Below are 459,242 nucleotides of genomic sequence, written 5' to 3' on the forward strand. Positions count from 1 at the left end.
GCCGACCTGCTCGTGGTAGCCGGCGTCGCCGACGTGCTTGTCCTTGTCGAACTCGGGGGAGTTCTTGATCTGTTCCTTGGTGAGGGCGACGTGGATCCTGTGCTCGTCCAGGTCGACCGACTGCACGGTCCCGGCGGGCAGGAGGACGTGCTTGCCGAAGATCCATACGCCGGTGTCGACGACGAGGTAGGAGGAGTCGACGTCGTCCGAGTGCTTGTCGACCTTGCCGATGCTGCCGTCGGTGGCCTCGACCTTGAATCCGGTCAGGTCGGTGCCCGCGGTGTAGCCGGTGGTCGGCTGGTAGCCCCAGATGTTGTCACTCATAAAGTACGGCTCCCTCATCGAATTGCGTTGCCGTCCACGGTCGTGCTGTGGAGGCTTTTCAGGTGTCATCGAATTCGGTGACGTTCCTTCAGGAATTCGGGTTCCCAGGGTTCTTGGGCTCACACATCCGCGCCGTGCGGATGGCCGGAGACGCCGTGCTGGAGGGCCATGGTTCCTGGCGTCACGCCGCCTCCGGCCACGTCTTCCGGCTACCCCGAAACGGGAAGGTCACCCCTTTCGTCCCGTGCTCACCAGGACGTGACATGGGTGGGGCCCGACGCCGTGGCGTCGGGCCCCACCCATGAATGCGTGCTGTTCAGAACGTCTACCAGCGGTACCAGCGGCCACGCTTGCCGCCGCTTGCCGCCGGACGGATCACGAAGCCCAGGACCCACACGATCAGGACGATCACGGCGATCCACCAGAGCGCCTTCAGTGCGAAACCGGCACCGAAGAGGATCAGGGCGAGCAGAAGAACAAGAAGAACGGGAACCATAGTTATCAACCTCCGGACCCTCGTGTGCCCGGCGGATCGATCTCTACTCATGCCGACCTTCATTTCGTCTTTCCGGGCAGACGGATAGCGTGGAAGCCACAAGGGAAACGGGAAGGCGGAAGAGGAGAGTGGACACCGTGAGCACATCCGAGCCGGTCGGACCCGCAGCGTCCGCGGAGAGCCTGCTGCGCGCGGCTCCGCCGCACGAGCTGGTCGCCACCGCCGGGCGCCTCCTCGCCGAACGTGTCGGGGCCGAGGACGTGACCGTGCTGCTCGCCGACTACGGACTGAGCGTTCTCCAGAAGGTCACCCACCTGCCGCACACCGACGACCCGGTGCCCGCGCACAAGGGGCCGGCAGGGCGGGCCTTCATCAGCCAGACCCCGGTCGTGGAGATCACGAGCGCCTCCAGCCCCACCCAGACCGTTCACCTGCCCATCAGCGTCCGCGGCGACCGGCACGGTGTGCTCTCCGTCCGTCTCCCCAGCGGCGCGACCGACACCACCACCGTGCTCCAACTCGCCGACTTCGCCACCGCTCTGGCCCACGAGGTGATCACCGCGGGCCGCGACACCGACCTGTATCTGCAGGCCCGCCGCACCCGGCGCCTCACCCTCGCCGCCGAGATGCAGTGGCAGCTCCTGCCCGGCCGTGGATGCGCCCGCCAGGAGTACGTCATCGGAGCCCATCTGGAGCCCGCCTACACCATCGGCGGCGACAACTTCGACTGGTCGACCGACGCGGACCACCTCACCCTCACCGTCACCGACGGGATGGGCCAGGGCATCGACGCCTCCCTGCTCACCAGCCTCGCCGTCGGTGCCCTGCGCAACGCGCGCCGCGCCGGGATCGGCCTCGCCGACCAGGCGTGCCTGGCCGACCAGGCCCTCTTCGCCCAGTACGGAGGCAAGAAGTACGCGTCGACCCTGCTGCTGAAATTCGACCTGGACTCGGGCACCGTACGAGCCGTCGACGCGGGGTCGCCGCAGCTCTACCGCCAGCGCGACGACACGGTCGAGCAGGTCGAACTCGAAGCGCAGCTGCCCCTCGGCATGTTCGAGGAGACCGCCTACGAGGAGCAGGTGTTCCAGGTCGAACCGGGTGACCGGCTGGTCGTTCTCAGCAACGGCGTGCACGGCGCACTCGCCGGTGACGGCGGAACCTTCGCGGAACGAGCCCTGCGGCAGACCCTCGGCGCCACCCGGGAAGAGCCCCCGCACGAGGCCGCGCGGGCCATCGTCAACGGTCTGTTCGAGCACTTCGGCAGCAAAGAACTCGCGGCCGACGCCTCGGTCGTCTGCCTCGACTGGAACGGTCGCGCCGACGCCCGGTCGGGCTACTGACCGGACAGGGCGACGGCCCCGGTCGACGGCCACCCCAGCCACCAGATGAACAGACCGCTCAGCAGGACGAGCAGGAAGATCGCCGCGTTGGTGCGGCGGTAGGCGACGAGGAGGGCCACGAACTCACGGATCATGGCGCTCGGCCAGAAGTACGACGCGGTGGGGGCGCCCACCACGTGGCCCCGGACCCCGGTGCGGCGGGCGGTCACCGCGGCGCGGAAGACGTGGTAGTTGTTCGTGACGATCACACACCGGTAGTCCGGATTCGTCTTCTCCATCAGGGCTTTGCTGAACGTCAGGTTCTCGTCCGTGGTCGTCGAGCGGTCCTCGCGCTCGATCAGCTCGGCCGGGAAGCCCTGGGAGATCAGGTAGTCGGCCATCGCGTGCGACTCCGGAAGCTTCTCGTCGGGACCCTGTCCGCCGGAGGTGAGGAGGACGGGCCGCCGCCCCTTCCGGGAGAGCCTCGCGTGTTCCTTGCGGGCGCGGTCGAGTCGCCCGGCCAGCAGCGGAGGCACGGTGGTGCCGCCGATCAGGCCCGAGCCGAGGACCACCACGTAGTCCGCCCGCCGCCGGATGCGCAGGCGGCCGTACAGCGCGCCGTAGAGGAGGAAACAGAGGAACAGGAAGGCGACGTATCCGGAGAGCGCGACAGCCGTCGCCGCCACCACCAGGAGGGTGTGCGTGTGCAGCACCAGTGCCGCGATCAGCAGGGCGAGCAGGGCGACCAGCGCGACGCCCGCTCCCAGCGACAGCAGGTTCGCCGGGCTTCTGCCCTCCTTGCGGACCATGGTGATCCCGTTGGCGATGAGGAACCAGGCCAGCGTGATGACACCCAGCGTCGCCACGGTCAGCAGCGCGACCCCCAGGTCGTGGCCCAGTTGGGCCTTCTCGGAGGCCAGGTGCAGAAAGAGCGCGACCGCGCCGAAGACCAGCGCGAGCCCCAGCAGGACCGCGTTGCCGATCCTGCGGCGGTCCCGCGCGACACCTATGAGGAACAGCGACAAGCACACGACCGACGGTACAAAGGCCACCATGCGGCCATGCTACTGACGCGGAGCGAGGCGTCGGCGACGGCCCTCGCCCGCCGGAGGGACCCCGGCCCACCAGCCACCCGCGGACCGTCGAAGCCGTGGAGGCACCCTCTCGGAGCACTCCGACGACACCTCTCGGAGCACCTCCTGGGACACCTCTCAGAACACCCGGATCGGGATCTGCGCCGGGTCGCTCAGCAGGTCCCGGATCTCGTCGTCCAGGCGGACCATGGTGATCGAGGCGCCGGCCATGTCGAGGGACGTGCAGTACTCGCCCACGTAGCTCCGCCATACGCCGATTCCGCGGTCGGCGAGTTGCTTGTGGGCCAGACCGTAGACCAGGTACAGCTCGCCGATGGGGGTGCCGCCGAGGCCGTTGGCCATCAGGGCCACCGAGTCGCCCGAGGCGAAGGGCAGGTCCTCCACGACCGCGTCGACCAGCTCCCGCACCATCGCGTTCGCCGGCTGCAGCTTCTCCCGCTCGCGGCCCGGCTCGCCATGGATGCCCACGCCCATCTCGACGGCGTCGTCGGGGAGTTCGAACAGGGGTGAGCCCTTCGCCGGAGGGGTGCACGCGGTCAGGGCCATACCCATCGTGCGGGTGAGGGCGTTGACCTTCTCGCCGATCCGGTAGATCTCGTCGAGGTCCGCGCCCCGCTCGGCGGCCGCGCCGACCGCCTTCATCACGAAGAAGTTGCCGGCCACTCCGCGACGGCCGACGGTGTACGTCGAGTCCTGCACGGCCACGTCGTCGTCGATGAACAGGGTCCGGACGGTCACGCCGTCGGCCTGCGACAGCTCCTCGGCCATCTCGAAGGCCATCCGGTCCCCGGTGTAGTTGTTGACCAGCAGCAGGACGCCCTTGGGGGAGGCGACCCGCTTGACCGTCTCGTAGACGAAGTCGGCGGGCGGCGCCGCGAACACGTCGCCCGGACAGGCCGCGTCGAGCATGCCCCTGCCGACCGTCATCACGTGCGCCGGCTCGTGACCGGAACCCGAGCCCTGCACGATGGAGACCTTGTTCTCCTGCGGGGCGTCGGCGCGCATGATCAGGTTGTACTCGGGGACGTACCGGAGGGTGTCGGGGTTGGCCAGCGCCAGTCCCTCCAGCATCTCCGCGACGTAGTCCTTCGGGTCGTTGACGAACTTCTTCATGCCGTGCTCCTCGTGATCTCGTCGCCCGGGGTGTCGGGGGCGGTTCGGGCGACGGTGCCGCCCACGGTCAGTCGCGTGCCTCCCACTCGGCCGCGACGCGTTCCGCCATCACCGCGACGGCCACCGCGCCGGGGTCCGGTGAGCCGATGCTGCGCTCGCCGGTGTAGCTCTGCCGGCCGCGTCGTGCCTGCATGGGGGTGGTCGCGTCGGCCGCGGTGCGGGCCGTCGTGGCGGCCAGCGCGGCGAGTTCCGCCGCCGTGGCGGGCGGTTCGCCTCCGGACGTCCGCCGCTCCAGTGCGTCGGTCATCGGGATGAGCGCGTCCAGCAGGGTCTTGTCCCCGAGGTCGGACCTGCCGCGTGCCTTGATCCCCTCGGCGGCGGCCCGGAGCATGGCGACCGCGTCCGCCGCGTCCAGCTCGTCGCGGTCCTTCACGGCCATGGCGGCCCGCAGGAAGGCGGTGCCCCACAGTGGTCCCGACGTGCCGCCGACCCGTTTGGAGATCACCATGGCGACCTTCTTCAGGAACTCGGGCGGCGTCTCCGGGCCGAGGGTGTCCCAGTCGGCGAGCACGATCTCGAAGCCGCGGGCGAGCGAGAAGCCGAAGTCCCCGTCTCCCGCGACGGCGTCGAGGTCACCGAAGGCCTTCTCGTTGTCGACCGCGGTCCGGGCGATGGTCCGGACGACGAACGCGAGGTCACCGGCGGATGTCGTTGGCGTTGTCATGGCTCTCCTGACTGGCTCTCCCGACGGGCGCGTGATGTCGGTTCCGACCGGCGGACGGGGGAGGGGCCTGCCCCCGCTCGGGCACCCGGACCACCGGCCCCGCCCGGGTGCTCCGGTCAACTCGGGGCGGGCGGCGCCGAACCAGGGGGATCGGTCAGCGGCGCGCCGGTATGTCCCGCGACCGCGGCGTCCCCTGCCGTGAGCAGCACCGCGAGGTCCGCGAGCTCCACCCACGGGCCCGGGTGCACCCCGAGAGGGTCGTTCAGCACCCGGGTCACGGTCTCCCGCGGCGGCGGGTCGCCGAGCGAGGTGACCACCAGGGAGGCGCCCGCGAAGTCCTCCTCGCCGGTGTACGCGCTGGTCGTGACGGCGCAGGCGAGCCCCGCGCCGAGCGCGGCGAGCATGCCGTTGCGGCTGTCCTCGATCGCGACGACGTCCGCCGGGTCGAGACCCAGCCGGCGCACGGCGAACGCGTAGATGTCCGGGGCCGGCTTCTTGCGCTGGACCACGTCACCGGCGAACACACTGAAGCGTGACGCCAGTTCGGTGCCCATGGCGAGTTCCAGGACGCTGCGGACGGACGCCTCGGCGGAGGTGGAGGCGACCGCGAGGGTCCAGCCCGCCGCGTGTGCCGCCTCGGCGATCCGCCGCACCCCGGGGCGGGGCGGAATGGCGCCGCTGCGGATGATCCCGGTGTAGATCTCGGTCTTGCGGCGGTGCCAGCGGGCGACTTCCGCGTCCAGCGCCTCCTTGTCCGTGGGCAGACCCGTCGACGCGACGAATTCGGGGGTCAGCAGCGTCTTCATCCGCTCCTTGCCCCCGCCGACCTTCACCTTCTCCGCGTAGTCCGTGTCGCTCCACCGCACCGGCAGACCGAACTCCTCGAACGTGGCGTTGAACGCGGGCAGATGTCCGTAGCGTTCGGTGTCGGCGAGGACGCCGTCGCAGTCGTAGACCAGCGCGGACACGGTGTCATCCCGCCCGGCCGGCGCTGCCGAACAGGGTCATCAGCGAGCCGGTCATGTCGATGACGTCCTGACGGACGGACCTGAAGAGCGAGGGCGGGTCCCACTTCTGCCGCTCGGCCGCCGTTTCCAGGAAGGCCAGGCTCGACTTCATGAACTTCTCCTTGAGGGCGGTGGAGATGTTGACCTTCGCGCAGCCCCGGGAGATCAGGTCGTGGAACTGCTCGTCGGACAGCCCGCTCCCGCCGTGCAGCGCGATCGGCACCGGGTGCGCCGCGACGATGTCGGAGACCCGCTGGGCGTCGAGCACCGGAGCCTGCTTGTACGACCCGTGGGCGTTCCCGATCGCCGGTGCGAAGACGTCGACCCCGGTGGTCCGCAGGAACTCCAGGGCGACCTCCAGCGTCTGCTGCTCCGCGGCGGTGTCGCTGCCGACGCCGTCCTCCACGCCGGTGATCGACTCGATCTCACCCTCGACGGCCGCCCCGTACGAACGGGCCTCCGCGACCACCTCGACGGTCTGCCGCATGTTCTCCTCGACGGGCAGCTTCGAGGCGTCGAAGAGCACCGAGTTCCAGCCCCGCCGCAGACACTCCGTGATCACCTCCCGCTCCGGACAGTGATCGAGGTGCAGGGCGACCGGCACCTCGATCCCGGCGGTCATGGCGGTCCACATCGCATACAGAACATCGCTGCCGATCGACTTCACCGTCTTGACGGAGGTCTGCACGATCAGGGGCGAGCGCTGCTCCACCGCCGCGGCCAGCACGGCTTCCATCGTCAGGTCGTTGAAGACGTTGATGGCCGGCACGGCGTAGCGCTCGGCGAACGGCCCGGAGAGGATCTCGGTCAGCGGTGCAACACCCACGACGCCTCCACGTTTGCGGCCCCACCCCTTCCATTCCACGCCCGCCGACGGTGCCCCGCCACTTTTGTCCGCGAAGCTCCGGGGAAGGGCGGTAAGGGCTGGGGGTTCCGTCACCTTCCGTCAGTTTTCCGACGCGTTTCGTTTCCGGTCAGTTTTTCGATCGTTCGCCATCGTCCGTCGACTGCTGTGATGATGTGGATCAGGGGAGCGGCCGGGGAGGCCGTGCGTGATGAGGTCCGGGGGGATCCATGAGCAGTACGACGAGTGCGACGAGTACGACGACGTCCGCGCTGATACGGCTGAAGTCCGCGCAGAAGAGCGCCAAGGGCGTATCGCTGTATTCGCGGTTCGTGAACCGGCCGGTGGGGCGGTATCTCGCCGCAGGCGCCTACCGGGTGGGGCTGACGCCCAACCACGTCACGCTGATCAGCGCGGCGTTCAGTTTCGCCGCGGTCGCGACGGCCGCGCTCGCCGCGCCCACCTGGGCCGCGGGACTACTGGTGTGGCTCGGGCTGGCCGTCGGCTTCGCCTTCGACTCGGCCGACGGGCAGCTCGCCCGGCTGCGCGGCGGCGGCAGCGCGGCCGGTGAATGGCTCGACCACGTGGTCGACTGCGCCAAGATCACCGCACTGCACACCGCCGTGCTGATCGCCTTCTACCGGAACCCCGGTCACTTCGGGACCGGGGCCGACGCCTGGCTGCTGGTGCCGCTCGCCTTCCAGCTCGCCGCCGTCGTCACGTTCTTCGGCGGGCTGCTCACCGAGAAGCTCAAGCCCAAGGCCGCCCCGGGCGACCGGGCCGAGCCCTCCACGGTGCGTGCGGTGGCCCTGCTCCCGGTCGACCACGGGGTCTTCTGCCTGGTGTTCCTGCTGCTCGGCGGCGGCAGCGCCTTCCGGTGGGCCTACACCCTCCTCGGTGTCGCCGCCGTGCTCTTCCTGGCCGCCTTCCTCACCAAGTGGTTCCGGGAGCTGTCCGCAGTTCGTCGTTGAACCGCGTCCCGTCCAGGGCGTCGATGGCGCGCCGCAGCTGGGTGCTCGACGTGTGCACGGTGTACGGGAAGTAGACGACGTCCACCCCCACGGTGGCGAAGTCCTTCTCCAGGCGCTCGCCCTTCGGGGTGTCCCGCCAGTCGTCGCCCTTGAAGAGGACGTCGAAGCGGACCTGCTTCCACGTCTCCAGCTTGTCCGGCACGGTCTCCACGAACGCCGCGTCGACGTGCTTGATGCTCCGGACGATCTCCAGCCGCTCCACCAGCGGGATCATCGGAAGCCTGCCCTTGGCGTGCTCGGCCATCTCGTCCGAGACGACGCCGGCCACCAGGTAGTCGCACTGGGCACGTGCGTGACGCAGGATGTTCAAGTGTCCTATGTGGAAGAGATCGTAGGCGCCCGGTGCGTAGCCCACGCGGTACGGCTTGCTCGATGGCACAAGTGCCCCCCTTGTTCGTTTTTGGCCCCCAGTGCGCACCCCTTTCCGGGGGATGCGCGGACTTTGACGATAGCGTTCATGCATGGTGCAGGGAGGGTGAACAATTAGGGTGCGTCCTGGGTCACTTACGACCGGTGCGGGGACCGGGGGGTCCCGTGGGGCGCAGACACACAGGGGAGGCCGCAGTGGCGGCCGGGGGGAAGGTTCCGTCGCGTGACACATACCCACGACGAGCGTCGTGACCGGAGCGGTGCGGGGGTCGCCGGTCCGGCGAGGTCCGTTCCGGTGCAGCGCACCAACGAGCCGGACATCGGCGCACACGCCGACAAGGAGGGCGAAGTCGGGTCTTCCGGGCGCCGGTTGCTCCTCGTGTCCACCAACTACGCGCCCGAGCACACCGGTATCGGGCCGTACGCCACCGGCATCGCCGAGCACTGGGCGAGCCGCGGCCACGAGACCCATGTCCTCGCCGGACTGCCGCACTACCCCGCCTGGCGCCTCGACCCCGCCTACCGCACGGTGTGGCGGGCCACGGAGCAGCGGGCCGGTGTCACCGTGCACCGCAGGCGGCACAGCGTCCCGCCGCGCCAGAGCGCCCTGCGCAGGGCGCTGTTCGAGAGCTCGATACTCGCCCACGGCATGGTCGCGCCGCCCCGCACCGGCCGTCTCGACGCCGTGCTCGCCCAACTGCCCAGCCTCGCCGGAGGCGTGCTCGGCGCCCGGGTCGCCGCCCGGCAGCGGGCACCGTTCGTCCCGGTCGTGCAGGACCTCATGGGCGCCGCCGCCGCCCAGTCCGGCATCCAGGGCGGTGGCCGCGCCGCCGAGCTGGCCGAGCGCGCGGAGTCCTGGGTGCTGCGGCGTGCCACCCTGGTCGGCGTCATCCACGAGACGTTCGTCGAGCGGGTGCGCGCCATGGGCGTGGATCCGGGCCGCATACGCCTGGTGCCCAACTGGTCGCACATACAGGCCCCTTCGGCGCCGCGTGACCGTACCCGCGAACGACTCGGCTGGCGGCCGGAGCAGACCGTGGTCCTGCACTCCGGGAACATGGGGCTCAAGCAGGGGCTCGAGGTGCTGGTGGACGCCGCCCGACGCGACCCGGAGACCCGGATCGTCCTGATGGGCGACGGCAACCAGCGCGAGCACCTCGCCGCACTGGCCGAGGGACTGCCCAACCTGGAGTTCCTGCCCTCGGTGGACGACGCCGACTTCCCCGACGTGCTGGCCGCCGCCGACGTCCTCGCCGTCACCCAGCGGGCCTCCGTCCTCGACATGAGCGTCCCGTCCAAGCTCACCTCCTACTTCGCGGCCGGCCGGCCGGTGGTCGCCTCGGTCGCCGCCGAGGGCGGCACGGCCCGCGAAGTGCTGCGATCCGGTGCCGGAATGCTTGTGGAACCGGAGAATCCTGATCAGTTCTTGTCAGCGGTGCGTAGACTCGCCGAAGATCCGAAGATGGCGGACGAGTTGGGCGCGGCGGGTCCGCGCCACGTAGCGGCCCATCTGTCACGGGAGGCGGGTCTCGCGCGCATCGACGCGCTGATCGACGAGGCAATGGGGGGACTTGGAAGGTGAACGAGACACACGTTCCCGTCCGGGGAGAGGATGAGCCGGAGCAGTTGCGCGAGCAGTTCCGCCAACTGCTGCGGTACCGGTGGCTGATAGGCGGCGGTGTCGGCATCGGACTGCTGTCCGGAGCCTGGCTCGGCGTCACCGGCGCCGACAGCTACGCCGCCACCACCGACATCGTGCTCCGCGCCCCCACCAGCGACCCCTTCGCGCCCACGCTCTCCAGCGACAAGGCGCTGAACATGGGGTCCGAGCGGCAGACGGCCCTCAGCCGCTCCGTCGCGCAGGGCGCCGCGAAGCAGCTCAAGATGAGCGCGGGCGAGGTGGACCAGCTCCAGCACGGGCTCCAGGTCACCAACCCGCCGCAGACCCTCGTGCTGCACTTCACGTACAACGCGTCCGACCCGAAGGAGGCGGCGCGCCGCGCCAACGCCCTCACCGCGTCGTACATCGACATGCGCAAGGACCAGTGGGAGTCCGTCCGCGACTCGATGCTCAAGAGTCTGCAGGACCAGCTCAATCCGGTCGCCAAGCAGAACGACGAGCTCTCCCGGCAGATCAAGCAGCTCCCCGACGGATCCGCCGCGGACTCCGCCTACGCCGTGCAGGCCAACCTGCTCAACCGCATCACCGACCTGCGCTCCAAGATCACCAGCCTGAAGGCGCTCGACATGACGCCCGGCAACGTGATCCGCAACGCCACGGTCCCCTCCTCGTCCGACGGTCCCGGTCTGCCGCTGTCGCTCGGTCTCGGCGGCCTCGTCGGCGTCGGCCTCGGCCTGCTCGGCGCGTGGGTGCGGCTGGTCTTCGACCCGGCGCCCCGTTCGGCGGGTGACGTCGCCCGCGCCGTCCGCGGTCCCGTCCTCGGCGCGCTGCCCCGTGGTTCGGCGGGCACCCTGGTGGTCGGCCACACCGACTCCCGGGCGGCCGAGGAGTACCGCTCGATCGCCTTCCGCCTCGCCTACGACGAGCGGTTCGCCGACCGGCGACGGCTGCTCGTCGTCGCCCCGCGCGGCTCCATGGAGTCGAGCGTCGCCGTCGCGGTCAACCTCGCCGCCTCGTTCGCCGAGACCGGCAAGAACGTCCTGCTGGTCGAGGCCGACCTGCGCACCCCGTCGCTCTCCGAGCGGCTCGACGTGACCGCCGCCTCCCGGCCCCGCTGGAGCCGGAGCGGTGAGCAGGCCGAGGGCGAGTGGCCGAGTCGTGGCCAACTCCTCGTCGACGCGGGCGAGTCGGGCGCTTTCGGGCTCGTTCCCGGTGAACGCGTGCGCAACGTGCCGCGCGCGCTGACCTCCGCCCGGACCACCCGGCTGATCGCCGAGGCCGACGACCCCGACGCCACCGTGGTGGTCGTGGCCCCGCCCGTCCTCGCGTACGCCGACGCCCTCGCGCTCGTCGACCGTGTGGACGGCGTGCTCATCGTCTGCGACCCGCGGACCGTGCACCGCGCCGACCTGATGCGCATCCGCGAGCTGATCGTCGGAGCGGGCGGCACCGTCCTCGGCGCGGTGACGCACACCGACTCCAAGCGGGTCCGGACGCCCGTCGCGCGCCGCGGCAGCGGACGCCGGGCGCCCAAGAGCCAGCCGGCCAGGACGCCCGAGCCCACCAACACCCCCGAACCCGAGCGGCACTTCGACGGCGACGGCAGCGAGACCATCGCGCTGCGCACCGTCCGCTCGGGGGACCGGTGACCGCCCCGGAGGAACAGCGGCCGTCCGAGAAGCCGTCCGGCCCGCCGCGTACCCCGCGGCGGTCGGCGGCCGCCCTCGCCTCGGTGCTCGACCAGGCGGCGTCCAGTCTCACCAACATCGCCGTGCTGGTGATCGCCGCCCGCGTCTCCACCGCGCACGGCTTCGCCACCTTCTCGATGGTGTACCTCACCTTCACGGTGCTGCTCGGCCTCAACATGGCGTACGTCGGGCAGGCCGTCGTCCTCACCCGGGGCGACACCGCCGACACCGGTGCCGCGTGCCGGTCCGCGATCGCGTTCACCGCCCTCGCCTCCACCGTCGTCGGTGTCCTGCTCGCCGCCGTCGGCGCGGTCACCGCCGCGGTCACCGGCGGCTGGGCCGGTCCTGGCGGAGCCTTCGTCGCCCTCGGGCTCGTCCTGCCGCTGGTCCTGGTGCAGGACGGACTGCGGTACGCGTTCTCCACCCTGCGGCGCCCCGCCCTGGCCCTGGCCGCCGACACGCTGCGTCTGGTGTGCGTGGTCCCCGCGCTGCTGCTCCAGCCCCGGCACGCCGCGCCCGGCCTTCTCGTGGCGGTGTGGGGTGTCTCGGCCGTGCCGGCGCTGCTGCTCGGCCTGCGCCTGCTGTGGCCCCATGTCCGCGGCGCGCGCGCCGACCTGCGGCCCTATGTGCGCCGGGGCCACCTCGGACAGCGCTTCGTCGTGGAGTTCGCCGTGGGCAACGCCTCCAGCCAGCTCGCCGTGCTGGGTCTCGGCCTGTTCGCCGCCCCGCTCGCGGTCGGCGCCCTGCGCGGTGCCACCACGCTCTTCGGGCCGCTCAACGTCCTGTTCAACTCGGTCAACGCCTTCGGACCGCCGCTGCTGAACCGGCTGGGCGGCCGTCGGGCCACCACCCGCGCCGCCGCGCTCCTCGGTCTCGTCCTCAGTGTCGTCGGCCTCGCGTGGGGGCTCGTCCTGTACGCCCTTCCCGACCACGTGGGACGCCAACTGCTCGGCGCCACCTGGCAGTCGGCCGCCGCGCTGCTGCCCGCCTCGGGCGCCCAGTACGCGGTGATGGGCCTCGGCACCTGTGCCCTGGTGACGCTGCGCGTGCTCAGCCCGCGCGCCACCCTGTCGGTCCAGGTGGTGTTCTCGCTGCTCTCGGTCGTCTTCATGCTCGCCGGATACCTGCTGACCGGCTCGGCGCTCGGAGCGGCCTGGGGCCTGGCCGCGGGCTCCGCGCTCAAGGCCGTCGCCGCCTGGACGCGGGTCGCGCGCCTGCGGGTGGAGGAGACCGCCCCGGCTACCGCGGTACCGGCCGTTCCGGCGAGCTGAGAGCCGAGCCACGACCCTGGGGAGGGCCGCCGGGGGTTCCGGCCGCCCTCGACCGAGGGTCGCTGGGGTCCGTCACCGCTCCTGCGCGGCGATGACCTTCCGCGTGCCACCTGCCCCTACGCGCCGAGCCGGAGTCGTCCGTACGACATGAGGCGGCCCGGCCAGCGCCGGGCGGGAACTCCCGGCAGGGCGCGAGCCCGGCAAGGACGCGGCCCGGACACCGGGGTCAGCGCAGCCCCGTCGCCCGGTCCTGGCGGAACGTGCTGATCAGGATGATGCAGAACGCGGCGATGGCCACCCGGCCCGACGCCTGGAGCAGTGGGCCCCGCAGCAGGATGAAGGAGTAGCCGGCGACCAGCGGGACGGCCAGGGCGATCAGGCTGCCCGGCCGGGCACTGCGCACCGCGCGGCGGGCGTAGCGCCGGTCGACCCGTGCCGCCGCGTACCCCATCGCCACGAACCCCGCGACCATCCCGACCGGGCCGAAGTCGATCCACAGCTCGGCCCACACCGGCGACGAGAGGTTCGTGTTGGTCGCGCCCATCCACTGGCCGACCATGACACCGGTGTCCATCGGCTTGTCGGGCCATATCGAGCGGGGGACCGCGAACAGCACCGAGCCGGCCATCTGCCGGCCGAAGGTGTGGCCGCTGCCCGACCGGACGTAGGTGATGGTGTTGGCGAACATGCCGACCTGGTCGTAGTCCTTGAGGGCCAGTGGCTCCAGGGGCGACGTGGTCTGCACCGGGCGGTAGTTGGCGTCGTCGTAGCGGAAGCGGTCCGCGAACGGGAAGACGACCAGCGCCACGATGACACCCAGGCTGAGCGCGATCCGGTAGAAGGCCGCGCTCACCGGGAAGACCGTGAACAGCAGCGAGAAGAGAACGGTGAGGAACCAGAAACGCGGATTCGAGATCGGGTTGTTGACCACGGCGTTCAGGGCGGCCAGCGCCCCCCACACCGCGATGATCACCACGGAGCGGCGGGCCCGCCGCGAGGTCACCAGCCAGCGCGTGTAGGCCAGCCAGGCGATGAGGGCGGGCACGGTCCCGAAGCCCCGCACGATGGCCTGCCCGGCCTGTGAGTCCGCCTGGGAGAGCCCGGCCTCCTGGACGCTGCTGATGATCTCCTGGCGGCTGGTGAAGAACACCGCGGGACCGCCCAGTTTGACGACGAGCAGCGCCGAGCCGAAGAAGGCGATCACGGTCAGCAGGTACAGCCGGCGCCGGTGGACGAGCGCGGGCCGCAGCTTGTCCTCTCGCTTGCGCTCGGGCCGCTGGCGTGCCAGCACGGTGCCGATGTCGAAGGCGACACAGCCGATCAGGACGAGCGCGACCGCCTCCGTCAGATCGGTGCGCGCACCCACGACCGGGGTCGGCGTGCGGCCGAGCACCGCCTGCGCGAGGGGTGCGACGCCCATCGCCATGTAGACGAACAGCCAGAACGAACCGGCCAGCAGTTTGCGCCGGTTGGAGAGGATCATCGTCGACAGCCGGATGCCGGCGTACATGGTGAGCGCCAGCTGGAGCCACAGCGCCGAGTCGTGCAGACCGGTGCCGGGCTGGACCAGGACGAGCAGCGGCAGGAACACCGAGAAACCGAGGACGAGGGGGACCGACAGCGCCCGGGAGAGGAGCGTGCGCGGCCGGAAGGGCGGCACCGCCACCTGCCAGCCCCGCTCCGGTGACCCGGGCGTGCTGGTCCTGCCCCGGTCCATCTGCTGCGTCATGGCGCCCCCGCCCCGAAAGAGATCCCCGGCGCAGTCTAACGAGCCCTGGCCTGCGGTGAACGGTCAGCTACTAGAGTGTGGCGAAGTCGCGTCCGGGGGGACGCCGTTGGGGGGATGTTCGATGCGTGATCTCCCGGCCTTCACACTGGCCGGCTACGACAAGGGACGCGGGAAAGTCGTCCAGGCGCTCTGGTTCGCGGTGATGAACACGGTCTTCATGGCGTGGTTCACCCCGGCGCGGGTCAGGACGGCCCTGCTGCGGGCCTTCGGCGCCGAGATCGGCACCGGGGTGCTCATCCGGCACCGGGTGCGCGTGCTGTGGCCGTGGAAGCTGACGGTCGGCGACCACACCTGGATCGGTGAGGGGGCCTGGATCCTCAACCTGGAGCCGGTGACCCTCGGCGCCCATGTGTGCGTGTCGCAGGAGGCCCTGCTGTGCACCGGCAGCCACGACCACCGCGCCGCCGACTTCCGGTACCGCAACGCGCCGGTCACCGTCGACGACGGCGCCTGGATCGCCGCCCGCGCCACCGTCCTCGCCGGGGTCAAGGTCGGCCGCTGCGCCGTCGTCGGAGCCGGCGCGGTCCTCCACACGGATCTGCCGGAACTGACCCTGCACACCGCCGACAACCGGCGCCGACCCGTCGAGGAGCCGGCGTGAGAGTGCTGCACGCGGTCACCCTGCACAGCCCCACCCACGCCTTCGGCGGCCCGGTCCGGGTCGCACTCAACCTCTGCAAGGGACTGCGGGAACGCGGGCACGACGCCCGGCTGACCGCCCTCGCCGACGGCTTCGAACGGCCCCTGCCCGAGGAGGTGGAGGGCGTGCCCGCCCGCCTCCACCAGGCGCGCAGGATCCTGCCGCTCGGGTTCAGCGGTCTGACCTCGCCGTCCCTCCTGGCCGGGGCCCACCGACTCGTACGGCAGGCCGATGTCGTCCATGTGCATCTGGCGCGCGACCTGGTGACCCTGCCGGTGGCGCTCGCCGCGCTGCGCGCGGGCAAGCCGCTGGTCCTCCAGACGCACGGCATGGTCGACCCGAGCGAGCGGCGCTCGGCCCGCGTCCTCGACGCGGTCGCGGTGCGGCGGGTGCTGCGCGGTGCCACCGCCGTCCTGCACCTCACCACGCGTGAACTGCGCGATCTGGATGCCGTGGTGGGCGGGACGGGTCTCGCCCACGCCGTCCGCCTGGTGAACGGGGTGCCCGCGCAGCCCGAGGCCCCGGCACCCCAAGGACCGCCGCGCATCCTGTACGCGGCCCGCCTCCAGGCCCGCAAGCGCCCCGTCGACCTGGTGGAGGCGGCGCCCGCGATCCTGGCCCGGCACCCCGAGGCGACCTTCGTCGTGGCGGGGCCCGACGAAGGTGAACTCGCCTCCGTGCGACGGCGGATCGACGAGCTCGGACTCGCGGCGCGGGTGAGCTGCCCCGGACCGCTGGACGGGGCCCGGATGACCGAGGAGCTGCGCAGGGCGCACGTGTACGTCCTGCCGTCGGTGGACGAGCCGTTCCCGATGTCGGTCCTGGAGTCGATGGCCGTGGGCACGCCGGTCGTGGTGACCGACTCCAACGGCCTGGCCCGCGACGTGGACCGGGCCGGAGCCGGCCGCGTGGTGACGGGACCCGACGGCATCGCCCCGGCGGTGCTCGGCCTGCTGGACCCGGACGCGCGGCGCACCGCGTCGGCGGCGGCCCGCAAGCTCACCGCCGAGACGTTCGCCATGGACGCGGTCCTCGGCACCCTCTTCGACGTGTACGAGCGGGCCTAGGGGACGGCGTCGCCCCTCGTTCGGACCGGTGCGCGGGCGCGCCGGTCCGAACGGCGTCCCGCGCTACGCGGGGAGCCAGGCGTAGCAGCCCGAGGAGACGAACGTGACGGTCCCGGCCGGGATCTTCGCGGTGATCTTCTTCGGGGCGTCCGGTCCCGGGCCCGAGGCCAGTACCTTGTCGCCCGCGCCCAGGGCCTTCCAGGTGCAGCCCTTGGCGCTGGTCAGCGCGCGGTAGGTGCCCGGCGCCGGCTTCTTGCGGGTGCCGTCGGCGAAGCCGGTCGCGGCCTGGTCCAGCAGCGGCTTCTGCTTCGGGCACAGCTGGCCGATCGCGTCGTCGGCGGACGGCAGGTCGCCGGCGATGAGCGCGCCGATGGCCGCGTCCTTGTCGTGGGCGGCGGTGCGCTCGATGCGCTGGCAGGTCTCCTGGCCCACCTGGAGCACGGCGGCCGGGTCCATGTTCTTCGGCACACGGCCGTGCAGGTACTTCTTCTCCTTGGCGGTGAAGGAACCGGTCACCGGGGTGAGTTTCGCGTCCGGCAGGACCGGCCCCTTGGAGGGGCTCGACGACTCCTGGGGAGCCGGGCTCGCCTGGTCGTCCGGGACGCCGGCCGCCTGGTCGTCGGAGATGCTCCGCGTCGGGTTCGCCGCCGCGTCGGAACCGCCGTCCGAGCTGCAGCCGGAGAGCGCGAGGAGCGCGACGAGGGCTCCTGCGGCGGCACCGCGCCGGAGGGACCGGAGAGTACGAGTGTGCATGGTGGCTCCTGCGGCCCGAGCGGGCCGGGTATGAAGGCGGGCCCGCACACGGAGGTGCGGGCCCAGGTGGGGTGGGCGGGGTGCCGGGCACGCGGCCCGGCACCCCGCCCACGGGGACGCCGTGAGGGTTACGGCGCCCCGAAGGTCAGCACCAGCTGCGGGGTGTTCTCCGCGGCCGACGCCTCACTGGACCACACCCACAGCGCGTCCGTCCCGGTGCTCGTGAGCGCCAGGCCGTAGCTGCCCCCCAGAGCGGGGGAGAGCGCCGAGGTGTCGAGCGTCGCCGAGTAGACCGTCGACAGGTCGGTGGCCCCACTGAGGGTGCCGACCGAGGTCGAGGACAGAGCGGGCTTGGAGGCGAAGGTGGTTCCCGCCTCCGTCCAGCTTCCGGTCACCGGACGTACGGCGAAGTCGTCCGGGCTGCCCGCGGTGGACAGCGTGGTCGTCTTCACCGCGAGACGCGCGCTCTTGAGCACGGTCCCGGCCGGCGCCGCCGGCAGGTCGAAGCGCAGGTACGTCTCGTACGCCGCGCTGCCGCGCACCGCCAGCGAGGTGGAGGTGCCGTAGTTGGTGCTCGCGGCACCGGCGTTGACGTACGTGTCGTCCGCGGCGCGGACGGTCTGCACGCTGTCGGCCGGGGCCGTGGCCAGGGTGTAGTGGCTCTGCACCTGGGCCGCACTCAGCACCGACGGGTAGATCGCGGTCTCGTCGATCTGTCCGGCGAAGTAGTTGCTGGAAGGCTGGTTCGGCCACCCGTTGAGGTTGTCGCCGCCGACGTGCCAGTAGCCGCTGTACGCCTGGCTGTTGGACTCGGCGAGCGTGCCGACCTGGCTGCCGTCCACGTACAGCGCCATCCCGGAGGAACCCTGGGTGGCGACGACGTGGTGCCAGGAGCCGTCGTTGTAGCCGTTGGACGAGGTGATGGTGCGGGCCGAGCCCGTCCACACTCCGTAGACCAGCCGGCCGTCGTTGCGCATGTAGACGTGCTTGTCGTAATTACCGCTGGCCCGTGTGGTGTTGTCGCCGAACCCGACGAGCTTGCCGCCACTGGTCGTGGTCGTCTTGAACCAGGTCTCGATCGAGTACTGACTCGGCACCGTGGTGCGCTTGTCGCTGTAGACGATCTGGTCCGTGCCGTCGAACCCGATGGCGGTGGACGGACCGGTCACGGCGGCCGGAGTCTGGCGCAGCGAGGGCCCGTTGACGTGGATGCCGCTCTGGTCGCCCGGCGAACTGTCGCCGACGAACGGAGTGGCGGACTCGTCATAGCGCCAGTACAGGTTCGCGCCGTCGTCGAGCACCTTCGCCGGGTACTTCTGGGCGGAGGTGGGCACCGTCACCGAGGCCGTGGCGGACAGCGCGGAGGCGTTGCCCGCTCCGTCGGTCGCGGTCACCCGGTAGCTGTAGGTGGAGCCGGCCGTGACGTTGGTGTCGGTGAACGACAGCTGCGGGCGCGACCACTCCACGGAGTCGCCGTCGACCGTGTACACCGGCGTGGAACCGCCGTTGCGGTAGACCTTGTACGTCAGCTTGGTGTCGTCCGTGTCGAGGCTGGCACGCCAGCGGACGCGCGCCTCGGTCGGCTTGACCGACTCCGCGCCGATCGACGGCACCGTCGGCGCGCCGACGTCCGGGGTCGCCGCGAAGCGCGTCAGGCCCTGGGCCGCCGAGCCGTTGACGGTGGTGAACTCGCCGCCGACCCACATGTACTTGTTGTCGGAGGTCTCGGATATCGCCATGGCGCGCGGGCCGATGCCCTCGCCGAGACCGTCGTTGGTGTCCGGGAACCAGCCCAGCTTGTTGGTGCCGGAGGTCGGCTCCGCGAGCAGGTGGTGACGGCGCCCGTCGGGGTACTCCCCGACGCTGGAGCAGTCGTGCGCGTGCGAGGCGCTGTACACGACGGCCTGGTACGACTTGACGGCCTGGGTGGCGCCCAGGCAGGTGTCGCGCCAGCGCTGGTTCAGGGTGGACAGGTCCAGCGCGATACGGCCGTCGAAGACGCCGCCGCCGGTGCCCTCGTTGCCGGTGTAGAAGCCGGTGGCGTCCGTGTCGAGCGCCTTGACCACCGAGTTGTTCTCGATGAACCCCGGGTACGTGCGGACGTTGGCGCCCGTGCCGGAGTCGACGACCGCCAGGGCGTGCGAGTTCGCGCCGTTGACGGTGAAGAAGTCACCGCCGAGGATCACGTTGCTGCCGTCCGGGGTGACAGCGACGGCCCGGCCGGGCTCGTCGACGTCGGCCTGGAAGGGCTTGACGGCGCCGCTGGTGGCGTCGACCGCCGCGTAGCGCGCGTGCGCGCTGCCGCCGACCGAGGTGAAGTCGCCGCCCAGGTACACGGTGTCGTTCGTGACCGCGAGCGTCCGCACGGTCGCGGAGACGCTCGGGTGGAAGTTCGCCTTGGGCGTGCAGGTGGCGATGTCGATCGCGGCGAGGCTGCTGACCGGCGTGCCGTTGACCGCCCCGAAGTAACCGCCCGCGTACAGCGTCTTCTTGTCCGGTGAGACGGCGAGCGCACGGACCGTCGCGCTGCCGCTTCCGATCGTGAAGGACAGGTTGCAGGACGTCGGGTTGCCGGTCGCCGCGTTCAGCGCGACGAAGTTCACCGCGTTCTGCGCCGTGCCGCTGCCCCCCTCGGGCGGACGCACCTGCGAGAACGTGCCGCCGGCGAACACGGTGCCGCCCGCTTCCGCCAGTGCCCACACGATGCCGTTGGTCTGCCAGGTCGGCAGGTCGTCGGCGGTGAAGGCGACCGGCGCGGTGAGCGCTACGGCCGGTTGCGGCATGGCCACCAGGCCCAGGCCTGCCGCTGTGGAAAGGACAAGGGCGGCGCTGAGCCCTCTGGATCTGTGCATGAACCCCCCGGCTTCCGGGCCCGCTTGCGGACCCATTGCCTCGGCGTACCCGGCGGCGTTTCCCCTGCTCCGCGCGGGCCGCGTGAACTGTTTGCTCGCGAACCATACGAGTACATGACACGTCATGGAACGCACTTGACTCATCTGGTAGGAAATTTCAAGGTGTTCACGGCGTTACCGTGACTCCCCGCATGCCCACCGGACACGCGCGGCCGCCCTGTCGCAGGTGGCCGGCTTCCTTCGCGGGTGGCCCGCCTCAGCGGTCGATGCGCACGACGGCGCCCGCGAGCTCCTTCTCCACCTGCTGCACATCGGCGTCGACCATGATCCGCGCCAGCTCCTCGACCAGGACCGTGGGCTTCCAGCCCAGCATTTCCTGGGCCTTGGACGCGTCACCGATCAGCGCGTCGACCTCGCTGGGACGCTCGTACTTGGGGTCGTAGCGCACGTGCTCGTTCCAGTCGAGCCCGGCGTGGCCGAACGCCGTCTCCACGAACTGCCGCACCGTGGCCGGGACTCCGGTGGCGACCACGTAGTCCGTCGCCTCGTCGTGCTGGAGCATCCGCCACATCGCCTCGACGTACTCGGGCGCGTACCCCCAGTCGCGCACCGCGTCGAGGTTGCCGAGGTAGAGGCGGTCCTGGAGACCGGCCTTGATGCGGGCGACGGCACGGGTGATCTTCCGGGTCACGAAGGTCTCGCCGCGGCGCGGGGACTCGTGGTTGAACAGGATGCCGTTGACCGCGAACATCCCGTAGGCCTCACGGTAGTTGACCGTGGTCCAGTACCCGAAGACCTTCGCGGCACCGTACGGGCTGCGCGGATGGAAGGGGGTGTCCTCGTTCTGCGGGGGCGGCGTCGAGCCGAACATCTCCGAGGACGAGGCCTGGTAGATGCGGGTCTCGACCCCGCTCGCCCGGATGGCCTCCAGCAGTCGCAGCGCGCCCAGACCGGTCACGTCACCGGTGTAGAGCGGCGCGTCGAACGAGACCCGCACATGCGACTGCGCGCCCAGGTTGTACACCTCGTCCGGCTGTATCTCGCGCAGCAGGTTCACCAGCGCCACCCCGTCGGACAAGTCGGCGTGGTGCAGCACGAAGTGCCGCTCGGCCTCCTGGGGGCCCTGGTAGATGTGGTCGATCCGCTCGGTGTTGAAGCTGGACGACCGCCGCACCAGGCCGTGCACCCGGTATCCCTTCGCCAGCAGAAGCTCCGCCAGGTACGAGCCGTCCTGCCCGGTGACGCCGGTGATCAGCGCGGTCTTGGTCATGCGGTGTTCCCCTCCCTGCCGGACAGGCACAGAAGGCCGGTCCGGTCCGTGCGCCCGCGGTGCGCGGGTCGCATGTCATGAACTACAGGAAATTTCGGCAGAGTTGCCGGTACGGGCGATCCGGCCCCGCGGCGCCTGGCATGATCCGGCATATGACCGCATCGCTCCTGCCCGAACGCGCCCGTGTCTTCGTCGCCGGCCACCGTGGCCTGGTGGGTTCCGCCGTGGCCCGCCGGCTCGCCGCCGACGGGCACGAGGTGCTCACCCGTACCCGCGCCGAACTGGACCTGCGCGACGCCGCGCGCACCGCGGCCGAACTGGCCGACCTGCGCCCCGACGCCGTGGTGCTCGCCGCCGCGAAGGTCGGCGGGATCATGGCCAACAGCACCCAGCCGGTGCAGTTCCTGGAGGAGAACCTCCAGATCCAGCTCAGCGTGATAGCCGGCTCCCACGCCGCCGGTGTGGGCCGCCTGCTCTTCCTGGGGTCCTCGTGCATCTACCCCAAGCACGCCCCCCAGCCGATCAGCGAGGACGCCCTGCTGACCGGGCCGCTGGAACCCACCAACGAGGCCTACGCCCTCGCGAAGATCGCGGGCATCGTCCAGGTGCAGTCCTACCGGCGTCAGTACGGCGCGTCCTACATCAGCGCCATGCCGACCAATCTCTACGGACCCGGCGACAACTTCGACCTGGAGACCTCGCACGTCCTGCCCGCCCTGATCCGCCGCTTCCACGAGGCCGCGGCCCAGGGGCGTGACGAGGTCACCCTGTGGGGCAGCGGCACTCCGCGCCGGGAGTTCCTGCACGTCGACGACCTCGCCGCCGCCTGCGCCCTGCTGCTGCGCTCCTACGACGGCGACGAGCCCGTGAACGTCGGCTGCGGCAACGACCTCACGATCCGCGAACTGGCCGCGACGGTCGCCGAGGTCACCGGCTTCACCGGCAGGATCGGCTGGGACACCACCCGCCCCGACGGCACCCCGCGCAAGCTGCTCGACATCTCCCGGCTCTCGGACCTCGGCTGGAAGCCGGCGATCCCGCTGCGCGACGGCATCGCCGCCACCTACGCCCACTGGCGCGGCGGCCTCGACGGCTGACGGGCCCGACCGGCCGACGGACCCCGGCGCGCGTCGCGCGCCGGGGAACTGTGCTCTCACGGGCGGCCCTCTCAGTACGCCCCGCGGCCGTCGACGACGGCGCGGAACGTGCGGGCCATGACGTCGACATCGCTGGTGAAGGACCAGTTGTCGACATAGCTGAGATCCAGCTGAACCGTTTCGTCCCAGGACAGGTCCGAGCGTCCGCTGATCTGCCACAGGCCGGTCATCCCCGGTCGGACGCTCAGCCGCCGCCACTCGACGGGCGTGTAGTGAGCCACCTCGTCCGCGAGCGGAGGACGTGGACCCACCAGGGACATGTCACCCTTGAGGACGTTGACGAGCTGGGGCAGTTCGTCCAGCGAGGTGCGCCGCAGCCAGTGGCCGACCCGGGTCACCCGCGGGTCCCGGCGCATCTTGAACATCAGCCCGTCGTTGTCGTTCTCCTCGGCCAGTTCGGCCTTCAGCCGGTCGGAGCCGACCCGCATGCTGCGGAACTTCCACATCACGAAGGGGCGGCCGGACCGGCCGATGCGCTCGTGGAGGTAGAGGACCGGCCCCCGCGAGGACAGCTTCACCGCGACCGCGACCAGCAGCAGCACCGGCGCGAGCGCGAGCAGTCCCGCCAGAGCGGTGCTGCGGTCCAGGACCTCCTTGAGCAGCGGCTGCATGCCCTCCCGCACGGGCGGGGCGACGCGCAGCAGCGACATGCCGCCGGCCGATCCGGTCTCCAGGCGCTTGACGGAGACCTCCACCAGACCGGGCGCGACGAACAGTTCGATGCCTGCGTCGTGCAGCCCCCAGGACAGCCGCCGCAGCCGCTCCCCGGAGGTCGCGGCGCCGGGCACGACCAGCACCAGGTCGGCGCCGAGCCGGTGCACCGCGCTGATCACGAGGTTGGCGTCCTCCGCCGGTGCCTCCGGTGCGGTGGCGGCGAGGCGCTCCCCGGTCCTGACGCCCGAGGCGAACGGGCCCGAACCCACCGGGACGGCGCCCACGGCCACGTACGGATGGTCCGTGCGCGAGGCGAGATGGGCGGTGACGTCGTCCGCCGCGGCCGCCTCGCCCACCACCAGCACCTTGATCACCGCTTGGGCACTGCGGCGCACCGCGGCGAGATGACGGTGAACCGCCTTGCGGCACACCAGAGTCAGCAGCAGGGCCGGCAGCAACGCCAGCAGGCACAGTGGTGCCCGCAGCCGGATCCCCGCCGAGGCGTGCACCACCGCGAGCACACCCAGCAGGATGAACCAGTCGTGCAGTACGGGCAGGGTGCCCCGGCTCTCGCCGATGGTCCGGGCCGCGTACCGCGAACGGAACAACTGGACGCCTGCCCAGGCCAGTCCGGCGACGATGCCGCTCGGCACGGGCCATGGCTGGCGCGCGGTGGAGAACATGATCGTGACCGGTACTCCCGCGCCGACGAGATCGGTGATCAGCGACGCGGGAAGATACCAACGGGACTTGCGTCCCATCCAAAGTGAAGAGCGCGCCCTTGAGCGCGCTTTGCGTGATCTCTCGGTTTCAGTTGCCTGAACATCCCACATGTACCCCCCCAGGCACATTCAGCTGCACGAGTCGCCGGATGTCGCGAACACCTATTCGTCGAACATGCGGCACGATGGTGAACAGTACGGCAAACTTGTGTACGCATGTGAGCGTTTACGTGAACGTCACCGAGAAGTGCCGAGCTGTACGAAATCGCGCCCCGAGTCCGGTTGTTGATCTTGCGCGACGCCGGACTTCCGGAAACCCGTACGATCGTCGAAAGTGCTGGCTACAGTGTGCGCCCGGTGCGGATGGGGCCGTACCGGGGTGAGGTGGGGGGTACGTGGTGGGGGACAGGAACACGGCCGAGGCCGATGTGACGGGCCGGGACGCGGGGGCGGACCGGGAAGACGAGTTGGGCAGAACGGGCTCGGATGTATCCGACCCGGTGAACGAGGACGGTCGCGCGGACGACGCTCCGGCGAAGGGGGCCGACGCCCCTCCGGCGCGTCCACGGCGACGCAGGAGCCGCACGCGACGGGTGCTCCTCGGGGCGCTCGTGCTGTTCGCGGTGGCCCTGTTGCTGATGGGCGGAGTCGCCTGGTGGGCCGTCGACCACTACACCGGAAAGGTCGACCGCATCTCCGGGGTCTTCCCGAAGGTGCCCGCGGCGGCCCAGCCGGCCGCGTCCGACGGCGGCCAGACCTTCCTGCTCGTCGGTGTCGACAGCCGTTCGGACCTGCCGACCACCGGCAGCGACGCCAAGGCCCCCGAGTGGAAGTACGGAGCCCAGCGCAGCGACACGATGATGCTGGTCCACCTCCCGGCCGACCACTCCGGCGCGTACGTCGTCTCGCTGCCCCGTGACGCGTGGGTGGACATCCCCGGCCACGGCAAGGCGAAGCTCAACGCCTCGTTCTCGTGGGGCGGACCGCCGCTCCTCATCGACACCGTCCAGCGGCTCACCAAGGTGCGGGTCGACCATCTCGCGGTCATCGACTGGGACGGATTCAAGAAGCTCACCGACTCCGTGGGCGGTGTGAACCTCGTCGTGGACGGCGCGAGCCGCCACATGAACGGCACGCAGGCCCTGACCTATGTGCGCGAGCGGCACCATCTCGCCCGCGGCGACTTCGACCGGACGCACCGTCAGCAGTACTTCCTGCGCACGCTGTTGTCGAAGGTCATGCAGCCGTCCACCTTCAAGAACCCGGTCAAGGCCGGCGAGGTGCTGGACGACCTCACCGCCGCGGTGAGCGTCGACGACCGGCTCGGCGACGGCGATCTGCGCGACCTGCTCTGGGACAACAAGAAGGTCCGTCCCGGGAACATGGTCTTCATGAACGCCCCCGCCAAGGGGACCGACACCATCTCCGGCCAGTCGGTGGTCCTGCTCGACCAGACCAACGGCTCCGACCTGTGGCGGGCGATGCGCGAGGACGCCCTCGACGTCTACCTCCAGTCCCACGACGTCGACCGGCTCGGCGCCACGACGTCCTGACCGCGCGGCGATGATCACGCACGGTTGCCTCTTGGGTGACGTTCTGTCACCCAACAGGCCTCCCGTGCAGTAGAGTTCGCCCCCGGTGGCCCATCGGCGTCCGCGGAGGACACCCATGACGGATCAGCCCGCACGTCCAACGCGCCAGCACCGGAGGCCGCCTGGCAGGCGGCGGCGCACCGCGCTCGGCGCCCTGTTCGGCCTGCTCCTCATCGGAGTCGTCGCCGGTACGGGACTGGCCCTCGACCGGCAGGACAGGACGTCCTCCGGCGAGCGGGCGAACGCCACGGCGCTGCCCTTCGACCCGCCCTCCGCCGACGTGCTCCGGGCAAGTCCCCACCTGGTCTTCGCGCACTACTTCACGCCGTACCCGCTCTCCCTCGACAACCAGCCCGCGTCCCGGGACTACTACACCCGCAACTACCTGACGCCCCAGGGCGAACAGGGCAAGCACGCGGCCTACGGCGGACTACTGCGCGACCGGCCCGAACCCGTGACCCCGTCCACCGGGAACTGGCAACTCGCCAACCTGGAACGGGAGGTGAGGACCGCCCGGGACGCCGGGATCGACGGCTTCACCGTCGACCTCCTCTCGCTGACCGGTCCCAACCGCGACCGCGTCGACCTGCTGCTGCGCGCCGCGCACCGCGTCGACCCCGGCTTCCGGATCGTGCTGATGCCGGACATGACGTCGCTGCACACCGATCCGCGCACGCTCGCCGACCAGTTGGCCGAGCTGGCCGCGGCGCCCGCCGCGTACCGGCTGGCCGACGGACGTCTCGTGGTCTCCCCGTTCAAGGCCGAGGCCCAGGACCCGGCCTGGTGGAACCAGGTCACCGCGCGGCTGCGCCAGCACGGCGTCGGCACCGCGCTCGTCCCGGTCTTCCTGAACTTCCGCGCCAACGCCGAGCGCTTCGCGCCCATCAGCCACGCCTTCTCGTCCTGGGGCAACCGCAGTTACGCCCGCCAGGACAACGTCCCCGGCGACATCCGGCTCGCCCACTCGCTCGGCAAGAAGTGGATGCAGGCCGTGTCCGTACAGGACGCCCGGCCCAACCAGGGCGTCTACGACGAGGCGGGCAACACCGCCACCCTGCGTTCCACCTGGAACCACGCGATCTCCGACGGCGCCGACTGGGTGCAGCTCACCACCTGGAACGACTACTCCGAGGGCAGCCAGTTCGCGCCCTCCCTGCACAACGGCCACACGTACCTGGACATCTCCTCGTACTACCTCACGCGCTTCAAGACCGGGGCCTGGCCGCGGATCGTGCGGGACACCGTGTACGTCACCTCCCGCGTCCAGTTCACCGGCGGTGGGGGCGTCCAGCAGGCCCGGCTGATGCGGCCCCGCGCGGGCACGGCCGCCCCGCGCGACCAGGTGGAGCTGCTCACCTTCCTGACCGCGCCCGCCTCCGTGACCGCGCGCGTGGGCTCCGCGCCGCACGCCTACCGGGCTCCCGTGGGCGTCAACGCGCATGCCCTGCCGCTGAGCCCGGGCATCACCCAGGTCGTCGCCCGCCGCGCGGGCGACACCGCGGCGGCCGTCACGACCCGCTACCCGGCCCGGCGCACGGCGACCGTGCAGGACCTGCAGTACTACGGGGTGTCGAGCGGGCGCTGACCCGTCCCGCCCAACCTCAGCGCCGACTCCTGTGGTTCGACGCCGGCCGCACGGCGCCCCTCGGCGAGCGACGGCACGCGTGTGCTCGCGGCCACGCCGCAGACGGCGGCCGGTGTACCCGCTCCGCGTGTCCTTCCGCCCGGCGGGCAGCCGCCGTCCTCGGGCGCGTGCCTCGCGGCGATCTCGCTGACGCCGCCACCGCCACCGCCACCGCCACCGCCGACGCCGACGCCGACGAGCGCGTGTTCAGCCATGGGCGCGACGCCACCGCCGGCCCGAACAGCCGCCACTCCTGCACCAGGCCAGCTCTTGCTGTTAGCGTGCAACTGCACATCGATTGCAATTATGGCGGAGGATGTTGGACATGGCGGTGTACTCGCTCCCGGAGCTTCCCTACGACTACGCGGCGCTCGAACCGGTGATCAACCCCCAGATCGTCGAGCTGCACCACGACAAGCACCACGCGGCATACGTCAAGGGCGCGAACGACACGCTGGAGCAGCTCGCGGAGGCCCGTGACAAGGAGGCGTGGGGGTCCATCAACGGCCTGGAGAAGAGCCTGGCCTTCCATCTCTCCGGGCACATCCTGCACAGCATCTACTGGCACAACATGACGGGCGACGGCGGCGGCGAGCCCCTGGCCGCGGACGGCGTCGGTGACCTCGCGGACGCGATCACCGAGTCCTTCGGCTCCTTCGCCGGCTTCAAGGCGCAGCTCACCAAGGCCGCCGCGACGACGCAGGGTTCCGGCTGGGGCGTCCTCGCCCACGAGCCGCTGAGCGGCCGCCTGATCGTCGAGCAGGTCTACGACCACCAGGGCAACATCGGGCAGGGCTCGACCCCGATCCTGGTCTTCGACGCCTGGGAGCACGCCTTCTACCTCCAGTACAAGAACCAGAAGGTCGACTTCATCGACGCCATGTGGGCCGTCGTCAACTGGCAGGACGTGGCCCGGCGTTACGCGGCGGCCAAGGAGCGCGGCGACAGTCTGCTGCTCACGCCCTGACGGCACCGGCGAACCGGCCGTCCCGCACGTGATCGTCTTCTCACCGTTCGCGCCGGGGGTGTCGTGCCGAGGGGGGCTCCCCGGGTCCGTACCCGGGGAGCCCCCCTCGGCCGTTCGTGCTTCGGCGCCGTTGTCAGTGGTGACCTCTAGTTTGGAGTCACTGGAAGACGGCCCGTGTGGGCCGACCGGGCCTTTGGGGAGGGGTGTGCTGTGTCCGCTGCGCAGACGCGACAGACGGGGAACACGACGTATCTGGAGCTGTCCCAGGACGGCGGCGGCGCCCACAAGTTCTACGAGGTGACGGTCGAGCAGACCACCGTCTCCGTGCGGTACGGGCGGATCGGTGTGGACGGCCAGCGCCAGACCTCCAGTTTCCCCACCGTCGACAAGGCCAGGGCCGCGGCGGCGAAGAAGATAGCCGAGAAGGTCCGCAAGGGGTACGCGCCCGCGGTCCAGGGACAGCGCGCGGCACGTTCGGTGACGCGCCGGCAGGTGACGTCGGCGCCCTCCACGGCCCGTGCCACCGCACCGGTGCTGTGGCGGTTCCGCACGGGGGCCTCGGCGTTCGGCATCCATGTCGACGAGGACCGCTGCTGGGTCGGCAACCAGCACGGCGACGTGTACAACCTGAGCCACGACGGCGAGGTGCTCGCGCACTACTCCCTGCCCGACGGCGTCAAGTGCCTGGTGGCGGACGACTTCTGGATCTACGCGGGCTGCGACGACGGCCGGGTGTACGACCTCTCCTCGAAGATGCCGTTCGCGGCCTACGAGATAGCGGCCGAGGTCGACATCTTCTGGCTGGACATCCACGCGGGCGTGCTCAGCGTGTCCGACCGCAGGGGCGGGCTGACGGTCATCGACCACGAGGACGAGCTCCAGTGGTCGCGCAACTCCGGTGGGGACCACGCCTGGATGGTGCGCGCCGACGACCACGCCGTCTACCACGGGCACAGCCGCGGGGTGACGGCGTACGCCGCGGACGGCGCGGGCCTGCTCTGGCACACCGACACCGGCGGCAACGTGCTGTTCGGCTGGCAGGAGGAGAACGCGGTCTACGCGGGGACCGGACGGCGGCAGGTCCAGCGGCTCGCCAAGTCCACCGGCCGGGTGGAGGCCACGTATCTCTGTGACGCTCCCGTCTACTCGTGCGCGACGTCCCCCGGCGGCCGGTACGTGTTCGCGGGCGACTCGGCCTCCTCCGTCTACTGCTTCACGGCCGACGGCACCCGGCTGTGGAAGCTCGGCACCGGCGGCGGCTCCGCGCTGTCCATGCAGTACCGCGACGAGCGGCTGTACATCGTCTCCACGGACGGTTCGCTCGCCTGCGTCGACGCGACGGAGAGCGCCATCCGGGCCGCCGAGTCCGGCACCGTCCCGGTCGCCGCGGACGTCAAGCTGGCGGCGGCCCTGCCGACCTACGCACCGCTGACGACCGTCGCGTCCGTCGCCACGGTCAGCACCCTCCCCGCGCCGGGCGACGGCGTGGTCGTCGAATGCGTCCAGGAGGGCGGACGCGTGCGCGTCCACGTGGTCTCCGAGGGGTACGAGACCGGCTGGAAGGTCCAGTTCCCGCGGGCGATACGCGAGCCCGGCGCCCGCTATGTGGTGGACGCGCTGCACTCCTCCGTGGGCGGCTTCTACCGGGTGCGCGGAGAGATCAGACGCCTCGTGTGACGAGGGAAGGCGGATCCGGTCCTCGCGTGCGTCACCCCGTGCGAGCTGCTGGGTCCTTTTCCTGGACCCTCGTATGCTGGAGGCGTGAGGCGGACTTCTTTTGCGAACTGGCCGTGTTCCATCGCGCGCACGATGGACCTCCTCGGCGACTGGTGGACCCCGCTGGTGCTGCGGGAGGCCTTCTACGGCATCAAGCGGTTCGACGCGTTCCAGCAGGAGCTGGGCATCGCGCGCAACACGCTGACCGACCGGCTCCGCCGGCTCGTCGACGAGGGGCTCATGGAGAAGCGGGCCTATCAGACGGATCCGGTGCGCTACGACTACGTGCTCACCGAGATGGGCCGAGACTTCTTCGGCGTGCTGGCCGCCATGAACAGTTGGGGCAACCGCTGGCTCAGCGGTGAGCAGGGCCCGCCCGTCGTCTTCCACCACGACCGCTGCGGGCACGAGAGCGAGGCCGCGGTCGTGTGCGCCGACTGCGGGGAGCCGATGACGGCCGAGGACACCCGGCCGCGCCTCGGCCCCGGCTACCCGCCGCATCTGGCCGAACGGCCCGACATCCGGGGCCGCTTCGCCGGCTGAGAGTCCGCTCCACCGGCCGCGAGCCCGGTCCGCTTCGCCGCCCGACGCGGCTACCCATCGCCGCCCGGCGTGTCTCCCCCTCACCGCCCCGGCCCGCGCGCCGGAGGCGGATTTCCTTGACAGGTCAGTTCATCTACGCAACTCTCAAGCTCAGAGCCCTTTTGGGGCAGGTTTCCTGAACGCTGAGAGGAAGGCCGGGCGACTCATGGAGTGGACGGGCGCGCGTTACGCGGACCAGCCGACGGTGGAGGTGCGGACACGGATCGACGCCCCGCCGCCGCGGGTGTGGGAGCTGGTCTCCGACATCGGGCTCATGCCGGAACTGAGCGCGGAGCTCCAGTCGGTGCGGTGGCTCGACGACGCGACGGCCCCCTCGGTCGGTGCCCGGTTCGTGGGCCGCAGCCGGCACGAGTCGCTGGGGGAGTGGGAGACCACCTCGTACGTCGTGCTGTGCGATCCGTACCGCACGTTCGCCTGGGCGGTGGAGGACCCCGAACACCCCAGCTCCCTCTGGCGGTTCAGCCTGGAGGAGAAGGACGGCGGCACCGAGCTGACCCAGTGGATGCGGATGGGACCTGGCCGGTCGGGCCTCTGCCACGCGATCGACCGGATGCCGGACAAGGAGCAGAAGATCGTGTTCGTCCGGCTGCGGGAGTTCGAGCGGAGCATGACGGACACCGTCGAGGCGATCAGGGAACGCGCGGAGGACGCGCGAGGGGAGGGCGCGTGATGCGTACCTCCACGACGATCGAGGCGTCCGGCGGCGACTGGCGGGAGACCGTCGACTTCGTGGTCGAGGCGGAGAAGCTCGGGATGGACATCTGCTGGGTCGCGGAAGCCTGGGGCTCCGAAGCGCCGTCCCCCATCGGCTACTTGGCGGCACGGACCGAGCGGATACTGCTCGGCTCCGGCATCATCCAGCTCGGCACCCGCACCCCGTCCGCCATCGCCCGCGCCGCGATCACCCTCTCCAACATCTCCGGCGGACGATTCCTCCTCGGGCTCGGACCGTCCGGGCCCCAGGTGATCGAGGGCCTGCACGGCGTGCCGTTCGCCCGCCCGCTGACCCGGATGCGGGAGACCGTGGAGATCGTCCGGCAGGCCGTCGCGGGGGACAGGATCGACCACCAGGGACGGGAGTTCACCATCCCGCTGCCGGGAGGCGAGGCGCGCCCCATGCGGCTGTCGATGCGCGCCGAACACGACCTGCCCGTCTACCTCGCCACCCTCTCGCCCAAGATGCTGCGGCTGACGGGTGAGATCGCCGACGGCTGGCTCGGCACCTCCTTCGTGCCCGAGGGCGCCAAGGAGGCGTACTTCGACCACCTGGACGCCGGTCTCGCGGCGGCGGGCCGGGCCCGCGCCGACCTCGACATCTGCCAGGGCGCCGAGGTGGCGTTCGCCGAGGACGAGGACGCGCTGCGCACCATGGTGGCGGGACGGAAGAAGGAACTCGCCTTCAGTCTGGGCGGGATGGGCTCCGCCACCACCAACTTCTACAACGCCGCGTACAGCAGGCAGGGCTGGGCGGACGTCGCCGCCGAGGTCCACGAGCGCTGGCAGGCCGGCGACCGGGACGGCGCCGCGGGACTCGTGACCGACGAGATGGTGCTCGGCACGACCCTGATCGGCACCGAGGACATGGTCCGCGAGCGGCTCCGTGTGTGGCGTGCCGCGGGCGTCGACACCGTCCGTCTCTACCCCGCGGGCGAGACCCTCGACTCCCGGCTGGCCACGCTGGGGCGGGCACTGGACCTCGTCTCCCGGCAGAACGCGGAGGCGGACGCCACCTGAGGCGAGGGGCGACGGGCGAGGCTTGGGAGGCGCGGGGTGCGGGTCTGTCGTGGGCGGCGGGCCCGCCGTCGTACCGTCACCCGATCGGCGGCAGCCCTCTGGCGGGGCGGGTGACGGCGGCGGAGGCTCGAATTCCCCGATGCCTCCCGCACCGGGGACGGCCAGCGGCCGACAGCGCATCGAGGTGGTCGAGCATGAGCCAGGACGCTTCGCAGCCCCCGACCCCGCCGCCCGGTGGCGGCACGGGATCGCAGCCGAGCGGCGGCGACATGCCGCTGTGGGGAGACCAGTGGTCCGGAGCCGCGCCCGCCGGCGGAGGTCTCGGGCCACCGCCCTCGGGTGACGGCGCGTGGGTGGCCGGCGGCGTCACCTTCGCGGGTGTGCTCCTGCTGGTGAACGGCGTCCTCAACATCCTCCAGGGCATCTCCGCGATCGCCAAGGACGATGTGTACACACGCGTCGACGACTACGTGTACCGCATCAACCTCACCGGCTGGGGCTGGATCCTGCTGATCGTCGGCGTGATCGCCGCCGTCGTCGGTGCGGGCATCCTGAAGGGCGTCGCGTGGGCCCGCGTCGTCGGTATCGCGTTGGCGGCGGTGAGCATGCTCTTCCACTTCATGTTCCTGCCGTACGCGCCGATCTGGTCCGTCATCATGATCGCGATCGACGTCTTCGTGATCTGGGCGCTCGCCGCCTACCGGCCCCACGGGCACTCGTCACCGTCCCGGCCGCAGTCACCGTCGCAGTCCCCGCGGCAGCCGCAGCCGCGCTGAACCGTCCCGCTCCGGCCGTCCCGACACGACGGCAGCGGTGTGACACCCCCGCACCCACGAGGCCCTTCCGCCCGGTGGCCGGTCCGGCGCCGCCGGGGGAGGGGCCCGCGTACCCGTCGTACACACCACGCAGCGGACCGAGCGGACCGAGTGGAACGAGAGCGCCATGGATGACCTGATGGACCGGACACGCGCCGGTCGACGGTCCGCGCGACGGCAGCCGTCTTGGCCGGCCGGCCCCGCGGAGGCGACGTGAACGGCGACGACGCCCGGGAGATCGCCGAGCTGCGGGCCCGGGTCGCGGATCTGGAGCAGCGGCGCCCGAAGGGCCAACGGCACTGGGTGCGGCCGTTCTTCGCGGTCCTGCTGATCCTCGTCGCGGCCGTGCTCACCCCGCTCAGCGCCGTGGCGGCCTGGTCGAGCGACCTGATCGGTGACACCGACCGCTACGTCTCCACCATGAAGCCGCTCGCCTCCGACCCCGACGTCCAGGACGCCGTCGCCGACCGGGTGACGAAGGCCGTCATGCAGCACGTCGACATCGAGTCGCTGCTCACCTCCGTCGCCCCGGCCGACCGGCCCCGCCTGACCAAGGCCCTCGGCCCGCTGAGCGGTCCGATCACCAGTGGCCTCACCGACTTCGTGCACAGCACGGCGGACAGGTTCGTCACCAGCGACGCGTTCGCCACCCTGTGGACCGAGCTCAACAGGACGGCACACGCCTCCGTCGACAAGGCGCTCACCGGAAAAGGCGGCGGAGCCGTCAAACTCACCAACGACGCCGTCGTCATCGACCTCGCCCCCGTCATCGACCGCGTCAAGCAGGCCCTCGTCGACAGGGGACTCGGCATCGCCGCGAAGATCCCCGAGGTGCACACCGATTTCACGGTCATGACCTCCGACTCCATCGGCAAGGCCAAGAAGCTCTACCGGCTCCTGCAGATCGTCGGGTTCTGGCTGCCGGTGCTGACCCTGGTCCTCGCGGCCGGCGGCGTGCTCCTCGCCATCCGCAGGCGCCGCGCCCTCGTCACGGCGGCACTCGCCGTGGCCGCGGGAGCGGCCGTCCTCGGCATCGCGCTCTGGATCTTCCGGGGGATCTATCTCGACGGCCTGCCCTCGGGCGTCTCCCAGCCCGCCGCGGGCTCGATCTTCGACACCCTCGTGCGCTATCTGCGGACGACGGTACGCATGGTGATCACCCTCGGCATCGTCGTCGCCCTCGCCGCCTGGCTGACCGGCAGCGGCCGGGCCGCCACGCGGGTCCTCGCCGCCTGGCGGGGCGGCATCGGCGCCGTGCGCACCGCGTCGGGCTTCGACCTGGGACCGGTCGGCGCCTGGGTGCACCGGGCCAAGACGTGGCTCAACTGGACCGTCGTCGCGGTCGCCGCCGTCACCCTGCTCATCTGGAACTACCCCACGGCCGCCGTCACCGTCTGGATCGCCGTGGTGGCCCTGCTGGTGCTCGCCGTGGTCGAGTTCCTCGACGACGACGGGGCCCCGCACCTGACCGGCGGCACCGACATCACCGGTCCCACGGGCGGACCCGCGGCCGGTACGGGCCCGGTCGAAATCACCTGACAGCCCTCCGAGCAGCGGGCTATGCTCCCGCCGATGACAACTCACTCTGTAACCAGATTGGGGGCCCCGTCCGCGCAAGGTGAGTGCTGATGCTCACTCGGACCGCGTACGAGGACTCTCTCCTCGCTTCCTTCTGGCCGCGCGTGCGGGACTTCGCCGTGCCGCCCTCCATGATCGAGACCGCGACCGCCCGCCGCCGTGCCGGGGACTGGGCGGGGGCCTGCGCCGCGGCGGGCGTCGACACCGACCTCGACCTCCGCTCCCTGGCCCGGACCCACGGCCGTGACCTCGCATCCCGAGTCCGCTCGGATCTACGCCACTTGGCGCCGGACCTGCTGCGCTGGCACATGCCCCGGATCGGCCCCGACGGCCTGCTGCGCCCCGGCATCACCATGACGCTGGCACGCTACGACCGGGCCGGGCCCGGGATCGGCACGCCCGCACGTTCCGGCCGGGCCGCGCCCGACCCCGTCGATCCGCTGCACCTCGTGGTCCGCACGCCACCCGCCTGGGCCGACGGTGGCCAGCGTATGAGCCTCGCGCTGTGGGAGGCGCCGAACGGCGGTTCCCACGGCGCCTCCTTCGACGACGGAGCACGCCGGCATCCACACGCCCGGCCGGCCCGGCGCTACCGTCTCGACCTGCACCGCCACCTCTGGGACGCCCGCAGGACGCACGAGTTGCGGGTCCGCTCCGGCGCCGACGGGCTGCGGACCGGGGCCGCTGCCGACGGGCCGGGCGTCGGATCCGATACCGACGACGCGCGATTCCGGCCCTGGTCACGGTCCCGGTCCCAGTCCCCGTCAGGTGTCGACGTCGACGGGCCCTGGTCGCCGTTCCCCTCCGCCGACGAACCCCGGTCCCCGGCGGGTCCCGACGGAGCGTGGGTCCCCACCGGGGCCGAAGGCCCGTGCTTCCGGGCCGGTGACGACGTCCCACCTGACCTTCCCCGGCCGACGGACGTCGATCCGCTCGGGCTCGTACCCGCCGAGCTCGGCTGTGCCGTGGACCGGTGGGCGGCCGAGGCGGCGATCCTGCTCCGGGCCGAGGGCCGGACGGCCGGACCGGTCGCCGTACGGCTCGGATCCCGGCACCGGCTACTCCTGGAAGTGCACTTGGGCCCGGACCAGGACACGGGCCCGGGCGTGGAAAGGGACGTGCCCCCGGCGTCGGACGGGCCGGGGCCGCCCGGCCTGCGGATCGGACCGGCGCCGAAAGGCGGCGGCGGCTCGCCGCTGCCGGTCCTGCCCGACGCGGCGACCTGGGTGCTGCCCGACCTGCACCTGCTCCGCACCGGCGCGATCGATGCCGAGCGACTGCATCCGCTCGTCGCGGCGGCCCTCGTACCCGGGTACACCCCTGTCGCCGTCCCCCGGGCACCCGACCCGGCGGGCCGACCCACGATGGTGGAGTGCCGGGGTGACCGGCACCGGATCGGCCTGGTCGACGGCGTCCTGCGACCGCTGGACCACGACCCGGCCGAGATCCGGCGCGAGGAACTGCTGGTCGCGCTGACCGGCACCCCCCTGCCCTGCCTCCAGGTCATCGACGAGGCGCACCGGCGCCCGCACTGTCTGTCCGGCGTCCGTGAACGCCTCCACCACGGCGACACCGCCGGCGCGCTGGCCGTCGTCGAGGGACTGCTCGGCCCCGACGCGGTGCTGCGGGGCGGAGCGCTGCGGGACGAGCTGTGGGCGGCCGCCGAGCGCCGGATCACCTACGGACTGTTCAGGGCGGGCCTGACCGGTCCCGCGCCGGGCCGCATCCACCCCGGGGTCGCACGGCCCCGGGACCATCGGTCCCATCCACGCGACACGACGGTCCGCTAGCCAGGCCCTGTACGTCGCAGGTCGCGCCCGGATGACGCGACAGGCCACTGGTCAGGGCCGTCAATGGCCCCTCCACGCGAGAAGAAGCGACGTGAACCAAGGCCGGTTCAGCACCAATCCCACCCGCGAGTGACACAACAGGACCTCGGCTGAGCCGGTTCGCCGGCCACCACTCGGCCGTATGACGCCCCCGTCCCGGGCCCTCGCCCAACTCGCACGCGAGCAGGGCCCGAAGACCTCGCACCTTCCGCCGCACAGCGGTCCGCCGTGCCCCTCGGCCCGGTCCACCGTCGTGCGATCCGCCACGAACCCCAAGGTGATCAGACTTGCCCACACACACGCCCTTCCTGGAAGCCGACCTCCTCTCCGACCCGGCCGAACCGACAGGCCCCACCCAACTCGACGTGGCGGAGGCGCTGTTGACCCTCCTGCGTGACACCGCGACCGAACCGCGCCCCGACACCCAGCTGGAGGCCCTGACCCTCTGCGTCGCCGCCGACCTGCCCGTCCTGCTGTGGGGCGAGCCGGGGATCGGCAAGACCGCGGCGCTGACCCAGCTCGCCGAGACCCTGGATCTGCCGCTGACCACGGTGATCGCCAGCGTCCACGAACCGTCCGACTTCTCCGGGCTGCCCGTCCTCGGCGACGACCCCGCCGAACAGGGCGTCCCGATGGCCCCGCCGGACTGGGCGGTCCGTCTCGTACGGGCGGGCCGGGGGCTGCTCTTCCTCGACGAACTGTCCACCGCGCCCCCCGCCGTGCAGGCCGCCCTGCTCCGGCTGGTCCTGGAACGGCGGATCGGCGCGCTCCAACTGCCGCCCGGCGTACGGATCGTGGCCGCCGCCAACCCGCGCTCCTCCGCGGCCGACGGCTGGGAGCTGAGCCCGCCGCTGGCCAACCGGTTCGTCCACCTCCAGTGGACCCACGACCACGAGGTCGTCGTCCGCGGCCTCGGCGGCACCTGGCCCCGGGCGACCCTGCCACGCCTGGACCCGCGGAGACTACGTGAGGCCGTGGACTTCGCCCGCCGCGCGGTGTGCGCCCTGCTCGCCGCCCGACCCGGGCTCGTCCACCGGCTGCCCAGCGGCGAGACCCGGCGCGGCGGTGCCTGGCCCTCGCCGCGGAGCTGGGAGACGACCCTGCGCCTGATCGCCTTCGCGACCGCCGCCGGCTCCTCCCGCGAGGTGCTGTCCCTGCTCGTCCGGGGCGCCGTGGGCGACGGCCCAGGACTGGAACTCCTCGCGAGCCTGGACCGGCTGGACCTGCCGGACCCGGAGACCCTGCTCGCCGACCCGGAGAGCGCCGAACTGCCCGAGCGGGGTGATCTGCGCCAGGCCGTTCTCGACGGGGTGGTCGCCGCGGTCCGCGCACGTCCGGACAAGGCCCGCTGGGACGCCGCCTGGGCCCTGCTCGTCCGGGCGCTCGACACCGGCGCGCCGGACCTCGTCGTCGTCCCCGCGACCACGCTCGCGACGCTGCGCGAACAGGACTGGGACGTGCCCGCCGCCATCGAGCGGCTCGCCGGAGCCGTGACGCTGTCCCGGCGCGCCGACGAAGCGGCGGCCCGCGCCGCGTCCGGCGTCGGGGCGGTGCGCCGATGACGGCGTCCGGCACCGAGGAAGGAGCCCTCGACCTCGACAAGCTCTTCGCCGCCCGCCTGCACGCCGCGCGGGCCCGCCCCTACCTCGCGACGGCCCTGTTCGCCCTGCACACCGTCGCCTCGCGGCGGGTCCCCACGATGGCCGTCGACCGGTACTGGCGCTGTTACGTCTCGCCGGGCTTCGTGGACCGTACGCCCGTCGAGGAGCTGGCCGGCGTCTGGGTGCACGAGGTGTCCCATCTGCTGCGCGACCACCACGGCCGCAGTGAGCGCGTGGCCCGTGAACGCGGCCTGACCGGCCCGGCGGAGCGGCTGCGGATGAACATCGCCGCGGACTGCGAGATCAACGACGACGCGTTCGGCGAGGGACTGGTCCGGCCGGAGGGGGCCGTCACACCGCAGTTCCTGCTCCTGACGCCGGGCGAGCTGATGGAGGAGTACCTGACACGATTCCGGCTCGGGCCGCGCACCCAGAGCCTGGCCTGGCTGGACTGCGGCAGCGGCGCCGACGGGGGCGATCGGGACTGGGACCTGGGGCCGGACGGGGCACACGGGCTCAGCGCGCAGGAACGCGACGCCGTCCGCTTCCGGGTCGCACAGGGCATCAACGCCCGCCCCGGCCGCGCTCCCCGGGGCTGGAAGCGGTGGGCGGAGGAGGCCTTCCACCCGCCCCAGCCCTGGCGGGAGCTGCTGGGCGCGGCGGTCCGGTCCGCCGCCTCCGGGCCCGGTGCGGGCGAGGACTACACGTACGGCCGCCCGTCGCGGCGCGCGGCCTGTCTGCCCGGCGTCGTGCTGCCGAGCCTGCGCCGCAGACCGCCGCGGGTCTTCGTGGTCATCGACACCTCCGGCTCGGTCAGCGACGCGGAACTGGGCAGCGCGCTCCTGGAGGTGTCCGCCATCTCCCGTGCCGTGGGCGGCCGTCGCGACCTCGTGACCGTGGCGGCCTGCGACGCGGCGGCCCGGGTGGCGCACCCTCTGTGCCGTGCCGAGGGGATCTCGCTGATGGGCGGCGGGGGCACGGACCTGCGCTCCGGGTTCGCCGCCGCGCTCCGGGCCCGGCCCCGCCCCGACGTCGTCGTCGTCCTGACCGACGGACAGACCCCGTGGCCGGACGCGCGTCCCCCGTGCCGCACGGTCGTGGGCCTCTTCCCCCGGCACGGGGGCGACGGCTCCTGGGACGAGGACGATCCCGACTACGCCCCGGACGCGCCGCCCGCCTGGGCCCGCGTGGTCGAGATCGGCACGACGACGGGGGCGGGAAGGTGAGGACCGGGAACAGGGTGGCGACCCGACGCGTGAGGCCGATCGGGGCACTCGTCGGTGACCCTGCCCGCCCGACACGGTCGACGCCCCCATTTCCCGGGGGTCTTGCCCGGCGTCCTCGTCCGACGCCCCCGCTTCCTCCGGGCCTTGTCCGCGCCGGCGGTCGACGCCCTTGCCCGGCGCGGGCTGCGTCCGTCGCGCGCGACAGATGTCAGTCCCTCCCGGGCCGGTCTCCGCGGCCCGCCTCTACACGCTGTACCCCCCGTCCACCCCCAACGCCTGGCCGGTGATGAAGCCCGCGCGGTCCGAGGCCAGGAAGGCGACCGCTTCGGCTATGTCGGCGGCGGTGCCGAAGCGGCGCAGGGGGATGTTGCGGCGGGTGATCTCCAGCGCGGCGTCGTCGAGTTCACCGGAACTGATCAGGCGGGCGGCGATGCCGTCGGTCAGCATGCCGGGGGCCACGCAGTTGACGCGGACGCCGTAGCGGCCCTCCTCGGCGGCGAGCGCGCGGGCGACCGCCTCGACGGCGCCCTTGGTGCCCGAGGAGAGTCCGTCGCGGACGGGAAACCGGCGCGTGGCCACGGTGGTGACCGCGACGACACTGCCCCGGCTCTCCCGCAACAGGGGCAGCGCGGGATGTACGAGGTTGAAGAACGCCCCCGCCTCGGCGTCCAGTTGGGCGCGGTACTCGCTCGGTGCGACCCGGCTCAGATGCACCATGGGAACGTGCGGTCCCGCCGCGTGGACGAGGGTGTGCAGACCACCGAGCGTGACGGCGGTCTCGGACACGGCGGCGGCCACCGCCCGTTCCTCGGTCAGATCGAGCCGCAGGGAACGGACCCGGCGCCCGAGTCCGGCGACCTCCGCGGTGAGTGCGTCCGCCGCCGCCCGGCTGGAGCGGTACGTGAACACCACGTCGCTGCCCCGCTCGGCGAGCGTCCGCACGATCGCCGAACCGATGCCCCCGGTGCCGCCCGCGACGAACGCGACACCCTTGCGCTGCGAGAAATCCGACGTCCCAGCCATCACGGTCCCCAGGGGTTCGGCGATGTTGACCTTCACGAACTCGCTGCTCCCGGCGCGGTGCCGGACGCCGTCCGTCCGTGAACGGCCCTACGGCGACGGGGTATTGCAGCACGGAGCGCCTTCGACGAACAGAGATACGGCACCGTGGGAACGGGGCGGGGCACGGGCGAACCGGGTCGCGGACCGTGTCGCTGTTGGGCCGAACGGGTGACCATGCGTAAGAATTGCCCGGTGCAGACTACGAGTGCGAGCCAGGACGGGGTGGATCGATGAACAGCCACGACGTCACCGATGAACAGTGGAGAGGGCTCGCCCAGGTCGTTCCGTTGCGTGGCCGGGACGCCTGGCCCTCCTCGGTCGGCCACCGGTCGATCCCCGAGGCCCCGACGGAGGCGCGGCGCCGCTTCGTGGTCCTGCGGGTCAACGTCTTCGCGGACGCCCGCGACGTGGCCGAGACCCTCATGGCCGGCATCCCGGTCCTCCTCGACCTGACCGGCGCGGAGAGCGAAGTCGCCAAGCGGGTCCTCGACTTCAGTACGGGCGTGGTGTTCGGCCTCGCGAGCGGTATGCACCGCGTCGACCGGAACGTGTTCCTGCTGACCCCGCCGGGAACCGAGGTACGCGGACTCATGGAGGAAGCGAGCGCCCCCGGGATCTGACGCCGCGCCGCCGGTCCGTGCGACGGCCCCGACTCGATCCCCGCCGGCGACCGGCACCGTGACCGGGCGCCGCACCCTGCCTCCGCGGGGTTCACCCCGCCGCCGTGGTGAACTCGCCCCGGCCAGGCGAACAGGGTCGGCGATCCGGTGAACCCGCCCCGCGAAACGGTGGATTCGTCCCCCGATCGTAGGAAGGTTCACCAAGTGGAACGGTTCGTCCGCCGACGGAGGCATACCGTCCGCATATGACCCTGTCCACACCGGAAGCGCCCACGGCGGCGCAGGCGCGCCCCGACCGACCCGGCGTCACCGAGCTGCGCCTCGCCGCCTTCGCCACCCACCGCCGCGTCCGGTTCCCCCTCGGACCGCTCACCCTCGTCACCGGCCCGAGCGGCAGCGGCAAGACGGCCGCCCTGCGGGCCTACGAGGCGCTGGCCCGGCTCGGCGGCGGCGCCGAACTCCGGGAGGTGTTCCCGGACCCGGTCGCCTGCGTGCCCGAGCGGGCCAGGCCCGACGCGCAGCAGCGCCGCGGCTTCCGCATCGGCTGCACGGTGGACGGCCCCGAAGGCCCGGTCCGCCTCGACGTCGCCGTACAGGCCGAGCCCGAACTGCGCATCGTGGGCGAGCGGTTGTCGGCGGGCGGACAGACCCTGCTGGAGACGGCGCTGCGGGACCCCGGCCGGCCGTCCGTGCAGGCGGCCTGGCACACCGGCGGATCGTCCGCCGTGACCCGCGGACCGCTCCCCGACGACCGGCTCGGCACCGCCCTGCTGCCGCTGCGCGTCGCGGGCCGCACCCCCGGTGAGTGCCAGGTCCTCGCCGCGGCCGAGCAGATGGTGCTCGCGCTGCGCTCCGTCTACGCCTGCGACCCGAGCCCGCACGCCATGCGTGTCCCCGCCCCGCCGGGCACGGGACGCCTCCTGCGGAACTGCGGCAACCTCGCCGAAGTGCTGTGGCGTACAAGGTCGGAGTGCGGACACCGGTACGCGCACCTGGTCGCCGCCGTCCGTGCCGGCTGCGCCGGGACCGTCACCGACGTCCTCGCCGAGGTGGCCGGCGACGGCCGGGTCCAGGGACTCCTCGACCGCGGCGACGGCGCCCGTACGCCACTGGGGCTGCTCGGTGACGGCGAGTTGCGGTATCTCGCGCTGGCCCTCGTCCTGCTCACCGGGCCGGGGGTCCTGGAGGTCGACCCGGCGGGCGAGGTGCCGGCCGCGTTCCAGTCGTTGACCGTGCTCGCCGACGGCCTCGACCGCGGGCTGGACGCACGGCAGACCGGTGAACTGGTGCGGCTGGCGCAGCGGATGTGCGAGCGGGGCCACATCCGGCTGGTGGCGGCGCTGAGCGACGGGGACCCGGCGTTCGGGGCGGCCGGTGCGACGGTGGTAGACCTGACGCCGTGAGTGAACTGGACGTAGCGACACTGCAGCGCAGGCTGGCCGACTTCGCGGCCGCCCGGAACTGGCAGCCCTACCACACCCCGAAGAACCTCGTCGCGGCCCTCAGCGTGGAAGCCTCCGAACTCGTCGAGATCTTCCAGTGGTTGACCCCGGAGGAGTCGGCCCGCGTCATGGACGACGCGGAGCGCGCGCACCGCGTCCGTGACGAGGTGGCCGACGTCCTCGCCTACCTGCTGCAGTTCTGCGAGGTGCTGGGCGTCGACCCGCTCGCCGCGCTCGACGCGAAGATCGACCGCAACGAACTCAGGTTCCCCGCGCCCGGCGGCTCCTGACGGGAGCGGAGGACGTCCGCGGGATCACCCAACAGCGAGGTGTCACTCTCCGGAGTCGTACAGCCGTCAACTCTCCACCGTGTGTCCACAGATTTCGGGCTTCCTCTGGCTTTTCGTCTCAAGGGACTTCACTCTGGGTAGTGAACCAGTGAGTTCGGGCGGACGCGTGTGAACGCGTCGCGACAGACGGGGGCAGCGCATGGAAGCGGTGCGGCTCATCGTGACGAGCAGACGTGCCCTGGCGGAGAGCGGGGACACTCCGGAGGTGATGGCCGAGGCATGGCAGGCGCATTCCCTGGCACAGGCGATCGGCAGCCGGTTCGCGGTGTCCGGTCCGCCGGAACTCCGGGGTGAGGCCCTGGGGTTGACGGAGCTGGCGGGCCGTGGCTGCGGGGTCCTGGGCGCTCCCGCGCTCGGTCTCGATGCCTTACGTGCCGCCCAGCTCACCGAGCTGGGCGATCCGCGCGACGCGCTCCTCTGCCTGGGCCGCCTCCTGGGCGAGGTCGGTATGGCCCTGGTCGGCGTCGCCTGCGCGGCGCACGACGAGGGGACGTACTGGCAGTGCATGGAGGCCATCGACGCGGCGGACGAGTCCCGGGACCGCGTCCTGGAGATGCTCAGGCGCCTCGCGGTCCGGGACGAGAAACGCGTGGTGGAACGGGGTTCGGCCACCGGGTAGCCGTGCGGCCCGCCCCGGACCCGTACGGCCCGCCCCGGGGCGGAAGGACGCGAGCGGTCCGGCCGGGGCGGGGCGTGTGCCGCTCGACGGCCGGCCCGTACGGCGCGACATCCGGAGTCAGTCGAGCCCCGGCATCACCTCGGCCGCGATCAACTCCAGCTGGTCCAGGTCGTCGAGGTCGAGGATCTGGAGATACATCCGCTGCGAACCCACCGCCTGGTATTCGGCGATCCGCTCGACCACCTCGGCGGGAGAACCCGCGAGACCGTTCGCCTTCAGCTCCTCGACGTCACGGCCGATGGCGTCCGCGCGCCGCTTCACCTCGCGGTCGGTGCGGCCGACACAGGCCACCAGGGCGTTGGAGTAGACGAGTTCGTCGGCCTTGCGCCCGGCCTGTTGCACCGCCGCGCGCACCCGGCCGAACTGCTGCTCCGAGTCCGCCACGGAGGCGAAGGGGATGTTGAACTCGTCGGCGTAGCGCGCCGCCAGAGCCGGCGTGCGCTTCGCTCCGTGGCCGCCGATCAGTACGGGCACCTTCGACTGCGCGGGCTTGGGCAGCGCGGGCGAGTCCTTCAACTGGTAGTACGTGCCGTCGAAGTCGAACCGCTCGCCGACGGGCGTGCCCCACAGCCCGGTGACGACGGCGAGTTGCTCCTCCAGCCGGCCGAACTTCTCCTTCGGGAAGGGGATTCCGTAGGCCGCGTGCTCGGCCTCGTACCAGCCGGCCCCCAGCCCGAGTTCCACGCGGCCGCCCGACATCTGGTCGACCTGCGCGACCTGGATGGCGAGGACGCCGGGAAGACGGAAGGTGCCCGCGGTCATCAGCGTGCCGAGACGGATGCTGCTCGTCTCGCGGGCGATGCCGGCCAGGGTGATCCAGGCGTCCGTGGGGCCGGGGAGGCCGTCGGCGGAGCCCATGCTCAGGTAGTGGTCGGAGCGGAAGAAGGCGCCGTAGTGAAGGTCTTCGGCGGCCTTGGCCACGCGAAGCAGCGTGTCGTAGGTCGCGCCCTGCTGCGGTTCTGTGAAGACTCGAAGATCCATGTATCCATCATGCACCGGTCACATCAGGCGTCCCGTGCCGAACCGCTGTCCCCTCCGCCCCGATCGTCCCGGCCCACCGACCCCCCGGCCCCGCCCACCCCGACCTCCCGGCCCATAGGCCCGCGGGCACCGTGGCCCGCACGCATCACCGTGATCGCCGTGTTCGCCGTGTCCGTCGTGTTTGCCGAAGCGGCAACATCGCTCGCGACGGCGGGGGCGTTCGACCAGGATCGGAAGCGATCTTGGTGCAGCGCCCGGTGCCCGGTTCGTGGCACCCGGCGCCCGCACGAGCAGGACCGAGGCCCGTGGAGGACCCATGCCGCAGCAGATGCCGGACGTCACGCACCGGGTGGTTCCCGGACCCGCGGGCCGGATCCATCTCGTCGAGCGGGGCGAGGGGCCGCTGGTCCTTCTCGTGCACGGCTTTCCGGAGTTCTGGTACTCGTGGCGCCATCAACTGCCGGCCCTTGCCGCGGCCGGGTACCGGGCGGTCGCCGTCGACGTGCGCGGGCACGGCCGCTCGTCCCGGCCCGAGGCGGTCGAGGCGTACCGGCTGCCCGACCTGGTCGAGGACAACGTGGCCGTCGTGCGGGCGCTGGGCGAACAGCACGCGGTGATCGTCGGGCACGACGTGGGGGCGAACATCGCGGCCGGCTCCGCGCTGCTGCGCCCCGACGTGTTCCGGGCCGTGGGGCTGCTCAGCGTCCCCTACGCGCCGCGGGGCGGCCCGCGGCCCTCCGAGATCTTCGCGGCCATGGGAGGAGAGGAGGAGTTCTACGTCTCCCGCTTCCAGCGTCCGGGCCGTGCGGAGGCGGAGATCGAGCCGGACGTACGCGGCTGGCTCGCGGGCTTCTACGCCGCCATGTCCGGCGACACGATGCCCCCGCCCGGCGCGCCCGACCCGCACTTCGCCGCACCCGGCGGCACGGTCCGTGACCGCTTCCCCGCCGATGTCCGCCCCGGCTGGCTCGGTGCGGAGGAACTCGACGTCTACGCGGCCGAGTTCGAGCGCACCGGCCTGACCGGGGCGCTCAACCGCTACCGCAACATGGACCGGGACTGGGAGGACCTCGCCGACCACGACGGTGCCCCGATCACCCAGCCCTCGCTGTTCATCGGCGGTGCCCTGGACGCCTCCACCACGTGGATGGCCGGCGCCATCGAGGCCTTCCCCGTCACGCTGCCGGGCCTGGTCTCCTCGCACGTCCTCGACGGCTGCGGCCACTGGGTCCAGCAGGAGCGCCCCGGGGAGACGAGCCGGCTGCTGACCGAGTGGCTCGGCGTGATCGGCCGCGCCACCCCGTAGCGACCCGGGCCCCACGGCGGCTACCGCTGTTCGGCGAGCTGCGGGTACAGGGCGCTGAGGTCGCCCGAGAGGCCCGCCTTGACCTGGCGGGTCACCGCGTCGGCGAGGACCTCGTGGGCGTCCGCCTCGATGCCGTCGAGAGCCTCCGCCGCGACGCTGTGCGCGGAGACCTTGGGCACGTCGAGGCCCGCGGTCAGGTCGGTGTCGACGTAGCCGACGTGCAGACCGGTGACCTTGATGCCGCGCGGCCGGAGTTCCAGACGCAGCGCGTTGCTCTGCGACCACAGCGCGGCCTTGGAGGCGCTGTATCCGTCCGTACCGGGGACCGTCATCCACGACAGCACCGAGTGGACGGTCAGGATGTGTCCGCCGCCGTTGCGCTCCAGGACCGGGACGAACGCCCGGGTGGCGAGCAGGGGGCCGTAGAAGTTGATGTCGAACTCGCGCCGCACGTCCTCGACGGGGGAGTCGAGGAAGGACGTCCGTCCCGATCCGCCCGCGTTGTTGATCAGGATCGTGACGTCCTGGGCCCGCTCGGCGGCGGCCGCGACCGACGCGGGGTCGGTGGCCTCCAGCGCCAGCGGCACCGCGTCGGGGTGGGTGACCGACTTCGGGTCGCGGGCGGTCGCGTACACCTTGGCGGCGCCCCGCTCGTAGAGGGACTCCACGAGTGCCTTGCCGATGCCGCGGCTGCCGCCGGTCACCAGTGCCACGGAACCTTCGATGCTGGTCATGAGCTTTCCCCTTTCGGAAACCGATCGGTTTCCTTCGTCTCCGGGAACTGTAAACCGATCGGTTTCCGAATGGCAACAGGAGAACGTAGGCTGTCCCCATGACACAGGCGACACCGACCGTGACCGGGGCCTCCTCGACCGCTGCCTCCACGACCCGGGACCGACTGCTCGACGCCGCGGCCGGGCTCTTCTACCGCGAGGGGGTCGGCATCGGCGTCGAGGCGCTGTGCCGCGAGGCCGGGGTCTCCAAGCGCTCGATGTACCAGCTGTTCGGCAGCAAGGACGAGGTGCTGGCGGCGAGCCTGGAACGCAGCGCGCCCGCCCACCAGGCGTTCCTGGTGCCCGGTGCCGACGACCGCTCGCCGCGGGCACGCATCCTGCACGTCTTCGAGCGCCTGGAGGAGCTGGCCGACGGCCCGGACTTCCTCGGCTGCCCCTTCGTGTCCGTCACCGCCGAACTGAAGGCGCCGGACCACCCCGCGAGCCTGGTCGCCCGCCGGTGCAAGGACACCCTGACCGCGTTCTTCGAGGAGGAGGCGGAGCGCGGCGGTGCCGACGACCCCGCGCTGCTCGCCCGCCAGCTGACCGTCACCTTCGACGGATCGGGCGTCCGTGCCGTCATGCAGGGCCGCGGACTCGACGGCCTCGCGGTCACGATGGCCGGCACCCTCCTCGACACCGCGGGCGTCGGTGACGCGAAAGAGACCGTCCCGCGGCCGTCCGGCACCTCCGGCTGACCTCCCTCGGTCACCTCCGCCGGCACGAAAAAACCCGAGCCCACCTGCGGCGTCGGCGGTACGTTGTGGGGGCGCGCCGAGACCAGGCGTCGCCCCCGCGGCCGATCGCGGCGCGGCGTGGCCACGGGCCGCCGGGCCGCGGGAGAGCCCGCGATGGCGGCCCCGAGGCGCGCTCGCCCATCGCTGCGGCCGGGCGGCGCCGGAGAGGTGTGCACCCGTGTGCGCCGAACCGTCGATCCGCAGGAGTTCTCGCAGCTCAGAAGACGTTTCGAGGCAGACGACAGTGTTCCTGACGATCAGTACCACCGGTACCCCAGAGCGCCCAGCGACCGATCTCGGCTTTCTGCTGCACAAGCATCCCGACAAGGCGCAGACGTTCTCGACGTCCTACGGCACGGCCCACGTCCTCTACCCCGAGGCGACCGCCGAGCGGTGCACCGCCGCCCTGCTCCTGGAGGTCGACGCGGTGGCCCTGGTCCGGCGCGGCAAGGGCAAGGGGCGCGGCGGCGCCCCCGACGCCGCGCTCGCGCAGTACGTCAACGACCGCCCGTACGCCGCCTCCTCGCTGCTCGCCGTCGCGCTGAGCGCCGTCTTCTCCAGCGCGATGAAGGGCCAGTGCGCCGCCCGGCCCGAACTGCCCGCCGAGACCCGGCCGCTGCGCGTCGAGGTGCCCGCACTGCCCGCGCGCGGCGGCGCCGACCTCGTCCGCGCCCTCTTCGAACCGCTCGGCTGGACCGTGTCGGCCGAGGCCGTTCCGCTGGACCCGCAGTTCCCGGAGTGGGGCGACTCCCGCTATGTGCGACTGGAGTTGGAGGCACGCGGCCTGACGGTCGCCGAGGCGCTGCGCCACCTCTACGTCCTGCTTCCGGTCCTCGACGACGCCAAGCACTACTGGGTGGCGTCCGACGAGGTCGACAAGCTGCTGCGCGCGGGCGAGGGCTGGCTGCCCGACCACCCGGAGCAGAAGCTGATCACCAGCCGCTACCTGTCCCGGCGTTGGTCACTGACCCGGGAGGCCATGGAGCGGCTCGAACTCGTCCGCCTCGCCGAGACCGACGACACCGACGTCGCGGAGATCGACAACGCGGTCGACGAGGAGACCGACACCGAGGAGAAGCCGGTGCCGCTCGCCGTGCTGCGCCGGGACGCGATCCTCGCCGCGCTGCACACGTCCGGCGCGAGCCGGGTCCTCGACCTCGGCTGCGGGCAGGGCCAGTTGGTGCAGGCGCTCCTCAAGGACACCCGGTTCACCGAGATCGTCGGCGTCGACGTGTCGGTGCGCGCGCTCACCATCGCCGCGCGCCGGCTCAAGCTGGACCGCATGGGCGAGCGGCAGGCCGCACGCGTCCAGCTCGTCCAGGGCTCGCTCGCCTACACCGACCGCCGGCTCAAGGGGTACGACGCCGCCGTGCTCAGCGAGGTCATCGAGCACCTCGACCTGCCCCGGCTGCCCGCCCTGGAGTACGCGGTGTTCGGTTCAGCACGCCCCCGGACCGTCCTGGTGACCACCCCGAACGTCGAGTACAACGTCCGCTGGGAGACCCTCCCGGCCGGACACAGCCGGCACGGCGACCACCGCTTCGAATGGACCCGCGAGGAGTTCCGCGGCTGGTCCCGCACGGTAGCCGAACGGCACGGCTACGCCGTGGAGTTCACCCCCGTCGGTCTCGACGACCCCGAGGTCGGACCGCCGACCCAGATGGCCGTCTTCACCCTGGCCACAGCCACCCCGACCGCGAACAAGGAGGAGAAGGCGGCATGAGCGACGAGACCTACCAGGGGCGCGTCCTGCCCGTGACCGACCTCTCCCTCGTGGTGCTGGTCGGCGCCTCGGGATCCGGCAAGTCCACCTTCGCCCGGCGCCACTTCAAGCCGACGGAGGTCATCTCCAGCGACTTCTGCCGCGGCCTGGTCGCCGACGACGAGAACGACCAGAGCGCCAGCGGCGACGCCTTCGACGTCCTGCACTACATCGCGGGCAAGCGGCTCGCGGCCGGCCGCCGGACCGTCGTCGACGCGACCAGCGTCCAGCAGGACAGCCGTCGGCAGCTGATCGAACTCGCCCGCGAGCACGACGTGCTGCCCATCGCGATCGTCCTCGACGTACCCGAGGAGGTGTGCGCCGAACGGAACGCCGCACGCACCGACCGCGCCGAGATGCCACGTCGCGTCATCCAGCGCCACATCCGTGAACTGCGGCGTTCCCTGCGGCAGTTGGAGCGTGAGGGCTTCCGCAAGGTGCACGTCCTGCGCGGCGTCGCCGACGTGGAGAACGCCTCGGTCGTGACCGAGAGGCGGTTCAACGACCTGACCCACCTCACCGGCCCCTTCGACATCGTCGGCGACATCCACGGCTGCGCCTCCGAGCTGGAGACCCTGCTCGGCAAGCTCGGCTACGTCGACGGTGCGCACCCCGAGGGCCGTACCGCCGTCTTCGTCGGCGACCTCGTCGACCGCGGACCCGACACCCCCGGCGTGCTGCGCCGTGTGATGTCCATGGTCGGCTCGGGCGACGCCCTGTGCGTCCCCGGCAACCACGAGAACAAGTTCGGCCGCTACCTCAAGGGCCGCAAGGTCCAGCACACGCACGGACTCGCCGAGACCATCGAGCAGATGGACGCGCAGAGCGACGAGTTCCGCGCCTCCGTACGGGAGTTCGTCGACGGCCTCGTCAGCCACTACGTCCTCGACGGCGGCCGGCTCGTGGTCTGCCACGCCGGTCTGCCCGAGAAGTACCACGGCCGTACCTCGGGCCGGGTGCGCTCGCACGCGCTGTACGGCGACACCACCGGGGAGACCGACGAGTTCGGCCTGCCGGTGCGCTACCCGTGGGCCGAGGACTACCGGGGGCGTGCCGCCGTCGTCTACGGCCACACCCCCGTTCCCACGGCGACCTGGCTCAACAACACCATCTGCCTGGACACCGGTGCCGTGTTCGGCGGCAAGCTGACCGCGCTGCGCTGGCCGGAGCGTGAACTCGTCGACGTACCGGCCGAGCAGGTCTGGTACGAACCGGCCAAGCCGCTCGCCACCGAGGCGCCGGGCGGTCACGAGGGCCGGCCGCTGGACCTCGCGGACGTGTACGGCCGCCGGGTCGTCGAGACCCGGCACGCCGGCCGGGTGGCCGTCCGTGAGGAGAACGCGGCCGCGGCCCTGGAGGTCATGAGCCGCTTCGCCGTGGACCCGCGGCTGCTCCCGTACCTGCCGCCGACCATGGCCCCGACCGCGACCTCGCACGTCGAGGGCTACCTGGAGCACCCCGCCGAGGCCTTCGCCCAGTACAAGGAGGACGGGGTCGACCGGGTCGTGTGCGAGGAGAAGCACATGGGGTCGCGGGCGGTTGCCCTGGTCTGCCGGGACGTGGACGCGGCGCGTGAGCGGTTCGGCGTGGAGGGTCCCAGCGGGGCCCTGTACACCCGTACCGGACGGCCCTTCTTCGACGACGCCGCCGTCACCGAGGAGATCCTCGGCCGGGTGCGCGCCGCCGCGACCGAGGCCGGACTCTGGGAAGAGCTCGACACCGACTGGGTGCTGCTCGACGCCGAGTTGATGCCGTGGTCGCTGAAGGCGTCCGGGCTGCTGCGCAACCAGTACGCGGCCGTCGGCGCCGCGTCCGGGGCCGTGTTCCCGGGTGCGTTGTCCGCGCTCGAAGGGGCCGCCGCCCGGGGGATCGATGTCGCGGACCTGCTGACGCGTCAGCGTGAACGGGCCGTGGACGCGGACGCGTTCACGGAGGCGTACCGGCGTTACTGCTGGACCACGGACGGCCTCGACGGCGTCCGCCTCGCGCCGTTCCAGATCCTGGCCGTGCGGGGGCGGAGCCTCGCCGCCCTGCCGCACGACGGGCAACTGGCCCTGATCGACCGGCTCGTGGAGCACGACGGCAGTGGACTGCTGCAGACCACCCGGCGGCTCTTCGTCGACACCGGTGACCCGGAGTCGGTGCGGGCCGGTGTCGACTGGTGGCTGGAGATGACGGGCCGTGGCGGCGAGGGCATGGTCGTGAAGCCGGCCGGCGCGCTGGTGCGGAGCGAGAAGGGGCGCCTGGTGCAGCCCGGCATCAAGTGCCGGGGCCGCGAGTACCTGCGGATCATCTACGGCCCGGAGTACACCCGCCCGGAGAACCTGGCCCGCCTGCGGGGCCGTTTCCTGAACCACAAGCGGTCGCTGGCCCTCCGTGAGTACGCCCTCGGCCTGGAGGCCCTGGACCGGCTGGCGGAGGGAGAACCCCTCTGGCGCGTCCACGAGGCGGTCTTCGCCACCCTGGCCCTGGAATCAGAACCGGTGGACCCCCGCCTGTAGCGGGTACCGCTCTCCTCGCCCACCCCCCACCGGGCCGGTGACCCGGCTGCCGGCCGGTGGGGGGTGCCCGCGCAGTTCCCCGCGCCCCTGGGGCCGCCGACGGCGGCGCCAGGGGCGGCCGTAGGCCGCCTGGGGGCGCGGGGAACGGCGCGAGCAACCCCCACGGGCGGTCAGTCGACGGTCGACCCGGCCGCTGGCTTGGACAGGGCCTGCACATGGCATCCGGGGGAGGAGGCCAAGGGGCGCGGGGAACTGCGCGATCAGCCCCCACCGGCGGTCGGCCGATCATCGACCGGGTCGCGGGCAGGAGGGGCCCGCACGTGGCATCCAGGGGAGGCAGGTCAAGGGGCCCGGGGAACCGGGCTCGGCCCCGACCGGGCCGCGGCCCCGATCACCCCACCAGCCGCAGCCGAACCCCCGCCACCCCCACCCGAACGGTCTGACCCCACGTCAGTTCCACCGCGTCCCCCTCCATCCCGTCCCCGAACACGATGAGCCGGTCCGACTCGACGGTGAGACACAGCCGCCCCTCGGCGGTCAGCTCACCGGCCACCAGCGACGTACCGGTGGCCGGCGACGGCCACGCCTCGCGGACGAACCACAGCAGCCGCCGGTCCGTCCGGCCGGGCAACGCGGGCCCCCCGCCGCGCTCCTGCCACACCGACCGCAGCCACCCGCTCGCACCGGTCCCGGTCCCCACCAGAACCCCGCTGGAGGCCTGGGGCTCGACGGCACCCCCGTACTCGTCGAGCCCCAGCCGATAGCGGACCGTCTGATGGCCCGCGGCTCCGAGGTAGATCTCGTTGAGGGCGACCAGCCGCTGCGTGTCGTCGGCGACCGCCTCGACCATGGTCAGTTCGTCGGCCGCGCCCGTGAACGCGGAGCCGAGCAGCGCCTTCGCGTCCCCCGGCCGATGCCGCACCAGCACGCCCGGATTGCGCCCCGGATCGGCGTCGATCCCCACGACGGGCTGGCCCGCCAGGTACTTGGCCACGTTCGCGACCAGCCCGTCCTGCCCGACGACGACCACGACGTCCTCGGGCGCGAACAGGAACCGGTCCAGATCGGCTCGCTCCACCCGCGCCTGACGCCAGGTCAGCGGCACGGCGGCGACCACCTCGGCGAGCGCCGCACGGGCCCGCCGGTGCCGTTCGGCGACCTCCGTGATGTCCCGGCCGCGCGAGGACAGGAAGAACGCGGCCTGCCCGTGCGTACCGTGCCGGGCCACCAACTCCTCGTACTCGCTGGTGCGATGGACGAGGACGACCCGGGGCGCGAGGCTCACGCCTGCTCTCCGCCGGCTCCGTTGCCCAGCTTGGCGAGCAGCCCGGTCAGCACGTCGGGCGACACCGTGACGCTCTCGATCCGCGGCAGGTTCTCCGCGAGCCGGGTGCCGGTGAGGGCGTGCAGCGTGGCGACGTCCACATCGCCGTGCACCCGCAGCCAGGCCGCCTGCGCCTCGGCCCGGGCCGCGCCGACCTCGCGCTCCGCCTGCGCCTCGGCCCCCGCCATCCGCACCTTGCGGCTCGCCTCGGCCTCGGCGAGCCGCAGCGACCGGGTGGCCTCCGCCTCGGCCAGCCGGACCGTGCGGGCGGCCTCCGCCCCGGCGCGCACGGCGTCCGCCGCCGCGTGCTCCTCGGCCTCGCGGCGCGCGTTCGTACCGCGCTGGTCGACCAACTGCTCCTCGCGACGGGCGAGTTCGATCTGGCTGGCGAGTTCGTTCTCGGCGATGGCGCGCTCCCGCTCGACGGCGACCGCCCGGCGTTCGTACGTCGCCTTGTCCGCGTCCTGCTGGATCTGCTCGCGGGCCGGGGTGCGCAGCGCGCGTTCCACCTCGGGCTCCGGGCGCAGCGCGACGACGCGCGCGGCGACCACCTCGATGCCGGTCGCGGGCAGCCGGGGTTCGGCGGCGAGGCCTCCGGCGATCCGCTCCCGGACCGCCGCGACCCCGTCGACCAGGGCGGAGGCCAGCGACGTACGGGCGAGGACGTCGAGAGCGTGCTGCTGGGCCGTCTCGGTCAGCAGCGAGCCCAGCTGTTCGAGCGGGGTGCCGCGCCAGGCGCCCGTGTCGGGGTCGATGGAGAAGTCGAGGCGGGCGGCGGCGAGGGAGGGGTCGCTGATCCGGTACGTGACGGTGGCCTGTACGGCGACGTCCTGGAAGTCGGAGGTCCGGGCGTGGAAGGTCATCGCCAGCTCGCGGTCGTCCACCGGGATCTCGGACAGGGCGGCGGTCAGCGAGCGGTACCAGAAGCTGAGGCCCGGGCCGTCGTGCACCAGCTGCCCCGAGCGGTGGTGCCGGACGTGGGCGGTGGGCCCCCCGCGCAGATGGCGCCAGCCAAGACGGCGGGTGATGTCGGCCATGAGTACCCCCTCGGCGCCGGACGTTCCCGGCGACCTGTCGTTCCCTGTTGTCGTCACCGAGACGATAAGCGCGGGTCACCTTTATCGTCAAGGGGACGAAATGAATGCGACGCGGCTCACGGCGATCCGCGGGTGAACGCGCGTCCGGATGGTCAGGATGGAGGCATGGGATTCCATGTCGACTCCGAGGCCGGGCGGCTGCGCCGCGTCATCCTGCACAGACCCGACCTCGAGCTCAAAAGGCTCACCCCCAGCAACAAGGACGCCCTCCTCTTCGACGACGTCCTGTGGGTGCGCCGGGCGCGCGCCGAGCACGACGGGTTCGCCGACGTGCTGCGTGACCGCGGTGTCGCCGTCCACCTCTTCGGGGACCTGCTGGCCGAGACCCTCGCGATCCCGGCGGCCCGGTCGCTCGTGCTGGACCGGGTCTTCGACGAGAAGGAGTACGGCCCGCTCGCCACCGACCACCTCCGGGCGGCCTTCGAGACCCTGCCCGCGCCGGAGCTGGCCTCGGTCCTCGTCGGAGGCATGACCAAGCGGGAGTTCCTGGACGCGCACCCGGAGCCCACCTCCGTGCGCTTCCACGTCATGGATCTCGACGACTTCCTGCTCGGCCCGCTGCCCAACCACCTCTTCACCCGGGACACCTCCGCCTGGATATACGACGGGGTCTCCATCAACGCGATGCGCTGGCCGGCCCGGCAGCGCGAGACCGTGCACTTCGAGGCGATCTACCGGCACCACCCGCTCTTCCGCGACGAGGGCTTCAACCTCTGGTCGGAGGGGCAGGCCGACTACCCGTCCACGATCGAGGGCGGCGACGTCCTCGTCATCGGCAACGGCGCGGTGCTGATCGGCATGAGCGAGCGGACGACACCCCAGGCCGTCGAGATGCTCGCGCACAAGCTGTTCGCGGCGGGCTCGGCGACCACGATCGTGGCGCTCGACATGCCGAAGCGGCGCGCGTTCATGCACCTCGACACCGTGATGACGATGGTCGGCGGCGACACCTTCACCCAGTACGCGGGCCTCGGCATGCTCCGCTCGTACACCATCGAGCCCGGCGCGGGGGAGAAGGAGCTGAAGGTCACCGACCACCCCCCGGAGCACATGCACCGCGCCATCGCCGCGGCGCTCGGCCTCGACGCGATCCGGGTCCTGACCGCCACCCAGGACGTGCACGCGGCCGAGCGGGAGCAGTGGGACGACGGGTGCAACGTCCTCGCCGTCGAGCCGGGTGTCGTGATCGCCTACGAACGCAACGCCACGACCAACACGCATCTGCGCAAGCAGGGCATCGAGGTCATCGAGATCCCCGGCAGCGAGCTGGGACGGGGCAGGGGCGGCCCGCGCTGCATGAGCTGCCCCGTCGAACGCGACCCCGTCTAGGCAGGCAGGCAGGCAGGCAGGCGGGCAGGCCGGCCGGTCCCGTCCTGGCGGGCGAGGGGGCGGTGAGCGGGCGGCGACGTGTGGTGGAGGTCGGTGAGGGGCGTCGGGGGGCGTTCCTCAGGCCGGCTCGGGCCGGTTGTGGGGGCCCGGGCGGGGGTCTCCGGGTGAAGTCGAACACGAGGCCGTATATAAATGCCGAGCGTCGTATAGAATTCCAAACGTCCCGCCCTCGTCCCCCGTATCCCTGGAGCGCCCCCATGGCGACAGTCCCGACCGCCCTCGCCGGCCGCCACTTCCTCAAGGAGCTGGACTTCACCGACGAGGAGTTCCTCGGTCTGGTCGAGCTGGCCGCCGGGCTCAAGGCCGCCAAGAAGGCCGGGACGGAGACCCGGCACCTGGCCGGCAGGAACATCGCGCTGATCTTCGAGAAGACCTCCACCCGTACGCGCTGCGCCTTCGAGGTCGCCGCCGCGGACCAGGGTGCCTCGACGACGTATCTGGACCCCTCCGGATCGCAGATGGGCCACAAGGAGTCCGTGAAGGACACGGCGCGGGTGCTGGGCCGCATGTTCGACGCCATCGAGTACCGCGGCGACAGCCAGGCCTCCGTCGAGGAGCTGGCCGCCTACGCGGGCGTGCCCGTCTACAACGGCCTCACCGACGACTGGCACCCCACCCAGATGCTGGCCGACGTCCTCACCATGAGCGAGCACTGTTCCAAGCCGCTCGGCGAGACCGTTTTCGCCTACCTCGGCGACGCCCGCTTCAACATGGGCAACTCCTACCTCGTCACCGGCGCGCTGCTCGGCATGGACGTCCGCATCGTCGCCCCGCGCGCCTACTGGCCCGCCGACGAGATCGTCGCGCAGGCCCGCGAGCTGGCCCAGAAGAGCGGCGCCCGCATCACCCTCACCGAGCACATCGCCGACGGTGTCCGCGGCGCGGACTTCGTCGTCACCGACGTGTGGGTCTCCATGGGCGAGCCCAAGGAGGTGTGGGCGGAGCGCATCGGCGCCCTCTCCCCGTACGCCGTGACCATGGACGTGCTGCGCCTGACCGGCAACCCCGACGTCAGGTTCCTGCACTGCCTCCCGGCCTACCACGACCTCGGCACCGAGATCGGCCGCGAGATCCACGCGGCCCACGGCCTCGATTCGCTGGAGGTCACCGACGAGGTCTTCGAGTCCGCGCACTCCGTCGTCTTCGACCAGGCGGAGAACCGGCTGCATACGATCAAGGCGGTCCTGGTCGCCACTCTGGCCTGAAATCCTTCGTACGATGTCCGTCGGGCCTTGGAATCATCCCTTCCGAGGCCTGTCGCGCGACACACCCCGTCGCACCGCACCACCAGAAACGAGCACCACCCCGCATGCCCGCTCCCCGTATCAAGTCCCCCGCTCACCTGATAGCCGAGTCCGGCGCCGACCTCGAAGGCAACGGACTCAAGCGCACGATGGGGCTCTTCCAGCTCATCTGCTTCGGTGTCGGCGCCATCGTCGGCACCGGCATCTTCGTCGGACTCTCCGACTCGGTCGCCCAGGCCGGACCCGCCGTGGTCGTCTCCTTCCTCCTCGCCGCGATCACCTGCGTCTTCACCGCGTTCGCCTTCGCGGAGCTGGGCGGCGCCATCCCGGTCTCCGGATCGTCGTACTCCTTCGCCTACGCCGGACTCGGTGAGAGCACGGCCTTCCTGGTCGGCTGGTGCCTGCTCCTGGAGTACGGCGTCTCCGTGTCGGCCGTCGCGGTCGGCTGGAGCCAGTACGTCAACGAGCTGCTCGTCAGCGTCACCGGCCTGCACCTGCCCGACATGCTCTCCGCCGGCCCGTCCGACGGCGGGATCATCAACCTCCCGGCCGTCGTCGTGATCGCGCTCGCCTCGGTCCTGCTGGTGCGCGGTGTCCGCGAGAGCGCCCGCGCGACGGCCGCGATGGCCGTGCTGAAGCTCGTCGTGCTCGTGCTGTTCTGCGCGATCGGGTTCAGCGCCTTCAAGGACGGCAACCTCACACCGTTCTCGCCCGCCGGACTCGGCGGCATCGGCGCCGGCACCACGGCCGCGTTCTTCTCGTACATCGGCTTCGACGCCATCACCACCGCCGGCGAGGAGGCCAAGAACCCCCGCCGGAACATCCCCATCGCCATCCTGGTCTGCATCGGCGTGGTCACCGTGCTGTACTGCGCCGTGGCCCTCGCCGCGATCGGCGCCATCGGCGGGGACAAGGTCGGCAGCAGGCCCGCCGCACTGTCCTACGTCGTCAACGAGGTGACCGGCTCCACCATCGGCGGCGGGGTCATCGCCTTCGGCGCGGTCGTCGCCATCGCCTCCGTGGTGCTCGCCGTGATGTACGGCCAGACCCGGATCCTGATGTCGATGTCCCGCGACGGCCTGGTCCCGCGCGTCTTCGAGAAGGTCTCCCCGAAGACGTCGACGCCGGTCGCCGGCACGCTGATCGTCGCGCTCGTCTTCGCGCTCCCCGCGGCCTTCGCGTCGCTGGACTCCGTGGTCAACCTGTGCACCATCGGCACACTCGCCGTGATGGTGGCCGTGAACATCGCGGTGATCGCGCTGCGCCGCCGCGAGCCGGACCTCGCGCGCACCTTCCGGGTGCCGCTCTACCCCGTGGTGCCGGTGCTCGGCGTGGGCTTCTGCCTCTACCTGATGTACGAGACCGGCTGGACGACCTGGATCCAGTTCGCCGGGTTCCTGGCGGCCGGATTCCTGGTGTACGTCGTCTACGGGCGCCGCAACTCCCGGCTGGCCCGTGCCGGGGCCGACGCGGCCGTCAGCGCACCGGACGCCGCTGAGCGGGAACCACAGGCAGTCTGAACCAGACCGCCTTGCCGGAGTCGGTGGGGCGGTGCCCGCAGGACGAGCTGAGGGTGCGGATCAGCAGCAGGCCGCGCCCGTGCTCCTGCCAGGGATCGGGCTCGGCCGGGTGCGGGACCGTGAGGTCGCCCGGCGGCGCCGGGTCGGGGTCGTGCACCTCGACCTGGCAGCCGGTCGGCAGCAGCTCCACGACCAGCTCTATCGGCCCGTCGCCCGCGGTGTGCTCGACGGCGTTCGCGACCAGCTCCGCGGTGAGCAGCTCCGCGGTGTCACTGTCGGCCGCGTGCTCCAGCTCGGCGAGTGCGGTACGGACCAGCGCACGGGCGACGGGCACGGCCGCGACGGAGTGCGGCAGCGCGATGCGCCAGGAGGCGGGGGCGGGGGTGTCGTGCAAGGCGGGTCCGTTCATGGAGCAGGCTGTCCTGCTTTCAACCTTAGGAATGGTACGGCTCTGTCGGGCAAACGTGCTCGGCGGGCTTTCTCCGGACATCTGCCACTGTGTCCCCGGGCCGTCCGGGGCTCCTTTCGGGACGTTCGGTCCGATACGGGGCTCTGTACCCAGGGGAACGGTCCCCCTCCCGTGTCTGCTCCCGCCGTTACACGGCTATCGAAGATCCGTGACCCGGTGACGGACGCGGCGACCGTTCTCCCGTCCCTCCAGGACCCTCGGGCCCCGGCTCCCCCTCGTGGCGCGGGCCACGCGGCGCGGGTCCGGACCCGATACGCCCCGACCGGCCTATCGCGCACTCGTGACGACAGTCACGGATAGGTGATAACTTCGGAGGGCAGTCGCAGCGTCGCCCCCGCCCGAGGAGGCCGCACCTCATGAGTCCCTTCACCGGCTCCGCCGCCCGCACCCCCGAGTGGGAGCACCTGGGCTACGAGCTCACCGACGGCGTCGCCACGGTCACCCTGGCCCGCCCCGAGAAGCTCAACGCCCTCACCTTCGGCGCCTACGCCGACCTGCGGGACCTGCTCGCCGAGCTGTCCCGCGAACGGTCCGTCCGCGCCCTGGTGCTGGCCGGCGAGGGGCGCGGATTCTGCTCCGGCGGCGACGTCGACGAGATCATCGGCGCGACCCTCGCCATGGACACCGCCCAGCTCCTCGACTTCAACCGGATGACCGGCCAGGTGGTCCGCGCCGTCCGGGAGTGCCCGTTCCCGGTGATCGCCGCGGTGCACGGCGTCGCCGCGGGCGCCGGAGCCGTACTCGCGCTCGCCGCCGACTTCCGGGTCGCCGACCCGAGCGCCCGGTTCGCCTTCCTCTTCACCCGCGTCGGCCTGTCCGGCGGCGACATGGGCGCCGCCTATCTGCTGCCCCGCGTGGTCGGGCTCGGCCACGCGACACGGCTGCTGATGCTCGGCGAGCCCGTGCGCGCGCCGGAGGCCGAACGCATCGGCCTGATCAGCGAACTCACCGACGAGGGGCACGCCGACGAGGCCGCGCAGGCCCTGGCCCGCCGGCTCGCCGAGGGCCCAGCCCTCGCCCACGCCCAGACCAAGGCACTGCTCACCGCCGAACTGGACATGCCGCTCGCCGCCGCCGTCGAAATGGACGCGGCGACCCAGGCCCTCCTCATGCACGGCGAGGACTACGCCGAGTTCCACGCCGCGTTCACCGAGAAGCGGGCACCGAAGTGGCGGGGGAGGTGACCGGCGGATGCGCGCGGACGACGGACACGGGAACCGGACCGCCGACACGGGCGCCGGGCGTCACCCAGGAGCCGGAAGGGGCGCGCTGCGCGTCGCGGTGATCGGCGGCGGACCCGGCGGGCTCTACGCCGCGGCCCTCCTCAAGCGCCTCGACCCGGCCCGCGAGATCACCGTCTGGGAGCGCAACGCCCCCGAGGACACCTTCGGCTTCGGTGTCGTCCTGTCCGACGAGACCCTCGGCGGCATCGAACACGCCGACCCGGTCGTCTACGCGGCGCTCCGCGAGGAGTTCGTCCGCTGGGACGACATCGACGTCGTGCACCGCGGTGTCCGGCACACCTCCGGCGGCCACGGCTTCGCCGCCCTCGGCCGCCGCCGGCTCCTCGCGATCCTGCACGAACGCTGCCGCTCCCTCGGCGTCGACCTCCGCTTCCGTACCGAGGCCCCGCCCGTGGCCGACCTGATGACCGCCTACGACCTCGTGGTCGCCGCCGACGGCGTGGGCAGCCTCACCCGCGCGGCGTACGCGGACGTGTTCCGCCCGTCCGTCGAGGAGCACCGCTGCCGCTACATCTGGCTGGCCGCGGACTTCGCCCTCGACGCCTTCCGCTTCGAGATCGCCGAGACCGAACACGGCGTGATGCAACTGCACGGCTACCCGTTCGCGGCCGACGCCTCCACCGTCATCGTCGAGATGCGCGAAGAGGTCTGGCGGGCGGCGGGGTTCGCGGACCTCGACGAGAGCGGGTCCGTCGAGCGGTGCGGCAAGATCTTCGCGGACGTGCTCGGCGGACGCCCGCTCACCTCCAACAAGTCGGCGTGGACGCGCTTCCGCACGGTCGTCAACTCCCGCTGGTCGCACGGCAATCTGGTACTGCTCGGCGATGCCGCGCACACCGCGCACTTCTCCATCGGCTCCGGCACCAAGCTCGCCGTCGAGGACGCGCTCGCGCTGGCCGCCTGCCTGGAGGAGCAGCCCTCGCTCGACCGGGCGCTGGCCGCCTACGAGGAGGAGCGGCGCCCCGTCGTCGCCTCCACCCAGCGGGCCGCCCGCGCCAGCCTGGAGTGGTTCGAGGACATCGACCGCCATCTCGGCCAGCCCTCACGGCAGTTCGCGTTCAACCTGCTCACCCGCAGCCGCCGTGTCACGCACGACAACCTGCGGCTGCGCGACCCGCACTTCGTGGCCGCGGTCGAGCGGGAGTTCCACTGCCCGCCCGGAACGCCTCCGATGTTCACCCCGTTCCGGCTGCGCGGCCTGACCCTGCGCAACCGGGTCGTCGTCTCGCCGATGGACATGTACTCCGCCGAGGACGGCGTGCCCGGCGACTTCCATCTCGTCCACCTGGGAGCACGCGCCCTCGGCGGCGCCGGACTGGTGATGACCGAGATGGTGTGCGTCAGCGCCGAGGGCCGCATCACGCCCGGCTGTGCCACGCTCCAGACGCCCCGGCAGGCCGACGCCTGGCGGCGGATCGTCGACTTCACGCACCGGCAGGCGCCCGGTACCGCCATCGGTCTCCAGCTCGGCCACGCGGGCCGCAAGGGCTCGACCCGGCTGATGTGGGAGGGCATCGACGAGCCCCTGCCGGACGGCAACTGGCCGCTCGTGGCCGCCTCCGCACTCCCGTACCGGCGGGACAGCCAGACCCCCCGCGAACTGACCCGTGCCCAACTCACCGACCTGCGGCAGCAGTTCACCGAGGCCGCCTGCCGCGCCGCCCGCTGCGGCTTCGACCTCCTCGAACTGCACTGCGCCCACGGCTATCTGCTCTCCGGCTTCCTCTCCCCGCTGACCAACCGGCGTACCGACGCCTACGGCGGTTCGCTGGAGAAGCGGCTCCGCTTCCCGCTCGAAGTCTTCGACGCGGTACGGGCCGTGTGGCCGGAGGAGCGGCCGATGACCGTGCGCATCTCGGCCACCGACTGGGCCGAGGGCGGCACCACCGGTGACGACGCGGTCGCCGTCGCACGGGCCTTCGCCGCGCACGGCGCCGACGCGATCGACGTGTCGACCGGCCAGGTGGTCGCGGACGAACGCCCCGACTACGGCCGCTCGTACCAGACTCCGTACGCCGACCGGATCCGTCACGAGACCGGCGTCCCGGTGATCGCCGTCGGCGCGATCTCCTCCTGGGACGACGTCAACTCCCTGATCCTCGCGGGCCGGACGGATCTGTGCGCGCTCGCCAGGCCGCACCTGTACGACCCGAACTGGACGCTCCACGCGGCGGCCGAACAGGGCTACGAGGGACCGGGCGTCAGCTGGCCGGAGCCCTACCGTGCGGGCAGCAGACGTCCGCAGACCGGCCGGACGGACGCGCCCCGACCCCGTCTCACACTGGGGTCGTGAGCCGGGGAGCGGGGGAGGGGGCGGCGGAGGCCGGTTTCCGGGTCACTCCGCCGCGGGGTGCTCCGACCGCGGGGACACCCCGGCGAACTCGCCGCCCGCGTCCCGCAGTCGCTCGTGCAGGGCGCCGAAGACCTGGGCCGAGCGGGAGCCCGGCCAGTCCTCGGGCAGGAGGCCGGCGGGCAGTCCCGGGTCGGTGTAGGGAAGATGGCGCCAGGAGTCCAGGGCGAGCAGATAGTCCCGGTAGGCGTCCTCGTGCACCATGTCCGCGCGTGCCTCCCAGGCCCGCAGGACGGGCTCGTGCCGGTCGAGGAACGCCTCGTGCTCCTTGGCGATCGCGGCCAGGTCCCACCAGCGGGCGACCGCGTCGGCCGTCGCGGCGAACCCGAGGTGGTCACCGCGGAACAGCTCGACGTACGGGTCGAGGCGCAACCGCTCCAGGGTGTGCCGGGTCTCCTCGTACAGCCGGGCGGGGGCGAGCCACACGCCGGGCGCGGCCGTGCCGAAGCCGAGGCCGGCGAGCCGTGAGCGCAGGACGTGCCTCTTCTGCCGCTCCGACTCGGGCACGGAGAAGACGGCGAGCACCCAGCCGTCGTCCGCCGGCGCCGCGGACGCGTACACCCGGCGGTCGCCGTCGTCGAGCAGCTGCCGTGCGTCCGGCGACAGCGCGTACCCCGCCGCGCCCCCTGTCGTGCGCGCCGGTTCGAGGAGCCCGCGACGCTTCAGCCGGGACACCGACGAACGGACGGAGGGCGCGTCCACGCCGACCGCCGCGAGCAGCCGGATCAACTCGGCCACGGGCACCGGACCGGGCATGAAGCGGCCGTACGCGCCGTAGAACGTGACGATGAGGGAGCGGGGAGCGTGCAGGTCTGACACGTCGATCACTCTAGTGCTCGAAGATCACTTGGGACCGCCGTGGGGGGACATATCACCCTCCGGTGCGGCTGGTGACGGTGCGTCAGCGACCGTTTCCGCGCGCAGCAGGAACCGCTGGAGCTTTCCCGTTGCGGTACGCGGCAGCGCGTCCAGGAAGACGATCGCGCGGGGGCACTTGTACGGCGCCAGCTCGGCCTTCAGGAAGACGCGCAGCTCCTCGGCGTCCTGGCGGGCACCCTCCTTCAGCACCACATGGGCCACCACGATCTGACCGCGCTCCTCGTCGGCCCGTCCGACGACCGCCGCCTCGACCACGTCGGGGTGCCGCAGCAGTGCGTCCTCGACCTCGGGGCCCGCGATGTTGTACCCGGCCGAGATGATCATGTCGTCGGCGCGGGCCACGTAGCGGAAGTAGCCGTCGGGGTCGCGCACGTAGGTGTCGCCGGTGATGTTCCAGCCGCCGCGCACGTACTCCCGCTGCCGGGGGTCCGCGAGGTAGCGGCAGCCGACCGGGCCGCGCACCGCGAGCAGTCCCGGCTCGCCGTCCGGCAGCGCGGTCCCGTCGGCGTCGACGACGCGCGCGTGCCAGCCGGGCACCGGCAGGCCGGTCGTTCCGGGGCGGATGTCCCCGTCGGCGGCGGAGATGAAGATGTGCAGCAGCTCGGTCGCGCCGATCCCGTTGATGATGCGCAGCCCGGTGCGCTCGTGCCAGTCCCGCCAGGTGGCCGCCGGGAGGTTCTCGCCCGCGGACACGCAGCGTCGCAGCGAGCCGGTGTCGTGGCCGTCCAGCTCCGTGAGCATCGCCCGGTAGGCGGTCGGTGCCGTGAACAGGACGGAGACCCGGTGCTCGGCGATCGCGGGCAACAGCTGGCGGGGGCCCGCCTGTTCGAGCAGCAGGGAGCTGGCTCCGGCGCGCAGGGGGAAGACGACGAGCCCGCCGAGTCCGAAGGTGAAGCCCAGCGGCGGGCTGCCCGCGAAGACGTCGTCCTCACGCGGGCGCAGCACATGCTCGGAGAAGGTGTCCGCCGTCGCCAGCAGGTCGCGGTGGAAGTGCATGCAGCCCTTGGGCCGGCCGGTGGTGCCGGAGGTGAAGGCGATCAGCGCCACGTCGTCGGCGGCCGTGTCCGCCGGTTCGAAGGGCTCGTCGGGCGCGCCGGTGATGCGCAGCAGCAGGTCGTCCGCCGCGTCACCGCCGTACGGCGTGATCCGCAGGCCGGGGACGCCCGCCCGCGCCAGGTCGTCGACCGAGCGGAGGTCGCACAGGGCGTGGGTCACCCGGGCGATCCCGCAGATGGTCCGCAGCTCGTGCGGCCGCTGCTGGGCGAGCACGGTGACCGCGACGGCGCCCGCCTTCAGCACCGCAAGCCAGCACGCGGCCAGCCACGGGGTGGTGGGGCCGCGCAGCAGCACCCGGTTGCCGGGGACGACGCCCAGCTGGCCGGTGAGGACGTGGGCGATGCGGTCGACGCGGTCGCGCAGGTGCCCGTACGTCCAGGGCGGACCGGACGGGGTGTGGAAGGCGGGGCGTCCGGGATCGGTGCCGGCGAGGAGTTCGGCGGCGCAGTTCAGCCGGTCGGGGTAGCGCAGCGCGGGCAGGTCGAAGAGGAGCTCGGGCCACTGCTCGGGGGGCGGGAGATGGTCGCGCGCGAAGGTGTCGACGTGCGCCGAGTGTGCGGGTGCCAAGGTGTCCGCGGGGTCCACGGGATGCATGGCGGTTCGCCCCCTTGCCTTTGTGGGCTGCCTTCGTGGGCGTCGTGGTGGGCTCGCACAAGGAGCGTATCGTGTTGGTGACGACAGTCAACGGTTCGCGATAACGTGGGACGGAGTCCGACGGGGAGAGGGACCGGCAATGACCGCATTCTCACTTGAACCAGGACAGACCGCCTGGTGTGCCGAGCTGCGCACGCTGGCCGCCGACCACCTGCGTCCGCTGGCCGACAAGGGCGAGCCGGGCCACGTCAACCGCCCGCTGGTCGCCGAACTCGGCCGACTCGGCCTGCTCGGCCGCCTGTTCACCTCCGGCGCCCTCGACCTCTGCCTGATGCGTGAGTCCCTCGCCCAGGTCTGCACCGAGGCCGAGACCGCGCTCGCCCTTCAGGGGCTGGGCGCCCATCCGGTCCACGCCCACGGCACCGCCGCCCAGCGCGAGCGCTGGCTGCCGCGCGTGGCGGACGGCGACGCGGTGGCCGCCTTCGCGCTGAGCGAGCCCGGCGCCGGCTCCGACGCGGCCGCGCTGGCGCTCCGCGCGGACGAGGACGGCTCTGGAGGCTGGCGGCTCACCGGCGAGAAGTGCTGGATCTCCAACGCCCCCGAGGCGGACCTCTACACCGTCTTCGCGCGGACCGGGCCGGCCGCCGGCGCCCGCGGCGTCACCGCGTTCCTCGTCCCGGCCGACCGCCCCGGTCTCACCGGCACCCCGCTCGACCTGCTCTCCCCGCACCCCATCGGCGCCCTCGCCTTCGACGCCGTCCCCGTCACCACGGACGATCTCCTCGGCGAGCCCGGCCACGGCTTCCGGGTCGCCATGGGCACCCTCAACCTCTTCCGGCCCAGCGTGGGCGCCTTCGCCGTCGGCATGGCCCAGGCCGCGCTGGACGCCACCCTCGTCCACACCGCGCGACGCGACGCGTTCGGCGGCCCGCTCAAGGACCTCCAGACCGTGTCCCACCAGGTGGCCGAGATGGCGCTGCGCACGGAGGCGGCCCGCCTGATGGTGTACGCGGCGGCCGCGGCCCACGACGCCGGGGCCGCGGATGTCCCCCGCCGCGCGGCCATGGCCAAGCTGCTCGCCACCGAGACCGCCCAGTACGTCGTCGACGCCGCCGTCCAACTGCACGGAGCACGCGCCCTGCAACACGGCCACCTCCTCGAACACCTCTACCGCGAGGTGCGCGCGCCGCGTATCTACGAAGGAGCGAGCGAGGTCCAACGGGCCGTCATCGCGAAGGAGTTGTACCGGCAGGACGCACAGGTCCAGCCGACCGGAACGGAGACCGCATGACCGCCGACCGAGTCAACCCGCCCGAGCTGTCCCCGCCGGCCGGCTTCTCCCACGCCGTCGTCGCCACCGGCTCCCGCGTCGTCTTTTTGGCCGGGCAGACCGCGCTCGACGGCGACGGGAAGGTGGTGGGGGAGACCCTGCCCCTCCAGTTCGAACGGGCGCTGACGAACCTGCTGACCGCGCTGCGCGCGGCGGGCGGCGCCCCCGCCGACCTGGCCCGGGTCACCGTCTACGCCACGGACGTCGCCGACTACCGGCTCGACGCGCCCGAACTCGGCCGCATCTGGCACCGGTTGGCGGGCCGCGACTACCCCGCGATGGCCGTCATCGGCGTCACGCGGCTCTGGGACGAACGGGCGATGGTCGAACTCGACGGCTTCGCCGTGCTCCCGTAGGACGAGAACGGATCAGGCGGCGACGGTCAGCTGTCCGGCGAGCACCCGGTGCGGAGCGACCACGCTGCCGTCGGGAAGCAGTTCACCGCTGTCGTCGAAGACGATCGCGCCGTTGCACAGGAGATTCCAGCCCTGCTCGGGGTGGGCCGAGACGATGTGCGGGGCGACGGAGTCCACGGACGGGCACGAAGACCGGTGGGAACACATGGTGCACCTCCACGTCGGATGCGAAGAGTGTCGGCGGCGTTGTCGTCGCCCTCGCATGTACAGACCATGCGCGCCGCGCGAACTCACCGGAACAGCGGGCGGTGAAGCGTGACAACACGGGGACAACTCTCGAACGCGGCCGGGACGGACGTGTCCAACTCGCCACCAATGGGGTGATGATCACCGGCCCCGGGGCGTCGGACCGGTACCTGTTGAGCGCTCGCTCCCGGGCCCTCAGCGGGCCCCGTTCCAGGAGGTACCCCATGTTCGTCCGCCAGACCGTCGGTACGGCCGCCGCCGCGGCGCTGTTGCTGCTGCTCGCCCCGTCCGCCGTCGCCCGGTCCGCCGCCTTCGACGAGGTGACCGTCGACCCCACCGCCACGGTCGCCGCCGACGGCACCATCACCCTCTCCGGCACCTACCGCTGCGCCGGTGCCGCCGGACCCGTGTTCGTGTCCTCGTCGGTGTCCCAGAGCGATCCCCGCGTCCACCAGGGCATCGGCGGCTCCTCGGCGCTCTGCGACGGCGCCGAGCACCGCTGGACCAACTCCGAGAAGCGCGCCCAGGGCACGCTGGTCCCGGGACCGGCCCACGTCGAGGCCACCCTGACAGAACTGGCCGGCACCGGCCTCCCCCTCCCCACGTTCCACGCGAGCCGGGAGCAGGACGTGACGGTCGTGCGGGGCTGAGCCCGGCCAGAGCGCACCGTGTCCGACGGGACACGCGAGTGCCGCCGTACCCGGCCCCGTCCTGCGTGTTCAGCAGGCCGGGGCCGGTCACGACGGCACCTGTGTGAGCCGTGCTCAGATGTCCCGGAAGATCTCGATCTGCGCGCCGATCGAGTTCAGGCGCTCCGCGAGGTCCTCGTAGCCGCGGTTGATGACGTAGACGTTGCGCAGCACCGAGGTGCCGTCGGCGGCCATCATCGCGAGCAGGACGACCACGGCGGGGCGCAGCGCGGGCGGGCACATCATCTCGGCGGCGCGCCAGCGCGTCGGGCCCTCGACCAGGACGCGGTGCGGGTCGAGGAGCTGGAGCCGGCCGCCGAGGCGGTTGAGGTCCGTCAGGTAGATCGCCCGGTTGTCGTAGACCCAGTCGTGGATCAGCGTCTTGCCCTGCGCGGAGGCCGCGATGGCCGCGAAGAACGGGACGTTGTCGATGTTCAGACCGGGGAACGGCATCGGGTGGATCTTGTCGATGGGCGCCTCCAGCTTGGAGGGCCGCACGGTCAGGTCCACCAGCCGGGTACGTCCGTTGTCCGCGTAGTACTCGGGCGTGCGGTCGTGGTCGAGACCCATCTCCTCCAGGACCGCGAGCTCGATCTCCAGGAACTCGATCGGGACCCGGCGCACCGTCAGCTCCGACTCGGTGACCACGGCGGCGGCGAGCAGGCTCATCGCCTCGACCGGGTCCTCGGAGGGCGAGTAGTCGACGTCGACGTCGATGTTCGGCACGCCGTGCACGGTGAGCGTCGTGGTGCCGATGCCCTCCACCCGTACGCCCAGGGCCTCCAGGAAGAAGCACAGGTCCTGGACCATGTAGTTGGACGAGGCGTTGCGGATGACGGTCACGCCGTCGTGGCGGGCGGCGGCGAGCAGCGCGTTCTCGGTGACGGTGTCTCCGCGCTCGGTCAGCACGATCGGCCGCCCGGGAGTGACGGACCGGTCGACCTGCGCGTGGTAGAGCCCCTCGGTCGCCGCGATGTCGAGCCCGAACCGGCGCAGCGCGATCATGTGCGGCTCGATGGTCCGGGTGCCGAGGTCGCAACCGCCCGCGTACGGCAGCTTGAAGGCGTCCAGGCGGTGCAGCAGCGGACCCAGGAACATGATGATGGAGCGCGTGCGGCGCGCGGCCGCCGCGTCGATCGCCTCCATGTCCAGCTCGCTCGGCGGCACGATCTCCAGGTCGACGCCCCCGTTGATCCAGCGGGTGCGGACACCGATCGAGCCGAGCACCTCCAGCAGGCGGTACACCTCTTCGATGCGGGCGACCCGGCGCAGCACCGTGCGCCCCTTGTTCAGCAGCGTCGCGCACAGCAGCGCGACACACGCGTTCTTGCTGGTCTTGACGTCGATCGAGCCGGACAGGCGACGTCCGCCGACGACGCGCAGATGCATCGGACCCGCGTAGCCGAGCGAGACGATCTCGCTGTCCAGCGCTTCACCGATACGGGCGATCATCTCAAGGCTGATGTTCTGGTTGCCGCGCTCGATGCGATTGACGGCGCTCTGACTGGTGCCGAGCGCCTCGGCAAGCTGCGCCTGTGTCCAGCCCCGGTGTTGCCGGGCGTCACGGATGAGCTTGCCGATACGTACGAGGTAGTCGTCTGCCATGGCGCGACCGTATATCGGATGTGAGATAAAAAGAAATGGAGCGCCGCCTTCCGGGTGACGGGCTCCATCGACTGGTGGGGGTAGGCGAGTTCGGGTATGCGGGCCCGGCGCGCGACAGCACGGCGGCGACCGCCGAGGGGCTCCCGAAGGTGCCGCCCGTCGACGTCGCCGCCGGTGAGTGCCGTGAAGAAGAGCGTCTGTGACGGTTCGTCGAGACTGGCGCCCTATGTCGCGCTTGCGTCACTTCGCCTTGCGGGTCTTGCGCCAGCCGAACGGACCCGGCAGGTCCATCGACGTCGTCCGGCGCCCGGTGGTGCTGTGCGTGTACCTCGGGCCGTGGTCGCCGCCCGTGGTGATGGACATCGACTTGCGGTTGATGTTCAGTCGCACGCCGGGAAAGATCTTGAAGCTCTTGCGGAATGTGAGCGGCATGACGGCCCCTTCGCCTCGGTTGCGCCGGGCGATCCCGGCAGAACACCTGGTACCCCGAAAGTGCTCCGATGTGCCTGCCTCTATGGAGTGGAGGCCGTCAACTTCCCCGTGTGGCCGACCCGCTGGGTCCCGCGCGGCCGAAGTCGAGGTCATCGGGGGTCTGGTCGACGGCGCGGTCGGCGCGCGTGAGTGCGGGGGAGGGGGCCCCTTCTTCGCCGTTCCCCTCCGTTTCCTCGCCGCCCCCCTCTGTCGTCGCGGAGCGGCGTCCACGGGCAGCACCCGGGCCGGCGCCCACGGGCGGGGTCCGGGCGGGCGTCCACGGGCGGGGTCCGGACGGGCGCCCACAGCAGGGGTGGCGGCGATCTCCGCGGGTCCGCGGGGGCCGGGGCGGCCGGGGCCGTCATGGCGGCGGAGAGGGGGTCCCGGGCGGAAGGGGGCGGGCGAGTTCCGCGTGGACATGGGGGCGCCCGGACATGACCTGCCAGCGCCCATGTACTAGAGTTATCTCGACATCGAGATATCTGCCGAGGCGTACCGCGGCCGCACTGCGTCGTCCATCCCTTGGTAAGGGCTACCTAACTTAGCCTTACCTTAGCGGATTGGCCAGGACGCCGTGACGGCAGGATGCGGTGGGAACGCGCACATTAATGAAGGAGACTGTCGTGTCGGCGAACAGCTTCGACGCCCGCAGCACGCTGCAGGTGGGCGACGAGTCGTACGAGATCTTCCGGCTGGACAAGGTGGAAGGCTCGGCTCGCCTTCCGTACAGCCTGAAGGTGCTGCTGGAGAACCTGCTCCGTACCGAGGACGGCGCGAACATCACCGCCGACCACATCCGGGCCCTCGGCGGCTGGGACTCGCAGGCGCAGCCCAGCCAGGAGATCCAGTTCACGCCGGCCCGCGTGATCATGCAGGACTTCACCGGCGTGCCCTGCGTCGTCGACCTCGCCACCATGCGTGAGGCCGTCAAGGAGCTCGGCGGCGACCCGGCCAAGGTCAACCCGCTCTCCCCGGCCGAGCTGGTCATCGACCACTCCGTCATCGCGGACAAGTTCGGCACGAAGGAAGCCTTCGGCCAGAACGTCGAGCTGGAGTACGGCCGCAACAAGGAGCGCTACCAGTTCCTGCGCTGGGGCCAGACCGCCTTCGACGACTTCAAGGTCGTCCCCCCGGGCACCGGCATCGTCCACCAGGTCAACATCGAGCACTTGGCCCGCACCGTCATGGTCCGTAACGGCCAGGCGTACCCCGACACGCTGGTCGGCACCGACTCGCACACCACGATGGTCAACGGCCTGGGCGTCCTCGGCTGGGGCGTCGGCGGCATCGAGGCCGAGGCCGCGATGCTCGGCCAGCCGGTCTCCATGCTCATCCCGCGCGTCGTCGGCTTCAAGCTCACCGGTGAGCTGACCCCCGGCACCACCGCCACCGACCTGGTCCTCACGATCACCGAGATGCTGCGCAAGCACGGCGTCGTCGGCAAGTTCGTCGAGTTCTACGGTGAGGGCGTCGCCGCCACCTCGCTGGCCAACCGCGCCACCATCGGCAACATGTCGCCGGAGTTCGGCTCCACCGCCGCGATCTTCCCGATCGACGGCGAGACCATCAAGTACCTCAAGCTCACCGGCCGCTCCGAGCAGCAGCTCGCGCTCGTCGAGGCGTACGCCAAGGAGCAGGGCCTCTGGCTCGACCCGGCCGCCGAGCCCGACTTCTCCGAGAAGCTGGAGCTCGACCTCTCCACGGTCGTCCCCTCCATCGCCGGCCCGAAGCGCCCGCAGGACCGCATCGTCCTCGCGAACGCCTCCGAGCAGTTCAAGAGCGACGTGCGCAACTACGTCGCCGACGACGACGAGGCGGGCAAGGAGTCCTTCCCGGCCTCCGACTCCCCGGCCGCCACGAACGGCGTGCCCTCCAACCCGGTCACGGTCACGGCCCCCGACGGCTCGACCTACGAGATCGACCACGGTGCGGTGACGGTCGCGGCCATCACCTCCTGCACCAACACCTCGAACCCGTACGTCATGGTCGCCGCCGCGCTCGTCGCGAAGAAGGCCGTCGAGAAGGGCCTGACCCGCAAGCCGTGGGTCAAGACCACCCTCGCCCCGGGCTCCAAGGTCGTCACCGACTACTTCGACAAGGCGGGGCTCACCCCCTACCTCGACAAGGTCGGCTTCAACCTCGTCGGCTACGGCTGCACCACCTGCATCGGCAACTCCGGCCCGCTGCCGGACGAGGTCTCCAAGGCCGTCAACGACCACGACCTCGCCGTCACCTCGGTCCTCTCCGGCAACCGGAACTTCGAGGGCCGCATCAACCCCGACGTCAAGATGAACTACCTGGCCTCCCCGCCGCTGGTCGTCGCGTACGCCCTCGCGGGGTCCATGAAGGTGGACGTCACCAAGGACGCGCTGGGCACCGACCAGGACGGCAAGCCGGTCTACCTGGCGGACATCTGGCCCTCCGAGGCCGAGGTCAACGACGTCGTGGCGAACGCCATCGGCGAGGACATGTTCAACAAGTCCTACCAGGACGTCTTCGCGGGCGACGCCCAGTGGCAGGCGCTGCCGATCCCCGAGGGCAACACCTTCGAGTGGGACCCGCAGTCGACCTACGTGCGCAAGCCCCCTTACTTCGAGGGCATGACGATGGAGACCACCCTGGTCTCCGACATCGCCGGCGCGCGCGTCCTCGCCAAGCTCGGCGACTCGGTCACCACCGACCACATCTCCCCGGCCGGTGCGATCAAGGCCGACACCCCGGGAGGCAAGTACCTCACGGAGCACGGTGTCGAGCGTCGTGACTTCAACAGCTACGGCTCGCGCCGCGGCAACCACGAGGTCATGATCCGCGGCACGTTCGCCAACATCCGCCTGCGCAACCAGATCGCGCCGGGCACCGAGGGCGGCTACACCCGCGACTTCACCCAGGCCGACGCGCCCGTCTCCTTCATCTACGACGCCTCGCGCAACTACATCGACCAGGGCATCCCGCTGGTCATCCTGGCGGGCAAGGAGTACGGCTCCGGCTCGTCCCGCGACTGGGCCGCCAAGGGCACCGCGCTCCTCGGCGTCAAGGCCGTCATCGCCGAGTCGTACGAGCGCATCCACCGCTCGAACCTCATCGGCATGGGCGTCCTGCCGCTCCAGTTCCCGGAGGGCGCCACGGCCGAGTCCCTGGGCCTCACCGGCGAGGAGACCTTCTCCTTCACCGGTGTCGAGGAGCTCAACAACGGCACCACCCCGCGCACGGTGAAGGTCACCACCGACACCGGCGTCGAGTTCGACGCGGTCGTGCGCATCGACACCCCCGGCGAGGCGGACTACTACCGCAACGGCGGCATCATGCAGTACGTGCTGCGCAACCTGATCCGCAAGTAAGCGGTCCGGCAAGCGAGTCGAGGGCCGCATCCCCGTTCGGCGGGGGTGCGGCCCTTCGCGTTGCCCAGGCCCGAGGCGGGCGGCCGGCGGCGGGCCGGCGACAGCCGCGCCCTGCCGGGCCGGTGGGTGCGGGGAGGCTCGGGGCGGACCGGGCGGGTGGGTTCGGGCCCGCCCGGTCCGCGAGCCCGGACGGGTCGGGGGAGGCCCTGCCCGGGATGGTGCGGCTTGTGACGACCATGGTGTGCGACAACGTTGTCTGCATGGTCTGGGCATGACTCTATCGCCTCAACGGACAACGATGTCAAGGCAGTTGACGGACATCCCGGCGGCGCCGTCCGCCACACCGGCCCCCGCGGGCCGAATCGCCGGAGCGGGTGGCGGGCGCGTCCCCGGGGACGCAGGCGGTCTTCCGTGGTACCGGTGGCGCACGTTACTGTCCCAGCGGCTTGTGCGACCCGTGGTGCGCGACCCGTCCGAAGGAGGAGGGGCCGCGTCATGCGTTTCCGTCCGTCAACCGTCCTGCTCGCCGTCGCCCTGACGGTCGCCGGCGCCACTCCGGCGCTCGCCGCACCCCCGTCCGGTCCACCGGAACTCGTCCAGGACCCCACCGTCCACGTCGACCCGCTCATCGGCACCAAGAACGGCGGCAACGTCTTTCCCGGCGCCGTCACGCCCTTCGGCATGCTCTCCTGGAGCCCCGAGAACACCCGCGGGGACGCCACCCGCACGGCCGCGCCGGGCGGCTACCAGTACGACGCCACCCGTATGCGGGGCTTCAGCCTGACCCACATGTCCGGCACGGGCTGCGCGGGCGGCAGCGGCGACATCCCGTTCTTCCCGTACGCCGGTGAGGTCACCTCCTCCCCGGCGAGCGACACCAAGGACGCCGTCTACGCGGCCGACTTCACGCACGTGGACGAACAGGCCGAGCCCGGCCACTACGAGGTCGGCCTCGCCTCCGGGGTGACCGCCGACCTCACCGCCACCGCGCGCACCGGCTCCGGCCGCTTCACCTTCCCCGAGGACAAGCCCGCCTCGATGCTGATCCGCACCGCCAACTCCGAGGTCGGCTCGGCGGACTCGACGGTGCGGATCGACCCGAAGGCCCGCACCGTCTCCGGCTCGGTCACCTCCGGCAACTTCTGCGGCTACCTCGACCCCGAGGGCCAACGCTCCTACTACACCCTGTACTTCACCGCCCGCTTCGACCGCGCCTTCACGTCGACCGGCACCTGGCAGGACGACCGCCTCAGCCCCGGGTCCACCGAGGCGAGCGGCGGCACCGGCGGCTTCGCCCAGGGCGGCCGTCCCGTCGCGGGCAAGGGCGCCGGCGGCTATGTGCAGTTCGAGCCCGGCGCCGGCCCGGTGAACGTCAAGGTCGGCATCTCGTACGTCAGCCAGGCCGGCGCCACGGCCAACCTCGCGGCCGAGAACCCGCCGAACCGCTCCTTCGCCTCCGTCCGGAGCGCCGCCCACCGCGCCTGGCGGGACCGGCTCGGCGCGATCGGCGTCGGCGGCGGCACCGACAGCGACCGCACCACCTTCTACACCGCGCTCTACCACTCCCTCCTGCACCCGAACGTCATCAGCGACGCCGACCGCAGATACCGGGGCGCCGACGACAAGGTGCACACCGTGGGCCGGGGTCACGCCGCGCAGTACGGCACCTTCTCCGGCTGGGACGTCTACCGCTCCCAGGTCCAGCTGCTGACCCTGCTCGACCCGGACACGGGCTCCGACATCGCGCAGTCCCTGCTCGAACTCGCCCGTCAGAACGACGGGGTCTGGGACCGCTGGCTGCACGGCGCGAGCGGCACGCACGTCATGAACGGCGACCCGTCACCGGCCGCCCTCGCCGGCATCCGCGCCTTCGGCGGCACCGGCTTCGACCTGCGCGGAGCGCTCGATTCCCTGGTGAAGGCGGCCACCGTGCCCACCGAGGGCGACCTGTCCTCGGCGGGCAAGCCCGTCCTCTCGGCGGGCCAGCGGCCCTCCCTCGACAAGTACCTCGACCACCACTACATGCCGTCCGTGACCAACGCCTGGGGCGGCGCGGCCGAGACCCTGGAGATGTCCGGCGCCGACTTCGCCATCTCGCAACTCGCCACCGCCGCGGGTGAGAAGAGGACCGCAGCGGAGTTCGCCGGCCGCTCCCAGTGGTGGCAGAACAACTTCAACATCGCGGCCGACCCCGGCGGCGGCTACGTCGCCAACCGCAAGGCCGACGGCAGCTGGGTCACCGGCTTCACCCCGGCGACCGGCAACGGCTTCGTGGAGGGCACGGCGGCCCAGTACACCTGGATGGTGCAGCACGACCCCGCGGGCCTCTTCGCGGCGATGGGCGGCCGTGACAAGGCCCTCGCACGCCTCGACACCTTCTTCCACGACGCCGACGGCGGCTGGGCGTTCACCGGCAGCGGCGGCGACAAGTCCGAGCTGGACAACGAACCGTCGATCAACGTCCCCTACCTGTACGACTACGCGGGCGCCCCGTACAAGGCGCAGGAGACCGTCCGCGCCGCGATGACACGACTCTGGTCGACGAAGCCCGAGGGCATCCCCGGCAACGACGACCTCGGCGAGATGTCGTCCTGGTACGTCTTCTCCGCGCTCGGCATGTACCCCCAGGTCCCCTCCCGCGCCGAACTCACCCTGGCCTCACCACTGTTCTCGAGGATCGAGATCGACCGTCCCGGCCGCGGCGACATCGAGATCCGGGCCCGGGGCGCGGCCGCGGACGCCCCCTACGTCCGTTCGCTGCGCGTCGACGGCCGCACCAGCGACCGGCCCTGGCTCCCCGCCTCCTTCGTCCGCGAGGGCGGCACGCTGGACTACACGCTGTCCGGCACGGCCGACACGGCCTGGGGCAGCGCCGAGAAGGCGGCGCCGCCCTCCTTCCGCACCGGTGAGCAGCCGTACCAGATCGGGGTCGGCCCGACGGCGGCCACGCTCGCGCCCGGCGGCAGCACCGCGCTCGACATCCGCGCCCTCGCACTGAGCGGCGGCACCGGACCCGACGTGCGCTTCCACGTGGTCACCCCCGACGGCGTGACCGCGACACCCGCCGAGGGCACGGTCACCGACGGCGCCCAGCGGATCACCCTCACCGCCGCCGACAACGCCGAGCAGGGGTTCTACGACGTCAAGGTCACGGTGACCTCCGCCGACACCTCGTACACGCAGCCCGTGGCCCTCACCGTCGCGGCGCCGGGCTCCCTGCTCGCGGCGTACGACAACACCGGGGTCTCCGACGACGCCGGTGACCACGACGAGGCCGACTTCGACGGCGGCGGCTGGAGCTACTCCCGGCAGGCCCTCACGGACGCGGGACTGACCCCGGGCCGGCAGGGCACGGTGGACGGCCTCGCCTTCACCTGGCCCGACTCTCCCGCCGGCCGCCCGGACAACGCCTCGGCGACCGGCCAGACCATCGAACTGGCCGACCCGGTCAGCCGGTTGTCCTTCGTCGGGAGCGCCGTCAACGGCAACCAGGAGAGCCACGCGACCGTCACCTACACCGACGGCGGTACCGAATCCGTCGAACTGGCCTTCACCGACTGGACCGTCGGCGGCGGGGGCGGCACCGTCCAGTACGGCAACGCCACCGTGGCCAAGGCCGCGTACCGCAACGTCGCCGGCGCGGACAAGGACCCGGTGGCCACGTACGTCTTCGCCACCAAGCCCTTCGAGGCCCCGGCCGGCCGCACCGTCAAGAGCGTCAAGCTCCCGGACAACGCGGACCTGCACGTCTTCACCCTCGCGGTGAACAAGTGAGCGCGTAGTCGGCCGAGTTGATCCGCCGGAACGCGGGGCGGGCCCGGAGTCTCCTCCGGGCCCGCCCCTTTCTGCCGTGCCGCGCGCGTCAGGCGAGCAGTTCCACCTCCGCGAGGGTCGCCGCGTCGTCGAGGACGAGACGGTAGTGGGCGTACGAGCCCGGATGCGCCACCGTGAACGCCCGGGTCTGCTTGTCCCAGGGGAAGGACTCGCCGGACCGCTTGTCGAGGTCCTTCCACGTCGTGCCGTCCGAGGAGCCCTGGAGCGTCCAGCCGGCCGGTGCCTTGGTGTGGTCCGAGGAGGTCAGCGTGTACTGCACCCCCTTGGTGGCGTCGCCGGCCGGCAGGTCCACCGAGGTGACGGAGGCGTCGGTCGCCGAGGTGTTGTCGAAGAGCGCGCCGTCACCCTTGAGCGTGTCCGAGCGCGGCGACGGCGCCTTGTCGTCCTGGGTGATCGAGGCCGGGGCCGCGTTCTTTCCGGTGCCCCACGAGGACGGCTTCGCGCCCATGTCGAAGTCCAGCACGCCGCCCTTCGAGATCAGCGAGTGGGGGAGCGACGTCGAGTTCCAGCGCTTGCCATCGACCCGGACACCCTGCACGTAGATGTTCTTCGCGCTGTTGCGCGGGGCCTTGATCACCAGGTCCCGTCCGTTCTCCAGGTGGACGGTCGCCTTCGTGAACAGCGGGGAACCGATGGCGTACTCGCCGCTGCCCATCACGAGCGGGTAGAAGCCGAGCGAGGAGAACAGGTACCAGGCCGACTGCTCGCCGTTGTCCTCGTCGCCGTGGTATCCCTGGCCGATCTCGCTGCCGGCGTAGAGCCGGGAGAGGACCTCGCGGACGTTCTTCTGCGTCTTCCAGGGCTGCCCGGCCGCGTCGTACATGTAGTTGACGTGGTGGGCGACCTGGTTGGAGTGCCCGTACATGCCCATCCGGACGTCCCGGGCCTCGGTCATCTCGTGGATGACACCGCCGTAGGAGCCGACGACGTCCGGCGAGGCCGTCTCGGGAGTCGCGAAGTACGTGTCGAGCTTGTCCGCGAGCGCGGAGCGGCCGCCGTACAGGTTGGCCAGCCCGCGGGAGTCCTGCGGCGCGGTGAAGGCGTAGCCCCAGCCGTTGGTCTCCGTGTAGTCGTAGCCCCACACACGCGGGTCGTACTTCGCCGAGTCGACCCGCCAGTCGCCCTTCGCGTCACGGCCCTGGAAGAAGCCGGCCTTGGAGTCGAAGAGGTTCACGTAGTCCTGGGCGCGGTTGAGGAAGTAGTCCGACTCCTCCTTGTAGCGCTTCTCACCGGTCTTCTTGTAGAGCGCCCGGCCCATCTCGGCGATGCCGTAGTCGTTGTTGTAGCCCTCCATGGCCCACGACAGGCCCTCGCCCGTGTCGGTGCTCGTGTAGCCGAGGAAGGGGGAGGTGGTCATGCCCTTGCGGCCGACACCGGAGGTCGGCGGGACGACCGTCGCGTTCTTCAGGGCCGCCTCGTACGCCGCCTTGGCGTCGAACTTGACCCCCTTGACGTACGCGTCCGCGAACGCCACGTCCGAGGAGGTGCCCGTCATCAGGTCCGCGTACCCGGGGGAGGACCAGCGCGAGGTCCAGCCGCCGTCCTTGTACTGCTGCACGAACCCGTCGACCATCTCGCCCGCCTGACCTGGCGTCAGGAAGGAGTAGGCCGGCCAGGTCGTCCGGTAGGTGTCCCAGAAGCCGTTGTTGACGTACACCTTGCCGTCGACGATCTTCGCGCCGGTGTGGGTGGGGGTGTCCGGGCTGGGCATGGGGGCGAACGGCGAGGCGTACTGGTACGTCGAACCGACCTTCTCGAAGCCGGAGTTGGGGTACAGGTACAGCCGGTACATGCTGGAGTACAGCGTCGTCAGCTGGTCCGGGGTCGCGCCCTGGACCTCGACCTTGCCGAGCAGCCGGTCCCACTGCTTCTGCGCCCCGGCCTTCACGGCAGCGAACGAGGTGCCGTCCGGGATCTCCTGGCGCAGGTTGTCCTTGGCCTGGTCCACGCTGATCAGCGAGGTCGCCAGGCGCAGCGTGACGGAGTGGTCGGCGCCGGGCTTGAGCTTCATGTAGCCCTTGACGCCCTTCGAGGTGCCCTCGATGACGGGGGCGTCGAAGGACCCGTAGACGAACAGCCGGGTGGCGCCGGTCGACAGGCCGGACTTCACGTCGGAGTAGCCCGTGACCACGCCCGCGTCGCTGTCGAGCGTCAGCCCGGCCTGCTCGGTGACGTTGTCGAACACCACGTTCGCGTCGTCGCCGGGGTAGGTGAAGCGCAGCGCCGCCGCGTGGTCCGTCGGCGCCATCTCCGCCTTGAGGCCGTTCTCGAAGGTCACGCCGTAGTAGTACGGCCGGGCGGTCTCGTTCTCGTGCCGGAAGGCCAGCTCGCGGGCGTCCCGGGCGGTGTCGGGGGTACCGGCCGCGATGGACGGCATCACCTGGAAGGTCTGCCGGTCGCCCATCCACGGGCTCGGCTCGTGGCTCGCGCTGAACGCCTCTATGGTCGGCAGGTTGTCCGCGTTGTTCGCACGTGCGTAGTCGTACAGCCAGCTGAGCGAACCCGCGTTGGTCACCGGCGTCCAGAAGTTGAAGCCGTGCGGGACGGCCGTCGCCGGGAAGTTGTTGCCGCGCGAGAAGCCGCCGCTGGAGTTGGTGCCGCGGGTGGTGAGCGCGTAGTCGGACAGATGCGCCTTGGGCTTCTCGGGGGCGGCCGTCCTCAGCGAGACGTCGTCCAGCCAGCCGCGGAACTTCGCGGGGCCCTTCGGCGAGTCGTACGCGAGCAGGATCCGGTCGACGGTCTTCCCGGCCGCGACGGAACCGATCCGCGAGGTCACGTTGTTCCACTGGTTGACGTACAGCACCTTGGACGCGCCCTGGCCCTGCGGGGTGAGCGCGAACCCGTGCTGGTCCACGGCGCTCAGCCCGCTCAGCGACGTGCCGTCGGTGAAGACCAGGTCCACGGACACGTTGGTCGCGTCGTAGTCCCGGTCGCCGTCCGCCATCGCGGGGAAGATCCGGTACCCCAGCTCGGTGTCCCGGCCCACGCGCACGTTCACGTCGAAGACCTTGTTGTACGAGTACGCCCGTCCGTCGCCCTTGTGGGTGCCGGCGTAGCGCAGGGCCCGCTTGCCCGTGAAGCCCGCGCCCGCCTTCGCTGTGGGCGAGCCGCTCGGTCCGCGGTCCACCAGCGAGAGCATGTCCTTGGGCGTCGGGTCGTCGCTCTGCCCGGTCGAGAACTGGACGTCGGCGAGCTGGAGTATGTCGCCGCCGTTGTTCTTCGTGACGTCGAGCCGGAAGTGCTGGTACTCGGCCGGGTCCGCGATGTCGTACGACTTCGTCTGGAACCGTTCGCCGAAGGACTCCCCGGAGCGGGTGTCGAGCGTCTTCCAGTCCTTGCCGTCGGTGGAGCCCTGGAAGGTCCAGTCCTTCGGGTCGCGCTCGTCGTGGTCGTTGGCGGAGGTGAGCGCGTACGTGACGACCTTGACCGGCGCGTCCAGGTCGAACTCCGCCCAGCCGGTGGTCTCGAAGGTCAGCCACTTGCTGCTGGGCTCGCCGTCGACGAGGTTCTCCTTGACCTCCCCGCCGCCGGTGTTCTCGTCGCTGGCACGCACGTCGGTGACGTGATCGGTCACGTTTCCGGGGATGCCGGTGCTGTAGCCGCCGTCGACACCGGAGGACCTTTTCGTCCCGTCCGGAGCCGTATCCACCGTGTTGATCCAGTCCGGTGCCGGATCACCCGATTCGAACGACGAGCTGAAGTCCCGGTCGGGTGCCGCCGCTTGGGCCGGCAGGGCGACCGCCACGCCCTGCGAGGCGGCCACCAGCGAAAGTGCCGCCACCCCCAGTGCCACCGGGGAAAGCCGTCCGACGCGACCCGTGGAACTCCGTCTGTACCGAGCTCTCTGCTGCATGCCCGAGCCCTCCCAAGACATCGACAACGTTGTCAATTTCAGTACGCAAGGACCATTGGTGCGTCAAGTTGTCTGTGCTGTCAAGGGTGTTGGATGTGGCATCCGGGGTGAATGCGTGCGACGAACCAGGCATTGGTTCCATTGCGGGAGGTTGGCCCCCAGGGGGCCTTCGTCGGGGTGATCCGTGGCTGCCCCATATTTCCGGGAGGTCTCAACTCGGAAAAGACCGACGGGCAAACCTGCATTCGATCTTGCTCCGCTGGCGGGAAGTGGACTATACCTGTCGCGTCCGGCCAGTCGATCGACTGGCGCTGGACAGGCAGGACCCAGGGGGGAAATTCGAGGGCCGGCGGACCGTGGTCGTTACACCTACCGCCGATTCGTCCCAGTGAATCCCCCATGCACGACCCCAGCTTGACCTAACCGCGGTGCCGGGGAGGATCCGGTTCACCGCCTGAGTCCTGGAGAAGGCGAGGACTTGAGCATGGGATCCACTTCCGCCGAGAACAGCAGCCCCGAGGGTGTCGGCCGCCGTGACCTCATCAAGAGGTCGGCCGCACTTGGTCTGATCTCCGTTCCGACGATGAGCTTCCTGTCCGCGTGTGCGAGCGGCGGGGACGACGACGACAACTCCGGAGACAAGGGCACCGGCAAGACCAGCAAGGACAACCCCTTCGGCGTGAAGAAGGGCGGCGGCAAGCTCGACGTCGTCGTCTTCAAGGGCGGCTACGGCGACGACTACGCCAAGGCGTGGGAAGCGGCCTTCGACAAGAAGTGGGGCACCAAGAGCGCCCACACCGGCACCCAGGAGATCACCGGCAAGCTCCAGCCGCGCTTCAACGGCGGCAACCCGCCGGACATCATCGACGACTCGGGCGCCCAGCAGATCAAGCTGGACGTGCTCTACAAGAGCGGTCAGCTCCTCGACCTGGCGGCGGTCCTGGACGCTCCGTCCATCGACGACCCGAGCAAGAAGGTCCGCGACACCCTGATTCCGGGCACGCTGGACCCGGGCCTGCAGGGCGGCAAGGTCGTCTCCCTGAACTACATCTACACGGTGTGGGGCCTCTGGTACTCCGGCAAGCTCTTCAAGGAGAAGGGCTGGGACGTCCCCAAGACCTGGGACGACTTCCTCGCCATCTGCAAGGACGCCAAGTCGCAGGGCATCGGCGGACTCGCCCACCAGGGCAAGTACCCGTACTACATCAACGTCGCCATCATGGACCTGATCGCCAAGAAGGGCGGTCTGGACGCCATGAAGGCGATCGACAACCTGGACCCCAAGGCGTTCGTCGGCAGCGACGCGGCCCTGGCAGCCGTCGAGGCGATCTACGAGATCGTCGAAAAGGGCTACCTGATGCCGGGTACCAACGGCCTCACCCACACCGAGTCGCAGACCCGGTGGAACCAGTACAAGGCCGCGTTCATCACCTGTGGTTCCTGGCTGGAGAACGAGCAGCTCAAGCAGACCCCGGACGACTTCGACATGAAGTTCATGCCGATGCCCAACCTGCCGGGCAGCGCGCTGCCGTTCGAGGCGATCCGGGCCGGCTCCGGCGAGCCGTTCATCATCCCGGCGAAGGCCGCGAACCTGCCCGAGGCCAAGGAGTTCATGCGCTCCATGCTCTCCAAGGAGTGGTCGACGCTCTTCGCGCAGAAGGCCAACTCGCTCACCATCCTCAAGGACGCCGTCTCCGACGGCGTGCAGCTGCGTCCCGGTACGCAGTCCACGGTCGAGGCCTCCAAGGCGGCCGGCGACAACACGTTCAACTACCTGTACCCCAACTGGTACAGCGAGATGGGCACCTCCATCGAGAACGCGTCCAACGAGCTGATGTCGAAGCGCATTCAGCCGAAGGAATGGCTGAAGCGGGCCCAGGCGGCGGTCGACAAGGCGGCCAAGGACCCGGACTCCAAGAAGAACCACCGCGACTGATCACGTAAACCCGGCACACCAGGGGCAGGATGCCATGCGAAAAGGGCAGTACCGGTTCGTCGCGGGGTTTCTCCTCGCACCTTTGGCGCTGTATCTGATCTTCGTGATCTGGCCTTACATACAGACCATCGGCTACTCCTTCACCGACTGGAGGGGCCAGTCGCAGACGTTCAGTTTCGTCGGCCTGGACAATTACAAGGCGCTGTTCCAGGACGACGTATTCCTCGGAGCGATCTGGCACAACATCCTGTTCCTGGTGTTCATCCCGGTGATCACCATCCTGCTCGCCCTCTTCTTCGCCTTCATGGTGAACGCGGGCGGGCGGGGCGGTGCCGGCGGCGTGCAGGGCGTCGCGGGCTCGCGCTTCTACAAGATCGTGTACTTCTTCCCGCAGGTGCTGTCGCTCGCGATCGTGGCGGTGCTCTTCGGAGCCCTCTACCGCAGTGACGGCGGCGGCCTGCTCAACGGCGTGCTGATCAAGCTCGGCCTGGTCGACGCCAACAACCCCATCGAGTGGATGAACGAGCCCAACCTGGTGCTCTGGTGCCTGATGGCGGTCGTCGTCTGGCACGGCGTCGGCTTCTACCTGGTGCTGTTCTCCGCCGCGATGCAGTCCATCCCGAAGGACATCTACGAGGCCGCGCTGCTGGACGGCGCGAGCCGCACCCACACGTTCTTCCGGGTCACCCTGCCCCTGCTGTGGGACACGGTGCAGACCGCCTGGGTCTATCTCGGCATCATCGCGATGGACATGTTCGTGCTCGTCTCGACCACGACTCAGGGCACCGGCTACGGCGGCGGGCCCGACCACCACAGCGAGGTCATGGCGAACGTCATGATGCGCAACTTCCTCTACTACGGGAAGAGCGGCTACGCCTGCGCCATGGGCGTCGTCATGCTTTTTCTCACCCTGATCCTGTCCGTGGTCACGCTGCGCGCCACCCGCCGCGAGCGCATCGAGTTCTGAGCGGGAGACACGACTATGAGCGCACCCATCACGGAGCCGACGAAGGTCGACGGCGCCGGAGTACCCCCGCAACGAACCGTGAAGAAGGCCCCGCCCCGGCCGGGCGACAAGCGCACCGAGGGAATGGCCCTCAACGTCTTCTCGCACGGCTTCCTGGCCCTCTGGGCCGTCCTGATCATCCTGCCGCTGCTCTGGCTCATCCTGAGCTCCTTCAAGACCGATGCGCAGATCGGCGGTTCGGCCCTCGGCTGGCCCTCCAACTGGCAGCTGGACGTCTTCAGCAGGGCCTGGAACAAGGGCATCGGCGACTACTTCGCCAACACCCTGATCGTGCTGGTCTTCTCGGTCCCGCTGACCATGCTCCTCGGGGCGATGGCGGCGTACGTCCTGGCCCGCTACGAGTTCCCGGGCAACCGGATCATCTACTTCTTCTTCGTCGGCGGGGCCATGTTCCCCGTCTTCCTCGCCCTGGTCCCGCTGTTCTTCATGGTCAAACGCCTCGACATGCTGAACACGTACCAAGGTTTGGTCCTGGTGTACGTGGCCTACTCGCTGCCGTTCACCGTGTTCTTCATGCACGCGTTCTTCCGGACTCTGCCCGGGGCGGTCTTCGAGGCGGCGGTCCTCGACGGGGCCTCGCACACCCGGGCGTTCTTCCAGGTCATGCTCCCGATGGCCAAGCCCGGACTGCTCAGCGTCGGCATCTTCAACGTGCTGGGCCAGTGGAACCAGTACATCCTGCCCTCGGTGCTGATGCAGCCACAGAGCAGTTCGGATCCGGAACGCTACGTCCTCACCCAGGGACTCATCCAGCTCCAGCAGCAGCAGGGGTACGCCACCGACCTTCCCGTCCTCTTCGCGGGCGTGACGATCGCGATGATCCCGATGCTGATCGTGTACCTGTCCTTCCAGCGCCAGGTACAGGCCGGCCTCACCTCGGCGACGCTCAAGTAGCCCGCCGGCCCCTTCCGCGCCAACGCCACCCCCGTCCGCGGGGGTGGCGTCCGCGTGTCCGGACGGTGACGGAAATCGAACAAGACTGGACGGACCCGATTTTCGTCAAGGACTTGACTGCGGTAACCCGTTCAGCGGAGCTTGGAGTTCACAACTTGTAAGTGACCGGCGTCCCGTTGCTGTGACCCGGATCACACGGGCGGCATCGGGGCCGCCCGGCTGAGGGCAGGAGTGGATGAGTCGATGGAGACTCCGGGGTCGCAGTCGTCGCTGCACCGAGCCAATCTGGAGCGCGTCGTGCGAGCGGTGCGCCTCGCCGGATCGCTCACGCAGGCGGAGATCGCGAGGACGACGGGCCTGTCGGCCGCGACCGTTTCCAATATCGTCCGTGAACTCAAGGACGGGGGAACGGTCGAGGTCACTCCCACTTCGGCCGGCGGGCGCAGGGCCCGCAGCGTGTCCCTGAGCGGGGACGCCGGCATCGTCATCGGGGTCGACTTCGGTCACACCCATTTGCGCGTCGCGGTCGGGAATCTGGCCCATCAGGTGCTCGCGGAGGAGTCCGAGCCGCTGGACGTGGACGCCTCGGCCGCACAGGGCTTCGACCGGGCCGAGGAGCTGGTCAGCCGTCTGATCGCGGCGACCGGCGTCGACCGCTCCAAGATCGCGGGTGTGGGGCTCGGCGTGCCGGGTCCGATCGACGTGGAGTCGGGGACCCTCGGGTCCACCTCGATCCTGCCGGGCTGGACCGGCGCCAGGCCCGCCGAGGAGCTGCGGGGGCGGCTCGGCGTGCCGGTGCACGTGGACAACGACGCCAATCTGGGCGCGCTCGGCGAGATGGTCTGGGGGAGCGGGCGCGGGGTCAGGGACCTCGCGTACATCAAGGTCGCGAGCGGGGTCGGCGCGGGCCTGGTGATCGACGGGAAGATCTATCGCGGCCCAGGTGGCACAGCGGGAGAAATCGGGCATATTACTCTTGATGAATCCGGCCCCGTGTGCCGTTGCGGCAACCGCGGCTGCCTGGAGACCTTTGCGGCGGCGCGCTATGTGCTGCCGCTCCTCCAGTCCAGTCACGGGACGGACCTGACCATGGAAGGGGTGGTCAGGCTGGCGCGGGACGGTGACCCGGGCTGCCGTCGGGTGATCGCCGACGTAGGCCGACATATCGGGAGTGGAGTCGCGAATCTCTGCAATTTGCTGAACCCGAGCCGAGTGGTCCTCGGCGGCGATCTCGCCGAGGCCGGGGAGCTCGTTCTCGGGCCCATCAGGGAGTCCGTCGGCCGGTATGCGATCCCCAGCGCCGCACGTCAACTCTCGGTGTTGCCAGGGGCACTTGGAGGCCGTGCGGAGGTGCTCGGAGCGCTCGCTCTCGCGCTCAGCGAGATGGGCGATTCGACCCTTTTGGACGGATCTCTGAATGCTGTCACGCCTGCCTTCACTTAGAGAACGCATGGCACCGTTGCCATCTCGTTAAGTATTTACTTCTTGACGTCGCACGTGTGGCCGAGTTGACTTCCAGCCACCTCGGCCGCAACGACGCGGCCTCGTCAGGGAGGTTTCAAAGTGAACACGCAGATGCGTCGTGCCGCCGTTGCTGTTGCCGCTGGTGCAATGGCTGTCTCGCTGGCCGCTTGTGGCAGCGCCAAGGACTCCGGCGGCGGGAGCGACAGCTCCAGCTCCGCCAAGAAGGGCGACGCGATCAAGGTCGGTCTGCTCCTTCCGGAGAACCAGACGGCCCGCTACGAGAAGTTCGACAAGCCGCTGATCGAGAAGAAGGTCTCGGAGCTCACGAACGGCAAGGGCAAGATCGTCTACGCCAACGCCAAGCAGGACGCGAGCACCCAGAACCAGCAGGTCGACACCATGATCACCAACAAGGTGGACGTGCTGATCGTTGACGCTGTGGACTCCGCCGCCATCAAGAGCTCGGTCCAGAAGGCCAAGGACGCCGGCATCCCGGTCGTGGCCTACGACCGCCTCGCGCAGGGTCCGATCGACGCCTACACCTCGTTCGACAACAAGACTGTCGGCAAGACGCAGGGTGAGGCGCTTCTCAAGGCGCTCGGCTCCAAGGCCAAGTCCGGCAAGATCGTCATGATGAACGGTTCGGTCACCGACCCGAACGCCGCCCTGTTCAAGGCCGGTGCCCACGAGGTGCTGGACGGCAAGGTGAACATCGGCAAGGAGTACGACACCAAGGAGTGGAAGCCGGAGAACGCCAACTCCAACATGGAGGGCGCCATCTCGGCTCTCGGCAAGAAGAACATCATCGGCGTCTACTCCGCCAATGACGGCATGGCCGGCGGTATCATCACCGCTCTGAAGGCCGCCGGCATCTCCGTCCCGGTCACCGGCCAGGACGCCGAGCTCGCCGGTGTCCAGCGCATCGTCGCCGGCACCCAGTTCATGAGCGTCTACAAGCCGTACGCCCCGGAGGCCGACGCCGCCGCGGAGATGGCTGTCGCGCTCGCCCAGGGCAAGTCGCTCGACTCCATCGCCAAGGACAAGGTCGACAGCCCGACCACCAAGCAGGTCGCGTCCGTCCTGGTCCCGGTCACCTCGCTGACCAAGGACAACATCAAGGACACCGTCGTCAAGGACGGCGTCTACACGGTGAACGACATCTGCACCACGGCCTACGCCGCGGCCTGCAAGAAGATCGGTCTCCAGTAGAAGCAACCGCAAGTCACGAACCGCGTACGGGAATTCGGACCTGAATTCCCGTACGTGACTTGCTGAACAAAGCCCCTCCGGCGCCCCGCATCCAACAGCCCCGCAAGCTAAGCGGGGCGCCGGAGAGAACACCCCTCCACAAACTTCTGCACAACCTCCCGCCGGGTCAGGCGGCGAAGGAGATGGTTAACGTGTCCGCTACGCCTGTTCTGGCGTTGCGCGGGGTCTCCAAGCGATTCGGTGCCGTCCAGGCGCTCACCGATGTAGAGCTTGAAGTCCACGCCGGTGAAGTGGTCGCCCTGGTGGGCGACAACGGTGCCGGAAAGTCCACGCTGGTGAAGACGATCGCCGGCGTGCACCCCATCGATGAGGGCTCGATCGAGTGGGACGGCAAGGCCGTCCAGATCAACCGCCCGCACGACGCCCAGCACCTGGGCATCGCGACGGTCTACCAGGACCTCGCGCTCTGCGACAACATCGATGTCGTCGGCAACCTCTACCTGGGACGCGAGGTGAAGAAGCGCGGCATCCTGGACGAGGTCGAGATGGAACGCCGGTCCCGCGAGCTGCTGGACACGCTCTCGATCCGCATCCCCAGCGTCCGCATCCCGATCGCCTCGCTCTCCGGCGGTCAGCGCCAGACCGTGGCGATCGCCCGTTCGATGCTCGGTGAGCCCAAGCTCGTCATCCTCGACGAGCCCACCGCCGCGCTCGGCGTCGAGCAGACCGCCCAGGTTCTCGACCTGGTCGAGCGTCTGCGCGAGCGGGGTCACGCGGTCATCCTCATCAGCCACAACATGGCTGACGTGAAGGCCGTGGCCGACAAGGTCGCCGTCCTGCGCCTCGGGCGCAACAACGGCGTCTTCGAGGTCAAGTCGACCTCCCAGGAAGAGATCATTTCCGCCATCACGGGCGCCACGGAGAACGCCGTGACCCGTCGTGCGGCGCGCAGCAGCAATGGGGAGGCTCAGAAGTGAGCATCGACAAGACCTCCGAGTCCCCTGGGGACCACGCCGTTCCGAACCCGGAGGCGGCCGCCGCGGCGGTCCCCGTCGTCGACCCGCGACTGCTCGTCCGCGAGCAGGGCGTCAAGGGCTACGTCACCGAGTTCAAGCGGAAGGTGAAGTCCGGCGACCTGGGGTCCATCCCCGTCGTCATCGGCCTGATCATCATCTGGGCGATCTTCGCGAGCCTGAACTCGAACTTCCTCACCGCCGGCAACCTCTCCGACATCTCCGTCGCCATGGTCGGCACGGGCATGATCGCGGTCGGCATCGTCTTCGTGCTGCTGCTCGGTGAGATCGACCTGTCGGTCGGTTCGCTCTCCGGCGTGGCCGGGGCGACGTTCGCGGTACTCAGCGTCACGCACGGCATGAACGAGTGGCTCGCCCTCGTGCTGGCCGTCCTCACCGGCACGGTCGCCGGTGCCATCCAGGGCTTCTTCTTCGCGCGCATCGGTGTGCCGGCCTTCGCCGTCACGCTGGCGGGTCTGCTGTTCTGGAACGGCCTCATGCTCCAGATCCTGGGCAGCAACGGCACCATCAACCTGGACAGCAACGGCATCGTCGCCAAGCTGACCAGCTACTACTTCTCCGATGTGGCCGCCGCCTACGCGCTCGCGATCGTCGTGACCGCCGGGTACTTCGTCACCTCGCTGCTCGGCAACCGTCGCCGCGAGGCGGCCGGCGTGCCGTCCCAGCCGCTGGGCGAGATCATCGTGCGCACCGCCCTCCTGGCGGTCCTCACGCTGGCCGTCGGCGCCGTGTACAACCAGTACAAGGGCCTGCCGCTCGCCGTGGTGATCTTCGTCGCGGTCCTGCTGCTCACGGACTTCGTGCTGCGCCGTACCGCGTACGGCCGGAAGATCTTCGCGCTCGGTGGCAGCGTCGAGGCCTCCCGGCGTGCGGGCATCAACGTCGAGATGGTCCGGATCTCGGTCTTCGCGATCTCCGGCACCTTCGCCGCCATCGGCGGTCTGTTCATCGCCTCGAAGATCGCCTCCGCCAACCAGGGCGCCGGTGCCGGTGACCTGCTGATGAACGCCATCGCGGCGGCCGTCATCGGTGGCACCAGCCTCTTCGGTGGCCGTGGCCGCACCTGGAACGCCCTGCTCGGTGTTCTGGTGATCGTCTCGATCCAGTACGGCCTGGCTCTGCAGGGCATCGCCTCGCCGGTCCAGTACATGATCACCGGTGGTGTGCTTCTCGCCACGGTCGTCATCGACGCCGTCACCCGCAAGACCCAGAAGTCGGCGGGTCGCGCGTAGGGTCCCGACCCACTCAGTCCTGTGCCCGGCGCCAATGGCGGTGCCGGGCACAGTCACGTCCGGACCCGACGCCGTCAGGTTCGGACACGAACGTGCGTTCTCGCCCGGTACCGCCGATCGTGTGACGTAGTTCGACGGGCCCGGCCCGCGCCCGAAAAGGCGGAACATTAGACTCGACAAAGCCCGGCAACAGCTCTACTGCAAGGAGGCACGGGTGCCGCTGCTGACCCGCATCACGGGACCGCGCGATCTGGACCGGCTCAGCCTGGAGCAGCTGGACCAGCTGGCCGGCGAGATCAGGACCTTCCTCGTGGACGCGGTCTCCAAGACCGGCGGCCACCTCGGCCCCAACCTCGGTGTCGTGGAGCTGACCCTCGCCCTGCACCGCGTCTTCGAGTCGCCCAAGGACAGGGTGCTCTGGGACACCGGCCACCAGTCCTACGTGCACAAGCTGCTCACGGGCCGCCAGGACTTCTCCCGGCTGAAGATGAAGGGCGGCCTGTCCGGCTACCCCTCGCAGGCCGAGTCCGAGCACGACGTCATCGAGAACTCGCACGCCTCCACGGTCCTCGGCTGGGCCGACGGTCTCGCGAAGGCGAACGAGGTCCTCGGCCGGGACGACCACGTGGTCGCCGTCATCGGTGACGGCGCCCTCACCGGCGGCATGGCCTGGGAGGCGCTGAACAACATCGCCGACGCCAAGGACCGCCCGCTGATCATCGTCGTCAACGACAACGAGCGGTCGTACGCACCGACCATCGGCGGCCTCGCGAACCATCTGGCGACCCTGAGGACCACCGACGGCTACGAGCGCTTCCTGGCCCGCGGCAAGGACCTCCTGGGGCGTACTCCGGTCGTCGGCAAGCCCCTCTACGAGACGCTGCACGGCGCGAAGAAGGGTCTGAAGGACTTCATCGCCCCCCAGGGCATGTTCGAGGACCTCGGCCTGAAGTACGTCGGCCCGATCGACGGCCACGACATCGAGGCCCTGGAGTCCGCCCTCGCCCGCGCCAAGCGGTTCGGCGGCCCGGTCATCGTGCACTGCCTCACCGAGAAGGGCCGCGGCTACCAGCCCGCCCTCCAGGACGAGGCGGACCGTTTCCACGGCATCGGCCCCATCCACCCCGACACCGGCCTGCCCATCAAGGCCTCCGGTGCCGACTGGACCTCCGTCTTCGGCGACGAGATGGTCGCGCTCGGCAAGGAGCGCGAGGACATCGTCGCGATCACCGCCGCGATGCTCCAGCCCGTCGGCCTGAAGAAGTTCGCCGACGCCTTCCCGAACCGCATCTACGACGTCGGCATCGCCGAGCAGCACGGCGCCGTCTCCGCGGCGGGCCTCGCCACCGGCGGGCTCCACCCGGTCTTCGCCGTCTACGCGACGTTCCTCAACCGGGCCTTCGACCAGGTCCTGATGGACGTGGCCCTGCACAAGTGCGGTGTCACCTTCGTGCTGGACCGCGCGGGTGTCACCGGCACCGACGGCGCCTCGCACAACGGCATGTGGGACATGTCGATCCTCCAGGTCGTCCCCACCCTCAGGCTCGCCGCGCCGCGTGACGCCGACCAGGTCCGCGCCCAGCTGCGCGAGGCCGTCGAGGTGACGGACGCGCCCACCGTGGTCCGCTTCTCCAAGGGCGCGGTCGGCCCGGCCGTCCCCGCCGTGGGCCGGATCGGCGGCATGGACGTCCTGCGGGCGCCCGGCACCGACGTACCGGACGTGCTCCTGGTCTCCATCGGCGCGCTCGCCCCGATGTGCCTGGAGATCGCCACGCTCCTCGACCAGCAGGGCATCTCCACCACCGTCGTCGACCCGCGCTGGGTCAAGCCGGTCGACGAGGCCATGGCCCCGCTCGCCGAGCAGCACCGTGTCGTCGTCACCGTCGAGGACAACTCGCGCGTCGGTGGCGTCGGTTCGACGATCGCCCAGGCGCTGCGCGACGCGGGCGTCGACGTACCGCTGCGCGACTTCGGGATCCCGCCGCGCTTCCTCGACCACGCCTCGCGCGCCGAGGTCATGGCGGAGATCGGGCTGACCGCGCCGGACATCGCCCGGCAGGTCACCGGCCTGGTCGCCAAGCTCGACGGGCGCTACGAGCGGAACACCCCGCAGGCCGTGGACGTCGCGGAGCCCGCGCGCGACTGACGCGCGGGCAGCAGGGCCGAAGGGCCGGTTTCAGCACCCTGGACGGGTGGTGAAACCGGCCGTTCGCGTTAACGGGGCCCGCGTCGGGGCATACGTGTCACCCGCCCTCTCGATGATGTCGAGGACGACAAGCGTGGGAGGTACGCCCGTGAGGAACACCCTCTTCAGGACGAAGAAGATCGAACAGTCGATCGCCGACACTGAGGAGCCGGAGCACGCACTCAAGAAGTCGCTGTCCGCTCTGGATCTCACCGTGTTCGGTGTCGGCGTCATCATCGGCACCGGCATCTTCGTCCTCACCGGCAAGGTCGCCAAGGAGAACGCCGGTCCCGGGGTCTCACTGGCCTTCGTCGTCGCGGGCGTCGCCTGCGGCCTGGCGGCCCTCTGCTACGCGGAGTTCGCGTCCACGGTCCCGGTCGCGGGATCCGCGTACACCTTCTCCTACGCCTCCCTCGGCGAGCTGCCCGCCTGGATCATCGGCTGGGACCTGGTCCTGGAGTTCGCGCTCGGTACGGCGGTGGTCGCGGTCGGCTGGTCGGGCTACGTCCGCTCGCTGATGGACAACGCGGGCTGGCATCTGCCCGAGTCGCTCAGCGGGCGCGAGGGTGCCACCGGGTTCGGGTTCGACATCCTCGCCGCGGGCCTGGTGCTCGTCCTGACCGCCATCCTCGTCATCGGCGTGAAGCTCTCCGCCCGGATCACCACGCTGGTCGTGGCCATCAAGGTCACCGTCGTCATGATCGTGATCATCGCGGGCGCCTTCTTCATCAACGGCGACAACTACAAGCCGTTCATTCCCAAGGCGCAGAACGTGGAGGCGGGCAGCGGCATCAAATCCCCGCTCATCCAGCTCATGTTCGGCTGGGCCCCCACCAACTTCGGTGTGCTCGGCATCTTCACCGCCGCCTCCGTGGTGTTCTTCGCCTTCATCGGCTTCGACGTGGTCGCGACGGCCGCCGAGGAGACGAAGAATCCGCAGCGGGACATGCCGCGCGGCATCCTCGGCTCGCTCTTCATCTGCACCGCGCTCTACGTCCTGGTGTCGATCGTGGTCACGGGCATGCAGAAGTACACCGAGCTGTCCGTCGACGCCCCGCTCGCCGACGCGTTCAAGGCCACCGGACATCCCTGGTACGCGGGCGTCATCAGCTTCGGCGCCGCCGTCGGCCTCACCACGGTCTGCATGATCCTGCTGCTCGGCCAGACCCGCGTCTTCTTCGCGATGAGCCGTGACGGACTGCTGCCGCGGTTCTTCTCCCGCGTCCACCCGCGGTTCCGCACCCCGCACCGGCCGACCATCCTGCTCGGTGTGATCATCGCGATCCTCGCGGGCTTCACGAGCCTCAGCGAGCTGGCCGAGCTGGTCAACATCGGCACGCTCTTCGCCTTCGTCGTGGTCGCCATCGGCGTCGTCATCCTGCGCCGCACCCGCCCCGACCTGCACCGCGCCTTCCGCACCCCGCTGGTTCCGTGGGTGCCGATCCTTTCCGTGCTCGCGTCCCTGTGGCTGATGCTGAACCTGCCCGCGGAGACCTGGCTGCGGTTCGCGATCTGGATGGTGATCGGCTGCGTCGTGTACTTCCTGTACGGCCGCTCGCACAGCCGCCTGGCCGGCCCCCAGGAACCGGCCCCGAGCACCGGCGGAACCCCGCCGACGGGCCCCGCGGCCTAGCGGTCCCGCCGCCCGGCCTCTCACGCCGCGCTCCCGCCCGAGAGCCCTCCGGCCCCGTACGTCCCCCGCCTCGGCGCGGACGTGCGGAGCCGGAGGCGTGTCCACGCCGGGGACGCCGGGACGCCGGGGGGCCTGGTGGTCGGGCGCGGGGCCGGGGGCTCGCCCGCGCCGCGAGGGGAAGCGCGGCGGCGGCTTGCGGCTCCGAAGCGCGAAGGGGCGGTGTCAGGAACCGGGGCGCACGGTCCGCGGGCCGGTGACCTCGGCGCCCAGTTCGGTCACCCGTCGCCGCAGTTCGCGGTCGGCCGTGACGACCAGGCGGGGACGGTCGGGCGCCCCGGCCACGAGCTCCACGATCCGGTCGTCACCGCTGCCCGGGGCCTCGTCCACCCGGACTCCGGGGACGGAGCCGACTCCCCGGGCGGCGCCCTCCACCACGAGGACGATCTCCAGCGGACCGGGACGACCGGGCACCCCCGCCTCCGCGAGGCCGGCCAGCCCGTCCCGGAGCCGCCCGGCCGCTCCACGCCGGTCGCGCCACCATCCGTCGGGCACGGATCCGACCACGTTGGCGCCGTCCACGATGAGCAGAGTCGTCATGCCCTCACCCTGCCAGAGCACTCCGGGCCCAGCCCCGCGTCACGACGGACAGGGCCTCGGCGGCCCGGGCGGCCTGACGAGTGTTCGTCCGCGGTCCGGGGGCGAACTCCACATGCAGGAACGGCACCCCGGCGTCGGCGGCCGCACGGCCCTGCACGTTGTCCCGCCCGGCGAGCGGGCAGGAGCGGGCCCAGGCCCGGCACACGGCGAAGTCCCGGTCGCCCAGCGCGTCGGTGAGCCGGCGGCCGGCGGTGAGACCGTCCTCGCCCGCACCCGTCGAGGCGATGACGTCGTACCGCGGGGCCGACTTCTCGGCGAACCCGTGCAGCTGGACGCCCGGCACCTGCCGGCGGACGAGTTCGGCGCAGATCGTGTGGAAGACCGTGTCCCGCCGGTGGGCGACGTCCGACGCATTCCCCTCTCCGGATTTGCGATGTGCGCCAGCAATCACAAGCAGACCTCCCGGAGCACCCCTCAGGACCCGTACGCCGAGCAGCTCCGTATCCTGGTCGGCGACCGGGTGGGGCACCTGTACCGACCATCGGACCGGGTGCTCCAGGTCGACGAGGACGCGGCCCCAGCCGCGCGGCGCGGGCCCCTGGTCGACGCGGTCGTACACCTCTGCGAATCGTCGGCCGGTCGAGCTGTCGGCGATGGTGCGCACCGCGAAGTCCACCTCGGCGAGACGCTGTTCGGCCTGTTCACGGTGGCCGTCGAGGAGAAGGCCGACACCTTCCGCGACGGTCTCCCGCTCGGTTCGGGACGGCGGCCGGAAGGCCCCGTCCGGCGCGAACCGGGAGGTGTAGGCGGCGACGGAGCGCGCCAGGTCGACGGACGGAGGGCCGTCGCCGTGCTGGTCGGCCGAGGGGTTCTCCCCCTTGCTGTGGCTCCCGCGCACGACAACTGTCCCCAAACCGGCCAGAGCGGTGAGGACCAGGAGAAGTGTTGCGATCGTTATCGTTCTGGAGCGGTTTGCCCTCATGGTTGTATCAAGATATCTCGGTGACCAGACGTCGTAGCCGCCGCACCCTGCCCGCTCTCCTGACCCCGCTATCACTCGTCGCCGCACTGGCGGGGTGCGGGCTCGTCGGAGGCGGCGAGGACTCCGACTCCTCGTCGAAGGGGGGCGGCCGGTCCTTCACCGTGGCCGCGGCCGGAGACATCCTGATCCATCCTCAGCTGATCGACCAGGCCAGTGCCGACGCCAAGAAGACCGGCAAGGGGACGAACGGCCTGGACTTCGGCCCGCTGATGGCCGGGATCAAGCCCGTGATCAGCAAGGCGGACCTGGGCATCTGCCACATGGAGCCGGTGATCGGCAAGCCGAAGGGCCCCTTCGAGAGCTACCCCAACTTCCTCATCCCGCCGCAGATCGCCGGGACCATCAAGGACGTCGGCTACGACACCTGTTCCACCGCCTCCAACCACTCGATCGACCACGGGTACGAGGGGGTGAAGCGCACCCTGGACACCCTGGACGCGGCCGGACTGAAGCACACGGGCTCCTTCCGGACCGAGAAGGACGCCCTCACCCCGCTGGTCATGGACGTCAAGGGCGTGAAGGTCGCGCAGATCTCCTTCGCCTTCGGCTTCAACGCCCACGAGCTGCCGAAGGACAAGCCGTGGCTGGTCAACCAGAACGACCTGAGCCGGATCAAGAAGGCCGAGAAGCAGGCCCGCGCGGCCGGCGCCGAGGTCGTGATCCTCTCGATCCACTGGGGCCGTGAGCATCACCCCAACCCCTCGACCCCGCAGCTCGAGTTCACCCGGCAGCTCGCGCGCGAGACCACCGTCGACCTCGTCATCGGCCACCACGCGCACGTCGTGCAGCCGATGGAGAAGGTCGACGGCACATGGATCGCGTACGGCCTCGGCAACCAGGTCGCGCGTCACGACGTGCCCACGGGGCTGACGGAGGAGGGCGTGATCGGCTGGTTCACCTTCACGCAGCGCGGCGGCAAGTGGGACGTCGAGGCCCGCTACGAGCCGACCCTCGTGGAGATCCCGCCGGACCCGGAGGTCACCACGGACGGCACCCCGGCCGAGCCCGCCAAGGGCGAGGTCGAGAACTACCGGCTGGTGGACGTGGCGGCCGAGCTCAAGCGGGACGACCTCAGCGACCAGGAACGTTCGCGCCTCCGGCTGGCCTTCGAGCGGACGGAGGGCACCATGCTGAACCGCGGAGCGGCGAAGGACGGTCTGAAGCCCCTCACGGAACTGCCCGGCTGAGAACACCCGGCGTCAGGACGCGCCCGGCCCCTCGACGGGCCGGGCGCGAAACGCGTCCCGGACCGGGCCGTTCTGGGCGGGGTCCGAGTCATAGGGGTCCGAGTCATAGGGGCCGGACGTGTCCAGAACGCGACATCCGGCTGAACTTCACCTGAACCGGAATTGATCAGTCCTGCCCAAAGATGCCCAACTAAAACGTGATGTTGCCTGGATCACTTCTAATCCGTGCAACTTTCCGACACCTCCGCTGGTCTGACACGCGCGGAGACTCAGTTTTCCCAGCTGTGTCCCCGTGTCACACCCGCACCCGCACCCGCACGCGGGCCGTCTCCGTGCCCGCACGCCCGTACAACCGCTTGAGAGGATCCGTCCGTTGGCGCCATCGCCCCCGGCGCGGCAGCACCGTGCTCGCCGCAGAGCTGACATGTCGCTGCTTGGCGGCATACGACCGCCCATTGCGGTGCTGTCGGCGCTCCTCCTCTCCCTGGCGGCCGTCACCGCACTCGTCCTCGGTCCGGCCGGGAACACCACGGTGCCCAAGGCCGTGCAGACGTCGCAGCAGCACTTCGCGGAGGACGGCGCGATCGCCATGCGCGCCTCCATCGACGAGTCGGTGACCGACCTCGACCGCTCCGCCGCGCTGTTCAGCGCGGGCGCCCCGGTCTCCGCGGACACCGTCCTCGACAAACTGGGCAACACGTACCAGAAGTGGATGGGCACGGCGGTCGTCGAGATCCGGTCCGGCAAGCTCGTCGCGACCCGCGGCGAGACCGTGCCGCTGACCTCCCTCGACCGGTCCACGCTCGGCGACGAGGGCGGGCTCGCGCCGCGCATGGTGCGCCTGGAGAACGGCGAGGTCCGGCTGCTGTCGTTCGCGCTGCTCTCCTGGCCGGGGAAGCCGCAGCTGCTGCTCGTCGCCTCCAACAGCCTCAAGTTCCCCGGCATCAGCCTCGGCCAGTTCCGTTCCATCGCGGTCGTGGACCGCTCCGGCACGATCCTCAGCAGCGACGGCATCCCCGAGCCCGAGCAGGTCCTCACCGACCTCCAGCGCGAGGAGGTCGCCGCCTCCAACAAGCAGCTCAAGGCCTTCGCGAAGAAGGCGGCCGGCCGCGCCGCCCAGCACCCGCTGAGCAGCAAGGAGCCCGGCTCCGGCGGCTACCTGGGCGTCAGCGGCAGCCTGCTGGGCGGCAGCTTCCTCAGCGACCGGTCCGTCGGCGGCTACGCCGCCCTCTCCTCGCCCGAACCCGGCGAGACCACCACCGCGACCGCCCTCGGTCTCACCGTGGTCGCCATGGTGAAGGTCGCCGAGGACCCCACCCGTTCCACCTCACCCGTCTTCGGGCTGATCGCGGCCGGTGCGCTCCTCATCGTCGGCGGGATCGCCGTGGCCGTACTGCTGGGCACGGTGCAGCGACCGCTCATCCGGCTCTTCCTGGAGTCGCGCCGCCTCACCCGCGGCGACCTGGCCCGCCCGGTGAGCGTCCCGGGCTACGGCGAGGCCCGCCGGATCGGCCTCGCCCTCGAAAGGCTGCGCGGACAACTGCTCGGCGGACCCGCGGAGGGGGACGACTCCGCGCCGCACCCGCGCGGCCTGCGCCGTGTCGGCACCCGCGCCCTCCTCGCCGTCTGCGCGGTCCTCCTGCTCGCCTGGTCCGCCCCGCTGCTGCTCATCCTGAACCGCGCCGACGGCACCGTCGTCGTCCCGCAGCAGCTCGTCAACGACCAGCGGGAGCGGACCGACACCCTCACCGACCGGGTGCGCCGCGCGCTCAACGAGGGCGAGGCCGACCTCCAGTCCGTCGCCACGCTGATCGGCGACCGCACCACCCCCGCGGACATGACCAAGGTCCTCGACCGCACCCTCAACCAGCACCTTCGCTACCAGGCGCTCTACGTCGTCGACGCCTCCGGCGACGTGGTCGCCGGGGTCGGCGACGAGCCCCGCGAGGCCCGGCCCAAGCCCGCCACCGCGGACCCGCTGCGGCTGCTCGGCCAGGGCGGCAAGAAGCCGCTCGTCGTCGGCACCGCGGAGATCCCCGGCCGTGACGGCTCGGCACTCGTCGGCGAGTTCCGTATCGACTTCCTCAACTCCGTGCTCAAGCGGCCCGGCCTCGGTGTCGTCCGCCTCGTCGACGACAAGGGAGAGGTCATCGCCGGCAACACCGGCTACCTCGCCTTCCAGTCGCTGCCCGACGATCGCCTCAAGGACCTGGTCTCCGCATCCGGCCAGCGGGTCGGCAAGTCCGCGCACGCCGCCGGTGTCCTCTACCGCGAGAACGGCGTACAGATCGCGGCGGCGGCCCCCTTCGTGGGCGGCGGCGCGGCCAAGCAGCTCGGCTGGACCGTCGTCAGCTGGCAGCCCGCCGACCGGCTCGCGATCCCCGAGTACGACGTCCAGCACCGCACGGTGCTCGCCGGACTGCTCGGCGCCGCGGCGGCCGCCGCCTGCCTCGGGTGGATGCACATCGTGGTCGCCCGCCCGCTGCGTGCCCTGGCCGGACAGGCCGAGGCGCTGGCCGACGGCGACCGCAAGACCGTCCTGTTCCCGCGCAACCACGACGAGGTCGGCGCGGTCACCCGCTCCCTCGAACTCGTCCGCCAGCAGCTCCAGGAACAGCGCAGACAGCAGCCAACGCCACGCCGGAGCGCACCCGGCACGGCCCAGCAGCAGCAGGTTAGGAACTGATCGGCCGTGCTCTTCCTCTACACCGTCCTGATGGTGTGCTGCGCGATCCTGCTCGTGGCGGGCATCGTCGAACAGCGGCGCCACTTCACCAACCTGGACAACATCCCCACCCGGGTGCTGGTCAACGGCATCCGCGGGAAGTCGTCCATCACCCGGCTCTGCGCGGGCGCGCTGCGCGGCGGAGGCCTCGCCACCGTCGCCAAGACCACCGGCACGGCCGCCCGCTTCATCCACCCCGACGCCACCGAGGAGCCGGTCTACCGCAAGTTCGGCATCGCCAACGTGGTCGAGCAGATCGGCATCGTCCGGCGCGCCGCCGCGTACAACCCGGACGCGCTCGTCATCGAGTGCATGGCGGTGATGCCGGCGCTCCAGGAGATCAACCAGTCCAAGCTGATCCGCTCCACGATCGGCGTGCTGTGCAACGTCCGTGAGGACCACCTCGCGGAGATGGGCCCCACCCTCGACGACGTGGCCCGCTCGCTCTCCCGGTCCATGCCGGAGGGCGGCATCTGTGTCACCGCCGAACAGGAGCGCTTCGCGATCCTCCAGGAGGAGGCCGACTCCCGCGACTGCAAGCTGATCTACGCCGACCCGGAGACGGTCTCGGACGAGGAACTGCGCGGCTTCAGCTGGTTCACCTTCAAGGAGAACGTGGCGATCGCGCTCACCGTCGCCGAACTGCTCGGCGTGGAGCGGGAGACGGCCCTCCAGGGCATGTACGACGCGCCGCCGGACCCCGGTGTCCTCTCGGTCGAGCGGTATGTCACCGAGGACGGCAAGAAGGTCCGCTTCGCCAACGTCTTCGCCGCCAACGACCCCGAGTCGACGCTGATGAACATCAACCAGCTGCTCGACCTCGGAGCCATCCACCGTCCGCTCAACGTGGTCATCAACTGCCGCCCCGACCGCGTCGAGCGGAACGGGCAGATGGGCGAGATCATTCCGGAGCTGGACCCCGACAAGGTCTTCGTCATCGGTCACCCGGCGAAGAGCGCCATCGACGCCATGCCCGCCGAGTACCGCTCCCGCGCGGTCGACCTCGGCGGCGACCGCCGGGACCCGGAGGAGTTCATGCGACGCCTCCTCGCCGAACTCGGGCCGGACAGCTCGCTGGTGGCCATCGGCAACATCCACGGCCAGGGCGAGCACCTGCTGGAGCACCTCGCCGAACTCCCCGCCCACGAGAGCGCGGACGACAGCGCCGAGAGTGTCGCCGACGGCCGTGCCGACGGAAGGGGGAAGGGCCCCGCGGTCTCCGCCGCGCCGCGCACCACGGTGGCGGTACGCGAGCACGTCGAGACCGTGCAGCTCTACGCGCCGAGGATCGACCCGTACCAGGGGTACTCGGAGGCGTACGAGACGCGGTACACACCGCAGACCAACCCGCCCCAGGTCCCCGTGCAGCGCTCCGCGGACAACCCGTATCAGCAGCAGGAGCAGCCGCAGCAGGGCCACCGCCAGGACGCCCGTCCGCAGGCCGGGCACCCGCAGCGGAGCCACCCGCAGTCGGCACAGCCCCGGGCGGCGCTCTCGCCGGAGGGCCACCGGCAGACCCGCCGCCGGCCGACGCTTCCGGACTTCCCGCAGCAGGCGCAGGAGTCGCACCACCCGCACCAGCCGCAGTATCCGCACCGGACCGGGGGGACGGCCCACGAGAGCCGTCGGCCCGAGCAGGCGCCCGCCGCCTGGCCGGACGTGTCGCAGGGACCCGGCGCCGCGCGGCCCCAGCCGCCCGAGCACGGTGAACAGCCCCCGTCCCGTGGCCTGTTCGAACCCCGCGTACCTCCCACCCACCCCACCGACGACCAGCAGTGGCACAGCCCAGGAGAGCCCCGTTGATCCCCTCCGTCCTCACCCCCGAGATCGCCGCGATCGGCATCGGCCTGGGCCTGATGTTCTCGCTGATCTGCTACCTCACGACCAACCTCTCGCCCGGCGGCATGATCACACCGGGCTGGCTGGCGCTCACCCTCATCGAGGACCTCCAGCGCGCCGCACTCGTGGTGGGCGTCACCGTCCTGACGTACGTCACCACGCTGCTCCTCCAGCGCTTCGTGATCCTCTACGGCAAGCGTCTGTTCGCGGCCGTCGTGCTGTCCGGCGTGCTGATCCAGGCGACCGTGATCATCGTGCTCCAGATGGAGTTCCCGCTGCTCTACGCCAACCAGACGCTGGGCTTCATCGTCCCCGGTCTCGTCGGCTACCAGCTGGTGCGCCAGCCCAAGGGGGCCACGCTGCTGTCGACCGGCACGGTCACGCTCGCCACCTACGTCGTGCTGACCGCCGGGATCCTCCTCGGCGCCATGCCGACCGCCTGACCCGCCTTCTCTTCGGAACCTCTGGAGCCGTCACCATGCCGAAGCGCAAAGGCCGTCCCGTTCTTCACGCGGCCACCGTCCTCGTGCTGCTCACCGGCAGCGCCTTCCTCACCTTCGAACTCCGCAAGGACGAGGAGGCGAAGGTCCCGGCCGTGCAGGCCGTCACGGACCGGCCCGACCTGGAGAACTCGGGCAAGGCCACCGGCAAGCAGACCTGGGAGCGCCTGAACAACCCCACGCGGTCCGTCCTGCGCGGGGAGAACGGCGACATCCTCGCCACCTTCACGGACGGAGCCCGCACCGCGACCCTGCGCGGCCCCTCCCGCACCTTCACCGAGCCGGCCAACACCCAGTCCCGCGTGGTCACCCAGGACTGGGTGCGCCTGATGCCGGAGGCCTGGCGCAAGGGCGCCGAGAAGGAGAAGTGGTTCAAGGACTGGTTCAAGGAGTTCTACGGCAGCGAGGCCGACGACATCTTCGCGATCGCCTTCCAGTACGTCGACGGCGCGCCGGTGAAGAAGGACGACGAGGGCGTTCCGTACGCGGGTGACGCGGTCTTCGGCCCGTTCAAGGACGACGGCGTCGACCGCCTCGAACAGAACGACTTCTACGACTACCTCGGCATCAACTACTCGTTCCGCGACGGCTCCACCATGCAGGCCCGCAAGGAGCGTTACCGGGCCCTGGACTGTTCCGGCTTCATGCGCATGATCTGGGGCTACCGGGCCCGCTACCCCCTGATGGCCACGAACACGTCGGGCGACGGACTGGCGCGCAGCGCCGACGGCATGGCCCGCTCCAAGGTCGGCGTCGACATCCTGAAGCTGTCCGGTCCCGCCCCCTGGTACACCCGCCCCAAGAACATCGACGTCGTCCAGCCCGGTGACCTCCTCTTCTTCAAGATGGACCACCGCACCGGCAACCACCTCGACCACGTGGCCCTGTACCTGGGCGTCGACACGGACGGTCACCGCGTCTTCATCTCCAGTCGCAAGGAGGTCAACGGGCCGACCATGGGCGACAAGGGCGGCGCGTCCCGGATCGACGGCAACGGCTTCTACGCCGGTCTCCTGCGCAGCGCCAAGCGGTTGTGAGCGGGCGGGGGCGGGCCTCGGTGTGCGGCGCGGCCCCGATTAAGGTGAAGCGGTGAACGTCGACTGGCTCATACGCGGCCGCGACGGCAGGCTCAGTGTGTACCTGCTGTCGGAGGCCGCCGTCCGCTGCCGGGCGGAGCGCGGACCCGGTGGCCCCTGGGACCCGCCGCGCACCGTGGGCGGCGGGCAACGCCTGCACCCCGTACTGGCCCTGGGCCAGGGCCCCGACCGCTACGCCCACCTCGTCTCCTGGCGCCCGACGGTCCGTGACGAGTCGGGTCTCGTCCACTCGACCCACTACCGGCCGGACCTCGCCGCGCTCGACTGGCACCCGATCGGGCATCCCAACCGGACCGGGGGCCGGACGGGCACCCCGGCCGTCGCCGTCGACGCGGAGGGGCGTGCCCACGTCTTCGTCCGCAACAAGGGCGGCGGGGTGAGCATGATCGCCCAGAAACTCAAGGGCGGCTGGGGGCCCTGGCGCGACCTCAAGGGGAGCGACGTCCAAGGGGACTTGGCGGCTGTCACGGGGACGTCGGGCCTGGTCGAGCTGTACGCGGCCGTCCCGGGCGGTGTCCTGCACTGGCGGCAGCAGGAGGCGGGTGCCGAGCCGGCCCTGGAGGAGGCGCTGGAGGCACCGGTCCGCGCGGACACCCTGCGCGCGCTCGCGACCTCCTTCGACTCCACCACGCTCTTCTTCACCGACGAGTCGGGCGACGTGTGCGCGTGGCGTCCCGGCACCAAGCCCGCGCCCGTCCTCGCCTCCGCCGGGCCGGGGCCCGTCTGCGCCATCCGCTGTGAACTCGACGGGCACGACTGCACGTTGCTCGCGCAGCGGTCCGCGAGCGGGCGGGTGGCGTTCGCCGCGTATCCCACCGAGGACGAGGCGGCGGGGGCGTGGTGGACGGAGTCGGGTCCCGAACTCCCCGCCGACGCCCTGGTGTCGCTGACGGAGGACGAGCACGGGCGCGTCGTCGCGGCGAGCCTCTCCCCGGGGACCGGGGAACTCCTCCTCACCCGCCGCAAGCCCGAACCGGGCCTCGCCCTGGAGCCCTGGCAACAGGTGTGACCCGGAGGCCCCTTCAGCCCCCTCAGCCGCTATCCGCCGAGAAGAAGCCCCTCCGGGTACGACGGTGCCCCGCACGCCGATCGGCGTGCGGGGCACCAGGTCGTTCAGCGGAGTGCTACGCGGGGACCGAGGCGAGGCCCTGGGCCAGGAAACGCTTGCCGGTGGCCCGCTCGGAGACACCCTCGCGGTCCAGGTACGGCGTGATCCCACCGAGGTGGAACGGCCAGCCGGCACCGGTGATCAGGCAGAGGTCGATGTCCTGCGCCTCGGCGACGACACCCTCGTCGAGCATGAGCCCGATCTCCTGGGCGACGGCGTCCAGGACGCGGTCACGGACCTGCTCCTCGGTCAGGACGACATCGCCCTGCTGGAGGAGCGCGGCGACCTCGGGGTCCAGCTCCGGCTTGAAGCCGTTCTCGGCGGAGTAGACGTAGAAGCCGCGCTTGCCGGCCTTGACGACCGCCGCGAGGTTCGGGGAGACCGTGAAGCGGTCCGGGAAGGCCCGGTTGAGGGTCTCCGAGACGTGCAGACCGATCGCGGGACCGACCAGTTCGAGGAGGACGAGAGGAGACATCGGCAGGCCCAGGGGCTCCACCGCCTTCTCCGCGACCTCGACCGGCGTGCCCTCGTCGATGACGTTCTGGATCTCGCCCATGAAGCGGGTCAGGATGCGGTTCACGACGAACGCCGGGGCGTCCTTCACCAGGACCGCGGTCTTCTTCAGCTTCTTGGCCACGGCGAACGCCGTGGCGAGCGAGGCGTCGTCCGTCTGCTCGCCGCGCACGATCTCCAGGAGCGGGAGGATCGCGACCGGGTTGAAGAAGTGGAAGCCGACGACCCGCTCGGGGTTCTTCAGCTTCGACGCCATCTCGCTGACCGACAGCGAGGAGGTGTTGGTGGCGAGGATCGCGTGCGCCGGGGCGACCGCCTCGACCTCCGCGAACACCTGCTGCTTGACGCCGATCTCCTCGAACACGGCCTCGATGATGAAGTCCGCGTCGGAGAAGCCCTCGGCCTTGTCGAGCACACCGGAGACCAGGGCCTTCAGGCGGTTGGCCTTGTCCTGGTTGACGCGGCCCTTGAGCAGCAGCTTGTCGATCTCGGCGTGGACGTAGCCCACACCCTTGTCGACGCGCTCCTGGTCGATGTCCGTGAGGACGACCGGGACCTCCAGGCGGCGGAGGAAGAGGAGGGCGAGCTGGCTGGCCATCAGGCCCGCGCCCACGACGCCCACCTTGGTGACCGGGCGGGCCAGGGACTTGTCCGGCGCGCCCGCCGGGCGCTTGCCGCGCTTCTGGACCAGGTTGAAGGCGTAGATGCCCGCACGCAGTTCGCCGCCCATGATCAGGTCGGCGAGCGCGGTGTCCTCGGCGTCGAAGCCCTTCTGCAGGTCCCCGTCCTTGGCCGCGGCGATGATGTCGAGCGCGCGGTAGGCGGCCGGAGCGGCCCCGTGCACCTTGCTGTCGGCGATGGACCGGCCGCGCGCGACGGCCTGGTCCCAGGCCTCACCGCGGTCGATCGCCGGGCGCTCGATGGCGATGTCGCCCTTGAGGACGGCGGCCGTCCACAGCAGCGACTGCTCCAGGAAGTCCGCGCCCTCGAACAGCGCGTCGGCGATGCCGAGGTCGTAGACCTGGCCGCCCTTGAGCTGCTTGTTCTGGTTGAGCGAGTTCTCGATGATCACCGAGACGGCCTTGTCGGCGCCGATCAGGTTCGGCAGGATCGCGCAGCCGCCCCAGCCGGGAACGAGACCGAGGAAGACCTCGGGCAGCGAGAACGCCGGCAGGGCCGCGGAGACGGTCCGGTAGGTGCAGTGCAGGCCGACCTCGACGCCACCGCCCATCGCCGCGCCGTTGTAGTAGGCGAAGGTCGGGACCGCGAGGCCCGACAGACGCTTGAAGACCTCGTGGCCGCCCTTGCCGATGGCGAGCGCGTCCTCGTGCCGCTTGAGCAGCTCGACACCCTTGAGGTCGGCGCCGACCGCGAAGATGAACGGCTTGCCGGTGACGCCGACACCGACGATCTCGCCGGCCGCGGCCTCCTTCTCGACCTGGTCGACGGCGGCGTCGAGGTTCGCCAGCGACGCCGGGCCGAAGGTGGTCGGCTTGGTGTGGTCGAAGCCGTTGTCGAGGGTGATGAGCGCGAAGCGCCCGGCACCGAACGGCAGGTCGAGGTGGCGTACGTGCGCGGACGTCACGACCTCGTCGGGGAACAGCTCGGCCGCGCCCTTGAGGAGTTCGGTGGTGCTCACTTGTCGCCTCCGGCGTCCTTGTGGTGCGGGTTCTCCCAGATGACCGTGGCGCCCATGCCGAAGCCGACGCACATGGTCGTGAGGCCGTAGCGGACCTCCGGCTGCTCCTCGAACTGGCGGGCCAGCTGCGTCATCAGACGGACGCCGGAGGAGGCGAGCGGGTGGCCGTAGGCGATGGCGCCGCCGTACTGGTTGACGCGCGTGTCGTCGTCGGCGATGCCGTAGTGCTCCAGGAACGCGAGCACCTGGACGGCGAAGGCCTCGTTGATCTCGAAGAGGTTGATGTCCTCGATCGACAGACCGGCCTTGGCGAGGGCCTTCTCGGTGGCCGGGATCGGGCCGTAACCCATGACCTCCGGCTCGACGCCCGCGAAGGCGTACGAGACGAGGCGCATCCGCACGGGGAGGTCGTGCTCGCGGGCGAAGTCCTCGGAGGCGATGATCGAGGCGGTGGCTCCGTCGTTCAGACCGGCCGCGTTGCCCGCGGTGACCCGGCCGTGCACGCGGAACGGGGTCTTCAGACCGGAGAGGTTCTCCAGCGTGGTGCCCGGGCGCATCGGCTCGTCGGCGGTGACCAGGCCCCAGCCCGTCTCACCGACCTCCGCGTTGGTGTTGCGCACCGACACCGGCACCAGGTCCTGCTGGATCTTGCCGTTGGCGTACGCCTTGGCGGCCTTCTCCTGCGAGCGCACGGCGTACTCGTCGGCGCGCCGCTTGGTGATCGAGGGGTAGCGGTCGTGCAGGTTCTCGGCGGTCATGCCCATGAACAGGGCGGACTCGTCGACCAGCTTCTCGCTGACGAACCGCGGGTTCGGGTCCACGCCCTCGCCCATGGGGTGACGGCCCATGTGCTCGACACCGCCGGCGATGACGGCGTCGTACGCGCCGAAGGCGATGGAGCCCGCGGTGGCGGTGACGGCGGTCAGCGCGCCCGCGCACATGCGGTCGATGGAGTAGCCGGGGACCGACTGGGGCAGTCCGGCGAGGATGCCCGCCGTGCGCCCCAGGGTCAGACCCTGGTCACCGATCTGCGTGGTCGCGGCGATGGCGACCTCGTCGATCTTCTGGGGGTCGAGCCCGGGGTTGCGGCGCAGCAGCTCCCGGATGGCCTTCACGACGAGGTCGTCGGCGCGGGTCTCGTGGTAGATGCCCTTCGGGCCCGCCTTGCCGAACGGGGTGCGGACGCCGTCGACGAAGACGACGTCCCTGACGGTACGAGGCACGATGGCTCTCCTCCAGATGCGGGATGGCACTGCTGCGCGGGCACACGCCTGAGCGCGCGCTCAGCACCCATGCTACTTACGAGTAACCATCGTGCCCAGTCCCGCGGCCGGGAGCGGCGAAGGTCACATCCGTAAGGCGCACGAAGGGATCTCCGGTCGGATCCGCGGGCACCCCGGCCCGGCCCGCGGATCTTGGCGTGATCTCGACGCTCCGGACCGGCCTCCGGAGCCCGTCCGGCGCGGTCCCGGCCGTCACAGGCGTCGCCGCGCGCCCCTTCAGGGGGTGTCCAGGGGGTCCTGGACCCCCTTCAGGGACAGCGCGGTCACCAGGACGGGCGTGACCAGCTCGACCTGCCAGCGCCGCGCCCCGTACCCGGCGAGGGCCGCGCCCACGGATTCGGCGTCCGGGGTCGCGGGCGGCTCCCAGCACACGCGGCGCACGGTGTCCGGGGTGATCAGGTTCTCCTGCGGCATGTTCAGCTGCTCGGCCAGCGCCGACACGGCGGTCCGCGCGGCGGAGAGCCGGGCGGCGGCGGCCGGGTCCTTGTCGGCCCACGCGCGCGGCGGCGGCGGACCGGTCACCGGCTGCCCGGGCTGCGGCAGCTCGGCGTCCGGCAGCTCCCTGGCGTGGTCGACGGCGGCTTGCCACTGGTCCAGCTGGCGCCGTCCCATGCGGTGTCCGAAGCCGTTCAGCGCGGCCAGGGCGTGCACGTTGGCCGGCAGACCCAGCGCGGCCTCGACGATGGCGGCGTCCCCGAGCACCTTGCCCGGCGAGATGTCCCGGCGCTGCGCCACCCGGTCCCGGGTCTCCCACAGCTCCCGCACGACGGCCATCTGCCGGCGGCGGCGGACCTTGTGCATCCCCGAGGTGCGGCGCCAGGGGTCCTTGCGGGGCGGGGCGGGCTCGGCGGCGGCGATGGCGTCGAACTCCTGGCGGGCCCAGTCCAGCTTGCCCTGCCGGTCGAGCTCCTTCTCCAGCGCGTCGCGCAGGTCGACGAGGAGCTCCACGTCGAGCGCGGCGTAGCGCAGCCAGGGCTCGGGCAGCGGGCGGGTGGACCAGTCGACGGCGGAGTGCCCCTTCTCCAGGACGAAGCCGAGGACGCTCTCGACCATGGCGCCCAGGCCCACACGGGGGAACCCGGCCAGGCGGCCGGCCAGCTCGGTGTCGAAGAGGCTGGTGGGGATCATGCCTATCTCGCGGAGACAGGGCAGGTCCTGGGTGGCGGCGTGCAGCACCCACTCGGCGTCGGCGATCGCCTCGCCGAGACCCGACAGGTCGGGACAGGCGACGGGGTCGATCAGCGCGCTGCCCGCGCCCTCGCGGCGCAGCTGCACGAGATAGGCGCGCTGGCCGTATCGGTACCCGGACGCGCGTTCGGCGTCGACGGCCACCGGGCCGGTGCCCGCGGCGAAGGCTGCGATCACTTCGGCGAGGGCGGCGTCGTCGGCGATCACGGGGGGAATGCCCTCGCGGGGCTCGAGCAAGGGGATCGGCGCCGATTCGACGTCGTCCGGAGGGCCGCCTCCGGTGGTTCGCAGTGAGCTGTCTGCTGCGGTCTCTTGGGCGTCGGTCACCTGTCAAGGGTATCCGTGTATGGACAACGCCCGTCGACGGAACGTTCCGTCGACGGGCGTCTGAGGGTCGTAAACCAGTCAGCTCGGTGAAAGATCCGGTTCACGCACGGGGTGAGGAGGCCGGGTGGGGGAGTGGGGAGCGGTGCGGGGAGGGGTCAGTGGATGATGCCGGTCCGCAGCGCGACCGCGACCATCCCGGCGCGGTCACCCGTGCCGAGCTTGCGGGCGATACGGGCGAGGTGGCTCTTGACGGTCAGTGCGGACAGACCCATGGAGACGCCGATGGCCTTGTTCGACTGGCCCTCCGCGACCAGGCGCAGGACCTCGACCTCTCGGCCGGACAGTTCGCGGTAGCCGCCCGGGTGGCTCGGGGCACCCGGGGGGCGGCGGTGCATACGGGCGGCGGCCGAGCCGATGGGCGCGGCGCCGGGCCGGGTGGGGAGCCCGACGTTCGTACGGGTGCCGGTGACGACGTAGCCCTTGACGCCGCCCGCGAGGGCGTTGCGTACGGCACCGATGTCGTCGGCGGCGGAGAGGGCGAGGCCGTTGGGCCAGCCCGCGGCTCGGGTTTCGGACAGAAGGGTGAGGCCGGAACCATCCGGCAGGTGGACATCGGCGACGCAGATGTCGCGCGGGTTGCCGATGCGGGGACGTGCCTCCGCGACGGACGACGCCTCGATGACGTCGCGCACTCCGAGCGCCCACAGATGGCGGGTGACGGTGGAGCGGACCCGGGGGTCGGCCACGACCACCATGGCGGTCGGCTTGTTCGGGCGGTAGGCGACCAGGCTTGCGGGCTGCTCGAGGAGAACGGACACCAGGCCTCCTGGGGTGCGGGGACGGGGACCGGCTCTGGGGGGCGAGCCAGGACGAACCGTGCTTTCAAGGTCACAGACGTCTTCGGCATCAAACCCGTGGACCTTTAGAGAATGATCACGATGTGGTGAGTAACAATCCGTGCAATTCGGACACGCGATCGATCATCCGAAGATCGAACCGAGTCGCTCCACGTCGATACGCGGCCGAAAGTGGTCGTATCGACAAAGAAACCGGCAAGAGGGTGAAGGCCGGAGGTCAAACCGGTCAGGACATGGGAAAGGCGCGCGTCGCGGCGCGCGCCTTTGTCAGGAGAGTCGGGATACTCGGGGAACGGGATCAGCGGGACTGCGGTCCCCGGCGCTGCGGCAGGGTGACCACCGAGGCGTCGCCCGGGGGCACCGGCGGCAGTCCGGCGATCTGGCACAGCAGGTCGCACCAGGCCACGAGGTGCCCGGCGGTGTCCGGAACCCCGCCGAGGCCCTCGCGCGGCGTCCAGGACGCCCGGATCTCGATCTGTGAGGCGGCAGGGCGTTCCGAGAGCCCGCCGAAGTAGTGGGAACTCGCGCGCGTCACGGTGCCGCTCGGTTCGCCGTACGACAGTCCGCGGGCCTGGAGCGCGCCCGTCAGCCACGACCAGCAGACCTCGGGGAGGAGCGGGTCCGCGGCCATCTCGGGTTCCAGCTCCGCGCGGACCAGGGTCACCAGCCGGAAGGAGCCCTGCCAGGCGTCGTGCCCGGCCGGATCGTGCAGCAGGACGAGCCGGCCGTCGGCCAGATCCTCGTCGTCGGCGACGACCGCGGCCTCCAGCGCGTAGGCGTGAGGAGCCAGGCGCTGTGGTGGTCGCGTCGGGTCGATCTCGATGTCCGGCCGCAGTCGCGCGGCCCTCAGTGCGTCGACGGCAGCCCGGAAGGGCAACGGGGCCGTCTCGACCGCATTCCTGTCCTCCTCCTTCGCGTCGTCCATTCCGCCAGCGCCGTCCGACAGTCGTCCCTGAGCCGCAGCCATGCGGGGAAGATTAAGGGGAACGGAGCCCGCGTGCAGGGAGAGACACCCGTGCGTGGGACCCCTGTCCGGATCGCGCCGCGCGAACACCGCTTTCCGGGCGCCCCCCGCGAGGGGCCGCGACGGTCACCGGGGCCGCCCGGAGCCCGGGACGGGGCGGTCCGCGAGCCGTGGGAGACTTTCCGTCGTGAGCGCCAACCACAGCCCCGCCGGGCAGCAGCCGACAGCCACGTACGAGTCCGCCTTCCTCAAGGCGTGCAGGCGCGAGCCCGTGCCGCACACGCCCGTGTGGTTCATGCGGCAGGCCGGACGCTCACTGCCCGAGTACCTCAAGGTGCGCGAGGGCATCCCCATGCTGGAGTCGTGCATGCGGCCGGAGCTGGTCGCCGAGATCACGCTCCAGCCGGTCCGCCGGCACGGAGTGGACGCCGCGATCTACTTCAGCGACATCGTCGTCCCGCTGAAGGCCATCGGTGTCGACCTGGACATCAAGCCGGGCGTCGGCCCCGTCGTGCAGAACCCGATCCGCACCCGCGCCGACCTCGCCCAGCTCCGCGACCTGACCCCCGAGGACGTCTGGTACGTCACGGAGGCGATCCAGCTCCTGACCGCCGAGCTCGGCGAGACCCCGCTCATCGGCTTCGCGGGCGCGCCCTTCACCCTCGCGAGCTACCTCGTCGAGGGCGGACCGTCGAAGAACCACGAGCACACCAAGGCGCTCATGTACGGCGACCCGCAGCTGTGGGCCGACCTGCTCGACCGTCTCGCCGAGATCACCTCCGCCTTCCTGAAGGTGCAGATCGAGGCGGGCGCGAGCGCCGTCCAGCTGTTCGACTCCTGGGTCGGTGCCCTGGCCCCCGCGGACTACCGCCGCTCGATTCTTCCCGCGTCCGCGAAGGTCTTCGACGCCGTCGCCGGGTACGGCGTGCCGCGTATCCACTTCGGCGTCGGCACCGGCGAGCTGCTCGGCCTCATGGGCGAGGCCGGCGCGGACGTGGTGGGCGTCGACTGGCGTGTCCCTCTGGACGAGGCCGCCCGCCGTGTCGGCCCCGGCAAGGCGCTCCAGGGAAACCTCGACCCGGCCGTGCTGTTCGCGCCGACCGCGGCCGTGGAGGCCAAGACCCGCGAGGTGCTGGACGCGGCCGCCGGTCTGGAGGGCCACATCTTCAACCTCGGCCACGGCGTCCTGCCCTCGATGGACCCGGACTCCCTGACCCGCCTCGTGGAGTACGTCCACATCCGGACGGCGCGCTAGTCCGGCGGTCCGTACACCCGGCGGCCGCGCCGGCCCCGTCCGCTCACCAGCCGTGCCGCGCCTGTCTGCCGAAGAGCAGGCGGCGCGGTTCGGGCGGCGGTGGCGTGCCGGGGCGCAGCGGCCAGGCCAGCAGCATGCCGGCGAGGAAGCCCACCACGTGCGCCGCGTAGGCGACGGTGCCCGCGTCCGGCACGGCCGCGCCCGACGAGTACGCGGCCTGGAGAACGAACCAGAAGCCCAGCACGAGCCAGGCGGGCAGCCGTAGCGGCAGAAACACCAGGAACGGGACCAGCACCCAGACCCTGGCCCTCGGATACAGCACCAGATAGGCGCCGAGGACCCCCGCGATCGCTCCCGAGGCACCGATCAGCGGGTCGCCCGAGTCCGCGTTGACCAGAGCGAAGCCGTAGGCCGCCGCGAAGCCGCACGCCGCGTAGAACAGCGTGAAGCGGACGTGCCCGAGGCGGTCCTCGATGTTGTTGCCGAAGATCAGCAGGAAGAGCATGTTGCCCAGCAGGTGCAGCCAGCTCCCGTGCAGGAACATCGCCGTGAGCACCGACAGCGGGGGCGACTTGTCGTAGTCCGGCGGCCCCAGCACACAGCCCGCGCCGTGCGGCCCGGCACCCACCTCCCCGGTCGGCACCAGGCGCGCCATCCGATGGTGGATCAGTTCCTGCGGCACGGCCGCGTACTGCTCCGTGAACGCGTGCAGGTGGCACAGCTGCGACAGGGCGCTGTCACCCGCCGCGGATCCGGCCAGACCGGGTGTGTAGAGGAACACGATGACATTGGCGGCGATCAGCGCGTACGTCACATAGGGCGTGCGCCGCGCCGGGTTCACGTCATGGACGGGAATGACCACAAGGAAGTACTGCCCGCGATGTACGGGGTGAATCCGCGTGGCCCGGTGCCCCAGGACCCGTGCGCCCGGCCGGAGTTCACCGGGCCGTCCCACTGAACACAGCCGCCCCGCCGGCCGTATGTTTCCTCAACCGCCCCCGCCGTGACGGACGACTTGGCGTGGGTTCGACGCGACGACGTGATGACGTGAGGACACAGGCGATGAACGACCGAACAACTCCTCCGATGCAGGCCCTGCCCGACGGCGAGGCGGAGATCGCCCTGGTGGTGCACCTCCCCTGGGAGGACGTCGCCGCGCTCGGCCAGGAGGCCGGACGGCTCGCGGCCCGGATGCAGCGCCCGGTGACCCTGGACGAGGCCGTCAGCCACCGCCTGCGGTCCACCCGGTCGGCGGCGCACGCCAAGCCCGCCCAGGCGCCGCCGGCGGTCACGGCACCCGCCTCCGTCTCGTCGCTGCCGGCCCGGCCGCCGGGGGAGCAGGCCCGCCAGGCGATAGACCGCATCAACGGATCCGCGGGCCACGAGTCCGCCTAGCAACCCCGGGGCGACAACGGCCGTCATCCGGTGGGCGGTTGGCGTGGGGGAGCGGTGCGCGCCGCTACGAGGCGCCGTCCCGCACCTTCGCCATCGCCTTGCGGGCCGCCACCAGGACGGGGTCCCAGACGGGCGAGAACGGCGGCGCGTAGCCGAGGTCGAGGGACGTCATCCGTTCCACCGTCATGCCCGCGGTCAGCGCCACCGCCGCGACGTCCACGCGCTTCGCCGCGCCCTCCCGGCCGACGATCTGCACGCCGAGCAGCCGTCCGGTGCGCCGCTCCGCGAGCATCTTCACCGTCATGACCTCGGCGCCCGGGTAGTAACCCGCACGGCTCGTCGACTCGACGGTGACCGCCTCGAACCGCAGGCCCGCCCGGTGCGCGTCCTTCTCGCGCAGACCGGTGCGGGCGATCTCCAGGTCGCACACCTTGCTCACCGCCGTGCCGACGACCCCGGGGAACGTGGCGTACCCGCCGCCCACGTTGGTGCCGATCACCTGGCCGTGCTTGTTCGCGTGCGTGCCCAGCGCGATGTGCCGCTCACTTCCGGAGACGAGGTCGAGCACCTCGACGCAGTCGCCGCCGGCCCAGATGTTCTCGTGCCCGCGCACCCGCATCGCCAGGTCGGTGAGCAGGCCGCCGTGATCGCCCACGGGCAGCCCCGCCGCCCGGGCCAGCGCCGTCTCGGGGCGTACGCCGATGCCGAGCACCACCACGTCCGCCGGGTACTCGGCGTCCTCCGTGACGACCGCGCGGACCCCGCCGTCGTCACCCGTGAGCACCTTGGTGACCTCGGCGTCGTCGACCATCGTGATGCCGAGGCCCTCCATGGCCGTGTGCACCAGGCGGCCCATGTCCGGGTCGAGCGTGGACATCGGCTCCTTGCCGCGGTTGACGACCGTCACCTCGTACCCGCGGTTGATGAGCGCCTCGGCCATCTCGACGCCGATGTAACCCGCGCCGACGACCACGGCACGGCGGCCCTCCGTCCTCTCCAGGGTGTCGAGCAGGGCCTGCCCGTCGTCCAGCGTCTGCACGCCGTGCACCCCCGGCGCGTCGATGCCCGGCAGGTCGGGGCGCACGGGCCGCGCGCCGGTCGCGATCACGAGCTTGTCGTACGACGTCCACGCCTCGGTCCCGGTGTCCAGCTCGCGGGACCGCACCCGGGCGCCCGCGACGTCGATCTCCGTGACCTCCGTGCGCATCCGCAGATCGATGTCGCGCTCCCGGTGTTCCTCCGGGGTCCGCGCCACCAGCCGGTCGCGGTCCGGGACGTCGCCGCCCACCCAGTACGGGATGCCGCACGCCGAGTACGACGAGAAGTGGCCCCGCTCGAAGGCGACGATCTCCAGCTCGTCCGGCCCGCGCAGCCGGCGCGCCTGTGACGCGGCGGACATGCCCGCCGCGTCACCGCCGATGACGACCAGTCGTTCCCGGGCCCCACCACTACCGTTCGTTCGGCTCATGCTCATACGAACACGCTACGGGGGCCCGGCATTTCAGTCCTGCTCACCGCCGTCCTCGGCCCTGCCGCCGGCCGGCGGAGCCGCCTTCGGAGCCACGGCCCCCGAAGCGGCCCCCGAGGACGGGCGCGACGCCGGGACGGCGGCCGGGCCGGACGCGGTGGCCGCCCCCGGGGCCATGGCCGCCCTGGGCCGGCGGCGCAGCCGGGGCCGCACCACGAACAGCCACACCAGGGCGATCAGCGCGACGCCCGCCGCCAACGGGAGCACCGCCCCGATCGCGAGAGCCAGCCAGCGGACCACGGTGACCAGCACGTTCCAGCCGCCCGAGAGCGCGTCCAGGAAGCCCGGGTCGTCGTCCTTCTTCTCGGCGTGCTTCACCGCCGTCTGGGACAGCGACAGCGTGATCGTGGCCAGACTCGTGCGGTCCTTCAGCGATGCCTGCCGGGCCAGCAGCGCCTCCAGGTCGGACTCGCGGCTGCTCAACTCCCCTTCCAGGGCCACCACATCGCTCAGCTTGGTCGCCTTGTCCATCAGCTCGCGGACCCGGGCCACGCTCGCGCGCTGCGAGGCGACGCGGCTCTGCACGTCCACGACCTGGTCGGTGACGTCCTGCGCCTTGGCCGTGCGGTCGACGACCTTTCCGGTGCCCTCCAGGTCGGCGAGCACCTGGTCGTACTGCTCGGTGGGCACGCGCAGGACGACGCGGGTGCGTTCGTGGCCCGCACCGTCACGCGTCGTCGTCTCGTTGCCCACGTAGCCGCCGGCGCTCTCGACGGCGGTCCTGGCGTCGTCCAGGGCCGTGGGCACGTCCTTGACCCGCACGGTCAGGGAGGCGGTGCGGATGATGCTGTTCGCGGACAGCTTCGGCGGGGCGGTGTCCTTGCGGCCGGTCGTGCTGTCGCTGCCCGCGGCGCCCGAGTCGGCCTTCTGCGCGTCGGCGTTCGCGCCCCCGCCCTCCGCCACCGCCGCCTTGTTGTCGCCGCCGCTGTCGGACGAGTTGTCGGAGGCACCGCATCCCGTCAGCGCGAGCGCGGTGACGAGGAGCACCCCGGCCAGGACACGGAACGGCCCGGACGGGCGCGCCGGGCGCGAAGGATGGGGGGACGGTTCCGCTGACGCGGGTCGTGCCGGACGTACTGACGTATGTGTGCGCATGGCCTACCCCCGGGGTGGTGACTGACTGACGCTTCTTCGACGCCCGGCCGGCCCGGGACGTTGGCCGGATCCGGTCCCGATGCGGTCACGGTCCGGACTCGCGCCGGACACCGGGCTCCCCGGCGGAGGTGCCGACGGGGTCTGAGAAGGTGGAGACATGCGCGAAGAGGACGTTCGTACGGGTTCGGGACACGTCGTGGTCGTCGGCGGCGGCATCGCCGGGCTGGCCGCCGCCCACCGCCTGCTGGGGCGCGGGTTGCGTGTCACCGTGCTGGAGGCGTCGGACCGACTCGGCGGCAAACTGCTGACCGGCGAGATCGCGGGCGCGCGCGTGGACCTCGGCGCCGAGTCGATGCTGGCGCGCCGCCCCGAGGCCGTGGCCCTCGCCCGTGAGACCGGCCTCGGCGACCTCCTCCAGCCGCCCGCCACCGCCTCGGCCTCGCTGTGGAACCGGGGTGTGCTGCGCCCGATGCCCAAGGGCCACGTCATGGGCGTCCCCGGCAGCGCGTCCGCCCTCGTGGGTGTCCTCTCCGAGGAGGGCCTGCGCCGCGTCGAGCGGGACGCCGACCTGCCCCGCACCGAGGTCGGCGACGACATCGCGGTGGGCGAGTACGTGGCGGCCCGCATGGGCCGCGAGGTCGTCGACCGCCTCGTCGAGCCCCTCCTCGGCGGGGTGTACGCGGGCGACGCCTACCGCATCTCCCTGCGCCTCGCCGTCCCCCAGCTGTACGCCGCCGCCCGCACCCACACCTCCCTGACGGAGGCGGTCCGCGAGATCCAGGCCAGGGCCGCCGCCGCTCAGCAGACCGGCCCGGTGTTCATGGGCATCGATGGAGGGGTGGGCCGACTGCCCCTTGCCGTGGCCGAGTCGGTGACCGCACACGGCGGCGAGATCCTCACCGGGACGCCGGTCACCGAACTGCGCAGGACGAGCCCGGCCGCCCCCGCGTCCGGTGAGCGGCCCGGCTCCGCCTGGCGGATCGTCGCCGGCGGCCGGGTCCTGCACGCCGACGCGGTCGTGCTCGCCGTTCCCGCGCCGGCCGCCGCCGCGCTGCTGCGCGCCGAGGCACCCGCCGCCGCGACCGAGCTGGCGGCCGTCGAGTACGCGTCGATGGCCCTCGTGACCCTTGCCTACCGCAGCGCCGACGCCACCCTCCCGGAGGGCAGCGGATTCCTGGTGCCGCCGGTCGACGGGCACACCATCAAGGCCTCGACGTTCGCCTCCCGCAAGTGGGGCTGGATCGGCGAGGGGAATCCGGACCTGACGGTGCTGCGCACGTCGGTGGGGCGGTACGGCGAGACGGAGGTGCTCGGCCGGTCCGACGCCGACCTCGTCCGGGTGTCCCGGCACGACCTGCGGGAGGCGACCGGCCTCGACGCCGAGCCGGTGGAGACCCGGGTGACGCGCTGGGACGACGGACTGCCCCAGTACCCGGTGGGCCACCACGCGCGCGTGGCCCGCGTCCGCGAGCACGTCGGCAAGCTCCCGGGCCTCGCGGTCTGCGGCGCGGCCTACGACGGGGTCGGCATCCCCGCGTGCATCGCCTCCGCGCACGCCGCCGTGGACGCGCTCGGCGGCGACTCCGGCGGCCTGGACGCGCTGCGGGCCGACCCGGTGCAGAGCCTGCACGGCGGAGCGGGAGAATAGCCCCATGAGTGACGACGCCCCCACCACCGAGTCCGGCAGGGTCCCGAACAAGGGCAAGCTGGCCAAGGACCTGAACGAGGCCATCCGCTACACCCTGTGGTCCGTCTTCCGGCTGAAGGACGTGCTGCCGGAGGACCGCGCCGGTTACGCCGACGAGGTCCAGGAGCTGTTCGACCAGCTCGCCGCGAAGGACGTCACCGTCCGCGGCACCTACGACGTGTCGGGGCTGCGGGCCGACGCCGACCTCATGATCTGGTGGCACGCCGAGACCAGCGACCAGCTCCAGGAGGCGTACAACCTCTTCCGGCGCACCCGCCTCGGCCGCGCCCTGGAACCGGTCTGGTCGAACATGGCGCTGCACCGGCCCGCCGAGTTCAACCGCGCGCACATCCCGGCGTTCCTCGCCGACGAGACGCCCCGTGACTATGTGAGCGTCTACCCCTTCGTGCGCTCCTACGACTGGTACCTGCTGGCCGACGAGGACCGCCGCCGGATGCTCGCCGACCACGGCAAGATGGCCCGCGGCTACCCGGACGTGCGCGCCAACACGGTCGCCTCGTTCTCCCTCGGCGACTACGAGTGGATCCTCGCGTTCGAGGCCGACGAGCTGTACCGCATCGTCGACCTGATGCGTCATCTGCGCGCCTCCGAGGCCCGGATGCACGTGCGCGAGGAGGTCCCGTTCTACACGGGCCGCCGCAAGCACATCACCGAACTGGTGGCCGGTCTCGCCTGACCGGCACGACACGACGGCGGGCGCACCCTTCGAAGGGGGCGCCCGCCGTCGTCATGTCACGAGGAGGCGGCCGTCAGGGCGCCTGCCCGGCGCTCTTCGCGACCGGCTCGGCCTGTTCCGGGTGCTTCCGTGCCGCCGCCGGATCCTTCGTGCCCGCGGCGTCGCGCCGACGGTCGGGCGCCTGAGCCGTGGGCTCCTTGTGCGGTGCGCATCCGGCGTCCCGTTCGGGGAGCCGCCCCTCCAGCAGGTAGGCGTTCAGATAGCCGTTGACGCACTGGTTGGGGCCGCCGCCGATCCCGTGCGTCCCGGCGCCGTTCTCCGTCACCAGCACGGAACCCCACAGCCTCCTGTGCAACTCCTCGGCCCCGTCGTACGGCGTCGCCGCGTCCCGCTCGGCCGCCAGGATCAGCGTCGGCGGCAGCTGCCCGGGCAGCGTCCGCACGTCGAGCGGCTTCTGCCGCGGCACCGGCCAGTACGCGCACGGCAGGTTCATCCACGCGTTGTCCCAGGTCTCGAACGGCGCCACCCGCGCGAGCCGCGTGTTGTCGCGGTCCCAGGTGCGCCAGTCGGTCGGCCAGGACGCGTCGTTGCACTCCACGGCCGTGTAGACCGCGCTGCCGTTCTCCTGCTCGGCCGCCGCCTCCGGGTGCGGCCCGGCGATCTGCACCAGCGGCTTCGGATCACCCTTGAGGTAGGCGGACAGCGCCAGGGCGCGCTGGGGCCAGTAGTCGTCGTAGTACCCGGCCTGGAGGAACGCGCCCTGCAGCTGGGCCGGTCCCACCTTGCCGTCCGCGGGCTTCGCGGCGAGCAGGGCCCGCGCCTTCTCGTAGGAGCGCAGCACCTCCTCGGGGGTGCCGCCGAGCCCGTACACGTCGTCGTGGCGCGCGATCCAGCCGCGGAAGTCGGTCCAGCGGCCCTCGAACGCGGCCGACTGGTCGAGGTTGTTGCGGTACCAGATCTTGCCGGGGTCCGGGTTCACCGCCGAGTCGAAGACCATCCGGCGCACGTGCGAGGGGAACAGCGTCACGTACAGGGCACCGAAGTACGTCCCGTACGACGCGCCCATGAACGTCAGCTTCCGCTCGCCGAGCCCGGCGCGCAGCACGTCCAGGTCACGGGCGTTGTTCAGCGATGTGTAGTGGCGCAGCGCCGCTCCCGAACGCTGGGCGCAGCCGCGGGCGTACGCCTTCGCCTCCGCGATCCGTTCCTTCTTGTACGCCTCGGACGGGAACGTCGGGGACTGCGAGGGGGCCTTCTGGAACCTCTTCGGGTCCTTGCAGGACAGCGGCGCGGAACGGTCGACGCCGCGCGGCGCGTAGCCCACGAGGTCGTAGGCGGCGCCGATCGGCTTCCACTCGGGGAGGAAGCCGATCAGCGGGAAGTACATGCCGGAGGCGCCGGGCCCGCCGGGGTTGTAGACGAGGGCGCCCTGGCGGGGCACCTTGCGCTTCGGGTTCCGCACGTCCTTGCCGGTGGCCTTCACACGGCTGACGGTCAGTCTGATCCGCTTGCCGTCCGGGTGCGCGTAGTCGAGGGGCACGGTCACCGTGCCGCACTGGAGGTTGCCCGGCAGCCCCTCCACCTTGGGGCACACGCCGAAGCGGATGCCGGCGGCCGCCGCGCGCTGTGCCGCGACGACGGCGCCGCGCGCCTCGGCGGAGGCGGAACCGGTCCCGTCCGGCCAGGCGGTGGTGCCGCCGGCCGGGGCGGCGACGAGGGCCGTCATGAGCAGGGACCCCACGGTTCCGTGGAGGACGGCAGCTCTCATCGCGAATCCCTTCGGCGCACGGCAGCGACAGAAGGATGCTTCGTTCGGCCGCGGGCGATGTAAAGCACCGGCCGCCGGTGTCGGCGTCAATGACCCCGATGCGCCCCCCCGGGGCGCCCCTCAGCCCCCGCGCGAGCCCCCGCCGTCAGGCGCCGTGCCCGGCGCCGCGGTCCCGGTGGGCCAGCGCCGCGCGCACGTCCGGCTCGCCGATCGCCCGGACCCCGCGGACGGCGACGGAGGTGAGATACGTACGGTCGTCGCCGGACGCGTCGGAGTGCCGGGCGAGGGTGCCGAGCAGCCGCTGCCCGGCGGGAGAGGCCCAGCGCGTGTACGGGTGCACCTCGATGCGGGCGATCGCGAGACAGCTGAGGGTCAGCACGAGCGGGAGGGCGAACCAGGCGGCCACCGGGCCCCCGCTCCCGCTGCTCCCGGCCGGCAGCAGCAGGGCCGCGACGGCCAGCGCGAGGACCGCCGCCGAGGCGGCCTGGACCTGGCGGACGGCGCCCGCCACCGTGGTGCGGGCCCCGTCGGGGACGGCGAGCCCCGCCGCGACCAGACGGTCCGCGAGCCGGCGCACCGAGTCGGCGGCGGCCGTGGCCGCCCGTACCGGAGCTATCCGGGACTGGCCCTGCGGACCGATCGCCCCGAGCACCGACCGCTCCATGTCGTCCCGCCCGCGCGGGTCCACCACCGTCGCCCAGCCGGTGTGCGCGAGCAGCAGCCGTCGCTGGCGGGCCATCGACACCAGGGTCAGATCGGCCACCCGCGCCGGGCCGCCCGAGAGGAACGCCGCCTCGTACAGCGTGAGGTCGTGCCCGTGCACCTCGCGGGTGTCGACGGTGGCGGCGCGCACGGCGGCCAGGCACAGCCGCGTGCACGATATGCCGGCCGCGGCCCAGGCCGGCAGTAGGAGAAGGACCCAGAACATGGCGTGTTTCTATGCGAAGTGCGGGGCGGACGCCATGCCTTATTCACCATGTGGACGGAGCGTTGCGGGTCTGTGACGTTCCGCTCGGCCCGTGCCGTGCGGACGGGTGCCGTCAGGGACTCGACGTCGGCCGGGCGCGCGTGGCCGGGGGCGGGAGCGGATATCCCGAGGACGGTGTCACCGGGACAGGTGACTGCGGGGCCTCGGTCGGGCCGGGCGGCGCGGGGGAACTGGTGAGCGGCGGCGGGCTCGCGGTCGCGGCGTCGTCGGCCAGCGCGTCGAAGTCGACGTAACCGGTCGCCTCCAGCACCTTGATGTGGTCGAGCACGGTGGTGTTCGCGTCGTCGGCGAGATCGCGGACCAGGGAGTTGCGGGTGTTCGCGCGGACCTGGGCGACGACGGCGAAGACCTTGCCGTGCGCCTTGCGCAGGATGTTCGCGAAGTCCCGGTCGTACTCCGTGCCGTGGGCCGCGCTCAGGGTGGCCAGCCAGCCGCGTTGCTGCGGGTTCGGCTGGTTGGGCAGCTCCAGGCCAAGGCGGGCGGCGACGTTGCGGACGCGCGCGTCGAGGAACGTGTGCCCCTCGATGAGGTGCTCGCCGGCCGTCCGTACGGCCTGGGTGGTGCCGCGTTCCTGGGCCTGCTGACCCGCGGGCAGCTCCCAGAGCCCGGCCAGCCGGACCTTGGTGACGAACTCCCGGTCCAGGGCCGACAGCGGTCCGTAGCGCGTCGGCACGGCCTGCGCGTTCAGGGTGTCGAGGCCGGTGCCGGAGCGGTCCGCGTACGACCAGATCGGAAAGGCCAGGGCGGCGAGGGTCGCCAGGAGGGCGGTGATGATGAGCCCTGTTCCACTGACCAATCCGGTGCGGTTGATGGATCGCATGGTGCCTCCTGTTGCGGCACCGCACGCTAATGCGCTTCGCGTGCGGGTTGGCATGCTACTGCGGGGGCTACGCCAACTGCCGTACAGGAAAATGAGCTTGTGCGGAGGGTGGAAGGCGCTGGTTGCGGTGGTTCGTGCCTACGTCAGACCGCATGGAACCCACCGGAAACGGACGCGCACACCACCTTCACAGACAGCGGTGTTAGTCCGGGCACACTCCGCGGACGCCTCGTGTCGCCCGCGCGTGGCCGAAGCGGGGCGTCGCGGCCGGGAAGGGCCCGGAGTCCCGGCCCTAGCGGGGCGCGTGCGCGCCCCGCTACGGGTCCGTTCAGCGGCCGAGCAGCACCCTGCGGGTGGCGCGGGCCAGCCGGGCCCCCGGGCGCCGGGACAGCGGTGCCGGCCCCGAACGCTCCAGCCACCACTCGCGCAACGCCCGCGTCTCCGTGCTCTCCGGGAGCCCCGCGAGCAGCAGATGCTCGGCGAAGTCCAGGGCGTCGCGCCGGTACCCGCCGGTCATCGGATGCCCCTGCGCGTACGCCAGGAAGGCCGGGCGGTACACCTCCGCGAGGATCTCCGGCAGTTCGGGGGCGACCTTGGCGACCACGTCCGCCCGCTTGGCGGCGAGGGCGCGCGCCTGTACCCCGAGGCGTACCCGGTCGAATCCCTCGGGTGCGGGCGTCCCCGCGACCAGCGCCGACAGCAGGGCGGCCTGCGCGAGCGCCAGCCGCTGCCGGGCGGCGTCCTCGGCCCCGGACGCCGGCTCCGCCCGGAGCGTGGCACCGGGTTCCGGGCGTCCGGCGGCCGGCTCCACGCCGGAACCGGTGATCGCCTTCGGCGCGGTGGGCGCGTACGTCACGCCTCCGCGCGTGCCCGCGCCGATCGTGGCGCGGGCCCGCGCCCTGGTCACCGTGTGCCGGATCGCCGTCAGTTCCCGCTCCAGTTCGGCGGGCTCGGGGAAGTTCTCGTCCCGTTCGAGGAGGACCCCGGGCGGGGCGACCCGGGACGCGAGGTCGGCGAGGATGCCGAGGACGGGCTCGGGGACGGGGTGGGCGTGGCTGTCGTGCCAGACGCCGTCGCGTTCGAAGCCCCCGGCGACATGGACGTAGGCGATCGCCTCGACGGGGAGTTCGTCGAGTGCCTTGGAGGGGTCCTCGCCGCGGTTGACGTGGTTGGTGTGCAGGTTGGCCACGTCGATGAGCAGCCGGACCCCGGTGCGGTCGGCCAGGTCGTAGAGGAACTGCCCTTCGGTCATCTCCTCGCCGGGCCAGGAGATCAGCGCGGCGATGTTCTCCACGGCGAGCGGCACGGGCAGTGCGGCCTGAGCGGCACGGACGTTCGCGCACAGGACGTCCAGCGCGTCCCGGGTCCGCGGGACCGGCAGCAGGTGTCCGGCCTCCAGGAGGGGCGAGGCGGTGAGCGGTCCGCCCGCCCGGACGAACGCGATGTGCTCCGTGACGAGCGGCGATCCCAGTGCCTCGGCGCGCTCGGCGAGCGCGGTGAGCCGGGACGCGTCGGGGCGGTCGGCGCCGCCGAGGCCCAGCGAGACGCCGTGCGGCACCACCGTGACACCCCGCGCCCGCAGCCGCAGCAGCGACTCGGGAACGTGGCCCGGGCACACGTTCTCCGCCACGGCCTCGACCCAGTCGATGCCGGGCATGCGCTCCACGGCCTCGGCGATCTCCGGCCGCCATCCGATTCCCGTCCCCAGCGGCCTCAGCTGCTGCATGTCCCCTCCTCCGTCGCGGTGCACGTCCGGTCTGCCTGTGTGTCGTCTCCTCACGACGGCCCGTCCCCCGGTGTGTCGGTGTCATGGCCCAGGCGGCGGGCGCCGAACCCACCGGAGCGGACCTTCAGAGCAACATTTGAGGTTCGGGGTCCGCGGGCGGAGCGGACGGGCCCGCCCGCGGAGCACGTCGCCGGGGTCGGGGCCCGGGCCGGGGTCGGGGGCGGCCTTGCCGTTCAGATGCCTCCGCGGCGGAATGTCGCCGGTCTCGGGGCGGTCGGGCGGGACGTGCGCGATGCTGGAGGGCGCGGCCGGGAACCGGTCCTCCACCTCATCCTTCGTCCGGGGACTGGTAACGCCAACTTCCGTTTATCTACTATGTATTGACCGTCGGGCCAGACCCTGGCGCGGCACTGATCTGGGGGAATGATGCAGCCTGACCAGCAGTTGTCCACGGCGATCGATGCCACCGTGCCCACGGCCGCGCGCATGTACGACCACTATCTCGGCGGCAAGGACAACTACGCCGCGGACCGGGCGGCGTGCGAGGAACTGGACAAGGTCGTACCGAGCACGCGCGCGCTGGCGCTGAACAACCGGCGCTTCCTCCAGCGGGTGGTGAAGACCCTCGCCGGCGGGTACGGGATCCGGCAGTTCCTGGACCACGGCTCCGGCCTGCCCACGCAGAACAACGTGCACCAGGTCGCCCAGCAGATCGACGAGACGTCCCGGGTGGTGTACGTCGACAGCGACCCGATGGTCCTCGTGCACGGCCGGGCCCTGCTGGACCAGAACGACCGCACGGCCGTGATCCACGCCGACCTGCGCGAGACCGAGCAGATCTTCTCGCACCCCGACACCCAGCGGCTGATCGACCTCTCGCAGCCGGTCGCCGTGCTGTTCAACTCGGTGTTCCACTGCATTCCGGACAGCGACACGGACGGGCCCCTCGACGTGATCGCCCGCGTCTCCGAGCGGCTCGCCCCCGGGAGCTTCCTGGTGATGTGCCAGCTGGTCAGCGAGGACCCCGAGGTCCGCACGTTCGTCACCGACTTCATGAACACCGCGACGCAAGGCCACTGGGGCCGGGTGCGCCAGGAGAAGGACGTCGCGGCGTACTTCGACGGCATGGAGATCCTGGAACCCGGGCTTGTCGAGGTGTCCACCTGGCGTCCCGACACCGACGTGGTGGCACGTCAACTCACACAGGAGTGGATCGAGTTCGGCGGGGTCGGCCGCATCGGGTGACCCGGAGGAGCGGCGGTCGCGTCAGTCCGGCACGCTGTAGCGCCGCTCCATGGTGTCGCGCAGCAGCGCCAGGGACTCGCGCGGGTTGAGGGCCTCGTCGGCGAGCCGGTCGAGCACCACGCGGTACTCCTCCGTCTCGTCGCGGTCCTCCAGGAAGTTGGCGCTCTTGATGTGCTCCAGGTAGACCACGTCGGGCAGTTCGACACCGCCGAAGCGCAGATAGGTGACCGGGATGGCCGGTGCCGACGCGTTCGTCACGTCCAACGGCACCACCTGCACGATCACATGGGGGCGCTCTGCCATCTCGATGAGGTGCTCCAGCTGCCGCCGCATCACCGCGGGGCTGCCGAGGACCCGCAGCAGCACGGACTCGTCGACGACCGCCCACAGATGAGGCGCGTCCACCCGGTCCAGGAGCTCCCGCCGGCGCATGCGCAGTTCCACCCGGCGCTCGACCTCGCCGGCCGTCGCCGTCGGCAGACCGCGCTGCACGACCGCCCGTGTGTAGTCGGCGGTCTGCAACAGCCCCGGCACGTACTGGATCTCGAAGGTACGGATGGTGGTGGCCGCCTCCTGGAGCCCGACCAGCCGGTCGAACCACTCGGGCATCAGCCGCTTGTCGTAGCGCTGCCACCATCCCGGCTCACCGGCGCGCAGGAGGAGCCGGAGCAGGACGGACACCTCGTAGTCGTCGGTCCCGTACAGGTCGAGGAGGGCCCGGACATCGGCCTCCGTCGGGGGCTTGCGGCCCTTGCCCGCCTCTATGCGTGACAGCTTCGCCGGGCTGAACCCCAGGGCCCGCGCGGCCTGTTCCTGCGAGAGACCGGCGTCGTCGCGGGCACCCGCCAGCTGGACGCCGACCAGCATCTTCAGCAGAGTGGGCGCGGGCTCCTGCCGACTCAGATACGGTTCGAGACGGGAGGCGCGGGGTGACTCGACAGACATCCTGGCTCCCAGTCGACCGGCAGAAGACAGCTCAAATTATCGCACCGAGTCGGTCTCCGCCGCATGCGTCGACAGAAGTGGAAAATCACTCCTCCGCTTCGCCGGGACCGGGATCCGGGCTCCGTGACGCGGGAGACCGTTCACAGGAGGTGGTCGAACTCGCCACCCTTCGCACCGGCCAGAAAAGCGGCCACTTCCGCCGGGGTGTAGACGAGGGCCGGACCCTCGGGGTCACGGGAGTTGCGCACCGCGATCCCCTCTTCGCCCAGGCTGGCCACCTCGACGCAGTTCCCCTCGGCGTTGCTGTGGCTGCTCTTGATCCAGTGAGCCGCCAGCGAACTCGCCCGCACTCCGTTCGGCACCGATCGCACCACGCACTCTCCTTGCTGACGTTCCATCACGTGGATTCCGACCACCCCGTCCCGGAATCGGACGGACTCCACGTGGCTTGATCTTCTCCCTCCACCTTCGTGCAATTTCTCGTGCAATTGCACGAAGGTGGTGTCAGGTGGATACTAGCGGCGGCGCCAACGCCGTTGCCAGCGGCAGGTACTGACGTTGTTTCAGGAAGCGCCCTCGGGGGCGGGACCGGGGCCGGGACGTCGACCGGCTCGCACCACCTGACACTGTCCGACGCCTTCGGAGGGAGCGGAAATGGCAACACCACTCGAGAACCTGGAACACGTGTCGTGGGAGGAGATCAAGGACTCCAGCGGCTCCGCTCAGGCCATCCCGTTCCTGCTGAACGCCGTCGCCTGGGGTGACGAACCGACGGCCCGGTCGGCACTTCACGACCTGCGGGAACGAATCTGCCAGTACGGATTCGTGGTCGAACAGGCCACCGCCGCGACGGTCCCCTTCCTGTGGGAACTCGCCGAACTCCCGCAGGTCACCTGCCGCGTGCAGATCGTCCAGCTGCTCAAGGACATCGCCGACGCCCGCCAGTGGGAGCGCACCGCCCGCGCCTACCCCAAACTGCTCAACCGCCGTGAGAACTACGTGGGTTGGGAGCGCGAGGCCCGCCAGGCCGTCCGCGCCCGCCGTGGCGCCCTCCAGCACCTGCTCGACGAGCCGGACACCGAACTCGTCCGGGTCACCGCCGAACTCGCCTCCGCGCTGGCCGACTGACCGAGCCGCAATTCCGCCCGACCCGGTCGGCCGTCGTGCCCGGGCGCGTCCCGGCCCGCGTACCGCGATCGCGGAGCGGACCGGCGCCGTCGGAACGCGTCAGAGGGCCGGGCTCCGTGACCCCAGGGTCCGGCGGACCGCTTCGCGCAGCCAGTGATGGCCGCCGTCCGCGGCGTGACGCGGATGCCACGCCATGCCGATGGCCAGCGGCGGCAGGGGCAGCGGGATCTCCAGAAGGTGAAGGCCGAGCGCGGTGGCCGCGTCCGTGAGCGGGGACGCCGCGCCGCCGGGCGGCGCGGCGGGGATCAGACACACGAGGTCGCTGCCGGCGGCGAGTGTCATCGCGGCCAGGTGCCCGGGCAGGACGACAGCGACCCTCCGGCGGAGGTTCCGCTCGGCCAGCGCGCTGTCCAGCGGGCCGGTGAACCGGCCCCGGCGGCTCACCACCACATGCTCGGCCGCGGCGAAGCGTTCCGGCGTCAGGGGTCCTTCGGTGAGCGGGTGCCGCTGCCGTACGGCGGCCGTCATCCGCAGGGTGACCAGTTCCTCGACCCGGGTCTCGGGGTCGACGTGGTCGATGGAACCGACCTCCAGGTCGATCCGGCCGTCCCGGAGCGCCGGACCGGCCTCCAGCTCCTCGGCCCGGAACCGCAGCGACACCCCGGGTGCCTCGTGACGGGCCAGCCGCAGCAGGCCGGGAGCGAGAGCGGCGCCGACCAGGTCGGCCGCCTGAAGGGTGAACGTGCCGCGCAGGGCGGCCGGATCCACGCGCGTGCCCGGGGAGAGCAGCGCCCCGACCCCGCGCACCACCGCGGCGGCCTCCTCCCGCAGGTCCTGGGCGCGGGGGGTCGGCACCATGCCCTGCCCGGCCCGGACCAGCAGCGGGTCCTGGAGGACACGGCGGAGGCGGGCGAGCGTCCGGCTCATGGCCGCGGGAGACGTGTGCAGGCGGGCGGCGGCGCGGGTGACGCTCTGCTCGGCCAGCAGGGCGTCCAGCGCGACCGCGAGATTCGCGTCGATGACGGGCTCAGGCGTGCTGCTCATGTGGGTTATTCCGTTCCAGGCAATGATCCCTTGCTGAAGTTCCCATTGTGGCAACGCGGAGCGGCTCCGCAGGATGTGGGACGTACCGATCCGGCACGACCCACGAGGTTTTCATGATCGTCATCACTGCCCCCACCGGGAACATCGGCCGCCACCTGCTGCCCCTGCTCCTCGAGTCCGCCCCCGGCCGCGGCGAGGAACTGCGCGTGATCGTGCGCGACCCCGCCCGGCTTCCCGACGCGGTGCGCGAGCGCGTCGAGGTGGTCACCGGCTCGCACGGCGACGCCGACGTCGTCGACCGCGCCTTCGAGGGTGCCGACGCCGTGTTCTGGCTCGCTCCGCCGGACGCCTCCCGGACCCCCGAGGACGCCTACAGCGGCTTCAGCCGCCCCGCGGCCGAGGCCCTCGCGGCCCACGGCGTCCCTCACGTAGTCGGCGTCTCCGCACTCGGCCGCGGCACGGCGGTCGCCGGACGCGCGGGGCTGGTCACGGCCTCCCTCGCCCTGGACGACCTCATCACCGGCACCGGCGTGGCCTACCGGGCGCTGGCCAACCCGTCCTTCTTCGAGAACCTGCTGGAGGAGGCCGGCTCCCTCCGCGACAAGGGCGTCTTCACCGACACCGTGGCCGCCGACCGCAGGGCCCCGCTCGTCGCCGTCGCCGACATCGCGGCCGTCGCCGCCGGCCTGCTGCTGGACCGCTCGTGGACCGGCAGCGACAGCGTTCCGGTTCTCGGTCCCGAGGACCTGTCGCCCGACGACCTGGCCCGCATCATGACCGAGCAGCTCGGCCGCCCCGTCCGCTACGAACGGCAGCCCCTCGACGAGCTGTACACCACCCTCGTCGGCTACGGACTCGACGAGGCGTTCGTCCAGGGCATCGCCGACATGAAGCGGGCCAAGGACGAGGGCCTCGACGCCGGAGTCGTCCGCACTCCGCAGACCGCGACCCCCACCACCTTCGAGCAGTGGTGCGCCCGGACCCTCAAGCCGGCGGTGCTCGCCCCGTGACGCACCACCGCGCCACGGACCGCGCGAGGTCCGACACACCGCAGCAGCACGTCACTTCGGAGGCGCCCCTCATGCCCACCCCCGCGGCCGCACCGCCGGTCACCGCGTTCATGCTCATCAAGACCAGGCCCGAATGGCTCGCCATGACCCCGCAGGAACGCATGAAGGCGTTCACCGGCCAGGTCGTCCCCGCCATCGAGGCCAGGACGAGCGGAGTCCGGTCACGCTTCTACGACACGGAGTTCTACTCCACCCGCGTCACCGACGTGTGGGTCTGGGAGGCCGACGACCACGACGCCTACCAGCGACTCGTCGACGCGCTGCGCGAAACCCCGTTCTGGGACCACTACTTCGAGATCGTCGACCTCCTGGTGGGCACCGAGAACGGCTACGCCCGCACCTACGGCTTCGATCCCGTCGCCACCGTCGCCACCTGACCCGCCGTCAGATCGCGCCGACGTCCCTCCGGTTCCCCCGAACCCGAGGCCGTCGGCGCCGGGCGCACCCGCCGGCCCCGACGGGTCCGCCGTCAGTGCTTGAGCGACCCGACGCGGTGTACGCCCTCGACGGCGACGGTCTCCCCGGGCGCGATCTCCGTGAAGCCCGCGTCACGCACCAACGGCCCGTCCGAGCGCATGAGTTCCTCCCAGTGAGCCCGCTCGGCGGTGCGCACGGTCAGCGGGAAGCCCGCGTCCCGCCAGGCCGCCTTCTCCGCGTCCGACAGCTCCCACCAGGTCAGTTGGGCACCGTGGCCCGTCTGCGCCATCGTCTTCCCGGCCGACATGTCGAGCCCCGGATTGAGCCACAGCACGGGCGCGTCACGATCGGCCTCTCCCGGCGGCTCCGGATCGTCGAGGTCCGTCCCGGAGACCTGGAGGCGGGCCAGGTCCTTGGGCCAGCCGTCCAACGGCACCGGCGGGAAGACCCGCACCTCGGCGGACCCGCCGGTCACCGTGATGCCGGGCAGCGCCTCGGCCCGCCGCCACTCGGCACCGCGCGCCCGGCGGACGACCTTGCGGATCCGGGCGTCCTGCCAGTCCCGCATCGCCTGCGCCCACTCCCCGTCGCCGAGCGACCGCTCGTCGCTCAGGATCGTCAGGACCGCCCGGGCCGACGTCTCCAGCGCGTCGGTGCGCGCGGGCGGAGCCGCCTTCTCGATGTGCACGACGAGCGGCAGCACGAACTGCGGTGCCTCGTCGCGCGCGGTGGGCTCGGAACGGAAGGGGCTGTCGTCGGCGGGGGTCGGCTCGCTGCTCACGTGCCCCAGTCTGCCAGGCGCAAGATCGGTCCCGGGCGGACGGTTCGCCCGGGGAGCGACCTCGTCCGGCCGCTGCCTCGCCGACCGCCGTTCCCCGCGGAAGAGGCCCCTCCCGAGGGCGGCCTCGTCCGTGCCCCTCAGCCCGAGCAGGCGCTGCGCTGGGCTTCCTGCCACTCGCAGACGGGGCACAGCGTGACGCCCCTGTGCGACTCCGGGTACTCGGTGGGCTTACGGCACAGCACGCACTCCGCGTACGGCGGACCCTGGTCGCCCGCCGCCACGAGGTCGCGGGACTCCCCGCCCGTCCCGTCCGCGCCGGTGGCGCAGTAGTCGTCGCTCATGTCACCAGCGTACGGACGCGAGGCAAGCGGACGGGAGGCGCGAGGAACGGGAGGCCGGGACGGTCAGTGCCGTCCGGCGGAGGCGCCGATCAGCTGCGACACCTTCACGAACCGGAAGCCCTTCTTGCGCAGCTCGGGCACGATCGTGTGCAGCGCGCGCTCGGTGACCGGGGCCGCGCTCCGTGTGCAGTGCATGACGACCACGGAGCCGGGTCGCACACCGTCGAGCACCTGCCGGGCCACGGCGTCCGCGTCCGTCGCGAACGCGTCACCGCTCACCACGTCCCACTGCACGGCGGTGACGCCGACCGAGCTGAGCGTCCGCAGCGACCGCTGGTCGTAGCACCCGCCGGGGAAGCGGAAGTAGGGCATCGCGTCCCGGACGCCCGCCCGTTCGAAGGCGGCGTACGCCCGCTCCACATCGGCCCGCATCCTGTCCTCGGACACGGTCGGCAGCCCGTAGCAGTCGTCCGTGAAGGCGTAGTGGCTGTACGAGTGGTTGGCGATCTCGAACTGCGGGTCCTGCCCGATGTCCCGGGCCTCCCTCGGGTACTCGTCGGCCCAGCGGCCCGTCATGAACACGGTGGCCGGGACCTTGAACGCCCGCAGGGTCGCGATCAGCTCCGGGTTGTCGAAATGCTCCCCGGCCGCGGCCCGGGGCCCCTGATCGGCGGTCATGTCGGCGTCGAAGGTCAGCGCGACGGTCTTGTCCGGTGTACGCGGCCCGTTCTTGAAGACGGGGGTCAGACCGGCCGGTCCCGGCGCGAGCGTGGGCGGCCGAGAGGGCGCGGCGCTGGTGGCGGGGGCGTGGTGCCCCTGGCGCGCGACGGGCGGGGCGGCCGGGCCGCCGCACCCGGTGAGTGCGGCGCCGAGGGCTCCGAGGGCACAGGTCAGGGCGAGACTCCGTACGGAAAGGATCACCGCATGAAGATATGAAACGAAATGTGACTAATGGTCCGTTGTGGGGGTGTGGCGCCCGCATACGGGCGCCACGTCACCCGGCTGGGGCCGTGCCCGGGCCGGTGTCGCCGGTGAGCAGCTGCCTTCGGCACTCCTCCACGTCGAAGTCCGCCTTCGGATACTGCGGGTCGAGGGCCTCCAGGTGTTCCTGCAGGAGCCGGCCGATGGCCCAGTTGCGGTACCACTTGCGGTCGGCGGGGACGAGGAACCAGGGCGCGCCCGGGGTGGAGCAGCGGTCGAGGGCGATCTCGTAGGCCTTCTGGTACGCGGGCCACGCGGCGCGCTCGGTGATGTCGGCCGGGTTGAACTTCCAGTACTTCTCGGGGTTGTCGAGGCGGGCGAGGAGGCGGCGCCGCTGCTGCTCGTAGGAGACGTGCAGGAAGCACTTCACGACGGTGATCCCCTCGTCGGCGAGGGACTCCTCGAAGCGGTTGATCTCGCCGTAGCGGCGGGCGATCTCCTTGCGCGGCGCGAGTTCCCGCACGCGGCCGATCAGCACGTCCTCGTAGTGCGAGCGGTCGAAGATGCCGATCTCGCCCGGCTCGGGCAGGGCCCGCCTGATCCGCCAGAGGAAGGAGTGCTTGCGCTCCTCCGGTGTGGGGGCCTTGAACGCCCGGATGCGGCAGCCCGAGGGGTTCAGCTGACCGATCACGTGCTTGACGACGCCGCCCTTGCCGCTGGTGTCCATGCCCTGGAGGATCAGCAGGATCCGCCGCTGGTCGCCGGCCGTGCTCGCCGCGTAGAGGCGTTCCTGGAGGTCGGCGAGGTGTTCGCCCATCCGGGCGGTGGCGGCCAGGCCGGAGGCCTTGTCGTGCGGTCCGCCGAGGGTGGCCTCGGCGTCGTACGCGGAGAGGTCCACGCCGTTGCCGCCGGGCACGCGCAGCAGCTCCCGCAGCCGCGCGGGGGGCCTGACGTCGTCCTGGTCGCCGCCCTTCCCGTGGTGCTTGCCGCTGTGCTTCTTGTCGTGCTTGTCGTGCTTCCCGCTGTGCTTCTTGCCCACCGCGCGCCCCTTCCGGCCGTGTTCCTCGATGGTGCGCCGGGTCTCCGGGGTCCGCTACCCGTTCCGTGTGGGCGGGGCGGCCCGGTCACCGCGTGCCCGCAGCGGGTGCCCCGAGCCGGAGGGGGTCAGTCCAGCGGCTTCTCACCGAGTTCCTCCGGAGACTCCGGCTCCCGGGATTCCGGAAGCCTTCCGGGCGCTTCCAGGTCCCCGAAGGCACCCGGGATGCCGAGCCCGTCCGTGTCGCCGAAGCCGTCCGGGATGCCGAGGCCCTCCGGCGGCCGGGCGGACCCGTTCGCCAGGGCGGGCGGCTCGGTGTCCTCGGTGACCTGCTGCGCGTCCATCGCGGGTGTTGTCTCCGGCGGCCGCTGCGCCTGCGGCTGCGGAGCGGCGGGGGCCTGCCCGGACTGGGCGCGTTCCAAGAAGCGGAGGAGTTCGACGGGGAAGGGCAGGACGAGGGTGGAGTTCTTCTCCGCTGCGACGGCCACCACGGTCTGGAGCAGCCTCAGTTGGAGGGCGGCGGGCTGTTCCGACATCACCTCGGCGGCCTGCGCGAGCTTCTTCGATGCCTGCAACTCGGCGTCGGCGTTGATGATCCGGGCCCGCCGTTCACGGTCGGCCTCGGCCTGCCGGGCCATCGACCGTTTCATCGTCTCGGGCAGCGACACGTCCTTGATCTCGACGCGGTCGATCTGCACGCCCCAGCCGATCGCCGGGCTGTCGATCATCAACTCCAGCCCCTGGTTGAGCTTTTCGCGGTTGGACAGCAGGTCGTCCAGGTCGCTCTTGCCGATGATCGAGCGCAGCGAGGTCTGCGCCATCTGCGAGACCGCGAACCGGTAGTCCTCGACCTGGATGATCGCGTCGGCGGCGTTCACCACCTTGAAGTAGACGACCGCGTCGACGCGGACCGTGACGTTGTCGCGGGTGATGCCCTCCTGGGCCGGGATGGGCAGGGTCACGATCTGGATGTTGACCTTGCGGAGCCGGTCCACGAACGGAACGATCATGGTGAAGCCGGGTGAACGGACCTCGCCCGCGAGCCGGCCGAGACGCAGGATGACTCCGCGTTCGTACTGTTTGACGACCCGGGCGCCGGCCGCGACGTAGACCACTCCGGCAGAGCCTGCTACCGCGATCGCCGCGATGATTGCCTCGACCATGACGACCCCCTTCCGAGTCGTCCGATATGCCTGACACGTCCAGGTTACGTCGCCTCGGTGGTGTCCCAGCGGGCCGCTCGGCGCGCCCCTCGCGGGCCGGGCGCCGGTATCGGCCGGGCCCGCCGCGTGGCGGGCCCGGCCGGAGGGTCAGATGTCCGGAGTGACCCTCACCGGCTCCGTCCCGGCGGCGCTGTGCCGCGTCGACCAGGTCTCCAGCGCGGACCGGCACGCGTGGTCCAGGTGGTGCAGACCGGAGAGGTTCAGCTCGACGGGACGGTCCTGCGGCAGTGCCTCCAGGCTGTCGAGGATCTTGGGCAACCGCAGGAAGGTGGCGTTGCCCGAGAGGTACACCTGGACGGGACCGGCACCCTTGTCTATGACGTCGAGCCGCACGTGCGAGGCCTCCCACGCCGTCTTCGCCACCGCCAGCGCGAGCCCGATCAGCACACCCTCGAACATGCTGACGGCGACGATCGACACGGCGGTGACGACGAGGATCAGCGCCTCACCCCGGTGCTCGCGCCACAGCGACGCGATCTCACGCAGCGGGATCAGCTTCCAGCCCGCGTGCACCAGGACGCCGGCGAGGGCGGGCAGCGGGATGACGCCGAGCGCGGCCGGCAGCAGCGCCGCGAACAGCAGGAGCCAGACGCCGTGCAGCACCCGGGACGCTTTCGTGCGGGCGCCCGCACGGACGTTCGCCGCGCTGCGGACGATCACGGCGGTCATCGGGAGTGCCCCGAGGAGACCGCAGACCGTGTTGCCCGCGCCCTGCGCCATCAGTTCCTTGTCGTACGCGGTCCGCGGGCCGTCGTGCATCCGGTCCACGGCCGCCGCGCTGAAGAGCGACTCGGCCGAGGCGATCAGGGTGAACGCGAGGATCGTGCCGAGCAGCCCGGCGGTCGCCAGTCCGCCGAAGGCGTCGAGGGGCGGCGGCTGGACGGAGCCCAGCAGCCCCCGGACCTCGACGGTGGCGACGGGCAGGCCGAGGAGCGGCACGATCGCGGTGGCGAGGAGGGCGGCTCCGAGCGCCGCCGGAACCGCGCGCAACCGCCGCGGCAGCCGCGGCCACAGGACGAGGACGGCGACGGTGCCGACGCCGAGGCCGAGCGAGGCCCGCGCGTACGGGTCCCCGATGGCGTCGGCGAGGGCCCGTGGCAGCCCGGCGATCTTGTCGACGCCGGACACCGGCGCTTTCAGCCCCGCCATCGCGTAGAGCTGGCCCGCGATGAGGACGAGCCCGATGCCGGCCAGCATCCCCTCGACGACCGAGAGCGAGATCGCCCGGAACCAGCGCCCCAGTTTCAGTGCGCCCATGAGGAGTTGGAGCAGCCCGGTCGCGAGCACGATCACGCCGAGGGCCGCGAGGCCGTACTCCCGCACGGCCTCGAAGACCAGCACGGTCAGTCCCGCGGCGGGGCCCGACACCTGGAGGCTGCTGCCGCGCATCAGGCCGGTGACGACACCGCCCACGATGCCGGTGACCAGGCCGAGTTCGGCCGGTACACCGGAGGCGACCGCGACCCCGACGCACAGCGGGAGCGCGACCAGGAACACGACGACGGAGGCGGCGAGATCCTGCCGCAGATGGGGGAACCTCGCCGGGAGATTCCTGAGGCGGGACCCGCGGGCGGGGCCTTCGGCGCTGTGCGGGGCGGTCATCGCGTGCCTCGCGGCGCTTCGAAGGTGTCGCTGTCCGGGCGGTGTTCGGGCACCGCGCCGGTGCGGGGGCCGCGGGGCGGGACGACGGCGCCCGCGCTGCGCGGTGCGAAGGGCGCGCCCGGGCGGGCGCCGGTGCCCAGCACGGGGGCGACCCGTGATGCGGAGCAGGTGACGAACGCCACTCGGGGGGAACGGCGTTGGGCGGGCGAGGCGAGGTCCTCGGGTCGCCCGCCGAAGGAGCGGGCATGGTCGATGAGCGGCTGCATGTCGGATCCTCCTGGCGCGCCGTCAGGGCGCGTCGGCTTGCGGAGCGGAGTGTGGGGGGAGGTGCCCCGCTCAGCAGCGGAAGATCTGAAGTCCCGCGGGGGAGTGCGCGGTCGAGGCTCTGGACGTGCCCGGGTGCGCGGCACGGAGCGGTGCCGGCCGGCAGTCGGCGGCGGGGTCGCACGCCTGCGGAGCGAGGGCCGGCGGTCCGGGGTCGGGGTCCTCGTCGTGGACGCGCCGCCGGGTTCCCTGGGCCGGTGCCACCTTGTGGGGGTGTTCCGCCTCGGCGCAGGCGACGACCTCGCCCCGGTGCGCGGACGCGAACGACTCGGCGGGGGCGAGGGGTTGGAGGCTCAGCAGGACGGCGGCGAGCACCAGGAACAGGGTCCGGGCCGTCGTACCTCGGAACATGCGCCCCCTCCCGGCTGCTCACCCACGGCAACGGTCAGCTTCGTTCCGTAGCGTAACCGCCGGCGTTGTTTGCGGGGTCAACTGCGCGTTTCGCCCGCGAAGAGCGCCCGAAAGGGGGCGGCGGTTGGCGCGAACCCGCTCTGCGCCGGACGACGCTCAGTCCTTCGGCTTGTCCACGAGGCCCTTCGCGTCGCGGGCCAGCGCCGTGAGCCGGGAGATCGCGCGGAAGTACTTCTTGCGGTAGCCGCCGTTCAGCATCTCCTCGCTGAACAACTGGTCGAAGGGTTCTCCGGAGGCGAGGACGGGTACCTCCCGGTCGTACAGCCGGTCCGCGAGCACGACGAGCCGCAGCGCCGTCGACTGGTCGGGAACGGGCTGGACGTCGGTGAGGCAGACCGCCCCGATGCCGTCGGTCAGGGCGCCGTACCGGCTGGGGTGCACGCGTGCGAGATGTTCCAGCAGGTGCGGGAAGTCGTCCAGGGAAGCGCCCTCGGTGGCGTACGCGGCCTTGGTGACCTGCTCCTCGGAGAACGGCGACGGCGCCTCGGGCAGCCCGCGGTGCCGGTAGTCCTCGCCGTCGATGCGCAGCGGCCTGAAGTGCGCGGACAGGCCCTGGATCTCCCGCAGGAAGTCGGCCGAGGCGAAGCGGCCCTCGCCGAGCTTGCCCGGAAGGGTGTTCGACGTGGCGGCGAGCGCGACGCCCGCGTCGACCAGCTTGCCGAGCAGGGTCGAGACGAGGACGGTGTCGCCCGGGTCGTCGAGCTCGAACTCGTCGATGCACAGGAGGCGGTGCCCGGAGAGGGTCTGGACGGTCTTCTGGAAGCCGAGCGCGCCCACCAGGTTCGTCAGCTCCACGAAGGTGCCGAACGCCTTGAGCGCGGGCTCCGCCGGGGTCGCGTGCCACACGGAGGCGAGCAGATGGGTCTTGCCGACGCCGTACCCGCCGTCGAGGTAGACGCCCCGCGGACCGGCCGGGGTCTTCGGGGCCCTGCCGAACCCGAAGAGCTTCCGCCGGGGCGCACCCACGGCGTGCGCCCCGCCGAGCCCGGCGGCGAAGGCTTCGAGGACGCCCACCGCCTCGGTCTGGCTGGGCTGGTTCGGGTCGGGGATGTACGTGGCGAAGCGGACCGAGTCGAAGCGGGGCGGCGGCACCATCTCGGCGACGAGCCGGTCGGCGGGAACGCGCGGCTCGCGGGCGCACAGGGACAGGGGGGCCGCTTCGGCTATCGGGTCGATCCCGGAGGCGGTGGTGGAGGACGACACGGTCACCCACTCTATGCGCCGTGCCACACTGCACGTCATGCGACGCCTGTTCCCTGTGACGTACGAAACAGCAGCCCAGGCCTCCTCCGGGGCTCCCGCGACGGATGCGACGGAGCGCGAGTGGGAGCTGGCGGAACTGGCCGAGGCCTACGCCTACCCCGAGACCGGCGGACCCTGGCTGCGGGCCAACATGGTGTCCACGCTGGACGGCGCCGCCCAGCACGACGGGCGCTCGCAGCCCATCTCCAGCCCCACCGACATGCGGGTCTTCGGCGTCCTCAGGGGGCTCGCGGACGTCGTCCTCGCCGGTGCGGAAACGGTACGCCAGGAGGGTTACCGGCCGGCCCGCGCGCGGGAGGCCTTCGCCGCTCCGCGGGAGGCCGCGGGGCAGGCCCCCGCCCCCGCCATCGCGGTGGTCACCGCGGGTCTCGACCTGGACTTCTCGCTGCCGCTGTTCACCTCGCCCCTGGTGCCCACGCTGATCCTCACCGGTGCGGCGGCCCCCGCTGACCGGATCGCGGCGGCCGAGCGGGCGGGTGCCCGTGTGGTGATCGCCGGGGACGGGGCGGGGGTCGACCCGGCCCGTGCCGTACGGGCTCTCGGCGACCTCGGCCACACCCGGCTGCTGACGGAGGGCGGACCGCGTCTGCTGGGCCAGCTGGTGGCGGCCGACGTGCTCGACGAGATGTGTCTGACGCTGTCCCCGATGCTCGCCGCCGGAGGCTCCCAGCGCATCGCGGGAGGAGTCCCGGTGCCGCTGCCGCGCCGGTTCGAACTGGTGTCGCTGCTGGAAGAGGCCGGGTTTCTGTACAGCCGATACCGTCGGTCCTGACATGTGATCGGAATGCCACGTTCCGTTTGTTGTGCGCCGGGCACACTAAATCGCGCAAGCCCCGTGCGGTATCGGGGCAGGATGGTTTTTGCAGGGGGCCGGGACGGCCCATGGACGAGAAGGGCGCCTGTCGTGTTCACAAGCGTATTGATGATCGAGAAGGCCCTGACGTCCGCCGACGTGGAGTTCGTCACCACCTTGCACGGTGACGAGACGGTCACCTTCCACGTGCTCCTCCAGCCCCGGGGCGATCAGGCGGACCGGCTGCTGCGAGCCATCGACGACGTCGCGCTGGGCGAGATCGACGAAGCGGCGCGCGAGGGCGAGACTCCCGAGGGCGACGCCGCCGCGAGCCAGGGCGAGCGGGCGCTGGAGGTGTCGCTGATCGCCCTGCGGGCGTCCGGCAGCGAGGCCGAGGGACGGCTCATCGAGGATCACCCGCTCGACGTGCTGAAGGGCCTCGTCGACGAGGTCAAGGCGGACGAGGTCATCGTCCTGACCGACCCGCACTACGTGGAGGAGTTCTTCCACCGCGACTGGGCCTCCAAGGCCCGCCACAAGGTGGGCGTACCGGTGCTGAAGCTGTTCTCGCACAGCAAGGCGTGAGGTGCGCGCACCGAACTGAACAGCGGGGGTGCGGCTCCGGTGTCCCTTGTGGGGCGGCGCCGGCCGCACCCCATAGGCTGGGGGCGCGTTCTCCGCGGAGGGCGCGCCCACCTTCGTACCGGATCTTGGGGAGAAACACGCATGGCACCCGGCCTTCCTACCGCGATGGACCGACCGCACTTCATCGGCATCGGCGGCGCCGGGATGTCGGGTATCGCGAAGATCCTCGCGCAGCGCGGGGCCCAGGTGGCGGGCAGTGACGCGAAGGACTCCGCCACCGCGGAGGCGCTGCGCGCGCTCGGCGTCACGGTCCACATCGGGCACGCGGCCGACCACCTCGCCCCCGACGCCAGCTGTGTCGTGGTCTCCTCCGCGATCCGCGCGGACAACCCGGAGCTGGCCCGCGCCGCCGGGCTGGGCATCCCGGTGGTCCACCGTTCGGACGCCCTCGCCCGCCTGATGGACGGCCTGCGGCCGATCGCCGTCGCCGGCACCCACGGCAAGACGACCACCACGTCGATGCTCGCCGTCTCGCTCTCCTCCCTCGGCCTCTCCCCGTCGTACGCCATCGGCGGCGACCTCGACGCCCCCGGCTCCAACGCCCGGCACGGCGACGGCGAGATCTTCGTCGCCGAGGCCGACGAGTCCGACCGCAGCTTCCACAAGTACGCCCCCGAGGTCGCGATCGTCCTCAACGTCGAGCTCGACCACCACGCCAACTACGCCTCCATGGACGAGATCTACGAGTCCTTCGAGACCTTCGTGGACCGCGTCACCGAGGGCGGCACGCTGGTGATCTCCGCGGACCACGAGGGCGCCCGCGAGCTGACCCGCCGTGTGTCGGCGGGCGACGTGAACGTGGTGACGTACGGCGACGCCGCCGACGCCGACGTCCGGGTCCTCTCCGTCGTGCCGAGCGGCCTCACCAGCCAGGTGACCGTCCTGCTGGACGGCGCCGAGCTGACCTTCGCGGTCTCCGTCCCCGGTCGGCACTACGCGCACAACGCCGTGGCGGCGCTGGCGGCCGGTGTCGCCCTCGGCATCCCGGCGACCGAGCTGGCCCCCGCGCTCGCCTCCTACACCGGGGTGAAGCGCCGCCTCCAGCTCAAGGGCGAGGCGGCCGGAGTCCAGGTCGTCGACTCCTACGCGCACCACCCGACCGAGATGACGGCCGACCTGGAGGCCATGCGCGCCGGCACCTCGGGCCGCATCCTCGTCGTCTTCCAGCCGCACCTCTTCTCCCGCACCCAGGAGCTGGGCAAGGAGATGGGCGAGTCCCTGGCGCTGGCGGACGCCTCGGTGGTCCTCGACATCTACCCGGCCCGCGAGGACCCGATCCCGGGTGTCACCAGCGAGCTGATCCTCCAGGCCGCGCGCGCCGCGGGCGCGGACGTGACGCCGGTCCACGACAAGGCGGACGTGCCGTCCGTCGTCGCGGGAATGGCGAAGGCCGGTGATCTCGTTCTCACCATGGGCGCGGGTGACGTGACGGATCTCGGACCGGAGATCCTCGCCCGTCTGTCCGAGTAACAGTGGGCTCTTAGCGAGCCTCCCGGAATGTGAGGGGTTGAGCTTCATGTCGTACGACATCGAAAAGCCGGACGAAGAGTGGCGCGCGGAGCTGACCCCGGCGGAATACGCGGTGCTGCGCCAGGCCGGCACGGAGCCCGCGTTCAAGGGTGAGTACACCGACACCAAGACGAAGGGTGTCTACTCCTGTCGCGCGTGCAGCGCGGAGCTGTTCACCTCGACGGAGAAGTTCGAGTCGCACTGCGGCTGGCCGTCCTTCTACGACCCGAAGGACACCGACGCCGTCGAGCTGATCCAGGACCGCTCCCACGGCATGGTGCGCACCGAGGTCCGCTGCGCCCGCTGCGGATCGCACCTCGGTCACGTCTTCGAGGGCGAGGGTTACGCGACCCCGACCGACCAGCGGTACTGCATCAACAGCATCTCGTTGCGGCTGGCGTCCGAAGAGGGCTGAGTCCCACCCCCGGGGCGGCGCCGCCGCCCCGGGGAGCGGGTCACATCGCTGTCACCTGTGGCCGATCGGAACCGGGGACGGCTGGACCGGGTGCGCCGAGGCCTGGAGCGTGGTGACGCGCTGGATCACCTGGATGACGAGGATTCCGGCGGCGAACAGGAGGACCTCTCCCAGCACGAGGAGGGGCAGCGACGTGGGGGCCGTCATCTGGCCGACCGCGCCCAGCAGCGCGTGGGCGACCCACACCCCCCACCAGACGTTCACCAGGATCTCGTCGCGCCCCGCCTTCCCGGCCGCGCTCGCCCGCAGGACGTCGAGCACGAACCGGCGCGGCAGCACCAGGTTGACGAACGGCACGAACCAGGCGACGACGGGCCAGGCGCCGGACGCGAGGGTGGCGTCGCCGCTGATGACCTGCGCGTTGCGCCGGCTGCGGGTGAACCACACCAGGAAGAGGACCACCGTCACCGTCGTCAGGCAGACGAACACCATCGACGTGGTCCCCGACGTGTGCCGCGCCGCGGTGGTGGGGTGCACGGTCCGGGCTCTGAGCGCCGTCGCCCGGAACACGTCCGCCACGGCGGCGACGGCTATCGCTCCCTGGGTGCAACGGGCGAGGATCCAGGGTGCTCTGACGGTGGGACCGGTCACGTGGCCGACCTGCTTCTCTTGGGCGGCGCGCGCCGCGACGGGCGCCGCGGGAGAGCGGCGGATCGGATCATATGGCCGGGCGGCGCCGTCACAGAACCTTGCGGTGGACCAGGGCGGACAGTACGAGGGTGCCGGGGAGCAGCGGCACCCAGACCGTCAGGACGCGGTAGCCGATCACGGTGGCCGTCGACAGGCTCATCGGGGCGCCCAGAGCGACCATGGTGAACACCAGGGCCGCGTCCATGGGGCCGATACCGCCGGGCGCCGGTACGGCGCCCGCGGCGGTACTGGCGACCAGGAGCGCGAACATCACCTGCGCCCACGACAGCGGCAGTCCGAGGGAGAACCCGACCGACGCGACGACGCTGCCCTGGAGCAGCACGGCGGCGGCGGACCCGCCCCAGAGGGCGAGGACCCGGCTCGGCCGGGTGTGCAGGATCCGTATGTCGGTCAGAGCGGTGCCCAGGAAGTCGAGGACCGGGCGCCGCAGCGGGCGCACGATCGCGGGCAGGGCGAGCGCGACGGCGAGCACGAGTGCCACGCCGCCCACGGCCGGCAGCAGCGTCCAGCGGTCCGGGGCGAGCCGGCCGAGCCGGAGGGTGTCCTCGGAGGTCACCAGGAAGACGATCAGGACCGGCATCTTGGCCAGTGGCTTGACCAGCGAGTAGAGGGCGACCGAGGCGGTGGCGCGGGGCAGCGGGATGCCCTGTCGCCGCAGGAAGCGCAAGGTGACGGCATGGGCGCCGAGGCCGGCCGGCAGGACGTGGTTGGCGGCGCCCGCGGCGAACTGCGACGCCAGCAGCAGCCCGGGCGGCAGCCGCTCGGGAAGGGCGCCCTGCCGTACGCACGCGGCGGCCACCCAGCCGAGGGCGGTGAAGAGGACGCCGGCCAGCAGCCACCAGGGATCGGCGGCACTCAGCCGGACGGCTCCGTCCAGCAGGGCGTGCCGGTCCAGTACGGCCCACGCCCCGATCAGCAGGAGCGGCAACAGGACCATCGTGAGACGGGTGAGGCGTCCCAGCGGGGTGAGGCGGTCGGCGGTGGGGGCGCCGACCGGCGTGGGGACTTCGGCGGGCACGGCGGCCGGAGTGGTGACGGGAGCTGCGGGGGCCGCGGGGAGGCTTTCGAGCGGAAGCAGGGACACGGCGCACGTCGTCCTTCCGCGTCACGCCCGCATGCGGACGGACGGATCCAAGGCGATGCAACGGGGACAGGAGAAACGTTCCCGTGTGGGGTGGCGTCCATGTGTCCGGTAGAGGAAGGGGGGCGAGCTTGTGGGCGACACGGGAGGGGGTTTCGGCGGTTGCCCGGTGGGCGCGACGGGGACGGCGTCGTGTTGAGGACGCGTTCCTACGCGGACGCGGAGGACGGGGACTCCTCCGTCGGGGTGGCGTGCAGGCCGTGGAGAACCTGCGACTCGCTTGGTGTCAGCGGCGGTTCGGTCAGTCGGGGCAGCCGGGGCCCGGTGAGCGTGGCCAGCACCGTGCCGGGGCGCAGCAGGCGGGTGGGGCCCGCCTTGAGGCCGGTCACGTCCCACAGCGCGGTGGCGGCGGTCAGTGAGCCGGTCGCGGCGCGGGTCAGGCGGCGCGTGTACTGGGCGGCGACGCGGTCGGCCGCCGTCCGCTGTCCGCCCCGTACGTCGGGATAGAGGACGTCCTGGCCGACGGCGATGTTCCACGCCGTCTCCACGTGCCGGGCGACGGAGCGCTGGGCCCGACGGGCGAGACCGGTGGCCGCCAGGTCGGTGTTCTCCAGCCGGTGTCGCAGTTCCAGGGCACCGAGCGCGGCGACCGACATGCCCTGGCCGTAGGCGGGGTTGAAGGTGGCGAGCGCGTCGCCGAGGACGACGAGTCCGTCCGGCCAGTCGCGGATCTTCTCCAGGTAGCGGCGGGAGTTGCTGGTGCTGCGGCTGAGGAAGACCTCGGTGAGAGGCTCGGCTCCGGAGATGAGCTGCCCGACGATGGGGTGGGGGAGGCCGAGCGTGTACGCGAGGAAGCCGTCCGGATCGGCGGGCGGTTCACCGCCTCTGGAGCCGGCGAGGCTGACCATCCAGCGGTCGCCCTCGATGGGGACGATCACCGCGCTGCGGCCCGGCCGGGACACGTACGGGTCGGCCTGCACCATGGTCAGGGGGAAGTCCTCGGCGCCGGGCGGGGTGCGGTAGATGCGGGTGGCGTTGACGAGACCGGAGTCGACGTTCTTCTCCTCGACGCCGGTGATGCCCAGCTCCGTGAGCCAGTTGACGACGCGTGAGCCCCTGCCCGTGGCCTCGACGACGATGTCCGCGTGGAGGTCCGTGGCCCCCTCGCCGGAGGCGACGCGGACACCCCGCACGCGCCGGGCGCCGCCGACGAGCCCGGCGACCTGCGCCTTGCGGATCTCGACGTTGCCGCAGCCTTCGACGACGGCGGTGCGGACGGTCCAGTCGAGCAGGGCCCGCGTGCACGTGATCATGGTGTGGTGGGTTCGCTGCCACCGGCGCAGCCAGCCCTCCGAACTCAGGACCACCATGCCGGAGCTGAGCGATATCTCGCGGGCGCCCGAGGCCAGGAGCCGCTTCTTGACGTCGGCCGAGGGGACCAGGTCTTCCATGGCCTCCAGCCCGCCCGCCATGAGGAGGTGGGCGTGGCGTCCCTGCGGGAGTCCCCTGCGGTGATCCGGCCCCTCGGTGGGCAGGTCGTCACGGTCGAGCACGACGACCTCGTCGACGTACGGAGACATCGCCGCCGCGGCCAGTACACCGCCCAGTCCCGCGCCGATGATGACAGCTCTACTCATGATGCTCCTTGGTATTCACTCACGGGATGCCGCCACCGAACCCTGCCGGGCCGCGGCGACGACGGGGGACTGCCCGAGTTCCTGGGCGAGTTCGACGAGCCCTCGGGTGCCGAGACCGTCGAGGGTGCGCAGGCGGCAGTCGCGGGAGGCTCCGAGCGGTGCGCCGTCGGGGGAGTCCACGTGGCGTGCGGCGTCGGCGAGCATGGCGGCCTCCGCTATCACCCGTGCCTCACGGGGCGTCTTGCCCTCGTGGAGCGCGGTCGCCAGGGAGATCCGGCGAACGTGGTCGTCGAAGTGGGGGGTCAGGGCGAGGAGCGCGTCATGGATGGACACCTCCAGCCGCTGGAGCCGCGCATGGGGCAGTTCCCACCAGGAGGGTTCGAGCTTCGGCGTGGTCGCGGCCCACCGTACTTCGAGCCACAGCGGGGTCAGCCTGCGGTAGTCGTCGAGGCTGCGCCAGTGGGTGATCGCCGGAGGGAGGAGCCGGGGGAGCATGAACCCCGCGGAGCAGAACAGCGCGCCGACGGACACGACGGGTGGGGCGAGCGTGGTGGAGAGGAAGTCGAGGTCGTGCCCCAGCCAGCGCGCGACGACAGCGGTGATCTTCGCGAGTTCGAAGCCCACGAGGTCGAAGACCAGGCCGACGACGATGAGCCGCAGTCCTGTCCGCAGGGGGCCCGTCACCTCGCGCATCCACCGGAGGCAGACCACGCCCATGACCAGGGTGCAGGCGCCGTGGCCGACCAGGTAGAGCACGATCATCTCGCGCATGCAGGGCGTGTTCGCGTAGTAGGTGTCGAGGTCCCGCAGCCGCTCCGTGTCGGCGTCCGCCAGCGTGAACAGCACGATGATCGCCACGATCAGCAGGCCGTAGACGACGGTGCCGGCCAGGGTCATCCGCCGGAGCCTGGAGGGTGGGCCACCCCTCCACTGGACGAGCAGGACGACCCAGCTGCAGCTGTACGCGGAGATCATGCTGTAGGTGAGCGGGGCACCGAAGTTGGGGATTCCGGTCAGTCGGTTCACCGTCGCCAGGGTGATCGGGGCGGAGCAGGTGAAGCACGCCGCGCCGATCGCGACGACGGCGCAGGTGGAGGCCGTCAGCGGGTTGCGGAGTGCCGAGCGCGGTCGGCGGAACAGCAGGACGCAGGTGAGAGCGAGAAGGGCCGCCGCGAGGTACACGACCAGGCTCATGCGTGAGGACTCCGTTCAGCGTCCCGGGTGCTGGAGGGCGCCGTCGGCGCGGGTGACGTGGCGGTCGTGCGCCGCCCCGTGCGGGCGCTCCGCCGCGGACGGGTGGCCGCGGCGGAGCCCGCCGGTACCAGGGCCTCGGCGATGCGGACGAGTGCGGCGGCGTCGGGTGCCTCGGCCACCGGACTGCCGCTGGGGGGAGCGACGGGTGGCCGGCCGTCGCGTACGTCCCGCATGACCGCGGTGACCGCCGCCGCCCACCCGGCCGCCTGTGCCCGCTCCCGGTCGCCGGTGGCCTCCATCGTCCGGTCGTGGGCCTGCTCGAACACGTCACGGTCGAACAGCGCGTCGAGGTAGCTCAGCGCGTTGTGGATGCTGGTCTGACGCCAGATCAGCAACGCCGCCGGAGAGGACGGCCAGGGCCGTGGCAGGCGCAGACTCCGTCCGGCCAGGACCGCTTCCAGCTCGCGCTCCAACGGCGCGAGGCGCCGGTGGGTCCGCCACGGAAGCAGCCATGTCATCAGGTTGGGACCGGCCCACGGAACCAGAATGCCGGCGACTGTCAGGAGGGCGCCGAGGCCCGCGAACCCGGGGGCGAACTCCGTCCCGAGCGACGTCCAGTCGGCCCCGCACCACCGCGCGACGACGGCCGTCAGTTTGCACACGCTGTAGCCCGCCCCGACCACGGTGCCCGTTCCCAGGGTGAGGAGTCCGGCCCGGAGCCAGCCGCGCACCTCCCGGGCCCAGCGCAGTGACCACGCCGCCGTCGTCACCACGGCGGCAAGGTGGGCCACGAGGTACAGCACGATCGCCTCGGCGACGAACGGTGTCGTCGCGTAGTACGTGTCGAAGTCGGTGCGGCGCTCCGACGGTGTGTCTCCGAGGGCGAACAGCACCGCGACGCCGACGAGCACGGTGCCGTAGCCGGCCATCAGGTACCGGGCGATCCGCCGGACACCGGGTCCGCCCTTCCAGTAGACGATCAGGATCAGCGAGGTCGCGCTGTAGGCGGTGATGGCGGCGTAGGTCAGGGGAGCCGCGAGGTTGGGAACGCCGGTGACGCGGTTGACGGCGCCGACGGTCGGGGGTGAGCCGAGGACGAAGCAGAGGCCGGCCAGCGCCATGACCGCACAGATCACGCGCAGGATGGGATCGCCCCAGTGGCGTACGAGATCGCGGGCCTTGATCGTCAGACCGAGCCAGAGCACCCCACCGCTCGCGTAGTTGATCAGGCCGTTCATCGCCGGGTCCCGCGGTAGTTGAGGGCTGCCCCGATCCTGCCGGCGAGGTCGTCCGAGCCCTCCGGACCGGCGCCGAGGACCGAGTTCTCCGTCGCCTCCAGAAGCGCTCTGAGACGACGGCCGACCAACATGCCGAACTGATCGGCCTCTTGCTCGGCCGCCAGAACGAAGTCGGTCCGGGCGGCGGCCGGTTGGCCCTTGTCACCGGTGCCCGGCCGCTGTGGAGGTGCAGCGTCCCCCTGCTTCATGTGCCACACCTCGTGGGCGAGGATCACGATCTGGTGCCAGCCGATGGCCCGCTCTTCGATGATGACGTCGTCGTAGGCGTCCCGTTCGAGCCAGAGACCGGTCGCGGTATGCGGAGGGAAGGGTGCGCGGTGGACGAGGACCGGCCGGCCGCGCCACTGGTTGACCGACGCGACCAGAGCGCCGAACACGTCCTCGGGGTCCGCGGGAAGCTTCACCCGGATCGGATCGATGAGCGTGTCGGCGAACTTACGCATCTCCCTGCTCTTGCGCACCATTCTCCCCGTGGTCGCTTCAGATTCCGGGCTGCGTCAGGTGCCGGCCCCAGCAGCCACGGACGGTGCCGATGTGGTTGTGCTCGCAATCATCCAAGCCGACCGCGGTCCCGGTCAGCCGCATCCCCCTGATCCGGCAGATCCTGCGGGAGGTGCGAACACGGCATGCCGGACAGAAGCCCGATTCCGAAGTCGGCTGCCGCACCCGCGCCCCGCGCCCCGGTCGTCCCTCCGCGGACCGCCGTGCCGTCCGACGCGGGCCGTGTCCGAGTGCCCGTCAGATTATCGCGGCCGTCCACCGGTCGGTCGGCGCGTCGGCGTCCGCGACGTCCGTGAACCCCTGATCCTGGCCTGACCTGCGGCCCCGGAACCCCGGCCGGGCCGCGAGCCCCCGACGGTCCCGCGCCGCCCGGAACCTATGGAGAAGCATGGACGCCGACAGCAAGCACCCGAAGGACGACGGCAACGCTGACCCCGGGCCGGGTGGGTCCGGGGGCGGGGCCCGGGCCGGCGCGTTGCTGCGGCGGCCGAAGCTGTGGATCTTCCCCACCGTGCTGACGGCCCTGCTCGCCCTGCTGCTGTCGCTGCTCTACATGGGCGGCATCGTCGACCCGGAGCGGAACCTGCACGACCTGCCGATCGGGCTCGTCAACGCGGACCTGGGCAAACCCCTCCCCGGGCAGCGCCAGAACGTCGGCACCCAGGTCACCACCGCCATCGTCTCCGACGGCACGTCCGACACGGTCGAGTGGCGCCGGCTGACCCCCGCCGAGGCGCAGGACGAACTCGCCTCCGGCAAGATCTACGGGGCCCTGGAGGTCCCCACGAACTTCACCGACTCCCTCGCGGCCCTCACGACGGCGAACGCCACGGCACGGCCCACCCTGACGGTGCTCACCAACCCCGGTACGGGCAGCCTCGGTTCCTCCCTGGCCAGCCGTATCACCACGGCCGCCGCACAGCAGGCCTCGGCCACCATCGGCAAACAACTGACGGCGTCGCCCGCGACCGCGAAGGCCGACCCCACCACCCGCCTGCTCCTCGCCCGACCCGTCCAGGTCGTCACCCAGGTCGGACACCCCATCGGCCGGCACAGCGGTCTCGGACTGAGCGCCTTCTACTACACGCTGCTCCTGGTGCTCGCCGGGTTCCTCGGCGCCAACCTCATCAGCACCGGTGTCGACACGGCCCTCGGCTACGCCGACAGTGAGATCGGCCCCTGGCACACCCGCCGGCCCACCGTGCCGGTCGACCGCACCCAGACGCTGCTCCTGAAGATGGGCATGACCGCCGGGATCACCCTGCTGACGGTCTCCCTGGTCATGCTGGCCACCGTCGGGATCCTCGGCATGGACGCCACCCATCTGCCGCTGCTCTGGATCTACTCGTACTGCGCGAGCCTCGCCGTCGGTCTGGGCGTGCAGGCCATCAACGCGGCCTTCGGCGGGATCGGGCAGCTCGTGTCCATGTTCGTGTTCATCGTGCTGGGCCTGCCGTCCTCCGGAGCCACCGTGCCGCTCCAGGCCGTTCCCGGCTTCTACCGCTTCCTCTCGATCTTCGAGCCCATGCGTCAGCTCAGCGACGGGGTGCGGGCCATCCTCTTCTTCGACGCGCGAGCCGACGCGGGCCTGGACCGCGCCTGGCTGATGATCGGCGTCGGCGCAGCGATCGGCCTCCTCTTCGGCTTCGCGATGACCCGCTACTACGACCGCAAGGGGCTGCACCGGATGACCCCGCAGCCCGTCCCGCCCGTCCAGCCGGCCGAGTCCGCCTGAACGGCCCTTCGGTACGGGCGGGCTGACGCGTCCTCAGGTCATGTGCCGCAGCAGTGCGGCGACCACCGGCGGGGTCTCGCCGCGGGGGCGTACCACCATGATCTTCCAGTGCGGCGCGTGCCGGTCGAAGCCGTGGGTGCGGAGGTCGGGGAACCGTGCGGCGATGGAGGCGGGCATCACACAGACGCCGAGGTCGTTGCGGACGAGTTCGGCCGCGGCGACGATGTCGTTGACCTCGAAGGTCGTCTCCCGTTCCACCGCGGCCGCGCGGAACGCCCGGTCCACCGAGAGGCGGATCGCCCAGCCGGGCACGAAGTCCACGAGCGGCAGCCGGGCCGTCTCGGCGAGCGTGACCGTGCCGTCGGGGCCGGACCCGGGGAGCGCCCGGCGTGGGGCGGACACGAGCACCATCTCCTCGTGGGACAGCAGCCGCGTCACCAGACCGCGCTGCTGCTGCCGGTCGAGCGCGACCACCGCCAGGTCGACGGTGCCGTCCCGCAGCGCCTGCCGGAGGTCGGTCACCGCCGCCTGCCGCAGCCGCACCACGACACCCGGATGCTCGGCGCGCAGCGCGGCCAGCGGCTTGTGGAGGTCGGCCCAGACGCCCTGCATCGTGCCGACGGTGAGCGTCCCGCGCAGCCGGCCCCGCGCCAGGTCGACGGCCGCCCGGGCCTGCTCGGCCGCCCGCAGCGCCAGGCGTGCCGCGGGGACGAACGCCTCACCTGCCGGGGTCAGCGACACCCGGTGGGTGGTGCGGTCGAACAGCGGTGTCCCCAGCTCCCGTTCCAGCGCGCGGACCGTGCTCGACACGGCGGACTGCACGACGTGCAACCGCTGGGCGGCCGCGGTGAAACCGCCCTCCTCGGCCACCGCGACGACGACCTCCATCTGCCGCAGATCCATCTCCACTCCCGAACCGGCCCGTCACCGGACCCTCGCCGGCCCATCTCCGACGGAGATGACGTTCCGCGTCGATTGTCGCAGGTGGTGATCGTCCGTGGTGGTGTCGACGGGCGTACGGGATCAGCGGCGGCGGCGCAGGGTGACGGCGACTCCGGCGGTGAGCAGCAGTGCCGCCGCCCCTCCGGCGGCAAGGGGGAGCGTGGCGCTGCCGCCGCCGGACGTGCTGTCGGCGGCGGGCGTCAGGTGATCGGTGCCCGCCGACTCGGTGGGTGACGAGGTCACCAGGGAGGGCGAGTCGGACGGCTCGGGCCTCGACGTCCGGCTGGGCGTCGACGACGGGGACGACGCGTGGGTGTGCGTGCTCCCGCTGCCGGCCGGCGCTCCGGTCTTCCGCGCGGCCGCCGCCCTCCGGGTCGGCGTCGACGCCGCGGGCGCTCCGGAGAGCACCACGTCCGAGCAGGAGTAGTACGTGTCCGTCGTGCTGGTGTTCTGCCAGATGGTGAACAGCATCTGACGGCCGGTGCGGTCGGACGGCAGCTTCGCCCTGATGCGGTAGGCACCGTCGACGAGCGCCGGGTCGGTGGCCGTCGCGAACGGCTGCGTCGGCAGGTCCGACCACCGAAGGGGGCGCGTCGGGTCGTAACCCGGCTTCGTCAGGAAGAGCTTGAACGATCCCGTGTGCGGGATCGTCGAGCTGTAGGCGAGCGTGAAGGACGCGCCGGGTGTCAGGCGCGTGGACGGGAAGTCGGCGCGCGCCAGATCGAGCCCCTTGTAGGCGGGCAGGCCACCGCTGCACAGCTTGCCGTCCGGGATCACCGAGCGGTCCCGGCCGTTCACCCCGGCCACCCGCAGGTTGTCCCACGCGGTGAACGGCGCGCCGTTCGCGGCGATCGCGGCCCGGCAGGCGTTCGTACGGTTCAGGCCGCCGCCCTCGGGCGAGCACGCGAACACCCTGCTGACCGGTGACGTCGGGGCGCCGTGCGCCGACGCGGGTCCCGCGGCCCACGTCGTGAGGAGCAGCGGGGCCGCCAGGGCGACAGCGGCCGCGGTGGCGGTGCGGTAGGCGGTCATCCGGAGGTCTCCTCGGTGCGTCGGCGAAGCGGCGTGCCACGGAGGGGGACCGGACGGTCCCCCGCGCGGGGCACCGTGAAGTACGGGGCCACCGTGCCGTGTGTTCAGGCCGGGGCCGGTCGCCTGCGGGCCGGGGCCGGGCTCTGCGGGGGAGCGGCGTCCGGCGCGCGCCCGCGTCGGCGGACACCTCCCGCCCGGCCGGTACGGTGACGGCATGCCCGATCCCGACGCCACCGCCCCGTCCGCCACCGCCCCCGTCGACGCTCCGGTGGTCGTCTCCTCGGTACGCGGTTCGTTCCCCTGGAGCGTGCTCGCCGAACGGCATCCGGCACTCCTGCGGAAGGTGGAGGACGCCTTTCCGTACGGACCCGGTCAGCGCCGGGCACTCGCCGCCCTGCTCACGAACAGCTCCGAGGGCATGATCGAACCGCTCCCCGAATCCGCGGCGGACCGTGCGCGGTGGGACGCCTGGGGCGGCCGGGCGTACTACGGCCGGTCCTGGTTCGACGTCCCCTTCCTCTGGTCCGAGAGCTACTTCTACCGCCGACTCCTCGAAGCGGTCGACTACTTCACGCCCGGCCCGTGGCAGGGCATCGACCCCTTCCGGACCTTCAAGCTCGCCGAGCTGGAGAGCGCGGAGGCGGACGGGGAGCTCGCCGCACTGGACGACCTCGCGCTCCGCCCGGTCGAGGAGCAGGAGGAGGCCCTCCTGCACGGTTCGCTGTGGGGCAACCGGGCCGACCTCGGATTCCGGCTGCAGGCCGCCGGGGGCGAGTCCACGGCGGACTCCCAACTCGTCGCGAACGACGGGGAGACGCTGCGCTCCCTGTTCGCCGGAGGCACCCTCTGCCTGGTCGCGGACAACGCCGGCCGGGAACTCCTGCCCGACCTGCTCCTCATCGACCACCTGCTCCGCCACGGCAGGGCCCGCCGGGCCGTCCTGCACCTGAAGCCGTACCCGTACTACGTCTCCGACGCCACCACCGCCGACGCCCTCGACGCCCTGCGCCGGCTCGTCTCGTCCGACGGAGCGGCCGGTGACGCCGGGCAGCGCCTCTGGGCGGCCCTCACCGACGGCCGGCTCGCGCTGCGGGCGCACTCCTTCGCCTGCGCCCCGCTCCCGTACGCCGACCTGCCCGAGGACCTCCGCCAGGAGTTCGCCGCGGCCGATGTCACCGTGCTGAAGGGCGACCTCAACTACCGTCGCCTCATCGGCGACCGCCTCCACCGGGCGACCACCCCGTTCGCCGAGGTGACCGCGTACTTCCCGGGACCGGTGGCGGCGCTGCGCACCCTCAAGTCCGACGTCGTCGTCGGCCTCACCCCCGCCACCGAGGCCGCCCTGGACGCGGCCGAGGACGGCCGCTGGCGCACCGGAGGCACCCACGCGCTGATCCAGGCGCGACGCTAGGAGGGGGGCCGGCCCCCGGTTCCCGCCGGGACCCGAAACAGCGCCGCCGTGCGTGGTTTTCGCACCGATTCACGCGATGGTGTGATCATGTCCGGGCCTCCGGATGCCCGCACGGGGCCATGGGTAGGGCCCGGCCATGACGCAGCCGTTCGAACTCCCGCACTTCTACATGCCGTACACCGCCCGGCTGAACCCGCACCTGGACGAGGCGCGGGCTCACACCGTCGACTGGGCCCGCGGAATGGGCATGCTGGAAGGCTCGGGCATCTGGGAGCTGTCCGACCTCGACGCCCACGACTACGGCCTGTTGTGCGCGTACACCCACCCCGACTGCGACGGACCGGCCCTCTCCCTCATCACCGACTGGTACGTGTGGGTGTTCTTCTTCGACGACCACTTCCTGGAGACCTTCAAGCGCACGCAGGACCGCGAGGGCGGCAGGGCCTACCTGGACCGGCTGCCGCTGTTCATGCCGCTCGACCTGTCGACTCCCGTGCCGGAGCCGGAGAATCCCGTCGAGGCGGGCCTCGCCGACCTGTGGGCGCGCACCGTGCCCGCGATGACGCAGGACTGGCGCCGGCGGTTCGCCGTCTCCACCGAACACCTGCTGAACGAGTCGATGTGGGAGCTGTCCAACATCAACGAAGGGCGGGTCTCCAACCCCGTCGAGTACATCGAGATGCGCCGCAAGGTCGGCGGTGCGCCCTGGTCCGCCGGTCTCGTCGAGTACGCCACCGCCGAAGTCCCCGCGTCCGTCGCCGAGTCCAGGCCGCTGCGCGTCCTGATGGAGACGTTCTCGGACGGCGTCCATCTGCGCAACGACCTCTTCTCCTACCAGCGGGAGGTGGAGGACGAGGGTGAACTGAGCAACGGAGTCCTGGTCCTCGAGACGTTCTTCGGCTGCACGACCCAGGAGGCCGCCGAGACCGTCAACGACATCCTCACCTCACGGCTGCACCAGTTCGAACACACCGCCCTCACCGAAGTGCCCGCACTCGTCCTGGAGAAAGGGCTCACCCCGCCGGAGGTCGGCGCGGTCGCCGCGTACACGCAGGGCCTCGTGGACTGGCAGTCCGGCGGCCACGAATGGCACATGCGCTCCAGCCGCTACATGAACCAGGGCGCCACGGACGAGCCGCGACCCTTCGCCGTCGGCGGCTTCGGCACGTCCGCCGCGGACATCGGCGGCCTGCTCTCCGCGGCCGGCGCCGAGCGCATGCGCGCGTACACCCACGTCCCGTTCCAGAAGGTCGGTCCCTCTCGGCTCCCCGACTTCCACATGCCGTTCGAGGTCACCCTCAGTCCGCACCTGGCCGGGGCCCGCGAGCGGCTCACCGGCTGGATGTACGGCAGGGGCATGCTCCAGGAGGGCGTCTGGGACGAGGACAAACTCATCGCCTACGACCTGCCGCTCTGCGCGGCCGGCATCCATCCCGACGCCACCCCCGAGGCGCTCGACCTCAGTTCGCAGTGGCTGGCCTGGGGCACGTACGGCGACGACTACTACCCGCTGCTGTTCGGCAACCGCCGCGACCTGGCCGCCGCCAGGCTGACCACCGCACGTCTGTCGGCCTGCATGCCCGTCGACGGCGAGGAGACCCCCGAACCGGTCAACGCGATGGAACGCGGACTGATCGACCTGTGGCGGCGCACCACGGCCGAGATGGCTCCCGAGGCGCGCCGGACGGTGCGCGCGTCGGTGGACGTGATGACCGAGAGCTGGCTGTGGGAGCTGTCCAACCAGATCCAGAACCGCATCCCGGACCCGATCGACTATCTGGAGATGCGCCGGGCCACCTTCGGCTCCGAACTGACCATGGGCCTGTGCCGTCTGGGCCACGGGCCCGCGGTCCCGCCGGAGGTGTACCGCAGCGGGCCCGTCCGCTCGCTGGAGAACGCGGCCATGGACTACGCCATGCTCCTGAACGACGTGTTCTCGTACCAGAAGGAGATCGAGTACGAGGGAGAGGTCCACAACGGCATCCTCGTCGTGCAGAACTTCTTCGGCTGCGACTACCCGGCCGCGCTCGGCGTCATCCACGACCTGATGACCCAGCGGATGGAGCAGTTCCAGCACGTCGCCGCCCATGAACTGCCCATCCTGTTCGAGGACTTCAAGCTCTCGGACGAGGTGCGCGAGATCATGCGGGGCTACGTGGGCGAGCTGCGGAACTGGCTGGCCGGCATCCTGAAGTGGCACCAGGACTGCCACCGTTACGGCGCCGCGGACCTGGCCCGGCGCGCCCACGGGTTCGTGCCCGACCGGACGCCGGACCGGACGCCCGGGCTGCCGTTCGCCTGGCGGGCGGAACCCGCCGCCCTCTGAACGGCCCGCGGGCCGCGGTGGGCCCGCGGTGATCGAACGCGTCCGGCGGTGCCGGTGGTCCGGTTCCAACGGACCACCCGCGCCGCACTCGGCCGTGCCGCCGCACCGGTCCGTCGTGCCACCCGTGCGGAGGGGGACTTCTCGAACGGGCGCGGCAGTCTCACTCGTTAGGGAATCATCGTGCGCCGGGGCGTGGGGTAGGGCAGAAGCCGCAGGCGATCCGCAGAGCATCCGCCGGAGGCGACCCATGGAACAGACCGCGTTGCGTCCCAAGCCGATGCCCGGGCAGGAACCGGGCACCGGGGAGCGTCACCCCGGCGGGGCCCGGCGACCGCACGCGGCGAAGCGGCGCGGCAGGCGGCTGGTCACGCTGCTGTTCAGCCTCTTCGTCGGGGTGGTGCTGGTGCTGTCCGGGGTGGGGCTCGGCACCGTGGGAGCGACCGTGATCGGCATGAGCAGGCTGGCCGCCCTGCAGAAGCAGGCCGGCGCGGCCGGACAGGCACGAGGGCCGTCCGGCGCGCCGGACGCCTCGGCGGCGCCGCGGCCGAACGGAACCACGACGGCGTCCGGCAGCGGCACCCCGATCGCGCCGGGGAAGGCCACCGACCCGTCGGGGCGGGCGGCGCTCGGGGTCGAGGCCGTCGACGCGCCCGGAGGCGGCGCCCTGCTCATCGGCGTGCACACCCCCGGTCCCGGCTACACCGCCGGTCTGGTCCGCGGCGACGTCCTGCTCGCCGTCGGCGGGACCGGGATCAGGTCGGCGGCCGACCTCGCCCACGCGGTCGCCGCCGCCGAGCCCGGGCACGGCCTCACCCTCGACGTCCGGCACGCGAACGGCACCCGCGGACGTCTGTCGGCCGTCCCGGGTGTCGCGACCTGAGGACGGCTGCCGCCCGCCCGCACCGCCCCGCCCGCGGACACGCGTCGCGGCGACGTGGAGTGGAGACGGCCGGGCAGCGGGGTGCGGGTCCGCGGTGCTCAGGAGCGGCGCGGACCGTCGTCCGAGCTTTCTGGGCTTGCCCACTTCCGGGCCCTCGTCGTGGGGAGCGCGGGCGCGCCGGAGGGACCGGCTCGCGCGCGTTCCGGCGGAGGGGGAGGATGCTGCCCGTAGCCCTCCGGGGGAACTCCGCACACACGGAGGCAAGGATGACCGCCGCCACACCCGCGCCCTTCACCGCCGCCGACTACGAGGCCCGTATGCGCCGCGCCGCCGAGGCCGCCGCCGGCGCCGGTCTGGACGGCGTCCTGGTGGCGCCGGGACCCGACATGGTGTGGCTGACCGGATACCGCCCGGTCGAGACGGAGCGGCTCACCCTCCTGGTGCTCAGGGCCGGACAGGACCCGGCGCTCGTCGTGCCCACCCTGGAGGCACCCGACGCGGCCAAGTCGACCGGCGCGCCCGCGCTGACGCTCCACGACTGGACCGACGGCACGAACCCCTACGAAGCCGCGGCGCCCCTCCTCGACCCCGCCGGCCGCTTCGGCGTCAGCGACAACGGCTGGGCCCTGCACCTGCTCGGCCTGCAGAAACGGCTCCCCGACACCCGGTACACCGCCCTGACCGAGGCCCTGCCGATGCTCCGCGCCGTCAAGGACGCGGCGGAACTGGAGCGGCTCGCGGCGGCCGGAGCCGCGGCCGACGCGGCGTTCGAGGAGATCCGGAAGGTCCCCTTCGCCGGCCGCAGGGAGTCGGAGGTCTCCGCCGACCTCGCCGGCCTGCTGCGCCGCTTCGGCCACTCACAGGTCGACTTCACCATCGTCGCCTCGGGACCGAACGGCGCCGACCCGCACCACGAGGCCGACGAGCGCGTCATCCAGCACGGCGACATGGTCGTCCTGGACTTCGGCGGCCTCAAGGACGGCTACGGCTCCGACACCTCCCGCACGGTCCACGTCGGGGAACCGGACGACGAGGAGCGCGCGGTGCACGACATCGTGCGCGCGGCCCAGGAGGCCGGCTTCCGCGCCGTACGCCCGGGAGCCACCTGCCAGGACATCGACCGGGCGGCCCGTGCCGTCATCGACGACGCCGGGTACGGCAGGTACTTCATCCACCGCACCGGACACGGCATCGGCGTCACCACCCACGAACCGCCCTACATGGTCGAGGGCGAGGAACAGCCGCTGGTCCCCGGAATGTGCTTCTCCGTCGAACCCGGCATCTACCTGCCGGGCCGTTTCGGGGTCCGGATCGAGGACATCGTCACGGTGACGGAGGACGGCGGACGCCGGCTCAACGACACCTCGCGCGAGATGGTCGTCGTCGACTGACGTGGACGCACCGACCGCACGGCGAACACCTCGCCCCCGCCCCCGGACGACAAGGGCGCGAACATGAGCCAACCGCCACCGAACCCCACCGCGGACACCGTCAACCGACTGGTCCGTTCCCTGCTCGCCGACGACGCCGCCGCGGGCCCGGGACCGGACGTGCGGCCGGTCGCCGAGGAGGGCGAACACCTCACCTGGTGGGTGGGCCCACGCCATGTGCTGCGGCTCGCCCGGGACCGCGACGCCTCCGTGCGGCAACGCCGGGAGCTGCGGCTGCGTGACCTGGTCCGCCCGCACATCGGGGTGCCGGTCCCGGTGAGTGTCGCGCGGGGCGAATGGGCGACCGGGCTGGCCTACACCCTCGACACCCGGCTGCCCGGCGCCTCCGGCGAGGAACAGGCGGTCTCGGCCGTCGGGGAGGCCGACCTGGCGGACCTGCTGACCGGGCTGCGCGAGGTGCCCGTACGCCAGGCGGCGACGCTCGGTGTGCCACAGGCCCGGCCGCGGTCGCTGGAGACCCTGCGGGCCGCCGCGGTCCGCGCGGCCCGCAGACTGCCCGCCGAGGAGTTCGACCCGGCCGGGCTCGACCAGCTCGCCGAGCCCGCCGCCGTCCAGCTCGCAGCGCAGCCGGGCGCCGCGTTCCTCGTCCACCACGACCTCGGGGGCGAACACCTCGTGACCGGTGCCGGCGGACGGGTGCGGGGCGTCCTCGGCTGGAGCGGCGCGGTCGTCGGCGACCCGGCCGAGGACATCGCCGGACTCGCCGTCGCCGTCGGCGCCCCCGCCGCCGTCCGGGCCGCCACGCTCGCCGGCTACGGCGCCCGCCCCTGCCTGCGCGGTCTGTGGCTGGCCCGCTGCGACACCGTCGTCCGCCTCGCCGACCGTCTCCGCGGCCGGGGAGGCACCCCCGTCCCGCTCCTGGAGGCCCAGCTGCGGCGCGCCTGGGAGGCCATCCTGCTGGAGCGGGTGACGGACCTGCGGGACGGGCCGGACGAGGCGCCCTAGCGGGCGCCGGCCGAATCGGCGCCCCCACGGCGGGCCTTCCGGACCCCGGGCCTCACGCCTGGGTGAGCACCACGCACGACTCGCCCGGCACATTCAGCACGCCGTCGGTGAGCGGCCCCGCGACCGGGTCCCAGGACGCCAGCACACGTCCCTTGCGGACCCCGAGCGGAATCACCGCGGGGTCCTTGGACAGGTTCACGGCCACCCGGACGTCACCGCGCCGCACGGCCAGCCAGCGGGCCTGCGGATCGTGGGCCACCCGGACCGCCGCGAGGTCGGGGTCCGCGAGGTCCGCCTGACGGTGACGCAGGGCGATCAGCTCGCGGTACCAGGCCAGCAGGCGCGCGTGGGCCGGCGCCTCCGGTTCCGACCAGTCCAGACAGGAGCGGTCCCGGGTCGCCGGGTCCTGCGGATCCGGCACGTCCTCCTCCGCCCAGCCGTGCGCCGCGAACTCCCGCCGCCTGCCCCGCCGTACGGCCTCCGCCAGCTCGGGATCGGTGTGGTCGGTGAAGAACTGCCAGGGCGTGCCCGCGCCCCACTCCTCGCCCATGAACAGCATCGGCGTGAACGGCGCCGTGAGCGTCAGCGCCGCCGCGCAGGCCAGCAGCCCGGGGGAGAGGGAGGCGGACAGCCGGTCGCCCTGGGCGCGATTGCCGATCTGGTCGTGCGTCTGCGCGTACCCGAGGAGGCGCTGCGCCGAGATCCGCGTCCGGTCGATCGGCCTGCCGTGATGCCGGCCGCGGAAGCTGGAGTAGCTGCCGTTGTGGAAGAAGCCCGACGTCAGCGTCTTGCTCAGGGCCGCGAGCGGGGCCCGCGCGAAGTCGGCGTAGTAGCCCTGCCCCTCGCCGGTCAGCGTGGTGTGCAGCGCGTGGTGGAAGTCGTCGTTCCACTGGGCGTCGAGACCGAGACCGCCGTCCTCGCGGGAGGTGATGAGCCGCGGGTCGTTCAGGTCCGACTCGCCGATCAGGAACAGCGGCCGGCCCAGCTCACCGGCGACCGCGTCCACCGCCGTCGACAGCTCCTCCAGGAAGTGCAGCGCGCGGGTGTCCTTCAGCGCGTGCACCGCGTCCAGGCGCAGCCCGTCGAGCCGGTAGTCGCGCAGCCACGCGAGCGAGCTGCCCACGAGGTAGTCGCGCACCTCGTCCGAGCCCGGCGCGTCGAGGTTCACCGCCGAACCCCACGGCGTCTGATGCGTGTCCGTGAAGTAGGGCCCGAACGCGGGCAGGTAGTTGCCGGACGGTCCGAGGTGGTTGTGCACCACGTCCAGGACGACACCCAGGCCGAGTTCGTGCGCCCGGTCCACGAACCGCTTCAGGGCCTCGGGGCCGCCGTACGGTTCGTGCACCGCCCACAGGGAGACACCCTCGTACCCCCAGCCGTGCCGTCCGGGGAACGGGCAGAGTGGCATCAACTCCACGTGTGTGATGCCCAGTTCGACCAAATGTCCGAGCCGCTCGGCCGCCGCGTCCAGCGTTCCCCCGGGCGTGTACGTCCCCACGTGCAGCTCGTACAGGACCGCGCCCGGCAGCGCGCGCCCGGCCCACTCGGCGCGCCACGCGTACCGCGCCTGGTCGACCACCGCGCTCAGCCCGTCGGGACCGTCGGGCTGCCGTCGCGAGCGCGGATCGGGCAGCGCGGGACCGTCGTCGACCGCGAAGCCGTACCGCGTCCCGTCCCGTGCGTCCGCTTCGGCACTCCACCATCCCGGACGGTCCGGATCGCGCTCCATCGCGCTCGTGACGTCGTCGCAGTGGAGCGTCAACCGGTCGGCGTGCGGTGCCCAGACCTCGAATCGCACAGAGTTCCCCCTTGTCGGCTCAGCGTGACCCAGCCCGTCCATGGTGCTCCACACGAGATCAATTCGCTTTCCGATCCGCCCTTTTGCCGCGTGTCCGTCGCCCATTGGGCGCGCGAGGCACCCCTGTCGGCTTCCCCCGCCCTTCACGGGTTTTCTGGACACGCCGTCGTCGCTGACCGACAATCACGAATGTGACGTCGTCCTTCGAGTTCCACACGTACCCCGCGCGGCTGTCCGACGCGGAGCGCGACCGGGCGCTCAAGTCGCTCCGTGACGGCGTCGCCCTCGGCCGTCTCTCGCACGACACGTTCATCCGCCGCATGGAGCTGGCCCTGGCCGCCCGCCGGTCCGAGGAACTCGTCGTGCTCACCGCCGACCTGCCTACCGAGAACCGCTGGTCGAAGGTGGTCTTCGGGACTGTGGAGGCCGTCTCCGGCTTCACCGTCCGGCTGCGCAGGGCCTGGCAGGCCGAGCGGCTCCCCAAGCTCCAGCTGCCCCGTCCCGGCAGCCCGTACCCGCTGCGGATAGGCCGGGACCCGGCCAGCGGGCTGCGGCTCAACCACGAGACGGTCTCCCGCGTCCACGCCGAACTGAGCACCCAGGGCGGCGTGTGGGTGCTGCGCGACCTCGGCTCGACCAACGGCACGACCGTCAACGGCCGCCGCGTCATCGGAGTCTCCGTCGTCCGCGACGGCGACCAGATCGGCTTCGGCCGCATGCTGTTCCGCCTGACCTCGGACTGACCGGGCGCGATCCGCCGCCGCGGCCCGGTTCCGGCCGCCGGCCCGTCGGCTCGGGGCGGCCGTTCGGGCAGCGGTGTCCTCAACATCCGCCGCGTGCGGAGGTGTTGACGTGGACCATGGCCCGTGACTGACTGTAGGGACACCGTGTACACCAGGTGAGCCGACGGCACCGCGCGAGGGGAGGTGTGTCCTGCCGCCTCTGCGCCGCTACCCGACCGTGCACGAACTCGGCGTCCGAGCCGCCGCGCTGGCCGCCCACCGTCCCGAGGACGTCCGGCTGCGCCGCGTGGGCACCTCCCGGGCCGGCGCGCCGCTGTGGCTCCTGTCCGTCGGGCACGGCAGCCGGCAGGCCCTCGTCGTCGCCGGACCGCACGCCAACGAACCCGTGGGCGGCGCCACCGCCCTGCGACTCGCCGAGCGGGCCCTCGCCGACCCGCGGCTCACCGAGGGCGCCGACGCCACCTGGAACCTGCTCCTGTGCCTCGACCCCGACGGCTCCCGTCGCAACGAGACCTGGCTGTCCGGCCCGTACACCCTCGGCCACTACTTCCGGCACTTCTTCCGGCCCGGCTTCCTGGAGCAGCCCGAATGGCTGCCCGAGGGCGAGGACGGCCCCGTCCTGCCGGAGACCCGCACCCTGCTCGACCTCCAGGACGAACTGCGGCCCTTCCTCCAGTGCTCGCTGCACGGCGTCGACGTAGGCGGCGCCTTCGTCGAGCTGACCCGCGACCTGCCCGGACTCGCCCAGCGCGTCGCGCACAGCGCCGCCCGCCTCGGCATCCCGCGCGAACTCGGCCCGTACGACACCCTGTACTGGCCGATGCTCGGGCCCGCCGTCTACCGCGTCCCGCCGCCGCGCACCGGCGACCTCGCCGCCGCCATCACGGAGGCCGCCGTCGAGTCCACCTGGTTCCACCCGCAGCCGTACGGCACGGTGACCGCGATCGTCGAGGCGCCGATGTGGGGTGTGGACGCCGTCGAGGATCCCACCCGGCCCGCAGACCCCGACGCCGTCCTGCGTTCGGTGAGCCACACTCTGCGCCGCGACACGCAACACCTGGAGGGCCTCCTCGCGCGCGTGCGGCCCGGCCTCGGCACCTCCCCCGCGGTCGACCGCCTCCTCGCCCCGGTCGACGACTATTTACTGGTCGGACCCGGCATCGCCGACTCGTGGGATCCCGACGTGCGGGACTCCGTGACGCGCGCCCTGCCGCCCCTCGACACCGCCCGTCTGACGGCCCTGCGGCTCGCCGGACGCCGGGTCGCCCTGCGCACGGCCGGACTGCTGCACCAGCTCGTGACCGTCACCGGCCGTGACCCGGGGGGTGCCCTGCCCGAGCTCGACCGGCTCATCGACCTGTGGTGCGCCGACTACCGCGACGGCTGCGGCGCGTACTGGATACCGGTCGCCCGCCAGGTCGAGTACCAGGCACGTGTGGTGCTCGCCGTGTTCGACCTGGCGGGACGGCACCCGCGCGGTCGCTCTGCCTCGCGCGACTCCGGGTGGGGCGCGGTGCCGCGACCCACCGCACCCGTGCGCCGCGACTGACCCGGGCGCGGGCGTGGGCGTGGGCGTGGGGCGACCGGTCTCGGAGGGTCAGGCCACGTCGTCGCGCGCGTGCCGGGCCGCCGCGACGACCGTACGGGCCTGGTGCTCGACCTGGTTCTCCAACGGCACCCAGCGCGCCCGGAACCGCTCGGCGAAGGCGTCGCTCCAGGAGGCGACCAGGTCCGCCAGCAGGGGCACCTCGGCGTCGTCGGTCTCCTGGAGGACGCGCAGCAGCATCGACGCGGCCCGCAGCGGAAGGCGCCGGCCGAACGCGTCGACGCTGCCCACGTACGCCATCGTCGTGTCCGGCGGGGGAGCCTGCGACCAGTCCCCGGCCAGGCCGGGCACCAGCTCCAGGGCCCACTTCGCGGCCCGCAGCAGCGCGCCGTCGGGGCCGGGCAGCCGGGGTGCGGCCCGCTCGAGCACCGCCTCCACCCGCACCGCGTCCGTCAGCAGCCGACGGGCCAGCCGGCGCAGTGCCGCGGCGGGATCGGGGTGCGGCGCCGGATCGTCCACCAGGTCGCTCGCCCACATCGGCACCTCCACCACCGCGGTCAGACCGCCGTAGCGGTGGGCGTGGTACCAGGTGCTGTGCCGCGCGTCGTCCGGCATGCTCGGATACGCGGTGTCCGAGCCGGGCGCCGGCATCACGTGCACCCCGGGCCCGGAGGCGGGCCAGCCCGCCGCGTCCGACGCCGCCGTCTCGACGGGGATGTGCAGCTCCGCGGCCGACTTGGCGAACGGCTCGGCGAGTCCCGGGATGTCCTTGGTCAACTGCACCCAGCTGCCGCCCAGATCTGTCCCGTGCAGGGTCACCTGGAGGTAGGGCCGCAGTTCGTCGATGACCCGGGTGAGCGCACGGGTCTCCGGCGGCAGCCGGTCGGGCGGCAGGACGGAGGGCGACCATTCCGGCTGCTCGGGACCCGCCGGACGGAAGAAGCCCAGGTGGTACTCGAGCAGCGTGCGCGGCGCGGGCGTCACATGCAGGCTCGCCCCGTCCGGGTCCGCGCAGAGCAGGAAATGCCACGAGGTGTCCCTGCGCAACTCCCTCTGGAGCAGCGTGCGTTCGGCCAGGTGCAGCAGCGTCGATCCACCGGTCGGTTCGTTCGCGTGGGCGCCCGCGACGACCAGGACCGCGCGCCGCGCGTGGCCGACCGACAGCAGGTGGAGAGGTCTTCCCCCGCGGGAGACGCCCACCTGCCTGAGGACGCACAGGTCCGGTCGGTGGGCCGCCAACGCCCGTGCGGACGTGACGATTTCGGTCACACTGGGGTAGCGCAACTCCGGCAGGTGACTCACCCCCGACTTGTCCGCCCTGCGTCGCTTTTGGCAGTACTCCACGCTCTTGGAGAACTGTCAAGGATTTGACGGGGCGGCGCCAGAGGGCCCCCGCCGGCACTTCGTCCCGCGGCGGCCCCCGCCGGCCGCGCGGACCGGCCCGTCCCGCACGCGCGCGCCGTCCCGAACCGGCGCGGAACGGCCCACCGGCCTGCGGAGAACGGGGTGACGGCCCGCGGCGAAGGGCGGAGGAGCCGCGCACGCGGCCGGTCCCGCGACGCCTCCTCCCGCGGAACCGGCGAGACGATTCACCCGTACGGGCGTACGTGGACTGCGGTCCACGGCACGCGGTGGTCACCTGGGAGCAGCCCGCGCGCGGGTCCGGCGCGCAGACCCGAGATGGAGGCCCGCGGTGCTCTGTCCACACGGCCTTCCCGGCGAAGGCGCCCCGGCCGCGCCGCGAGCCGCCCCGCTCCTGCCGACGGGCCCGCCGCCGGCCCGCCCCCTTCCGCCGCGCGGGGGCCCCTACGTACCCCCGCCGATGCCGGGCGTGTCCTGGACCGGCGGGCCGAGCCTGCTCGACCCCGGCACCGAGTGCGACCCGTACCCGCTCTACCGCACCCTGCGGGGCCGCTACCCGCTGGTGTACGACGAGCCGTTCGGCGCCTGGCTGATCAGCCGGTACGCCGATGTGCGCGCCGCCCTCGCCGACCCCCGGCTCGCCGCTCCGGGACCGGGACCGGCCCTGGCCCACCTGGACTCCGGCGCGCGTGACGCCCACCGGGCCCTCGTGTCCCCGGCGTTCCAGGAGGGCGCGCCCGCCGTCCTGGCCGCCGGTGTCGAACGCACCGCGTACGTCCTGGCCCGTCGCCTGGCGTCCCGTCAGGAAGCCGATCTCGTGGCCGAGTTCTGCCAGTGGCTGCCCACCGCGGCGGTCGTCTCCGCCCTCGGGCTGCCGTACGAGGCCACCGCACGCGTGCACGCCCTGTGCCGGGCGGGCCTCGACCACCTCGGGGGACACCACCCCGCGCCGGCGGCCCTGCTGGGCCCGCACATCGCCCGCCGTCGCGCCCGGCCAGGCGACGACCTGCTGTCCCTGCTGTGCACGGCCCGGATGGACGGGCGGCCGCTCAGCGACGAGGCCGTGACGGGCGTGGCCGGGATCCTGCTGGGCGCGGGCGGCGGCACCACGGCACGGGCCCTCGCCACGTTCCTCGCCGACCTCCTCGACCACCCGCGCCAGTTGGACGCGATCCGGGAACGCCCCGAGCTGACGGACCGCGCCTGGGCCGAGTCCCTGCGCCGCGATCCGCCGCTGCAGGTGGTGCCGCGCCGCGCCCTGGAGGCGATCGGCCCGATTCCCGCGGGCGCCACCGTGGCCTGTCTGCTCGGCGCCGCGGGGCGCGACCCGGAACGGTTCGCGGACCCCGACCGCTACGACGTCTTCCGCGCCGACCCGGGCGCGCTCGCGTACGGCTCGGGACGGCACTTCTGCCCGGGCACCTCCCTCGCCCGGCTGACCGCGGTGCACGGACTGCGGGCCCTGCTCGACGTCCTGCCGCACCTCCGCCGGGTGCCGGGGGACAGGCCCCCGGCGGAGGGGCTGGTCAGCCGCTCGCCCCGGACCCTGCCGGTCCGGCTGGGCCCACCCGCTCCAGCAGCACCGCAGGCGACTGCCCGAAGAGATCCGCCACGCGTGCGTGCCCGGTGAACACCCGCTCCGGAACTGCGGGGGAGAGCACGTCGGCCCACCGCCCCTCCGGGAGCGCGAGCCGGGTCTCGCCCCAGCCGCCCGCCTCCGCGAGCCGCAGCGACAGCCGCGTGACGGCCGTGATCACCTCTCCGGACCGCACGAACGCCAGACAGTGCCCGGCAGCTGGACCCTCGGCGGACAGCGGCGCGTACGTCGCCACGTCACCGAAGACGTCGGGGCGCCGCGCCCGCAGCCGCAGCGCGGCCACCGTGAGCGTCACCTTCTCCGCGGAGGTGTCCCGGGGCGCGAACGCCCCGCGGTTGTCCGGGTCGACCAGCGCCCGGTACTCGCCCTCCGTGCCCTGGTACACGTCCGGCACTCCGGGCATCGTCAGGTGGACCAGGGCGGCCCCGAGGACGTTCGCCCGGACATGCGGTGCCAGCGAGGCGCGGAAGGCGGCCACGCGCCGCGCGGGAGGCCCGCACGGCCCCTCCGCCACGAATGCGGCCACCGCGTCCTCGTAGGCGGGGTCCCGCTCCGTCCAGGCGGTGTGCGTGCCGGCCTCCCGGATGTGCTTCATCAGCGCGTCCTGGACCCGCGCCTCGTAGGCCGCGGCGGAGCCGGCCGCGTCGCCGGTGACCGCCTCCTGCGCGGGACCGAGGCCGAACACCGTCTGCCACGCGGCCCACGCCACCTGCGGGTCCGGCATCCCGGCACCCTCGCGGGACACCTCCTCCAGGACGTCGGCCCAGCTGTCCGGGCACTGCGAGAGGACCGAGACGGCGGCGCGCACGTCGGCGCTGCGCTTGGTGTCGTGGGTCGACAGGACGGTCCCGCACACCGGCCAGTCGCGCTGGAGACGCGCGCAATAGGCGTGGAAGTCCTCCGGGGACACCGAGGGCCTGCCCGGATCACCGCCCACCTCGTTCGCGGACAGCAGGGGCACATAGCGGTAGAACGCCGTGTCCTCCACGGACTTGGCCCGCAGAGCCGACGACGTCTGCGCGAACCGGGCCCGGAACTCGGCCTGCTCCGGCCCGTCCCCGCCCCGGCCGAGCACCAGATCCCGTACGACGTCCACGGCGTGTGCCTCCTCCGGCACCGTGAACGCGGCCCTGGCCTCGTCGGCGGCCTGCTCGGTCACCACCAGGGAGGCGTCGGTGGACGGGTAGGGCCGGTACACCTCCAGACGGACCAGGAGTTCGCGCAGCGCGGCGCCGAGCGCCCAGGGGGCATGGTCGCGCAGGGCGGGGTCGGGTGAGGCGGCGCACAGCCGGCTCACCACGCGGGTGAGGCGGTCGACCTCCGTGGCCAGTTCGTGCGTGACCACCTTGTACGCGGCCCTCCGCACCGTCGACTCCCAGTGGCCGCCCCGGTCGGCCTGCGGTGCCGCGAACCGCCGGTACCGGCCGAGCAGCCGGCTCGCGCCCGCCGGATCGGCGAAGAGGCCGTCGACCTGGTGCAGCGCGTCGTACCCGGTGGTGCCCGCCACGGGCCACGCGGCCGGCAGCGGCTCGCCGTCCGCGAGGATCTTCTCCACCACCGTCCACCGCCCGCCGGTCGCCTCGTGCAGCCGGCGCAGATACGCGTCCGGGTCCGCGAGACCGTCCGGGTGGTCGATGCGCAGCCCCTCGACCACTCCCGCGTCGAGCAGTTCCAGGATCTTCCCGTGCGTCGCCGTGAACACCTCGGGGTCCTCGACCCGCACCCCGATCAGCTCCGAGATGCTGAAGAAGCGGCGGTAGTTCAGCTCGGTGCGGGCCAGCCGCCACCACGCCGGGCGGTACCACTGGGCGTCCAGGAGCTGCGGCATCGGCAGCTTCTCGGTGCCCGCGCGCAGCGGGAACACGTGGTCGTAGTAGCGCAGTATGTCGCCGTCGACCTTCAGGTGGCCGATCTCGGCGCCGAGCCGGTCCCCGAGCACCGGCAGCAGGATCCGGCCGCCCTGGGCCTCCCAGTCGATGTCGAACCACCGCGCGTACGGCGACTCGGGGCCCTCGCGCAGCACCTCCCACAGGGCACGGTTGTGGCGCGGGGCCATCGCCATGTGGTTCGGCACGATGTCGACGACGAGGCCGAGGCCGTGCTCCCGGGCGGTGCGGGCCAGCGAGCGCAGCCTCTGCTCACCGCCGAGTTCGGCCCGCACGCGCGCGTGGTCGACCACGTCGTAGCCGTGTGTCGAGCCCGGCACCGCCTCCAGGACGGGCGACAGGTGCAGGTGCGAGACGCCGAGCGAGGCCAGGTAGGGCACGGCCGCCTCCGCCCTCGCGAAGGGGAACTCCGGCTGGAGCTGGAGCCGGTACGTGGAGGTGGGTACGACGGGGGGCACCGGGCCGGGGACCACCGAGTCCGCCAACGCCGGTTCGGGACGCTCAGGTGTCATGGGGACTTACGTACCCGCCCCGCCGCCTTTCGTGTCACCCGGGGCGGGCATATGGCACGCACGGCGTCCGCGGGGGCACGGACGGGCCACGCCTCCGTGCCGTCGACGCGCGCACGGACGCGTGCGCCTCCGGGAAGGAGGCGCACGCGTCGGGTGCCGGTGGCCCGGCTGTCCTCAGGCGGGCCGCTGAAGCACCGTCATGCTCCGGTCGACGAGGGTCAGCCGGTCCCCAGCGTCCACCTTCGCGCCCGCGCCCGAGGCGATGCCCCCGGGGAGGGAGGTGTCGACGACGACCTGCCACTGGCGGCCGTGGTCGACCGGCACGACGAAGTCCAGGGACTTCGGTGAGGCGTTGAACAGCAGCAGGAAGGAGTCGTCGGCGATGCGTTCCCCGCGCGGGCCGGGCTCGGAGATCGCGTTGCCGTTCAGGAAGACCGACAGCGCACGGGCCGTCGCGGAACCCCAGTCGTGCTCGGTCATCTCCTGGCCCTCGGGCGTGAACCACGCGATGTCGGACAGCTCGTCGTGGGTTCCCTGGACGGGCCGTCCGTGGAAGAAGCGCCGCCGCCGGAAGACGGGGTGGTCGCGGCGCAGCCACACCATCGCGCGCGTGAAGTCGAGGAGTTCGCAGTCCTCCTCGGGCCACGGCACCCAGGCCAGCTCGCTGTCCTGGCAGTACGCGTTGTTGTTGCCGCCCTGGGAGCGGGCGAACTCGTCCCCGTGGCTGAGCATCGGCACGCCCTGGGAGAGCATCAGGGTGGCGATGAAGTTGCGCCGCTGCCGGCCGCGCAGCGCCAGGACGCCCTCGTCGTCCGTCTCGCCCTCGGCGCCGCAGTTCCACGAACGGTTGTGGCTCTCGCCGTCGCGGTTCTCCTCCCCGTTGGCGTCGTTGTGCTTGTCGTTGTAGGAGACGAGGTCGTTCAGGGTGAAGCCGTCGTGGCAGGTGACGAAGTTGATGGAGGCGAGGGGCCGCCGCCCGTCGTCCTGGTAGAGGTCGGAGGAGCCGGTCAGCCGCCCGGCGAACTCGGCGAGCGTGCGCGGCTCACCGCGCCACATGTCCCGTACGGTGTCGCGGTACTTGCCGTTCCACTCGGTCCACAGCGGCGGGAAGTTGCCCACCTGGTAGCCGCCCTCGCCGACGTCCCAGGGTTCGGCGATCAGCTTCACCTGGGAGACCACCGGGTCCTGCTGGACGAGGTCGAAGAACGACGACAGCCGGTCCACCTCGTGGAATTGGCGGGCCAGGGTGGCCGCCAGGTCGAAGCGGAAGCCGTCCACGTGCATCTCGGTGACCCAGTACCGCAGCGAGTCCATGATGAGCTGGAGCACGTGCGGGGAGCGCATGAGCAGCGAGTTGCCGGTGCCCGTGGTGTCCATGTAGTAGCGGGGGTCGTCCGCCAGCCGGTAGTACGAGGCGTTGTCCAGGCCCCGGAAGGACAGCGTGGGGCCCAGGTGGTTGCCCTCGGCCGTGTGGTTGTAGACCACGTCGAGGATGACCTCGATGTTCGCCTCGTGCAGGGCCCGGACGGCCGACTTGAACTCCAGGACCTGCTGGCCGCGGTCGCCCCAGGACGCGTACGCGTTGTGCGGGGCGAAGAAGCCGATGGTGTTGTAGCCCCAGTAGTTGTTGAGGCCCATGTCGACCAGACGGTGGTCGTTCACGAACTGGTGTACGGGCATCAGCTCCAGTGCCGTGACGCCCAGTTCCGTCAGGTGTTCGATGATCGCCGGGTGGGCGAGGGCCGCGTACGTGCCGCGCAGTTCGTCGGGAAGCGCCGGATGACGCATCGTGAGGCCCTTGACGTGGGCCTCGTAGAGCACGGTGTGGTGGTACTCCGTCCGGGGGCGCCGGTCGTCGCCCCAGTCGAAGTACGGATTCACCACGACGGACGACATCATGTGGGGGGCGGAGTCCAGGTCGTTGCGCTTGTCGGGCGACCCGAACGGATAGCTGTACACCTCCTCGCCCCACTTGATGGCGCCGGAGATCGCCTTCGCGTACGGATCGAGCAGCAGCTTCGCGGAATTGGCGCGCTGGCCGCTCTCGGGCGCGTACCGCCCGTGCACCCGGAAGCCGTACCGCTGCCCGGGCATGACGCCGGGCAGATACGCGTGCCGGACGAACGCGTCCGTCTCCCGCAGCTCCACGGCCGTCTCCGAGCCGTCGTCGTCCAGAAGACACAGCTCAATACGGTCGGCGGCCTCCGAGAAGACCGCGAAATTGGTACCGGCACCGTCGTACGTGGCACCGAGTGGATATGCCTCACCAGGCCAGACCTGCATGGATATGACTCTTCCAGTAGTGCCGTGCCCCTGGGGGCGAGTGCGAGTCGAGTCTCCCCGAAAGTGATGGAACCTCCAATGACTTACATCCCTCTTACCCCGCGACCAGGCATACCTCGTATGCCGAACCAGTGGGGCTTCGAACGACTCCTGGAAACACAGGGGGAGTAGGGGGAAATGTGCGCAGGACAGTGCACCGCCATCTGGGCAAGGTGGTGGCGGGCGCGGCCATCGCGGTGGCCGGTACGGCCGTGATGATCGGGATCACCCTTCCGGGCTCGGCGGGGGCCGACGACACCGGTGGGGGCAAGGGAGGCGGGGGAACCGCCGAGCAGGCCGCGGAGCAGGGACAGGCACCGGACGGCGCGGTACTGCCCGGTGTCGTCGAGCAGGCGCCGGCCCAGGGGGAGAAGGGCACCGGACGTGACCCGCTGACCGACGACGAGATGAAGCGTGTCGAGCGCATCGCGGTGAGCCGGCAGCTCTTCGACTCCAGCGAGAACGTCGAGGGGGCGCGCGGACCGCAGCGCCTCGGTATCGACCTCACCGAACCGGAGACGTCCGAACTGGACGACCCGAACGCGCCGCGGCGCGCCGACGTCTCCTTCTACGACTACAAGGACGACACGCTCGTCACCCGGACGGTCAACCTCGACACCGGGAAGGTCGAGCACACGGGCGTCCAGCACGACGTGCAGCCGCCGATCAGCCGCGCCGAGATGACCGAGGCCGCCGACCTGCTGATCGCCGATCCGCTCGCCGCGGGCCTGAAGGCCGACTACAAGGACGCGACCGGCAAGGACCTGACCTCGTCCGGCCAGCTCATCCTGAACAGCATGGTCTACCGCGCCACGCCCGGCGCGCAGCCCGCGGTCCTGGACGCCTGCGGCGTGCACCGGTGCGTGCGGCTCTTCCCGAAGGTCAAGAACGGGCCCTGGATCGACAGCCGTGACCTGGTGATCGACCTGAGCGCCCGCAAGGTCGGCAAGCTCGGCTGACCGCCGGCTGCCCACCCCTTCTTCCTTCCCACCTTCACCGCTTTCCGCAAGGAGTCACTTCCTCATGCGCGTCAACAGAAACAGCCGTGCCCGCAGCCGGGCGGCGGCGGGCCTCTCGGTGCTCGCCCTGGCCGCCGGCGCCGCGACGGCGGCGGGACCGGCCGTCGCCCAGCCCAAGGCAGCCCCGGCACCGGCCCCCGACTGCAGCGCCGCCTACCGGATCGAGCAGAAGCTCGCCACCGGCACCACCTGGCGGATGTGCTGGCACTACGAGAGCGAGGCCGGGCTCGTCCTGGAGGACATCTCCTACCAGCCTCCCGGCGAAGCGGCACCGATCAAGGTCCTCAGCACCGCCAAGCTCGCCCAGATCGACGTCCCCTACGACGACGGCTCGGTCGAGTACAGCGACCTGACGGGCGCCGGCTTCGGCCAGGGCCTGATGGGCATGGCCCCCACCGAGTGCCCGGGCGGCACCATCAAGACGGTCAAGGTCCCCGAGGCCTGGGACCCGCAGCACGCGAACGTCAAGGGGCTGTGCACCACGACCCGTTCACGCGGCCACGCCTACCGGATGCAGGCCGACACCGGGAACAAGGTCTTCCAGAAGCAGGGCAAGGACCTGCTCGTCTACACCGTCAACAAGGTCGGCTGGTACGAGTACATCACCGAGTGGCGCTTCCAGGACGACGGCACCGTCAACATGAACGTCGGCGCCACCGGCAGTCTCTCGCCCGGTGACTACGACGCGGGCGACGGCCGCGGCTGGCCGCTCGGCAAGGGCGCCAAGGACTACGCCACGAGCCACAGCCACAACGTCTTCTGGCGGCTCAACTTCGGCCTCGACGGCTCCTCCAAGGCCAAGGTCGAGCAGTACGACTCCACGGTCAGTCCGCCCGCGCGCGGAGGCGAGGCGCCCAGCAAGAAGACCACCCTCACGAAGGTCACCAAGGAACTCGCGGGCGACGCCAAGAACTCGCGCTGGTGGCGTGTCGTCAGCAACTCCGGCAAGAACAAGGACAACCACGCCCGCTCCTACGAGCTGATCCCGGGCGCGACGACCAAGTACCTCGGCCGCACCTTCACCCAGCACGACGTCTACTTCACCGAGTACAACAAGTGCGAGCAGTTCGCCAGCGACAACCTGCGCAACTGCGGTGCCGGGCACGGCAAGTCCGTCGACAAGTGGGTCGGCGGGCAGACCCTCACCCACCCCGTGGTCTGGGTCAACGTGGGCTTCCACCACATCGCCCGCGACGAGGACCAGCAGCCCATGCCGGTCCACTGGCAGGGCTTCTCCATCGCCCCGCGGGACGTCACCGCTATGAATCCGCTCACTCCGCCGGAGCTGGCGAACCAGAACGGGCAAGTGGAACCGCGGTAGTTGGGAAACAGCCTGTCCATCGGGCTGCACCGCCGACCGCTCCCGGAGTACCCTTCCTTGATCGTTGATTGGGGCCTGGCCCCTGGGGATTGCTCGGGGGAGCGGAAGGCGGTGCGCGGGTGGGCTCGGGAGGGCTGGAGCTGCCTCCTGGTGACGAGGGTCACGAGGGGAACTCCACAGATGTCCCACCCGGCGCGGTGTCACTGGCACGGCCGATGGAGATGGGATCCATTGGACCGGAACTGGACTGGGGCGCCGACGCCTGGCGCGAGGTGCGCACCCGCGCGCAGCGGGCCGGCCGCGCCTACATCTGGCTGAACCTCGTCGAACAGCGGCTGCGCGCGGTCGTGGCCGCTGTCCTGCGCCCCATCTACGAACCCGTCCACGGCGACGACTGGGTGGTCGCCGCCGCGGGACCCGCCGGACAGGAGTGGGTGCAGCGCGCGGTCGCCGTTCGCGAAGTCAGCCGCCGCAAGGGGTACTTGCTCGACCCGGCCGACGACAACGTGCTGAGCTTCCTCACCCTGCCGCAGCTGCGCGAGCTGATGGTGCAGCACTGGCCCTGCTTCGAGCCGTACTTCGACGAGCGCCGCGACGTCGAACTCGCCCTGGACGAACTGGAAGTGACCCGGAACGTCGTCTCGCGCAACCGCGCCCTGTCCGAGGCGGTCCTCGGCCAGGCGGAGCGGGCCGCCGGGAAGCTCCTGGAGATCCTCGGCGCCGGCAGCGACGTGCCGTCCGCGCGCCGGCTGCCCGTCGACGCCGTCGAGGAACTCGTCGGCGACCGGTACGCGGACGTCGTCGGTGTCCACTCCGACCGCGTACGGCTGCTGCGGCAGTTCCCCGCCGAGGACCTCTTCGGGGGCGCCCGCCGGCTCGACGCGATCGGCATCGGGCTGAACCTGCTGGTGCAGAACTTCTCCGGACGCAGGCTCGTCCGCCTCGCCGAGTCCGGCTGCCGGGTCCGTCTGCTGTTCCTGAACCCCGCCTCCAGCGCTGTGAAGCGGCGGGAGCGTGAACTCGGTATCAAGCGCGGCGAGTTGAGCCGCGCCGTCGAGATGAACATCCTGCACATGCGGCGGGTGCGGTCCAAGCTGCGTGACCCGGACGCCTTCGAGATCCAGGTCTTCGACGAGACCCCCCGCTTCACCGCCTACCTCGTGGACGGGGACGGCTCGGACGGCATCGCGGTCGTGCAGTCGTACCTGCGCCGTACGCGCGGCATGGAGGCGCCGGTGCTCGTACTCCGGGGCGGCAGCCGCACGGTCAAACCGGACGACAAGGACGAAGAGGGTCTCTTCCCGACGTATCGCGAGGAGTTCGAGACGGCTTGGGCGGATTCGCGGCCCGTGTCCTGAAAGGGCCCACCTGGCGCACCCGCCCCGCCCGCACCCGTCCGGCGCCGAGCGGAACGCGGTCCCCGGATTGTCAGTGGCCCGTGCGATTGTGGAGACCACTGGGGGAAAGCACCACGAAGAAGGGGGGCCACCCATGAGCTGGCACCGGGAGCTGCTGATCGGCTTCGACCTGGAGACGACCGGGACCGATCCGCGCGAGGCGCGCATCGTCACGGCTGCCGTGATCGAGGTCAGGGACGGCGAGCCGAGAGGGCGCCGCGAGTGGCTGGCCGATCCGGGCGTGGAGATCCCGGCCGACGCGGTGGCCGTGCACGGGATCACGAACGAGCGGGCGGCCGCGGAGGGCCGGCCCGCCGACGAGGTCGCCGAAGCGCTCGCCGACGTCCTCACCGGCTACTGGAAGACGGGCGTCCCCGTCGTCGCGTACAACGCCGCCTTCGACCTCACGCTGCTCTCCGCCGAACTGCGGCGCCACGGACTGCCGTCGCTGCGCGACCGGCTCGGCGGCAGCGACCCGGCGCCGGTCATCGACCCGTACACGATCGACCGCTCCGTCGACCGGTACCGCCGGGGCAAGCGCAACCTCGAAGCCGTCTGCACCGAGTACGGCGTGGCCCTGGACACCGCGCACGACGCCTCGGCCGACGCGCTCGCCGCCGCCCGGCTCGCCGGCGCGATAGCCGGCCGCCACCCCAAGGTGGCGTCCCTCGGCCCCGCCGAACTGCACCGCAGCCAGATCGAGTGGTACGCGGCGTGGGCCGCCGACTTCCAGAGCTTCCTGCGCCGCAAGGGCGAGGCCGACGCCGTGGTGGACGGGACCTGGCCGCTGCGCGACCTGGCCGACGAACACGTCTGAGCCGGACCGCCCGCCCGTCCTGCCCCGCGCCACCCGTCAAGGGCTCCGGCGTGCGGGTCAGAAGGGGTACCAGCGGACGGTTTCGTCGCCGTCCCGCAGTGAAGCGACCCGGCGTTCGAACTCGGCCCGTGCCCTGGGGTTGGCCGGCGCGTGCTGGGCGACCCAGGCGCAACTGGCGGTCTCCCGGGCGCCCCGCAGCACCGAGCAGCCCTCCCACGCCCGGACGTCCCAGCCGTAGGTCTCGGTGAACGCGTCGTACGCCTCGGCCGCGAGTCCGTAGCGGTCGCGGGAGAGCGCCATGACCACCAGGTCGTGCTCGCGCAGATCGGCGGAGAAGGTCTCCAGGTCGACCAGCACCGGACCGTTCGGGCCGGCATGGACGTTGCGCGGCAGCGCGTCGCCGTGGATCGGGCCCGGCGGCAGCTGCGGGGTGAGCGCCGCGGCGGCCGAGGCGAAACCGTCCCGCCGCTCCCGCAGGTACGCGGCGTCCGCGGGGTCGATCGCGTCGCCCGCCAGCCGCAGCCACCGCTCCACACCGCCGAGGAGTTCCCGGGGCGGCAGGGCGAAGCCGGGGGCGGGCAGCGCGTGCACGATCCGCAGCAGTTCGGCCAGATCACGGGGCTCGGCGGGGCGTACGGCATCGGGCAGCCGGTGCCACACCGTCACCGGGTGCCCGTCGACCAGCAGCGGCGCGGGCTCGGCGGCCCGCACCGCGGGAACGTCCGACGCGGCCAGCCAGCCGGCGATGTCCAGTTCCCGCCGTGCGCGGTCGAGGAGTTCCGCGTCCCGGCCCACCTTCACGACCAGGTCGCCGGCGGCGAACACCGCGTTCTCGCCGAGGGCGAGGAGCGTCGCGTCCCGCGCCGGCCCCGGCAGTACGTCCGCCGCGGCCAGTACGTCCCGCGCCCGTGCCTCGTCCATCGCTCGCCTCCGTGTCCTCGCGCGCGGCCCGCGCGCTCCCGCTCGTCACGGCGTCGGGTTCACGCCATCCGTCCGCCAGTGTCGCATTGCCACAGGTCGGACCAGGTGCACGGTGTCTTGACGACCCACAGCGCCTTCACGACCATGACGGGGGCCGCCGGGACGGCCGGACCCCAAGAGCCGCCCGAAGGAGCTGAGTCACTTGACCTTGACGGCCAGGGCGGAGCGCTCGGCGCGGGGAGCGCCGCGCGCCCCGGGCCGGGACGGCGGGCGCGCCGATCACAGCGCCTGGTTCCTGGTGCTGCCCGCGCTGATCCCCATCCTGGTGCTCAGCGTCGGACCGCTGCTGTACGGGATCGGGCTGGCGTTCACCGACTCCCAGTCCGGACGGACGGCTCCCACGCGCTGGGTGGGCGGGCTGAACTTCCAGGACCTGTGGCACGACACCCTGTTCTGGGAGTCGTTCCGGATCGGGCTCGTGTGGGCGGTCGGAGTGACCGTCCCGCAGTTCCTCCTCGCGCTCGGACTGGCCCTGCTGCTCAGCCAGGACCTGAGACTGCGCCGGCTGGCCCGCGCCCTCGCGATCATCCCCTGGGCCATGCCCGAGGTCGTCGTCGGCATCATGTGGCGGCTCGTCTACAACCCGGACGCGGGCATCCTCAACGAGACCCTGCGCGACCTCGGTCTCGGTGACGGCCGGGACTGGCTGAGCGGACTCGGTACGGCGCTGCCCGCGGTCGTCGTCGTCGGTGTCTGGGCGGGCATGCCGCAGACGACGGTCGCCCTGCTCGCCGGACTGCAGAACACCCCGCGTGAACTGCACGAGGCGGCCGCGATGGACGGCGCGGGCGCCTGGCGCCGCTTCCTGACGGTCACCTGGCCCGCGCTGCGACCGGTCGCCCTCGCGATCACCGCGCTCAACTTCATCTGGAACTTCAACTCGTTCGCGCTGGTCTACGTGCTGACCAACGGCGGTCCGGGCGGCCGGACGCGGCTGCCGATGCTCTTCGCCTACGAAGAGGCCTTCCGCTACGGGCAGTTCGGGTACGCGGCGGCGATGGGCTGCGTGATGGTCGCGGTGATCTCGGTGATCCTCGCCGTGCGGCTCGTGGCTACGCTCAGGGGAGGCGACGACCGATGAGGACCCGCGCAGGAGCCCGGGCAGGGCAGTACGCGGCACTGCTCTGCTATCTCGTCTTTCTCGCCTTTCCCTTCCTCTGGCTGATCTCCACCGCCTTCAAACCGGCCCGGGAGCTGGCGAGTCTGCACCCCACATGGATCCCCCGCGACCCGACGCTCGCCAACTTCCGGCAGGCCTTCGACGAGCAGCCGCTGCTGCGCGCGGCGGCCAACTCCCTCACCGCGGCCCTCGGCGCGTCCCTGATCGCCGTGGTGATCGCGACGCCGATGGCCTACGTCATCGCCCGGCACCGCACCCCGCTCGCGAAGGCGGCCACCGGGTGGGTCGTGGTCAGCCAGGCCTTCCCCTTCGTCCTGGTGATCATCCCGCTGTTCCTCGTGCTCAAGAACCTGCGGCTGATCGACTCGATGACCGGGCTGGTCATGGTGTACGTGGTGTGGGCGCTGCCGTTCGCGCTGTGGATGCTCGTCGGGTACGTACGGGCGGTACCCGCCGAGCTGGAGGAGGCGGCCGCGGTCGACGGGGCTGGCACAGTGCGCACGCTGGTGTCCGTCACCGCCCCGCTGCTGGCGCCGGGCATCGTGGCGACCGCGCTGTTCGCGTTCATCAGCGCCTGGAACGAGTTCTTCTTCGCGCTGGTCCTTCTCAAGACCCCGGAGAAGCAGACCCTCCCGGTCGTCCTCACGCACTTCATCGGCGCGGAGGGTGTCGCGGACCTCGGACCGCTGGCCGCGGCGGCGTTCCTCGCGACACTGCCGTCCCTGGTGGTGTTCGCGCTCATCCAGAAGCGGATCACGGGCGGCATGCTCGCCGGGGCGGTGAAGAGCTGATGCGGACACGGTTTCTGACGGTCCTCGCCGTCCTCGGCCTGCTCCTCACCGCCTGCACGGACGGCGGCGGCGAGGCGCACGGCGTGATCATCCTGCGCTTCCAGTCCCTCGCCTGGCAGCAGGACTCCGTCACCGCCAACAAGGAGCTGGTGAAGGAGTGGAACGCGAGCCACCCCGGTATCAAGGTCGAGTACGTGCAGGGCAGTTGGGACAGCATCCACGACCAGCTGCTGACCTCCTTCGAGGGCGGCGAGGCCCCGGACATCATCCACGACGCCTCGGACGATCTCGCGGACTTCGCGTACGGCGGCTACCTCGCCGACCTGCGCGAACTGCTGCCGTCCCGGCTGAAGTCGGACATCCCGCGGCGGAGTTGGGAGGCCGCGACTTTCGGTGACGGGGTCTACGGCGTGCCCTTCCTCCAGGAGCCGCGTGTCCTCGTCGCCAACTCCCGCCTGCTGAAGGCGTCCGGCGTGCGTGTTCCCACCCCGGACCGGCCCTGGAGCTGGGGCGAGTTCCGCTCGGTGGGGAGGAAGCTCAGCGCGAAGGGTACGTACGGCGTCGCGTGGCCGCTGAAGGAACCGGTCTCGGCGACGCTCAACCTCTCCCTGTCGGCGGGCGGCAGGCTGTTCCACCGGGGAGCGGACGGCAAGGTGACCGTGCGCTTCGGGGACGCCGACGCCGTGGTGCCGCGGACCGTGCGCGACACGGTGGCGACGGACCACAGCGCGTCGGGCGCCACGCTCGGCATGGGCGGGTCCGACACGCTGCCCGGCTTCTTCGGCGGCAAGTACGCGATGGTCCCCCTCGGCTTCTCCTACCGCCAGCAGATCGCGCAGCAGGCCCCGAAGGGCTTCGACTGGCAGGTGCTGCCCGCGCCGGCCGGAGCGGACGGGCTCACCCAGGGTGTCAGCCCGCAGACCCTCTCGATCGCCGAGGACAGTCCGCACAAGAAGGAGGCCGCGGCGTTCCTCGACTTCCTGCTGCGGCCGAAGAACATGGTGCGGCTCGCCCTCGGCGACTGGATGCTGCCCACCGGGACACAGGCGCTGCGCGATCCGGCCCTGCACACCGCCAAGAACGACTGGGCCACCGGCACCGCGCTCGCGGACCGGCTGCGCCCCGCGCCCGCCCAGTCCGTGCGCGGCTATCCGGAGTGGAAGGACAAGGTGGCGACCCCCGCGTTCCAGGAGTACTACAGCGGCGCGATCGGCCTGCGTGAGCTGCGCGAGCGTCTGGAGAGGGACGGGAACCTGGTGCTGGCCCGCTACCAGCGCTGAGGCCGGCCGGCGTTAATGAGTGGACGAGACGTATCGTCTCGCTTATGGTCGACGCATGACCAGTCGACCTGCCCATATCGCCATGTTCTCCATCGCCGCGCACGGCCATGTGAACCCGAGCATCGAGGTGATCAGGGAACTCGTCGCCCGCGGCCACCGGGTCACGTACGCGATCCCGCCCGCCTTCGCCGGCAAGGTGGCCGAGACCGGCGCCGAACCGAAGCTCTGGGACTCGACCCTGCCCACCGACGACGACCCGGACGCGTGGGGGACCGAACTGATCGACAACATCGAGCCGTTCCTCGCCGACGCCCTCCAGGCCGAACCGCAGCTCGCCGCGGCGTACGCGGGCGACGAGCCGGACCTCGTGCTGTACGACATCACCGCCTACCCGGCCCGCGTGCTCGCCCACCGCTGGGGTGTCCCCCTCGTGCAGCTCTCGCCGAGCATGGTGGCCTGGGAGGGCTACGACGAGGAGGTCGGCAAGCCCCTGTTCGAGCCGCTCAAGCAGACCCCGCGCGGCAAGGCCTTCTACGAGACCTTCGCCGGCTGGATCGCGGGGAACGGCATGGACCTGAGCGTCGAGGACTTCATGGGCCGCCCCGACCGCTGCCTCGTGCTCATCCCGCGGGCCCTGCAGCCCAACGCCGACCGGGTCGACGAGGAGCGCTACACCTTCGTCGGCGCCTGCCAGGGCGACCGCGCCGCGCAGGGCGAGTGGCGGCGGCCCGCCGGTGCCGGGCGGGTGCTGCTCGTGTCCCTGGGGTCCAGCTTCACCAAGCAGCCCGCGTTCTACCGCGCGTGCGTGGAGGCGTTCGCCGACCTGCCGGACTGGCATGTCGTCCTGCAGATCGGCAAGTTCGTCGATCCCGCGGAGCTGGGCGAGCTGCCCGGCAATGTGGAGGTGCACTCCTGGGTGCCGCAGCTGTCCGTCCTGCGGCAGGCCGACGCGTTCATCACCCACGCGGGCGCCGGCGGCAGCCAGGAGGGCCTCGCCACCGCCACGCCGATGGTCGCCGTACCGCAGGCGGCCGACCAGTTCGGCAACGCCGACATGCTCCAGGCGCTCGGCGTCGCCCGCCACCTGTCGACGGCCGAGGCGTCGGCCGCGGCGCTGCGGGAAGCGGTCCTCGCGGTCGCCGACGACCCCGAGGTGGCGCGGCGGCTCGAGGAGATCCAGGAGCGGATGGCGAAGGAAGGCGGCACCCGCGGGGCGGCGGATCTCATCGAGGCGCGACTGCGCGGCTGAGCCGGCGGGAGGGCAAGGCGCCGCGGCCGTACGGAAAGACCGCCGGAATGTCACCGTCCAGGGGTCTTTCGGTGCCGCCGCGTCATGGTTGCGCGCGAACGGTGAAGTCCTGGCGCGCATCGGATAACGGCCGGGCATTTGTGTAACGCTCAGGTAACGCGGCGCTCACCGAGCCTATCCATCGACCCGGTAATCAAAGAGACCGTTACCCCTTCCAAAAGGTTGCACGGAGCGGATCTTGCGACTTTGGTAAGGGGATTCCTAGCGTGAGGTTAATTCCAGTCGAACACCAGGAAGTTGACCCATGCGATCCACACGCCGAGACATACCGGACCTCGCCGAGGTACGCCGCATCACGGAGAAGAAGCGCGACGCCTGGTGGACGGTGCTGCTCGTCGATCCGGTCGCCACGCCTCTGGTGCGGCAGCTCGCGCTGCGGACGAGGGTCACGCCGAACCAGATCACCTGGGGCGCCTTCCTCCTCGGGCTGGCCTCGGCGGCCTGCTTCGCGCTCGGTGACTGGCGCTGGCTCGTCGCGGGCGCGGTCATCTACCACGTGAGCTTCATCTTCGACTGCATGGACGGCAAGCTCGCCCGGCTGACCGGTCAGAGCTCGGTGTTCGGCGCCTGGCTGGACTTCGTCTTCGACCGTATCCGGGTGGCCGTGTGCGCGATCGCGCTGATGGGCGGCCAGTACGAGCGCACGGGGGAGACGCTGTACATCTGGCTGGCGCTCGCCGTCGTCGGCCTCGACACCCTGCGCTACATCAACTCCCTGGAGATCTTCAAGATCCGCCACTCGATGCGGAAGCAGATCAAGTCGAGGATGCGGGAGGCGCGCCGCGCGGAGAACCAGGCCGAACTGAGCTTCATGGAGGACCTGCTGCGCGACAACCCCGAGGCCGACATCGAGCAGGACATGACGAGGGCCGAGGAAGCCGCCGCGACGCGCAACGCGGTGGAGAACGCGGCGGAGATCGAGGCGGAGGCGCCGGTGGGCGTGATGCCCGTCGCCCCGGCCCGTGTCATCGACCTCCAGCAGGAGTTCCGCCGGCGGTTCCCGGCATATCTGCGACTGCGGTCGTACCTGCTGCGGCATCGGATTCGCGCCCACCTGGTGAGCGGTATCGAATTCCAGATGGGCGTCTTCATGATCGGCCCGCTGATCGACTCCGTCATGGGGGCGACGATCGTCTCCGGAGTGCTGCTTCTCGTCTTCGAACTCGCCATCATCTACAAACTGCTGCTGTCCACCCGGGACTTCACGCGCACGATCGACTCCTTCGAGCGCGACTCGGTGGCCAAGGCCGCCTGAGCCCTCCTCGCCCTCGCGGCGGGACGGCGAGGTGGCCGGGGCGGACACGCGCCCCGGCCACCCGATCCGACCGGCCCCCGGCGGCATCGCCGACGGGGGCCGACTCTTTGTCAGGCTCCCACCCGCTCGCCCTCCACGGCCGCCGGCGGGGTCGGTGCGACCGCCTCGGCCGCCTCGTCGTGGGTCAGGTCGGGCATCCGGTTCAGCCACTTCGGCAGGTACCAGTTGTGCTCGCCGAGCAGCGCCATCACCGCGGGGAGCAGGACACCCCGAATGATCGTCGCGTCGATGAGCACGGCGGCCGCCAGGCCCACGCCCATCTGCTTCATGGACTGCATGGACAGGGTCCCGAAGATCGCGAAGACGGCGACCATGATGACGGCGGCGCTGGTGACCACGCCCGCCGTGGTGACCACCCCGTGCCGGATCGCGTCCTTGGTGTCACGGCCCCGTAGCCGCGCCTCACGGATCCGGGAGACCACGAACACGTGGTAGTCCATCGAGAGCCCGAAGAGGATCACGAAGAGGAACAGCGGCAGCCAGGCCACGATGGCGCCGACCCCCTCCGCGCCCACCAGGGAGGCGCCCCAGCCGTGCTGGAAGACGGCGACCAGGATTCCGTACGCGGCGGCCACCGACAGCAGGTTGAGCACGATCGAGGTGATCGCGATGGTCAGCGAACGGAAGGAGACGAGCATCAGCAGGAAGGCGAAGACGACCACGAAGGCGAAGACCGGGGTCACCGAGCCGATCAGCTGGTCGTTGAAGTCGTGCGATCCCGCGACCTGTCCGGTGATCGGCGCCTGGACGCCCTCGACCTTGCCGAGCGTCTCGGGACGTACCGTGTCCCGCAGCAGCTGAAGGCTCTTCGCCGCCTTGTCCTGGTCGGAGCCGCCGACCAGCGGTACGTAGACGAAGGCCACGTTGTGGTCTGCGTGCACCTTGATGTCGACCGGTCCGCGTGAGGCGCCCGAACTGACCGCCCGCTCGCGGAAGTCGGCGAGCGCCGCCTTCACGTCGCCCGCGTTGATGTTCCGCGCCTTGACGACCACCTCGGCGGGCTCGGAGCCGCCGGGGAAGGCGTCGTTCACGCGGTTGTAGGTGCCCACGATCGGCAGCGAGTCACCGAACTCCTGGTCCAGGGTGAGCTGCTGGGTCTTCATGCCGAGGGCCGGAGCCGCGATGGCGAGCAGGGCGCCCGTCGCGACCATGAGGGATATCGCGGGCCTGGCGAGCACGACCCGCAGGACCGCGCCCCAGAACCGGCTGCCCTCCGCGGCCGGACGCCGGTTCGTCCGGCCTCCGTTCGCGTCGCGTCGCTTGGCCCGGTGCAGGAACGGCACGCGGCCCTTCTCGACGCGCTCGCCGAGGAGGGAGAGCAGCGCGGGCAGCACGGTGACCGAGCCGACCATGGCGACCGCGACGACCATCAGCGAGGCCAGGCCCATCGCCTCGAACTCCGCGAGGCCGGTGAAGAGCATGCCCGCCATCGCCACGCACACCGTGACACCCGAGACGATGATGGCGCGGCCACTGGTCGCGGCGGCGATCCGCAGGGCGGTCGCGGCGTCCCGGCCGGCCTCGCGCTCCTCGCGCTCGCGCCGCAGGTAGAACAGGCAGTAGTCGACGCCGACGGCCAGACCCACCAGCAGCATCACGGAGTTGGCCGTGTCGCTCATCGGCATCAGATGGCTGACGACGCCCATGAGGCCCATCGTCGCGATGATGGCGGTGACCGCGAGCGCGACCGGGAGCAGCGCCGCCACCAGTGCGCCGAACGCGATGAGCAGGATGCCCAGCGCCACCGGTACGGCGGACAGCTCGGCCTTCTGGAAGTCGTCGCCGAACGCGTCGTCGTACTGCTTCATCATGCTCGCGCCGCCGATCTCCTCGATCCGCAGCCCCGCGTGGTCCTTCCGGACGCCCTCGACGGCGTTCAGCACGGGTTCGACGCGCTCTCCCGCCGTGTCGGAGTCGCCGCGCATGTCGAACTGCACGAGCGCGCTGCGGCCGTCCTTCGAGACCGTCCCCGTGTCGTACGGCGAGGTCACGTCGGTGACCTTTCCGGTGGCGTCAACGGCCTTGACGACAGCGGCGACCGCGCTCCTGAAGTCGGAGTCCGTGGCCCTGCCGGCCGCGTCCTTCGCCTGCACCAGCACCGACTCGCTGGCCGGCTCCTCGATGCCGGCATCCTCGATGATCTTGGCCGCGGTGTGCGTCTCGCCCTTGAGCTGGTCGCTCTCGTTGACGTCGACACGGCCCGCCGCCGAGCCGAGGCCCATCGCCAGGACGACGAACAGCACCCAGATCCCGACGGCCGCCCATCGGTGCCGGGCGCTCCAGCCGCCTGCCCGGGCGGCGATGCCCCGCACCCGTGTGTGTCCGTTTCCCATGACGGGCCAGCCCCCTTGTGCACGGTGACAGCCCCTGCCGTCACCTTCCACCACGACGGTATGGGCCGCGGCGGGGCGTCTCGTCGTGCTGCCCGGTGAGGCGCGGACCCGTCGTCTCCTCCCCGCGGACCCCGGCACCCTCCGCACTGCGGAGGAGCAAGCCCCTTACACGTAAAGGCAGTTCTAGGGGACGCGGGTCAGGGTCGGGACGGCCGTGTCCGATGTGTCGAAGCGGGACCCTTTTGTCATTTCGAAACCTTGTTGATTAAGTCACAGCTGCATGAAGGTGTTGATCTGTGCGGGCCGATCGGCCAGGGTTTCGTGCCAACCGCCGGGTAACTTCCGTTTCCCGGCGGGGCGTAGCGGTGCTGCCGCATGCGGCGACACCGCCACGAACCCCCCACACATCCCCCCACGAACACCACGAGGAGACCCCTCTTCATGGCAACTCACCAGCGTGCCCGCAGGACGAGGCTGACCGCGGCCATAGCCACCGCGGCCACCGTCGCCGGCGTGACCGTGATGGCCTCCACGGCCGGCGCCGCCACCCCGGCCGAGGGCAAGGTGTACGGACTCGACGCCAAGGGCGCCGTCTCCGGCAGCTACATCGTTCTGCTCGACGACAAGACCAGCAGGGACGCCGAGCAGGACCTCGCGAAGGAGTACGGAGGCGCCCTCGGACGCGCCTACGCCTCGGCCGTCAACGGCTTCTCCGCGTCCGGCCTTTCGGAGACCGAGGCCAAGCGGCTGGCCGCCGACCCGTCCGTCGCGAAGGTCGTGCAGAACAAGAAGTTCCACATCGACGCCACCCAGGACGACCCGCCGTCCTGGGGCCTGGACCGCATCGACCAGAGCGCCACCGCCGGCGACGCCAAGTACACCTACCCCGACGCGGCGGGCGAGGGCGTCACCGCGTACGTCATCGACACCGGCGTCCGTGTCGGCCACCAGGACTTCGGCGGCCGCGCCTCCTCCGGCTTCGACGCGATCGACAACGACGACGACGCGAACGACGGCAACGGCCACGGCACGCACGTCGCGGGCACCATCGCCGGCACCGAGCACGGCGTCGCCAAGAAGGCGAAGATCGTCGCGGTCCGCGTCCTCGACGACTCCGGCTCCGGCACCACCGAGCAGGTCGTCGCCGGAATCGACTGGGTCACCCGGCACCACTCCGGTCCCTCGGTCGCCAACATGTCGCTCGGAGGCGGCGTGGACGAGGCCCTCGACGCGGCCGTGACCAAGGCCGTCGCTTCCGGCGTCACCTTCGCCGTCGCCGCCGGCAACGAATCCGCCGACGCGAGCACCAGCTCCCCGGCCCGCGTCCCCGAGGCCATCACGGTCGCCTCCTCCACCAAGGACGACCGGCAGTCGGACTTCTCCAACTTCGGCAAGGGCGTGGACATCTACGCGCCCGGTTCGGCCATCACCTCCGACTGGAACACCTCCGACTCGGCCACCAACACCATCTCCGGCACCTCGATGGCCACGCCGCACGTCACCGGCGCCGCCGCCGTCTACCTCGCCGGTCACCCGGACGCCACACCCGCCCAGGTCTCCGCCGCGCTCACCGGCGGCGCCACCGCCGACAAGATCTCCAACCCGAGTTCAGGTACGCCCAACAAAGTCCTGAAGGTCGTCGAGTAGCCCCATGGACCGCGGCCGTCGTGCCCACCCCCACGGGGCACGACGGCCGCTTTATGGTGTGCGGATGACGACGACGTACGCGGCGCTGTTGCGCGGCATCAATGTGGGCGGCGCGAAGAAGGTGCCGATGGCCGAGCTGCGCACCCTGCTGGAAGGTCTCGGCCACGGCGACGTCCGTACGTATCTGCAGAGCGGGAACGCCGCGTTCAGCAGCGCGCACGGTGACGAGGAGAGCCTCGCCGCCGAACTGTCCACGGCCATCGAGGAGCGGTTCGGGTTCGGCGTCGGCGTCCTCGTCCGCGACCACCGCTATCTGAAGGCCGTACGGGAGGCGTGCCCGTTCCCGGCCGCCGAGCTGGAGGCCAAGCAGGTGCACGTCACCTACTTCTCGGACCCCGTCGACGCCGAATGCTTCGCCTCCGTCGAGCCCGCGGCCTTCCTCCCCGAGGAGTTCCGCCTCGGCGACCGCGCCCTGTACCTGTACGCGCCCGACGGCCTCGGCCGTTCCCGGCTCGCGGACGCGCTGGCCAGACCCCGGCTGCTCAAGGGTGTGCTCGCCACCACCCGGAACTGGAACACCGTCGTCAAACTGGAGGAGCTGACCGGTGTCTGAGCGCAACCCCGCCGTCGAGGCCGCCGTCGAGGGCGAACTGCGCCTGCTCGACCCCGAGGTCCGCCGCTCCGCCGACCTCGTCGGCACGCTGCTGCATCCCGACTTCTACGAGTTCGGCTCGTCCGGCCACATCTGGGACCGCGCCTCGATCATCGCGGCGCTGGGCGCCGAGACGGAGACCGGCGGCCACAGCACCACCTCGCGCATGAAGGGCGTCCAGCTCGCCGCGGACCTCGTGCACCTGACGTTCGACACCGACAACAACGGCCGCCGCGCGCACCGTAGTTCGCTGTGGCGGCGGTCCGGCGACGGCTGGCTGCTCTACTTCCACCAGGGCACCCCCTTCGGCGCCACCGAGGCCTGACCGGTCGCGGCATTCCGGGTGGCCGCTACACCCTTCTGTGCGAGGCTCGTCGTATGCGCTACATCATCATCGGGGCGGGAGCGGTCGGCGGGGCCATCGGCGGACGGCTGGCCGAGGCCGGGCACGAGGTCGTTCTCGTCGCACGGGGAGCCCACCTCACGGCGCTGCGCGCCGACGGCCTGCGGCTCGTGACACCCGAGGGCCCACGCGTCCACCGGCTCCGCGCCGTGGAGGGACCGGCCGAACTCGGCGAACTGCGCCCCGACGACGTGCTCGTGCTCACCGTCAAGACCCAGGACGGCGAGGCCGCGCTCAGGGACTGGGGGGCCGCCCCCGTGCGGGGCGGCGGCTCGGCCGCGGAACGGCTCCCGGTCGTGTGCGCGCAGAACGGCGTGGAGAGCGGGCGTCTCGCGCTGCGCCGCTTCCACCGGGTGTACGGCGTCTGCGTCTGGCTGCCCGCCACCTTCGTCGAACCGGGCACCGTCGCGGCCGCCGGCACCCCGCTCACCGGCATCCTGCACCTCGGCCGGTATCCGGACGGCACCGACGACACGCTGCGCCGGATCGCCGCCGACCTGGAGACGGCGCACTTCGAGGCGCCGGTCGTGCCCGACGTGGCGCGCTGGCAGTACGCCAAGCTCCTCGGCAACCTCGCCAACGCGATCGAGGCGGTCAGTGGCGTCCTCGGCGGCGAGGAGGGGCTGGAGCTGTTCACCCGGGTACGGGCGGAGGGCGCCGCGGTCCTGGACGCCGCCGGGATCGCGTACGCGGGTGACGAGGAGCAGAGCCGGGCCCGCGCCGACAAGATCACCTTCAAGCCCTTCGACGGCTCCCCGCGCCGTGGCGGTTCCTCCTGGCAGTCCCTCGACCGCGGCACCGGCACCATCGAGGCCGACTACCTCAACGGTGAGATCGCCCTGCTGGGCCGGCTGCACGGCGTACCGACCCCGCTCAACGACCTGCTCCAGAGGCTGGCGAACACCTTCGCCCGTGAACGTCGGCCCGCGGGGTCGATGCCGGTGACGGAACTGGTCCGCCTCGCCGACGAGGCTGTCGCGTTTGTTCAAGAGGACCCGCCGCCGCGTCCCTAGCGTGGTAGCCATGAACGACACGAAGACGAACGACGCGTACAGGAACGTGCACCCGCACATGGTCGAATGCGCCGCCGAGGCCGCCCGCCTGGCCCGCGGCGTCACCGCGGCGCAGCTGTCGGAGCCCTCGCACTGCGCGGACTGGGACGTGCGCACCCTGGTCGACCACTGGGTCCTCTACACGGCGCACGGCCTGGAACACCGGGCCCTGCGCACACCGCTCCCCGACGAACTGACCGCGCGCGACTTCACCGCCGACCCCGGCTGGGCCGAGGCCTACGCCGAGCAGCTCGACCGCGCGGTCGCCGCCTGGGACGATCCCGTCGTGTGGGAGGGCGAGATCGGCCTCGGCACGGCGAGCCTGCCCGCCGTGGACATCGCCTCGATGATCGTCAAGGAGATGGCCGTGCACGGCTGGGACGTGGCCGCCGCCACCGGACAGCCGTTCCGCATCTCGGACGAGGCCGCCCGCTTCGTTCTCGACGTGGTCGACACCCACGCCGAGATCTACCGCCGCTACGACGGCTTCGCCGACCCCGTGGACGTGCCCGACGACGCGCCCGTCTTCGACCGGGCCCTCGCCCACAGCGGCCGAGACCCGCGCCTCTCGGCGGTGTGAACCGGAGCCTGTCGCCGCGGGCGTCGGGATAGCCCGTCCGGTGCCTCGCGGTGCCGCGGACGAAGCACCGACGACGCGACGGGACGCCGGATCAGGCGCCGAGCGCCGCCAGGGCGGGCATCCGGGCCTCGTCGTAGCGGTCCAGCAGGACCCGGGCCACCTCCGGCGCGGGACCGAGGACGTCGGCGAGGACATCCGCCCCCTCCGCGCCCCGCGCGATGCGGTCCGGGAGGAAACCGGGGGCCAGTACGTACGGGGCGACGGCCACGCGTTCGCAGCCCAGCGCCCGCAGTTTGCGCACCGCGTCCTCGGTGCGCGGCAGAGATGCGGAGGCGAACGCGGGCCGCACGGCGCACCAACCGGTGTGCCGCCACTCCCGCGCGATTGCTGCGATCACCGCGATCGCCTCCGGGTCGGTGGACCCCGCCGAGGCCAGTACGACCCCGGTCGAGGACTTGTCGGCGGGCGTCAGCCCGGCCTCGTACAGCCGGCGTTCGAGCGCCGCCGTCAGCAGCGGCGACGGGCCGAGCACCTCGGCCTGGCGCACCCGCATCCTGGACGGCGCCTCGCGCAGCACCGCGGGGATGTCGGACTTGGCGTGGAAGGCGCGCGTCAGCAGCAGCGGCAGCGCCACCACGTCCCGCACCCCCTCCGCGTCCAGGGACGCCAACACCCCTTGCACCGAAGGGACGTTGAAGTCGAGGAAGCCGGTCTCCACGCGCAGGCCCGGGCGCGCCGCGCGCACCCGCCGCACCAGGGCGTGCACCGTCGCGGCATGCCGCGGATCGCGGCTGCCGTGGGCGATGACGACGAGGACGGGACGCTCGGGCCTGCTCATGACGGTGTCAGCCCTTCACCAGGAGTCCGCGGTTGCGCAGCACCCACCGCTCCACCGGACTGAAGATCAGCAGGTCGATGGCGATGCCCACGAACAGGATGAGGAAGATGGCGAGGAAGACCATCGACATGGAACTGGCGTTGCGGCCGTTCTCCAGCAACTGGCCGAGGCCCACGCCGAGGTCGGGGGAGGAGGCGATGATCTCCGCGGCCATCAGCGAACGCCAGGAGAAGGCCCAGCCCTGCTTCAGACCGGCGAGATAGCCCGGCAGCGCGGCCGGCATCACGACGTGCCAGGTGCCGCGCAGGCCCGTAGCACCCATCGTGCGGCCCGCCCGCAGGAACAGCGGCGGCACCTGGTCCACGCCCGACACCAGACCGTTGGCGATCGACGGGACCGCGCCGAGCAGGATCACCGCGTACATCATCGAGTTGTTCAGGCCCAGCCAGATGACGGCCGGCGGCACCCAGGCCACCGACGGGAGCGACTGGAGGCCGGACAGGATCGGGCCGATCGCGGCGCGCACGAACTTCACCCGGGCCACCACCAGGCCCAGCGGGGTCCCGATCACCAGGGCGAACAGGAAGCCGAGCAGACCGCGCGAGACGCTGGTCCAGATGTAGTCGAGCAGTGTGCCCTTGAGCCAGGCGTCCTGCACCTCGCCCCACACGTCGGACGGCGAGGGCAGCTTGGTCGGGTCGTCGACGATCTTGAAGGTGATCAGGGCCTGCCAGGCCACCAGCACCACCGCGGCGGCGACGAGCGGCGGCAGCACCTTCTGACGGAACGTCGTACCGAAGGACCTCCGGCGGGTGACGGAGGACTCCAGCGCGTCGAGTCCCGCCTCCAGACCGCCCAGCCCGTCGTTCTCCTTCTCCTCGACGGCGGCGTCGGCCTTGGTCTCAGTGCTGGCCATGGCGGCGGATCTCCCCACGCAGTTCTTCGGTGATCTCGATGGACAGTTCCGCCACGGGGGCGTCCTCGATGCGGCGCGGCTGCGGGATGTCGACCGTCCACTCGCGGGCCACGCGCCCGGGGCGGGAGGACAGCAGCACGACGCGCTGCGCGAGCCGCACCGCCTCGCGCACGTTGTGCGTGACGAACAGGACGGACACGCCCGTCTCGCGCCAGATCCGGGTCAGCTCGTCGTGCAGCACGTCCCGGGTGATGGCGTCCAGCGCCGCGAACGGCTCGTCCATCAGCAGGATCTGGCTGTCCTGCGCGAGCGCCCGCGCCAGCGCCACACGCTGGCGCATACCGCCGGACAGCTCGTGCACCCGCTTGCCGTACGCGCCCTGCAGCCGGACGAGTCCGAGCAGTTCCTCGGCCCTGTCGCGCCGCTCGGCCTTCGGAACTCCCCGCAGACGCAGGGCGAGTTCGATGTTCTTGCCCGCGGTGAGCCACGGGAACAGGGCGTGCTCCTGGAACATCAGAGCCGGTCGCCCATGGGTCGTGATGTCGCCGGCGGAGGGCTTGTCGAGCCCCGCCACCAGGTTCAGCAGGGTGGACTTACCGCACCCCGAGGCCCCCAGGAGGGTGACGAACTCGCCCGGAGCGACATCGAGGGTGATGTCGTCCAGGACGAGCTGGGGCCCCGCAGGTCCGGCGAAGGACTTCGAGACGTGCTCGATGCGGGCGGCGTACTCCGTCGTGCCGACGCCGTCCGCGGCCTTGGCGAGGGTCGTGGCCATGATCGTCACCTCCTGGGAACTCTTCGGGATCCGGGCTTACTTGACGCCGAGACCGGCGTCCGCGACCGGGCTCTCGCCCGCGTCCTTGAGGACCTTGTTCAGGAGCGTGAGGTCGTAGATGCCCTGCAGGTCGGGCTTCTCCAGGAGACCGGCCTTCACCGCGTGGTCCGCCTCGGTGGTCAGGGTGGAGGCCAGCGGGTCGTTGGTGATCTGGATGGACTTCCAGGCCGGGTCGAGGACGTCGGCCGGCAGGGCCTTGCCCGAGTCCGTCTCCAACTGCTTGTTCGCCGACGCCTTGGCCTCGTCCGGGTTGGCGGTGATCCACTTGTTGGTCTCGACCGAGCCCTTGAGGACCGCCTCGACGACCTTCGGGTGCTCCTTGAGGAACTTCTGCGACACGATGATGTTCGTGATCACGAACTTCTTGTCGGGCCACAGGTCCGACTCGTCGAGCAGCACCTTGCCACCCTCGGCGACCAGCTTGGACGCGGTCGGCTCCGGCACCCAGGCGCCGTCGATGGAACCGGACTTGTAGGCGTCCGGGGTGATCTTGTTGTCGGTGCGGACGACCGAGACGTCACCCTTGCCGCTCTGCGCGTCGACCTTCCAGCCCTGCTCCGCCGCCCAGTTGAGGAACGCGACGTCCTGGGTGTTGCCGAGCTGCGGCGTCGCGATCTTCTTGCCCTTGACGTCCTTCAGGGACGTGATCTTCTTGGGGTTGACGACGAGCTTGACGCCGCCCGAAGCCGAACCGCCGATGATGCGCAGGCTCTTGCCCTGGGACTTGGTGAAGCCGTTGATCGACGGTGAGGGGCCGATCCAGCCGATGTCGATGGAACCCGAGTTGAGGGCCTCGATCTCGGAGGGGCCGGCGTTGAAGATCTGGTACTTCGCCGAGGTGGCGCCGAGCTCCTTCTGGAAGAAGCCCTTCTGGTTGCCCACCAGCGCGGTGGCGTGCGTCAGGTTGCCGAAGTAGCCGATCTTCACGGAGTCGAGTCCGTCGATCTTCTTCGAACCGGCGGCGACCTTCGCCTTGGTGTCGTCCTTGGCCTCGGAGCCGTAGCTGCACGCCGCGAGGGCGAGCAGGGGGAGCGCGGTGGCGACGGCGAGGCCGCGGCGCAGCAGGGCGGAGCGGTGGGAGCGGATGGCAGGCACGGGAGGCGTTCCTCTCGTTGGCCCGGCGGTCACGCCCTTCTCAGGTCGTGGCCGGGAGGTCGGCAGGTCTTCGTCTTCGCAGGCTGTGGGGGGACGGGGCGCGCAGGCGGTGCGCGTACGTCATCACGCACATCGCGCGACTCCGCCCTGCCCGCTGCCGAGGGCGCCGCTGCCGACGCGGCCGCCCTCCTTCGCGAACGTGGACCAGTAGTCGATGGGGTTCATGTCAGAAGTCCCAACCGGCGTCTTCGGCGTCGGCGGCATCCTCGCTGACCGGCTGCGGCGCGGCGAACGACTCGCCGACCATGCCCGCGGTCAGTGTCGTCCCGTCGGCCGGGTCGATCAGGATGAACGCGCCGGTGCGCCGGGAGTCGGCGTACGCGTCGAGCGGGAGCGGTTCGGCGGTGCGGATCTTGACGCGGCCGATGTCGTTGGCGACCAGCCGGCCCGGGTGGGGGTGCAGCGAGAGGTCGTCCAGGGTCAGCCGGGACGGGATGTCCTTGACGATCGCCTTGACCGTGCGGGTGCCGTGCTTGAGCAGGACCCGGTGGCCGACGGTGAGCGGCGCGTCCGCCACGTGGCAGACCGTCGCCTCGACGTCCTGCGTGGTCGGCGGCGCGTCCTTGCTCGGCACGAGCAGGTCACCGCGGGAGATGTCGATGTCGTCCTCCAGCAGGAGGGTCACCGACTGCGGGGTCCAGGCGACGTCGACCGGGGTGCCCAGCAGGTCGATGCCGGCCACCTTCGAGGTGCGGCCGGACGGCAGCACGGTGACGCTTTCGCCGACGCGGAACGTACCGGCGGCGATCTGGCCCGCGTACCCCCGGTAGTCGGGGTGCTCGGCGGTCTGCGGGCGGATCACGTACTGCACGGGCAGCCGCGCGTGGCAGTGCGCCAGGTCGTGGCTGACCGGCACGGTCTCCAGGTGCTCCAGCACCGTCGGACCGCCGTACCAGTCCATGTTCGCGGAGGGTTCCACGACGTTGTCGCCGGCCAGTGCCGAGATGGGGATCGCGGTGATCTCGGGGACGCCCAGCTCGGAGGCGTACGCCGTGAACTCCTCGGCGATCGCCGCGAACACGGTCTCCTCGTACGCGACCAGGTCCATCTTGTTCACCGCGAGGACCACGTGCGGAACGCGGAGCAGGGCGGCGACGGCGGCGTGCCGGCGGGTCTGCTCGATGACGCCGTTGCGGGCGTCGACGAGGACGACGGCCAGGTCCGCGGTGGAGGCGCCGGTGACCATGTTCCGGGTGTACTGCACGTGCCCGGGGGTGTCGGCGAGGATGAACCGGCGCCGCGCGGTCGCGAAGTAGCGGTACGCGACGTCGATGGTGATGCCCTGTTCGCGCTCGGCGCGCAGGCCGTCGGTGAGCAGGGCGAGGTCCGGGGTGTCCTGGCCGCGGCCGGCCGAGACGCGCTCCACGGCCTCCAGCTGGTCCGTGAGGATCGACTTGGAGTCGTGCAGCAGCCGCCCGACGAGGGTGGACTTGCCGTCGTCGACGGAACCGGCGGTCGCGAAGCGCAGCAGCGTGGTCGCCGACAACTGCTCGACCGACAGGGGTTCGGTGGGTTCGGTGGTGCTGGTCATGTCTAGAAGTACCCCTCGCGCTTGCGGTCTTCCATCGCGGCCTCGGACACCTTGTCGTCGGCGCGGGTGGCGCCGCGCTCGGTGAGGCGGGAGGCGGCGATCTCGGCGATGACGGCGTCCAGCGTGGTCGCCTCGGAGTCGACGGCGCCGGTACAGGACATGTCGCCGACGGTGCGGTAGCGGACGAGCCGCTTCTCCACCGTCTCGCCGTCCTTCGGACCGCCCCACTCGCCGGCGGTCAGCCACATGTTGGCCCGCTGGAAGACGTCCCGCTCGTGCGCGAAGTAGATCTCGGGCAGTTCGATGCCCTCGCGGGCGATGTACTGCCAGACGTCCAGCTCCGTCCAGTTGGACAGCGGGAAGACGCGGACGTGCTCGCCGGGCGCGTGCCGCCCGTTGTACAGCTGCCACAGCTCGGGGCGCTGGCGGCGGGGGTCCCACTGGGAGAACTCGTCGCGCAGCGAGAACACCCGCTCCTTGGCCCGGGCCTTCTCCTCGTCGCGGCGTCCGCCGCCGAAGACGGCGTCGAAGCGCTCGGCCTGGATCCTCTCGGTGAGGGGGAGGGTCTGCAGCGGGTTGCGGATGCCGTCGGGCCGCTCGCGCAGCACACCGCGGTCGATGTAGTCCTGCACGGAGGCGACGTGCAGCCGCAGCCCGTGCTCCTGCACCGCGCGGTCGCGGTAGGCGAGGACCTCGGGGAAGTTGTGCCCGGTGTCCACGTGCAGCAGCGTGAAGGGGATCGCGGCGGGCGCGAACGCCTTCAGCGCGAGGTGCAGCATGACGATGGAGTCCTTGCCGCCGGAGAAGAGGATCACCGGCCGCTCGAACTCGCCCGCGACCTCGCGGAAGATGTGTACGGCCTCGGACTCCAGGGCGTCCAGGTGCGACAGCGCGTACGGGCTGCTGTCCGTGTCCCCGGTGACACTGGCGACGGTCGTCATGCGAGACCCCTCTCGGTGAGCAGCGCGTGCAGCGCGGCCGCGGACTCCTGCACGGTCTGGGTGTGCGACGCGATGCGCAGATCGGGCGACTCGGGCTCCTCGTAGGGATCGTCGACGCCGGTCAGGCCCGAGATCTCGCCCGCGGCCTGCTTGGCGTACAGCCCCTTCACGTCGCGCACCGAGCAGACCTCGACCGGCGTCGCCACGTGCACCTCCAGGTAGGCGGTGCCCCCGGCCCGATGGCGGCCCCGGACCGCCTCACGGCTGTCCGCGTACGGCGCGATCACCGGCACGAGCGCCTTGACGCCGTTGCGTGCCAGCAGTTCGGCGAGGTAGCCGATCCGCCGTACGTTCGTGTCGCGGTCCGCGCGGGAGAAGCCGAGACCGGCGGAGAGGAACTCGCGGACCTCGTCGCCGTCGAGCACCTCGACGCGGTGGCCCTCCTCGCGCAGCCGGCCGGCCAGCTCGTAGGCGATGGTGGTCTTGCCGGCACTCGGCAGACCCGTGAGCCAGACGGTGGCTCCGGTCGTCACTTGCTGCTCCTGGGAGATCGTGGGGTCCGCGGCCGTCGCGGCCGTCGTCGTCGGCGTCATCCGTGCAGCCCGCACTCGGTCTTCGAGCGGCCGGACCAGCGGCCGGCGCGCGCGTCCTCGCCCGCCAGCACCCGGCGGGTGCAGGGCGCGCAGCCGACGGAGGCGTAACCGTCCGTCAGCAGGGGGTTGGTGAGGACGCCGTGTTCGGCGACGTACGCGTCGACGTCGTCCTGCGTCCAGCGGGCGATGGGCGAGATCTTGACCTTGCGGCGCTTCTCGTCCCAGCCGACGACCGGGGTGTTCGCCCGGGTCGGGGACTCGTCGCGGCGCAGGCCGGTCGCCCAGGCGTCGTAGGCGGTCAGGCCCTCTTCGAGGGGCTGGACCTTGCGCATCGCGCAGCACTGGTCGGGGTCGCGGTCATGCAGCCGCGGCCCGAACTCGGCGTCCTGCTCGGCGACCGTGCGGCGCGGGGTGAGCGTGATGACGTTGACGTCCATCACGGCCTCGACCGCGTCGCGGGTGCCGATGGTCTCGGGGAAGTGGTACCCGGTGTCGAGGAACACCACGTCGACGCGGTGGTCGCCGGTGAACACGCGGGAGGCCAGATGGGCGACGACCGCGTCCTCCATCGAGGAGGTGACGCAGAACTTCCCGCCGAAGGTCTCCGCGGCCCAGCGGAGGATCTCCAGGGCCGAGGCGTCCTCCAGATCGCGCCCCGCCCGCTCGGCGAGGTCCTTCAAGTCCTCGTCCGTGCGCTCTTGCTGAAGTGCCGTCATATCTCCGCCCCTCCACGGTCGTCCTGCCGAAGGCCCCGGGACAGCAGCCCGAGGAACTTCAGCTGGAAGGCCCGGTTGCACGCCGCGCATTCCCACGCGCCGTGGCCTTCTTCGCTGGGTCGCAGGTCCTCGTCCCCGCAGTAGGGGCAGTAGAACGGCGCTGCTCGCTCGCTCATGACAGCGCCTCCTCGGAGGCGCGCGAGGCCCAGACGGCGAAGCGCTCGCCGTCCTCGCGCTCCGCCTGGAAGCGCTTGAGGACCCGCTCGATGTAGTCCGGCAGCTCGTCCGAGGTGACCTTCAGGCCGCGGACCTTGCGGCCGAACCCGGCCTCCAGGCCGAGCGCGCCGCCCAGGTGCACCTGGAAGCCCTCGACCTGCTCGCCCTGTTCGTCGAGGACCAGCTGGCCCTTGAGACCGATGTCCGCGACCTGGATGCGGGCGCAGGCGTTCGGGCAGCCGTTGATGTTGATGGTGATGGGCTCTTCGAACTCGGGGATGCGGCGCTCGAGTTCGTCGATCAGGGAAGCTCCGCGCGCCTTGGTCTCGACGATCGCGAGCTTGCAGTACTCGATGCCGGTGCAGGCCATCGTGCCGCGCCGGAAGGTGGAGGGACGGGCCGTCAGGTCGAGCGCCTCCAGGCCCTCGACGAGCGAGTCGATCCGCGTCTCGTCCACGTCGAGCACGATCATCTTCTGCTCGACCGTGGTGCGCAGCCGGCCCGAGCCGTGCGCCTCGGCCAGTTCGGCGATCTTCGTCAGGGTCGCGCCGTCCACGCGGCCGACGCGCGGCGCGAATCCGACGTAGTAGAGGCCGTCGTTCTGACGGTGCACGCCGACGTGGTCCCGCCAGCGGGCGACGGGCTGGGCGGGGGCGGGCCCGTCGACCAGCTTCCGCTCCAGGTAGTCGTCCTCCAGGATCTGGCGGAACTTCTCCACACCCCAGTCGGCGACCAGGAACTTCAGGCGGGCGCGGGTGCGCAGCCGCCGGTAGCCGTAGTCACGGAAGATCGACAGGACGCCGATGTGGACGTCCGCGACCTCGTCGAGCGGGATCCACGCGCCGAGACGCTGGCCGATCTTCGGGTTGGTGGACAGGCCGCCGCCGACCCAGAGGTCGAAACCGGGGCCGTGGTCCGGGTGGTTCACGCCGACGAAGGCGACGTCGTTGATCTCGTGTGCCACGTCGAGCAGCGGCGAGCCCGAGATCGCGGTCTTGAACTTGCGGGGCAGGTTCGAGAAGTCCGGGTTGCCGACGACCCGGCGGTGGATCTCCTCGATCGCCGGGGTGCCGTCGATGATCTCGTCCTCGGCGATGCCGGCGACGGGCGAACCGAGGATGACGCGGGGCGTGTCACCGCAGGCCTCGGTCGTGGACAGGCCCACGGCCTCCAGCCGGTCCCAGATCTCCGGGACGTCCTCGATGCGGATCCAGTGGTACTGCACGTTCTGCCGGTCGGTGAGGTCGGCGGTGCCGCGCGCGAACTCCTGCGAGATCTCGCCGATGACGCGCAGCTGCTGGGTGGTCAGCCGCCCGCCGTCGATACGGACGCGCAGCATGAAGTACTTGTCGTCCAGCTCCTCCGGCTCCAGGATCGCGGTCTTGCCGCCGTCGATCCCGGGCTTGCGCTGGGTGTAGAGACCCCACCAGCGCATCCGGCCGCGCAGGTCGTTGGGGTCGATCGAGTCGAAGCCCCGCTTGGAGTAGATCGTCTCAATGCGTGTCCGCACGTTGAGACCGTCGTCGTCCTTCTTGAACTGCTCGTTGCCGTTGAGGGGGGTGTGATGACCCACGGCCCACTGACCCTCGCCGCGGTGACGGCTCACCTTGCGGCGGGGCGCGGCGTCGGGATTCTGCGGGGTGGCGGCCATGGCTGTTACGTCCTTCGAGACTGCGGGACAGGTCTGACTGCGGCTCTGACCTGCGCGCACGGGCGCATACGGAGGTATGGGCGCGAGGCTGCGCGGGGAGTGCAGAAAGGGAGGGAAGTCGGCGTTGCTGTGCTGATCAGCTCGCCGGACAGATGGCGCTGGACATGCGGCCGAGGTCGACGTGCCGCCGACTCACCAAGGCAATCCCAGTTCCAGACATGACGGAAGCGTGTCACGCGGATCTCGGGCCAGTCCACCATCATCCAGAATGTGGACACCCTTGTCCCGCATGACGAGACAAGGGTGTCGCCGGTCACAGCACCGGGTTCGCGCGCGTGCGCGGGGAGGTGAGGGAAGGGCGCGGGTCAGGCGGTGTGGGCTCCGGGCCACGGGCCCGGGGTGGCCACCTCGCGCTCCTCCTCGACCTTGGTGTCGAAGAGCTTGAAGCCGCGCCGCAGGTAGTTGTCCATCGCGTGCTCGCCGTCCTTGCTGCAGGTGTGCAGCCAGACGCGCTTCGTCTCGGGCAGTCCGGGCCGGCGCTCGGCCAGGTCCCAGGCGCGCGCCGTCCCGTAGGACAGCAGGTGCCCGCCGATGCGGCGGCCGCGGAACGCGGGGATGAGCCCGAAGTAGGTGATCTCGACGACCCCGTCGTCCTGAGCGCCCAGCTCGACGTAGCCCGCCGGAGTCCCCCGGTCGTAGGCGACCCAGGTCTCGGCGCCCGGCTTGTCGAGGGCCTCCTGCCACTGCGCGTACGTCCAGGACAGCCGGTCGGTCCAGCGGATGTCGCCGCCCACGGAGGCGTACAGGAAGCGGCTGAACTCGGGGGAGGGGACCTCGGCGCGGACGATGCGGACGTCGCCGTCGGGGGCGATCGCGGGGAGCAGGTCGGTCGGTGCCGTCTGCTCCAGGGACCAGGTGGTCACGCTGACGTTGCTCATGCCGGTCAGGGAACCACGAGCGCGGGCGCCCCTCCAAAAGTGTCCCGAGGGGGCGAGGGCCGCCCGCTACTCCACCGACTTGTCGACCGACGACAGCGGTACCGCGTACAGCACCCGCTGCGCCACTGTGTCCGTGAGGGTCCACAGTTCGCCTGTCTGCGGCCAGTAGGAGAAGGCCCCGGGGCCGAGACCCCAGCAGGCGTGCGACTGGTCCGCGGTACAGGTGGCGGCCTGGGCCCCGTCTCCGTCCTGCCGCCACAGCGAACCGCGCAGGCTGCCGCTGTCGGACGGCCGGCCCACGTACCACCGGGCCTCGCTCGCGCCGGCGGAGCGGTGCGAGAGGACGCCGGTCACGCCGGCGCCCTTGGTCGAGTAGGCCTCGACCGCGTCCACGTGTCCCTGGGCGTCGGCGAGCAGCCCCGTGCGGTAGGCGGCGGTGCTGAACGGATAGCGCCAGACGCGGGTCCGCTCCGCGCGGCCGGAGGCGGCCTCCGTGGCCACCAGGCTGGCCGGTGCGGTCGTACGGTCCAGGGACAGCGAGCCGAAACAGGGGACCGCCCGGTCGCGGCCCCGCGTACAGGAGCCGCCCTCCGGGTCGTACGAGCCGATGGCGGGCATCACGTACCGGTAGCCGGCGGCCGAGTAGCCGGAGCCGGTCCGGCCCACGGCGGTGCTGTCCACACCGGTGCGCAGCACCCGGTGGAGGTCGAAGACGAGCAGGCCCGCGCCGTGCGCCGCGGTGACGATCAGCTTGTCCTGGTACCAGACCATGCCGCCGAGGCCCGAGCGGACCGCGGTGAAGTCCTTGCCGCCGGAACGGGGGGCGACGAGCAGCACCCACCGGTACCGGAGCGCCTCCGGGTCGGTGGCGTCGACGAAGGCGACCTTGGCGAAGCCCTCGCTCCGGGCCGTCGGTGCCGTTGCTCCGCCGCGGTGGGTCCAGCCCGCCAGGATCACCCGGCGGGTGCCCCACTGTCCGGTGACGTCGGCGTCCCCGGAGGTGGTCACGGAGCGCGGCTGCCACTGCCCGGTCCGCGCGTCCGCGCGGTCCCAGCAGTACGCGCGCGTGGCCGTCGGTTCGACGGGCAGCGCCGACCGTTCGCGCGTGGAGCAGTCGGCGGTGTTGCGCAGGGCATGGTCGGTGTCGTCCAGGACGCCCTCGACGCCGACGTTGCCGCCCATGTTCCCGCTGAGCGTGTCGAGCGACTCCCGGGAGGTGAGGTTCTCGTGCAGGCCCAGCTGCTGGGAGGCCGAGCCGGTGCGGAGTGCGGTGAGGCCGCCCGGGCTGTTGCCGCCGGTGGCCTGGGAGGTGCTGATCAGGGTGGCCGCCGCGGTGAGCGCGAGCGCGGTTCCGGCAAGGGTGGCGCGCAGCGCCTGACCCCTTCTGCGACGACGATGCCTGCCGCGCTGCTTCATGCGTCCTCCCGACTAGGCCAACTGCCTCCCCCGCCGAGGGCGTTGACGGAGAGACGCGTGGGGTGGCCTGTGAAGGGGATGCTACGACAGAGACCCCCGGGCCAGGACAAAGTCCACGGAAGACGCTCACTAAATACGCTCAGGTCATACCCTTCGTCCGTACCGCGGGGGGACGGACGGCCGCCCGCCCCCGCCGTCCGTCCGCCGCACCGCGCTCTCAGGACCGTCCCGGTTCGGCCGCCGACCGGGCTCCGAGCACCGCCGGCGCCGTCGAGTGCGGCAGCAGGTCCAGCGGGTCCTCGGGCAGCAGGACCGCCACCTCCACCTCCTCGCGGAAGCGGTAGGGCCGGTGGTCGAGGAGCCCCGTGAGCCGGCGCCGTACGCGGGACAGCTCGGCGCGGACGGTGACCGTGCGGGTCGGGTCGCCGAACAGGTCGACCGCGAGCTGCGCCGCGCTGCGTCCCTGCCGGTGCACGGCGAGGACGTACAGCAGCTCCGCGTGGCGCGGGCTCAGGTCCTGGGCCCAACTGCCCGCCGTGCCCGAGACGGTGACGCAGGGCCGCCGCGGGTCGGCGAGGTCGAGGAGGATCCGGGCGGCGCCATGGTGGTCCTCGGTCCCGGTGACCCGCAGCAGCCAGCCGCCCGGCATCGGCTCGGCGACGCACGTCCCGAGCGTGGGCAGCCACGTCCGGCCCGCGCCGAAGTCGTCCGGCAGCGGGACCCGGTCGACGGGCGGCATCCCGGTGACGGCGGCGAGCCAGCCGTGGGTGTCCACCACCATCGCCCGGCCGGACAGGCGCGACAGCAGGGGGGCGGCGACCGCGCGCAACCGTTCGATGGCCGTCAGGTGCCGGGTGCGCAGTTCACTTTCGGCCAGCCGCGACACCGTGTCGACCAGAGCGAGCGTGGCCGGGTGGAAGGTGGTGTCCGGGCCGCTCACGTCGACGACCCCGAGCAGCCGCCCGTCGCGCGGGTCGTGGACGGGAGCCGCCGCGCACGTCCACTCGTGCAGGGCGCGGACGAAGTGCTCGGCCGCGTGCACCTGCACCGGGGCGTCCACCGACAGGGCGGTGCCGATGGCGTTGGTGCCGGTGGTGTCCTCGCTCCAGTCGGCCCCTTCGGCCAGGCAGACGGAGTCGGCGCGGCGCAGCACGCCCGCGTTGCCCTCCCGCCACAGCACCCGGCCCTCCGGGTCCGCGACCACCATGATCTGCAGCGAGGCGTCGGCGACCGCTCCGAGCCCGGCGCTGAGGGTCGGCAGCACATCCGCGAGGACGGTGGACGTCCGCCGGTGTTCGAGTTCGTCCGACTGCAATCGCTCGCTGTCCGTTCCCTGTTCGGGATCGATGCCCAGACGTCTCATCCGCTGCCACGACTGGCCGATCACCGGTCGTGGAGCGATCAGAGGGCGTCCGCCCTTGACCGGCGCCGCCCAGCCTCCACGGAGAGGGGCGGACGTTTCGGACGCGTCGAGCGGTGCGAACGGGGTGGGACGGATCGATGTGGTCTTCACAGGGCACTCCCGGAACGAGGACCGCGGACGGGCCACGACGCCGCCGTCCTCCCACATCGTGCCTGCTCTCGGCCCGGCCCGCGCGGACTTCGCACAAGGTGCACAAAGGAATGCAACGGTCTGCAACTCTCGCCAACGGTCACAAGGTTCCCTGAAACTGACAGCGACGCCGCCTGAGCGGTGTCCGAGCTCCTGAACGGGGCCAAGGCGGGGGTGGTGCCGTGTCGGCGCAGCACCACCCCCGCGCCGGGAGCCCGTCAGGCCACCGGCCGGGCCCGCTCCACCACCGTGGCCAGATCCAGACTGTGCGGCAGCGTGCCGAACGCGGAACCCCAGTCCCCGCCCAGCCGTGACGCGCAGAACGCGTCCGCGACCTCCGGCGGCGCGTACCGGACGAGCAGCGAACCCTGCAGCACCGTCGCGATCCGCTCGACCAGCCGACGGGCCCGGCCCTCGATACCGTCCAGGTCGGCGAGTTCGGCCAGCAGGTTCTTGATGGCCCCGTCCAGCCGGTGGTCCGCCCCGCGCGCCTGTCCCACCTCCCGCAGATAGGCGTCCAGCGCCCCCGGCTCGCGCTGCAGCGCGCGCAGCACGTCCAGCGCCTGCACGTTGCCCGCGCCCTCCCAGACGGAGTTGAGGGGGGACTCGCGCAACAGCCTCGGCATGCCCGACTCCTCGACGTAGCCGTTGCCCCCCAGACACTCCAGCGCCTCCGCCGCGACCGGCGTACACCGCTTGGTCACCCAGTACTTGGCGGCCGGCACCGCGAGCCGCAGGAAGGCCCGCTCCTGCTCGCTGTCGTCGTCGTACGCCGCGGCCAGCCGCATCGCCAGCGTGGTGGCCGCCTCCGACTCCAGCGCCAGGTCCGCGAGGACGTTGCGCATCAGCGGCTTGTCGACGAGCCGTCCGCCGAACGCCTCGCGGTACGTGCAGTGGTGGACCGCCTGCGCGACGGCCTGCCGCATCAGCGCGGCCGAACCGAGCACGCAGTCGAGCCGGGTCGCCGCGACCATCTCGATGATGGTCCGCACCCCGCGTCCCTCGTCGCCCACCCGGCGGGCCCAGGTCCCGTCGAACTCGACCTCGCTCGACGCGTTGGAACGGTTGCCGAGCTTGTCCTTGAGACGCTGGATACGGAAGACGTTGCGGGTGTCGTCCTCCAGGACGCGCGGCACCAGGAAGCACGTCAGCCCGCCCGGCGCCTGCGCCAGCACGAGGAAGCCGTCCGACATCGGCGCCGAACAGAACCACTTGTGCCCGGTCAGGCCGTACGTCCCCTCCTCGGCGAGCGGACGCGCCTCGGTCGTGTTGGCCCGTACGTCGCTGCCCCCCTGCTTCTCCGTCATGCCCATACCGAAGATCACGCCGGACTTGCGGGAGGCGGGCCGCAGCTCCTGGTCGTAGATCGTGGACGTCAGCCGCGGCTCCCACTCGGCGGCGAGCGCCGGGTCGGTGCGCAGCGCGGGAACGGCCGCGTGGGTCATCGACAGCGGACAGCCGTTGCCCGCCTCGGCCTGCGCCCAGACGACGAAGCCCGCCGCCCGCCGCAGGTGCCCCCCGGGCCGGTTCCAGGCGGAGGTGAGACCCGCCGACACGCCCTTGCCGAGGAGCCGGTGCCAGGCCGGGTGGAAGTCGACCTGGTCGATCCGGTTGCCGTAGCGGTCGTGGGTGCGCAGCTTGGGCGGGTTCTCGTTGGCCAGCGCACCCCACTCCTGCACCTGGGCGGAACCGGAGGACCGGCCGAGCGCGGACAGTTCGTCACGGGCCTCGTCGAGAAGCCCTGGATCGAGATGCCGGTCGACCGCCTCGGTGAGGGCCCGGTCGGCGGCGAATACGTCATATCCGACCAGGGGCGGAGCCTGGTTGGTCACGGTGTGGGTGCTGGCTGCCATACGGATACGGTAAGGACGTGCACCAGGCAAAAGAAACACCTGAACGGCCCCGCCCGGGCCGCTTCCACCGCGCACGCGCGCTGTACCGGAACGTTTCGAAGCGCAGGACCGCCTGGCTGCTGCTCAAGGACACCGTCAACTCGTGCATGGAGTACCGGATCCTGGGACTGGCGGCCGAGGCCGCCTTCTTCACGCTCCTCTCCGTGCCGCCGCTGCTGCTCAGCATGATCGGGCTGCTCGGTTACGTGGACGCCTGGACGGGCGCCGACACCATCGCCAGCCTGGAGTCCAACCTGCTGGAGGCGTCCCGCACGGTCCTCACCGAAAAGGGCGTGCACCAGATCGCCGAGCCGATCCTGCACGACGTGATGAAGGGCGGCCGGCCCGACATCATCTCGCTCGGCTTCCTGTTCGCCCTGTGGTCGGGCTCGCGCGCGGTGAACGTCTTCATCGACACCATCACCGTGATGTACGGCCTCGACGGCACCCGCGGGATCGTGAAGACCCGGGTCATGTCCTTCCTGCTGTTCATCGTGGCGCTGCTGATCGGTTCGGTCGCGCTGCCGCTGATGGTGGCGGGACCGGACGCCGTGGTGAACTTCGTGCCGTGGTCGACCACCGTCGTGCAGGTCCTGTACTGGCCTGTCGTCATCGTGCTGTCGGTCGTCTTCCTGACCACGCTCTACCACGTGTCCGTGCCCGTCCGTTCACCGTGGGTGGAGGACGTGCCGGGCGCCCTGGTCGCCCTCGCCATGTGGGTGCTCGGCAGCTTCCTGCTCCGCATCTACCTCACCAACACCGTCGAGGGTCCCACCATCTACGGCTCCCTCGCCGCGCCGGTCGCCGTCCTGCTGTGGATCGGTGTGTCCGCGTTCGCCGTCCTCGTCGGCGCGGCCGTGAACGCCGCGATCGACCGGGTCTGGCCGGCCGCCGCCACCGCCGCGGCCCGCGCCGCCAACGAGCGGATGCGCGAGGCCCAGGCCGCCCAGTACGTGGCCCGCGTCGCCGCGACCCGCTCGTACGACTCCGATCCGGACGACCCCGACATGCCCTCCGAGTTCCCGGAACGCTGGTCGCGCTTCCTGCCCCCGGAGGACGTGACGTCCCGCCTGCGCACCCACGTCAAGAACACCCACCACCACGGCCACCGCCCGGAGAAGGACGGCGAGGAGCGCCCCCCGCACGACACCCCCTGACCGCCGCGTCCGTCAGGTCTTCCACGCCCCGTCCGCGGCGGCTTCCCGCGCGAACTCCGTGAAGTCCCGCGGCGCCCGCCCGAGGATCTCCCGGACCCCGTCGGACAGGTGGGAGTTCCGGCCGTCGAGCAGGCTCCCGAACAGGCCGACGAGGAACGCGACCTCCTCGGCCGGCACCCCGAACCCCGCGAGGACCTCGCCGTACTCCCGTGCCGACACCGGCGTGTACGCCATCGCCCCGCCCGTCGCCGCGGAGATCTCCGCGACCGCCTCCCGGAACGTCAGCAGCCGGGGCCCCGTCACCTCCACCTCCCGGCCGGTGAACCGCCCGCCCCCGGTCAGCACGGCCACCACGACGTCCGCGATGTCCCGGACGTCCACGAACGGCTCCCGCACCTCACCGGCCGGGAAGACCAGCTCCCCGTGGCGCAGCCCCTCCACCAGCGGACCCTCGCTGAAGTTCTGCGCGAACCACGACGCCCGTACGACCGTCCAGTCCGCCCCGGACGACCTGAGCGCCTCCTCCGTCGGCGCGGCCTGCTCCTCGCCCCGCGACGACAGCAGCACGAGGCGCCGCACCCCGAGCCGCACCGCCTCCCGGGCCAGCGCGCCGACCGCCTCCGCGGCGGCCGGCGAGCCCACGTCGACGGGATGCGCCAGGTACGCCGCGTCGGCGCCCGCGAGCGCCCGGCCCCACGTCGACGGCTCGTCCCAGTCGAAGCCCGTCGCGCGCGACCCGGGCCGCACCGTCAGCCCGGCCGCCCGCGCGGACGCCGCGACCCGGCTCCCGGTCCGCCCCGTCGCCCCCGTCACCAACACCGTGATGTTCCGCGTGTTCTCCGTCATGCCTCCGAGTCAACTGCCGCGCCGGGCACGGAACCATCGTCGAGCGGCTCGTTCCCATAAGCGGACGTCCACGGCTCGCCCGGTCCGTCTACGCTGGCGCCATGGACGCTCGCCCGGGCTCGCACCCGCTGACGCGGGGGGACCCCCTCGCCGGCCTGCTGGAGGGTCCCCGCGCGCGGGGCGCCTTCATGATCCGCGCGTGCTTCGACCCGCCCTGGTCGCTGCGCGTCGAGGACCGCGCCCCGCTGACGATCATGCTCGTGGTGCGCGGCGACGCCTGGGTCGTACCGGACCGCGGCGAGCGGGTCCGGCTGCGGGCCGGTGACCTCGCCATCGCCCGCGGGCCCGACCCGTACGTCTGCGCCGACGACCCCGACACCCCCACACAAGCCGTGATCCTGCCGGGCGGCGAGTGCTCCTACCCCGACGGGCGCTCGCTCAGCGGCCACTGGGACCTCGGGGTGCGCACCTGGGGCGACCGGCTCGACGGCTCCACGGTGCTGCTCATCGGCACGTACCTCATGCGCGGCGAGGTCGACGGCCGGCTGCTGGACGCCCTGCCGCCGCTGCTGTCGCTCACCTCCGACGTGTGGGAGTGCCCGCTCACCTCGATCCTCGCGGACGAGATGGTGCGCGACGAACCCGGGCAGGAGGTCGTCCTCGACCGGCTGCTCGACCTCCTGATGATCGCCGCTCTGCGGGCCTGGTTCTCCCGCCCGGAGGCCGCCACGCCCGCCTGGTACCGGGCCCTCGCCGATCCTGTCGTGGGCCGCGTCCTGCGGCTCGTGCGGGACGATCCGGCACATTCCTGGACGGTCGCGACGCTCGCCGCCAAGGCCGGTGTCTCCCGCGCCGCCCTGGCCAGGCGCTTCAGCGAACTCGTCGGGGAGCCCCCGATGACCTACCTGACCGGCCGACGGCTCGCGCTGGCCGCCGACCGGCTCCGCGAGAGCGACGACACCCTGGAGACCATCGCCCGCCACGTCGGCTACGGCAGCGCCTTCGCCCTCTCCAGCGCCTTCAAGCGGGTGTACGGCGTCAGCCCGCAGGAACACCGGACGGGCGCGGCGTAGCCTGGCAGCCATGTACGCGGAACGGGCCTCCCGGCTGCCGGGCGCGATCGTGTGGAGCCGCGTCCCGGGCCCTCCGGCTCCCGCTCCCGGCCCGGAGACCGGGCGCGAGGAATCGGGCACCGACGCCTGGGGTGCCGGACCCGGCGAAGCGTTCGCGGCCCCGTTCGCGCCCGTTCTGCCCGACGGCTGCATGGACCTGCTGTGGACCGAGGGCCGCCTGCTGGTTGCCGGCCCCGACACCGGCCCCTACGTTCCGGACGAGGTGCCGTCCGCCGGCTGGGCGGGCGTCCGCTTCTTCCCGGGCACGGCCCCCACCTACCTGGGTGTCCCGGCGGACGAACTCCGTGACCGCCGCGTCGAGTTGACCGATCTGTGGCCCGCCTCGGAAGTGCGCCGCCTCACCGCGCGGATCGACACGGCCGCCGACCCCGTGACCGCGCTCGAAGAGGTCGCCCTGCGCCGGGCCGCCGACAGTGAGCAGCCCGATCCGGTGCTCCTGGAGGTCGTGGCCGCCCTCGACGAAGGCCGTCCTGTCGCCCGGACCGCGGACGAACTGGGTCTGGGCGCACGTCAGTTGCACCGGCGCTCTCTCACGGCCTTCGGCTACGGACCCAAGACCCTGGCCCGCGTGCTGCGGCTGCAGCGCGCACTCGTACTGGCCCGGGACGGTGTGCCCTTCGCGGAGACGGCGCTCCGCGCCGGATTCGCGGACCAGGCCCATCTGGCCCGCGACGTAAGGGAGTTGGCGGGCTCGACGCTGGGTGAACTGGTCGGCCTCCGGTAGCCGCCCGGACTACTGCGCGGGTGCCTCGCCGCCGGGCAGTGGTGCGAACAGGTCCACGCCGTTGCCGTCCGGGTCGTGCACGACGGCGTACCGCATGCCCCAGAAGGCGTCCCAGGGCTTCAGCTCGCCGTGGTGGCCGGCGTCGACCAGTTCGGCGTACACCGAGTCGACCTCGGCCGGGTCGTCGCAGCGGAAGGCGAGCGACATCCGGCCGCCGCCGGACGGGGGCCGCCAGCCCGGGTGGAAGGACCGGACGGTCTCCTCCGTGTCCAGCGCGAGACGCAGTCCGCCGGGCAGCCCGGCCTCGACGTGCGGCTCGGCCTCGGCACCCGCGGGGAAGTCGAGCCCCAGCCGGCGGTAGAAGGCGAGAGAGGCGGCCATGTCGGAGACGACGAGGCCGATCACATCGAATCGAGGAGTCATGCGCCCACGCTAGGTGGAACGGGGACCCCGGGTCTTGAAGGAAACGGACACGGCGGGCGGGGGCGGCTCACGCCGGGCCGCCGGTGGGCGGCACCGGCAGGGCGCGGGTGGTCCGAGTTCGTCAGGGGACGGTCCGTCCGTCGGGGGATGGTGGTCGGGAGGCGAGAACCGCGCTCGTGTGGGCCGCGCCCGTGACTCGGCGGTGGGTGGCAGGCGGCGGGCGGCGGGCGGCAGGCGGCGGGGCGCGGGGCCCGCGCAGCCGGCGCCCGTGACGGCAGCACCCCGCCCCGGCCGGCGCCCATGGCGGGGTGCTGCCGGTCCGCGTGCCTTCCCGCTGTGCCGGCGACAGGCGACCCGCACAGCGGGGCGTCCGGGGTATGGGGCGGGATGCTGCCGCCAGGGCTCCGACACCGACGGCGACATCGACATCGACAGCGACGGCGGAAGCGCCGACGCGACGGAGACACCACGGGGCCCAGTGGGACGTAGCCGGCCGCCACCCGGCCCCCGGTCCGACGGCCCGGCGCCCCGGCCGGGGCCGCCACTAGGCTCCGGCCATGACATTCCGCGTCCTCGTGTACACCCGTACGGCCGACTACCGGCACGACTCCATCCCGGCCGGGATCGCCGCCGTGCGGGCTCTCGGGGAGGCGCACGGGTTCGCCGTCGACGCCACCGAGGACCCGGCCGCCTTCGAGGCTCCCCTCGACGCGTACGCGGCGGTCGTCTTCCTGTCGACCAGCGGCGACGTGCTGACGCCGCCCGGGCGCGACCGGCTCGCGGCCTACGTCGACGGGGGCGGCGGGTTCGCCGGGGTGCACGCGGCCGCCTGCACCGAGTACGACTGGCCGTACTACGGAGAACTGCTCGGCGCCCGCTTCGACCGGCACCCGGACCTCCAGTCGGGCCGCGCCGTCGTCGAGGACCACGGACATCCGGCGACCCGACACCTGTCTCCCGTCTGGGAGTTCACGGACGAGTGGTACGACTTCCGGGCCACGCCCCGCGGTTCGGTACGCGTCCTGGTCTCGGCCGACGAAACCTCCTACGAGGGCGGGGGGATGGGCGACGACCACCCCCTGGCGTGGTGCCGGACCCAGGGTGCGGGGCGCGTCTTCTACACCGCCCTCGGACACACCGCGGAGGCCTACGACGACGAGGACTTCCGTCGGCATCTCCTCGGCGGCATCGCCTGGGCCGCGGCGGGAACCGTGACCGACCCGGTGCCGGCCCGCTGACCAGGGCCGCACCGCGATATCGGCCGAATGGGGACGTCCGCAGGAATACCGGGACGTGATGTGATGCTCTGATCCTTACGACGCGCGACGACGAGGAGCTGGTCCCGGATGGCGGTGGACGCGGTGGAATCGGCGGAGACGAAGGACCCGGTGGTCGCCACTCCGCACGGAAGGGTACGCGGCCGGTACGAGGACGGGATCGCGGTCTTCCGGGGCATCCCCTACGCGGCTCCGCCCTTCGGCCCCCGCCGCTTCCTTCCGCCCGTGCCGCCCGAGCCGTGGGACGGCGTGCGGGACGCGGGTGCGTTCGGTCCCACGCCGCCGAAACCGCCGTACTCCGAGGCGTTCGGACGGCTGCTGTCCGACCCCGACGTGCCCGGCGACGACTGTCTCAACCTGAACGTGTGGACTCCGGCCCCGGATCCCGCCGCCCGGCTGCCCGTCATGGTGTGGATCCACGGCGGCGCCCTCACCCGCGGCTCCTCGGCCGTACCGGTCTACGACGGGCGCGCGTTCGCCCGTGACGGCGTCGTCTTCGTGTCCATCAACTACCGCCTGGGCGTGGAGGGTTACGGCCTCTTCCCGGACGCCCCCGCCAACGCCGGGCTGCGTGACCAACTGGCCGCGCTGGAGTGGGTGCGGGACTCCGTCACCGCGTTCGGCGGCGACCCCGGCCGGGTGACCGTCTTCGGTGAGTCCGCGGGCGCCATCAGCATCGGCGCGCTGCTCGCGAGCCCGCGCGCCCAGGGACTCTTCCACCGGGCCGTCCTGCAGAGCGGCCCGCCCGAGGCGAGCGATCGCGACAAGGTGCGCCGGATGGTCCGCAGGATGGCCGCCCGGCTGAAGATCCCGGCGACGGCCGAGGCGTTCGCCGCCGTCGACCGCGACCTTCTCCTGCGCACCCAGGCCGAGGTGGGCCGGCTCAGCAGCCCCGTCCTCGGAGGTCCCGCCTTCGGCATCGTCGTCGACGGCGACCTCGTCCCCCGCGACCCGCTGGAGGCCCTCGTCGAGGGCGTCGCGGCGGATGTCGGACTCCTCCTCGGGTGGACCCGGGACGAGTACCGGCTGTGGCTCGTGCCGGGCGGCCTCCTGGAACGCGTGGACCGACTCGGCCCGGTCGCCCTGGCCGGCGCCATGGCCCGCTGCCACTGCGGCCACGAGGTCCCCCGCGGCTACCGTGCCCTCCACCCGGACGCGGGCACCGCCGACCTCGTCGGCCAGATGGTCACCGACCACATCCTGCGGGTCCCGCTGCACCGCCTCGCCGACGCCCGCGACGGCCGCCCCACCGCGGCCCTCGACGCGGACGCCCGGGGCGGCCCGCGGGCTCCGGCGTACGTCTACGAGTTCGCCTGGCCGTCCAACGTGCCGGACCTCGGCGCCTGCCACGCCCTGGAACTGGGCTTCGTCTTCGACACCCCCGATGTGCCCGAGTCGGAGAAGCTCGCGGGCGAGGGAGCCCCGCAGGAGCTGGCGGACGCCATGCACGGCGCGTGGGTGCGGTTCGCGGTCGACGGCGATCCGGGGTGGGACGCGTGGGACGGCTCGCACCCGGTCCGGGTGTTCGGCGTCGGCGACCCGCACACCGTGCACGGCCCGCGCGACCGCGAACTCGCCCTGTGGGACGAGGAGGCGGCCCGTCCCACCGAGTCCACGGCCGAGCCGGCGGACGGACCTCTCGAACCCGGAGCCCCGGTACGCCGGACCTTCGGCACGACGACACGCATAGGGGCACCTCTGTCCGCCGTCCGCCGCTTCCGCAGGTCGGGCGCGCGGGGCGGCCCGGAGGGCGGCAGCGGCACCGGGCGGCCGTGACCGGACGGCCGCCGCGGGCCGCGCCGGTGTTCCGGCGTACGGTCGAGGTGACCAGTGGGCCGCAGCGGGGCGCGGGGCCGGCCCCCGGCGGCGTCGCCCGCTGCCGCTCGGCGCAGGCCGGTCGGGGGAGCACCCGGCGGGTGGTCCGGAGCGGGCGACGTGAGCCGCCCAGTACCGAGCGGGGTCGAGTGATCTCTTGGGGTACCGGCCTCACGCGAGCTGCGCGAGCAGGGCCGGGCGTCCGGCGCCGGTCCGACTCCGGGGCGTCCGGCATCCGGCGCCCACCGGGGCGGGCGGCCCGCGCCGGGTTCATCGGCAGGCCCGCGCTGGGCGGGTTCGGGGCAGGGCCGGGCGTCCGGCAACCGGCGTGCATCAGGCATCCGGCGTACCACCGAGGCAGGGCGGTTCCGCGCGGGCTCCCGGCGCGGGCCCGCACCGGGCGGGTTCGGGGCAGGGCCGGGTGTCCGGTGCCGGTGTGCACCCGGCATCCGGCGCACACCGAGGCCAGGCGGTTCCGCGCCGACTCCAGGCGCAGGCCCGTGCCGGGCCAGGACCGGGCTGTCTCGCGCCGGGTCCATCCGCAGGCCCGCGCCGGGCCGGTGCGGGGCAGGGCCGGGCGTCCGACGCCGGTCCGGCTCCGGGGCGTCCGGTGTGCAGATACCTGCCTCGTCATGAGGGTCGTCCGGACGGGGTGAGCGACCCCGTGCCGGGCGGTCTCAAACGCCCCGTACGGCTGTCGCGATGCCCGTGATCGCCTCCGGGCCCACCCGGCAGCAACCGCCGACGAGCCGCGCCCCTGCCCGTTCCCACCCGGCGACCTGCCCGGCCGTGAACGACGAACTGCCGGTCCAGGTACGGGCCTCGGCGTCCCAGGCCTCGCCGCTGTTCGGATAGACCACGACGGGCTTCCCGGTCACACGGGCCGCGACCTCGATCGCCGCGTCGACATCCCCGGGCGCGCAGCAGTTGATGCCGACGGCCACGATCTCGTCGGCTTCGGCGGCCGGTGCGAAGGCTTCCTCCAGCGGCTGGCCGGCCCGCGTCCGGTCACCGGCGACGCTGTACGACAGCCACGCCGGGACACCGAGCCCACGTACCGCCCTCAGCAGGGCCTGCGCCTCGTCGGCGTCCGGGACCGTCTCCAGGGCCAGCACGTCGGGACCGGCCGCGGCCAGCACTTCGAGGCGCGGGCGGTGGAACCGCTCCAGCTCGTCGACGCTCAGCCCGTACCGCCCCCGGTACTCCGAACCGTCGGCGAGCATCGCCCCGTACGGACCGACCGACGCCGCCACCCACAGCGGTCGCGCGACACCCTTGGCGTGCGCGTGCCGGGCGGCCTCGCGCGCCGACTCGACGCTCAGACCGAGGAGTTCGGCCGCCCGCTCGTGCGGGATGCCGCGCCGCGCGAAGCCCTCGAAGGTCGCCTGGTAGCTGGCGGTGATCGCCACGTCCGCGCCCGCCTCGTAGTAGGCGAGATGTGCTTCGACGACCGCCTCGGGCCGCTCCGCGAGCAGCCGTGCCGACCACAGCGCGTCACTCAGGTCGTGCCCGGCGGACTCCAGCTGGTTGGACATGCCGCCGTCGAGCACGACCGTGCCGCGGGAGAGCGCTTCGGCGAAGGTGCGGGGGGTGTCGCCGGCCGCGCGGCCGGCCGTGTCGCTGGTCATGCCACGACGCTAGTCGATCCGGACGGCATCCTGCCGGGAGGGCCGGACGGCACCCTGCCCGGGAGCGGGCGGGCGGTGGCAGGATCAGCCGGCATGGAATTCTCCGAGGTGGTCCGTCGCCGCCGCATGATCCGGCACTACTCCGACAAGCCCCTGACCCCGGAGGCCGTGGAACGCGTCCTCGCCTCCGCGCTGCGCGCGCCCTCCGCCGGCTTCTCGCAGGGCTGGGCGTTCCTGGCCCTGACCGAACCGGCCGACCGCGCCCGGTTCTGGCCCTTCGTCCCCACCCGGGTGGAGAAGACGCCGACGATGCAGGACGCCCCGCTGGTCGTCGTACCGCTCGCCCACAAGGCCGCCTACCTGGAGCGCTACGCCGAGCCCGACAAGGGCTGGGAGGACCGGGCGGAGGCCCGCTGGCCCGCCCCGTACTGGTTCATCGACACCGGGATGGCGTCACTGATGATGCTGCTCACCGCCGTCGACGAGGGGCTGGACGCCTGCTTCTTCGGGATCATGCCGGAACAAATTCCCTCCTTCCGCGCCGAGTTCGGCATCCCCGAGGAGTACGCGCCGATCGGCGGCATCACCGTCGGCCATCGGTCGGACGACGTTCCCCCGCAGAGCCCTCTCGTCGGGGAACGCCGACGCGGCACGGCCGAGGTCGTCCACCGGGGGCACTGGGGGCTTCACTCCTGACAGGGCGACGGCGGCCGCCCCGCGGATGCACGCCCTAGCCTGGACGCATGCTGCGAGACGTGTTCGACGAGGACGCCGAGCTCTACGACCGCGCCCGTCCCGCCTACCCGTCCGTCCTGGTCGACGCCCTGATCGGCGAGGCGGCCCCGACCCCGGACACGCGTGTCCTGGAGGTGGGCCCGGGAACGGGACAACTGACCGTACCCCTGGCCCGGGCGGGCTGCCGGATCACCGCGGTCGAACTGGGGCCGTCCCTCGCGGCGGTGGCCCGGCGCAACCTGCGGCCGTTCCCGGAGGCCCGCGTCGAGGTCGCCGCGTTCGAGGAGTGGACCCCGCCGGGCCCGGTCTTCGGACTGGCGGTCTGCGCCACCGCCTTCCACTGGATCGACCCGGCCGTGCGCGTGCTCAGGATGACCGCCGCCCTCGCGCCGGGCGGCACCCTCGCCCTGATCACCACCCACCATGTGGCGGGCGGCTCCGAGGAGTTCTTCGCCCGGGCCCAGGGATGCTACGAACGCTGGGACCCCGCCACCCCGCCCGGCCTGCGCGCGTCGGACGAGAGCGACGTCGCCTCCGACACCGGCGAACTCGACGCCTGCGACCGGCTCGGGCCGGTCAGGATCCGGCGCTTCTCCCGCGAGATCACCTACACGACCGGGGCCTACCTCGACGTCCTGCGCACCTACTCGGGCCACCGTGCGCTGCCGGCACCCGCCCGCGAGGGCCTGCTCGCCTGTCTCGCCGGCCTGATCGACAACGAGTACGGCGGCAGCGTCACCAAGCGCTACCTGCACGAGCTGATCACGGCTCGCCGGGTGGAGCGGCCGGCTCCGTAGCCGCCGTGGTCCCGGCGGCGGGCCTGAGCGGGGCGGCGACCCGGGCACGCCACCCAGGGGGTCTAGAAAGCGCTTGCTCGAAGGGGGTAGCGTCCTGCCGCCGACCGTTTCGTCACGCCGTACCGCCACGCCCGCCCGGACGCCCCCTGAGACAGGAACCCATCTGATGCCCGCCGAGCCCGCCGAGGACCGCACCCTGAGCCCGTACACCGGTCGTACGCGCGCCCACTGGGAGGCGACCGCCGACTCCCTGCTCGCCGCCGTGGCGCCGTACGCGACCGACGGGGGCGCCCTCTACCACCTCCCCGGAAACCGCGCGAGCGCCTCCGGAAGGCTCTCCGACGGGCTGGAGGGCTACGCCCGGACGCTGCTCCTGGCGGGCTTCCGCCGGGACGAGAAGGTCCTGGAGCGGTACGCGGACGGGCTCGCCGCCGGAACGGCGGGAGTCTGGCCCCGTGTCGAACACCGCAGTCAGCCGCTCGTGGAGGCCGCGTCCATCGCGCTCGCGCTCCGGCTGACCCGCTCCCAGCTGTGGGACCGGCTGGACGACGGCGTGCGTCAGCGGGCCGCCGCCTGGCTCGGCGACGCGCTGAAGGCCGAACCCTGGCCCAACAACTGGGAGTTGTTCCCGGTGACGGTCGGCGGCTTCCTCCAGGACGTCGGCTACGAGCCCGACCTCTCCCGCGCGGTGATCGACCGCGGCCTGGAGCGCATCGAGCAGTGGTACCTCGGCGACGGCTGGTACACCGACGGCCACGGCCGCAAGTTCGACTACTACAACGGCTGGGCGATGCACCTCTACCCGGTGCTGCACGCCTGGCTCGCCGACGACCCCCGCCTCCTCGACCTGTACGCCGGCCGTCTGGAGGCCCATCTCGGCGACCACTCCCGCCTGTTCGGCGGCGACGGGGCGCCGATGCTCCAGGGCCGCTCCCTGACCTACCGCTTCGCGGCCACCGCCCCGCTGTGGCTCGGCGCGCTCACCGGCCGCACCCCGCTGTCACCGGGCGCGACCCGGCGCATCGCCTCAGGCGCCCTGCGCTACTTCCTCGACCGGGGCGCGGTCGACGGCGACGGTCTGCTCACCCGCGGCTGGCGCGGCCCCGACGAGGCGTTCCTGCAGGACTACTCCGGCCCCGCCTCCCCGTACTGGGCGAGCAAGGCGTTCGTCTGCCTGCTGCTGCCCCCCGACCACGAGGTGTGGACGGCGCGCGAGGAGCCGGGCCCGGCGGAACGCGCCGACGCCCTCACCTCGGTGCGTCCGGCCAACTGGCTTATCCAGTCGACGCGTTCGGACGGCCTGGTCCGCCTGCACAACCACGGCAGCGAGGACGTCCGCTACGACCCGTACTACACGCGGCTCGCCTACTCGACCGTCACGGAGCCCACGCCCTCGCCCTCGTACGACAACAGCGTGATCGTCGGCGGCGACGCGAGCCGTACGGGGATCGAGCCGCTCGGCGTCGGCGAGGGCTGGGCGGCGTCCCGGCACACCGTCGCGGAGGGCGTCGCCGTGGCGGGCCTCGTCGTCGCACGGGGCGCCGTGGAGGTGCGGGCCCACCTGGTCGCGGGCGCGGCCCCAGGGACATCGGTCCAGGTCACGGGCTGGGCGGCGCGAGACGGTGCCCGCTCCGAACTCCGCTCGGAGCACGGCCTGTCGGGGGCGGGCGCGGCCGTGGACGGTCTGCCGGAGGCGGCGGCCGGGACCATCGGAACCGACGCCTCCCTCTTCGTCGCCGTCGTCCGCCTCACCGCGGAGCCTGACCCGCGCCCGCTCACGGACCTGGTGTCGGTCCGGGTGGCGCCGGCCACGGACGCGGGATCCGGCGCGTACGACCTCACGGTGACCTGGGCACCGGGCGACGAGGCGGCCTTCCGGTTCACCGCCTCCGCCGGTGGTGAACCGGCGTCCTCCGACGGGCCGGAGGGGCCGGGGACGCGGGAGCCGTCCCGTGGCCCCTGCCCGAGCGTGTTCGTCCGAACTCCCTAGAGTGGAGACGGCAGTGCCGACGCGGACGGGGTTCCGCCGGGGGAGGGGAGCGGGCCATGGGTGGAGCGGACGGAGCCACGAAGGCGGGCAGGGGAGCGGTCGACCCCGAGCGGATGATCGCCGAGGCGCGGAAGGCGTTCTTCGTGATGTTCGCGTTCCTCGCGATCGTGTGGCTGGTGCAACTGGCCAACTCCGCCGACCACTACGCCCTCTCCCGTGACCACGGAGTCGTCCCCGGAGACCTGGGCGCCCTGCCCGACATCCTCAGCGCACCATTCCTGCACTGGAGTTGGGCTCACATCGAGAGCAACTCCGGCCCCCTGTTCGTCTTCGGCTTCCTCGCCGCCTACCGCGGAGTGGCCCGCTTCCTCGGGCTGAGCCTCCTCGTCGCCGTGACGAGCGGCCTCACGGTGTGGCTCTTCGAGAGCGGCGGCGTGGACACGGTGGGCGCGAGCGGCCTGATCTTCGGGTACTTCGGCTACGTCGTGGTCCGCGGCCTCTTCGACCGCCACCTGATCGACACCCTGATCGGCGTCGTGATGGCCGCGTCCTTCGCCTACATGCTCACCGTCACCGTCCCGGGAACCCCGGGCGTGAGCTGGCTCGGGCACCTCGGAGGCCTCGCCGGCGGCCTCCTCGGCGCCTGGCTCTTCCGCGACCGCCGCCCCCGGCGGACCACGACTCCCGCGCCGCCCGCCACGCCGGCCACGCCGGCCCGCCGCATCGCCCAGCCGCCCACCACGGACAACCCCCGTGCGGACCTGCACAAGGAACTGGGGGATCTCGGGCTGCTCTAGGACCGGCGCGAGCACCCGACAGGCCGGCGGGGACGGTTCGGCGGGCGCCGAACCCTCCCGCCGCTATCGTCCCCGTATGACCGCTGCCCCGAGTGAGGACCCGGTCGGCGCCGCCGCCAGGTTCGCCGCGCTGCACCACGCCGACGCCCCCCTTCTGCTGCCGAACGCCTGGGACCACGCCTCCGCCCTCGCGCTGGCCGGTCAGGGGTTCACTGCCGTGGGGACCACGAGCCTCGGTGTCGCCGCTGCCGCCGGGCTGCCCGACGGAGCGGCGGCCACCCGTGACCTCACGGTCCGGCTCGCCCGGCAAATCGGCGGGGAGCGGCTCCTGTTGTCGGTGGACGCGGAGGACGGGTTCGGCCGGGACCCGGACGAGGTGGCCGGGCTGGCGCGTGAACTGGCCGACGCCGGAGCGGTCGGCGTCAACATCGAGGACGGCCTCGGATCCGCCACGCTGCACGCGGCGAAGATCGCGGCGGTCAAGGCCGCGGTGCCCCACCTGTTCGTGAACGCCCGGACGGACACGTACTGGCTCGGCGACGGAGACCACGCCGAGACGTGCCGCCGCCTCGACGCCTATCTCCAGGCGGGCGCCGACGGCGTGTTCGTGCCCGGACTCGGCGACCCGGACCGCATCGCCGACCTGGTGAAGACGTTCGACGCGCCGCTCAACATCCTGTACTCACCGCTCGGCCCGGCCGTCGCCCGGCTCGGCGACCTCGGCGTCCGCCGGGTGAGCCTCGGCTCCTTGCTGTACCGCCGGTCCCTCGGCGCCGCTCTCGACACGGCCCTGGACATCCGGGCCGGCCGAACTCCGCAGGGCAGCACCCCGTCCTACGCGGAGGTGCAGGCCCTCGGCACGCGGCGACTCGATCCCTGACCCCGAAGACGCCCCGCCCGAGGGGCGGTTCAGGCGCTGCTCGGTCACCGGCGCTGGCGCCTCAGCGTGTCGCCCGGCCCACCAGCGCCTCCGTGAGGAGGTCCGCGAACTCCACCGGGTGTTCCAGGCAGCCGAGATGTCCGCCGGGGAAGTCGAGCAGCGCGGCCCCCGTGGCGTCGGCGAGCGACACCGCGGTACGACGCGGGAGTTGGCCCTCGGAGGTGCGGCCCGCGCCGAGGACGAACCGGTCGGACAGCCCCTTGAGCACGTCCACGTCCGGGCTGCGCGTGGCGAACGGGCGCAGTACGTGGGCCAGGAAGACAGCCATCGGGGTGTCCGCGGGGATCTCCGCGGGTCCGGCGGTCCGCGAGCCGGGTGTGGGTGCGTCACGCGTCTCCGCGGGCTCCGCGCCCGCGTCCCTCCGACCGCTCGCCTCGCCGTCCCAGGTCCGGTTCTCCAGGCCCGCGGCGAGGCGGGCCATCGCCACCGCGGGGCCCTCCGTACGGCAGAGCCGGTCCACTTCCTCGACCATCGCGCGCTGGGCCTCCGCGTCCGGGAGCACCGTGACGCTCGGGGGTTCGTGGGCCACCACCCGGCGCAGCCGCTCCGGGTGCCGGGCCAGCAGGTCGAGGGCGACGATGCCGCCCGAACTGGTACCGAAGACGTACGCCGGCTCTCCGTCCGGGAGGACGGAGCCGAGGAGCCGGTGGGCGTTGTCGCTCCAGTCCTCGACGCGCTGGTCGCCGACCGGGCCGTCCAGGGGCGCGCGCGACAGGCCGAGCGGGTCGTACGTCACCACGGTGAACCGCTCGGAGAGCCGGTCCGTGAGGCCCCCCAGGCCCATGGGGTGCCCGGCCCCGCCCGGTACGACCAGCAGGACGGGGCCGCTGCCGCGCACCTCGTGGTGGTACGCGCGCGGTCCGTTCCCGGGCTCGGTCATCGTTCTCGTCCTCCGTCGTCCGTGAACCGGTCGCCGTCTCCCGGTCCGGCAGGCCGGTGTTCCCCCGGCCGGTCCAACGGCAGATCGTAGGCGCGTCGGAGCGCCGGCTCCACGGAATTGTGGCCGGGGCGGGCGCCGCCGGCCGGGCGGGGGAGCACCCGACCGGCCGGCCGAGCCGGTCCGGCCGGTCTAGCGGATGTCCGAGAAGGTGAACGAGAACTCCGCCGGCCCGGCCTCCAGTCGGTACGGCGGAAGCACGCCGGGACCGCAGGACTGGGAGCCGATGCCCTGCTGGCCGTGGTCGAGGCTGACCCAGAGGGTGTCGCCGGCCCTGAGGTCCGACAGGTGGTCGGCCGCGTCCAGTTGCTCGCTCGTCCAGCGGCGCGCGGTGAACCAGAACCGCGGATCGCCCTCGACGCGCAGGCCGCCGACCTCCGCCCAGCGGACGTCGGGCCGGGCGCCGTTCTCCTGCGGGCGCACGTACGGCGTCTGCATCGCGTCCACCGTCGACTCCCAACGGCCGCTCATCGAAGCCGACTTGGTGTCGGGGTAGCCCTCGCCCGGGCCGCCCCCGAACCAGGTCACGCGATCCGCCGGGCCGGTGAGCCCGAGCCGGACACCGAGCCGGGGCAGCGGCAGCTTCCAGTCGCCCTCCGGTGCCACGGACACGGTCAGTCGCAGCCGGGTGCCGTCGGACGTCCACCGGTACACCGTGCGCAGGCCGATCGCGCGGGCGGCGGGCGCCACCCTGGTCCGTACGGTCAACGCGTCGTCGCCCGGTTCAACCGCGTCCGGGCGGTGCCGCATGCGGTGCAGGCCCAGCCTGCGCCAGAGCGGACCGAAGCGGGCGTCGGGCTGCCAGTGCGCGCCGTTGTCGTTGTCGGTCGGGGCGCGCCACACGTCCAGCCGCAGCCCGGTGACCTCGACGCCGCCGATCGTGAGCGGCTCTCCGGTGCGGGGGTCGAAGGTGCCCGGTCCCAGGGTGATCACTCCCTCGCGGGCCACCGGGGCGACGAGCCGCGCGAGACGTATCGGCGCGGGTGCGGCGGAGGGAAGCTGGGTCCAGGCGACCTCGTGGCCGCGGGGCGCCCACGCCGTGTCCTCGGCGAGGACCGCCCGGACCGTCCAGTGCGCCTCGGCGTCCCCGGGGTCCACGGGCGGCGCGGGCAGCTTCACGTCCGCCGACTCACCGGGAGTCAGCCCGGGCACCTGGAGGGGGCCCGTCCCGACGGTCTCGCCGTCCACCTGGTACGACCACGTGAACGCGAGTGCGGAGAGGTCGGCGAAGTCGTACCCGTTGGTGACGCGCACGATGCCGTCGGCAGGTCCGGCTTCCGGGCCCCGGTCCAGCACCCCTGCCCGGTGCGGGAGTCGTTGCGGCCCGGGGAGGCCGGGGGCTCCACCGGTGTCGATGCGGACGGGTTCGATCACCTTCTTGTACTCGACGAGCCCCGGGGACGGTGTCCGGTCCGGGAAGAGCAGCCCGTCGCAGACGAAGTTCCCGTCGTGCAACTCCTCGCCGAAGTCGCCGCCGTACGCGAACCCGTGGCGCTCGTCCTTGATGCCGTGGTCGATCCACTCCCAGACGAACCCGCCCTGGACGCGGTCGTACGCGGTGAACAGGCGCTGGTAGTCGGCGAGCCCGCCGGGACCGTTGCCCATGGCGTGGCCGTACTCGCAGAGGATGAAGGGGAGCCGGCGCCGCTTCGCGTCGCCCTCGTCCTCGTGCCGGCCGATGCGCTCGACCTCGGCGTGGTCGGCGTACATGCGCGAATAGACGTCCGTGTCACGGCAGGTGGCGTCCCCCTCGTAGTGGATGAGGCGAGAGCCGTCGCGGCCCCGGATCCACTGCGCCATCGCCGTCAGTCCGCGTCCGGTGCCCGCCTCGTTGCCGAGCGACCACATGACGACGGAAGGGTGGTTCTTGTCGCGCTCGACCATCCGGGCCGCCCGGTCGAGGAGCGCGGGCGTCCAGCGGTCGTCGTCGACGGGGTTGCCGCGCCAGCCCTCCTCGGTGAAACCGTGCGTCTCCAGGTCGCACTCGTCGACGACCCACAGGCCGTACTCGTCGCACAGGTCGAGGAAGGCGGGGTGCGGTGGATAGTGCGAGGTGCGGACGGCGTTGATGTTGTGCCGCTTCATCAGCAGCACGTCCGCGAGCATCGTCTCCGCGTCGAGCGCGCGGCCCTTCTCCGGGTGCCACTCGTGCCGGTTGACGCCCTTGAACAGCACCGCACGGCCGTTGACCTTGATCTGCCCGTCCTCGAGCACGACGGTGCGGAAGCCGATCCTCAGGGGGACGCGCTCGCCCTCCGTGACCAGTTCGCCGTCGTACAGCCGGGGCGTCTCGGCGGTCCACGGCGCCACCGGCACCGTGGCCTCCGCGCCGGTCGCGATGTCGACGTCCAGGGCGGGCACGAGAACCCGCCCGTCGACGTCGGAGTCGACGCGCAGGGTTCCGAGGCCCTCGCGATGGTCGAATGCGGCGTGCACGAAGAAGTCGAGCACGCCGCCCGCGGGGCGGTGCAGCAGGGTGACGTCACGGAAGATGCCGGGCAGCCACCACTGGTCCTGGTCCTCCAGGTACGAACCCGCCGACCACTGGTGCACCCGGACGGCGAGCGCGTTGCGCCCCGGCCCCAGCAGATGGCCGACGGCGAACTCGTGCGGCAGCCGGGAGCCCTTGAACTCGCCGAGGTCGGTGCCGTTCAGCCAGACCCGGGCGCAGGACTCGACTCCGTCGAAGCGCAGCACCGTACCGCCGTCCGCGGGCCAGTCGGCCGGCAGGTCGAAGAAGCGCAGGTGGTCGCCGGTCGGGTTCTCGGTCGGCACGTGCGGCGGGTCGACCGGGAACGGATAGAGGTGGTTGGTGTAGACGGGCGCGCCGTGCCCCTGCAGCACCCAGTGCCCCGGGACCTGGACCTCGGCCCAGCCGCCGGCGTCGTGCCCCTCGTGCGGCGCGTACCCCTCGGCGGCGAAGGAGTCGTCGCGCGCGTCGGCGGTGGGGGAGAGCCGGAAGTGCCAACGCCCGTTCAGGGACAGGGAGATGGCGTCCGAGGTCGCGTACCGTGCGCGCGGCGGCAGGGCGCCGTGGCCGGGGGACACGTCCTCGACGTAGTCGATGGCGGACGGTTCGGCGGTCGGGTGCGAGGGCGAGGTGCGGAAGGACATACGTCTCCTTGGTCAGCCCGTGAGCCGTGATTCCGGTCGGTGCGGTTCTCCCGGGACCTCTGCCCGGTCCTTCAGGAGCGGGGAGGGAGGAGGTCCTCCACGAAGGCGTTGGTGAAGGTGCCGGCCGGGTCGAGGCCGTCGACAAGGGCCCGGAAGTCGGGCAGCCTGGCATAGCGTTCACGCAACGTCGTCGGCGGTACGGCGAAGACCTTGCCCCAGTGCGGGCGCGGTGCGAACGGCTCCAGCGCCCGCTCGACGCCGCGCACCACCGGCAGCACGGCCTCCGTGTCGTCGACCCAGGTGAAGTGCAGCGCCACGGTGTCCCGTCCGTACGCCGGGCTCAGCCACTGGCGGTCGGCGGCGACGGTCCGCACCTCGCAGATCTGCAGCAGCGGCGCGATCGTCCCGCGGATCGCGTCCAGGGCGTGCAGGGCGGCCAGGGCGTCGGTGCGGGCCAGCAGATACTCGGACTGCAGCTCGGAGCCGCTGCTGGGGGTGAACTCCGCCCGGAAGTGCGGCAGTCGTTCGTGCCAGGGGCCGGGCACGCCGAACTGCTCGGTGCAGTTGCGGGCCGGCATCCCCGGCACCGGATGCATGGCCTCGGCCGCGGGCTCCGCCCAGGGGAAGTCCGCCAGGGGCCGGTCGGTGCGCCGCTTGAGCCACACCTGGCGGAAACCGGGGCGCCCCCAGTCCGTGAACAGACTCACGCTGTACGCGGAGGCCGCGACCGTCTCGAAGTCCAGCCCCTCCAGCGGGAGTTCGGTGAAGACGTGCTGGCTCACCTCGAAGTCCGGCTCCACGTCGAGCGTGAGGGCGGTGACCACACCGAGGGCGCCCAGAGCCGTCACCGCGCCGTCGAAGCGGTCGTCGCCGCGGCCGATCGTCAGCGTCGAGCCGTCCGCGGTGACCAGCTCGACCTCACGGACCGCCGAGGCCAGCGACCCGTTCGCGATCCCGGAGCCGTGGGTGCCGGTGGCGACCGAGCCGGCCACCGAGATGTGCGGCAGGGAGGCCATGTTGTGCAGCGCGAACCCCTTCGCGTGCACCGCGCGGGCGAGTTCGGCGTAACGCACACCGCCCGACACCCGCACCGTACGGTCCGCCGTGTCGACGTCGATCTCGGGCGCCAGCGCGGTCAGCGACAGCAGGACGCCGCCGGGGCCCGGCTCGGCGATCCGGTTGAACGAGTGGCCGCTGCCCAGCACCCGCACCCGGGAGCTCCGCGCGACCAGCGCGCGCAGCGCGTCGAGCGAGGCCGGCCGGTGCAGTTCCTCGGCCGTGTACGTGATGTTGCCGGCCCAGTTGGTCAGCGTCCCAGTCATCCTGCCGTTCCTCCCCGGACGTCCGCCGCCGTGCGATGACCCCGGCGAACGTACCGCGCCGGTCCGCCCAGGTGGCAGACCTCTCCGTTGACCCTCTCACGTGCCGCGATCTACCGTAGAGAGCGGTTGCTGTCGCTGTCACGGGGGCCGTCGGCACTCACCGGCGATCACGCGGTCGCGTCGAGGTCCCGCACCGTCGCCGGACGCCGTCGGGCGTCTCCCGAACCGGAAGGCCCCGCTGTGCCGAAGCGTCCCGTGGCGATGTTCGCCATGACGGCCGAGAACGTGCCGCGCGTCTTCCCGGCGGACGCGCTCAGCCGGCTGCGTGAGCTGGTGGACATCGATCCCACCGTGGTGGCACGGGACTTCACCGATCCTGACGTGCGCGAGCGTCTCGCCGTCACCGAGATCCTGATCACCGGCTGGGGGTGTCCGGTCATCGACGCCGGTGCCCTGGAGGCGGCGCCGGAACTGCGGGCCGTGCTGCACGCCGCCGGGTCCGTGAAGGGGTTCACCACCCAGGCGGTGTGGGACCGGGGGATCGCCGTGTCCTCGGCCGCCGCCGCGAACGCGCTGCCCGTCGCCGAGTACACGCTCGCCATGATCCTGCTGGCGGGCAAGAACGTCTTCGCGTACCGCGACCGCCTCCGCGACGAACGGGCCTTCCCCTACGGCGAGATCCTGCCCGGCGTCGGCAACTTCGGCCGCCGCGTCGGCGTCGTCGGCGCCTCCCGCATCGGCAGACGCCTCATCGAACTGCTCCGGCCCTTCGACCTGCGGGTGAGCCTCGCCGACCCCTACGTCGACGAAGCCGGGGCCTCGGCCCTCGGGGTCCCGCTGCTGCCGCTCGACGCCCTGCTGGCCGGCAGTGACATCGTCACCGTGCACGCTCCGCAGACCCCCGAGACCCGGCACCTCGTCGGCCGCCGCGAACTCGCCCTGATGCCCGCCGGAGCGGTCCTCGTGAACACCGCGCGCGGTTCCCTCGTCGACCACGACGCCCTCGTCGCGGAACTGCGGTCCGGCCGGATCAGCGCCGTCCTCGACGTCACGGACCCGGAGCCGCTCCCGGCGGACTCCCCGCTCCTCGGCCTCCCGAACGCCTTCGTCACCCCCCATCTGGCGGGCTCCCAGGGCAACGAGGTCGCCCGTCTCGGCGCGACCGTCCTCGGCGAACTGGAACGGCTGCTGGCGGGGCGGGAGCTGGAGTTCCGGGTGGACGAGTCGGAGCTGGAGCGGACGGCCTGACGGGCGGACCGCAGGAGCGGCGCGACGGCGCGACGGCTCGGGGAAGCCGCCGGTGCCGAGGGCGGGCAGCACCGGCTCGGCGGCGGCGGGCGGTTACCCGGCCGGCCGGCTGAGGAAGGCGCCGATTGTCCCGGTGAACCGCTCCGCGTCGTCGAGCCACGGAAAGTGCCCGGCGCCGGGCTGGACGACGAGCTCGGCACGCGGGAACACGGCGGCGAGGTCGGCGACCGCGGGAGGCGGCGAGTTCAGGTCGACCTCTCCGGCGAGCACGAGCACCGGACACGTCAGGCGGGCGAGCGCTGCCCGGGTGACGTCCGGGGTGAACGCGCCGTCGCCGTAGCGGCCCGCGGCCTCCCGGTTCCTGTGCGCGTCCTCCGCGGCCCGGTGCTCCCGGGCGGCCTCGTCCCAACGGCCGTACCAGAAGGGGGCGACGGCCACAAAGGCGTCGGCGTCGCCGTCTCCGGAGACGATCCGCTCCAGCGCGGCGAACGCCTCCAGGAACCACGGCTCCGCGGCCCGCAGCCGCGCCGTCTGCCGCCGGACGTCGGCGGTGATCTCGACGCCGACCGCGTACGGACTCGGCGTGATCAGCGCGAGCCGCTCGATCCGGTCCGGGTGGCGCTCCGCGTACAGCATCGCCAGGTTCGTCCCCGCGGAGTGCGCGAGGAGGTCCAGCCGGTCCAGACCGAGATGCTCGCGCAGGGCCTCCACGTCATCGACCAGCCGGTCGCAGCGGTACGTGCCGGGGTCCTCGGGGACCGCCGATCCACCGGTGCCGCGCGGGTCCGCCATGACCAGCCGCCGGTGCGCCGACAGCCCGCCCAGATCCCCGAGGTAGGCGCAGTCCTGCATCGGCCCGCCCGGGAGACACACCACGGGCGGGCCCTCCCCGAAGAGCTCGAAGGCCAGCTCGGTCCCGTCGTACGCGGCGAAGGTGGGCATGGCCGCGACTCTCGCAGCGAGGGGCGGCCGGGGCAAACGACTTCCGCGGCGCCCCGTGCGTCGGTCCACCGCTCCTCCGATGCGGATTTCGTCGCTCTGCCCGTACCCAGGTGCTGATTCGGTCGATCCATGGCCGAAAAGCGATCGATATCGTTATTCTGTCGCTCATGACCTACGGACCGCTTCCCGACACCGACCTCACCCGGCACCGCCGGCTGCGCGAGCAGGGCAGCCTCGACCGCGCCGACCTCGACGCCGTCCTCGACGCGGGGTTCGTCTGCCACCTCGGAGTGATCCTCGACGGGCGCCCGGTGGTGGTACCGACCGTGTACGGGCGGGGCGAGCGCGACCTGTACGTCCACGGCTCCGTGGCGAGCCGGAGCATCGAGGGCGATGCGCCCGTCTGCGTCACCGTGACGCACGTCGACGGGCTCGTCCTGGCGCGGTCCGTGTTCGAGCACGGCGTGAACTACCGCAGCGCGATGATCCACGGCGTCCCGCGGAAGGTCACCGACCCCGACGAGAAGACCGAGGCCCTGCGCCTCCTCACGGAGCACGCCACCCCCGGACAGTGGGACTACGCGCGCCGCCCCAGCCGCAAGGAGCTGGCCGCGACCACCGTGCTCGCCCTGTCCCTCGAAGTGGCCTCCGTCAAGATCCGCACCGGTGCCCCGGACGACGGGGACGGACCGGACGCGGCCCTCGGCCTGTGGGCCGGCACGCTCCCGCTGACGGCCACCTGGGGCACGCCCGTCCCCGACCCGCTGCTGCCGGCCGGACAGCCCGCTCCGGACCACATCGCGCGCCGCGAGGGGACCCGGCACGGCTGACGCCGGCCCGGGGGCATACCGTGAGGAGTCGAACACGACAGACGAAGCAGGTCGGGAGCGAGGAGATCGGGATGGGCAGCCGCACCGCGCTGGTCGAGGATCTGATGGAGCGGTTCCCGCACGTGCCGCGGGAGGCCGTCTTCAAGGAGGACCTGCTCCGCGGGGGTGTGGCCTTCGACGCCTCCGCTCTCAGCGACAACGAGAAGGGCGACGTCAAGCCGAAGTCGTACTTCATCTTCTCCTTCGACCACGGCACGCTGCCCGAGCTGGGTGAGGCCGCGCTCCGGCGCCCGCCCGAGGAGATCATCCTCACCGGCGGCCCGTACGACCTGCGGCGCACCGTCGTCTCCGTGCGCGTCAACCCGTCCTCGCCCTACCGGGTCGCCGCCGACGCCGAGGGCGTCCTCGGGCTCTACCTCGACGGGAAGCGGATCTCCGACGTCGGCGTGCCGCCGATGCCCGAGTACTACCGGCACAAGCTCTCCAACGGGAAGTCCGTGATGGAGGTGGCGCCGACGATCCAGTGGGGCTACCTGATCTACCTCACGGTGTTCCGGGTCTGCCAGTACTTCGGCGCCAAGGAGGAGTGCCAGTACTGCGACATCAACCACAACTGGCGCCAGCACAAGGCGGCCGGCCGGCCGTACACCGGGGTCAAGGACGTCGAGGAGGTCCTCGAAGCCCTGGAGATCATCGACCGGTACGACACCGCCAAGGCGTCCACGGCCTACACCCTCACCGGCGGCGCGATCACCAAGACCGTCTCCGGCCGCGACGAGGCCGACTTCTACGGCCACTACGCCAAGGCCATCGAGGAGCGGTTCCCCGGACGCTGGATCGGCAAGGTGGTGGCCCAGGCGCTGCCCCGCGACGACGTGCAGCGCTTCAAGGACTACGGCGTGCAGATCTACCACCCCAACTACGAGGTGTGGGACGAGTACCTGTTCAAGATGTACTGCCCCGGCAAGGAGCGCTACGTCGGCCGGGACGAGTGGCACAAGCGCATCCTCGACTCCGCCGAGATCTTCGGCGCGCGCAACGTGATCCCCAACTTCGTCGCGGGCGTGGAGATGGCCGAGCCGTTCGGCTTCACCAGCGTCGACGAGGCCATCGCGTCGACGACCGAGGGGCTGCGCTTCTTCATGTCCCACGGCATCACGCCCCGCTTCACCACCTGGTGCCCGGAGCCGACGACCCCGCTCGGCAAGGCCAACCCGCAGGGCGCGCCGCTGGAGTACCACATCCGTCTGCTGGAGGCCTACCGCGCCACCATGGAGGACTTCGGTCTCAAGTCGCCTCCCGGCTACGGACAGCCGGGTCCGGGACGCGCGGTCTTCTCCGTCAGCTCCTTCATGGACAGCCTGCCCGCCGAGGAACCGGCCGCCCAGGTCTGACCCACCGCCGAGACCCGCCGCCGCGCCGTGCCGCCGGGCGCGGCGCGTCCGGCGCCCGTGCCGCGACGAACACCCCGCACCTCCCGTACATCCCGCGTGGCCCGGACGTCATCCGTACGTCCGGGCCCCGTGCGTTTCGCGGTGCTGTGGGGAGACCGGCATCACCGACGCGTGACCGCCCCGTCGCGCGATGTGAGGGAACCGCTTGTCAGTTGTGTCGGAACCGTGAAAGGCTCGGGCCCGTTGTCGGGACGGTATCCAACTCCCCGCTTCCGTAAGCCGAGTTGGGCGTTACCTGACGTTGCACATGGACGCAGTGGATGCAGGAGCCCCCCATGCCCGACCTGCCGACCCCTCAGGACGCCGCCGAGGCCGCGTTGTTCTCGGAGTGCTGGGACGCGGTGCTTTCGTACGCCGACCTGTGCACGTCCGGCTCGGCCGCCGCGACCCAACTCGCCACCGAGGCCTTCACGCACGGCGTCCACGAGGCCCGCGCGGCCGAGGCCCGCGCGAGGAACACCGGCCGCAGGACACCGGGGCTGCCCCGGATACCCCTGCTGCTCAACTCCGTGCGCACCACCGCCGCGGCCTGGGAGGCGCACGGCCAGGGACACCGCCTGGACCCGGACCTCAGACTGTGGCTCAACTCCGAGAAGGCCGACCGCTTCACCGGGCCCCCGCTGCACCGCCCGATCGCCCTGCGCGGTCTCAGGGACCTCCAGGCAGCCGACGCCGCGCTGCTGTGGCTGGTCGAGGTCGAGGCCCTCCCGCTGCCCGCCGTGGCCCGGCGGCTCGGCCTGGACCCGGTGGCCGCCGCCGAGGAACTCGGCGAGGTGCGCGCCCTGTTCAGGGCCCGCTGTCACCGCAGCCACCTCGACACCCCGATGGACGCCGCCTGCCGCACCTACGCCCGGCTCCTCGACGCGGTCACCCGCTCGCCGGGAGCCGACACGCCCGAGGACCTGTCCCGGCACCTCGCCCACTGCGCCGAGTGCGCGGAGGCGGCCGCCTGCCTGCGCCTGCACGGCGGCGGACTGCCCGTCGCGCTCGCGGGCGGCGTGATCGGCTGGGGCGGTCTCGCCTATCTCGAACGCCGCCGCCGCGCCGCCGAAGCGGGACTCGGGGGCGGACGCTCGCAGGCCGCCGTGGACACCGGCATCGCCGAGAACCGGGAGCCGGCACCCCGGATCGGCCGCACCGGAGTGCTCGTGGCCGCCCTCATCGTCTCCGGGCTCGCGCTCACCGTCTCCCTGATGCCCTTCGGCCCCGACGGCGACGCCGCCATCGCGCCGCGCGGCGACGCGGCCGTCGCCGACCGGCCGGTGGCCGCCCCGGCCGCCTCGTCGTCCCCGCCGGCCACCACCCGCGCCGACGGCACGCTCGTCTCGCCCGAGCCGGAGCCGACGCGGACGACCGCCGACGCGCGGCCCGACCCCGAACCCCAGGGCCCCACCTCGGCGCCGGCCCGCGTCGTCGACCGCACCCCGGAGCCGACGAGGGACTCCCCTCGCTGCGCGGCGACCTACACCCTCGACAACGAGTGGCCGGACGGCTTCCAGGCGACCGTCTCCGTCACGACCACCGAGCCCCTCGACACCTGGCGGCTCGGTTGGACCTTCGACGACGGCCAGCGGGTCACCCAGATGTGGGACGGCACCGCCGACCAGCGGGGCTCACGGGTGACCGCCACCGCCGCCGACTACAACAGGAAGGTCGCCGCGGGCGGTTCCGTCACCGTGGGCTTCCTCGGTTCCTGGCAGCACACGAACACGGCACCCGGCACCATCACCCTCAACGGGGCGTCCTGCGCGATGGCGCACTGAATCCACTCGCGGGGCCGTTCCCCGGGGACCGGTGAATTGGCCCGAACCCGTCGCGGAGAGACCGGAAATCGCACAACCCCCGGAGCCGTTTCGGGAGTCTCATCGTTCGGACAAGCGGAGTTTCCCGATTCGTCGATCCGGCGTCCGTCGCGGGGCTGTTCCCGCGATGGTGGTTGCCTTGGCGTGCTCGCGGGATCTTCTTCGGGAAGTTCCACCACGGGGAGCGGGGGACGTGTTCATGGTGTGCGGTGCGGCTGAACGGAAATGGCGGCGGCTTTCGGTGAATCGGGCGCCGGCGCCGGCAGTTCGGTAGGTCCGGAGCGCGCCGACCGAGAGCGGGCCCCAGTTGCGTTTCACCTGGCCGGGCAGGCCGCTGCCTCCAACACCCCGGCCCACGGCGTGCGTTCGACGGCTCCGGCCGGACCGGCCCCGCCGGCCCCGTCCCCTCCGGTGCCGGCCCCCCTTCCTTTCGACTCGCAGACTCGTGCGGCCTGGTGCCGTGCGACCGGAGACGGGAAAAAGACTTGGCAGACGAGAAAGTCCTCGAAGCGCAGAAATGGGTGAACTCCACCTACGGCGCGGTGGCCGGATATGTTCCGTGTCCGGAAGACGGCCGCACCGGCTGGGGCACCATGAACTCCCTGATCATGGGTCTTCAGCACGAACTCGGCATCAGTCCGGTGGTCGCCAGTTTCGGCCCCGGAACGATGTCCAAAATGCAGGCACTCGGCGATATCGGATTCGGCTGGGACGCGAACCGCAACATCGTCGCCATCCTCGAACACGGCCTCTTCTGCAAGGGCTACTGGGCGGTCGAGCCGGACAGCTACGGCTGGTTCACCGGCGTCACCCGCGAAGCGGTGAAGAGCCTGCGGTCCAACATGGGCATCCCCGAGGGCGACGGCGTCATCAACGCCAAGATCGCCAAGTGCATCCTCAACATGGACGCCTATGTCGTCGTCGCCGGCGGTACCGACAAGATCCGCGGCATCCAGCGATGGCTCAACGGCGGCTACTGGCAGCGGGATGCGTACAGCGTCGGCCCCTGCGACGGGATCTACTCCCGCGACGTGCAGAAGGCCCTCATGATCGCCCTCCAGTACGAACTCGGACTCAGCCCCACCGGCAACTTCGGCCCGGGCACCCAGGCGGGCCTGAAGTCGCACACGCTCGCCGAGGGCAACTCCGGCATCTTCGTCCAGCTCTTCACGGCCGCCTGCGTCTTCAACGAGCCGGTCATCATGCACGGTCAGGACGACCAGGAGGTCCGCACCACCTTCAAGGACACCTTCGACTCCAAGACCAAGGAGTTCGTCCAGATCTTCCAGAAGTTCTCGCAGCTCCCCGAGACCGGCCTCGGCGACTACCAGACCTGGTCCCAGCTCCTCGTCTCCATGGGCGACCCGGACCGCGAGGCCCACGGCTGCGACACCCGTTACGAGATAACCGCCTCCCGCGCCAGATGGCTCTACGACAACGGCTTCCGCATCGTCGGCCGCTATCTGTACGACCCGCCCGGCTCCACCCTCGACAAGGAGATCAAGCCCGGCGAACTCGCGACCATCTTCGACGCGGGCCTACGCGTCTTCCCCATCTACCAGGACAACGCACGCCAGTTGTCGGACTTCACCTACACGGCCGGCTACCAGCACGCCCTCAACGCCCACGCCCTGGCCACCGGCTACGGCTTCAACCGCGGCACCACCATCTACTTCGCCTGCGACTACGACGCCACCCAGGAGGCGATCGACGGCTATCCGCAGGGCATCGTCAGCTACTTCAACGGCGTGGTGGCGGGCCTGGCCGGCCAGGGCAAGAAGTACCTGCACGGCGTCTACGGCTCCCGCAACGTCTGTACCAACGTCACCGAGAAGACCCTCGCCCGGTACTCCTTCGTCTCCGGCATGTCCTACGGCTTCTCCGGAAACCTCGGGTTCCCCCTGCCGGACAACTGGTCCATGAACCAGATCAAGGAGTTCAAGGTCACCAACGGGTCCGACAGCTTCGACCTGGACCGCGACGTCTGGCGCGCCGGCAGCGACCCCGGCACCAACTCCGTGAACAGCACGGCGGGTCCGGCGGACGGCTTCATCGCCTACGTCGAGAAGCTCTACGGCATGGCCGTCGCGTACGGCAACGGCAAGAACCCCAGCCAGCTCGTCATGGAGTACATCCGCCACGAGAAGTACGCGGGCATGGCCTGGTGGTGGCTCGCCGGCAGCTTCGACTCCGGGTTCGTCGACTACTGCAACACCCGGGGCATGTCGGTGATGGACAGCTTCAAGGACCCCATCTCCGGCTACGATCTCGACGCCACGCACCTCATGGCCACCGCCAACGGCTTCCTCGTCAACTCCGACCCCGGCGACAAGAAGTCCGCGACCGGCGGCGACATCGCCGGCTGGGGCGGCGACATCATGACCTTCTACGCCGACTGGCGGAACTCCGAGGAGCAGTACGCCTCGGGACACGCCTTCTGCGACGCCAAGCTCGCCAAGCCGGCCGTCGTCTCCAGCTTCGGCTTCACCGACATGGTCGAGGACGCCGACGGATATCTGCTGGCCAAGGCCGTCGCGGGCGGCCAGAACGTCGTCGACTGGGTCAAGGCCCAGTACAACGGAGGCGGCGGCCTGCGCCGGTTCCGCAACAACTACGACACCCGCTGGCAGAACGGCGGGAACTGCTACCAGTCCTGCTGGAACATCCTCACGGCCGCCGACGACGTCACCGTCGACCTCGCGCGGAAGAAGCTCATCATGGCCTCCGGTGCCATGCTGCCGTCCGTGATGATCAATCTTCCCGGCGGCGGCGACAAGCTCGACGCGTTCGTCCTCGGCTTCAGCGACCGCATGCTCGGCCTCGTCGGCCTGGAGAACACCCTGGCCGCCACCTACCGGAGCAATCTGCAGAAGTACCTCAAGGCCGCCGGGCAGCGAGCCGCCGCACGAGCCGGCCACTGAACCATGGACGTCGTCGCGAACTTCCTCCTCCTCGCCGTTCCCGTCCTGATCGTGCTGGGACTGTGGAGCCGGCCCCTCCTGACAGGCCGGTGGAAGACGCCCGGATGGTTCCTCGTGACGGCCGGGCTCTGTCTCGTCGCCATGCTCGTCACCTGGATCGTCGGGGCTCTCGCCGGTACCTCGATGGACGCCGAGGAGGCCTGCCGGGCGGCCGGCGCCACCTACGACCCGTCCTACCGCTCCGTCCACTGGCAGGAACCCTCGCGATGGTTCCCCCTGCACAACAAGTGCAACGCCGGCCACGACCTGGTCCCGGTATGGGTCAACCCGGCCCTGGTGGTCCTGCCCCTGCTGGCCGCCGCCTTCCTGGGCCTGGCCGTACGGCTGGCCGTCGTCAACCAACGCACCGAGAAGGGCACAGCGTGAACGAGCTGACCAGGCGCCACTTCGTGGGCGCCGCCGCCGGGTTCGCCGGAGCCGCCGCGATCGGGTCACTGGGGGCCGCTCCCGCCTCCGCCGCCCCGCGCCGGACGGACTGGACCGGGAGCCGCTCCGCCAACGGCTGGGAGATCCTGGCCGAGGCGAGGAGCTTCCGCATCGAAGGCAGCGACCAGTCCGTCCACCTCGCCGGAGGGACGGCCGCGACCCTGCTGCTGCACGTCGCGCGCCGCTTCCACTACGAGATCGACCAGCTCCGCGACGGCGACGTCCGGGGCCACCGCACCTCGCGTCATGTCCAGGACCCCCACGAGTCCAACTACCTGTCCGGCACAGCCCTGGAGATCAGACCCCAGGCCTATCCCCTTGGCGCCCAGGACGGGTTCTATCCGCGGGAACTGGTCGTCATCCGCGACATCCTCGCCGAACTGGACGGGGCCGTGACCTGGGGCGGCGACTTCGCCACGCCCAAGGAGTCCCACTTCGAGGTCGCGCACCAGCCCGGTCATCCCAAGGTGAAGGGGGTGGCCCGGAAGATCGACGGCTGGAACTCCGGCCCCGGCAACGAAGGCGCCGGCGCCACCGACGCCTTCGACCCCGCCCGCCGCAGACGCGCCACGTCCTTCGCCCACCGCACCGCCCCCTAGAACCCGCGCCGCGACCCGGACCGTCCGCCCGCGTGGGGTCTTTGAGGCCTCACGCCGACGGACGGTTCGGTCCGTCGGCGGCCCGGTACGCACTCCGTGACGCTCCGCCTTGTGTACGCGGCCCAAAGGTTGGAAAATCAGCCGGCGGAACCCAGGAAGACCTCGCGTCACACGCGGAGTTGGGGTTCGCGTGCGTGACGGATGCGGGGAATCCGGGTGCGCGGTTGTGCGGTCGATGGTGTTCGGGGGAGGACTTCATGAAGCTGCGGCAGATTCTTGCGCGCCTGGAGGAGATCGGGGAGTGGTCGCTCACCGCGGAGGAGTGGGGCGCCGTGGGCGAGGTGCTGGAGAGGCTCGAACCCGTGCTCTCCGAGGGGGACGACGCCGAGATCCTTCAGGTCCTGGCCCTCCTCGAACCGCTGGATCGCGAAGGGGCGCGCCGTGCACAGGCCCGGTTGGGCGCGGAGGGCACACCCATTCCGGCGCACCAGCGAGAGCGGCGGAACCACCTGATCGCACGGCTCACCGCCGACCTGCGCAGTCCGCAGGAGCGCTCCAAGGAGGGCCGGAACGCCCAAGAGGAGACGGCCTGACCGGCCGTGGCCGAACCACTCGTCTGCGGTCGGACGAGCAGGGACGTCGTCCACCGAAGAAGCCTCGGCGCTCCTCGACAGCCCCATCGGGATTCCGGAAGCAGGTCGCACAGCATGAGCGGCATCACCAAGCCGGCCTTACTCGTCATGGCGTTCGCGCCGGTCGATTCCGAAATCGACAGCCACTCGCGCCAATACCTCGAATGTACGTGGCGAGCGTGCCGTGCACTGGGCATGCTCGAGCCGGTTGCCGGGACCTCCGTGCCCGCGGACCGTATCGACTTCGGCGAGGTACCCCGGGCCGCCGCCGGATTCACCTTGTTGGCGGCCGCGCAGCGGACGGGTGACGACTCCGTCTGTTCCGCCTTCGCCTTCGTCGACCACGACGTCGTCGGTGTCGTCGCCCTGCTGGCGCCCAACGACCCGGCCGGAGACCTCACCCAGTGGGCCGGCCTCGACGCCGAGTGGAGCGCAGCGGTGGCCGCGGCGGGACCGCCGCCCCAACCCTGGGGACTGCTGGGTGAGTTCCGGGTGTTCGAGGCTCTCCACGGCCGGGGGACAGCACGGCGGGACCGCGCGATGTGCGATCTCGTCCGGCGGCACGCGCCCCGGACCGGGAGCGAACCCTGGTGGGCCGGCTTCGACCGCACCGAGCAGGGTTTCGCCGTGTGGCGATCGTCTGAGACCGGCGAACTCGACGGGGTCACCGACCTCTACGTTCTGGCACCGGTCCGGCACGAGGCCGCCCTCGACGAGTGGGCCTGGGCCACCGACGGCCGACACGGGCTGAGGCCGCTCGCACGCTACTTGGTCCAGCTCGCGAAGATCCGCTACCAGGGTCGGCTGTACGCCTCTTCGGAGTCCTCGCGCCCGCAGATGTCGGAGAGCGACGAACGGACGACAGCGCTCCTGCGGGAACTGGACTCCGCCGAACGACGCGCCGTGCCGCTGGAGCGTGTGCTGAAGACCTCGCGCCTGCTGGACAAGACGCAGTTCGGTCCCCAGGGACTGCTGTGGACCATCACTCGCCAGCGACAGTTGGGCCGCAGTCTCGCCACCGCCGTCGCCAACATGCGTTTGCACGCTCCCGAAATGCGCAGGCACGGCGAGGGAGTCTCCTGGACCGTGACGGACCTCGCCGACGCCGAATGGCTCATCAAGCAGGTGGACGAGGACCGGCTGCATCTGGAAGCCGCGCGCGAACGGGCGGACAGCGTGCGCGCCGCGGTCTCCGTACTCGTCGAGCGGGAACTGGCCGGCCACCGCAACTGGCTGACGCTCGTTCAGACCTCCATCCTGGGGTCGATCCTCACCGCGCTGACAGCGGTGCAGACCATGAACTACAAGGTGCCGATACGCAAGGCCCTCGAGTCCCCGGTCATCGTCGTCGTGGCAGCCCTTGCCCTCGCCCTGCCTCTGGCCACGCTGCGTTGGGCGGGCGTCGCGCCGACGACCTCGCGATACAGATGGCTCGACTCGGGTGTCGCCGGGCTGTTCGGCGCCGCCCTGGGCTGGCTGGCCGTCACGTGGTGGGCGCTGGGCAGGGGAGGAGCGCTGCCCACCGTGCCGTGGACACTCTCGGGCGCCCTGGTGGCCGGTCTGATCGCATCCGTGGGGACGCACCTCCTGACCCGGCCGCGCTAGTTCACCCCCCTTCCTCCTTTCCTCCTTCCGCTTCCTCCTTCCGCTCCGGGCGCGGCCTCGGGCCCTTCGGCTCCGGATCCGTGAGTCCGTCAGAATCAATGAGGAGTTCTCCGCATGCGTCAGGACGACGGACGGCACCCGCAGGACCCCGGCTCCGCGATCAGGGCCTTCGTCGAGGCACTGGACGTGGAGGATCTGATCATGAGGTTCGACGTCGATTTCGATGCCCCGATGCGCCAGGCGGACGCCATCGGCATGTTGCGGATGGCGCGAGCGCACACCAAGGAGCCGCACGCCGGTGTCCGAGGCATCGCCCGGAGAGTCGGCGCCCACTGGTGCGAGATCGTCCAGGCGGACGTCGACTACGAGTTGCTCTCGGCGCTGCGGCTGATCGAGGCGTCACGGCCGGACGCCGAGCGGCTGTCGTCGTTGCTGTCCGACGGCACCGTCGACCCCGACGACCCCTTCCCCGCCTATGCCCTCGCCCGTTGGTACGACGGAGCGGGCAGGATCCGTTACCGCCTGGGGAGTTACACCGCCGCCCGGCGTCTCTTCGGGACCGCGGTGCAGGCCGCCGAGTCGTCCGGGCTGTGGTGGGCGCTGCCCGACCTGCTCAGCAACTACACCCGCGCCGAGTTCGAGGAACGCGGGCAAGCGGCGCGGGAGAGGGAAGCGGGCAGGACCGCGGGGAGCCACCTCGACGCGCTGATCGCTCCCATGCGGCACAGGCACGACCAGCTCGTCGAGCAGGCGAACGAGCACGGTGTCGACACCGACGCCGTTCCGGACCAGCAAACGCCCCTGCGTGAGCGGGAGTTCCTGCGCGGCTACTCCAACGCCCTCCACAACCTCGCCACCGCTCTGCGCCAGGCCGGGGACAGAGAGCAGTCGCTGCGCGTCACCGCGCGGTCCAAAGCCATATCCGAGGGGCTGAACGACACCTACCGCACGGCGCAGTCGCTCCTGAACCAGGCCTTCTGCGGCGACAGCCCCGAGAGGAGCTTCGCGACCCTGCGCGATCTCGGTCACGGCCGGGCGGAGTACGCGGGGCCGGGATGGGAGCGCGGACGACGGATCGCCCGTCAGAACCTCGCCCGGCTCGCCGGCGGCCCCGACGGTCTGGCCGACCTGGGGCACCTCCTGGACGAGCTGGAGGACGACGCCGCCGGTACGGGTCGACGAGCCGGGCTGGACGTCGACTTCTACGCCTACACCGTGCGCTACTACCGGGAGACGGCCGCCGCCCTTCCCGCTGCCGAACGTCCGCGGGACGTCCTGGACCGCCGGCTGAAGATGGCGGAGTCGGTGCGCGAGGCGATCGCCCTCCCCGTGTACAAGCGCGCCTACGCCAACCACGTACGACCCGCGTATCTACGGGCCATCGGCGCGCAGATGACACGGGGCGGCCGCCGGCAGGAGGACCTGGAGAAGATCGTGTCCCTGGTGGAGGAGTCCTCGGGCCGGGAACTGCTGGACCTGCTCGCATCGTCACGCCCACCCGTCCTCGGCCGTCCCGCGCATCCGCTGCCCGCCGTCCCGGAGGGGCCCCGGGGCGATGAGAGCCCTGCGGACGATCGCCGCACGCCCCTGCGCGAACAGTCGTCCGTCGAGGCGACGGAGATGAGGGAGTGGAGGGAACTGCTCATCGAGCGGGAGCAGCAGTACGAGGACCACTTCCTCCAGCACCCGCTGACATCGGCGACCCACGACGACGACATCGCCCATCAGCTGGTCCAGTACACCCTCAACCACGAGGGCTCATGTGTCGTGCGGTACTTCCGCTTCGGTACGTCGGACGCCGCCCTGGAAGGCGAGGAGACGACCGAACCCGACTCTCTCGGCATCGTGGTCTGCCGGGACGGAGTGCTCACGCTGCTGCCCTCCGTTCCGTACGCGGACGTGGCCGACCTCGCGCGCACGGTCTTCGAGGACCTCGCCGATCCGGCGTTCCCGGTACCGAGGGAGGAGACCTGCCGGCGCATCTGGAACCTGCTCGTCGGGCCGGTGTGGGAGAGCGCCGGCAAGGGAGGGCCGCCGAGCCATCTCACCCTGATCCCGACCGACGACATCTTCGCGATCCCGCTCCACGTCGCCACCGCGCCGGGGGACGACCGGCCGCTCGCCGCCCGGGTTCCGCTGTCCCACTCGGTGAGCGTGGCCGCCTTCGTCACGCGTGGCCGCCATCTGCTCAAGAAGCAGCTCATGGAGCACGACGACGACCTCGCCGCCCTGCTGTCCACCGACGCGCGGGCGACGGGCGACGAGATCGTCGACGTCGGCTGGAACGCACCGCACGTCCATGTGGCCGGTCACGTCCCCGACGCCCTGGTGGGCAAGGTCGGGGGCGCCTTCACCGCCGACTGGGACGGACTCGAGCAACTGGTCGCGGTCAAACCGGAGTTCTTCGTGTACGCCGGGCACGGTGTGTACGTGGACGAACCCGAGGTCTCCGGCCCGCTGATCCACCTGGGAGAGACGGACATGCTGTCGCAGTTCGACCTCGCGTTGCGCGTCAGTCTGCCGAGGAACAAGCTCACCGTGCTCGGCGCCTGCCTGGCCGGGCAGGGTATGCGGTCCGACGGCGGTGACGTCCTCGGGTTCATGCGGTCCCTGATCATCAGCGGTGCCGGCGCCATCGGCGTGCCGCTGTGGTCCGTACGCAACTCGGCGATGGTGGCGACGGTGAGTACCTTGCTTCGCGAGAGCAGAGCAGCCCTCGGGCCCTCGTCCAACGGCGTCTTCGACGTCGTGCAGACCCTGCACGACCACTACAGGGAGAGTATCGAGACGTACACGTCGGTGGAGGCCCGGGTCGATCGGCTCCCCATCGCCCTGTACCTATGATCCGGTCGCGTTCGTCTCCGTCCCGGCGGCGCCACCGACACCGCGCGCAGATTGAGGAGAGCCATGAGCTCACACGACCGAGCCGCCGGCAGGCAGGCCGCACTCACCGACTACGAGGCGCTGCGTGAGCACCGCCCGGAGCTCTTCGTGAACCCCTCCGGCGCGGCTTTCGAGATCCTCCTCGACCGCGCCGACCAGGACCGGGCGGCAGACGCCATGTCGCGCGTGGCCGTCGCGGCCGGGCTGTCCGAGAGCGTCGGACACATCGGCGTCGTCTACCGCGACGCCTATTTCTGTCTGGTACGTGACGCCGTGCGGTTCGCGAACGGCCGACTGGGAACGTACATCCGTATCGTGCCCGCGTCGGCGTCGGGAGGAGCCGCGGTCCTTCCCGTGCTCGCCGACGGACGTGTCGTCCTGTTGCGTCACTTCCGCCATGCCGACCGCGACTGGCACTGGGAGATCCCCCGTGGCTTCGGTGACCCGGGGGAGGACGGCGCGGGTACGGCCGCCCGGGAGCTGCAGGAGGAACTGGGCGTCCACGTCCGGGACTTCACCTATCTGGGCCCCCTCTCTCCCGACACCGGCATGCGCGCGGGCGTGGACCATCTGTACCTCGCGCACATCGGGACCGCCGAGTTGGCGGACGAGCCCACCCAGGACGCCAGGGCGGAGGGGATCCACGCATACCGCGCCGTGTCGCCGGAGGAGTTCCGGACGATGGTCGCGGACCGGCGGATCTCCGACGCCTACACCCTGTCCGCATACGCGCTGGCCATGGCCCAGGGCGTGCTGAAAGCCGACATGGGCTGACGGACCCGACAGGGCGCGGATCTCTGTCCTTAATTCGATGGCGCCGTAGCCGAGCGGTCTTTAGAGTGGAGGAGTTGGAGCGACCACGGTGTTCGTTGTCGCAGGTGACGTGGAATGTGCACGGGGAGGTGTGACCGATGGCTGTCATTGAGATGGGCGCTGCCCGCATCCAGAAGTTCATCAAGTCCATCTCCGTGGCCACCGGCTGACCTTCCTCTTCCTTCGCGCCGTAGTGCGCGTCGCCGGGGCCGCCCTTGTGAAGGGTCTCCCTTGACTTCCAGCTCCGCCCTCCCGACCTCGTTCGCGTCCCTGGACCTCTCCCCGCTCGTGTCCTACGGCTGGGACGACGCCTGGGCCGACGAGTTCGCTCCCTACCTCTCCGAAGGTCTCGTCGCCGGGCGCGTGATCCGCGTCGACCGCGGTCAGTGCGACGTGGCCACCGCCGACGGGGTCATCCGCGCGGACACCGCGTTCGTGACACCGCACGACCCGATGCGGGTCGTGTGCACCGGCGACTGGGTCGCCGTCGAACCCTCCGGTCACCCCCGCTACGTACGGGCGTATCTGCCGCGCCGTACCGCCTTCGTACGCTCCACCTCCTCCAAGCGGTCCGAGGGGCAGATCCTCGCCGCCAACGTCGACCACGCGGTCGTCGCCGTGTCCCTCGCCGTCGAACTCGACCTCGGCAGGGTCGAACGCTTCCTGGCCCTGGCCTGGGAGTCCGGAGCGCAGCCCGTGGTCGTCCTCACCAAGGCCGACCTGGTGCCCGATCCGGTGACGCTCGGCCACCTCGTCCAGGACGTGGAGAACTCGGCACCGGGCGTGCCCGTGCTCAGCGCCAGCGCCGCGAACGGCGAGGGGCTCGACGTCCTCGAAGCCGTCCTCGCCGGAGGGACCGCGGTCCTGCTCGGCCAGTCCGGCGCCGGCAAGTCCACCCTCGCCAACGCCCTGCTGGGCGCGGACGTGATGGAGGTCCAGGCCACCCGCGACATGGACGGCAAGGGCCGGCACACGACCACGACCCGCAACCTCCTCGTCCTGCCGGGCGGCGGTGTCCTCATCGACACCCCGGGACTGCGCGGAGTCGGCCTCTGGGACGCCGAGACCGGCGTCGGTCAGGTGTTCGCCGAGATCGAGGAGTTCGCCGCCGACTGCCGGTTCCAGGACTGCGCGCACGTCGCCGAACCCGGCTGCGCGGTGCTGGAGGCCGTCGACTCCGGTGCGCTGCAGGAACGGCGTCTCGACAGCTACCGCAAGCTGATCCGGGAGAACCAGCGGATCGTCGCCAAGACGGACGCCCGGTTGCGCGCCGAGATCCGCCGGGACTGGAAGCGCAAGGGGGCCGACGGTCGCGCGGCGATGGAGGCCAAGCGGGGCCGCTGGTAGCCACACCCCGCGGAGAGCCGGCGGTACCGGCTCTCCGCGCCGTTCACCGGTCCGGCCGGGGCAGGGCGACGGTCCGTCCGTCGCCCCACCCCGGCCTGCCGTGGCCGCCGGGGCGTCGCTCCCGGCGCCTCCGTCCGGTCCGCAGCGTGGTGTCCGATTCCCGCCAGCCGCGCGGTCCGTTCCGGGCCACACTGGAAGGGTGATCGACGAGGACACCAGGTACGAGGCCGTACGCAGCCGGGACGCCCGCTTCGACGGGGAGTTCTTCTTCGCCGTGCGGACGACCGGGATCTACTGCCGGCCCAGCTGCCCCGCGGTGACGCCGAAGCGGCAGAACGTCTGCTTCTACGCGACGGCCGCAGCCGCACAGGGCTCCGGCTTCCGGGCCTGCCGCCGATGCCGCCCGGACGCCGTGCCTGGTTCCGCGGCATGGAACGTACGGGCCGACGTCGTCGGCCGCGCCATGCGTCTGATCGGCGACGGCGTGGTGGACCGCGAGGGTGTCGGCGGGCTCGCCGACCGTCTCGGCTACAGCGCCCGTCAGGTGCAGCGCCAGCTCACCGCCGAGGTCGGCGCGGGCCCCGTCGCCCTCGCCCGCGCCCAGCGGGCGCACACCGCGCGCATCCTCCTGCAGACCACCGGCCTCCCCATCACGCAGATCGCCTTCGCGGCCGGTTTCGCCAGCGTGCGCCAGTTCAACGACACGATCCGCGCTGTCTACGCGTCGACGCCGAGCGAACTGCGGGCCGCCGCACCCCGCACCGGCCCTGCCGCCCGTCGCGCGGCCACGCCCGCCGCCGGTGTCCCCCTCCGGCTCGCCTACCGCGGCCCCTACCAGGCAACCGCCGTCTTCGACCTGCTGACCGCCGAGGCCGTGCCGGGCGTCGAGTCCGTGAGCGGCCCCCGAGGCCGCCGCACCTACCGGCGGACCCTCCGACTTCCGTACGGAACGGGAATCGTCGCCGTCGACGAGCGGCCCCGCGGAGGAAGGAGCCGCGAGGCGTCGGCCGAGTCGAGCGGCGCCGTTAAGGGCGGGACCGGCGCGGGTGGGGTCTGGTCCGACGGCCGCCCCGGTGGCTGGCTGGACGCCCGGCTGCATCTCACGGATCTCCGCGACCTCACCACCGCGGTCGGGCGGCTGCGCCGGCTGTTCGACCTCGACGCCGATCCGTACGCCGTCGACGAGAGGCTGGGGGCCGACGCCCGGCTGGGCCCGCTCGTCGCGGCGCGGCCGGGCCTGCGCTCGCCGGGCAGCGCCGATCCGGACGAGCTGGCGGTGCGCGCCCTGGTGGGGAAGGAGCAGGCCGAGCGCCTCGTGCTGCGTTACGGGAAGGCTCTGGACGCCCCGTGCGGCACGCTCACGCACCTCTTCCCGGAGGCGGCCGTGCTCGCGGAGGCGGAGCCGGACGGCCCCCTCGGCGCACTGACCGCCGCGCTCGCCGACGGGGCCCTGCGCCTGGACCCCGGAGCCGACCGCGACGCGGCACAGGAGTTCCTGCTCACCCTGCCCGGCATGGACAGCGCCACCGTCACCGCCATCCGCACCCGCGCCCTCGGCGACCCGGACACGGCGCCCCCCGGCGCCGGCCTCCCGGACAGCTGGCGGCCGTGGCGCTCGTACGCGGTCCAACACCTGTGTGTGGCAGGACAGTTGTAGGCCGCCGACCGCGCTGAAGGCCGGGCGCCCAACGGGTCACGGGCCGCGCATCGACGCCGGAGGGTTGTCCGCCGGCCGCACGACGGTCCGGACCACCCGGGTCCCTCGACCCCTCGGCGCGCATGCGGGGGAACGCTCGGCGGCAGGGGAGTGGCGCGGGTCATCGAGGCCTCGCGCCAAGGGCGTTCGGGGTCGCGGCGACCGACGTCAGTCGCTCGGCGCGGCCAGTTCGCGGGGTTCGACGCGGGTTTCCGTCGCCGTGTCGCCCTCGCGGGTGACGACGTAGGCGGCCTTGCCGGGGATCTCCGTGACGGCCTCGACGAGACGGGTCCCGCGGTAGACCAGTCCCACGCCGTCGTCGGTGCAGTGGGTCTCGGGGAGAGTGCCGTCGGCCACCAGCCGGTGGACGAGGGGGCGGCGGCCCGGGTCGCTGTCGTAGTGGACGCCGTTGCCGAACGGCAGGTAGCCCAGTCCGTCGGTGAGCGCCCGGAGTTCGGGGCCGAAGGAGTCCGTGGTCCCGCCCTGGAACCAGCAGAGCGAGCCGGCGCTCACCCCGCTGAGCACGACCCCCGCCTCCCAGGCCCGGCGGAACACCGCGTCGAGTCCGTGGACCCGCCACACGGCGAGCAGGTTCGCCGCCGAACCGCCCATCACCCACACGACGTCCTGTTCGAGCACGGCGCTCTCAACGTCGTCGATGTTCGGCATCGGGAACAGGTGCAGCGGCGTGAGGTCGAAGTCCGCCACGCGGGCCGCCTCGCTCATCCGGGACGTGAAGTGTTCGGCGTCGCCGATCGCCGTCCCGACGTACATGACGCGGGGGCGGCGGCCCTCGACCCGGGCCAGTTCCACGGCGTGGTGGACGAGCGGGCCGAACAACACCCGGGTGCGGTCGCCGACGCGGTGACCACCCGAGGTGGCCAGGATCGTGGGTTCCGTGGCGGTCATGGCTCGGGACCCTACCAAGGTCCACGGGCCTCGCGATCTTGGGCCGATGTGTCTCCAGATGGCCCCTCATCAACGGGTTCGGCCCGCTTGGCCGTTCAGTCCTCCAGGCCCCAACTGTGGATCCGGCGCGGGTGGATCCGGATCAGCTCCTCGCTGAAGTGCGGGCCCAAGTCGTGCTTTCCGGTGAGGAGTTCGGCCTCGCCGCGGATGTCGAGGCCTCGTACCTTCCACGGGCTCACGCTGACGATGTCGTCGACGACCAGCGCGACCTTCGGATTCTTCTGCAGATTGCGCCACTTCTTGGTCGTTCCCATGGCGTACCCGCCGATCAGGATCGTCCCGTCGTCCTGCGGGAAGAAGCCGACGGGGTTGGCCTGGGGCTGCCCGAGCGGGTCCACGGTGGCCAGTCGGCCCAGCCGTTGCGACCTGAGGTACGCGCGCTCCGCCTCGCTGAATTCGGTCATGACAGCAGCCAAACACGCGCCGCCCCGCGACGCATCGGGTTCCGGACCACGTCCGTCGCAGGACGCGGATCCGGAGCGCCGGCGGTGGCCGCCGTCGGTCGGGGGGTGATGCCGCTGCCCGGCCTCGCCCGGACGGCGCGGCGCGTCGTGCCGCCGCCATTGGTGTGACGGTGCGTTGCGCGGGTCCGTGGTCAGGGAAGCCATGGCCCCATGACCCGCGCGATCATGCTCAGGCGCCTTCTCGTCACCCTGGTGACCACCCTGGTTCTCACCCCGCCGAGCGTGATCGCCGAGGCGGAGTCCGGCCCCGGTCCGGTCGCCGCGCCGCGGGCGGAGAACCGCGGTGGTTCCCGGGACACCTGGACCGGCACCTGGGAGGGCGCCCCCTCCGGCACGGCGCCCGCGCTGCCCGGCGCCTCCATCCGCAACGTCGTCCACACCAGCGTCGGCGGCCGGGCCGCCCGCGTCCGTCTCTCCAACCGGCTCGGCACCGCACCACTCCAACTCGGCTCCGTCACCCTGGCGTTGCAGGTTCCGGGCGCACCGGCCGGCCCGGGCGCCGTGGCCGGCACCCTGCGCACGGTCACGTTCGGCGGCGCCCGTTCGCTCTCCGTCCCCGTGGGCCGGGACGTGGTCAGCGACCCCGTCGCCCTGACGGTGCCCGCCGACGCCAACCTGCTCGTGTCGGTGCACACCCCGGCCGGCTCGGGCCCGGCGACGTTCCACCGCTCCGCGCTCCAGGCCAACTTCGTCGCGCCCGGCGGCGACCGCACCGCCGACGTGAGCGGCGCCGCGTACACGAGGACGGTCGGCAACTGGTACTACGTGACCGGCGTCGACGTGCTCGGCGCCTCGACCGCGGGCAGTGTGGTCGCGCTCGGCGACTCCATCACCGACGGGACGGGCTCCTCGTTCAGCGCCGACCACCGCTGGCCGGACCGGCTCGCCGACCGGCTGCGGGACCTCCCCGCGGACCGGCGGCCCGGCGTCCTCAACGCGGGGATCTCCGGCAACCGCGTCCTGCGTGAAGGACGCGGCCCGAGCGCGCTGACCCGTCTCGACACCGACGTCTTCTCCCGCTCGGGCGTCCGCACGATGATCGTGCTGGAGGGCATCAACGACATCAAGGGCAGTCCCGAGGTGACGGACCCCCTCGACCTGGAGAACGCCTACCGGCTTCTCGTGCGCCGCGCCCACGCCCGCGGCATCCGCGTCATCGGCGGCACGATCACCCCGTACGGCGGTCACAGCGCGTACACCCCGGCGCGTGAGGCGGTGCGGCTCGCGGTCAACGACGCCATCCGCGGCCGGCGGATCTTCGACGCCGTCGCCGACTTCGACGCGACGGTCCGCGACCCGGCCCACCCGAACCGCATCCTCCCCGGCTACGACCCGGGCGATCATCTGCACTTCAACGACACCGGCATGCGCGCGCTCGCCGACACGATCGACCTGACCGCCCTCGTCCCGACCAGGGCGGCGCGCTTCCCGTAGGGCCCGGGGACCCGTGAGGCGTCCCCGTCAGCCCCAGATCGCGGCCCCCAGCCAGGCCCCCAGGATCAGCAGGCAGGCGAAGAACTCCGTCAGGACACTCCAGCCGCCCGACCGCATCGCGGTCCGCACCGACGTCCACGCCTCGCCCCGGCCGCCGAGGCGCAGCCGCTCACACAGGTAGATCCCGCCGACGAAACCGGGGATCGCGCCCACCACCGGGAGCAGGACGAAACCCAGGAGGGACCCGGCCCCGGCGTACACCGCCATCCGGGTGGTGGCGCCGCTCTCCCGCAGCCGGCGTGGGGGAAGAACGAACCGGATGGCCTGTGCGAGCAGCAGGACCGCCGTCGCGCCGACGAGGACCGCCCAGGACAGGGCCCGGGGATCGCTCAGCGCCCACCACAGAACCGCGGCCCAGACGAGCCACGACCCCGGCAGACCGGGCACCAGTACTCCGGACAGGCCGAGCAGAATCACCACGCCGACCAGCAGGAGTTCCCACACTCCCATCTGCCCAGCCTGCCCGAGCGGGCGCGGAACCGCAGGTCAGTCCCGCGCCACCCAGCCCCGTTCGTAGGCGTGCCAGCCCAGCTGGAGCCGGGTCGCGACGCCCGTCAGCTCCATCAGCCGCTTCACACGGCGCTGTACCGTCCGCAGCCCCAGATCGAGCTGTTTGGCCACGCTCGCGTCGGTCAGCCCCGCAAGGAGCAGGGAGAGGATTTCCAGATCGGCGCCGTCCGGGCCGTCCGGCTCCTGCTCCAGCACACCCCGGCTGCCCAGCCGCAGCGGCAGCGCGTCCCGCCACACCGACTGGAACAGCCCCGACAGCAGCTCCAGGAGCCCGCTCGCGTGCACCACCAGCGCCGCCGGCTCCGCGGTGTGCGAGGTCAGCGGCACCATCGCCAGCGCCCGGTCGGCGATCACCAGCTTGGTCGGCACCTGGTCCACGACCCGCACCTGCTCCTCGCGGCCCAGCGCCGCGGACAGCTCCGTGATGCCGGTCGGCAGGTCGAGGACGGACCGCTCGACGACGACGCGGTAGCGCACACCGCGGCCGGCGGCCTGCTCCTCCGCGTCGTTGTCCGTTCCCGACACCACCAGCGGCTTCCCGGTGACCAGCGCGCACACCTCCTCGGCCGCGCCGAGCTGGAGCTGGAGGAACCGCTGGGCGACCGCCGCCGCGCCGATCACCACCTCCACGAGGTCGTGCACGGCCGGCTCTGCGGCGGAGGCCCGGTACTCCTCGGCCAGCAGCGCCGCCGCCAGCTCCGCCTTCTCCAGTTCGTGGCGCTGCTGGGTGAGCAGCGCGCCGAGGGCGACGCCCGGCGGCGCGGCGACCCAGCGCCCGGGCCGAGCGGAGGACTGCGCGGCCAGACCGTGCCGCTCCAGGATGCGCAGCGCGCGCTCCGTGTCGTACTCGCCGAGCGTGAGCCGGCGCGCGAGATCGGGTACGTCGGCGGCACCCACGGACACCAGTGCCCGGTACGCCGACTCGTGGGTCTCGTCCAGACCTATCGCTCCGAGCATGCGGCGATGTCCCTCCCCAGAATGCGTTCCGGCCGGTCGGCGGCACCGTGGCGGGAAACGGCCACGGCGCAAACCCGCCTCGGCACATCATCGCCGCACCCCCCGCCCCTCTGACAAGCTCACGCCACCGCAGCACCAACCACCGCCCGTAATGCCCTGCTTGGGTCCGGCCTGCGCGAACACGGGCCGCACCGGCGCGTGGACCGCGCCGGGCCCGGAGCGGGCGACCGGGCGGACGACCTTGGGGAGTGGGACTTTTGGGGAGAGGGATATCGCGTACGGCCATGGGGGCGGCGACCGCCGCCGTCCTCGCCGTCACGACAGTCGTACCCACGGCGGCCGCGGAGCAGCCGCGGCCACTGACCGGCACCGGGGCCGCCGCCTCGGGCTCCGTCGTCACCCTCGTCACCGGTGACCGCGTCCTGGTGACGAAGGACGGGGCGAACGTCCTGCCCGCCGCCGACGGCACCACCCCCTTCGTCCAGACCCGGCAGTCCGGCAAGGACGTCTACGTCTATCCCGCGGGCGCCGTCGCCGCGATAGCCGCCGGCCGCATCGACGAGGAACTCTTCAACGTCACCGGCCTGGTGCGACAGGGCTACGACGACGCGCACACCTCGACGGTCCCGGTCATCGCCACGTACGACACCTCGGTCGCCCGGAGCCTGCCGGTCACCCCGCGCGGCGCGCGGCGCGGCCAGGTCCTCGACCCGATCGACGGCGTCGCGCTCGCGGCCGACAAGAAGAAGGCCGCCGAGTTCTGGGCGGACATCACGAACTCCCGCAGCCGCGCGGCCGGTTCACTGAAGAAGCTGTGGCTCGACGCGAAGGTGCGGGCCACCCTCGACCGTTCGACCAAGCAGGTGCACGCCCCCGAGGCGTGGGCCGCCGGGTACGACGGCAAGGGCACCAAGGTCGCCGTCCTCGACACCGGTGTCGACGCCGACCACCCCGACCTCAAGGGCCGGATCACCGCGTCCGAGAACTTCACCGACTCCCCGGACACGAGCGACCACCAGGGGCACGGCACCCACACCACCTCCACCGTCGGCGGCACGGGCGCGGCGAGCGACGGCAGGCAGAAGGGCGTCGCCCCCGCGGCCGACCTCCTGAACGGCAAGGTCCTCAACGACTACGGCTCCGGTGAGACGTCCTGGATCATCGCCGGCATGCAGTGGGCGGTCGACCAGGGCGCCGACGTGGTCTCGATGAGCCTCGGCAACCCCGCGCGCACCGACTGCACCGACCCCATGAGCGCGGCGGCCGAGGAACTCGCCCGGTCGAGCAAGAAGACCCTCTTCGTGATCGCCGCGGGCAACACCGGGCCGAGCCCGAACTCCGTCTCCTCGCCCGGCTGCGCGCCCAGCGTCCTCACCGTCGGCGCCGTCGACCGCGACGACTCCACGGCGTCCTTCTCCAGCCGCGGCCCGGCCTTCGGCTCGCACACGCTGAAGCCGGAGATCACCGCGCCGGGCGTGGACATCTCGGCCGCCAACGCGGGCGGACGCGGCGTCTACGCCTACCAGTCCATGAGCGGTACGTCGATGGCGACCCCGCACGTCGCGGGCGCCGCCGCGATCGTCAGGCAACGCCATCCCGACTGGACCGCCCAGCAGATCAAGGCCGCCCTCGTCTCCGCCGCCGACGCGGACATCCCCGGCGACGTACGGGAGACCGGCGGCGGCCGCCTCGACGTGAAGGCCGCCGTCGACGAGACCGTGCTCGGCACGCCCGCGCTGCAGGGCGGATCCTTCAACTGGCCGCAGGACAGGAGCGACCGCACGACCGTCGACGTGCCGTACACCAACACCGGTACGAAGACGGTGCGGTTGAAGCTCGCCCTCGCCGGAGTCACCGGCAACGACGGCTCCGCCGTGCGCACCCCGGTCGCCCGGCTCGGGGCAGGCTCCGTCACCGTCGCCCCGGGCGCGACCGCCACGGTCCCGCTCACCCTCGACCCGGACGCCACGCTGACCCGCGCCCAGTACGGCGACGTCACCGGCCGCGTCCTCGCCACCGCCGACGACGTGGCGGTCTCCACCCCCTTCTCCCTGTACGTCCAGCCGGAGACGGTCACCCTGCGCGTCAAGCTCGTCGACCGGCTCGGCCGTCCCGCCGGCTCCGCCTCGTCCGTCGACCTCATCGGCACGGACGACGCGAGCGGCGAACGCCGCTTCAACGAGGGCGCGACCGACCAGACCTACGAGATACGCCCCGGCAGCTACTTCCTCTCCAGCTTCGTCGCCACTCCCGATACGGAGGGCACCCTCGTCGACTCCCTGACGTACCTGGCCCGTCCGCAGCTGGAGATCCGCAAGGACACCACCGTCGTGCTCGACGCCCGCACGGCCCACCGGCTGAGCGTGCGGACCGACCAGCCGTCCGAACTGCGCGGTGCCACCCTCGGGTTCGCCCGCTCCTGGGACGAAACCTGGCTGCACGCCGGAACCGCCGCCGGAGGCCGCTCCGTTCGCGGCTACTACGCCTCGGTCGACGGCCGGGCGAGCCACGGCACCTTCGAGTTCGACAGCTTCTGGCGGGCCGCGGCCCCACAGACCTCCGAACTCGCCGTCGTCGGAGGCCCGGTGCTGCACCCGGTGACCGGCTCGACCTCCTCCGCCAACCTGGACGGCACCGGACGCGCCCGGCTCGTCGACGCCAAGTCGGGCACGGCGGACGAACTCGCCGGCGCCCGGGGGAAGATCGCGCTCGTCAAGCTGCCGGACAACGGCAGCGCGAGCACCGTCGCCACGGCAGCGAAGGCCGCGGGCGCGCTCGCCGTCCTCGCCTACCGCGAGGCACCCGGTCGCTGGTACCCGTCGACCGGCTTCACCGGCGGCCCGCTCCCGGTCCTCGGCATCCCGGCCGACGAGGCACGCGCCCTGCTCGCCTCCCCCGACGTGACGCTGCGCTGGAAGGCGACCGCCAAGAGCCCCTACGTCTACAACCTGGCCTTCCCGGAGACCGGACAGCTCCAGCACGCCGTCAGCTACCGGGTCCGCGACCGTGACCTGGCCGCCGACCACGCCACCTACCGCGCGATGGGCACCGCCACCGACTACGTCGACCTGCCCTCCTTCAGCCGCCCGAGCGGACTCACCGGCTCCTTCGCCGAACTCGAGACCGTTCCCGCACCCTTCGAACGCACCGAGTACTCCTCCGCGGGCACCACCGGCTGGGGGCACCAGGTGTCCAGCAGCTTCCCCTTCGGCGAGTTCATGATCGACCCGGTGCGCACCTACTCCACGGGGGAGCGGCGCAGCGAGGAGTGGTACGGCGGGGTCCTCTCCCCGGTGGCCCCTCTCGACGCCTCCGGTGAGCAGGCGCTCGCCGCGGAGCGCCAGGGCAACCTGATCGGCGCGGCCCCCGGTTTCTGGGGTGACGCCCAACACCTGGGAGTCCAGGGAAGTTTCGGGGACATCGGCTCCATGGAACTGCGGCGCGACGGTGTGTCGCTGGGCGAGTCCTCCGTCCCGTACGGAGTGTTCGAGGTCCCCGCCGAGGACGCCTCGTACGACCTCACCCTCGTCACCGTGAAGATCGGGTCCCGCGTCTGGAACCGGTCGACGCAGACAGTGACGACCTGGTCCTTCCGCTCGCACCTCGAAGAGGACGTCTTCTCGCAGGGCATCCCGCTGCTCTTCCCGTGCTACACCCTGCCCGAGGACGGCCTCAAGTCCCTTGCGGCGAAGGACGGTCAGCGGATCACCCTGTCGGCCACCGGTCACGCCGGCTACCGGCCCGGGGAACTCACCTCGGCGAAGCTGTCGTACTCCTACGACGACGGGAAGACCTGGACGTCCGCCGCGACCGCCCGGCACGACGGCCGGTGGACGGCGACCGTCGATCACAGCGGAGCCCAAGGAAAGCAGGTCACACTCAAGGCCGAACTGACCGACGCGGCAGGCAACTCGGTCAGCCAGACCGTGAACCGGGCCTACGACGTGCGCTGAGTCCCGGGCACCAGGACGCCGCCGGGCGGTTCTCCCGTGGGGGGTGGGACCGCCCGGCGGTCATGTGTGCGGCCGTTCTGTGCCGTATTTCTGTTCGACGACTGCCTCGACACGCCGTTCGACGGCCAGCACCTTGGCCGGTTTTTCCGGATGCCCCGTTTTCAACAGGCCACCGCGGTGGACAATTAGGGGCATGAGCCAGCAGGGGGAGAAGCCCACCGGTCACGAGGACGCATGGTGGGGGGAGTTGTACGACGACTCCACCGAGGACACGGGGCCGGCACCGGCGGCCGACTCCCTGGACGACCGGTTCGCGTCGGCGGCCGGGACACTGGGCGACGGCGCCGGAACCGGCCAGCAGCCCGCGCCCGACGGGGAGTTCGGGCCGGAGCGGGGTCTCGTCCCGGGACCGGCATCCCGAACGGGGGCGGAGCCGAGGCCCGTACCCGCGCCGGAGAGCGCCCCGGGCCCCGGACCGGTGCCGGGGTCCGGTGCCGCGCCCGGACCCGGGTCTGAGTGGGGACCCGCGCCGGGTCGCGGCAGCGGGACCGCGCGGCCCCCCGGCGCCTTCGACGACGAGGCTCGCGCGCCGTACCCCGAGCAGCGGGACTCCGGTGCGCCGGACGTCTTCCGCCCGGAGACGGGGGACCGGCCGGACCGGCCGGCCGGCGTACCCGGGCAGGCTCCCTCCGGCTGGGACCGACCGTCCTCCTCTTCCTCGGCCTTCGATGACCGGGCTCCCGCGCCGTACCCGGGTCGACGGGACTCCGGTGCGCCGGACGTGTCCCGCCCGGAGACGGGGGACGGGCCGCCCGCCGTACCGAGGCAGACCCCCGCTGCCTGGGACCGGGCGTCCGCTCCCCGGGCGGATCGGGACAGTGCCCCGGCGCCCGGGGCCTGGACCGGCGCGACCCCCCGCGGTCAGGCGGCGTCGTCCCGCCCCGGCCGATGGGAGCGCGGCCCGGGGACGGGGCAGGATCGCGACGAGGCCGCGTATCCGGACAGGGACCCGAATCCCGACGAGGACCGGCCCACCCGGGCCGGACTCGGGCACCGGCCCAGCTCCTGGGACGCCCCGCCCGCCGATCCGGCGGCCCCCGTCCCGTTCCCGCCCGGCCCGACCCCACCGGGGTTCACCCCCCAGACCCCCGCCCCGGACGTGAACGCCGAGGAGCCCGCAGGGCGGGTGCCCGGGGCGAGGATTCCGGCTGACGCGCCCCCGCCACCGGCGGACGCGCCGCCCAGGCCCCTGTCCGCACCCCCGAAGCCCGCGTCCGCGCCCGGCGCCGCGAACGTCGCGGAGCCAGGGGGTCCGACGGTCGGTCCGGACTTCGCCGGGCCCGCCCCCGTGGGCCCAGCGGGTCAGGCACCCGCGGGTCCGCCACGGACCGGCCCGGCGACCGCCGGCGAGACGCCCGCCGGTCCCGCACCGGCCGGCCCGGCGCCCGCCAGGTCCGCACCCACGGCTCCGCCTCCTGCCGGTCCGGCACCGGTCGGGCCCGGCCCCGCCGGCTCCGCACCCACGGGCCCACCCCCTGCCGGTCCCGCACCGGCAGGTCCCGTACCGCACGGCCCGGGTCCCGCCGGGCCTCCCGCTGCTCCCCCCTCTGCCGGTTTCGGTCCCGCCGGTCCCGCACCGGTCGGCCCGGCGCCTGCCGGTCCGGCGCCCGCCAGCCCCGCACCCACGGGCCCACTCCCCGCCGGTCCCGCCCCAGCGGGACCACCCCCCGCCGGTCCCGCCCCGGTCGGCCGGGGTCCCGCCGAGGGCCCCGGCCGCCCCGTGCCCTCCGGGCCGAACCCCGTCGGCGCCGCTCCCGCAGGGCCGGCGGAGGGCGGTCACGTGGCCGCCGCCCCTACCGGGCTCCCGAGTACCACCGGCGGTTTCCGGACGCCGCGCGTCGCGGTCGAGCCCGAGGACGCCCGGCCCGCCGCGTCCGGGGAATCCGCGCTCTCCGTGCCCCGGCAGCCGACCGCCGTCGGCCACGTCGGATCCGGTCCGCCCACCTACGACGCCGAACCGACCGCGCTCCCGCCCACCGACCCGGACGAACTCGACGACCTGGTCGCCGACACCGTGCTCGACGGCGCCCGCTACGGGACGAGCACCCTGCGGGCGGCCTCGGTGCGCGGGGACTCCGCCCGGTACCGGGGCGAGCCGCGCCGGGACGCGCTGCTCACCGCCCGGTTCGGGTCGGGCGAGCAGGCCCTCGTGCTGGTGGCGATGGCGACCGGCGCCCGGGCCACCCCGGGAGCGCACCGGGCCGCGGCGGAGGCGTGCCGGTGGATCGCGCGCGCCGTCGGACGCAGCCACGCGCGGTTGTCCGACGACATCCGCGCCGCGCGCCGCGGCGACCTGAAATCGGGCCTGCACCGCCTCACCGACCGCAGTCTCGGCAAGCTGCGGGCGAGCGCGGCGGAGCAGGGCGTCGAACCGGAGGAGTACACGGCCGGCCTGCGCTGTCTGCTGCTGCCCGCCGACCCCGAGTGCCGTACCCGGGTGTTCTTCGGCGTCGGTGCCGGCGGTCTGTTCCGGCTGCGGGACGGCGAGTGGCAGGACATCGAGCCACGGGTAGCCGAGGCCACCGGGGACGCCGTGGTCGGCTTCGGCTCGCCGCCGCACGAGACCCCGGGGGGCGACCGGCTCACCATGGACCTGGGGATCACGACACCCCCGAGCCCCTACGAGCCCGCGCCCCGCCCGCCGCGCCCCCCGTTCCGGTTCCGGGCCTCGATCGCCCGCCCGGGTGACACGCTCCTGCTCTGCACGGGAGGCATGGCGGAGCCGCTGCGCGGCGAACCGGAGCTGGCCGAGTACCTCACGACACGGTGGTCGCAGGGGGAGCCGCCCGGCCTCGCGGCGTTCCTCGCGGACAGCCAGGTACGGGTCAAGGGGTACGCGGACGACAGGACGGCCGCCGCCGTTTGGGAGGCGTAACCGCGCACGGTGTGAATTCATGGAGCCAGGGGACGGACGACGGGACGGGGGACCCGGACAGCCCGAGGGCTTCGAGGATCACGAAGAGGTGCGTGCAGCATGGCCAAGCAGAACGTCGCCGAGCAGTTCGTCGACATCCTCGTCCGTGCGGGCGTCAAGCGGCTGTACGGGGTCGTTGGCGACAGCCTCAACCCCGTCGTGGACGCGATCCGGCGCAACGCCGCCATCGACTGGATCCACGTCCGGCACGAGGAGACGGCCGCGTTCGCCGCGGGCGCCGAGGCGCAGATCACCGGCAAGCTCGCGGCCTGCGCCGGCTCCTGCGGCCCGGGCAACCTCCACCTGATCAACGGCCTCTACGACGCGCACCGCTCAATGGCTCCCGTGCTGGCCCTCGCCTCGCAGATCCCCTCCAGCGAGATCGGCCTCGGATACTTCCAGGAGACCCACCCCGACCAGCTGTTCCGCGAGTGCAGCCACTACAGCGAGCTGATCTCCAGCCCGAAGCAGATGCCGCGGCTGCTCCAGACCGCCATCCAGCACGCGGTCGGCCAGTCCGGGGTCAGTGTCGTCTCGCTGCCCGGAGACATCGCCGCCGAGCCCGCGCCCGACAAGACCATCGAGACCGCTCTGGTCACCTCCCGGCCCAGTGTCCGGCCGGGTGACACCGAGATCGAGGAACTCGTCGCGATGATCGACGAGGCCCAGAAGATCACGCTCTTCTGCGGCAGCGGCACGGCGGGCGCCCACGCCGAGGTCATGGAGTTCGCCGAGAAGATCAAGTCGCCGGTCGGGCACGCCCTGCGGGGCAAGGAGTGGATCCAGTACGACAACCCCTTCGACGTCGGCATGAGCGGGCTCCTCGGCTACGGCGCCGCCTACGAGGCGACCCACGAGTGCGACCTGCTGATCCTGCTGGGCACCGACTTCCCGTACAACGCGTTCCTCCCCGACGACGTCAAGATCGTCCAGGTCGACGTCCGGCCCGAGCGCCTCGGGCGGCGCTCCAAGCTGGACCTCGCGGTGTGGGGGGACGTGAAGGAGACCCTGCGCTGTCTGACCCCGCGGGTGCGGCCCAAGGGCAACCGGCGCTTCCTCGACAAGATGCTGAAGAAGCATGCGGACGCACTCGAAGGCGTCGTCAAGGCCTACACGCGCAAGGTCGACAAGCACGTCCCGATCCACCCCGAGTTCGTCGCCTCCGTGCTCGACGAACTCGCGGACGAAGACGCGGTGTTCACGGTGGACACCGGCATGTGCAACGTCTGGGCGGCCCGCTACATCTCGCCCAACGGCAGCCGACGCGTGATCGGTTCGTTCTCGCACGGCTCGATGGCGAACGCGCTGCCCATGGCGATCGGCGCCCAGTTCACCGACCGGAACCGGCAGGTCGTGTCGATGTCCGGCGACGGCGGGTTCTCCATGCTGATGGGCGACTTCCTCACCCTCGTGCAGTACGACCTGCCCGTGAAGGTGGTCCTCTTCAACAACTCCGCGCTCGGAATGGTGGAGTTGGAGATGCTCGTCGCCGGTCTGCCCTCGTACGGCACCACCAACAAGAACCCGGACTTCGCGGCCGTGGCGCAGGCGTGCGGGGCGTACGGCGTCCGCGTGGAGAAGCCCAAGCAGCTCGCCGGCGCCCTGAAGGACGCCTTCGCCCACAAGGGCCCCGCCCTCGTCGACATCGTCACCGACCCGAACGCCCTGTCCATCCCGCCGAAGATCAGCGCGGACATGGTGACGGGCTTCGCGCTCTCGGCGTCGAAGATCGTGCTGGACGGCGGTGTCGGGCGCATGCTCCAGATGGCCCGGTCCAACCTGCGCAACGTGCCCCGGCCGTAGGCCGCGGGTTCTTCCGCGGGGGTCCGGTCAGGGGCCGGGCGCACGGGGCATGCGGACCCCGTCGAAGGCCGGACAGCGGACATGGATGCTCCAATTCCTGTTTGTGTACGGCGAGTTCGGCAGACACATGTAGGCGGATCGGCTGACCGCGCACGGTCGGGACGTCTCCCGGACGCGCGGTCCCGGAGCCGTCCCGGACGCACGGGCCGCCGCCCCTCCCTGCCGCGGACGTACCCCCGCACCCTCCCTCGCGGGGATCCGGCCGCCGGAGCGTGCGAGGCCCTCTGCGGGGGACGACCGGAGCGTCGTACGGCGGTGCCTCGCTCCGGAGACCGGGACCGCCCTCGGCGGGACCGGAGCCGGCCGCGACCCGCCACCGCTCCGGCCGTCGTCTCCTCAGGTGTCCGGCCCCCGGCGGGGACCCCTCCGTCGACCAGGAGTTTCCCCCGGCCGTGCCGGACGCGCGGCGTCCACGAGCGGTCCGTAACTCCCGGGCCGCGTACGCCGGATCGTCCCGAACATGCCACAGGTCCACGCCGGTGGCACCTGATGCGTTCACCGTGCGGAGCGCGGTGACGGGCGAGGCGCCGGATCCCGGCCCGCCCCGGCGGACACGGGTCCCGCGTCCGGAGAGGATCCCCAGCGTCCGGTCGGTTCCGTCGCGCCGATCAGTGCCCGGTGCAGGCGTCCCGCGACCACGGCCGTGGACCCCGCGAGCGGCGATTCGACATGACTGTCACGTTCCCGTTGGGGCATGGATCCCGTGAACGTGTTCGAGCAGGGGGGATCCGACATCGGCACGCAGGCGGGGGTCATGAAGAGGCAGGCAAGCGGAGGCGCTCCGACGGCCAGGGGGACCTCCTCCACCGATCCGGTGGACGACATGTCCGACGGGGCGACGGAACAGCCGGACACCACCCAGCTGCGGCGCCGGCTCGTCAAGGCGGACCTGCGGGCGGTGCCCGAGGTACGCAGGGCGCTGCGCGAGTTGTTACGGCACTGGGGGGTGCCCGGCCGGTCCGACATAGCCGAGCTGCTGACCAGCGAGCTGGTCACCAACGCACTGGTCCACACCGATCACGACGCCGTCCTGACGGCGACCGTCGGAGCGCGCCGACTGCGCGTGGAGGTGCGGGACTTCGTGGGACGCAGGCCCCGGCTGCGGGTGCCCGAAGCCGGCGACGGCACCCACGGCAGAGGTCTGGTCCTCGTGCAGTCGCTGGCGGACGCGTGGGGCGTACGGGCGCACGGCGTGGGCAAAGCGGTGTGGTTCGAACTGGACGGCGGCACGGTGTAGAACACCGTGCCGCCGTCGTCATGCGTGTCCGGGTCCGGCCGGGGCCGGATCACCCGGGCTGTCGCCCGGGCAGGGAACCGGGCCTCAGCCGAACTGCTGCTCCAGGTCCTTGAGCTTGCGCTCCAGGGAGTCGAGCCGCGGAAGGGCCATCGTGTCGTCCTCCGTGGTGAGGTCGACGGTGATCGGCTCGGTGTTCTTGCGGACCGGGGTGAGCGAGGGCCGTGAGCGCACGGGCAGCTGCTCCGCGGTGGATATGGCAGGCTCCGCGGAGCCCGGGGCGGGTGCCCGCTCCACGGTCGCCGTCTCCAGCTCCCGGCCGCCACCGCGCCCGGCGAAGCCGCGGTGACCACGGCTCAGGGCCTTGAGGTGGGCCCGCTCGACCCGCTCCTCGTTACGGCGGCGCAGTCGGTTCTGCTCCTTCTGGCGCCGGTCCTCGCGCACCTCGTCCACGGCCTCGTCCAGGGTGCGGACGTTCTCCAGGAGCATCAGCGACCACGCGCTGTACGTCTCACGGGGCGCCCGCAGCCAGCGGACGATGCGGATCTGCGGCAGCGGACGCGGCACCAGTCCCTGCTCGCGCAGCGCGGCACGACGGGTCTGCTTCAGCGCACGGTCGAAGAGCACCGCGGCCGACAGGGACATGCCCGCGAAGAACTGCGGGGCGCCGGCGTGGGCCATGCCCCGGGGTGCGTGGACCCAGTTGAACCAGGCCGCGGCACCCGCGAACGTCCACACGAGTATGCGGGAACCGAGAGCCGCGTCACCGTGGCTGGCCTCGCGCACGGCGAGGACGGAGCAGAACATGGCCGCGCCGTCCAGGCCGAACGGGACGAGGTACTCCCAGCCGTCGGAGAGTCCCAGGTTCTGCTGGCCGAAGCCGACCAGGCCATGGAAGGAGAGTGCCGCCGCGACCGCGGCACAGCAGAACAACAGCACATAGGAGGCCGAGCCGTAGAAGGCTTCCTTACGCCTGCGGCGCTCCTCGCTGCGTTCCCAGGAGTCGTCGCCGCTCGTGTCCCCGGACCGCTTGCCGCGCGCGAGCACCGCCACCGCCGCCAGCAGGCCCAGGAGCAGAACGGCGCCTGGAAGCAGCCAGTTCAGCGATATGTCGGTCAGTCTCATCTGGGGTCCCTTGCATTGGGATAGGGCGTAACGCCCGCCATAGTGGCCCAATCACGTCGGCCCTCAGGGGGTTTCGGGGCAAGAGGCCGCCAAGGGAGTGCAAGGGGATGCGCAGGGCGACGTTCTGCTCGAACTGCCGCACGAGGGACGGGAGTTGAGTGCGAATAAGATTACCCGTACGGATGGTTCGACGGAAAGTTCCTGCGACAAGTGAGGAACTTGTGAAGCAACTGTGATCCGGGAACGTCTCCGAGGCACCCTCGGGTGATGTTGATCTTAGGGTACGCGCGGGCCCGCGCCCGACCGGGGGCGCTTCAACCGGCGTCGACAGCCGTCAACTTGCGGACGCGGTCCGCGTCGCAGGTGCGCGGGCAGGTCGCACAGGTGTCCGCGGGGTCCAGTGTGTAGAAGAGGCAGCAGCTCGCCCGGTCCCGGGTGGGCAGCGACTCGCCGGCGGGGCCGGTCAGTTCACGGAACGCCGCGGAGCCGACGTAGGGCCGGGTGGCGCCGGGCAGCAGCAGTTCGAGTTCGCGCCTGGCGCGCGCCTCCTCGCCGAACAGGGGTGCGAGATACCAGAGGCCTTCGACGATCTCGTCGGTCGCCATGCCCCACAGGGCCCGGCCGCGCCGCCGCATGCGCGGCCCGAAGCCGCCGAGGACCGGATCCAGGTGCTCGGCCACGGCGGCCCGCACCTCGGCGCGCAGCGCCTCCTCGTCCGGCACGACCCGCGCACCGGGAAGCCCGGCGGCCGGGTCGTCCGGCAGGCAGGCGAACGTGGTGACGCGGACGGCGAACCGGCCGAGCTCGCGGTGGTATGTGACGTGCTCCACAGGCATGCGGGGCACCCGGCGCCGCAGGAACCACGGCACGGTGATCAGGAGGCAGGCCGGCCAGGCGTACCGGTGCAGTCCGAAGCTCGCCACGACATCGGGCCGTGCCGGCTGCGCGTGGTCCCGGATCACCTGCGCCTCGTCCCACGCGAGGAACGCGTCGAGTTCGGGCCCGCCTCGCGCCAGACCGGCGGCGTGGGCCCACCCCGTACCGCGGGGCGCCGCTTCTCCGTTGGTCAGCTCGGTGACGCTCAGGCCGGGCATCGCCTCGGTCATCCGCGCGTACGCGTCCGCGACGGGTGACACGGCGGCGAGCGTGTCGGGGCCGGTCGCGGCGGTCGCGACGGCCTGGGCGGGCAGAGCGGGAGCGGACATGCGGAACCATCGCTTCACGATCGTTTGCAGGTAAGCCTTACCTTACCCTCCGTTTCGAATGTTTGAACTGAGGCGATGTGCGCCTATCGTGCTTGACGCACAGGTGACAATCGCCGCAATGACCCCAAGCAGCACCGAGCCGGAGGAGGACCCGTGGAGCAGGCCGGTCCGCGCAGCGCGCACGGCTCCGAGGGAGCGGGGGTCCCGGAGACCCGGGCGGCCGCCTTCCGGGTTCCGGCGCAGCCGCTGCCCGGGGAACGCAGCCGTCCCAGGGTCGTCCCGCCGGGCGCTGCCGGAGACGGAGCCGACACCGGACCGGACGGCGCCGAGGCGTCTGCCCGCGGAGAGCACACCCACGGCGAGGCGCCGGTCCCGCGCCCGCGCGGTGCCGGCTCGCCTTCCGTCGTCCCCGCGCAGGGCACGCGTCCCGGAACGCGGGACAAGGGCACCCGGTCGCCGGATCCGGCGGAGCACCGCTCCGCCGGGCAGCGGGACGCCCTCCGCCCCGGCGCACCGGCCGACGACCCGACGGCCGGAGCGCGTGCCCGGCCCGTCGTGCAGCGGGCCTCCGTGCGCGGGCAGATCCTCGATGCGCTGCGCACCGCGCTCGTCGCGGGTGAACTCGCCCCCGGCGAGGTGTACTCGGCGCCCGCGCTCGGCGATCGCTTCGGAGTGTCCGCCACGCCGGTGCGCGAAGCCATGCAGCAGCTCGCCCTCGAAGGCGCCGTCGAGGTCGTCCCGAACCGGGGCTTCCGTGTCATCGAGCGCGGTACCCGCGAACTGGCCGAACTCGCCGAGATCCGCGGGCTGATCGAGGTTCCCGTGATGCTCCGGCTCGCCCGCACCGTGCCCGCCGCGCGCTGGGCCGAACTGCGCCCGCTCGCCGAGGCAACCGTGCGCGCCGCCTCCTCCGGCTGCCGCGCCACCTACGCCGAGACCGACCGCACCTTCCACCGCGCGGTCCTCGCCCTCGCGGGCAACGCCCAGTTGGTGCGCATCGCCGACGACCTGCACCGCCGCGCGCAGTGGCCCCTCGTCGGCGGTCCCGTCTCCCGGGGCCGCGCCGACCTGGTGGCGGACGCCGCCGAACACACCGCGCTCCTCGACGCGTTGATCGCCGGGGACCTCGCGGTCGTCCAGGCCCTGGTGCGGGAGCACTTCACCGGCGCGTCCTGAACCGGCCCTGGCGCGACCGTGCCGCGTCCGGCGGTGGGCCCGCGCCGCATCCGGCGGTACGTAACCGTCCGGATCCCTTCCGTCACGGAGCCGTACGGTCCGCGCAACACTCTCCGCCGCCGGGAACCCGCACCGCCCGCGTCCGCGTGCCCCGGTGCACAGGTCCCGGGCGAGGGCCCGACCGCAACCGGGGGAGAGAGCCATGCCAGACCCGTCCTGGGCGGCGCAGCAGCAGGCACAGCAGGCCGCTCGGCAGGCCCAGCAGATCCACCAGAACCATGTCCGCATCCACCACCACGCGCACGACATGGCCCGCGTCCACGGGGGTTCGCCCCGCACGCACCGCCCGACGGCCCACACCGGCGCCGGCCGGGGCGGCGGTCTCGGCGGCTTCCTGACGCTTCTCGTCGTGGTGGCCGTCGTCGTCTGCCTGGTCCGCGACCCCGGACTCCGTCACGACGCCACGACGTTCGCACGCGACCTGCTGGCACGGATCCAGAGCAGCTGACGGCCGTTCCGCGTTCCCCCCCCGCCATCGCGAAAGCGGCCGTCGGCAGGATGATCGCGAGCAGGCTGTCGTACAGGTCCAGCTCGGCGGTCGTCAGGTACAGCGGGACCACGACGGCCTGCGTGGGTCGGTCGCCGCACGCTCGACCCGCACCGGCCGGACAAGGCGCTCTTCCCGGTGAGCGGGGCGCGCCCAGGAGAACGCGAAGCGGGACCTTGTCGCGGCGGGCGGGACCACGGCCACGGCGGCTCGGCCGCGTCACCGGACCACCCGCCCGCGGGGAGGCCGTTCACCCTTCGCGGGGCCACGGCGATCCGAACCGCCCGGGCCCGCCGTGGGCGCACATGTCGCGGGTGCGCCCACGGATCCGGTCAGGCCGTCGCAGCGGGGGGCGCCAACTGGGCCGCCAGCCAGATGGGTACGCCCCCCAGCAGCCGGAACAGCCGGCCCGCCTCCGCACGGAGCCGGGAGGCCTCCGGCTCCGACTCGGCGTCCGCGAGCGACGCCAGCGCCGGGGCCGTACCGACGAGATAGCCCAACTCCTCGCGGATGCGCAGGGACTCGGCGAAGCCGTGCCGGGCCTCCGCCAACTCCCCCTCCCGCAGGGCGAGTCCGGCGAGGTGCCGCCAGGTGAAGGACATCAGCAGCGGATCGTCCTGGGAGGTCGCGCCCGCATGCGCCCGCCGGTACGCCGCCCGGGCCGCCTGCGGTGCCCGGGCCAGGTTCTCGGCGAGCAGCCCGCGCCGGAAGTCCAGCAGCGCGCGCCCGGGAGCGCCCGGCGCGATCAGGGCGGCCGCCCGGCCGAGTGCGGCACGTGCCTCGTCGGCCCGGTCGCGCACGCTCAGCAGGGTGGAGGCGTAGGCGAGTTGGCCGCGTTCGCAGGCCGCCGCACCGCGCTCGTCGTCGCTCTGCGCGAGGGCCTCGGCGGTGCGCAGCGCGTCCTCCGCCTCGGCCCAGCCCTGCTCGGTGTAGAGACAGCGCTCGACGAGCAGCGAAGCCCTCTGGAGGGATGCCTCCGCCGTGTGCGGCTGGAGCAGCGCCGCCGCGTCGGCCCAGCAGGCGCGCGAGCGCAGCCGCCATACCGCGGTCTGGAGTGGATCGTCCCCTGCAGTCGTTCCGGAACCAGACATGGCGGTATGCGCCACGTTGCCCTCCCCGAGCACACCATTGAGCTGTTGAGTGGTGGCATCTCAGCACGGATCACCGGGCCCGGCCAAGAGGGTGGGTGAAGGATTTCACAAAGTGGCGGGGCGGGACCGGCCTTCCGGGACCCCGCCGTGCGTCAGCTCATCCGCAGGGCCAGGAAGAAGTCCAACTTGTCCTCCAGGCGCGACAGGTCACGACTCGTCAACTGCTCGATGCGGCCGACGCGGTAGCGCAGCGTGTTGACATGCAGGTGCAGACGGGCCGCGCAGCGCGTCCAGGAGCCGTCGCAGTCGAGGAACGCCTCCAGGGTGGGGATCAGTTCGGCGCGGTGCCGGCTGTCGTAGTCGCGCAGCGGGTCGAGGAGCCGGGCGGTGAAGGCGCGGCGGACGTCGTCCGGCACGAAGGGGAGCAGCAGGACGTGCGAGGCCAGCTCCTGGTGCCCGGCCGCGCAGACCCGCCCGGGGCGGGCCGCGGCGACCCGGCGGGCGTGCCGCGCCTCCTCCAGGGCGCCGCGCAGCCCCTCCGCCGAGTGCACGGCGGCGCTCACCCCGAGCGTGAGGCGCCCGTCGTCGTTCAGCCCGGCCGACAGCGGGGCCCTGACGGCCTCCAGGAGGCGGTCGGCGTGCAGACCCGTGCCCGAGCCGTCGTCGTCGGCCGAGACCGCCGGAAGGGGGACCAGCGCGATGGCCTCGTCACCCGTGTGGGCGACAGCTATCCGGTCGGAATGTTCGGGCCCCGGGGACAGCGGGTCCACGAGGATCTCCTCCAGCAGCGTCTGGGCCACCGGACCGCCCTCGATGTCGCCGCCCTCCCACTCCACCCGCGCCACCACGACCTGCCAGTGCGGGGCCGCGCCGAGGCCCGGCAGCAGCACCGGCGCCGCGACCCGCAGCCGTGCCGCGATCTCGGCGGGCGCGGCGCCCGTCTGGACCAGCTCCAGGACCTCCTGCGCGAGCCGCCGCCGCACAGTGCGCGCCGCGTCCCGCCGGTCCCGCTCCACGGCGATGAGCTGGGTGACGCCCTGGAGCAGGTCGAGCCGCTCCTCGGGCCAGTCCCCGGCGTCCGCCTCGACGGCGAGCAGCCAGTCGGAGAGCACGGTCTCGCGCACGTCCCGCGAGGCGGTCGCGGCGCGCGCCGCCGAGCGGATCGGGAAGAGCGAGTACGTCGCCTGGCCGACCGTGACCCGGTGCGGCCCCCGGCGCCCCGTACGGGCCGCCGCGAGGTGCTCGGCGGCGAGCCTGGCGCAGACATCCGCGGGCAGCTCGCCGCCCGCGGCCTTCGAGCCCGCGACCGTCCGTCCGGCGGGGGACAGGACCCAGGCGCGCAGGTCGAGGTCGGTGCCGAGCAGGTCGAGGACCACGTCCGGGCCCCCGCCGGCGGGGCCCGACGTCATCATCCGGCGGTGCCGGTCGACCACGGCGGCCAGGTCACCCGCGCGCTCGCCGGAGACCTGGCGCACGACGTGCTCGGTGATGGTCGCGAAGGCCACCGACTCGTTCACGGCGAACAGCGGCAGGCGGTGCCGGGCGCAGGCGAGGACCAGGTCGTCGGGGATGTCGCCCAGCTCCGCCTCACCCGCGGCGAGGCCCGCGACCCCGGTGCCCGCGAGGATGCGGACGAAGGGCTCGGAGTCGCTCGCGTCGTGCCGCCAGGCGAGGCCGGTGAGGACCAGCTCGCCGCCCGAGAGGTACCGGCTCGGGTCCTTGAGGTCCGTGGTCATCACACCGCGGACGGTGCGGTCGAGCTCGTCCTCGCCGCCGAGCAGCCGCAGGCCCAGCGCGTCGGTGTCCAGCAGTGCGCGCAGCCGCATTCTCGTCGCCGCCGTTCTTTGTCTCGAAATCTACGATGAAGCGTCGGTGAGGTTCCCGCGAGCGGGTCCCCGGGCCGCGCGGAGCCGGTCCGCGGGTGCCGGGCGTCAGCGAGCCGGTCCCCGGGTCATGGCCTGGGCTTCCGCGAGCCGCGCTCCCTGTTTCCAGGGGGCTGTGCTCACTGTTTCCAGAGGGAACCGAGGAGGTAACTGAAGGCCTCCGTTCATACGAATCTACAAGATGCGCGCGTTGGCCAGCCAACTCCTTCATGGTTTCGGTGACTGACCCCCGTATGGGACAGCGCTGTGTACTGGCCTCACTCCGCGTTAACACCTCATGAACGAGCCGGGCCGCCCGCACACGATCTGGCTTGATCAGAACGACCGACGACACGAATGAAGAGAGCCACTCATGGACTTCCTTCGCCCCGCCAGCTGGGAGGAGGCGCTCGCCGCCAAGGCTGAGCACCCCACGGCTGTGCCGATTGCGGGTGGCACCGATGTGATGGTCGAGATCAACTTCGACCACCGCAGGCCCGAGTACCTGCTGGACCTCAACCGCATCGGCGAGCTGAGCGAATGGGAGGTCGGCGAGGAGAGCGTGCGTCTGGGCGCCTCCGTTCCGTACACCCACATCATGGAGAACCTGCGCGGCGAGCTGCCGGGGCTGGCCCTCGCCTCCCACACGGTGGCCTCCCCGCAGATCCGCAACCGCGGCGGAGTCGGTGGCAACCTCGGCACCGCCTCCCCGGCCGGCGACGCCCACCCCGCCCTCCTCGCGGCCGGCGCCGAGGTCGAGGCCGCATCCGTCCGCGGAACGCGCCTGATCCCGATCGACGCGTTCTACACCGGCGTGAAGCGCAACGCGCTCGAGCCCGACGAGCTGATCAGGGCCGTGCACGTCAAGAAGGCGGACGGCCCGCAGCAGTACTCGAAGGTCGGCACCCGCAACGCCATGGTGATCGCCGTGTGCGCCTTCGGCCTGGCCCTGCACCCCGACACCCGGACGGTCCGCACCGGCATCGGCTCGGCCGCGCCGACCCCGGTCCGCGCCAAGGCCGCCGAGGAGTTCCTGAACGCCGCGCTCGACGAGGGCGGCTTCTGGGACAACGGAAAGATCATCACCCCGTCGGTCGCCAAGCAGTTCGCGGACCTGTGCTCCGCCGCCTGCAACCCGATCGACGACGTCCGCGGCACCGCGAGCTACCGCCGCCACGCGGTGGGCATCATGGCCCGCCGCACGCTGAGCTGGACCTGGGAGTCGTACCGCGGCGGCGCCGCCCGCACGGAGGGAGTCGCGTAATGCGCGTCAATTTCACGGTCAACGGCCGTCGGCAGGAAGCCGACGACGTCTGGGAGGGCGAGAGCCTCCTGTACGTCCTGCGCGAGCGCATGGGTCTGCCCGGTTCCAAGAACGCCTGCGAGCAGGGCGAGTGCGGATCCTGCACCGTCCGGCTGGACGGCGTGCCCGTCTGTTCGTGTCTGGTCGCCGCGGGACAGGTCGAGGGCCGCGAGGTCGTCACCGTCGAGGGGCTCGCCGACTTCGCCAAGCAGCGCGCGGAGCACGGCGGTTGCGCCACCGGCGCCTGCGGCGCCGAGAAGGGCGGAAAGCACGAGGGCACTTCACTCGACGCCGCCAAGGGATGGGCCGCCAAGGGCCACGACTCGCAGGCCGGCGAGGGCACCGAACTCTCCCCGGTCCAGCAGGCGTTCATCGACGCCGGCGCCGTCCAGTGCGGCTTCTGCACCCCGGGCCTGCTGGTCGCGGCCGACGAGATGCTGGAGCGCACGCCGAACCCGAGCGACGCGGACATCCGCGAGGCGCTCTCCGGCAACCTGTGCCGCTGCACCGGCTACGAGAAGATCATGGACGCGGTCCGCCTCGCGGCCGCCCGCCAGACCGAGGAGGTCTGACCATGGGAACGACCGGTACACCCACCGACATCACCCAGGGCTCCAAGACCAAGGGCGGCATCGGAGAGTCCACGCTCCGCCCGGACGGCATCCTCAAGGTCACCGGAGAGTTCGCGTACTCCTCCGACATGTGGCACGAGGACATGCTGTGGGGGCAGATCCTGCGCTCCACCGTCGCGCACGCCGAGATCGTCTCGATCGACACCTCCGAAGCCCTCGCCCAGGCCGGCGTCTACGCCGTCCTGACCTACGACGACCTGCCCACCGCGGTGAAGACCTACGGCCTGGAGATCCAGGACACGCCGGTCCTCGCGCACGGCAAGGTGCGCCACCACGGCGAGCCCGTCGCGATCGTCGCCGCCGACCACCCCGAGACCGCCCGCCGCGCCGCCGCCAAGATCAAGGTGGAGTACCGCGAACTGCCCGTCATCACCGACGAGGCGTCCGCGACCGCGCCCGACGCGATCCTCATCCACGAGGGCCGCGACGACCACCACATCGGCCACGTCCCGCACCCCAACATCGTCCACCGGCAGCCGATCGTCCGAGGGAACGTCGAAGAGGCCGCCGCGCGGGCCGACTTCGTCGTCAAGGGCGAGTACACCTTCGGCATGCAGGACCAGGCCTTCCTCGGCCCCGAGTCCGGGCTCGCCGTACCCGGCGAGGACGGCGGCGTCGACCTCTACGTCGCCACCCAGTGGCTGCACTCGGACCTCAAGCAGATCGCGCCCGTCCTCGGCCTGCCCGAGGACAAGGTCCGCATGACGCTCTCCGGCGTCGGCGGCGCCTTCGGCGGGCGCGAGGACCTGTCGATGCAGATCCACGCGTGCCTGCTGGCCCTGCGCACCGGCAAGCCCGTCAAGATCGTCTACAACCGCTTCGAGTCCTTCTTCGGACACGTCCACCGCCACCCCGCGAAGCTCTACTACGAGCACGGGGCGACCAAGGACGGCAAGCTCACCCACATGCGGGCCCGGATCGTCCTCGACGGCGGCGCCTACGCGTCGGCCTCCCCGGCGGTCGTCGGCAACGCCTCCTCGCTCAGCGTCGGCCCGTACGTCGTCGAGGACGTCGACATCGAGGCGATCGCGCTCTACACCAACAACCCGCCCTGCGGCGCGATGCGCGGCTTCGGCGCGGTCCAGGCGTGCTTCGCCTACGAGGCCCAGATGGACCGGCTCGCCGACAAGGTGGGCATGGACCGGGTCGCGTTCCGCCAGCTCAACGCCATGGAGCAGGGCACGCTCCTGCCGACCGGACAGCCCGTGGACTCACCGGCCCCGGTCGCCGAACTCCTGCGCCGCATCAAGGCGATGCCGCTGCCGCCCGAGCAGCAGTGGCTCGCCGCCGGCGAGGAGGCCGACGTACGGCAGCTGCCCGGCGGCCTGTCCAACACCACGCACGGAGAAGGTGTCGTCCGCGGCATCGGCTACGCCGTCGGCATCAAGAACGTCGGCTTCTCCGAGGGCTTCGACGACTACTCCACCGCCAGGGTCCGCATGGAGGTCGTCGGCGGCGAGCCGGTGGCCACCGTGCACACCGCGATGGCGGAGGTCGGCCAGGGCGGCGTCACCGTCCACGCGCAGATCGCCCGCACCGAGCTGGGTGTCACCCAGGTGACCATCCATCCCGCCGACACCCAGGTGGGCAGCGCCGGTTCGACGTCCGCGTCCCGTCAGACGTACGTCACCGGCGGCGCCGTCAAGAACTCCTGCGAGCTGGTCCGCGAGAAGGTCCTGGAGCTCGGCCGCCGCAAGTTCGGCACGTACCACCCGGCGTGGGCCACCGCCGAACTCCTGCTGGAGGGCGGCAAGGTCGTCACCGACGGCGGTGAGGTCCTCGCCGACCTCGCCGACGTGCTGGAGGGCGAGGCGGTGGAGATCGAGGCCGAGTGGCGGCACCGCCCCACCGAGGCCTTCGACCTGCGCACCGGCCAGGGCAACGGACACGTCCAGTACTCCTTCGCCGCGCACCGCGCCGTCGTGGAGGTGGACACCGAACTCGGCCTGGTCAAGGTCATCGAACTGGCCTGCGCCCAGGACGTCGGCAAGGCGCTCAACCCGCTGTCCGTCATCGGCCAGATCCAGGGTGGCACCACCCAGGGCCTGGGCGTGGCGGTCATGGAGGAGATCATCGTCGACCCGAAGACCGCGAAGGTGCGCAACCCCTCCTTCACGGACTACCTGATCCCCACCATCCTCGACACGCCGACCATCCCCGTCGACGTGCTCGAACTCGCCGACGACCACGCCCCGTACGGGCTCCGTGGCATCGGCGAGGCCCCGACCCTGTCGTCCACGCCGGCCGTCCTCGCGGCGATCCGGAACGCGACGGGTCTGGAGCTCAACCGGACGCCGGTCCGTCCCGAACACCTCACGGGCACCGCGTAGCACCGGACACGACTCTCCGGGCGGCGCCGGGAACGTCACACTTCGCCGCGCCGCCCGGAGTACCCGGGACCGCACCGCTCGCGGTACCAGGGACCCAGCAGAGAGCAGCACACGCACACGCGTACCGCACAGAGTCCTTCTCGTTCGTCTCGGGCCGTCCCCCGGGTCGTGCGGCCGAAGCACCATCCCAAAACCCGCAACCGCGATCGCGGTGCAGCAGCCGTCAGGGTGGCTGTGGCGGGTGCCCCTTTGAACCTTGGGAGCAGGCCCACATGACCCAGCAGTCACTGGAGCCGAAGACCGCCGCGACGGACGCGGGCGCGGGTACCCGCGTCCCGGCCGGACGGTCTTGGCTCGACCGGTACTTCCACATATCCCAGCGGGGAAGCTCGATCGCGCGCGAGGTGCGCGGCGGCGTCACCACCTTCATGGCGATGGCGTACATCCTGCTGCTCAACCCCCTCATCCTGTCCGGCAAGGACGTGGCGGGGGATGTGCTCGGCCAGAAGGCCCTGATCACCGCGACCGCGTTCGCGGCGGCCTTCACCACGCTTCTCATGGGATTCGTCGGCAAGGTGCCGCTCGCCCTCGCCGCCGGCCTCTCCGTGTCCGGCGTGCTCTCCTCGCAGGTGGCGCCGCAGATGACCTGGCCGCAGGCCATGGGCATGTGCGTGATGTACGGCGCGGTCATCATGCTGCTCGTCGTCACCGGCCTGCGCGAGATGATCATGAACGCGATCCCACTGGCGCTCAAGCACGCCATCACCATGGGCATCGGTCTCTTCATCGCCCTCATCGGCCTCGTGAAGGCCGGCTTCGTCCACCAGGGCAAGGCGACCCCGGTCACCCTCGGCGCCACCGGTGAACTCGCCGGCTGGCCGGTCCTGCTCTTCGCCGCCACCCTGCTGCTGATCTTCATGCTCCAGGCGCGCGGCGTCCCCGGCGCGATCCTCATCGGGATCATCTCCGGAACCGTCGTGTCGGTCGTCCTCAACGCCGCCGGGGTCATCGACCCCAAGCAGTGGGCCAGCGGGGCACCCGAGCTGCACGGCAGCGCGGTGTCCATGCCGGACTTCTCGCTCTTCGGCCACGTGGAGTTCGGCGGATGGGGCGGGGTCGGCGCGATGACGGTCGGCATGATCGTCTTCACGCTCGTGCTCGCCGGGTTCTTCGACGCGATGGCCACCATCATCGGCGTCGGCACCGAGGCCAACCTGGCCGACGCCCAGGGCCGGATGCCGGGCCTGTCGAAGGCGCTGTTCATCGACGGCGCCGGCGGCGCGGTCGGCGGTGTGGCCGGAGCCTCCGGCCAGACGGTCTTCGTCGAGTCCGCGACCGGCGTCGGCGAGGGGGCCCGCACCGGCCTCTCCTCCGTCGTCACCGGCCTGTTCTTCGCGGCCTGCCTCTTCTTCACCCCGCTCACGTCGATCGTGCCCGGCGAGGTCGCCGCCGCGGCACTCGTGGTCATCGGGGCGATGATGATGATGAACGCCCGTCACGTGGACTGGGCCGACCGGGCCACCGCGATCCCCGTCTTCCTGACCGTGGTGATCATGCCCTTCACCTACTCGATCACCGCGGGCGTGGCGGCCGGTGTGATCAGTTACGTCGCCATCAAGATCGCCCAGGGCAAGGCACGGGAGATCGGGGCCTTCATGTGGGGCCTCACGGTGATCTTCTTCGTCTACTTCGCGCTCAACCCGATCGAGAGCTGGATGGGCGTCCACTGACGCTCCGGCTCGCTCCACGCAACCGCTGTTAAGGAGACCGAGATGCTGGACATCGCCGAAGAGCTGCACCGGTGGGTCGAGCAGGGCCGTGACTTCGCCGTCGCCACCGTGGTGGCGGTCGGGGGCAGCGCGCCCCGCCTGCCGGGGGCCGCACTGGCGGTCGACGCCGACGGCACGGCGATCGGCTCGGTCTCGGGCGGTTGCGTGGAGGGAGCGGTCTACGAGCTGTGCCGGCAGGCCCTGGAGGACGGCGACACCGTCCTCGAACGCTTCGGCTACAGCGACGACGACGCCTTCGCGGTCGGACTGACCTGCGGGGGTGTCATCGACATCCTCGTCACCCCGGTCCGAGCGCGGGACACCGCACGCCGGGCGGTGCTCGCGACGGCGCTGGCCGCCGTCGCCGACGGGCAGGCGACCGCCGTCGCGCGGATCGTGAGCGGACCCGCCGAACTGGTCGGCCGCGCCCTCCTCGTACGCTCCGACGGTTCGTACGAGGGCGGCTTCGGCGCCCACCCGGAACTCGACCGCACGGTGGTCGGCGAGACCGTGGCCCAGCTGGACGCGGGCCGCACCGGCACCCTGGAGATCGGAGAGCAGGGCTCTCGTTGCGGAGCACCGCTCACCGTCCTCGTGGAGTCCTCCGTCCCGCCGCCACGCATGATCGTCTTCGGCGCCATCGACTTCGCCTCGGCACTGGTCCGCATGGGCAAGTTCCTCGGCTACCGGGTCACCGTGTGCGACGCCCGCCCGGTGTTCGCGACCCGGACCCGCTTCCCCGACGCGGACGAGATCGTCGTGGACTGGCCGCACCGCTACCTGGAGAGCACGGACGTCGACGCGCGGACCGTCCTGTGCGTCCTCACCCACGACGCCAAGTTCGACGTCCCGCTGCTCCGGCTCGCCCTGCGGCTCCCGGTGGCGTACGTCGGCGCCATGGGCTCCCGGCGCACCCACCTCGACCGCAACAAGCGACTGCGCGAGGTCGGCGTGACCGAGCTGGAACTGGCCCGCCTCAGGTCGCCCATCGGCCTGGACCTCGGAGCGCGCACCCCCGAGGAGACGGCGCTGTCCATCGCCTCGGAGATCGTGGCCAACCGGCGCGGCGGTAACGGCAGTTCACTGACCGGCGCCCACACGCCGATCCACCACGACCCGAACTCGGTCCCGGCCCGCCGCATCGGCTCGGTGGCCTGAGCGGCGACCCGCGCGAGGCCCGTCACGGACCGTGGCGGGCTTTCCCGTCTCCTCGTCCCGCACGCCGACGCCTCCTCGGCCCGCACGCCGACGTCTCCTCGGCCCACGTGCCGACGCGGCCCGCGTCCGGCCCTGATCGGTCCCCGCGCCGACGCCCCCCATGGGCCGCCGATCCCCTCGTGTTCCGCCGATTCCGACGCGCGTATTGACGTAGGCATGCCGCTCGGCGAGTCTCCTGTGGGAGCGCTCCCGCACGTCCCTCGTGACCGTTGTGACCCAGGAGTGAACCGGATGAAACGACGTACCCCCACATGGCTCGCGGCCCTGTCCCTGAGCCTGGCCGCCCTGTTCGCCGTACCCCCGGCACACGCCGCGGAGGCCTCGGACGCGGCGGGGCGCGGGCCCGCGCTGTACGTTCCGGACGCCAACCCGGCCGCGTACCGACAGGCCCTCGACCTCGCCCGGGCCGGCCGGCTCCGCGACGCGGCGGGCATCCTGACCATGGTGAACACGCCGCAGGCCGTGTGGTTCGGTGACCAGACGCCGGCCGAGGTGGAGCGGCAGGTCCGGGAGGTGGTGCGGGACGCGGGCCGCGACGACGCGACCGCGGTGCTCGCGCTGTACGACATCCCCGGCCGCGACTGCTCCAACTACTCGGCGGGCGGGGCCGCGAACACCGCCGAGTACGAGGAGTGGATCGACGCCGTGGCGCGGGGGATCGGCCACGGCGACACGATCGTCACCCTCGAACCCGACGCCCTCGCCCTGCTGCCGTCCGACTGCGGCCAGGACGACGCCGAGGGCACGAAGACCGCGGCCCGCTACACCGAGGTCAACTACGCGGTCGACGCGCTGGAGCCGCTGTCGGGGACAAGGGTCTATCTCGACACCGGGCACCCCGGCTGGCACACGGTCGACTCCATCGTGCCGCGCCTGATCAAGGGCGGGGTGGCCCGGGCCTCCGGCTTCTACACCAACGCGTCGAACTACAACACCGACGACACCAACTCCTGGTACGGCAAGCTGATCTCGTCCTGCCTCGCGTACGCGGCCGGCGGGGGAGACGTCGCGGCGTGCCCGAGCCAGGGCTGGCCGCGGGCCGACGCGCAGGCGTGGCTCGACACGCACGTGCACACGCCCGCCTCGCGGATGAAGCACTTCGTCACCGACTCCAGCCGCAACGGCCGGGGCCCGTGGACCCCGCCCGCGGGCAAGTACGCCGACGCGCAGGACTGGTGCAACCCGCCGGACCGTGGTCTCGGCGCGCGCCCGACGCTGCGCACGGGGGACCCGTTGCAGGACGCCCGCCTGTGGATCAAGACGCCCGGCGAGTCGGACGGCCTCTGCCTCCGCGGAACGGCGGGCCCGCAGGACCCCGAGCGGGGCACGGTCGACCCGGACGCGGGTGACTGGTTCCCGCAACAGGCCCTGGAACTGGCGCGGTTGGCCAACCCGCCGCTGCTGCCGACGAGTTGACGCTCACTGGACTCGGCGTCCCGCCGCTCCCGGGCGGTGGGGTGTCGCTGTCGGCGAGGCGGCGCCGTTCCCCGGCCCTTGGACGGCGCCGCCCGCTGACCGGCTGTGGTCCGGGACCTGCCGCCCGGGTCACGGCCGGGCAGGCGCGCTGGCAGGAAGCTGATGGGAAGGAGGGGAGAGGGAAGGGAAGCTGACGGCAGGGGGACTTCGCGGAACTCCCGCGCCGATGAGGGGCGTTGTCACTCCTGGCGCAGCAGCGCGTCCGCCGCCCGCCCGAACATCCACCGCGCCGACCGTTCCAGCGGCCCGTCGGCGAGGCCGGGCAGCCCCCGTACGGTGATGTCCTCACGCCAGATCACCCGAGAGCCCCCGTCGTCCGCCGGGTGGACCTCGATCTCGGCCCACCCGGTGACGAACCTGCCCCGCTTCTCCAGCCGGCACCGCCCGGGCCCCCCGTCGCGCGGTGGCTCCCAGGCAGTGACCTCCATCGGGTCGTCGAACGCGAGGGGCCCGATCCCCGACCGCGCCACGAACACCGTGCCCTGCCCCGTCGGCGGAGGGGTGCGCACGGTCACCCGGGTCAGCGGGACGACGTCCGCGTGCCGGGGCCAGTCGGTCAGGCGGCGCCAGCTCCCGGCGACGGAGTGCCGGGACGCGCGTTCCAGGACGAAGAGGGCCACGGGACGAGCCTAAGCGTGTTCCCCGGAGGAACCGCGACCCGGCCGAGGAACTGGTCCCCGGGTCGTGCTCGCGCTTGCGTTCGTGGTCGCGGTCATGGGTGGGGCTTGGGCGGGGCCTGCGCCCCTGCGCGGGAGGCCGGCGCGGTGGTCCGGGGCGGGCGCCGGGTCAGGGCCGGTACACGGTGCCCGGCTCGGCCTTCCCCGGCGCCAGCAGCTGGGGCACGGTGACGAACACGTACCCGCGTTCCTTCAGCGCGTCGATGATCCCCGGCACCGCCGGCACCGTGCCCGGGTAGAGGTCGTGCAGCAGGATGATCCCGTCCCGGGACGACTGCTCCAGGACGCGTTTCTCTATCAGCGCGGAGTCGTCGGTCCGGTAGTCCTTGGCCGTCACGCTCCACAGGACCTCCGCGAGCCCCTCCTCCCGAGCGATCCTGTGCACGGTGTCGTCCGTCCGGCCCTGCGGCGGACGCATCAGCGTCGGCCTGCGTCCGATGAGCCGCTCTATGGCGTCGTCCGGGCGGCGCAGCTCCTCCCGTATCTCCTTCGGGGATATCCGGGTGAGGATCTTGTGGTCCCAGGTGTGGCTGGCCACCTCGTGGCCCTCGGCGGCCATCCTCCGGACCAGGTCCGGGTACTTCTCGATGTGCCGCTTGCCCAGCAGGAAGAACGTGGCCGGGACCTTCTTCTCCTTGAGGATGTCGAGCAGCCGGGCCGAGTGCTCGCTCGGGCCCGCGTCGAAGGTCAGCGCGATGCACTTGGCCTTCCGGCAGTCGACGGTCCCGAAACCCGTCCGCAGCGCGGCGTTCTTCGCGTCGGCCCGTGCGGTGCTCGGCGCGGTGGTGTGCAGCGTCGTGCATCCCGTGAGCGGGAGGGCCAGAGCGACGGCGGCGGAGATCGTGGCCGCGGCACGGAACCCGGGCAGGGGTCTTTTCATCTTCCAGGGCAGAGAAGGCATGGGCGCACTATACATACCGTGTATACACGGTATGTATAGTGCTTCGTGCTGGGCCGACGCCCTGGTAGGAGGCCTGTGGAGGGTCGGTCAGGCGCCCGCTCTTCGGCGAGGGCTCAGCCCGCCAGGGGAAGCCGCCGTCCGCTGGACCCGGTGTTCCGCGTCCACCGCGAACACCTCGCAGCCCGGACGGGCCGCCGCCCACGCGACGCCCTCCCGGCCCAGGGCGAAGGCCGCCGCAATCGCGTCCGCCTCGGTCCGCGAGGGCGCCGCCACCGTGACGCTGAGCAGCCCGGTGGCCGGACGGCCGGTGCGGCCGTCGAGGATGTGGTCGCCCCGCTCGTAGCGCGCGGACGTGGCCACGGCGCCGTCGGTGATCTCCACCACCGCGCACAGCCGGTCCCGTACACCGCAGACGGCGCGGTCCCGGCCCGGCCCGACGCGCCCGACGCGGTGCCGGCTCCGCGGACGGAGGATCCGGAGCGGCTCCCGCTGTCCTGAGGTGTCCTGAGGTCTTGAGGTCTTGAGAGCGATCGGGGTGACGGCCTCAGGTCGCTGAACGCGCCCCGGACGCGTGCCGGTCAGACGAGCTTGCGCAGGGTGTCCGGCCCCGGCGGTCTGTGCCCCGGGCGCCGCACGCCGGCCGTGCGGCCCACGAGCACCGCCAGCGACAGGAGCCGCCGCCAGTCGAGGGCGGGCGGGGCCGTCGGGACACCGGGGCGCTTCTTCGGGACACGCACCCGCAGCGCACCCGGCGCGACCCGGCAGTGCACCGGCGTCGGCAGGACCATGGCCTCGCCGTCGATACCGACCTCCAGTTCGGGGGTGTCCGCGCCGACGACCACCTCGCGGGCCGTGAGGACCGAGAGGCCGCCCGGGTCCGGGGCGAGCAGCAGCGCGGCTGCCTCCACCGCACTGTCGATCTTGACTCCGAGGATGCCGAGCAGCCCGGAGTCGAGCCGCTCGCGGCGGCCCAGACCGGCGGACTCGTTGGTGCGGTAGGGGTTGTTGCTCACCAGCAGCGCCTGGGGTGCGTCGAGGGTCGCTCCCGCGGCCTCGGCGGTCAGCTGCGGCCCGCGCTGGCGGGTGAGCAGATCGGGGAGGAGCTGCAGCGAGGTGCCGATCTTGTCGTCGCGGTAGGCGGGATCCTGGACGACGGCCGCGTAGGCGCCGAACGACGCGTTGTTGACAAAGGGGTGGCCGCCGGCGAAGCCGAGGTCGACGCGCAGTTCCACACCGTTCGGCAGGGCGTCGAGACAGGTGGACGGATCGTCGCGGTCGAGACCCAGGTCCATCGCGAAGTGGTTGCGGGTGCCCGCCGAGATGACCAGGAACGGCAGCCCGTGTTCGGCGGCGACGGCCGCGACGAGCGCCTGCGTCCCGTCGCCGCCCGCGACGCCGAGCAGATCCGCCCCGTCCGCGACCGCCTGCCGGGCCAGCTCCGTCACGTCCTGGTGGTTCTCCGGGTCGAGCAGCACGACCCGCGCGCCGAGCCGCTCGGCCTTCTCCACGAGGCCGAACTGCTCCACCTTGCCGCCGCCGGAGCGCGGATTCATCAGGACGAACGGCCGCCGCGGCGGCGGGGTGCGGTGCTCCTTCATCGGCCGTACCCGGCCGCGGGCGCTCCGCAGCGCGTACCGGCCGCACCACACCGCGAGGACCCACAGCACGGGCGACAGCAGCAGCGTCCACAGCAAGGTGACCGCGAGGACCACGATGACGCCGAGGGGTACGGCGATCGCCAGCAGTCCGGCGATCCAGCGCGCGGGGCCCCGGCGGGTGAGCGTCCACCACAGCGCCGCCGCCGCGACGGCCATGCCGACGATGGACGCGATCACGAGCAGGACGCCGCGGACGCCGCCGTCGATGAGCGGTACGGCCACCGCGAGTGCCGCCGCGACGAGCGACGCCCTCGCCGCCCACCGCTCACGGGCCGGCGGTCTCGTGTCCGTCATCGTTCCTCCACCGCTCGGTCCCTCGCGCACTGGACTCACCGTACGAGAGGAACCGCGCCGCCGGTCACGCGGACCCGGTGGGCCGGGCTCGGCCGGGTCGGGGGACCCGTGCTCAGGGCGGGCCCTGTCCGGCTGCGCGCACCTTGGGCGCGTGGCCCCCTCAGGGAGCGGCGACAGCGCCGTCCGCGCGCTTCGCGGAGGGGCCGGGACGGGTGCGTGCGTCGGGGGGAATCAGTTCGCCGTGTCCCGCGCCGCAGACGACCGCCGCGCGGACCTGCTCACCGCAGCCGTCGTGCACGACCTCCAGGGGCGGGCCCTCGCGGTCCGCCGTGTAGCGATCGCCCCACTGCTTCAGGGCGATCATGGCGGGCCACAGCTCCCAGCCCTTGCGGGTGAGCCGGTACTCGTACCGGGTACGGCTGCCCGGTTCGCTGTACGGGACGGTGTCCAGGATCCCGGCCGCGACCAGCTTCCTCAGCCGGTCGGCGAGCACGCTCTCGGACAGGCCGACATGCCGCCGGAAGTCGTCGAACCGCCGCACGCCGTTCATGGAGTCCCGCAGGACCAGCATCGACCACTTCTCGCCGATCAGGTCGAGCGTGCGCTGGACCGTGCAGTTGTCGGTGCTGGTGTCGAGCCACGTCATGAGGCCCATCGTAGGCTGGCTGTGTCATTGACAGCCAGGTCCCGTACTGGCTAACTTCGAAAAAAGAAGACAGATCGACGAGTGGAACGGGGAGCGTCATGGGCAGGTCACGCACATACGACTGGGAGGATCCGGCCGTCTCCGCGTCCGCCGTCGGGCACTACAGCGGTCTCGACTTCCTCCGCGAGGTGCAGGCCGGACGCCTCCCCGCGCCACCGATCACGGCGACCCTCGGCATGACCCTCGACGAGGTCGAGCACGGCCGCGCGGTCTTCTCCCTGATCCCGGGGGAGGAGCACTACAACCCCATCGGAAGCGTCCACGGAGGCGTCTACGCCACCCTGCTCGACTCCGCCGCGGGGTGCGCCGTGCAGTCCGTGCTGCCCCCGGCCATGGGCTACACCTCGCTGGACCTGAACGTGAAGTTCCTGCGGCCGGTCACCGTGGACACCGGCCGGATCCGCGCGGTCGGCACCGTCTTCAACAGCGGCCGCCGCACGGCCCTCGCCCAGGCGGAACTCCTCGACGAGGCCGACCGGCTGCTCGCCCACACCACCAGCAGCTGCCTGCTGTTCCCCGTCCCCGTCTGAGCAACCCCGGGAACCGGCGCCCCTACAGGGGTGTGTGACCCTCCAGGTACCGCCGTACGGTCTCGGGCAGCCCGGTGCCGATGGCCTCCGCGAACGGGGTCCAGCGGAGCTGCTCCGCGCTGAGCCGCGCCTCCGCCGAGGGGGTGTCGCTCAACAGCCTGCACACCACGGTCGACGGGCCGGCCACCGGCCCCTCCACCGCCGCGCCGTCCGCCTCCAGCAGCGAGGAACCGTCCACGAGGTAGCCGGTGAGTTCGTAGACCACGCGAGCCGCCGTGGCCTGCGGACGCTCGGCCAGTTCCGGCGGTCCCGACGGCAGCCCCCAGCCGTCCGGCGCGTCGACGAGCAGCAGCAGGCCGTCGTCCACGACGACCGCCTCCACCGTGTCCCGGGCGGTCTGCTCCAGTGTCATGGCCCAACCGATCCTTCCCTCGCCGCGCGACCGCCGGGCCGGTCCCGTCAGGGTGCTCCGTTCCTACCCGCCGGGGAGCCGTTCACGCGGTGCGCTCCACGCCGGTCCCGGCCGTGGACCCCGGCCTGGCAGCCCCGCCGGGCTGCCAGGCCGCAACGGGACTAACGTGGCGCCGTATGAGGATGAAGCTCCCTTTGGACGCCGTGCCGCGCCTCACCGGCGCGGTGGTCCTCGGTGCCGCCGTCGGGGTGGGCGTGGGACTGGCGACCGACGTTCTGCTGGGTCTGCTGGCCGGGATCGCCACCACCGAACTGTTCTTCGTGCTGGCGGGCTGGATCGTCATGTGGCCCATGGACGCCGCCCAGGTGCGCCGCAACGCGCGCCGCGAGGACTTCAAGCCCCTGACCGACGAGCTGGTGGTGGTCGCGGTCGCGCTGTGCGGACTCTTCGCGATCGTGCTGCTGCTCGTGCGCGGCGGCAAGGCGGACGACGGCCACGCCGCGGCCGTCACGGCCCTGTGCGGTGTCTTCCTCGCCTGGTCCGCACTCCACCTGATGTACGCCACCCGCTACGCCTACGTGTACTACGAGCACGACGGCGGCATCGACTTCAACTCGAAAGACCAGCCGTCGTACCGCGACTTCTTCTATTTCAGCTACAACCTCGGAATGACGTATCAGGTCTCCGACACCGACGTCTCCAGTTCCGAGATCCGCTCGATCGTGCTCAGGCACTCCCTTCTCTCCTACGTTTTCGGCACCAGCATCCTCGCCACGGCCATCAACGTCGTCGTCGGAATCGTCAGCGGCTGACGCGCCGGGCACCGGAATGCAGGTGCTGACGTGTCCACGGCATTGAGCGGTCCGGATCTCGTGCGGATTCCTCCGGCACGCAGCAGGATGGAGGGAAGAACCGACCGTCCCGCACGCGAGGGACACTCCCGCGTCTCACGAGGAGGCCGACTCTTGGCTGAGCGACAGGCCGTCATCTCCCGACCGGCCAGAGCCACCGTCTTCCTCGTGCTCACCGTCACGCCGGGCCACGAGGACACGGTCCGCGACCTCCTGGAGGACGTGTCGGGCCTGCGCCGCTCCGTCGGATTCCGCGCGCCCGGCGACCGGCTCGCCTGCATCGTCGGCATCGGCTCCGACGTCTGGGACCGGCTCTTCGACGGCCCCCGCCCGCAGGAACTGCACCCCTTCACCGAGCTGAACGGCAAACGCCACCGGGCCCCGTCCACCCCCGGCGACCTCCTCTTCCACCTCCGGGCCGACCGGATGGACCTGTGCTTCGAACTGGCCCGGCTCATCATGGAACGCCTCGACGGCGCGGTCGCGACCGTCGACGAGGTCCACGGGTTCAAGTACTTCGACGAGCGCGACCTGCTCGGATTCGTCGACGGCAGCGAGAACCCCGAGGGACGGCTCGCCGCCGACTCCGTGTTCGTCGGCGACGAGGACCCGGACTTCGAGGACGGCAGCTACGTCATCATCCAGAAGTACCTGCACGACATGGCCGCCTGGAACGCCCTGCCCGACACCGAGCAGGAGAAGGTCATCGGCCGTACCAAGGCGGCCAACGTCGAACTCCCCGACGACGTCAAACCCGCGGACTCCCACGTCGCGCTCAACACCGTCACCGACGACGACGGCGACGAACGCAAGATCGTGCGGGAGAACATGCCGTTCGGCACGCTCGGCGAAGGCGAGTTCGGCACCTTCTTCATCGGCTACGCGCGCACCCCCGACGTGACCGAGCAGATGCTGCGGAACATGTTCCTCGGCGACGGCCCGGCCCCGCACGACCGCATCCTCGACTTCTCCACCGCGATCACCGGCTGCCTCTTCCACGTCCCGACCGTCGACTTCCTCGACGACCTGCCCGCCGCTCCCGGCGCGGAGGAGACGAACGTCCCCGCGGCCCCCGGCGAGGAGCCGGCGGCGGCCCCGCCCGCCCCTCCCGCGGAGCGGCCCACGGCGAACGGCTCGCTGGGAATCGGCAGCCTCAAAGGAGTCCGGACATGACCACGTTCGACGGCACCGGCAATCTGCACCGCGAACTCGCCCCCATCACGCCCGCCGCCTGGGCCGAGATCGAGGACGAGGCGCGCCGCACCTTCCGGCGCAACCTCGCCGGACGGCGCGTCGTGGATGTCACCGGCCCCGATGGCCCGGAACTCGCGGCCGTGGGCACCGGCCACCTCTCCGGCATCGACGGCCCCTCACCCGGGGTCACCGCGCGGCTGCGCCGGGTCCAGCCCCTCGTCGAGCTGACCGTGCCGTTCCGGGTGGGCCGCGACGCGGTCGACGACGTCGACCGGGGGGCCAAGGACTCCGACTGGCAGCCGGTCAAGGACGCCGCCCGCACCATGGCGTTCGCCGAGGACCAGACCGTCTTCAACGGCTACGCCGCCGCGAGCGTCGACGGGCTGCGCGCCCGCACCTCCAACCCGGTGCTCCGCCTGCCCGCCGAGCCCCGCGACTTCCCCGACGCCGTCAGCCACGCCCTGAGCACCCTGCGGCTGGCCGGCGTCCAGGGCCCGTACACGCTGCTGCTCGGCGCCGAGGCGTACACGGCGGTCAGTGAGACCTCCGACCACGGTTACCCCATCGCCGCCCACCTCGGCCGGATGCTGGACGGCCGCCTCGTCTGGGCGCCCGCCGTCGAAGGGGCCTTCCTGCTCACCACCCGGGGCGGCGACTACGAATTGCGGCTCGGCGAGGACCTCGCCATCGGCTACACCTCGCACGACGCCGACGGCATCGACCTGTACTTCCGCCAGACCCTGACGTTCCTCGTCTACACGGACGAGGCCGTGGTCGCGCTCGACCCGTGGACCGACGCGGGCACCGGACAGGGCTGAGGGCCGACAGGGACGGAAAAACGCCGACAGACGCGGGCCCCGCCGACCGGCGTCCGCTTTCCGCGTGTACGGCCCTGTCCCGCCGGCCTTCCCGACTCGCTTTTAATCGGGCCGAGTTCATCTCGTGCCGGTGAACCGCCGCGGCCGACGGGCCCGGCCCGGGCGATGTCCCCTCCGGTTGCGGAGCAATAGGCCCCGCGAAATGGTGGAGAGTACTCATCGCCGCTCCGGGAGCTGCTCATGTCGATGTCGACGTACGGTTTCGGCTCGTCCGATCCTTTCGGCGAATTGCTGAACCGCTTTTTCGGTATGTCACCCGCGTCGTCGCCACCTGCGGTACAGCGTGTGCCGATCGGACGGCTGCTGACCGAGTCCTCTCAGGAACTGCTCAATCTGGCCGCGCGCCGGGCCATGGAAGACGGCACCTCCGACCTCGACACGGAACATCTCCTCTGGGCCGCCACGAAGGTGGAACCCGCCCGCTCGCTGCTGGCCCAGGCCGGAGTCGACCCCGACGCCCTCGCGGCGCAGCTGGCCGAGGTGCTGCCCCGGGAGACCAGCGAGCCGTCGTCGGAGCCGGGTCTCACCCCGGCGGCCAAGCGCACCCTCGCCACCGCCTACGCCCGCTCGCAGGCGGCGGGGGTCTCCTACATCGGCCCCGAGCACATCCTGGGCGCCCTGCTCGGCGACGCGGACAGCGGCGCCGCCCAGCTCCTGCGCGCCGACGGACAGGACGCGCAGAAACTGGCGGGCCTCACGGAACGCGCCGCCCGCCAGGAGAACCGCTCGTACGCCGAGCCCGAGCAGCCCGCGACGACCCTGGACGAGTTCGGGCGCGACCTGACCGAAGAGGCCAGGGCCGGAAAGCTCGACCCGGTGGTCGGACGGGCCGAGGAGATCGAGCAGACCATCGAGATCCTCTCCCGCCGCTCCAAGAACAACCCCGTCCTCATCGGTGAGCCCGGTGTCGGCAAGACCGCCATCGTCGAGGGACTCGCCCAGCGCGTCGTCTCCGGCGACGTCCCCGACACCCTGAAGGGCAAGCGCGTCGTCTCGCTCGACCTGTCCGCCATGGTGGCGGGCGCCCAGTACCGCGGGCAGTTCGAGGAACGCCTGAAGAAGGTCATCGAGGACGTCCAGGACTCGGACGGACAGGTCATCCTCTTCATCGACGAACTCCACACCGTGGTCGGCGCCGGCGCCTCGGGCGAGAGCTCGATGGACGCGGGCAACATGCTCAAGCCCGCCCTCGCGCGCGGCGAACTGCACGTCGTGGGCGCCACGACCATCGACGAGTACCGCAAGTACGTCGAGAAGGACGCCGCGCTCGAACGCCGCTTCCAGCCGGTCCTGGTCCCGGAGCCGACGGTCGAGGAGACCGTGCAGATCCTGGAGGGCCTGCGCGACGCCTACGAGGCGCACCACCAGGTCCGTTTCGCCGACGGCGCCCTCGCCGCGGCGGCCGAGCTGTCCGACCGCTACATCAGCGACCGCTTCCTGCCCGACAAGGCGATCGACGTGATGGACCAGGCGGGCGCGCGGGTACGGCTGCGCAGCGCGAGCCGGTCGACCGAGGTCGCCGAACGCGAGGACCGCGTCGCCAAACTCCGCCGCGAACGCGACCAGTCCGTCGCCGCCGAGGACTTCGAGCGCGCGGGACAGCTGAAGCAGCGGATCGCCGAGGCCGAGGGCGAACTCGCCGGCATCGAGGAGCGCCGGGCCGGCGTGGTGTCCGTCACCGCACGCGACATCGCCGACATCGTCTCCCGGCGCACCGGCATCCCGGTCTCCCAGCTCACCGCCAGCGAGAAGGAGAAGCTCCTCAAGCTGGAGGAGGAGATGCACTCCCGCATCGTCGGCCAGGACGAGGCGGTCACCGCCGTGTCGCAGGCGGTTCGCCGCAACCGGGCCGGCATGGGCGACCCCAACCGCCCCGTCGGCTCCTTCCTCTTCCTCGGCCCGACCGGCGTCGGCAAGACGGAACTGGCCAAGACCCTCGCGGAACTGCTCTTCGGCGACGAGAACCGCATGACCCGCTTCGACATGAGCGAGTTCCAGGAGAAGCACACGGTGGCCCGCCTGGTCGGCGCGCCTCCCGGATACGTGGGCTACGACGAGGCCGGCCAGCTCACCGAGAAGGTCCGCCGGCAGCCGTACAGCGTGGTGCTCTTCGACGAGGTGGAGAAGGCACACCCCGACATCTTCAACACGCTGCTCCAGATCCTCGACGACGGACGGCTCACGGACGGCCAGGGCCGCACCGTCGACTTCCGGCACTGCGTCGTGATCATGACGTCCAACATCGGCGCGCACCTCATCCTCGACCACAAGGGGGACGTGTCCGAGCTGAAGGACGTGCTGATGGACGAGTTGCGGACCCGGTTCCTGCCGGAGTTCCTCAACCGCATCGACGACATCATCATCTTCCACGGGCTCAGTGAGAACGACCTCGGCGAGATCGTCGACCACCTGCTCGGCCAGAGCGAACGCCGGGTGCACGCGCAGGGCCTGAAGCTGGAGGTGACGGACGCGGCCAAGAAGCTGCTCGTCGCCCACGGCCACCAGCCCGAGTTCGGCGCACGCCCGTTGCGGCGGACCATCCAGACAGAACTCGACAACCGCATCGCGGAGCTGCTGCTCAGTGGCGAGGCCGAACGCGGCGACACGATCGTCGCCGACGTCCGGGACGACACGGTCCACTGCACCGTGCGCAAGGGCGACGGCCCGGCGGAGGAGGACCGGGGGAGCGGCGGGGCCGCGGACGAGCGGGAGGGCGCGACGAACGACGGGACGGAGGACTCCTGACACCGAAAGGCGTGCCCCGGCGGGCTGACGTCCGTCCCGGGCAGTCCATTTGAGGAGGCTGCGCATGACGCACCACAAGTCCAACCGAGCTGTCGAAGGCGATCCGGAGCACGGCCACAGCAGGGGCATGCCCCGGCGGGTCGACGAGGACGAGCTCCAGGCGCGTACGGAACGCGACCGGCGCGAGGCCGGTCTGCCGGGCGGGCCCACGGAGGACCCGGAGGCCGAGTACCGGCAGGAGCGCGAGGAGATCGACCGCGAGGTCGGTACCGGTGAGATGCCCTCCGGCAGGGCCACCCGGCGGGAGCGGGATCCCTTCCCGCCGTCGCACTACGAGCGCTGAACGAACGACGACGGCCGGCCGGGGGACCACGTGAGCGTGGTCCCCCGGCCGGCCGCCCCGTTGTTCCGGCTCGGTGGCCGCGCTGTCCGGCCGTTCCGTCGGGTGTGCCGTACCGCGGTCAGCCGTCGCTGCCGGGCCCGGGCCCGTCGCCGAGCGAGACGACCTCCGCGCTGTCCTCGCCGTCGGGGGCGTCGAAGGTCACGGTGTCCCCGGGGCGGCGGCCGAGCAGTGCGCGGCCGAGGGGGCTGTCGGCGGTGACCAGCGTCCGGTCCTGTGCCACGGCGGTCTCGCCGATCTGCACGGTCTCCTCGCCGCCGTCGCCGAACCGGACGGTGACCGTGCTGCCGACACCGACCAGACCGGTGGGGGGAGGCCCCGCCACGTCCGCCTGACGCAGCCGCGTCGTGATGTCCCGGATGCGGTCGTCCAGCCGCCGCTGGTCGTCGGCGCGCTGCAACTCGTCCGCCTCGTCGGCCCGGTCGCCCACCTCGGCGTCGGAACCCCGCAGGGTCGCGGCCACGGTGTCGCGCTCGGTGTGGAGATCGGCGAGTTCCTGTTCGAGGGCCTGCCGGGCGGTCTCGCTGATCGGCGCTGGTTCGCTGGACATGCCTGCTCCTCGGGATAGGGAACCGTCGGGCACGTTCACGTGCGGAGAGTCGCAAACACATCGATCGTAGGTCGAATCGCGACGATATGTGATGTATGGAATCGTGGAACGCGCTGTTCCCCGGCCATCAGGACACCTCGCGGTGTCCCGCGAGTGAGGGAGGTTCGGTATGTCGTCGAAGCGACGCCGCAAGAAGAAGAGCAGACGCAAGCACGCGGCCAACCACGGGAAACGACCCCAGTCCTAGGCGCGGTGAGACTCTTGAACGCATCCCGGAACGGCCACGACGGTGTGGAGCCCAACGTGGGGCCCACCCCACGGGGTGAACCGGAGTTCCGTCCGTACCATCACCCGGCGGCCGGCTGGGGTGCGGCCAAGAGCGTCACCCGCGTTCTGGTGGACGAGAAGGCCCTCGTGGACGGTCCCCGCGCGATCATGCGCATGAACCACGAGAGAACGGGCTTCGACTGTCCGGGATGCGCCTGGCCCGACGACACCAAGGGCCTGCACCTGGACATCTGCGAGAACGGCATCAAGCACGTCACGTGGGAGATGACCGGCAAGCGCGTGGGCGCCGAGTTCTTCGCCGCGCACTCGGTGAGCGAACTCTTCGAGTGGAGCGACTTCGACCTGGAGGACCAGGGCCGGCTCACCGGGCCGATGGTCTACGACCCCGAGTCGGACCACTACGTCCCGATCAGCTGGCGCGACGCCTTCGAACTGGTCGGCCGGACCCTGCGGGAGCTGGACGACCCGAACCAGGCCTCCTTCTACACCTCGGGCCGCCTCGGCAACGAGGCCACGTTCCTCTACCAGTTGATGGCCCGGGAGCTGGGCACGAACAACCTGCCCGACTGCTCGAACATGTGCCACGAGGCGAGCGGCCGTGCCCTCACGGCGTCCCTCGGCACCGGCAAGGGCACCGCGGACCTCAAGGACTGGGAGACCACCGACGCCCTGTTCATCATGGGTGTCAACGCCGCCTCGAACGCGCCCAGGATGCTCACCGCCCTCGCCGAGGCCTACGACCGCGGCGCCCAGATCGTGCACATCAACCCGCTCGTCGAGGCCGCGGCGACCCGCACCATCGTTCCGCACGACTTCACGGACATGGCCCTCTTCAAGTCGACGCGGACCAGCACCCTGAACCTCCAGGTCCGCATCGGCGGTGACATGGCGCTCCTGCGCGGCATGTCCAAGGCGATCCTGGAGCAGGCCAAGACCGACCGGAAGGCTCTGGACCAGGAGTTCATCGACCGGCACACGGCCTACTTCGACGACTACCGCGCGGTGTGCGAGGCCACGTCCTGGGACGAGATCGAGCGCCAGTCCGGGATCGACCGCGACGGCATCCTCGCCGCCGCGAAGGTGTACCGCGAGGCGGACCGCAGCATCATGAGCTGGTGCCTCGGCGTCAGCCAGCACGAACACGGCGTCGACACCGTACGGGAGATCGTCAACCTCCTTCTGCTGCGCGGCAATCTGGGCCGCGAGGGCGCCGGCCCGTCACCGGTGCGCGGCCACAGCAACGTCCAGGGCAACCGGACGTGCGGCATCGACCACCGGCCCGGTGCGGAGTTCCTGGACCGGCTCGGCGAGGTCTGCGGGATCGACCCGCCGCGTGAGCACGGCATGGACACCGTCGCGACGATCCAGGCCATGCGGCGCGGGGACGTGAAGGTGTTCGTCGGCATGGGCGGCAACTTCGCCCTCGCCGCGCCGGACACCCCGTACACCTACGCGGCGCTGCGCAACTGCGACCTGACGGTCCAGGTGAGCACCAAGCTCAACCGCAGCCACCTCGTGCACGGCCGGCGGGCGCTCATCCTGCCGTGTCTCGGCCGGACCGAGAAGGACCACCAGCGCGGCGGCATCCAGAGCACCTCCGTCGAGGACTCGATGAGCATGGTCCACCTGTCCATCGGCATGAAGCGGCCCGCCTCGAAGCACCTGCTGTCGGAGCCCGCCATCATCGCCGGCATGGCCCGCGCCGCCCTCCCGGACAGCGCCACTCCCTGGGAGTGGTACATCGAGGACTACGACCGCATCCGCGACACGATGGCGCAGACCCTCGACGGTTTCGAGGACTGCAACCGCCGCGTCCGCCTGCCGCTCGGCTTCCGCATCAAACAGCCCGCCCGCGAACTGGTCTTCCTCACCCCGAGCGGTCAGGCCGAGTTCTCCACCGCGCCACTGCCCGACGTGGTCCCCGCGCCCGGCACGCTCGCGCTCGGCACGATGCGCTCCCACGACCAGTGGAACACGACGATCTACTCGGACAACGACCGCTACCGGGGCGTCAAGAACCTGCGCACGCTCGTCTTCATGAACGAGGACGACATGCGCGAACGCGGCATCTCCGAGTTCGACCCGGTCGACATCGTCGCCACCGCCAAGGACGGCACCCACCGGCGCCTCGACGGCTACCTGGCCATCCCCTACGACATCCCCCGCGGCTGCGCGGCCGGCTACATGCCGGAGATGAACGTCCTCTGCGCGATCGGCGACTACAGCCTCCAGAGCGACCAGCCCCTGATGAAACACGTCAAGGTGACGATCGAGGCGCACGCCTGACCGCAGGCGTACGGGGCCGGCGGTGTGGAACCGCCGGCCCCTGCCTTCCCCCGTGGTCCTGCCCCCCCCGTTCCCCCGATCCCCCGTTCGCGTGGGGCAGTTCGGCCGGTGGGGCGTCCGGTCAGCGCACCCGGATGAAGAGCACGTCGTAATTGCTGTTCGTGCTGCGGCTCTTGACGTAGACGCCGTCGCTGCCGCCGTTGGGATTGCCGGTGTTGCCCTCGACGGCGGTGAAGCTGGAGCCGGACACCGTCCGCACGATGCCTATGTGCTCGTGGCCGCCGGTGAAGTCGTTGCCGCCGTTCCAGTCGTAGGCCACGATGTCGCCCGGCTGCGGGCTGGACGTCACCGACAGGTGGTAGTTGCCTGCCCGCGCCTGCTTGACCCAGCCGGACACGTACGTGTTGCGGTAGGTCGTCGCTCCCGTCTGCTTGCCGACCCAGCTCACGAACGTGGCGCACCAGGCGTAGTCGTCGGTGGACAGCGACAGGCCCACGGCCGACCCGTAGCTGTTCGCCCGGGCGCTGCCTTCGACCGTGCCCTCCTCGGCCGCGGCCACGCTGAGGATCTTGCTGTAGCCGCCGCCGGGCGGGGGCGACGACGGCGGGGTGACCGCGCCGTACAGGGCCGCCTTGGTGTTCGAGCCCACGTGACCGTCGACCGACAGGCCCTTCTCGGCCTGGAAGTCCCGCACGGCGCTGTCGGTCAGCGATCCGAAGTCGCCGTCGACGGCGAGGTCGGCACCGTGGTGGTTGAGCAGACTCTGCAACTCGGTGACGCAGCCGCTCTTCTGGCCCTTCACGATCTCGCTCGGGCACGAACCGGAGTTCAGATTGACCGGCGCCGGCGCTCCGTTGCCGCCACCACCGCCGATGTTCGAGTACAGGGCGGCCTTGGTGTTCGCGCCCACCTCACCGTCGGCCGACAGACCGCTCGCGGACTGGAAGGACTTCACGGCCGCCAGCGTCAGCGGTCCGAACCCGCCGTCCACGTCCAGGTGTTGGCCCTTGCCGTTCAGCAGGGCCTGGAGCGTCGACACACAACCGCCGCTCTGCCCCTCCACGATGTTCGCCGGGCAGGACGCCGACCTCAGGTCCAGGCCCGTCGACGGCGACTCGTCGGTGTCGTACAGCTCCCGCTTGGTGTTCGTGCCGACCTGGCCGTCGACCGACAGACCGTGGGCGGACTGGAAGCTGCGGACCGCGGTCTCTGTCCCCGCCCCGAAGTCCCCGTCCACCTCGACCGAGTAGCCGTGGTGCCGGAGCAGCCGCTGCAGTTCGCTGACGCATCCGCCCTTGTTGCCCTTGACGACGTTCGCCGGGCACGAGGAGGACATGAGGTTGACCGGCGCCGGTGCCGACCCCCCGGTCGCGTACAACTTGCTCTTCGTCTGGGGGCCCACCCGCCCGTCCACGGCGATCGCCGTGGCGGCCTGGTACTCACGCACCGCGTAGTAGGTGTTCGCCCCGAACTCACCGTCCACCTGCAGACCGGCACCGTGCGCGTTGAGCAGCGTCTGCAGCTCCGTGACACAGCCGCTCGTCTGTCCCTGCACGATGTCGGTGGGGCAGGACGACGAGGTCAGCTTGATCGCCGCCGGTGCGGCCACCGCGGGACCGGCACCGAACAGGACGCCGGCCGAGAGCATCGCCGCGGTGGCGGCGAAGGTCCCGGTCCGGACCCGCCACCCCGGGCCGCCGCGGACGGGACCCCGCCGGCGGAGGCTCTCGCTGTCGGCGGGAGCGTGGATCGCAAGTCTTCCCATGCTGTGGGACATCTCCTTCGATGATGGGTGGGCCTGCTTCAGCGAGCCCTTTGCGGCCTCGCCGCGACGTTCACGGGGCCTGCGCCCGACCGCCGTACCGCGGCCCGCCTTCCCGGAGAGGGAAAGCGGGCCGCGGGGTGGGTTCACCTGGCGGCCGGACCGTTCAGCACGGGTAGAGGGACGCGAAGTCGTTGGCGAACCGCTTGAACGCGGCCTTGGTGTCCGCGCCGGGGTCGCCGTCGATGGCGTCGTTGTAGTTCCAGCCGAACTTGAGCATGCGCTGGAGCGCCTTGATGGTGTTCGGGCCGGGGTCGCCGTCGATGCTGTCGGTGTAGCTCCAGTACGCCCGGAGGTGGCGCTGCATCGCCTTCCAGCTGTTGGTGCCCAGCTGACCGTCGATGCTGCCCGTGTAGCTCGCCGGAGCGTCGCGCATGAAGCACTGGACGTACTTGGCCTGCGTGGTGCTCAGACCCAGGTTGTTCGTCGCGAGAACGGAGACGGACTGGGTCCGCGGGGCCTGTGCGGGCGCGGCGAATCCGGGTCCGGCGGTCGCGAGGCCGCCGGCGGCGAGTCCGATCACTGCGGCGGTGCCCACCAGGGTCCTGGCCAAGACTTTCGATCGCATACGTCGTTTCCCTCTCGGGTCGTCGGGCGCACCTTCCACGGCTGTGGTGCAGGTGGCGAGACGAGAGTGCGACGTGGGGGGCGAGGGGCACCAGCGTCGCGCCGCAAGTGAGGTCCCGACGGGACGTCCCGCATGCTGACCTGCGGGGAAGTCGTCCCGGGAGACCGCACGGTGGGACGGTGGTGGCGGCGGTGGCGCGACAACACTTGGGTGCAGCAACCACGTTGCCGTGCGGCCGGGTGTCCGCTGATGCACAATGCGACGGCACAGGGGGCACTGACCATGGCCACTGATCATGAACGCCTGGTGGGGGAACATGTCGCGTTGGAAAGCGCTGCCTGCGGAACTCGACCCGCGCGTCCGGCAGTTACTGGTGCGCTTACGCCGGCTGAAGGATCACAACGGTCTCACCATGCGGCAGTTGGCGGCCCGGACGGGGTACAGCGCGAAGTCGTGGGAGCGGTATCTGAGCGGCCGGTCGGTGCCGCCGCCCGACGCGGTGGAGGCCCTGGCCCGGATCTGCGGTGACGACCCCGTCCGGCTGCTCGCGCTGCACGAAGTCGCCGTCGAGGCGTGGCGGGACAAGTCGGCGGGCGCGCCGGAACAGGGCGCGCCGGAACAGGGCGTGACGGACCCGAGCACGCGGGAACAGGCCGTGGCGGAACCGGTGGAGATGGAGCCTGCCCCGTCGGACGCGGCCGAACCGGTCCCGGCGGGCCCGCCGGCGGTCGCGCCGGACGCGGAGCCGGAGCCGGTGATGATGGCGACGCACGCCGCCGAGGGACCCCGAATATCCCGACGGGCGCTGAGCGTCGCCCTCGTCTCGGGCTGCGTGGCCCTGGTGCTCGCCGCGTCGGCGGCGGTGTTCGTGGCCGTACGGTTCGCGGGCGACGAGAAGGGCGGCGCACCGGCGCCCGCCGGGCATGCCGCGTCCACCGCCGCGGGGTCACCCGCCGCCACGAAGGCCGCGTACCGCTGTCATCTGGAGCGGATCGGCGGACACTGGTACGCGGGCAACAGCCGGGCCACCAACGCCACGGTGGCGTACGGGGACTCCGGACCGCAGGTGGCCGAGGTGCAGTGCCTGCTCCGCAGGGCGGGGATCTCCCCGGGCGGCATCGACGGGATGTTCGGCCCGCTCACGATGGGCGCGGTCGAACGCTTCCAGAGGCAGGCACACCTCGACGTGGACGGCATCGCCGGGCCGCACACCTGGAAGGCCCTCCGGGGATGACCCCGACGCCCGAACACGCCCGACTCGCGGCCGAATTGAGGGCGTTGCGGGAACGCACCGGCCTGAGCCTGTCCGGCCTCGCGGCGAAGACCGCGTACAGCAGGTCGTCCTGGGAGCGCTACCTCAACGGCAGGACACTGCCGCCGCGGCAGGCGGTCCGGGAACTGTGCCGGCTGGCCGGTGAACCGGAGGGGCGGGCGGTCGCGCTCTGGGAGATCACCGAGTCCGGATGGAGCGGCCGGGCCAAGGAGGCACCGCGGGCGGCGGCACCACAACCGGAGGCGCCACCGAAGCCGGGGACGGCAGCACGGCCGGAGGCGGCACCGGAGCCGGAGACCGCGACGCGGCCGATAGCCGAGCCGCCGAGGGCGGAGTCCGCTGACGTGGCGTCGTCGGCAGACCGGTTCTCCACGCGGCGGACGCCCTCGCCGTCCCGCCGTCGGACGGTGACCCTGATGGCCGTCCTGGCGACGGTGTGCGCCCTGGCCGTCGGAGGAGTGACGGTGGCGCTCCTCGTGCTGACCCGCGACCACGGCGATGCGCGGCGCTCCGCCCCGCCGCCCTCGTCGGCGGCCTCGTCCTCGACGCACCCGAACTGCCGCGGAGCCGCCTGCGAGGGCCAGAGCCCCATGGTCACGAAGTGCGGCGCGCAGCCCGAGACGCTGGTCCGGCGTCGCATGTCCACCGGCGCCTGGATGGAGGTGCGGTACAACCGTTGGTGCGGGGCGAGCTGGGCGCGGACCTGGGGTGCCCGCGTCGGCGACCGGATCGAGATGAGCGCGGACGGCGCGGGAAGCCCGGTCCGCCGTGCCAAGATCAAGGACGACGTCGACACCGATTCCTTCGTCTACACGCCGATGACGGCGACGCTCCCCGGCGCGGTCGTCAGGGCCTGCTTCCTGCCGGCGGCGAGCGACACGAAGGAATGCTTCGACAGCCGGGTGACGCGGTGATGCGGTGATGCGGTGACGCGGTGACGCGGTGTGTGGCGCGGGCCGGGGTGCCGCGGGACGACCTCGCCCCGCCCAGGAACCGGTGCGGACCAGGGCCGATAGACTCCCTGTCATGGTTCGAGCGTCCCGTGGTGCGGCGATCCCCGGGATGCGGCGGAGCGAGGCGGGCACCGTCGTGCGGCGGGCCGAGCCGCTCCCGGAGCCGACAGGGGCAGGTGTCATCCAGGCGGGATTCCGGATCGTTCCGGCCCCGACGGAGTGGTCTCCGCACGCGCATCCCCTGCACGAACTCGTCTGGGTGCGCGGGGGAACGCTGACGTCCCGGGTGGGGGACCGCCTCTTCACCGTGGTCGAGGGGCACGGGCTGTGGATGCCCGCCGGAGAGGTCCACGCGGGTCGGGCGACGGAGGGCGCGGAGTTCTTCGACGCCTTCTTCGCCCCAGACCGCACGCCGTTCGCCTTCACGGAACCCATGGCGATCGCGATGACGCCGTTGTTGGAATCGCTGCTGACCCATCTGTCGTCCGCGCACCTCGACGCGGGGGCCAGGGCGCGGGCCGAGTCGGTCGTCTTCGATGTGATCCAGCCCTCGGAGCGTCAGTTCGCGTTGCAGGTGCCCGGCGATCCGCGGATCGACGCCATCGCCGAAGCCCTGCTGGACGATCCCTCCGACTGCCGCTCGCTGGAGGAGTGGGCACGTCGGCTCGGGACCAGCGACCGCACCATCACACGCGCCTTCCGCCAGACGACGGGTCTCTCCTTCGCGCAATGGCGCCAGTTGCTGCGGGTGCACCGGGCGCTGATGCTCCTCGCCGACGGCTTCGACGTGACGACGGTTTCCGAGGTGCTCGGCTACGCGCAGCCCAGTTCCTTCATCGTCGCCTTCCGGCGGGTCATGGGAACCACGCCGGGTGCGTTCTTCGGCGCGGCGGCTGCCGGCTCGTCAGGGGATGTCCGGAATTCCGTATCGAGTGGCCAGAACTCCTGATTGTCGACGCGGCGAGCGGAATATAGCCTTCACCGAGTTAGGTAACCCTTAGTTGTTGCTCGCCGTGCACGGTGCTGTCCGTGCGTGGGTGAGTGCGCGGTCCGGCCGGTCGAACCGGACGGAGGTTGCCGCAGTCCTCGCCCCTCCGAACGTCCGGACATGTTCATGTTCACCAGCCCCTTCCGGTCCGCAGGAAACACCGTGGCCGCCTCTGTCGCCCCTGCCGCCGCGGTCCCGGTGGCCGCGCTCATCGGGCACGACCTGGTACTCCGCTACAGCGGCAGGCCCGTCGTCCACGGCGTCTCGGTCGCCCTGGAACCCGGCCGTGCGACCGCCCTGGTGGGGCCGAACGGCAGCGGAAAGTCCACGCTGCTGCGCGCGCTCTCCCGACTGCACCGGGTGGACGGCGGGCGGGTGACGCTCGGCGCCCCCGACGGAGAGCCCGAACGGGACGCGGCCCTGCTCAGCTCGCGTCGGTTCGCACGCGAGGTCACCCTGTTCTCCCAGTCGAGGCCCGCTCCGCAAGGACTGACGGTCGCGGAGGTCGTCGCGTTCGGCCGCCATCCGTACCGGCGTGGCTTCGCCGGTCCGACCGCCGGGGACCGGACCGCCGTCGACCACGCCATGGGGGTCACCGGAGTACGTGACATGGCCGGGCGCCAGGTCGGAGAACTCTCCGGCGGGGAGATGCAGCGTGTCTGGCTCGCGGCCTGTCTGGCCCAGGACACCGGCGTCGTGCTGCTGGACGAGCCGACCAATCACCTCGACCTGCGCTACCAGTTCGAGACGCTCGACCTGGTACGGGACCTCGTCGAGGAACACGGCATCGCGGTCGGGATCGTGCTGCACGACCTCGACCAGGCGTCCCGTGTCGCGGACACGCTCGTCCTCATGCGTTCCGGCCGGGTGTACGCGGCCGGAGCGCCGGCCGATGTCCTCACCGCGGAGAACATCGGCGAGGTCTACGACATCCGTGTCGAGGTGGCCGTCGATCCTCGAACGGGGCGGCTCCGCATCGATCCCCTCGGACGTCATCTCTCCTGAACGCGGCGGCGCGTCACCCGGAGTGCGGCGTCTGCCGCTCCGTCGGTGACGGGCTGCCCGAAAACGCCCACGCATCGTCTCGTGCGGCCCCCACATCACTGGGGCCCCACATCACCCGTGAAAGAGGAACCCTCATGAACCGTGCCCGTCTCCTGGCGGTGTCGGCCTCGGCCGGGCTCGTTCTGCTCGCCGCAACGGCCTGCGGAACGACCGACGTCGACAAGGCAACGGCCGGCGGCAGCGCCGGCGCGTCCCCCGCGTCGAAGGACTGCGCCCGGGACACCGCGACCCCCTCGACGAAGCCCGTCTCGTTCACGGACGGCGTCGGCCGGCAGGTGAAGCTCGACAAGCCCGCCGAGCGGATCGCGGTCCTCGAATGGCAGCAGGTCGAGGACGCGCTGACGCTGTGCGTCACCCCCACCGCCGTCTCCGACGCCAAGGGGTACCGCACCTGGACCAGCGCGGAGAAGCTGCCCAGTGGCGTGACGGACATCGGTACCCGCGAGGAGCCCGACCTCGACACCCTCTACGCGGCCAAGCCCGATCTCATCGTCGTGGAGGCCTTCGACGCCAAGGACGAGATGATCAAGAAGCTGGAGAAGAGAGGCGTCCCCGTGATGGCCACGCGCGGGGCCGACCCGAAGGACCCGATCGGGAACATGCGCAAGGTGTTCAGCATGATCGGCGAGGCGACGGGACGCACGGAACGGGCCGACCAGGTGCTCAAGGAGTTCGACCAGCACCTCGCGACGGCCAAGCAGCAGGTCACCGACGCCGACCTGCCGACGAAGGACTTCCTGTTCTTCGACGGCTGGCTCGAGGGGGGCAACCTGACCGTCCGTCCGTACGCGGACGGCGCCCTGTTCACCGAGATAGGCAAGGAACTCGGCATGACCCCGGCGTGGACCAACGACGTCAACAAGAAGCACGGTGACGGGGGAGTGGACGCCGCCTACGGCCTCGCCCAGACCGACGTCGAGGGACTCACCGCGGTGGGCGACGCCAACCTCTTCTACGCGAACGACGACGGCGCCGGCGGCTACGTCGCGGCGCTGGCCAAGAACCCGATCTGGAAGAAGCTCCCGGCCGTGAAGGAAGGCCGCGCCCACGCCTTCCCGGCGCGGGTCTGGGGCGCCGGTGGTCCGCGCTCTTGCGCGCAGGCGATCGACGCGTACGTCGACGTACTCGACAAGAAGTGAGCGCCGTACACACAGCGGCACCTGAAGCGGGGCCGCTGCCGGGCGCCGGACGCGGCAGCGGTCCCGCCGGGGCGGCCGTCCTGGCGCTCCTCCTCGTCGCGACCGTCCTCGTCGGCCTGTGGCACCTGACGCAGGGGACGTCGGGCGTCGGCTTCGGCGACCTGGTGCGCCATCTCGCCGGGGAGCACGAGAACACCGGCGGGGCGCCCGTCGGCGAGATCCTCACCGGCTCGCGCCTGCCGCGCCTGTTCGCGGGTGTCGCGGTGGGCTTCGCCCTCGGCTGCGCCGGCACGCTGCTCCAGTCCGTCACCCACAACTCGCTCGCCTCGCCGGACACCCTCGCGGTCACGTCCGGGGCCTACTTCACCCTCACGATCGTCGCCGCCTTCGGCCTCACCGTCCCGCTGTGGGCGTCGGGAGCCGTCGCCTTCGCGGGCGGCCTCGTCGCGGCGGCACTCGTACTGCTCCTCGCGGGCCGTGCCGCGGGCACCGCGGGAACCCGCCTCATCCTCGCCGGATCGGCGACGGGGATGGCCCTGGACGCGGCGACCGGGATGCTCCTCATCCTGTTCGACCAGAACACGACCGGTCTCTTCGCCTGGGGCAGCGGCTCGCTGGCACAGCTGAACATCGACGCGTCGGTACGTGCCGCCCCGCTCGTCGTCGTGATGCTGTGCGTCGCCCTGGCACTCTCCCGGCGCCTCGACGTGATGAACCTCGGCGACGATGCCGCGTCCACCCTCGGCGTGCCGATCCGCACCACCCGCGTGACCGCCGTGCTCTGCGCGGTCCTGCTGACCAGCACGGCGGTGACCCTCGCCGGCCCGATCGGCTTCGTCGGTCTCGGGGCGCCCGTCATGGCCCGCCTGATCGCGGGACGGGTCCGCGCGCTGCGCCGGCACCTGTTCCTGATCCCCGCCGCCGGGCTGCTCGGCGCGCTGCTCGTGCTGCTCGCGGACGCCTCCCTGCGCGCGGTGCAGGGGGCGGACGGGGCCGCCTCCATCCCCACCGGCGTGCCGACCGCGCTGCTCGGCTCCGTCGTGATCGTGGTCCTCGCGCTGCGGCTGCGTGACACGGGCGGGGTCCGGCAACCACCGCGCGCGCGGGTCGCCGCCCGCTCACGCCGCGCCTTCCTCCTCGTCACGTCCGGCGCGGTGGCGCTCCTGCTCGGAGCGGCTCTCATGGCGGTCCTGGCGGGAAGCCTCTGGCTGCGGACCGGGGACATCGTGCTGTGGCTCCAGGGCGCCGCCCCGGACCTGATAGGCCAGGCGCTCGACGACCGGGTCCCGCGTGTGACCGCCGCGATCCTCGCCGGCGCGGCGCTCGGACTGGCCGGATGCGTCGTACAGAGCTCGGTGCGCAACCCGCTCGCGGAGCCCGGGGTGCTCGGCATCACGGCGGGCGCCGGCCTCGGCGCGGCGAGCGTCGCCACCTCGGGCCTGCCCGGTGGCCGGCCGGTACTCATCGCGGTGGCGGTCACGGCGGCGCTGGCCACGTTCGCGGTGATCGCCCTGCTGTCCTGGCGCGGCGGCTTCCTGCCCGACCGGTTCGTCCTGATCGGCATCGGCATGGGGTACGGCCTCAGCGCCGTCACCACCTTCCTCCTGCTGCGCGCCGATCCGTACAACACGCCCCGCATCTTCACCTGGCTCTCCGGCACGACCTACGGCCGCACGTTCCCGGACGTCGTCCCGGTCGCGGTGGCCCTCGCTCTCGCCCTTCCCGTACTGCTGTCCCTGCGCGGCCGGCTCGACCTGCTCGCCGTCGACGAGGACACCCCGCGCATCGTCGGGGTCAGGGTGGAACGCACCCGGTTCACCGCCCTGGCGATCGCCGCGGTGCTCGCGGCGCTCAGCGTGATCGCCGTCGGCGTCGTCGGCTTCGTGGGGCTCGTCGCCCCGCACCTCGCCCGTTCCCTGGTGGGTGCCCGGCACGGCCGCGCGATCCCGGTCGCGATGCTGCTCGGCGGAGTGCTGGTGTGCGTGGCGGACGCCCTCGGCCGCACGGTCGTCGCCCCCGCCCAGGTGCCGGCGGGCCTCATGATCGCGCTGGTCGGCGCACCGTACTTCGTGTGGATGCTCCGGAAGTCCCGCGCCTGACACGGGAAGGGACGGGGCCCGCGCCCACAGGCCAGGGCTCCGGCGCTCCTCCTTTCCCCTCACCTTCGCCGCTTCCCCCTTTCCCCTTCTGCCTTTCCCCCGTCCCCTCCGCCCCGCCAGGAGCACCGGAATGCCGTCCCGTCAGGAAACGCACGCACGGCTCGCCGAGTCCGTGCGGCCCGCGACGAGCATCGTCGTCCCCTACGAGCCCGACGCCCCGCCGGCTCGACTGGCACGGCTCGTCGGCGACGAGGTGGCGGAGCGCTGGCGAGCGGTCGACCGCTCAGCCCACGCCCCTCACCTCGTGGCCGTTCCCGAAGCCGACGGCGAGGGCTGGGCCGCCGCGGCGCTCGTGACGGCACGTCCGGACACCGCCTACCTGAAGATCGTCGACGCCGTCGGCGACGTGCGGGCAGCCGCAGGAGCCGTCGTCGCCCACGCGGGCCGCCGAGAACTCACCCAGGTCAAGTGGGAAGGGTGGACGGCGCGTCCCGAGGACGCCGAGGCCGCCGGCTTCGCCGCCCTGAGTCCTCCGCTCACCCCGTCGCAGCACTCGGCCGGACCGGCTTCCGGCTACGTCCGCTGGCTGCGCGACGGCACGACGACCGCACCGCCGTACTACGGGCAGACGACGCACTTCACCTGCGGTGCCGTCACCGCTCTGGTCGCGCAGGCGCACGCCGGGGCGCTGGCGTTCGAGGCACTCGACCGGCAGGCGGAGCTGACGCTGTGGCGCGACGCCACCAACTTCCTCGCGTGCGAGCCCGTCGGACTGGGCGTCGCCGTGCGCCGGGCCTGGCCCTCGTCCCCGGTCACGGTCCACCTGGACACGGACCGGCCGGTGTTGCTCGACCACTACCCGGAGAACGACCGGGAGTGGCGGGCCCTGCTCCAGCGCGCCTCCCGGACCGACGCGGAACGCACCGGTGTCCCCATAGACCCGGGCCGCCTCTCCCTGACCGCGATCCGCGACGCGATCGGCCGACGCGAGCACGTACTGCTCCTGCTCTCCCTCGCCGGGATGCAGGGATTCGACGTGCCGCACTGGGTGCTCTGCCACGGCGTCGTCCCCGGCGCCGTCGTGATCGACGATCCCTGGGCCAACGCGACGACGGGGGACACCTGGGTGGACGCCCACCTCCTGCCGGTCCCCGACACGTCGCTCGACACGATGTCGGCCATCGCGCCGGAGGGCTTCCGCGGCGCGGTGGCCATCGGCACCCCGCGCGGGCCGGACGAAGCGCCGTCCTCGTGAACCACCAACCTGACGCATTGTGCGGCCACTTCGAGAAGGAAGCGACAGCGATGGAGATCCGACCCACCACCGATGAGGACCTGGACGTCTTCGTCGACACGGTCCACACGGCATTCGGGCACTTTCCCGAAACCCCGATCGCGGGTGGCGGACGCTGGTGGTCGGCACTCGAAATGGACCGCGGACTGCTCGCCCTGTCCGCGGACGGCCGGCCCGTGGGCACCGCGGCCGCCTACTCCTTCGAACTCACCCTGCCCGGCCGGACCCTCGCCCCGGTCGCCGGAGTGAGCGCGGTCGGCGTCCTGCCCTCGCACCGCCGGCGCGGAGTGCTCACCGGGATGATGCGGCGGCAGCTCTCCGAGGTGCGCGCCCGGGGCGAGTTCCTCTCGGTGCTGCTCGCCTCCGAGGCTCCGATCTACGGCAGGTTCGGTTATGGACCGGCGACCTTCACCACCCGGCTGACGGTGCCGCGCCACCGAGCCGCCCTCGCGGTTCCCCGGGCCCGTACGACAGGGGGCGCACCCGCGACCGGCGCGGACGGCGGAACGGTCGAGGTGCTGCGGCGTGCCGAGTGCGGCGAGATCCTCGAAGAGGTCTACGACCGGTACCGCCGCGCCCAGCCCGGCGCACTGTCCCGGCCGCACCGCTGGTGGGCCCTGGGAGCGGGGCAGTCGCCGGTCTCGTCGGCACCGCGCTACGTCGCCGTGCACCGGGACGCCGACGGCACGGCGGACGGATACGCCAGCTACTCGATCGGCGAGCCCGGCACCTTGACGGTCGACGAGACCATCGCCACGGATGACGCGGTCTTCCTGGCCCTGGCCCGGTTCGTCCTCGGCCACGACCTGGTCTCACAGGTCGTGTTCCGGCATGTCCCGCCCGAGCACCCGCTGCGCTGGCAACTCGCGGACGTCCGCGCCGCCGAGGCCGGCGAACACGCCGACTGGCTGTGGGTACGCCTCCTCGACGTCCCGCGCGCGCTGACCTCACGCGGCTGGTCCACGGACGGTGAGCTCGTCCTCGACGTGGACGACCCGTTCCTCGGCGAGCACGGCCGCCACCTGCTGACCGTCCGCGACGGCGCAGCCGACTGCGTCCCCACGGACCGGCAGCCCGACCTGTCGCTGGACGTGCGCGACCTCGGCTCGCTGTACCTGGGAGGCATCGCCCCCAGTACGCTCGTACGCGCGGGACACATCCGGGCCGGCCGTCCCGGCGCCGCCGCCCTCGCGGACGCGCTCTTCCGCACGGAACGCGCCCCGCACTGCCTGCACTGGTTCTGAATCCACGAAGGGAACCGGACGCTCGTGCACGTACTGATCCTGGGCGGAACCACCGAGGCCCGCCGGCTCGCCGGACTCCTGGCGACCGACGCGGCCGACAGCCCGCCCGGGCCGCGGGTCACGAACTCCCTGGCCGGCCGGGTGGCCGCGCCCCGGCTGCCGCCCGGCGCGGTGCGCGTGGGCGGCTTCGGCGGGGCCGAGGGGCTGACGGCGTGGCTGCGCGAGCACGCGGTGGACGCGCTCGTCGACGCCACCCATCCCTTCGCCGGAACGATCAGCTTCAACGCGGCGAAGGCCGCCACCGATGCCCGTGTTCCCCTGCTGGCCCTGCGGCGCCCGGGCTGGACCGCGGTCGAGGGAGACGCCTGGCACGAGGCCGGCTCTCTGGAGGAAGCGGCGGAACTACTGCCCACGCTCGGCCGGCGGATGTTCCTGACCACCGGGCGCATGGGGCTGGCGGCGTTCGCGGCCCTGGACGACCTGTGGTTCCTCGTACGGTCCGTGGAGGCGCCCGCCTCTCCGCACCCGTCCCGCATGGAAGTGCTGCTCGACCGCGGGCCCTTCACGCTCGACGGGGAGCGCGAGCTGCTGCGCCGCCACCGGATCGACGCCGTCGTGACCAAGGACAGCGGGGGAGCGGCCACCGCGCCGAAACTGACCGCCGCCCGCGAAGCCGGGCTGCCCGTGGTCGTGGTGCGCAGGCCGCCGGTACCCGATGGCGTGCGGGTCGTGTCGGGGCCGGAACAGGCGCTCCGATGGCTCACGGACGAGTGCGGCCCGCGCACTCTCCGGGAGACCGACTGAACGCCTCCCGTGCCGGGCGCTGTCGTACGCGCTCACCTCGGCCTCGGCGATGACCGGACCCTCCGGACCGTCGTCAGCGACGGGTCGCCGGGCCGGGTCCGAGGCCGTACGGCCCGCCGCTCACTCCTCCTCGCTCGCGATCGCGTTGAGCGCGGCGGCGGCGATGGCACTGCCGCCGCGACGGCCGCGTACGACCAGGTGCTCCAGGCCGGACGGATGCGCGGCCAGGGCGTCCTTCGACTCGGCCGCACCGACGAAGCCGACCGGGACGCCGATGACGGCGGCCGGACGGGGCGCGCCCTCCTCGATCATCTCCAGAAGCCGGAAGAGCGCGGTGGGGGCGTTGCCGATGGCGACCACGGCACCCTCCATGCGGTCGCGCCACAGTTCCATGGCGGCGGCACTGCGGGTCGTGCCCAACCGTGCGGCGAGGGCCGGGACGGACGGGTCGGAGAGTGTGCAGAGCACCTCGTTGGCAGCGGGCAGCCGCTTGCGGGTCACGCCGCTGGCCACCATGGAGACATCGCACAGGATGGGCGCGCCGGCGCGCAGCGCCTCGCGGGCCCGTGCCACCACGCCGGGCGTATGACCCAGGTCCTCGACGAGGTCGACCATCCCGCAGGCGTGGATCATCCGGACCGCGACCTGGCTGACGTCGGCGGGCAGGGCCGAGAGGTCCGCCTCCGCGCGGATGGTGGCAAAGGACTGGCGGTAGATGGCCGCGCCGTCCTTCTCGTAGTCGAACACTGTGCTCTCACTCATCCGTTGACGTTCTTGGTACGTGCCGCCGCCACGCCGGCGGCGAGCTCCCAGGGCCTGCTCAGAGCCAGTCACGCCGCTTGAAGATGACGTACAGGCTGGTGCACACCACCGCCATCAGGAAGATGGCGAAGGGGTATCCGAACGTCCAGCCCAGCTCCGGCATGTGCGTGAAGTTCATGCCGTAGATCGTCCCGACCAACGTGGGCGCGAACAGGATGGCCGCCCAGGACGAGATCTTCTTGATCTCCTCGTTCTGCTCGAAGCCCGCCTCCGCCAACGCCCGCATCTCCGCGTTCTGTTCCTGGGTGACCAGCGTCGCGTTGACCGTCAGGATGTCCGTGAGGGCCTGCCGGAAGCCGTCGACGCGTTCGCTGGTGTGCGTGACGTGGTCGGCGACGTCACGGAGGTAGCGCTGGAGTTCGTCGTCCGTGCCGTACTTGGCGAAGCCGGCCATCAGACCGTGCAGCATGCCGACGAGCGGACGGGTCGCACGCTGGAACTCGACCATCTCGCGGGAGAGTTCGTAGATGCGGCGGGACACCGCGGGGTCTCCGCGGAACACCTCGGTCTCGATCTCGTCGATGTCGTTCTGGACTCCGGCGACGACCGGCACATAGCCGTCGACGACCGAGTCGAGGATCGCGTAGAGCACGGCCTCCGGTCCGAGGCGCAGCAGTTCGGGGCTGTCCTCCATACGGCGGCGCACCGCGGAGAGGTCCGGCGCCGCGCCGTGCCGGACGGTGATCACGAAGTCCGGCCCCACGAACACGTGCAGCTCGCCGAAGTCGACCTCCTCGACCGCGTCGAGATAGCGGGCGGCACTCAGGACGACGAAGAGCGTCTCGCCGTAGCGCTCCAGCTTCGGCCGCTGGTGCGCCTCCATCGCGTCCTCGACCGCCAGCGGATGCAGGTCGAACTCCGCAGCCAGCGAGAGGAGTTCGGCCTCGGTCGGACGAGCCAGGCCGATCCACGCCATGCCGTCGGGCTGCTCCCGCAGCTCACGGAAGGTGTCGGCGAGGGACTCCGGCGTCGAGACCCGTACGCCGTCGCGGTACAGCGCGGCCTGTACGACGCTGGCGACCTCGGAGGACTCGGGCGCGGACTGCCCGGCGTCCGGTGCCGCAGGCCGCGTGGGCGCCGGGGAAGGTGCGGCGAGGGCACGGCGCCAGACGGACTTCCGCGTCTCCTTCGCGCCCTTGGGGCCACCCGGCGTCCTCGGCTCCCCGGCGTTCCCCGCCGGGTCGCCCGGGTCCTTCCGGTCGCGCTGGTGGCGCGCGTTCTTCGAGGCTGAGCGGGCGCGTCGCTCCGACATCGCGGCTGCCTCCAGGATCGACCGTACGTCTGTGTGATCACTGAGCAGGATATACGGGGCAAACGGCCTGGGAGTATCCGGCGGTGGCGAGATCGCGGCAGAGTTGAGGACAGAAGGTGTCCGCGAGCGGGACTACCGTGCGGAGTATGACGAAGACGACCGCGACGGCCCCCCTGCTCGGCGCCCGCGCCCTCAACCGGGCGACCCTCGACCGTCAGCTCCTGCTGCGCCGTTCCCCGCTGTCCGCGACCGCCGCCGTCGGACACCTCCTCGGCCTCCAGGCGCAGAACGTGAAGCCGCCGTACTACGCGCTCGCCGCCCGGCTGGACGGGTTCGGGCCCGAGGAGCTGTCGGGAGCGATGGAGGCGCGCGACGTCGTCCGGATCGTCACCATGCGCTCCACCATCCACACGCACACCGCCGAGGACGCCCTCACGCTGCGCCCCCTGGTGCAGGCGGCCCGCGACCGGGAGCTGGGCGGGTTCCGCAAGGGGCTCACCGGGGTCGACCTGGACCGGCTCGCCGCGATCAGCCGTGAACTGGTGGAGGCCGGGCCGCGCACGATGAAGGAGCTGCGCGAGGTCCTGCTCGCCGAGTGGCCGGACGCCGACCCGTTCGCCCTCTCCGTCGCCGCCCGCTGCACCCTGCCGCTCGTGCAGGTCACCCCGCGTGGCCTGTGGGGGCGCAGCGGCCAGGTCGCCCTCACCACCGCCGAGCACTGGCTGGGCCGTCCCGCCGAACCGGCCCCGGCGCCCGACGCGACCGTCCTGCGCTACCTCGCCGCCTTCGGGCCCGCCTCGGTCAAGGACATGCAGACGTGGGCCGGTCTGACCCGGCTCCGTGAGGCCTTCGAGAGGCTCCGCCCCGAGCTGCTGGTCTTCCGTGACGAGAACGGCGTGGAACTCTTCGACCTTCCCGACGCCTCCCGCCCGGACGACGACGTCCCCGCCCCGCCGCGCTTCCTGCCCGAGTTCGACAACCTGCTGCTCTCCCACGCCGATCGCTCCCGTGTCGTGCCCGCCGACCTCAAGGGGCGCACCTGGCGGGGCAACCAGGCGTACTGCACCCTGCTCGTCGACGGATTCCTCGCCGGTCTGTGGCGGCTCGAGGAGAGCGCCCTCGTCGTCGAACCCTTCGGCAGGCTGACCAAGGACCAGCGGGCGGAGGTCGTCGCGGAGGGGGAGCGGACGCTCGCGGTGATGCACCCGGGGGAGGGGCACGACGTGCGGTTCGGGACGGTCGCCCGGTCCTGACCGGCGCGCCGCACCGCACTGCGACGGACGTGAGGGGCCGGCGGACAGGGGGCGCTGCGGGGAAGCTGTCCGCCGGCACGATCGGGGTGGCCGGGAGGTGGATGGGGAGCGTTGCGGGCCGCTCGTGGAGGCCCGCAACGCCCCCCTGCTGCTACCTGAGGGGTGCTCAGGAAGTTTTCGGTGACTACGAGTTGACTTGCGCCGTCAACAGGCTGGAGAACGTCGTCAGACGGGTGTAGACACCCGGGTAGCCGGCCTCCGCGCAGCCCTCGCCCCAGGAGGTGATGCCGGCCAGCACACCGCCGATGAGCAGCGGGCCGCCGCTGTCGCCCTGGCAGGTGTCGACGCCTCCCGAGCTGTATCCGGCGCACACCATGTCGGAGGCCACGTAGTCGGAGCCGTAGGAGCCGGCGCAGCTGGAGCTGGAGACGATCGGCACGGTCGCGGTGCGCAGCTGGTTGGAGGAGCCGCCGTTCTCCGAGGTGGTGCCCCAGCCGACGATGCGGGCCGAGGTACCGGTCGCGTACACGCCCGTGTCCGAGGAGGAGACGTACGGGGCCGTGGCGTACGACATCGACGTCGACAGGGTCAGGACGGCCACGTCGTCGCCGTTGGTCGCGTCGGTGTAGTCGGGGTTGATCCAGATCTTGCTGACCTTGCTGACGGTGCCGTCCGTGCCGTTGAGATACGTTCTCCCGCCCACGACGCGGACGCCGGCGGTGGACTCGCCGACCATGCAGTGCGCGGCGGTCACCACCTTGTTGGCGGCGACCAGGGTGCCGCCGCAGAACTGGTTCTGCGAGGCGTCGGTGATCTGCATCATGAACGGATAGGCCGTCGTGGTGGTGGTCGTACCGCCCACGATGGGCTGGGGTTCGGCCACGGCGGAGGGGGCGCCGAGCAGCACGGTCGCGGCGGCGGCAGCGGTCGCCACGCAGACGGCGGCGGTCTTCTTGGCACGGTCGAGCCCGGACATGGGTCTCCTTGGAAGTTGCCGGTGGGGGGACGCGCGGGTGTGGGGGGTGAGTCACGGCGCCCATGGCGGGGACGCCGTGTGCCCGAGCGAGCGGCACGGCCACACGCTAGGGCGTTCGGTCACTCTTCCCCAAGGAGGGAACCCCCTAGTGGGGTCGGCGGAGGGAAAACCCTTGGCCGGACCGGGCGGGGTTTGACACGCCCGTGGCCCCGTCGCTCCCGGCCCCGACCGCCCCTGGGGCAGCGGCCGGTTCACCCGAAGGGCGCATTCGGGGCCCCGGTGTCACGTAGGAAGGCGGACCGGAAATCCGCTCAGTCGGCCCTGCGTTCCGCCGCCAACCGGACGATGTCGACCCGCGACCGTATCCCCAGCTTCCGGTAGACCCGGGTCAGCGTGGCCTCCACGGTCTTCACGCTGATGAACAGGCGCGCCGCGATCTCACGGTTGGTGGCACCCTCCATGACGAGGGCGGCGACCTGCCGTTCCGTCGTGGCGAGGGTGTCGAGGGCGGCCGGGGCGAGCGACGGCGCGGCCGTGTGGTGCGCGGCGGCCGTCTCCACCTGCCGGAGCCAGGGCAGCGCCCGGCACCGGCGGAACAGGCGGGCCGCCTCGTCGTACGAGGTGGGCCCCGGCGCCGCGGTCCCCCCTGCCCGGGCGGAGCCCAGCGGGTGGGGGAGGGCGCGCAGCCCGGCCAGGGCGTACGCGGCACGCGCCTCCTCCAGGCCGTGGCCGAGCTTGGCGAGGCGGTCCTGCGCGGAGGCCAACTGGCGTTCTGCCGAGCCCTGTTCACCGCGCGCGGCGCGGACCAGGGCCTCCGCGCGGTCGAGTACGGCGAGCACGCTCTCGCGTTCCAGCCGCAGAGCGCGCTGCCGGGTCACGTCGATGACGTCCTGCGCCTCCGTGACCTCGCCGATCCGGACCAGGGCCTCGGCGAGGTCCCCGTGCCAGCGTCCGCGCGCGGGGTCGACGACGCCGAGTCCCTCCTCCAACTCCCGTACCCGGCGCAGCGACCGGACGCACGCGGGAGCGTCCCCCGCGACCAGCTGGGCGTGCCCCAGGGCGCCGAGGGCGCGGGAGAGATAGACCAGGTCGCCGTCCTCCTCGGCCCGGTCCACGGCCTCCCGGGCGAGCGCGAGGGCCCGGTCGACGTCGCCGCCCGCGGCCTCCGCGAGCGAGGTGAGCATCGCGGTCGCCGCCTCGCCGATGCCCGTGTCGCGGGCCAGCCTGAGGCTCTCCCGGGACAGGTCCAGGGCGCGGCCGCAGTGCCCGGAGCGCAGTTCCGTCTCGGCGAGCCCGCGCAGGAAGTGCAGTTCGCTCTCGACCATGCCGCGCCGCTGCGCCTCGCGGAGCAGTGCGGTGACGGTCGTACGGGCCTCGGCGAGCCGGTCTCCCATGACCAGCCAGCGGAAGCGGGCGGCACCGGCGCCGTTGTGGTCGCACGCCACCCGGGGGTCCTGCGGTTCACGCATCGCCCGCTGGATGGTCGAGGGCGCTTCCGGGTGCCCCATCAGGGTCTCCATCTGCGCCTGGAAGCCGAGCGCGAGGAGTTCGGTGCGCCGGTCCCCGGCGCGGGCCGCGAGCCGTGCCGCGTGGGCGGCCTCCTCGCGGGCCGTGGCCATCTCGCCGTCCATGAGCAGGGCGCGCCAGGCGAGTTGGTAGCGGACGAGGGCGACGAGGCCGGGGTCGTCACCGGCGTCCGCGAGGGCCTGCGGGAAGACGGCGTCGATCTCGGCCATGGCCTGTCCGGCGGAGTCCACGACGACCATCCAGGCCCGCACCCGGTCGGCGGGGGCGGTGGCGCGCGCCAGCACCTGCCGTGCGATGTCCCGTGCGAGGTCCGTCTCGCCGGCCGTCAGCGCGTCCTCGGCCGCCTGCAGCCGTCGTTCGTCCGGGCCCGGCCGGGCCCCGGCGGGAGTGTGCCGGGCGGCGAGCAGTCCGAGCCCGACCGCGACCGAGGGCGCGCCGCGGTCCCGGGCGGCCGTCGCCGCCTCACCGAGCCGGGCGGCGACGGCGGGGTCGGTACCGGTGGTGGACAGGGCGAGGTGGCGGGCCCGTTCGATGGGGTCGGAGGCGGCACCGGACAGGGCGGCGTGGGCCGCGCGCCGCTCCTGGGCGCCCGCCTCCGCGTAGAGCGCGGCCGAGACGAGGGGGTGCGCGAAGCGGATACCGGGTGACTCGCGTTCGGTGGCGAGCAGCCCGAGTTCGGCGGCAGACGCCGTTTCCGCCTCGGCGTTCAGCCGGCCCGCCGCGTGCAGCAGGGCCAGGGTCGGGCGGGCTCCGGCGCTCGCGACGAGGAGGGTGCGGCGGGCCTCGGGGGAGAGCATCTCCAGGCGGCTGAGGACGAGCGCGCGCAGGGACGTCGGCACCGGGAGCGGCTCGCCGGGACTCGGCGGCGTGGGGGACTCGGCGAGGGCGCGGCCGAGTTCGAGCGCGAAGAGCGGGTTGCCGCCACTGGTGCGGTGGATGTCGCGCACCGTGGAGCGGGACAGTCCCGTGTAGCCGCGCCGGCCGAGGAGCTCGGTCACGTGGGTCCGGGACAAGGGGGCGACCCGGACGGCCAGGGTGTCCGGCGGGGACGCGCGTAGATAGCCGTCGTGCTCCTGGGCCTGCGGTTCGGTGTCCGTGCGGACGGCGCAGAGCATACGGACGGGCATGCCGCCGAGCCGGCGGGCGGCGAAGCCGAGCAGTTCGGCGCTGGCCGGGTCGAGCCACTGGAGGTCGTCGGCGACGATCAGCACCGGACCGCGCGCGGCGAGGGCGCGGAACGCGGAGAGGACGGCGAGGCGCAGCGCGAGCCCGTCGCGCTGGAGGGTGGACTCGCCGCGGCCGGTGAGGGCCGACTCCAGCGCGGTGCGCTGCGGCGGGGGCAGCCGGTCGGCGATCTCGTCGACGACCAGACCGAGGAGATCGGCCAGCGCGAGGAAGGGGAGATGGGATTCGGACTCGGTGGACGAGCAGCGCAACACGGTCCGGGCCGATTCGGCGCATTCTGCGGCCAGCGCCCGCAGGACGGTCGATTTTCCTATTCCCGCGGGGCCGTGCACGAGCACACTGCCTCCGCCGGAGAGCTGCTCGCGGGCGCCCGTGAAGAGTTCCTCCCGGCCGATGACCAGGTCGGGGCGCGGTCTCGCAGGTTCCTGGAAGTCCCCTCGCACGGTCACCGCTCCCCTCACGTGTCGTGTCCGGGCCAATGTTAGGCAATGTCTCTTTGAATTTCGGACAGTCGGGGTGGTGAGGGAAATAACAGCGGCTCCGCATAGCTCATTTCAGAGCACGGCGGATTGAATGGCGGGCCCCAAGAAGGCGGTTCCGTCCTACCGGTGAGCGTCACCGTCCCGCGGAACGAAGGGTCCCGCAACGGCGGGACGCGCGCCACCGTCACGGAAGCGCGTTCCTGTCACGGCAGCAGCCCGGCCCGGCGCGCGGCGACGACCGCCTCCAGGCGGGTGTGGGCGCCGAGCTTGCGCATCGCCGAGCGCAGATAGCCCTTCACCGTCTCCGGGCGCACGCCCAGCCGGGCGGCCGCGATCGCGTTCGTCGCGCCCGCCGCCACGCACGCGAGGACGTCCAGCTCGCGGGGCGCGAGACCCGCGTCGCGCGAGGCCGCCTCCTCGGCCGGTGCCGCCGCGTCCGCCAACCGGCCGCACACGGAGAGCAGTTCGGCCCGCAGCAGCGGGTCGGCGATCCGCGGGGCCAGCGCCCGCAGCTCCCCGTGTACCTCCCGCACCTCCTCCCACGCCGCGCCGCCCGGCCCGCGGGTCCCGTCCGTGGCCGGCCCGGGCGCGCGCAGTACCCCGAGCAGGGAGCGCGCCTCGTCCCGGACGACCAGCGCCTGCTCCACGTCCCGGGCCGCCGCGACGGCCGCCCCGAGCGTGCGGTCGCCCAGGGGCTGCGGCGAGCGCAGGGCCCCGTACAGCACACCGCGCACCCGTCGTCGTACGACCACCGGAACCGCGAGGACGGAACAGAGGCCCTCCGTCGCCACCGCCAGGTCGTACTCGTGGCTGATCTGCCGGGACGCCGAGTAGTCGGTCACCGCGCAGGGCCGGGCGAGCGCCACCGCCTTGCCGCCCAGACCGTTGCCCGAGGACACCCCGAGGGCGCTCAGCGCCGCCGTCGACGTGCCGCTCAGTTCGCTGATGCGTATCAGCCGGCCGCCCGGGTCGACCAGGCCGCCGAAGGCGACGGGCAGCCCTGTCGCGCGGCGCAGCCGCACCAGCGCGCCCCGCACCTCCACCACCTCGGCTGTGTCTGCTGCCACCTGCTCGCCCCTTCGTCGCGGCGCACCCCCGTTCGGGGGTGGTGAGACCTGCATCACGGAATACACGATGGTAGGCGGCGGTCCGGCAACGAGGAGGAAACATGACGGCGACCACGGGTGCGACGGAGGAGTTCCGCGCCGCGCGGGACTTCCTGCTGAAGCACCGCGCGGACTACACGACGGCCTACGAGGGCTTCCGCTGGCCCCGCCCGGAACGGTTCAACTGGGCCCTCGACTGGTTCGACGTCATCGCGCGGGACAACGACCGCACCGCCCTGCACATCGTCGAGGAGGACGGCGACCGCGTCCAGGTCTCCTTCGCCGAGATGGCCGAGCGCTCCGACCGGGTCGCCAACTGGCTGCGCGAGCGGGGCGTGCGGGCCGAGGACCGCATCCTCGTCATGCTCGGCAACCAGGTCGAGCTGTGGGAGACCGCCCTCGCCGCGATGAAGCTGCGGGCCGTCGTCATCCCCGCCACCCCGCTCCTCGGCCCCGCCGACCTGCTCGACCGGGTCGAGCGCGGCCGCGTGCGGCACGTGATCGTACGGACCGAGGACGCCGCGAAGTTCGACGCCGTGCCCGGCCGCTACACCCGTGTCACCGTCGGCGGCGCGCGCCCGGGCTGGGAGTCGTACGAGGACGCGGCCGCCGCCGACGCGGCCTTCGAGCCCGACGGGCCCACCCACGCGGACGACCCGCTGATGCTCTACTTCACCTCGGGCACCACCGCCCGGCCCAAGCTGGTGGAGCACACGCACGTCTCGTACCCGATCGGCCACCTGTCCACCATGTACTGGATCGGCCTCCGGCCCGGCGACGTGCACCTGAACATCTCCTCGCCCGGCTGGGCCAAGCACGCCTGGTCGAACCTCTTCGCTCCGTGGAACGCGGAGGCGACCGTGTTCCTGCACAACTACACGCGCTTCGACGCGGGCCGCCTGATGGCGGAGATGGACCGTGCCGGCGTCACCACCTTCTGCGCCCCGCCCACCGTGTGGCGGATGCTCATCCAGGCCGACCTGACCCAGTTGCGCACCCCGCCGCGCGAGGCCGTCGCCGCCGGTGAGCCGCTGAACCCCGAGGTCATCGAGCAGGTCCGGCGCTCCTGGGACGTCACGATCCGGGACGGCTTCGGCCAGACGGAGACCGCCGTCCAGGTGTCGAACAGCCCCGGCCAGCGACTCAAGACCGGCTCCATGGGCCGGCCGAGCCCCGGCTTCCGCGTCGAACTCCTCGACCCGGTGTCCGGCGCGCCCGGCGCCGTCGAGGGAGAGATCTCCCTCGACCTGTCCGAGCACCCGGTGGGCGTGATGACCGGCTACCACGGCGAGGCGGACCGAACGGCCGAGTCGATGGCGGGCGGCTACTACCGCACCGGCGACATCGGCTCCCGCGACGCCGACGGCTACATCACCTACGTCGGCCGCGCCGACGACGTGTTCAAGGCCTCCGACTACAAGATCTCGCCGTTCGAGCTGGAGAGCGCGCTCCTGGAGCACGAGGCGGTCGCCGAGGCAGCCGTGGTCCCGGCCCCCGACGCGCTGCGCCTCGCCGTCCCGAAGGCGTACGTCGTCCTCGCCGCCGGGTACGAGCCGGGGCCCGACACCGCCAAGGTGCTCTTCGAGCACGCCCGTTCGGTGCTCGCGCCCTACAAGCGGATCCGCCGCCTGGAGTTCGGCGAGCTGCCCAAGACCGTCTCCGGCAAGATCCGCCGGATCGAGCTGCGCGAGGCCACGGCCGCCGGTTCGGACGCCGAGTACCGCGAGGAGGACTTCCGGTGAGCGAACTGTCGTACACACACGGGACGAGCGGCACGCCGCTGCTCGGCGACACGATCGGTGCCAACCTCCACCGCGCGGTGGCGGCCTGGCCGGACCGTGAGGCGCTCGTCGACGTGCCGTCCGGACGCCGCTGGACCTACGCGCGGTTCGGCGCCGCTGTCGACGAGCTGGCGTACGCGCTGCTCGCCTCCGGCGTCGCCAAGGGCGACCGGGTGGGCATCTGGGCCGTCAACTGCCCCGAGTGGGTGCTCGTCCAGTACGCCACCGCCCGCATCGGCGCAGTCATGGTGAACATCAACCCGGCGTACCGCACCCACGAGGTCGAGTACGTCCTCCGGCAGGCCGGGATCTCGCTGCTGTTCGCCTCCCTCAGCCACAAGGGCAGCGACTACCGGGCGATGGTCGAGGAAGTGCGGCGCAGGTGTCCGCAGTTGCGGGAGACCGTCTACATCGGCGACCCGGGATGGGACGCCCTGCTCGGACGCGGAACACCTGACCGGGCGGAGGAACTGCGCATCCGAGCCGCCGAGTTGTCCTGCGACGACCCCATCAACATCCAGTACACCTCGGGCACCACGGGCTTCCCGAAGGGAGCCACGCTCTCCCACCACAACATCCTCAACAACGGCTATTTCGTCGGGGAGTTGATCGCGTATTCGGAGCAGGACCGGATCTGTGTCCCGGTGCCGTTCTACCACTGCTTGGATACGTGACCACCTATGCAATCGAGCGCAGAGGCCGCATACTGGCCAGTGTGAGTGATGGGGAAGAGCTGCAACCTGAGCAACTGATGGACATCTACACCCGTAAGTCCGTCAAGATCGCGGGACGGCGGGGAGACCTGTCTCCGTCCATGCAGGAGGGACGGGGACGACAGTGGGGGGAGTGGAACGACCTTCAGGTCCGCAAGACCTGGAGCGACAAGCTCAGCGCGTCGAAGGACATCAAGCGCCCCGACTACGACCGGGCGCTTTTGGCGTTGGCAGCAGGAGAGATCAAAACCCTGTGGTGCTACAAGCTGGACCGCTTCAGCCGTAAAGGCGCACTTGCCGTGCTCTCCGTTCTGGAGGGTCTGAACGGCGGCCGAATCATCTTCGGAGAGGACGGGTTGGATACCTCCGACCCCAATCACCGTCGCATGATCATGTGGAAAGCGGAGGACGCACGCGAGGAATCCGAAAGGATCTCGCAGCGCGTCACAGACACGAAGACGGCGCAACGGGATAACGGGGAATGGGTTTCCGGCCGCGTCCCGTACGGGCTCATTGCCGACGAACACAGAAAGCTCGTGGAGGACCGGAGGCCCGCCCGCGTCGACCACCCGCGCAAGGGCAGTAAAGCGACCGTCGCGAAACGCATCTTCCGCGAGGCGGGCGAGGGGCGAACCCTCCGCGAGATCGCTGACGGATTGGACAAGGACGGCATTCCCGCGCCCATGGGCGGACAGTGGAGCCACAACTCCATCCACAGGATGGTTCAGAACCCGGCGTACAGCGGTTGGCAGGTTGTGAAGCTGGGGAATGGCCCTGGGACGATCTACACGGACGCCAAAGGTAAGCGGGTACGCGTTGGCGCGCCGCTTATCAGTGACGCCAAGCGAACTCAGGCTTCACGAATGCTGAGCGGGCACGCGACGCCTAATCCGACGGTCACAGGGTCCGCCCGTGGAAAGACAATCCACCTTCTGACGGACCTCACGAGGTGCTACTCCTGCCGTCGCGCTGCGCCCGTCATGAGCCGCTCACACTCGTGCATGTCGACGCAGGGCGGAGCCCCGTGCGCGGCGCCGGCGTCGGTCTACCGTCCTCCGCTGGAGGAGTTCGTCTCGTGGGCATGGCTGGAGCGTCTGACGAACGCTGACGAGGAGGACCCGCTCCTCATCATCGTTGCGCAGCGATGGGGGGCACTGACGCAGCCCGAGGAGACCGCGGAGATAGAGGCGGCGCGCGCCCAACTGAAGTCCGCTGAGGCGACGATGGAGCGGCTTCTCCGGGACCGTCGGGCGGGGCTCTACGAGGGTCCCGCGGCTCGGTTCTTCGAGCCGGCGTGGGAGGACGTCAACCGGGACATGTCGGAGGCACGCGACGCCCTCAAGAGCGTCGGTGGGGCGTCCGTTGATATCGGGTTCCTCATGGAGCCCGAGCAAGCGCGGGAGGCGTGGGACGCCGCAGATCTGCCCATGAAGCGCGAACTCCTCCGCCTGGCCATCGATCAGATTCTGATCAAAAAGGTGTCCACGACGTCCGGTCGCGCTCGCTTCAACGGGCTGGAACGCGTCGAGATCCGGTGGGCGACGATCTCCGAGGAGTGAGTAGGTAACGGATGGGTAACGGTATGCGGGGCGTCGCTACCCCCGTTCGGGGGTGCCCAGGACCAAACTGAGCACGTCGGCCTACGTGGGCTAGCGTCCTCGTCGTCCACAGGTGCCTGTGGATAACTCCAAGGAGTGACGGACTAGCCGTCGATAGCTACGCCGGGTAGTCGTGAGGCCAAAGATGGGCACCAAAACGTCAAACTAGCCCCTGTTTTTCCCTCTCTATAGATCGCGTTAGAGAGAGAAGGAAAACAGGGGTTAGTTTGGCGTTCTGGTTCGCAGTCTGTTCAGGGGAGGACGCGTTCAAGATCACTCCCGCGTCACACTTCCCCCATAACCATAGTAGGAGGGGAAGACGAAGCGACGCCGGCGAATGGCGCGGCTCCTCGCTCCCCTCCCCGACGGCCGACGTCGCTCCTGTGCTCCCCGCACTCTCCTCCGGGTTGAAGCACGGTTGAGCGACGTCGGCTGTCCCATGACTACCTCCGCAGTGTCTTAGGGCGCGGAGGACGAGCAACAACCACATAAGCGGACGCGGCTGATCCCCGCGTCAAGAGAAGCCCCGGCGTCCCTAAGCGTCGGGGCTTCTCGACGTTCTCTTAGGGGCTCAACGTGAGTAACAATCGCGTCTGCTCGTTCGAAGGGTGCGGGGGACGAGTTAGGTCCCGCGGCCTTTGCGGGACCCACTATGAGCAGTCCCGCAAGGGGCTTACGCTTACTCCAGTGCGTTGGCGCTGGGGCGCAAAGTCTGATGTCGCATGTTCCTTTGAAGGGTGCGGGAAGCCCGTTCAGTCGAGTGGGCTGTGCGCCGGGCATTACACGCAGCGTCAGAAGGGTAAGCCACTCGCGTCGCTTCGAGTAAGGCGTACTCCCGGAGGGGAGTGTGCTGCCGACGGCTGCGGTAAGCCGTGCACTTCGTTGGGATTCTGTGCCGGGCACTACCATCAGCAGCGGGCGGGACGCGCTCTGACACCATTGCGCACGCTGCGTACGGCTGCGGCCCGGGACGCTGAGGGGCGCAAGCAGTGCCGGACGTGCGATCAGTGGCTCCGCGAGGACGCTTACTATCGGTACGCGGCTGCTACCGACGGTCTGAATTCGATCTGTATCCGCTGCGTGCGCAGTGACTATCTACGCCGGCAGTACGGCATCACGGTTGAGCAGTACGACGACATGCTCGATGCACAGCACGGTGTATGCGCCGTGTGCGGTGCTGCTGACCCGGCAGGTAAGGAACTTGCGGTAGACCACGACCACGCATGCTGTCCCGAGCCCGCGAAGTCCTGCGGTAAGTGCGTACGCGGACTCCTGTGCTGGCCCTGCAACGTGGGCATCGGTCATCTCCGTGACGACCCGAAGATCTTGACGGCCGCCGCAGCGTATCTAGTTGCGTGAGTCGTTTGACGTATGTTTCCGCTCGACGTCCAGGGGACGGACGAGGGGGAGGTGAGCGTGTGCCCGAGTCTGGCCAAAGGGTGACACTGACAAGACGCGGTCCCGCCGTCAGACAGGCAACGGGTTACGCGCCGCGGGTTCGAATCCCGTCACGCTCACGGCTGTACCGGACGGACGCTTCGTCAGCGACCCTAGTCCCGGTACAGAGGGCACGGCGGGGTGACACCCTCCGCACGCGCGGTGCCCAAAACGACGAGCCGGAGCCGTGCGCAGGCGTACGCGGTAGTTCAGTCAGGCAGAACAGCGCTCCACACCCGTGCGGTCCCTGGAGCGTATGGTCGCGGGTTCAAATCCCGTCCGCGCCGGCTCGTCGCACACCTTTCGTAGCTCAGTGGTAGAGCGGCGCGTTGTGGTCGCGCTGACTCCGGTTCGACTCCGGGCGAAGGGACGAGACGCACCTAACGGCCATCCTGGAGGCACGGTGCGTTCCGCTGGAGCTAGGACGGGGTCACGCCCGTTCCGACGATGCGACGGCGTTGACGTCAAGCACCGCGGGACCTCTCGCGGAGAGCCTCTGACGTTCTGAGAGCCCCGGAACGATCCCTGTAGTCCCTTGGGACCGATCACATCGCCGGGGAGGGATTCGTCAGGGGGAACACTGGACTCCTGACTGACCGTGGGTTGGCGGGGACGCCACGGCACGCCGCACTAGCCCAATTTGGCAGAGGCGCCTGATTCAGGATCAGGAGGTTGGGGGTTCGAGTCCCTCGTGCGGTACGCAACCCACCTTGCCCCTTGTGGGCAAGGTCTTTCCTCGTTAGTGCAACGGGAGCACGCCGGGCCCTGGACTCGGAAGTCGGGGTTCGAATCCTTGACGAGGAGCACAACCCTGGAGCGCTCGGGACGCAAGCGTGCCTGTAAAGCCTGCGCTGGAGACGGCTTGCGTGGTTCGATTCCACGGCCAGGGACGAGGCGTCTTCGACGTCTAGGGGCGCGTGAGTCGGTGGGCTCAGGTCGCGGCTCCGGTTCGATTCCGGGTGCGCCTCGCATGCCTCCGTAGCTCAGTTGGCCAGAGCGCTGCTCTCGTAAAGCAGAGGTCGCGCGTTCGACTCGCGCCGGGGGCTCTTCGAGAACTCCTCCGCGGAGGACGAGCACTGCGCTAGCGTCGTTCCTGACGCCGTTGGTGTCGGACTCCCATCCGGAGTAGTGCCCTCCCTGTGCCGAACACGGGGGAGGGCACACCGCAGCCCCCTGACTCTTGTCAGCGGGGCTGTTGGCGTTTACGGGACGTAGCCAAGTCCGGCCTACGGCGCTTGCTTTGGGAGCAAGAGATCGAAGGTTCGAATCCTTCCGTCCCGACCACACCCATCCATCCTGGCGGAGGACGCCATGCCTGTTGAGGTTCCTAGCGCGTCCGACGTCGACGCCATAGCCACGCGCACTGAGGCCCTGGAGAGCGCCGTCGACGCCCTGTCGAAGCGTCCCACGCCCTCTGTGGCGGCGTACATCGTCCGCCCGGAGGATTACGGCGCGCAGCCCGGCAAGGACGCCACAAAGGCTTTCCAGGCCCTCATGGAGGACGTGGACAAGCGACTGACGGCAGACGCCGGCGGAAGCGTTCCGGTGGCCACGGTGACAGTGCTCCTGACGGGCGTCTACAGCGTCTCGGACAGCATCATGCGGCCCAAGAGCGGCCGTGCGCAGGGACTCACGTTCCGGGGCCAGGGCAAGCGGACGTCAGAGATCGTCATGACTGGCACGGCGCCGCTCCTCGTCAACACTGACCGTTGGATGGGCGTCCGCTTCTACGACGTCTCGTTCCGCTCGACGAACGCAGGCGCCTCGTTCCTCCTCAGCTCCAGCACCGGAGCGTGCCAGGACTGGAACTTCACGAACTGCGAGTGGCGCGGCTCCTGGAAGTACGGTGTCGGACTCGACGGCCCCACGGCGAGCAACTGCAACAGTGAGTTCGTCTTCGACAGGTGCACGGTCACTGGCTCGTACGACGTCGCATGGTTCTGGTCGGGGATGACGCCGGCCAACGTGCAGCAGGATCAGTTCCTCAACTACAGCTTTCGTGACTGCAAGATGGAGCCTGCATACGGTGACGTCCTCCGCTTCGACAAGGGCGGATCGATCAACGTTTCCGGCGGCTCATGGATCTTCACCGGGAAGCGGCCCAACGGCTCGCCCTCCCGGTTCGTCTACTTCCCCGCAGGCAGTCACTTCGACTCCGTCCAGAACCTCACCGTGACGGGCGTGCGCTTCGAGCCGCGGGACGAGGCGAACATGGTCATCGACTCCGCATGGAAGGGCATGATTCAGTTCGTCGGCTGCATGGACGACGCATGGGCGTTCAAGGCGTACTCAGCCGGCGACGCCTACGCCCCGCACCGCTACACGAACCCTTCCGGAGTGCGCTATCAGGGCTGCACCCTGACGGGACGCCACGCGTACGTACAGAGCGACGCTCCGTCGCGTCAGAGCATCGTCTACGACCAGTGTGCACGCACGGTGGCGACGAGGCGGACGAAGGCGGCGTTCCTGACGGTCACCGGCACGAAGGCGAGCGCTGTGAAGGTTGTCCACCGTGACGACCGGGACGGCATCGTCTAGCCCACACACAAGCCCCGCCGCGGAGGAGCGTTCCCGCGAGCGGGGCTGACTACGTTCCGGGGACGTTCGGCACGGCGCGGAAGGTGCACGTCCAGTAGCGCTGTGCGTAGCCCATCTGGAGCCGCGTTCCCTCGGTCTGTTGCTCCAGCTTCCAGCCGGCGGCTTCGACGCGGGAGATACCGAACGCAAGGCCCCCGTCCTGACGGCCCGGAATGGCGTGGATGGTGGCGACGTAGACCGTGTCGCCCCGCTTGTACGCCTTCGATGCCGCCCTGTCGACGGTGCGTCCCCCGAATATCCCCATGCCCAGAGCTTAGCCCCGCAGATGACGCCAGGGAGGCGCGATGTTCGGATGGGACTTCTACCGGTACTCCGCGTACGACGGCTTCCGTTGGGGTGTTGGCCCCGTCGGTGACGGCACATGGCGTCATGCGCGTGGCGTGGCCGTAATCCTGGCCGGCCATGGCTTCGCCCTCTTCCGCTGGACGCGGGAGGAGCGACGGTGGCTGAGGGACGTGCCTGCGTAGTGGCGTGGGAAGGCAGCACGCGAAGGCAGCGTCTCCCGAAGGACTGGCCCCGCATACGGCGCCGCATCATCCGGCGTGACAAGGGCGTCTGTACGTGGCGCTACAGCGACGACAGACAGTGCGATCTACCAGGCACAGACGTGGACCACATCGAGCCCGGAGACGACCACAGGGACGAGAACCTACGGCTCCTGTGCACGTGGCACCACGCACGCAAGAGCAGCAGTGAAGGTGGTACAGCAGCCGCCCTTACACGCGTGCGTACACACAGGCCCAAGCCCACACACCCTGCACTGGAGGACTGATGGAGCCACGCACAGAGGCACCCACGCAGGACAGCACCACGTGTAGGTGGGCGTGGTACGCAGGGCGTAGATGGGTGGACAACGGCAGCACACACCCACGTGACACGGATGGTGACGAGGCATGAGCGGTGCCCACGTGGTGCTGGAGGAGGCAGACGACACAGGCGCAGACGGCGTGATCGTCACGCGCGTGAGCGTCAATGGCGTCGACGTCGGAAAGATGGCGAAGCCTCCGAAGATCAACGTCGGTCATGATCGCGAATGTACGACGATCACGCTGACGCTCGTACCCAGCGTGCTGACGATCAAGGGTGAGCTGAGCGACGGTGATCGTCGCGAGCCTCGCGCCGGCTTCGCAGCCAAGATCGACTAGCCACGCCCCCAGGGGGGTGATCCCCTCCGGGGTGATCTCCTGACCGAAGAGGTGCTGGTCCTCTCTGTCTGTACGGGTCTGGGGGATGCCGTCATGGCGTCCGCAGGAGCCCGCAGGAGCCCGCAGGAGCCCGCTGGAGCGGCGAACGCTGGCCGGCTGGAGTGAATTCGACCCCCATCCGGGAGGCGGGCGTACAGGGCCTCGGTCGCAAGGGGATTGGAATCACCCCAGGTCACAGGCTTGAAAGTGTGACCGGCCGCATCTAGAATGGACCCATGATGAAGACGTGCGAGCACTGCACAGGGCCGATGCCGATCATGGCTCGTGCTCACGCAAAGTCGTGCTCGCCCCGGTGCCGCAAGGCACTGTCGCGTGCGAAGGCGCGCAACCCGCTCCCCGACGAGCTGACGACCCGCGCCAGGTGGATTCGTCGCTCCGCGAAGAAAGTCCCGTTGACCGTCGCCGGCATGGCGGCCTCCTCGACGGACCCGCGGACGTGGAGCACACACGCTGACGCCGTCTCCTCGACGGCTGGCGTCGGTCTGGGCTTCGTTCTCTCCGAGGACGACGACATTGTCTGTCTCGACCTGGACCACTGTCTCAACCCGCTCACTGGGCAACTCGCCCCGTGGGCCGCAGCTATCGTCCGCGACGCGGGGACCACCTACGTAGAGGTCTCCCCGTCCGGCGACGGCTTGCACATCTGGGGCCGTGCCGACGTCCGTCATGGACGGAAGCTCAGGCGTCCTGACGGTACGGCCGTGGAGATCTACGGAACCGGCCGCTACATCGCAATGACGGGGCGCCGACATGGCTCTTCCCCGTCCATCCTCGCGGACCTCTCCGCGGTGGTTTCCAAGCTGACGGCGTAGCTCCCGACATGGGCGGCTCCGGCCGTCCGACCCGGGAGGTACCCCGTGTGCTCACACCCCGACCACGAGGTCGTGACGCTCCCTGACGGCCAGGTCGACGAAACGCATGTCTTCACCGACGAGGACTGGCAGCACGTCCGGATGCTCCGCGCTGTGGACCGCACGATATGGGCTATGACGGTTGCTCGGCACGCCCACAGCTTTCCGCTGACGCTGGACGTGACCTGATGGCTGGCCGCGGACCCGCCCCCAAAGACCCCTCGAAGCGGCGCCGGCGTAACGCGGGCGAGCCGGAGACGGTGATCACGCCTGACGACGAGCTTCGCGGCCCCGAACTCCCCGCGGGAGTACTCGGGTCGGAGGACGGCGTCGACGTCGAGTGGCACGCCATGACGAAGCTGTGGTGGGACGCATGGCGCTCCAGCGCGCAGGCTCAGACCTTCGTCGACACGGACTGGCTCTTCCTGATCGACACCGCGCTCATGCATCACACGATGTGGGCGAAGGGCCGATGGGAGTTCGCATCCGAAGTACGCCTCAGAGCAGCCAAATTCGGCGCCACGCCGGAGGACAGGGCCCGCCTGAAGCTGAAGGTCGACGACCCCGCCACGCGCCCGCAGGCGCCCGTACAGAGCCCCGGCAACGTCTCTGACATCAACAGCCGCAGGGCTCGACTCACAGGTTAGGAGACCGGATGCCGCGCGCTCTTGTGCGCGCTCCCGGTCACGACCGCTCCCGCTCTCTCGGGTGGATGGCGGTCGCATGGATGGAGTACTTCGTCGTGCACGGCCCTGGCGACGTCCAGGGCATGCCGGTGAAGCACGGTGACGAGTACACAGGCTTCGTCGTCGACTGCTACGCGCTCGACGTCGACGGCCGGCGCCTCTACGACTCCGGATTCTTCTCCCGCCCGAAGGGCTGCGACAAGTCCGGACTAGGCGCGCGACTCGGTCTCTTCGAAGGTCTCGGCCCATGCCGTTTCGACGGTTGGGCCGAAGGCGGGGAGGTCTACCGCGACCCGTGGGGCCTGGGCTTCGAGTACGTCTACGAGGCCGGCGAGCCCATGGGCCGTCCCGTTTCCGTGCCGTACATCCGGATCATGGCCACTGAAGAGGGCCAGACCGGAAACGTCTACGACACCATCTATTACAACCTGACCGATGATGACGCGCTCCTCAGCCACGTACCGGGCATCGACCCGGGACTGACAAAAATCAACCTCCCTGACGGCGGAGAGATCACGCCGTCAACTGCCTCGTCCTCCTCGAAGGACGGCGGTAAGGAAACGTGGGTCTGCTTCGACGAAACCCACCTCTACAACACGCCTGAACTGCGGCGCATGTACGCCACGGTGACGCGTAATCTCCGCAAGCGTAAGCGGCTCGCGGAGCCCTGGTTCCTCGAAACCACGACGATGTTCGCCCCGGGGCAAGACTCCGTGGCGGAACGCACCTACGAGGAAGCGGAGTCCATCCGCGAGGGTCGTAAGAAGCGCGGTCGCGCGCGACTGATGTACGACCACCGGTACGGCGAATGCGCAGACCTCAAGAACGAGGCCGCGCTCCGTGCAGCCATCATCGACGCCTATGGCGACGCCATGGAGTGGATGGATCTTGACTCCCTCGTCGACGACTTCTACGACACCCGCAACGACTCCGCGGACGGCAAGCGGTACTTCCTGAACTCCCGCACCGTCGCCTCTGACGCGTGGATGGACCCCGACGCATGGGGCCTGTGCCGGCGCGCAGAGGAGCTAGCGGAGGGCGACCTCGTCACGCTGGGCTTCGACGGTTCCATCCGGGACGACGCCACGGCGCTTACTGCGTGCCGCGTGTCCGACGGACATCTCCAGCTCCTCGGAGTGTGGGAGAAGCCCGAAGGCCCCGAAGGCGAAGACTGGCAAGTCGACCGCGTGGCCGTGGACGCAGCCGTCGCGCGTGCCTTCGACCGATACGACGTCTGCGGCTTCTACTGCGACCCGCCGCACTGGCAGGACTACGTGGACGCCTGGACTGCGGCGCATGGTGAGGGCCTTCAGGTCCGTGCCACGCAGGCGCGCCCCATGGAGTGGTGGACCAACCGTCCCTCCCACATGGAGACCGCGCTCGACCGCTTCCACGAGGCCGTAGAGGACAAGGGGCTCTCGCACGCGTCGACGAACGACGTCGACGAGGCATCCCGCCCCGCTTTCGTTCTCGGAGCCTCCCTGACGCGCCACGTCGTGAACGCGTTCCGGAAGCCAATGGGCCGAAACCACATGGGCATTGCTAAGCAGCATCCCAAGTCGCCAAAGAAGATCGACGCCGCCATGAGCGCCGTACTCGCCTACGAGTGCCGCGCGGACGCCGTCGCCGCAGGAATCACGAAGCGCAAAAAGCGCTCCAACCGACTCGTAGCCTTCTAGGGAGGTCCGTAAGTGCCTATCGATGCTTCGAAGGTGGAGTCTCCCGGGTGGTGGCTTCAACGGCTCGGTAAGAAGCTGCTCGACGAGGTGGACGACGCCGTTGACGCTGACGGTGAGACGGAGCCAGGACTCGAAACCCTCCGCCGCTTCGCTGAGAACAAGGCGCCGCTACCGAAGGTGCCCGGTGTCGACCCCCGCGAGGCTCGCGATTGGATGCGGGACGCTCGAACCAACTGGACGAGCCTCGTCATCGACTCCCCAGTCGAGCGCATGCACGTCGACGGCTTCCGCTTCGGCACACCGGACTCGAACGCGAAGGACGCCACCAAGGGTGACAGCGACGCTAACCGGGTCTGGCAGGAGAACGCGCTCGACGCTGACGCCGACCTGATCCACTATGGCGCCCTCTCGCAGCGTCGCTCCTTCGCGCTCGTCGAGCGAGGGGACGACGGTCGGCCCGTCATCACGCACGAGACTCCCCGTCAGGTGGCCGTCGAGCACGAGCAGGGCAACCGCCGGCGGCTCGCCGCAGGGCTGAAACTGTGGCGCGACGACTGGACCGGAGACACCCGAGCGACGCTGTGGACGCCGGAGAAGATCTACGACTTCGTCACGAAGACACAGCGCCCGCAGTTCTCCGGCTCCGCCGCGAGCCTTCGGAGCTGGGACGCCTTCACACTGCCCAACACGGCGGACGGAGAGCGCGCGAACGACCTGGACATGGTCCCGCTCGTCCCCTTCATCAACCGTCGCAACCGGCGGATCAGTGGCTTCGCGGAGCACGAAGACGTGCTCACGATTCAGAACCGGATCAACCTCTCCCTGATCAACCTGATTGCGGCGATGAAGTACGGCGCCTTCAGGCAGCGCTACGCCTCCGGCCTGGAGGTCGACGAGGACCCGATCACCGGCCAGAAGCTCCAGCCGTACAAGCTGGACATCAAGAGCTTGTGGACGAGCGGCGACCCTGAGACGAAGTTCGGCGAATTCGCCGCGACGGACCTGAAGCCGTACGTCTCCGCGGTTCAGGCGGCCGTGCAGGATCTCGCAGCCATCAGCCGCACGCCCCCGCACTACCTCATTGGCGCGGTGGTCAACGTCAGCGGCGACGCTCTGAAGGCCGCGGAAACCGGCCTGATCAGCAAGGTTCGCGACAGGCAACGCACCTTCGGTGAGTCGTGGGAACAGACCATGCGACTCGCGTTCCGCGTCCTGGGCGACGAGGCGAAGGCGACGGCGTTCCACGCTGAAACCATCTGGCGTGACCCCGAGTCGCGCAGTGTCTCCGAGCTTGCCGACGCAGCCGTAAAGAAGGAAGCCGCCGGAGTCCCGTGGCGTCAGCGCATGGAAGACATGGGCTACACGCCGACGCAGATTGCGCGCATGGAGGTCGACAGAGCCGAAGACGCGATCAACGCGCAGGCGGTTGCCGACGCTACGGCGCCCAAGGTGACGAACCTTGACGACGCCCGCGCTAAGCGTGATCAGCGCCCGGTGATCGGACGGGGTGACAGTGACCCTGTCGCGGCTTGACCGTCAGTACGGTTCCGCGGTCCGTAGCGTCTGGGGAAGTGTCCTCGGGCGCACGGGCTCGGCATTCACCGGGCTCGGGTCCTGGCGTGACGCGGACGTGAAGAGCTTCCAGCGACGCACACTCCCGATGATTCTCGCCGGCGAGCGCCAGATAGCGAAGCTCACCTCGTCCTACCTTCAGCAGCTCTACAAGGAAGTGGACGCGAGCGCCGGGCGCGTAGCGCTCGACCTGGACGCCGTGACGGGCACTGCGCTCCGCGGCGTCGACCCGGTGGAGGTCTACGAGCGGCCGTTCAAGACGGTATGGACGGCGCTCGGCAACGGCGATCCCCTTGACGTCGCCGTTGACCAGGGCTCGCACCGGCTAGAGACGATCCTTAAGACGGACCTCCAGCTAGCCCGGACGCACACCGTGCGCGACGTGAGCGACGACCTGCCCAAGTTCGAGTACACCGTTCGCGAGCTTCAGGGCGAATACGACTGCGCACTCTGCATGATCGCGGCCACTCAGCGCTACCACAAGAAAGATCTAGCCCCGATCCATCCCGGATGTGACTGCCTCGTGAAGACGGTCACCGCGGACTACGACCCGGGCCAGGTCATCGACGAGGCGCGACTAGAGCAGATCCACGACGCGGTAGAGGCGGCCATCGGCACCTTCGACCGCGGAGGCCGCGCCGTCGATTACCGAAAGATCATCGTCGCCAACGACCACGGCGAGATAGGGCCCGTTCTGGGCTACCGGGGCCAACGCTTCACCGGCCCTGACGACATCAACCTCCCGACCTGACGCCCGACATGGGCGGACGACTCCCGACAGGGGAACCAAACATGCCTCGTCGCACTCTCGCGCGCCGTAACGCCCTCCTGACGCTCGCCCACGAGCCCTGGACCCTCTTCGAGGACGACCCCAACGCAGGTGGCGGGGGCGGAGGTGGTGGCGCTCCGAAGCTGAACGAACACGGCTTCCCGGACAACACTCCGACGGCAGAGATGACGCCGGAACATCAGGTGGCCTACTGGCGCCATCACGCCCGCAAGCACGAGGCGCGCGCCAACGCTGTCCCCGACGCCGCGGAGCTGGAGCGCCTGCGCAAGGCGGACGAGGCCCTGAAGGCGCGAGAGGCCGCGGACCTCACTGAGACACAGCGACTCCAGAAGGAGCGCGACGACGCTGCGGCACTCGCCGCGACCAACGCGGCTGCGGCTGCGACGGCTACCGCGGAGCTTCTGAAGCTCCAGGTGATCGGTGAAAAGCAGCTCACCCCCGCGCATGCGGCGTTCCTCACCGGTACCACCCGGGAGGAGCTGGAAGCCAGCGCTGACGCACTGAAGGCGCTCTCAGCTCCGGCCGGCACGCCCCCTCCGCGCTCCGGAGGCAACCGCGGGAGCGACGTCAACGGCGGGGCGAAGACCGTCACCGCCGGCGCGGACCTGTACCGCGAGCGCCACGGCAAGAACTAACCATCCCCTCTCGGAGGACACATGAACCTCGGTCTCATCACTGAGAGCTTCTCGCAGGACAAGCGGGACTGGCTCTTCAGCGACCACGGCACTGACATCGCGCTGAGCGCGACGCTGGACGTCTCCAAGTTCACGGCCGGCACCCACTACCCGGACGGCTACATCAAGAGCGGCATCCCGCTCGGCAAGATCACCACGGGCGGCAAGTACGGCCCGTACGACGACGCAGCTTCCGACGGTCGTCAGACCTGCGTCGGCTTCCTGTTCACGAGCGTGGAGGTCGTCACGCGACGGGGCGCAACGCTCCCGTCCGCGGTCGCTTCGATGCTCGTCCACTGCGCGGTGAAGGAAGCCAAGCTCCCCGTTGCCGTCGACGCCGCGGGCAAGGTCGATCTTGCCTCCCGCGTCATCTTCGTCTGAGAGGTAACCACCAACTATGCAGCTCATTGACGAGTTCGCGACTCCCGCGGAACTCACCGGCTACGCGCGTGCGGCTCTAGCGGACCGCCCGGAGAACGCGGAGACGCTCGACCGCTGGCTCCCCAACCGGACCATCAACGACCTGAGCTACCGCTTCACCCGGGGCGGAGGCGGCCTCACTGAGGCGGCCGTGTTCCGTGGCTACGACGCGTCGTCTGACGTCGGTACGCGGCCAGGTGGCGCGCGTGTGAGCGGCGAACTGCCGCCCATCTCGCGGAAGATCCCTGTCGGCGAGTACGAGCGCATCCGGCGCCGGAACGTGGACACCCAGAATGCGGAAATCCGCGACGCCATGCTCGACGATGGTGTGCGTCTCGCCCGCCAGATCGAAGCCCGTCTCGAACTCGCGCGCGGTGAGGCCCTCTTCACCGGTGGCGTCAGCCTGAACGAGAACAACGTCCAGGCGAGCGTGGACTTCGGTCGCAACGCCGCGCACAACGTGACGGCGTCGACCCCGTGGAGCACCTTCGCCACGGCCGACGCGTACGGCGACCTGTCGAACTGGCTCGACGTCTACAACACGACGAACGGCCGGCTCCCGGCGTACACGCTGATGTCCCGCACGGCCTACAACTGGCTCCGCCGGAACGTCGGTCTGACGAAGCTCGCCAACACGCAGAACCCGCCCACCGTCCTGACGCGCGACGCGCTGAACACGGTCCTCGGGGACTACGACATCCCGCCCGTCATCATCTACGACGCGCAGGTCTCCGTGAACGGCGTCGCAACGCGAGTCACGCCCGTGGACAAGATCCTGTTCCTTCCGGAGGTCGGTGACGCCGTCGGTCAGACCCTCTGGGGTGTGCCCGTGGAGGCGGACGACCCGCGCTACGGTCTGGCGGGCTCGGAGGCCGGCATCGCCGTTGGCTCCTACAAGAGCGAGGACCCACAGACCGTGTGGACCCGCGCAACGGCCATCGCGCTCCCCGTCGTCGCTGCGCCTGACCTCACCTTCCAGGCCGACGTACTCTGATCCGAAACGCGAGGCACTAACGCATGGCAACCCTGGCAACGAACGTCCACGTGACGGACGCCGAGGGCACCGCCCACGTGTTCGGCCCTGCGGACGAGGTCCCGGAATGGGCGCAGTCGCTCATCACGAACCCGAAGGCATGGGCGGAGGCTCCGACGAGTCGCGCTAGTCGTTTGACGGAAGTTCCGACGGCGAAGGCACCCGTGAAGCGCACCGCCCGGCGGAAGGCGGTCGCCGGTGATGCTGTTCAGTCCGGTTGAACTCCGGACACTCCTGCGGAGTCCACTCACCGACGCACAGTGCGATCTCGCGCATGACCTCACCGTAGACGCGTTCTACGGTGAGGTCGGGGACCGGCTGACGGACCCTCCGCAGCGTGGAGTGAAGAGCGTCGCAATCATGGTCGCTGCCCGCGTCCTGACGAACCCGGGCGGGCTCCGTTCCGAGCAAGCCGGCGGCATGCTCCAGTCGTATTCCGACTCGGAGACAGGCGTCGTGCTCTCGGATGACGAGCGCAAGCGGCTCCGTCGCGCCGTGGGCATGGCCTCCGGAGCGTCCTCACTGAGCATCGCTCCGGAGGACTACACCCCGGACACCACCATGTGGCAGGCGACATGAGCCTCATCACTCAGCTCATGTCGGAGACGCTCATCATCGAGCGCCCCGGTGCCCCAGTCCGTGACTCCACGGGCTCAGAGACGACGGGCCCACCGACTCAGATCACCGTCGAGTTCTGCACGATCATGAGCCCGTACGGCGTGACGGTCGGAAGCTCGACGGAGACGCACGACGCATCGACGACCGTCGAGACACGGCGCGTCTTCGCTGCCCCGCTCGGAACAGACGTCCGCTCGTCCGACCGCATTCTCCGCGGCGACGAGGTGTGGCAAGTCGTCGGGAAGCCGTTGATCTTCCCCTATACCTCCCTCGCGCGAGTGGAGGCACCCGTAGAGGAGGTCACCGGCTGATGGCATACCGCTCGAAGTACACCGGTCGGTACTCCGGTATCGGCTCGATGCTCTCGCGGCCGTGGTTGCAGCGCGCATGCCGCAATGCTGCCGTGGAGATGAAGGCAATCGCGGAGGCAGGCTCACCCGTCGGTGACCCCAAGAGCGACCCGCACCCGGGGCGCTATAAGGCATCGTTCGACGTCGTCCCCGTCTTCAAGAACGTGCCCTTCCGCGGGAAACCACGGCTCCGTGCCAGCGCCCGACTCGTGAACACCTCTCCGGAGGCGAGCATCGTCGAGCACGGAAACGGACGGACGCCGCGATACGCAGTGCTCTCGAAGGCCATCGACACGATGAAGGGTACGCACCGTGCCTGACATCGAAGCCGTACTGGCCCCGTGGGCGGAGGCCACCTTCGACGTCTTCGCCGGCGCGGAGACGCCCGCGGACCTGGAGACGCGCCTCCCCGTCATCCGTGTCGAGCGGGGCGGGGGAGTGGACGACCGCTTCGCAACGCATCCGCGCGTCTACGTCGACGTGTTCGCCGCTACGGCGGACGAGGCGCGGACGCTCGCGGCCTCCGTCCGGGACGCGCTCCTGTTCCTCCGCGGACCTGTCAACGGCGCCGTCATCCGCGACGTCCGATGCGACTCCGGCCCCTCACGGCAACCGTGGGCGAACGAGCGCGTTCACAGGCGCGGAGCCACGTACACCGTGAGCCTTCGGCCCGCGTAACCACCTGATCCTTCAGACCCGACGTCACAGACGCGCGGGTCTCTCGCATGCCCTGGAGGGCACATGGCGGACACCCGCGATGCCGATCTCACTTTCGGCGCAACTGACTACCTGATGTACCTGGCTCCGCTGGACACTGCGGCGCCTTCAACCCCCTTCGCTGACCCCGCGACTGCGTGGCACTGCCTCGGATGGGTCACGACCGACGGCGGGCTCTTCAAGATCGACGAAGAGTCGAAGGACATCGACGCGGCCGGCTCCCTGGAGCCCATCCGGACCCTGATGACCAAGTCGACGAAGAGCCTTCAGGTCACCTTCCTGGAGGGTCTGAACCCCCTCGTCAGGTCGCTCTACGACAACGTCCCCGTTGCCTCCCTGGAGCCGACGACCGGCGTCGCTTCGTACGACCTCCCCGACAAGCCCAACGACCTTCGGTACGCCTTCGTCGCGGACACGATGGACGGTGACAAGCGCATGCGTTTCTACATGCCAAACGGCAAGGTCGTGGAGCGCGGGGACGAGCAGCCGCAGACGTCGGATGTCATGTCCGTCCCGATGACCTTCAAGTTCTACAAGGGCAGCACCGGTGCGGCCGTGAAGCGCTACATCGACTACGGCGACGTGGACGTCAGCTCGTTCTTCCCGACCGGCTGACGTACGCAAGCCACTCACGAACCAGCGGGGCCCGTATCTGCGCGGGTCCGGGTCCCGCTAGCTCCACAACGACCCGCGCACATCCCCAGAACCACAAGCTGAAAGGCAGACCCGCGCATGTCTGAAACCACCACCACCCCCGCTGAGGCGCAGGAGAACGAGGCCACGGAGGCGTACTCGACGGCCGAACTCCTCGGTACCTCCCTTCGCGTGAAGAACGTGTCCGAGTGGCGCCCGTCGTACATGCGAGCCCTGCGTCAGAGCGACTTCGACACGTGGGCCGGCGGCGTCCTGCACGAGGACGACGTCGCGACCTTCGTCGACCTGGACGCGACGTTCGCGGAGATCGGTCAGTTCGTGTCCGACGCCGCAGAGGCCGCCGGAGAACCGGTGGGAAAGTCTCCCGCACGTGCGCGATCCTCGCGGAGCACGCGGAAGCGCTAGAAGCTGATATCCCGCGGTACTACCCGGGCGCGCGAGTGCTCGACGTGTACCGCGGGACGCTCTCACTGCGGACCCTCCGCATCTGGATTGCAAACCTCCCTCCGGAGAGCGCGACGAGGACAGCGATGCGGAACGCCATACCGGACGACGAAATGCAGCGCGCGACTAGCGAGGGACGGCCAGACCGGGCGCCCTGGAGCGGACCGGAAACGCTGCTTGCGCAGGTAAAGGACGAGATTCGGATACTGCGCTACACGCTGCTTTCGGTGAACGGCACACAGCCTCCCGAATTCACACCCACGCCACGCCCCGGGATTCCCCCGAAGTCCGCGCAGAAGCGAGGGCTGACAGACGAGCAGCGCCGCGCGCTTGACCCGCGGCTGAGAAATCAGACGCAGGAGGCGTGATGGCTGGCGATCTTGACATTGTCGGTGGGGCAGCGGTCGACGTTGTCCCCATCGTCCCCAATTTCCACACGAAGCTGAAGGCCCTCGTTCTCCCCATCGCTGACAAGGTCGGCGAAGAGGCGGGAAAGAAGATGGGGGAGGCGATATCGAAGAACATCGTCATCTCCATCCCGCAGGCCATCAACCAGGGCGGTAAGGCCGGCGTCACGGCCGCACGGCGCCAGGGCGACAACGCCGGCGGAGCCTTCGCTAACTCCATCCGGCGCAAGCTCGAAGCCGCCTTCAAGGCCATGCCGAAGCTCGACGTCAAGTTGAGCGACACGGGCGTCGACGCCGAACTAGCTCGCATCCGGGCGAAGCTCGAACAGCTCTCCAACAAGCGCGTTGGCGTGGACATCGACGTCGCGACGGCTGAGGCGGAGATTACCCGCCTGGAGGCGCAGCTCCGCGAACTGGGGGCGCAGCACCCGAACGTGGCCGTCCGCGCCGACACGGCGACGGCCCGTGCGGCACTTGCACAGATCCGCGCGGAGATTGCCTCCATCGGTGGGCGGAAGACAATCGCCCTGGAGGTGGACGGCTCCTTCGGCGCGAAGCTCCGTGCCGTCGTGGCGGAGGCGCAGGCATCTCTCCCAGACATCAACGTCGACGCAGACACAACGCCGGCGCGTGCTGAAGTCCAGGCACTTCGCGAGCGACTCGCGGCGCTGTCTGACGTCCGCGTGGGAATCGACATCGACGCCGCTACGGCGCTCGCCGAAGTCGAAGCCATCCAAACGCGGCTGGAAGTCCTGTCGATTCAGCACCACGACATCGACGTCCGCGTCGACGCCGCGCGAGCGGCTGCGGAGCTTGCAGCACTGCGGGCCGAAGCGGACAGCATCAAGGTATTCCGGATCAAGGCTCTGGCCGACACCTCCGGAGCCTCGTCCGCGCTCATGGGGCTCGGTATCCAGATGGCTGCTCTCGTGGCTATCCCTCTGGGGCCCGTCCTGGCCGCGGGACTTGGAGCCGTCGTATCCGCAGCAACAGCCGCAGGAGCCGGCGTAGGTGTCGTGGCACTGGCCGCGATTCCCGCTATCAAGGGCGTCACGGAAGCCATCACAGCGAAGTCCGCCGCGGAGAAGGAAGCGGCCTCCGCGACGAGCAATGCCGCAGCCGCCAACGTGAAAGCCTCGCAACAGGCTCTCCAGATGGCCGGCGCACAGCAAGCTCTCACCTCCGCGCACCGCAACGCCGCACGCGCTATCGCGCAGGCCAACCGGCAGATATCTGACGCGGAACGCTCCGTCGCACAGGCGACTCAGCGTGCCGCAGACCAGCGACGCGAGTCAGCTGAATCCGTCGCTCGCGCGGAGCGGTCCCTCGCAGACGCTCAGCGCTCGGCACGGGAGGCTGAGCAGAACCTCACGCAGGCGCGCAAGGACGCCGCACAGCAACTTGCCGACCTAAACGACCAGCTTGAACAGGGTCAACTAAACCAGCGCGACGCCACACTTCGCGTGAAGGAGGCGGCGCAGGATCTCGCCTCCGTCCAGGCTCAGTACGACGTCGGCGCCGCAACTGACCTCCAGCTAGAGCGCGCTCAGCTTGCCTATGACCAATCGGTCGAAGCGGCCAAGCAGCAAAAGAAGGACAACGACGAGCTAGTCAAGTCCGCGGCGGAGGCAAAGAAGGCCGGAGTCAACGGCAACGCGGAGGTTAAGCGCGCCGCGGAGCAGCTCGCCGACGCTCAGCGCAACGTCCTCGACCAGACGAAGGCCGTGGCCGACGCTCAGCGGGAAGCCGCTCGCGCGCAGGTCGACGCCGCACAGGCCGTCGTTGACGCGCAGCGTGGTCTCTCCGACGCCGTGGCTTCGTCCGCAGACGCTCAGGTTCAGGCCGCGGAGTCTGTGGCCTCCGCTGAACGAGGCGTAGCGTCGGCTCGCCTGTCGGGCATCGACACCACGGTCAAGGCCGTGACGAAGGCGGACGAGTACCGCAAGGCACTCGCGAAGCTTACGCCGGAACAGCGCAGCCTCTATGACTCCATCGCCGGCCCGAAGGGGCTGACGTCGGCGTTCAAGGCGTGGAGCAAGGAACTTCAGCCGGACGTCCTCCCGCTCTTCACGCGCGGGGTGAACAGTGCGAAGAACTCGCTCCCGGGTCTGGCGCCACTCGTCAAGACCTCCGCGGACGCCATCGGACAACTGATGGACCGCGCGGGTGCGCAGCTCAAAACGCCGTTCTGGAAGGACTTCAAAAAGGACATCACGGAGAGTGCGGAGCCGGCAATCGTCGGGCTCGGCGTCTCCTTCGGGAACGTCTTCAAGGGCATCGCGGGAATCATCGACGCTTTCCTTCCGCACATGGACGGCATCGCAGCGACGATGGAGCGCATCACCGGGCGCTTTGCCGACTGGGGGAAGAACCTGAAGGGCTCCCCGGAGTTCGAGCACTTCCTCCAGTACGTCAAGGACACCTCACCGGGCCTCGCGGAATTCCTCGGGGACCTGATGAAGGCGGCGCTCGACGTAGCGCAGGCCATCGCGCCACTGAGTAGCCTGATGTTCGACGTCTTCGGCCCCGTCCTAGACGGCCTGTCGTGGCTTTCCGAGCATGCCCCCGGAGTTATCCAGATCCTTTGGGGACTCTACGCGGTAAACAAAGCAATCCGAATTGGGATGGCTGCGTTCGCGATAGCCATGCATCTCTACGAGATTGCCATCGCGGGCGCGACACTCGTGACGTCCGGTTGGGCTGTGGCACTTCAGGCGACGGGAATTGTCCCGCTGATCGAAGCAATCGTTCTCGGGGTTGCTTTGCTTGTCGTCGGCGTCATCTACGCCTACAAGCACTTCACATGGTTCCGCGTTGCCGTGGACGCAGCTTGGACCGGAATTAAATTCGCCACGCTGCTTCTCTGGGAACAAGTCCTAAAGCCCACGTTCGACGCGATCGTCATTGCCGTAAAGGGAATTGGCGCCGTATCGATCTGGCTGTGGAAGAACGCCATAAAGCCAGCCTGGGACGGGATTTCCCTCGTCCTCCGCATCGTCGCGGCCATCATCCTGACGGCAGTGATCGCGCCCCTGATCATTGGGTTTAACCTGATGGGCAAGTGGGTCACCTGGCTTTGGAAGGACATTTTCAAACCAGCCTTCGAAGACATAGGCGCTATCTCCGTATGGCTCTGGAAGAACGCGCTACAGCCGGCGTTCCAAGGGATCTGGGACCTCCTGAAGTGGCTCGGAGACAAAATTGCGTGGCTCTACACGCACATAGCGAAGCCGTACTTCCAGGGAATCGGAACGGTCGCTACCTGGCTTTGGAAGAACGGGCTGAAGCCTGTGTTCTCCGCTATCTGGGATCTCCTGAAGTGGCTCGGAGGTAAGTTCGAATGGCTGTACATCAAGGGCGTAAAGCCTCAGATTGAAGCCATCGCGATTGTCGGAAATTGGCTGTACGAGAAGGCCCTGAAGCCCGCGTTCAATAAGATCAAGGACGCTGTAGCCCTCGTGGGTCTCGCTTTCGAATTGGCCCGGAAGGCCATCGGAAAGCAGTGGAGCCAGGTCTCCGACATCGCCAAAAAGCCCGTGAACTTCATAATCGAGTGGGTTTACGAAAAGGGAATTAAGGCTGTCTGGGATAAGGTCGCTAGCTACGTCGGACTAGGGCCGCTACCGAAGGGCCCTAAACTCCTGGAGGCAGGCGGAACGGTTGGCGAAGGATGGGGCGTAGCCCGTCCGATGAAGACCAACCGCCCGACGGCAATCGTGGGCGAAGGTGACCCGCGGTATCCCGAATACGTCATTCCGACCGACCCGAAGTACCGGGATCGCGCGCTTGCACTGCACCGTGACGCGGGGAGTCAGCTCCTCGAATCCGGCGGCGTTCTCGGCGGAGCGTGGGACTGGACGAAGGACAAGGTCAGCGATGTCGTAGGTACCGGCATCGACTGGGCGAAGACAGGGGCGAACCTCCTGACGAACCCGGGCGACGTGTGGTCGAAGCTCATGCGGCCCATCCTCGGCAAGGTCAAGGACGGAATAGGTCCGCGCGGCGCTTACGGCAAGGCACTCGCGAAGTACCCGACGAAGATGGTCGGGGGCTTGAAGGACAAGATCGTCAACGCCGCTACGTCGATGCTGTTCGCCGGCGAAGGCACAGGCGGACAGTGGATCAAGCCCGTCAACGTCCCGTTCGGAACCCGCTTCGGCGTCTCCGGCCCCATGTGGTCCTCCGGGCATCACACCGGACTCGACTTCCCCGCAGCCACGGGGACGAGGGTCAACGCGGTCGACGACGGACGAGTCACCGGCGCCACAAGCGGCGGACCGTACGGCAACCACGTGACGGTCAGCCACGGTGGAGGTCTGTCCTCCCTGTACGCGCACATGTCCCGCATCCTGACGTCCGTCGGCCAGGTCGTGAAGCAGGGACAGCAGATCGGCAAGGTAGGCGCGACGGGCAACGTCACTGGCCCACACCTCCACCTGGAGGCACGGAACGGTGGACGAACCGTCGACCCAATGAAGTACCTGACGGGTGGCGGGGGCTTCGCAGCGAACGCCGTAGGCGCCGCACAGAGCTACGCGAAGAGCATCCTCTCCAACTACGGGTGGGGACAGGGTCAGTTCGGACCGCTGAAGAACCTCTGGAACGGCGAAAGTGGTTGGCGCTGGAATGCGGACAACCCGACATCGGACGCCTACGGCATCCCACAGGCCCTCCCGGGCTCGAAGATGGCCTCCGCCGGCTCCGACTGGCGGACGAACTACAAGACGCAGATCCGTTGGGGCATGGACTACATCAAGCACCGCCCCGACTACGGCAACCCTGCGGCTGCGTATTCGAAGTGGCTCTCTCGCTCGCCTCATTGGTACGACGAAGGCGGCTACCTCCCCGAGGGCCTCTCCCTCGTCGCCAACGGCACCGGCTCCCCTGAGCCTGTTTTCACAGGCACTCAGTGGGACGACATCCGCGCCGCAAAGGGCGGAGGCGGCTCGCCGACGGTCCACGCCGACGTGCGGGTCTACGTCGGAGACCGAGAGATCACGGACATCGTCCGCGTGGAGGTCGACGCACGTGAGGCGGCCACGGCCGCAGACATCAACACTGGAAGGTGGGTCTGACATGCCCGACGAGCCCGAAGAGCCCACTGGCGACGGTGAGGTCATCGAGCCGGCAACGCCCTACACGCCAGAGGTACTGGAGCCCGAAGAGCAGCCGACGCCGTCCGTCCCATTCCCGACGGACGGCGGGTCGATCTTCGACGGACCTCAGTACCCGGCGCCGGGGGAGGTCACTGAGTAGTGGCCATCACCGGCAACCTACTGTCGGCCAACGCGGAGAGCATCGAGACAGATGCCTCCGCGTGGTCGGCCCTGGTCAACGCATCGGGGCTTGCGCAGGGGACCGGCGGGACGAGCGGCTCAAAGAACCTGCTCTTCAAGAGCACGGTAGCGGGAGACACACAGATCGGGCTAACCACCCGCGTCAACGTGGTGCCAGGTACGGAGTACTGGTCATGCGCGAGCATCTTTCCGCCGGCTGTAGGCGCACAATCCCGCATTGAGGTCCGTTGGTACACGCTGGGCGGCTCCCTGATTAGCACGTCTCAGGGGCCACTCATCACCGCCCCTTCCGGGACGTGGCATCAAGTCGCCGTTGTCGGCACCGCGCCGTCGACGGCCGTGACTGCGAACGTCGTGATCCGCACGACGGGAACGGCGAGTAACCAGAACTGGTTTACGGACCGGATCTTCCTGGGACCGACGACGCAGTCAGTCGGCAACCTCCTCCCCTTCAACACGGAGACGATGGAGGTCGACACCTCCGGATGGTTCGCAGCGACGAACTGTTCCCTTGCCGTCTCGTCCGCAGCGTTCACGTGGTACCAATCGCTCCTCGTCACGGCCACGGCCGCGGGCGACGTCATGGCGCGCACTGCGCTATCGCAGGCTCCGACGGTCACGCCGGGAGTGGAGTACGCCGCATATGCGTACGTCACTCCGAGCGTGGGTGGCCTGACCCTCAAAGCACAGATCTACTGGCGTGACGCCGGCGGGACGGAGATCAGCACCTCTTCCGCCACCTGGACGCCCGCAGCCGGACAGTGGACGCGAGTTGTCGTCGTCGGCACGGCTCCGGCCGGCGCATCCGTCGCACGCATCGCAATCTCTCCGACGGCTACGGCCGCAGGACAGGCGTGGGTGGTGGACCGCGCGGTCATGGCGCCGACAAGCGCACTGATGATCTCGGGCAACCTCCTGCCGTACAACGTCAGTGACGTCGAAGTCGACACCACTGGTTGGACGGTGACCTCCGCAGCGACGAAGACGCAGACGACGGAGCAAGTCCTCGGGGGCGCCTACTCGATGAAGGTTGTCGCCACTGGCGGAGACTTCACCGTAGCGACGGCTGTCCCCGTAGACGCGACGGGCGGACTGGGATATCAGTACACCGCGTGCGTGCTGAAACCCACGAGTCGCAACTTCCTCACGCGCATGGAGTGGCTGAACTCCGCGGGCGACGTCATCCGGACCCGACTCACGTCGTGGGCTGGAGCCGCCGGAGGATGGATTGCGTGTACGACGTCGGACCTGGCGCCGGACGCAGCCGTGTCCGCCCGCCTCTCCGTCACCGTTCCTGACGCACTCGCCGGCGAGGCGTACTACTTCGACCGCGCGGAGTGGAAGTTGGGCGGGCTCACCGCTCGCGCAGTACCCGCGGGAGGAGGAGGCGCAGCTATCACGCTGCGTGGCCTGACGACGAGCGGGCCAACGTGGAAGTGGTCACTGACCCGCTCCATCTCCGGTCAGGCTCCGCAGCCCGTACGTGGCTACTCCGGTGACCTGACGTCGCAGACGATCTCTGGTGACATCGCCGTAGTCACCGACTACGAGGCGCCGCTAGGCGTCCCCGTGCAGTGGCGCGTATCGATCCAAAATCCATCGGGTGTCGGACTCCTCACCTACACATCCGACGTGCTCACGCTCGACGCAGAGACCACGGACGTGTGGCTTAAGGACCCGGGCAACCCCTCGAAGTCCCTGCGCGCCACGGTCGCAACGCCCATGCCGACCTGGACCCGCCCCGCTCGTCAGGGCGTGAGCCAGGTTCATGGGCGTGTGCTCCCCGTTGTCATCAACGACGTCCGGGGAGGACTCACCGGGACTCTGAACCTCGTCACGCAGACCGACGACGAGGTAGCGGCCCTGTGGTGGGTGCTCGAATCCGGCGCACCCCTTCTCCTCCAGTGGCCTCCCGGATGGGGCCAGCGGGACATGTACGTCTCCGTTGGCGACGTCTCGGAGGCGCCTGTCGTCGAGTACGCAGCCTTCCGCGATCAGGTGTGGGCGCTCCCACTCACCGAGGTTGACCGTCCCATCGGGGGCGTCACCGGAAGCGCTGACCGGACCTGGCAGACCGTCAAGGACGCCGGCTCCTCGTGGTCCGAAGTGCTCGCGAACGCGACAACATGGCTCGACGTCTACACCGGCTGACAGGAGGCCGACGATTTACCCAATCTCCGCCGGCTTCCGCGCGGCCCTGGCTACCTCACACACGATGGTGGCCAGGGTCGACGCCTTCTACTCCGGCACGCTCAGACTGGCAAACCTCCCGGTCACTGACGGCGCCGTCACGGTGGACCGGGGGAGCAAGACACGACGCTCCCTCTCCCTGACGATTGCCGACCCGAAGTACCTCCCATGGAACGCGCTCGACCCGCTAGCGGTTTACGGGCAGCAGCTAGTCGTCTCCCGCGGCATCCGGTTTTCCAACGGCGCCGTGGAGTCGGTCCCGCTCGGGACGTTCCGCATCAACGAACCGACCGGCGACGTTCACGCGGGCCCCATCACCCTGACGGGGACGTCGATGGAATCGGCTCTGATCGACGACAAGTTTCAGGGGCCGACGTCAACGCGCGGCTATGGCGGTTGCATTGAGGCAATCACGTTCCTCATTCGGCAAACGCTCCCCGACTCGGTAATCGTCAACCTCACGGCTGACGAACGCAACCCACTGTGCGCGGTTGCCGTTTGGGACGGAGGCGCGGACCGTTGGGACGCCGTTACGCAGATCGCAACATCAATGCAAGCGGAGATCTACGTCGACGCTCAAAACCGATTCGTCATTACCGATCTGCCTGACGTCGTAAACGGCTCCGTTGCGTGGGACATCGCGGAGGGAGAGGGAGGAACGCTCATCTCCTCCGCCCGAACGATGTCACGAACGGCCGTTTACAACGCCGTTGTGGCGTCCGGGGAAAACACCGCACTGGGCAATATCCCCGTGAGCGCCGTTGCCGTGGACGACGACCCTTCAAGCCCCACGCTATTCGGTGGCCCATTCGGCAAGGTGACTAAGTCGATCTCCTCGTCACTGTGGACGACTACGGGCGCATGTCAGGCGGCTGCGAATTACGCGCTGTACGACGCCGTGGCCCCGAATATCCAAGCCTCCATTGCCTCGCTCCCGAACCCCGCACTCGAAGGGAATGACATCGTGCGCGTCACCCACGTCGGACGCAAGCAGCGCTTTCTAGTGCAAGCAGTCTCGGTCCCCCTGATCGCAGAAGGCTCCTTCTCCATCAGCCTGCGGGGCGGGAAGGACGAGACCCCATGAGGCTGACGAAAGCCCTGGCAGACGCCGTGCAGATGGCCGCTCAGCGGGCCGTGGAACAGCGCGCCTCAGCGTGGTTCCTGGCCTCCGTGACGGCTGTCAACTCCGGCGGGACGGTCGACATTTCGACGGCTCGCGGTCCCGTCCTGGCGGTCCGCCGGCTCAAGAGCTATTCCGCCCCAGCGGTGGGCGACGTCATCAAAGTCTCACGTAACGCGGACGGCAATTGGGTTGTTGACGGCGCGCTTGCGTAGCAATTCAATTCCCCGACGTAGGAGGAGGCGCTAATGCCGAAGAATGACAGCTATTCCCAGGGCGTGCAGACGCCCGTACTGGGCGACTCTCCGGACATCGAAGTTGCACTGTCAACGCTCGCAGCGGGCATCGTTCCGAAGACCATCATGCGTTTCGCGGACGCCAACGCACGTGCCGCAGCGTTGACCGGGACAACGAAGCCTGTTCCCGGAATGGTCACGTACCTAATCGCGGAAGACCGCTACGACGGTCGAATGGGCGACGGAACATGGCAGGCGTTGACGCCGGGCAACTGGCAACCGATCACGACCAACACGGGCGTTGCGGCGCAGTCGGGCTCTCCCGGATATCGCGTCATCAACGGAATCGTTCATCTCCGCGGGAGATTCCGGAGGACGAACAACGGTCAGTTCGCAACGGGAACTGACTGGAGCATCGCAACGCTTCCATCCGCGATCCGCCCGGAAACGGATCAGTACTGGGTGACGCCCGTCGAGATCGGCGCCGGCATCTACTACGGCCGGACACAGCTCAACTACGACACTGGCCTGATCATCGTGCAAACGCCGCCCGGTGCCACGTCGACGAGCAACGGGTTGCACTGGACCGGAATCGACGGCCTGAGCTACAGCCTCTGACGCACACCGCAAGACATTCACGCCTCGCAGCAGCGGGGCGCTTTTTCATGCCCTGGAGGGGATCACCTATGGGTGAGATTTGGATCAAGGAAGCGGAGCGACTGGGGGACGGCTCGGTTGGCGGCGCGATGGATTCGCCGTCTGCCCCGGGTCGCGTCGTCTGGCACACCACAGAGAGCGGCCACGGGGACGCCAACTTCAAGAACGTCGGTGACTACCTGCGCACCGTCGCCTCCGAGCCGCACATCCTCTACGACCCGACGACTGACCGGCTCGGGCAGTACGGCCCGCTGAACCAGTCCGCACGGGCGCTGAAGAACGACGGGATCACGAGGACCAACCGGACGGGCAAGGTCTGCATACAGATCGAAGTCCTGGCGAAGGCATCGAACCCCTTTACGGGCTATTGGAAGCCGGGCCCCAACTTCAAGGCCCTCATGCGCGCAATCCGCTCGTGGGGCGTCCCGGACACCTTCCCCATGGGTACGCCGGCCGCGACGTCGTCCACGACGAAGCGCAACAGGACCACGTGGGCGACGAAGGGTGGCCACTACGGGCACTGCAACGTCCCCGGGAACGACCACTGGGACCCAGGCGCGATCTCGACGGCCGCGCTCTTCAAGGCGGCTCCTGTTACTCCGGCGGGTGGCGGCTCGACGTCCACCCCCTCCGCGTCGACGTACACCGTCAAGGCGGGCGACACGCTCTCCAGCATCGGGACGAAGACCGGCGTGAAGTGGGAGACGCTCGCGTCTCTCAACAGCCTCAAGAGCCCGTACACGATCAAGGTCGGCCAGGTCCTCAAGCTGAAGGCTTCGACGACCACGAAGCCGGCGACGAAGCCATCCGTCTCCGTCGCGCACCTGAACGCCGCGCGAGCGAAGGACATTCCAGCGGCCACCGGTCACACGACCTACGCCGCGGAGGTCAAGGTCGTCGAAGCTGCGCTGAAGGCGGAGGGCCACCTCGACGCGAAGTACGCGAGCGACGGCTCCTGGGGGACGACGACTGACGCCGCTTACGAGGCGTTCCGCCGGGCCCACGGCTACAAGGGCGACGAGGCGAAGGGCGCCGTCGGCCTGGAGTCCCTGAAGATCCTCGCCTCCCGCCACGCCTTTACGGCGAAGGCGTGACGCCGGAAGTCCTAGTTGCTCTGATCACGGCCGCAGGAGCGATCCTCGCGGCCGTGGTCATGGCCATTCCCGCTCTTCGTGCGCTTCAGCGGCACACGGCGGGGGCCGTGGAGGAGCAAGGGACAGCAACCCGGGAACACCTGGAGGCTCTCGGAGCCCTCCTGAACACGCGCATCAACGACGTCCGCGAAGACATCGACGTCGTCCGCGAAGACGTCGCTCGCGTACGTGAGTGGCAGGCCGGCCACGACGCGGAGCACCTTCTCATTGGCCGTCAGAGCCCACGAGGTGACACACCATGACCATGCCCGCGGGCATCGCAACCGTGACCGTGACGGGTCAGTACGTCCGTCCTGACGGCACACCCCTTAAGGGGAAGATCACTTTCAGCACCCCGGCGCTCCTGACGCTGGCCGGCGCTGACACGGTGGCCACTGGCTCCGTAACCCTGACGCTCGACACGTTGGGCATGTTCACGGTCGTGCTCGTCGCGACCGACAACCCGTCGATGCAGCCGACGGGTTGGGTCTACACGGTCACTGAGAAGTTCGACGAGTTCCCGGGCCGAACCTACGCCCTCGATCTCCCCTCGTCCGTCTCCGTCGTCCAGATTGCCGACGTCTCACCGGCGAACCCCGGACAGTTGAACTACATCCCCGTCGCAGGCCCCGCGGGAGCGGCTGGAGCTGCGGGAGCCGACGGTAAGTCCATCCTGAGCGGCCACGGCGCACCGTCGAACGGCACCGGCAACAACGGCGACTTCTGGCTCGACCTGGACGCCGTGGCCCTCTACGGACCGCGGAACAACGGCACATGGCCCGGCACTGGCGTCTCCCTGGGCGCTGGTGGCCTCTCGACCACGGTCAACGATCTGGGGACGAGGACGACGGCCCTGGAGACGTGGAAGACGGCGACAGACACGAAAGTCACGGCGAACGAGGCGGCCGTCACGGCATTCAAGCGGCGCGCCATACGCCGTGGCGGCATCGCGGACCCTGCGCTTGCCGACGCCCTGTACTCCGGCTCGGCTCCAACGATCACGACGGCGCAGTCCACGACGTCGAGCATCTCCAGCGCCGTCAAGTACACGCCCCCGCTGGTCACGCTGGCCGGCAGTGACGTCCGCGGCGACTTCCTGTTCGTGGGCGCGACGGACTTCCAGATCGGAGGGTCGGCGCCTGACACAAGCTACGCCCTCCCGACGTCGAAATATCCGCACACCTACGCGAGCGGCCAGAGCGCATGGTCCTTCGAGTTCGTGACGGACGCGGACGCCTTCGAGCTGCGCTTCAAGTACATCGGGACGTCCTCCATGTACAAGCTCACCATCGACGGCAAGGCACTCACCGCCACGCCTGTGAGCGTGGGCGGGACGACGATCGGCTCCGGCCACATGCTGAAGGTGGCGTTCGGGTCGGCGGCCCTGCGCCGTGTGAGGGTCGACCTCTTCACGGTTCCGTTCGGCGGGATCTACATCGGCCCAACCTTCCAGCTCTGGCGCCCTGTGTCGACGCGTGGACGTTTCATGGTCCTCGGGGACAGCATCACGGACGGAAGCGGCCAGAACGCCGGCCAGGGCATCGGAACGTGGCTCTACTCCGCTGCGCGGATGATGGGCATCACGGACGTGTGGGATCAGGCGCGCGGAGGGACGGGCTACATCACCCCCGGCGCCTACGCGATCTTCGGTGACCGACTCGCGGCGGACGTGACGGCCTACTCGCCCGACGTGCTGATCATCAAGGGCGGGTACAACGACAACGGCGGGAACCAGTCGAGCATTTCGACGGCTGCGGCAAGCCTTTACGCCGCAGCGAAGACGGCGCTCCCGAACACGCAGATCATCGTTGCGGGACCGCACGCTCCCACGGCTTCGCCGGCGACGTCGATCACGAACACGGACAACACGCTCCAGGCGGCTGCGACGGCCGCGGGTCTGCCGTACATCTCCCTCGTCACGGGCAACACCTACAACGGGACGGGGACGGTCGTCAGCACTCAGTCCCCCTACATCACGGCCGCCAACGTGGCGACGGCGATTGGCGTCGACGGCATCCACCCGACGGACGCGGGGCACGCGATCCTCGCGCGGTGGATGGTGCGGGCACTGGCCCCGGTTCTGCCTCTCTGAAGTTCTCGACGTCTCCGCGTCACATCGTGGCCGGATTCCCCCATTACCCCTCTGACACCAGATGGAGGAGGGGCTATGGGGAACATCGGCATCATCGGGCGGGCTCAGCACGGCAAGGACACGGCGGGGAAGTTCTTCGTCGACGGCCACGGCTACCGGCGCGTGGCACTCGCCGACCCGCTGAAGGAGGCGGCGCTCGCGCTGGACTCGCTGATCCCAGTACATGACGGCCAGTACTGGCGGTTGGCAAGCCTCGTCAGAAGTCTCGGCTGGGAGCGCATCAAGGACATGTACCCGGAGGTTCGCCGCACCCTCCAGCACCTCGGAGCCGCCATGCGCGCCGTCGACTCCGAGATCTGGCTCCGTGCCGCCCTGGCGAAGACGCAGGAGGCGAACGACGCTGGCGTCCCCGTCGTCATCACCGACGTCAGGTACCGCAACGAAGCGGAGAGCCTGAAGCGCGCCGGCTTCCACCTGATCCACATCCACCGTCCTGGAGTCCCGAAGCTCGACCACGAGTCGGAGGGGGCGTTGGGGTGGGCGGACGCGCACTTCACCGTGGTCAACAACGGCGACATCCCGCAACTGCACGGGCGGCTCGAAAGCATCTGGGGCGAGATCTACGCCCTGGAGTCCGCCCGCCACCTGGCCCGTATCTAACGAAAGGCACTCATGTTCCGCAAGCTCACAGGATTCATCAACCATGCCGTCCTCCGCGCGTACGTCGCGCTCCAGGTCTTCGCGACGACAGAGCCCGTCCGGTTTCGTGCCTACCTGACGTCGCTCATCATCGCCGGAGGCGTCCTCGTGCCGGCCCTGGCGAACGAACAGCTTGCGCAGGCGCTCGCGGGTGTCGGCGCCGTCGCGCTCCCCGCAGCCATGGCGGAGTACACCCGGTCGAAGGTGACGCCCGCCTAGCAGTGCCGCAGCCCCCTGTGTCTTCGGATGCAGGGGGCTTTTGGCGTAGGAGGAGACATGGATCTGAGTGACAGCAAGGTCAGACGGCGCGTCAACAAGCGCTTCCGGGAGAAGCGCATTCCGGCGAAGGCATGCGGGAAGTGCTTCGTCGTGAAGGGGCATGCGGCGTTCAGCGTGGCCAGGCGTGAGAACGATGGACGGGCGTCTGTCTGCGCTGCGTGCAACCGTGCTGGAGTAACCATATGGAACGCCGCGAACCCCAGCCGCAGGGCCGCCAATCGGCGTCAGTGGCGCGCGGCAAACCGGGATCGGAAGGCCGAGACGGACCGCCAATGGCGGATAGCCAACCCCGATAAGGTCCGTGCTTACAGTCAGGCCACGGAGGCGCGTAACGCCCTCGTCCCCACCGAGCCCTTCACCGCCAGCGACCTCCGTCATGATTGGGAGGAGCATGACCTCTACGCCTGTGTCTACTGCGGTGGCTCCCTACCCGACGGCTACGACGTAGAACACTTCTACCCGAAGTTCCCTGACGACGAGGAGACAACGCCCGCTGGCCCGCACGCCCTCTGGAACCTCGTCCCCTCCTGCGCCCCCTGCAACCGCGGAGTAAACGGAAAGCACAGCCGCGAGCCCTGGCAGTTCCTCCGCGACTCCCTCGCGGAACAGGGCGTAGACCTGGACGCGTGCTTCGCCACCCTCGACGCGATCGCGGCTCGACGTCGTCGCAAACCATGATCGTGTCACGCCTTACAGTTACTAGTGGGGAGGGGTGTATGCGGGCGACCCTACTGAAGCCGCGCCACAGCGGAGCCCCTCCCCTCCTACGTCCTGACGTCAGCCTCACTCCCGATCCCTGTGACGAAATCTTTACCACTGGTCTAGACCGAAGCCCCGTCTTCCCACCTGGGAGGACGGGGCTTTTTGCGTTTCCATGAAGCGTGAAACGACTATCGGATCTGACCATCCGAGTTGTGCCGGACGACATAGCTCATATACTCCGCCCATGCCGACCTCACCCGGCCCTCTACTACAGGCGCTCGACGTCCTGTGGATTCGACTACGCGAGGGCGTCCCAGATCTACCACCCATGCGGCCGGCGGTGTCCCCAACACCGCTACGTCAGGACCATGGCTCCCACAGATGGGTGCGAGAGGACGACGGGGCTGTCACGGGCCTAGTCGTCAGCGCCGCACTCCTGCAAGAGGGACCGGAAACCGTCGTCGAGTTCGTACTCCACGAGGCCGCGCACATTCTCAACTGGACGCGCAACGTCAGCGACACCACCATGCGCGGCGTGTACCACAACGGGAGCTTCCTATCAGCCGCGGAGGAGGTGGGCCTCCATTGGCCTGACGGTGCAGCACGGATCAAGGGACGTGGCTACTCAGAGCCAGTGATGAGCGACGCCGCGAGGGAACGATACGCGTCCGACGTCGCGTCGCTGACCGAAGCCATCCCCCAGGTACTCCCACACCTCGTCGTCCCCGTCGTGACGACAGGGGGGAGGCCAGGACGGCTAACCCTCCAATGCCAGTGCGACCCGCCGCGCAAGGTGCGCGTAGGAAAGACCGTCGCGGCTCTCGGGCCTATCACCTGCGGAATCTGTAAGGCGGAGTTCACAGAGGAATGATCAGCGGAGCTACCGTGGGGTAAGGTCTAGCAATAGTCAGTGCCTCACGGTACTCTCAGCCCGTCAGCCATGTGTCTTCGAGAGGTCATGATGAGCCCTAAGGATGTCGCCCGCAGGGATGCGCACGACGTGGCGCCCGTCACCGACGGATTGCCAGCCCTCCAGCTCGAAGACATTCAGGACGAGACAACAGAGCAACTCATTGCGCGCGGTGCCGCCTACGTACGTGAGTACGCGCAGATCGAACACCGTCCCACGATCCTCGCAATGAACATCGCCATGGTGCTACTCGCCATTCGCCGCAACCATGGTGACTGGCTTGGACGCTCGTACGACTACAGGCAAGTGGCGGGGGAGGTCTACCGTCAAGCCAACGTGCGTGACGGTGACCAGCTAGTACGCCTCAAGACGGCTGTCCGATACCACGTCGGGAACCTGCTCAGACGGCAACTGACTCCCCGTGAGCTGAAGAGCCTTGAACTGCTCGACTCCTCACCCATTGAGCGGCAGCAGGACCGACGCGCGGTGGACGCCGTCATCCTCAATGCCACGCGCATTGCCACGTCCGCTACAGCCTCCACGCCAAAGCCAGCGACCACCGGGACGGCCCTGAAGGACGAGGTCGTTCCCGAGCAGGGCGGAGGAGCCGGCTCGGGAGTCAAAGCCACGGCCGATCACCTTCGTTTGGCTGAGGTGGCCACCAACATCCTCGCTCAGATGAGCGTTGGCGTCATCGATGACCACATGACCGCCGGACAGCGCGCCAAACTGGACGAGTACCTGACGTCGCTCCAGAAGACCATCACCTCACTGCGCCGGCACACTAAAACCCCCAGGTCAAAGGGCTGATCGACGTCCGACGTCGATCGCGTCCTCGTCCTCCAAGGTAGCCAGAACGTCAAACTAGCCCCTGTTTTTCACTCTCTATAGATCGCGTTAGAGAGAGAAGGAAAACAGGGGCTAGTTTGACGTTCTGGTGCACAGTTTGGCCCACGGGGCGGACGACGAGGAACTTCGAAATCCCGCGTCACATCGCGTCCTGATTCCCCCATAACCCATGTGTCAGCAGAGTGCGACGACACAGGAGGCCGCATGGCCGGAGTCAGTACGATCAAGCGCGGAGACTCGCGTTTCTACATCGACCCGAACGACGGTGACATCAAGGTCCCGGGCGTGACGTCTGTCGGCAGCATGCTCCCGAAGGACTTCCTGACGTTCTGGGCAGCGAAGGAGGCCGCGGAGGCGGCTGTCTCCAACTGGGACATCGTCTCCCAGCTCATCGAGCGCGACCCGAAGGGCGCCGTCGACTACCTCAAGAACGCGCACCGGCGGAAGTCGAAGGCCGCGAGCGATCTCGGTACGGCCGCTCACGACTACTTCGAGCGGCTCGCCCGCGGGGAGACGGTCCACGACCGGCACGTCCACATGGACGTCAAGCCTCACGTCCGGTGGTTCCGCGAGTTCCTCGACGAGGTGCAGCCGGAGTTCCTCTACCTCGAAGAGACGGTCTGGAGCGACACCCACAAGTACGCCGGCTCGTTCGACGCCATCGCGAAGGTGGACGGTGAAGTCGTGATTCTCGACTGGAAGACCTCGAAGTCGATCTACGACTCCGTGGCGCTCCAGCTCTCCGCCTACCGCTACGCGGACCGCATCATCCTGGCGGAGTCCGGCGAGAGCGTACCCGTCCCTGAGATCGTCGGAGGCGGCGCTCTCCACGTCCGTCCGGAGGGTTGGGCCCTCCATCCCGTCCAGTGCGACGAGGAGGTCTTCGCGACGTTCCAGCACCTCCGCGGTGTTTTCGACTGGGAGAAGGGCGGAAAGAAGGGCGTCATCGGCAAGCCGATTGCGTCGGGCGGGGAGTTCGTCACCGGCACGCAGAGGCGGGCGGCATGACGGGGCGCTATGCATCGACGGCCCTAGCCCTAAAGGGGACGTTCGAGGAGGCCCGTAAGCCGCTCCTCGAACTGCGCGGGGACCTCATATCGGCATACCAGGTAATCGACCTGACGCGCCGGCTGGAGGACGCATCGTTTGCGGCTCTGTATGCCGAGAACGCCCGCGGGGGTGAGGCACGTCAGGTCGTGGCGGAAGTTGCTAAGGCGCTGTCCGTCGACAGTGACGAGGGTCCGGGACATCGCTGGGATGTCGTCAACATGCGACGCACCGTCGACCGCGCACAGGCTCTTGCCGACGACCGGGACCGCTGGCAGCAGGAGGCGGAGAACCAGGCCAAGGAAACGGAGCTGTGGCGGACGCTCTCCCAGCGCCAGGACAACACGGCGCCCCTTCGTATCGAGCTAGCCGCCATGGAGCGCGAGCGCGACCACTGGCGTAGCCGGTACGAAGGCGCGCAGGCCAACGCGGAGTATGTGCGCCACGAGTACACAGCGCCGGACGAGGTCGAGCAGATGAAGGCCGCCATCGTCCGACAGGCTCAGGAGATCTCGCTACTGAGAGGGGAGGCGCCATGAGCAAGTACGGCGAAGGCGTCGACGAGCCTTACGCACACACCGGGCTCGTGAGCCTCACCGTCCGGGACTACGACGGGCGCGCCGTTACCAGCATCGCTCCCGACGAGGCCCGGCTCCTCGGGCTGCGACTGATCAAGATGGCCGACGAAGCGGAGGCGCAGGAATGGTGAAGCAGCAGCCGAGCAGCAGCGCAGTAGTCATCGGGTGTGTGGTGGGTCTGGCCGCCCTCCCTGCGGAGGCATGGCTCCTCATGCTCGTCATCGGAGCCGTGCACAGCGTGGCTCTCGTCGTGCCGGCCGTCGGGTTCGGCACCGCGATTCTGTTCGTGATCGGCATCAACATGCTGACGGCCTACTCGCGGAAGCTCTTCCGCCGCAACTAGCGCAAGGCACACACGCGGGGCGTCCACACCGGGCGCCCCGCTTTGCATGCATGCCCAAAGGGGAGAGGGAATGGCCGACTACGACATGAACGTCTACTACAACCCGGAGAAGCACGGGCTGAAGGTGCTGGGGGAGATCGACACCGCAGACTCCTATGAGTTCTGCATGCTCGTGGTGTGGGAGCGCGAGGAGGACGGCGCACTGTTCTGGGACACCGACTCTGGCTGTTCTTGCCCGTCACCCTTCGAAGACGCGGACTCTGTCGCGCAGCTCACTCGCATCGACGACGCGTCGGAGTTCGCGAGCGAGGCGCGGAAGTGGCTGCGTGAGTCGTCCTACTCCGGCGTGATGGCAGACGACCGTGACGCTCTTGAGCGACTGATCCGCAAGGTGCAGCGCAAGGCGCGGAAGGTGGCAGCAGCATGAAGGTTCTCCGCTACTGGCCGGTGGCCCTTTTCATCCTGGCCGCCGTACTCCTCGTCGCCGCTTGCGACGACCCGAACGCCCCTGCGTCGCCCTCGTCCGTGGAGATCGAGCACCACTACCACCACTACCCGTCGCACCCGAAGACCGTGAAGCCCCGCGCGAAGGTCAAGGCGCCGGCGTACCGCGCTCCTTCGAGAGTAGGGAGACGGCGCTAGTGGCGACGGAAGAGGACATGCGTAGTCCCAACTGGTGCCACCGGCACGGCTGCATGCGTGGCCAGTGCCCCGAGCCGGACTAGCGCCAACCACACACGCACCACCTCAGCCCCCGGTTGCTTCGGCGCCGGGGGCTTTCGGCGTGTAACCACCCGAGAGGAGTGTTCAGTGAGCATCACAAGCGACGACGTTATACGGACCCTTCGTGAGGTTGTCGACGAGCAGCCTGACCACGTCTACCAGCGACCGGCGGACATGGACGGAAGCGAGCCATGCCTGTACGTGCACACCGACGAAACGGGAGCGCAGGTTCCCGGGTGCGTGGTGGGCCATGTCGTCAGTCGACTCGGAGTCAGCCTGAGCAACGTGGCAGACCACGAAGGAACCAACGCCAGTGGTCTTTTGGAGGTGCTGCGCATCTCCGTTGGCGACGACACCGCGGAGTTCCTGGACACCGTCCAGGGTCATCAGGATCTCGGCTTTTCGTGGCGCGAAGCACTCATGAGGGCCGACGAGGAGAAGGCGGGGACAGAGCTGTGATAAACGGCGGACGCACCATTCACACGGCCGACGGATCGTCGGTCACCATCACGCCCCGCGGCATCGAGTACGACCTCCACGTCCGTGACGCAGCCGGCCGGACCATGGCCACTGTCGCCATGAACGCTGACGACCTGGAGGCGCTGCGCCTGGACATGGCGGATGCGGCATGAGCGCCCAATTCGTCGACAGGGACGGCGACACCTGGACGCGCGACCCGGAGTCGGGCGAATACTTCAACCGCCACGTACATAGCGGGCGCACCCTCAGCGAGCTGCGCACGGAGTGGGGCCCGCTGTCGGTCCGCGAGGGGGATTCCGGCCGGCTCATTCCCGAGGAGGAGCACCGGACGACGAGCATGATCCGTCGCATCATCCGCGAAGAGCTGGACCGACGCTTTGGCCCGGTGACGTCATGAGCGAGCGTGGGGACGAGCTTCGCAACGACGAGATCAGCGTCATGAAGGACATGCTGGACGAGTTCGCGGACAAGCTCCGCCACTACCCCGACGCCGAACTCCACTGGGACGCGGCCGACTTGGCAGCGTTCGAGCGGCTGTCGGTGCGGAACATGGCGGAGGCTCGGGCCGCGGGGTTCTGGTGGGCCCGATGACAGCGCGAGACACCCTCGTCACGACCCTGGAGAGCCTCTTCGCGCGCACCCGCAACGGGCGCATGGACGCGCACCGCGCGGAGGCGGAACGGCTCGTCGACGAGGCACTGAGGGAGCAAGCCGGCGCACTGTCTGAGGGCTTGCTCCACGTCGCGGACTCCGGCCTGTGCTGCGTGAGCCAGGTCGACGGCATGTGGGAAGCCGCGGAGCGTTTGGGCGACGACTTCGACGCTCTGATCCGGGCCTCCGTCGAGCGCGCGGAAGAGAAGCGTAAGGCACGCCTGTACCCGTATGACCTGGAGGTCAACGTATGAGCATGGCCGCACTCGTCGGGCTCGGAGCGCCCGAACTCCCCACCGGCTACTTCTACCGCGTGAAGGAGGACCGTTACGCGGGGGTCGAAGTGGAGGTGCGCGAGCAGAGGAATTGGGGCTCACGTCTCGTAGCCGGCGTGTGGGTCGACCCGACGGAGTTCGACGACATGGCGCCCGCGGTTGTCGACGCCTGTCACCGAGTCTGCGACGCCGCAGCGCAGACCATCGAGACCCGGGCGAAGTACGTCTCCCTGCGCGCGTTCCTGGGGGACCACGATCCGAAGGGCGGAAAGTGACGCTCTACCGAATCGCAGATCTCTACTCCTGCGCAGGCGGCGCCGGTTGGGGATACGCGCGGACCGGACGCCTGAAGCCCACCGGCTACGACATCGTGGACCGTCCGCGCTACCCGCTCGACTTCGTCCAGGCGGACGCCGTGGAGACACTGAAGCGGATCATCGCCGGCGACATTGTCGTCGACGCCATTCACGCGTCACCCCCGTGTCAGAAGCGGTGCTCCCTCACGCGCGGCACGAACGCGCACCTTGCCGACCGGTACAGCGACTTCTACCCGGAGACCCGCGAACTCATGGAGGCAACCGGCCTCCCGGGAGTCATCGAGAACCCGTCCGCTCGACCTGACGTCGTGCTGTGTGGCGAGATGTTCGGGCTAGGGGTAATCCGTCACCGGAACTTCGAACTCGTCAACTGGACGACGGACTTCAACTACAAGCGCGACCACAAAAAACACCGTGGACGAGTCCGCGGCTACCGGCACGGCGAGTGGTTCGACGGCCCGTACGTCGCTGCCTACGGCAACGGTGGCGGTAAGGCGTCCGTCCAGGAGATGCAGGACGCCATGGGCATTCACTGGACCGATGTGCGTGAGGAGCTTACGGAAGCCATTCCGCCGGCCTTCACGCACTGGATAGGTGGGCGGCTCGTCGAGCACTTGGACGCAACGACTCTGGAGGTAGCGGCATGACAGACACACCCAAGGATGCCCGCGGCGTAGACATCCACGTCGGAGCCACCTGCGTCTACGGCGCCGGAGTTGGCCGCTCCATCGCCCTCGTGGAGGCCGTGGTCGACGGGTTCACTGACGCCGGCCGCGTATGGCTGAAGGTCGTTCGTCGCTCGTACGGCGCCACGACGTGGGGAAAGCCCCGGGATCGCGTCCACGTCGGTCCGGACCGGCTTGTCATCGTCGAAAGGCTGCCTGACTGCGATCTCCCGACGGACCTGGAGAAGGCAGAGGAGAGCCGACAGGATCGCATCCGGTCGTACCGCGAGGGCATTGCCAGCCTGGAGGCAGGCGGGGAGGTCCCCAGCTACATGGGGTCGCGTGACGAGGCGTTGGCGTACTACCGCGAGTGGCTCGCAGAGCTGGAGAGCCGGTGAGCTACACACTCGCCGACGCGATCCGTGCGGAGTTTGAGCGCACCCACCCGCGGGGGAAGAACACGCTCCTGTGTGACGGCCGTTGCCGGCGTCGCAAGGACCGGAACGACTTCCGCGAGACCCCGTGGCACGGTCGTGCAGCGCAGTGCAAGAGCTGCGAAGGCACGCGCTACACGGACGAGCTGAACATCCGTGACCGGTGGCTCCTGGAGCAAGAGCGGGAGCGGACGCGGATGCATCGGCGCCACATCGCATACCTGCGCATGCGCCGGATCTTCGACCACGTCCCCGCGTCGGCCGACGCACTTCGCGAGATCGAAGAGCCCTACATGCGTGCCGTCCAGCGCGCTAGCGAGAGGTGGAAGCGAGCACTCGCCTTCGCCCTGACGACCTACGAGGAGAGTCAGTGAACAAGTTCCTTGCCGGAGCCGTCCACGCCCTGTGGGCGGCTCAGTACGACCGCGAGCCGGACATGGGCGTCGTTCAGTCGTACCACACGTACGTGGCCCTGATGTGCCCGCACACCGTGGCGCCCATGGTCCCCGAGACCCTCCGCGGGCCGAAGTGGGGGAAGCGATGATCCCGTACCCCGGAGACTTCGCTCTGACGAAGATCCACGGCGTCACGGGTGCCTTCGTCAACGCCGGCCAACACCTCGTGGGCGACGGCTCACCCGTGCAACATGCCTTCGTCTACGTCGGCAACGGGGAGATCGTCCAGGCCATGCCCGGCGGGGCGGAACTGATCCCGCTGGAGGAGGCGAACGCCCCCTACATCTGGTCGACGGGACGTATCCCGCTGACGGCCGCGGAGCGCGTGCGCATCGTCGGCGCCGCGCGTGGCCTCGTCGGGACGCCGTACTCGTTCCTGGACTACGGCTCCATCGCGCTCGCGCACTTCCGCATCCGGCCAGCGTGGGTGCGGGACTACGTCGCGGATAGCGGCCACCTGATTTGCAGTCAGTTGGTCGACGAGGCGTACCTCCGCGCAGGCGTTCACCTTTTCGACGACGGCCGGCTCCCGGGCGACGTGACGCCGGGGGATCTGTGGTGGCTCCTCCAGGCGGATCGGCGTGTGACGTCGACGGATCGGGAGCTGTGGGGGTTGGCGCATGGGTGAGCTACCAAGGGGGATCCGCGAGTGGCCCTGTGTGCAGTGCTGGTCAGAACTTCGGTGGACCACTCGGGGAGGCAACAGACGTCGAATCTGTGCCGAGTGCGCCCCATCAGAGCGGTGGAGAGCCCTCGTCCGTCGGTACGGGGTCGACAAGGCGATGCACGACGCCATGTACTTCGACCAGGACGGCGCTTGTGCAGTCGGTCCATGCACCCGTGAAGCGAGAGTAGTGGACCACTGTCACAACACGGGCAGAGTCCGCGGTCTCTTGTGCCAAGGGTGCAACGTGGCAATTGGGTTCGTGGAGTCCGAAGCGTGGATCACGGCCGTCGGCGCATACGTGGAGGCAGCATGACCACGGCACGCCGATACCGGCTCGCATGGCTCTCCGCCCGTCGACGTGCCGCGGACGAGGCTAACTTCGGCCTTGAGGCCCTGGACCGGGAGCGGGAGAAGTACGCCGTCCTGCGCCGCGCGTACCTGCGCTCTGGCGAAGGAATCGCTGACCTCATGGCGGCGCTCGTCGAGCAAGGGAAGGAGTTGGAGGAGGTCCGTCAAACGACTGACGCTCCTCCGCGGCTGGAGTGCGTCGGCACGGAGGAGGACGGCGGCACCATGTGGCAACTCGTCGGGTCGGGCATCAAGATCCGCTGAAAGTCGCGCGTCACATCGGGTCCCGATTCCCCCATAACTCATGTGTAAGGCCGAGAGGCCGCACACGACACGCACACTCACCTCACGAGAGGCACTCACGTATGGCTAACAACCTCCGCAGCATCTGGGACGCCGACCCCGACGCCGCTCCTAAGGAGCGATCCTCCTTCTCTGACGACATTGTCGGCCGATTCCGTTCCGGTCGTCAGGTCAACGGCATCCCGGAGGCACTGAGCAACTGGCGCGTGACCACCGGGGACCCGGAGGTCGCGGCCGGCATCGTGGAGCTTCTGGGCGGCGTCTCCGAGGAGTGGGAGACGGACAAGGAAGACAACCTCCAGGTCCTCACCGACGCGCCGACTGTCCGCATCGTCATCGAGCCGGACACGCTCGATGCGAGCTTCAAGCAGTTCGTTCCGGGCGTCGGCATGACGCACCACTGCGACGGGTTCGCGTTCCTCTCCCCGGAGGAGGACAAGGGCAAGGCGTGCAAGTGCCCGACCCTGATCGCGGAGCGGAAGAACGAGGCGAGCAAGGGCCGTGGTCCGAAGCCGTCCGTCGACGTCACGTTCCGGCTGACGGACGCGTACGACCTCGGCAAGTTCCGCTTCAACTCCGGCAGTTGGAAGCTCGTCGAAGTCCTCGGTCCGCTCTTCGCGGAGCTGGACAAGTACGGGGATCAGCAGGTGGAAGCGACACTCACCATCGAGAACGTGACCTACACCCCGCAGAAGGGCCCGCGCGCCGGCCAGGAAGTCAGCTACAACAAGCCGGTCATCAAGATCTTGCGCGCCTACGAGGCCGCGGGTACCGCGGACCTGGCGAAGGCCGCCTGACCAACCGCAGCACATCGCCCGCTCCTCCCGAATTGCGCTCGGGAGGGGCGGGCGTTCGCACGATTCTACGCACAGAGGGGGTTGAGTGGGAGGCGTGAGTTTCGCTTCCGTCGATGGGTTTCCCGGGTACGTAGTCAGCAGCGATGGTGACGTGTACGGGCCACGGAAGCGGCTGCGTAGTCACCCAAAGCGTGGGGGGTATCTCCACGTTGGCCTATACCGGGACGGGGAGCGGAGATCCCGAAGCGTTCACTCGTTGATCGCCGAAGCCTTTCACGGCCCGCGACCGTCCGACGAGTACGACGCCGACCATGTGAGCCGGGTGCGGACTGACAACTGTGCGAGCAACCTTCGGTGGCTTCCGGCGTCAGAGAACAGGCGGTTTGGCGGTGGCGGTAAGGGAGAGGCCAACGCGAATTCTCGCCTGATGGTGTCGGACGTCCGAGAGATCCGCAGGCGCCGTGCGCTGGGGGAGCAGTGCACGGCCTTGGGCGCTGAATTTGGGGTCACGAAGACGATGGTTTCGTTCATCGCCCGTGGCAAGAGCTGGTCACACATATGAGGAGAGAGCCATGAGTAAGGGTCGCTTGTGCGATTACACCGGAGCCGAGATCCGTCCCGGGGTTCTCGTCTCGTACGCGTCGCGACAGGGCAACGTCGTCCGCTTGTCGGAAGGCGTCGTGCAGTCGTTGGAGAGCAACAAGGCTGCGGGGCTCATCGTCCCGAAGGTCAAGGTCAAGCCCACCGGGCGTGACTCCGGGTTCATCGCCCGCAAGACACTGGCGGTTCAGACCGTCGCCGCGGACCGCATGGTCGTCATCGGGGACACGGAGGAGAGCAAGTGAGCGAGACATTCGAGGTAGGTCAGCAGGTCCGCATCGGTGATCACGCGGACGGCGAGATCACCTACGGCCCCTTCCCCAGTACTCACGGGACGTTCACGGGCTACGTGGTCCGTACCGACGCCGGCGAGCGGTTGCAGCGGGGGAATGACCTCGTCGCGATCCCCGAGCCTCCGAAGTTCAGCGTCGGGGACAGGGTGACGTCGACCATCGGCTCTAACCCCGAGGGCTTGCTCGTCGCTGGCCCCTTCGTGTCGACGTTCAGTGGCGGCAACTTCTGGGTGGTGGAGCGGGACGGCAAGCACACGGCGCCTCCCGAGGAGGGGCTGACGAAGGTCGTCAAGCCTGAGCCGATCAAGGCGGGTGACAAGGTCCGCGTCACGGACGACGACGGGGGCGGGCGGAACCGCTTCAACGGCCGTGAGGGCGTCGTCATCAGCGTCGCCGCACACTCGTCGCTCCCGTACCTCGTCAAGTTCGGTGACGGAGAGGGCTACCACGGCGACGTCAACGGTACGTGGCACTGCGGGGGCGTCGAGCGCATCGAGCCGGCCGACACCTTCAAGCACGCGGGCATCACGTACGACCTCACCGCGAAGTACACGGACCGGGACGGCGACGTCTGGACGCTCGCGCGCTTCGGCGACAAGGTCGTCACCGGCGCCACGCACGGTGAGACCCCGGACGCGGACAGTACGTCGCTGGAGTTCATTGTCGGGCGCTGGGGTCCCCTCACCCGCGTCTGACCAACCCCGCCCCACGGCCCCCGGGCATCGATGATCCGGGGGCCTTTGCGTGCAACACTCACGGAGGAGAGAGCATGGAAGCGACGTTCAAGGCCGGCGACAAGGTCAAGCACTTGGAGCGCGGGGAAGTCGAGATCACCTACGGCCCCTACACGAACTCGTGGGGCGCTGAGCGGTACCTCGTACGGCTCGCGAACGGGCGCGAGACGGCGACTGACCCCGGCACGCTGGCCGTCATCCCCGAGACCCCGAAGTTCGCCGTCGGTGACAAGGTGGAACACCGGACCTTCGGCGCCGGAGAGGTCGCCTTCGGGCCCTTCGACCACCACAGCGGGGCTGACACCTACCTCATGCGCGACGCGGAGGGGAAGCACTCGCTCTCCTTCGCGGAGGCGCTCACGAAGGTGGAGCCCGCGCCCCTGAAGGTCGGTGACCGAGTCCGTGTCGTGGAGGACGACGAATACGCCCGGACTGGTGAGTTCGTCGGCAAGGTCGGCACTCTGAAGACCGAATACGACCCGAACAACCGACTCCGTTACCTCGTCGAATTCGGCGACGGCTCCGGCAGGCACGGCGACGCAGACAACGGTACCTGGAAGGTCGCTTCCGTCGAGCGCGCGGACGAGAACACCTACACCCACAACGGCGTGACGTACGACCTGTCGGCGAAGTACACGGACCGGGACAACGACGTGTGGACTTTCGTCCGCTTCGGAGACAAGGTTCGCGCGGGTCTCGGGTTCACCCCCACATCCGCCTACTCCGGTGACTCCCTCGAACTGGTCGTGAATGAGTACGGCCCCCTGCGCAAGGTCTGATCCTCAGCCCCCGGTGACTTCGGTCCCGGGGGCTTTCGGCGTAGGGAGACCCTTCGAGCTTGGGAGAGAGCATGGCGAAGTTGGTAGCGCCGGAGACAGTGAACATCGAGCTGACGTCTGGCGAGCTGGAGATCATCCGGACCGGGCTACGGCACACGGTTGTATACGGCACCGTGGAGGAGGAGGACCGGGCGAAGTACCTGCTCGCGGACCTGGCGCAGTGAGCGCACTCCACGTCATCGACGACGCCAACGCCCCCGCACTCGGGGACATCCGCGACGCCGGCCCCGACGACCTGATCTACATCCGTCCCGCAGCAACGTCCCGGCGCGACTTCCCGAAGTACTGGGAAGCCGCGGGGGTCGCGCTGAGTCGGGGCGCGCAAGTGGTTGTGCTGAGACGAGAGGAGAAGTAGTGGCCACGCGCAGCTTCACCCGCGAGCAACTCGAAGAGATGGGCGTCCCGCATGAGTGGGACGCGGAGCCGGGCAAGGAAGCGGAGATCCTCCGCGATCAGCAGACCGACACCCGACGGTGGGTGTCCTGGCACGAGTGCCTCTTCCGCGCACCGGATGACGGCAAGGTCTACGCCGTCGACTATCAGCGGGGCCTCACGGAGTCGCAGGACGACACGGATCTCTGGGACGACGAGGACACCGTCAAGGCCGTCGAGATGGAGTCGTTCGAGATGACCGTCACGGAGTGGCGGGAGGCCGCCTGATGGGCGTCTTCGACGGCGACGTCTATCGCATTCGATCCCGCATGAAGCACAACATCGGTGGCCACACCGTCGAGACTCACGCCACCCGTTACGCGGACACGGAGCGCGAAGCGCGGGACGTAGTCGACGACTGGCGGGACTACGGCGTCGACGCCATACAGGTCGACCACCTGATGTTTGCGCACTCCGGGCGGGACCCGGGCCTGTCGTTCGGGGACTACCACGGAGACGGAGAGGAGGACGAGTGACCCGCGAGCCCAACACGGTCATCGTTCGCGCCGTGCCCGACCCGATCCCCGTCGAATTCCCCCTCTCGCGGTGCGCGTATGCCTCGTGGCCGTGGCTGACGGAAGAGTTCATGAAGGAGCTGGAGGACGGATGAGCTACATCAACGTTCGTGAGCTGACCATCCCGGAAGGCGAAGACGTCGTGAGTGTGCGGCTCGATGCCGACGCCGACCACTCTTGGACCGACGGCGAGGAGCTGGGCGCCGCATCCGAGATCATCGCGCTTGTCCGGGAGCTGGACAACGGCGAAGCCCTCGTTATCACTCGCGACATCTTCTAAGGAGAGCACGTGTTCCGAGTAGTGCAGACCGTAGAAGCCTTCCGCTACCCCGTCGGCAAGATCTGGGGACCGTACGACGAAAAGGCGGACGCGGACGAGCGGGTCTCCACCCTCCGCAGCTTCCGCGGTGACGGCGTCATAGAGGAGGGTGAGTTCGGCGCCCCGTGCGGCATCCTCGTCAGTGCCGGCGGAGGCGGTGGGGGAGTTCTGGCGCTCGCGTGACGGTCGTGAACGTCCGGTGACGTCGGAGAACATCTCGCGAGCAGCCGTAACTCGCACATTCTTTCGGAGTTGGTCCTCTTACTAGACCGTGCGAGCGGGTATGACGTGCGCACGTGTACAGAGAGGCGACGGCATGGGCGCGAACGAAAACCCCGCAGATCGTCAGCGGAGCGAAGTGAGCCGGGAGAACAGGCTCGTCTACAAGGGGGAGACCTGGCAGGTTCAGGCTCCCCCGACGGTCGTTGACTCTGACGGTGGCTGGGAACTTGTCGAAGTGTGGGTGACGAAGGAGGAGAGGACGTCTGGCTAACCCATCGAAGGCAAAAGGCACAGCGTGGGAGACGCTGTGGACCAACTACATACGCGAGCAGCACAACCCGGCGGCCCATCGGAACGTTCAGATGGGCCGTCTCGACATTGGTGATGTGTCGGGCTACTACCTCCACGCCGCGGAGCTGAAGGCGGAGAAGACGATCACGCTCTCCGACTACATCGCGCAGGCCAACCGCGAGGCTGTCAACGCCGGCCAACCCTTCGGCTGCGCGGTCGTGAAGCGGCGCATGAAGGGCGTTGCAGACGGCTACGTCGTCCGCGACGTGCGCACTGACGCGCGGCTCATGAACCGGTTGCGGGACATGGAGGAGGCGTTGAAAGACGCCGACTTCGACAGGTGGTTCGACATCGACGAAGAGCACCGGGAGGCAGCGTGAAGCGTAAGGCATACATCCCCTTCTCCGGGACGATCACCATCTACCAGGACGACGACGAGTACGAGGGCGGGAAGATCTCCGCGTCCGACGCTCGTGGGTGGATCTGGCATGCGCTCTCCCGTGGGGACAAGCACGCGGGCAACTTCGACGCGTCTGGCGGACCGGACGGAGAGGTCACGTACGAGGACTACAGCGAAGAGGAGTAGTCCGTAAGTCGTTTCACGCACACAGGGGGCGTCCTTCCGGGGGCGCCCCTTTTCGCATGACAACTGGAGAGGGGAGAACCTTGCGACTGTCCGAGATCCTGGGGCGGCTGAGCGGCGTAGAGGAGGACCACGACGGACATCTAGCGCTCTGCCCCGCGCACTCAGACCGGAATCACCCGTCGCTGAAGCTCACGCTGAAGGAGGGCGGGAAGCTCCTGCTCGTCTGCCGTACGGGCTGCGACAAGGGTGACGTTCTGGAGGCCATGCGCATGCGGGAGGCCGACCTCTTTGACGTCGTCAACGACATGGGCGCGCACACCATCTCAGCGAAGGTCCCGGAGTCCGTGGGCGTCGCGGAGATTGCTGGCCTGCGGATGTTCGTCGACGAGTGCGCCGACGCGCTGACGTCCATCGAGTACGACTCGGAGGAGTCGCAGGCGGCACGGGCCTACATCGCGGACCGGTTCGGACTGAGTCCCGAGCAGTGCGCGGACCTTGACGTCGGCTACTGTGCTCCTGGCCCCCGCGCTCAGCCGTGGCTAACGCGTGGCTTCACTCGCTACCCGCGCGTGACGGTCCCGCTCGCGGGGTTCGACGGAGTGATCCGTGGCCTCCAGGGTCGTGACCTCTCCAAGAAATGCCCCGCCCGGTGGGTGTCTCTCGCCAACCTGGAAGGACGGACGTGGGCGAAGTACGGCGTCCTGAGCGCCGGCACCGGCTATGACACCATCCTCGTCACGGAGGGCCCCGGGGACGGACTGACTTCCGTTGGGGTCGGGTACGACGCGCTCATCATCCGCGGTGCCGGACTGGCACGGAACGCCGTCCTCGTCGCGGAACTCGTGACGCACCTCCGCGGCCGTGACGTCATTCTCGCCTTCGACCCCGACGACGCTGGAGCGCGCGGTATCGGCGCACTGGCGACGGCCCTTGCGGAGGACGGCAACGCCCCGCGTCAGCTCCCCTTCCCGAACGCTGAGGAGGATCTGACGGACTGGAGGGAGCGCACGCCCGCGACCTTCGCCGCGGAACTGCACCGTGCGGTACGTGCCGCATCGGTAGTCGAGCTGGAGGACGACGCGACGCCTGCGTCCGCTCCCACTGTCCAGTCCGACACGACAGAGTCCGGTACGGACACCGCACTCCAGACCATGAGCCAGAGCGCGCGTGAGTCGTTTGACGCTACTGACGTCGGTCTGGCCGTGCGCCTGCGCGACTACATGCGACGCACGGGCGGGGGAGTGCGCTACGCCAGGGGGTTGGGCTACCTCGTATGGGACGGATCGATATGGGTCCAGAACACGGACGCCGTTCGGGAGGCTCTCCATCAGATGGGAGCCGAACTGATCGCGACGGGGACGGACTTCGAACGGAAGCTAGCCCTGAAGGCACTCACCAACCGGCACATCGACGGCATCCTTAAGGAGCTGCCGTCCGTCCCGGGCGTGCCTGCGTCGGCCGACTCCTTCGACGCCCGTCCGGAACTCCTCTCCGTGGCGAATGGGACGGTCAACCTGCGGACGGGAGCGATCCACGCCCACTCGCCGGCGGACCTGATCACGAAGCGGCTCGACGTCGCGTACAACCCCGCAGCACAGGCGCCACGGTGGGAGCAGTTCCTCGCCGAGGTGTTCCCGAAGCATCCGGAACTACCGGCGTACATGCGGCGGCTCGTCGGCTACGGGATCACGGGATCGACGAGTGAGCAGTGCTTCGCATTCCTCCACGGACAAGGGGCCAACGGGAAGTCTGCGTTCCTGGACGCACTGCTCTACGTCTTCCGCGGCGTCACGAAGAGCACGGAATTCAGCACCTTCGAGCAGCGGGTCAACGTCGGTCAGGCGAGCCCCGAACTCGCATCGCTCCGTGGCGCACGGCTTGTCACGGCGAGCGAGACGGAGAAGTACTCCCGGCTCGCGGAGGCACTGGTCAAGCAGCTCACGGGAGGTGACCCGGTGACGTGTCGATTCCTGAATCAGAACCCGTTCACCTACGTCCCGAACTTCCTGCTCATCGTCGCCGGCAACTACAAGCCCGCGATCCTGAGCCAGGATCTCGGGGTCTGGAGGCGCGTCAAACTCGTCCCGTTCGAAGCGACGTTCCGTGGCGCGAAGGCTGACCGGTCTCTCCCCGCAAAGCTGCGGGAGGAGGCGGAGGGCATCCTCGCGTGGGCCGTGCGCGGCGCTCAGGAGTGGTACGCGACGGGGCTGGAGGAGCCATCGTCCGTTGCCTCCGCCACGCAGGACTACCGGGAGAGCGAAGACCGGTTGGCGGAGTTCATTGCGGCTCGCCTCGTCCAGGAACCCGGCGCCCGTGTCGCTCCCATGGCCGTCCGTCGCGCCTACGCGGAGTGGGCGGAAGACGCGGGTCTCTCGCGGAAGGAAATCCTGTCCGGTTGGGCGCTTGGAGTCGAGCTGGAGAGCCGCGACTTCGTCAAGGACAAGCGCGGGAAGAGGTGGGGCTTCAACGGCATCCGCCTTATGTCGGACGCGGAGACGCAAGCCGCGCGAGCAGACGCGGAGGTCACAACGACGGACGACCCGGGTGACGCGGGCTCGACGGACATCTTCGGACAAGCGAAGGAGAGCGCAGCATGAGTGACACACAGGTCGTTTACGTCGTGACATCGGGCGAGTACAGCGACTTCACCCTTCGGGGCATCTTCCTCGACGAGGTGCGCGCGAACCAGTACGCCGACGAAATCCGCCGAACGTCCGATGACGTCGAAGTGGAGAAGTGCCCCGCGCACGGACCTGAGTTCGTCGCGGGCCGTGACATGTCGCTGTGGACTCAGATCGACGCAGCCACGGGCGATGTCATGCGGGAGTGGGGGTCGGAGAGATCCCGCAGTGCAAACCAGTGGGACGGCCAGTGCTCGACGTACGTCTACTCGTCGAGTCTTGCAGCGGGGCGGGTCCTGCATGTCACCGTGCACACAACGGCCGACATCAAGCAGGCGGAGCGCGCGCGTAAGTCTCATGCGGAACACGTCGCAAAGAAGCGCGCGGAGGTGATGGGGCTGTGAAGTACTTCCCGTACACCATCGCGGGCACGGAGACCATGACCCGCGTTCCGGAGACGCGTGCGGATCTCGACGAGTTCCGTCGGTGGGTCGAGCGCAAGGCCGTGGCCGGCGAGATGATCGGCGCGGACACGGAGACGACCGGGCTCGACACCTTCTCCCCGACGTACCGCCTGCGCACTGCGCAGTTCGGGGACAAGCGGGACGCGTGGGTCGTCCAGACCGAAGTGTCGGACCGCAACGCGGACACTGCCCGCTGGGCTATGGAGTCCCTGCCTCGTCTCGTCTTCCATAACGCCACCTTCGACATGTTGGTCTTGGACCGACACCTCGGGGTCCCGCTGGCGACGCTGGCCCCCAAGGTGACGGACTCAAAGATTATCGCGCACCTGTTCGATTCGCGACCCAAACACGAAGGTGGATGGGGACTCCGGCTCAAAGAACTCTGTGCGCGGGACGTCGACCCTGCGGCGCCGGACACGCAGGAAGACCTCACGGCCGTCTTCCGCTCCATCGGGGAGACGAAGGCCACCGGGTGGGCGAAGATCGACATCAACCACCCGACCTACCTCCAGTACGCCGGCTTGGACGCGATTCTCGTCTCCCGGTGGCTTCCCGTCGGGGAGGAGCGACTCCGCAAGGTCGGGGTCCGTCAGGCACTCGTGGACTTCGAGCACAAGGTCATGTACGTCTGCGCGCTCATGGAGCGCCGCGGGATGCTCGTCGACCAGGACTACGTCCGTCCGCTCGTCGAGCGGCTGGAGGAGGAGGCAGCACTCCACGCGGGGCGCGCGTCGAAGTACGGCGTGACGTCGGTGAACGCTCCGAAGCAAGTCTCATCTGCTCTCGTGGGCATGGGGGAGACGCTAACGGAGACCACTGACAGTGGGGCCCTGAAGGTCGACAAGGAAGTCTTGCAAGTCCTTGCCGACGTCGACCGCGACTGGGTCCGCATCGGAGCCCGGACGCCCAACCCCCTGGCGGACGCGGTTCTCCGCAGTAAGCGCGCGGGGAAGTGGTCGAAGAGCTACGGCGTCGCCATGCGCGACGGCATCGACGACGCCGGCCGTATCCACCCGAAGATCAACAGTCTTCAGGCACGCACGGCGCGCATGTCCATCTCGGGTCCTCCGCTCCAGCAACTCCCGTCGGGGGACTGGACGATCCGCCGGGCCCTGATCGCGGACGAGGGACACCGCATCTTCTCCGTCGACTACAGCGCCGTGGAGATGCGCGTTCTCGCGGCTCTGGCGGATGAGAAGACCATGAAGCGGGCCATCGCGGAGGGCCGTGACCTCCACGACTTCACCGCGGAACTCATCTGGGGTCCGAACTTCACGAAGGCGCACCGCAAGATGGGCAAGGGCGTGGGCTTCGGCAAGGTCTACGGAGGCGGAGCAACCACCCTGAGCCGCCAGACCGGAGCGCCCATCGACGAAGTCCGTTCGGCCGTCGCGGCGTACGACCGCGTGTACCCAGGGATCAAGCGGTTCTCGAACAAGGTCCAGCGGGAAGCGCGGGGCAGCGGATACGTGGTCATCACGCCCACGGGCCGACGTCTCCCGCTCGACCGTGACCGTGTTTACGCGGCCACGAACTATGCCGTCCAGTCGACGGCGCGTGACGTGCTGTGTCAGGCACTTCTCACCATGCATGACCGGGGCCTGACGGAGTACCTCCTCCTTCCGATCCACGACGAGGCTCTCGGCTCCGCGCCGGCGGACATCGTCGACGATGTGGCGCGGGAGGTCGGCGCGGCTATGGCGATGGACTTCTTCGGAGTCCCGCTCGACACCGACCCGGACGTCGGTGGGAGGTCGTGGGGGTCGCTCTACATGAAGACTCCTGACGGGAAGTACGACGCCGCTCTCCGCGCTCGCGAGGATGAGTGGTACGCGTCCGTGGGGCTCGCGGCGTGAGGCCCGCGCGTCTTGCTGCGCCAACTGCGGGACGCGCGGCGGCACCTGCCCGAGGGGTGGCGGAAATCCATCCCTCGGGGACCCGCTCCGTTGCCCGTCCCATGCACACCACACCTTGCCTGCGGCCCCCGGAGCCCCCGCTCTACCCGTCGCGACGTGACGCACTGCGACGGTGGGAGGAACAGGAGTTGTGGACTTGCACCTACTGTGACAGCGCGTTCGGCGAAAAGGTTGTACTGGAGATGGACCACGTACGTCCGCTTGCGAAGGGTGGCCTTCACGAGTGGGCGAACCTCGTCCCCGCATGCAGTCTCTGCAATCGGTCCAAAGGTGACCAGGACGTGTGCAGTTGGCTTGCACAAACCGCAGGCCAGGGGTCTACAGCGTGAGCGGATTCGACTACACAGCGGCACTTGCGACGCTATGGGCGAGATCCACACGGCGCACACATGTCACAGATTCGTAACGGGTCTTTGTTGACCATTAAGTTGTGCCGTCCGACATAACCGCAGGTGAGATTGGGCGGACGACATAAGTACTACCGGGTAGCCGCCAAGCTGTCGCACGGTAACAACCGGTCAAAAGGCTACAGACCAGTACAGACGCCGGACTTTGTTCGGCCACATGGCAATTGCCCGTGGAGGTTTGGTGACCTACAGTCCTGATCACGTCGCAGACGGACAACGAATGATCGAGCTTCTGGACACGCTCCAACGTGATCTAGACGAGGTCCGACAGTTCGTGACCGCCTACGGCGATGCAGTAACCATGCCGGGGCGACGTCCCGACGTGGATGCGGACGGTACAGGCCGGCAGGCGACGCACGGACCATCCCGCCCGACCGAAGCAACGGCGCTCGACGAACGCCGTGCAGCTCTTCATGAAGAACTGAAGATCGGCGCCCGGCTCCTGCCCTACGCAATAGCGACAGTCCGTGGCGTCTCCGCATCCATGGACCGGATGCTCTCCCTGTGGGAAGGGGAGTATCCGGACCAAAGCTCCCCAGGGGGGGACTAGTTGATCATTTTGACGGGGCCGCAGAGCACTGACGACGAGCGGGGCTTCCTTGAAGAGATGGCTGCGTTCTTCGACGCGAAGCTCACGTGCGGATGCAGTGTCGAGTGGGCTGCGGTAACCGATCTGTACTGCCTGCCTGGTTGGGAGGGGTGTTCCACGGCCGTCGCTGACGTCAGCATCGCGGAAGCCTTCGGGCTGCTCATCCGGTACATCGTGCTCTGAGACGCGCTAAACGACTCACGCACTAGGCGCCCCCGTTCCTGCGCGGGACGGGGGCTTTCGTTTACCTAAATCACTGTGTGACCCAGGTCACAAAAGTACCGCGTCACATCACCCTCGAATTCCCCCATTACCTAAGCGTCAGACACTCACGGAGGAGCCCGCATGAACCGCATCGAAGTCACGGACGAGCAGATCCACGCAGCGCAGGCCGGGGACAGCGACGCCATGTGGGCCATCGTCCAGCGCGTAGACCCGATGCTGAAGAGCATCATCCGCAGCACCATCCCCGCCGCGAGCACGGAGGACGCGGAGGACTACTTGCAGGAAGCGCGTGCGGTTCTGATCCAGCACGTCCGTGACTACGACTCCTCCTCGTCCGCCGCGCAGCTCACTTCCTACGTCTACCGCGCCGTACGCCGTGCGGTGATGGAGGCGGACATCATGACGAAGTCGCCTCTGACCCTGGACCCGACGGCCGCGATCCGTGTGCGCCGCGCGCTGTGGGAGTGCGGGGGCGACATGGAGAAGGCGTGGGCAACCTTCCGTGACGCTGCCTCCCCGACGAAGCGCATGACGCGTGAACTGTTCATCGCGATGGTAGAGGCGCTCGCGGGCACGGAGAGCCTGGACGCCCCCGCTAACACCGGATCTGGGCAGGAGACACACGAAACACTCACACTTGCCGACGTCATCGCCGACAAGGACGCCACCGTGACGGACCCGCTGGAGCGTCGGGACCTGGCCCGGTGGCTCATGACGCAGATCCCGCAGCGTCAGTCCCTCGCACTCCGCGCGTTCTTCGGCGTCGGTATGGAGCGTCGCCCCGACCAGGACGTCTGTGCCGACCTTGAAGTCAACGGAGCGGCTCTCCGCCGGCTCCGCTCCCGGGGTACGTCCTCCGCCCGCTACGTGGCCGAAGCTCACGACCTCGCAGCGTGAATCACTCACTCGCAAAGGACTCCAGACCATGAACCGACTTCCCTCCCTCGACGACTACGACGTCCAGGGCGTCCGCCCCGACGAAGCCGCTCTCTGGGGCGACGACATCAGATACGCGGTGGAGGCCCTGAATGACTCACCGCTCCCCGAAGGTTTCTCGATCGACTTCGCCTGACCGACACGCGTTAAACGACTCACGCTTCTAAAAGACACGAGGAGAGCACATGTACGCGGCTGAGACGCTGAGCGAGGACGAGGACAACGGCACGATGCCGGACAACGTGGCGAGCCTGAGTGAGGCCGTCGTGGGTCACCGCATCGTCAGCGTGGAGACGGGCGGCACTGGCCGTTGGGGCAATGACCGAACCGTGATCACGCTGGACAACGGCAAGCGTGTGGTCCTGGAGGGTACGGACGACTGCTGTGCGTACACGGAGCTGACGAGCTTCCTCCTGCACGCGGACAAGGTCGACCACATCATCACGGGCGTCGGGACGACGAACGGCTTCAACACCTGGCACATCTTCGCCGACATGGGCGACGTGCTTGAACTGTCCGTCGGCTGGAGTTCCGGAAATCCGTTCTACTACGGCTACGGCTTCAAGATAAGCGTCTCCGACCTGTCCGACTGACCGACGACGCAAGCCACTCACGCACAGACACGAGGAGAGAACATGACCATCGAACTGAGCTGCATGCACGACGCAGACGACCGCGTCTCCGTCTACCGGGACTCTGACGGGGAGATCGCGTTCCGCACCCCCGGCGCATCCGTCTACACCACCGATGAGGACGCCCGCGCGTTCGGCCGCAAGATCCTGGCACTCGTCGACGGGGACGAGCCGGCCCCCGTGGCGGAGGTCATTCGCGTCGGGGACCGTGTGGAGATCCTGCCGTCCCGGCAGAACACGACCACTGCGGGCCGTGTGGGCGTCGTGACCAGCATCGACGTGTACGACGACCAGCTTCCCTACCGCATCGCCACCGAGGACCCCGACCCGCAGTTCGTCGCGTGGGCTTCGCAGGTTCGCAAGATCGGTGCTCCGCCCGCGTCCAGCGACGCCCGAGACGACACGTTCTCGCGAGCGAAGCTGTGGCTCGTCGACACGGAGCACACGGCCGCAGACATCATCCGACTCGCGGAGTTCCTGGCCGGCCCCGCGTAACCCCGCAACGTTCTACGGATCGCACGACACTCGCAGAGGAGAGAACATGACCGCGTACATCGCCCGTTGCCGGGACCGCTCGTCTGACTACATCGTCGCCACGAAGCGCGGGGCGGACGTCGAGCTGGAGATGCACGTCTTTGGTGACTACCAGGGTGAGGTGTTCGCCAATCCCGCGGACGCCCGCACCTTCGCCCGCGGCATCCTGGCCCTGGCGGACGAGATCGACGGGGGAGAGGTGAAGGAGGCGCCGGCCGTCGACGCCCCCACTCGCAGCTACCGCGCGAAGTACGTCGTTGAGGCGTGCGAACTCCTGGAGAACCTGGCCCCCGACGCCGATGCGATCACTCGTCTCGCGGAGTTCCTGGCCGCCGGCAAGTAGACACGCTAGTCGTTTGACGCTCCCCCCTCCAGAGGTGTTGTGCCGGACGCCATAACTGTGCGATAGTCGAGGAACGCAAGCGACACACGCAGCGGGGCGCCTCACACGGGGCGCCCCAGGGGAGGGGACGAGATGTTCGAGTTCGGCGACGTCATCCGGATCGTCAACAACTACGGTCAGGCAGGTACGGCGACGGTGATCCATCAGGACGGCGACACGCTGACGGTCGACTACCTGAACTGCATGCACACCTTCGACGTCTCCCGGGTCATCGGCTAGTGCCGGCACTTCGTGTCAACGAGGCGAAAGTGTTCGCCACCCGCGCTGGCGCCTCATGGTGGGCCCTGTACCGCCAGCGCGGGACTGAAAGTCGGTTCACCCCCGTGATTGTGAGCATCGCCGGAGACCTTGTCGACGTGGCGTGTGAATCGCCAGAGGACGCGGAGTGGCTTCGGTCGCACATGGTTGCGGTCGGGGTACCAGCCACCGCACTGAAGCTCGTCAACTAGCAGTCCGCCCCGCAGAGGCATCGCCCGATCACCCGGCACCCCCAGTGCCGGCGGGCGCGCGGTTCGAATCCGCGGCGGGGCACTCGAAGACCCGAAGGAGAAGGCATGTTCCAAGAGATCAAGGCTCGTCGCGCTGCTCGCCGGCTCGTCGAAGCGTTCCCGGAGGTCACGGAGGAACGGGCTCGTGAACGAGCCCGGAGGATGCTTCGTGAGTACCCGTCGCTGACGGCCGCGCACGTTGCTGACTACCTCGTCTACGGGGAGCACACGGCGCAGACATACGAGCGGCTTGCCGCGATTGGGAGGGCGTGGGCATGAGCAACTCCCGTGACGACGCCGTCAAGGCCGCGTTCGACCGTTTCCACACCACGTCGACGACCAACCGCAAGAGCGCCGTCTCCCAGCTCCACACCGACATGAAGCGCGCGGGTGGCCCCGTGCCGGCCCGGGACGAGGAGAAGTCATGATCTACAAACTCATGGACGGCCGACGCATCCGCGTCGTCCCGCTCCGCGGGGAGAACGAGGGGACCTTCGAGTTCGAGACGTACCACGTGACGCCCGCGCCCGAAGCGCAGCGCGTGACGGACAGCGTCGAGTACCTGAGCGGGGACGACGCGGAGAGTCGCATCTCCGCACTGCGCATCGGCAACGCGATCCGCTTCGGCGCCGTCTACGGAGGAGGCCCCCAACTCGCCCACACCGGACGCCCGTCCCGCGCTCCCTCCCGCATCGCCGGAGCCCTGGCCGTCGTCGCCACGGTAGGCGCTCTGTCCGTCGTCACGTCCCCCGACGCCGCGACCCCGACGCACCTCTCCGACGTCACCACGGCGCCCGTGCTCACGCCCTCCCCGACGCACATGACGCCGTACCGTCCGACGCCCCGCCCGTCGACGCACACGACGCGTGAGGGGGTGCGTGCGACACTCACGGCCATCCCCTCCACGTCGCTCGCCACGCCGTCGACGAGGCCGACGAAGCGCCACCCGATCGCGAAGGCCCCGGCGGACATCAGGATCACGTACTACCGGAACTGCACCACAAACCCTCAGCCGTGCATCGACGCCGGAGCGCTGACGTTCTACGCAGGCCGCATCCTCGCGGGGCACAACTACATGGGGTATCAGTGGCTCTCGCGCGTGCCCGTGGGGAGGACGGTCCGCGTCATCTCCGGCCCCATGGCGGGGACCTACCGGGTCTACGGACACCTCGTCATCCCGCGTCAGGGCGGCGCGATTCCCGCCTTCGCCGGCTCGCCTGCGCTCGTCCTCCAGGCGTGCGAGGGGAGCGGGACGGGGTTCTCGTTGCTGCATCGAATCTAGGAGGCTCCATGCCCATGCTGGGTTCGAACTGCCCCGACGGTCCCGGAGGACGTGACTGCCACTGCTGCGGACAACCGCCGGGACGGGCTCGACGGGCGGCGCGACGATCCGCCCGTCGGAAGGAGCGGCACTCGTGGCGGCGGGAGGTGCGTCAAACGACTGACGTTTCTCGCCGCGAACCGTTGTGCCGGACGCCATAACTGTGCGATAGTTCTACCAACGCGAGGCACACACGAGGGAGACGGACATGAATACCTGCACCGCCACTCACCGCAAGATCGTCCGCTCCTGGGGCACCGCCACTGAGTACGGTCACAAGGCGTGCGGTGCGCCGGCGACGAAGGTCCGTCAGGTCAAGCAGGCACACGGCGACTACACGTGGCCGGTGCACTTCTGCGACGAGCACGCCCGCCCGACGGACGAGGACATCGTCACGGAGGAGCTGGCCCCCGTCGAGCACCGCGAGACCACGGTCCGCGTCGCCAGTGTCACGCGCGTCATTCGCACGGAGGTTGGCGGCAAGATCCGCACCGTCAAGCAGCTCGAAACGGCGCACACAAAGGCCGTGCGCACGTTCATCGACGCAGCTCGTCAAGCCGAGTTGGACGAGCGATACGCCGACATGGTGACTGCCGCGCAGGCGCCACAAGAGGACGCGGAAGGGTGGCCCGGTTCCGGGGAGCGTCGACGTCGACGTGCCCTTGCCGACGCTGACGCATGGCGCGCAAAGTATGGGAAGGTTAAGTCCGTCAAGGTCATCGCAAGCGCGTGGGACGCGGCAGTCAAGCCGCTTACGGCGCTGCGCACGACGGACCCCACGACGTACCTCACCGAGGTTGCGCCGGGCCACTACGCCACGGCGGAGGCCGCGGAGGGGCTCTTCGACCTCCCGGAGGCCCCGGAGCCGGAGCCGAGCCCGATTGTCCGTCTCGACGGTGAGTCGTTCCTCGACGCTCTTCTGAAGAACGTCGCCGCGTAACCCCCCTGGAGCCCCCGTCAATTGCGCTGACGGGGGCTCCGCCGCACGAACCATTCACACACCCCCGCACACGAACCGAGGAGCCATGAGAGCCGCCAACCTGCGTGACCCGCTTCTGATTCAGGCCGTCATTGCCGGATCTCTGTCGTTCGCCCACATCCACGACATTGCCGAAGCGGCCGGCCAGGGCGGATGGAAGGCGTGGGCGTACCCGGTGAGCGTCGACCTCTTGCTGATCATGGCCTGGAAGCAGGTGCGGGAAGCGGACGAGGGTTCGAAGCGCTCCGCAAAGGTGTGGTTCTGGCTGTCGCTCGCGGCGTCCATGAGCGCGAATGTGGCCACGGCCGGCGTTCTGGACCTGGCGCACCCGCCCGTGTCGATGCGCGTGCTCGTCGCCGTGTGGCCCGTGCTCGCGTTCTTCGGTGGATCGCTCCTCGTCCACTCCCGCAAGACACCCACGGAGACGCCACAGGAGCCCGCGGAGGAGCCGGCGAAGGAAGAGACCCCGGCACCGCCGGTAGCCCCCAGGAAGCCCCAACTAGCGACGTACGCGGAGGCTGCGGCTGTCGCCGGTGTCGACCCCGTGACGATCCGCGGCGCAGCGAACGGCCCCCGTGCCCGGCTCGCGAAGTTTCAGACCACCGAAGGACCCCGCGTCGACCTGGACGAGGTCCGTAAGGTCTACAGCCTGCGCCCCGTGGGCGCGTGAGGAGCGACGATGCAGAACATCACGGTCCCCGGAAACAGAGACTCTGACACGACGGTGAGCGCGACGGACGGGGAAGTGCAGATCTTCTCCGACGATGGCGACTACGCCCCTCCCACTACGGCGTTCCATACCCCCGCGCAGGCGCGCGAACTCGCCGACGCTCTCCTCCGCGCGGCTGACGATGCGGAAGGACTGGGTACACCTTGCCTCGTCCTGCGCCCCGTTCCGGCGGACAAGATCCACGCCCGTGCCCGGGAAAGAATGCGGACGCACGTGTTCGTGAAGGTGTGCGCCACCGACCGGAACCCCGACGACAAGGGTTACCGGCTTGTCGGTTACTACCTCTTCGCAACTCGCGAGGCATGGTACGGAGCGTCGGACGAAGAGCGAGAGCGGGCGGTAAACGTGGCCGTAAAAGTTGTCGCGACGGAAGGTGGGGTACGTCCGTCGGACGATGGGGCGGTGAAACGATGACCGACGAACCGAGCGGCCACACGATTGTGACAGCCGACGAACTGAGGGAGGGTGATGTCCTGTTCGCCGACCGTGCCGTCACCGTTGCCAACGTGGTGAGTCTGCTCAACCGCGCGGTCCTGGTCACGTGGCGCCACGGAACCGACACGTGGGACAACGTGTACGGAGCAAAGCGGAGCATTCAGCTTGCGAGCCGCGGGCCCAAACCTGAGTAGGAACACGAGAGCCCCCGTCACACCACGTGGCGGGGGCTTTTCGCGTTCTACGTCAGGCGACGTCGCCGGACTTCAGGGCGTCGACGAACACGCCCCACGTGGTGTCAGCGAAGACGACCGCCGGGCCGGCGGGAACCTTCGAGTCACGGACGGGCATGGCAGAGGTCATGGCGTTGTGCGCCACCTCCACGCAGTTGTTGTCTCCGCCACTGTACGAGGACTTCGTCCAGTGGAACCCGGTGGACGTCGAGTCAGTGATCATGGTCATTGGATGCTGTCCTTCAGTCGTGCGATGAGGTCGGCCGATTTGTCGAACGGGAGCGCTGCGGCCCTCAGCCGCTCGAACGCACCCCCGTACCGACGAACTTCCGCAGTGTCCTCGACGTATAGCGCGCTCGTCAGGCTCTCCACGAGGACGACGTCAAGATCAGCCGTCTCGGGGAACCCCAGCACTGCAAACGCACCGCTCATCCCGACGTGCGGAGGAGCGTCGAGCGGTAGAACCTGTATCGACACGTGCGGAAGTCTCTGTCTGTCGAGCAGCGATTGCAGTTGCTCGCGCATCATCTCGGGGTTGGTCGTCACCCGGGGGTGGAGAGCCGCTTCGTGGATGACGGCCCACAACTCCAGGGGCTCGCGGCGGGACAAGACGGACTGACGAGCCTGCCGGACGGCGACGAGGGCGTCAGCGTCTTCCGGCTGAGAGTCCATCCTGATGGCATCAATCGTGGCGCGGGCGTACGAGGCCGTCTGAAGGAGTCCAGGGATGAGCGTCGTCTCGTAGGTGCGCATGGATTTGGCGCCGTCTTCGAGACTGATCAAGTCTGCGTACGCGGGGGAGATGATGTCCCGGTAGGTCTGCCACCACCCGCGCTGACGACCGTGCCGGGCGATGCTGTGGAGGACTTCCCGCTTCGCCACGTCGAGCACCCCAACGGTGTCCATCAGCGCGTCAAGGTCGGCCGGCTTGACTCCGAGAATGCCCTTCTCGATTCGGCTGACCTTCGACGGCGTCCAGGAGAGACGGGCGGCGGCCTCTTCAATCTTCAGCTTGGACTCTTCCCGAGCGCGGCGAAGCTCTCCGCCTAGCTGACGTGTCCGTACCGTCGGCTCACCCATGGCCCACCCCCTCATGCCGAATCATCGCGCCCTACTTGTCTCCAGGACCACACCTTTCCATAGGTGACCGTTCCGCGCGCTGATCAGAATGCAATTTTGCAGACTTGAGCTTTCAGCTTGCATTAACGGCCCGTCAGTCGCCACACTAGAAGTGCCATTCCGGGCACGGTGAGTGATCACATGCACGGAAGACACCGGGGCGCGCTGCGTCCAAATCCGGCATGGAACTCCGACGGGGAGGCACAACCGTGGCAGCACTGGAAACGTTCCATCGGCCGATCAGGCCCGACGACGTCAACAACTACGAACCGCCGGTGCCCACTCCCGGTTGCGATATCTGCGGCGCCTGTGCGCGCCAGATGCGGGAGGCGAAGGACCCAGACAGTCCGGCGTACGACCTGTCGCACGCCACTGACCTTGCGGTGGAAATCCGGCGTCACCCGCACGACTGGAAGAAAGGGAAGCTCCGATGACGCTCCCTGGACTCGTCGTCGACGAGGCACCCACCCGCCTGGAGTTGGGACCAAGCGCGCTCCAAGAATGGTTCGAGTGCGCTAAGTGCACGGAGTCCATATACCCGCAGCGCGACGGCAACCGCGAAGGCTGGGCGACGGAGCACGCGCGTCAGAACCCCGGACACACCCGATTCCGCACCGTCCGTCAGCAGGAATACCGCGTAGTCCCCAACACCCCCTGAGCCCGCATGCCGGCCCGTGACGCCGGTGTGCGGTGGGCGCCGCGGGAGTGGTTCGGGTTGAGGTCGTTGAGGTCGGCATCTCCCCACACTCCCGTTGGCGTCCGAAGGGCTCCGTCCCTGGGTTACCTCACCTGGGGACGGAGTCCGCACCTCTCGACGGCGGTCCTTCTTTCCCGCCCGTGAGAGGCGTCCGTCCAGGTGTCCGCCAACTCCCCGTGAGAGGGCCTGGACGGACATGCGCTTCCCTCCCTCCGCTGCTCATCACAAAGCCCGGAGGGAGGGGCGCCGCTCCGACGGCGAAGCCTCCTAGGAGGTGTCAGGAGCGGCACGGAGCCCCGCTTGCCAACGGTCCCCACCGTTCTCGGCAAGCGGGGCTCTCTCGTTTTCGCTGATGGGGTAGACGGTGCACGGGTGTCTCGTTACTCTTCGGCATGGTGATGGGGAACCTGGCCGCCACCTCGCACGGCGCGTGCATGGTCATCCCGGCCCCGTCGTTCGACCCGGCGGCGACTCTGGAGGCCGTACAGACGGAGCGGTGCACCTCGCTCTACGGCGTCCCCACCATGTTCATCGCGGAGCTGAACCTCCCCGGCTTCGCCACGTACGACCTGTCCACCCTGCGTACCGGGATCATGGCGGGCTCTCCGTGCCCGGTCGAGGTGATGAAGCGGGTGGTCGCCGAGATGCACATGGCGGAGGTGTCCATCTGCTACGGCATGACCGAGACCTCGCCGGTCTCCCTGCAGACGCGCCGGGACGACGACCTGGAGCACCGCACGGGCACCGTCGGCCGGGTCCTGCCGCACCTCGAGGTCAAGGTCGTCGACCCGGTGGACGGCGTGACCGTGCCGCGCGGCAGCGCCGGAGAGCTGTGCACCCGCGGCTACAGCGTCATGCTCGGCTACTGGGAGGAGCCCGAGCGGACCGCCGAGGCCGTCGACAGCGGGCGCTGGATGCACACCGGGGATCTCGCGACGATGCGCGACGACGGCTACGTCGAGATCGTCGGCCGCATCAAGGACATGATCATCCGCGGCGGCGAGAACATCTACCCGCGCGAGATCGAGGAGTTCCTGTACGCCCACCCGAAGATCGCCGACGTCCAGGTGGTCGGCGTCCCGCACGAGCGCTACGGCGAGGAGGTGCTCGCCTGCGTCATCCCGCGCGACCCGGCGGACCCGCTCACGCTGGAGGAACTGCGGTCCTTCTGCGAGGGCAGGCTCGCGCACTACAAGATCCCCAGCCGGCTGCGGGTCCTGGAGTCGTTCCCGATGACGGTGTCCGGCAAGGTGCGGAAGATCGAACTGCGCGAGACGTACGCCGAGTAGGAGGCCGGGTGCCGGTGCCGGTGCCGGTGCCGGTGTCGGTGTCGGTGTCGGTGTCGGTGTCGGGCCTGCCGGTGCCCGGGCCCCGCGCAGCGTCCGCCGGTGGTCAGCCCGCGACGGCGATCAGGTCGTCGGCCGGGCTGTTCACCGGCTGCGGGGTGCCCGTGAGGTCCAGGACGAACAGCGGTACGCCGAGGGCGTCGGCCCGTGCCAGGGCGTCCTCGGCGTAACCCGCGAGGGAGAAGTACACGCAGGCCGCCGACTCCGTCATCGCCGTCAGCCACAGGCACTCCACGTCCCGCAGCGAGGCGGGGCGCACGGTGGGGTCGACCTGCGCCAGGATGCCGCGCGCGGCGAGCCCGATCCCCGAGGGTGGCCGCTGGTCTGCGCGGCGGACGTCGGGATAGCCCAGCCAGCGCAGATACAGCGCGGCGGCGGTGACCGCGTCCCGGGCGGTCCGGATGGTCACCGGCCGGAACGGGGCCCGCCCTCCGGCACCGGCGTCCCGCGTTCCGACGGCCGCGGCGGCGCGGTCCCGGTCCTCGTCCGGACCGGCACCCACCGACGTGCCGGTGCCGCTGCCGTCGTCCCGGCCGGTGTCCGCCGCCGGGACGGCCGCGTCGGCGAGGGTCCCGGCCTCGTCGCCGGTTCCCCCATCCCCCTGTTGTGCCGCTGCCGCTGCCGCTGCCGCTGCCGCTGCCGCGTGGGCGGACGGAAGGCCCTCGGCCCTCGTGGGGTGACCCGGGCCCGGGGGCCGACGGCTGTCGCCCTCGACCGGCGGGCCGCCCTCGAGGCCGTGCTCCGTGCGTGCTTCCGGGCCGCCGTCGGCGCGCCGGTCGCGCCCCGCGCGGCCCGTGCCCCGATCGGGAGGCGGTGCCCCGGCCGCCCGGACGGGGATCCGCAGCATCGTCCCGCAGTCGCAGCCCAGTTCCGGGTGCGGCCACTGCGTCTCGCGGGCGCAGGCCCCGCAGCGCACGGTGGCCCACTCGTCGTCCCACGCCCGCACGGTCACGACGGTCGGTTCCACAAGTGCGTCGAGTGAGGGCGCGACGGGCACCCCGCACACACAGGGATAGGACTGCGCCGCGTAGACGTGCTCGCGGCGGCAGGCCGGACACCGCACCGGCACGCTCTCGGCCATGGCCCACTCCAGGACGTCACGTCGGGTCAGCGTGCCCATCGTCCTCCAGCCGGGCGGCCTTCGGCAGCGAAACGGCCCGACGCCCCGCGAAGGGGCCGGCCGGACGCCCCACCCTTGACGCTCTCTCCTCCTCCGCCTACATTGCTTCCAGATAGTAGAAGTTAGTTTCCGCAATACGGAATCTAAAGCTCTCCGCGGGGCGCGACGGGGGCGGGAGAATCCGACATCCGAAGCAGGAGAACTCCATGGCTCGTATGACCGCTGCCCGCGCGGCAGTCGAGATCCTCAAGCGCGAGGGCGTCAGCAACGCGTTCGGCGTCCCGGGTGCGGCGATCAACCCCTTCTACGCGGCGCTCAAGGCGTCCGGCGGCATCAGTCACACCCTCGCCCGGCACGTCGAGGGCGCCTCCCACATGGCCGAGGGCTACACCCGTACGCACCCCGGGAACATCGGTGTCTGTATCGGGACCTCGGGCCCGGCGGGCACCGACATGATCACCGGCCTGTACTCCGCGACCGGTGACTCGATCCCGATCCTGTGCATCACCGGCCAGGCGCCGACCGCGGTGATCCACAAGGAGGACTTCCAGGCCGTCGACATCGCGTCGATCGCCAAGCCCGTCACGAAGATGGCCGTCACGGTGCTGGAGGCCGCGCAGGTTCCCGGCGTCTTCCAGCAGGCGTTCCACCTCATGCGCTCCGGGCGTCCCGGGCCGGTCCTCATCGACCTGCCCATCGACGTCCAGCTCACCGAGATCGAGTTCGACCCCGACACCTACGAGCCGCTCCAGGCCTACAAGCCGGCCGCGACCCGCGCCCAGATCGAGAAGGCGATCGGGCTGCTGAACGCCTCCGAGCGTCCCCTGATCGTGGCCGGCGGCGGTGTCATCAACGCCGACGCCACCGAACTCCTCGTCGAGTTCGCCGAGTTGACGGGCACTCCGGTCGTCCCGACGCTCATGGGCTGGGGCATCCTGCCCGACGACCACGAGCTGAACGCCGGCATGGTGGGACTGCAGACCTCGCACCGCTACGGCAACGCGACGTTCCTGGAGTCCGACTTCGTCCTCGGGATCGGCAACCGCTGGGCCAACCGCCACACCGGCAAACTGGACGTCTACACCGCCGGCCGCACCTTCGTGCACGTCGACATCGAGCCCACCCAGATCGGCAAGATCTTCGCCCCGGAATTCGGCATCGCCTCCGACGCGAAGGCCGCCCTGGAGCTCTTCGTCGAGGTGGCACGGGAGTTGAAGACGGCCGGCAGGCTGCCCGACCGCTCCGCCTGGGCCGCCTCCGCTCAGGAGAAGCGGGCCACGCTCCAGCGCCGTACGCACTTCGACGACATCCCGATCAAGCCGCAGCGCGTCTACGAGGAGATGAACAAGGCCTTCGGACCGGAGACCCGGTACGTCTCCACCATCGGCCTCTCGCAAATCGCCGGCGCCCAGATGCTGCACGTCTACCGGCCGCGCCACTGGATCAACTGCGGCCAGGCGGGCCCGCTCGGCTGGACGATCCCGGCCGCTCTCGGTGTCGCCAAGGCCGACCCGGACGCGCAGGTCGTCGCCCTCTCCGGCGACTACGACTTCCAGTTCATGATCGAGGAACTGGCCGTCGGCGCCCAGCACCGGATCCCCTACGTCCACGTCCTCGTGAACAACGCCTACCTGGGCCTGATCCGGCAGGCGCAGATCGGCCTGGACATCAACTTCCAGGTCAACCTGGAGTTTGAGAACATCAACTCCCCCGAGCTGGGCGTCTACGGCGTCGACCACGTCAAGGTCGTCGAGGGTCTCGGCTGCAAGGCGATCAGGGTCACCGACCCGAGCGAGCTGGGCGCGGCCTTCGAGCAGGCCAAGAAGCTCGCCGCCGAGTTCCAGGTCCCCGTCGTCGTCGAGGCGATCCTGGAGCGCGTCACCAACATCGCCATGAGCAAGACCAACGACATCAGCGCCGTCGTGGAGTTCGAGGAGGTCGCGACCGAGCCGGGTCACACCCCCACCTCGATCCGGACCCTCAAGGTCTGACGCGTCACCCACGCGAACAGCACCCACGCGATCAAAGGGGCGGCCCGTCCGGGGAGGACGGGCCGCCCCCGCGCGTTGTTCCCAGGAGCGGACCGTTCCGGCATGCTCGGCCCATGCGGATGACCGTCCCCACCCCCCTCGGCGACATCGCCGTACGCTGCCTCGCGGAGCCCGTCGGCCCGACCCGGCCCGGGCCGGTCCCCGGCCGGTCCGAGGCGCCCGCACTGCTCCTGCTGCACGCCAACCCCGGCGACGGGCGGGACTTCGACGCCGTGCTGCCCGCCCTCGCCGACCGGCACCGCACCTATGTCGTCGACTGGCCCGGCTACGGCGGCTCGACCGCGCGCGACCCCGAACGGGTCACTCCCGAGGGGCTGGTGGCCGTCGCGGAACGGGTGCTCGACGTACTGGCCGAGCGGCACGGAGTGCGCCGGATCGCCGTCCTCGGCAACAGCGTCGGCGGCTACGTCGCCTGCCGTCTCGCCCAGCGGCCGCACCCCGCGGCGGTCACCGCGCTCGTCCTGGTGGACCCCGCCGGATTCACCCGGCACACCGCGCTCACCCGCTGGTTCTGCCGCGAGGTGATGGGCCGCCCCGTACGCGCCCGCCGGCTGGTCGTCCCGCTGGCCCGCGCCTACCTCGGCCGCCTCGGCACGCCCAGCGCGCGGGAGACGTACGCCCGCACCCGCCAACTCCCTTACGAGGAGCGGAGACTGGCCGTGCACTGCGCCATCTGGCGCGGCCTCGCAGACCCGGACTTCAGGCCGGCCGACCCGGCCGGCCTGGACCTGCCGATCCTGCTGCTGTGGGGGAGCCGCGACCCGGTCGTGCCCGCGTTCCTCGACGGCCGCCGTGCCCGAAGCGCGCTCCCCGCACGGGCGTCGAGCGTGCTGCTGCCGACCGGCCACGAACCGTACAACGAACGCCCGGGGCTCTTCCTGCGGCACGTCCTGCCGTTCCTGGACGATCCGGGAGCCGTCGTCCCGAGCCGCGTCAGAAGTCCCAGCCGTCCTCGCGGCAGGTGAGGCCGCGGCAGGGCAGGGCACGCGACAGCGCGACGGTCGAGGCCCAGGGCCCCGCCGCCGCGCTGTCGTTCATGGTGCTTCCCCCGTACCCCCGTGCGGGACCCGCCGCCCCCGTGCCGGCGGGCCCCGTGTGCCGAGAATGTGCCTCATCCGGCGGGAGTTGAAGCCCCCGGGGCGGTGTTCAGAGCTTGATTTGAGGGTTCCGTAGGCCCGGTACGCCCGCTGGTGTACGTCCGGGGTCCGTTTGCCGCCCGTTTCGACGCCCGGGTGTTTCCGGTCCCGCCCGGCCGGGGCGCCGGGCGCCCCGGCGAGCATCGGGACTCACCGGCCGGGGACACCGTCCTCCGGGTACTCGGAGAGTCCGGGCCAGTCGTCGGGACCGCCGCCCAGCCACTGGATGATGTCGCTCTTCTCGACCTCGATCGCGTCCAGGTCGACGTCCGCCTGGCGCAGGATCTCGACCACGTCGTCCAGGTGGTACGCGATGCCGAGCAACCGGTCGCCCGCGGTGACCCGCCGCGATCCGTCCAGGCCGGGCGGGTGCACCACGGTCCGGGGAAATTCCATGCCGTCAGCCTCCATGCTCCCAGGCTGCTGCGCGCGGCCGCATTCCGCACCCGGAGGTCCCCGGCGCGGACCGGGTCCGTCGGGGCTCGACGCGGACGGCCGGGCGCCGGGTACGGGACCGTCCGTACCCGGCGCCCGGCCGGTGAGCTGTGGGGTTGTTGCCGTCCGACGGCGCGAGGCTGGGCGCGACAGGACATTCGCGCCGCCGGACGGAGTAGCGGGGCCCGTACGGGCCGGTGGGACGGGTGTGGCGGGGACCGCGGCGGATGCGACGGAACCGTGACGCCTCTTCCCTCAGGTCGAGAAGGGGGTCGCGGGACCTTCACCACCGCACTGGCTCGTATGCCGCCGCGGTCCTCACCTCGCCCGCGGACGGTCCTGCGGCCACCCCTCATCCGGGCCGCATGTTTTCCGCGGGCTACGCGCACCGCCCTGACCTCCCGTCAGAGGCGGTACGCGAGCTTCGGTATCAGTCCTCGCGCAGGGCGCGGACCGCTTCCTCCACGCGCTTGCCGTACTCCGGATCGGCGGCGTGGAAGTGGGCGAGGTTCTTCTCGATGACGTCGTCCAGGGAGACCTGGGCGAGGCCGCCGGCGATGTTCGCCACCAGCCGGGAGCGCTCGTCGGCCGACATCAGCCGGTAGAGCTCGCCCGCCTGGAAGAAGTGGTCGTCCTTGGTGTGCAGCGGGGCCTCGTGGGTTCCCGTGTGACCGTGCACGGCGAGCGGCGCGGCCAGCGGGCGGCCGGTCTCGACGGGGCCGTCGTAGGAGTTGGGCTCGTAGTTCTTCGCGGCGCGGCCCTGGGCGTTGGACGCCATGAGACCGTCACGGCCGTAGTTGTGCGCGGTCGTGGCCTTCGGCGCGTTCACGGCGAGCAGCGTGTGGTTGACGCCCAGGCGGTAGCGGTGCGCGTCCGCGTAGGCGAACAGCCGGCCCTGGAGCATCTTGTCGGGGGAGGGGCCGATGCCCGGAACGAAGTTGTTCGGGGAGAAGGCGGCCTGCTCGACCTCGGCGAAGACGTTGTCGGGGTTGCGGTCCAGGACCAGCCGGCCCACGCGCTGGAGCGGGTAGTCCTTGTGCGGCCACACCTTGGTGAGGTCGAACGGGTTGAAGCGGTAGTCCTGCGCCTCGGCGGCCGGCATGAGCTGCACGTGCAGCGTCCAGGACGGGTTCACACCGCGCTCGATGGCCTGGAGCAGGTCCGTCTGGTGGGAGTTCGGGTCCTTGCCCGCGAGCTCCTGGCCCTGCTCGCTGGAGAGGCTGCGGACACCCTGGTTCGTCTTGAAGTGGTACTTGACGAAGAAGGCCTCGCCCTCGGCGTTCGTCCACTGGTAGGTGTGCGAGCCGTAGCCGTTCATGTGGCGGTACGAGGCCGGGATGCCGCGGTCGCCCATCAGCCACGTCACCTGGTGCGTGGCCTCGGGGGCGTGCGCCCAGAAGTCCCAGACGTTGTCCGGCTCCTGCTTGCCGGTGAACGGGTCGCGCTTCTGGGAGTGGATGAAGTCGGGGAACTTGATGGGGTCCTTGATGAAGAAGACCGGGGTGTTGTTGCCGACGAGGTCGTAGTTGCCCTCCTCGGTGTAGAACTTCAGCGCGAAGCCGCGGGGGTCGCGGACCGCGTCGGCGCCGCCCAGGTTGTCGGCGACGGTCGAGAAGCGGAGGAAGACCTCGGTGCGCTTGCCCACCGTGTCCAGGAAGTCGGCGTGCGTGAAGCCGGTGACGTCGTCGGTGACCTCGAAGTAGCCGTAGGCGCCGGAGCCGCGGGCGTGCACCACACGCTCCGGGATGCGCTCGCGGTTGAAGCGGGCGAGCTTCTCCAGGAGGTGCTGGTCCTGGAGGAGGAGCGGGCCACCGACGCCGGCGGTGGCGGAGTTCTGGTTGTCGGCGACTGGGGCGCCGGACTCGGTCGTGAGCACGCGCTTCGACATCGTGGACCTTCCGTACGGGTGGGCAGCGGGGTCAGCGGAAACCTTCTTCCGCTATGTGGACCACATCCGCTTCGTGGAGCCTAGGTTCGGGGCGAACGAGACGTCAACAGTTTGTTGAAGAGGATCCGGGCCGCGGTGGCGCCTGGGCGCGACAGGACATGTGTCAGCGCCACCGCGGCCCGGAGGTTCGAGGAGCCCGGGCGGAACCGGGCCGGCTGTTCGCCTGGTTCAGATCTGCGCGCCGGACAGGCGCTCGACGGCGCGCAGCAGCGCGGAGTGGTCCAGGCCGCCGTCGCCCTGCGCGCGCAGGCTGGCGACGAGCTGCGCGACCACGGCGCCGACGGGCAGCGCGGCGCCGACGTTGCGGGCGGCGTCCGTGACGATGCCCATGTCCTTGTGGTGCAGGTCGATCCGGAAGCCCGGCTTGAAGTCGCGCTTCAGGAAGTTGTCCTTCTTGCGCGCCAGCACGGTGGAGCCCGCGAGCCCGCCGCCGAGGACGTCGAGCGCGGCCTTCAGGTCGACGCCGGACTTCTCCAGGAAGACCACGGCCTCGGCGCACGCCTGGATGTTCACGGCGACGATCAGCTGGTTCGCGGCCTTCACGGTCTGGCCCGAGCCGTGCGGACCGCACAGCACGATGGTCTTGCCGAGCGCCTCGAAGATCGGCTCCGCCGTGTCGAAGTCGCCCTGTTCGCCGCCGACCATGATGGACAGGACGGCCTCGATCGCGCCGGCCTCACCGCCGGACACCGGAGCGTCCAGGACGCGGATGCCCTTGTCCTCGGCCGCCTTCGCGAGGTCCACCGAGGTCTGCGGGGTGATCGAGGACATGTCGATCAGCAGCGCGCCGGACCGCGCGTTCTCCAGGATGCCGTCGGGGCCGTACGCGATGGCCTCGACCTGCGGGGAGGCGGGCACCATCGTGATCACGACGTCGGCGTCCCGGACGGCCTCGGCGATCGATCCCGCGGCACTGCCGCCCGCGGCGGACAGGCGCTCCAGCTTGTCCTTCTCCAGCGTGAAGCCGGTGACGTCGTACCCGGCCTTGATCAGGTTCTCCGCCATGGGCGAGCCCATGATGCCGAGACCGATCCACGCGACCTTGGGCAGATTCGTGTTGCTCATGAGGGTGCCTCTCTGGAATCTCTGCTACGTCTTCGGGGTGCCGCTCAGCGGGCGGCTCGGGCGGCGGCGGGCAGCCAGTCGAAGGCCTCCGCGCTCGGCCGGTCGCCCGGCTTGTACTCCAGGCCGACGAAGCCCTCGTAGCCGGCCTTGGCCAGCTGGTCGAGGAGCTCCTCCAGCGGGAGCGTGCCGGTGCCCGGGGCGCCGCGGCCGGGGTTGTCGGCGATCTGCACGTGACCGGTCCGGTCGGCGTACGCGGCGATCACCTGCTGGAGGTCCTCGCCGTTCATGGACAGGTGGTAGAGGTCCATGAGGAACCGGGCGTTGCCGAGGCCGGTCGCCTCGTTGACCCGGTCGACGACGGCGATGCCGGCCGGGGCGCTCACCAGCGGGTAGCGCGGCGACTCCGGCCGGTTGAGCGTCTCGATCAGGAGGACGGCGCCGATCCGGTCCGCGGCGCGTGCCGCGAGGACCAGGTTCTCCAGCGCGAGCGCGTCCTGCTCGGCCGGGTCCACGCCCTCGACACGGTTGCCGTACAGCGCGTTGAGCGCCGTGCAGCCGAGCGAGCGGGCGAAGTCGGCGGCCACGTCGATGTTGGCGCGGAAGCGCTCCGACTCCTCGCCGGGGAGCGACAGGGCACCCCGGTCCGGGCCGGGCAGCTGCCCGGCGTAGAAGTTCAGCCCCGTGAGCCGGACGCCCGCGTCCTCGATCGCATTTTTGAGGGCGTCGAGCTCGGACTGCTCGGGGGTGGGGGAGTCGACCCAGGGCCACCACAGCTCGACCGCCGTGAAGCCCGCCGCGGCGGCGGCCGCGGGGCGCTCCAGGAGCGGGAGTTCCGTGAAGAGGATCGACAGGTTGACGTTGAAGCGCTGGTCTGCGAATCCCATGGGGGTCGGCGCTCCCTTCCGTACTGGTGGCCGTGCTGTCGGCCGGGCCGGCTGTTTCGCAGCGACTCCGCATTCGCTGATTCCGTATTGCGGAAGTTCGTTTCTGCTTAATGGAAGATTGCCGCCGTGTGTCGGAGCTTGTCAAGGGGGTGCCGCCGGAAAGCCGCCGCCGTTCGGAGGGGACTGCCGGGACGCAGGCGCCGCGCAGTAGGTTGAGCCCGTGCGATTGAGAGTGGAGTTCACGACCGAGCCCTTCGATCTCGACGAGGCCCCCCGGCACGCGCTGGTCGCCCGCGAGGTCATCGAGGCGGCCGACCTGGAGGCCGTTGACGTCGGCCCGTTCGGCAACACCGCGGAAGGCGGCGCGGACTCCGTGCTGACCGCGGTCGACGCGCTGCTGCGCAGAACCCTGGAGGCGGGCGCCACCCGGGTCTCCCTCCAGGTCAACGTCGTAGGTGCCGTCGAGGAGGGCGATAAGTGACCGGTATCGGGGACGACCCCTTCGTCACGGCGGTCAAGCCGCTGGTCGACGCGATGGGGGGCGAGATGCTGCCGCCCGAGCAGGCCGGCGCCGACGACGTCGTGCTGTCCTGGGAGGGTGCCGACGTCGTCGCCGTACGCCTGCCCCAGCTCGCGGACTCGCTCGACCACATCCTCGCGGCCCTGGAGCGCAAGCAGGGCAAGCCGCTCGCGGACCTCGACCGCAGGGCCAAGCAGGAGGTCGTCCGCATCCTGGAGGCGCGCGGCGCCTTCTCCGTGCGGCACGGAGTGGAGACCGTGGCCGGTGCGCTCGGCGTCAGCCGCTTCACCGTCTACAACTACCTGAACCGCGAGAAGGGCGCCTGACCAGCGACAATGCCCTCAATGGCGGCGGACTTCGGACCGCTGTCGGTCCCCGCCGCCCGGAACGTCCGGGCGGCGGTTTTTGTTACCCGAAGTTTTCAACAAAGTGTTGACGTGGTGTTTCCGAGAGCGTTAGCTATCCGCAGCCCGTCCAGCACAAGGCCACGGAGGCTTCCCGTGACGTCGAGTACGACACCTGGCGGCCTCGCCCGGTTCAACGCACTGGCGGAGCACGCGGCCCTCGCCGCGCTCCACGAGGCATGCGCCTCCCGGGCGTGGGGAGAGCGGCTCGTCGCCGCCCGCCCGTACGCCACCGCCGACGACCTGTACACCGCGAGCGACGCCGCCACGGCCGAGCTGACCGACGCGGACCTGGCCGAGGCGATGGCCGGGCACCCGCCCATCGGGCGGCCCAAGCCCGGCGACCCCACCTCCTCCCGGGAGCAGCGCGGCATGGCCGGCGCCTCCGAGGAACTCAAGGAGGAGATGCTCGGACTGAACCTGGCCTACCAGGAGAAGTTCGGCCACGTCTTCCTCATCTGCGCCACCGGCAGGACCGGCGAGCAGATGCGCGACGCGGTCAAGGAGCGGATCGGGAACTCCTCCGAGCAGGAGCGCGGACTCGTCCGCATCGAACTGGGGAAGATCAACCGCATCCGGCTCGGCAATCTCGTACAGGAAGAAGAGGCATGAGCACCGACACCACCGCCTCCGTGTCCACCCACATCCTGGACACCAGCGTCGGCCGCCCCGCCGAGGGCGTCGCCGTCCAGCTCGCCGCCCGCTCCGGGCGCGAGGCCGACTGGCAGGCGCTCGGCGGTTCCGCGACCGACGCGGACGGCCGGTGCAAGGACCTTCCGGCCCTGCCGGAGGGCACGACCCACGTACGGCTCGACTTCGCGGTCGAGGCGTACTTCGAGTCGGATTCAGCGACACAGCAAGCCGATGCGCAGCAGGACGCCCCCGCGAATCGGGACAGCGAGACGTTCTTCCCCGAGGTGGCCATCACCTTCGCCGTCAGGCCGGGCGAGCACTACCACGTACCGCTGCTGCTCAACCCGTTCGGCTACTCCGTTTACCGAGGGAGCTAGCAGACATGCCCACGATTCTGGGACAGAACCAGTACGGCAAGGCCGAGAACCGCGTCGTCAAGATCACCCGAGACGGCGACACGCACCACATCAAGGACCTGAACGTGTCCGTCGCGCTGAGCGGCGACATGTCGGAGGTCCACCTCTCGGGCTCCAACGCGAACGTCCTGCCGACGGACACCACCAAGAACACGGTGTACGCCTTCGCCAAGGAGTACGGCATCGAGTCCGCCGAGCAGTTCGGCATCCACCTCGCCCGGCACTTCGTCACGAGCCAGGAGCCGATCAAGCAGGCGCGCATCCGCATCGAGGAGTACTCCTGGGAGCGGATCGCGACCTCGGACGCCAACTCCCGCTTCATCGGCGCCGACGAGGTCAAGCACTCCTTCGTCCGCCAGGGCCAGGAGACCCGGGTCACCCAGATCACCTTCGACGGTGAGAAGTGGGAGATCATCTCGGGCCTGAAGGACCTCGTCGTGATGAACTCGACCAACTCCGAGTTCTGGGGCTACGTCAAGGACAAGTACACGACGCTCCAGGAGGCCTACGACCGCATCCTGGCCACCCAGGTCTCCAGTCGCTGGCGCTTCAACTGGACCGGCGACGACCAGAAGATGCCCAACTGGGAGAAGTCCTACGACCAGGTCAGGAAGCACATGCTCCAGGCCTTCGCGGAGACCTACTCGCTCTCGCTCCAGCAGACCCTGTACCAGATGGGCTCGCGGATCATCAACAACCGCAGCGAGATCGACGAGGTCCGCTTCTCCCTGCCGAACAAGCACCACTTCCTGGTGGACCTGAAGCCGTTCGGCCTCGAGAACGACAACGAGGTCTACTACGCGGCCGACCGTCCGTACGGGCTGATCGAGGCCACCATCCTGCGCGACGGCTGCGAGCCGCACATCCCGGTGGACCTCACCAACCTGTAGTACTGCACGGGCGGTCCGCACGGACCGCCCCCCGCGGTACTTCCGCTACAGCCCAGCCCCGACGCGTGCGCCGGCGTCAAGTCCCAGGGGAGAGCGGGGGCATCTGCGCAACAACAGCACCACGGACCCGGTCGTCACCCCGCTCGGCCCCCGGGTCCGTCCGCCAATGGGAAGAACGAGGAACCGTCGTGGCAGTCCAGCGCATCGTCATCGAGAACTGCGCCATCGCGACCGTGGACGCGGGTGACACCGAGTACGCCTCGGGTCACATCGTCGTCGCCGACAACAGGATCGAGTCGGTGGGCGCCGGAAAGGCCCCCGAGAACCTGGAGAACGTGGTCCGCCGCATCGACGGCACCGGGCACCTGGCCACCCCCGGCCTGGTCAACACCCACCACCACTTCTACCAGTGGATCACCCGCGGCCTCGCCACGGACCACAACCTCTTCAACTGGCTCGTCGCGCTGTACCCGACCTGGGCGCGCATCGACGAGCAGATGGCCTACTCGGCCGCCCAGGGCTCCCTCGCCATGATGGCCCGCGGCGGGGTCACCACGGCCATGGACCACCACTACGTCTTCCCGAAGGGCTCCGGCGACCTGTCCGGCGCCATCATCCGGGCCGCCCGTGAGACCGGCGTCCGCTTCACCCTCGCCCGCGGCTCGATGGACCGCAGCGAGAAGGACGGCGGCCTGCCGCCGGACTTCGCCGTCGAGACCCTCGACGGGGCGCTCGCCGCCACCGAGGCGACCGTCGACGAGCACCACGACGCCTCCTTCGACGCCATGACCCAGGTCGCGGTCGCGCCCTGCTCCCCCTTCTCCGTCTCCACCGAACTCATGAAGCAGGGCGCCGAGCTGGCCCGCCGCAAGGGCGTACGGCTCCACACGCACGGCTCGGAGACCGTCGAGGAGGAGCAGTTCTGCAAGGAACTGTTCGGGATGGGCCCGACCGACTACTTCGAGTCCACCGGCTGGCTCGGCGAGGACGTGTGGATGGCGCACTGCGTCCACATGAACGACTCCGACATCGCCGCCTTCGCCCGTACGAAGACGGGCGTCGCCCACTGCCCGTCCTCCAACGCCCGGCTCGCCGCCGGTATCGCGCGCGTCCCCGACATGCTCGCGGCCGGCGTCCCGGTCGGCCTCGGCGTCGACGGCACCGCGTCGAACGAGTCCGGCGAACTCCACACCGAGCTGCGCAACGCGCTCCTCATCAACCGTCTCGGCGCCCACCGCGAAGCCGCCCTGAACGCCCGCCAGGCGCTGCGCCTCGGTACCTTCGGCGGCGCCCAGGTCCTCGGGCGCGCGAGCCAGATCGGCTCGCTGGAGGCGGGCAAGCTCGCCGACCTCGTGCTGTGGAACCTGGACACCCTGGCGCACGCGTCGATCGCCGACCCGGTGACGGCGCTCGTCTTCGGCGCCGCGGCGCCGGTCTCCCTCTCGCTCGTCAACGGAAAGCCGGTCGTCGAGGACAGCCGGCTCCTCAACGTCGACGAGGACGCCATCGCCCGCTCCACGCGGGCCGAGGCGCAGCGCCTCGCGCGGATCGCCGCGCAGGCCTGACAACCGAAATCTCCGGCTGAGGGGGACGGCCCTCGGCCGGTAGCCGTGGACCCGAGCGGGGTCCACGGCGGCCGTATCCGGGGCGTGCATGGACGTGCGCGCCCCGGAACGGTCTCCGCCGCGTGGACACCGCGTCCTCGCGACGGTCATCGTCCCGGTCCCGCACGACCGCGCATCACCTCCCTGACACCCACGTCGACGGCGACGTGTACCCGACCGGAGGAGCCGCCGTGGCCGCCCAGCCCGAGCCCAGCACCGATGCACGACCAACTGGAGCAACTGGAGCAACTGGCCAGTCGAAGCACCCGGTTGACGAGAAACTGCCCGCCCTGAAGATGGCGACGAGCGGCCTGCAGCACGTCGCCGCCATGTACGCCGGAGTCGTCGCGCCGCCCTTGATCGTGGGCGCCGCCATCGGTCTCTCCGCCACCGAACTCACCTTCCTCACCGGCGCCTGCCTGTTCACCGCGGGCCTCGCCACCTTCCTCCAGACGCTCGGCTTCTGGAAGATCGGAGCCCGGCTGCCGTTCGTCAACGGCGTCACGTTCGCCGGTGTCGCCCCGATGACCGCGGTCGTCGCCGCCGCCAAGGACAAGAGCGACGCCCTGCCGATCATCTACGGCGCGGTCATCGTCGCCGGTGTGCTCGGTTTCCTCGCGGCGCCCTTCTTCAGCAAGGCCGTCCGCTTCTTCCCGCCCGTCGTCACCGGCAGCGTCATCACGCTCATCGGCGTCTCCCTGCTGCCGGTCGCCTTCGGCTGGGCGCAGGGCCCGGACCCCTCGGCGCACGACTACGGTTCGCAGACCTACCTCGGCCTCGCGGGGGTGACCCTCGTCATCGTCCTGCTGCTGCGCCGCTTCACCCGGGGATTCGTCAAACAGATCGCGGTCCTGCTCGGCCTGGTCGTCGGCACGCTCGTCGCGATCCCGTTCGGTGTCACGGACTTCGGCCCGGTGGCGGACGCGGACGTCGTCGGCTTCCCGACGCCGTTCCACTTCGGCGCCCCGCAGTTCCACCTCGCCGCGATCCTGTCGCTGTGCGTGGTGATGGTCGTCTCGATGACCGAGTCGACCGCGGACATGCTGGCGCTCGGCGAGATAGTCGAGCGGCCCGCCGACGAGAAGACCATCGCGGCGGGTCTGCGCGCCGACACCCTCGGCTCCGCGCTGAGCCCGTTCTTCAACGGGTTCATGTGCAGCGCCTTCGCGCAGAACATCGGCCTGGTGGCGATGACCCGGATCCGCAGCAGGTACGTCGTCGCCACCGGAGGCGGCTTCCTGGTGCTCATGGGGCTCTGTCCGATGGCGGCGTCCCTGATCGCCGTGGTGCCGCGCCCGGTGCTCGGCGGCGCGGGGGTCGTCCTCTTCGGCTCGGTGGCGGCCAGCGGCATCCAGACCCTGGTCAGGGCCGGCCTGGAGAGGGACAACAACGTGCTGATCGTGGCCGTCTCCCTCGCCGTCGGCATCATCCCGATCACCGCGCCCGGCTTCTACCACGCGTTCCCGGAGACCGCGCGGATCGTCCTCGACTCCGGCATCTCGACGGGCTGCGTCGCGGCCGTGGTCCTCAACCTCGTCTTCAACCATCTCGGCAGGGGCCGCGAGGAGGCCGGCGAGGTCACCCATCCCATGGAGGCGGGCGAGGACCTCAAGGCGGTACCGGCCCACTGAGTGAAGGATGGCGGCACCGGCACACGGAGGGCGCGGCACGCAAACGTGCCGCGCCCTCCGCCGTTGCCTTGCCGGATCAGCCGATGTGGTAGCTGTCGCCGTAGACCTTCCAGTCCAGCGGCGTGTTCAGGCTCAGGTTCCGGTTGCGTACGAAGACACGCTGCTCGGTGTCGACCCGGCTGGTGTCGGAGTGCGCCTCCTCCTGCTTCATGGCCCACACCCGCGCGTCGAGGAACGCGTTCAGGTACGTCACCTCGTCGCCGCCCTGGGCCGGGGTCTTGGCCTTCGCCAGGGCGCGCTTGCGGATGCTGCTGAAGCTGGTGCTGTCGCCGCCGTCGCCGTGCATGACGATGGCGTCGTAGTACGTGAACTGGCCGAGCACGCCGATGCCGTCGACCTTGCCCTGCTTCACGGCGGGGTTGAAGTAGACGCGGTCGCGCTCGTCGTTCTGGGCCTGCTGGAACGCGGTGTCCTGGGCGGCCTTGCGCCAGTCGGCGGGGAAGCCGGGGTCCAGTCCGTCGTGGGAGTCGCTGCCGTCGACGTCACGCAGCGCGGGCAGGTACTTGGCCAGTACGTTGCCGGGCTTGCGCTGGGTGTACAGCTCGACGAGGTCGAGCATGTCGTGGGTGCCGGAGCAGAACCCGATGATCCCGGCGGTGTAGCCGCGGCCGTCGCCGATGTCCTCGATGTACTTGTACTGCGCCTTCCAGTCCAGCGAGGAGTTCTCCGCGCTGGAGACCAGCTTCATGGCGATCTCCTTCTTCGCCGGGTCGTCCAGTCCGACGGGCGCGGCGGTCGCGCTCTGCGTGGTGAGGAGGGGGACTGCCACGAGCGACGCGCCGAGCAGGCCGAGCAGGGCGCGACGCGACGTGCCTATGTGGGGGGTGTTCACGGTGCCTCCGGTAGGGGAGTGATGGTGCCGCGTATTGTTAGGAAGGTTTCCTACCAGAGATTCGAAGGGGCGTACACCCGTTCGGCGAGGGCTAGTTGAACGCCTCGTGCACCGCACGCGTCCCGGATTCCGCTTCCGCGCCGGGAGTTGAGCTGTTCCGGCCGGGGCGCAGCAGCACGGCGGCCGAGGTCAGCGCGGTGGCCGCGACCACCGCGGCGACCGTGAAGGCCAGCCGGTACCCGTCCGCCGTGGCCGCCACGAGTTGCTCGCCCGCGCCGGTCAGTTTCTCGGTACGGCTCGCCGCCAGCGTCGTCAGGACGGCCAGCCCGAGCGAACCGCCCACCACTTGGGTGGTGTTGAAGAGGCCCGACGCCAGCCCCGCGTCCTCCGGGCGGGCGCCCGACATCGCGAGCCCCGTCACCGCGGGCATCGCGGCCGCGAACCCCGCGGAGAGCAGGAGGAGGGCGGGCAGTACGTCGACGGCGTAGGACCCGTCGACCGGCGCCCGGCCGAGCAGGGCGAGACCCGCGGTGATCAGGGTGAGCCCGGCGAGCAGGACCCGGTACGGGCCGAAGCGGGCGACCGTGCGCGCCGACAGGGTCAGCATCAGCACGCCGATGGCGACGGGCGCCGGAAGGAACGCCGTTCCGGTCAGCAACTCGCTGTAGCCGAGCACCCGTTGGAGATACAGCGCGCCGATGTACTGGAAGCCGTACATCCCGGCGATCATCAGGATCTGCACCCCGTTGGCGCTCGTCAGGGTCCGGGAGCGGAACAGCCGCAGGCGCAGCAGCGGCCGGGCGGCCCGGGCCTGGCGGACGGTGAATCCGGCGAAGAGGGCCAGCGCGAGGGCGCCCAGGCCGAGCGTGCCGCCGAGGTTCCGGTCGCCGGCGCCCAGGATCGTGTACACCGTCAGCATCAGCGCGCCCGTGACGAGGGCCGCGCCGGGATGGTCGGCGCCGTGGCCGTCGCCGTCGCCGTTGCCCGGTCGGTACTGTCGTTCCGGTCGGTCCGGTGCGAGGATCCGCAGCGCGGCGACCCAGGCCAGCACGCCGATCGGCAGGTTGATCAGGAAGATCGAGTGCCAGCCGAGGGCCTGCGTCAACGCGCCGCCGAGAAACGTTCCGAGCGCTCCGCCCGCCGCGCCGACCGCGCTGAACACCGCGATGGCGCGCCCCTGTTCACGGGCGCCGGGGAAGAGCGACACGAGCATGCCGAGGACGACCGCCGAGGTCATCGCCCCGCCGACCCCCTGCACCGCGCGGGCGGCGATCAGCAGGGCGGGGCCGGTCGCGACCCCGCACAGGACGGACGCCGCGGTGAACACGGCGAGCCCGGCGGTGAACATCCGCCTGCGGCCCACCAGGTCGCCGAGCCGGCCGGCGAGCAGCAGCAGCCCGCCGAACGGGATCAGGTAGGCGTTCACGACCCAGGCCAGTCCGGCGGCGGAGAAACCCAGGTCCTCCTGGATCGCGGGCATGGCGACGGTGATGATGTTCCCGTCCAGGACGGTCATCAGCGTTCCCGCGCAGAGCACCACGAGCGAGGCCCGGCGCGAGTACGTTCGTGGTGTCGGGGGGCTCGTGGGCCCGGTCCGGGACGGCATGACGACCTCCGTGTTCTCCACGGACGGTGACCGGTCCGTGGACGCTCTCCCTTGGTGCACGACTTGTAACGGGGTACATCGTGAGTGACCATGGGGAGTGGCATAAGGAGGCACCTGGATGTCACAGGGGAACACCGGTGTTACGTCGCAGGCAGTGCTCGCGCAGGCGTGTCCGGTCCGCGAGGTTCTTGACAGGGTCGCCGGGAAATGGAGCGTGCTGATCATCGTGGCCGCGGCGCACGGGCCGATCCGCTTCACCGAGCTGGAACGCAGCATCGAGGGGATCAGCCGGCGCATGCTGACCCTCACGCTGCGGCACCTGGAGCGCGACGGACTCGTCACGCGCACCGTGTACCCGACGGTGCCACCGAAGGTCGAGTACGAACTCACCCCGGTGGCACGTGAGTTGCACGCGACGCTGCTCTCCCTGACCGACTGGGCCGAGCGGCACCGCGTCACCATCGCCGAGTCGCGCGCGGCCTACGACGCCGAGCACCGGCCGGAGCCGGCGGACGCGTAGGGCCCGCCGGTCCCGACCGGGGCCTTCGGGCCGGGCCTACAGGCCGAGCGGGCCCGGGTCGGTGGCGAGCGCCTTGAAGGCGTCGCGCGGGCCGGAGACCAGCCGGCGCTCCGTGAGGTCCATCAGGCCGCCGACGGCCGTGATCTCCGCCGCGACCGTGCCGTCCGTCCTGCGGATGGTCTGCTCGATGCGGAAGCTCTTGCTCTCACCCCACAGGAAGACGCACGTCACCTCGACCTCGTCGCCGGCCCGCAGTTCGCGCCGGTAGCGGATGGTCGTCTCCAGGGTGACCGGGCCGACCCCTTCGGCCGCCAGGGCCGCCTGGCTGATGCCGGCCGCGTGGAGCACCGACCAGCGGGCGTGCTCGGCGTACTGGAGGTACACGGCCTGGTTGAGGTGACCCTGCGCATCGGTCTCGTACCCGCGCACGGTCACGGGCACGGAAAACGGTTCTGCCACGACGTTCCCTTCGATGACGGCGATGCCGATGACGGCGACGACGGCGACGACGGCGGTGCGACGGCCCTGCCGGTGCCGCGAGCCTCGCACGGCGGAGCCGGGCCGCCGCTCCGGAAGCCGCCAACTCCCTTGTACCTCAGATCCGTCCACGCGCGTGTCACGGGCCCGGGGCTGACGCGTCAGGCCCTGCGGGGCGAGGCCAGGATGTACCGGGCGCCGGTGCGCGGCTCGGTGTGCTCCCCCGTCTGCCAGCCCGCCCCCTCCAGGGTGGCCTCACAGGCGCGCAGCGCCGCGGGGTCGGGTTCGTGAACGGCGACCGCCTCCGGCTGGGGGGTCGCCCGGACCCGGTATCCGCCGCCCTCCGCCGCGGCCGGTCGGTGGCCCGCCGCCTCCAGGGCGAGCGCGGCGGCCTGCACGAGATGCGAACGCTCCCAGGAGCACGGACGGTCGGTGGCGCCGTCCGTGCTGGTCATGCGGCGCAGTTCCAGCAGGCCCTGCCAGGCGCTGTGCACCTCCCGCAGCCGGGTCGGGCCCGCTTCGGGCCCCTGTTCACCGCCGATCCGCGCGGAGAAGACCCCGGAGGCCGCCCCGGCGGGCGGCTCCGCGGCTCCCACCGGAGCGGAAGGTGCTGAAGCCGAGGCGGAGGACGTGGGAACGGAGTCCTGCGGAGCGTCGCGCACCCGGTGCCCGGCCGGCGTGAGGAAGTGGTCGCGCGGGGGACGCGGATGGCGGAACGCGAGCCCCCGCTTCACCAGCGCGGCGAGCTGCGTCTCGGTTCCCCGCAGCCGTCCGGTCACGGGATCGGCGGCCTCGATCAGGCGCCGCTGCGCGGCGGTCGGCGGTCGTGTCACGGCGCGCTCCCTCCACCCGGTGGTGCCACGGCGGTCCGCCTCCGCCGCAGGTCACTGCTGCTCGGGCAGCTCCCCGGCGGGGGTGAGCGGACCATGGGAACAGTACGCGTCGGGTCTGACATTCCACCCGGCCACCACATGCCGCCGGTGCTCGGTGCTCAGCCGGCTCATCGTCCCGGTGCCGAGCTGGAACAGCGCGCCGCACTGGGCGGTCAGGCCGAGACGCCGCGCGGTCAGCACCCGCAGGAAATGGCCGTGCGAGACGACGACCACGCTGCCCTCGGACTCGGCGAGCGCCGCGTCGATCCTGGCCAGCATCCGTTCGGCGCGCGCCCCGACGTCCTCCGGGCTCTCCCCGGGATGCTCCGCGGGTCCGGCCGTGACGCCGTCGGTGAACAGGAACCAGTCGGGCCGCTCGCGGTGGATCTCGACGGTCGTGATGCCCTCGTACCCGCCGTAGTCCCACTCGGAGAGGTCGGCGTCCACGCGGGCACCGCCGACGCCGGCCAGCTGGGCCGTCTCCCGGGCCCGCCGCATCGGGCTGACGAACGCCGCCGCGATGTGGTGCCGGGCGATCAGCGGGGCGAGCCGCCGCGCCTGCTCCCGGCCGTTGTCGGTCAGCGGGACATCGGTCGACCCCGTGTGCCGTCCGGACATCGACCACTCGGTCTCACCGTGCCGTACGAGGAGCAGGTCACCCATCGCCGCACCCTTTCCGTCCCTGCGTCAGATGCTGTCCCCCGTACGGTGTCACCGACCGGGCGGGAACGCAGCACCGGCTCCTCCGGTCGGCCCTACCGGGACCACCGGGCCGGCTCTACTGCCGGTACCCGCCGAGGAACCGTCCGATCCTGCTGATCGCCGCGTCCAGGTCGTCGGCGTGCGGGAGGGTGAGGATGCGGAAGTGGTCCGGGCGCGGCCAGTTGAAGCCGGTGCCCTGGACGACCTGGATCTTCTCGCGCAGCAGCAGGTCGAGGACGAACTTCTCGTCGTCGTGGATCGGGTGCACCGCCGGGTCGATGCGCGGGAACGCGTACAGGGCGCCCTTGGGCTTGACGCACGAGACGCCCGGGATCTCGTTGAGCTTCTCCCACGCGCGGTCGCGCTGCTCGCGCAGCCGTCCGCCGGGCCCGGTCAGTTCGTGGATCGACTGCGGGCCGCCGAGCGCGGCCTGGATGGCGTACTGCGCCGGAGCGTTGGCGCACAGCCGCATGGAGGCCAGCATCGTCAGCCCCTCCAGATAGCTCCGGGCATGCTGCTTGGGGCCGGTGACGACCAGCCAGCCGGACCGGAAACCGGCGACGCGGTAGGTCTTCGACAGACCGCAGAAGGTGAGGACGACCAGGTCGGGGGCGAGGGCCGCGGCGGAGTGGTGTACCTCGTCGTCGTACAGGATCTGGTCGTAGATCTCGTCCGCGAACACCATCAGGCCGTGCCGCCTGGCGAGGTCGAGGATGCCCTCGACGATCTCCTTCGGATAGACGGCGCCCGTCGGGTTGTTGGGGTTGATGATGACGACCGCGCGGGTCCGGTCGGTGATCTTCGACGCCATGTCGTCCAGGTCCGGGTACCAGTCGGCCTGTTCGTCGCAGAGGTAGTGCACCGCCTTGCCGCCGGCGAGGGTGGTGACGGCCGTCCACAGGGGGAAGTCCGGTGCGGGGATGAGGACTTCGTCGCCGTCCTCGACGAGGGCCTGGACGGCCATGGAGACCAGCTCGGACACGCCGTTGCCGAGGAAGACGTCGTCCACGTCGACGGTGAGACCCCGGTCCTGGTAGCGCTGCGCGACCGCGCGGCGGGCGGACAGGACACCGCGGGAGTCGGTGTAGCCGTGCGCTCGGGGCAGCATCCGGATCATGTCCTGGAGGATCTCCTCCGGTGCCTCGAAACCGAAGAGTGCCGGGTTGCCGGTGTTGAGGCGCAGCACGCTGTGGCCCGCCGCCTCCAGTGCGTCGGCCTGCTCGATCACCGGGCCGCGGATCTCGTAACAGACCTCGCTGAGCTTGCTCGACTGCCGGAACTCCATGCGCTGCGCCCTCCGGTTGTGGTGTTGCTTGGTTTTACCAAGTAGGAGCTTGGAAAGTCCAACAAGATAGCTAGACTGCGTCGCATGTCACCGCGCCGAAGCTACGACCAGTACTGTTCCGCCGCCCGTGCCCTCGACGCCGTCGGGGACCGGTGGACCCTCCTGATCGTCCGCGAACTGCTCGGCGGCCCGCGCCGCTACACCGACCTGCACGCCGATCTGCCCGGCGTCAGCACCGACGTGCTCGCCTCCCGGCTGAAGGAGATGGAACGCGACGGCCTGACCACCCGCCGCCGCCTGCCGCCGCCCGGCGCCGCCTACGTCTACGAACTGACGGGACGCGGCGCGGAGTTGCTGCCGGTCCTCCAGGCCCTCGGGGAGTGGGGCGCGCCCGCGCTCGACGAGCGACGGCCCACCGACGCCGTACGGGCGCACTGGTTCGCGCTGCCGCTGCTGCGAGGGCTGCGGGCGCTGGGAGTGGGGCAGGGGCTGCTCGAAGTCCGCCTGGACGAGGGGCGGTTCCACGTGCGGCTCGGTGACGGGGACGCGCCGCCCTACGCCGACGGCGAGGCACCCGGGGAGCCGGACGCCCGGCTGACGCTGGACACGCGGACGTGCGAGGCGGTGAGCCGCGGCGAGGCCACGCTGGCCGATCTGCTGCGGGAGGGCCGGGCAGAGGTGACGGGCGACGGACCCCTGGCCAAGGAACTGCGCGAGGCGTGAGGCGTCCCGTGTCCCGGAAGTGATGCCGTGAGCCGGAAGCGAGAGGCCCGCGCAGCTCTCTGGCGGAGAGCGGCGCGGGCCCCGGTCGACGGCCTGCGGATCAGGCGCCCGGAGGAATCCGGGACGGGCGTCCCCTGCCGCGCGTCAGCGAGTGGCCCCAGATGCCCGCGAGGGCCGCGAGGACACCGCCGATGCCGGTCCACACCCAGCGGTCGGACCACCAGCCGGAGGTGTCGGGCCGCAGCGAGGACAGCGTCGCCGTCTTGGAGTCGGCACCCTCCTCGGCGCCGTCGTCGGACTTCTCCGAGGTCACGGCGATGCCCGGAACCAACGGCCTTGCGAGCGAGCCGTCGACCGCCGCGGAACCGCCGATGTCCTTGGAGTCCACGCGGAGTTCCGCGCTCGTCGGCAGACCCAGGTCGGCCCCGCCGAGACCGGTGGCGGTGAGCCGGACGTAATAGGTGCCCGGCAGCGGGTCGTTGGCCCAGGTCTCCGCCCAGGCGCGCACGGTGCGCAGAGTGCAGGACAGCTCCACGGAGGAGGCGTCCGGCCCCGCCGTGCGGGTCTGCGCCCCGTACTGGCAGGCCTGTCGGCGCCGCAGACCGTCGTACACGTCGATCTGCCAGGTCTCGGAGGCGCCGCGCTTGGACGCCTCGGGCAGCTTCACCGTCGCCTTCACGGTGGGCCGCTGCCCGGCGTCCGCGGGGAACTGCCAGTACAGGTAGTCACCCGCGGAGGCGCCGGCCGTGGCCTGCCGGCCCTGCTCGACCTCGGTCGCCGTACGGAACGACGTCCCGGCCTCGGTGGGCGCGGAGTCGTCGCCCGAGGGGCTCGCGGACGGCGAGGAGTCGGCGAACGCCGGGGAGGCGGCCACGCCGAGCAGCGCGGGTGCCGCCACGACCCCCGCGAGGAGGGCGGCGGTGCTCAGTACACGTCGGATACACATCAGTTGGTCCTCCAGACCGAGAACCGCCAACGGGAGATCCAGCCCCACAGCAGACCGGCGAGGAAGCCGGCCAGCACCAGGGCGCCGAGCAGCCACCAGCCGCGGCCGAGGCCGAAGGAGGCCACGTCGCTCGCCTGGTCCGGGCCGTCGACGACGTCGACGGTGAGTTCCAGGGGCAGCCCGGGCGTGGTCTTCACGCCGGACGCGGCCGAGAAGGAGTTGGACACCTGCAGGCACACGACCTCGGCGGGCGCGTTCTCGTCGTCGCTCTCCGCCTTCGGGTAGCGCAGGCCGGTCGAGACGACGTCCGTGCGGCCGTTCCCGGCGGACTCGCCGCGCACGATCTCCCGGCCGTGCACGGTGACGGCCCGCAGCAGTACCCCGTAGTCGGGGTTGACCCGACGGTCGGCCGCGATGCTCACCGAGGCGCGGAGCTCCTTGCCGGGCGCGACCTCAACGCGGTACCAGCGGTGCTGGGCGAACTCCTCGCGGTCGGTGTAGATGCCCGACTTGACGGCGGGCGCCGCGGTGCACGAGTCGGCACCCTTCAGGGCCACCGGCTTCACCACGGGATCGGCGGCGCGGTCCACCAACTGGTTGACGCGGTCGCTGAGCTGCTCCTTGTGCTCCACCGAGGTGTACGTGCCCCCGGTCGCCTCGGCGATGCAGCTCAGCTGCCTGCTCACCTTGAGGTTGGGGACCAGGCCCAGGGTGTCGATCGTCAGGTCGATGCCCTTGGCCGCGATCTCGCGGGCCACCTGACACGGGTCGAGGGGCTGGCAGGTGTCCTCGCCGTCGCTGATCAGCACGATCCGCCGGGTGCCCTCACCGCCCTGAAGGTCGTCGGCCGCCTTCAGGAGGGCGGGGCCTATCGGGGTCCAGCCGGTCGGGTTGAGGGTCGCGACGGCGGTCTTGGCCTCGGTGCGGTCCAGTGTCCCCACCGGGTACAGCTGGGCCGTGTCCTTGCAGCCCGTCTTGCGGTCGTCCCCGGGGTAGTTGGCCCCGAGCGTGCGGATGCCGAGCTGCACCTCCTCCGGCGTCGCGTCGAGCACCTCGTTGAACGCCTGCTTCGCCGCGGACATCCGCGACTCGCCGTCGATGTCCCGGGCGCGCATCGAGCCGCTGACGTCCAGCAGCAGCTCGACCTTGGGCGCGGCCGCCGTGGTTTCGTCGGCGACAGCTCCGGTCGGGAACGCGATCCCCGCGGTCAGGGCGGCGAGCAGGGCGCAGACGCCCGCCGCCAGCCGTTGTCTTGTGATCATCGGCGGATCCTATTGATCAAAGGTGCCGCGCTTCAAAACGAGAGGGGCCGCGTCTCACCACGGGTGGGGTCCTCCGAGCGGCTGCGGCAGCAATGTCCACTGGTCACCAGGGGTGTTGGGGGAGAGACGCATCAAGGTGAGGGCCTTGGTGGGAAGTGGCTCACTCAGGAGCGCGGACAGGTCCGCCGTGCGCGGAAGGCCGGGCGCGACCGTCTCCAGCGCTTCGCGGAGCGCGGCCGCCGAGCCCGCCGTCGCGCCGAGCGCGCCGCCCACGAGCGAGCCGAAGAGCTTGCGGCGCAGCGCGGTCTCGTCGTCGGTGACGATGCGGCCGGACAGACCGCGGGCGGAGACGCCGTGGCGGGCCAGCCGGGCCGGGCTGACCCGGATGTCGGCCAGGTCGCGGTAGACGAGCCGCACCGGGGCGCCCGCGCCGTCCAGTACCACCAGCAGGTTCTGGCCGTGCGCCTCCAGTGCCACGCCCAGCTCCAGCAGCCGCAGCCCCACTTCGAGGACGAGCCGGGTGAACTCGGCCAGCCACGCGGCCTTTTCGGGCAGCCGGGTCAACGGCAGAGCGGCCACCGGGACGCAGCTCTCGCCCTCGCCGGCGTACTCGTCGGGGGACTCCCGCACGACCGCGGCGAGGTCGGCGACACCCGCGGAGGCCGCACCGAGCGTGCGGGTGATGTGCAGCGGCGCGTCCAGCCGGGCCGTGAGGACCTCCATGAACGCCGAGACCGCCTCCGCCGTCCGGACCGAGTACACCGAGATGTCCCGCACCGACGAGGTCAGCCGGGAGCTCAACGCCGTCTTCACATGCGGCCCGTCGGGCACGGCGAGGGTGCGCAGCGACATCAACGGGCGGGCGGGGAAGCCCTCCTGGACCTCCGTGTCGAGCACGTGCGCGGCCTGCCAGGGATGCACGGGGATCAGCACCCGCTCCCCGTCCCGCAGCCACTTCGGCCACTCGCCCGTCACGAGAGCGTCGTCCGCAGCCACCAGACCGAGCCGCACCGACGGCCGGTGCTCCGGTCCGTAGGCGAACTGCTCGGCCACCGAGAACCCCGGCCGGGAGCGGCAGTTGGGATGGTACGGATGACCGTCCACGATCCGCTGCTCCCACTCCCAGCTCGCCGCGGACACCCCGGGGAGCCCGGTCACCCGGTCGGCCCGCGACAGCGCCAAGGAGGCGACGCTGTTGCCGAGTTCGGCCGAGAAGGCCGCTCCGTGCGGGACACCGAGGGCGTCCACGAGCCGCTCCGGTCGCTCGTACGGCTTCCCGTCGAGCCGCACTTCGCCGACGTACCCGTCGGTCGCGTACGGGTCGGGGCGCGGTCCGTGCAGCCGGCGGCCGTCCCGCAGCCGCACCGTCAGGCCCTCACCGGCACGGTCACCGGTGCCGCCGGACCGGCCGGCGATCCACGGGAGCGGCTCGTACGCCAGCGCGCGCCACAGCCGGGTCAGCACGGCCGCCCGGGCGCCGGGCAGCGCGGCCGCGTACGGCACCGACAGTTCGGGGCGCACACCGCTCAGTTCCTCGGCGAACGCGGCCTCGGTGTCGGGCGTGGAGGGACGGGGCACGGGCGGGCTCCTTGGGTACGGGACGGCGTCGCGGTCGTCCGCCGGGGCAGACATACTGATCACCAGTGCACCGTATGGATCGAACGGACCGGATGGATCGCGTGGACTTCAAGCCGACCGTGTTCCCCCCGCTCACCAGGGGCGACACGGACGAGGCCGCCGACGCGTACGCCGCCGCGCCGTTGCTCAATTGTCTCCTTCGCGAAGTCGCGGATCCCACACCGGAACCGGGCGTCCACCGCCTGCCCGCCGACGGCACCCTGCTGCGGGTACGGGGCACCCGGCGCCCCGTCGAACCCGAGGTGTACGCCGACGGGGACTGGCGCCCGCTCGGCCACGCGGAGCTGGTCCGGCTCACGGCCGACGCACTGTTCCGGGCCACCGGCGTCGCCAACTCCGAGCTGCCCGCCGAGATGACCGGCAGCCGGGACGTCGTCGCCGCGCTGCTGCGCGCCCGCGCGCGGACGACACCGCCCGAGGACCCGTACCGCCGCTCCGAGCAGTCCCTGGTCCTCGGCCACCCGCACCACCCGGCGCCCAAGGTCCGCGGCGGCGGGCCGGTCGCCGACTGGCTGCCGTACGCCCCCGAGGCGTACGCCGCCTTCCCCCTGGACCTCCTCGCGGTGCGCGAGGACGCCGTCGTCGAGGACGGCGACACGACCGCCCTGGACGCCTTCGGCGATGCCCCGCCCGGCTACCGGCTGCTGCCCGCCCACCCTTGGCAGCTCGCCCTCACCGAATCCTCCCCGCAGATCCGCGAGGCATTCGCCGACGGCCGGCTGCTGCGGCTGGGACGCACCGCCCGCTCCCTGTGGCCGACCGCCGCCATCCGCACGCTCTACGCGCCCGAGGACGACGTGTTCGTCAAGTTCAGCCTCGACGTGCGGATCACCAATGACATCCGCCGGCTGTGGCGCCACGACCTGGTCGAACTGCGCGCCACGGACGCGGCGACCGCCGCCGCCTTCGCCGCCGGGCAGGGGCCGGCCGCCTGGCTGAGCGACCGCGGCTACCGCACCGCCGGCTTCGCCTTCGAGGAACTCGCCGTCCTGGTCCGCGACGGACTGGCCGGCCACCTCGTCCCCGGCGCCACCCCCCTGCTCGCCGCCGCCCTGGTGGAGGGCTTCGACGGCAACCCGCTCGACCGGTTCACCGACCCCGCGGAGTGGTGGGCCGCGTACCTCCGTCAGGTGGTGCCCCCCGTCCTGGAGGCGTTCGCCCGGCACGGCGTCGTCGTCGAAGCGCACCTGCAGAACACGGTCGTGGCCGTCGACGCGGCGGGACGGCCCGTCCAGGCCCTGTTCCGGGACGCGGAAGGCGTGAAACTGCTGCCCGGCGTGACCCGCGAGGCGGGCTGGGAACGGCTCGTGTACTGCCTGGTCGTCAACAATGTCGCCGAGCTGGCCGCGCTGCTCGCCGAGCGGTTCCCCGGCGTGGACCCCTGGCCCGCCGTACGGGCGGAACTCCTGCGCCACGACTCGGACGGGGATCTCCCCGAGATCGCCGCCCTGCTCAACTCGCCCACCCTGCCCGGCAAGACCAACCTGCTGCTCCGCTGGACGGGCGCGGACGGCGCGGACGCCCGCTATGTGCCGCTGCCGAACCCGCTGGCCGCCCTGTGACGCCGGTCCGCGAGGTAAAGCTTTTCCGCTGAACGGGCAACGGGATTCCCTTCAGCCGCAGGTGAGCGCGTCGGCCGAAGTGGCGTGTGGACGCGACGTCTTGACCACCCGGTTGGTCCAGACCAATCATGGGGCCGCTCGCAGTCCGCCCCGGCGCGCAGGGCGGTTCCCCGCACCTCCACCCCCCATTGCCGGGAGTCTCCGTGAGACCAGCCGTCACCACCCGCCCCCTCGCCGCGCTGACAGCGCTGCTCGCCGGGGCCGGCGCCCTGCTCGCCACCGCCGCACCGGCCCACGCCGACGCCGCCCCTCTGCCGGCCCACGTGGTCGCGCCGTACTTCGAGACCTATCAGCCGGACGACCCCTCCGACCTGGCCGCGGCGTCCGGCAACCGCTACCTGACCCTGGCGTTCCTGCAGACCGAGAAGAAGGGTTCCTGCACCCCTTACTGGGACGGCGACACCTCCCTGCCGGTCGGCCAGGCGGCGTTCGGCAGCGACATCACCGACCTGCAGGCCCGCGGCGGCAACGCCATCCCGTCCTTCGGCGGCTACGCCGCGGACAACGGCGGCACCGAACTCGCCGACAGCTGCACCGACGTGGACGCGATCGCGGCGGCGTTCGAGAAGGTCATCAGCACCTACAACGTGCCGCGCATCGACCTGGACGTCGAGGACAACTCCCTCACGAACACGGCCGGCATCGACCGCCGCAACCAGGCGATCAAGAAGGTGCAGGACTGGGCCGCCGCCAACGGACGGGCCGTCCAGTTCTCGTACACCCTCCCGACCACCACCAGTGGCCTGGCCGCCAGCGGTCTGAAGGTGCTGAAGAGCGCGAAGACCGCGGGCGCCCGCATCGACGTCGTCAACCTCATGACGTTCGACTACTACGACAATGCCACGCACCACATGGCGGACGACACGAAGACCGCGACGGCCGGGCTGGCGAGCCAACTCGCGACCCTGCATCCGGAACTGACGCCCGCACAGATCTGGGCCTCGATCGGCGTCATCGAGATGCCGGGCATCGACGACTTCGGCGCGGCGGAGACGTTCACCACCGCCGACGCGGCGGCGGTCGACTCCTGGGCGAAGACGCAGGGGATCAACACCCTCTCGTTCTGGGCCCTTCAGCGGGACAACGGCGGCTGCCCCGGCACCGGCGGCAGCGACACGTGCTCCGGCATCGCGCAGGACACCTGGGCCTTCAGCCACGCCTTCGCCGACTTCAACGGGCCCGGCACGCCGGTCTCCGACGACTTCGGGGTGGCCGTCGCCCCCGGCGCGGCCTCGGTCGCTCCCGGCGGCAGCACCTCGGCCACCGTCTCCACCTCGGTGGTCTCCGGCTCGGCTCAGCAGGTGGCCCTGAAGGTGACGGGTGCCCCCACGGGAGTGACCGCCACGCTCAGCCCGGCCTCGGTCACGACCGGGGCGACCTCCCGGCTCTCGGTGACCACCACGTCGGCCACGGCACCGGGGACCTACCCCCTGACGATCAGCGGTACGGCGGGCTCCACCTCGCACACGGCGACGCTCACCCTGACCGTCACCGGCGCGGGCGGCGGTGACGGCGGCGCCGTCGTCAACGGCGGTCTGGAGACCGGCTCGCTCGCCCCGTGGACCTGTGCCGCGGGCAGCGGGATCACCGGCACGACGGCGCACACCGGCACCCACGCCCTGGAGTCCGTGCCCACCTCCTCGGCGACCGGCCAGTGCGGACAGACGCTGACGCTGCTGCCGAAGACGAAGTACACCCTCAGCGGATGGGTGCAGGGCTCCTACGCCTACCTTGGCGTGAGCGGAGGCGCGACGGCCAGCGGCTGGGCCTCGTCCGGTACCTGGACGAAGGTCTCGGTGCCGTTCACGACGGGCACCTCCGGAACCGTGACCGTGTACCTGCACGGCTGGTACGGCCAGGGCGCGGTCCACGGCGACGACCTCACCGTGAGCTGATCCCCTGAGGGGACGCTGGGCGCGGGGTGCGGGCGGTTGCGCACCCCGCCGACGGGGACGGCCCGGTTCCGAGGGCCGCCCCCGCTCCGCCCCGCCCCGCTAGGCGCGGCACGCGGCCGGCGGGCGAAGGGCCCGGCTGTTTTACAGTGGCCAGTGTGCTGCGCGACGTGACTGCTGTTCGATACGTGACCCCGCTGACGGCGGGCGGCTCCGTGCCCGGAGTCGTCGAGGCCGACGACCTGGGGACCTATGTCGTGAAGTTCACCGGCGCCGCCCAGGGCCGCAAGGCGCTGGTCGCCGAGATCGTCGTCGGAGAACTGGCGCGCGCCCTCGGGCTGCGCTTCCCCGAGCTGGTCCTCGTCGACTTCGACCCGGCGGTCGGCGGCCACGAACCCCACCAGGAGGTCCAGGACCTGCTGCGGGCCAGCGCCGGGCTCAACCTCGGCATGGACTATCTGCCGGGCGCGCGGGACTTCACCCCCGAGGTCGCGCGGGCGTTCCCGGTCGACCCGCTGGAGGCGGGCAGGGTGGTCTGGCTGGACGCCCTCACCGTCAACGTGGACCGCACCGTGCACAGCTCGAACCTGATGGTGTGGCCCACCCTCGGCGTCGCGCCGCCCCGGCTGTGGCTGATCGACCACGGCGCGGCCCTCGTCTTCCACCACCGCTGGGACGCCTCCGCGCCGGACAAGGCCTACGACTTCAGGAGCCACGCGCTCGGCGGCTACGGCCCGGACACCCGCGCCGCCGACGCCGAACTCGCGCCGAAGGTCACCGCGGAACTGCTGCGCGCGGTGCTGGCGCAGGTGCCCGACGCCTGGCTCACGGACGAGCCGGGCTTCGCGAGCCCCGACGCCCTGCGCGAGGCGTACGTCGGCTATCTCCTCGCGCGCGCGAGGGCGTCCGCCGCGTGGCTCCCCACGGACTTCCCGAGCCGTGAACAGCTCGCCGCCGAGGACGCCGACCGCGCGGAGCGGACCCAGCAGGGCCGCCCGGACTGGCTCAAACGCGTCCCTGACCTGCATGGCAAACCCGCGGCGGAACAGGATTGGTCGGTACACCTCGGATGACGGATCGGACGGCGGACCGGATGACGGACACCCAGCGCGTGCAGATCGAGTACTGCACGCAGTGCCGCTGGCTTCCCCGCGCGGCGTGGCTGGCCCAGGAGCTGCTCACCACCTTCGAGACGGAGCTGGACGAGCTGTCCCTGAAGCCGGGCACCGGCGGCGTCTTCGTCGTCCGGGTCAACGACGAGGTGGTGTGGGACCGCCGCGAGCAGGGCTTCCCCGAACCCACGGCGGTCAAGCGCCTGGTACGCGACCGAGTGGCCCCGGAGAGATCCCTGGGCCACTCGGACCGTACGGCGCCGTGAGCGGACTCAGCCGGCCAGCTGCTCGTAGGCGGGCAGCGTGAGGAAGTCCGCGTAGTCCTCGTCCAGCGCGACCTTCAGGAGCAGGTCGTGCGCCTGCTGCCAGGAGCCGGCCGCGAAGGCCTCCTCGCCGATCTCGGCGCGGATGTCCGCGAGCTCCTGCGCGGCGATCTCGCGGGCCAGCTCCGCAGTGGCCGCCACGGTCCGCCCGTCGTGCTCGAAGACGACACCGGCGTTGATCCACTGCCAGATCTGCGAGCGCGAGATCTCGGCGGTGGCGGCGTCCTCCATGAGGTTGAAGATCGCGACCGCGCCGAGCCCGCGCAGCCAGGCCTCGATGTAACGGATGCCGACCTGGACGGCGTTGACGAGGCCGTCGTACGTCGGGCTGGCGTCGAGCGAGTCGACCGCGATCAGGTCGCCGGCGGCCACCGACACGTCCTCGCGCAGCCGCTCCTTCTGGTTCGGCCGGTCGCCGAGCACCGCGTCGAAGGAGGCCATCGCGATCGGGACGAGGTCGGGGTGGGCCACCCACGAGCCGTCGAAACCGTCGCCGGCCTCACGGTCCTTGTCGGCCTTGACCTTCTCGAAGGCGACCTTGTTGACCTCCTCGTCCCGGCGCGAGGGGATGAACGCGGCCATGCCGCCGATCGCGTGAGCGCCGCGCCGGTGGCAGGTGCGGACGAGGAGTTCGGTGTACGCGCGCATGAACGGCGCGGTCATCGTGACCGCGTTGCGGTCCGGCAGGACGAACTTGGCGCCGCCGTCGCGGAAGTTCTTGACGATGGAGAACAGGTAGTCCCAGCGGCCGGCGTTCAACCCGGCCGCGTGGTCCCGGAGTTCGTAGAGGATCTCGTCCATCTCGTAGGCGGCCGTGATCGTCTCGATCAGGACGGTGGCGCGGACCGTTCCCTGCGGGACGCCGACGTAGTCCTGCGCGAAGACGAACACGTCGTTCCACAGGCGGGCTTCGAGGTGCGACTCCGTCTTCGGCAGGTAGAAGTACGGGCCCTTGCCGAGGTCGATGAGCCGCTGCGCGTTGTGGAAGAAGTACAGGCCGAAGTCGACCAGCGCGCCGGGCACGGGGGTGCCGTCGGCGGCGACGAGGTGACGCTCGTTCAGATGCCAGCCGCGCGGACGCATGACGACCGTCGCGAGCTCCTCGTCCGCCTTGAGGGCGTACGACTTGCCCGACCTCGGGTCGGTGAAGTCGATGTTCCGGGTGTACGCGTCGATCAGGTTGACCTGACCGAGAATCACGTTCTCCCAGGTGGGAGCCGAGGCGTCCTCGAAGTCCGCGAGCCACACGCGGGCACCGGAGTTGAGGGCGTTGACGGTCATCTTGCGGTCGGTGGGGCCGGTGATCTCGACGCGGCGGTCGTTCAGCGCGGCCGGAGCGGGGGCGACCTTCCAGGAGTCGTCCGCGCGGATGGCGGCGGTCTCCGGGAGGAAGTCGAGGGTGGAGGTGCGGGCGATCTCGGCGCGGCGCTCGGCACGGCGGGCGAGGAGCTCGTCACGCCGGGGCGTGAACAGCCGGTGCAGCTCGGCCACGAAGGCGAGGGCCGCGTCGGTGAGGACCTCTTCCTGCCGGGGCAGGGGCTCGGCGTCGACGATGGCCAGCGGGGACGGCGCTGGTGCGGACATGAGCTGTCACTTCCTTCAGCGAACTACGTGCGGGCTGCTACGGGCTGTACGGGTGGATCACGGCGGCGTCGACGCGCCGTGGCACCCGGTGCCAGGGCGCGGGGGAACGGCGCCGGGCGCCCTCGACACGGCGGGGCGCTTCTGATCAGTGGATACTAGTTTCCTCATGGTGGAAGTTCAATGGTTTGTTGATGTCGAGATTCTCTGAGTCGACAGAAGGTGGCGCTCAGTGCCATCCCGTTCACTCAAGGTGGACCAGGTCGGCCTCCGTGTCGATGTCGAAGGCCTGCGCGACATCGCCGCACTCCACGAGTGTGATCGCGTCCTGGTGGGCCTTCAGGTAGGCGCGCGCACCCCGGTCGCCGCTGGCGCTCTCCGCGATCCCCGCCCAGTGGCCGGCGCCGAAGAGCACCGGATGGCCGCGCTCCCCGTCGTACGCCGCCGCGGCGAGCGTCCGCGGCGAGCTGTACGCCCCGAGCACCCGGGCCACCGCCTCCGGGCCGATCCCCGGCTGGTCGACCAGTGACACCAGCGCCGCGCGTGCTCCGGAGTCCGCCAGCGAGCCGAGGCCCGCCCGCAGCGAGGAGCCCATGCCCTCCTCCCAGTCGGGGTTGTCCACGAGCACGCATCCGGACAGCGCGGCCCGTTCCCGGACCTCCTTCGCCTGTGCGCCCAGGACGACATGGACGCTCCCGCAGCCGCCGGCCCGCAACACCTCGACCGCGTGTTCGACGAGGGGGCGTCCCCGGTGGGACAGGAGTGCCTTGGGGCGACCCCCGAGGCGCCGCCCGCCACCGGCGGCCAACAGCAGCCCGACCACCTGGTTCTTGTTCTCCGTCATGTCCCCTGCATACCGGACATGCCCCCGGTGTGCCTCGGAACCCGGGCCGTCGCCCGCGATGTCCCCGGGCTGAATTTCGGTCCGGGCAGTGGCGCCCGGCGCACCGGAGGGCGTTTACTGGCCCGCGTCCCTGGGGCCTGTCGTCACATCCCCGTCGTTCGCCCGGAGTTCGTGCATGGCGTCGACGGGCAGACGAGGTTGTGACGACAGGATCCGGGCGCCCGGCCACCGCCGCGGGGTGCGGGGCCGACGCGGGAAGGACCGACGCACAACGGCGTGCGAGGGGGAGAGCTGTGTTGCGGAGCTTGGGGCAGAGACCAGTGACGGGCAGCGACGAGGATCCGAGAGTGGCGGAACTGCGCACCGCCGTCTCCCGGCTGCGCCGTGAACTCGCCGCGCATCCGGCGGAGTTCCCGGACCGCGGCATCGCCGAGGACGAACTGGCCGCGCTCGCCGCGATGGCCGCCGGCGGCCTCCCCGAGACACCCCGGCTGCGCCGCTCGCTCTTACTGATCGCCGGTTCGATCGGCTCGGTCAGCGCCCTCGCGACCCGCCTCGCGGACGTCCGTGACGCGGTCGACCTCTTCGGGGAGCCCCCGCGAGAGAACCGCCGCTGACGCGCCGGCGGCGCCACCGCGCGGCCGGCGCTTCAGCCCCGTCTGCGGATGACGCCCCGCTCGGTGGCCGCCGCCACCGCCGACGTGCGGGAGTCGACGCCCAACTTGGCGTAGATGTGCACCAGATGGGACTTCACGGTGGCCTGGCTCAGGAACAGTTTCTTGCTGATCTGCTGGTTCGAGAGGCCGTCCTTGACCAGTTCGAGGACCTCCAGCTCGCGGCGGCTCAGCGCGGCGGCCGGGGTGCGCATCCGGTCCATGAGGCGGTCGGCGACCGTCGGAGCGAGCGCCGAGTGACCCGAGGCGGCCGTGCGTACGGCCGCCGACAGCTCCTCGGGCGGGGCGTCCTTGAGGAGGTAGCCGCAGGCGCCCGCCTCGACGGCGGCGAGGATGTCCGCGTCGGTGTCGTACGTCGTGAGGACCAGGACCCGCGGGGCGCCGGGGCGCGCCGTGATCGCCGCGGTGGCCTCGGCGCCGTGCAGGCCGGTCCCGAACTGCAGGTCCATGAGGACGACGTCCACTCCACCCGCCCCGGCGCGGTCCACCGCCTCCTCCGCCGTCGGCGCCTCCGCGACGATCTCGAAGTCCGGCTCCGCGGAGAGCACGGCCCGCAGCCCGGCGCGGACGACCGGATGATCGTCCGCGAGCAGCAGCCGGACGGTCATGCGGGGCTCCCGACGCTGTGCGGCCGGAGAAGACGGCCGCGGCCTGTGGACGCGTTCCCGGCGGACTCCGGCGGGGCGGGCAGCGGCAGGGTGACCGCCACCGCCGTCCCCTGCCCGGGCGCCGACTCGACGGTGAACGTGCCGCCCAGCGACTCTGCGCGCGAACGCATCGCGGGCAGCCCGAAGCCCCCGTCCGTCCGGTCCGCCTCCGTCCCGTCCGGGCGCGGTCCGACCGCACCGGGAGCGAAGCCGACGCCGTCGTCGACCACGTCCAGGGCGACGGCGGTGTCCATGAAGCTGAGGGTGATCTCCGCACGGTCCGCCCGCGCGTGCCGCAGCGTGTTGCCGAGCGCCGACTGCGCGATCCGTAGCAGGGCGACCTCGTAGGGGGTCGGGAGCGCGGCAGGTGGCCCGCTCACCGAGAAGCGCACCGCGGGGGCGTCCACGGCGGCCGCACGGCACAGCCGCTCCAGTGCCGCGCCGAGCGAGCCGCCGTCCAGCCCCGGAGGCGTGAGCGCGCGGACGAACCGGCGGGCCTCGGCGAGGTTGTCCTGCGCGGTCGAGCGGGCCTGCTCCAGGTGCGGGGCCGCCGGGGAGTCCGCGGGCAGCAGGCGCTGCGCGGCCCGCAGCAGGAGCTGGATGCTGGACAGGCCCTGGGCGAGCGTGTCGTGGATCTCGTGCGCGAGCCGTTCCCGCTCGGCGAGCGTGCCGGCGGTGCGCTCGGCCGCGGCGAGTTCCGCGCGGGTGGCGACGAGCTCCTCGATGAGTGCGCGGCGGCGCTCGCTCTCCTGGTACAGCGCCTCGTAGCCGAGCACCGTGGCCGCCGCGACAGCGGCCCCGAGGAGCGGCCCGATGAACGCCCCGGGAGTGAGCGGCGCGCCGTGCGCCACGAAGCTCGCGATGGCCGCCCCGGCGGTCAGTGTCACGGCCGGCACGCTCCAGCGCGCGGGCAGCAGGTGCAGCTGGAGGAAGTAGAGGGGGAACGCCACCCACAGCGCGTCCGGTGACAGCGCGACGAGGACCAGCCAGCTCGCGCTCAGCGCGGCCAGCCAGACCGCGGCCGCACGCCGGGAGCGCCGCACCGTCGTGCTGAAAGCGCCCGCCGCGAAGACGGCGCAGGTGGCGAGCACCGACAGGACGACACCCCGCGGATGGGCGCTGTCCCCGGAACGGACGGCGGCCAGGGCCAGCAGGCCCACGAGCAGGGCGTACAGACACAGGCGCAGGGTGGCCACGACCGGGGAGTTGCGGGGGACATTCATGGTCGTTCCAGGGTAGGCCGGTCCCCGCGGACCCCGGTCAACCGAAAGGTTGAAAGCCGCCGCCCCCTTCGGCCCCGCCGTCGGCCCCGGCCGGTCCGCCTTCCGGCACGGTCGCTCTCCGCCTTTCGGCGCGGCGGAACCCTGCCCGGGGGCGATGCCCGGGACGGGGCCCCGGCCACAGGGTGGGAGGCATGTTCGTCGCATGGAGAGACCTCCGGTTCGCCAGGGGGCGGTTCACCCTCATGGGAGGCGTGGTCGTCCTGATCACCCTGCTCGTGGGACTGCTGTCCGGACTGACCGCCGGGCTCGCCGAGGAGAACACCTCGGCCGTCACCGGGCTGCCCGCCGACCACCTCGCCTTCGCCGTGCCGCCCGGCGGCCAGTCGGTGTCCTTCACCGGCGCCGAGGTCCCCTCGCGCGCCGTTCGGTCCTGGGCCGGCCGGCCGGGGATCGCCTCGGCCGAGCCGATCGGCGTCCGCACGCTGAACGCGTCCGCCGGGCACCGTACGGCCGCGGTCTCGTCGTTCGCCGTGCGGCCGGGTTCCGGGATCGCGCCGGACGGGGTCGGCCCCGGACGCGTCGTCCTCTCCGAGAAGGCGGCCGCCCAGCTGGCCGCCGGCCCCGGGGACCGGGTGCGGCTCGGCGGAACCGAGCGGACCGTCGCCGCCGTGTCCGGCCGAGCCGCGTACAGCCACACCCCGGTGGTGTGGACCGAGCCGTCCGGGCCGGCGACCGTGATCGCGCTGCGGACCGACGGAGCGGACCTGGCGGCCGGTGACCGGGCCGCGGGCACGAAGACCCTCAGCCGGGACGACGCCCTCACCGCCATCGGCTCCTACCGGGCCGAGAACGGCTCCCTCCAGCTCATGCGCGGCTTCCTCTTCGCCATCTCGGCGCTGGTCATCGGGGCGTTCTTCACGGTCTGGACGATCCAGCGGTCGCCCGACATCGCGGTCCTGAAGGCGCTGGGAGCCTCGACGCCGTACCTGCTGCGCGACGCGCTCGGCCAGGCGGCGCTGATGCTCACCGGCGGAACCCTGCTCGGCACGGGACTCGCCGTCGGGGCCGGCGCTCTCGTGCGCGGGGGTGACGTCCCCTTCGTCCTGGACGGTCCGACCGTGCTCGTACCCGCCGCCGTGCTGATCGCCCTCGGCACGCTCGGCGCGGGTCTCTCCGTCCGCCGGATCACCGCCGTCGACCCGCTGACCGCGCTGGGAAGCGCCCGCTGAAGGCCCCGGAACCACCGGACCGAGACCAGGAAGTGCCCACATGAGCCTGACCCTCGACACCGTCTCCCTCACCTACCCGGACGGCGACGGGCGCCTGACCGCCCTGGACGAGGTCGGCCTCGTCGTGCCGCCCGGAACGACCACCGCCGTCGTCGGCCCCTCGGGATCCGGCAAGTCCAGCCTCCTCGCGGTCGCGGCGACCCTGATCGCCCCCGACCACGGGCGCGTTCTCGTCGGCGGTACGGACACGGCGACGCTGAGCCCCGCGGAACGGGCCGTCCTGCGGCGGCGCGAGATCGGGATCGTGTTCCAGCAGCCGAACCTGTTGCCCTCGCTGACCGCCCTGGAACAGCTCCAGGTCATGGGGCACCTGGACGGGAGGCGGCAAGTGACGTCCCGTGCGCGGGAGTTGCTCGGGTCGGTCGGGCTCGGCGACCTGGCGCACCGCCGGCCCCACCAGCTCTCGGGCGGCCAGCGGCAGCGGGTGAACATCGCCCGCGCCCTGGTCAACGAGCCGTCCGTGCTCCTGGTGGACGAACCGACCAGCGCCCTCGACCACGAGCGCGGCGCGGCCGTCCTCGGCCTGCTGCTGCGGCTCACCCGCGAGCGCGGGACGGCCACCGTCCTCGTGACGCACGACCGCGCCCGCCTCGAAGAGGCGGACGCGGTGCGGGAGATGAGGGACGGACGGCTGGGCCCGCTCGCCGTGACGGCCGGGAACGGCTGAGCCGGGCGACCGCCCCGGCGGCCGGAGAGCCCGGCCGAGCGGTCAGGCGGCGCCGGGGCCCGAACTGGCCAGCGCCAGCGACAGCTCGGCCGCGACCTGCTGGAGCACCGGCACGATCTTGTCGGTGGCGGCCTCGGTGACCCGGCCGGCGGGACCGGAGATGGAGATCGCCGCCGCGGTGGGGGAGTCGGGCACCGGGACGGCCAGGCACCGGACGCCGATCTCCTGCTCGTTGTCGTCCACGGCGTACCCGGTGCGGCGCACGTCCTCCAGCGCGGCGAGGAAGCCGTCCGGCGTGGTGATCGTCTTGTCCGTCGCCGCGGGCATGCCCGTACGGGCGAGGAGCGCGCGCACCTCGTCGGCCGGGGCGTGGGCCAGCAGTGCCTTGCCGACACCCGTGGAGTGCGGCAGCACCCGGCGGCCCACCTCGGTGAACATGCGCATCGAGTGCTTGGAGGGCACCTGGGCGACGTAGACGATCTCGTCGCCGTCGAGCAGTGCCATGTTCGCCGTCTCGCCGGTCTCCTCGACGAGGCGCGCCAGATAGGGGCGGGCCCAGGTGCCGAGCAGCCGGGACGCGGACTCGCCGAGCCGGATCAGGCGGGGACCGAGCGCGTACCGCCGGTTGGTCTGCTGGCGCACGTACCCGCAGGCCACCAGCGTGCGCATCAGGCGGTGGATGGTGGGCAGCGGCAGCCCGCTGCTCGCGGAGAGCTCGCTCAGGCCGACCTCGCCCCCGGCGTCCGCCATGCGCTCCAGCAGGTCGAAGGCGCGCTCCAGGGACTGGACGCCACCACTGGGAGAGGGCGATTTGGCGGCGTCGGTGGTGCTGGCGCTGGACGGCGACACGGCGGCGGTCCTTTCAGGGCGCAGAATCGAGAGGCATGACCCGAAGGCTCTCGATCAGGGCGGTGGCCGGTGACGGACGGGCAGAGACGCAGCCTACCCGGCAGTCGGTTGACTCCCTGGTTGTACGTCACTACGTTCTGCTTGCCGGAAGTCTACTTCCGCTTTGTGGAAACATCCAGAGTGTGCGGATGGCAGGTCGAGAGCGAAGGGGGGCCCTTGACTGTGTGGAGGTCTGAGTGAAGACTCCTTCAACAGAACGTTGAATTTCGTTACGTGGAGGTAAACCCGCGTCGACGGGGGTCAACGGCGGCAGAGAGAGGGGTCCGGGTGTCCGACGTCGAACTGGTGCTGCGCTCGACGCGCGTCATCACTCCCGAAGGGACGCGTGCCGCTTCGGTCGCGGTCGCAGCGGGGAAGATCACGGCCGTGCTTCCGCACGACGCCGAGGTACCGGCCGGTGCCCGGTTCGAGGACTTCGGCGACGACGTCCTGCTGCCCGGCCTGGTCGACACGCATGTCCATGTGAACGACCCCGGCCGCACCGAGTGGGAGGGGTTCTGGACCGCGACCCGCGCCGCGGCGGCCGGCGGCATCACCACCCTCGTCGACATGCCGCTCAACTCCCTCCCGCCGACGACGACGGCCGACAACCTCCGTACGAAGCGGGACGTCGCCCGGCCCAAGGCGCACATCGACGTCGGCTTCTGGGGCGGCGCGCTCCCGGACAACGTCAAGGACCTGCGGCCGCTGCACGAGGCGGGCGTCTTCGGCTTCAAGGCGTTCCTGTCGCCCTCCGGTGTCGAGGAGTTCCCCGAACTGGACCAGGAGCAGCTGACCCGCTCCCTCGCCGAGATCGCGGGGTTCGGCGGCCTGCTGATCGTCCACGCCGAAGACCCGCACCACCTGGCCGCCGCCCCGCAGAAGGGCGGCCAGAAGTACGCCGACTTCCTCGCCTCGCGCCCCCGCGACGCCGAGGACACCGCCATCGAGAGCCTCGTCGCGCAGGCCCGGCGCCTCGACGCGCGGGTGCACGTGCTGCACCTGTCGTCGAGCGACGCGCTCCCGCTGATCGCCGCCGCGAAGGCCGACGGCGTCCGGCTCACCGTGGAGACCTGCCCGCACTACCTCACCCTGACCGCCGAGGAAGTCCCGGACGGCGCCAGCGAGTTCAAGTGCTGCCCGCCCATCCGCGAGGCCGCCAACCAGGACCTGCTCTGGCAGGCGCTGGCCGACGGCACCATCGACTGTGTCGTCACCGACCACTCGCCGTCGACCGCCGACCTCAAGACGGACGACTTCGCCACCGCGTGGGGCGGCATCTCCGGCCTCCAGCTCAGCCTGTCCGCCGTCTGGACCGAGGCCCGCAGGCGCGGCCACGGCCTGGAGGACGTGGTCCGCTGGATGTCCTCCCGCACGGCCGAACTGGTCGGCCTCGGCGACCGCAAGGGCGCCATCGCGCCCGGCCGGGACGCCGACTTCGCCGTCCTCGCCCCCGACGAGACCTTCACCGTCGACCCGGCGGCGCTCCAGCACCGCAACCGCGTCACGGCCTACGCCGGCAAGACCCTCAGCGGCGTCGTCAAGTCGACCTGGCTGCGCGGCGAACGCATCGTCGCCGCGGGCGAGTTCACCGAGCCCACCGGACAGCTCCTGACCCGGAACCCGTAGGCCCTCCGACCCCGGGGCCCTCCCGCCGCCCCCTCATGGGGCGGGTCGACACCGCCCCGCTCTTCCCCCGCAGCGCACCACCCACCGCCGCACCGCACTCCGGCACCCGCACCCGCAACGGCCGACCCCCGAAAGGCAGATCGATCATCGTGACGGCGCAGAACCCGCCCGTTTTGGCCACCTTCACCGGAGACGCGAATCCCTACGGAGGCGGCGACCCGTACGCCGACTACCGCACCGCCGAGTTCCCCTTCACCCAGTACGCCAACCTCGCCGACCGGCAGCTCGGCGCCGGGGTCGTGGCGGCGAACGACGAGTTCTTCGCCCAGCGCGAGAACCTCCTCGTGCCCGGCGCCGCCGAGTTCGACCCCGAGCACTTCGGGCACAAGGGCAAGATCATGGACGGCTGGGAGACCCGGCGGCGCCGCGGCGTCTCGGCGGGGCACCCGTGGCCGACCGCCGAGGACCACGACTGGGCCCTGGTCCGCCTCGGCGCCCCCGGCGTGATCCGCGGCATCGTCGTCGACACGGCGCACTTCCGCGGCAACTACCCGCAGGCGGTGTCCGTCGAGGGCACCTCACTGCCGGGCTCGCCCTCCCCCGAGGAGCTCCTCGCGGACGACGTGAAGTGGACGACTCTCGTACCGCGCACGGCGGTCGGCGGCCACGCCGCCAACGGGTTCGCCGTCCTGGCCGAACAGCGCTTCACCCACCTGCGCGTCAACCAGCACCCCGACGGCGGCATCGCCCGGCTGCGCGTGTACGGCGAGGTCGTGCCCGACCCGCGGTGGCTCTCCGTCCTCGGCGCCTTCGACGTCGTCGCGCTGGAGAACGGCGGCCAGGTCGAGGACGCCTCCGACCGCTTCTACTCCCCGGCCACGAACACGATCCAGCCCGGCCGCTCCCGCAAGATGGACGACGGCTGGGAGACCCGCCGCCGCCGTGACGACGGCAACGACTGGATCCGCTACCAGCTCGTCGCCCAGTCCGAGATCCGCGCGATCGAGATCGACACGGCGTACCTGAAGGGCAACAGCGCCGGATGGGCGTCGGTCTCGGTGCGCGACGGCGACGCGGGGGAGTGGACCGAGGTCCTGCCCCGCACCCGCCTCCAGCCCGACACCAATCACCGCTTCACCCTCGACGCACCGGTCGTCGGCACCCATGCGCGCGTGGACATCTTCCCGGACGGCGGCATCTCCCGGCTGCGTCTCTTCGGCTCCCTGACGGAGGACGGCGCCTCCCGGCTGGCCGCCCGCCACCAGGAACTGGGTGGCTGACCCCTCCGGCCCACCCGCCCCCGGTACGCGTCACCGCCCTGCCCGACCGCCGTACCGCGTCACCGCCCCACCCGGCCGATGAACGCGCACCTGGGGGCCGCATCGGAATCGATGCGGCCCCCAGGCCGTGACGGCGCCCGGTGCGCCCGGACGGGCCTCGCCTTCGGGGTGCCCCAGGGGGCGCCCCCCCGCGCCTCCGGGGGCACTCGCCGGTCACTTCACGTGCCGGCCGACATCAGGGGTGAGCGTGCCTGGCCACTGAGAGGGCCCGCATCACGCCGCGTGGCCGCCGTCCACGGCGAACTCCGCCCCGGTGACGTAGGCGGCCTCGCTCCCGGCCAGGTACGCGACCATCGACGCCACCTCGTCGGCCGCGGCGAAGCGGCCCACGGCGGTCAGCGCGACCTGGCCGGACGCGAAGGGGCCGTCCGCCGGGTTCATGTCCGTGTCGGTCGGACCGGGGTGGACGATGTTGGCGGTGACCCCGCGAGCGCCCAGTTCCCGCGCGAGTGCCTTGGTCAGGCCGATCAGCGCGGACTTGCTCGTCGCGTAGAGGGTGCCGCCGGGGCCGGGCACCCGCTGGGACATGCAGCTGCCGATCGTGATGATCCGCCCGCCCGTCCCGAGGTGCGGCGCGGCGGCCTGCGAGGTCAGGAACACCCCCCGGACGTTGACGGCGAGCACGTGGTCGACGTCCGCAAGGGACAGGGAGTCCAGGGGGTCGAGCACCCCCGCGCCCGCGTTGTTGACGAGCACGTCCAGCCGCCCGAACTCTCCGACGACCCGGTCCACCACCCCACCGGCCTCGACCGCGTCCGAGGAGTCCGCGCACAGCGCGAGCCCCCGGACGCCGAACGCCTCGACCGCCCGTACGACCTCCGCCGCCGCCTCCTTGCCGCGCACATAGGTGACGGCCACGTCCGCGCCCTCGCGGGCGAGGCGCAGCGCGGTCGCCGCCCCGATGCCCCGGCTGCCCCCGGTCACGAGGGCCACCTTTCCCTTCATCGCGTCTCCGCCCTCCGTGTTGTTGATTCCCTTGCCGCTGTTCGTGCCGCTCGCGATGTCCTCAGTGGTCATGGGTCCATCTCAGCGGCCGCGAGCCGGCGAAGCTGGCGGCGAACGGACGCCGTGTTCCCCGCACCCGGCGCCGGGCCCTGGCCCGGCAAGGCACCGATGAGCCGTCGGCGGCAGCTCACCCGATGAGCCGGAACTCTTCGCTCCGCTTCTCTCGTTCTTCCGGCGTGACCCTTCAGCAAGAGATCGTCGGCAACGCCATGCAGATGGCGGTCGTGAGCCTGAGCCCCGGCCAGACCGTGTACTGCGAGGCGGGGAAGTTCCTGTTCAAGACGACCGGCGTGACCATGGAGACCCGGCTCTCCGGTCCGCCCGGAGGCGGGGGCGGTGCGCAGCAGGCCGGTGGGGGTGGCGGTGGCGGTGGTGGCATGGGCGGCATGCTGCGCCAGGCCATGGGCACCGCCATGCAGGCCGGTCAGCGGGCCCTGGCGGGTGAGTCGCTGGCGTTCCAGTACTTCACGGCGGTGGGCGGCGAGGGCACCGTCGGGTTCGCCGGCGTGCTGCCCGGCGAGATGCGCGCCCTGGAGCTGGACGGCACGCGCGCGTGGTTCGCCGAGAAGGACGCCTTCGTGGCGGCGGAGTCGAGCGTGCGGTTCGGGATCGCCTTCCAGGGCGGCCGGACCGGGCGCAGCGGTGGCGAGGGATTCGTCCTGGAGAAGTTCACCGGACACGGCACAGTGATCATCGCGGGCGCGGGCAACTTCATCGACCTGAACCCGGCGGACTTCGGCGGCCGCATCGAGGTCGACACCGGTTGCGTCGTCGCCTTCGAGGACGGCATCCGCTACGGCGTCCAGCGCATCGGCGGCCTGAACCGGCAGGGCCTGATGAACGCGGTCTTCGGCGGCGAGGGGCTGTCGCTCGCGACCCTGGAGGGCGACGGCCAGGTCATCCTCCAGTCCCTCACCATCGAGGGCCTCGCCAACGCCCTGAGGAAGGCCCAGGGCGGCGACAAGCAGGGCCCGACGGGCGGTCTCTTCTCGACCGACGAAGGCTGAGGGGGCGGCCCGGCCGAGGACCGGCGCGCCGGGCGCACGCGGGTTGTGGGGGTCGTGAGGATGCCCTGCGGGGACACCGTGCAGGCCGTTAACTCGGGGAAAAATCATCGGGCGGGCCGGGAGAAAACAGCCACCTTGACATTGACATGCCACGGTCTACGCGCGTCATTCTGGATCCATGAGATTCCCCCCACGTACCACTCGCACCGGTGCCCTCGTGGCCCTCATGTCCGCCCTCCTCGTGGGCGGCACCGCCGTGGTCCCGGCCGACGCGGCGGCGGCCTCCGTCGGCAGCATCTGTTACGGCGCGCTGCCGTCCCAGGCGCACGACACGCTCGACCTGATCGACGCGGGAGGTCCCTTCCCCTACTCGCAGGACGGCGTCGTCTTCCAGAACCGCGAAGGCGTCCTGCCCTCCCAGTCCTCCGCGTACTACCACGAGTACACGGTCATCACCCCCGGCTCATCGACCCGGGGCGCCCGCCGCATCGTCACCGGCGAGGAGACCCAGGAGGACTACTACACGTCCGACCACTACGTGACGTTCGACCTGGTCGACTTCGGCTGCTGACGCCCGAGACCGAGTCCCCACGGCTCGGGGTGACGGTGAGGCGGCCTGATGGCCTGGCGATTTGAGCCTTGACGGCTTGACGGCTTGACGGCCTGAGGAGCGGAGCGAAGCTGTGGGGTCGGCCCTGCGCGGTTGCGGGTGGCCGGCCCCGCAGTCCGTCTTCGGCGTGCTCCGGACCTCTTCACGTGCGGCTGCTCTCCGCGGCCGCGAACAGGGCGAACGCCAGGACGACGAGTGCGGCGCCCGCGTAGATCTCGTAGCCGTCCAGGAAGTCGAACCGCTGCACGAGTCCCCAGCCGCGCAGTCGGCCGGTGATCCCCTGGACCAGGCCGAGAACGCCCTGCACCAGGGCGACGAATCCGAGCACCTCCAGCAGCTGCTTCATGGCACGACCCTCGCCCGTCGGGCCCTTCGCGCGCATCGGCCGCGGGGTGAGGCCCCGCCGCGGAAAGTCGGCCGTGCCCCGGCCTCGGTCCGACGAAAGTCTGAAGCGGGCCGACTTTGGTCGGTGAAGGCGCTCGCAGGGAGGTGGCGAGGGGTTCGGCTGCGTAGATTTGTCGACCGTGAGTGGTGATGAACCGGCCCGTGCGCCGCGAGACGTTCCGGTGCCGACCCTGTCCGGCAGGCGGTGGCTGCTGCCGTCCGCCGTGGCCGCCGAACTCGATCCCGACGCCGAGCGGAACGGCCGCTCCGGCCGCCCCCGGCGCACCGTGCGCGACTGGATCGTCGACTTCGGCTGTTTCCTTCTGGCCGTCGGAGTGGGTATCGCGGCGGCGAACACGCTGGCCGACGACCCCAACACCCCGCACGCCCTCGCGGTCGCCGACCAGTGGATCGGCGCGCTCGCCTGCGCGGCGGTCTGGCTGCGGCGCCGCTGGCCGCTCGGGCTGGCCATCGCTCTGATCCCCGTCGGGCTCATCTCGACCACCTCGGGCGGCGCCGGGCTCGTCGCCCTGTTCACCCTCGCCGTCCACCGGCCCTTCCGGTACGTCGCCTGGATCGCCGGCGTCCAGATCGCGCTGCTCCCGGCGTACTTCCTGCTCCGGCCCGACCCCGAGCTGTCCTACCTCGCCGCCCTCGCCGTCACGGTGCTGCTCACCTCGGCGGTGGTCGGCTGGGGCATGTTCGTCCGGTCCAAGCGCCAGCTCATGCTGAGTCTGCGGGACAGGGCGCGGCGGGCCGAGACCGAGGCGGCGCTGCGGGCCGAGCAGGCCCAGCAGCTCGCCCGGGAGGCCATCGCGCGCGAGATGCACGACGTGCTCGCACACCGGCTCACGCTCCTGAGCGTCCATGCCGGAGCGCTGGAGTTCCGGCCCGACGCGCCCCGGGAAGAGGTCGCCCGGGCCGCGGGGATCATCCGGGAGAGCGCGCACGACGCCCTGCAGGATCTGCGGGAGATCATCGGAGTGCTGCGCGCGTCGGACTCCGACGACGGGGGGCGGCCGCAGCCGACGCTCGCGGCGCTCGACGGGCTGGTCGCGGAGTCGCGCTCCGCGGGCATGAAGGTGGTCCTCGACAACCGGGTCGCCGATCCGGACGCCGTGCCCGCGTCCGTCGGCCGCACCGCGTACCGCATCGCCCAGGAGGGACTGACGAACGCGCGCAAGCACGCGCCCGGTACGGAGGTCACCGTGTCGGTGCGGGGGGCGGTGGGAGACGGTCTGACCGTGTCCGTCGTCAATCCCGCGCCGTCGGGAGAGGTGCCGTCGGTGCCGGGGTCCGGGCAGGGCCTGATCGGGCTGCGGGAGCGGGCTTCGCTCGCGGGCGGCCGGCTCGAGCACGGCGCCGGGGACGGCGGAGGGTTTCGGGTCGTCGCCTGGTTGCCGTGGGTTGTGCCTGGTCCATGAGGGGGGCCGCGCGCCGGGCGCTGCGGGCGGGTCGCGGCTCGGGTCCGGGGTGGAGCCCCAGGTGGGGGGACGGGCAGGGGCGGAGGGGGCGAGAAGCGTCCTCGGGAGCTGGTTAGGTGGGGGAATGACTGCGATTCGGCTGGTGCTCGTCGATGACGACCCTCTGGTGAGAGCGGGGCTGGCCCTCATGCTGGGCGGCGCCGAGGACGTCGAGATCGTCGGCGAGGCCGCCGACGGCGCCGAGGTCGAGGCGCTGGTGGACCGTACGAGACCCGACGTCGTCCTGATGGACATCCGGATGCCGAACGTCGACGGCCTCACCGCCACCGAGCGGCTGCGCGCCCGGGAGAAAGCGCCCCAAGTCGTGGTCCTGACGACGTTTCACGCCGACGAACAGGTGCTGCGCGCCCTGCGGGCGGGCGCGGCCGGGTTCGTCCTGAAGGACACCCCGCCCGCGGAGATCCTGGACGCGGTGCGCCGGGTGGCGGCCGGGGACCCGGTGCTGTCGCCCACCGTCACCCGCCAGTTGATGGAGCACGCCGCGGGTTCCTCCGCCGACGCCCGCAAGTCCGGGGCCCGTTCGCGGATCGCCGCCCTCAACGAGCGGGAGCGCGAGGTCGCCGTGGCGGTCGGCAGGGGCGGTTCGAACGCCGACATCGCCACCGAGCTGTTCATGAGTGTCGCCACGGTCAAGACGCACGTCTCCCGGATCCTCGCCAAGCTCGGCCTCAACAACCGTGTCCAGGTGGCGTTGTTGACGTACGACGCCGGGTTGCTGGAGGAGGACGGGCACTGAGCGGGGGGCTCGTGCGTTGTGCGGGGTGAGGGGGAGGGGAAGGCGTGATCGATCTGGGGGAGTACGGGGCGGGGTTCACGGAGAACCCGCACCCGGTCTACGCCGAGTTGCGCACGCTCGGTCCGGTGCACCGGGTGCGGCTGCCACCGCCGGACGCGCACCACGAGACCTGGCTCGTGGTCGGGTACGAGGAGGCGCGGGCCGCGCTGGCCGATCCACGGCTGGCCAAGGACGCGGAGAAGATCGGGATCACGTTCCTCGACGAGGAGCTGATCGGCAAGTATCTGCTGGTCGCCGACCCGCCGCAGCACACCAGACTGCGGAGCCTGATCGCCCGTGAGTTCACCCCACGGCGCGTGGCGGCACTGGGCCCGCGGATCCAGGAGATCACCGACGGCCTGCTCGACGCGATGCTCCCGGGCGGGCGCGCCGACCTGGTCGAGTCGTTCGCCTATCCGCTCCCGCTGACCGTCATCTGCGAGCTGCTCGGGGTACCCGGCCCGGACCGGGCCGCCTTCCGCGCGCTGTCCACGGAGGCGGTCGCGCCCACCAGCGCCGAGAGCGAGTACGACGCCTTCGTCCGGCTCGCCGCCTACCTGGGCGACCTGATCGAGGACAAGCGGTCCGCCGGTCCCGCGGACGACCTGCTCAGCGGGCTGATCCGCACCACCGCCGAGGACGGCGACCGGCTCTCGCCCGAGGAACTGCGCGGCATGGCCTTCGTGCTGCTCGTCGCCGGACACGAGACGACGGTCAACCTCATCGCCGGCGCGGTCCACGCCCTGCTCACCCACCCGGACCAACTCACCGCCCTGCGCGCCGACATGACGCTGCTGGACGGCACGATCGAGGAGACCCTGCGCTACGAGGGACCGGTGGAGAACGCGACCTTCCGCTACGCCACGCAGCCCCTCGACATCGGCGGAACGGCGATAGCCTCCGGCGACGCGGTGATGGTCGGCCTCACCGCGGCCGACCGGGACGGCACGCGGTACCCGGCCCCCGACCGCTTCGACATCCGGCGCGAGGCCCGCGGGCACATCGCCTTCGGACACGGCATCCACTACTGCCTCGGTGCCCCGCTCGCCCGGCTCGAAGCCCGCGTCGCGCTCGGCTCCCTGCTGGAGCGCTGCCCGGACCTGGCGCTCGACGGACCGCCGAGCGGCTGGCTGCCCGGGATGCTGATGCGCGGGGCACGCCGGGTGCCGGTGCGGTGGTGAACCGGAGCCCCGCGCAGGGAGAGGAGCGCCGGCCGTGATGCGTACGGCGGAGATCAGAGCGGAGCTGACCGAGCGGGAGGACACCCACCGGCTCCACTGGCGTTCCTCGCTGGAGTTCAGTCTGGACTGTTTCATCTGCGAGCGGACCGGGCGGACGACGCTGTTCGAGCGCGGAGCCGAGCGGGCACTGTGTTCCGGCAGCCGCAGCGGGTTCAAGCGGCACCACGCCCCCGCCAGGATCGCCGGGTTCGACACCACGAGTGGTGAGGAGCGACTGGCGGTCCGGGCGATCCTCGACTTCTGGTGGGCGCCCTTCACCGACCTCCGCGACGGAGGGAAGGTCGCCGTACCCACGGGCCACTCGTGGGTGCGGCTGCACCTCGCCTATCACTGCCCGACCGCGAAGGAGGCCGGCACCGGCAGCATCCAGACCAACCTGGTCCGGCCCCACCGGCTCACCTGCGAGCACTGCGACCTGCTGCTCGCCGTCGACGAGGAGACTCCCGCCGTGCGGCTTCTCGTCTGACGGGGGAATGAGCGGAGCCTGTCGGGCGGGGCGACGTGCGATCGGGCCGAGGCCGCTGCCTGCCGTGAGGCCGGCTCAGTCCCGGCCGCCCGGGATCTCCGCCGGGGACACCGGGCGGCGTTCGCGGCGGGACAGTTCGCAGGCCTCGGCGATGCGGAGGGCCTCCAGGGCCTCGCGGCCGTCGCAGGGGTTGGCGCGTTCGCCGCGGACCACCTCGACGAAGGCGGCGAGCTCCGCCTCGTACGCGGGGCCGAAGCGTTCCAGGAACCCCGTCCACGGTTTGTCCGCGGCCGGCGGGCCGGCCGGCTCGGTCGAGGCGATCGGTGTGCGGTCGTCCAGGCCGACGCCGATCTGATCGCGTTCGCCGGCCAGCTCCATGCGGACGTCGTAGCCCGCGCCGTTCAGCCGGGTGGCCGTCGCCGTGGCGAGCATGCCGTCGTCGAAGGTGAGGACGGCCGCCGCGGTGTCGATGTCGCCCGCCTCGCGGAACATCGAGGGTCCGGCGTCGGACCCGGCCGCGTACACCTGGACGACCTCGCGGCCGGTCACCCAGCGCAGGACGTCGAAGTCGTGGATCAGACAGTCGCGGTACAGCCCGCCGGACAGCGGGAGATAGCCGGCCGGCGGCGGCGACTGGTCGGAGGTCATCGCGCGGACGGTGTGCAGGCGGCCGAGGCGGCCCGACCGCACCGCCTCGCGGGCAGCCGTGTAGCCCACGTCGAAGCGGCGCTGGAACCCCATCTGAAGAACCGTTCCCGCGGCGTCGACCTCGGCGAGCGCGCTCAGTGTGCCCGGCAGGTCGACGGCGATGGGCTTCTCGCAGAAGACCGGGAGCCCGGAGCGCGCCGCCCGGCCGATCAGCTCGGCGTGAGCCGATGTGGCGGCGGTGATGACCACCGCGTCCACGCCCCAGGTGAAGATCTCGTTCACGCTCGGCGCCGCTGTCGCGCCCAGCCGGTCCGCCAGCCGCTGGGCCCGTACCGGATCCGCGTCCGTGACGATGAGGGAGCCGCCGACCTCACGGTGGCGGCTGAGAGTCGTGGCATGGAATGTGCCGATACGACCCGCTCCGATGAGTCCGATGCGCATGGGAACAAACTGAGGGCCGACCAGCCACCCTGTCAATGGTTTGTCCGGACAATCGAACTTCACAACTTCCCGTCAACATCTCACGGAGCTACGCTCGGGCCGTGCCGAAACCAGATGTGGATCCGACCGTGTCGCTCCAGCTCAGCGTCGACCGCAGCAGCCCGGTCCCGCTGTACTTCCAGCTGTCGCAGCAACTGGAGGCCGCCATCGAGCACGGAGCGCTGACCCCGGGAAGTCTCCTCGGCAACGAGATCGATCTCGCCGGACGACTCGGCCTGTCCCGCCCCACCGTCCGCCAGGCCATCCAGTCCCTCGTCGACAAGGGCCTGCTCGTACGGCGCCGGGGGGTCGGCACCCAGGTCGTGCACAGCCAGGTGAAGCGCCCCCTGGAACTCAGCAGCCTCTACGACGACCTGGAGTCGGCGGGCCAGCGCCCCGCCACCCAGGTGGTCGTCAACACCGTCGAGCCGGCGTCCACCGAGATCGCCGCCGCCCTCGGGGTCGCCGAGACCAGCGACGTCCACCGCGTCGAGCGGCTGCGTCTGGCACACGGCGAGCCGATGGCGTACCTCTGCAACTACCTGCCGCCCGGCCTGCTGGAACTCGACGGCGACCGGATGCAGGCGACCGGCCTCTACCGGCTGATGCGCACCGCCGGCATCACCCTCCACAGCGCCCGCCAGTCCGTCGGCGCCCGCGCCGCCACCGAGGCGGAGGGCGAGCGGCTCGGCGAGCCGGCCGGCTCACCCCTGCTCACCATGCAGCGCACCACCTTCGACGACACCGGCCGCGCCGTCGAGTTCGGCACGCACATCTACCGCGCCTCGCGCTACTCCTTCGAGTTCCAGCTCCTCGTCCGGCCGTGACCCGCGCGCGTGTCGGCCCCCGGGACCGGGACCGCGGAGACCCCTGAACGACGGATGCCCGCCGGGCCCGCGGGTGCCGCCACCGTCACCGGAAAGGACGTACCGCGCCGCGTGGACGCACCGCGCGCGGGACCCGCTGGTCGGACGGACGATCCCCGTGATTGATACTTGGTCGTTTGGGCCGGTACGAAGCCGGTCCGAAAGGGCCTGCGGAACGGCCCCCGGGCAGGACCGCAGGGCCCGGCACACCAAGGAGCACGCAAGAAGGGCACGGCCTCGTGGCACGGACTCGGACCTGGGTAAGCATCGCGCTCGCAGGGGCGCTGGGAGTGTCCCTCGCGGGATGCAGCAGCACCGGCGGGAAGCGGGCCGAGGACGCCCGCAAGGCCGCCGCGGCCCAGGGCAGGGCCGCGGTGAACACGCCCAGGTGGACCTTCGCCATGATCACCCACTCGGGCGACGGCGACACCTTCTGGGACATCGTCCAGAACGGCGCCAAGCAGGCCGCCGTCAAGGACAACATCAACTTCCTCTACTCGCACGACGACGAGGCCCAGCAGCAGGCCCAGCTCGTGGACGCCGCGATCGACAAGAAGGTCGACGGCATCATCGTCACGCTGGCCAAGCCCGACGCCATGAAGGCCGCCGTCGCCCGCGCCCACAAGGCCGGCATCCCGGTGATCACGGTGAACTCGGGCTCCGCCGAGTCCAAGGCCTTCGGCGCGCTCACCCACATCGGCCAGGACGAGACGATCGCCGGCGAGGCCGTCGGCGAGGAGCTGAACAAGCGGGGCCGCAAGAAGGCCCTGTGCGTCCTGCACGAACAGGGCAACGTCGGCCACGAGCAGCGCTGCGCCGGCATCAAGAAGACCTTCCACGGCACCGTGCAGAACATCTACGTCCAGGGCACGAGCATGCCGGACGTGCAGTCCTCCATCGGCGCCAAGCTCCAGGCGGACGGGTCCATCGACTCCGTCGTCACGCTCGGCGCGCCCTTCGCGGACACCGCGGTCAAGGCCAAGAAGGACGCGGGCAGCAAGGCCGAGATCGACACCTTCGACCTGAACGCCAAGGTGGCCGCCGAGCTGAAGGACGGCACCCTCGGCTTCGCCGTCGACCAGCAGCCCTGGCTCCAGGGCTACGAGGCCGTGGACCTGCTCTGGCTGTACAAGTACAACGCGGACGTCCTCGGCGGCGGCAAGCCGGTCCTCACCGGCCCGCAGATCATCACCAAGGACCAGGCCTCCGAGCTGGAGCAGTACGCGGACCGGGGGACCCGATGACCGCCACGGCACCCGCTCCGGCGCCCGGCCCCGAGACCGACGAGCGCCTCCTGAAGACCTCGCCCCTGCGCCGGCTGATGGGACGCCCCGAGCTCGGGTCCGTGGTCGGCGCGATCGCGGTCTTCCTCTTCTTCGCGATCTTCGCGGACAGCTTCGTGCGCGCCGCGAGCCTCAGCACCGTCCTGTACGCCGCGTCGACCATCGGCATCATGGCCGTCCCGGTCGCGCTGCTCATGATCGGCGGCGAGTTCGACCTCTCCGCGGGCGTCATGGTCACCAGCTCCGCGCTGATCTCCTCGATGTTCAGCTACCAGATGACGGCCAACGTCTGGGTCGGCGTGTTCGTGTCGCTGCTCGTCACCCTCGCCATCGGCGTCTTCAACGGCGTCATGCTCACCCGGACCGACCCGCCGAGCTTCATCATCACGCTCGGCACCTTCCTCATGCTCACCGGCATCAACCTCGGCTTCACCAAGCTGATCAGCGGCACCGTCTCCACCAAGTCGATCTCCGACATGGAGGGCTTCTCCTCCGCCAAGGACGTCTTCGCGTCCACCCTCACCATCGGCGGCGTCGACTTCAAGATCACCATCCTGTGGTGGCTGGTCCTGGTCGCGGTCGCCACCTGGATCCTGCTGCGCACCCGCGTCGGCAACTGGATCTACGCCGTCGGCGGCGGCGAGGAGGCCGCGCGCGCGGTCGGTGTCCCCGTCGACAAGACCAAGATCGGCCTCTACATGGGCGTCGCGTTCGGCGCCTGGATCTCCGGCCAGCACCTGCTGTTCTCGTTCGACGTCGTCCAGTCCGGCGAGGGCGTCGGCAACGAACTGATCTACATCATCGCGGCCGTCATCGGCGGCTGTCTGATCACCGGCGGCTACGGTTCCGCGGTCGGCGCGGCTGTCGGCGCCCTGATCTTCGGCATGGTCAGCAAGGGCATCGTCTTCGCCGAGTGGAACCCGGACTGGTTCAAGTTCTTCCTCGGCGTGATGCTGCTCCTCGCGACCCTGCTCAACCACTGGGTCCGCAAGCGCGCGGAGGCGACGAAGTGACCACGGACACGAACATGACCAAGGAACCCGCCGCCGACGAACGCGTGCCGCTCGTCGAACTCGACGACGTCAGCAAGTACTACGGCAACATCCGCGCCCTCGAAGGCGTCTCGCTGGAGGTCCACGCGGGCGAGATCACCTGTGTGCTCGGCGACAACGGCGCCGGCAAGTCCACCCTCATCAAGATCATCGCGGGCCGGCACCAGCACGACGCCGGCACGCTGCGCATCGAGGGCGAGGAGATCCGCCTCTCCTCGCCGCGCGAGGCCCTGGACCTCGGCATCGCGACCGTCTACCAGGACCTCGCCGTCGTCCCGCTGATGCCGGTCTGGCGGAACTTCTTCCTCGGCTCCGAGCCCCGCAAGGGTTTCGGTCCCTTCAAGCACCTCGACGTCGACCACATGCGTCGCACCACCCACGCGGAACTCCTGCGCATGGGCATCGACCTGCGCGACGTCGACCAGCCCATCGGTACCCTCTCCGGCGGCGAACGCCAGTGCGTGGCGATCGCCCGTGCCGTCCACTTCGGCGCCAAGGTCCTCGTCCTCGACGAGCCGACCGCCGCCCTCGGCGTGAAGCAGTCCGGCGTCGTCCTCAAATACGTGGCCGCCGCCCGGGACGCCGGACTGGGTGTCGTTTTGATCACCCACAACCCGCATCACGCGTACCTCGTGGGCGACCGCTTCGTCCTCCTCAAGCGCGGAGCCATGTCGGGCAGCCACACCCGCGACGCGATCACCCTCGACGAGCTGACACGCCAGATGGCGGGCGGCAGCGAGCTCGACGACCTGCGGCACGAACTGGAGAACCGCACGGCGTGAGGAGCGCGGGGGAGTGACCCGTTCGGCTCCGCCGGCGTGCCGCGACCGGCCCCGGACGAGCCGCGGGTCACCCCCGTCCCCGCCCTTCCGCGGTGCGGCCCCGGTACGGCGTAAGGCAGAATCGGCGCGATGAGCACCTACCGCGACCTCGCGCTCCCCCGAGCTCTCGGCTCCGCTCGGGCAGGGAGCACCTCCATGGGCTCCGCGCGGGCCACCGTCCTGCGGACCGTGGGAACGCGCGAGCGCCGTTCGCACCTGACGGCGCCCCGCGTCCCCACCGTCGGCATCGACATCGGCGGCACGAAGGTGATGGCGGGCGTCGTGGACGCCGACGGCAACATCCTGGAGAAGGTCCGCGCCGAGACGCCGGACAAGTCCAAGAGCCCCAAGGTCGTCGAGGACACCATCCTCGAACTGGTCCTGGACCTCTCCGACCGGCACGACGTGCACGCCGTCGGCATCGGCGCGGCCGGCTGGGTCGACGCCGACCGCAACCGCATCCTGTTCGCCCCCCACCTGTCCTGGCGCAACGAGCCGCTGCGCGACCGCCTCGCCGGCCGCCTCGCCGTCCCCGTCCTCGTCGACAACGACGCGAACGCCGCCGCCTGGGCCGAGTGGCGGTTCGGCGCCGGCCGGGGCGAGGACCACCTCGTCATGATCACCCTCGGCACCGGCATCGGCGGCGCGATCCTGGAGGACGGCCAGGTCAAGCGCGGCAAGTTCGGCGTCGCCGGCGAGTTCGGGCACATGCAGGTCGTGCCCGGCGGCCACCGCTGCCCGTGCGGCAACCGCGGCTGCTGGGAGCAGTACAGCTCCGGCAACGCCCTGGTCCGCGAGGCCCGCGAACTCGCCGCCGCCGACTCCCCGGTCGCCTACGGGATCATCGAGCACGTCAAGGGCAGCATCGGCGACATCACCGGCCCGATGATCACCGAGCTGGCCCGCGAGGGCGACGCCATGTGCATCGAGCTCCTCCAGGACATCGGCCAGTGGCTCGGCGTCGGCATCGCCAACCTGGCCGCCGCCCTCGACCCCTCCTGCTTCGTCATCGGCGGCGGCGTCAGCGCCGCCGACGACCTCCTCATCGGGCCCGCCCGCGAGGCGTTCCGCCGCCACCTCACCGGCCGCGGCTACCGCCCCGAGGCCCGGATCGCACGCGCCCAGCTCGGGCCCGAGGCCGGCATGGTCGGCGCCGCCGACCTCGCGCGCCTCGTCGCCCGCCGCTTCCGGCGCGCCAAGCGCCGCCGCGTGGAGCGCTACGAGCGGTACGAGCGCTACGCCGATTCACGCCGCTCCACCCAGCAGGAGTCGATGTGACGGCCTCGCTGCCCCGCCAGGCGACCTCCCCGGACGAACCCGAACGGCCCCCGGAGGACCCCCGGCACAGGTTCCGCCGCCGCGCCCTGACGCTGCTGATCATCGTGCTGCTCATCGGGGTACCGGCCGGCTATCTCGTGATCTCCGCCAACCAGAGCCGCGACAGCGGCAAGGACAAGGAGGAGAAGTACTCGGCGACCGGTCTCACCGCGGGCTGGCCCTCCCGCGTGCAGCGCCGCCTCTACCAGATCCCGATCCCCGGCCGGTCCACCGACGTCGCGTACTACGAGACGAACAACTGGAAGACCAGCCGCCTGTACGTCCAGTTCGGGACGACCGAGGCGGGCCTCGACGGGTTCCTCAAGGGCGTCGGCGCCCGGGGCGCCGACCTGAAGAAGGACGACATCACCATCGGCGACCGGGACCAGAAGGTCGTCGGCTGGGAGTTCACCGGCCCCGGTCCCTGGTCGGGGCTCGTGCACAAGCAGAAGGACCCCGCGCCCACCCAGGACATCGTCGTGAACCGCGCCGAGCCCGGACACCCCATGGTGTACGTCGTCTCGCGCACCATCCCGTAGGACGCCCCGCGGACCCGCTTCCCGCGGTCCCGATCCGCCCGGGTCCGGCGGTCCGGCGGGCGCGTGAACGGTGGCGGAGGTACGACTGCGGCCGCTCGGCACCGACCCCGCGAAATCCCCGGACCACGGCCCCGGCCGGGCCCGTCCCCGCCCCGCGCGGCCGTGAGAGCCGATTGTCCGACCCCGCCCGTAGAGTCGAGGACAACTGACACGACACAGGGGCGGGAGGTGACCGGACGTATGCGCGACGCCATGGACGCGGTGGCCGACCGGGCCCTCGCCTGGCCCTCCCCGGCCCGGGTGCCCACCGCCCCCGCCCACCCGGACCGGGCGCCCTCGCCCTCCGCCGAGTCGCCCGCCGCCCCGCTGCCCTCCGTGCGGCTCGCCGCCGTCTTCCTGCCCGCGCCGCTGCCCCGGGATGGGCGGATCGCGTTCTGGGACCCGGACGGCGAACCGACGCCCGTCGGCGACGAGGACGAGAAGACACCCGCGGCGGAACCCGAGAGCGCCCCGCCGGCCGGAAGCGACGCGGGTCCCCTTCCGCGCGCACGGACCGGGCTGACCGTCGTACGACCGCACGGCTCCGGAGTCCGCAGGGCCACCGTGCCCGCCCTCACCCTCTCCGTCGGTGAGGCACTGCCCCTGCTCGCCGCGGCCCGCCGCAACCCCGCCGCCCATCCCGCCACCGCCTGCTGGGGCGCCGCCGCTCTGCACGCGCTGCGCCTCGTCGCCCGAGGACGGCTGCTCCCCGGGCTCACCCCGGACGGCTTCGACTCCTGGCGCGCGGGCCCCCTCGACCAGGACGACGTCGCCCACCTGCGGGCGATCGCCGGGGCCCTGCCGTACGAGGGACACGCCGTCCCGCTCCCCGGCAAGGGACCCCTCCGGCTGCCCGACCCGGAAGCCCTCATGCGCTCCTTCCTGGACGCGGTCGCCGACACCCTCCCGCGCACCCCCGCCGCGCCGTACGTCTCCGGCCTCCCCTTCGCGGCCCGCGCCCCCCAGCGGCTGCCGGGGGCCCACGACTGGGCGGCCGAGGTCGCCGCCGGCATGGACGCGGGCGTACGGATCTCACTCCGCCTCGACCTGTCCGCCTACCAGCTCTTCGATGACGGCGAGGGCGCCCGGCGCGCCGGCGCCGCCGTCGTCCAGGTGCACAGCCTCGCCGACCCCACCCTCGTCATCGACGCGGCGGCCCTCTGGGCAGGGGAGGCCGACGACGTCTTCGGGCCCCGCGCGCGCGTCGACGCCGCCCTCGCCGTCCGCCGCGCCGCCCGCGTCTGGCCCCCGCTGGACCGCCTCTCGGAGCAGGACGTGCCGGACGTGCTCGCCCTGTCCGAGGAGGAGCTGTCTGACCTCCTCGGCGTCGCCGCCGCCCGCCTCGGCACGGCCGGCGTCGCCGTGCACTGGCCGCGCGACCTCGCCCAGGACCTCAGCGCCTCCGCGGTGGTGCGCCCCGCGCCCGGCTCCGCGACGGACGGCACCGGCTTCTTCGAGAGCGAGGAGCTCCTGCAGTTCCGCTGGCAGCTCGCCCTCGGCGGAGACCCCCTCAGCGAGGCCGAGATGGACGCCCTGGCCGAGGCGCACCGGCCCGTCGTGCGGCTGCGCGACCAGTGGGTGCTCGTGGACCCGGCACTCGTCCGCAAGGCACGCAAGCGCGAGCTCGGCCTCCTCGACCCCGTCGACGCGCTCTCCGTCGCCCTCACCGGCACCGCCGAGGTGGACGGCGAGACGGTCGAGGCCGTGCCGGTCGGCGCGCTCGCCACCCTGCGCGACCGCCTCACGGCCGGCCTCGCCCCCGTCGAACCGCCCCCGGGCCTCCAGGCCCGGCTGCGTGACTACCAGTCGCGCGGCCTCGCCTGGCTGGACCTCATGACCTCCCTCGGCCTGGGCGGCTGCCTCGCCGACGACATGGGACTCGGCAAGACGGTCACCCTCATCGCCCTCCATCTGCGCCGGGCCCGCAGCGAACCGACCCTGGTGGTCTGCCCCGCGTCCCTCCTCGGCAACTGGCAGCGCGAGATCACCCGCTTCGCACCCGGCGTCCCCGTGCGCCGCTTCCACGGTTCCGACCGCACCCTCGCCGACCTCGACGGCGGCTTCGTCCTCACGACGTACGGGACGATGCGTTCGGCCGCCACCCACCTCGCCGAGCAGCCGTGGGGCATGGTCGTCGCGGACGAGGCGCAGCACGTCAAGAACCCCTACTCGGCCACGGCGAAGGCCCTGCGCACCATCCCGGCCCCCGCGCGCGTGGCCCTCACCGGCACCCCCGTGGAGAACAACCTCTCCGAGCTGTGGGCCCTGCTGGACTGGACGACCCCCGGACTCCTCGGCCCCCTCAAGTCCTTCCGCGCCCGCCATGCCCGCGCCGTGGAGAACGGCGAGGACGAGGAGGCGGTGGCCCGGCTCGCGCGGCTGATCCGCCCGTTCCTGCTCCGTCGCAAGAAGTCCGACCCGGGCATCGTTCCCGAGCTGCCGCCCAAGACGGAGACGGACCACCCCGTCCCGCTGACCCGCGAACAGGCCTCCCTCTACGAGGCCGTGGTCCGCGAGTCGCTGCTCGCGATCGAGACCACCGACGGCATCGCCCGCAAGGGACTCGTCCTCAAGCTCCTGACCTCCCTCAAGCAGATCTGCAACCACCCGGCCCTGTTCCTGAAGGAGGACGCCCAGGCCGCCGCCCAGGGACCGTCCGCCCGTTCCGGCAAACTCGCCCTGCTGGACGAGCTGTTGGACACCCTGCTCGCGGAGGACGGCTCGGCCCTCGTCTTCACGCAGTACGTCGGCATGGCCCGCCTCATCACCGCCCACCTGACCGCCCGCGCCGTTCCGGTGGAGCTGCTGCACGGTGGCACCCCGGTCGCCGAACGCGAACGCATGGTGGACCGCTTCCAGAGCGGTGAGACCCCGATCCTGGTGCTGTCCCTGAAGGCCGCGGGCACCGGCCTGAACCTCACCCGCGCCGGCCATGTCATCCACTTCGACCGCTGGTGGAACCCCGCGGTCGAGGAGCAGGCCACCGACCGCGCGTACCGCATCGGCCAGACCCAGCCCGTGCAGGTCCACCGCCTCATCACCGAGGGCACGGTGGAGGACCGCATCGCCGAGATGCTCGAAGCGAAGCGCGCGCTCGCCGACGCGATCCTCGGCTCCGGCGAGGCCTCCCTGACGGAGCTGACCGACCGCGACCTGTCCGACCTCGTCTCGCTCCGGAGGTCGACATGAGCGGGACCGAAGACGAGGAGCGGCGCGTGGAGGGGACCGGGTCCGGCGACCCGGCCGACGGCACGGACCTGCCGCGACCCGCCTCGGGTGACCGCCCCGCGGACGTGGCCCGCCGGGCGCTGCGGGCCGCTCGGGAGCGGGACAAGGACCGGGACGGCGAGAGGGAGAGCGGAGAGCGGGTCGGCCGGGAGAGCGGGGCGGCTGAGGGGCCGGTGGGTGCGGGCTCGGATGCGGGAATTGGTTCGGCTTCGGGCACAGGCGGAGCTTCGGGTCTGGCTTCGAGTGAGGGAGCCGCCGGGCCGAGTGAGGCCGGTGAAGGGGCCTCGGCGGCCGGGCTGTCCGCGCCTTCGGCGTCTTCGTCGTCGGCGGGTTCGTCCCCCTCGGTCGCGGGGGAGGACGCGGCCAGGGCTCCTCGGCCTGGGTCCGCTGCCGGGCCGCGTCCCGGTGACGTGGCGCGCGAGGCCCTGCGGCGCGCGACCGAGGCGGCGAGGAGCGCCGGTGCCGGTGGGGCCCGTACGGGTGCTGCGGGGTCTGTAGGTGTCGGTGACGACGACCGCTCCGATACCGGTGGGCGGGTGTCGTCGGGCGATCGCGGCGCGACCGGCGCGACCGGAGCGGGCTCCCGTGGGGCGGTGGAGACTGGCAGGTCCGGCGGGACCGTTCGCGGTGGGCGTACCGACACCGGTTCCCCTGCGCCGAGTCGGCGTGACAGCCGTGACATGCCGGGTTCGGTGGCCGGCGACGAGCACACCGCGGAGCCGGTGACCGGGGGCGGCGGGCAGGAGGTCCACGAAGACGTCGAGGCCGAGATCGAGGCCGACGGTTCGGGCCGGGACGGTGACGGGCGTGCGGCCGGAGGTGCCGAGGCGAGGGACACCGACGCGGCCGAGTCCGTCCCGTCCGGTGTGCCGGACGCGGGGACGACCGGGAGTGCGCGCCCTGGTGACATCGCCCGTGAGGCGTTGCGCGCCGCGCGGGACGAGGCGAAGCGGGCCCGGGCCGGCGGCGGCGATGAAGGGGGACCTGTAACAGGCGCCCTGAGGCGTGGAGTTGGTCCGGGTGCGCGGCCTCGGCCCGACAGGGGACCGGCCGGCGGAACCCGAGGACGGCGGAGCGGCGAGAGCGCCGCGCCCCCGGTGGGAGCCTCCCGTGCGCAGGAGTTGAGGGAGTTGCTCGCCGGCGCCTTCCAGCTCCCCTCCGACGTGTCCGACCCCGGGCTCCCGCCGCACCCCGCCGACGCCGCGGGTGACGAGGGCGTGGGCGGACATCCTCACGCGCATCCCGAGGGGGAGGGCGAGGCGACGACGGTCGACGCTCCGCTCCCGGGGGCGGCCGGCAGCTCCGACCCCCTCAGCTCCGGGCCTCCCGCGCCCACCCGGCCCGGCGCACGGACCGTGACCGGCGACCCCGTCGACTCCGAGGTGGAACAGCCCGGTTACCGCGCTTCCGAGTCCCAGGCATCCGATCCCGCCGTGTCGGCGACCCGCTCCCCGGACCCGCTCGGGCCCGATCCGTCCCCGGAGCCGTCCGGGCCGCGGCCCTCGGCCTCGGAACGAGCCGGCGAGGTGAGCGAGACGTGGCCCGAACCGCGCCCGCCGCACGCCGACCCGCACGCCCACCCCCACGCCGACCGGCACCCCCCGTCCGGTCGTCGCGCCCCGGCGAACCCCGCGCTCTCCGAGCGGCTGCCGCGTTCCATGGCCTCCCCGGGCCGGGACGGTGAGCTGCGCCGTACGTTCCCCAGGTTCCCGGCGCGGGACGCCGTGGACGGCGCGTTCGCGGAGACGTGGTGGGGCAACGCGTGGGTCGCGGCGCTGGAGGAAGGGGCCCTGGATGCCGCGCGGCTGGCGCGTGGCCGGACATACGCGGGGCAGGGACACGTCGACGCCATCACGGTCACCCCGGGCCTGGTGCTGGCGTACGTGCACGGCAGCCGGCCGCGGCCGTACCGGGTCCAGATCAGGGTGCGGACCCTCGCCGACGCCGACTGGGACCGCTTCCTCGACGCGGCCGCCGAGCGGCCCGGACACATCGCCGCACTCCTCGACAAGGAGATGCCGAAGTCGCTGGCCGACTGCGGAGCCGAGCTGCTCCCCGGCCCCGGCGAGCTCGAACCGCAGTGCAGCTGCCCCGACTTCGGACACCCCTGCAAGCACGCGGCCGCGCTCTGCTACCAGACGGCCCGACTGCTGGACGAGGACCCGTTCGTGCTGCTCCTGCTGCGCGGCCGGGGCGAGCGCGAGCTGCTGGACGCGCTGTCCCGACGCAACGCCACCCGAGCCGCCCGTGCGTCCCAGGAGCGCGAACCCGCGCCGCTGCCCGGAGTGCGTGCCCGTGACGTGCTCGCCCGGCGTGTGCTGCCGCCTCTGCCCGTACCGCTGCCGCCGCCCGTCCATCCCGAGCAGCCACCGGCCTATCCGGGTGCTCCGGGCGGCCCGGACCCGTTCGCGCTGGACCAGTTGGCGACGGACGCGGCGGCCCGCGCGCACGCCCTGCTCACCGCGGGCCGCGACCCCGTGGCGGACCTGACGCTCTGGCAGGACGCGGTGCGTATCGCCGCCGCCCGGCCCGGATCGGGCCTGACCGCCACCACCCGGGCCCTCTACGCCTCGCTCGCGTCGGCGACCGGGCGGGCCCCCGCCGATCTGGCACGGGCGGTGGCCGCCTGGCGCCAGGGCGGGTTCGACGCGCTCACCGTGCTCGAAGAGCCCTGGGATCCGCCGGCGGGCCGGTTCGACCGGGCGAGGCCGCTGCTTCTGGCCGCCGACCTGCCCGCCTTCCGTCCCTGGCGCAACCACCTCACCCACCCGGGCGGCCACGCCCAGCTCCGCCTCGGCCGGAACGGTCTCTGGTACGCCTTCGAGTCCGAGCCGGGCCACGACGACTGGTGGCCCCGCGGCACCCCCGACCTCGACCCCGTCGGCGCGTTGACGGGACTCGGCGCACCGGGCGACCTCTGACGCGTTCCTCCGTGTCCCACGCGCCGGAGCCGCGCGGGCGCGGCGGGCAGCCGGAGCGACGACCACACTGTCCAGCTGCGGCCGCCCGAGTCCGCCCGAGTCCGCCTGGGCCCGCCTGTATCGACCTGTCCTCGCCTGCGTGCAACCGTGTCCGTCTGGGCCCGCCCGGGCCGGCTGCTTCCTGCCGCTTCTGCCGGTCCGTCTACGCCGGTCCGTCTACGCCGGTCCGTCGGGCAGGACGGGCAGTGCGGCCAGGCGTCGGTGCAGATAGCCGCCACCCCACGCCAGTTCGTCCAGGGGCACCGCGGGCTCCAGGTGGTGCCAGCGGCCGAGGACGACGGTGAGGGCCACCGTCAGCTCCAGGCGGGCCAGCGCCGATCCGGGACAGTAGTGCGGACCGAGGCCGAAGCTCAGGTGACGGCCGGCGCTACGGCGGTCGGGGTCCAGCGTTCCGGGGTCGGCGTGACAGCGCGGGTCGTGATTCGCCGCTGCCACGGACAGCAGGACACCGCTCCCCGCCGGGATGACCGTGTCCCCGAACCGCACGTCCTCCAGCGCCACCCTCTTGGTGCTGAAGGGACCCGGGGTGTCCCAGCGCAGCAACTCGTCCACCGCGCGCGGGATCCGCCCCGGCTCCTTCCGCAGCGAGTCCTGCACGTCCGGGTGGCCCAGCAGCGCCGCGACGCTCATGCCGATCGCCTGCACCGTGCTGTCGAAGCCGGCCAGCAGCAGCATCGCCAGGAGCGAGGCGACCTCGTCCTCGCTCGCACCGCCCTGCTCGTGCCAGGCCGCGAGGACGCGGGAGACGACGTCCTCGCCCGGAGCGGCCTCGCGGCGCGCCATCTCGCCGCGGACAAAGGCGTCGATGCGGGCCACGCTCTCCTCGACGGCACGAGCGGAGTGGCCCGTCTTGTCCGCGAGGAGCGCCACCGGCTCGTACAGCGCGGCCCGTTCCCCCTCCCGCACCTCGAAGACCTCGCACAGCGACCGGAAGGCGAACGGGCGGGCGAACGCGTCCATCAGCTCCACCGGTCCCCGCCCGCGGGCCGCGTCGGCCGCGTCGAGGAGTTCACCGGCGGCCCGCTCGATGCGTTCCCGGTGGGCGGCCATACGCGCCGGGGTGAGTGCCGGTGTGGCCAGGCGGCGGATCCGCGTGTGGTCGGGCGGGTCGTAGTTGACCAGCGTCACGTCCAGGGCGCGCCGCCGCACGCCCGGGTCGGGAACCCGACCGCCGCTCAAGGAGAGGCGTGGATCCAGGAATCCGGCCCGCACGTCCTCGGCACGGGTCACCAGCCACGCCGGCCGCCCCCCGGGCGTCCTGATCCGGGCCACGGGACAGGTCTCCCGGATCTCGGCGAGCGTCTCCTCCGGCCGGGCCAGGAATCCGGCCCCGAGCGGCTCCGGCAGTCCCTGCCGTCCTGCCGCTGCGGGAGGGGCGGCCGTGACGGCGGGTTCGGTGTCCATGCGGAGGCGTCCTCTCGCGGTCGCGGAGTGTGCGGCGGTCACCGTAGGAACAGCCGGTTGCCCGCCGGTTCGCGCCCGGTGCGATTCCGGTATGTCCGCGCCCGCAGGGACCACGTGAAGCACTGCTCTTCGGCCGTACGTACCCCGCGATGCGGTGATGCGCGATGCGGTGATGCGTGGTGCTGCGCGGTGCCGTGCTGCGCGATGCGGTGCTCCGCCATGGCGCGCTCCGCCATGGCGCGCTCCGTGATGGAGCGCTGCGTGATGGCGCGCTCCGTGATGGGGTGCTGCGCCATGGCGTGCCCGCGATGCCGTGCCGCCCGGAGTACGCCGTGCGGCCGTGGCGGCATCCCGCCGCCCCTTGGAGCGCCGGCCCACGGACGTCCCTCTCCGCCGTACCGCCCACGCGACCCGCGCCACCGTACGGCGTTCATCCGGCGCGCCCACCAGGGGAGTTCACCGTCGTACAACCGGCGGCGAACCGGTGCCGAACCCCCTGCTCCTAGCTTCCTGCCGGTCGGCGCAGTGCTGCCGTCCGTCGTCCCGAACGCCCGTCGTATGGAGGACCATCATGGCCGAGAACGTCGAGCCCAACGAGGAGACCACCGAGACCCCCGCGGAGGAGACTCCCGAGGTCGTCGCGCACGCCGCTTCGAACGTCGCCTGGTGCGGTGTCCACCAGGAGTCCGTCGACGAGCCCGAGGTGGTCGCCCACGCCGCCTCGAACGTCGCCTGGTGCGGTGTGCACCAGGAGCACCTCGACGAGCCCGAGGTCGTCGCGCACTCCGAGGAGGGCGAGGACACCCCGTGGTGCGGTGTCCACCAGGAGCACAACGCCTGATCGGCTCACCACCGGCGCGGTCCTTCCGGTCGCGGCGGCGCCTGACGCCGTCGCGACCGGGCCGCGCCCGCCTCCCAACTCCCGCCCTCGCTCCGGAGGTTGCCGTGCCCGGTACGCAGTCCGTCGCCGTCCCCGCCGCCGGGGCCCGTCTGATCCGTGCCCGCAGGGGGTGGTGGTTCCTGGGCGCCGGTGGATACGCCCTGATGCGGCCCGGCCAGGTGGAGCCCGACGGCACCCTGCGGCCCTCGGCCGAGCACTATCTCCGCGAGGCCGGCCTGTACGAGGTGAAGCCCTACAACTCGTACTCGCTGACCGTGCTGACCAGCACGGACTGCAACCTCGGCTGTGGCTACTGCTTCCAGAACACCGCGCAGGACCCCAAGGGCGGCAGCAGGCCGCCGCGGATCCGGCACGCCCGCCTGACCCCCGAAGCCGTGGGCCAGGTACTGGACTTCACCCGCGAGCGGATGGCCGCCGCGGACATGGACCGGCTGTCGCTGCTGCTGTTCGGCGGCGAGCCGCTGCTCAACCCGCGAGGCTGCCGCGACCTGCTCACCCGCGCGGGCGAACTGGGCACCCTCACCGCGTCGATGACGTCCAACGGCACGCTGCTGACCCCCCTGATCGCCAAGGAACTCAACGCGGCGGGCCTCGGCTCCGTGCAGGTGACCTTCGACGGCGACCGGGCCGACCACGACGCCATCCGGGTACGGCGCTCCGGGGGCGGCACCTTCGACGTCATCGTCTCCAACATCGCCCGCGCCATCGAGAAGACCTCCCTGCGCTGGATGCTGCGGGTCAACGTCTCGCACCTGAACCGGAACGGCGTGGACGAACTGGTCGAACGGCTCGGCACCCGGCTCGATCCGGCCCGCTGCGGAATCCACTTCGCCCGCGTCGGCGACGTCGGCGTCGGCTACGCCAACAACCTGCTGCACGAGAACGGCCTCGTCGACGACTTCGTCCGCTGGCACGCCCGCGCGCTGGAACTCGGCTTCACGGTGTCCCGTCCGCGCGCCCATGTCCCCTGCCAGGCCTGCTCCTTCACCGACGGCCGCTACGGCGCGGTCGTCAACGCCGACGGCGTCCTCGCCAGTTGCTGGGAGACCGCAGGCAAGCCCGGCATGGAGGTCGGCACGATCGCCGACGGCTATCTCGACGCCGAGCAGACGGAAGGCCGCTGGGTCAGCTGCCACGACCACTACCAGTACGACGAGGAGGCGGCCGTCCGCGCCGTCTTCCAGGACCGGGTCGACGCCGGCGTCCTGGACTGCCTCGACGCCGTCGGACGGCTGGGATGAAAGGCGCCGGCATCCTGCGCACCAACCCCGACTTCCGCCGCTTCTGGCTCAGTTCGACACTGTCCACCCTCGGATCCCAGCTGTCGTTGCTCGCCTTCCCGCTGCTCGTCCTGTCCATCGGCGGCAGTGCAGCGCAGGCCGGTACGGTCGCCACCTGCTCGTTGGTGACCCGGACGCTGCTGCGCCTTCCGGCGGGCCATCTCGCCGACCGGCTCGACCGGCGGATGATCATGGTCGGCACGGACCTGGTGCGGCTCGTGGCGCTGGCGAGCATTCCGCTCGTGTCGGCACTGGGCGACCTCGGGCAGGCGCATCTGCTCGGCGTCGCCGTGGTCGAGGGAGCGGCGACCGCCCTCTTCGCCCCGGCGGCCACGATCGCCGTGCGCGACGTGGTGCCGGAGAAGGACCTCACCGACGCGCTGAGTCGCAGCCAGGCCGCCATGGCGTCGAGTTCGCTCATCGGCCCGTTCCTCGGCGGCTGGCTGTTCACGCTGGACCCGATCCTGCCGTTCGCCGCCGACGCGCTGTCCTACGGGGTGTCCGCCGTCCTGCTGCTGCGGATCGCCTCCCGGCCGGCCCGCCAGGTCGCGGGGACCGAGCGCGACAACCGGCTCACGGCCGGGCTGCGGTGGCTCACGCACCAGCGGGCGCTGCTGGCCGCGCTGTTGTTCGCCGCGGGTATCAACGTCGTCTCGGCGGCGGCCCAGACGACCATGGTCGTCTCCCTGCGGCAGAGCGGTGCGGGCGGCACGGCGATCGGAGCGGTGATGGGCTGCGCGGGCGTCGGTGCGATGCTGGGCGCCGCCTCGGCACCGTGGCTGATCAAGCGGATCCCCGCGGCCCGGCTGTTCCTCCTCATCGGCGCGGTGTGGGCGGTCGGCCTCGCCGTCTTCTCCGCGACCACGCAGCCCTGGACGATCGGCCCGGTGCTGGTCGTGGTCGTCTTCTTCAGCCCGCCGGCGGGCATCGTCGTCGGCCGCGCGATGCTGGTGCTCGCACCCCGGGACCTGCTCGGCCGGGTCAGCACCGCGACCGGACTCCTCATGGCCGGACTGGCCTCCCTCGGGCCGCTCCTGGCGGGCTCCTTCGTGGATTCCCTGGGGTCGAGCCACACCTGGCTGGCCCTGGCCGGAACCGCGGCGGTGGTCACCGTGCTGTCGTCGGTGCCGCTGTTGCGCGAGACCAGCCTGGACGCCGTGGCGGCCGACACGAAGAGCGCCGGACCGGCCGGCCCGGCGCCCGTCCTCCAGGACTCTCCGGCCCCCGCCGACGGCGCGACTCCGGCAGAACCCTCGGCCCAGGCCGCCCCCGCCGCCCCTGCCGCCCCTGCTGCCTCCGCGGCGCCGGCCGGTCCCACGACTGCCGCTGTCGTCCGGGACTCCGCGGGTCCCCTCGGTGCGAGCCGTGCCGACCGGGCAGAAGTCATGGCGCACGGGGACCCGGACGGGACGGACGATCCGGGAGCAACGCCCTTATCCGGAAACGGACTTGGCTCCGGACCCGGGCTCGCATCTGGACCCGGACCCGGACCCGCACCCACGGACCCGGCCACCCCGCCTCCCGCCCGGCGTCCCGGCGCCGGCGCCGCCTGAGCCCCGTCGCTCGTCCGCCGCTGCCCCACACGGGCCGGCCGACCCCGGCCGTCGCACCTCCGCCCGTACACCGCGGGCGCCGGAGGTGCCTCCTCCGCCTCCCCCCGTGACCGACGTGATCCGTTCTCCCTGGAGCGCCGCGATGACCCAGTCCCCGCCCCGTGACGCGGGGCCGGTGTCCGGCCGTTACCCCTACCCACCCGCCCCGCGCAGCGGACCCGAGGAGCTCGTCCACGGAGTGCGCGTGGCCGACCCCTACCGCTGGCTGGAGGACCCGAGGGACCCCGCCACCGCCGCCTGGTGCGCCGCTCAGGACCTGCTCTACGCCGACGAGGAGGCCCGCTGGCCGGCCCGGGACGTCCTGCTCGCGCGGATGACCGCGCTGCTCGCCGGCGGAGGCGCCCGGCCACCGGTGGCGCGCGGCGGACGGGAGTTCCACCTGCGCAGGGAACCGGGGCGCGAACTCGCCGCGCTGGCCGTCCGCGAGACCGGCCGGACCCGGATCCTGCTCGACCCGCTGGACGCCGACCCGTCCGGTACGACGGTGCTCGACGCCTGGGAACCCTCGTGGGAGGGCGACCTCGTGGCCGTCCAGACGTCCTCGGGCGGTACGGAACACTCGGTGCTGCGGGTGCTCGACACGGCGACGGGCGAGACGGTCGACGGCCCCGTGGACCGGGTCCGCCGTTCCCCCGTGGCCTGGCTGCCGGGCGGCCACGCCTTCTACTACGTCCGCCGGTCGGCCCCGGAGCACGCCGCGTCCGGGACGGGACTGCGACGCCGCGTGTACCTGCACCGCGTCGGCACATCGGCGGACCAGGACACGGAGATCTTCGGCGCGGGGCGCTCGGACACCCAGTACTACACCGTCGCCACCGCCCCCGACGGCCGTCTCCTGGTCGTCGGCGCGGGCGAGGGGACCTCACCGCGCACCGACCTGTGGACCGCCGACCTGACCGCGACCGCCCCCGACCGGCCCGGACTGCGCCGCCTCCGGCACGGTGACGAGGGCCGCACCACCGTCCGCCTCAGGCCGGGCCGGGGACCGCTGCTGCTGCGGACGACAGCCGGCGCCCCGTGCGGCCGGATCGCCACGGCCGCGCCCGACGCCACGGGCCCCGGCCGGTGGCGCACCCTGATCGCCGAACAACCCGGCACCGTACTGCAGGACTTCGCGGTCCTGGACGGTCCCGCACTGGGCCGGCCCCTGCTCGCGGTCGTCCGCACCCGGCACGCCGTGGGCGAGTTGACCCTGCACGACGCCCGGAACGGCGCCCGCACCGGAACCGTACCCTTGCCGGGACAGGGAACCGTGACGCATCTGACGGCACGTCAAGAACGCGGTCACGAGCTGTGGTTCGCGTACACCGACCACGTCACACCCGCCGTCGTCCTGCACTACGACGCCGTCACCGGACGCCTGCGCCCCTGGCCCGGCGGCTCGCCGGCGACGGCGCCCGCCGAAGGCGTGCGGGTCACCCAGGAGGTCCTGCGCTCCCGCGACGGCACCGAGGTGCGCCTGTTCGTGATGTCTCCCACGGGACGCCCCGACACGCCCCGCCCCACCGTCGTCACCGGCTACGGCGGCTTCGGCGCCTCGATGACCCCCGGCTTCACCCCGCAGGCCGTGCCCTGGGTCCGCGCGGGCGGGGTGTACGCCGTGGCCTGCGTGCGCGGCGGGGGAGAGGAGGGCGAGGAGTGGCACCGGGCCGGACGCCGCGAGCACAAGCACAACACCTTCGACGACTTCGACGCCGCCGCGGACCACCTGCTCCGTGCCGGATGGGCCGCACCCGGCCGGCTCGGCGTCCTCGGCAGCTCCAACGGCGGGCTGCTGGCCGCCGCCGCGCTGACCCGACGGCCGGAGACCTACGCGGCCGTCGTCTGCGCCGCCCCCCTCCTCGACATGGTGCGCTACGAACTGTCGGGCATGGGCGCGAGCTGGCGCGACGAGTACGGCAGCGCCGCGGACCCCGCACAGTTCGCGCGACTGCTCTCGTACTCGCCCTACCACCGGGTGCGCGAGGGCGCGCGCTACCCGGCCGTACTGCTCGCCGTCTTCGACGGAGACACCCGCGTCGACCCCGCGCACGCACGCAAGATGTGCGCGGCCCTGCAGTGGGCCGGCACCGGCGACGGGCCCGTCGTGCTGCGCACCGAGCGCGGTGTCGGACACGGCACGCGCGGCGCCTCGCGCAGCGCGCGCCTCTACGCGGACGTCATGGCCTTCCTCGCCCACCACCTGGGCCTCCTTCTGCCCGAGGACGGCTGACATGAAGGTGCTCCTGTGCCCGCTGAGCGACCCGGGCTACCTCTACCCCGCCCTCGCGGTCGGAGCCGAACTGCGCCGCCGAGCCCACTCGGTGCACGTCCTCGCCGGGCCGCGGGCCGCACCGGCGGCCACCGCCGCGGGCCTGGAGCCGGTCGCCGTCGCGGACGCCACGGCCCTGTCGGTGTCCCACTGGACGGTCCGCGGGCCCGAGCAGTACACCGAGGTGGCGCGGGCGGTCCGGCAGACGCGGCCCGACGTCCTGGTCACCTCCGTGCTCTGCCACGGAGCGCTGGTGGCCGCCGAGGCCGCCGGCCTGCCGGTGGTCGTCCTCGGGCTGACGGCACACCTGTGGCCCTACCGCTCCGGCGTCGGCGCGGCGGACGCGCACGACCGCGCATGGCGGCTGACGGAGACCCTGAAGCACTACGGGGCGGTACGAGAGGCGGCCGGCCTCGCCCCACGGCACGACCGGTTCCCCGACACCCCGTTGCTCGGCACCGCCTTCCTGCTGCGCGGGCACCCCGTCCTGGAGCCACCCGGCGCCGAACTGCCCCCGGCCGTGGAGCACGTCGGCCCCTGCTGGTGGGAGCCGGAACCCCCGGCGGCCGAGCCGCTGCCGGATTCCAAGCCCCTGGCGTACGTCCATCTCGGCCGGACCTTCGGAGGCGCCTCCCTCTGGCCGCGCCTCAACGCCGCCTTCACCTCGGGCACTTACCGGGCCGTCGTGGAACTGGGACGGTCGGGCGACCCGGAGGCCGCCGCGGACGCCGACCTGATCATCGGCCGCCGCCCCTGGATGGGGCCGCTCGTCGACCGGGCCGACCTCGTGCTGACCAACGCGACCTCCGCGCCCGTGCTCGCCGCGCTCCAGCGCGGCAAACCCCTGCTCGTCGCCCCCAACGGCTCGGAGCAGCAGGTCCTCGCCGCCGGGTGCCTGCGTGCCGGCGTCGCCCGCAGGCTGCCGGAGCCCGGCGCCTCCGGCGCGGACCTGCGCGCCGCGGTCGAGGAGACCGCTCGCGATCCCGAACTCCGGGCGCGCGCCGAGGAGATCGCCGGTCTGCTCGCCGAAGGCAAGAGTGAGGGGCGCGCCGCCGACGCCGTGGAATCGGCGTCACACTGACCCGGACGACGCCGTCCGCGCCGGACCGCCTGAGTCCCCGCCGGCCGCGGCCCGTCGCCCTCCGGTTCCGGGGGACGAGTCGCTGCCGGGCATGACGAGCGGTGCGCCCCGGGGGCAGCGTGCAGGATGCGAGGCCGCCGTCCATCCGGGTGGGTCGTTCGGACGTCCGGTTACTGTCCTCGGCACGTAGACACGGGAGTTGGTCCTGCTGCCTGAAGACCGCTGCCCGGCTCGGGTACGACGGCGTCAGGCGCCCGGTGCCCGTCGGCTCGGTTTGCCTCGCGGACAAGGGAGTTAATCCAGCCCGGCAGTCACCATTCGGTCCCGCGCGCCCAACTCCGTTGTCGGCCAACCGATACCGCGTGGGCCCGCCCCCCGCCCCGGGGAGCCGGTCCCCGCCGGGAGGGCGGCCAGGCACCCCGGGCGGAGGCCAGGCACCACGGGCGGAGGCCAGGCACCACGGGCGGAGGCCAGGCACCCCGGGCGGAGGCCAGGCACCCCGGGCGGAGGCCGGAGGGCGCTCCGCGCCGAGCCCCCGGCGCCGAGCCCCTCGTGCCCCCCGCGCCGAGCCCCCCTCGTGCCCCCCGCGCCGAGCCCCCCGTGCCCCCGGCGCCGAGCCCCCCGTGCCACCCCCGTGCCCCCCGGGCGGGGCTGCCGGCAGGCGTGGCAGCCGCGGACCTCAGCCCTCGTGCGCCGCCTGGGGCGGTACGCCGTCGAGGAGTACGTCCCGTAGCGCGGCGAGGAGTTCCAGGCCTCGCGCGCGGACCGCCGACGGTGTCTCCTCGCGGCGGTGGTCGGCGATGACCGCGAGTGCCGCCGCGGCCTGGCGTGCGAAGAGGGCGAGGAGGTCGAGCTCGGAGAGGCTGGAGCGGGACTGCACGGCGGGGTCGAGCACCTCCAGCACGCCGAGCACCCGGTCGTGATGGGCGAGCGGCGCGGCCATCAGCGCGTCCGGCACGTAACCCGTCGACTTGGCGACGTCCCGGGCGAACATGCCCTGTTCCCGCAGATCGTCCGCGATCATGGGCTCGCCCGAGACGAGGACCCAGCCGGCGAGTCCCCGGTCGGCGGGGAACCGCGAGCCCACGAGGGACTTCTCGCCCTTACCGGCCACGGCCTGGAAGACCAGCTCGTCGGCGTCCCGGTCGTGCAGCAGGACGGAACTGGCGGCGGCGCCGAAGATGGCCCGCGCGGTGTCGACGACGGACTGCAGCAGATCGTGCTCCGCGCTGCCGGGGCGCGTGGCGGGGTCCACGCCGGTGGCGGGGACGAGGCCGGGGGGCTGGCTCATGATTCACCTCGGGTTCCTGGTTCGCCGATGCGCACGTTCGCGGCGGAGAGGTAGAGCGCGTGCTTGATCTGGAACGGTGTCAGCTTCGGGCGGGTGCCGAGCAGGCGGGCGCACATCCCGCTGATGAAGGGGGTGGCGAAACTGTTGCCCGTGGTGCGGATGGTCCTGCCGCCCGTCCAGGCCACCTGTACGTTCTGGCCGGGAGCGAAGAACTCCACGGGCGGTGCGGGGTTGTAGAGGAAGAGCCCGGAGTCGTCCTCGCGGTGCGTGCCGACCGAGATGACCGACGAGAACCGCCAGGGGAAGCTCTCCACCGGCGTGTTGTGGGCCGACGCCACCAGGGTGGTGCCGGTGAAGAACGCCTGGTCGGCCAGGGACCGCAGGGTCTCCAGGAACTTCGGACGGGTCGTGGACAGACTGAGGTTCACCACGTCGAACCCCTGGTCGACGGCCCACCGCAGCCCGGTGAGCAGGGCGTCGCCGCTGCCGGTGAACCCCTCGCCGAGCACCCGCACGCTGTACAGCTCGCAGTCCGGTGCGACGCGCCGGACGATGCCGGCGCAGGCCGTTCCGTGGCCGCAGCCGTCCCCGGCGCCGGCGGGCAGCGGTCCGCTGTCGACGACGTGCAGGGTGCCGTCGGGGGCGGGTGCCACTTCGTAGGACCCCTGGACGGTGCCGACAACGGGATGGCCGCACTCCACCCCGGTGTCGACCACGCAGACGCGCACCCCGCCGCCGTCGGACCACGCCGAGGGGTCGGCGGGCAGGTCCGGCACCGTGTCGGCGAGCATGGTGAGGTCCTCGGGAGAGCGGTCACGCAGGCTCCAGGTGAGCCCTCCGGCCGTTCCTGTGGTCATCGGGTCCTGCCTTCCCGTCCGGCCGGGCGGTCCGCGCCCCGGGTCGTGGCCGTCATCTCGTCGGCGAACGCGGACGCGCGGTCCGTGCCCGGCCGGTGCCCCTTGGCGGCGAAGTGCCCCAGAGCCGTGTGTGCCGCACGCGCCGCGTCCGCGGACAGCCCGAGGGCGCGCAGTGTGTGGGCGAGGTCGAGGGCCGCGGTGCCCCGGACGACCGGGGAGTCCGTGGCGCCTGCCGCGGTGACGGCCCGGTCCGCGCAGGCGCGCGCGAGATCCGGCTCCCCTGCGAGTGCCAGGGCACGGCCCCGCAGCCCGTACGCGTCGGCGGACTCGGCCGGCGGCAGGCCGGCCCGTTCCGGGTCCGGCAGAGCCAGCGCCTCGGCGGGCTCCCCACGGTCCAGCAGGATGCGCGCCCGCTCCCGGGCGATGCCGGGCAGGGCACCCGCGGCGCCGAGTTCACGGCCGGCGCGCGCCGCCTCCTCCAGCAGGGCGAGACGCCCGGCGGGCGTACCGGTCAGGGCCTCGACCTCCGCGGCGAACAAGGGGATGAACAGCGCGCTCTCGGCGTAGCCGAGACCGCGGGCGAGGCGTGCCGCCTCGGCCAGCCGCTCGTGCGCCTCCTCGTGCCGTCCCTGCAGAGCCAGGAGCACGGCCAACGGGCAGCCCAGCGTGGCCCGGACGGTCGGCCGGCCCGCGCCGTGGGCCGTCAGCAGTTCCTCGCAGCGTGCGACGGCCCGCGCGACCGGGGTGGGGCCGCGCCACAGCGAGATGCCCACCGCGCCGAGCGCCAGCGCCCGTTCGGGTTCGGCGTCCGCGCGGTCGGCGTGGTCCAGGGCCCGCTGGAGCGACTCCTCCGCCTCGGCGTGCAGTCCGCGCCGTTGACGGTCCTGGGCGATACGGACACAGGCACGGGCGATGCCCTGGTCGTCGCCCGCCCCGGTGAACAGCGGGAGCGCGACCTCGGCCACCTCGGCGGCGGACCCGTGGCGGGGGTCGAGCGCGGTCAGCGCGAGCCGGGCGTGGGCGGCGCCCAGCGGATCACCGGTCCGGTCCGCCGCCGCGAGCGCGTCGGCCAGCAGTTCGCGGCCCCGCTCCGGTTCGCCGCGGGCGACCTTCGTCTCGCCGAGCCGCCGGGCGGCCTCGCCGGCGAAGGGGTCACCGGAAGCGGCCAGCTCCAGGGCCTGGGTGAGGAGGTCGTCGGCCCACGGCAGGTCGGAGCGCGACAGGGCGGCCGCTCCGGCCCGTGTGAGCAGTCCGGCGGCACGCGCCCGCAGCGCGTCGGTGTCACCGTCGTGGACACCCAGTTCGGTGAGCAGACGGTGGGCGCGGGCCAGGTGGGAGCCGACGGCGGCATCGCCCGCGTCGTGGCCGACGAGGACCCGGGCGGCGTCCTCGTGACGCCGGGCACGTACCTTCTTCGCCATCCCGCGGTAGGCGGTCTCCTGCACCAGGGCGCTGCCGAACCGGAGCACCGAACTCGTGGACAGGGTGCGGCCGGCGGCCTCGATGAGCCGCCGTCGTACGAGACCGCGCAGCAGACCGCCGGGGGAGTCCGCCGGCCCCGCGGGCTCCTCGGAACCGGCCAGCTCGGTCAGGTCGGCGCGCTGGAACTCCCGACCCAGGACGGCGGCCACCTGCAACAGCGTCCGCTCCTCGGGCGGCAGCGCGTCGATGCGGGCGCCGAGCAGGGCGTGCACGGTCAGCGGCAGGTCGTCGCACTCGGCCGCCATGGCCGTCAGATGCTCCAGGTACAGCGGATTGCCCTCGGCCCGGTCGAGCGCGCCCTCCAGCACGCCCTGCCGGTGGGCGGCCACCTCGACCAGTTCGTCGGCGAGAGCGGCGGCCTCCTCCCGGCTGAGCGGGGTGAGCAGCAGCGACGCGGACCGCATCCGGCCGCTGCCCCAGCCGGGGCGGGTCTCCAGCAGCTCCGGGCGCGCGACGCACACCAGGGCCACGGGGGAGCGGTCGAGCTCGTCCAGCAGCCGGTCCGCCATGTCGAGCAGCGGCGCGGACGCCCAGTGGCAGTCGTCGAGCACCACGACCACCGGCCGCTCACGGGACAGCGCGTCCAGGAGGCAGGCCAGTGCCATGAGGGTGTCGTCCGCCGACGGGCTGGGTGTCCCGTCCGCGAGCAGTCCGGCCCGCAGCAGGCGCAGTGCCTGCTCCGCCTCCGTCCGCTCGTGGGCCGGCAGCGCCGTGAGGGCCGCGTCCTCGCCGACGGCCGCGAGGACCTGGCGTACCGCTTCGGCGAGCGGCGACAGCGAGCCGGTCTCGCCGTAGGGCCGGCACCGCCCCTCGCCGTACGCCGGGCAGTCCCGCAGCCACTCGCGCAGCAGACGCGTCTTGCCGAGGCCCGCCTCGCCGTACACGGTCACCAGGTGCGAGCGCGGGTCCGTCTCCAACTTGCGCAACAGCAGACGGAGTTCGGCCAGTTCCTGTGCGCGGCCGATGAACGGGGTGTCGAAGCGGCGTACCCGCTCCGGGTCGTCCTCGTGCAGGGCGATCAGACGGTGGGCCGGTACGGGGACACCGACTCCCTTGAGGGACAGGGCGCCGGCCGACTCGGTGACCGCGGAGGGGCCGGCGGCGTGCAGCGTGGCCGGTCCGATCAGGATGTCCCCCGCCCCGGCGTGCTGTTCGAGCCGGGCGCCGATGTTGACGACCTCGCCGGAGACCAGGGCCTGCCGGGCGGCGGGGTCGACGCTGACCACCACCTCGCCGGTGTTCACACCGATGCGGACGGCGAGCCGCACACCGTGCTGCCGCTCCAGCTCGGTGTTGAGTCCGTCGAGGCCGGTGACCATGCCGCGGGCGGCGGCGAGCGCCCGGTGGGCGTCGTCCTCGTGGCGCACCGGAACCCCGAACACCGCCATCACGGCGTCGCCGATGAACTTCTCGACCGTGCCGCCGTGTTCCTCGATCCGCGCCCGCATCAGGGCGAAGTACCGGAGGGTCACCGTGCGCAGCGTCTCCGGGTCGAGCCGCCCGGACAGGGCCGTCGACCCGACGAGGTCGCAGAAGAGCACGGTCACCACCCGGCGCTCCTCGGCCGATGCGGTGTCGCCCGCGGCCACGCACGCGGTTCCGCAGCGGGGACAGAACGCGGCGCCCTCCGGCGGGGGTTCGGGGCACCGGGGGCACTTCATACGCGCGCCGTCGGTCATCAGAACAGCGCTCCGCCGGCGATCTCGCTGTGCGCCTGCACCTCCGGCTCGGCCGCGTCCAGCCGCTCCTTCAGGCCCAGCAGCAGGGTCAGTTCCTCGGCGCTGAGATCCTGGAGCACCTCTCGTTGCTCGGGGGAGAGGCTGTGCAGCGGGAACCCGGCGTCCTCCAGCGAGCGGAGGCGGTCGCGATCGGGTGCGGGGTCATTCATGGGCGCTCTCCCATTCCGGTTGGTGCCGCGGCGATGCGGTCGAACAGCTCGGCGAGGGAGGCGACCGTGTGCAGGGCGCTCACGGCGACCAGGGAACGCTGTGCGGAGTCCAGCGGCAGCTCGTCGATCAGCCGGTCCAGGTCCGCGCTGTGTCCGTCGTCGAGGTCCGCGTGGAGGCGTACGGTCGCGAAGGCCGCCTGCGGAAGCCCGGTCTCCCGTGCCAGCCGGCCGGCCAGACCGGGTGCGGGCGCGTTGCCCTCCAGCACCGCGATGTAGCCGAGGAGGGCCACCGGATGGCTGTGCTCGACCCAGTAGTACTGCGCCCCCACCAGGGCGGCCACAGGGGCGGGCGGGACGGAGTCGGTCAGTTCGCCCGGCGCGGCCCCGGTCACCGCCGCGTCGGCGAGCAGCCATTCGTCGTGGCCCCGTTCCTCCTCGGCGTGCGCCCGCAGGTACCGGGCGAGCGGCCGGGCCACGGGGTCCCGCGGCAGCGCCTCGCACCGTGCGGCGGCCCGCTCCATCAGCGGGACGGAGGCCCGGATCACCTGGTGCATGGCGCACAGATAGCGCCGGTAGCGGTCGGCGAGCCCCGGGCCGGAACGCCACATGCGGGCGGCCGAGGTCCACAGGGCGGGCTGTACCAGGGACAGTTCGAGTCGCAGACCCGCGACGGCGGACGGGCTCACGCGGGAACCTCCTGGTCGTCGGCACCGCTGATACCGCCCGCATCACCGGCAGGGTCCGCGTCACCGGCACCGCCGAGCAGCACGAGCGGCGCGTACCGGTCGCTTCCGTACCGTCGCAGCAGCACGGCGGCCCCCGCGTCGCGCTGCAGCCGGGCACCGAGCACGTCCAGCACGCCCGCCGCCGGGCGCGAACCGGACCGCTCGGCCGCCTCCAGCGCCGCGGGCCGCCGGGCCAGACCCCGGCAGTCCGTGCACGACCCGACCCCGGCGGTACGGACGGTGCGCAGCACGGGTGACTCCTGGCAGCGGCGCCGTACGGTGGCCCAGTCGTCCTCCGCGATGTGCCCGAGCCGCAGATGTCCGGGAACCGGGCGGGCGTCCACCACCAGCTGGTTGCAACAGGCCACGACGGTGCCGTCGAAGGCGACCACCGGCCAGGCCGCCATCGCGCACGGCGCCGGCGGCACGTCGCGGACACTCTCCTCAGCGGCCTCGCGGAGCGGGACCGTGCGCGCCGCGGCCCAGCCCGCCGCCCGTCCCACCGGCCGGACGTGATTGACCAGAACCGCCGCCTGGTCCCGGAATTCGCCGCGAATGGCGCCGGTGACGTCCGCGAGATACGCGTCGTCCGCCGCGGTGCCCGCCACATGGAAACTCACATCGATTCCGCTGTCCCTGATGAGGTGCATCGCGCGGAAGACCGCCGCGCGCGGCACTTCACGTTCGTGGAACACGTCGATGCTCGCCGAGAAATGCGAGACGTCCCGCAGCGCGCGCATGATGCGGTCGGGCACCCGGCCGTCGCCCGCGAAGAACATGCCGCTGAGGACCGACGTCCGTGTCCCCGCGACCGCGGCGAGCGCCGCGAGGTCCGCCACCAGCCCGGGCCGCAACAACGGCTCGCCGCCCGTGAGCATGAGGACCTCCGGACGGGCCGCGGAGGTGAAGCCGGCGACGAAGCGGCGCAGCGCCCCGCCCGGCGTGTCCTCGCCGCGCGGCCCCGACGAGGTGGAGCAGTGGGCGCAGCTCAGCGGGCAGCGCCTGGTGAGGGTGGCGAGCAGCCCGGCCGCGGGTACCGGACGTAGCTCGATGATCTCCGCCAGCCGCATCTCGTCACCTCCGTCGGTCACCGGAACGTGCGGCCCCACCGTGCGGGCCGCCGGTTCGGTCGCGGTTGGCGGCCGGTTCGGGGCCGGTACGCGGCGCAGCGCCGGAAGCCGCGCTCCGGAGGGCGTCACGACCCGACGATTCGCTGTGCTTTGTCCGCCTGTTCACCCTTCGTCCCGGCGGGTCTGTTGCTGCATGCACCTTGAGCCATCCTCGAGTCCATGGCCCCGGTACCGGCTTGTGCGCATGCTGTGAAGGCCGAAGGAATTGCACCGAATTCCCGACGTGTTCACGGCTCCTCGCGGATTCCCTCACCCCCTGCCGCTCCTCGGAGGCTTTCGTGTACGGAATGTTTTCCCTCGCCCAGAACCCCGACGACACCGGTTGGGGAAGGGGCTGAGGGGGAGATGGTCGATTCGCTCACGGAAAGCCGCGGCGCGGATTCGTCTCCCGGAATTCCACGAGAGCCCGCCGGGGAAATCGGCGGGGACAAAGCCGCCGCTCCGCTGCGACTGACCCTCCTCGGCCCGCTGCGGGCCTCCCGCGATGGACTGCCCCTGGAACTCGGGCCGCTGAAACAGCGCCTCGTCCTCGCGGTCCTGCTCACCCGTCCCAACACGCCGGTGTCACTGGAGGAACTGACCGACGCCGTCTGGCCCGACGCCCCGCCGCGTACGGCCCGCAAGAACCTCCAGGTGTACGTGTCGACCCTGCGCCGGGTGCTCGACCCCGACGACCTCGGCCGGCTGCGCCACGGACCCGGCGGCTACGTCCTGCACCTCACCCCGCAGGAGTGCGACACCCTGCGCTTCGACGAACTGGCCCGGCACGGCGACGCCGAGATGCGCGCCGGCGCGTCGAGCAGCGCCGCCCGCACGTACCGCCAGGCCCTGGACCTGTGGCGGCACGACCCCTTCAGCGACCTGGCGACCCGCGCCGACGTACTGCGCGCCGCGGTCGAACGCCGGCACGCGCGACGGCTGGCCGTCTACGAGGCTTGGGCGGAGGCGCAGTTGGAGATCGGGGACCCGGGCCCCGTCGCGGACACCGTGGACGAGATGGTGAGCCGCCACCCCCTGCGGGAGCGGCTGCGCGCGGTCCAGCTCACCGCGCTGCACCAGGTCGGCCGCAGAACGGAGGCGCTGGCCGCCTACGACGACTGCCGGCAGCGCCTGTCCAGGGAACTGGGCCTGGAACCCGGCGCGGCCCTGCAGAGCGCCTACCGCGCCCTGCTGGACGACCTGGCCCCGCCCCGGCCGCGCGGCGCCCCCACCGGGTCACGCCTGCTCCCCCCGGACCTCGCCGACTTCACCGGCCGAACCCGGGAACTGGAGCTCGCCGGCGCCCAGTTGGGGACCGAGGGCGGACCCCCTGTCCTCGTGACCGGCGCGGCCGGTGCCGGCAAGACCGCCTTCGCCGTGCACGTCGCCCACCGCCTCGCCGCGCGCTACCCCGACGGCGTGGTCGCCACCCGGCTCTGCGCCGAGGACGGCTCCCCGCGCCCCTGGGCGTCGGTGCTGGCGGAGCTGGCCCGCTCCCTCGGCTGCACCGAACGGCTGCCCGCCGGCCGGGAGGAGGCCGCCACCGTCTGGCGGTCCTGGCTGTCCGGGCGCCGGATCCTGCTGCTCCTGGACGACGCACCCGACGCCGTGGCCCTCGGCCCGCTGCTGCCGCCGTCCGGCACCACGGCCGCGCTGGTCACCTCCCGCAGCCGACTGTCCTGTCTGGAGTCGGCACACCGGGTGGAACTCCCGCCGCTGTCACCCGAGGAGGCCCTGGACCTGCTCGGCGGCATCATCGGACCCTCCCGGCTGGCCGCCGAACACGCCGCCGCCGTCCGGGTCGCCGCCGCGACGGGCCGCCTACCCTTCGCCCTGCGAGCCGCGGGGAACCGCCTCTCCGTGCTGCGCCACATGCCGCTCGGCCAGTACGCGGACCGGCTCGAACATCCCCTGGAGGCGTTGGACGAACTCGCGTCCGGCGGCTTCGGGGTCCGCGCCCGCCTGGCCGGGACGTGGGCCCGGCTGCCCGCCCCCGCCCGCGAATCCCTGAACGCCCTGGCCGTACTGCCGGGTTCCTCCTTCACGCTCCCCGCCGCCGCCCGCGCCCTGGGCCGGGACGGACGGGACGCGCAGCGCGCCCTGGAGGAACTGATCGACGTCGGCGTCCTTCCGCCGCCGTCCCTGCCCGAGGTCACCGCGCACCTCGCCGCCGTCCCGGACGCGGTGCGGTACGAACTGCCCTGGCTGACCCTCCTGTTCGCGCGCGAACAGGCCGCCGTGCCGGGAGACCGGTGCTAGGCGGTCGCCACGCGGCCGTGGGAGGGGGACCAGGAGACCGGCCCCCGTGGCCGCGTCCGCGTGTGGACGCCTCACGGGCCGGTGGCGGTGGTGCCGCGCCCGGGGAGGTGTCGAATGTCCCGCGCGGCGCGGAGGCGGAGGGCGCCGTCGGGGCGGGGACGCCTCGCACCCCGTACCGGGCATGAAACGGGACCAGGCCCTTCCGGCGGCCAACTCGCCCCGCGTGAACGCCCCGACGCCAAGACGGCCACCGCCCGTCCTGTCGGAACCGGGGTCCTTGCGGCGCTTCCGGGCCGGGCGGGCTCCCGCCGTGGACGCCTCGCCACCGGCTCGGGGCCGCTCCGGAAGAACGGGGTGCGGGCGGCCCGTGTCCGGTCCGACGCGGTCGGCGCCCGGCCGCAGAACGTCCGCTCCGGCGAGGGTCTCAGGTCCCGCCCGCCGCCGCCGAAGCCGGACCGGAGGACTGCACGCGGGCGAGGTAGCCGGCCTGGAAGCGGCTGGCCGCGCCGAGTTGCTCCATGATCTCGGCGATGTGCTTGCGACAGGTGCGCAGCGACATCCCCAGCCGCCGGGCCACCATCTCGTCCTTCATGCCCTCGGCCAGCAGCCGCACGATGGCCTGCTTCACCTCGTCCCGCGCCGAACTCTCCGTCCACGCCGGGTGGTAGGGCTCGGCCAGCGACCAGGCGTGATCGAAGGTCGCGCACAGGTAGGAGACGGTGGACGGCTCCTGGATGACGATGGCCGCGTCCAGGTCGTCCTGGTGCGGGATGAACACCGTCTCCGCGTCGAAGGCGACCATACGGCCGAACAGTTCGCTCAGCGTCCTGATCTCGGCGCCCTCGTCGGTCATCCGCCGCGCGTACTCCTGGGTGGGCAGGTGGTAGCGGGCCGTGTGCTGGTACAACGTGCGCATCCGCACGCCGCGCCGCAGCATGTCGCGGTCCTGCACGAACGCCTGCTCCAGCAACGCGGGGGAGCGGCCGCCGCCGGGATGGCACGTGCGGACCTCCTGACGGCACCGCATGGTCGCCTCGGTGATCATCCCCACGACGGTCTTCAGATCGGTGACCTCGGTCAGCGGCGCCCGTCCCCGCCACTGCCGCCGGCCCTCCGCGTAGAAGGGCGCCAGGACGGACAGTTCGGCCCGCAGCCGGTCGATCTCGGCGAGCTGCCGGCGCAGCCCGGCCTCCCGCGGCGCGACCAGCGCGGCGAGCGCCTCGTCCGGCGCCACCGCGACCAACTCCTCGGGGTTCCCCGGAAGGTGGCGCAGCAGCAACAATTCGGTCAGCGTCGTCACCGCCGACGCCGCGCTGGTCTCCGGCAACCCCAGAGTCGCGCCCAGCGTCCTCGCGTCGCACGAGCCCTGGTCGCTCACCCACCGGAACACCCGGACGGCGTCCTCGGACAACTGCTCCTCGCGGGACGCCCACCCGGCCGCCGTACGCGTGCCCGGTATCTCGCCGTCCTCCCCGATGCCGCCCACCCAACCCCCTCATCAGCCAGACGACCCCAACAGCCCCTGTCATGTCCATTGTTCAGATCTGCGATGGATTTTCCCAGACCCTCTCGTAAGGAATCGCCGTGAAGCGGAACAAAACCGCATTCGTCCTGTTCCTCGAACGCCTGGCCCTCCTCGGCGGCCGGGCACGCGCCCGCCGGCGCCGGGCCGGGGGCCAGGGAGTCACGGCCCGCGAGGTCCTCGACCAACCGCCGCGGCCCGTGCGGGACAGCGACGGCGACGCGCCGACCGTCCCCACACCGCACTGGTGACCGGCCGGCGGCAACGAAGCCCCGGCAGAGGCCCGCCCCGCCGTGCCGCGAAAAGGGCCGCCCGGCCCACGACCGGACAGCCCTCCTCGGGATCCTCGGCGGCCTAGCCCATCAGCTTGCGGATCTCGGTGATGAGACCGACGAGGGCCTCACGCTCGGGGACGGTCGTCTCCGGGTGCCACAGGTCCACGAGGAGACACGTGCGCGGCCTGTCGCCGTTGTTCCACGCCTCGTGCACGAAGGAGTAGTCGAAGAGCAGGCACTCGCCCTCCTGCCAGCGTCGCGTCTCGTCAGCGACCGTGATGCCGCACCCCTCGGGGATGTCGACCGCGAGGTGCAGATTGATGCTGAAGTTCCACAGGTCGCAGTGCGGGGCGATCGAGGCACCGGGAAGCAGCGTCGAGAAGTGGCTCTCCAGGAGGGGGCAGAGCTTGCCCTGCTCGATGACCTCGCGGGTGAGGACGGAGTACGCGGTGGGCACCAGCGCGGCCGAGGACTCGACCGGCCCGCCGTCGCGGAAGAGGTACAGCGCCTGCCAGTTCTCCTGCCGGCTCAGATAGTGCTCGTAGTCGGAGAAGGCGCTCTTGCGATCGGACCACACGTCCGCGAGTTCCCGCTTGATGGCGCCGTGTCCGGCTTCGAAGGCGCGCACGACCGGCTCGATCTCGGGGTGCTCGTAGGGATCGTGCCAGGGCGTCCGGGATATCCCGGGCATGATCCACTTGGCGTCCTTCTGCAGCGCATGGCGCTCCTGCCGCTTGGCGTACACCATCTCCTCGACGCGTGTGATGGAAGCGGCTCCGTGCCGGTCCTTCACGTCCTGGAAGATCTGATCTATCTCGGGTGTCATGTCTCGCTCTCTCTGGCCAGGCACGCCTGCTCGGCGTGCGCGTGCGGAGTGGGAAGGTGCGCGGGCGACGAAGGCCGGATCGCGGTGCGCGGGCCGAGTGCTCCGGAAGGCGACGGAAGCGCCGATGCCGCGCTCCCCGCCGACCCGTCCGTCACCGTGACGGTCATTTGGCCACGACTTCTCGTTGCCTCACGGGAGCTGCCCGCTGCTGGGCGGCAAGGCGGTCGATCAGGGTGAGTCCGGGCGCCGTCAGCACGGTGGTGACTAGCGTCATCACCACCAGCATGGCGAACACGGTGGGGGTGATGATCTTGAGGTCCAGCCCGACGCCGAGCACCACGAGCTCGGTCAGCCCCCGGCAGTTCATCAGCGTGCCGAGGGAGAGCGACTCCTGCCAGCCGAGCCCGGTCAGCCGGGCCGCACCCGTGCTCCCCGCCCCTTTGGTGACGGTCGCGACGGCGACGATGAGGGCGCACCAGCCCCACAGGGCGGGGTCCGCGCCGATCAGCCGGAAGTCGGTCTGCAGTCCGGAGTAGGCGAAGAACAGCGGCAGCAGAAGCACCACGGTGATGCCTCGCACCTGTTCCACGGCTGCGGTCTGTACCGCACCGCGCGGAACGACGACACCGAACAGGAAGGCCCCGAAGATCGGGTGGATGCCGATCCAGTCCGTGGCGAACGATGCCAGCAGGATCCCTGAGAGGAGCACGAGCAGGAGTGCCGATCCGCCACCCAGCCGATCCGCGTGACGCTCGGCCAGCCGGGCCAGCAAAGGACGTAGTCCGTACAGCATCACGGAGATGAACACGGCGGTCAGGGCGACAGTGGTGAGCACCGAGGTCCAGGAGGTGCCCCGTCCCAGCGCTGTCGCCAGGGCGAGCAGACACCAGGCGGTGATGTCGTCGACCGCCGCGCACGTGAGGGCGAGCGCGCCTACCGGGGTGTGGTCGATCTTCCGGTCCGTGAGAATCCGTGCGAGCACCGGGAACGCGGTGATGCTCATGGACACGGCGATGAAGAGCGCGAACGCCGGGAACCCGACACCGCGGTCGGCGAACCGCCCGTACATCACGAAGGCGAGGAGCACCCCGCCGATCATGGGCGCGGCCACGCTCGCATGGCTGACCAAGGCCGCGACTCTGCCGCGACCACGGACGTGGCCCACGTTCAGCTCGTAGCCGACCAGGAACATGAAGAGGGCCAGGCCGACCTGAGCCAAAGCGTCGATCACAGGCAGCAACTCCCGCGGAAAGAGCCACTGTTGCCCTGAGGGCCAGACGGCGCCGAGCAGCGAGGGGCCAAGAGCTGTACCGGTCAGGATCTCGCCGATCACCGGAGGCTGCCCCAGCCGCCGGCAGACACGGCCCGCGACATGGCAGCAGGCCATGATCAGGGCAAGCACCAGGAAGAGATGGGACATTCGAGATACGGCCGGCAGGCCGAGAGCGAGCTCAGTCATCGGCGAAACACCAGTTCTCTGAGTTGATGAATGTGTCGGCACACCGCAGGCGGATCCGCGTCCGCCTGCGATGACCTACCGACCGCCCATGCCCTGCCATATTTCGGCCAGCGAGTCGGGGCGAGCCATTTCCGCATGACTGCAGGCGATGCGCTCGATGTCGAGTCGGCCCGATATGTGCGGGGCCCACACCGTCGCGGAGGACGCGTCGGCGGGCCTTTCATGGTCCGCCTCGTAGAACTGGACATCCCCGTCGAATTCTCCGGGAACGTGCTCCGTCATGATCCGGTGATTGTTCCTGTAGATCGCGGCGATTTCCGCGAGATGCCGCTCGGCGAGCTCGGTGAACATGCTGCGGTCCCGGCGCAGTGCCGCCACGATCCCTGTCATCGTGAGTGGCTCCTCGCCGTGCTCGGCCCGCACCCCGAAGAATTCGGCGAGGCCCGCCGCCACTTCCTCCTCCGTGATCGGGAGCGGCGTCCCGGTCCCGTGTGCGGGGTAGGCGTCCAGCAGTGCGAGGGTCTCCACCTGCTCGCCCTGTGCCCGCAGTTGGACGGACATCTCGTGGGCGACGACCCCGCCGAAGGACCAGCCCATCAGGTGGTACGGACCGGACTCCTGTACAGCGCGGATCTGCCGGACGTAGTCGGCAGCCATCTCCCGTATCGAGTCCGGGAGGGCGTCCTTGCCGTCAAGTCCTCGCGCCTGGAGGGCATAGACGGAGTGTTCCGGGGAGGCGATCCCGGCCAAGGGCGCATAGCACCAGCCGATGCCGCTCACCGGGTGGACGCAGAAGACCGCCGAGCTGCCTCCGTGGTCCTTGATGGGCAGGAGTACGTCGAACTCCTCTCCGTCCGAGGACCGGCCCAGCTGTTCAGCGAGCGTGGCAACGGTGGGCGCCGCGAAGACAGCTCGAATGGCGAGCCCGTCGCCGAGGACGTCACGGATGCGGCTGATCAGCTGAACCGCCAGCAGGGAGTGGCCGCCCAACTCGAAGAAGTTGTCGTCGATTCCGACCGAGGGCACACCCAGGATTTCGGCGAACAGTCCGCACAGGATCTCCTCCCGTGGGTTCCGCGGGCCGCGCCCGGCCGCGTCCGCCTCGAACAGGGGCGCCGGCAGGGCCCGCCGGTTCAGTTTGCCGTTGGCGGTCAGCGGCAGCTGGTCGAGCACCATGAAGGCGGAGGGGACCATGTATTCGGGCAGTTGACGGGCCGCGTGTGCCCGCAGCGCCTCGGTGTCCAGGGTGTCGCCTCCGGCCTCGGCGACCACATAGGCCACGAGGCGTTTGTCGCCCGGCTGGTCCTCCCGGGCGATGACCGCGGCCTGCGACACCCCCGGGGCGCGGCCCGACACCGCTTCGATCTCGCCGAGTTCGATGCGGAAGCCGCGGATCTTGACCTGGTCGTCGACCCGGCCCACGAACTCCAGCATCCCTTCATGGGACCAGCGGGCCAGGTCGCCGGTGCGGTACATGCGGCTGCCGTACGGGCCGAAGGGATCGGCCACGAACCGCTCCGCCGTCAGATCCGGGCGCCCGAAGTAGCCGCGGGCCAAACCCGCACCCGCGATGTACAGCTCCCCGGCGACCCCCGCCGGGACCGGCCGCAGATTGCCGTCCAGGACGTAGGTCTGCGTGTTGCGCAGCGGGCGCCCGATCGACGGCGCTTCGGTGATGGGGGCGTCCGTGGACCAGACCGTGGCGTACACCGTCGCCTCGGTCGGGCCGTAGACGTTGTAGACGCGGCCGGCCCGGAGTCGGTCCTTGACCTCGGCGGCGGCCTGGGCAGTCAGCGCCTCACCGCAGAACACCACGGTTTCCGCCGTGGCGCGCACGTCGCCCTGGGACACGATCCGGGAGAGCGCGGACGGAACCCCACTCACCAGGACCGGTGAACGGTCGTCGGCGTTCCGGTCGCCGAGGGCCAGCGGATCACGAAGCACCTCGATGCGACCGCCGGTCAGCAACGGGCCGAACATCTCGAACACGGAGACGTCGAAGTTGAGTGACGTGCTGAACAGGACGTGGGCCAGGCGCCGTTCACCGAATTCCTCACGGGCCCAGGCGACCAGGTTGGCCACGTTGGTGTGGGTGACGACTACGCCCTTGGGACGGCCGGTGGAGCCCGAGGTGTAGATGATGTACGCCGGGTGCAGCGGCCGCAGGGGACTGATCCGGTCACGGTCGGTCGGATCGGTGGCAGGCCGCCGTTCCAGGGTGGCGACGACCTCGGGAGAGTCCAGGACCAGGCGCGGAGTCCGGGAGCTGTCCGGGAGCATCCGCTCGGTCTCCTCGACGGTGAGCACGAGCGCGGGATCGGCATGCCCCAGCATGTAGGCGATCCGGTCCGCCGGGTACGTGGGGTCGACCGGCATATAGGCGGCGCCGGCCTTGAGTACGGCGAGCAGCGCCACCATGGTCTGCGCGGTGCGCGGCAGAGCGAGAGCGACGAACTGCTCGGGGCCGACCCCGTGCGCGATCAGGTGGTGTGCCAGTCGGTTGGCCCGCTCGTTCAGCTCGCCGTAGCTCAGGTCGGCGTCCGAGGCCAGGACTGCCGGGTGCTCTGGAGTCAGGGCCACCTGCGACTGGAAGAGCGAGGGAAGCGTCGCATCGGTCAGCTCGGCCCCGGTGTCGTTCCACGTCCCCAGGATCTGCCGTTGCTCCCGAGCGGAAAGGATCTCGACCCGGCCGAGCGGCCCGTCCGGATCCGCGACCGCCGCTTCCATCACTCGCACCAGCCGGGTCACGAGGGCTTCGACGCTCTCCTCGTCGAACAGGTCCGTGCTGTAGTGCAGCAGGCCGCCGATTCCGGCCGGGCGGCTGTCGATCCCGTACTGCTCGGTGAAGTTGAAGCCCAGGTCGAACCTGCTGACCTCGAACGGCACGGACTC

The 459,242-nt window shown here is 71.3% G+C and carries 416 protein-coding genes, 7 tRNA genes and 5 pseudogenes (1 of these 428 running past the window's edge); 280 read left to right on the top strand and 148 right to left on the bottom strand.

Annotation, left to right across the window (positions count from 1 at the left end; translation table 11 throughout):
• Together ABZT74_RS04610 and ABZT74_RS04615 are read right to left on the bottom strand one after the other, a co-directional pair.
• The coding region (locus ABZT74_RS04610; protein ID WP_356433395.1) for a PRC-barrel domain-containing protein at positions 1–324 on the bottom strand (324 nt) is incomplete at its 3' end.
• 325 nt (positions 325–649) lie between these two features.
• A complete protein-coding gene (locus ABZT74_RS04615; protein ID WP_054240969.1) occupies positions 650–820 on the bottom strand; it encodes a hypothetical protein in 171 nt (56 codons plus the stop codon).
• Between the two features lie 128 nt (positions 821–948).
• Between ABZT74_RS04615 and ABZT74_RS04620 the strand changes: the two genes are divergently transcribed.
• Positions 949–2,163 (top strand): PP2C family protein-serine/threonine phosphatase, encoded by a 1,215-nt coding sequence (locus ABZT74_RS04620; RefSeq protein WP_356433396.1) that lies wholly within the window; start codon positions 949–951, stop codon positions 2,161–2,163.
• Here the strand turns inward: ABZT74_RS04620 and ABZT74_RS04625 are convergent.
• The 5 genes from ABZT74_RS04625 to ABZT74_RS04645 form a co-directional block, all read right to left on the bottom strand.
• Positions 2,157–3,197: a YdcF family protein gene (locus tag ABZT74_RS04625; RefSeq protein ID WP_356433397.1), complete on the bottom strand. Its 1,041-nt coding sequence runs from the start codon at positions 3,195–3,197 to the stop codon at positions 2,157–2,159. The genes ABZT74_RS04620 and ABZT74_RS04625 overlap by 7 nt on opposite strands.
• A gap of 156 nt (positions 3,198–3,353) precedes the next feature.
• Positions 3,354–4,349: a dihydroxyacetone kinase subunit DhaK gene (gene dhaK, locus ABZT74_RS04630; protein WP_356433398.1), complete on the bottom strand. Its 996-nt coding sequence runs from the start codon at positions 4,347–4,349 to the stop codon at positions 3,354–3,356.
• A 67-nt stretch (positions 4,350–4,416) separates the two neighbouring features.
• Entirely contained in the window at positions 4,417–5,073 is a 657-nt protein-coding gene (gene dhaL, locus ABZT74_RS04635) for a dihydroxyacetone kinase subunit DhaL (protein ID WP_356433399.1), read from the bottom strand.
• A gap of 116 nt (positions 5,074–5,189) precedes the next feature.
• Positions 5,190–6,041, bottom strand: a complete 852-nt coding sequence (locus tag ABZT74_RS04640; protein WP_356433400.1) for an HAD-IA family hydrolase — start codon at positions 6,039–6,041, stop codon at positions 5,190–5,192.
• Between the two features lie 4 nt (positions 6,042–6,045).
• Positions 6,046–6,906, bottom strand: coding sequence for a class II fructose-bisphosphate aldolase (locus ABZT74_RS04645; protein WP_356164879.1), 861 nt, complete (start codon positions 6,904–6,906; stop codon positions 6,046–6,048).
• A gap of 248 nt (positions 6,907–7,154) precedes the next feature.
• Between ABZT74_RS04645 and ABZT74_RS04650 the strand changes: the two genes are divergently transcribed.
• Entirely contained in the window at positions 7,155–7,895 is a 741-nt protein-coding gene (locus ABZT74_RS04650) for a CDP-alcohol phosphatidyltransferase family protein (RefSeq protein WP_356433401.1), read from the top strand.
• Here the strand turns inward: ABZT74_RS04650 and ABZT74_RS04655 are convergent.
• A complete protein-coding gene (locus tag ABZT74_RS04655; RefSeq protein ID WP_355875012.1) occupies positions 7,855–8,334 on the bottom strand; it encodes an adenylyltransferase/cytidyltransferase family protein in 480 nt (159 codons plus the stop codon). The two genes, ABZT74_RS04650 and ABZT74_RS04655, sit on opposite strands and share 41 nt — an antisense overlap.
• A gap of 309 nt (positions 8,335–8,643) precedes the next feature.
• Between ABZT74_RS04655 and ABZT74_RS04660 the strand changes: the two genes are divergently transcribed.
• The 3 genes from ABZT74_RS04660 to ABZT74_RS04670 are packed head-to-tail and all read left to right on the top strand — an operon-like array spanning position 8,644 to position 12,904.
• Entirely contained in the window at positions 8,644–9,906 is a 1,263-nt protein-coding gene (locus tag ABZT74_RS04660; RefSeq protein ID WP_356433638.1) for a glycosyltransferase, read from the top strand.
• Positions 9,903–11,594, top strand: a complete 1,692-nt coding sequence (locus ABZT74_RS04665) for a lipopolysaccharide biosynthesis protein (RefSeq protein ID WP_355875010.1) — start codon at positions 9,903–9,905, stop codon at positions 11,592–11,594. The genes ABZT74_RS04660 and ABZT74_RS04665 overlap by 4 nt, the downstream gene beginning before the upstream one ends.
• Entirely contained in the window at positions 11,591–12,904 is a 1,314-nt protein-coding gene (locus tag ABZT74_RS04670) for a hypothetical protein (RefSeq protein ID WP_356433402.1), read from the top strand. Before ABZT74_RS04665 ends, ABZT74_RS04670 begins: the two co-directional genes overlap by 4 nt.
• Before the next feature lie 226 nt (positions 12,905–13,130).
• Here the strand turns inward: ABZT74_RS04670 and ABZT74_RS04675 are convergent, their stop codons facing one another.
• On the bottom strand, positions 13,131–14,633 hold the full coding sequence (locus ABZT74_RS04675; RefSeq protein ID WP_355875004.1) for an O-antigen polymerase: 1,503 nt from the start codon (positions 14,631–14,633) through the stop codon (positions 13,131–13,133).
• A gap of 121 nt (positions 14,634–14,754) precedes the next feature.
• On the opposite strand from ABZT74_RS04675, the gene ABZT74_RS04680 reads away from it, so the two are divergent.
• Together ABZT74_RS04680 and ABZT74_RS04685 are read left to right on the top strand one after the other, a co-directional pair.
• On the top strand, positions 14,755–15,294 hold the full coding sequence (locus tag ABZT74_RS04680) for a WcaF family extracellular polysaccharide biosynthesis acetyltransferase (RefSeq protein ID WP_356164891.1): 540 nt from the start codon (positions 14,755–14,757) through the stop codon (positions 15,292–15,294).
• On the top strand, positions 15,291–16,400 hold the full coding sequence (locus tag ABZT74_RS04685; protein WP_356433403.1) for a glycosyltransferase: 1,110 nt from the start codon (positions 15,291–15,293) through the stop codon (positions 16,398–16,400). The genes ABZT74_RS04680 and ABZT74_RS04685 overlap by 4 nt, the downstream gene beginning before the upstream one ends.
• A 63-nt stretch (positions 16,401–16,463) precedes the next feature.
• Here the strand turns inward: ABZT74_RS04685 and ABZT74_RS04690 are convergent, their stop codons facing one another.
• The 3 genes from ABZT74_RS04690 to gmd all read right to left on the bottom strand — a co-directional run bounded on the left by ABZT74_RS04690 (position 16,464) and on the right by gmd (position 21,275).
• The gene (locus ABZT74_RS04690) at positions 16,464–17,153 is read right to left on the bottom strand and encodes a hypothetical protein (RefSeq protein WP_355874995.1); all 690 of its coding nucleotides are present in this window, start codon (positions 17,151–17,153) and stop codon (positions 16,464–16,466) included.
• Between the two features lie 128 nt (positions 17,154–17,281).
• Complete coding sequence (locus tag ABZT74_RS04695) at positions 17,282–20,005, bottom strand: DNRLRE domain-containing protein (protein ID WP_356164900.1); 2,724 nt, start codon at positions 20,003–20,005, stop codon at positions 17,282–17,284.
• Between the two features lie 256 nt (positions 20,006–20,261).
• Positions 20,262–21,275, bottom strand: coding sequence for a GDP-mannose 4,6-dehydratase (gmd, locus tag ABZT74_RS04700; RefSeq protein WP_355874990.1), 1,014 nt, complete (start codon positions 21,273–21,275; stop codon positions 20,262–20,264).
• 152 nt (positions 21,276–21,427) lie between these two features.
• Between gmd and ABZT74_RS04705 the strand changes: the two genes are divergently transcribed.
• The gene (locus ABZT74_RS04705) at positions 21,428–22,372 is read left to right on the top strand and encodes a GDP-L-fucose synthase (protein WP_356433404.1); all 945 of its coding nucleotides are present in this window, start codon (positions 21,428–21,430) and stop codon (positions 22,370–22,372) included.
• Positions 22,373–22,443: 71 nt separating this feature from the next.
• Here the strand turns inward: ABZT74_RS04705 and ABZT74_RS04710 are convergent, their stop codons facing one another.
• Positions 22,444–23,847 carry an exopolysaccharide biosynthesis polyprenyl glycosylphosphotransferase gene (locus tag ABZT74_RS04710; protein ID WP_355874984.1) on the bottom strand — a complete coding sequence of 468 codons (1,404 nt, stop codon included), beginning with the start codon at positions 23,845–23,847 and terminating at the stop codon, positions 22,444–22,446.
• A gap of 554 nt (positions 23,848–24,401) precedes the next feature.
• On the opposite strand from ABZT74_RS04710, the gene ABZT74_RS04715 reads away from it, so the two are divergent.
• Together ABZT74_RS04715 and ABZT74_RS04720 are read left to right on the top strand one after the other, a co-directional pair.
• Entirely contained in the window at positions 24,402–25,361 is a 960-nt protein-coding gene (locus tag ABZT74_RS04715; protein WP_355874981.1) for an LCP family protein, read from the top strand.
• A gap of 115 nt (positions 25,362–25,476) precedes the next feature.
• Positions 25,477–26,985, top strand: coding sequence for a glycoside hydrolase family 71 protein (locus ABZT74_RS04720; protein WP_356433405.1), 1,509 nt, complete (start codon positions 25,477–25,479; stop codon positions 26,983–26,985).
• On the opposite strand, the gene ABZT74_RS04725 is transcribed toward ABZT74_RS04720, so the two are convergent.
• Positions 26,961–27,239: a hypothetical protein gene (locus ABZT74_RS04725; protein ID WP_356433406.1), complete on the bottom strand. Its 279-nt coding sequence runs from the start codon at positions 27,237–27,239 to the stop codon at positions 26,961–26,963. The genes ABZT74_RS04720 and ABZT74_RS04725 overlap by 25 nt on opposite strands.
• A gap of 110 nt (positions 27,240–27,349) precedes the next feature.
• On the opposite strand from ABZT74_RS04725, the gene ABZT74_RS04730 reads away from it, so the two are divergent.
• From ABZT74_RS04730 to ABZT74_RS04775, 10 genes are all read left to right on the top strand, one after another.
• Positions 27,350–27,991, top strand: coding sequence for a superoxide dismutase (locus tag ABZT74_RS04730; RefSeq protein WP_355874973.1), 642 nt, complete (start codon positions 27,350–27,352; stop codon positions 27,989–27,991).
• A 210-nt stretch (positions 27,992–28,201) separates the two neighbouring features.
• Positions 28,202–29,668, top strand: a complete 1,467-nt coding sequence (locus ABZT74_RS04735) for a WGR domain-containing protein (RefSeq protein ID WP_356433407.1) — start codon at positions 28,202–28,204, stop codon at positions 29,666–29,668.
• A gap of 84 nt (positions 29,669–29,752) precedes the next feature.
• Positions 29,753–30,250 carry a helix-turn-helix domain-containing protein gene (locus ABZT74_RS04740; protein WP_356433408.1) on the top strand — a complete coding sequence of 166 codons (498 nt, stop codon included), beginning with the start codon at positions 29,753–29,755 and terminating at the stop codon, positions 30,248–30,250.
• Between the two features lie 205 nt (positions 30,251–30,455).
• The gene (locus ABZT74_RS04745) at positions 30,456–30,980 is read left to right on the top strand and encodes an SRPBCC family protein (RefSeq protein ID WP_356164917.1); all 525 of its coding nucleotides are present in this window, start codon (positions 30,456–30,458) and stop codon (positions 30,978–30,980) included.
• Complete coding sequence (locus ABZT74_RS04750) at positions 30,980–32,044, top strand: LLM class flavin-dependent oxidoreductase (RefSeq protein ID WP_356433409.1); 1,065 nt, start codon at positions 30,980–30,982, stop codon at positions 32,042–32,044. The genes ABZT74_RS04745 and ABZT74_RS04750 overlap by 1 nt, the downstream gene beginning before the upstream one ends.
• Before the next feature lie 194 nt (positions 32,045–32,238).
• Positions 32,239–32,820 (top strand): hypothetical protein, encoded by a 582-nt coding sequence (locus tag ABZT74_RS04755; protein ID WP_356164920.1) that lies wholly within the window; start codon positions 32,239–32,241, stop codon positions 32,818–32,820.
• Between the two features lie 252 nt (positions 32,821–33,072).
• Positions 33,073–34,398, top strand: coding sequence for a hypothetical protein (locus ABZT74_RS04760; RefSeq protein ID WP_356164923.1), 1,326 nt, complete (start codon positions 33,073–33,075; stop codon positions 34,396–34,398).
• An 89-nt stretch (positions 34,399–34,487) separates the two neighbouring features.
• Positions 34,488–36,227 carry a hypothetical protein gene (locus ABZT74_RS04765; RefSeq protein WP_356164925.1) on the top strand — a complete coding sequence of 580 codons (1,740 nt, stop codon included), beginning with the start codon at positions 34,488–34,490 and terminating at the stop codon, positions 36,225–36,227.
• A gap of 347 nt (positions 36,228–36,574) precedes the next feature.
• The gene (locus ABZT74_RS04770) at positions 36,575–37,828 is read left to right on the top strand and encodes a MoxR family ATPase (protein ID WP_356165357.1); all 1,254 of its coding nucleotides are present in this window, start codon (positions 36,575–36,577) and stop codon (positions 37,826–37,828) included.
• Positions 37,825–39,093: a VWA-like domain-containing protein gene (locus ABZT74_RS04775; protein WP_356433410.1), complete on the top strand. Its 1,269-nt coding sequence runs from the start codon at positions 37,825–37,827 to the stop codon at positions 39,091–39,093. Before ABZT74_RS04770 ends, ABZT74_RS04775 begins: the two co-directional genes overlap by 4 nt.
• Before the next feature lie 243 nt (positions 39,094–39,336).
• Here the strand turns inward: ABZT74_RS04775 and ABZT74_RS04780 are convergent, their stop codons facing one another.
• Positions 39,337–40,116: an SDR family NAD(P)-dependent oxidoreductase gene (locus tag ABZT74_RS04780; protein ID WP_356433639.1), complete on the bottom strand. Its 780-nt coding sequence runs from the start codon at positions 40,114–40,116 to the stop codon at positions 39,337–39,339.
• A gap of 269 nt (positions 40,117–40,385) precedes the next feature.
• Between ABZT74_RS04780 and ABZT74_RS04785 the strand changes: the two genes are divergently transcribed.
• The 4 genes from ABZT74_RS04785 (at position 40,386) to ABZT74_RS04800 (ending at position 43,186) form a co-directional block, all read left to right on the top strand.
• Positions 40,386–40,775, top strand: a complete 390-nt coding sequence (locus ABZT74_RS04785) for a cell division protein SepF (RefSeq protein ID WP_356433411.1) — start codon at positions 40,386–40,388, stop codon at positions 40,773–40,775.
• A 245-nt stretch (positions 40,776–41,020) separates the two neighbouring features.
• Positions 41,021–42,178, top strand: coding sequence for an ATP-binding protein (locus tag ABZT74_RS04790; protein WP_356164931.1), 1,158 nt, complete (start codon positions 41,021–41,023; stop codon positions 42,176–42,178).
• On the top strand, positions 42,175–42,507 hold the full coding sequence (locus tag ABZT74_RS04795; protein WP_356164934.1) for a nucleotide pyrophosphohydrolase: 333 nt from the start codon (positions 42,175–42,177) through the stop codon (positions 42,505–42,507). The genes ABZT74_RS04790 and ABZT74_RS04795 overlap by 4 nt, the downstream gene beginning before the upstream one ends.
• 199 nt (positions 42,508–42,706) lie before the next feature.
• Positions 42,707–43,186 carry a DUF6099 family protein gene (locus ABZT74_RS04800; protein WP_355874939.1) on the top strand — a complete coding sequence of 160 codons (480 nt, stop codon included), beginning with the start codon at positions 42,707–42,709 and terminating at the stop codon, positions 43,184–43,186.
• 117 nt (positions 43,187–43,303) lie between these two features.
• Here the strand turns inward: ABZT74_RS04800 and ABZT74_RS04805 are convergent, their stop codons facing one another.
• On the bottom strand, positions 43,304–44,227 hold the full coding sequence (locus tag ABZT74_RS04805) for an LLM class F420-dependent oxidoreductase (protein ID WP_356433412.1): 924 nt from the start codon (positions 44,225–44,227) through the stop codon (positions 43,304–43,306).
• 316 nt (positions 44,228–44,543) lie between these two features.
• Here ABZT74_RS04805 and ABZT74_RS04810 point away from each other — a divergent pair, with 316 nt between their 5' ends.
• Positions 44,544–45,533, top strand: a complete 990-nt coding sequence (locus ABZT74_RS04810) for an alpha/beta hydrolase (RefSeq protein ID WP_356433413.1) — start codon at positions 44,544–44,546, stop codon at positions 45,531–45,533.
• 20 nt (positions 45,534–45,553) lie between these two features.
• Here the strand turns inward: ABZT74_RS04810 and ABZT74_RS04815 are convergent, their stop codons facing one another.
• Entirely contained in the window at positions 45,554–46,267 is a 714-nt protein-coding gene (locus ABZT74_RS04815) for an SDR family oxidoreductase (RefSeq protein WP_356433414.1), read from the bottom strand.
• 98 nt (positions 46,268–46,365) lie between these two features.
• Between ABZT74_RS04815 and ABZT74_RS04820 the strand changes: the two genes are divergently transcribed.
• The 3 genes from ABZT74_RS04820 (at position 46,366) to ABZT74_RS04830 (ending at position 51,306) form a co-directional block, all read left to right on the top strand.
• On the top strand, positions 46,366–47,004 hold the full coding sequence (locus ABZT74_RS04820) for a TetR/AcrR family transcriptional regulator (RefSeq protein WP_356433415.1): 639 nt from the start codon (positions 46,366–46,368) through the stop codon (positions 47,002–47,004).
• Positions 47,005–47,287: 283 nt separating this feature from the next.
• Positions 47,288–48,766, top strand: coding sequence for a 3' terminal RNA ribose 2'-O-methyltransferase Hen1 (locus tag ABZT74_RS04825; RefSeq protein WP_356433416.1), 1,479 nt, complete (start codon positions 47,288–47,290; stop codon positions 48,764–48,766).
• Entirely contained in the window at positions 48,763–51,306 is a 2,544-nt protein-coding gene (locus ABZT74_RS04830) for a polynucleotide kinase-phosphatase (RefSeq protein ID WP_356433417.1), read from the top strand. Before ABZT74_RS04825 ends, ABZT74_RS04830 begins: the two co-directional genes overlap by 4 nt.
• 391 nt (positions 51,307–51,697) lie before the next feature.
• On the opposite strand, the gene ABZT74_RS04835 is transcribed toward ABZT74_RS04830, so the two are convergent.
• On the bottom strand, positions 51,698–52,591 hold the full coding sequence (locus ABZT74_RS04835) for a hypothetical protein (protein ID WP_355874918.1): 894 nt from the start codon (positions 52,589–52,591) through the stop codon (positions 51,698–51,700).
• Entirely contained in the window at positions 52,588–53,667 is a 1,080-nt protein-coding gene (locus ABZT74_RS04840) for an SPFH domain-containing protein (protein WP_356164950.1), read from the bottom strand. The genes ABZT74_RS04835 and ABZT74_RS04840 overlap by 4 nt, the downstream gene beginning before the upstream one ends.
• 165 nt (positions 53,668–53,832) lie before the next feature.
• On the opposite strand from ABZT74_RS04840, the gene ABZT74_RS04845 reads away from it, so the two are divergent.
• The 3 genes from ABZT74_RS04845 (at position 53,833) to ABZT74_RS04855 (ending at position 57,880) form a co-directional block, all read left to right on the top strand.
• A complete protein-coding gene (locus tag ABZT74_RS04845) occupies positions 53,833–55,056 on the top strand; it encodes an arginine deiminase (protein WP_356164953.1) in 1,224 nt (407 codons plus the stop codon).
• Positions 55,057–55,313: 257 nt separating this feature from the next.
• On the top strand, positions 55,314–56,321 hold the full coding sequence (gene argF, locus ABZT74_RS04850) for an ornithine carbamoyltransferase (RefSeq protein ID WP_356164955.1): 1,008 nt from the start codon (positions 55,314–55,316) through the stop codon (positions 56,319–56,321).
• Positions 56,322–56,425: 104 nt separating this feature from the next.
• A complete protein-coding gene (locus tag ABZT74_RS04855) occupies positions 56,426–57,880 on the top strand; it encodes an amino acid permease (protein WP_356433418.1) in 1,455 nt (484 codons plus the stop codon).
• Here ABZT74_RS04855 and ABZT74_RS04860 read toward each other — a convergent pair.
• Positions 57,837–58,289 (bottom strand): ATP-binding protein, encoded by a 453-nt coding sequence (locus ABZT74_RS04860; RefSeq protein WP_355874903.1) that lies wholly within the window; start codon positions 58,287–58,289, stop codon positions 57,837–57,839. The two genes, ABZT74_RS04855 and ABZT74_RS04860, sit on opposite strands and share 44 nt — an antisense overlap.
• 416 nt (positions 58,290–58,705) lie before the next feature.
• Here ABZT74_RS04860 and ABZT74_RS04865 point away from each other — a divergent pair, with 416 nt between their 5' ends.
• Together ABZT74_RS04865 and ABZT74_RS04870 are read left to right on the top strand one after the other, a co-directional pair.
• Positions 58,706–59,533 (top strand): enoyl-CoA hydratase family protein, encoded by an 828-nt coding sequence (locus tag ABZT74_RS04865; RefSeq protein WP_355874900.1) that lies wholly within the window; start codon positions 58,706–58,708, stop codon positions 59,531–59,533.
• Between the two features lie 85 nt (positions 59,534–59,618).
• A complete protein-coding gene (locus tag ABZT74_RS04870) occupies positions 59,619–61,886 on the top strand; it encodes a bifunctional salicylyl-CoA 5-hydroxylase/oxidoreductase (RefSeq protein WP_356433640.1) in 2,268 nt (755 codons plus the stop codon).
• Positions 61,887–61,928: 42 nt separating this feature from the next.
• On the opposite strand, the gene ABZT74_RS04875 is transcribed toward ABZT74_RS04870, so the two are convergent.
• Positions 61,929–62,771 (bottom strand): PaaX family transcriptional regulator C-terminal domain-containing protein, encoded by an 843-nt coding sequence (locus tag ABZT74_RS04875; protein WP_356164961.1) that lies wholly within the window; start codon positions 62,769–62,771, stop codon positions 61,929–61,931.
• Between the two features lie 15 nt (positions 62,772–62,786).
• On the bottom strand, positions 62,787–64,472 hold the full coding sequence (locus ABZT74_RS04880; RefSeq protein ID WP_356164964.1) for an AMP-binding protein: 1,686 nt from the start codon (positions 64,470–64,472) through the stop codon (positions 62,787–62,789).
• Positions 64,473–64,611: 139 nt separating this feature from the next.
• Here ABZT74_RS04880 and ABZT74_RS04885 point away from each other — a divergent pair, with 139 nt between their 5' ends.
• Positions 64,612–65,763 carry an acyl-CoA dehydrogenase family protein gene (locus ABZT74_RS04885; RefSeq protein ID WP_356164966.1) on the top strand — a complete coding sequence of 384 codons (1,152 nt, stop codon included), beginning with the start codon at positions 64,612–64,614 and terminating at the stop codon, positions 65,761–65,763.
• Positions 65,760–66,158 carry a RidA family protein gene (locus ABZT74_RS04890; RefSeq protein WP_356164969.1) on the top strand — a complete coding sequence of 133 codons (399 nt, stop codon included), beginning with the start codon at positions 65,760–65,762 and terminating at the stop codon, positions 66,156–66,158. Before ABZT74_RS04885 ends, ABZT74_RS04890 begins: the two co-directional genes overlap by 4 nt.
• Before the next feature lie 12 nt (positions 66,159–66,170).
• Here ABZT74_RS04890 and ABZT74_RS04895 read toward each other — a convergent pair whose 3' ends face one another.
• Complete coding sequence (locus tag ABZT74_RS04895) at positions 66,171–66,365, bottom strand: DUF5999 family protein (protein ID WP_355874885.1); 195 nt, start codon at positions 66,363–66,365, stop codon at positions 66,171–66,173.
• 263 nt (positions 66,366–66,628) lie between these two features.
• Here ABZT74_RS04895 and ABZT74_RS04900 point away from each other — a divergent pair, with 263 nt between their 5' ends.
• Positions 66,629–67,054, top strand: a complete 426-nt coding sequence (locus tag ABZT74_RS04900; protein WP_356164972.1) for a DUF6299 family protein — start codon at positions 66,629–66,631, stop codon at positions 67,052–67,054.
• Between the two features lie 114 nt (positions 67,055–67,168).
• Here the strand turns inward: ABZT74_RS04900 and ABZT74_RS04905 are convergent, their stop codons facing one another.
• On the bottom strand, positions 67,169–68,698 hold the full coding sequence (locus ABZT74_RS04905; protein WP_355874794.1) for a UDP-N-acetylglucosamine 1-carboxyvinyltransferase: 1,530 nt from the start codon (positions 68,696–68,698) through the stop codon (positions 67,169–67,171).
• Positions 68,699–68,772: 74 nt separating this feature from the next.
• On the opposite strand from ABZT74_RS04905, the gene ABZT74_RS04910 reads away from it, so the two are divergent.
• Complete coding sequence (locus ABZT74_RS04910) at positions 68,773–68,901, top strand: hypothetical protein (protein WP_355874791.1); 129 nt, start codon at positions 68,773–68,775, stop codon at positions 68,899–68,901.
• Between the two features lie 37 nt (positions 68,902–68,938).
• On the opposite strand, the gene ABZT74_RS04915 is transcribed toward ABZT74_RS04910, so the two are convergent.
• Positions 68,939–69,130: a DUF4236 domain-containing protein gene (locus ABZT74_RS04915; RefSeq protein WP_081219920.1), complete on the bottom strand. Its 192-nt coding sequence runs from the start codon at positions 69,128–69,130 to the stop codon at positions 68,939–68,941.
• A gap of 662 nt (positions 69,131–69,792) precedes the next feature.
• Between ABZT74_RS04915 and acnA the strand changes: the two genes are divergently transcribed.
• Both acnA and ABZT74_RS04925 read left to right on the top strand, forming a co-directional pair.
• Positions 69,793–72,507, top strand: coding sequence for an aconitate hydratase AcnA (acnA, locus tag ABZT74_RS04920; RefSeq protein WP_356433419.1), 2,715 nt, complete (start codon positions 69,793–69,795; stop codon positions 72,505–72,507).
• Positions 72,508–73,002: 495 nt separating this feature from the next.
• Complete coding sequence (locus tag ABZT74_RS04925; RefSeq protein ID WP_356433420.1) at positions 73,003–76,281, top strand: GH92 family glycosyl hydrolase; 3,279 nt, start codon at positions 73,003–73,005, stop codon at positions 76,279–76,281.
• Positions 76,282–76,369: 88 nt separating this feature from the next.
• Here the strand turns inward: ABZT74_RS04925 and ABZT74_RS04930 are convergent, their stop codons facing one another.
• Positions 76,370–80,107 (bottom strand): GH92 family glycosyl hydrolase, encoded by a 3,738-nt coding sequence (locus ABZT74_RS04930; RefSeq protein ID WP_356433641.1) that lies wholly within the window; start codon positions 80,105–80,107, stop codon positions 76,370–76,372.
• A gap of 571 nt (positions 80,108–80,678) precedes the next feature.
• Here ABZT74_RS04930 and ngcE point away from each other — a divergent pair.
• From ngcE to ABZT74_RS04975, 9 genes are all read left to right on the top strand, one after another.
• On the top strand, positions 80,679–82,130 hold the full coding sequence (gene ngcE / locus ABZT74_RS04935; RefSeq protein ID WP_356433421.1) for an N-acetylglucosamine/diacetylchitobiose ABC transporter substrate-binding protein: 1,452 nt from the start codon (positions 80,679–80,681) through the stop codon (positions 82,128–82,130).
• Between the two features lie 34 nt (positions 82,131–82,164).
• Positions 82,165–83,097, top strand: a complete 933-nt coding sequence (locus ABZT74_RS04940; RefSeq protein ID WP_355874777.1) for a sugar ABC transporter permease — start codon at positions 82,165–82,167, stop codon at positions 83,095–83,097.
• Positions 83,098–83,112: 15 nt separating this feature from the next.
• On the top strand, positions 83,113–84,051 hold the full coding sequence (locus ABZT74_RS04945; RefSeq protein WP_355874774.1) for a carbohydrate ABC transporter permease: 939 nt from the start codon (positions 83,113–83,115) through the stop codon (positions 84,049–84,051).
• A 243-nt stretch (positions 84,052–84,294) separates the two neighbouring features.
• The gene (locus ABZT74_RS04950; protein WP_081221858.1) at positions 84,295–85,494 is read left to right on the top strand and encodes an ROK family transcriptional regulator; all 1,200 of its coding nucleotides are present in this window, start codon (positions 84,295–84,297) and stop codon (positions 85,492–85,494) included.
• A gap of 132 nt (positions 85,495–85,626) precedes the next feature.
• Positions 85,627–86,724 (top strand): substrate-binding domain-containing protein, encoded by a 1,098-nt coding sequence (locus tag ABZT74_RS04955; RefSeq protein ID WP_356165374.1) that lies wholly within the window; start codon positions 85,627–85,629, stop codon positions 86,722–86,724.
• A 182-nt stretch (positions 86,725–86,906) separates the two neighbouring features.
• Positions 86,907–87,701 (top strand): ATP-binding cassette domain-containing protein, encoded by a 795-nt coding sequence (locus tag ABZT74_RS04960; RefSeq protein WP_355874770.1) that lies wholly within the window; start codon positions 86,907–86,909, stop codon positions 87,699–87,701.
• Positions 87,698–88,990: a sugar ABC transporter permease gene (locus ABZT74_RS04965; RefSeq protein ID WP_355874767.1), complete on the top strand. Its 1,293-nt coding sequence runs from the start codon at positions 87,698–87,700 to the stop codon at positions 88,988–88,990. The genes ABZT74_RS04960 and ABZT74_RS04965 overlap by 4 nt, the downstream gene beginning before the upstream one ends.
• A gap of 214 nt (positions 88,991–89,204) precedes the next feature.
• Entirely contained in the window at positions 89,205–91,136 is a 1,932-nt protein-coding gene (gene dxs, locus ABZT74_RS04970; protein ID WP_355874763.1) for a 1-deoxy-D-xylulose-5-phosphate synthase, read from the top strand.
• A 148-nt stretch (positions 91,137–91,284) separates the two neighbouring features.
• Positions 91,285–92,808: an amino acid permease gene (locus ABZT74_RS04975; RefSeq protein ID WP_356165033.1), complete on the top strand. Its 1,524-nt coding sequence runs from the start codon at positions 91,285–91,287 to the stop codon at positions 92,806–92,808.
• 222 nt (positions 92,809–93,030) lie between these two features.
• Here the strand turns inward: ABZT74_RS04975 and ABZT74_RS04980 are convergent, their stop codons facing one another.
• Positions 93,031–93,405, bottom strand: a complete 375-nt coding sequence (locus ABZT74_RS04980) for an NTP pyrophosphohydrolase (RefSeq protein ID WP_356433422.1) — start codon at positions 93,403–93,405, stop codon at positions 93,031–93,033.
• Between the two features lie 4 nt (positions 93,406–93,409).
• Positions 93,410–94,303 carry a hypothetical protein gene (locus tag ABZT74_RS04985; protein ID WP_356433423.1) on the bottom strand — a complete coding sequence of 298 codons (894 nt, stop codon included), beginning with the start codon at positions 94,301–94,303 and terminating at the stop codon, positions 93,410–93,412.
• Between the two features lie 104 nt (positions 94,304–94,407).
• Between ABZT74_RS04985 and ABZT74_RS04990 the strand changes: the two genes are divergently transcribed.
• The 6 genes from ABZT74_RS04990 (at position 94,408) to ABZT74_RS05015 (ending at position 102,804) form a co-directional block, all read left to right on the top strand.
• The gene (locus ABZT74_RS04990; RefSeq protein WP_356433424.1) at positions 94,408–95,634 is read left to right on the top strand and encodes a CapA family protein; all 1,227 of its coding nucleotides are present in this window, start codon (positions 94,408–94,410) and stop codon (positions 95,632–95,634) included.
• 424 nt (positions 95,635–96,058) lie between these two features.
• The gene (locus ABZT74_RS04995; protein ID WP_356165043.1) at positions 96,059–98,320 is read left to right on the top strand and encodes a cache and HAMP domain-containing protein; all 2,262 of its coding nucleotides are present in this window, start codon (positions 96,059–96,061) and stop codon (positions 98,318–98,320) included.
• Between the two features lie 6 nt (positions 98,321–98,326).
• Positions 98,327–100,162, top strand: a complete 1,836-nt coding sequence (gene pgsB, locus ABZT74_RS05000) for a poly-gamma-glutamate synthase PgsB (RefSeq protein ID WP_356433425.1) — start codon at positions 98,327–98,329, stop codon at positions 100,160–100,162.
• On the top strand, positions 100,159–100,641 hold the full coding sequence (locus tag ABZT74_RS05005) for a poly-gamma-glutamate biosynthesis protein PgsC/CapC (RefSeq protein WP_355874745.1): 483 nt from the start codon (positions 100,159–100,161) through the stop codon (positions 100,639–100,641). Before pgsB ends, ABZT74_RS05005 begins: the two co-directional genes overlap by 4 nt.
• A gap of 35 nt (positions 100,642–100,676) precedes the next feature.
• Entirely contained in the window at positions 100,677–101,735 is a 1,059-nt protein-coding gene (locus ABZT74_RS05010; protein WP_356433426.1) for an NlpC/P60 family protein, read from the top strand.
• A 52-nt stretch (positions 101,736–101,787) separates the two neighbouring features.
• Complete coding sequence (locus ABZT74_RS05015) at positions 101,788–102,804, top strand: hypothetical protein (RefSeq protein WP_355874740.1); 1,017 nt, start codon at positions 101,788–101,790, stop codon at positions 102,802–102,804.
• A 115-nt stretch (positions 102,805–102,919) separates the two neighbouring features.
• Here ABZT74_RS05015 and ABZT74_RS05020 read toward each other — a convergent pair whose 3' ends face one another.
• From ABZT74_RS05020 to ABZT74_RS05040, 5 genes are all read right to left on the bottom strand, one after another.
• Positions 102,920–105,055 carry a 3-hydroxyacyl-CoA dehydrogenase NAD-binding domain-containing protein gene (locus ABZT74_RS05020; protein WP_355874737.1) on the bottom strand — a complete coding sequence of 712 codons (2,136 nt, stop codon included), beginning with the start codon at positions 105,053–105,055 and terminating at the stop codon, positions 102,920–102,922.
• Entirely contained in the window at positions 105,052–106,278 is a 1,227-nt protein-coding gene (locus ABZT74_RS05025; RefSeq protein WP_355874734.1) for an acetyl-CoA C-acyltransferase, read from the bottom strand. Before ABZT74_RS05025 ends, ABZT74_RS05020 begins: the two co-directional genes overlap by 4 nt.
• Positions 106,279–106,554: 276 nt before the next feature.
• Positions 106,555–107,853 (bottom strand): ribonuclease D, encoded by a 1,299-nt coding sequence (locus tag ABZT74_RS05030; RefSeq protein ID WP_355874731.1) that lies wholly within the window; start codon positions 107,851–107,853, stop codon positions 106,555–106,557.
• Positions 107,854–108,008: 155 nt separating this feature from the next.
• The gene (locus tag ABZT74_RS05035) at positions 108,009–108,671 is read right to left on the bottom strand and encodes a response regulator transcription factor (RefSeq protein ID WP_019073943.1); all 663 of its coding nucleotides are present in this window, start codon (positions 108,669–108,671) and stop codon (positions 108,009–108,011) included.
• A 337-nt stretch (positions 108,672–109,008) separates the two neighbouring features.
• Positions 109,009–109,677, bottom strand: coding sequence for a DUF3000 domain-containing protein (locus tag ABZT74_RS05040; RefSeq protein ID WP_355874727.1), 669 nt, complete (start codon positions 109,675–109,677; stop codon positions 109,009–109,011).
• 184 nt (positions 109,678–109,861) lie between these two features.
• Here ABZT74_RS05040 and hemE point away from each other — a divergent pair, with 184 nt between their 5' ends.
• Complete coding sequence (gene hemE / locus ABZT74_RS05045) at positions 109,862–110,929, top strand: uroporphyrinogen decarboxylase (protein ID WP_356433427.1); 1,068 nt, start codon at positions 109,862–109,864, stop codon at positions 110,927–110,929.
• A gap of 43 nt (positions 110,930–110,972) precedes the next feature.
• Here hemE and ABZT74_RS05050 read toward each other — a convergent pair whose 3' ends face one another.
• Entirely contained in the window at positions 110,973–111,791 is an 819-nt protein-coding gene (locus tag ABZT74_RS05050) for a rhomboid family intramembrane serine protease (RefSeq protein WP_356433428.1), read from the bottom strand.
• Between the two features lie 200 nt (positions 111,792–111,991).
• Here ABZT74_RS05050 and ABZT74_RS05055 point away from each other — a divergent pair, with 200 nt between their 5' ends.
• Positions 111,992–112,324 (top strand): hypothetical protein, encoded by a 333-nt coding sequence (locus tag ABZT74_RS05055; protein ID WP_355874718.1) that lies wholly within the window; start codon positions 111,992–111,994, stop codon positions 112,322–112,324.
• A 64-nt stretch (positions 112,325–112,388) separates the two neighbouring features.
• Here the strand turns inward: ABZT74_RS05055 and ABZT74_RS05060 are convergent, their stop codons facing one another.
• Entirely contained in the window at positions 112,389–113,798 is a 1,410-nt protein-coding gene (locus ABZT74_RS05060) for an FAD-dependent oxidoreductase (protein WP_355874715.1), read from the bottom strand.
• Between the two features lie 27 nt (positions 113,799–113,825).
• Complete coding sequence (locus tag ABZT74_RS05065) at positions 113,826–114,839, bottom strand: DUF4349 domain-containing protein (protein WP_356433429.1); 1,014 nt, start codon at positions 114,837–114,839, stop codon at positions 113,826–113,828.
• A gap of 265 nt (positions 114,840–115,104) precedes the next feature.
• On the opposite strand from ABZT74_RS05065, the gene hemG reads away from it, so the two are divergent.
• Complete coding sequence (hemG, locus tag ABZT74_RS05070; RefSeq protein ID WP_356433430.1) at positions 115,105–116,595, top strand: protoporphyrinogen oxidase; 1,491 nt, start codon at positions 115,105–115,107, stop codon at positions 116,593–116,595.
• Between the two features lie 4 nt (positions 116,596–116,599).
• On the top strand, positions 116,600–117,331 hold the full coding sequence (hemQ, locus tag ABZT74_RS05075) for a hydrogen peroxide-dependent heme synthase (RefSeq protein ID WP_355874706.1): 732 nt from the start codon (positions 116,600–116,602) through the stop codon (positions 117,329–117,331).
• 73 nt (positions 117,332–117,404) lie between these two features.
• Here hemQ and ABZT74_RS05080 read toward each other — a convergent pair whose 3' ends face one another.
• From ABZT74_RS05080 to ABZT74_RS05095, 4 genes are all read right to left on the bottom strand, one after another.
• Entirely contained in the window at positions 117,405–119,099 is a 1,695-nt protein-coding gene (locus tag ABZT74_RS05080; protein WP_356433431.1) for an alpha/beta hydrolase, read from the bottom strand.
• 145 nt (positions 119,100–119,244) lie between these two features.
• Entirely contained in the window at positions 119,245–120,027 is a 783-nt protein-coding gene (locus ABZT74_RS05085) for a TIGR04222 domain-containing membrane protein (RefSeq protein WP_355869022.1), read from the bottom strand.
• Between the two features lie 112 nt (positions 120,028–120,139).
• Entirely contained in the window at positions 120,140–120,907 is a 768-nt protein-coding gene (locus ABZT74_RS05090; RefSeq protein ID WP_356165070.1) for a DUF4142 domain-containing protein, read from the bottom strand.
• A gap of 328 nt (positions 120,908–121,235) precedes the next feature.
• Positions 121,236–122,633: a DUF692 domain-containing protein gene (locus ABZT74_RS05095; protein ID WP_356165073.1), complete on the bottom strand. Its 1,398-nt coding sequence runs from the start codon at positions 122,631–122,633 to the stop codon at positions 121,236–121,238.
• Positions 122,634–123,059: 426 nt separating this feature from the next.
• On the opposite strand from ABZT74_RS05095, the gene ABZT74_RS05100 reads away from it, so the two are divergent.
• Entirely contained in the window at positions 123,060–123,878 is an 819-nt protein-coding gene (locus tag ABZT74_RS05100) for an SAM-dependent methyltransferase (protein WP_356165377.1), read from the top strand.
• Positions 123,879–123,899: 21 nt separating this feature from the next.
• Here the strand turns inward: ABZT74_RS05100 and ABZT74_RS05105 are convergent, their stop codons facing one another.
• Both ABZT74_RS05105 and ABZT74_RS05110 read right to left on the bottom strand, forming a co-directional pair.
• A complete protein-coding gene (locus ABZT74_RS05105) occupies positions 123,900–124,823 on the bottom strand; it encodes a helix-turn-helix transcriptional regulator (protein ID WP_356433432.1) in 924 nt (307 codons plus the stop codon).
• A 140-nt stretch (positions 124,824–124,963) separates the two neighbouring features.
• Positions 124,964–125,194, bottom strand: a complete 231-nt coding sequence (locus ABZT74_RS05110) for a DUF397 domain-containing protein (protein WP_355869628.1) — start codon at positions 125,192–125,194, stop codon at positions 124,964–124,966.
• Between the two features lie 283 nt (positions 125,195–125,477).
• On the opposite strand from ABZT74_RS05110, the gene ABZT74_RS05115 reads away from it, so the two are divergent.
• On the top strand, positions 125,478–125,951 hold the full coding sequence (locus tag ABZT74_RS05115) for a hypothetical protein (protein ID WP_355869034.1): 474 nt from the start codon (positions 125,478–125,480) through the stop codon (positions 125,949–125,951).
• Positions 125,952–126,050: 99 nt separating this feature from the next.
• On the opposite strand, the gene ABZT74_RS05120 is transcribed toward ABZT74_RS05115, so the two are convergent.
• Entirely contained in the window at positions 126,051–126,995 is a 945-nt protein-coding gene (locus tag ABZT74_RS05120) for a LysR family transcriptional regulator (RefSeq protein WP_356433433.1), read from the bottom strand.
• Between the two features lie 113 nt (positions 126,996–127,108).
• On the opposite strand from ABZT74_RS05120, the gene ABZT74_RS05125 reads away from it, so the two are divergent.
• A complete protein-coding gene (locus tag ABZT74_RS05125; protein ID WP_356165083.1) occupies positions 127,109–128,005 on the top strand; it encodes an NAD(P)H-binding protein in 897 nt (298 codons plus the stop codon).
• Between the two features lie 71 nt (positions 128,006–128,076).
• A complete protein-coding gene (locus tag ABZT74_RS05130) occupies positions 128,077–128,442 on the top strand; it encodes a darcynin family protein (RefSeq protein ID WP_356165085.1) in 366 nt (121 codons plus the stop codon).
• Between the two features lie 92 nt (positions 128,443–128,534).
• Here ABZT74_RS05130 and ABZT74_RS05135 read toward each other — a convergent pair whose 3' ends face one another.
• The 9 genes and pseudogenes from ABZT74_RS05135 to zapE form a co-directional block, all read right to left on the bottom strand.
• Positions 128,535–129,263, bottom strand: a complete 729-nt coding sequence (locus tag ABZT74_RS05135; protein ID WP_355869046.1) for a peptidyl-tRNA hydrolase — start codon at positions 129,261–129,263, stop codon at positions 128,535–128,537.
• Positions 129,264–129,400: 137 nt separating this feature from the next.
• Positions 129,401–129,604, bottom strand: coding sequence for a hypothetical protein (locus ABZT74_RS05140; protein WP_356165087.1), 204 nt, complete (start codon positions 129,602–129,604; stop codon positions 129,401–129,403).
• A 63-nt stretch (positions 129,605–129,667) separates the two neighbouring features.
• Positions 129,668–130,525, bottom strand: coding sequence for a polysaccharide deacetylase family protein (locus ABZT74_RS05145; protein WP_355869052.1), 858 nt, complete (start codon positions 130,523–130,525; stop codon positions 129,668–129,670).
• A 73-nt stretch (positions 130,526–130,598) separates the two neighbouring features.
• Positions 130,599–131,459 carry a PPK2 family polyphosphate kinase gene (locus tag ABZT74_RS05150; protein ID WP_356165380.1) on the bottom strand — a complete coding sequence of 287 codons (861 nt, stop codon included), beginning with the start codon at positions 131,457–131,459 and terminating at the stop codon, positions 130,599–130,601.
• A 230-nt stretch (positions 131,460–131,689) separates the two neighbouring features.
• Positions 131,690–132,724, bottom strand: a complete 1,035-nt coding sequence (locus ABZT74_RS05155; protein ID WP_356165089.1) for a slipin family protein — start codon at positions 132,722–132,724, stop codon at positions 131,690–131,692.
• Between the two features lie 147 nt (positions 132,725–132,871).
• Positions 132,872–134,386, bottom strand: coding sequence for a SulP family inorganic anion transporter (locus ABZT74_RS05160; RefSeq protein ID WP_356433434.1), 1,515 nt, complete (start codon positions 134,384–134,386; stop codon positions 132,872–132,874).
• A gap of 74 nt (positions 134,387–134,460) precedes the next feature.
• Positions 134,461–134,652, bottom strand: a pseudogene (locus tag ABZT74_RS05165) (carbonic anhydrase); the annotation flags it as partial.
• 70 nt (positions 134,653–134,722) lie between these two features.
• Complete coding sequence (locus tag ABZT74_RS05170; protein ID WP_355869061.1) at positions 134,723–135,061, bottom strand: hypothetical protein; 339 nt, start codon at positions 135,059–135,061, stop codon at positions 134,723–134,725.
• A 156-nt stretch (positions 135,062–135,217) separates the two neighbouring features.
• Positions 135,218–136,324, bottom strand: a complete 1,107-nt coding sequence (gene zapE / locus ABZT74_RS05175; RefSeq protein WP_356433435.1) for a cell division protein ZapE — start codon at positions 136,322–136,324, stop codon at positions 135,218–135,220.
• Between the two features lie 37 nt (positions 136,325–136,361).
• Between zapE and ABZT74_RS05180 the strand changes: the two genes are divergently transcribed.
• From ABZT74_RS05180 to msrB, 4 genes are all read left to right on the top strand, one after another.
• Positions 136,362–137,156, top strand: a complete 795-nt coding sequence (locus ABZT74_RS05180; RefSeq protein WP_356433436.1) for a pyrimidine reductase family protein — start codon at positions 136,362–136,364, stop codon at positions 137,154–137,156.
• 132 nt (positions 137,157–137,288) lie between these two features.
• Positions 137,289–137,762, top strand: coding sequence for an indole-3-glycerol phosphate synthase (locus ABZT74_RS05185; protein WP_355869070.1), 474 nt, complete (start codon positions 137,289–137,291; stop codon positions 137,760–137,762).
• 141 nt (positions 137,763–137,903) lie between these two features.
• Positions 137,904–139,292, top strand: a complete 1,389-nt coding sequence (murC, locus tag ABZT74_RS05190; protein WP_356433437.1) for a UDP-N-acetylmuramate--L-alanine ligase — start codon at positions 137,904–137,906, stop codon at positions 139,290–139,292.
• Between the two features lie 46 nt (positions 139,293–139,338).
• A complete protein-coding gene (msrB, locus tag ABZT74_RS05195) occupies positions 139,339–139,746 on the top strand; it encodes a peptide-methionine (R)-S-oxide reductase MsrB (protein WP_356165103.1) in 408 nt (135 codons plus the stop codon).
• A 51-nt stretch (positions 139,747–139,797) separates the two neighbouring features.
• Here msrB and ABZT74_RS05200 read toward each other — a convergent pair whose 3' ends face one another.
• The 6 genes from ABZT74_RS05200 to ABZT74_RS05225 all read right to left on the bottom strand — a co-directional run bounded on the left by ABZT74_RS05200 (position 139,798) and on the right by ABZT74_RS05225 (position 146,110).
• Positions 139,798–140,397: a DUF4328 domain-containing protein gene (locus ABZT74_RS05200; RefSeq protein ID WP_356433438.1), complete on the bottom strand. Its 600-nt coding sequence runs from the start codon at positions 140,395–140,397 to the stop codon at positions 139,798–139,800.
• Between the two features lie 88 nt (positions 140,398–140,485).
• Positions 140,486–141,541 (bottom strand): lysylphosphatidylglycerol synthase transmembrane domain-containing protein, encoded by a 1,056-nt coding sequence (locus tag ABZT74_RS05205; RefSeq protein WP_356433439.1) that lies wholly within the window; start codon positions 141,539–141,541, stop codon positions 140,486–140,488.
• 206 nt (positions 141,542–141,747) lie between these two features.
• Positions 141,748–143,178, bottom strand: a complete 1,431-nt coding sequence (locus tag ABZT74_RS05210) for an FAD-dependent monooxygenase (RefSeq protein ID WP_356433642.1) — start codon at positions 143,176–143,178, stop codon at positions 141,748–141,750.
• A gap of 12 nt (positions 143,179–143,190) precedes the next feature.
• Positions 143,191–144,369, bottom strand: a complete 1,179-nt coding sequence (locus ABZT74_RS05215; RefSeq protein WP_356165112.1) for an MAB_1171c family putative transporter — start codon at positions 144,367–144,369, stop codon at positions 143,191–143,193.
• Complete coding sequence (locus ABZT74_RS05220; RefSeq protein ID WP_356433440.1) at positions 144,366–145,607, bottom strand: MAB_1171c family putative transporter; 1,242 nt, start codon at positions 145,605–145,607, stop codon at positions 144,366–144,368. Before ABZT74_RS05220 ends, ABZT74_RS05215 begins: the two co-directional genes overlap by 4 nt.
• A complete protein-coding gene (locus tag ABZT74_RS05225; protein WP_356433441.1) occupies positions 145,604–146,110 on the bottom strand; it encodes a toxin in 507 nt (168 codons plus the stop codon). Before ABZT74_RS05225 ends, ABZT74_RS05220 begins: the two co-directional genes overlap by 4 nt.
• A gap of 446 nt (positions 146,111–146,556) precedes the next feature.
• Here ABZT74_RS05225 and ABZT74_RS05230 point away from each other — a divergent pair, with 446 nt between their 5' ends.
• Positions 146,557–147,903: a DUF3533 domain-containing protein gene (locus ABZT74_RS05230; protein WP_356433442.1), complete on the top strand. Its 1,347-nt coding sequence runs from the start codon at positions 146,557–146,559 to the stop codon at positions 147,901–147,903.
• A gap of 33 nt (positions 147,904–147,936) precedes the next feature.
• On the opposite strand, the gene ABZT74_RS05235 is transcribed toward ABZT74_RS05230, so the two are convergent.
• Together ABZT74_RS05235 and ABZT74_RS05240 are read right to left on the bottom strand one after the other, a co-directional pair.
• Complete coding sequence (locus ABZT74_RS05235) at positions 147,937–148,806, bottom strand: LysR family transcriptional regulator (protein ID WP_356433443.1); 870 nt, start codon at positions 148,804–148,806, stop codon at positions 147,937–147,939.
• A 120-nt stretch (positions 148,807–148,926) separates the two neighbouring features.
• Entirely contained in the window at positions 148,927–149,877 is a 951-nt protein-coding gene (locus ABZT74_RS05240) for a lytic polysaccharide monooxygenase (RefSeq protein ID WP_356433444.1), read from the bottom strand.
• Positions 149,878–150,091: 214 nt separating this feature from the next.
• Here ABZT74_RS05240 and ABZT74_RS05245 point away from each other — a divergent pair, with 214 nt between their 5' ends.
• The 5 genes from ABZT74_RS05245 to ABZT74_RS05265 all read left to right on the top strand — a co-directional run bounded on the left by ABZT74_RS05245 (position 150,092) and on the right by ABZT74_RS05265 (position 156,890).
• Entirely contained in the window at positions 150,092–151,288 is a 1,197-nt protein-coding gene (locus ABZT74_RS05245) for a damage-control phosphatase ARMT1 family protein (RefSeq protein WP_356433445.1), read from the top strand.
• Between the two features lie 136 nt (positions 151,289–151,424).
• Positions 151,425–153,614 (top strand): germacradienol/geosmin synthase Cyc2, encoded by a 2,190-nt coding sequence (cyc2, locus tag ABZT74_RS05250; protein WP_356433446.1) that lies wholly within the window; start codon positions 151,425–151,427, stop codon positions 153,612–153,614.
• Positions 153,615–153,861: 247 nt separating this feature from the next.
• Complete coding sequence (locus ABZT74_RS05255) at positions 153,862–154,494, top strand: PDZ domain-containing protein (protein WP_356433447.1); 633 nt, start codon at positions 153,862–153,864, stop codon at positions 154,492–154,494.
• A gap of 266 nt (positions 154,495–154,760) precedes the next feature.
• Positions 154,761–155,885: an aminopeptidase P family protein gene (locus tag ABZT74_RS05260; protein ID WP_356433448.1), complete on the top strand. Its 1,125-nt coding sequence runs from the start codon at positions 154,761–154,763 to the stop codon at positions 155,883–155,885.
• A gap of 63 nt (positions 155,886–155,948) precedes the next feature.
• Entirely contained in the window at positions 155,949–156,890 is a 942-nt protein-coding gene (locus tag ABZT74_RS05265; RefSeq protein WP_356433449.1) for an aminoglycoside phosphotransferase family protein, read from the top strand.
• 52 nt (positions 156,891–156,942) lie between these two features.
• Here ABZT74_RS05265 and treZ read toward each other — a convergent pair whose 3' ends face one another.
• Positions 156,943–158,688 (bottom strand): malto-oligosyltrehalose trehalohydrolase, encoded by a 1,746-nt coding sequence (gene treZ / locus ABZT74_RS05270; protein ID WP_356433450.1) that lies wholly within the window; start codon positions 158,686–158,688, stop codon positions 156,943–156,945.
• Between the two features lie 191 nt (positions 158,689–158,879).
• Here treZ and ABZT74_RS05275 point away from each other — a divergent pair, with 191 nt between their 5' ends.
• A complete protein-coding gene (locus ABZT74_RS05275) occupies positions 158,880–159,431 on the top strand; it encodes a DUF1707 and FHA domain-containing protein (RefSeq protein WP_356433451.1) in 552 nt (183 codons plus the stop codon).
• 217 nt (positions 159,432–159,648) lie between these two features.
• Positions 159,649–160,980 carry a M14 family zinc carboxypeptidase gene (locus tag ABZT74_RS05280; RefSeq protein ID WP_356433452.1) on the top strand — a complete coding sequence of 444 codons (1,332 nt, stop codon included), beginning with the start codon at positions 159,649–159,651 and terminating at the stop codon, positions 160,978–160,980.
• A 48-nt stretch (positions 160,981–161,028) separates the two neighbouring features.
• Here the strand turns inward: ABZT74_RS05280 and ABZT74_RS05285 are convergent, their stop codons facing one another.
• Entirely contained in the window at positions 161,029–162,279 is a 1,251-nt protein-coding gene (locus tag ABZT74_RS05285; RefSeq protein WP_356433453.1) for a M14 family zinc carboxypeptidase, read from the bottom strand.
• A 529-nt stretch (positions 162,280–162,808) separates the two neighbouring features.
• On the opposite strand from ABZT74_RS05285, the gene ABZT74_RS05290 reads away from it, so the two are divergent.
• Positions 162,809–163,969, top strand: a complete 1,161-nt coding sequence (locus ABZT74_RS05290; protein ID WP_356433454.1) for a cytochrome P450 — start codon at positions 162,809–162,811, stop codon at positions 163,967–163,969.
• Here ABZT74_RS05290 and treY read toward each other — a convergent pair.
• Both treY and glgX read right to left on the bottom strand, forming a co-directional pair.
• Complete coding sequence (gene treY, locus ABZT74_RS05295) at positions 163,866–166,334, bottom strand: malto-oligosyltrehalose synthase (protein WP_356433455.1); 2,469 nt, start codon at positions 166,332–166,334, stop codon at positions 163,866–163,868. The two genes, ABZT74_RS05290 and treY, sit on opposite strands and share 104 nt — an antisense overlap.
• A 174-nt stretch (positions 166,335–166,508) precedes the next feature.
• A complete protein-coding gene (glgX, locus tag ABZT74_RS05300) occupies positions 166,509–168,617 on the bottom strand; it encodes a glycogen debranching protein GlgX (RefSeq protein WP_355869136.1) in 2,109 nt (702 codons plus the stop codon).
• Positions 168,618–168,796: 179 nt separating this feature from the next.
• Here glgX and ABZT74_RS05305 point away from each other — a divergent pair, with 179 nt between their 5' ends.
• The 4 genes from ABZT74_RS05305 to ABZT74_RS05320 all read left to right on the top strand — a co-directional run bounded on the left by ABZT74_RS05305 (position 168,797) and on the right by ABZT74_RS05320 (position 173,210).
• Positions 168,797–169,615 carry a Tat pathway signal sequence domain protein gene (locus tag ABZT74_RS05305; RefSeq protein ID WP_356165158.1) on the top strand — a complete coding sequence of 273 codons (819 nt, stop codon included), beginning with the start codon at positions 168,797–168,799 and terminating at the stop codon, positions 169,613–169,615.
• A gap of 64 nt (positions 169,616–169,679) precedes the next feature.
• Positions 169,680–170,996, top strand: a complete 1,317-nt coding sequence (locus ABZT74_RS05310) for a copper amine oxidase (RefSeq protein WP_356165161.1) — start codon at positions 169,680–169,682, stop codon at positions 170,994–170,996.
• A 119-nt stretch (positions 170,997–171,115) separates the two neighbouring features.
• Complete coding sequence (locus ABZT74_RS05315; protein WP_355869145.1) at positions 171,116–172,354, top strand: SAV2148 family HEPN domain-containing protein; 1,239 nt, start codon at positions 171,116–171,118, stop codon at positions 172,352–172,354.
• A gap of 133 nt (positions 172,355–172,487) precedes the next feature.
• Complete coding sequence (locus ABZT74_RS05320) at positions 172,488–173,210, top strand: 3'-5' exonuclease (protein ID WP_356433456.1); 723 nt, start codon at positions 172,488–172,490, stop codon at positions 173,208–173,210.
• 57 nt (positions 173,211–173,267) lie between these two features.
• Here the strand turns inward: ABZT74_RS05320 and ABZT74_RS05325 are convergent, their stop codons facing one another.
• Entirely contained in the window at positions 173,268–174,131 is an 864-nt protein-coding gene (locus ABZT74_RS05325) for an aminoglycoside phosphotransferase family protein (RefSeq protein ID WP_356433457.1), read from the bottom strand.
• 202 nt (positions 174,132–174,333) lie between these two features.
• Between ABZT74_RS05325 and ABZT74_RS05330 the strand changes: the two genes are divergently transcribed.
• From ABZT74_RS05330 to ABZT74_RS05350, 5 genes are all read left to right on the top strand, one after another.
• On the top strand, positions 174,334–175,272 hold the full coding sequence (locus ABZT74_RS05330) for a sugar ABC transporter permease (RefSeq protein ID WP_356433458.1): 939 nt from the start codon (positions 174,334–174,336) through the stop codon (positions 175,270–175,272).
• Positions 175,269–176,102 carry a carbohydrate ABC transporter permease gene (locus ABZT74_RS05335; protein ID WP_356433459.1) on the top strand — a complete coding sequence of 278 codons (834 nt, stop codon included), beginning with the start codon at positions 175,269–175,271 and terminating at the stop codon, positions 176,100–176,102. The genes ABZT74_RS05330 and ABZT74_RS05335 overlap by 4 nt, the downstream gene beginning before the upstream one ends.
• Positions 176,102–177,382: a sugar ABC transporter substrate-binding protein gene (locus ABZT74_RS05340; RefSeq protein WP_356433460.1), complete on the top strand. Its 1,281-nt coding sequence runs from the start codon at positions 176,102–176,104 to the stop codon at positions 177,380–177,382. Before ABZT74_RS05335 ends, ABZT74_RS05340 begins: the two co-directional genes overlap by 1 nt.
• 55 nt (positions 177,383–177,437) lie before the next feature.
• Positions 177,438–178,631, top strand: a complete 1,194-nt coding sequence (gene mgt, locus ABZT74_RS05345; RefSeq protein WP_356433461.1) for a macrolide-inactivating glycosyltransferase — start codon at positions 177,438–177,440, stop codon at positions 178,629–178,631.
• 304 nt (positions 178,632–178,935) lie between these two features.
• Positions 178,936–179,946, top strand: coding sequence for a CDP-alcohol phosphatidyltransferase family protein (locus ABZT74_RS05350; protein ID WP_356433462.1), 1,011 nt, complete (start codon positions 178,936–178,938; stop codon positions 179,944–179,946).
• A 110-nt stretch (positions 179,947–180,056) separates the two neighbouring features.
• Here the strand turns inward: ABZT74_RS05350 and ABZT74_RS05355 are convergent, their stop codons facing one another.
• The gene (locus ABZT74_RS05355) at positions 180,057–182,339 is read right to left on the bottom strand and encodes an MMPL family transporter (protein ID WP_356433463.1); all 2,283 of its coding nucleotides are present in this window, start codon (positions 182,337–182,339) and stop codon (positions 180,057–180,059) included.
• A 441-nt stretch (positions 182,340–182,780) separates the two neighbouring features.
• Here ABZT74_RS05355 and ABZT74_RS05360 point away from each other — a divergent pair, with 441 nt between their 5' ends.
• From ABZT74_RS05360 to ABZT74_RS05380, 5 genes are all read left to right on the top strand, one after another.
• Positions 182,781–183,986: a S8 family serine peptidase gene (locus ABZT74_RS05360; RefSeq protein ID WP_356433464.1), complete on the top strand. Its 1,206-nt coding sequence runs from the start codon at positions 182,781–182,783 to the stop codon at positions 183,984–183,986.
• A 64-nt stretch (positions 183,987–184,050) separates the two neighbouring features.
• Positions 184,051–184,599 carry a DUF1697 domain-containing protein gene (locus tag ABZT74_RS05365; RefSeq protein ID WP_356433465.1) on the top strand — a complete coding sequence of 183 codons (549 nt, stop codon included), beginning with the start codon at positions 184,051–184,053 and terminating at the stop codon, positions 184,597–184,599.
• Positions 184,592–184,963: a nuclear transport factor 2 family protein gene (locus tag ABZT74_RS05370; RefSeq protein ID WP_355869178.1), complete on the top strand. Its 372-nt coding sequence runs from the start codon at positions 184,592–184,594 to the stop codon at positions 184,961–184,963. The genes ABZT74_RS05365 and ABZT74_RS05370 overlap by 8 nt, the downstream gene beginning before the upstream one ends.
• A 53-nt stretch (positions 184,964–185,016) precedes the next feature.
• Positions 185,017–186,054 (top strand): 2-dehydropantoate 2-reductase N-terminal domain-containing protein, encoded by a 1,038-nt coding sequence (locus tag ABZT74_RS05375; RefSeq protein WP_356433466.1) that lies wholly within the window; start codon positions 185,017–185,019, stop codon positions 186,052–186,054.
• Between the two features lie 10 nt (positions 186,055–186,064).
• Complete coding sequence (locus tag ABZT74_RS05380) at positions 186,065–186,673, top strand: TIGR03086 family metal-binding protein (RefSeq protein ID WP_356433467.1); 609 nt, start codon at positions 186,065–186,067, stop codon at positions 186,671–186,673.
• A gap of 91 nt (positions 186,674–186,764) precedes the next feature.
• Here ABZT74_RS05380 and ABZT74_RS05385 read toward each other — a convergent pair whose 3' ends face one another.
• The 15 genes from ABZT74_RS05385 to ABZT74_RS05455 all read right to left on the bottom strand — a co-directional run bounded on the left by ABZT74_RS05385 (position 186,765) and on the right by ABZT74_RS05455 (position 201,824).
• Positions 186,765–187,511, bottom strand: coding sequence for a sirohydrochlorin chelatase (locus ABZT74_RS05385; RefSeq protein ID WP_356433468.1), 747 nt, complete (start codon positions 187,509–187,511; stop codon positions 186,765–186,767).
• A gap of 7 nt (positions 187,512–187,518) precedes the next feature.
• Entirely contained in the window at positions 187,519–188,427 is a 909-nt protein-coding gene (locus ABZT74_RS05390) for an ABC transporter permease (RefSeq protein WP_356433469.1), read from the bottom strand.
• Positions 188,414–189,202, bottom strand: coding sequence for an ABC transporter ATP-binding protein (locus ABZT74_RS05395; protein ID WP_355869190.1), 789 nt, complete (start codon positions 189,200–189,202; stop codon positions 188,414–188,416). The genes ABZT74_RS05390 and ABZT74_RS05395 overlap by 14 nt, the downstream gene beginning before the upstream one ends.
• Positions 189,203–189,238: 36 nt before the next feature.
• Positions 189,239–190,348 (bottom strand): aliphatic sulfonate ABC transporter substrate-binding protein, encoded by a 1,110-nt coding sequence (locus ABZT74_RS05400; protein WP_356433643.1) that lies wholly within the window; start codon positions 190,346–190,348, stop codon positions 189,239–189,241.
• A gap of 235 nt (positions 190,349–190,583) precedes the next feature.
• Complete coding sequence (locus tag ABZT74_RS05405; RefSeq protein ID WP_355869193.1) at positions 190,584–191,948, bottom strand: GTP-binding protein; 1,365 nt, start codon at positions 191,946–191,948, stop codon at positions 190,584–190,586.
• Positions 191,949–191,950: 2 nt separating this feature from the next.
• A complete protein-coding gene (gene cysD, locus ABZT74_RS05410; RefSeq protein ID WP_356165204.1) occupies positions 191,951–192,889 on the bottom strand; it encodes a sulfate adenylyltransferase subunit CysD in 939 nt (312 codons plus the stop codon).
• A complete protein-coding gene (gene cysC / locus ABZT74_RS05415) occupies positions 192,886–193,422 on the bottom strand; it encodes an adenylyl-sulfate kinase (RefSeq protein WP_355869639.1) in 537 nt (178 codons plus the stop codon). Before cysC ends, cysD begins: the two co-directional genes overlap by 4 nt.
• A 56-nt stretch (positions 193,423–193,478) precedes the next feature.
• On the bottom strand, positions 193,479–194,198 hold the full coding sequence (locus ABZT74_RS05420; RefSeq protein ID WP_355869199.1) for a phosphoadenylyl-sulfate reductase: 720 nt from the start codon (positions 194,196–194,198) through the stop codon (positions 193,479–193,481).
• Complete coding sequence (locus ABZT74_RS05425; protein WP_081220004.1) at positions 194,195–194,374, bottom strand: hypothetical protein; 180 nt, start codon at positions 194,372–194,374, stop codon at positions 194,195–194,197. Before ABZT74_RS05425 ends, ABZT74_RS05420 begins: the two co-directional genes overlap by 4 nt.
• Complete coding sequence (locus tag ABZT74_RS05430; protein WP_356433470.1) at positions 194,371–196,065, bottom strand: nitrite/sulfite reductase; 1,695 nt, start codon at positions 196,063–196,065, stop codon at positions 194,371–194,373. Before ABZT74_RS05430 ends, ABZT74_RS05425 begins: the two co-directional genes overlap by 4 nt.
• Positions 196,066–196,201: 136 nt before the next feature.
• The gene (locus tag ABZT74_RS05435) at positions 196,202–196,285 is read right to left on the bottom strand and encodes a putative leader peptide (protein WP_309486338.1); all 84 of its coding nucleotides are present in this window, start codon (positions 196,283–196,285) and stop codon (positions 196,202–196,204) included.
• A gap of 145 nt (positions 196,286–196,430) precedes the next feature.
• Complete coding sequence (locus tag ABZT74_RS05440; RefSeq protein ID WP_356433471.1) at positions 196,431–197,003, bottom strand: GNAT family N-acetyltransferase; 573 nt, start codon at positions 197,001–197,003, stop codon at positions 196,431–196,433.
• A 66-nt stretch (positions 197,004–197,069) separates the two neighbouring features.
• The gene (locus tag ABZT74_RS05445; protein WP_356433472.1) at positions 197,070–198,419 is read right to left on the bottom strand and encodes a hypothetical protein; all 1,350 of its coding nucleotides are present in this window, start codon (positions 198,417–198,419) and stop codon (positions 197,070–197,072) included.
• Positions 198,420–198,636: 217 nt separating this feature from the next.
• Positions 198,637–199,782, bottom strand: coding sequence for a GAF domain-containing protein (locus tag ABZT74_RS05450; protein WP_355869642.1), 1,146 nt, complete (start codon positions 199,780–199,782; stop codon positions 198,637–198,639).
• Positions 199,783–200,189: 407 nt separating this feature from the next.
• On the bottom strand, positions 200,190–201,824 hold the full coding sequence (locus ABZT74_RS05455; RefSeq protein WP_164375017.1) for an acyl-CoA dehydrogenase family protein: 1,635 nt from the start codon (positions 201,822–201,824) through the stop codon (positions 200,190–200,192).
• A 17-nt stretch (positions 201,825–201,841) separates the two neighbouring features.
• Between ABZT74_RS05455 and ABZT74_RS05460 the strand changes: the two genes are divergently transcribed.
• The gene (locus ABZT74_RS05460; RefSeq protein WP_356165222.1) at positions 201,842–203,020 is read left to right on the top strand and encodes a YihY/virulence factor BrkB family protein; all 1,179 of its coding nucleotides are present in this window, start codon (positions 201,842–201,844) and stop codon (positions 203,018–203,020) included.
• 12 nt (positions 203,021–203,032) lie between these two features.
• Here ABZT74_RS05460 and ABZT74_RS05465 read toward each other — a convergent pair whose 3' ends face one another.
• Positions 203,033–203,866 (bottom strand): NAD(P)H-binding protein, encoded by an 834-nt coding sequence (locus ABZT74_RS05465; RefSeq protein ID WP_356433473.1) that lies wholly within the window; start codon positions 203,864–203,866, stop codon positions 203,033–203,035.
• Between the two features lie 101 nt (positions 203,867–203,967).
• On the opposite strand from ABZT74_RS05465, the gene ABZT74_RS05470 reads away from it, so the two are divergent.
• Together ABZT74_RS05470 and ABZT74_RS05475 are read left to right on the top strand one after the other, a co-directional pair.
• Entirely contained in the window at positions 203,968–204,939 is a 972-nt protein-coding gene (locus ABZT74_RS05470; RefSeq protein ID WP_356165225.1) for an AraC family transcriptional regulator, read from the top strand.
• A gap of 10 nt (positions 204,940–204,949) precedes the next feature.
• Positions 204,950–205,723, top strand: coding sequence for a helix-turn-helix transcriptional regulator (locus tag ABZT74_RS05475; RefSeq protein WP_356433474.1), 774 nt, complete (start codon positions 204,950–204,952; stop codon positions 205,721–205,723).
• Positions 205,724–205,732: 9 nt separating this feature from the next.
• Here the strand turns inward: ABZT74_RS05475 and ABZT74_RS05480 are convergent, their stop codons facing one another.
• Positions 205,733–206,146: a VOC family protein gene (locus tag ABZT74_RS05480; protein ID WP_355869225.1), complete on the bottom strand. Its 414-nt coding sequence runs from the start codon at positions 206,144–206,146 to the stop codon at positions 205,733–205,735.
• A gap of 557 nt (positions 206,147–206,703) precedes the next feature.
• Between ABZT74_RS05480 and ABZT74_RS05485 the strand changes: the two genes are divergently transcribed.
• Together ABZT74_RS05485 and ABZT74_RS05490 are read left to right on the top strand one after the other, a co-directional pair.
• Positions 206,704–207,384, top strand: a complete 681-nt coding sequence (locus ABZT74_RS05485; protein WP_356433475.1) for a ThuA domain-containing protein — start codon at positions 206,704–206,706, stop codon at positions 207,382–207,384.
• 108 nt (positions 207,385–207,492) lie between these two features.
• A complete protein-coding gene (locus ABZT74_RS05490) occupies positions 207,493–209,199 on the top strand; it encodes a carboxylesterase family protein (RefSeq protein WP_356433476.1) in 1,707 nt (568 codons plus the stop codon).
• Between the two features lie 716 nt (positions 209,200–209,915).
• On the opposite strand, the gene mmuM is transcribed toward ABZT74_RS05490, so the two are convergent.
• Positions 209,916–210,866: a homocysteine S-methyltransferase gene (gene mmuM / locus ABZT74_RS05495; protein ID WP_356165240.1), complete on the bottom strand. Its 951-nt coding sequence runs from the start codon at positions 210,864–210,866 to the stop codon at positions 209,916–209,918.
• Between the two features lie 93 nt (positions 210,867–210,959).
• Between mmuM and ABZT74_RS05500 the strand changes: the two genes are divergently transcribed.
• The 5 genes from ABZT74_RS05500 to ABZT74_RS05520 all read left to right on the top strand — a co-directional run bounded on the left by ABZT74_RS05500 (position 210,960) and on the right by ABZT74_RS05520 (position 216,065).
• Entirely contained in the window at positions 210,960–211,562 is a 603-nt protein-coding gene (locus ABZT74_RS05500; protein WP_356433477.1) for a nitroreductase family protein, read from the top strand.
• Between the two features lie 47 nt (positions 211,563–211,609).
• Positions 211,610–212,398, top strand: coding sequence for a class I SAM-dependent methyltransferase (locus ABZT74_RS05505; RefSeq protein WP_356433478.1), 789 nt, complete (start codon positions 211,610–211,612; stop codon positions 212,396–212,398).
• Positions 212,399–212,564: 166 nt separating this feature from the next.
• Positions 212,565–214,388, top strand: a complete 1,824-nt coding sequence (locus ABZT74_RS05510; RefSeq protein WP_356433479.1) for a DUF2264 domain-containing protein — start codon at positions 212,565–212,567, stop codon at positions 214,386–214,388.
• A gap of 56 nt (positions 214,389–214,444) precedes the next feature.
• Entirely contained in the window at positions 214,445–215,185 is a 741-nt protein-coding gene (locus ABZT74_RS05515) for a rhomboid family intramembrane serine protease (protein WP_356433480.1), read from the top strand.
• Positions 215,186–215,261: 76 nt separating this feature from the next.
• Positions 215,262–216,065, top strand: a complete 804-nt coding sequence (locus tag ABZT74_RS05520) for an isocitrate lyase/phosphoenolpyruvate mutase family protein (RefSeq protein ID WP_356433481.1) — start codon at positions 215,262–215,264, stop codon at positions 216,063–216,065.
• A gap of 61 nt (positions 216,066–216,126) precedes the next feature.
• Here ABZT74_RS05520 and ABZT74_RS05525 read toward each other — a convergent pair whose 3' ends face one another.
• From ABZT74_RS05525 to ABZT74_RS05535, 3 genes are all read right to left on the bottom strand, one after another.
• The gene (locus ABZT74_RS05525; protein WP_356433482.1) at positions 216,127–217,005 is read right to left on the bottom strand and encodes an alpha/beta hydrolase; all 879 of its coding nucleotides are present in this window, start codon (positions 217,003–217,005) and stop codon (positions 216,127–216,129) included.
• A gap of 189 nt (positions 217,006–217,194) precedes the next feature.
• On the bottom strand, positions 217,195–220,176 hold the full coding sequence (locus tag ABZT74_RS05530) for a glycoside hydrolase family 2 TIM barrel-domain containing protein (protein ID WP_356433483.1): 2,982 nt from the start codon (positions 220,174–220,176) through the stop codon (positions 217,195–217,197).
• 71 nt (positions 220,177–220,247) lie between these two features.
• Positions 220,248–221,498, bottom strand: a complete 1,251-nt coding sequence (locus ABZT74_RS05535; protein WP_356433484.1) for an FAD-binding protein — start codon at positions 221,496–221,498, stop codon at positions 220,248–220,250.
• Between the two features lie 240 nt (positions 221,499–221,738).
• On the opposite strand from ABZT74_RS05535, the gene ABZT74_RS05540 reads away from it, so the two are divergent.
• On the top strand, positions 221,739–222,746 hold the full coding sequence (locus ABZT74_RS05540; protein ID WP_356433485.1) for a hydroxyacid dehydrogenase: 1,008 nt from the start codon (positions 221,739–221,741) through the stop codon (positions 222,744–222,746).
• A gap of 93 nt (positions 222,747–222,839) precedes the next feature.
• On the opposite strand, the gene ABZT74_RS05545 is transcribed toward ABZT74_RS05540, so the two are convergent.
• On the bottom strand, positions 222,840–223,688 hold the full coding sequence (locus ABZT74_RS05545) for an alpha/beta hydrolase (protein ID WP_356433486.1): 849 nt from the start codon (positions 223,686–223,688) through the stop codon (positions 222,840–222,842).
• 167 nt (positions 223,689–223,855) lie between these two features.
• On the opposite strand from ABZT74_RS05545, the gene ABZT74_RS05550 reads away from it, so the two are divergent.
• The 12 genes from ABZT74_RS05550 (at position 223,856) to ABZT74_RS05605 (ending at position 240,717) form a co-directional block, all read left to right on the top strand.
• Complete coding sequence (locus tag ABZT74_RS05550) at positions 223,856–224,518, top strand: pyridoxamine 5'-phosphate oxidase family protein (protein ID WP_356165270.1); 663 nt, start codon at positions 223,856–223,858, stop codon at positions 224,516–224,518.
• Between the two features lie 71 nt (positions 224,519–224,589).
• Positions 224,590–225,912 carry a radical SAM protein gene (locus tag ABZT74_RS05555; RefSeq protein WP_355869269.1) on the top strand — a complete coding sequence of 441 codons (1,323 nt, stop codon included), beginning with the start codon at positions 224,590–224,592 and terminating at the stop codon, positions 225,910–225,912.
• Between the two features lie 335 nt (positions 225,913–226,247).
• Positions 226,248–227,735 carry a cellulose-binding domain-containing protein gene (locus ABZT74_RS05560; RefSeq protein WP_356433487.1) on the top strand — a complete coding sequence of 496 codons (1,488 nt, stop codon included), beginning with the start codon at positions 226,248–226,250 and terminating at the stop codon, positions 227,733–227,735.
• A 524-nt stretch (positions 227,736–228,259) separates the two neighbouring features.
• The gene (locus tag ABZT74_RS05565) at positions 228,260–230,695 is read left to right on the top strand and encodes a glycoside hydrolase domain-containing protein (protein WP_356165276.1); all 2,436 of its coding nucleotides are present in this window, start codon (positions 228,260–228,262) and stop codon (positions 230,693–230,695) included.
• 3 nt (positions 230,696–230,698) lie between these two features.
• Positions 230,699–231,121, top strand: coding sequence for a hypothetical protein (locus ABZT74_RS05570; RefSeq protein WP_355869278.1), 423 nt, complete (start codon positions 230,699–230,701; stop codon positions 231,119–231,121).
• Positions 231,118–231,780: a hypothetical protein gene (locus ABZT74_RS05575; RefSeq protein WP_356433488.1), complete on the top strand. Its 663-nt coding sequence runs from the start codon at positions 231,118–231,120 to the stop codon at positions 231,778–231,780. The genes ABZT74_RS05570 and ABZT74_RS05575 overlap by 4 nt, the downstream gene beginning before the upstream one ends.
• Before the next feature lie 257 nt (positions 231,781–232,037).
• Positions 232,038–232,373, top strand: coding sequence for a CATRA system-associated protein (locus tag ABZT74_RS05580; RefSeq protein ID WP_356165279.1), 336 nt, complete (start codon positions 232,038–232,040; stop codon positions 232,371–232,373).
• A 114-nt stretch (positions 232,374–232,487) separates the two neighbouring features.
• Entirely contained in the window at positions 232,488–234,017 is a 1,530-nt protein-coding gene (locus ABZT74_RS05585; protein ID WP_356433489.1) for a CATRA conflict system CASPASE/TPR repeat-associated protein, read from the top strand.
• A 114-nt stretch (positions 234,018–234,131) separates the two neighbouring features.
• Positions 234,132–236,861: a CHAT domain-containing protein gene (locus ABZT74_RS05590; protein ID WP_356433490.1), complete on the top strand. Its 2,730-nt coding sequence runs from the start codon at positions 234,132–234,134 to the stop codon at positions 236,859–236,861.
• 63 nt (positions 236,862–236,924) lie between these two features.
• On the top strand, positions 236,925–237,674 hold the full coding sequence (locus ABZT74_RS05595) for an NUDIX hydrolase (protein WP_355869293.1): 750 nt from the start codon (positions 236,925–236,927) through the stop codon (positions 237,672–237,674).
• A 309-nt stretch (positions 237,675–237,983) separates the two neighbouring features.
• Complete coding sequence (rsgA, locus tag ABZT74_RS05600) at positions 237,984–239,060, top strand: ribosome small subunit-dependent GTPase A (protein ID WP_356433644.1); 1,077 nt, start codon at positions 237,984–237,986, stop codon at positions 239,058–239,060.
• A gap of 202 nt (positions 239,061–239,262) precedes the next feature.
• The gene (locus tag ABZT74_RS05605) at positions 239,263–240,717 is read left to right on the top strand and encodes an AlkA N-terminal domain-containing protein (protein WP_356433645.1); all 1,455 of its coding nucleotides are present in this window, start codon (positions 239,263–239,265) and stop codon (positions 240,715–240,717) included.
• Positions 240,718–240,924: 207 nt separating this feature from the next.
• Here ABZT74_RS05605 and ABZT74_RS05610 read toward each other — a convergent pair whose 3' ends face one another.
• Together ABZT74_RS05610 and ABZT74_RS05615 are read right to left on the bottom strand one after the other, a co-directional pair.
• Complete coding sequence (locus ABZT74_RS05610; protein ID WP_356433491.1) at positions 240,925–241,665, bottom strand: peptidase E; 741 nt, start codon at positions 241,663–241,665, stop codon at positions 240,925–240,927.
• Between the two features lie 95 nt (positions 241,666–241,760).
• Positions 241,761–242,129: a PPOX class F420-dependent oxidoreductase gene (locus ABZT74_RS05615; RefSeq protein ID WP_081220038.1), complete on the bottom strand. Its 369-nt coding sequence runs from the start codon at positions 242,127–242,129 to the stop codon at positions 241,761–241,763.
• Between the two features lie 210 nt (positions 242,130–242,339).
• Between ABZT74_RS05615 and ABZT74_RS05620 the strand changes: the two genes are divergently transcribed.
• On the top strand, positions 242,340–243,623 hold the full coding sequence (locus ABZT74_RS05620) for an SGNH/GDSL hydrolase family protein (RefSeq protein WP_356433492.1): 1,284 nt from the start codon (positions 242,340–242,342) through the stop codon (positions 243,621–243,623).
• A 27-nt stretch (positions 243,624–243,650) separates the two neighbouring features.
• On the opposite strand, the gene ABZT74_RS05625 is transcribed toward ABZT74_RS05620, so the two are convergent.
• Both ABZT74_RS05625 and ABZT74_RS05630 read right to left on the bottom strand, forming a co-directional pair.
• Positions 243,651–244,133 carry a DUF456 domain-containing protein gene (locus ABZT74_RS05625; protein WP_356165296.1) on the bottom strand — a complete coding sequence of 161 codons (483 nt, stop codon included), beginning with the start codon at positions 244,131–244,133 and terminating at the stop codon, positions 243,651–243,653.
• A gap of 36 nt (positions 244,134–244,169) precedes the next feature.
• The gene (locus ABZT74_RS05630; protein WP_355869306.1) at positions 244,170–245,150 is read right to left on the bottom strand and encodes a helix-turn-helix transcriptional regulator; all 981 of its coding nucleotides are present in this window, start codon (positions 245,148–245,150) and stop codon (positions 244,170–244,172) included.
• A 284-nt stretch (positions 245,151–245,434) separates the two neighbouring features.
• On the opposite strand from ABZT74_RS05630, the gene ABZT74_RS05635 reads away from it, so the two are divergent.
• From ABZT74_RS05635 to ABZT74_RS05650, 4 genes are all read left to right on the top strand, one after another.
• On the top strand, positions 245,435–249,103 hold the full coding sequence (locus ABZT74_RS05635) for a S8 family serine peptidase (protein WP_356433493.1): 3,669 nt from the start codon (positions 245,435–245,437) through the stop codon (positions 249,101–249,103).
• A 1,348-nt stretch (positions 249,104–250,451) separates the two neighbouring features.
• On the top strand, positions 250,452–252,038 hold the full coding sequence (locus ABZT74_RS05640) for a protein phosphatase 2C domain-containing protein (protein WP_356433494.1): 1,587 nt from the start codon (positions 250,452–250,454) through the stop codon (positions 252,036–252,038).
• A gap of 99 nt (positions 252,039–252,137) precedes the next feature.
• The gene (locus tag ABZT74_RS05645; protein WP_356433495.1) at positions 252,138–253,880 is read left to right on the top strand and encodes a pyruvate dehydrogenase; all 1,743 of its coding nucleotides are present in this window, start codon (positions 252,138–252,140) and stop codon (positions 253,878–253,880) included.
• An 874-nt stretch (positions 253,881–254,754) separates the two neighbouring features.
• Complete coding sequence (locus ABZT74_RS05650; protein WP_355869651.1) at positions 254,755–255,177, top strand: ATP-binding protein; 423 nt, start codon at positions 254,755–254,757, stop codon at positions 255,175–255,177.
• Positions 255,178–255,261: 84 nt separating this feature from the next.
• Here the strand turns inward: ABZT74_RS05650 and ABZT74_RS05655 are convergent, their stop codons facing one another.
• Both ABZT74_RS05655 and ABZT74_RS05660 read right to left on the bottom strand, forming a co-directional pair.
• On the bottom strand, positions 255,262–256,299 hold the full coding sequence (locus ABZT74_RS05655; RefSeq protein ID WP_355869315.1) for a DUF2637 domain-containing protein: 1,038 nt from the start codon (positions 256,297–256,299) through the stop codon (positions 255,262–255,264).
• Positions 256,300–256,613: 314 nt separating this feature from the next.
• On the bottom strand, positions 256,614–257,405 hold the full coding sequence (locus ABZT74_RS05660; RefSeq protein ID WP_356433646.1) for a (2Fe-2S)-binding protein: 792 nt from the start codon (positions 257,403–257,405) through the stop codon (positions 256,614–256,616).
• A 252-nt stretch (positions 257,406–257,657) separates the two neighbouring features.
• Here ABZT74_RS05660 and ABZT74_RS05665 point away from each other — a divergent pair, with 252 nt between their 5' ends.
• Positions 257,658–258,680, top strand: a complete 1,023-nt coding sequence (locus ABZT74_RS05665) for an FCD domain-containing protein (protein WP_356433496.1) — start codon at positions 257,658–257,660, stop codon at positions 258,678–258,680.
• A gap of 202 nt (positions 258,681–258,882) precedes the next feature.
• Complete coding sequence (locus tag ABZT74_RS05670; protein ID WP_356433497.1) at positions 258,883–259,188, top strand: hypothetical protein; 306 nt, start codon at positions 258,883–258,885, stop codon at positions 259,186–259,188.
• A 25-nt stretch (positions 259,189–259,213) separates the two neighbouring features.
• On the opposite strand, the pseudogene ABZT74_RS05675 reads toward ABZT74_RS05670, so the two are convergent.
• From ABZT74_RS05675 to ABZT74_RS05685, 3 genes and pseudogenes are all read right to left on the bottom strand, one after another.
• Positions 259,214–259,315: pseudogene (locus tag ABZT74_RS05675) on the bottom strand (carbohydrate ABC transporter permease); the annotation flags it as partial.
• Between the two features lie 244 nt (positions 259,316–259,559).
• Positions 259,560–260,333 carry a hypothetical protein gene (locus ABZT74_RS05680; RefSeq protein ID WP_355869323.1) on the bottom strand — a complete coding sequence of 258 codons (774 nt, stop codon included), beginning with the start codon at positions 260,331–260,333 and terminating at the stop codon, positions 259,560–259,562.
• A 137-nt stretch (positions 260,334–260,470) separates the two neighbouring features.
• Positions 260,471–262,144 (bottom strand): PucR family transcriptional regulator ligand-binding domain-containing protein, encoded by a 1,674-nt coding sequence (locus ABZT74_RS05685; RefSeq protein ID WP_355869325.1) that lies wholly within the window; start codon positions 262,142–262,144, stop codon positions 260,471–260,473.
• 409 nt (positions 262,145–262,553) lie between these two features.
• Between ABZT74_RS05685 and ABZT74_RS05690 the strand changes: the two genes are divergently transcribed.
• The 6 genes from ABZT74_RS05690 (at position 262,554) to ABZT74_RS05715 (ending at position 270,848) form a co-directional block, all read left to right on the top strand.
• On the top strand, positions 262,554–263,444 hold the full coding sequence (locus ABZT74_RS05690) for a xanthine dehydrogenase family protein subunit M (protein ID WP_355869328.1): 891 nt from the start codon (positions 262,554–262,556) through the stop codon (positions 263,442–263,444).
• Entirely contained in the window at positions 263,444–264,055 is a 612-nt protein-coding gene (locus ABZT74_RS05695) for a (2Fe-2S)-binding protein (protein ID WP_356433498.1), read from the top strand. The genes ABZT74_RS05690 and ABZT74_RS05695 overlap by 1 nt, the downstream gene beginning before the upstream one ends.
• Positions 264,056–264,057: 2 nt before the next feature.
• Positions 264,058–266,445: a molybdopterin cofactor-binding domain-containing protein gene (locus tag ABZT74_RS05700; RefSeq protein WP_355869334.1), complete on the top strand. Its 2,388-nt coding sequence runs from the start codon at positions 264,058–264,060 to the stop codon at positions 266,443–266,445.
• 272 nt (positions 266,446–266,717) lie between these two features.
• Positions 266,718–268,175, top strand: a complete 1,458-nt coding sequence (locus tag ABZT74_RS05705; protein WP_355869337.1) for an NCS2 family permease — start codon at positions 266,718–266,720, stop codon at positions 268,173–268,175.
• A gap of 42 nt (positions 268,176–268,217) precedes the next feature.
• Positions 268,218–269,372 carry an XdhC/CoxI family protein gene (locus ABZT74_RS05710; protein ID WP_356433499.1) on the top strand — a complete coding sequence of 385 codons (1,155 nt, stop codon included), beginning with the start codon at positions 268,218–268,220 and terminating at the stop codon, positions 269,370–269,372.
• 291 nt (positions 269,373–269,663) lie between these two features.
• Positions 269,664–270,848 (top strand): glycoside hydrolase family 6 protein, encoded by a 1,185-nt coding sequence (locus tag ABZT74_RS05715; protein WP_356433500.1) that lies wholly within the window; start codon positions 269,664–269,666, stop codon positions 270,846–270,848.
• A 239-nt stretch (positions 270,849–271,087) separates the two neighbouring features.
• Here the strand turns inward: ABZT74_RS05715 and ABZT74_RS05720 are convergent, their stop codons facing one another.
• The 5 genes and pseudogenes from ABZT74_RS05720 to ABZT74_RS05740 form a co-directional block, all read right to left on the bottom strand.
• Positions 271,088–271,528, bottom strand: a complete 441-nt coding sequence (locus ABZT74_RS05720) for an SRPBCC family protein (RefSeq protein ID WP_356165316.1) — start codon at positions 271,526–271,528, stop codon at positions 271,088–271,090.
• Positions 271,529–271,694: 166 nt separating this feature from the next.
• Positions 271,695–272,465 carry a polysaccharide deacetylase family protein gene (locus ABZT74_RS05725; RefSeq protein ID WP_356433647.1) on the bottom strand — a complete coding sequence of 257 codons (771 nt, stop codon included), beginning with the start codon at positions 272,463–272,465 and terminating at the stop codon, positions 271,695–271,697.
• A 108-nt stretch (positions 272,466–272,573) separates the two neighbouring features.
• Positions 272,574–272,885: pseudogene (locus ABZT74_RS05730) on the bottom strand (FAD:protein FMN transferase); the annotation flags it as partial.
• 179 nt (positions 272,886–273,064) lie between these two features.
• Positions 273,065–274,438, bottom strand: a complete 1,374-nt coding sequence (locus tag ABZT74_RS05735; RefSeq protein WP_356433501.1) for a diacylglycerol kinase family protein — start codon at positions 274,436–274,438, stop codon at positions 273,065–273,067.
• A gap of 160 nt (positions 274,439–274,598) precedes the next feature.
• Positions 274,599–275,084: a helix-turn-helix domain-containing protein gene (locus tag ABZT74_RS05740; protein WP_356433502.1), complete on the bottom strand. Its 486-nt coding sequence runs from the start codon at positions 275,082–275,084 to the stop codon at positions 274,599–274,601.
• A gap of 98 nt (positions 275,085–275,182) precedes the next feature.
• Between ABZT74_RS05740 and ABZT74_RS05745 the strand changes: the two genes are divergently transcribed.
• Complete coding sequence (locus ABZT74_RS05745) at positions 275,183–275,674, top strand: PaaI family thioesterase (protein WP_356433503.1); 492 nt, start codon at positions 275,183–275,185, stop codon at positions 275,672–275,674.
• Positions 275,675–275,696: 22 nt separating this feature from the next.
• Here the strand turns inward: ABZT74_RS05745 and ABZT74_RS05750 are convergent, their stop codons facing one another.
• A complete protein-coding gene (locus ABZT74_RS05750) occupies positions 275,697–276,086 on the bottom strand; it encodes an NUDIX domain-containing protein (RefSeq protein WP_356165328.1) in 390 nt (129 codons plus the stop codon).
• Between the two features lie 176 nt (positions 276,087–276,262).
• Between ABZT74_RS05750 and ABZT74_RS05755 the strand changes: the two genes are divergently transcribed.
• The 5 genes from ABZT74_RS05755 to ABZT74_RS05775 all read left to right on the top strand — a co-directional run bounded on the left by ABZT74_RS05755 (position 276,263) and on the right by ABZT74_RS05775 (position 282,097).
• Complete coding sequence (locus ABZT74_RS05755) at positions 276,263–276,898, top strand: DUF1345 domain-containing protein (RefSeq protein WP_355869359.1); 636 nt, start codon at positions 276,263–276,265, stop codon at positions 276,896–276,898.
• A 153-nt stretch (positions 276,899–277,051) separates the two neighbouring features.
• Positions 277,052–278,110: a Dyp-type peroxidase gene (locus ABZT74_RS05760; protein ID WP_356165331.1), complete on the top strand. Its 1,059-nt coding sequence runs from the start codon at positions 277,052–277,054 to the stop codon at positions 278,108–278,110.
• On the top strand, positions 278,107–278,949 hold the full coding sequence (locus tag ABZT74_RS05765; protein WP_355869365.1) for a family 1 encapsulin nanocompartment shell protein: 843 nt from the start codon (positions 278,107–278,109) through the stop codon (positions 278,947–278,949). Before ABZT74_RS05760 ends, ABZT74_RS05765 begins: the two co-directional genes overlap by 4 nt.
• A gap of 240 nt (positions 278,950–279,189) precedes the next feature.
• Positions 279,190–281,754 carry an ATP-dependent Clp protease ATP-binding subunit gene (locus tag ABZT74_RS05770; protein ID WP_356433504.1) on the top strand — a complete coding sequence of 855 codons (2,565 nt, stop codon included), beginning with the start codon at positions 279,190–279,192 and terminating at the stop codon, positions 281,752–281,754.
• A 64-nt stretch (positions 281,755–281,818) separates the two neighbouring features.
• Positions 281,819–282,097, top strand: coding sequence for a hypothetical protein (locus tag ABZT74_RS05775; protein WP_355869371.1), 279 nt, complete (start codon positions 281,819–281,821; stop codon positions 282,095–282,097).
• A 118-nt stretch (positions 282,098–282,215) separates the two neighbouring features.
• On the opposite strand, the gene ABZT74_RS05780 is transcribed toward ABZT74_RS05775, so the two are convergent.
• The gene (locus ABZT74_RS05780; RefSeq protein WP_355869374.1) at positions 282,216–282,704 is read right to left on the bottom strand and encodes a GreA/GreB family elongation factor; all 489 of its coding nucleotides are present in this window, start codon (positions 282,702–282,704) and stop codon (positions 282,216–282,218) included.
• A 303-nt stretch (positions 282,705–283,007) separates the two neighbouring features.
• On the opposite strand from ABZT74_RS05780, the gene ABZT74_RS05785 reads away from it, so the two are divergent.
• Complete coding sequence (locus ABZT74_RS05785; protein ID WP_356433505.1) at positions 283,008–285,278, top strand: FdhF/YdeP family oxidoreductase; 2,271 nt, start codon at positions 283,008–283,010, stop codon at positions 285,276–285,278.
• 121 nt (positions 285,279–285,399) lie between these two features.
• Here ABZT74_RS05785 and ABZT74_RS05790 read toward each other — a convergent pair whose 3' ends face one another.
• Together ABZT74_RS05790 and ABZT74_RS05795 are read right to left on the bottom strand one after the other, a co-directional pair.
• Entirely contained in the window at positions 285,400–287,043 is a 1,644-nt protein-coding gene (locus ABZT74_RS05790; protein WP_356433506.1) for a peptidoglycan-binding protein, read from the bottom strand.
• A gap of 163 nt (positions 287,044–287,206) precedes the next feature.
• Positions 287,207–287,668 (bottom strand): peptidoglycan-binding protein, encoded by a 462-nt coding sequence (locus tag ABZT74_RS05795; protein ID WP_356175644.1) that lies wholly within the window; start codon positions 287,666–287,668, stop codon positions 287,207–287,209.
• A 316-nt stretch (positions 287,669–287,984) separates the two neighbouring features.
• Between ABZT74_RS05795 and ABZT74_RS05800 the strand changes: the two genes are divergently transcribed.
• From ABZT74_RS05800 to ABZT74_RS05840, 9 genes are all read left to right on the top strand, one after another.
• Positions 287,985–288,902: a peptidoglycan-binding protein gene (locus tag ABZT74_RS05800; protein WP_356433507.1), complete on the top strand. Its 918-nt coding sequence runs from the start codon at positions 287,985–287,987 to the stop codon at positions 288,900–288,902.
• Positions 288,899–289,855, top strand: a complete 957-nt coding sequence (locus ABZT74_RS05805) for a DUF2690 domain-containing protein (RefSeq protein ID WP_356433508.1) — start codon at positions 288,899–288,901, stop codon at positions 289,853–289,855. The genes ABZT74_RS05800 and ABZT74_RS05805 overlap by 4 nt, the downstream gene beginning before the upstream one ends.
• 112 nt (positions 289,856–289,967) lie before the next feature.
• On the top strand, positions 289,968–290,843 hold the full coding sequence (locus ABZT74_RS05810; protein ID WP_356175653.1) for an AraC family transcriptional regulator: 876 nt from the start codon (positions 289,968–289,970) through the stop codon (positions 290,841–290,843).
• A 165-nt stretch (positions 290,844–291,008) separates the two neighbouring features.
• On the top strand, positions 291,009–291,887 hold the full coding sequence (locus ABZT74_RS05815; protein ID WP_356175838.1) for an ABC transporter ATP-binding protein: 879 nt from the start codon (positions 291,009–291,011) through the stop codon (positions 291,885–291,887).
• Between the two features lie 134 nt (positions 291,888–292,021).
• Positions 292,022–293,086 (top strand): iron-siderophore ABC transporter substrate-binding protein, encoded by a 1,065-nt coding sequence (locus ABZT74_RS05820; protein WP_356433509.1) that lies wholly within the window; start codon positions 292,022–292,024, stop codon positions 293,084–293,086.
• Positions 293,083–295,185, top strand: a complete 2,103-nt coding sequence (locus ABZT74_RS05825; protein ID WP_356175659.1) for an iron ABC transporter permease — start codon at positions 293,083–293,085, stop codon at positions 295,183–295,185. Before ABZT74_RS05820 ends, ABZT74_RS05825 begins: the two co-directional genes overlap by 4 nt.
• 130 nt (positions 295,186–295,315) lie before the next feature.
• Positions 295,316–296,440 (top strand): peptidase C39 family protein, encoded by a 1,125-nt coding sequence (locus ABZT74_RS05830; protein WP_356175662.1) that lies wholly within the window; start codon positions 295,316–295,318, stop codon positions 296,438–296,440.
• A gap of 50 nt (positions 296,441–296,490) precedes the next feature.
• Positions 296,491–297,723, top strand: a complete 1,233-nt coding sequence (locus tag ABZT74_RS05835; protein ID WP_356175665.1) for a GNAT family N-acetyltransferase — start codon at positions 296,491–296,493, stop codon at positions 297,721–297,723.
• A gap of 24 nt (positions 297,724–297,747) precedes the next feature.
• Positions 297,748–298,527, top strand: a complete 780-nt coding sequence (locus tag ABZT74_RS05840) for a cobalt-precorrin-6A reductase (protein WP_356175668.1) — start codon at positions 297,748–297,750, stop codon at positions 298,525–298,527.
• 120 nt (positions 298,528–298,647) lie between these two features.
• On the opposite strand, the gene ABZT74_RS05845 is transcribed toward ABZT74_RS05840, so the two are convergent.
• Both ABZT74_RS05845 and ABZT74_RS05850 read right to left on the bottom strand, forming a co-directional pair.
• Positions 298,648–299,289: a precorrin-8X methylmutase gene (locus ABZT74_RS05845; RefSeq protein WP_356175672.1), complete on the bottom strand. Its 642-nt coding sequence runs from the start codon at positions 299,287–299,289 to the stop codon at positions 298,648–298,650.
• Between the two features lie 58 nt (positions 299,290–299,347).
• Complete coding sequence (locus tag ABZT74_RS05850; protein ID WP_356175674.1) at positions 299,348–300,601, bottom strand: magnesium and cobalt transport protein CorA; 1,254 nt, start codon at positions 300,599–300,601, stop codon at positions 299,348–299,350.
• 146 nt (positions 300,602–300,747) lie between these two features.
• Between ABZT74_RS05850 and ABZT74_RS05855 the strand changes: the two genes are divergently transcribed.
• Positions 300,748–301,854: a winged helix DNA-binding domain-containing protein gene (locus ABZT74_RS05855; RefSeq protein ID WP_356433510.1), complete on the top strand. Its 1,107-nt coding sequence runs from the start codon at positions 300,748–300,750 to the stop codon at positions 301,852–301,854.
• Between the two features lie 184 nt (positions 301,855–302,038).
• Here the strand turns inward: ABZT74_RS05855 and ABZT74_RS05860 are convergent, their stop codons facing one another.
• The 3 genes from ABZT74_RS05860 to ABZT74_RS05870 all read right to left on the bottom strand — a co-directional run bounded on the left by ABZT74_RS05860 (position 302,039) and on the right by ABZT74_RS05870 (position 307,091).
• Complete coding sequence (locus tag ABZT74_RS05860) at positions 302,039–302,830, bottom strand: serine protease (RefSeq protein WP_356433511.1); 792 nt, start codon at positions 302,828–302,830, stop codon at positions 302,039–302,041.
• A gap of 311 nt (positions 302,831–303,141) precedes the next feature.
• A complete protein-coding gene (locus ABZT74_RS05865) occupies positions 303,142–305,991 on the bottom strand; it encodes a LuxR family transcriptional regulator (protein ID WP_356433512.1) in 2,850 nt (949 codons plus the stop codon).
• Positions 305,992–306,227: 236 nt separating this feature from the next.
• Positions 306,228–307,091, bottom strand: coding sequence for a helix-turn-helix transcriptional regulator (locus tag ABZT74_RS05870; protein ID WP_355869425.1), 864 nt, complete (start codon positions 307,089–307,091; stop codon positions 306,228–306,230).
• 101 nt (positions 307,092–307,192) lie between these two features.
• On the opposite strand from ABZT74_RS05870, the gene ABZT74_RS05875 reads away from it, so the two are divergent.
• The 12 genes and pseudogenes from ABZT74_RS05875 (at position 307,193) to ABZT74_RS05930 (ending at position 315,197) form a co-directional block, all read left to right on the top strand.
• On the top strand, positions 307,193–308,872 hold the full coding sequence (locus ABZT74_RS05875) for an AMP-binding protein (protein ID WP_355869428.1): 1,680 nt from the start codon (positions 307,193–307,195) through the stop codon (positions 308,870–308,872).
• A gap of 5 nt (positions 308,873–308,877) precedes the next feature.
• Positions 308,878–309,573: pseudogene (locus ABZT74_RS05880) on the top strand (AMP-binding protein); the annotation flags it as partial.
• An 8-nt stretch (positions 309,574–309,581) separates the two neighbouring features.
• Complete coding sequence (locus ABZT74_RS05885) at positions 309,582–311,183, top strand: recombinase family protein (protein ID WP_356433513.1); 1,602 nt, start codon at positions 309,582–309,584, stop codon at positions 311,181–311,183.
• Between the two features lie 1,119 nt (positions 311,184–312,302).
• On the top strand, positions 312,303–312,581 hold the full coding sequence (locus tag ABZT74_RS05890) for an endonuclease VII domain-containing protein (protein WP_356433514.1): 279 nt from the start codon (positions 312,303–312,305) through the stop codon (positions 312,579–312,581).
• A gap of 53 nt (positions 312,582–312,634) precedes the next feature.
• Positions 312,635–312,739: transfer RNA gene (locus tag ABZT74_RS05895), tRNA-OTHER, on the top strand.
• A 117-nt stretch (positions 312,740–312,856) separates the two neighbouring features.
• Positions 312,857–312,946, top strand: a tRNA-OTHER gene (locus ABZT74_RS05900).
• A gap of 12 nt (positions 312,947–312,958) precedes the next feature.
• Positions 312,959–313,029: transfer RNA gene (locus ABZT74_RS05905), tRNA-His, on the top strand.
• Between the two features lie 254 nt (positions 313,030–313,283).
• A tRNA-Leu gene (locus tag ABZT74_RS05910) sits at positions 313,284–313,358 on the top strand.
• Positions 313,359–313,392: 34 nt separating this feature from the next.
• Positions 313,393–313,463, top strand: a tRNA-Gln gene (locus tag ABZT74_RS05915).
• A gap of 168 nt (positions 313,464–313,631) precedes the next feature.
• Positions 313,632–313,705: transfer RNA gene (locus ABZT74_RS05920), tRNA-Thr, on the top strand.
• A gap of 159 nt (positions 313,706–313,864) precedes the next feature.
• Positions 313,865–313,943 (top strand) — tRNA-Pro (locus ABZT74_RS05925).
• Positions 313,944–313,970: 27 nt separating this feature from the next.
• Positions 313,971–315,197, top strand: coding sequence for a hypothetical protein (locus ABZT74_RS05930; protein ID WP_356433515.1), 1,227 nt, complete (start codon positions 313,971–313,973; stop codon positions 315,195–315,197).
• Between the two features lie 49 nt (positions 315,198–315,246).
• On the opposite strand, the gene ABZT74_RS05935 is transcribed toward ABZT74_RS05930, so the two are convergent.
• The gene (locus tag ABZT74_RS05935; RefSeq protein WP_356433516.1) at positions 315,247–315,501 is read right to left on the bottom strand and encodes a hypothetical protein; all 255 of its coding nucleotides are present in this window, start codon (positions 315,499–315,501) and stop codon (positions 315,247–315,249) included.
• 649 nt (positions 315,502–316,150) lie between these two features.
• Between ABZT74_RS05935 and ABZT74_RS05940 the strand changes: the two genes are divergently transcribed.
• From ABZT74_RS05940 to ABZT74_RS06345, 82 genes are all read left to right on the top strand, one after another.
• On the top strand, positions 316,151–316,402 hold the full coding sequence (locus ABZT74_RS05940) for a hypothetical protein (protein WP_356433517.1): 252 nt from the start codon (positions 316,151–316,153) through the stop codon (positions 316,400–316,402).
• A 317-nt stretch (positions 316,403–316,719) separates the two neighbouring features.
• Positions 316,720–317,274: a bifunctional DNA primase/polymerase gene (locus ABZT74_RS05945; RefSeq protein WP_356433648.1), complete on the top strand. Its 555-nt coding sequence runs from the start codon at positions 316,720–316,722 to the stop codon at positions 317,272–317,274.
• Positions 317,275–317,319: 45 nt separating this feature from the next.
• Positions 317,320–317,502, top strand: coding sequence for a hypothetical protein (locus ABZT74_RS05950; protein ID WP_356433518.1), 183 nt, complete (start codon positions 317,320–317,322; stop codon positions 317,500–317,502).
• Between the two features lie 71 nt (positions 317,503–317,573).
• Entirely contained in the window at positions 317,574–317,960 is a 387-nt protein-coding gene (locus ABZT74_RS05955) for a hypothetical protein (RefSeq protein WP_356433519.1), read from the top strand.
• 80 nt (positions 317,961–318,040) lie between these two features.
• A complete protein-coding gene (locus ABZT74_RS05960) occupies positions 318,041–319,678 on the top strand; it encodes a terminase (protein ID WP_356433520.1) in 1,638 nt (545 codons plus the stop codon).
• A gap of 12 nt (positions 319,679–319,690) precedes the next feature.
• Positions 319,691–321,211: a phage portal protein gene (locus ABZT74_RS05965; RefSeq protein ID WP_356433521.1), complete on the top strand. Its 1,521-nt coding sequence runs from the start codon at positions 319,691–319,693 to the stop codon at positions 321,209–321,211.
• Between the two features lie 97 nt (positions 321,212–321,308).
• Entirely contained in the window at positions 321,309–322,001 is a 693-nt protein-coding gene (locus tag ABZT74_RS05970) for a hypothetical protein (protein ID WP_356433522.1), read from the top strand.
• Positions 322,002–322,042: 41 nt separating this feature from the next.
• Positions 322,043–322,675 carry a hypothetical protein gene (locus ABZT74_RS05975; RefSeq protein WP_356433523.1) on the top strand — a complete coding sequence of 211 codons (633 nt, stop codon included), beginning with the start codon at positions 322,043–322,045 and terminating at the stop codon, positions 322,673–322,675.
• A gap of 21 nt (positions 322,676–322,696) precedes the next feature.
• A complete protein-coding gene (locus tag ABZT74_RS05980) occupies positions 322,697–323,095 on the top strand; it encodes a head decoration protein (RefSeq protein ID WP_356433524.1) in 399 nt (132 codons plus the stop codon).
• 16 nt (positions 323,096–323,111) lie between these two features.
• Positions 323,112–324,128, top strand: coding sequence for a major capsid protein (locus ABZT74_RS05985; protein ID WP_356433525.1), 1,017 nt, complete (start codon positions 323,112–323,114; stop codon positions 324,126–324,128).
• A 399-nt stretch (positions 324,129–324,527) separates the two neighbouring features.
• Positions 324,528–324,746 (top strand): hypothetical protein, encoded by a 219-nt coding sequence (locus ABZT74_RS05990; protein ID WP_356433526.1) that lies wholly within the window; start codon positions 324,528–324,530, stop codon positions 324,744–324,746.
• Between the two features lie 17 nt (positions 324,747–324,763).
• Complete coding sequence (locus ABZT74_RS05995) at positions 324,764–325,096, top strand: hypothetical protein (protein ID WP_356433527.1); 333 nt, start codon at positions 324,764–324,766, stop codon at positions 325,094–325,096.
• The gene (locus ABZT74_RS06000) at positions 325,096–325,455 is read left to right on the top strand and encodes a hypothetical protein (protein WP_356433528.1); all 360 of its coding nucleotides are present in this window, start codon (positions 325,096–325,098) and stop codon (positions 325,453–325,455) included. Before ABZT74_RS05995 ends, ABZT74_RS06000 begins: the two co-directional genes overlap by 1 nt.
• Entirely contained in the window at positions 325,448–325,813 is a 366-nt protein-coding gene (locus ABZT74_RS06005) for a hypothetical protein (RefSeq protein ID WP_356433529.1), read from the top strand. The genes ABZT74_RS06000 and ABZT74_RS06005 overlap by 8 nt, the downstream gene beginning before the upstream one ends.
• Before the next feature lie 63 nt (positions 325,814–325,876).
• Positions 325,877–326,467 carry a phage tail protein gene (locus ABZT74_RS06010; RefSeq protein WP_356433530.1) on the top strand — a complete coding sequence of 197 codons (591 nt, stop codon included), beginning with the start codon at positions 325,877–325,879 and terminating at the stop codon, positions 326,465–326,467.
• Positions 326,468–326,584: 117 nt separating this feature from the next.
• The gene (locus tag ABZT74_RS06015) at positions 326,585–326,911 is read left to right on the top strand and encodes a hypothetical protein (RefSeq protein ID WP_356433531.1); all 327 of its coding nucleotides are present in this window, start codon (positions 326,585–326,587) and stop codon (positions 326,909–326,911) included.
• Positions 326,912–327,317: 406 nt separating this feature from the next.
• Positions 327,318–332,432 (top strand): peptidoglycan DD-metalloendopeptidase family protein, encoded by a 5,115-nt coding sequence (locus tag ABZT74_RS06020; protein WP_356433532.1) that lies wholly within the window; start codon positions 327,318–327,320, stop codon positions 332,430–332,432.
• A gap of 1 nt (position 332,433) precedes the next feature.
• Positions 332,434–332,613: a hypothetical protein gene (locus tag ABZT74_RS06025; protein ID WP_356433533.1), complete on the top strand. Its 180-nt coding sequence runs from the start codon at positions 332,434–332,436 to the stop codon at positions 332,611–332,613.
• Complete coding sequence (locus ABZT74_RS06030; protein WP_356433534.1) at positions 332,613–334,805, top strand: hypothetical protein; 2,193 nt, start codon at positions 332,613–332,615, stop codon at positions 334,803–334,805. Before ABZT74_RS06025 ends, ABZT74_RS06030 begins: the two co-directional genes overlap by 1 nt.
• A gap of 64 nt (positions 334,806–334,869) precedes the next feature.
• On the top strand, positions 334,870–335,928 hold the full coding sequence (locus ABZT74_RS06035; RefSeq protein ID WP_356433535.1) for a DUF5047 domain-containing protein: 1,059 nt from the start codon (positions 334,870–334,872) through the stop codon (positions 335,926–335,928).
• A complete protein-coding gene (locus ABZT74_RS06040) occupies positions 335,925–336,179 on the top strand; it encodes a hypothetical protein (protein ID WP_356433536.1) in 255 nt (84 codons plus the stop codon). Before ABZT74_RS06035 ends, ABZT74_RS06040 begins: the two co-directional genes overlap by 4 nt.
• Positions 336,180–336,212: 33 nt before the next feature.
• Entirely contained in the window at positions 336,213–336,818 is a 606-nt protein-coding gene (locus ABZT74_RS06045; protein WP_356433537.1) for a hypothetical protein, read from the top strand.
• 68 nt (positions 336,819–336,886) lie between these two features.
• Positions 336,887–337,951, top strand: a complete 1,065-nt coding sequence (locus ABZT74_RS06050) for a LysM peptidoglycan-binding domain-containing protein (protein ID WP_356433538.1) — start codon at positions 336,887–336,889, stop codon at positions 337,949–337,951.
• Positions 337,948–338,253 carry a hypothetical protein gene (locus ABZT74_RS06055; protein WP_356433539.1) on the top strand — a complete coding sequence of 102 codons (306 nt, stop codon included), beginning with the start codon at positions 337,948–337,950 and terminating at the stop codon, positions 338,251–338,253. The genes ABZT74_RS06050 and ABZT74_RS06055 overlap by 4 nt, the downstream gene beginning before the upstream one ends.
• The gene (locus ABZT74_RS06060; RefSeq protein WP_356433540.1) at positions 338,250–340,082 is read left to right on the top strand and encodes an SGNH/GDSL hydrolase family protein; all 1,833 of its coding nucleotides are present in this window, start codon (positions 338,250–338,252) and stop codon (positions 340,080–340,082) included. Before ABZT74_RS06055 ends, ABZT74_RS06060 begins: the two co-directional genes overlap by 4 nt.
• Positions 340,083–340,157: 75 nt before the next feature.
• Entirely contained in the window at positions 340,158–340,742 is a 585-nt protein-coding gene (locus ABZT74_RS06065) for a hypothetical protein (protein ID WP_356433541.1), read from the top strand.
• A gap of 12 nt (positions 340,743–340,754) precedes the next feature.
• Positions 340,755–341,000, top strand: a complete 246-nt coding sequence (locus ABZT74_RS06070) for a hypothetical protein (RefSeq protein ID WP_356433542.1) — start codon at positions 340,755–340,757, stop codon at positions 340,998–341,000.
• Between the two features lie 57 nt (positions 341,001–341,057).
• Positions 341,058–341,738, top strand: a complete 681-nt coding sequence (locus ABZT74_RS06075) for a hypothetical protein (RefSeq protein WP_356433543.1) — start codon at positions 341,058–341,060, stop codon at positions 341,736–341,738.
• Positions 341,739–342,147: 409 nt separating this feature from the next.
• On the top strand, positions 342,148–342,633 hold the full coding sequence (locus ABZT74_RS06080; RefSeq protein WP_356433544.1) for a hypothetical protein: 486 nt from the start codon (positions 342,148–342,150) through the stop codon (positions 342,631–342,633).
• A gap of 129 nt (positions 342,634–342,762) precedes the next feature.
• Positions 342,763–343,482: a hypothetical protein gene (locus ABZT74_RS06085; protein WP_356433545.1), complete on the top strand. Its 720-nt coding sequence runs from the start codon at positions 342,763–342,765 to the stop codon at positions 343,480–343,482.
• Positions 343,483–343,725: 243 nt separating this feature from the next.
• Complete coding sequence (locus tag ABZT74_RS06090) at positions 343,726–344,529, top strand: hypothetical protein (protein ID WP_356433546.1); 804 nt, start codon at positions 343,726–343,728, stop codon at positions 344,527–344,529.
• Positions 344,526–345,107, top strand: coding sequence for a hypothetical protein (locus ABZT74_RS06095; RefSeq protein ID WP_356433547.1), 582 nt, complete (start codon positions 344,526–344,528; stop codon positions 345,105–345,107). Before ABZT74_RS06090 ends, ABZT74_RS06095 begins: the two co-directional genes overlap by 4 nt.
• A complete protein-coding gene (locus tag ABZT74_RS06100) occupies positions 345,104–345,277 on the top strand; it encodes a hypothetical protein (protein WP_356433548.1) in 174 nt (57 codons plus the stop codon). The genes ABZT74_RS06095 and ABZT74_RS06100 overlap by 4 nt, the downstream gene beginning before the upstream one ends.
• On the top strand, positions 345,271–345,489 hold the full coding sequence (locus ABZT74_RS06105; protein WP_356433549.1) for a hypothetical protein: 219 nt from the start codon (positions 345,271–345,273) through the stop codon (positions 345,487–345,489). Before ABZT74_RS06100 ends, ABZT74_RS06105 begins: the two co-directional genes overlap by 7 nt.
• Positions 345,490–345,559: 70 nt before the next feature.
• Positions 345,560–345,916, top strand: a complete 357-nt coding sequence (locus ABZT74_RS06110; protein WP_356433550.1) for a hypothetical protein — start codon at positions 345,560–345,562, stop codon at positions 345,914–345,916.
• Positions 345,913–346,131, top strand: coding sequence for a hypothetical protein (locus tag ABZT74_RS06115; protein ID WP_356433551.1), 219 nt, complete (start codon positions 345,913–345,915; stop codon positions 346,129–346,131). Before ABZT74_RS06110 ends, ABZT74_RS06115 begins: the two co-directional genes overlap by 4 nt.
• A gap of 168 nt (positions 346,132–346,299) precedes the next feature.
• Positions 346,300–346,671 carry a hypothetical protein gene (locus tag ABZT74_RS06120; RefSeq protein WP_356433552.1) on the top strand — a complete coding sequence of 124 codons (372 nt, stop codon included), beginning with the start codon at positions 346,300–346,302 and terminating at the stop codon, positions 346,669–346,671.
• On the top strand, positions 346,668–346,844 hold the full coding sequence (locus ABZT74_RS06125; protein WP_356433553.1) for a hypothetical protein: 177 nt from the start codon (positions 346,668–346,670) through the stop codon (positions 346,842–346,844). Before ABZT74_RS06120 ends, ABZT74_RS06125 begins: the two co-directional genes overlap by 4 nt.
• The gene (locus ABZT74_RS06130; RefSeq protein ID WP_356433554.1) at positions 346,841–347,089 is read left to right on the top strand and encodes a hypothetical protein; all 249 of its coding nucleotides are present in this window, start codon (positions 346,841–346,843) and stop codon (positions 347,087–347,089) included. Before ABZT74_RS06125 ends, ABZT74_RS06130 begins: the two co-directional genes overlap by 4 nt.
• Positions 347,086–347,283: a hypothetical protein gene (locus tag ABZT74_RS06135; protein ID WP_356433555.1), complete on the top strand. Its 198-nt coding sequence runs from the start codon at positions 347,086–347,088 to the stop codon at positions 347,281–347,283. Before ABZT74_RS06130 ends, ABZT74_RS06135 begins: the two co-directional genes overlap by 4 nt.
• Positions 347,280–347,597: a hypothetical protein gene (locus tag ABZT74_RS06140; RefSeq protein WP_356433556.1), complete on the top strand. Its 318-nt coding sequence runs from the start codon at positions 347,280–347,282 to the stop codon at positions 347,595–347,597. Before ABZT74_RS06135 ends, ABZT74_RS06140 begins: the two co-directional genes overlap by 4 nt.
• Before the next feature lie 2 nt (positions 347,598–347,599).
• Positions 347,600–347,893 (top strand): hypothetical protein, encoded by a 294-nt coding sequence (locus ABZT74_RS06145; protein ID WP_356433557.1) that lies wholly within the window; start codon positions 347,600–347,602, stop codon positions 347,891–347,893.
• Positions 347,890–348,582 (top strand): DNA methylase, encoded by a 693-nt coding sequence (locus ABZT74_RS06150; protein ID WP_356433558.1) that lies wholly within the window; start codon positions 347,890–347,892, stop codon positions 348,580–348,582. The genes ABZT74_RS06145 and ABZT74_RS06150 overlap by 4 nt, the downstream gene beginning before the upstream one ends.
• Positions 348,579–348,998 (top strand): hypothetical protein, encoded by a 420-nt coding sequence (locus tag ABZT74_RS06155; RefSeq protein WP_356433559.1) that lies wholly within the window; start codon positions 348,579–348,581, stop codon positions 348,996–348,998. Before ABZT74_RS06150 ends, ABZT74_RS06155 begins: the two co-directional genes overlap by 4 nt.
• Positions 348,995–349,408: a hypothetical protein gene (locus ABZT74_RS06160; RefSeq protein ID WP_356433560.1), complete on the top strand. Its 414-nt coding sequence runs from the start codon at positions 348,995–348,997 to the stop codon at positions 349,406–349,408. The genes ABZT74_RS06155 and ABZT74_RS06160 overlap by 4 nt, the downstream gene beginning before the upstream one ends.
• Complete coding sequence (locus tag ABZT74_RS06165) at positions 349,405–349,578, top strand: hypothetical protein (RefSeq protein WP_356433561.1); 174 nt, start codon at positions 349,405–349,407, stop codon at positions 349,576–349,578. Before ABZT74_RS06160 ends, ABZT74_RS06165 begins: the two co-directional genes overlap by 4 nt.
• Complete coding sequence (locus tag ABZT74_RS06170; RefSeq protein ID WP_356433562.1) at positions 349,575–350,117, top strand: hypothetical protein; 543 nt, start codon at positions 349,575–349,577, stop codon at positions 350,115–350,117. The genes ABZT74_RS06165 and ABZT74_RS06170 overlap by 4 nt, the downstream gene beginning before the upstream one ends.
• Positions 350,110–350,469, top strand: coding sequence for an endonuclease domain-containing protein (locus ABZT74_RS06175; RefSeq protein ID WP_356433563.1), 360 nt, complete (start codon positions 350,110–350,112; stop codon positions 350,467–350,469). The genes ABZT74_RS06170 and ABZT74_RS06175 overlap by 8 nt, the downstream gene beginning before the upstream one ends.
• Entirely contained in the window at positions 350,466–350,768 is a 303-nt protein-coding gene (locus ABZT74_RS06180; RefSeq protein WP_356433564.1) for a hypothetical protein, read from the top strand. Before ABZT74_RS06175 ends, ABZT74_RS06180 begins: the two co-directional genes overlap by 4 nt.
• A gap of 101 nt (positions 350,769–350,869) precedes the next feature.
• Complete coding sequence (locus tag ABZT74_RS06185) at positions 350,870–351,604, top strand: hypothetical protein (RefSeq protein ID WP_356433565.1); 735 nt, start codon at positions 350,870–350,872, stop codon at positions 351,602–351,604.
• Between the two features lie 151 nt (positions 351,605–351,755).
• Positions 351,756–352,166: an HNH endonuclease signature motif containing protein gene (locus ABZT74_RS06190; RefSeq protein ID WP_356433649.1), complete on the top strand. Its 411-nt coding sequence runs from the start codon at positions 351,756–351,758 to the stop codon at positions 352,164–352,166.
• A gap of 10 nt (positions 352,167–352,176) precedes the next feature.
• Positions 352,177–352,449 (top strand): hypothetical protein, encoded by a 273-nt coding sequence (locus tag ABZT74_RS06195; RefSeq protein ID WP_356433566.1) that lies wholly within the window; start codon positions 352,177–352,179, stop codon positions 352,447–352,449.
• Positions 352,446–353,192: a phiSA1p31-related protein gene (locus tag ABZT74_RS06200; RefSeq protein WP_356433567.1), complete on the top strand. Its 747-nt coding sequence runs from the start codon at positions 352,446–352,448 to the stop codon at positions 353,190–353,192. Before ABZT74_RS06195 ends, ABZT74_RS06200 begins: the two co-directional genes overlap by 4 nt.
• Before the next feature lie 74 nt (positions 353,193–353,266).
• Positions 353,267–354,010, top strand: coding sequence for a phiSA1p31-related protein (locus ABZT74_RS06205; protein WP_356433568.1), 744 nt, complete (start codon positions 353,267–353,269; stop codon positions 354,008–354,010).
• A gap of 71 nt (positions 354,011–354,081) precedes the next feature.
• The gene (locus ABZT74_RS06210; protein WP_356433569.1) at positions 354,082–354,234 is read left to right on the top strand and encodes a hypothetical protein; all 153 of its coding nucleotides are present in this window, start codon (positions 354,082–354,084) and stop codon (positions 354,232–354,234) included.
• Positions 354,231–354,425: a hypothetical protein gene (locus tag ABZT74_RS06215; RefSeq protein ID WP_356433570.1), complete on the top strand. Its 195-nt coding sequence runs from the start codon at positions 354,231–354,233 to the stop codon at positions 354,423–354,425. The genes ABZT74_RS06210 and ABZT74_RS06215 overlap by 4 nt, the downstream gene beginning before the upstream one ends.
• Positions 354,425–354,730 carry a hypothetical protein gene (locus ABZT74_RS06220; RefSeq protein WP_356433571.1) on the top strand — a complete coding sequence of 102 codons (306 nt, stop codon included), beginning with the start codon at positions 354,425–354,427 and terminating at the stop codon, positions 354,728–354,730. Before ABZT74_RS06215 ends, ABZT74_RS06220 begins: the two co-directional genes overlap by 1 nt.
• A complete protein-coding gene (locus tag ABZT74_RS06225) occupies positions 354,730–354,978 on the top strand; it encodes a hypothetical protein (protein ID WP_356433572.1) in 249 nt (82 codons plus the stop codon). The genes ABZT74_RS06220 and ABZT74_RS06225 overlap by 1 nt, the downstream gene beginning before the upstream one ends.
• Positions 354,975–355,112 (top strand): hypothetical protein, encoded by a 138-nt coding sequence (locus ABZT74_RS06230; protein WP_356433573.1) that lies wholly within the window; start codon positions 354,975–354,977, stop codon positions 355,110–355,112. The genes ABZT74_RS06225 and ABZT74_RS06230 overlap by 4 nt, the downstream gene beginning before the upstream one ends.
• On the top strand, positions 355,109–355,297 hold the full coding sequence (locus tag ABZT74_RS06235) for a hypothetical protein (protein ID WP_356433574.1): 189 nt from the start codon (positions 355,109–355,111) through the stop codon (positions 355,295–355,297). Before ABZT74_RS06230 ends, ABZT74_RS06235 begins: the two co-directional genes overlap by 4 nt.
• Positions 355,298–355,306: 9 nt before the next feature.
• The gene (locus ABZT74_RS06240) at positions 355,307–355,519 is read left to right on the top strand and encodes a hypothetical protein (protein WP_356433575.1); all 213 of its coding nucleotides are present in this window, start codon (positions 355,307–355,309) and stop codon (positions 355,517–355,519) included.
• 401 nt (positions 355,520–355,920) lie between these two features.
• Complete coding sequence (locus ABZT74_RS06245) at positions 355,921–356,229, top strand: hypothetical protein (protein ID WP_356433576.1); 309 nt, start codon at positions 355,921–355,923, stop codon at positions 356,227–356,229.
• On the top strand, positions 356,226–356,435 hold the full coding sequence (locus ABZT74_RS06250) for a hypothetical protein (protein ID WP_356433577.1): 210 nt from the start codon (positions 356,226–356,228) through the stop codon (positions 356,433–356,435). Before ABZT74_RS06245 ends, ABZT74_RS06250 begins: the two co-directional genes overlap by 4 nt.
• A gap of 80 nt (positions 356,436–356,515) precedes the next feature.
• On the top strand, positions 356,516–359,032 hold the full coding sequence (locus ABZT74_RS06255; protein WP_356433578.1) for a phage/plasmid primase, P4 family: 2,517 nt from the start codon (positions 356,516–356,518) through the stop codon (positions 359,030–359,032).
• On the top strand, positions 359,029–359,460 hold the full coding sequence (locus ABZT74_RS06260; protein ID WP_356433579.1) for a hypothetical protein: 432 nt from the start codon (positions 359,029–359,031) through the stop codon (positions 359,458–359,460). The genes ABZT74_RS06255 and ABZT74_RS06260 overlap by 4 nt, the downstream gene beginning before the upstream one ends.
• Entirely contained in the window at positions 359,457–361,376 is a 1,920-nt protein-coding gene (locus ABZT74_RS06265) for a DNA polymerase (protein ID WP_356433580.1), read from the top strand. Before ABZT74_RS06260 ends, ABZT74_RS06265 begins: the two co-directional genes overlap by 4 nt.
• Before the next feature lie 101 nt (positions 361,377–361,477).
• A complete protein-coding gene (locus tag ABZT74_RS06270; protein WP_356433581.1) occupies positions 361,478–361,765 on the top strand; it encodes an HNH endonuclease signature motif containing protein in 288 nt (95 codons plus the stop codon).
• Positions 361,766–362,024: 259 nt separating this feature from the next.
• The gene (locus tag ABZT74_RS06275; RefSeq protein ID WP_356433582.1) at positions 362,025–362,393 is read left to right on the top strand and encodes a hypothetical protein; all 369 of its coding nucleotides are present in this window, start codon (positions 362,025–362,027) and stop codon (positions 362,391–362,393) included.
• On the top strand, positions 362,394–362,615 hold the full coding sequence (locus tag ABZT74_RS06280) for a hypothetical protein (RefSeq protein ID WP_356433583.1): 222 nt from the start codon (positions 362,394–362,396) through the stop codon (positions 362,613–362,615).
• 162 nt (positions 362,616–362,777) lie between these two features.
• Complete coding sequence (locus ABZT74_RS06285; RefSeq protein ID WP_356433584.1) at positions 362,778–363,554, top strand: sigma factor; 777 nt, start codon at positions 362,778–362,780, stop codon at positions 363,552–363,554.
• 28 nt (positions 363,555–363,582) lie between these two features.
• The gene (locus tag ABZT74_RS06290; protein WP_356433585.1) at positions 363,583–363,729 is read left to right on the top strand and encodes a hypothetical protein; all 147 of its coding nucleotides are present in this window, start codon (positions 363,583–363,585) and stop codon (positions 363,727–363,729) included.
• A 49-nt stretch (positions 363,730–363,778) separates the two neighbouring features.
• Entirely contained in the window at positions 363,779–364,186 is a 408-nt protein-coding gene (locus ABZT74_RS06295; protein WP_356433586.1) for a hypothetical protein, read from the top strand.
• A 42-nt stretch (positions 364,187–364,228) separates the two neighbouring features.
• Entirely contained in the window at positions 364,229–364,720 is a 492-nt protein-coding gene (locus ABZT74_RS06300; RefSeq protein ID WP_356433587.1) for a hypothetical protein, read from the top strand.
• A gap of 46 nt (positions 364,721–364,766) precedes the next feature.
• Positions 364,767–365,102: a hypothetical protein gene (locus tag ABZT74_RS06305; protein ID WP_356433588.1), complete on the top strand. Its 336-nt coding sequence runs from the start codon at positions 364,767–364,769 to the stop codon at positions 365,100–365,102.
• 132 nt (positions 365,103–365,234) lie between these two features.
• Positions 365,235–365,381, top strand: a complete 147-nt coding sequence (locus tag ABZT74_RS06310) for a hypothetical protein (protein ID WP_356433589.1) — start codon at positions 365,235–365,237, stop codon at positions 365,379–365,381.
• A 335-nt stretch (positions 365,382–365,716) separates the two neighbouring features.
• Positions 365,717–365,929: a hypothetical protein gene (locus ABZT74_RS06315; protein ID WP_356433590.1), complete on the top strand. Its 213-nt coding sequence runs from the start codon at positions 365,717–365,719 to the stop codon at positions 365,927–365,929.
• Entirely contained in the window at positions 365,926–366,078 is a 153-nt protein-coding gene (locus ABZT74_RS06320; RefSeq protein ID WP_356433591.1) for a hypothetical protein, read from the top strand. The genes ABZT74_RS06315 and ABZT74_RS06320 overlap by 4 nt, the downstream gene beginning before the upstream one ends.
• Complete coding sequence (locus tag ABZT74_RS06325; protein ID WP_356433592.1) at positions 366,075–366,932, top strand: hypothetical protein; 858 nt, start codon at positions 366,075–366,077, stop codon at positions 366,930–366,932. Before ABZT74_RS06320 ends, ABZT74_RS06325 begins: the two co-directional genes overlap by 4 nt.
• Before the next feature lie 247 nt (positions 366,933–367,179).
• Complete coding sequence (locus ABZT74_RS06330; RefSeq protein WP_356433593.1) at positions 367,180–367,911, top strand: hypothetical protein; 732 nt, start codon at positions 367,180–367,182, stop codon at positions 367,909–367,911.
• Positions 367,912–367,996: 85 nt separating this feature from the next.
• On the top strand, positions 367,997–368,620 hold the full coding sequence (locus ABZT74_RS06335; RefSeq protein ID WP_356433594.1) for a DUF2637 domain-containing protein: 624 nt from the start codon (positions 367,997–367,999) through the stop codon (positions 368,618–368,620).
• Positions 368,621–368,629: 9 nt separating this feature from the next.
• On the top strand, positions 368,630–369,094 hold the full coding sequence (locus ABZT74_RS06340; RefSeq protein WP_356433595.1) for a hypothetical protein: 465 nt from the start codon (positions 368,630–368,632) through the stop codon (positions 369,092–369,094).
• Positions 369,091–369,309 (top strand): hypothetical protein, encoded by a 219-nt coding sequence (locus ABZT74_RS06345; protein ID WP_356433596.1) that lies wholly within the window; start codon positions 369,091–369,093, stop codon positions 369,307–369,309. The genes ABZT74_RS06340 and ABZT74_RS06345 overlap by 4 nt, the downstream gene beginning before the upstream one ends.
• A 52-nt stretch (positions 369,310–369,361) precedes the next feature.
• Here the strand turns inward: ABZT74_RS06345 and ABZT74_RS06350 are convergent, their stop codons facing one another.
• Together ABZT74_RS06350 and ABZT74_RS06355 are read right to left on the bottom strand one after the other, a co-directional pair.
• Entirely contained in the window at positions 369,362–369,577 is a 216-nt protein-coding gene (locus ABZT74_RS06350; protein ID WP_356433597.1) for a DUF397 domain-containing protein, read from the bottom strand.
• Positions 369,574–370,428 (bottom strand): helix-turn-helix transcriptional regulator, encoded by an 855-nt coding sequence (locus ABZT74_RS06355; RefSeq protein ID WP_356433598.1) that lies wholly within the window; start codon positions 370,426–370,428, stop codon positions 369,574–369,576. The genes ABZT74_RS06350 and ABZT74_RS06355 overlap by 4 nt, the downstream gene beginning before the upstream one ends.
• 248 nt (positions 370,429–370,676) lie before the next feature.
• Here ABZT74_RS06355 and ABZT74_RS06360 point away from each other — a divergent pair, with 248 nt between their 5' ends.
• The 3 genes and pseudogenes from ABZT74_RS06360 to ABZT74_RS06370 form a co-directional block, all read left to right on the top strand.
• A complete protein-coding gene (locus ABZT74_RS06360) occupies positions 370,677–370,901 on the top strand; it encodes a hypothetical protein (RefSeq protein WP_356433599.1) in 225 nt (74 codons plus the stop codon).
• Positions 370,898–371,125, top strand: coding sequence for a hypothetical protein (locus tag ABZT74_RS06365; RefSeq protein ID WP_356433600.1), 228 nt, complete (start codon positions 370,898–370,900; stop codon positions 371,123–371,125). The genes ABZT74_RS06360 and ABZT74_RS06365 overlap by 4 nt, the downstream gene beginning before the upstream one ends.
• A gap of 425 nt (positions 371,126–371,550) precedes the next feature.
• Positions 371,551–372,453 (top strand): annotated as a pseudogene (locus tag ABZT74_RS06370) (AMP-binding protein); the annotation flags it as partial.
• Positions 372,454–372,556: 103 nt separating this feature from the next.
• Here ABZT74_RS06370 and ABZT74_RS06375 read toward each other — a convergent pair.
• The gene (locus tag ABZT74_RS06375) at positions 372,557–373,630 is read right to left on the bottom strand and encodes a hypothetical protein (protein WP_356433601.1); all 1,074 of its coding nucleotides are present in this window, start codon (positions 373,628–373,630) and stop codon (positions 372,557–372,559) included.
• Between the two features lie 206 nt (positions 373,631–373,836).
• On the opposite strand from ABZT74_RS06375, the gene gcl reads away from it, so the two are divergent.
• Together gcl and ABZT74_RS06385 are read left to right on the top strand one after the other, a co-directional pair.
• Complete coding sequence (gcl, locus tag ABZT74_RS06380; RefSeq protein ID WP_356175692.1) at positions 373,837–375,621, top strand: glyoxylate carboligase; 1,785 nt, start codon at positions 373,837–373,839, stop codon at positions 375,619–375,621.
• Positions 375,622–375,734: 113 nt separating this feature from the next.
• Entirely contained in the window at positions 375,735–376,646 is a 912-nt protein-coding gene (locus ABZT74_RS06385) for an alpha/beta hydrolase (protein WP_356175695.1), read from the top strand.
• 321 nt (positions 376,647–376,967) lie between these two features.
• Here ABZT74_RS06385 and ABZT74_RS06390 read toward each other — a convergent pair whose 3' ends face one another.
• The 4 genes from ABZT74_RS06390 to ABZT74_RS06405 form a co-directional block, all read right to left on the bottom strand.
• Entirely contained in the window at positions 376,968–377,213 is a 246-nt protein-coding gene (locus tag ABZT74_RS06390) for a hypothetical protein (RefSeq protein WP_355869437.1), read from the bottom strand.
• 469 nt (positions 377,214–377,682) lie between these two features.
• Positions 377,683–379,140 carry a catalase gene (locus tag ABZT74_RS06395; RefSeq protein WP_355869440.1) on the bottom strand — a complete coding sequence of 486 codons (1,458 nt, stop codon included), beginning with the start codon at positions 379,138–379,140 and terminating at the stop codon, positions 377,683–377,685.
• Between the two features lie 228 nt (positions 379,141–379,368).
• Positions 379,369–380,265 carry a 2-hydroxy-3-oxopropionate reductase gene (locus ABZT74_RS06400; RefSeq protein WP_355869444.1) on the bottom strand — a complete coding sequence of 299 codons (897 nt, stop codon included), beginning with the start codon at positions 380,263–380,265 and terminating at the stop codon, positions 379,369–379,371.
• Between the two features lie 44 nt (positions 380,266–380,309).
• Positions 380,310–381,149, bottom strand: a complete 840-nt coding sequence (locus ABZT74_RS06405) for a TIM barrel protein (RefSeq protein WP_356433602.1) — start codon at positions 381,147–381,149, stop codon at positions 380,310–380,312.
• A gap of 220 nt (positions 381,150–381,369) precedes the next feature.
• Here ABZT74_RS06405 and ABZT74_RS06410 point away from each other — a divergent pair, with 220 nt between their 5' ends.
• The 7 genes from ABZT74_RS06410 to ABZT74_RS06440 all read left to right on the top strand — a co-directional run bounded on the left by ABZT74_RS06410 (position 381,370) and on the right by ABZT74_RS06440 (position 387,247).
• On the top strand, positions 381,370–381,630 hold the full coding sequence (locus tag ABZT74_RS06410) for a hypothetical protein (protein ID WP_355869450.1): 261 nt from the start codon (positions 381,370–381,372) through the stop codon (positions 381,628–381,630).
• Complete coding sequence (locus ABZT74_RS06415) at positions 381,627–381,995, top strand: helix-turn-helix domain-containing protein (RefSeq protein ID WP_164370301.1); 369 nt, start codon at positions 381,627–381,629, stop codon at positions 381,993–381,995. The genes ABZT74_RS06410 and ABZT74_RS06415 overlap by 4 nt, the downstream gene beginning before the upstream one ends.
• A 174-nt stretch (positions 381,996–382,169) precedes the next feature.
• On the top strand, positions 382,170–382,685 hold the full coding sequence (gene uraD / locus ABZT74_RS06420) for a 2-oxo-4-hydroxy-4-carboxy-5-ureidoimidazoline decarboxylase (protein ID WP_355869454.1): 516 nt from the start codon (positions 382,170–382,172) through the stop codon (positions 382,683–382,685).
• Positions 382,682–383,083: a hydroxyisourate hydrolase gene (gene uraH / locus ABZT74_RS06425; protein WP_356175702.1), complete on the top strand. Its 402-nt coding sequence runs from the start codon at positions 382,682–382,684 to the stop codon at positions 383,081–383,083. The genes uraD and uraH overlap by 4 nt, the downstream gene beginning before the upstream one ends.
• A 5-nt stretch (positions 383,084–383,088) precedes the next feature.
• Positions 383,089–384,012 carry a factor-independent urate hydroxylase gene (gene pucL, locus ABZT74_RS06430; RefSeq protein WP_355869460.1) on the top strand — a complete coding sequence of 308 codons (924 nt, stop codon included), beginning with the start codon at positions 383,089–383,091 and terminating at the stop codon, positions 384,010–384,012.
• 188 nt (positions 384,013–384,200) lie between these two features.
• Positions 384,201–385,577 carry an 8-oxoguanine deaminase gene (locus tag ABZT74_RS06435; protein WP_164370303.1) on the top strand — a complete coding sequence of 459 codons (1,377 nt, stop codon included), beginning with the start codon at positions 384,201–384,203 and terminating at the stop codon, positions 385,575–385,577.
• A gap of 320 nt (positions 385,578–385,897) precedes the next feature.
• On the top strand, positions 385,898–387,247 hold the full coding sequence (locus ABZT74_RS06440) for a nucleobase:cation symporter-2 family protein (RefSeq protein ID WP_356433650.1): 1,350 nt from the start codon (positions 385,898–385,900) through the stop codon (positions 387,245–387,247).
• A 76-nt stretch (positions 387,248–387,323) separates the two neighbouring features.
• Here ABZT74_RS06440 and ABZT74_RS06445 read toward each other — a convergent pair whose 3' ends face one another.
• Both ABZT74_RS06445 and ABZT74_RS06450 read right to left on the bottom strand, forming a co-directional pair.
• Positions 387,324–388,139 carry a chitosanase gene (locus ABZT74_RS06445; RefSeq protein ID WP_356433603.1) on the bottom strand — a complete coding sequence of 272 codons (816 nt, stop codon included), beginning with the start codon at positions 388,137–388,139 and terminating at the stop codon, positions 387,324–387,326.
• A 91-nt stretch (positions 388,140–388,230) separates the two neighbouring features.
• Positions 388,231–389,655, bottom strand: a complete 1,425-nt coding sequence (locus tag ABZT74_RS06450; protein ID WP_356433604.1) for an MFS transporter — start codon at positions 389,653–389,655, stop codon at positions 388,231–388,233.
• A gap of 208 nt (positions 389,656–389,863) precedes the next feature.
• Here ABZT74_RS06450 and ABZT74_RS06455 point away from each other — a divergent pair, with 208 nt between their 5' ends.
• Positions 389,864–390,265, top strand: coding sequence for a helix-turn-helix domain-containing protein (locus tag ABZT74_RS06455; protein WP_355869470.1), 402 nt, complete (start codon positions 389,864–389,866; stop codon positions 390,263–390,265).
• A 36-nt stretch (positions 390,266–390,301) separates the two neighbouring features.
• On the opposite strand, the gene ABZT74_RS06460 is transcribed toward ABZT74_RS06455, so the two are convergent.
• The 4 genes from ABZT74_RS06460 to ABZT74_RS06475 form a co-directional block, all read right to left on the bottom strand.
• A complete protein-coding gene (locus ABZT74_RS06460; protein WP_356433605.1) occupies positions 390,302–390,724 on the bottom strand; it encodes an acyl-CoA thioesterase in 423 nt (140 codons plus the stop codon).
• Between the two features lie 179 nt (positions 390,725–390,903).
• On the bottom strand, positions 390,904–391,575 hold the full coding sequence (locus ABZT74_RS06465) for a hypothetical protein (protein WP_356433606.1): 672 nt from the start codon (positions 391,573–391,575) through the stop codon (positions 390,904–390,906).
• A 51-nt stretch (positions 391,576–391,626) separates the two neighbouring features.
• Complete coding sequence (locus tag ABZT74_RS06470; RefSeq protein ID WP_356175713.1) at positions 391,627–392,277, bottom strand: histidine phosphatase family protein; 651 nt, start codon at positions 392,275–392,277, stop codon at positions 391,627–391,629.
• A 115-nt stretch (positions 392,278–392,392) separates the two neighbouring features.
• Entirely contained in the window at positions 392,393–393,601 is a 1,209-nt protein-coding gene (locus tag ABZT74_RS06475) for a pyridoxal phosphate-dependent aminotransferase (RefSeq protein WP_356175715.1), read from the bottom strand.
• An 84-nt stretch (positions 393,602–393,685) separates the two neighbouring features.
• Here ABZT74_RS06475 and ABZT74_RS06480 point away from each other — a divergent pair, with 84 nt between their 5' ends.
• On the top strand, positions 393,686–394,324 hold the full coding sequence (locus tag ABZT74_RS06480; protein ID WP_356433607.1) for a winged helix-turn-helix transcriptional regulator: 639 nt from the start codon (positions 393,686–393,688) through the stop codon (positions 394,322–394,324).
• Between the two features lie 100 nt (positions 394,325–394,424).
• On the opposite strand, the gene ABZT74_RS06485 is transcribed toward ABZT74_RS06480, so the two are convergent.
• From ABZT74_RS06485 to ABZT74_RS06495, 3 genes are read right to left on the bottom strand one after another with little or no spacing between them, the layout of a single operon-like run.
• Positions 394,425–395,270, bottom strand: coding sequence for a hypothetical protein (locus ABZT74_RS06485; RefSeq protein ID WP_356175721.1), 846 nt, complete (start codon positions 395,268–395,270; stop codon positions 394,425–394,427).
• On the bottom strand, positions 395,270–396,532 hold the full coding sequence (locus tag ABZT74_RS06490) for a VWA domain-containing protein (protein WP_356175723.1): 1,263 nt from the start codon (positions 396,530–396,532) through the stop codon (positions 395,270–395,272). The genes ABZT74_RS06485 and ABZT74_RS06490 overlap by 1 nt, the downstream gene beginning before the upstream one ends.
• 54 nt (positions 396,533–396,586) lie before the next feature.
• Positions 396,587–398,110, bottom strand: coding sequence for an IucA/IucC family siderophore biosynthesis protein (locus ABZT74_RS06495; protein WP_356433608.1), 1,524 nt, complete (start codon positions 398,108–398,110; stop codon positions 396,587–396,589).
• Between the two features lie 92 nt (positions 398,111–398,202).
• Between ABZT74_RS06495 and ABZT74_RS06500 the strand changes: the two genes are divergently transcribed.
• The 4 genes from ABZT74_RS06500 (at position 398,203) to ABZT74_RS06515 (ending at position 403,062) form a co-directional block, all read left to right on the top strand.
• Positions 398,203–399,732 (top strand): IucA/IucC family protein, encoded by a 1,530-nt coding sequence (locus ABZT74_RS06500; protein WP_356433609.1) that lies wholly within the window; start codon positions 398,203–398,205, stop codon positions 399,730–399,732.
• Between the two features lie 203 nt (positions 399,733–399,935).
• Positions 399,936–401,687 carry a chitinase gene (locus ABZT74_RS06505; RefSeq protein WP_356433610.1) on the top strand — a complete coding sequence of 584 codons (1,752 nt, stop codon included), beginning with the start codon at positions 399,936–399,938 and terminating at the stop codon, positions 401,685–401,687.
• Positions 401,688–401,842: 155 nt separating this feature from the next.
• Positions 401,843–402,757 carry a HipA family kinase gene (locus ABZT74_RS06510; protein WP_356175735.1) on the top strand — a complete coding sequence of 305 codons (915 nt, stop codon included), beginning with the start codon at positions 401,843–401,845 and terminating at the stop codon, positions 402,755–402,757.
• On the top strand, positions 402,754–403,062 hold the full coding sequence (locus ABZT74_RS06515; protein ID WP_356433611.1) for a SelT/SelW/SelH family protein: 309 nt from the start codon (positions 402,754–402,756) through the stop codon (positions 403,060–403,062). The genes ABZT74_RS06510 and ABZT74_RS06515 overlap by 4 nt, the downstream gene beginning before the upstream one ends.
• Positions 403,063–403,068: 6 nt before the next feature.
• Here ABZT74_RS06515 and aceB read toward each other — a convergent pair whose 3' ends face one another.
• Together aceB and ABZT74_RS06525 are read right to left on the bottom strand one after the other, a co-directional pair.
• The gene (gene aceB, locus ABZT74_RS06520) at positions 403,069–404,703 is read right to left on the bottom strand and encodes a malate synthase A (RefSeq protein WP_356433612.1); all 1,635 of its coding nucleotides are present in this window, start codon (positions 404,701–404,703) and stop codon (positions 403,069–403,071) included.
• 241 nt (positions 404,704–404,944) lie between these two features.
• Positions 404,945–405,544, bottom strand: a complete 600-nt coding sequence (locus ABZT74_RS06525; protein WP_356433613.1) for a nucleotidyltransferase family protein — start codon at positions 405,542–405,544, stop codon at positions 404,945–404,947.
• A 293-nt stretch (positions 405,545–405,837) separates the two neighbouring features.
• Here ABZT74_RS06525 and ABZT74_RS06530 point away from each other — a divergent pair, with 293 nt between their 5' ends.
• Positions 405,838–406,161, top strand: a complete 324-nt coding sequence (locus tag ABZT74_RS06530; RefSeq protein WP_356175741.1) for a DUF5955 family protein — start codon at positions 405,838–405,840, stop codon at positions 406,159–406,161.
• 32 nt (positions 406,162–406,193) lie between these two features.
• On the opposite strand, the gene ABZT74_RS06535 is transcribed toward ABZT74_RS06530, so the two are convergent.
• Both ABZT74_RS06535 and ABZT74_RS06540 read right to left on the bottom strand, forming a co-directional pair.
• A complete protein-coding gene (locus ABZT74_RS06535) occupies positions 406,194–406,826 on the bottom strand; it encodes a response regulator transcription factor (protein ID WP_356433614.1) in 633 nt (210 codons plus the stop codon).
• Entirely contained in the window at positions 406,823–408,088 is a 1,266-nt protein-coding gene (locus ABZT74_RS06540) for a sensor histidine kinase (RefSeq protein ID WP_356433615.1), read from the bottom strand. Before ABZT74_RS06540 ends, ABZT74_RS06535 begins: the two co-directional genes overlap by 4 nt.
• Positions 408,089–408,279: 191 nt before the next feature.
• Between ABZT74_RS06540 and ABZT74_RS06545 the strand changes: the two genes are divergently transcribed.
• On the top strand, positions 408,280–409,317 hold the full coding sequence (locus tag ABZT74_RS06545) for an FtsX-like permease family protein (protein ID WP_355869523.1): 1,038 nt from the start codon (positions 408,280–408,282) through the stop codon (positions 409,315–409,317).
• 40 nt (positions 409,318–409,357) lie between these two features.
• Positions 409,358–410,044, top strand: coding sequence for an ABC transporter ATP-binding protein (locus tag ABZT74_RS06550; protein WP_356433616.1), 687 nt, complete (start codon positions 409,358–409,360; stop codon positions 410,042–410,044).
• 42 nt (positions 410,045–410,086) lie between these two features.
• Here the strand turns inward: ABZT74_RS06550 and ABZT74_RS06555 are convergent, their stop codons facing one another.
• Complete coding sequence (locus ABZT74_RS06555) at positions 410,087–410,893, bottom strand: IclR family transcriptional regulator (RefSeq protein WP_356433617.1); 807 nt, start codon at positions 410,891–410,893, stop codon at positions 410,087–410,089.
• A gap of 327 nt (positions 410,894–411,220) precedes the next feature.
• Between ABZT74_RS06555 and allB the strand changes: the two genes are divergently transcribed.
• Positions 411,221–412,561 carry an allantoinase AllB gene (gene allB, locus ABZT74_RS06560; protein WP_355869532.1) on the top strand — a complete coding sequence of 447 codons (1,341 nt, stop codon included), beginning with the start codon at positions 411,221–411,223 and terminating at the stop codon, positions 412,559–412,561.
• A 149-nt stretch (positions 412,562–412,710) separates the two neighbouring features.
• The gene (gene alc, locus ABZT74_RS06565; protein WP_355869535.1) at positions 412,711–413,841 is read left to right on the top strand and encodes an allantoicase; all 1,131 of its coding nucleotides are present in this window, start codon (positions 412,711–412,713) and stop codon (positions 413,839–413,841) included.
• A 273-nt stretch (positions 413,842–414,114) separates the two neighbouring features.
• Here alc and ABZT74_RS06570 read toward each other — a convergent pair whose 3' ends face one another.
• Positions 414,115–414,846, bottom strand: a complete 732-nt coding sequence (locus tag ABZT74_RS06570; protein ID WP_356433651.1) for a 3-oxoacyl-ACP reductase family protein — start codon at positions 414,844–414,846, stop codon at positions 414,115–414,117.
• Between the two features lie 236 nt (positions 414,847–415,082).
• Between ABZT74_RS06570 and ABZT74_RS06575 the strand changes: the two genes are divergently transcribed.
• Both ABZT74_RS06575 and ABZT74_RS06580 read left to right on the top strand, forming a co-directional pair.
• Positions 415,083–415,913 (top strand): AIM24 family protein, encoded by an 831-nt coding sequence (locus tag ABZT74_RS06575; RefSeq protein ID WP_356433618.1) that lies wholly within the window; start codon positions 415,083–415,085, stop codon positions 415,911–415,913.
• A gap of 178 nt (positions 415,914–416,091) precedes the next feature.
• A complete protein-coding gene (locus ABZT74_RS06580) occupies positions 416,092–416,484 on the top strand; it encodes a ribonuclease domain-containing protein (RefSeq protein WP_356175762.1) in 393 nt (130 codons plus the stop codon).
• Between the two features lie 181 nt (positions 416,485–416,665).
• Here ABZT74_RS06580 and ABZT74_RS06585 read toward each other — a convergent pair whose 3' ends face one another.
• A complete protein-coding gene (locus tag ABZT74_RS06585) occupies positions 416,666–416,869 on the bottom strand; it encodes a hypothetical protein (RefSeq protein ID WP_356433619.1) in 204 nt (67 codons plus the stop codon).
• Between the two features lie 178 nt (positions 416,870–417,047).
• Between ABZT74_RS06585 and ABZT74_RS06590 the strand changes: the two genes are divergently transcribed.
• The 4 genes from ABZT74_RS06590 (at position 417,048) to ABZT74_RS06605 (ending at position 420,873) form a co-directional block, all read left to right on the top strand.
• The gene (locus ABZT74_RS06590) at positions 417,048–418,331 is read left to right on the top strand and encodes a histidine kinase (RefSeq protein ID WP_356433620.1); all 1,284 of its coding nucleotides are present in this window, start codon (positions 417,048–417,050) and stop codon (positions 418,329–418,331) included.
• A 124-nt stretch (positions 418,332–418,455) separates the two neighbouring features.
• Positions 418,456–419,127 carry a response regulator transcription factor gene (locus ABZT74_RS06595; protein ID WP_356433621.1) on the top strand — a complete coding sequence of 224 codons (672 nt, stop codon included), beginning with the start codon at positions 418,456–418,458 and terminating at the stop codon, positions 419,125–419,127.
• 44 nt (positions 419,128–419,171) lie between these two features.
• On the top strand, positions 419,172–420,347 hold the full coding sequence (locus ABZT74_RS06600; RefSeq protein WP_356175771.1) for a cytochrome P450: 1,176 nt from the start codon (positions 419,172–419,174) through the stop codon (positions 420,345–420,347).
• Between the two features lie 37 nt (positions 420,348–420,384).
• Positions 420,385–420,873, top strand: coding sequence for a hypothetical protein (locus ABZT74_RS06605; protein WP_356433652.1), 489 nt, complete (start codon positions 420,385–420,387; stop codon positions 420,871–420,873).
• A 75-nt stretch (positions 420,874–420,948) separates the two neighbouring features.
• On the opposite strand, the gene ABZT74_RS06610 is transcribed toward ABZT74_RS06605, so the two are convergent.
• Complete coding sequence (locus tag ABZT74_RS06610) at positions 420,949–421,962, bottom strand: Gfo/Idh/MocA family oxidoreductase (protein ID WP_164370332.1); 1,014 nt, start codon at positions 421,960–421,962, stop codon at positions 420,949–420,951.
• Between the two features lie 128 nt (positions 421,963–422,090).
• On the opposite strand from ABZT74_RS06610, the gene ABZT74_RS06615 reads away from it, so the two are divergent.
• From ABZT74_RS06615 to ABZT74_RS06650, 8 genes are all read left to right on the top strand, one after another.
• On the top strand, positions 422,091–422,828 hold the full coding sequence (locus ABZT74_RS06615; RefSeq protein WP_355869676.1) for a GntR family transcriptional regulator: 738 nt from the start codon (positions 422,091–422,093) through the stop codon (positions 422,826–422,828).
• Between the two features lie 278 nt (positions 422,829–423,106).
• Positions 423,107–424,111 carry a sugar ABC transporter substrate-binding protein gene (locus ABZT74_RS06620; RefSeq protein ID WP_356433622.1) on the top strand — a complete coding sequence of 335 codons (1,005 nt, stop codon included), beginning with the start codon at positions 423,107–423,109 and terminating at the stop codon, positions 424,109–424,111.
• Complete coding sequence (locus tag ABZT74_RS06625) at positions 424,108–425,163, top strand: ABC transporter permease (RefSeq protein ID WP_355869560.1); 1,056 nt, start codon at positions 424,108–424,110, stop codon at positions 425,161–425,163. The genes ABZT74_RS06620 and ABZT74_RS06625 overlap by 4 nt, the downstream gene beginning before the upstream one ends.
• Positions 425,164–425,177: 14 nt before the next feature.
• Positions 425,178–425,984: an ATP-binding cassette domain-containing protein gene (locus tag ABZT74_RS06630; RefSeq protein WP_356433653.1), complete on the top strand. Its 807-nt coding sequence runs from the start codon at positions 425,178–425,180 to the stop codon at positions 425,982–425,984.
• Between the two features lie 195 nt (positions 425,985–426,179).
• Positions 426,180–427,301, top strand: a complete 1,122-nt coding sequence (locus tag ABZT74_RS06635; RefSeq protein WP_355869679.1) for an ROK family glucokinase — start codon at positions 426,180–426,182, stop codon at positions 427,299–427,301.
• Positions 427,298–427,879 carry a sugar kinase gene (locus ABZT74_RS06640; protein ID WP_356433623.1) on the top strand — a complete coding sequence of 194 codons (582 nt, stop codon included), beginning with the start codon at positions 427,298–427,300 and terminating at the stop codon, positions 427,877–427,879. The genes ABZT74_RS06635 and ABZT74_RS06640 overlap by 4 nt, the downstream gene beginning before the upstream one ends.
• Before the next feature lie 228 nt (positions 427,880–428,107).
• The gene (locus tag ABZT74_RS06645) at positions 428,108–431,107 is read left to right on the top strand and encodes an SNF2-related protein (RefSeq protein ID WP_356433624.1); all 3,000 of its coding nucleotides are present in this window, start codon (positions 428,108–428,110) and stop codon (positions 431,105–431,107) included.
• 719 nt (positions 431,108–431,826) lie between these two features.
• Positions 431,827–434,067 carry an SWIM zinc finger family protein gene (locus ABZT74_RS06650; protein WP_356433625.1) on the top strand — a complete coding sequence of 747 codons (2,241 nt, stop codon included), beginning with the start codon at positions 431,827–431,829 and terminating at the stop codon, positions 434,065–434,067.
• A gap of 216 nt (positions 434,068–434,283) precedes the next feature.
• Here the strand turns inward: ABZT74_RS06650 and ABZT74_RS06655 are convergent, their stop codons facing one another.
• Complete coding sequence (locus tag ABZT74_RS06655) at positions 434,284–435,531, bottom strand: cytochrome P450 (RefSeq protein ID WP_356433626.1); 1,248 nt, start codon at positions 435,529–435,531, stop codon at positions 434,284–434,286.
• 38 nt (positions 435,532–435,569) lie between these two features.
• The gene (locus ABZT74_RS06660; RefSeq protein WP_356433627.1) at positions 435,570–435,827 is read right to left on the bottom strand and encodes a hypothetical protein; all 258 of its coding nucleotides are present in this window, start codon (positions 435,825–435,827) and stop codon (positions 435,570–435,572) included.
• A 275-nt stretch (positions 435,828–436,102) separates the two neighbouring features.
• Here ABZT74_RS06660 and ABZT74_RS06665 point away from each other — a divergent pair, with 275 nt between their 5' ends.
• From ABZT74_RS06665 to ABZT74_RS06685, 5 genes are all read left to right on the top strand, one after another.
• The gene (locus tag ABZT74_RS06665) at positions 436,103–436,372 is read left to right on the top strand and encodes a hypothetical protein (protein WP_081220123.1); all 270 of its coding nucleotides are present in this window, start codon (positions 436,103–436,105) and stop codon (positions 436,370–436,372) included.
• Positions 436,373–436,476: 104 nt separating this feature from the next.
• Positions 436,477–437,673 carry a radical SAM protein gene (locus ABZT74_RS06670; protein WP_355869579.1) on the top strand — a complete coding sequence of 399 codons (1,197 nt, stop codon included), beginning with the start codon at positions 436,477–436,479 and terminating at the stop codon, positions 437,671–437,673.
• Entirely contained in the window at positions 437,670–439,265 is a 1,596-nt protein-coding gene (locus ABZT74_RS06675; protein ID WP_356433628.1) for an MFS transporter, read from the top strand. The genes ABZT74_RS06670 and ABZT74_RS06675 overlap by 4 nt, the downstream gene beginning before the upstream one ends.
• Positions 439,266–439,371: 106 nt before the next feature.
• Positions 439,372–441,537: a prolyl oligopeptidase family serine peptidase gene (locus ABZT74_RS06680; RefSeq protein ID WP_356433629.1), complete on the top strand. Its 2,166-nt coding sequence runs from the start codon at positions 439,372–439,374 to the stop codon at positions 441,535–441,537.
• 1 nt (position 441,538) lies between these two features.
• A complete protein-coding gene (locus tag ABZT74_RS06685; RefSeq protein WP_356433630.1) occupies positions 441,539–442,657 on the top strand; it encodes a glycosyltransferase in 1,119 nt (372 codons plus the stop codon).
• 679 nt (positions 442,658–443,336) lie between these two features.
• Here the strand turns inward: ABZT74_RS06685 and ABZT74_RS06690 are convergent.
• The 6 genes from ABZT74_RS06690 to ABZT74_RS06715 all read right to left on the bottom strand — a co-directional run bounded on the left by ABZT74_RS06690 (position 443,337) and on the right by ABZT74_RS06715 (position 449,970).
• Complete coding sequence (locus ABZT74_RS06690) at positions 443,337–443,948, bottom strand: GAF domain-containing protein (protein WP_356433631.1); 612 nt, start codon at positions 443,946–443,948, stop codon at positions 443,337–443,339.
• Entirely contained in the window at positions 443,945–444,805 is an 861-nt protein-coding gene (locus ABZT74_RS06695) for a S8 family serine peptidase (protein ID WP_356175808.1), read from the bottom strand. Before ABZT74_RS06695 ends, ABZT74_RS06690 begins: the two co-directional genes overlap by 4 nt.
• On the bottom strand, positions 444,802–447,876 hold the full coding sequence (locus ABZT74_RS06700; protein ID WP_356433632.1) for an adenylate/guanylate cyclase domain-containing protein: 3,075 nt from the start codon (positions 447,874–447,876) through the stop codon (positions 444,802–444,804). Before ABZT74_RS06700 ends, ABZT74_RS06695 begins: the two co-directional genes overlap by 4 nt.
• 89 nt (positions 447,877–447,965) lie before the next feature.
• Positions 447,966–448,175 carry an aroma-sacti cluster domain-containing protein gene (locus ABZT74_RS06705; protein WP_356175814.1) on the bottom strand — a complete coding sequence of 70 codons (210 nt, stop codon included), beginning with the start codon at positions 448,173–448,175 and terminating at the stop codon, positions 447,966–447,968.
• A complete protein-coding gene (locus ABZT74_RS06710) occupies positions 448,172–448,861 on the bottom strand; it encodes an iron-containing redox enzyme family protein (RefSeq protein WP_356433633.1) in 690 nt (229 codons plus the stop codon). The genes ABZT74_RS06705 and ABZT74_RS06710 overlap by 4 nt, the downstream gene beginning before the upstream one ends.
• A complete protein-coding gene (locus tag ABZT74_RS06715) occupies positions 448,858–449,970 on the bottom strand; it encodes a radical SAM protein (RefSeq protein WP_356433654.1) in 1,113 nt (370 codons plus the stop codon). The genes ABZT74_RS06710 and ABZT74_RS06715 overlap by 4 nt, the downstream gene beginning before the upstream one ends.
• 405 nt (positions 449,971–450,375) lie before the next feature.
• On the opposite strand from ABZT74_RS06715, the gene ABZT74_RS06720 reads away from it, so the two are divergent.
• Positions 450,376–452,268, top strand: a complete 1,893-nt coding sequence (locus ABZT74_RS06720; RefSeq protein WP_356175820.1) for a BTAD domain-containing putative transcriptional regulator — start codon at positions 450,376–450,378, stop codon at positions 452,266–452,268.
• Between the two features lie 424 nt (positions 452,269–452,692).
• Here ABZT74_RS06720 and ABZT74_RS06725 read toward each other — a convergent pair whose 3' ends face one another.
• On the bottom strand, positions 452,693–453,754 hold the full coding sequence (locus ABZT74_RS06725) for a LuxR C-terminal-related transcriptional regulator (protein WP_356175823.1): 1,062 nt from the start codon (positions 453,752–453,754) through the stop codon (positions 452,693–452,695).
• Between the two features lie 98 nt (positions 453,755–453,852).
• Here ABZT74_RS06725 and ABZT74_RS06730 point away from each other — a divergent pair, with 98 nt between their 5' ends.
• Positions 453,853–454,041, top strand: a complete 189-nt coding sequence (locus tag ABZT74_RS06730) for a hypothetical protein (RefSeq protein WP_355869613.1) — start codon at positions 453,853–453,855, stop codon at positions 454,039–454,041.
• Between the two features lie 103 nt (positions 454,042–454,144).
• On the opposite strand, the gene ABZT74_RS06735 is transcribed toward ABZT74_RS06730, so the two are convergent.
• From ABZT74_RS06735 to ABZT74_RS06745, 3 genes are all read right to left on the bottom strand, one after another.
• Positions 454,145–454,891 (bottom strand): aspartyl/asparaginyl beta-hydroxylase domain-containing protein, encoded by a 747-nt coding sequence (locus ABZT74_RS06735; protein ID WP_356433634.1) that lies wholly within the window; start codon positions 454,889–454,891, stop codon positions 454,145–454,147.
• Positions 454,892–455,054: 163 nt separating this feature from the next.
• Complete coding sequence (locus ABZT74_RS06740) at positions 455,055–456,350, bottom strand: cation:proton antiporter (protein WP_355869619.1); 1,296 nt, start codon at positions 456,348–456,350, stop codon at positions 455,055–455,057.
• 75 nt (positions 456,351–456,425) lie between these two features.
• Positions 456,426–459,242, bottom strand: partial view of an amino acid adenylation domain-containing protein gene (locus tag ABZT74_RS06745; RefSeq protein WP_356433635.1) — the end only. 9,336 nt of this gene lie beyond the right edge of the window; the window shows 2,817 of its 12,153 coding nt (coding positions 9,337–12,153); its start codon lies beyond the right edge, outside the window; it ends in the stop codon at positions 456,426–456,428.

Source organism: Streptomyces sp. NPDC005302, from assembly GCF_040607345.1.
Lineage (GTDB): Bacteria > Actinomycetota > Actinomycetes > Streptomycetales > Streptomycetaceae > Streptomyces.

Excerpts from the sequence above, each read along its gene's own strand:
- ABZT74_RS05395 (WP_355869190.1), bottom strand. The coding sequence starts at position 189,202 with ATGGCCACGACCCTCGCCAAGGCCGCGGACGGCGTCGGCACGACGGAG.
- ABZT74_RS06325 (WP_356433592.1), top strand. The coding sequence starts at position 366,075 with ATGATCTACAAACTCATGGACGGCCGACGCATCCGCGTCGTCCCGCTC.
- ABZT74_RS04820 (WP_356433415.1), top strand. The coding sequence starts at position 46,366 with ATGACACAGGCGACACCGACCGTGACCGGGGCCTCCTCGACCGCTGCC.
- ABZT74_RS04945 (WP_355874774.1), top strand. The coding sequence starts at position 83,113 with ATGAGCGCACCCATCACGGAGCCGACGAAGGTCGACGGCGCCGGAGTA.
- ABZT74_RS05055 (WP_355874718.1), top strand. The coding sequence starts at position 111,992 with ATGAACGACCGAACAACTCCTCCGATGCAGGCCCTGCCCGACGGCGAG.
- cyc2 (WP_356433446.1), top strand. The coding sequence starts at position 151,425 with ATGACGCAGCCGTTCGAACTCCCGCACTTCTACATGCCGTACACCGCC.
- ABZT74_RS05310 (WP_356165161.1), top strand. The coding sequence starts at position 169,680 with ATGCGCGTCAACAGAAACAGCCGTGCCCGCAGCCGGGCGGCGGCGGGC.
- ABZT74_RS04680 (WP_356164891.1), top strand. The coding sequence starts at position 14,755 with ATGCGTGATCTCCCGGCCTTCACACTGGCCGGCTACGACAAGGGACGC.
- ABZT74_RS05230 (WP_356433442.1), top strand. The coding sequence starts at position 146,557 with ATGGACGCCGACAGCAAGCACCCGAAGGACGACGGCAACGCTGACCCC.
- ABZT74_RS06070 (WP_356433542.1), top strand. The coding sequence starts at position 340,755 with ATGTTCCGCAAGCTCACAGGATTCATCAACCATGCCGTCCTCCGCGCG.
- mgt (WP_356433461.1), top strand. The coding sequence starts at position 177,438 with ATGACCAGTCGACCTGCCCATATCGCCATGTTCTCCATCGCCGCGCAC.
- ABZT74_RS05580 (WP_356165279.1), top strand. The coding sequence starts at position 232,038 with ATGAAGCTGCGGCAGATTCTTGCGCGCCTGGAGGAGATCGGGGAGTGG.
- ABZT74_RS05790 (WP_356433506.1), bottom strand. The coding sequence starts at position 287,043 with ATGGGAAGACTTGCGATCCACGCTCCCGCCGACAGCGAGAGCCTCCGC.
- ABZT74_RS04855 (WP_356433418.1), top strand. The coding sequence starts at position 56,426 with ATGCCCGCTCCCCGTATCAAGTCCCCCGCTCACCTGATAGCCGAGTCC.
- ABZT74_RS05085 (WP_355869022.1), bottom strand. The coding sequence starts at position 120,027 with ATGTTCTGGGTCCTTCTCCTACTGCCGGCCTGGGCCGCGGCCGGCATA.
- ABZT74_RS04650 (WP_356433401.1), top strand. The coding sequence starts at position 7,155 with ATGAGCAGTACGACGAGTGCGACGAGTACGACGACGTCCGCGCTGATA.
- ABZT74_RS05500 (WP_356433477.1), top strand. The coding sequence starts at position 210,960 with ATGGAATTCTCCGAGGTGGTCCGTCGCCGCCGCATGATCCGGCACTAC.
- ABZT74_RS06485 (WP_356175721.1), bottom strand. The coding sequence starts at position 395,270 with ATGTGTATCCGACGTGTACTGAGCACCGCCGCCCTCCTCGCGGGGGTC.
- ABZT74_RS05975 (WP_356433523.1), top strand. The coding sequence starts at position 322,043 with ATGCCTCGTCGCACTCTCGCGCGCCGTAACGCCCTCCTGACGCTCGCC.
- ABZT74_RS06720 (WP_356175820.1), top strand. The coding sequence starts at position 450,376 with ATGGTCGATTCGCTCACGGAAAGCCGCGGCGCGGATTCGTCTCCCGGA.
- ABZT74_RS05425 (WP_081220004.1), bottom strand. The coding sequence starts at position 194,374 with ATGAGCGAGCGAGCAGCGCCGTTCTACTGCCCCTACTGCGGGGACGAG.
- ABZT74_RS06535 (WP_356433614.1), bottom strand. The coding sequence starts at position 406,826 with ATGACCGTCCGGCTGCTGCTCGCGGACGATCATCCGGTCGTCCGCGCC.
- ABZT74_RS05170 (WP_355869061.1), bottom strand. The coding sequence starts at position 135,061 with ATGTTCCGAGGTACGACGGCCCGGACCCTGTTCCTGGTGCTCGCCGCC.
- ABZT74_RS06260 (WP_356433579.1), top strand. The coding sequence starts at position 359,029 with ATGAGTGACACACAGGTCGTTTACGTCGTGACATCGGGCGAGTACAGC.
- ABZT74_RS05380 (WP_356433467.1), top strand. The coding sequence starts at position 186,065 with ATGAACGACACGAAGACGAACGACGCGTACAGGAACGTGCACCCGCAC.
- ABZT74_RS05620 (WP_356433492.1), top strand. The coding sequence starts at position 242,340 with ATGACCCGCGCGATCATGCTCAGGCGCCTTCTCGTCACCCTGGTGACC.
- ABZT74_RS05795 (WP_356175644.1), bottom strand. The coding sequence starts at position 287,668 with ATGCGATCGAAAGTCTTGGCCAGGACCCTGGTGGGCACCGCCGCAGTG.
- ABZT74_RS06185 (WP_356433565.1), top strand. The coding sequence starts at position 350,870 with ATGGCTAACAACCTCCGCAGCATCTGGGACGCCGACCCCGACGCCGCT.
- ABZT74_RS04705 (WP_356433404.1), top strand. The coding sequence starts at position 21,428 with ATGACCGCATCGCTCCTGCCCGAACGCGCCCGTGTCTTCGTCGCCGGC.
- ABZT74_RS05570 (WP_355869278.1), top strand. The coding sequence starts at position 230,699 with ATGGACGTCGTCGCGAACTTCCTCCTCCTCGCCGTTCCCGTCCTGATC.
- ABZT74_RS06285 (WP_356433584.1), top strand. The coding sequence starts at position 362,778 with ATGAACCGCATCGAAGTCACGGACGAGCAGATCCACGCAGCGCAGGCC.
- ABZT74_RS04815 (WP_356433414.1), bottom strand. The coding sequence starts at position 46,267 with ATGACCAGCATCGAAGGTTCCGTGGCACTGGTGACCGGCGGCAGCCGC.
- ABZT74_RS05735 (WP_356433501.1), bottom strand. The coding sequence starts at position 274,438 with ATGACGGACACGAGACCGCCGGCCCGTGAGCGGTGGGCGGCGAGGGCG.
- ABZT74_RS04745 (WP_356164917.1), top strand. The coding sequence starts at position 30,456 with ATGGAGTGGACGGGCGCGCGTTACGCGGACCAGCCGACGGTGGAGGTG.
- ABZT74_RS05820 (WP_356433509.1), top strand. The coding sequence starts at position 292,022 with ATGAACCGTGCCCGTCTCCTGGCGGTGTCGGCCTCGGCCGGGCTCGTT.
- ABZT74_RS04860 (WP_355874903.1), bottom strand. The coding sequence starts at position 58,289 with ATGAACGGACCCGCCTTGCACGACACCCCCGCCCCCGCCTCCTGGCGC.
- ABZT74_RS04980 (WP_356433422.1), bottom strand. The coding sequence starts at position 93,405 with ATGACGACTCTGCTCATCGTGGACGGCGCCAACGTGGTCGGATCCGTG.
- ABZT74_RS05850 (WP_356175674.1), bottom strand. The coding sequence starts at position 300,601 with ATGTCGGAGCGACGCGCCCGCTCAGCCTCGAAGAACGCGCGCCACCAG.
- ABZT74_RS06365 (WP_356433600.1), top strand. The coding sequence starts at position 370,898 with ATGACGCTCCCTGGACTCGTCGTCGACGAGGCACCCACCCGCCTGGAG.
- ABZT74_RS05940 (WP_356433517.1), top strand. The coding sequence starts at position 316,151 with ATGAGCGGTGCCCACGTGGTGCTGGAGGAGGCAGACGACACAGGCGCA.
- ABZT74_RS06340 (WP_356433595.1), top strand. The coding sequence starts at position 368,630 with ATGCAGAACATCACGGTCCCCGGAAACAGAGACTCTGACACGACGGTG.
- ABZT74_RS04830 (WP_356433417.1), top strand. The coding sequence starts at position 48,763 with ATGAGCGACGAGACCTACCAGGGGCGCGTCCTGCCCGTGACCGACCTC.
- ABZT74_RS04710 (WP_355874984.1), bottom strand. The coding sequence starts at position 23,847 with ATGGGACGCAAGTCCCGTTGGTATCTTCCCGCGTCGCTGATCACCGAT.
- ABZT74_RS05560 (WP_356433487.1), top strand. The coding sequence starts at position 226,248 with ATGCCCGACCTGCCGACCCCTCAGGACGCCGCCGAGGCCGCGTTGTTC.
- ABZT74_RS04675 (WP_355875004.1), bottom strand. The coding sequence starts at position 14,633 with ATGACGCAGCAGATGGACCGGGGCAGGACCAGCACGCCCGGGTCACCG.
- ABZT74_RS04755 (WP_356164920.1), top strand. The coding sequence starts at position 32,239 with ATGAGCCAGGACGCTTCGCAGCCCCCGACCCCGCCGCCCGGTGGCGGC.
- ABZT74_RS05715 (WP_356433500.1), top strand. The coding sequence starts at position 269,664 with ATGAAACGACGTACCCCCACATGGCTCGCGGCCCTGTCCCTGAGCCTG.
- ABZT74_RS06075 (WP_356433543.1), top strand. The coding sequence starts at position 341,058 with ATGGATCTGAGTGACAGCAAGGTCAGACGGCGCGTCAACAAGCGCTTC.
- ABZT74_RS04995 (WP_356165043.1), top strand. The coding sequence starts at position 96,059 with ATGTCGCTGCTTGGCGGCATACGACCGCCCATTGCGGTGCTGTCGGCG.
- ABZT74_RS05120 (WP_356433433.1), bottom strand. The coding sequence starts at position 126,995 with ATGAGCAGCACGCCTGAGCCCGTCATCGACGCGAATCTCGCGGTCGCG.
- ABZT74_RS04890 (WP_356164969.1), top strand. The coding sequence starts at position 65,760 with ATGACCGCCGACCGAGTCAACCCGCCCGAGCTGTCCCCGCCGGCCGGC.
- ABZT74_RS05130 (WP_356165085.1), top strand. The coding sequence starts at position 128,077 with ATGCCCACCCCCGCGGCCGCACCGCCGGTCACCGCGTTCATGCTCATC.
- ABZT74_RS06665 (WP_081220123.1), top strand. The coding sequence starts at position 436,103 with ATGGCCGAGAACGTCGAGCCCAACGAGGAGACCACCGAGACCCCCGCG.
- ABZT74_RS05545 (WP_356433486.1), bottom strand. The coding sequence starts at position 223,688 with ATGCCCACCTTCGCCGCGTACGACGGGACCGAGCTGGCCTTCGAGCTC.
- gcl (WP_356175692.1), top strand. The coding sequence starts at position 373,837 with ATGGCTCGTATGACCGCTGCCCGCGCGGCAGTCGAGATCCTCAAGCGC.
- hemG (WP_356433430.1), top strand. The coding sequence starts at position 115,105 with ATGCGCGAAGAGGACGTTCGTACGGGTTCGGGACACGTCGTGGTCGTC.
- ABZT74_RS04915 (WP_081219920.1), bottom strand. The coding sequence starts at position 69,130 with ATGCCGCTCACATTCCGCAAGAGCTTCAAGATCTTTCCCGGCGTGCGA.
- ABZT74_RS06335 (WP_356433594.1), top strand. The coding sequence starts at position 367,997 with ATGAGAGCCGCCAACCTGCGTGACCCGCTTCTGATTCAGGCCGTCATT.
- ABZT74_RS05180 (WP_356433436.1), top strand. The coding sequence starts at position 136,362 with ATGCGACGCCTGTTCCCTGTGACGTACGAAACAGCAGCCCAGGCCTCC.
- ABZT74_RS04625 (WP_356433397.1), bottom strand. The coding sequence starts at position 3,197 with ATGGTGGCCTTTGTACCGTCGGTCGTGTGCTTGTCGCTGTTCCTCATA.
- ABZT74_RS05115 (WP_355869034.1), top strand. The coding sequence starts at position 125,478 with ATGGCAACACCACTCGAGAACCTGGAACACGTGTCGTGGGAGGAGATC.
- ABZT74_RS06110 (WP_356433550.1), top strand. The coding sequence starts at position 345,560 with ATGGCCGACTACGACATGAACGTCTACTACAACCCGGAGAAGCACGGG.
- ABZT74_RS06355 (WP_356433598.1), bottom strand. The coding sequence starts at position 370,428 with ATGGGTGAGCCGACGGTACGGACACGTCAGCTAGGCGGAGAGCTTCGC.
- mmuM (WP_356165240.1), bottom strand. The coding sequence starts at position 210,866 with ATGACCAGCGACACGGCCGGCCGCGCGGCCGGCGACACCCCCCGCACC.
- ABZT74_RS06605 (WP_356433652.1), top strand. The coding sequence starts at position 420,385 with ATGCGTACGGCGGAGATCAGAGCGGAGCTGACCGAGCGGGAGGACACC.
- ABZT74_RS06025 (WP_356433533.1), top strand. The coding sequence starts at position 332,434 with ATGCCCGACGAGCCCGAAGAGCCCACTGGCGACGGTGAGGTCATCGAG.
- ABZT74_RS05155 (WP_356165089.1), bottom strand. The coding sequence starts at position 132,724 with ATGGTCGAGGCAATCATCGCGGCGATCGCGGTAGCAGGCTCTGCCGGA.
- ABZT74_RS05800 (WP_356433507.1), top strand. The coding sequence starts at position 287,985 with ATGTCGCGTTGGAAAGCGCTGCCTGCGGAACTCGACCCGCGCGTCCGG.
- ABZT74_RS06455 (WP_355869470.1), top strand. The coding sequence starts at position 389,864 with ATGTCACAGGGGAACACCGGTGTTACGTCGCAGGCAGTGCTCGCGCAG.
- ABZT74_RS05525 (WP_356433482.1), bottom strand. The coding sequence starts at position 217,005 with ATGACCGAGCCCGGGAACGGACCGCGCGCGTACCACCACGAGGTGCGC.
- ABZT74_RS04730 (WP_355874973.1), top strand. The coding sequence starts at position 27,350 with ATGGCGGTGTACTCGCTCCCGGAGCTTCCCTACGACTACGCGGCGCTC.
- ABZT74_RS06595 (WP_356433621.1), top strand. The coding sequence starts at position 418,456 with ATGACTGCGATTCGGCTGGTGCTCGTCGATGACGACCCTCTGGTGAGA.
- ABZT74_RS05520 (WP_356433481.1), top strand. The coding sequence starts at position 215,262 with ATGACCGCTGCCCCGAGTGAGGACCCGGTCGGCGCCGCCGCCAGGTTC.
- ABZT74_RS06050 (WP_356433538.1), top strand. The coding sequence starts at position 336,887 with ATGGGTGAGATTTGGATCAAGGAAGCGGAGCGACTGGGGGACGGCTCG.
- ABZT74_RS05510 (WP_356433479.1), top strand. The coding sequence starts at position 212,565 with ATGCCCGCCGAGCCCGCCGAGGACCGCACCCTGAGCCCGTACACCGGT.
- ABZT74_RS06195 (WP_356433566.1), top strand. The coding sequence starts at position 352,177 with ATGAGTAAGGGTCGCTTGTGCGATTACACCGGAGCCGAGATCCGTCCC.
- ABZT74_RS05765 (WP_355869365.1), top strand. The coding sequence starts at position 278,107 with ATGACCACGTTCGACGGCACCGGCAATCTGCACCGCGAACTCGCCCCC.
- ABZT74_RS06740 (WP_355869619.1), bottom strand. The coding sequence starts at position 456,350 with ATGACTGAGCTCGCTCTCGGCCTGCCGGCCGTATCTCGAATGTCCCAT.
- ABZT74_RS06140 (WP_356433556.1), top strand. The coding sequence starts at position 347,280 with ATGACAGCGCGAGACACCCTCGTCACGACCCTGGAGAGCCTCTTCGCG.
- ABZT74_RS05705 (WP_355869337.1), top strand. The coding sequence starts at position 266,718 with ATGACCCAGCAGTCACTGGAGCCGAAGACCGCCGCGACGGACGCGGGC.
- ABZT74_RS05530 (WP_356433483.1), bottom strand. The coding sequence starts at position 220,176 with ATGTCCTTCCGCACCTCGCCCTCGCACCCGACCGCCGAACCGTCCGCC.
- ABZT74_RS06540 (WP_356433615.1), bottom strand. The coding sequence starts at position 408,088 with ATGAATGTCCCCCGCAACTCCCCGGTCGTGGCCACCCTGCGCCTGTGT.
- ABZT74_RS04695 (WP_356164900.1), bottom strand. The coding sequence starts at position 20,005 with ATGCACAGATCCAGAGGGCTCAGCGCCGCCCTTGTCCTTTCCACAGCG.
- treY (WP_356433455.1), bottom strand. The coding sequence starts at position 166,334 with ATGACACCTGAGCGTCCCGAACCGGCGTTGGCGGACTCGGTGGTCCCC.
- ABZT74_RS05740 (WP_356433502.1), bottom strand. The coding sequence starts at position 275,084 with ATGACGTGGCTCGACACCAGCACCGACAACTGCACGGTCCAGCGCACG.
- ABZT74_RS06010 (WP_356433530.1), top strand. The coding sequence starts at position 325,877 with ATGGCGGACACCCGCGATGCCGATCTCACTTTCGGCGCAACTGACTAC.
- ABZT74_RS06690 (WP_356433631.1), bottom strand. The coding sequence starts at position 443,948 with ATGAGCCAGCCCCCCGGCCTCGTCCCCGCCACCGGCGTGGACCCCGCC.
- ABZT74_RS06295 (WP_356433586.1), top strand. The coding sequence starts at position 363,779 with ATGTACGCGGCTGAGACGCTGAGCGAGGACGAGGACAACGGCACGATG.
- ABZT74_RS05440 (WP_356433471.1), bottom strand. The coding sequence starts at position 197,003 with ATGAGCAACGTCAGCGTGACCACCTGGTCCCTGGAGCAGACGGCACCG.
- ABZT74_RS06235 (WP_356433574.1), top strand. The coding sequence starts at position 355,109 with ATGAGCTACATCAACGTTCGTGAGCTGACCATCCCGGAAGGCGAAGAC.
- ABZT74_RS06450 (WP_356433604.1), bottom strand. The coding sequence starts at position 389,655 with ATGACCGTCCTGGACGGGAACATCATCACCGTCGCCATGCCCGCGATC.
- ABZT74_RS06035 (WP_356433535.1), top strand. The coding sequence starts at position 334,870 with ATGGTGGCCAGGGTCGACGCCTTCTACTCCGGCACGCTCAGACTGGCA.
- ABZT74_RS05610 (WP_356433491.1), bottom strand. The coding sequence starts at position 241,665 with ATGACCGCCACGGAACCCACGATCCTGGCCACCTCGGGTGGTCACCGC.
- ABZT74_RS05595 (WP_355869293.1), top strand. The coding sequence starts at position 236,925 with ATGAGCTCACACGACCGAGCCGCCGGCAGGCAGGCCGCACTCACCGAC.
- ABZT74_RS05405 (WP_355869193.1), bottom strand. The coding sequence starts at position 191,948 with ATGACCAGCACCACCGAACCCACCGAACCCCTGTCGGTCGAGCAGTTG.
- ABZT74_RS05475 (WP_356433474.1), top strand. The coding sequence starts at position 204,950 with ATGTACGCGGAACGGGCCTCCCGGCTGCCGGGCGCGATCGTGTGGAGC.
- ABZT74_RS06040 (WP_356433536.1), top strand. The coding sequence starts at position 335,925 with ATGAGGCTGACGAAAGCCCTGGCAGACGCCGTGCAGATGGCCGCTCAG.
- ABZT74_RS06470 (WP_356175713.1), bottom strand. The coding sequence starts at position 392,277 with ATGGGTGACCTGCTCCTCGTACGGCACGGTGAGACCGAGTGGTCGATG.
- murC (WP_356433437.1), top strand. The coding sequence starts at position 137,904 with ATGGCACCCGGCCTTCCTACCGCGATGGACCGACCGCACTTCATCGGC.
- ABZT74_RS06480 (WP_356433607.1), top strand. The coding sequence starts at position 393,686 with ATGTCACCGCGCCGAAGCTACGACCAGTACTGTTCCGCCGCCCGTGCC.
- ABZT74_RS05860 (WP_356433511.1), bottom strand. The coding sequence starts at position 302,830 with ATGTCCGGGCTCGACCGTGCCAAGAAGACCGCCGCCGTCTGCGTGGCG.
- ABZT74_RS05445 (WP_356433472.1), bottom strand. The coding sequence starts at position 198,419 with ATGAAGCAGCGCGGCAGGCATCGTCGTCGCAGAAGGGGTCAGGCGCTG.
- ABZT74_RS04840 (WP_356164950.1), bottom strand. The coding sequence starts at position 53,667 with ATGGCCGACATCACCCGCCGTCTTGGCTGGCGCCATCTGCGCGGGGGG.
- ABZT74_RS06405 (WP_356433602.1), bottom strand. The coding sequence starts at position 381,149 with ATGGGATTCGCAGACCAGCGCTTCAACGTCAACCTGTCGATCCTCTTC.
- ABZT74_RS05990 (WP_356433526.1), top strand. The coding sequence starts at position 324,528 with ATGGTCGCTGCCCGCGTCCTGACGAACCCGGGCGGGCTCCGTTCCGAG.
- ABZT74_RS05535 (WP_356433484.1), bottom strand. The coding sequence starts at position 221,498 with ATGACTGGGACGCTGACCAACTGGGCCGGCAACATCACGTACACGGCC.
- pucL (WP_355869460.1), top strand. The coding sequence starts at position 383,089 with ATGCCCACGATTCTGGGACAGAACCAGTACGGCAAGGCCGAGAACCGC.
- ABZT74_RS05725 (WP_356433647.1), bottom strand. The coding sequence starts at position 272,465 with ATGAAAAGACCCCTGCCCGGGTTCCGTGCCGCGGCCACGATCTCCGCC.
- ABZT74_RS05710 (WP_356433499.1), top strand. The coding sequence starts at position 268,218 with ATGCTGGACATCGCCGAAGAGCTGCACCGGTGGGTCGAGCAGGGCCGT.
- ABZT74_RS06395 (WP_355869440.1), bottom strand. The coding sequence starts at position 379,140 with ATGTCGAAGCGCGTGCTCACGACCGAGTCCGGCGCCCCAGTCGCCGAC.
- ABZT74_RS05930 (WP_356433515.1), top strand. The coding sequence starts at position 313,971 with ATGCCTGTTGAGGTTCCTAGCGCGTCCGACGTCGACGCCATAGCCACG.
- ABZT74_RS05090 (WP_356165070.1), bottom strand. The coding sequence starts at position 120,907 with ATGCGATCCATCAACCGCACCGGATTGGTCAGTGGAACAGGGCTCATC.
- ABZT74_RS05490 (WP_356433476.1), top strand. The coding sequence starts at position 207,493 with ATGGCGGTGGACGCGGTGGAATCGGCGGAGACGAAGGACCCGGTGGTC.
- ABZT74_RS05360 (WP_356433464.1), top strand. The coding sequence starts at position 182,781 with ATGGCAACTCACCAGCGTGCCCGCAGGACGAGGCTGACCGCGGCCATA.
- dhaK (WP_356433398.1), bottom strand. The coding sequence starts at position 4,349 with ATGAAGAAGTTCGTCAACGACCCGAAGGACTACGTCGCGGAGATGCTG.
- ABZT74_RS06300 (WP_356433587.1), top strand. The coding sequence starts at position 364,229 with ATGACCATCGAACTGAGCTGCATGCACGACGCAGACGACCGCGTCTCC.
- ABZT74_RS06115 (WP_356433551.1), top strand. The coding sequence starts at position 345,913 with ATGAAGGTTCTCCGCTACTGGCCGGTGGCCCTTTTCATCCTGGCCGCC.
- msrB (WP_356165103.1), top strand. The coding sequence starts at position 139,339 with ATGTCGTACGACATCGAAAAGCCGGACGAAGAGTGGCGCGCGGAGCTG.
- ABZT74_RS05225 (WP_356433441.1), bottom strand. The coding sequence starts at position 146,110 with ATGCGTAAGTTCGCCGACACGCTCATCGATCCGATCCGGGTGAAGCTT.
- ABZT74_RS04790 (WP_356164931.1), top strand. The coding sequence starts at position 41,021 with ATGACCCTGTCCACACCGGAAGCGCCCACGGCGGCGCAGGCGCGCCCC.
- ABZT74_RS05585 (WP_356433489.1), top strand. The coding sequence starts at position 232,488 with ATGAGCGGCATCACCAAGCCGGCCTTACTCGTCATGGCGTTCGCGCCG.
- ABZT74_RS04785 (WP_356433411.1), top strand. The coding sequence starts at position 40,386 with ATGAACAGCCACGACGTCACCGATGAACAGTGGAGAGGGCTCGCCCAG.
- ABZT74_RS06630 (WP_356433653.1), top strand. The coding sequence starts at position 425,178 with ATGACCAAGGAACCCGCCGCCGACGAACGCGTGCCGCTCGTCGAACTC.
- ABZT74_RS05630 (WP_355869306.1), bottom strand. The coding sequence starts at position 245,150 with ATGCTCGGAGCGATAGGTCTGGACGAGACCCACGAGTCGGCGTACCGG.
- ABZT74_RS05775 (WP_355869371.1), top strand. The coding sequence starts at position 281,819 with ATGACGCACCACAAGTCCAACCGAGCTGTCGAAGGCGATCCGGAGCAC.
- ABZT74_RS06650 (WP_356433625.1), top strand. The coding sequence starts at position 431,827 with ATGCCGGGTTCGGTGGCCGGCGACGAGCACACCGCGGAGCCGGTGACC.
- ABZT74_RS04810 (WP_356433413.1), top strand. The coding sequence starts at position 44,544 with ATGCCGCAGCAGATGCCGGACGTCACGCACCGGGTGGTTCCCGGACCC.
- ABZT74_RS05875 (WP_355869428.1), top strand. The coding sequence starts at position 307,193 with ATGACGGCGACCACGGGTGCGACGGAGGAGTTCCGCGCCGCGCGGGAC.
- ABZT74_RS05375 (WP_356433466.1), top strand. The coding sequence starts at position 185,017 with ATGCGCTACATCATCATCGGGGCGGGAGCGGTCGGCGGGGCCATCGGC.
- ABZT74_RS05320 (WP_356433456.1), top strand. The coding sequence starts at position 172,488 with ATGAGCTGGCACCGGGAGCTGCTGATCGGCTTCGACCTGGAGACGACC.
- ABZT74_RS06385 (WP_356175695.1), top strand. The coding sequence starts at position 375,735 with ATGCGGATGACCGTCCCCACCCCCCTCGGCGACATCGCCGTACGCTGC.
- hemQ (WP_355874706.1), top strand. The coding sequence starts at position 116,600 with ATGAGTGACGACGCCCCCACCACCGAGTCCGGCAGGGTCCCGAACAAG.
- ABZT74_RS06310 (WP_356433589.1), top strand. The coding sequence starts at position 365,235 with ATGTTCGAGTTCGGCGACGTCATCCGGATCGTCAACAACTACGGTCAG.
- ABZT74_RS04950 (WP_081221858.1), top strand. The coding sequence starts at position 84,295 with ATGGAGACTCCGGGGTCGCAGTCGTCGCTGCACCGAGCCAATCTGGAG.
- ngcE (WP_356433421.1), top strand. The coding sequence starts at position 80,679 with ATGGGATCCACTTCCGCCGAGAACAGCAGCCCCGAGGGTGTCGGCCGC.
- ABZT74_RS04960 (WP_355874770.1), top strand. The coding sequence starts at position 86,907 with ATGGTTAACGTGTCCGCTACGCCTGTTCTGGCGTTGCGCGGGGTCTCC.
- ABZT74_RS05635 (WP_356433493.1), top strand. The coding sequence starts at position 245,435 with ATGGGGGCGGCGACCGCCGCCGTCCTCGCCGTCACGACAGTCGTACCC.
- ABZT74_RS04615 (WP_054240969.1), bottom strand. The coding sequence starts at position 820 with ATGGTTCCCGTTCTTCTTGTTCTTCTGCTCGCCCTGATCCTCTTCGGT.
- ABZT74_RS05465 (WP_356433473.1), bottom strand. The coding sequence starts at position 203,866 with ATGACGGAGAACACGCGGAACATCACGGTGTTGGTGACGGGGGCGACG.
- ABZT74_RS04880 (WP_356164964.1), bottom strand. The coding sequence starts at position 64,472 with ATGCATCCCGTGGACCCCGCGGACACCTTGGCACCCGCACACTCGGCG.
- ABZT74_RS05985 (WP_356433525.1), top strand. The coding sequence starts at position 323,112 with ATGCAGCTCATTGACGAGTTCGCGACTCCCGCGGAACTCACCGGCTAC.
- ABZT74_RS05255 (WP_356433447.1), top strand. The coding sequence starts at position 153,862 with ATGGAACAGACCGCGTTGCGTCCCAAGCCGATGCCCGGGCAGGAACCG.
- ABZT74_RS05355 (WP_356433463.1), bottom strand. The coding sequence starts at position 182,339 with ATGGGAAACGGACACACACGGGTGCGGGGCATCGCCGCCCGGGCAGGC.
- ABZT74_RS06155 (WP_356433559.1), top strand. The coding sequence starts at position 348,579 with ATGACAGACACACCCAAGGATGCCCGCGGCGTAGACATCCACGTCGGA.
- ABZT74_RS04720 (WP_356433405.1), top strand. The coding sequence starts at position 25,477 with ATGACGGATCAGCCCGCACGTCCAACGCGCCAGCACCGGAGGCCGCCT.
- dhaL (WP_356433399.1), bottom strand. The coding sequence starts at position 5,073 with ATGACAACGCCAACGACATCCGCCGGTGACCTCGCGTTCGTCGTCCGG.
- ABZT74_RS06045 (WP_356433537.1), top strand. The coding sequence starts at position 336,213 with ATGCCGAAGAATGACAGCTATTCCCAGGGCGTGCAGACGCCCGTACTG.
- ABZT74_RS06180 (WP_356433564.1), top strand. The coding sequence starts at position 350,466 with ATGACCACGGCACGCCGATACCGGCTCGCATGGCTCTCCGCCCGTCGA.
- ABZT74_RS05995 (WP_356433527.1), top strand. The coding sequence starts at position 324,764 with ATGTCGGAGACGCTCATCATCGAGCGCCCCGGTGCCCCAGTCCGTGAC.
- ABZT74_RS06685 (WP_356433630.1), top strand. The coding sequence starts at position 441,539 with ATGAAGGTGCTCCTGTGCCCGCTGAGCGACCCGGGCTACCTCTACCCC.
- ABZT74_RS06245 (WP_356433576.1), top strand. The coding sequence starts at position 355,921 with ATGGGCCGTCTCGACATTGGTGATGTGTCGGGCTACTACCTCCACGCC.
- ABZT74_RS06130 (WP_356433554.1), top strand. The coding sequence starts at position 346,841 with ATGAGCGCCCAATTCGTCGACAGGGACGGCGACACCTGGACGCGCGAC.
- ABZT74_RS06570 (WP_356433651.1), bottom strand. The coding sequence starts at position 414,846 with ATGAAGGGAAAGGTGGCCCTCGTGACCGGGGGCAGCCGGGGCATCGGG.
- ABZT74_RS06735 (WP_356433634.1), bottom strand. The coding sequence starts at position 454,891 with ATGACACCCGAGATAGATCAGATCTTCCAGGACGTGAAGGACCGGCAC.
- ABZT74_RS06175 (WP_356433563.1), top strand. The coding sequence starts at position 350,110 with ATGGGTGAGCTACCAAGGGGGATCCGCGAGTGGCCCTGTGTGCAGTGC.
- ABZT74_RS05060 (WP_355874715.1), bottom strand. The coding sequence starts at position 113,798 with ATGAGCATGAGCCGAACGAACGGTAGTGGTGGGGCCCGGGAACGACTG.
- ABZT74_RS05140 (WP_356165087.1), bottom strand. The coding sequence starts at position 129,604 with ATGAGCGACGACTACTGCGCCACCGGCGCGGACGGGACGGGCGGGGAG.
- ABZT74_RS05470 (WP_356165225.1), top strand. The coding sequence starts at position 203,968 with ATGGACGCTCGCCCGGGCTCGCACCCGCTGACGCGGGGGGACCCCCTC.
- ABZT74_RS06655 (WP_356433626.1), bottom strand. The coding sequence starts at position 435,531 with ATGGACACCGAACCCGCCGTCACGGCCGCCCCTCCCGCAGCGGCAGGA.
- ABZT74_RS04805 (WP_356433412.1), bottom strand. The coding sequence starts at position 44,227 with ATGGATCTTCGAGTCTTCACAGAACCGCAGCAGGGCGCGACCTACGAC.
- ABZT74_RS06635 (WP_355869679.1), top strand. The coding sequence starts at position 426,180 with ATGGGCTCCGCGCGGGCCACCGTCCTGCGGACCGTGGGAACGCGCGAG.
- ABZT74_RS05455 (WP_164375017.1), bottom strand. The coding sequence starts at position 201,824 with ATGGCAGCCAGCACCCACACCGTGACCAACCAGGCTCCGCCCCTGGTC.
- ABZT74_RS05515 (WP_356433480.1), top strand. The coding sequence starts at position 214,445 with ATGGGTGGAGCGGACGGAGCCACGAAGGCGGGCAGGGGAGCGGTCGAC.
- ABZT74_RS05645 (WP_356433495.1), top strand. The coding sequence starts at position 252,138 with ATGGCCAAGCAGAACGTCGCCGAGCAGTTCGTCGACATCCTCGTCCGT.
- ABZT74_RS05755 (WP_355869359.1), top strand. The coding sequence starts at position 276,263 with ATGAGGATGAAGCTCCCTTTGGACGCCGTGCCGCGCCTCACCGGCGCG.
- ABZT74_RS04690 (WP_355874995.1), bottom strand. The coding sequence starts at position 17,153 with ATGCACACTCGTACTCTCCGGTCCCTCCGGCGCGGTGCCGCCGCAGGA.
- ABZT74_RS05240 (WP_356433444.1), bottom strand. The coding sequence starts at position 149,877 with ATGACCGCCTACCGCACCGCCACCGCGGCCGCTGTCGCCCTGGCGGCC.
- ABZT74_RS05100 (WP_356165377.1), top strand. The coding sequence starts at position 123,060 with ATGCAGCCTGACCAGCAGTTGTCCACGGCGATCGATGCCACCGTGCCC.
- ABZT74_RS06145 (WP_356433557.1), top strand. The coding sequence starts at position 347,600 with ATGGCCGCACTCGTCGGGCTCGGAGCGCCCGAACTCCCCACCGGCTAC.
- ABZT74_RS04905 (WP_355874794.1), bottom strand. The coding sequence starts at position 68,698 with ATGGCAGACGACTACCTCGTACGTATCGGCAAGCTCATCCGTGACGCC.
- ABZT74_RS05245 (WP_356433445.1), top strand. The coding sequence starts at position 150,092 with ATGCCCGATCCCGACGCCACCGCCCCGTCCGCCACCGCCCCCGTCGAC.
- ABZT74_RS04940 (WP_355874777.1), top strand. The coding sequence starts at position 82,165 with ATGCGAAAAGGGCAGTACCGGTTCGTCGCGGGGTTTCTCCTCGCACCT.
- gmd (WP_355874990.1), bottom strand. The coding sequence starts at position 21,275 with ATGACCAAGACCGCGCTGATCACCGGCGTCACCGGGCAGGACGGCTCG.
- ABZT74_RS05450 (WP_355869642.1), bottom strand. The coding sequence starts at position 199,782 with ATGAGACGTCTGGGCATCGATCCCGAACAGGGAACGGACAGCGAGCGA.
- ABZT74_RS05700 (WP_355869334.1), top strand. The coding sequence starts at position 264,058 with ATGGGAACGACCGGTACACCCACCGACATCACCCAGGGCTCCAAGACC.
- ABZT74_RS05040 (WP_355874727.1), bottom strand. The coding sequence starts at position 109,677 with ATGGCTGCGGCTCAGGGACGACTGTCGGACGGCGCTGGCGGAATGGAC.
- ABZT74_RS06350 (WP_356433597.1), bottom strand. The coding sequence starts at position 369,577 with ATGACCATGATCACTGACTCGACGTCCACCGGGTTCCACTGGACGAAG.
- ABZT74_RS04725 (WP_356433406.1), bottom strand. The coding sequence starts at position 27,239 with ATGGCTGAACACGCGCTCGTCGGCGTCGGCGTCGGCGGTGGCGGTGGC.
- ABZT74_RS05420 (WP_355869199.1), bottom strand. The coding sequence starts at position 194,198 with ATGACGGCACTTCAGCAAGAGCGCACGGACGAGGACTTGAAGGACCTC.
- ABZT74_RS05160 (WP_356433434.1), bottom strand. The coding sequence starts at position 134,386 with ATGACCGCCCCGCACAGCGCCGAAGGCCCCGCCCGCGGGTCCCGCCTC.
- glgX (WP_355869136.1), bottom strand. The coding sequence starts at position 168,617 with ATGCAGGTCTGGCCTGGTGAGGCATATCCACTCGGTGCCACGTACGAC.
- ABZT74_RS04885 (WP_356164966.1), top strand. The coding sequence starts at position 64,612 with ATGACCGCATTCTCACTTGAACCAGGACAGACCGCCTGGTGTGCCGAG.
- ABZT74_RS05935 (WP_356433516.1), bottom strand. The coding sequence starts at position 315,501 with ATGGGGATATTCGGGGGACGCACCGTCGACAGGGCGGCATCGAAGGCG.
- ABZT74_RS05750 (WP_356165328.1), bottom strand. The coding sequence starts at position 276,086 with ATGACACTGGAGCAGACCGCCCGGGACACGGTGGAGGCGGTCGTCGTG.
- ABZT74_RS05980 (WP_356433524.1), top strand. The coding sequence starts at position 322,697 with ATGAACCTCGGTCTCATCACTGAGAGCTTCTCGCAGGACAAGCGGGAC.
- ABZT74_RS05855 (WP_356433510.1), top strand. The coding sequence starts at position 300,748 with ATGACGAAGACGACCGCGACGGCCCCCCTGCTCGGCGCCCGCGCCCTC.
- ABZT74_RS05335 (WP_356433459.1), top strand. The coding sequence starts at position 175,269 with ATGAGGACCCGCGCAGGAGCCCGGGCAGGGCAGTACGCGGCACTGCTC.
- ABZT74_RS05655 (WP_355869315.1), bottom strand. The coding sequence starts at position 256,299 with ATGAGACTGACCGACATATCGCTGAACTGGCTGCTTCCAGGCGCCGTT.
- ABZT74_RS06020 (WP_356433532.1), top strand. The coding sequence starts at position 327,318 with ATGGCTGGCGATCTTGACATTGTCGGTGGGGCAGCGGTCGACGTTGTC.
- ABZT74_RS06100 (WP_356433548.1), top strand. The coding sequence starts at position 345,104 with ATGAGCAAGTACGGCGAAGGCGTCGACGAGCCTTACGCACACACCGGG.
- ABZT74_RS05810 (WP_356175653.1), top strand. The coding sequence starts at position 289,968 with ATGGTTCGAGCGTCCCGTGGTGCGGCGATCCCCGGGATGCGGCGGAGC.
- ABZT74_RS05625 (WP_356165296.1), bottom strand. The coding sequence starts at position 244,133 with ATGGGAGTGTGGGAACTCCTGCTGGTCGGCGTGGTGATTCTGCTCGGC.
- ABZT74_RS06390 (WP_355869437.1), bottom strand. The coding sequence starts at position 377,213 with ATGGAATTTCCCCGGACCGTGGTGCACCCGCCCGGCCTGGACGGATCG.
- ABZT74_RS04780 (WP_356433639.1), bottom strand. The coding sequence starts at position 40,116 with ATGGCTGGGACGTCGGATTTCTCGCAGCGCAAGGGTGTCGCGTTCGTC.
- ABZT74_RS06170 (WP_356433562.1), top strand. The coding sequence starts at position 349,575 with ATGATCCCGTACCCCGGAGACTTCGCTCTGACGAAGATCCACGGCGTC.
- ABZT74_RS05220 (WP_356433440.1), bottom strand. The coding sequence starts at position 145,607 with ATGAACGGCCTGATCAACTACGCGAGCGGTGGGGTGCTCTGGCTCGGT.
- ABZT74_RS06095 (WP_356433547.1), top strand. The coding sequence starts at position 344,526 with ATGACGGGGCGCTATGCATCGACGGCCCTAGCCCTAAAGGGGACGTTC.
- ABZT74_RS05235 (WP_356433443.1), bottom strand. The coding sequence starts at position 148,806 with ATGGATCTGCGGCAGATGGAGGTCGTCGTCGCGGTGGCCGAGGAGGGC.
- ABZT74_RS06550 (WP_356433616.1), top strand. The coding sequence starts at position 409,358 with ATGAGCCTGACCCTCGACACCGTCTCCCTCACCTACCCGGACGGCGAC.
- ABZT74_RS06320 (WP_356433591.1), top strand. The coding sequence starts at position 365,926 with ATGAGCAACTCCCGTGACGACGCCGTCAAGGCCGCGTTCGACCGTTTC.
- ABZT74_RS05340 (WP_356433460.1), top strand. The coding sequence starts at position 176,102 with ATGCGGACACGGTTTCTGACGGTCCTCGCCGTCCTCGGCCTGCTCCTC.
- ABZT74_RS06695 (WP_356175808.1), bottom strand. The coding sequence starts at position 444,805 with ATGACCACAGGAACGGCCGGAGGGCTCACCTGGAGCCTGCGTGACCGC.
- ABZT74_RS06675 (WP_356433628.1), top strand. The coding sequence starts at position 437,670 with ATGAAAGGCGCCGGCATCCTGCGCACCAACCCCGACTTCCGCCGCTTC.
- ABZT74_RS04900 (WP_356164972.1), top strand. The coding sequence starts at position 66,629 with ATGTTCGTCCGCCAGACCGTCGGTACGGCCGCCGCCGCGGCGCTGTTG.
- ABZT74_RS04925 (WP_356433420.1), top strand. The coding sequence starts at position 73,003 with ATGCGTTTCCGTCCGTCAACCGTCCTGCTCGCCGTCGCCCTGACGGTC.
- aceB (WP_356433612.1), bottom strand. The coding sequence starts at position 404,703 with ATGTCCGCACCAGCGCCGTCCCCGCTGGCCATCGTCGACGCCGAGCCC.
- ABZT74_RS05350 (WP_356433462.1), top strand. The coding sequence starts at position 178,936 with ATGCGATCCACACGCCGAGACATACCGGACCTCGCCGAGGTACGCCGC.
- ABZT74_RS05845 (WP_356175672.1), bottom strand. The coding sequence starts at position 299,289 with ATGAGTGAGAGCACAGTGTTCGACTACGAGAAGGACGGCGCGGCCATC.
- ABZT74_RS05770 (WP_356433504.1), top strand. The coding sequence starts at position 279,190 with ATGTCGATGTCGACGTACGGTTTCGGCTCGTCCGATCCTTTCGGCGAA.
- ABZT74_RS06545 (WP_355869523.1), top strand. The coding sequence starts at position 408,280 with ATGTTCGTCGCATGGAGAGACCTCCGGTTCGCCAGGGGGCGGTTCACC.
- ABZT74_RS05385 (WP_356433468.1), bottom strand. The coding sequence starts at position 187,511 with ATGAGCAGGCCCGAGCGTCCCGTCCTCGTCGTCATCGCCCACGGCAGC.
- ABZT74_RS05835 (WP_356175665.1), top strand. The coding sequence starts at position 296,491 with ATGGAGATCCGACCCACCACCGATGAGGACCTGGACGTCTTCGTCGAC.
- ABZT74_RS06060 (WP_356433540.1), top strand. The coding sequence starts at position 338,250 with ATGACCATGCCCGCGGGCATCGCAACCGTGACCGTGACGGGTCAGTAC.
- ABZT74_RS06345 (WP_356433596.1), top strand. The coding sequence starts at position 369,091 with ATGACCGACGAACCGAGCGGCCACACGATTGTGACAGCCGACGAACTG.
- ABZT74_RS06065 (WP_356433541.1), top strand. The coding sequence starts at position 340,158 with ATGGGGAACATCGGCATCATCGGGCGGGCTCAGCACGGCAAGGACACG.
- ABZT74_RS06315 (WP_356433590.1), top strand. The coding sequence starts at position 365,717 with ATGTTCCAAGAGATCAAGGCTCGTCGCGCTGCTCGCCGGCTCGTCGAA.
- ABZT74_RS05685 (WP_355869325.1), bottom strand. The coding sequence starts at position 262,144 with ATGCGGCTGCGCGCACTGCTGGACACCGACGCGCTGGGCCTGCGGCTG.
- ABZT74_RS06490 (WP_356175723.1), bottom strand. The coding sequence starts at position 396,532 with ATGATCACAAGACAACGGCTGGCGGCGGGCGTCTGCGCCCTGCTCGCC.
- ABZT74_RS06015 (WP_356433531.1), top strand. The coding sequence starts at position 326,585 with ATGTCTGAAACCACCACCACCCCCGCTGAGGCGCAGGAGAACGAGGCC.
- ABZT74_RS06205 (WP_356433568.1), top strand. The coding sequence starts at position 353,267 with ATGGAAGCGACGTTCAAGGCCGGCGACAAGGTCAAGCACTTGGAGCGC.
- ABZT74_RS05095 (WP_356165073.1), bottom strand. The coding sequence starts at position 122,633 with ATGCAGCAGCTGAGGCCGCTGGGGACGGGAATCGGATGGCGGCCGGAG.
- ABZT74_RS05435 (WP_309486338.1), bottom strand. The coding sequence starts at position 196,285 with ATGTCTGGAACTGGGATTGCCTTGGTGAGTCGGCGGCACGTCGACCTC.
- ABZT74_RS05550 (WP_356165270.1), top strand. The coding sequence starts at position 223,856 with ATGACCTACGGACCGCTTCCCGACACCGACCTCACCCGGCACCGCCGG.
- ABZT74_RS06000 (WP_356433528.1), top strand. The coding sequence starts at position 325,096 with ATGGCATACCGCTCGAAGTACACCGGTCGGTACTCCGGTATCGGCTCG.
- uraH (WP_356175702.1), top strand. The coding sequence starts at position 382,682 with ATGAGCACCGACACCACCGCCTCCGTGTCCACCCACATCCTGGACACC.
- ABZT74_RS06660 (WP_356433627.1), bottom strand. The coding sequence starts at position 435,827 with ATGGCGCAGCACCCCATCACGGAGCGCGCCATCACGCAGCGCTCCATC.
- ABZT74_RS04865 (WP_355874900.1), top strand. The coding sequence starts at position 58,706 with ATGAGTCCCTTCACCGGCTCCGCCGCCCGCACCCCCGAGTGGGAGCAC.
- ABZT74_RS04895 (WP_355874885.1), bottom strand. The coding sequence starts at position 66,365 with ATGTGTTCCCACCGGTCTTCGTGCCCGTCCGTGGACTCCGTCGCCCCG.
- ABZT74_RS05390 (WP_356433469.1), bottom strand. The coding sequence starts at position 188,427 with ATGGCCAGCACTGAGACCAAGGCCGACGCCGCCGTCGAGGAGAAGGAG.
- ABZT74_RS05590 (WP_356433490.1), top strand. The coding sequence starts at position 234,132 with ATGCGTCAGGACGACGGACGGCACCCGCAGGACCCCGGCTCCGCGATC.
- ABZT74_RS06500 (WP_356433609.1), top strand. The coding sequence starts at position 398,203 with ATGGATCGCGTGGACTTCAAGCCGACCGTGTTCCCCCCGCTCACCAGG.
- ABZT74_RS05010 (WP_356433426.1), top strand. The coding sequence starts at position 100,677 with ATGCCGAAGCGCAAAGGCCGTCCCGTTCTTCACGCGGCCACCGTCCTC.
- ABZT74_RS05555 (WP_355869269.1), top strand. The coding sequence starts at position 224,590 with ATGGGCAGCCGCACCGCGCTGGTCGAGGATCTGATGGAGCGGTTCCCG.
- ABZT74_RS06375 (WP_356433601.1), bottom strand. The coding sequence starts at position 373,630 with ATGGGCACGCTGACCCGACGTGACGTCCTGGAGTGGGCCATGGCCGAG.
- ABZT74_RS05265 (WP_356433449.1), top strand. The coding sequence starts at position 155,949 with ATGAGCCAACCGCCACCGAACCCCACCGCGGACACCGTCAACCGACTG.
- ABZT74_RS06705 (WP_356175814.1), bottom strand. The coding sequence starts at position 448,175 with ATGAATGACCCCGCACCCGATCGCGACCGCCTCCGCTCGCTGGAGGAC.
- ABZT74_RS05105 (WP_356433432.1), bottom strand. The coding sequence starts at position 124,823 with ATGTCTGTCGAGTCACCCCGCGCCTCCCGTCTCGAACCGTATCTGAGT.
- ABZT74_RS05615 (WP_081220038.1), bottom strand. The coding sequence starts at position 242,129 with ATGACCGAATTCAGCGAGGCGGAGCGCGCGTACCTCAGGTCGCAACGG.
- ABZT74_RS05960 (WP_356433520.1), top strand. The coding sequence starts at position 318,041 with ATGGAGTACTTCGTCGTGCACGGCCCTGGCGACGTCCAGGGCATGCCG.
- ABZT74_RS04750 (WP_356433409.1), top strand. The coding sequence starts at position 30,980 with ATGCGTACCTCCACGACGATCGAGGCGTCCGGCGGCGACTGGCGGGAG.
- ABZT74_RS05815 (WP_356175838.1), top strand. The coding sequence starts at position 291,009 with ATGTTCACCAGCCCCTTCCGGTCCGCAGGAAACACCGTGGCCGCCTCT.
- ABZT74_RS06525 (WP_356433613.1), bottom strand. The coding sequence starts at position 405,544 with ATGACGGAGAACAAGAACCAGGTGGTCGGGCTGCTGTTGGCCGCCGGT.
- ABZT74_RS05780 (WP_355869374.1), bottom strand. The coding sequence starts at position 282,704 with ATGTCCAGCGAACCAGCGCCGATCAGCGAGACCGCCCGGCAGGCCCTC.
- ABZT74_RS05945 (WP_356433648.1), top strand. The coding sequence starts at position 316,720 with ATGGCTCGTGCTCACGCAAAGTCGTGCTCGCCCCGGTGCCGCAAGGCA.
- ABZT74_RS06400 (WP_355869444.1), bottom strand. The coding sequence starts at position 380,265 with ATGAGCAACACGAATCTGCCCAAGGTCGCGTGGATCGGTCTCGGCATC.
- ABZT74_RS06580 (WP_356175762.1), top strand. The coding sequence starts at position 416,092 with ATGAGATTCCCCCCACGTACCACTCGCACCGGTGCCCTCGTGGCCCTC.
- ABZT74_RS05080 (WP_356433431.1), bottom strand. The coding sequence starts at position 119,099 with ATGAGAGCTGCCGTCCTCCACGGAACCGTGGGGTCCCTGCTCATGACG.
- cysD (WP_356165204.1), bottom strand. The coding sequence starts at position 192,889 with ATGACGACCGTCGCCAGTGTCACCGGGGACACGGACAGCAGCCCGTAC.
- ABZT74_RS06610 (WP_164370332.1), bottom strand. The coding sequence starts at position 421,962 with ATGCGCATCGGACTCATCGGAGCGGGTCGTATCGGCACATTCCATGCC.
- ABZT74_RS05660 (WP_356433646.1), bottom strand. The coding sequence starts at position 257,405 with ATGACCGAGGCGATGCCCGGCCTGAGCGTCACCGAGCTGACCAACGGA.
- ABZT74_RS05805 (WP_356433508.1), top strand. The coding sequence starts at position 288,899 with ATGACCCCGACGCCCGAACACGCCCGACTCGCGGCCGAATTGAGGGCG.
- ABZT74_RS05215 (WP_356165112.1), bottom strand. The coding sequence starts at position 144,369 with ATGAGCCTGGTCGTGTACCTCGCGGCGGCCCTTCTCGCTCTCACCTGC.
- ABZT74_RS06515 (WP_356433611.1), top strand. The coding sequence starts at position 402,754 with ATGACGGATCGGACGGCGGACCGGATGACGGACACCCAGCGCGTGCAG.
- ABZT74_RS04845 (WP_356164953.1), top strand. The coding sequence starts at position 53,833 with ATGGGATTCCATGTCGACTCCGAGGCCGGGCGGCTGCGCCGCGTCATC.
- ABZT74_RS06090 (WP_356433546.1), top strand. The coding sequence starts at position 343,726 with ATGGCCGGAGTCAGTACGATCAAGCGCGGAGACTCGCGTTTCTACATC.
- ABZT74_RS06105 (WP_356433549.1), top strand. The coding sequence starts at position 345,271 with ATGGTGAAGCAGCAGCCGAGCAGCAGCGCAGTAGTCATCGGGTGTGTG.
- ABZT74_RS04955 (WP_356165374.1), top strand. The coding sequence starts at position 85,627 with ATGCGTCGTGCCGCCGTTGCTGTTGCCGCTGGTGCAATGGCTGTCTCG.
- ABZT74_RS05430 (WP_356433470.1), bottom strand. The coding sequence starts at position 196,065 with ATGGCCGCCACCCCGCAGAATCCCGACGCCGCGCCCCGCCGCAAGGTG.
- ABZT74_RS05260 (WP_356433448.1), top strand. The coding sequence starts at position 154,761 with ATGACCGCCGCCACACCCGCGCCCTTCACCGCCGCCGACTACGAGGCC.
- ABZT74_RS04800 (WP_355874939.1), top strand. The coding sequence starts at position 42,707 with ATGGAAGCGGTGCGGCTCATCGTGACGAGCAGACGTGCCCTGGCGGAG.
- ABZT74_RS05485 (WP_356433475.1), top strand. The coding sequence starts at position 206,704 with ATGACATTCCGCGTCCTCGTGTACACCCGTACGGCCGACTACCGGCAC.
- ABZT74_RS05505 (WP_356433478.1), top strand. The coding sequence starts at position 211,610 with ATGCTGCGAGACGTGTTCGACGAGGACGCCGAGCTCTACGACCGCGCC.
- ABZT74_RS06715 (WP_356433654.1), bottom strand. The coding sequence starts at position 449,970 with ATGCGGCTGGCGGAGATCATCGAGCTACGTCCGGTACCCGCGGCCGGG.
- argF (WP_356164955.1), top strand. The coding sequence starts at position 55,314 with ATGGCGACAGTCCCGACCGCCCTCGCCGGCCGCCACTTCCTCAAGGAG.
- ABZT74_RS06330 (WP_356433593.1), top strand. The coding sequence starts at position 367,180 with ATGAATACCTGCACCGCCACTCACCGCAAGATCGTCCGCTCCTGGGGC.
- ABZT74_RS06475 (WP_356175715.1), bottom strand. The coding sequence starts at position 393,601 with ATGGAGTTCCGGCAGTCGAGCAAGCTCAGCGAGGTCTGTTACGAGATC.
- ABZT74_RS05745 (WP_356433503.1), top strand. The coding sequence starts at position 275,183 with ATGGGCAGGTCACGCACATACGACTGGGAGGATCCGGCCGTCTCCGCG.
- ABZT74_RS05670 (WP_356433497.1), top strand. The coding sequence starts at position 258,883 with ATGCCAGACCCGTCCTGGGCGGCGCAGCAGCAGGCACAGCAGGCCGCT.
- ABZT74_RS05325 (WP_356433457.1), bottom strand. The coding sequence starts at position 174,131 with ATGGACGAGGCACGGGCGCGGGACGTACTGGCCGCGGCGGACGTACTG.
- ABZT74_RS05480 (WP_355869225.1), bottom strand. The coding sequence starts at position 206,146 with ATGACTCCTCGATTCGATGTGATCGGCCTCGTCGTCTCCGACATGGCC.
- ABZT74_RS06585 (WP_356433619.1), bottom strand. The coding sequence starts at position 416,869 with ATGAAGCAGCTGCTGGAGGTGCTCGGATTCGTCGCCCTGGTGCAGGGC.
- ABZT74_RS06210 (WP_356433569.1), top strand. The coding sequence starts at position 354,082 with ATGGCGAAGTTGGTAGCGCCGGAGACAGTGAACATCGAGCTGACGTCT.
- ABZT74_RS06225 (WP_356433572.1), top strand. The coding sequence starts at position 354,730 with ATGGGCGTCTTCGACGGCGACGTCTATCGCATTCGATCCCGCATGAAG.
- ABZT74_RS06290 (WP_356433585.1), top strand. The coding sequence starts at position 363,583 with ATGAACCGACTTCCCTCCCTCGACGACTACGACGTCCAGGGCGTCCGC.
- ABZT74_RS06305 (WP_356433588.1), top strand. The coding sequence starts at position 364,767 with ATGACCGCGTACATCGCCCGTTGCCGGGACCGCTCGTCTGACTACATC.
- ABZT74_RS04775 (WP_356433410.1), top strand. The coding sequence starts at position 37,825 with ATGACGGCGTCCGGCACCGAGGAAGGAGCCCTCGACCTCGACAAGCTC.
- ABZT74_RS06135 (WP_356433555.1), top strand. The coding sequence starts at position 347,086 with ATGAGCGAGCGTGGGGACGAGCTTCGCAACGACGAGATCAGCGTCATG.
- ABZT74_RS05830 (WP_356175662.1), top strand. The coding sequence starts at position 295,316 with ATGCCGTCCCGTCAGGAAACGCACGCACGGCTCGCCGAGTCCGTGCGG.
- ABZT74_RS05695 (WP_356433498.1), top strand. The coding sequence starts at position 263,444 with ATGCGCGTCAATTTCACGGTCAACGGCCGTCGGCAGGAAGCCGACGAC.
- ABZT74_RS06625 (WP_355869560.1), top strand. The coding sequence starts at position 424,108 with ATGACCGCCACGGCACCCGCTCCGGCGCCCGGCCCCGAGACCGACGAG.
- ABZT74_RS05365 (WP_356433465.1), top strand. The coding sequence starts at position 184,051 with ATGACGACGACGTACGCGGCGCTGTTGCGCGGCATCAATGTGGGCGGC.
- ABZT74_RS05690 (WP_355869328.1), top strand. The coding sequence starts at position 262,554 with ATGGACTTCCTTCGCCCCGCCAGCTGGGAGGAGGCGCTCGCCGCCAAG.
- ABZT74_RS04765 (WP_356164925.1), top strand. The coding sequence starts at position 34,488 with ATGCTCACTCGGACCGCGTACGAGGACTCTCTCCTCGCTTCCTTCTGG.
- ABZT74_RS05125 (WP_356165083.1), top strand. The coding sequence starts at position 127,109 with ATGATCGTCATCACTGCCCCCACCGGGAACATCGGCCGCCACCTGCTG.
- ABZT74_RS06270 (WP_356433581.1), top strand. The coding sequence starts at position 361,478 with ATGCACACCACACCTTGCCTGCGGCCCCCGGAGCCCCCGCTCTACCCG.